This window comes from Hyphomicrobium denitrificans 1NES1 (assembly GCF_000230975.2).
In the GTDB taxonomy this organism is placed as follows: Bacteria; Pseudomonadota; Alphaproteobacteria; order Rhizobiales; family Hyphomicrobiaceae; genus Hyphomicrobium_B; species Hyphomicrobium_B denitrificans_A.
Genome location: NC_021172.1, coordinates 1 through 461,373 on the forward strand (window position 1 = coordinate 1; position 461,373 = coordinate 461,373).

At 58.9% G+C, this 461,373-nt stretch carries 419 protein-coding genes, 5 tRNA genes, 2 other RNA genes, 6 pseudogenes and 2 riboswitches (1 of these 434 only partly in view); of the genes and pseudogenes, 220 read left to right on the plus strand and 212 right to left on the minus strand.

The features are described from left to right. Positions 1-109: 109 nt before the first annotated feature. From dnaA to gyrB, 5 genes are all read left to right on the plus strand, one after another. Entirely contained in the window at positions 110-1,630 is a 1,521-nt protein-coding gene (gene dnaA, locus HYPDE_RS00005) for a chromosomal replication initiator protein DnaA (RefSeq protein ID WP_015596233.1), read from the plus strand. A 310-nt stretch (positions 1,631-1,940) separates the two neighbouring features. Further along, positions 1,941-3,059: a DNA polymerase III subunit beta gene (gene dnaN, locus HYPDE_RS00010; RefSeq protein WP_015596234.1), complete on the plus strand. Its 1,119-nt coding sequence runs from the start codon at positions 1,941-1,943 to the stop codon at positions 3,057-3,059. Positions 3,060-3,139: 80 nt separating this feature from the next. Further along, a complete protein-coding gene (locus HYPDE_RS00015; protein WP_015596235.1) occupies positions 3,140-3,541 on the plus strand; it encodes an endonuclease domain-containing protein in 402 nt (133 codons plus the stop codon). A gap of 2 nt (positions 3,542-3,543) precedes the next feature. Next, a complete protein-coding gene (gene recF / locus HYPDE_RS00020) occupies positions 3,544-4,827 on the plus strand; it encodes a DNA replication/repair protein RecF (RefSeq protein ID WP_041319644.1) in 1,284 nt (427 codons plus the stop codon). Between the two features lie 145 nt (positions 4,828-4,972). Next, positions 4,973-7,420 carry a DNA topoisomerase (ATP-hydrolyzing) subunit B gene (gene gyrB, locus HYPDE_RS00025; protein WP_015596237.1) on the plus strand — a complete coding sequence of 816 codons (2,448 nt, stop codon included), beginning with the start codon at positions 4,973-4,975 and terminating at the stop codon, positions 7,418-7,420. A gap of 170 nt (positions 7,421-7,590) precedes the next feature. Here gyrB and HYPDE_RS00030 read toward each other — a convergent pair whose 3' ends face one another. Further along, positions 7,591-9,384 (minus strand): cation:proton antiporter, encoded by a 1,794-nt coding sequence (locus tag HYPDE_RS00030; protein WP_015596238.1) that lies wholly within the window; start codon positions 9,382-9,384, stop codon positions 7,591-7,593. 310 nt (positions 9,385-9,694) lie between these two features. Between HYPDE_RS00030 and HYPDE_RS00035 the strand changes: the two genes are divergently transcribed. Then, positions 9,695-11,971 carry a transglycosylase domain-containing protein gene (locus HYPDE_RS00035; protein ID WP_015596239.1) on the plus strand — a complete coding sequence of 759 codons (2,277 nt, stop codon included), beginning with the start codon at positions 9,695-9,697 and terminating at the stop codon, positions 11,969-11,971. Here HYPDE_RS00035 and HYPDE_RS00040 read toward each other — a convergent pair. Then, the gene (locus tag HYPDE_RS00040) at positions 11,968-12,738 is read right to left on the minus strand and encodes a M48 family metallopeptidase (protein ID WP_015596240.1); all 771 of its coding nucleotides are present in this window, start codon (positions 12,736-12,738) and stop codon (positions 11,968-11,970) included. The genes HYPDE_RS00035 and HYPDE_RS00040 overlap by 4 nt on opposite strands. 187 nt (positions 12,739-12,925) lie before the next feature. Then, positions 12,926-13,534 (minus strand): SCO family protein, encoded by a 609-nt coding sequence (locus HYPDE_RS00045; RefSeq protein WP_015596241.1) that lies wholly within the window; start codon positions 13,532-13,534, stop codon positions 12,926-12,928. Between the two features lie 136 nt (positions 13,535-13,670). Here HYPDE_RS00045 and HYPDE_RS00050 point away from each other — a divergent pair, with 136 nt between their 5' ends. Together HYPDE_RS00050 and HYPDE_RS00055 are read left to right on the plus strand one after the other, a co-directional pair. Beyond that, a complete protein-coding gene (locus HYPDE_RS00050; protein WP_051111938.1) occupies positions 13,671-15,074 on the plus strand; it encodes an ActS/PrrB/RegB family redox-sensitive histidine kinase in 1,404 nt (467 codons plus the stop codon). A gap of 143 nt (positions 15,075-15,217) precedes the next feature. Beyond that, positions 15,218-15,799, plus strand: coding sequence for an ActR/PrrA/RegA family redox response regulator transcription factor (locus HYPDE_RS00055; protein WP_015596243.1), 582 nt, complete (start codon positions 15,218-15,220; stop codon positions 15,797-15,799). A 41-nt stretch (positions 15,800-15,840) separates the two neighbouring features. Here the strand turns inward: HYPDE_RS00055 and HYPDE_RS00060 are convergent, their stop codons facing one another. After that, a complete protein-coding gene (locus HYPDE_RS00060) occupies positions 15,841-16,332 on the minus strand; it encodes an MmcB family DNA repair protein (protein ID WP_015596244.1) in 492 nt (163 codons plus the stop codon). Between the two features lie 102 nt (positions 16,333-16,434). On the opposite strand from HYPDE_RS00060, the gene HYPDE_RS00065 reads away from it, so the two are divergent. Next, positions 16,435-18,159: an AAA family ATPase gene (locus HYPDE_RS00065; protein WP_015596245.1), complete on the plus strand. Its 1,725-nt coding sequence runs from the start codon at positions 16,435-16,437 to the stop codon at positions 18,157-18,159. Then, positions 18,156-19,001 (plus strand): hypothetical protein, encoded by an 846-nt coding sequence (locus tag HYPDE_RS00070; protein ID WP_015596246.1) that lies wholly within the window; start codon positions 18,156-18,158, stop codon positions 18,999-19,001. Before HYPDE_RS00065 ends, HYPDE_RS00070 begins: the two co-directional genes overlap by 4 nt. Positions 19,002-19,005: 4 nt before the next feature. Here the strand turns inward: HYPDE_RS00070 and ppk2 are convergent, their stop codons facing one another. Together ppk2 and HYPDE_RS00080 are read right to left on the minus strand one after the other, a co-directional pair. Further along, positions 19,006-19,839 (minus strand): polyphosphate kinase 2, encoded by an 834-nt coding sequence (gene ppk2, locus HYPDE_RS00075; RefSeq protein WP_244437849.1) that lies wholly within the window; start codon positions 19,837-19,839, stop codon positions 19,006-19,008. Positions 19,840-20,150: 311 nt separating this feature from the next. Then, positions 20,151-20,699 (minus strand): GcrA family cell cycle regulator, encoded by a 549-nt coding sequence (locus HYPDE_RS00080; RefSeq protein WP_015596248.1) that lies wholly within the window; start codon positions 20,697-20,699, stop codon positions 20,151-20,153. Between the two features lie 655 nt (positions 20,700-21,354). Between HYPDE_RS00080 and HYPDE_RS00085 the strand changes: the two genes are divergently transcribed. The 3 genes from HYPDE_RS00085 to HYPDE_RS00095 are packed head-to-tail and all read left to right on the plus strand — an operon-like array spanning position 21,355 to position 24,440. Then, positions 21,355-22,527, plus strand: a complete 1,173-nt coding sequence (locus HYPDE_RS00085; protein ID WP_041319648.1) for an aspartate aminotransferase family protein — start codon at positions 21,355-21,357, stop codon at positions 22,525-22,527. Next, the gene (gene argF, locus HYPDE_RS00090; protein ID WP_015596251.1) at positions 22,527-23,483 is read left to right on the plus strand and encodes an ornithine carbamoyltransferase; all 957 of its coding nucleotides are present in this window, start codon (positions 22,527-22,529) and stop codon (positions 23,481-23,483) included. The genes HYPDE_RS00085 and argF overlap by 1 nt, the downstream gene beginning before the upstream one ends. 18 nt (positions 23,484-23,501) lie before the next feature. Next, positions 23,502-24,440: an Hsp33 family molecular chaperone HslO gene (locus HYPDE_RS00095; protein ID WP_015596252.1), complete on the plus strand. Its 939-nt coding sequence runs from the start codon at positions 23,502-23,504 to the stop codon at positions 24,438-24,440. An 88-nt stretch (positions 24,441-24,528) separates the two neighbouring features. Here HYPDE_RS00095 and HYPDE_RS00100 read toward each other — a convergent pair whose 3' ends face one another. From HYPDE_RS00100 to metZ, 4 genes are all read right to left on the minus strand, one after another. Then, complete coding sequence (locus HYPDE_RS00100) at positions 24,529-25,089, minus strand: histidine kinase (protein ID WP_041319650.1); 561 nt, start codon at positions 25,087-25,089, stop codon at positions 24,529-24,531. Positions 25,090-25,306: 217 nt separating this feature from the next. Continuing rightward, positions 25,307-26,473 carry an acetylornithine deacetylase gene (gene argE, locus HYPDE_RS00105; RefSeq protein WP_015596254.1) on the minus strand — a complete coding sequence of 389 codons (1,167 nt, stop codon included), beginning with the start codon at positions 26,471-26,473 and terminating at the stop codon, positions 25,307-25,309. Between the two features lie 15 nt (positions 26,474-26,488). Next, positions 26,489-26,932, minus strand: a complete 444-nt coding sequence (apaG, locus tag HYPDE_RS00110) for a Co2+/Mg2+ efflux protein ApaG (protein WP_015596255.1) — start codon at positions 26,930-26,932, stop codon at positions 26,489-26,491. A gap of 8 nt (positions 26,933-26,940) precedes the next feature. Then, positions 26,941-28,149, minus strand: a complete 1,209-nt coding sequence (gene metZ / locus HYPDE_RS00115) for an O-succinylhomoserine sulfhydrylase (RefSeq protein ID WP_041319652.1) — start codon at positions 28,147-28,149, stop codon at positions 26,941-26,943. A gap of 72 nt (positions 28,150-28,221) precedes the next feature. Continuing rightward, positions 28,222-28,300: riboswitch (SAM riboswitch) on the minus strand. Positions 28,301-28,409: 109 nt separating this feature from the next. On the opposite strand from metZ, the gene HYPDE_RS00120 reads away from it, so the two are divergent. After that, positions 28,410-29,534, plus strand: coding sequence for a 2'-deoxycytidine 5'-triphosphate deaminase (locus HYPDE_RS00120; protein ID WP_015596257.1), 1,125 nt, complete (start codon positions 28,410-28,412; stop codon positions 29,532-29,534). A 156-nt stretch (positions 29,535-29,690) separates the two neighbouring features. Here HYPDE_RS00120 and HYPDE_RS00125 read toward each other — a convergent pair whose 3' ends face one another. Beyond that, complete coding sequence (locus HYPDE_RS00125; protein ID WP_015596258.1) at positions 29,691-30,044, minus strand: DUF1428 domain-containing protein; 354 nt, start codon at positions 30,042-30,044, stop codon at positions 29,691-29,693. Between the two features lie 523 nt (positions 30,045-30,567). On the opposite strand from HYPDE_RS00125, the gene HYPDE_RS00130 reads away from it, so the two are divergent. Beyond that, the gene (locus HYPDE_RS00130; protein ID WP_015596260.1) at positions 30,568-30,879 is read left to right on the plus strand and encodes an HU family DNA-binding protein; all 312 of its coding nucleotides are present in this window, start codon (positions 30,568-30,570) and stop codon (positions 30,877-30,879) included. Positions 30,880-31,040: 161 nt separating this feature from the next. On the opposite strand, the gene dapE is transcribed toward HYPDE_RS00130, so the two are convergent. Genes dapE through dapD form a run of 3 tightly spaced genes read right to left on the minus strand, consistent with a single transcriptional unit; the run spans position 31,041 to position 33,812 of the window. Further along, on the minus strand, positions 31,041-32,213 hold the full coding sequence (gene dapE / locus HYPDE_RS00135; protein ID WP_015596261.1) for a succinyl-diaminopimelate desuccinylase: 1,173 nt from the start codon (positions 32,211-32,213) through the stop codon (positions 31,041-31,043). Further along, complete coding sequence (locus HYPDE_RS00140) at positions 32,210-32,971, minus strand: hypothetical protein (RefSeq protein WP_015596262.1); 762 nt, start codon at positions 32,969-32,971, stop codon at positions 32,210-32,212. Before HYPDE_RS00140 ends, dapE begins: the two co-directional genes overlap by 4 nt. 4 nt (positions 32,972-32,975) lie before the next feature. Further along, positions 32,976-33,812 carry a 2,3,4,5-tetrahydropyridine-2,6-dicarboxylate N-succinyltransferase gene (gene dapD / locus HYPDE_RS00145; RefSeq protein WP_015596263.1) on the minus strand — a complete coding sequence of 279 codons (837 nt, stop codon included), beginning with the start codon at positions 33,810-33,812 and terminating at the stop codon, positions 32,976-32,978. Between the two features lie 262 nt (positions 33,813-34,074). On the opposite strand from dapD, the gene HYPDE_RS00150 reads away from it, so the two are divergent. Continuing rightward, positions 34,075-34,323, plus strand: coding sequence for a hypothetical protein (locus HYPDE_RS00150; protein ID WP_041320664.1), 249 nt, complete (start codon positions 34,075-34,077; stop codon positions 34,321-34,323). Between the two features lie 485 nt (positions 34,324-34,808). Here HYPDE_RS00150 and HYPDE_RS00155 read toward each other — a convergent pair whose 3' ends face one another. Then, positions 34,809-35,456 carry a TlpA family protein disulfide reductase gene (locus tag HYPDE_RS00155; RefSeq protein WP_015596266.1) on the minus strand — a complete coding sequence of 216 codons (648 nt, stop codon included), beginning with the start codon at positions 35,454-35,456 and terminating at the stop codon, positions 34,809-34,811. Between the two features lie 38 nt (positions 35,457-35,494). Here HYPDE_RS00155 and argH point away from each other — a divergent pair, with 38 nt between their 5' ends. The 4 genes from argH (at position 35,495) to HYPDE_RS00175 (ending at position 41,447) form a co-directional block, all read left to right on the plus strand. Beyond that, complete coding sequence (gene argH, locus HYPDE_RS00160; protein ID WP_015596267.1) at positions 35,495-36,904, plus strand: argininosuccinate lyase; 1,410 nt, start codon at positions 35,495-35,497, stop codon at positions 36,902-36,904. 59 nt (positions 36,905-36,963) lie between these two features. Next, entirely contained in the window at positions 36,964-37,185 is a 222-nt protein-coding gene (gene lptM, locus HYPDE_RS00165; protein ID WP_041319654.1) for an LPS translocon maturation chaperone LptM, read from the plus strand. Positions 37,186-37,294: 109 nt separating this feature from the next. Beyond that, positions 37,295-38,566 carry a diaminopimelate decarboxylase gene (lysA, locus tag HYPDE_RS00170; RefSeq protein WP_015596269.1) on the plus strand — a complete coding sequence of 424 codons (1,272 nt, stop codon included), beginning with the start codon at positions 37,295-37,297 and terminating at the stop codon, positions 38,564-38,566. 184 nt (positions 38,567-38,750) lie between these two features. Further along, a complete protein-coding gene (locus tag HYPDE_RS00175) occupies positions 38,751-41,447 on the plus strand; it encodes a TIGR02302 family protein (RefSeq protein ID WP_015596270.1) in 2,697 nt (898 codons plus the stop codon). A 65-nt stretch (positions 41,448-41,512) separates the two neighbouring features. Here HYPDE_RS00175 and HYPDE_RS00180 read toward each other — a convergent pair whose 3' ends face one another. From HYPDE_RS00180 to HYPDE_RS00220, 9 genes are all read right to left on the minus strand, one after another. Beyond that, positions 41,513-42,457, minus strand: coding sequence for a hypothetical protein (locus tag HYPDE_RS00180; protein ID WP_015596271.1), 945 nt, complete (start codon positions 42,455-42,457; stop codon positions 41,513-41,515). A gap of 72 nt (positions 42,458-42,529) precedes the next feature. After that, complete coding sequence (locus HYPDE_RS00185; RefSeq protein WP_041319656.1) at positions 42,530-43,621, minus strand: extracellular catalytic domain type 2 short-chain-length polyhydroxyalkanoate depolymerase; 1,092 nt, start codon at positions 43,619-43,621, stop codon at positions 42,530-42,532. A 79-nt stretch (positions 43,622-43,700) separates the two neighbouring features. Beyond that, complete coding sequence (gene pbpC, locus HYPDE_RS00190; protein WP_244437738.1) at positions 43,701-45,773, minus strand: penicillin-binding protein 1C; 2,073 nt, start codon at positions 45,771-45,773, stop codon at positions 43,701-43,703. A gap of 266 nt (positions 45,774-46,039) precedes the next feature. After that, entirely contained in the window at positions 46,040-51,382 is a 5,343-nt protein-coding gene (locus HYPDE_RS00195) for an alpha-2-macroglobulin family protein (RefSeq protein ID WP_015596275.1), read from the minus strand. A gap of 325 nt (positions 51,383-51,707) precedes the next feature. Then, positions 51,708-52,277 (minus strand): hypothetical protein, encoded by a 570-nt coding sequence (locus tag HYPDE_RS00200; RefSeq protein ID WP_015596276.1) that lies wholly within the window; start codon positions 52,275-52,277, stop codon positions 51,708-51,710. A gap of 154 nt (positions 52,278-52,431) precedes the next feature. Continuing rightward, positions 52,432-54,831 (minus strand): Yip1 family protein, encoded by a 2,400-nt coding sequence (locus tag HYPDE_RS00205; RefSeq protein WP_015596277.1) that lies wholly within the window; start codon positions 54,829-54,831, stop codon positions 52,432-52,434. Between the two features lie 151 nt (positions 54,832-54,982). After that, positions 54,983-57,502 carry a transglycosylase domain-containing protein gene (locus HYPDE_RS00210; protein WP_041319658.1) on the minus strand — a complete coding sequence of 840 codons (2,520 nt, stop codon included), beginning with the start codon at positions 57,500-57,502 and terminating at the stop codon, positions 54,983-54,985. Positions 57,503-58,242: 740 nt separating this feature from the next. Continuing rightward, the gene (locus HYPDE_RS00215) at positions 58,243-61,608 is read right to left on the minus strand and encodes an ATP-binding protein (protein WP_015596280.1); all 3,366 of its coding nucleotides are present in this window, start codon (positions 61,606-61,608) and stop codon (positions 58,243-58,245) included. An 18-nt stretch (positions 61,609-61,626) separates the two neighbouring features. Next, positions 61,627-62,742, minus strand: a complete 1,116-nt coding sequence (locus tag HYPDE_RS00220; protein WP_015596281.1) for a hypothetical protein — start codon at positions 62,740-62,742, stop codon at positions 61,627-61,629. A 312-nt stretch (positions 62,743-63,054) separates the two neighbouring features. On the opposite strand from HYPDE_RS00220, the gene HYPDE_RS00225 reads away from it, so the two are divergent. Then, on the plus strand, positions 63,055-63,759 hold the full coding sequence (locus HYPDE_RS00225; RefSeq protein ID WP_015596283.1) for a CAP domain-containing protein: 705 nt from the start codon (positions 63,055-63,057) through the stop codon (positions 63,757-63,759). A 124-nt stretch (positions 63,760-63,883) separates the two neighbouring features. Here HYPDE_RS00225 and HYPDE_RS00230 read toward each other — a convergent pair whose 3' ends face one another. Then, the gene (locus HYPDE_RS00230; RefSeq protein WP_015596284.1) at positions 63,884-65,320 is read right to left on the minus strand and encodes a lipopolysaccharide biosynthesis protein; all 1,437 of its coding nucleotides are present in this window, start codon (positions 65,318-65,320) and stop codon (positions 63,884-63,886) included. Between the two features lie 20 nt (positions 65,321-65,340). Further along, on the minus strand, positions 65,341-65,574 hold the full coding sequence (locus HYPDE_RS00235) for a hypothetical protein (RefSeq protein WP_015596285.1): 234 nt from the start codon (positions 65,572-65,574) through the stop codon (positions 65,341-65,343). Between the two features lie 149 nt (positions 65,575-65,723). Between HYPDE_RS00235 and HYPDE_RS00240 the strand changes: the two genes are divergently transcribed. Continuing rightward, positions 65,724-66,050, plus strand: coding sequence for a hypothetical protein (locus HYPDE_RS00240; protein ID WP_015596286.1), 327 nt, complete (start codon positions 65,724-65,726; stop codon positions 66,048-66,050). A 13-nt stretch (positions 66,051-66,063) separates the two neighbouring features. Here HYPDE_RS00240 and HYPDE_RS00245 read toward each other — a convergent pair whose 3' ends face one another. Continuing rightward, positions 66,064-67,146 (minus strand): D-alanyl-D-alanine carboxypeptidase family protein, encoded by a 1,083-nt coding sequence (locus HYPDE_RS00245; RefSeq protein ID WP_015596287.1) that lies wholly within the window; start codon positions 67,144-67,146, stop codon positions 66,064-66,066. Positions 67,147-67,505: 359 nt separating this feature from the next. Here HYPDE_RS00245 and HYPDE_RS00250 point away from each other — a divergent pair, with 359 nt between their 5' ends. Next, a complete protein-coding gene (locus HYPDE_RS00250) occupies positions 67,506-69,491 on the plus strand; it encodes an MDR family MFS transporter (protein WP_144061124.1) in 1,986 nt (661 codons plus the stop codon). A gap of 9 nt (positions 69,492-69,500) precedes the next feature. On the opposite strand, the gene HYPDE_RS00255 is transcribed toward HYPDE_RS00250, so the two are convergent. Next, positions 69,501-70,370 carry an aldo/keto reductase gene (locus HYPDE_RS00255; protein ID WP_015596289.1) on the minus strand — a complete coding sequence of 290 codons (870 nt, stop codon included), beginning with the start codon at positions 70,368-70,370 and terminating at the stop codon, positions 69,501-69,503. 95 nt (positions 70,371-70,465) lie between these two features. Here HYPDE_RS00255 and HYPDE_RS18950 point away from each other — a divergent pair, with 95 nt between their 5' ends. Continuing rightward, positions 70,466-70,651 (plus strand): hypothetical protein, encoded by a 186-nt coding sequence (locus tag HYPDE_RS18950; RefSeq protein ID WP_144061125.1) that lies wholly within the window; start codon positions 70,466-70,468, stop codon positions 70,649-70,651. 61 nt (positions 70,652-70,712) lie between these two features. Beyond that, positions 70,713-72,380: a L,D-transpeptidase family protein gene (locus HYPDE_RS00260; protein ID WP_041319663.1), complete on the plus strand. Its 1,668-nt coding sequence runs from the start codon at positions 70,713-70,715 to the stop codon at positions 72,378-72,380. A gap of 31 nt (positions 72,381-72,411) precedes the next feature. Here HYPDE_RS00260 and HYPDE_RS00265 read toward each other — a convergent pair whose 3' ends face one another. From HYPDE_RS00265 to HYPDE_RS00285, 5 genes and pseudogenes are all read right to left on the minus strand, one after another. Next, a complete protein-coding gene (locus HYPDE_RS00265; RefSeq protein WP_015596291.1) occupies positions 72,412-73,170 on the minus strand; it encodes a slipin family protein in 759 nt (252 codons plus the stop codon). 67 nt (positions 73,171-73,237) lie between these two features. Further along, a pseudogene (locus HYPDE_RS00270) lies at positions 73,238-73,895 on the minus strand (MarC family protein). A gap of 103 nt (positions 73,896-73,998) precedes the next feature. Continuing rightward, the gene (locus HYPDE_RS00275) at positions 73,999-74,445 is read right to left on the minus strand and encodes an NUDIX domain-containing protein (protein ID WP_041319665.1); all 447 of its coding nucleotides are present in this window, start codon (positions 74,443-74,445) and stop codon (positions 73,999-74,001) included. A 2-nt stretch (positions 74,446-74,447) separates the two neighbouring features. Next, a complete protein-coding gene (locus tag HYPDE_RS00280) occupies positions 74,448-75,629 on the minus strand; it encodes an FAD-dependent monooxygenase (RefSeq protein WP_244437739.1) in 1,182 nt (393 codons plus the stop codon). A gap of 42 nt (positions 75,630-75,671) precedes the next feature. Next, positions 75,672-75,914 carry a zinc-finger domain-containing protein gene (locus HYPDE_RS00285; RefSeq protein WP_015596295.1) on the minus strand — a complete coding sequence of 81 codons (243 nt, stop codon included), beginning with the start codon at positions 75,912-75,914 and terminating at the stop codon, positions 75,672-75,674. A gap of 106 nt (positions 75,915-76,020) precedes the next feature. Between HYPDE_RS00285 and HYPDE_RS00290 the strand changes: the two genes are divergently transcribed. From HYPDE_RS00290 to HYPDE_RS00330, 9 genes are all read left to right on the plus strand, one after another. Further along, positions 76,021-76,779 (plus strand): alpha/beta fold hydrolase, encoded by a 759-nt coding sequence (locus HYPDE_RS00290; protein WP_041319667.1) that lies wholly within the window; start codon positions 76,021-76,023, stop codon positions 76,777-76,779. 508 nt (positions 76,780-77,287) lie between these two features. After that, entirely contained in the window at positions 77,288-77,974 is a 687-nt protein-coding gene (locus HYPDE_RS00295; RefSeq protein ID WP_015596297.1) for an extensin-like domain-containing protein, read from the plus strand. Between the two features lie 60 nt (positions 77,975-78,034). Then, entirely contained in the window at positions 78,035-78,682 is a 648-nt protein-coding gene (locus HYPDE_RS00300) for a TetR/AcrR family transcriptional regulator (RefSeq protein WP_015596298.1), read from the plus strand. 122 nt (positions 78,683-78,804) lie between these two features. Then, positions 78,805-79,230, plus strand: coding sequence for a DUF2852 domain-containing protein (locus tag HYPDE_RS00305; RefSeq protein ID WP_015596299.1), 426 nt, complete (start codon positions 78,805-78,807; stop codon positions 79,228-79,230). 83 nt (positions 79,231-79,313) lie between these two features. Continuing rightward, on the plus strand, positions 79,314-79,718 hold the full coding sequence (locus HYPDE_RS00310; RefSeq protein ID WP_015596300.1) for a DUF2852 domain-containing protein: 405 nt from the start codon (positions 79,314-79,316) through the stop codon (positions 79,716-79,718). A 194-nt stretch (positions 79,719-79,912) separates the two neighbouring features. Next, positions 79,913-80,644, plus strand: coding sequence for a J domain-containing protein (locus HYPDE_RS00315; RefSeq protein ID WP_015596301.1), 732 nt, complete (start codon positions 79,913-79,915; stop codon positions 80,642-80,644). Next, complete coding sequence (locus tag HYPDE_RS00320) at positions 80,641-81,411, plus strand: N-acetylmuramoyl-L-alanine amidase (protein WP_015596302.1); 771 nt, start codon at positions 80,641-80,643, stop codon at positions 81,409-81,411. Before HYPDE_RS00315 ends, HYPDE_RS00320 begins: the two co-directional genes overlap by 4 nt. A 95-nt stretch (positions 81,412-81,506) precedes the next feature. After that, the gene (locus HYPDE_RS00325) at positions 81,507-83,135 is read left to right on the plus strand and encodes a phosphoethanolamine transferase (RefSeq protein WP_015596303.1); all 1,629 of its coding nucleotides are present in this window, start codon (positions 81,507-81,509) and stop codon (positions 83,133-83,135) included. A gap of 90 nt (positions 83,136-83,225) precedes the next feature. Further along, positions 83,226-84,065 carry a pentapeptide repeat-containing protein gene (locus HYPDE_RS00330; RefSeq protein WP_015596304.1) on the plus strand — a complete coding sequence of 280 codons (840 nt, stop codon included), beginning with the start codon at positions 83,226-83,228 and terminating at the stop codon, positions 84,063-84,065. A 1,446-nt stretch (positions 84,066-85,511) separates the two neighbouring features. Here the strand turns inward: HYPDE_RS00330 and HYPDE_RS00340 are convergent. After that, the gene (locus tag HYPDE_RS00340; protein ID WP_015596307.1) at positions 85,512-86,048 is read right to left on the minus strand and encodes a DUF2478 domain-containing protein; all 537 of its coding nucleotides are present in this window, start codon (positions 86,046-86,048) and stop codon (positions 85,512-85,514) included. Between the two features lie 316 nt (positions 86,049-86,364). Between HYPDE_RS00340 and HYPDE_RS00345 the strand changes: the two genes are divergently transcribed. Together HYPDE_RS00345 and fdxA are read left to right on the plus strand one after the other, a co-directional pair. Then, positions 86,365-86,805 carry a hypothetical protein gene (locus HYPDE_RS00345; RefSeq protein WP_041319669.1) on the plus strand — a complete coding sequence of 147 codons (441 nt, stop codon included), beginning with the start codon at positions 86,365-86,367 and terminating at the stop codon, positions 86,803-86,805. Between the two features lie 200 nt (positions 86,806-87,005). Further along, positions 87,006-87,350, plus strand: coding sequence for a ferredoxin FdxA (fdxA, locus tag HYPDE_RS00355; protein ID WP_041319671.1), 345 nt, complete (start codon positions 87,006-87,008; stop codon positions 87,348-87,350). Between the two features lie 84 nt (positions 87,351-87,434). Here fdxA and HYPDE_RS00360 read toward each other — a convergent pair whose 3' ends face one another. Both HYPDE_RS00360 and HYPDE_RS19250 read right to left on the minus strand, forming a co-directional pair. Next, complete coding sequence (locus tag HYPDE_RS00360; RefSeq protein WP_015596311.1) at positions 87,435-87,713, minus strand: hypothetical protein; 279 nt, start codon at positions 87,711-87,713, stop codon at positions 87,435-87,437. A 199-nt stretch (positions 87,714-87,912) separates the two neighbouring features. Beyond that, positions 87,913-88,050 (minus strand): hypothetical protein, encoded by a 138-nt coding sequence (locus HYPDE_RS19250; RefSeq protein WP_187290849.1) that lies wholly within the window; start codon positions 88,048-88,050, stop codon positions 87,913-87,915. A 246-nt stretch (positions 88,051-88,296) separates the two neighbouring features. On the opposite strand from HYPDE_RS19250, the gene HYPDE_RS00370 reads away from it, so the two are divergent. Next, the gene (locus tag HYPDE_RS00370) at positions 88,297-89,583 is read left to right on the plus strand and encodes an ABC transporter substrate-binding protein (RefSeq protein WP_015596313.1); all 1,287 of its coding nucleotides are present in this window, start codon (positions 88,297-88,299) and stop codon (positions 89,581-89,583) included. 1 nt (position 89,584) lies between these two features. Here the strand turns inward: HYPDE_RS00370 and HYPDE_RS00375 are convergent, their stop codons facing one another. Together HYPDE_RS00375 and HYPDE_RS00380 are read right to left on the minus strand one after the other, a co-directional pair. Continuing rightward, positions 89,585-90,358, minus strand: a complete 774-nt coding sequence (locus HYPDE_RS00375) for a FadR/GntR family transcriptional regulator (protein WP_015596314.1) — start codon at positions 90,356-90,358, stop codon at positions 89,585-89,587. A gap of 33 nt (positions 90,359-90,391) precedes the next feature. Next, entirely contained in the window at positions 90,392-90,913 is a 522-nt protein-coding gene (locus tag HYPDE_RS00380; protein ID WP_244437740.1) for a hypothetical protein, read from the minus strand. 531 nt (positions 90,914-91,444) lie between these two features. On the opposite strand from HYPDE_RS00380, the gene HYPDE_RS00385 reads away from it, so the two are divergent. From HYPDE_RS00385 to HYPDE_RS00415, 7 genes are all read left to right on the plus strand, one after another. Then, complete coding sequence (locus HYPDE_RS00385) at positions 91,445-93,226, plus strand: APC family permease (protein ID WP_015596316.1); 1,782 nt, start codon at positions 91,445-91,447, stop codon at positions 93,224-93,226. Continuing rightward, the gene (locus HYPDE_RS00390) at positions 93,227-93,934 is read left to right on the plus strand and encodes a dimethylamine monooxygenase subunit DmmA family protein (RefSeq protein WP_015596317.1); all 708 of its coding nucleotides are present in this window, start codon (positions 93,227-93,229) and stop codon (positions 93,932-93,934) included. Continuing rightward, a complete protein-coding gene (locus tag HYPDE_RS00395; protein WP_015596318.1) occupies positions 93,931-94,893 on the plus strand; it encodes a PDR/VanB family oxidoreductase in 963 nt (320 codons plus the stop codon). The genes HYPDE_RS00390 and HYPDE_RS00395 overlap by 4 nt, the downstream gene beginning before the upstream one ends. A gap of 31 nt (positions 94,894-94,924) precedes the next feature. Then, positions 94,925-95,965: a heme-dependent oxidative N-demethylase family protein gene (locus HYPDE_RS00400; RefSeq protein ID WP_015596319.1), complete on the plus strand. Its 1,041-nt coding sequence runs from the start codon at positions 94,925-94,927 to the stop codon at positions 95,963-95,965. A 62-nt stretch (positions 95,966-96,027) separates the two neighbouring features. Continuing rightward, positions 96,028-97,146, plus strand: coding sequence for an aminomethyltransferase family protein (locus HYPDE_RS00405; RefSeq protein WP_015596320.1), 1,119 nt, complete (start codon positions 96,028-96,030; stop codon positions 97,144-97,146). Between the two features lie 373 nt (positions 97,147-97,519). Beyond that, a complete protein-coding gene (locus tag HYPDE_RS00410; protein WP_041320677.1) occupies positions 97,520-97,951 on the plus strand; it encodes a group II truncated hemoglobin in 432 nt (143 codons plus the stop codon). A gap of 721 nt (positions 97,952-98,672) precedes the next feature. Then, positions 98,673-99,281: a hypothetical protein gene (locus tag HYPDE_RS00415; RefSeq protein ID WP_015596322.1), complete on the plus strand. Its 609-nt coding sequence runs from the start codon at positions 98,673-98,675 to the stop codon at positions 99,279-99,281. A 285-nt stretch (positions 99,282-99,566) separates the two neighbouring features. Here HYPDE_RS00415 and HYPDE_RS00425 read toward each other — a convergent pair whose 3' ends face one another. Further along, positions 99,567-99,992: a DUF2726 domain-containing protein gene (locus tag HYPDE_RS00425; RefSeq protein WP_187290850.1), complete on the minus strand. Its 426-nt coding sequence runs from the start codon at positions 99,990-99,992 to the stop codon at positions 99,567-99,569. A 679-nt stretch (positions 99,993-100,671) separates the two neighbouring features. Here HYPDE_RS00425 and HYPDE_RS00430 point away from each other — a divergent pair. Both HYPDE_RS00430 and HYPDE_RS00435 read left to right on the plus strand, forming a co-directional pair. Then, positions 100,672-102,582: a hybrid sensor histidine kinase/response regulator gene (locus tag HYPDE_RS00430; protein ID WP_144061127.1), complete on the plus strand. Its 1,911-nt coding sequence runs from the start codon at positions 100,672-100,674 to the stop codon at positions 102,580-102,582. 447 nt (positions 102,583-103,029) lie between these two features. Continuing rightward, positions 103,030-103,632 (plus strand): SDR family NAD(P)-dependent oxidoreductase, encoded by a 603-nt coding sequence (locus HYPDE_RS00435; RefSeq protein WP_015596327.1) that lies wholly within the window; start codon positions 103,030-103,032, stop codon positions 103,630-103,632. 230 nt (positions 103,633-103,862) lie between these two features. Here HYPDE_RS00435 and HYPDE_RS00440 read toward each other — a convergent pair whose 3' ends face one another. After that, the gene (locus HYPDE_RS00440) at positions 103,863-104,804 is read right to left on the minus strand and encodes a hypothetical protein (RefSeq protein ID WP_041320683.1); all 942 of its coding nucleotides are present in this window, start codon (positions 104,802-104,804) and stop codon (positions 103,863-103,865) included. Between the two features lie 125 nt (positions 104,805-104,929). Between HYPDE_RS00440 and HYPDE_RS18955 the strand changes: the two genes are divergently transcribed. Further along, a complete protein-coding gene (locus tag HYPDE_RS18955; protein ID WP_015596329.1) occupies positions 104,930-105,328 on the plus strand; it encodes a hypothetical protein in 399 nt (132 codons plus the stop codon). A 297-nt stretch (positions 105,329-105,625) separates the two neighbouring features. Here the strand turns inward: HYPDE_RS18955 and HYPDE_RS00450 are convergent, their stop codons facing one another. Together HYPDE_RS00450 and HYPDE_RS18960 are read right to left on the minus strand one after the other, a co-directional pair. Next, positions 105,626-106,924, minus strand: a complete 1,299-nt coding sequence (locus tag HYPDE_RS00450; RefSeq protein WP_051112030.1) for an SAM-dependent methyltransferase — start codon at positions 106,922-106,924, stop codon at positions 105,626-105,628. 336 nt (positions 106,925-107,260) lie between these two features. Further along, complete coding sequence (locus tag HYPDE_RS18960; protein WP_015596331.1) at positions 107,261-107,590, minus strand: hypothetical protein; 330 nt, start codon at positions 107,588-107,590, stop codon at positions 107,261-107,263. 178 nt (positions 107,591-107,768) lie between these two features. On the opposite strand from HYPDE_RS18960, the gene HYPDE_RS00460 reads away from it, so the two are divergent. The 4 genes from HYPDE_RS00460 to fcl all read left to right on the plus strand — a co-directional run bounded on the left by HYPDE_RS00460 (position 107,769) and on the right by fcl (position 112,810). Further along, positions 107,769-109,592 carry a methanol/ethanol family PQQ-dependent dehydrogenase gene (locus tag HYPDE_RS00460; RefSeq protein ID WP_015596332.1) on the plus strand — a complete coding sequence of 608 codons (1,824 nt, stop codon included), beginning with the start codon at positions 107,769-107,771 and terminating at the stop codon, positions 109,590-109,592. Positions 109,593-110,039: 447 nt separating this feature from the next. Further along, entirely contained in the window at positions 110,040-110,255 is a 216-nt protein-coding gene (locus tag HYPDE_RS18965; RefSeq protein WP_280109735.1) for a CBS domain-containing protein, read from the plus strand. A 499-nt stretch (positions 110,256-110,754) separates the two neighbouring features. Beyond that, positions 110,755-111,828 carry a GDP-mannose 4,6-dehydratase gene (gmd, locus tag HYPDE_RS00470; protein ID WP_015596335.1) on the plus strand — a complete coding sequence of 358 codons (1,074 nt, stop codon included), beginning with the start codon at positions 110,755-110,757 and terminating at the stop codon, positions 111,826-111,828. 28 nt (positions 111,829-111,856) lie between these two features. After that, entirely contained in the window at positions 111,857-112,810 is a 954-nt protein-coding gene (gene fcl, locus HYPDE_RS00475) for a GDP-L-fucose synthase (RefSeq protein ID WP_041320685.1), read from the plus strand. Between the two features lie 24 nt (positions 112,811-112,834). On the opposite strand, the gene HYPDE_RS18970 is transcribed toward fcl, so the two are convergent. Then, positions 112,835-113,044, minus strand: a complete 210-nt coding sequence (locus tag HYPDE_RS18970) for a hypothetical protein (RefSeq protein WP_144061129.1) — start codon at positions 113,042-113,044, stop codon at positions 112,835-112,837. Positions 113,045-113,461: 417 nt separating this feature from the next. On the opposite strand from HYPDE_RS18970, the gene HYPDE_RS18975 reads away from it, so the two are divergent. The 6 genes from HYPDE_RS18975 to HYPDE_RS00515 all read left to right on the plus strand — a co-directional run bounded on the left by HYPDE_RS18975 (position 113,462) and on the right by HYPDE_RS00515 (position 119,070). Next, positions 113,462-113,968 (plus strand): hypothetical protein, encoded by a 507-nt coding sequence (locus HYPDE_RS18975; protein WP_144061130.1) that lies wholly within the window; start codon positions 113,462-113,464, stop codon positions 113,966-113,968. Positions 113,969-114,080: 112 nt separating this feature from the next. Then, entirely contained in the window at positions 114,081-115,217 is a 1,137-nt protein-coding gene (locus tag HYPDE_RS00495) for a Rad52/Rad22 family DNA repair protein (protein WP_244437741.1), read from the plus strand. 188 nt (positions 115,218-115,405) lie between these two features. Continuing rightward, positions 115,406-115,717, plus strand: a complete 312-nt coding sequence (locus HYPDE_RS00500) for a DUF1778 domain-containing protein (RefSeq protein ID WP_015596341.1) — start codon at positions 115,406-115,408, stop codon at positions 115,715-115,717. Further along, positions 115,714-116,232, plus strand: a complete 519-nt coding sequence (locus HYPDE_RS00505; protein WP_015596342.1) for a hypothetical protein — start codon at positions 115,714-115,716, stop codon at positions 116,230-116,232. Before HYPDE_RS00500 ends, HYPDE_RS00505 begins: the two co-directional genes overlap by 4 nt. 77 nt (positions 116,233-116,309) lie before the next feature. Next, entirely contained in the window at positions 116,310-116,849 is a 540-nt protein-coding gene (locus tag HYPDE_RS19760; RefSeq protein WP_015596343.1) for a hypothetical protein, read from the plus strand. 262 nt (positions 116,850-117,111) lie between these two features. Beyond that, positions 117,112-119,070: a polysaccharide biosynthesis protein gene (locus HYPDE_RS00515; RefSeq protein ID WP_041319681.1), complete on the plus strand. Its 1,959-nt coding sequence runs from the start codon at positions 117,112-117,114 to the stop codon at positions 119,068-119,070. Between the two features lie 159 nt (positions 119,071-119,229). Here the strand turns inward: HYPDE_RS00515 and HYPDE_RS00520 are convergent, their stop codons facing one another. Next, positions 119,230-120,453 carry an O-antigen ligase family protein gene (locus HYPDE_RS00520; protein ID WP_015596345.1) on the minus strand — a complete coding sequence of 408 codons (1,224 nt, stop codon included), beginning with the start codon at positions 120,451-120,453 and terminating at the stop codon, positions 119,230-119,232. 72 nt (positions 120,454-120,525) lie between these two features. Between HYPDE_RS00520 and HYPDE_RS00525 the strand changes: the two genes are divergently transcribed. The 11 genes from HYPDE_RS00525 (at position 120,526) to HYPDE_RS00575 (ending at position 133,087) form a co-directional block, all read left to right on the plus strand. Next, positions 120,526-121,302 carry a glycosyltransferase family 25 protein gene (locus tag HYPDE_RS00525; protein ID WP_015596346.1) on the plus strand — a complete coding sequence of 259 codons (777 nt, stop codon included), beginning with the start codon at positions 120,526-120,528 and terminating at the stop codon, positions 121,300-121,302. 598 nt (positions 121,303-121,900) lie between these two features. Then, complete coding sequence (locus HYPDE_RS00530) at positions 121,901-123,205, plus strand: O-antigen translocase (RefSeq protein ID WP_015596347.1); 1,305 nt, start codon at positions 121,901-121,903, stop codon at positions 123,203-123,205. Beyond that, positions 123,202-124,422: a glycosyltransferase gene (locus HYPDE_RS00535; protein WP_015596348.1), complete on the plus strand. Its 1,221-nt coding sequence runs from the start codon at positions 123,202-123,204 to the stop codon at positions 124,420-124,422. The genes HYPDE_RS00530 and HYPDE_RS00535 overlap by 4 nt, the downstream gene beginning before the upstream one ends. Next, positions 124,404-125,858 carry a hypothetical protein gene (locus tag HYPDE_RS00540; protein WP_015596349.1) on the plus strand — a complete coding sequence of 485 codons (1,455 nt, stop codon included), beginning with the start codon at positions 124,404-124,406 and terminating at the stop codon, positions 125,856-125,858. The genes HYPDE_RS00535 and HYPDE_RS00540 overlap by 19 nt, the downstream gene beginning before the upstream one ends. Next, positions 125,845-126,879 carry a polysaccharide biosynthesis protein gene (locus HYPDE_RS00545; RefSeq protein WP_015596350.1) on the plus strand — a complete coding sequence of 345 codons (1,035 nt, stop codon included), beginning with the start codon at positions 125,845-125,847 and terminating at the stop codon, positions 126,877-126,879. The genes HYPDE_RS00540 and HYPDE_RS00545 overlap by 14 nt, the downstream gene beginning before the upstream one ends. 1 nt (position 126,880) lies before the next feature. Beyond that, positions 126,881-127,966 carry a UDP-2-acetamido-2,6-beta-L-arabino-hexul-4-ose reductase gene (gene wbjC / locus HYPDE_RS00550; RefSeq protein WP_015596351.1) on the plus strand — a complete coding sequence of 362 codons (1,086 nt, stop codon included), beginning with the start codon at positions 126,881-126,883 and terminating at the stop codon, positions 127,964-127,966. Then, complete coding sequence (gene wecB, locus HYPDE_RS00555; protein WP_015596352.1) at positions 127,950-129,089, plus strand: non-hydrolyzing UDP-N-acetylglucosamine 2-epimerase; 1,140 nt, start codon at positions 127,950-127,952, stop codon at positions 129,087-129,089. The genes wbjC and wecB overlap by 17 nt, the downstream gene beginning before the upstream one ends. An 18-nt stretch (positions 129,090-129,107) precedes the next feature. Further along, complete coding sequence (locus tag HYPDE_RS00560) at positions 129,108-130,337, plus strand: glycosyltransferase family 4 protein (protein ID WP_015596353.1); 1,230 nt, start codon at positions 129,108-129,110, stop codon at positions 130,335-130,337. 288 nt (positions 130,338-130,625) lie between these two features. Then, complete coding sequence (locus tag HYPDE_RS00565; RefSeq protein WP_015596354.1) at positions 130,626-131,285, plus strand: sugar transferase; 660 nt, start codon at positions 130,626-130,628, stop codon at positions 131,283-131,285. Continuing rightward, positions 131,282-131,905 (plus strand): acetyltransferase, encoded by a 624-nt coding sequence (locus tag HYPDE_RS00570; RefSeq protein ID WP_015596355.1) that lies wholly within the window; start codon positions 131,282-131,284, stop codon positions 131,903-131,905. The genes HYPDE_RS00565 and HYPDE_RS00570 overlap by 4 nt, the downstream gene beginning before the upstream one ends. Before the next feature lie 6 nt (positions 131,906-131,911). Continuing rightward, complete coding sequence (locus tag HYPDE_RS00575) at positions 131,912-133,087, plus strand: DegT/DnrJ/EryC1/StrS family aminotransferase (protein WP_015596356.1); 1,176 nt, start codon at positions 131,912-131,914, stop codon at positions 133,085-133,087. 556 nt (positions 133,088-133,643) lie between these two features. Here the strand turns inward: HYPDE_RS00575 and HYPDE_RS18555 are convergent. From HYPDE_RS18555 to cysC, 4 genes are all read right to left on the minus strand, one after another. Then, on the minus strand, positions 133,644-134,615 hold the full coding sequence (locus HYPDE_RS18555; RefSeq protein WP_348226065.1) for a glycosyltransferase family 2 protein: 972 nt from the start codon (positions 134,613-134,615) through the stop codon (positions 133,644-133,646). A gap of 322 nt (positions 134,616-134,937) precedes the next feature. After that, positions 134,938-135,783: a 3'(2'),5'-bisphosphate nucleotidase CysQ gene (cysQ, locus tag HYPDE_RS00580; protein WP_015596358.1), complete on the minus strand. Its 846-nt coding sequence runs from the start codon at positions 135,781-135,783 to the stop codon at positions 134,938-134,940. Positions 135,784-135,841: 58 nt separating this feature from the next. Beyond that, entirely contained in the window at positions 135,842-136,681 is an 840-nt protein-coding gene (locus HYPDE_RS00585) for a hypothetical protein (protein ID WP_015596359.1), read from the minus strand. Between the two features lie 239 nt (positions 136,682-136,920). Then, positions 136,921-137,553, minus strand: a complete 633-nt coding sequence (gene cysC / locus HYPDE_RS00590; protein WP_015596360.1) for an adenylyl-sulfate kinase — start codon at positions 137,551-137,553, stop codon at positions 136,921-136,923. Between the two features lie 470 nt (positions 137,554-138,023). Between cysC and HYPDE_RS19765 the strand changes: the two genes are divergently transcribed. Both HYPDE_RS19765 and HYPDE_RS00600 read left to right on the plus strand, forming a co-directional pair. Next, the gene (locus HYPDE_RS19765) at positions 138,024-138,332 is read left to right on the plus strand and encodes a glycosyltransferase family A protein (protein WP_041319686.1); all 309 of its coding nucleotides are present in this window, start codon (positions 138,024-138,026) and stop codon (positions 138,330-138,332) included. Next, positions 138,323-138,787, plus strand: a complete 465-nt coding sequence (locus HYPDE_RS00600; RefSeq protein WP_015596362.1) for a hypothetical protein — start codon at positions 138,323-138,325, stop codon at positions 138,785-138,787. Before HYPDE_RS19765 ends, HYPDE_RS00600 begins: the two co-directional genes overlap by 10 nt. Before the next feature lie 1,065 nt (positions 138,788-139,852). Here the strand turns inward: HYPDE_RS00600 and HYPDE_RS00610 are convergent. Next, on the minus strand, positions 139,853-140,569 hold the full coding sequence (locus HYPDE_RS00610; RefSeq protein WP_144061131.1) for a hypothetical protein: 717 nt from the start codon (positions 140,567-140,569) through the stop codon (positions 139,853-139,855). 534 nt (positions 140,570-141,103) lie between these two features. On the opposite strand from HYPDE_RS00610, the gene HYPDE_RS00615 reads away from it, so the two are divergent. After that, positions 141,104-141,355, plus strand: a complete 252-nt coding sequence (locus tag HYPDE_RS00615; protein ID WP_051111940.1) for a 2TM domain-containing protein — start codon at positions 141,104-141,106, stop codon at positions 141,353-141,355. Between the two features lie 403 nt (positions 141,356-141,758). Here the strand turns inward: HYPDE_RS00615 and HYPDE_RS18565 are convergent, their stop codons facing one another. Continuing rightward, positions 141,759-142,232, minus strand: coding sequence for a YbhB/YbcL family Raf kinase inhibitor-like protein (locus tag HYPDE_RS18565; RefSeq protein ID WP_015596369.1), 474 nt, complete (start codon positions 142,230-142,232; stop codon positions 141,759-141,761). Positions 142,233-142,396: 164 nt separating this feature from the next. Next, a pseudogene (locus HYPDE_RS00625) lies at positions 142,397-142,684 on the minus strand (TCP-1/cpn60 chaperonin family protein); the annotation flags it as partial. 64 nt (positions 142,685-142,748) lie between these two features. On the opposite strand from HYPDE_RS00625, the pseudogene HYPDE_RS00630 reads away from it, so the two are divergent. The 3 genes and pseudogenes from HYPDE_RS00630 (at position 142,749) to HYPDE_RS19255 (ending at position 144,845) form a co-directional block, all read left to right on the plus strand. Beyond that, positions 142,749-143,541, plus strand: a pseudogene (locus HYPDE_RS00630) (IS1595 family transposase). A 175-nt stretch (positions 143,542-143,716) separates the two neighbouring features. Beyond that, positions 143,717-144,712 carry a GSU2403 family nucleotidyltransferase fold protein gene (locus tag HYPDE_RS00635; RefSeq protein WP_144061132.1) on the plus strand — a complete coding sequence of 332 codons (996 nt, stop codon included), beginning with the start codon at positions 143,717-143,719 and terminating at the stop codon, positions 144,710-144,712. Beyond that, positions 144,690-144,845 (plus strand): hypothetical protein, encoded by a 156-nt coding sequence (locus HYPDE_RS19255; RefSeq protein WP_187290853.1) that lies wholly within the window; start codon positions 144,690-144,692, stop codon positions 144,843-144,845. Before HYPDE_RS00635 ends, HYPDE_RS19255 begins: the two co-directional genes overlap by 23 nt. A gap of 329 nt (positions 144,846-145,174) precedes the next feature. Here the strand turns inward: HYPDE_RS19255 and HYPDE_RS00640 are convergent, their stop codons facing one another. Beyond that, entirely contained in the window at positions 145,175-146,206 is a 1,032-nt protein-coding gene (locus HYPDE_RS00640; RefSeq protein ID WP_015596374.1) for an IS110 family transposase, read from the minus strand. Between the two features lie 169 nt (positions 146,207-146,375). Here HYPDE_RS00640 and HYPDE_RS19770 point away from each other — a divergent pair, with 169 nt between their 5' ends. Continuing rightward, on the plus strand, positions 146,376-146,585 hold the full coding sequence (locus tag HYPDE_RS19770; protein WP_081625057.1) for an Hsp20/alpha crystallin family protein: 210 nt from the start codon (positions 146,376-146,378) through the stop codon (positions 146,583-146,585). A gap of 449 nt (positions 146,586-147,034) precedes the next feature. On the opposite strand, the gene HYPDE_RS00645 is transcribed toward HYPDE_RS19770, so the two are convergent. The 3 genes from HYPDE_RS00645 to HYPDE_RS18990 all read right to left on the minus strand — a co-directional run bounded on the left by HYPDE_RS00645 (position 147,035) and on the right by HYPDE_RS18990 (position 148,452). Beyond that, the gene (locus HYPDE_RS00645) at positions 147,035-147,454 is read right to left on the minus strand and encodes a CBS domain-containing protein (RefSeq protein WP_015596376.1); all 420 of its coding nucleotides are present in this window, start codon (positions 147,452-147,454) and stop codon (positions 147,035-147,037) included. A gap of 31 nt (positions 147,455-147,485) precedes the next feature. Continuing rightward, a complete protein-coding gene (locus HYPDE_RS00650) occupies positions 147,486-148,136 on the minus strand; it encodes a BON domain-containing protein (RefSeq protein WP_041319691.1) in 651 nt (216 codons plus the stop codon). A 115-nt stretch (positions 148,137-148,251) separates the two neighbouring features. Continuing rightward, positions 148,252-148,452, minus strand: a complete 201-nt coding sequence (locus HYPDE_RS18990) for a hypothetical protein (protein WP_144061133.1) — start codon at positions 148,450-148,452, stop codon at positions 148,252-148,254. 200 nt (positions 148,453-148,652) lie between these two features. Here HYPDE_RS18990 and HYPDE_RS00660 point away from each other — a divergent pair, with 200 nt between their 5' ends. Continuing rightward, complete coding sequence (locus HYPDE_RS00660) at positions 148,653-149,183, plus strand: Hsp20/alpha crystallin family protein (RefSeq protein ID WP_015596379.1); 531 nt, start codon at positions 148,653-148,655, stop codon at positions 149,181-149,183. 1,332 nt (positions 149,184-150,515) lie between these two features. Here HYPDE_RS00660 and HYPDE_RS00665 read toward each other — a convergent pair. From HYPDE_RS00665 to HYPDE_RS00680, 4 genes are all read right to left on the minus strand, one after another. Beyond that, positions 150,516-151,697 (minus strand): CHASE2 domain-containing protein, encoded by a 1,182-nt coding sequence (locus tag HYPDE_RS00665; protein ID WP_015596381.1) that lies wholly within the window; start codon positions 151,695-151,697, stop codon positions 150,516-150,518. 492 nt (positions 151,698-152,189) lie between these two features. Further along, positions 152,190-152,624, minus strand: a complete 435-nt coding sequence (locus tag HYPDE_RS00670) for a hypothetical protein (RefSeq protein WP_144061134.1) — start codon at positions 152,622-152,624, stop codon at positions 152,190-152,192. Between the two features lie 78 nt (positions 152,625-152,702). Continuing rightward, positions 152,703-153,197 carry a hypothetical protein gene (locus tag HYPDE_RS00675; protein WP_015596383.1) on the minus strand — a complete coding sequence of 165 codons (495 nt, stop codon included), beginning with the start codon at positions 153,195-153,197 and terminating at the stop codon, positions 152,703-152,705. 90 nt (positions 153,198-153,287) lie between these two features. After that, entirely contained in the window at positions 153,288-153,827 is a 540-nt protein-coding gene (locus HYPDE_RS00680; RefSeq protein ID WP_015596384.1) for a DUF1353 domain-containing protein, read from the minus strand. 715 nt (positions 153,828-154,542) lie between these two features. Between HYPDE_RS00680 and HYPDE_RS00690 the strand changes: the two genes are divergently transcribed. The 3 genes from HYPDE_RS00690 to HYPDE_RS18995 all read left to right on the plus strand — a co-directional run bounded on the left by HYPDE_RS00690 (position 154,543) and on the right by HYPDE_RS18995 (position 156,346). Next, positions 154,543-155,148 carry a SagB/ThcOx family dehydrogenase gene (locus HYPDE_RS00690; RefSeq protein WP_041319696.1) on the plus strand — a complete coding sequence of 202 codons (606 nt, stop codon included), beginning with the start codon at positions 154,543-154,545 and terminating at the stop codon, positions 155,146-155,148. 352 nt (positions 155,149-155,500) lie between these two features. Next, entirely contained in the window at positions 155,501-155,995 is a 495-nt protein-coding gene (locus HYPDE_RS00695) for a Crp/Fnr family transcriptional regulator (protein WP_015596387.1), read from the plus strand. 57 nt (positions 155,996-156,052) lie between these two features. Beyond that, positions 156,053-156,346: a hypothetical protein gene (locus tag HYPDE_RS18995; protein WP_015596388.1), complete on the plus strand. Its 294-nt coding sequence runs from the start codon at positions 156,053-156,055 to the stop codon at positions 156,344-156,346. A 102-nt stretch (positions 156,347-156,448) separates the two neighbouring features. On the opposite strand, the gene metE is transcribed toward HYPDE_RS18995, so the two are convergent. After that, positions 156,449-158,806: a 5-methyltetrahydropteroyltriglutamate--homocysteine S-methyltransferase gene (gene metE / locus HYPDE_RS00700; protein WP_041319698.1), complete on the minus strand. Its 2,358-nt coding sequence runs from the start codon at positions 158,804-158,806 to the stop codon at positions 156,449-156,451. Positions 158,807-159,226: 420 nt separating this feature from the next. Here metE and HYPDE_RS00705 point away from each other — a divergent pair, with 420 nt between their 5' ends. Beyond that, entirely contained in the window at positions 159,227-160,120 is an 894-nt protein-coding gene (locus tag HYPDE_RS00705; RefSeq protein WP_144061135.1) for a PfkB family carbohydrate kinase, read from the plus strand. On the opposite strand, the gene HYPDE_RS19495 is transcribed toward HYPDE_RS00705, so the two are convergent. Then, complete coding sequence (locus tag HYPDE_RS19495; RefSeq protein ID WP_015596391.1) at positions 160,117-160,365, minus strand: hypothetical protein; 249 nt, start codon at positions 160,363-160,365, stop codon at positions 160,117-160,119. The genes HYPDE_RS00705 and HYPDE_RS19495 overlap by 4 nt on opposite strands. Here HYPDE_RS19495 and HYPDE_RS18575 point away from each other — a divergent pair. The 4 genes from HYPDE_RS18575 (at position 160,331) to HYPDE_RS18340 (ending at position 166,669) form a co-directional block, all read left to right on the plus strand. Continuing rightward, a complete protein-coding gene (locus HYPDE_RS18575; RefSeq protein ID WP_244437851.1) occupies positions 160,331-160,729 on the plus strand; it encodes an NnrS family protein in 399 nt (132 codons plus the stop codon). The two genes, HYPDE_RS19495 and HYPDE_RS18575, sit on opposite strands and share 35 nt — an antisense overlap. Positions 160,730-160,870: 141 nt before the next feature. Beyond that, positions 160,871-162,694 (plus strand): methanol/ethanol family PQQ-dependent dehydrogenase, encoded by a 1,824-nt coding sequence (locus tag HYPDE_RS00715; RefSeq protein WP_015596393.1) that lies wholly within the window; start codon positions 160,871-160,873, stop codon positions 162,692-162,694. Between the two features lie 522 nt (positions 162,695-163,216). Beyond that, complete coding sequence (locus HYPDE_RS00720; protein WP_051112031.1) at positions 163,217-165,880, plus strand: TonB-dependent receptor; 2,664 nt, start codon at positions 163,217-163,219, stop codon at positions 165,878-165,880. 228 nt (positions 165,881-166,108) lie between these two features. After that, positions 166,109-166,669, plus strand: a complete 561-nt coding sequence (locus tag HYPDE_RS18340; protein ID WP_015596395.1) for a c-type cytochrome — start codon at positions 166,109-166,111, stop codon at positions 166,667-166,669. A 63-nt stretch (positions 166,670-166,732) separates the two neighbouring features. On the opposite strand, the gene HYPDE_RS00730 is transcribed toward HYPDE_RS18340, so the two are convergent. The 4 genes from HYPDE_RS00730 to HYPDE_RS00755 form a co-directional block, all read right to left on the minus strand. Continuing rightward, positions 166,733-168,085, minus strand: a complete 1,353-nt coding sequence (locus HYPDE_RS00730; protein WP_041319702.1) for a ferredoxin reductase family protein — start codon at positions 168,083-168,085, stop codon at positions 166,733-166,735. A gap of 839 nt (positions 168,086-168,924) precedes the next feature. Then, on the minus strand, positions 168,925-169,284 hold the full coding sequence (locus tag HYPDE_RS00745) for a DUF3240 family protein (RefSeq protein WP_081625061.1): 360 nt from the start codon (positions 169,282-169,284) through the stop codon (positions 168,925-168,927). Then, positions 169,215-172,379 carry an efflux RND transporter permease subunit gene (locus HYPDE_RS00750; RefSeq protein ID WP_015596401.1) on the minus strand — a complete coding sequence of 1,055 codons (3,165 nt, stop codon included), beginning with the start codon at positions 172,377-172,379 and terminating at the stop codon, positions 169,215-169,217. Before HYPDE_RS00750 ends, HYPDE_RS00745 begins: the two co-directional genes overlap by 70 nt. Before the next feature lie 3 nt (positions 172,380-172,382). Further along, on the minus strand, positions 172,383-173,360 hold the full coding sequence (locus HYPDE_RS00755) for an efflux RND transporter periplasmic adaptor subunit (RefSeq protein WP_244437742.1): 978 nt from the start codon (positions 173,358-173,360) through the stop codon (positions 172,383-172,385). Between the two features lie 212 nt (positions 173,361-173,572). Between HYPDE_RS00755 and HYPDE_RS00760 the strand changes: the two genes are divergently transcribed. After that, positions 173,573-174,265 carry a response regulator transcription factor gene (locus HYPDE_RS00760; protein ID WP_015596403.1) on the plus strand — a complete coding sequence of 231 codons (693 nt, stop codon included), beginning with the start codon at positions 173,573-173,575 and terminating at the stop codon, positions 174,263-174,265. Positions 174,266-174,270: 5 nt separating this feature from the next. Next, positions 174,271-175,647: an ATP-binding protein gene (locus tag HYPDE_RS00765; RefSeq protein ID WP_015596404.1), complete on the plus strand. Its 1,377-nt coding sequence runs from the start codon at positions 174,271-174,273 to the stop codon at positions 175,645-175,647. On the opposite strand, the gene HYPDE_RS00770 is transcribed toward HYPDE_RS00765, so the two are convergent. Both HYPDE_RS00770 and HYPDE_RS00775 read right to left on the minus strand, forming a co-directional pair. Further along, the gene (locus tag HYPDE_RS00770) at positions 175,644-177,089 is read right to left on the minus strand and encodes a sensor histidine kinase (protein WP_244437743.1); all 1,446 of its coding nucleotides are present in this window, start codon (positions 177,087-177,089) and stop codon (positions 175,644-175,646) included. The genes HYPDE_RS00765 and HYPDE_RS00770 overlap by 4 nt on opposite strands. Then, complete coding sequence (locus tag HYPDE_RS00775) at positions 177,061-177,738, minus strand: response regulator transcription factor (protein ID WP_015596406.1); 678 nt, start codon at positions 177,736-177,738, stop codon at positions 177,061-177,063. Before HYPDE_RS00775 ends, HYPDE_RS00770 begins: the two co-directional genes overlap by 29 nt. Before the next feature lie 419 nt (positions 177,739-178,157). Here HYPDE_RS00775 and HYPDE_RS00780 point away from each other — a divergent pair, with 419 nt between their 5' ends. Together HYPDE_RS00780 and HYPDE_RS00785 are read left to right on the plus strand one after the other, a co-directional pair. Next, on the plus strand, positions 178,158-178,517 hold the full coding sequence (locus HYPDE_RS00780; protein ID WP_244437744.1) for a hypothetical protein: 360 nt from the start codon (positions 178,158-178,160) through the stop codon (positions 178,515-178,517). Positions 178,518-178,569: 52 nt separating this feature from the next. Then, positions 178,570-178,905: a tetratricopeptide repeat protein gene (locus HYPDE_RS00785; protein WP_041319707.1), complete on the plus strand. Its 336-nt coding sequence runs from the start codon at positions 178,570-178,572 to the stop codon at positions 178,903-178,905. 23 nt (positions 178,906-178,928) lie between these two features. Here HYPDE_RS00785 and HYPDE_RS00790 read toward each other — a convergent pair whose 3' ends face one another. Beyond that, positions 178,929-179,360 carry an EamA family transporter gene (locus HYPDE_RS00790; protein ID WP_015596409.1) on the minus strand — a complete coding sequence of 144 codons (432 nt, stop codon included), beginning with the start codon at positions 179,358-179,360 and terminating at the stop codon, positions 178,929-178,931. Between the two features lie 101 nt (positions 179,361-179,461). On the opposite strand from HYPDE_RS00790, the gene HYPDE_RS00795 reads away from it, so the two are divergent. After that, a complete protein-coding gene (locus tag HYPDE_RS00795) occupies positions 179,462-180,229 on the plus strand; it encodes a COG4705 family protein (protein WP_041320697.1) in 768 nt (255 codons plus the stop codon). Between the two features lie 85 nt (positions 180,230-180,314). Next, positions 180,315-180,971 carry a glycosyltransferase family 29 protein gene (locus tag HYPDE_RS00800; RefSeq protein WP_015596411.1) on the plus strand — a complete coding sequence of 219 codons (657 nt, stop codon included), beginning with the start codon at positions 180,315-180,317 and terminating at the stop codon, positions 180,969-180,971. Here the strand turns inward: HYPDE_RS00800 and HYPDE_RS00805 are convergent. The 4 genes from HYPDE_RS00805 to HYPDE_RS18345 form a co-directional block, all read right to left on the minus strand. Continuing rightward, positions 180,946-181,929, minus strand: a complete 984-nt coding sequence (locus HYPDE_RS00805; RefSeq protein ID WP_041319711.1) for a polysaccharide pyruvyl transferase family protein — start codon at positions 181,927-181,929, stop codon at positions 180,946-180,948. The genes HYPDE_RS00800 and HYPDE_RS00805 overlap by 26 nt on opposite strands. Positions 181,930-181,949: 20 nt before the next feature. Then, a complete protein-coding gene (locus tag HYPDE_RS00810; protein WP_144061136.1) occupies positions 181,950-182,897 on the minus strand; it encodes a glycosyl transferase in 948 nt (315 codons plus the stop codon). Then, positions 182,854-183,993: a glycosyltransferase family 4 protein gene (locus HYPDE_RS00815; RefSeq protein WP_201764381.1), complete on the minus strand. Its 1,140-nt coding sequence runs from the start codon at positions 183,991-183,993 to the stop codon at positions 182,854-182,856. The genes HYPDE_RS00810 and HYPDE_RS00815 overlap by 44 nt, the downstream gene beginning before the upstream one ends. A gap of 481 nt (positions 183,994-184,474) precedes the next feature. Then, a complete protein-coding gene (locus HYPDE_RS18345) occupies positions 184,475-185,224 on the minus strand; it encodes a phosphatase PAP2 family protein (RefSeq protein WP_015596416.1) in 750 nt (249 codons plus the stop codon). Positions 185,225-185,512: 288 nt separating this feature from the next. Between HYPDE_RS18345 and HYPDE_RS00830 the strand changes: the two genes are divergently transcribed. From HYPDE_RS00830 to HYPDE_RS00875, 8 genes are all read left to right on the plus strand, one after another. Next, a complete protein-coding gene (locus HYPDE_RS00830; protein WP_015596417.1) occupies positions 185,513-186,064 on the plus strand; it encodes a hypothetical protein in 552 nt (183 codons plus the stop codon). A gap of 59 nt (positions 186,065-186,123) precedes the next feature. Beyond that, complete coding sequence (locus HYPDE_RS00835) at positions 186,124-186,861, plus strand: fimbria/pilus periplasmic chaperone (protein WP_144061137.1); 738 nt, start codon at positions 186,124-186,126, stop codon at positions 186,859-186,861. A gap of 144 nt (positions 186,862-187,005) precedes the next feature. After that, a complete protein-coding gene (locus HYPDE_RS00840) occupies positions 187,006-189,597 on the plus strand; it encodes a fimbria/pilus outer membrane usher protein (protein ID WP_144061138.1) in 2,592 nt (863 codons plus the stop codon). A 293-nt stretch (positions 189,598-189,890) separates the two neighbouring features. Next, a complete protein-coding gene (locus HYPDE_RS00845) occupies positions 189,891-190,604 on the plus strand; it encodes a hypothetical protein (protein ID WP_015596420.1) in 714 nt (237 codons plus the stop codon). Between the two features lie 992 nt (positions 190,605-191,596). Further along, complete coding sequence (locus HYPDE_RS00860) at positions 191,597-192,463, plus strand: hypothetical protein (RefSeq protein ID WP_244437746.1); 867 nt, start codon at positions 191,597-191,599, stop codon at positions 192,461-192,463. Positions 192,464-192,475: 12 nt separating this feature from the next. Then, positions 192,476-192,760, plus strand: coding sequence for a PepSY domain-containing protein (locus HYPDE_RS00865; RefSeq protein WP_015596424.1), 285 nt, complete (start codon positions 192,476-192,478; stop codon positions 192,758-192,760). After that, the gene (locus tag HYPDE_RS00870) at positions 192,738-193,283 is read left to right on the plus strand and encodes a cytochrome b/b6 domain-containing protein (RefSeq protein WP_015596425.1); all 546 of its coding nucleotides are present in this window, start codon (positions 192,738-192,740) and stop codon (positions 193,281-193,283) included. Before HYPDE_RS00865 ends, HYPDE_RS00870 begins: the two co-directional genes overlap by 23 nt. A gap of 422 nt (positions 193,284-193,705) precedes the next feature. Next, the gene (locus HYPDE_RS00875) at positions 193,706-194,128 is read left to right on the plus strand and encodes a MerR family transcriptional regulator (RefSeq protein ID WP_015596426.1); all 423 of its coding nucleotides are present in this window, start codon (positions 193,706-193,708) and stop codon (positions 194,126-194,128) included. An 83-nt stretch (positions 194,129-194,211) separates the two neighbouring features. On the opposite strand, the gene HYPDE_RS00880 is transcribed toward HYPDE_RS00875, so the two are convergent. Beyond that, a complete protein-coding gene (locus HYPDE_RS00880; RefSeq protein WP_015596428.1) occupies positions 194,212-194,556 on the minus strand; it encodes a hypothetical protein in 345 nt (114 codons plus the stop codon). After that, positions 194,553-195,161, minus strand: a pseudogene (locus tag HYPDE_RS00885) (efflux RND transporter permease subunit); the annotation flags it as partial. The gene HYPDE_RS00880 and the pseudogene HYPDE_RS00885, both read right to left, overlap by 4 nt. A 503-nt stretch (positions 195,162-195,664) precedes the next feature. On the opposite strand from HYPDE_RS00885, the gene HYPDE_RS00890 reads away from it, so the two are divergent. Beyond that, complete coding sequence (locus HYPDE_RS00890) at positions 195,665-197,119, plus strand: multicopper oxidase family protein (protein ID WP_015596431.1); 1,455 nt, start codon at positions 195,665-195,667, stop codon at positions 197,117-197,119. A 66-nt stretch (positions 197,120-197,185) separates the two neighbouring features. After that, a complete protein-coding gene (locus HYPDE_RS00895) occupies positions 197,186-197,638 on the plus strand; it encodes an MFS transporter (RefSeq protein WP_015596432.1) in 453 nt (150 codons plus the stop codon). On the opposite strand, the gene HYPDE_RS18350 is transcribed toward HYPDE_RS00895, so the two are convergent. Next, on the minus strand, positions 197,635-198,243 hold the full coding sequence (locus HYPDE_RS18350) for a DUF6448 family protein (protein ID WP_244437747.1): 609 nt from the start codon (positions 198,241-198,243) through the stop codon (positions 197,635-197,637). The genes HYPDE_RS00895 and HYPDE_RS18350 overlap by 4 nt on opposite strands. 120 nt (positions 198,244-198,363) lie before the next feature. Here HYPDE_RS18350 and HYPDE_RS00905 point away from each other — a divergent pair, with 120 nt between their 5' ends. Continuing rightward, the gene (locus tag HYPDE_RS00905; protein ID WP_015596434.1) at positions 198,364-199,077 is read left to right on the plus strand and encodes a Crp/Fnr family transcriptional regulator; all 714 of its coding nucleotides are present in this window, start codon (positions 198,364-198,366) and stop codon (positions 199,075-199,077) included. 264 nt (positions 199,078-199,341) lie between these two features. Here HYPDE_RS00905 and HYPDE_RS00910 read toward each other — a convergent pair. Together HYPDE_RS00910 and HYPDE_RS00915 are read right to left on the minus strand one after the other, a co-directional pair. Next, a tRNA-Ser gene (locus HYPDE_RS00910) sits at positions 199,342-199,431 on the minus strand. Positions 199,432-199,497: 66 nt separating this feature from the next. Further along, positions 199,498-200,508, minus strand: coding sequence for a hypothetical protein (locus HYPDE_RS00915; RefSeq protein ID WP_244437748.1), 1,011 nt, complete (start codon positions 200,506-200,508; stop codon positions 199,498-199,500). A gap of 342 nt (positions 200,509-200,850) precedes the next feature. Here HYPDE_RS00915 and rplU point away from each other — a divergent pair, with 342 nt between their 5' ends. The 11 genes from rplU to HYPDE_RS00970 all read left to right on the plus strand — a co-directional run bounded on the left by rplU (position 200,851) and on the right by HYPDE_RS00970 (position 209,242). Beyond that, positions 200,851-201,165, plus strand: coding sequence for a 50S ribosomal protein L21 (gene rplU, locus HYPDE_RS00920; RefSeq protein WP_015596436.1), 315 nt, complete (start codon positions 200,851-200,853; stop codon positions 201,163-201,165). Between the two features lie 30 nt (positions 201,166-201,195). Then, entirely contained in the window at positions 201,196-201,468 is a 273-nt protein-coding gene (gene rpmA / locus HYPDE_RS00925; protein WP_015596437.1) for a 50S ribosomal protein L27, read from the plus strand. 112 nt (positions 201,469-201,580) lie between these two features. Further along, the gene (locus tag HYPDE_RS00930) at positions 201,581-202,102 is read left to right on the plus strand and encodes a GNAT family N-acetyltransferase (protein WP_015596438.1); all 522 of its coding nucleotides are present in this window, start codon (positions 201,581-201,583) and stop codon (positions 202,100-202,102) included. Continuing rightward, complete coding sequence (gene obgE / locus HYPDE_RS00935; RefSeq protein ID WP_015596439.1) at positions 202,099-203,139, plus strand: GTPase ObgE; 1,041 nt, start codon at positions 202,099-202,101, stop codon at positions 203,137-203,139. The genes HYPDE_RS00930 and obgE overlap by 4 nt, the downstream gene beginning before the upstream one ends. Before the next feature lie 85 nt (positions 203,140-203,224). Further along, positions 203,225-204,322, plus strand: a complete 1,098-nt coding sequence (locus HYPDE_RS00940; RefSeq protein WP_015596440.1) for a calcium:proton antiporter — start codon at positions 203,225-203,227, stop codon at positions 204,320-204,322. Positions 204,323-204,473: 151 nt separating this feature from the next. Continuing rightward, positions 204,474-205,634 carry a glutamate 5-kinase gene (proB, locus tag HYPDE_RS00945; RefSeq protein ID WP_041319719.1) on the plus strand — a complete coding sequence of 387 codons (1,161 nt, stop codon included), beginning with the start codon at positions 204,474-204,476 and terminating at the stop codon, positions 205,632-205,634. 2 nt (positions 205,635-205,636) lie between these two features. Beyond that, a complete protein-coding gene (locus HYPDE_RS00950; RefSeq protein ID WP_015596442.1) occupies positions 205,637-206,923 on the plus strand; it encodes a glutamate-5-semialdehyde dehydrogenase in 1,287 nt (428 codons plus the stop codon). Between the two features lie 25 nt (positions 206,924-206,948). Further along, positions 206,949-207,602, plus strand: coding sequence for a nicotinate-nucleotide adenylyltransferase (locus HYPDE_RS00955; RefSeq protein ID WP_015596443.1), 654 nt, complete (start codon positions 206,949-206,951; stop codon positions 207,600-207,602). A 111-nt stretch (positions 207,603-207,713) separates the two neighbouring features. Next, positions 207,714-208,175 carry a ribosome silencing factor gene (rsfS, locus tag HYPDE_RS00960; RefSeq protein ID WP_041319721.1) on the plus strand — a complete coding sequence of 154 codons (462 nt, stop codon included), beginning with the start codon at positions 207,714-207,716 and terminating at the stop codon, positions 208,173-208,175. Between the two features lie 59 nt (positions 208,176-208,234). After that, entirely contained in the window at positions 208,235-208,717 is a 483-nt protein-coding gene (gene rlmH / locus HYPDE_RS00965; protein WP_015596445.1) for a 23S rRNA (pseudouridine(1915)-N(3))-methyltransferase RlmH, read from the plus strand. A 6-nt stretch (positions 208,718-208,723) separates the two neighbouring features. Continuing rightward, positions 208,724-209,242: a DNA-deoxyinosine glycosylase gene (locus HYPDE_RS00970; protein ID WP_015596446.1), complete on the plus strand. Its 519-nt coding sequence runs from the start codon at positions 208,724-208,726 to the stop codon at positions 209,240-209,242. Here the strand turns inward: HYPDE_RS00970 and HYPDE_RS00975 are convergent. The 3 genes from HYPDE_RS00975 to HYPDE_RS00985 all read right to left on the minus strand — a co-directional run bounded on the left by HYPDE_RS00975 (position 209,239) and on the right by HYPDE_RS00985 (position 212,291). Continuing rightward, positions 209,239-210,063, minus strand: coding sequence for an SDR family NAD(P)-dependent oxidoreductase (locus HYPDE_RS00975; RefSeq protein ID WP_015596447.1), 825 nt, complete (start codon positions 210,061-210,063; stop codon positions 209,239-209,241). The two genes, HYPDE_RS00970 and HYPDE_RS00975, sit on opposite strands and share 4 nt — an antisense overlap. 118 nt (positions 210,064-210,181) lie before the next feature. Next, on the minus strand, positions 210,182-210,571 hold the full coding sequence (locus HYPDE_RS00980) for an META domain-containing protein (protein ID WP_015596448.1): 390 nt from the start codon (positions 210,569-210,571) through the stop codon (positions 210,182-210,184). Positions 210,572-210,611: 40 nt separating this feature from the next. Then, the gene (locus tag HYPDE_RS00985; RefSeq protein WP_015596449.1) at positions 210,612-212,291 is read right to left on the minus strand and encodes an acyl-CoA dehydrogenase family protein; all 1,680 of its coding nucleotides are present in this window, start codon (positions 212,289-212,291) and stop codon (positions 210,612-210,614) included. Between the two features lie 372 nt (positions 212,292-212,663). Between HYPDE_RS00985 and HYPDE_RS00990 the strand changes: the two genes are divergently transcribed. Beyond that, complete coding sequence (locus tag HYPDE_RS00990) at positions 212,664-213,548, plus strand: YihY/virulence factor BrkB family protein (protein WP_015596451.1); 885 nt, start codon at positions 212,664-212,666, stop codon at positions 213,546-213,548. Positions 213,549-213,653: 105 nt separating this feature from the next. Here HYPDE_RS00990 and ccrA read toward each other — a convergent pair whose 3' ends face one another. Then, positions 213,654-214,973: a crotonyl-CoA carboxylase/reductase gene (ccrA, locus tag HYPDE_RS00995; protein ID WP_041319724.1), complete on the minus strand. Its 1,320-nt coding sequence runs from the start codon at positions 214,971-214,973 to the stop codon at positions 213,654-213,656. Positions 214,974-215,226: 253 nt separating this feature from the next. On the opposite strand from ccrA, the gene HYPDE_RS01000 reads away from it, so the two are divergent. The 5 genes from HYPDE_RS01000 (at position 215,227) to crcB (ending at position 219,189) form a co-directional block, all read left to right on the plus strand. After that, positions 215,227-215,586: a hypothetical protein gene (locus tag HYPDE_RS01000; protein ID WP_144061140.1), complete on the plus strand. Its 360-nt coding sequence runs from the start codon at positions 215,227-215,229 to the stop codon at positions 215,584-215,586. A gap of 134 nt (positions 215,587-215,720) precedes the next feature. Further along, positions 215,721-217,736, plus strand: coding sequence for a protein meaA (locus HYPDE_RS01005; protein WP_015596454.1), 2,016 nt, complete (start codon positions 215,721-215,723; stop codon positions 217,734-217,736). A gap of 235 nt (positions 217,737-217,971) precedes the next feature. Further along, a complete protein-coding gene (locus HYPDE_RS01010; RefSeq protein WP_015596455.1) occupies positions 217,972-218,322 on the plus strand; it encodes a hypothetical protein in 351 nt (116 codons plus the stop codon). Positions 218,323-218,393: 71 nt separating this feature from the next. Beyond that, a tRNA-Leu gene (locus tag HYPDE_RS01015) sits at positions 218,394-218,479 on the plus strand. A gap of 182 nt (positions 218,480-218,661) precedes the next feature. Beyond that, a riboswitch (Fluoride riboswitch) is annotated at positions 218,662-218,724 on the plus strand. Positions 218,725-218,757: 33 nt separating this feature from the next. After that, on the plus strand, positions 218,758-219,189 hold the full coding sequence (crcB, locus tag HYPDE_RS01020) for a fluoride efflux transporter CrcB (RefSeq protein WP_015596456.1): 432 nt from the start codon (positions 218,758-218,760) through the stop codon (positions 219,187-219,189). Between the two features lie 6 nt (positions 219,190-219,195). On the opposite strand, the gene egtD is transcribed toward crcB, so the two are convergent. The 4 genes from egtD to HYPDE_RS01040 all read right to left on the minus strand — a co-directional run bounded on the left by egtD (position 219,196) and on the right by HYPDE_RS01040 (position 222,222). After that, positions 219,196-220,188, minus strand: a complete 993-nt coding sequence (gene egtD / locus HYPDE_RS01025) for an L-histidine N(alpha)-methyltransferase (protein WP_015596457.1) — start codon at positions 220,186-220,188, stop codon at positions 219,196-219,198. After that, positions 220,188-221,492 (minus strand): ergothioneine biosynthesis protein EgtB, encoded by a 1,305-nt coding sequence (gene egtB, locus HYPDE_RS01030; RefSeq protein ID WP_015596458.1) that lies wholly within the window; start codon positions 221,490-221,492, stop codon positions 220,188-220,190. The genes egtD and egtB overlap by 1 nt, the downstream gene beginning before the upstream one ends. Continuing rightward, the gene (locus tag HYPDE_RS01035; protein ID WP_015596459.1) at positions 221,467-221,688 is read right to left on the minus strand and encodes a hypothetical protein; all 222 of its coding nucleotides are present in this window, start codon (positions 221,686-221,688) and stop codon (positions 221,467-221,469) included. The genes egtB and HYPDE_RS01035 overlap by 26 nt, the downstream gene beginning before the upstream one ends. Positions 221,689-221,859: 171 nt before the next feature. Further along, positions 221,860-222,222, minus strand: coding sequence for a DUF427 domain-containing protein (locus HYPDE_RS01040; RefSeq protein WP_041320706.1), 363 nt, complete (start codon positions 222,220-222,222; stop codon positions 221,860-221,862). A 158-nt stretch (positions 222,223-222,380) separates the two neighbouring features. Between HYPDE_RS01040 and rnpB the strand changes: the two genes are divergently transcribed. Then, an RNA gene (gene rnpB / locus HYPDE_RS18540) (RNase P RNA component class A) lies at positions 222,381-222,857 on the plus strand. A gap of 29 nt (positions 222,858-222,886) precedes the next feature. On the opposite strand, the pseudogene mddA reads toward rnpB, so the two are convergent. Together mddA and HYPDE_RS01050 are read right to left on the minus strand one after the other, a co-directional pair. Further along, positions 222,887-223,612, minus strand: a pseudogene (gene mddA, locus HYPDE_RS01045) (methanethiol S-methyltransferase); the annotation flags it as partial. Between the two features lie 25 nt (positions 223,613-223,637). Then, positions 223,638-224,492, minus strand: coding sequence for a DUF2189 domain-containing protein (locus tag HYPDE_RS01050; protein WP_144061141.1), 855 nt, complete (start codon positions 224,490-224,492; stop codon positions 223,638-223,640). Positions 224,493-225,031: 539 nt separating this feature from the next. On the opposite strand from HYPDE_RS01050, the gene mraZ reads away from it, so the two are divergent. The 19 genes from mraZ (at position 225,032) to ligA (ending at position 248,381) form a co-directional block, all read left to right on the plus strand. After that, positions 225,032-225,523, plus strand: coding sequence for a division/cell wall cluster transcriptional repressor MraZ (gene mraZ, locus HYPDE_RS01055; RefSeq protein ID WP_015596464.1), 492 nt, complete (start codon positions 225,032-225,034; stop codon positions 225,521-225,523). Then, positions 225,520-226,557: a 16S rRNA (cytosine(1402)-N(4))-methyltransferase RsmH gene (gene rsmH, locus HYPDE_RS01060; RefSeq protein ID WP_015596465.1), complete on the plus strand. Its 1,038-nt coding sequence runs from the start codon at positions 225,520-225,522 to the stop codon at positions 226,555-226,557. Before mraZ ends, rsmH begins: the two co-directional genes overlap by 4 nt. Before the next feature lie 39 nt (positions 226,558-226,596). Next, positions 226,597-226,896 (plus strand): cell division protein FtsL, encoded by a 300-nt coding sequence (ftsL, locus tag HYPDE_RS01065; protein WP_015596466.1) that lies wholly within the window; start codon positions 226,597-226,599, stop codon positions 226,894-226,896. Next, entirely contained in the window at positions 226,886-228,562 is a 1,677-nt protein-coding gene (locus tag HYPDE_RS01070) for a peptidoglycan D,D-transpeptidase FtsI family protein (RefSeq protein WP_015596467.1), read from the plus strand. Before ftsL ends, HYPDE_RS01070 begins: the two co-directional genes overlap by 11 nt. 108 nt (positions 228,563-228,670) lie before the next feature. Beyond that, complete coding sequence (locus HYPDE_RS01075) at positions 228,671-230,116, plus strand: UDP-N-acetylmuramoyl-L-alanyl-D-glutamate--2,6-diaminopimelate ligase (protein WP_015596468.1); 1,446 nt, start codon at positions 228,671-228,673, stop codon at positions 230,114-230,116. A 5-nt stretch (positions 230,117-230,121) separates the two neighbouring features. Next, positions 230,122-231,540, plus strand: coding sequence for a UDP-N-acetylmuramoylalanyl-D-glutamyl-2,6-diaminopimelate--D-alanyl-D-alanine ligase (locus tag HYPDE_RS01080; protein WP_015596469.1), 1,419 nt, complete (start codon positions 230,122-230,124; stop codon positions 231,538-231,540). A 33-nt stretch (positions 231,541-231,573) separates the two neighbouring features. Next, a complete protein-coding gene (gene mraY / locus HYPDE_RS01085; protein ID WP_015596470.1) occupies positions 231,574-232,656 on the plus strand; it encodes a phospho-N-acetylmuramoyl-pentapeptide-transferase in 1,083 nt (360 codons plus the stop codon). Between the two features lie 41 nt (positions 232,657-232,697). Further along, positions 232,698-234,113, plus strand: a complete 1,416-nt coding sequence (gene murD / locus HYPDE_RS01090; RefSeq protein ID WP_015596471.1) for a UDP-N-acetylmuramoyl-L-alanine--D-glutamate ligase — start codon at positions 232,698-232,700, stop codon at positions 234,111-234,113. After that, complete coding sequence (locus tag HYPDE_RS01095; RefSeq protein ID WP_015596472.1) at positions 234,110-235,291, plus strand: FtsW/RodA/SpoVE family cell cycle protein; 1,182 nt, start codon at positions 234,110-234,112, stop codon at positions 235,289-235,291. Before murD ends, HYPDE_RS01095 begins: the two co-directional genes overlap by 4 nt. 10 nt (positions 235,292-235,301) lie before the next feature. Next, a complete protein-coding gene (murG, locus tag HYPDE_RS01100) occupies positions 235,302-236,429 on the plus strand; it encodes an undecaprenyldiphospho-muramoylpentapeptide beta-N-acetylglucosaminyltransferase (RefSeq protein ID WP_041319727.1) in 1,128 nt (375 codons plus the stop codon). A 62-nt stretch (positions 236,430-236,491) separates the two neighbouring features. After that, on the plus strand, positions 236,492-237,928 hold the full coding sequence (gene murC, locus HYPDE_RS01105; RefSeq protein ID WP_041319729.1) for a UDP-N-acetylmuramate--L-alanine ligase: 1,437 nt from the start codon (positions 236,492-236,494) through the stop codon (positions 237,926-237,928). Then, complete coding sequence (murB, locus tag HYPDE_RS01110) at positions 237,928-238,908, plus strand: UDP-N-acetylmuramate dehydrogenase (RefSeq protein ID WP_015596475.1); 981 nt, start codon at positions 237,928-237,930, stop codon at positions 238,906-238,908. The genes murC and murB overlap by 1 nt, the downstream gene beginning before the upstream one ends. A gap of 30 nt (positions 238,909-238,938) precedes the next feature. Further along, a complete protein-coding gene (locus tag HYPDE_RS01115) occupies positions 238,939-239,892 on the plus strand; it encodes a D-alanine--D-alanine ligase (RefSeq protein ID WP_015596476.1) in 954 nt (317 codons plus the stop codon). Next, on the plus strand, positions 239,880-240,884 hold the full coding sequence (locus HYPDE_RS01120) for a cell division protein FtsQ/DivIB (RefSeq protein ID WP_015596477.1): 1,005 nt from the start codon (positions 239,880-239,882) through the stop codon (positions 240,882-240,884). Before HYPDE_RS01115 ends, HYPDE_RS01120 begins: the two co-directional genes overlap by 13 nt. Positions 240,885-240,894: 10 nt before the next feature. After that, complete coding sequence (gene ftsA, locus HYPDE_RS01125; RefSeq protein WP_015596478.1) at positions 240,895-242,151, plus strand: cell division protein FtsA; 1,257 nt, start codon at positions 240,895-240,897, stop codon at positions 242,149-242,151. A 95-nt stretch (positions 242,152-242,246) separates the two neighbouring features. Further along, on the plus strand, positions 242,247-243,863 hold the full coding sequence (gene ftsZ, locus HYPDE_RS01130) for a cell division protein FtsZ (protein WP_015596479.1): 1,617 nt from the start codon (positions 242,247-242,249) through the stop codon (positions 243,861-243,863). A gap of 269 nt (positions 243,864-244,132) precedes the next feature. Next, entirely contained in the window at positions 244,133-245,077 is a 945-nt protein-coding gene (lpxC, locus tag HYPDE_RS01135; protein WP_015596480.1) for a UDP-3-O-acyl-N-acetylglucosamine deacetylase, read from the plus strand. A gap of 212 nt (positions 245,078-245,289) precedes the next feature. Continuing rightward, the gene (locus HYPDE_RS01140) at positions 245,290-246,141 is read left to right on the plus strand and encodes an outer membrane protein assembly factor BamD (RefSeq protein ID WP_015596481.1); all 852 of its coding nucleotides are present in this window, start codon (positions 245,290-245,292) and stop codon (positions 246,139-246,141) included. 101 nt (positions 246,142-246,242) lie between these two features. After that, positions 246,243-248,381 carry an NAD-dependent DNA ligase LigA gene (ligA, locus tag HYPDE_RS01145; protein WP_041319731.1) on the plus strand — a complete coding sequence of 713 codons (2,139 nt, stop codon included), beginning with the start codon at positions 246,243-246,245 and terminating at the stop codon, positions 248,379-248,381. Positions 248,382-248,407: 26 nt separating this feature from the next. On the opposite strand, the gene HYPDE_RS01150 is transcribed toward ligA, so the two are convergent. The 4 genes from HYPDE_RS01150 to HYPDE_RS01165 all read right to left on the minus strand — a co-directional run bounded on the left by HYPDE_RS01150 (position 248,408) and on the right by HYPDE_RS01165 (position 253,075). Then, positions 248,408-248,602 (minus strand): hypothetical protein, encoded by a 195-nt coding sequence (locus tag HYPDE_RS01150; RefSeq protein ID WP_015596483.1) that lies wholly within the window; start codon positions 248,600-248,602, stop codon positions 248,408-248,410. Positions 248,603-248,690: 88 nt separating this feature from the next. Then, positions 248,691-250,502, minus strand: a complete 1,812-nt coding sequence (locus tag HYPDE_RS01155; protein WP_015596484.1) for an aminopeptidase P family protein — start codon at positions 250,500-250,502, stop codon at positions 248,691-248,693. Positions 250,503-250,547: 45 nt separating this feature from the next. Then, a complete protein-coding gene (locus HYPDE_RS01160; protein WP_015596485.1) occupies positions 250,548-251,423 on the minus strand; it encodes a 50S ribosomal protein L11 methyltransferase in 876 nt (291 codons plus the stop codon). A 5-nt stretch (positions 251,424-251,428) separates the two neighbouring features. Then, a complete protein-coding gene (locus HYPDE_RS01165; RefSeq protein ID WP_015596486.1) occupies positions 251,429-253,075 on the minus strand; it encodes a TMEM143 family protein in 1,647 nt (548 codons plus the stop codon). 475 nt (positions 253,076-253,550) lie between these two features. On the opposite strand from HYPDE_RS01165, the gene HYPDE_RS01170 reads away from it, so the two are divergent. Further along, positions 253,551-254,480, plus strand: a complete 930-nt coding sequence (locus tag HYPDE_RS01170; RefSeq protein WP_244437750.1) for a J domain-containing protein — start codon at positions 253,551-253,553, stop codon at positions 254,478-254,480. A gap of 114 nt (positions 254,481-254,594) precedes the next feature. Here HYPDE_RS01170 and HYPDE_RS01175 read toward each other — a convergent pair whose 3' ends face one another. Together HYPDE_RS01175 and HYPDE_RS01180 are read right to left on the minus strand one after the other, a co-directional pair. Beyond that, the gene (locus HYPDE_RS01175; RefSeq protein WP_015596488.1) at positions 254,595-254,792 is read right to left on the minus strand and encodes a hypothetical protein; all 198 of its coding nucleotides are present in this window, start codon (positions 254,790-254,792) and stop codon (positions 254,595-254,597) included. A 264-nt stretch (positions 254,793-255,056) separates the two neighbouring features. Then, on the minus strand, positions 255,057-257,513 hold the full coding sequence (locus HYPDE_RS01180; RefSeq protein ID WP_015596489.1) for an ATP-dependent helicase: 2,457 nt from the start codon (positions 257,511-257,513) through the stop codon (positions 255,057-255,059). Between the two features lie 235 nt (positions 257,514-257,748). On the opposite strand from HYPDE_RS01180, the gene HYPDE_RS01185 reads away from it, so the two are divergent. After that, positions 257,749-261,747, plus strand: a complete 3,999-nt coding sequence (locus HYPDE_RS01185; protein WP_041320712.1) for an AsmA family protein — start codon at positions 257,749-257,751, stop codon at positions 261,745-261,747. Positions 261,748-261,762: 15 nt separating this feature from the next. Here the strand turns inward: HYPDE_RS01185 and HYPDE_RS01190 are convergent, their stop codons facing one another. The 5 genes from HYPDE_RS01190 to ssrA form a co-directional block, all read right to left on the minus strand. Beyond that, positions 261,763-261,993 carry a ribbon-helix-helix domain-containing protein gene (locus HYPDE_RS01190; protein WP_015596491.1) on the minus strand — a complete coding sequence of 77 codons (231 nt, stop codon included), beginning with the start codon at positions 261,991-261,993 and terminating at the stop codon, positions 261,763-261,765. Then, positions 261,993-262,217, minus strand: coding sequence for a DUF4169 family protein (locus HYPDE_RS01195; RefSeq protein WP_015596492.1), 225 nt, complete (start codon positions 262,215-262,217; stop codon positions 261,993-261,995). The genes HYPDE_RS01190 and HYPDE_RS01195 overlap by 1 nt, the downstream gene beginning before the upstream one ends. 111 nt (positions 262,218-262,328) lie before the next feature. Further along, the gene (gene fumC / locus HYPDE_RS01200) at positions 262,329-263,720 is read right to left on the minus strand and encodes a class II fumarate hydratase (protein ID WP_015596493.1); all 1,392 of its coding nucleotides are present in this window, start codon (positions 263,718-263,720) and stop codon (positions 262,329-262,331) included. Positions 263,721-264,048: 328 nt separating this feature from the next. Further along, a complete protein-coding gene (locus HYPDE_RS01205) occupies positions 264,049-264,723 on the minus strand; it encodes an SspB family protein (protein WP_015596494.1) in 675 nt (224 codons plus the stop codon). An 89-nt stretch (positions 264,724-264,812) separates the two neighbouring features. Further along, positions 264,813-265,207, minus strand: a transfer-messenger RNA (tmRNA) gene (gene ssrA / locus HYPDE_RS18585). Between the two features lie 79 nt (positions 265,208-265,286). On the opposite strand from ssrA, the gene HYPDE_RS01215 reads away from it, so the two are divergent. From HYPDE_RS01215 to pssA, 9 genes are all read left to right on the plus strand, one after another. After that, positions 265,287-266,078: a CPBP family intramembrane glutamic endopeptidase gene (locus HYPDE_RS01215; RefSeq protein WP_051112034.1), complete on the plus strand. Its 792-nt coding sequence runs from the start codon at positions 265,287-265,289 to the stop codon at positions 266,076-266,078. A 50-nt stretch (positions 266,079-266,128) separates the two neighbouring features. Next, positions 266,129-267,007 carry a thymidylate synthase gene (locus tag HYPDE_RS01220; protein ID WP_015596497.1) on the plus strand — a complete coding sequence of 293 codons (879 nt, stop codon included), beginning with the start codon at positions 266,129-266,131 and terminating at the stop codon, positions 267,005-267,007. Positions 267,008-267,120: 113 nt separating this feature from the next. Beyond that, entirely contained in the window at positions 267,121-267,666 is a 546-nt protein-coding gene (locus tag HYPDE_RS01225) for a dihydrofolate reductase (protein ID WP_015596498.1), read from the plus strand. Positions 267,667-267,889: 223 nt separating this feature from the next. Then, the gene (gene hflK / locus HYPDE_RS01230) at positions 267,890-269,056 is read left to right on the plus strand and encodes an FtsH protease activity modulator HflK (protein ID WP_015596499.1); all 1,167 of its coding nucleotides are present in this window, start codon (positions 267,890-267,892) and stop codon (positions 269,054-269,056) included. Between the two features lies 1 nt (position 269,057). Then, the gene (gene hflC, locus HYPDE_RS01235; RefSeq protein WP_015596500.1) at positions 269,058-269,972 is read left to right on the plus strand and encodes a protease modulator HflC; all 915 of its coding nucleotides are present in this window, start codon (positions 269,058-269,060) and stop codon (positions 269,970-269,972) included. Continuing rightward, entirely contained in the window at positions 269,969-270,154 is a 186-nt protein-coding gene (locus HYPDE_RS01240) for a DUF2065 domain-containing protein (protein ID WP_015596501.1), read from the plus strand. Before hflC ends, HYPDE_RS01240 begins: the two co-directional genes overlap by 4 nt. A gap of 129 nt (positions 270,155-270,283) precedes the next feature. Further along, a complete protein-coding gene (locus HYPDE_RS01245; RefSeq protein WP_015596502.1) occupies positions 270,284-271,750 on the plus strand; it encodes a Do family serine endopeptidase in 1,467 nt (488 codons plus the stop codon). A 43-nt stretch (positions 271,751-271,793) separates the two neighbouring features. Continuing rightward, a complete protein-coding gene (locus tag HYPDE_RS01250; protein ID WP_041320713.1) occupies positions 271,794-272,507 on the plus strand; it encodes a phosphatidylserine decarboxylase in 714 nt (237 codons plus the stop codon). Between the two features lie 45 nt (positions 272,508-272,552). Then, positions 272,553-273,497, plus strand: coding sequence for a CDP-diacylglycerol--serine O-phosphatidyltransferase (gene pssA, locus HYPDE_RS01255; RefSeq protein ID WP_041319738.1), 945 nt, complete (start codon positions 272,553-272,555; stop codon positions 273,495-273,497). A gap of 6 nt (positions 273,498-273,503) precedes the next feature. Here pssA and HYPDE_RS01260 read toward each other — a convergent pair whose 3' ends face one another. The 9 genes from HYPDE_RS01260 to HYPDE_RS01305 form a co-directional block, all read right to left on the minus strand. Beyond that, a complete protein-coding gene (locus HYPDE_RS01260; protein WP_041319740.1) occupies positions 273,504-274,949 on the minus strand; it encodes a mannose-1-phosphate guanylyltransferase/mannose-6-phosphate isomerase in 1,446 nt (481 codons plus the stop codon). Between the two features lie 207 nt (positions 274,950-275,156). Continuing rightward, positions 275,157-277,166: an ATP-binding protein gene (locus HYPDE_RS01265; RefSeq protein ID WP_015596506.1), complete on the minus strand. Its 2,010-nt coding sequence runs from the start codon at positions 277,164-277,166 to the stop codon at positions 275,157-275,159. 22 nt (positions 277,167-277,188) lie between these two features. Beyond that, positions 277,189-278,031 (minus strand): sensor histidine kinase, encoded by an 843-nt coding sequence (locus HYPDE_RS01270; RefSeq protein ID WP_244437751.1) that lies wholly within the window; start codon positions 278,029-278,031, stop codon positions 277,189-277,191. 243 nt (positions 278,032-278,274) lie between these two features. Continuing rightward, the gene (locus HYPDE_RS01275) at positions 278,275-278,997 is read right to left on the minus strand and encodes an energy transducer TonB family protein (protein WP_041319745.1); all 723 of its coding nucleotides are present in this window, start codon (positions 278,995-278,997) and stop codon (positions 278,275-278,277) included. A gap of 17 nt (positions 278,998-279,014) precedes the next feature. Then, positions 279,015-279,467, minus strand: a complete 453-nt coding sequence (locus HYPDE_RS01280) for an ExbD/TolR family protein (RefSeq protein WP_015596509.1) — start codon at positions 279,465-279,467, stop codon at positions 279,015-279,017. Beyond that, positions 279,467-280,150 carry a MotA/TolQ/ExbB proton channel family protein gene (locus HYPDE_RS01285; protein ID WP_051111945.1) on the minus strand — a complete coding sequence of 228 codons (684 nt, stop codon included), beginning with the start codon at positions 280,148-280,150 and terminating at the stop codon, positions 279,467-279,469. Before HYPDE_RS01285 ends, HYPDE_RS01280 begins: the two co-directional genes overlap by 1 nt. Before the next feature lie 3 nt (positions 280,151-280,153). After that, positions 280,154-280,609: a hypothetical protein gene (locus HYPDE_RS01290; RefSeq protein ID WP_041319749.1), complete on the minus strand. Its 456-nt coding sequence runs from the start codon at positions 280,607-280,609 to the stop codon at positions 280,154-280,156. A 445-nt stretch (positions 280,610-281,054) separates the two neighbouring features. Beyond that, positions 281,055-282,695, minus strand: coding sequence for a tyrosine-protein kinase domain-containing protein (locus tag HYPDE_RS01300; RefSeq protein ID WP_015596513.1), 1,641 nt, complete (start codon positions 282,693-282,695; stop codon positions 281,055-281,057). 176 nt (positions 282,696-282,871) lie between these two features. Continuing rightward, positions 282,872-283,246: a hypothetical protein gene (locus HYPDE_RS01305; protein WP_015596514.1), complete on the minus strand. Its 375-nt coding sequence runs from the start codon at positions 283,244-283,246 to the stop codon at positions 282,872-282,874. Positions 283,247-283,443: 197 nt separating this feature from the next. Here HYPDE_RS01305 and HYPDE_RS01310 point away from each other — a divergent pair, with 197 nt between their 5' ends. Then, positions 283,444-284,412 carry a 2-hydroxyacid dehydrogenase gene (locus HYPDE_RS01310; protein WP_015596515.1) on the plus strand — a complete coding sequence of 323 codons (969 nt, stop codon included), beginning with the start codon at positions 283,444-283,446 and terminating at the stop codon, positions 284,410-284,412. Between the two features lie 74 nt (positions 284,413-284,486). Here HYPDE_RS01310 and HYPDE_RS01315 read toward each other — a convergent pair whose 3' ends face one another. Together HYPDE_RS01315 and HYPDE_RS01320 are read right to left on the minus strand one after the other, a co-directional pair. Next, positions 284,487-284,645 carry a GIY-YIG nuclease family protein gene (locus HYPDE_RS01315; protein ID WP_015596516.1) on the minus strand — a complete coding sequence of 53 codons (159 nt, stop codon included), beginning with the start codon at positions 284,643-284,645 and terminating at the stop codon, positions 284,487-284,489. A gap of 22 nt (positions 284,646-284,667) precedes the next feature. Beyond that, a complete protein-coding gene (locus HYPDE_RS01320; RefSeq protein ID WP_015596517.1) occupies positions 284,668-286,011 on the minus strand; it encodes an amidase in 1,344 nt (447 codons plus the stop codon). A gap of 245 nt (positions 286,012-286,256) precedes the next feature. Between HYPDE_RS01320 and HYPDE_RS01325 the strand changes: the two genes are divergently transcribed. After that, positions 286,257-287,459, plus strand: a complete 1,203-nt coding sequence (locus HYPDE_RS01325; protein WP_041319754.1) for a pyridoxal-phosphate-dependent aminotransferase family protein — start codon at positions 286,257-286,259, stop codon at positions 287,457-287,459. Positions 287,460-287,486: 27 nt separating this feature from the next. Here the strand turns inward: HYPDE_RS01325 and HYPDE_RS01330 are convergent, their stop codons facing one another. The 3 genes from HYPDE_RS01330 to HYPDE_RS01340 all read right to left on the minus strand — a co-directional run bounded on the left by HYPDE_RS01330 (position 287,487) and on the right by HYPDE_RS01340 (position 289,119). Further along, on the minus strand, positions 287,487-287,813 hold the full coding sequence (locus HYPDE_RS01330) for a DUF2853 family protein (RefSeq protein ID WP_015596519.1): 327 nt from the start codon (positions 287,811-287,813) through the stop codon (positions 287,487-287,489). A gap of 82 nt (positions 287,814-287,895) precedes the next feature. Next, positions 287,896-288,285 carry a hypothetical protein gene (locus tag HYPDE_RS01335; protein WP_015596520.1) on the minus strand — a complete coding sequence of 130 codons (390 nt, stop codon included), beginning with the start codon at positions 288,283-288,285 and terminating at the stop codon, positions 287,896-287,898. Positions 288,286-288,459: 174 nt separating this feature from the next. Continuing rightward, a complete protein-coding gene (locus tag HYPDE_RS01340; RefSeq protein ID WP_041319756.1) occupies positions 288,460-289,119 on the minus strand; it encodes a DUF1007 family protein in 660 nt (219 codons plus the stop codon). Between the two features lie 188 nt (positions 289,120-289,307). On the opposite strand from HYPDE_RS01340, the gene HYPDE_RS01345 reads away from it, so the two are divergent. Next, a complete protein-coding gene (locus tag HYPDE_RS01345; RefSeq protein ID WP_015596522.1) occupies positions 289,308-290,297 on the plus strand; it encodes a zinc ABC transporter substrate-binding protein in 990 nt (329 codons plus the stop codon). Between the two features lie 52 nt (positions 290,298-290,349). On the opposite strand, the gene phoB is transcribed toward HYPDE_RS01345, so the two are convergent. The 8 genes from phoB to HYPDE_RS01385 form a co-directional block, all read right to left on the minus strand. Then, positions 290,350-291,054, minus strand: coding sequence for a phosphate regulon transcriptional regulator PhoB (gene phoB, locus HYPDE_RS01350; protein WP_015596523.1), 705 nt, complete (start codon positions 291,052-291,054; stop codon positions 290,350-290,352). A 24-nt stretch (positions 291,055-291,078) separates the two neighbouring features. Continuing rightward, entirely contained in the window at positions 291,079-291,792 is a 714-nt protein-coding gene (gene phoU, locus HYPDE_RS01355) for a phosphate signaling complex protein PhoU (protein WP_015596524.1), read from the minus strand. A gap of 41 nt (positions 291,793-291,833) precedes the next feature. After that, on the minus strand, positions 291,834-292,622 hold the full coding sequence (gene pstB, locus HYPDE_RS01360) for a phosphate ABC transporter ATP-binding protein PstB (RefSeq protein WP_041319758.1): 789 nt from the start codon (positions 292,620-292,622) through the stop codon (positions 291,834-291,836). Next, a complete protein-coding gene (pstA, locus tag HYPDE_RS01365) occupies positions 292,619-293,470 on the minus strand; it encodes a phosphate ABC transporter permease PstA (RefSeq protein ID WP_015596526.1) in 852 nt (283 codons plus the stop codon). Before pstA ends, pstB begins: the two co-directional genes overlap by 4 nt. A gap of 1 nt (position 293,471) precedes the next feature. Beyond that, positions 293,472-294,464: a phosphate ABC transporter permease subunit PstC gene (pstC, locus tag HYPDE_RS01370; protein ID WP_081625151.1), complete on the minus strand. Its 993-nt coding sequence runs from the start codon at positions 294,462-294,464 to the stop codon at positions 293,472-293,474. 92 nt (positions 294,465-294,556) lie between these two features. After that, entirely contained in the window at positions 294,557-295,600 is a 1,044-nt protein-coding gene (pstS, locus tag HYPDE_RS01375; RefSeq protein ID WP_015596528.1) for a phosphate ABC transporter substrate-binding protein PstS, read from the minus strand. Positions 295,601-295,944: 344 nt separating this feature from the next. Then, a complete protein-coding gene (locus tag HYPDE_RS01380; protein ID WP_015596529.1) occupies positions 295,945-297,228 on the minus strand; it encodes an ATP-binding protein in 1,284 nt (427 codons plus the stop codon). A 17-nt stretch (positions 297,229-297,245) separates the two neighbouring features. Continuing rightward, entirely contained in the window at positions 297,246-297,752 is a 507-nt protein-coding gene (locus HYPDE_RS01385; RefSeq protein ID WP_015596530.1) for an RrF2 family transcriptional regulator, read from the minus strand. A 242-nt stretch (positions 297,753-297,994) separates the two neighbouring features. Between HYPDE_RS01385 and HYPDE_RS01390 the strand changes: the two genes are divergently transcribed. From HYPDE_RS01390 to rimO, 6 genes are all read left to right on the plus strand, one after another. After that, positions 297,995-299,281, plus strand: coding sequence for an imelysin family protein (locus tag HYPDE_RS01390; protein WP_015596531.1), 1,287 nt, complete (start codon positions 297,995-297,997; stop codon positions 299,279-299,281). Between the two features lie 61 nt (positions 299,282-299,342). Then, a complete protein-coding gene (locus tag HYPDE_RS01395; protein WP_015596532.1) occupies positions 299,343-300,794 on the plus strand; it encodes a multicopper oxidase family protein in 1,452 nt (483 codons plus the stop codon). Next, positions 300,791-301,972 carry a di-heme oxidoredictase family protein gene (locus HYPDE_RS01400; protein WP_015596533.1) on the plus strand — a complete coding sequence of 394 codons (1,182 nt, stop codon included), beginning with the start codon at positions 300,791-300,793 and terminating at the stop codon, positions 301,970-301,972. The genes HYPDE_RS01395 and HYPDE_RS01400 overlap by 4 nt, the downstream gene beginning before the upstream one ends. A gap of 20 nt (positions 301,973-301,992) precedes the next feature. Continuing rightward, on the plus strand, positions 301,993-303,039 hold the full coding sequence (locus HYPDE_RS01405) for an imelysin family protein (protein ID WP_244437752.1): 1,047 nt from the start codon (positions 301,993-301,995) through the stop codon (positions 303,037-303,039). Further along, a complete protein-coding gene (locus HYPDE_RS01410) occupies positions 303,020-304,132 on the plus strand; it encodes a DUF1513 domain-containing protein (RefSeq protein ID WP_041319762.1) in 1,113 nt (370 codons plus the stop codon). Before HYPDE_RS01405 ends, HYPDE_RS01410 begins: the two co-directional genes overlap by 20 nt. A 92-nt stretch (positions 304,133-304,224) precedes the next feature. Then, positions 304,225-305,628, plus strand: coding sequence for a 30S ribosomal protein S12 methylthiotransferase RimO (gene rimO, locus HYPDE_RS01415; RefSeq protein WP_015596536.1), 1,404 nt, complete (start codon positions 304,225-304,227; stop codon positions 305,626-305,628). Between the two features lie 13 nt (positions 305,629-305,641). Here rimO and HYPDE_RS01420 read toward each other — a convergent pair whose 3' ends face one another. Further along, positions 305,642-306,559 carry a cation diffusion facilitator family transporter gene (locus HYPDE_RS01420; protein ID WP_051112036.1) on the minus strand — a complete coding sequence of 306 codons (918 nt, stop codon included), beginning with the start codon at positions 306,557-306,559 and terminating at the stop codon, positions 305,642-305,644. 212 nt (positions 306,560-306,771) lie between these two features. Here HYPDE_RS01420 and HYPDE_RS01425 point away from each other — a divergent pair, with 212 nt between their 5' ends. Continuing rightward, on the plus strand, positions 306,772-307,686 hold the full coding sequence (locus HYPDE_RS01425; RefSeq protein WP_041320719.1) for a metal-dependent hydrolase: 915 nt from the start codon (positions 306,772-306,774) through the stop codon (positions 307,684-307,686). Here HYPDE_RS01425 and HYPDE_RS01430 read toward each other — a convergent pair. From HYPDE_RS01430 to HYPDE_RS01445, 4 genes are all read right to left on the minus strand, one after another. Beyond that, entirely contained in the window at positions 307,655-308,263 is a 609-nt protein-coding gene (locus HYPDE_RS01430; protein ID WP_015596539.1) for a TetR/AcrR family transcriptional regulator, read from the minus strand. The two genes, HYPDE_RS01425 and HYPDE_RS01430, sit on opposite strands and share 32 nt — an antisense overlap. 261 nt (positions 308,264-308,524) lie before the next feature. Next, entirely contained in the window at positions 308,525-309,211 is a 687-nt protein-coding gene (locus HYPDE_RS01435; protein ID WP_015596540.1) for a TadE/TadG family type IV pilus assembly protein, read from the minus strand. Further along, complete coding sequence (locus HYPDE_RS01440) at positions 309,189-309,785, minus strand: TadE/TadG family type IV pilus assembly protein (RefSeq protein WP_041320720.1); 597 nt, start codon at positions 309,783-309,785, stop codon at positions 309,189-309,191. Before HYPDE_RS01440 ends, HYPDE_RS01435 begins: the two co-directional genes overlap by 23 nt. 171 nt (positions 309,786-309,956) lie before the next feature. Beyond that, positions 309,957-310,469 (minus strand): pilus assembly protein N-terminal domain-containing protein, encoded by a 513-nt coding sequence (locus HYPDE_RS01445; RefSeq protein ID WP_041319766.1) that lies wholly within the window; start codon positions 310,467-310,469, stop codon positions 309,957-309,959. 548 nt (positions 310,470-311,017) lie between these two features. Between HYPDE_RS01445 and HYPDE_RS01450 the strand changes: the two genes are divergently transcribed. From HYPDE_RS01450 to HYPDE_RS01495, 10 genes are all read left to right on the plus strand, one after another. Continuing rightward, a complete protein-coding gene (locus HYPDE_RS01450; protein WP_015596543.1) occupies positions 311,018-311,200 on the plus strand; it encodes a Flp family type IVb pilin in 183 nt (60 codons plus the stop codon). A gap of 93 nt (positions 311,201-311,293) precedes the next feature. Next, on the plus strand, positions 311,294-311,470 hold the full coding sequence (locus HYPDE_RS01455) for a Flp family type IVb pilin (RefSeq protein WP_051112037.1): 177 nt from the start codon (positions 311,294-311,296) through the stop codon (positions 311,468-311,470). Between the two features lie 84 nt (positions 311,471-311,554). Beyond that, complete coding sequence (locus tag HYPDE_RS01460; protein WP_015596545.1) at positions 311,555-312,064, plus strand: A24 family peptidase; 510 nt, start codon at positions 311,555-311,557, stop codon at positions 312,062-312,064. A 153-nt stretch (positions 312,065-312,217) separates the two neighbouring features. Further along, positions 312,218-313,021, plus strand: coding sequence for a Flp pilus assembly protein CpaB (gene cpaB, locus HYPDE_RS01465; RefSeq protein WP_015596546.1), 804 nt, complete (start codon positions 312,218-312,220; stop codon positions 313,019-313,021). A gap of 38 nt (positions 313,022-313,059) precedes the next feature. Next, positions 313,060-314,718 (plus strand): type II and III secretion system protein family protein, encoded by a 1,659-nt coding sequence (locus tag HYPDE_RS01470; protein ID WP_015596547.1) that lies wholly within the window; start codon positions 313,060-313,062, stop codon positions 314,716-314,718. A gap of 20 nt (positions 314,719-314,738) precedes the next feature. Next, positions 314,739-315,476, plus strand: a complete 738-nt coding sequence (locus HYPDE_RS01475; protein ID WP_015596548.1) for a CpaD family pilus assembly protein — start codon at positions 314,739-314,741, stop codon at positions 315,474-315,476. Positions 315,477-315,490: 14 nt separating this feature from the next. Beyond that, complete coding sequence (locus tag HYPDE_RS01480) at positions 315,491-316,789, plus strand: transcriptional regulator (RefSeq protein ID WP_015596549.1); 1,299 nt, start codon at positions 315,491-315,493, stop codon at positions 316,787-316,789. A gap of 10 nt (positions 316,790-316,799) precedes the next feature. Beyond that, on the plus strand, positions 316,800-318,278 hold the full coding sequence (locus tag HYPDE_RS01485; protein WP_015596550.1) for a CpaF family protein: 1,479 nt from the start codon (positions 316,800-316,802) through the stop codon (positions 318,276-318,278). After that, positions 318,271-319,260, plus strand: coding sequence for a type II secretion system F family protein (locus HYPDE_RS01490; RefSeq protein ID WP_051111946.1), 990 nt, complete (start codon positions 318,271-318,273; stop codon positions 319,258-319,260). Before HYPDE_RS01485 ends, HYPDE_RS01490 begins: the two co-directional genes overlap by 8 nt. A gap of 39 nt (positions 319,261-319,299) precedes the next feature. Continuing rightward, complete coding sequence (locus tag HYPDE_RS01495; RefSeq protein ID WP_015596552.1) at positions 319,300-320,280, plus strand: type II secretion system F family protein; 981 nt, start codon at positions 319,300-319,302, stop codon at positions 320,278-320,280. Positions 320,281-320,428: 148 nt separating this feature from the next. Here the strand turns inward: HYPDE_RS01495 and HYPDE_RS01500 are convergent, their stop codons facing one another. Next, a complete protein-coding gene (locus tag HYPDE_RS01500) occupies positions 320,429-321,418 on the minus strand; it encodes a tetratricopeptide repeat protein (protein ID WP_041320722.1) in 990 nt (329 codons plus the stop codon). 199 nt (positions 321,419-321,617) lie between these two features. On the opposite strand from HYPDE_RS01500, the gene HYPDE_RS01505 reads away from it, so the two are divergent. Continuing rightward, positions 321,618-323,039, plus strand: a complete 1,422-nt coding sequence (locus HYPDE_RS01505) for a leucyl aminopeptidase family protein (RefSeq protein ID WP_041320723.1) — start codon at positions 321,618-321,620, stop codon at positions 323,037-323,039. Continuing rightward, positions 323,036-323,929: a C40 family peptidase gene (locus HYPDE_RS01510; RefSeq protein ID WP_015596555.1), complete on the plus strand. Its 894-nt coding sequence runs from the start codon at positions 323,036-323,038 to the stop codon at positions 323,927-323,929. The genes HYPDE_RS01505 and HYPDE_RS01510 overlap by 4 nt, the downstream gene beginning before the upstream one ends. Here HYPDE_RS01510 and HYPDE_RS01515 read toward each other — a convergent pair. Further along, complete coding sequence (locus HYPDE_RS01515; protein WP_144061144.1) at positions 323,926-324,390, minus strand: hypothetical protein; 465 nt, start codon at positions 324,388-324,390, stop codon at positions 323,926-323,928. The genes HYPDE_RS01510 and HYPDE_RS01515 overlap by 4 nt on opposite strands. A 70-nt stretch (positions 324,391-324,460) precedes the next feature. Next, the gene (locus HYPDE_RS18590) at positions 324,461-324,772 is read right to left on the minus strand and encodes a hypothetical protein (protein WP_015596557.1); all 312 of its coding nucleotides are present in this window, start codon (positions 324,770-324,772) and stop codon (positions 324,461-324,463) included. Between the two features lie 1,036 nt (positions 324,773-325,808). Between HYPDE_RS18590 and yghU the strand changes: the two genes are divergently transcribed. Then, positions 325,809-326,678: a glutathione-dependent disulfide-bond oxidoreductase gene (gene yghU / locus HYPDE_RS01530; protein ID WP_015596560.1), complete on the plus strand. Its 870-nt coding sequence runs from the start codon at positions 325,809-325,811 to the stop codon at positions 326,676-326,678. Positions 326,679-326,729: 51 nt separating this feature from the next. Here the strand turns inward: yghU and ada are convergent, their stop codons facing one another. The 10 genes from ada to HYPDE_RS01580 all read right to left on the minus strand — a co-directional run bounded on the left by ada (position 326,730) and on the right by HYPDE_RS01580 (position 338,184). After that, positions 326,730-327,800 (minus strand): bifunctional DNA-binding transcriptional regulator/O6-methylguanine-DNA methyltransferase Ada, encoded by a 1,071-nt coding sequence (gene ada, locus HYPDE_RS01535; protein ID WP_041320726.1) that lies wholly within the window; start codon positions 327,798-327,800, stop codon positions 326,730-326,732. Between the two features lie 152 nt (positions 327,801-327,952). After that, positions 327,953-328,783: a hypothetical protein gene (locus tag HYPDE_RS01540; protein WP_144061145.1), complete on the minus strand. Its 831-nt coding sequence runs from the start codon at positions 328,781-328,783 to the stop codon at positions 327,953-327,955. 926 nt (positions 328,784-329,709) lie between these two features. Then, positions 329,710-330,246, minus strand: a complete 537-nt coding sequence (locus HYPDE_RS01545) for an NADH-quinone oxidoreductase subunit B family protein (RefSeq protein ID WP_015596564.1) — start codon at positions 330,244-330,246, stop codon at positions 329,710-329,712. Between the two features lie 10 nt (positions 330,247-330,256). Further along, positions 330,257-331,771 (minus strand): nickel-dependent hydrogenase large subunit, encoded by a 1,515-nt coding sequence (locus tag HYPDE_RS01550; protein WP_015596565.1) that lies wholly within the window; start codon positions 331,769-331,771, stop codon positions 330,257-330,259. Positions 331,772-331,788: 17 nt separating this feature from the next. Next, positions 331,789-333,237 carry a hydrogenase 4 subunit F gene (locus tag HYPDE_RS01555; RefSeq protein WP_015596566.1) on the minus strand — a complete coding sequence of 483 codons (1,449 nt, stop codon included), beginning with the start codon at positions 333,235-333,237 and terminating at the stop codon, positions 331,789-331,791. Beyond that, complete coding sequence (locus HYPDE_RS01560; protein WP_015596567.1) at positions 333,234-333,899, minus strand: hydrogenase-4 component E; 666 nt, start codon at positions 333,897-333,899, stop codon at positions 333,234-333,236. The genes HYPDE_RS01555 and HYPDE_RS01560 overlap by 4 nt, the downstream gene beginning before the upstream one ends. 2 nt (positions 333,900-333,901) lie before the next feature. Then, positions 333,902-334,858 carry a respiratory chain complex I subunit 1 family protein gene (locus HYPDE_RS01565; protein WP_015596568.1) on the minus strand — a complete coding sequence of 319 codons (957 nt, stop codon included), beginning with the start codon at positions 334,856-334,858 and terminating at the stop codon, positions 333,902-333,904. Beyond that, positions 334,849-336,858: a hydrogenase 4 subunit B gene (gene hyfB / locus HYPDE_RS01570; RefSeq protein WP_051111947.1), complete on the minus strand. Its 2,010-nt coding sequence runs from the start codon at positions 336,856-336,858 to the stop codon at positions 334,849-334,851. The genes HYPDE_RS01565 and hyfB overlap by 10 nt, the downstream gene beginning before the upstream one ends. 44 nt (positions 336,859-336,902) lie before the next feature. Beyond that, positions 336,903-337,226: a helix-turn-helix domain-containing protein gene (locus tag HYPDE_RS01575; RefSeq protein ID WP_015596570.1), complete on the minus strand. Its 324-nt coding sequence runs from the start codon at positions 337,224-337,226 to the stop codon at positions 336,903-336,905. A gap of 214 nt (positions 337,227-337,440) precedes the next feature. Continuing rightward, positions 337,441-338,184 carry a c-type cytochrome gene (locus HYPDE_RS01580; RefSeq protein ID WP_015596571.1) on the minus strand — a complete coding sequence of 248 codons (744 nt, stop codon included), beginning with the start codon at positions 338,182-338,184 and terminating at the stop codon, positions 337,441-337,443. Between the two features lie 140 nt (positions 338,185-338,324). On the opposite strand from HYPDE_RS01580, the gene HYPDE_RS01585 reads away from it, so the two are divergent. From HYPDE_RS01585 to HYPDE_RS01595, 3 genes are all read left to right on the plus strand, one after another. After that, positions 338,325-339,053, plus strand: a complete 729-nt coding sequence (locus tag HYPDE_RS01585; protein ID WP_015596572.1) for a cytochrome b/b6 domain-containing protein — start codon at positions 338,325-338,327, stop codon at positions 339,051-339,053. A 118-nt stretch (positions 339,054-339,171) separates the two neighbouring features. Further along, positions 339,172-340,959 carry a PHA/PHB synthase family protein gene (locus HYPDE_RS01590; protein WP_015596573.1) on the plus strand — a complete coding sequence of 596 codons (1,788 nt, stop codon included), beginning with the start codon at positions 339,172-339,174 and terminating at the stop codon, positions 340,957-340,959. A gap of 62 nt (positions 340,960-341,021) precedes the next feature. Next, positions 341,022-341,459, plus strand: coding sequence for a universal stress protein (locus tag HYPDE_RS01595; protein ID WP_015596574.1), 438 nt, complete (start codon positions 341,022-341,024; stop codon positions 341,457-341,459). Positions 341,460-341,512: 53 nt separating this feature from the next. On the opposite strand, the pseudogene HYPDE_RS19775 reads toward HYPDE_RS01595, so the two are convergent. From HYPDE_RS19775 to HYPDE_RS01615, 4 genes and pseudogenes are all read right to left on the minus strand, one after another. Continuing rightward, positions 341,513-342,378, minus strand: a pseudogene (locus HYPDE_RS19775) (heavy metal translocating P-type ATPase); the annotation flags it as partial. Between the two features lie 203 nt (positions 342,379-342,581). Beyond that, positions 342,582-343,157 (minus strand): cytochrome b/b6 domain-containing protein, encoded by a 576-nt coding sequence (locus tag HYPDE_RS01605; protein ID WP_015596579.1) that lies wholly within the window; start codon positions 343,155-343,157, stop codon positions 342,582-342,584. Continuing rightward, complete coding sequence (locus HYPDE_RS01610; RefSeq protein ID WP_144061146.1) at positions 343,157-343,456, minus strand: PepSY domain-containing protein; 300 nt, start codon at positions 343,454-343,456, stop codon at positions 343,157-343,159. Before HYPDE_RS01610 ends, HYPDE_RS01605 begins: the two co-directional genes overlap by 1 nt. Before the next feature lie 47 nt (positions 343,457-343,503). After that, a complete protein-coding gene (locus HYPDE_RS01615; protein WP_015596581.1) occupies positions 343,504-343,776 on the minus strand; it encodes a PepSY domain-containing protein in 273 nt (90 codons plus the stop codon). A gap of 160 nt (positions 343,777-343,936) precedes the next feature. Between HYPDE_RS01615 and HYPDE_RS01620 the strand changes: the two genes are divergently transcribed. The 4 genes from HYPDE_RS01620 (at position 343,937) to HYPDE_RS01635 (ending at position 347,080) form a co-directional block, all read left to right on the plus strand. Then, entirely contained in the window at positions 343,937-344,272 is a 336-nt protein-coding gene (locus HYPDE_RS01620; protein WP_041319773.1) for a PepSY domain-containing protein, read from the plus strand. Next, the gene (locus HYPDE_RS01625) at positions 344,272-344,937 is read left to right on the plus strand and encodes a response regulator transcription factor (protein WP_015596583.1); all 666 of its coding nucleotides are present in this window, start codon (positions 344,272-344,274) and stop codon (positions 344,935-344,937) included. The genes HYPDE_RS01620 and HYPDE_RS01625 overlap by 1 nt, the downstream gene beginning before the upstream one ends. Then, entirely contained in the window at positions 344,934-346,268 is a 1,335-nt protein-coding gene (locus HYPDE_RS01630; RefSeq protein ID WP_015596584.1) for an ATP-binding protein, read from the plus strand. Before HYPDE_RS01625 ends, HYPDE_RS01630 begins: the two co-directional genes overlap by 4 nt. Before the next feature lie 107 nt (positions 346,269-346,375). Continuing rightward, complete coding sequence (locus tag HYPDE_RS01635) at positions 346,376-347,080, plus strand: VIT1/CCC1 transporter family protein (protein WP_015596585.1); 705 nt, start codon at positions 346,376-346,378, stop codon at positions 347,078-347,080. A gap of 417 nt (positions 347,081-347,497) precedes the next feature. Here HYPDE_RS01635 and groL read toward each other — a convergent pair whose 3' ends face one another. The 4 genes from groL to HYPDE_RS18600 all read right to left on the minus strand — a co-directional run bounded on the left by groL (position 347,498) and on the right by HYPDE_RS18600 (position 350,795). After that, positions 347,498-349,123, minus strand: coding sequence for a chaperonin GroEL (groL, locus tag HYPDE_RS01645; protein WP_015596587.1), 1,626 nt, complete (start codon positions 349,121-349,123; stop codon positions 347,498-347,500). A 49-nt stretch (positions 349,124-349,172) separates the two neighbouring features. Further along, on the minus strand, positions 349,173-349,487 hold the full coding sequence (gene groES, locus HYPDE_RS01650; RefSeq protein WP_015596588.1) for a co-chaperone GroES: 315 nt from the start codon (positions 349,485-349,487) through the stop codon (positions 349,173-349,175). A 291-nt stretch (positions 349,488-349,778) separates the two neighbouring features. Next, positions 349,779-350,141 carry an SPW repeat protein gene (locus HYPDE_RS01655; protein WP_015596589.1) on the minus strand — a complete coding sequence of 121 codons (363 nt, stop codon included), beginning with the start codon at positions 350,139-350,141 and terminating at the stop codon, positions 349,779-349,781. A 15-nt stretch (positions 350,142-350,156) separates the two neighbouring features. After that, entirely contained in the window at positions 350,157-350,795 is a 639-nt protein-coding gene (locus tag HYPDE_RS18600) for an NADH dehydrogenase ubiquinone Fe-S protein 4 (RefSeq protein WP_144061147.1), read from the minus strand. Positions 350,796-351,187: 392 nt separating this feature from the next. Between HYPDE_RS18600 and HYPDE_RS19260 the strand changes: the two genes are divergently transcribed. From HYPDE_RS19260 to HYPDE_RS19265, 3 genes are all read left to right on the plus strand, one after another. Beyond that, positions 351,188-351,355: a hypothetical protein gene (locus tag HYPDE_RS19260; RefSeq protein ID WP_187290818.1), complete on the plus strand. Its 168-nt coding sequence runs from the start codon at positions 351,188-351,190 to the stop codon at positions 351,353-351,355. Positions 351,356-351,500: 145 nt separating this feature from the next. Then, positions 351,501-352,472 carry an NAD-dependent epimerase/dehydratase family protein gene (locus HYPDE_RS01660; protein WP_015596591.1) on the plus strand — a complete coding sequence of 324 codons (972 nt, stop codon included), beginning with the start codon at positions 351,501-351,503 and terminating at the stop codon, positions 352,470-352,472. Between the two features lie 277 nt (positions 352,473-352,749). After that, positions 352,750-352,890 (plus strand): hypothetical protein, encoded by a 141-nt coding sequence (locus HYPDE_RS19265; protein ID WP_187290855.1) that lies wholly within the window; start codon positions 352,750-352,752, stop codon positions 352,888-352,890. Positions 352,891-353,096: 206 nt separating this feature from the next. On the opposite strand, the gene HYPDE_RS01665 is transcribed toward HYPDE_RS19265, so the two are convergent. Further along, positions 353,097-353,173: transfer RNA gene (locus HYPDE_RS01665), tRNA-Arg, on the minus strand. Positions 353,174-353,308: 135 nt separating this feature from the next. Beyond that, positions 353,309-353,614, minus strand: a complete 306-nt coding sequence (locus tag HYPDE_RS01670; protein WP_244437755.1) for a hypothetical protein — start codon at positions 353,612-353,614, stop codon at positions 353,309-353,311. Between the two features lie 255 nt (positions 353,615-353,869). Here HYPDE_RS01670 and polA point away from each other — a divergent pair, with 255 nt between their 5' ends. After that, complete coding sequence (gene polA / locus HYPDE_RS01675) at positions 353,870-356,866, plus strand: DNA polymerase I (RefSeq protein WP_015596593.1); 2,997 nt, start codon at positions 353,870-353,872, stop codon at positions 356,864-356,866. 27 nt (positions 356,867-356,893) lie between these two features. Here the strand turns inward: polA and HYPDE_RS01680 are convergent, their stop codons facing one another. Then, entirely contained in the window at positions 356,894-358,276 is a 1,383-nt protein-coding gene (locus HYPDE_RS01680; RefSeq protein ID WP_015596594.1) for a polyhydroxyalkanoate depolymerase, read from the minus strand. Between the two features lie 311 nt (positions 358,277-358,587). On the opposite strand from HYPDE_RS01680, the gene HYPDE_RS01685 reads away from it, so the two are divergent. Then, positions 358,588-359,877 (plus strand): NTP/NDP exchange transporter, encoded by a 1,290-nt coding sequence (locus tag HYPDE_RS01685; protein WP_015596595.1) that lies wholly within the window; start codon positions 358,588-358,590, stop codon positions 359,875-359,877. 21 nt (positions 359,878-359,898) lie between these two features. Here HYPDE_RS01685 and infA read toward each other — a convergent pair whose 3' ends face one another. From infA to HYPDE_RS01700, 3 genes are all read right to left on the minus strand, one after another. After that, positions 359,899-360,195 carry a translation initiation factor IF-1 gene (infA, locus tag HYPDE_RS01690; protein WP_015596596.1) on the minus strand — a complete coding sequence of 99 codons (297 nt, stop codon included), beginning with the start codon at positions 360,193-360,195 and terminating at the stop codon, positions 359,899-359,901. 113 nt (positions 360,196-360,308) lie between these two features. After that, the gene (locus tag HYPDE_RS01695; protein WP_013214405.1) at positions 360,309-360,515 is read right to left on the minus strand and encodes a cold-shock protein; all 207 of its coding nucleotides are present in this window, start codon (positions 360,513-360,515) and stop codon (positions 360,309-360,311) included. Between the two features lie 298 nt (positions 360,516-360,813). Next, positions 360,814-361,257: a YcbK family protein gene (locus tag HYPDE_RS01700; protein ID WP_041319777.1), complete on the minus strand. Its 444-nt coding sequence runs from the start codon at positions 361,255-361,257 to the stop codon at positions 360,814-360,816. A gap of 406 nt (positions 361,258-361,663) precedes the next feature. Here HYPDE_RS01700 and HYPDE_RS01705 point away from each other — a divergent pair, with 406 nt between their 5' ends. From HYPDE_RS01705 to HYPDE_RS01715, 3 genes are all read left to right on the plus strand, one after another. Next, positions 361,664-362,119, plus strand: coding sequence for a hypothetical protein (locus HYPDE_RS01705; RefSeq protein WP_015596598.1), 456 nt, complete (start codon positions 361,664-361,666; stop codon positions 362,117-362,119). Between the two features lie 139 nt (positions 362,120-362,258). Next, positions 362,259-362,516: a hypothetical protein gene (locus HYPDE_RS01710; RefSeq protein WP_041319779.1), complete on the plus strand. Its 258-nt coding sequence runs from the start codon at positions 362,259-362,261 to the stop codon at positions 362,514-362,516. A gap of 106 nt (positions 362,517-362,622) precedes the next feature. Continuing rightward, entirely contained in the window at positions 362,623-362,895 is a 273-nt protein-coding gene (locus HYPDE_RS01715; RefSeq protein ID WP_015596600.1) for a PepSY domain-containing protein, read from the plus strand. Between the two features lie 72 nt (positions 362,896-362,967). On the opposite strand, the gene lepA is transcribed toward HYPDE_RS01715, so the two are convergent. Then, the gene (gene lepA, locus HYPDE_RS01720; RefSeq protein ID WP_015596601.1) at positions 362,968-364,770 is read right to left on the minus strand and encodes a translation elongation factor 4; all 1,803 of its coding nucleotides are present in this window, start codon (positions 364,768-364,770) and stop codon (positions 362,968-362,970) included. Between the two features lie 175 nt (positions 364,771-364,945). Here lepA and HYPDE_RS01725 point away from each other — a divergent pair, with 175 nt between their 5' ends. From HYPDE_RS01725 to HYPDE_RS01735, 3 genes are all read left to right on the plus strand, one after another. Next, positions 364,946-365,503 (plus strand): hypothetical protein, encoded by a 558-nt coding sequence (locus tag HYPDE_RS01725; protein WP_041319781.1) that lies wholly within the window; start codon positions 364,946-364,948, stop codon positions 365,501-365,503. Positions 365,504-365,700: 197 nt separating this feature from the next. Next, complete coding sequence (gene mbfA / locus HYPDE_RS01730) at positions 365,701-366,657, plus strand: iron exporter MbfA (protein ID WP_015596603.1); 957 nt, start codon at positions 365,701-365,703, stop codon at positions 366,655-366,657. Positions 366,658-366,788: 131 nt separating this feature from the next. Then, entirely contained in the window at positions 366,789-368,027 is a 1,239-nt protein-coding gene (locus HYPDE_RS01735) for a lytic murein transglycosylase (protein ID WP_041320733.1), read from the plus strand. Between the two features lie 128 nt (positions 368,028-368,155). On the opposite strand, the gene HYPDE_RS01740 is transcribed toward HYPDE_RS01735, so the two are convergent. The 5 genes from HYPDE_RS01740 to rpmI form a co-directional block, all read right to left on the minus strand. Continuing rightward, the gene (locus HYPDE_RS01740; protein WP_041319783.1) at positions 368,156-369,502 is read right to left on the minus strand and encodes an NAD(P)/FAD-dependent oxidoreductase; all 1,347 of its coding nucleotides are present in this window, start codon (positions 369,500-369,502) and stop codon (positions 368,156-368,158) included. A 34-nt stretch (positions 369,503-369,536) separates the two neighbouring features. Next, positions 369,537-371,969, minus strand: a complete 2,433-nt coding sequence (gene pheT, locus HYPDE_RS01745; protein ID WP_015596606.1) for a phenylalanine--tRNA ligase subunit beta — start codon at positions 371,967-371,969, stop codon at positions 369,537-369,539. A gap of 172 nt (positions 371,970-372,141) precedes the next feature. Further along, positions 372,142-373,215 carry a phenylalanine--tRNA ligase subunit alpha gene (gene pheS, locus HYPDE_RS01750; RefSeq protein WP_015596607.1) on the minus strand — a complete coding sequence of 358 codons (1,074 nt, stop codon included), beginning with the start codon at positions 373,213-373,215 and terminating at the stop codon, positions 372,142-372,144. Between the two features lie 264 nt (positions 373,216-373,479). Next, complete coding sequence (rplT, locus tag HYPDE_RS01755; protein WP_015596608.1) at positions 373,480-373,881, minus strand: 50S ribosomal protein L20; 402 nt, start codon at positions 373,879-373,881, stop codon at positions 373,480-373,482. A gap of 107 nt (positions 373,882-373,988) precedes the next feature. Beyond that, complete coding sequence (rpmI, locus tag HYPDE_RS01760; RefSeq protein WP_015596609.1) at positions 373,989-374,189, minus strand: 50S ribosomal protein L35; 201 nt, start codon at positions 374,187-374,189, stop codon at positions 373,989-373,991. A gap of 500 nt (positions 374,190-374,689) precedes the next feature. Here rpmI and HYPDE_RS01765 point away from each other — a divergent pair, with 500 nt between their 5' ends. Continuing rightward, positions 374,690-375,037, plus strand: coding sequence for a hypothetical protein (locus HYPDE_RS01765; protein WP_041319785.1), 348 nt, complete (start codon positions 374,690-374,692; stop codon positions 375,035-375,037). 24 nt (positions 375,038-375,061) lie between these two features. On the opposite strand, the gene HYPDE_RS01770 is transcribed toward HYPDE_RS01765, so the two are convergent. Beyond that, entirely contained in the window at positions 375,062-375,472 is a 411-nt protein-coding gene (locus tag HYPDE_RS01770; RefSeq protein ID WP_015596611.1) for a GtrA family protein, read from the minus strand. Between the two features lie 263 nt (positions 375,473-375,735). On the opposite strand from HYPDE_RS01770, the gene HYPDE_RS01775 reads away from it, so the two are divergent. Further along, on the plus strand, positions 375,736-375,936 hold the full coding sequence (locus tag HYPDE_RS01775; RefSeq protein ID WP_041320735.1) for a hypothetical protein: 201 nt from the start codon (positions 375,736-375,738) through the stop codon (positions 375,934-375,936). Positions 375,937-376,358: 422 nt separating this feature from the next. Here the strand turns inward: HYPDE_RS01775 and HYPDE_RS01780 are convergent, their stop codons facing one another. Together HYPDE_RS01780 and infC are read right to left on the minus strand one after the other, a co-directional pair. Then, positions 376,359-376,733 carry a cyclic nucleotide-binding domain-containing protein gene (locus tag HYPDE_RS01780; protein WP_015596614.1) on the minus strand — a complete coding sequence of 125 codons (375 nt, stop codon included), beginning with the start codon at positions 376,731-376,733 and terminating at the stop codon, positions 376,359-376,361. A 134-nt stretch (positions 376,734-376,867) separates the two neighbouring features. Next, positions 376,868-377,398: a translation initiation factor IF-3 gene (infC, locus tag HYPDE_RS01785; RefSeq protein WP_015596615.1), complete on the minus strand. Its 531-nt coding sequence runs from the start codon at positions 377,396-377,398 to the stop codon at positions 376,868-376,870. Between the two features lie 222 nt (positions 377,399-377,620). Between infC and HYPDE_RS01790 the strand changes: the two genes are divergently transcribed. Next, positions 377,621-378,700: an ELM1/GtrOC1 family putative glycosyltransferase gene (locus HYPDE_RS01790; protein ID WP_015596616.1), complete on the plus strand. Its 1,080-nt coding sequence runs from the start codon at positions 377,621-377,623 to the stop codon at positions 378,698-378,700. A 37-nt stretch (positions 378,701-378,737) separates the two neighbouring features. Here HYPDE_RS01790 and HYPDE_RS01795 read toward each other — a convergent pair whose 3' ends face one another. Together HYPDE_RS01795 and HYPDE_RS01800 are read right to left on the minus strand one after the other, a co-directional pair. Then, entirely contained in the window at positions 378,738-379,553 is an 816-nt protein-coding gene (locus HYPDE_RS01795; protein ID WP_015596617.1) for a hypothetical protein, read from the minus strand. A gap of 174 nt (positions 379,554-379,727) precedes the next feature. Next, entirely contained in the window at positions 379,728-380,933 is a 1,206-nt protein-coding gene (locus HYPDE_RS01800) for a glycosyltransferase family 4 protein (protein ID WP_015596618.1), read from the minus strand. 2 nt (positions 380,934-380,935) lie between these two features. Between HYPDE_RS01800 and HYPDE_RS01805 the strand changes: the two genes are divergently transcribed. After that, complete coding sequence (locus HYPDE_RS01805; RefSeq protein WP_015596619.1) at positions 380,936-381,754, plus strand: alpha/beta hydrolase; 819 nt, start codon at positions 380,936-380,938, stop codon at positions 381,752-381,754. Between the two features lie 15 nt (positions 381,755-381,769). Here HYPDE_RS01805 and HYPDE_RS01810 read toward each other — a convergent pair whose 3' ends face one another. The 4 genes from HYPDE_RS01810 to HYPDE_RS01825 all read right to left on the minus strand — a co-directional run bounded on the left by HYPDE_RS01810 (position 381,770) and on the right by HYPDE_RS01825 (position 385,577). Next, entirely contained in the window at positions 381,770-382,720 is a 951-nt protein-coding gene (locus HYPDE_RS01810; RefSeq protein WP_144061148.1) for a hypothetical protein, read from the minus strand. A 123-nt stretch (positions 382,721-382,843) separates the two neighbouring features. After that, positions 382,844-383,707 carry an SDR family oxidoreductase gene (locus HYPDE_RS01815; RefSeq protein ID WP_015596621.1) on the minus strand — a complete coding sequence of 288 codons (864 nt, stop codon included), beginning with the start codon at positions 383,705-383,707 and terminating at the stop codon, positions 382,844-382,846. Continuing rightward, positions 383,704-384,876 carry a tRNA epoxyqueuosine(34) reductase QueG gene (gene queG / locus HYPDE_RS01820; protein WP_015596622.1) on the minus strand — a complete coding sequence of 391 codons (1,173 nt, stop codon included), beginning with the start codon at positions 384,874-384,876 and terminating at the stop codon, positions 383,704-383,706. The genes HYPDE_RS01815 and queG overlap by 4 nt, the downstream gene beginning before the upstream one ends. Further along, a complete protein-coding gene (locus HYPDE_RS01825; RefSeq protein WP_015596623.1) occupies positions 384,873-385,577 on the minus strand; it encodes a glutathione S-transferase family protein in 705 nt (234 codons plus the stop codon). The genes queG and HYPDE_RS01825 overlap by 4 nt, the downstream gene beginning before the upstream one ends. 142 nt (positions 385,578-385,719) lie before the next feature. Here HYPDE_RS01825 and HYPDE_RS01830 point away from each other — a divergent pair, with 142 nt between their 5' ends. Beyond that, complete coding sequence (locus HYPDE_RS01830; RefSeq protein WP_015596624.1) at positions 385,720-386,517, plus strand: undecaprenyl-diphosphate phosphatase; 798 nt, start codon at positions 385,720-385,722, stop codon at positions 386,515-386,517. Positions 386,518-386,589: 72 nt separating this feature from the next. On the opposite strand, the gene HYPDE_RS01835 is transcribed toward HYPDE_RS01830, so the two are convergent. The 7 genes from HYPDE_RS01835 to HYPDE_RS01865 form a co-directional block, all read right to left on the minus strand. After that, positions 386,590-387,054: a PTS sugar transporter subunit IIA gene (locus HYPDE_RS01835; RefSeq protein WP_015596625.1), complete on the minus strand. Its 465-nt coding sequence runs from the start codon at positions 387,052-387,054 to the stop codon at positions 386,590-386,592. Between the two features lie 96 nt (positions 387,055-387,150). Continuing rightward, positions 387,151-387,747: a ribosome hibernation-promoting factor, HPF/YfiA family gene (gene hpf / locus HYPDE_RS01840; protein WP_041319788.1), complete on the minus strand. Its 597-nt coding sequence runs from the start codon at positions 387,745-387,747 to the stop codon at positions 387,151-387,153. 225 nt (positions 387,748-387,972) lie between these two features. Then, positions 387,973-389,505: an RNA polymerase factor sigma-54 gene (gene rpoN / locus HYPDE_RS01845; RefSeq protein ID WP_015596627.1), complete on the minus strand. Its 1,533-nt coding sequence runs from the start codon at positions 389,503-389,505 to the stop codon at positions 387,973-387,975. Between the two features lie 46 nt (positions 389,506-389,551). Next, complete coding sequence (gene lptB / locus HYPDE_RS01850; protein WP_015596628.1) at positions 389,552-390,418, minus strand: LPS export ABC transporter ATP-binding protein; 867 nt, start codon at positions 390,416-390,418, stop codon at positions 389,552-389,554. Positions 390,419-390,482: 64 nt separating this feature from the next. Further along, positions 390,483-392,408, minus strand: a complete 1,926-nt coding sequence (gene lptC / locus HYPDE_RS01855; protein ID WP_015596629.1) for an LPS export ABC transporter periplasmic protein LptC — start codon at positions 392,406-392,408, stop codon at positions 390,483-390,485. Positions 392,409-392,537: 129 nt separating this feature from the next. Next, on the minus strand, positions 392,538-393,155 hold the full coding sequence (locus HYPDE_RS01860; protein ID WP_015596630.1) for a ribonuclease D: 618 nt from the start codon (positions 393,153-393,155) through the stop codon (positions 392,538-392,540). A 200-nt stretch (positions 393,156-393,355) separates the two neighbouring features. Next, positions 393,356-394,756, minus strand: a complete 1,401-nt coding sequence (locus HYPDE_RS01865) for a hypothetical protein (protein ID WP_015596631.1) — start codon at positions 394,754-394,756, stop codon at positions 393,356-393,358. A gap of 518 nt (positions 394,757-395,274) precedes the next feature. On the opposite strand from HYPDE_RS01865, the gene HYPDE_RS18610 reads away from it, so the two are divergent. Together HYPDE_RS18610 and HYPDE_RS01880 are read left to right on the plus strand one after the other, a co-directional pair. After that, a complete protein-coding gene (locus HYPDE_RS18610; protein ID WP_015596633.1) occupies positions 395,275-395,568 on the plus strand; it encodes a hypothetical protein in 294 nt (97 codons plus the stop codon). A 76-nt stretch (positions 395,569-395,644) separates the two neighbouring features. Further along, on the plus strand, positions 395,645-396,025 hold the full coding sequence (locus tag HYPDE_RS01880; RefSeq protein WP_015596634.1) for a PLDc N-terminal domain-containing protein: 381 nt from the start codon (positions 395,645-395,647) through the stop codon (positions 396,023-396,025). A gap of 78 nt (positions 396,026-396,103) precedes the next feature. On the opposite strand, the gene HYPDE_RS01885 is transcribed toward HYPDE_RS01880, so the two are convergent. From HYPDE_RS01885 to HYPDE_RS01895, 3 genes are all read right to left on the minus strand, one after another. After that, positions 396,104-396,505, minus strand: a complete 402-nt coding sequence (locus HYPDE_RS01885; RefSeq protein ID WP_015596635.1) for a DoxX family protein — start codon at positions 396,503-396,505, stop codon at positions 396,104-396,106. A gap of 139 nt (positions 396,506-396,644) precedes the next feature. Further along, positions 396,645-397,568: a glutaminase gene (locus tag HYPDE_RS01890; protein WP_015596636.1), complete on the minus strand. Its 924-nt coding sequence runs from the start codon at positions 397,566-397,568 to the stop codon at positions 396,645-396,647. Between the two features lie 394 nt (positions 397,569-397,962). Beyond that, a tRNA-Gly gene (locus HYPDE_RS01895) sits at positions 397,963-398,036 on the minus strand. A gap of 203 nt (positions 398,037-398,239) precedes the next feature. Between HYPDE_RS01895 and HYPDE_RS01900 the strand changes: the two genes are divergently transcribed. From HYPDE_RS01900 to pip, 4 genes are all read left to right on the plus strand, one after another. After that, entirely contained in the window at positions 398,240-398,539 is a 300-nt protein-coding gene (locus HYPDE_RS01900) for a hypothetical protein (protein ID WP_015596637.1), read from the plus strand. Positions 398,540-398,757: 218 nt separating this feature from the next. Further along, on the plus strand, positions 398,758-399,018 hold the full coding sequence (locus HYPDE_RS01905) for a DUF4212 domain-containing protein (protein WP_015596639.1): 261 nt from the start codon (positions 398,758-398,760) through the stop codon (positions 399,016-399,018). 9 nt (positions 399,019-399,027) lie between these two features. Then, positions 399,028-400,863 carry a solute symporter family protein gene (locus HYPDE_RS01910; RefSeq protein ID WP_015596640.1) on the plus strand — a complete coding sequence of 612 codons (1,836 nt, stop codon included), beginning with the start codon at positions 399,028-399,030 and terminating at the stop codon, positions 400,861-400,863. A gap of 160 nt (positions 400,864-401,023) precedes the next feature. After that, positions 401,024-401,989, plus strand: a complete 966-nt coding sequence (pip, locus tag HYPDE_RS01915; protein WP_015596641.1) for a prolyl aminopeptidase — start codon at positions 401,024-401,026, stop codon at positions 401,987-401,989. 11 nt (positions 401,990-402,000) lie between these two features. On the opposite strand, the gene HYPDE_RS01920 is transcribed toward pip, so the two are convergent. Then, entirely contained in the window at positions 402,001-402,480 is a 480-nt protein-coding gene (locus HYPDE_RS01920) for a hypothetical protein (RefSeq protein ID WP_144061150.1), read from the minus strand. Between the two features lie 357 nt (positions 402,481-402,837). Between HYPDE_RS01920 and HYPDE_RS01925 the strand changes: the two genes are divergently transcribed. The 3 genes from HYPDE_RS01925 (at position 402,838) to HYPDE_RS01935 (ending at position 407,343) form a co-directional block, all read left to right on the plus strand. Next, positions 402,838-405,477 (plus strand): tetratricopeptide repeat protein, encoded by a 2,640-nt coding sequence (locus HYPDE_RS01925; protein ID WP_041320741.1) that lies wholly within the window; start codon positions 402,838-402,840, stop codon positions 405,475-405,477. A gap of 148 nt (positions 405,478-405,625) precedes the next feature. After that, complete coding sequence (locus HYPDE_RS01930; RefSeq protein WP_015596644.1) at positions 405,626-406,549, plus strand: sulfite exporter TauE/SafE family protein; 924 nt, start codon at positions 405,626-405,628, stop codon at positions 406,547-406,549. Then, positions 406,549-407,343: a TIGR02186 family protein gene (locus HYPDE_RS01935; RefSeq protein WP_041319793.1), complete on the plus strand. Its 795-nt coding sequence runs from the start codon at positions 406,549-406,551 to the stop codon at positions 407,341-407,343. The genes HYPDE_RS01930 and HYPDE_RS01935 overlap by 1 nt, the downstream gene beginning before the upstream one ends. 4 nt (positions 407,344-407,347) lie before the next feature. Here the strand turns inward: HYPDE_RS01935 and pdeM are convergent, their stop codons facing one another. Genes pdeM through HYPDE_RS01955 form a run of 4 tightly spaced genes read right to left on the minus strand, consistent with a single transcriptional unit; the run spans position 407,348 to position 412,086 of the window. After that, the gene (gene pdeM, locus HYPDE_RS01940; protein WP_015596646.1) at positions 407,348-408,070 is read right to left on the minus strand and encodes a ligase-associated DNA damage response endonuclease PdeM; all 723 of its coding nucleotides are present in this window, start codon (positions 408,068-408,070) and stop codon (positions 407,348-407,350) included. Next, positions 408,036-410,618: a ligase-associated DNA damage response DEXH box helicase gene (locus HYPDE_RS01945; protein WP_015596647.1), complete on the minus strand. Its 2,583-nt coding sequence runs from the start codon at positions 410,616-410,618 to the stop codon at positions 408,036-408,038. Before HYPDE_RS01945 ends, pdeM begins: the two co-directional genes overlap by 35 nt. Positions 410,619-410,650: 32 nt before the next feature. Further along, positions 410,651-411,739 carry a quinone-dependent dihydroorotate dehydrogenase gene (locus tag HYPDE_RS01950; protein WP_041319795.1) on the minus strand — a complete coding sequence of 363 codons (1,089 nt, stop codon included), beginning with the start codon at positions 411,737-411,739 and terminating at the stop codon, positions 410,651-410,653. Beyond that, a complete protein-coding gene (locus HYPDE_RS01955; protein WP_015596649.1) occupies positions 411,733-412,086 on the minus strand; it encodes a DUF952 domain-containing protein in 354 nt (117 codons plus the stop codon). The genes HYPDE_RS01950 and HYPDE_RS01955 overlap by 7 nt, the downstream gene beginning before the upstream one ends. A 196-nt stretch (positions 412,087-412,282) precedes the next feature. On the opposite strand from HYPDE_RS01955, the gene HYPDE_RS01960 reads away from it, so the two are divergent. Then, entirely contained in the window at positions 412,283-414,055 is a 1,773-nt protein-coding gene (locus HYPDE_RS01960) for a DUF262 domain-containing protein (protein ID WP_015596650.1), read from the plus strand. 15 nt (positions 414,056-414,070) lie between these two features. On the opposite strand, the gene HYPDE_RS01965 is transcribed toward HYPDE_RS01960, so the two are convergent. Then, positions 414,071-415,723 (minus strand): lysine--tRNA ligase, encoded by a 1,653-nt coding sequence (locus HYPDE_RS01965; RefSeq protein WP_015596651.1) that lies wholly within the window; start codon positions 415,721-415,723, stop codon positions 414,071-414,073. A gap of 124 nt (positions 415,724-415,847) precedes the next feature. Continuing rightward, entirely contained in the window at positions 415,848-416,501 is a 654-nt protein-coding gene (locus tag HYPDE_RS01970; RefSeq protein ID WP_041319798.1) for an alpha/beta family hydrolase, read from the minus strand. Between the two features lie 241 nt (positions 416,502-416,742). Here HYPDE_RS01970 and mepA point away from each other — a divergent pair, with 241 nt between their 5' ends. Then, complete coding sequence (gene mepA, locus HYPDE_RS01975; protein ID WP_015596653.1) at positions 416,743-418,209, plus strand: penicillin-insensitive murein endopeptidase; 1,467 nt, start codon at positions 416,743-416,745, stop codon at positions 418,207-418,209. Positions 418,210-418,248: 39 nt separating this feature from the next. On the opposite strand, the gene msrA is transcribed toward mepA, so the two are convergent. Both msrA and HYPDE_RS01985 read right to left on the minus strand, forming a co-directional pair. Next, a complete protein-coding gene (gene msrA, locus HYPDE_RS01980) occupies positions 418,249-418,899 on the minus strand; it encodes a peptide-methionine (S)-S-oxide reductase MsrA (protein ID WP_015596654.1) in 651 nt (216 codons plus the stop codon). A gap of 125 nt (positions 418,900-419,024) precedes the next feature. Beyond that, the gene (locus HYPDE_RS01985) at positions 419,025-419,522 is read right to left on the minus strand and encodes a hypothetical protein (protein WP_015596655.1); all 498 of its coding nucleotides are present in this window, start codon (positions 419,520-419,522) and stop codon (positions 419,025-419,027) included. 149 nt (positions 419,523-419,671) lie between these two features. Here HYPDE_RS01985 and HYPDE_RS01990 point away from each other — a divergent pair. Together HYPDE_RS01990 and HYPDE_RS01995 are read left to right on the plus strand one after the other, a co-directional pair. Next, a tRNA-Ser gene (locus HYPDE_RS01990) sits at positions 419,672-419,761 on the plus strand. Positions 419,762-419,957: 196 nt separating this feature from the next. After that, positions 419,958-420,485: a transcriptional activator RfaH gene (locus HYPDE_RS01995; RefSeq protein WP_041319800.1), complete on the plus strand. Its 528-nt coding sequence runs from the start codon at positions 419,958-419,960 to the stop codon at positions 420,483-420,485. Here the strand turns inward: HYPDE_RS01995 and HYPDE_RS02000 are convergent. The 20 genes from HYPDE_RS02000 to HYPDE_RS02095 all read right to left on the minus strand — a co-directional run bounded on the left by HYPDE_RS02000 (position 420,451) and on the right by HYPDE_RS02095 (position 443,204). After that, entirely contained in the window at positions 420,451-421,845 is a 1,395-nt protein-coding gene (locus tag HYPDE_RS02000; protein WP_015596657.1) for a glycosyltransferase family 4 protein, read from the minus strand. The two genes, HYPDE_RS01995 and HYPDE_RS02000, sit on opposite strands and share 35 nt — an antisense overlap. A gap of 51 nt (positions 421,846-421,896) precedes the next feature. Then, positions 421,897-422,691, minus strand: a complete 795-nt coding sequence (locus HYPDE_RS02005; protein WP_015596658.1) for a YdcF family protein — start codon at positions 422,689-422,691, stop codon at positions 421,897-421,899. Positions 422,692-422,709: 18 nt separating this feature from the next. Beyond that, positions 422,710-423,843 carry an acyltransferase family protein gene (locus HYPDE_RS02010; RefSeq protein ID WP_015596659.1) on the minus strand — a complete coding sequence of 378 codons (1,134 nt, stop codon included), beginning with the start codon at positions 423,841-423,843 and terminating at the stop codon, positions 422,710-422,712. Further along, positions 423,840-424,424 (minus strand): putative colanic acid biosynthesis acetyltransferase, encoded by a 585-nt coding sequence (locus tag HYPDE_RS02015; protein ID WP_015596660.1) that lies wholly within the window; start codon positions 424,422-424,424, stop codon positions 423,840-423,842. The genes HYPDE_RS02010 and HYPDE_RS02015 overlap by 4 nt, the downstream gene beginning before the upstream one ends. Next, positions 424,421-425,584 carry a glycosyltransferase gene (locus HYPDE_RS02020; protein WP_015596661.1) on the minus strand — a complete coding sequence of 388 codons (1,164 nt, stop codon included), beginning with the start codon at positions 425,582-425,584 and terminating at the stop codon, positions 424,421-424,423. The genes HYPDE_RS02015 and HYPDE_RS02020 overlap by 4 nt, the downstream gene beginning before the upstream one ends. Beyond that, positions 425,581-426,792, minus strand: a complete 1,212-nt coding sequence (locus HYPDE_RS02025; protein ID WP_244437756.1) for a glycosyltransferase family 4 protein — start codon at positions 426,790-426,792, stop codon at positions 425,581-425,583. Before HYPDE_RS02025 ends, HYPDE_RS02020 begins: the two co-directional genes overlap by 4 nt. 32 nt (positions 426,793-426,824) lie before the next feature. Further along, positions 426,825-428,153 carry a hypothetical protein gene (locus tag HYPDE_RS02030; RefSeq protein WP_015596663.1) on the minus strand — a complete coding sequence of 443 codons (1,329 nt, stop codon included), beginning with the start codon at positions 428,151-428,153 and terminating at the stop codon, positions 426,825-426,827. Positions 428,154-428,199: 46 nt separating this feature from the next. Then, on the minus strand, positions 428,200-429,444 hold the full coding sequence (locus HYPDE_RS02035) for a glycosyltransferase family 4 protein (RefSeq protein ID WP_015596664.1): 1,245 nt from the start codon (positions 429,442-429,444) through the stop codon (positions 428,200-428,202). Next, the gene (locus tag HYPDE_RS02040) at positions 429,437-430,585 is read right to left on the minus strand and encodes a glycosyltransferase family 4 protein (protein WP_015596665.1); all 1,149 of its coding nucleotides are present in this window, start codon (positions 430,583-430,585) and stop codon (positions 429,437-429,439) included. Before HYPDE_RS02040 ends, HYPDE_RS02035 begins: the two co-directional genes overlap by 8 nt. After that, complete coding sequence (locus HYPDE_RS19675) at positions 430,573-431,700, minus strand: glycosyltransferase (protein WP_015596666.1); 1,128 nt, start codon at positions 431,698-431,700, stop codon at positions 430,573-430,575. Before HYPDE_RS19675 ends, HYPDE_RS02040 begins: the two co-directional genes overlap by 13 nt. An 8-nt stretch (positions 431,701-431,708) precedes the next feature. Next, positions 431,709-432,857, minus strand: a complete 1,149-nt coding sequence (locus tag HYPDE_RS02050) for a glycosyltransferase (protein ID WP_041320744.1) — start codon at positions 432,855-432,857, stop codon at positions 431,709-431,711. A gap of 8 nt (positions 432,858-432,865) precedes the next feature. After that, positions 432,866-433,774 (minus strand): FkbM family methyltransferase, encoded by a 909-nt coding sequence (locus HYPDE_RS02055; protein WP_041320745.1) that lies wholly within the window; start codon positions 433,772-433,774, stop codon positions 432,866-432,868. A gap of 17 nt (positions 433,775-433,791) precedes the next feature. Further along, positions 433,792-434,661 carry an FkbM family methyltransferase gene (locus tag HYPDE_RS02060; RefSeq protein ID WP_041319803.1) on the minus strand — a complete coding sequence of 290 codons (870 nt, stop codon included), beginning with the start codon at positions 434,659-434,661 and terminating at the stop codon, positions 433,792-433,794. Between the two features lie 118 nt (positions 434,662-434,779). Then, positions 434,780-435,877: a glycosyltransferase family 4 protein gene (locus tag HYPDE_RS02065; RefSeq protein ID WP_015596670.1), complete on the minus strand. Its 1,098-nt coding sequence runs from the start codon at positions 435,875-435,877 to the stop codon at positions 434,780-434,782. A gap of 19 nt (positions 435,878-435,896) precedes the next feature. Further along, on the minus strand, positions 435,897-437,159 hold the full coding sequence (locus tag HYPDE_RS02070) for a lipopolysaccharide biosynthesis protein (RefSeq protein WP_015596671.1): 1,263 nt from the start codon (positions 437,157-437,159) through the stop codon (positions 435,897-435,899). 231 nt (positions 437,160-437,390) lie between these two features. Continuing rightward, positions 437,391-438,617, minus strand: a complete 1,227-nt coding sequence (locus HYPDE_RS02075; RefSeq protein WP_015596672.1) for a hypothetical protein — start codon at positions 438,615-438,617, stop codon at positions 437,391-437,393. 35 nt (positions 438,618-438,652) lie between these two features. Then, positions 438,653-439,240: a hypothetical protein gene (locus HYPDE_RS02080; RefSeq protein ID WP_015596673.1), complete on the minus strand. Its 588-nt coding sequence runs from the start codon at positions 439,238-439,240 to the stop codon at positions 438,653-438,655. Further along, positions 439,237-441,582 (minus strand): GumC family protein, encoded by a 2,346-nt coding sequence (locus HYPDE_RS02085; protein WP_015596674.1) that lies wholly within the window; start codon positions 441,580-441,582, stop codon positions 439,237-439,239. Before HYPDE_RS02085 ends, HYPDE_RS02080 begins: the two co-directional genes overlap by 4 nt. Positions 441,583-441,622: 40 nt before the next feature. Next, complete coding sequence (locus HYPDE_RS02090) at positions 441,623-442,384, minus strand: polysaccharide biosynthesis/export family protein (protein WP_015596675.1); 762 nt, start codon at positions 442,382-442,384, stop codon at positions 441,623-441,625. A gap of 49 nt (positions 442,385-442,433) precedes the next feature. Then, complete coding sequence (locus HYPDE_RS02095) at positions 442,434-443,204, minus strand: tyrosine-protein phosphatase (RefSeq protein ID WP_041319806.1); 771 nt, start codon at positions 443,202-443,204, stop codon at positions 442,434-442,436. 335 nt (positions 443,205-443,539) lie between these two features. Between HYPDE_RS02095 and HYPDE_RS02100 the strand changes: the two genes are divergently transcribed. Together HYPDE_RS02100 and HYPDE_RS02105 are read left to right on the plus strand one after the other, a co-directional pair. Next, on the plus strand, positions 443,540-444,043 hold the full coding sequence (locus HYPDE_RS02100; protein ID WP_015596677.1) for a hypothetical protein: 504 nt from the start codon (positions 443,540-443,542) through the stop codon (positions 444,041-444,043). 35 nt (positions 444,044-444,078) lie between these two features. Then, positions 444,079-445,734, plus strand: a complete 1,656-nt coding sequence (locus tag HYPDE_RS02105) for an O-antigen ligase family protein (protein ID WP_144061152.1) — start codon at positions 444,079-444,081, stop codon at positions 445,732-445,734. A gap of 53 nt (positions 445,735-445,787) precedes the next feature. Here the strand turns inward: HYPDE_RS02105 and HYPDE_RS18375 are convergent, their stop codons facing one another. Together HYPDE_RS18375 and HYPDE_RS02120 are read right to left on the minus strand one after the other, a co-directional pair. Beyond that, positions 445,788-447,344 carry a sugar transferase gene (locus HYPDE_RS18375; protein ID WP_144061153.1) on the minus strand — a complete coding sequence of 519 codons (1,557 nt, stop codon included), beginning with the start codon at positions 447,342-447,344 and terminating at the stop codon, positions 445,788-445,790. Positions 447,345-447,817: 473 nt separating this feature from the next. Continuing rightward, the gene (locus tag HYPDE_RS02120) at positions 447,818-448,210 is read right to left on the minus strand and encodes a DUF983 domain-containing protein (protein ID WP_015596681.1); all 393 of its coding nucleotides are present in this window, start codon (positions 448,208-448,210) and stop codon (positions 447,818-447,820) included. 213 nt (positions 448,211-448,423) lie between these two features. Between HYPDE_RS02120 and HYPDE_RS02125 the strand changes: the two genes are divergently transcribed. From HYPDE_RS02125 to HYPDE_RS02145, 5 genes are all read left to right on the plus strand, one after another. After that, positions 448,424-449,836: a PLP-dependent aminotransferase family protein gene (locus tag HYPDE_RS02125; protein WP_015596682.1), complete on the plus strand. Its 1,413-nt coding sequence runs from the start codon at positions 448,424-448,426 to the stop codon at positions 449,834-449,836. 78 nt (positions 449,837-449,914) lie between these two features. Next, positions 449,915-450,916, plus strand: a complete 1,002-nt coding sequence (locus HYPDE_RS02130; RefSeq protein ID WP_015596683.1) for a zinc-dependent alcohol dehydrogenase family protein — start codon at positions 449,915-449,917, stop codon at positions 450,914-450,916. Positions 450,917-451,029: 113 nt separating this feature from the next. Continuing rightward, positions 451,030-451,833 carry a molybdate ABC transporter substrate-binding protein gene (modA, locus tag HYPDE_RS02135; protein ID WP_015596684.1) on the plus strand — a complete coding sequence of 268 codons (804 nt, stop codon included), beginning with the start codon at positions 451,030-451,032 and terminating at the stop codon, positions 451,831-451,833. Between the two features lie 39 nt (positions 451,834-451,872). After that, entirely contained in the window at positions 451,873-452,571 is a 699-nt protein-coding gene (gene modB / locus HYPDE_RS02140; protein WP_015596685.1) for a molybdate ABC transporter permease subunit, read from the plus strand. Beyond that, positions 452,568-453,254: a molybdenum ABC transporter ATP-binding protein gene (locus HYPDE_RS02145; RefSeq protein WP_015596686.1), complete on the plus strand. Its 687-nt coding sequence runs from the start codon at positions 452,568-452,570 to the stop codon at positions 453,252-453,254. The genes modB and HYPDE_RS02145 overlap by 4 nt, the downstream gene beginning before the upstream one ends. Before the next feature lie 45 nt (positions 453,255-453,299). Here the strand turns inward: HYPDE_RS02145 and HYPDE_RS02150 are convergent, their stop codons facing one another. From HYPDE_RS02150 to HYPDE_RS02165, 4 genes are all read right to left on the minus strand, one after another. Beyond that, the gene (locus HYPDE_RS02150; RefSeq protein ID WP_015596687.1) at positions 453,300-453,665 is read right to left on the minus strand and encodes a winged helix-turn-helix domain-containing protein; all 366 of its coding nucleotides are present in this window, start codon (positions 453,663-453,665) and stop codon (positions 453,300-453,302) included. 311 nt (positions 453,666-453,976) lie between these two features. Next, the gene (locus tag HYPDE_RS02155; protein ID WP_015596688.1) at positions 453,977-454,738 is read right to left on the minus strand and encodes an ABC transporter permease; all 762 of its coding nucleotides are present in this window, start codon (positions 454,736-454,738) and stop codon (positions 453,977-453,979) included. After that, positions 454,735-455,661, minus strand: a complete 927-nt coding sequence (locus HYPDE_RS02160; protein WP_015596689.1) for an ABC transporter ATP-binding protein — start codon at positions 455,659-455,661, stop codon at positions 454,735-454,737. Before HYPDE_RS02160 ends, HYPDE_RS02155 begins: the two co-directional genes overlap by 4 nt. Before the next feature lie 186 nt (positions 455,662-455,847). Next, positions 455,848-456,075 (minus strand): hypothetical protein, encoded by a 228-nt coding sequence (locus HYPDE_RS02165; RefSeq protein WP_015596691.1) that lies wholly within the window; start codon positions 456,073-456,075, stop codon positions 455,848-455,850. A 137-nt stretch (positions 456,076-456,212) separates the two neighbouring features. On the opposite strand from HYPDE_RS02165, the gene HYPDE_RS02170 reads away from it, so the two are divergent. The 5 genes from HYPDE_RS02170 to hpnC form a co-directional block, all read left to right on the plus strand. After that, positions 456,213-456,809 (plus strand): TetR/AcrR family transcriptional regulator, encoded by a 597-nt coding sequence (locus HYPDE_RS02170; RefSeq protein ID WP_015596692.1) that lies wholly within the window; start codon positions 456,213-456,215, stop codon positions 456,807-456,809. 103 nt (positions 456,810-456,912) lie between these two features. Further along, a complete protein-coding gene (locus tag HYPDE_RS02175; RefSeq protein ID WP_015596693.1) occupies positions 456,913-458,220 on the plus strand; it encodes a PQQ-dependent sugar dehydrogenase in 1,308 nt (435 codons plus the stop codon). Between the two features lie 136 nt (positions 458,221-458,356). Beyond that, positions 458,357-459,442 (plus strand): hopanoid-associated sugar epimerase, encoded by a 1,086-nt coding sequence (gene hpnA, locus HYPDE_RS02180; protein ID WP_015596694.1) that lies wholly within the window; start codon positions 458,357-458,359, stop codon positions 459,440-459,442. Beyond that, positions 459,439-460,605 (plus strand): glycosyltransferase, encoded by a 1,167-nt coding sequence (locus tag HYPDE_RS02185; RefSeq protein ID WP_015596695.1) that lies wholly within the window; start codon positions 459,439-459,441, stop codon positions 460,603-460,605. Before hpnA ends, HYPDE_RS02185 begins: the two co-directional genes overlap by 4 nt. Then, positions 460,602-461,373, plus strand: partial view of a squalene synthase HpnC gene (gene hpnC / locus HYPDE_RS02190; protein ID WP_015596696.1) — the 5' portion only. The gene runs 113 nt beyond the window's last position; 772 of the gene's 885 nt are visible here — the first part of the coding sequence; it begins with the start codon at positions 460,602-460,604; the stop codon falls past the right edge of the window. The genes HYPDE_RS02185 and hpnC overlap by 4 nt, the downstream gene beginning before the upstream one ends.

The window sequence follows — 461,373 nt, forward strand, 5'->3', positions numbered from 1 at the left end:
GGAAAGGGCACGTGTTCGTGCCGCATCGCTCAGAGGGTCTTGGGCATGTGGCGCGCATTGGGGGGACGCCTAGGGCCGGCGTCTCGCGTAAATAGCGGGAGTAATCACAATGCAGGCAGCAAAGACGGCAGAGGCGCAGAGCGTGAGCGGTGCGCAAGGGACGGCCGTTGTTGAGACGGCAACGGACGCGATTGAGGGTCGTGGCCAGAAAGTTCGCGCCATGCTCCGGGCTCAGCTCGGGGAAGAGATCTATTCGAGCTGGTTCAAGAGCCTCGAATTCGAGGGCTTCGACGGTCGCGTCGTCAAAGTCTCGGTGCCGGTCAAGTTCGTGCGGAACTGGATCCAGGAGCATTACGCCGAGCGTCTGCTGCACTGTTCTCGCGTCGAATTCGCGACAGCCGAACGCGTTGAAGTCGTCTGGCGACAGCCCGGTGCCGCTGTTCAGCGGCCGGCGGAAACACGCGTTGAAACTCCGAACGCCGAGAAAGGCCCGGCGGCTGCGCTGCAAACCGAAGCTCCGGCGCGCGTATCGGTGCTGCGGCCTCCCGTTCTTCCAGCGCAGCGCACATCGGCCGGCGGACTCGAAGGTTCGCCGCTCGATCCACGCTATACCTTCGACAGTTTCGTGGTCGGCGCCTCGAACCGTATGGCGCATGCCGGCGCGACGCAGGTTGCAGAAACCGTGCTTTCCGATGCTCCAGGCTACAACCCGCTTTACATTCATTCGGCCGTCGGGCTCGGAAAAAGTCACCTGCTGCAGGCGATCGCATGGGAAGTGAAGCGTCGGGCGCCGACTGCCCAGGTGCTTTATCTCACTGCCGAGCGGTTCCGCTATCAGTTCGTCGAGGCGCTGCGCTCGTCCGATCCGCTGGCGTTCAAAGAGCGTTTCCGCAACATCCATATGCTGCTGATCGACGACCTTGAGTTCCTGCAGGGCGAGCGCACGGAGCAGGAGTTCGACCACATCATCAACGCGCTGCTCGATGGCGGGAAGCAGGTTGTCGTCGCCTCGGCGCGGGCACCGAACCAGATTGAACGCCTCAACGAGCGGATGCGGTCGCGTCTGCAGCGCGGGCTTGTCACCGAGCTGATGCCGCTCGACCACGAGCTGCGGCTGAAGGTTCTCGAAAAGCGGCTTGGCGAAAAGCGTGCTGCCGATCCGTCATTCACGCTGTCGCGCGATGTCGTCGAACTCTTGGCGCTACGTCTGACGGAAAACGGCCGCGAGCTCGAAGGCGCCGTTACGCGGCTCTATGCGACATGGCAATACATGCGCACGCCGATCACGCTCGACATCGCCGAGACGGTGATCCGCGATCTCGTGCAGAACCTTGAGCCGCGGCGCATCAAGATCGAGGACATCCTGCGCATCATCTCGCGGCACTATGGGGTGTCGAAGGGCGATCTGCTCTCACAGCGGCGTCATCGGTCGGTCGTCTGGCCGCGCCAGATCGGCATGTATCTCGCCAAACATCTGACGGCGCGGTCGCTTCCCGAAATCGGGCGCCGCTTCGGTGGCCGCGATCATACGACGGTGTTGCATGCCATCCGCAAGATCGAAGGCGAGATCACCAAAAATCCGCATCTCGGCGATGAGCTCGAGGAGCTGAAGCGGCTTCTCAATCATTGATTGAGCACTGATCGCGGCGTCCCCAAGCCGCGACCTGAACGGCGCGAGGCCGGTCCTTCCAAGCCCTCGGGAGGCCGGCCTTGCTGTTTTTGCCGGTGGGGCATGATTTGTAACGCGAAAATGCCGCCTAGCTTCTACATCTTTGCTTGAAATGTGAGCCCCATTCGGCTCTGATCCCCCTCCGTGAGCGATTCCGCTGCGAAGCCGCTTCTGGGGCGCCCGCGGGCCATTCCTTTGCGCGTGATCGTCACCGGCGGCGTGCCGATGCCGCCGTTCCACGCGCTCTCCGAAATCAGGACTGAGGACAGACATGCGTCTCGAGATTGAACGTGGGGAACTCTTGAAGGCGCTGAGCCATGTCACGAGCGTCGTCGAACGCCGGACAACCATCCCCATTCTATCGAACGTCATGCTGAAAGCATCCGGCGACACGCTGATGTTCAAGGCAACGGACCTTGAGCGCGAGGTGAGCGAGAGCGTCGCGGCCAAAGTGTCGACGCCCGGCACGCTGACGGTTCCGGCGCATGTGCTGCACGACATCGTGCGCAAGCTTCCCGAAGGCGCCGAGATCGAGATGAAGCGCGACGGCGACAAGGAGCGCCTGACGATTACGTCGGGGCACTCGCGGTTCAGCCTGCAGACACTTTCGGCCGAAGACTTTCCGGATCTCGCGGTCGGGGAGATCGGACATGAGTTCACGATCGAGGCAGGTGATTTGAAGCGCCTCATCGACAAGACGCGGTTTGCGATCTCGACGGAAGAGACACGCTATTACTTGAACGGCATCTTCCTGCATCCAGCTGAAACCGCCGGCGCGAAGACGTTGCGCGCCGTCGCGACGGATGGCCATCGCCTGGCACAGGTTGAACTGCCGTTGCCCAAAGGTGCGGAAGGGATGCCGGGTGTCATCGTACCGAGGAAGACGGTGCACGAGCTTGCGCGTTTGCTTGAAGACACGAGCGCGAAAGTGAAAGTCGGTGTTTCGCAGACGAAAGTCCGGTTCGAGATCGGGCCGGTTGTGCTGACATCGAAGCTCATCGATGGCACGTTCCCGGACTATGGCCGCGTCATTCCTCACAACAACGATAAAGAAATGAAAGTGCCGAACGCATCGTTCAAGAGCGCCGTCGACCGCGTATCTACGATTGCGAGCGAGCGTGGGCGGGCGGTAAAGCTCAACGTCGCGAAAGACAAGCTGATCCTGACGGTGAACAATCCGGAAGGCGGCAGCGCGACGGAAGAAATTCCGGTCGGCTACAGCGCTGGGCCGCTGGAGATCGGTTTCAACGCGCGCTACCTGCTCGACATTGCCGATCAACTCGAAAGCGAGGACGCGCGGTTCCTGCTCGCCGATCCCGGCTCGCCGACGATGGTGCGCGACGGCGGCGATGGCAACGCGCTCTATGTGCTGATGCCGATGCGGGTTTAAGGTTCGCGCCGGAGGACTCCCCTCCCCTTGACGGGGAGGAGCCGGGGGTGGGGTGACGATTAAGCGAGATTGAACTTCAATTGGCTAACGAGCGCGCCCGAGAGCTTCGGAACAATGCTACTACTGCCGAGCGCAAACTCTGGCACCGGCCGAGAGAGTTGAAGGTCGCTGGACAGAAATTTCGCAGGCAAGTGCCAATCGATCATTTCATTGTAGACTTTGCCTGCTTATCCCATCGGCTGATCATAGAAGTTGATGGCGCGACACATGCGACTGATGCCGAGATCGCGAGCGACATGTGCCGTCAACGCCATCTCGAGAGCCAAGGATTCACAGTCCTTCGGTTTAAGAATACTGATGTCGCCACGAACCTAGGCGGTGTGATGGACGTGATCGTCGGTGCGTTTGTCTGTCCAGCGACCCCCACCCCTAACCCCTCCCCGCAAGGGGGAGGGGAAACGCAACCGGTTCGCACGAAGTGAGCATGGGTAGCGAAGGTGCGAACGCACTCTGGGTCGAGCGGCTGGCGCTGACGAATTTTCGCAGTTATGCGTCGGCGAACGTTACGACCGATGCCGGGCCGCAGGTGATCGTCGGGGCCAACGGGTCCGGCAAGACCAATCTTCTCGAAGCGCTGTCGCTGCTGTCTCCGGGTCAAGGCTTGCGGCGCGTGCCGTTTGTCGATCTTGCTCGCGCTGGGGGCGACGGAAGTTTCGCAGTCGCGGTGCGCGCGCATACGCTAGCCGGTGCGGTCGATATCGGGACGGGCTTGCAGGCTCGCGCGGTCAGCGAAAGCACCCCCACCCCTAACCCCTCCCCGCAGGGGGGAGGGGAATTCTTGGGATCGTCCGGCGAGGGATTTGCGCGAACCTCGGGCCGAAGCTCCGGGCGCGCCGCCGTGCGGGGAACGTCGGAGCGAGGCCGCATCGTTCGCATCGACGGGTCGGCGCAGACAGGGTCCGGCATTCTCGCTGACTATCTTGAAATCGTCTGGGTGACGCCGTCGATGGATGGGCTGTTCACCGGGCCTGCGTCGGAGCGTCGGCGTTTTCTCGATCGCCTGATCCTGTGCTTCGACCACGGCTATCGTACCATTGCCGGACGTTTCGAGCGCGCGATGACGAGCCGTAATCGGCTGCTCGCCGATGGCGTGCGCGACGATGCGCAGCTTTCTGGTTTCGAGCGCGTGATGGCGGAGAACGGTATCGCCGTCGCAGCGGCGCGTCTCGAAGCCGTCGCGGCAATGGCGCAAATCGTCGACAAGCGACGTGAGCGCGATCCCGATTCGGCGTTTCCGTGGTCGTCATTCCGTCTCGAAGGCAGCATCGAGGACAGTTTGCAGCGCCTGTCGGCGGTCGGGGCAGAAGACCAGTATGCGCAAACGCTCAGGCAAACGCGCGAGCGCGACCGCGCGGCGTCGCGGACGCTCGACGGGCCGCATCGGTCCGATCTGGTCGTCGAGCACGGTCCCAAGGGACTTGCCGCAAGACATTGCTCGACGGGCGAGCAGAAGGCGTTGCTGCTCGGGCTCGTTCTCGCGCACGCGGAGCTTCTGACGGAGCGCCAGGAAGGCGCGGCGCCGATCCTGCTGCTCGATGAAATCACGGCACATCTCGACGCCGACAGGCGAGCCGCGTTGTTCGCTGAAATCCTGCATCTCGGCGCGCAGGCGTGGATGACTGGCACGGACAAAAATGCCTTCGACGCGGTTGCTGGCCGGGCTCGTTTTTGGGCCGTTCGGGAGGGCAAAATCACGGTTTCGGAGTAAGGCAGCGAGAAGGGACAAACGGTCACACGCAACGCAATGAAAAATATGAATTTTTTCGCAGCGTATTGAATCGATTTCATGCGGCGTTTCGAGGCGATTTGTGCTATAAAAAGGGACCTGATTTCCGTCCCTGAGAAAACCCAAAATGACCGCTCAATCGCTGAAGAAAATGCCAGCGCCGGACGACTACGGCGCGGACAGCATCAAGATGCTGAAGGGGCTCGATGCGGTTCGCAAACGCCCCGGCATGTACATCGGCGATACGGACGACGGATCGGGCCTGCACCACATGATTTACGAGGTCGTCGACAATGGCATCGACGAGGTTCTCGCCGGTCACGCGAAGAGTTGCGAGGTCACGCTCAACCCCGACGGCTCGTGCACCGTGCGCGACGACGGGCGAGGGATACCGACCGGCATCAAGAAAGACGACGATCAGGTGCCGAAACGTTCGGCAGCCGAAATCGTCTTTACCGAGCTTCATGCGGGCGGCAAGTTCGACCAGAATTCCTACAAGGTTTCGGGCGGTCTGCACGGCGTCGGCGTTTCGGTCGTCAATGCGCTGTCGACGTGGCTCAAGTGCCGGATCTGGCGCGACGGCAAAGAGCACTTCGTCGAATTCCACAACGGCAACACGGTGGCACCGCTCGCGGTCGTCGGCGACGCCAATGGCGAGCGCGGCACGGAAGTCTCGTTTCTGCCGAGCACCGAAACGTTTCACAACGTCACCGAATTCGATTTCGGAACGCTCGAACATCGCTTGCGCGAATTGGCGTTCCTGAACTCCGGCGCGAAGATCGTTCTGACGGACGCGCGTCACGCCGACGTCAGGCGTCAGGAGTTTGTCTATGAAGGCGGTACGGCAGCTTTTGTGCGTTATCTCGATCGCTCGAAGACATCGGCGCTCGCCGATCCGATCATCGTTCGTGGCGAGAAGGACGGCGTCACGGTCGAGGCGGCGCTGTGGTGGAACGACAGCTACCATGAGACAGTGCTGTGCTTCACGAATAACATTCCGCAACGTGACGGCGGCACACATCTCGCCGGCTTCCGAAGCGCGCTGACCCGCATCGTCAACAAGTATGCGGAAGAAACGGGACTCGCGAAAAAGGAGAAGGTTTCACTTTCGGGCGACGATGCGCGCGAGGGTCTGACGTGCGTGCTGTCGGTGAAGGTTCCCGATCCGAAGTTCTCGTCACAGACGAAGGACAAGCTCGTTTCGTCCGAAGTGAAGCCGATCGTCGAATCGACCGTCAACGATCAGCTCGGGGCGTGGTTCGAGGAGCATCCGAAAGAAGCGAAGGTCATCGTCGGCAAGATCGTCGAGGCGGCGCTCGCGCGTGAAGCGGCGCGCAAGGCACGCGATCTGACGCGGCGCAAGGGCGCGCTCGACGGCCTCCGTCTGCCGGGCGGTCTTGCCGAATGCCAGGATCGTGATGCGTCGAAGACCGAGCTTTTCATCGTCGAGGGTGACTCTGCAGGCGGTTCGGCGAAGCAGGGCCGCAAGCGCGAGTTCCAGGCCGTGCTGCCGATCCGCGGCAAGATTTTGAACGTCGAGCGGGCGCGCACCGACAAGATGCTGTCGTCCGAGCAGGTGACGAACATCATCGGCGCCCTCGGGACAGGCATCGGGCGGGACGAGTTCAAGCTCGATAAGCTGCGCTATCACAAGGTCATCATCATGACCGATGCCGACGTCGACGGCGCGCACATCCGGACGCTGCTGCTGACGTTCTTCTATCGGCAGATGCCGGAACTGGTCGACAAAGGCCACGTCTACATCGCGCAGCCGCCGCTTTACAAAGTCGCGCGCGGCAAGACGCAATCGTATCTCAAGGACGAACGCGCGCTTGAAGATTATCTGATCGATCAAGGACTTGCTGATGCAGTTCTGGTGACGGGCGACGGCGCCGAACGCGCTGGGCGCGATCTTCGCGACATCGTCGAGCAGGCGCGGCAGATTTCGGGCGGCATCAACGGCCTACATTCGCGTTACAACCGGAACGTCGTCGAGCAGGGCGCCATCGGCGGCATCTTCGATCCTGCGTTCCTTCATTCGGCGGCGGAAGCGAATATCGCTGCGATCCGTATTGCAAAGCGTCTCGACGACATCTCGGAGGAGATGGAGACTGGCTGGGAAGGCTGCTTTGGCAACGATGGTTTCGTGTTCAAGCGGGAAGTCCGCGGCGTCACGGAGGTGCATTTCCTCGATCGCGCGCTGTTGGGCTCGCTCGATGCGCGGCGCTTGAATGAGCGGCATGCGCATCTGGTTGAAGTCTACGACAAGCCTGCGAAGCTCAAGCGCAAGGACAAGGTCGAGGTCGTGTCCGGGCCGCGATCGTTGCTCAATGCCGTCTACGAGACCGGCCGCAAGGGCATCGAGCTGCAGCGTTACAAAGGTCTCGGTGAGATGAATCCCGAGCAGCTTTGGGAAACGACCCTCGATCCGGATGTGCGCACATTGCTACAGGTGAAGGTCGGGGATCTCGCGGAGGCCGACGAGATTTTCGCGAAGCTGATGGGCGACATCGTCGAGCCGCGCCGCGACTTCATCCAGGAAAACGCACTCAACGTGTCGAACCTGGACGTTTGAGGCGAGACGCGTCCCCTCGGAGTTCTTCTATAACGTCATGGCCGCGAAGGCTGCCATCGACGCGGGCCGCAGTTGGCTCGTTTTGACGACCGGCATCGCTGTGGGACGTCTGCGCTTGACGTGACCGAAGCGGCGCCAGCGCGTAGGCTGAAGCTCGGATTATCCGGCACCTACTGCAGCTTACGGCTCCGGAGCGCCCGCGTTTCGGTGCCTGCCTTTTTCGCGGCACCTTGCAGCTCGGTGCGGAACTCGTCGCGCTTTTCATGGATCGACGCGATAACGAGGCCGGTTGGGATGCCGAGCCCGACGAGTGCCGCTTCCGAAAGCTGAAGGCTCGCTTCGATCGTTTCCGGCACCGCGTCCGTCACTCCGATCTCGTAGAGATGGCGTGCGTGGCTAGCGTCCTTGGCGCGCGAAACAATGACAAGCTTCGGATAATTCGTGCGCAGCGCTTCGACGATTGCATCGATTTCCGGCTGCGTATGGATCGTGATGATCGCGACCTTGGCGGTATCGAGCCCACAGTGCTTCAAGAAATCGATCTGGCGCACGTCGCCGAAATAGACAGGCTTGCCGTCCCGGCGCGCATTGGCGACGAGGCGCGGCTCGCGGTCGATCGCGATGTAGCGTACCTGATGCTCGGCAAGCATGTCGCCGATGAGCTGTCCGACGCGCCCATAGCCGACGACCAGGGCTGTCGCGTTCTCGCTCCCCGTCGGGGCAACGGCTAGAGACGGATCGACGGCTGCTGCCGGTGGTGCGCTACGCTTTGCCAGCCAGCGGCCGATTTTTGCGGTCGCCGGTATCAGGGCCATCGACAGTGATACGGATGTCAGAAGGATGCTCGCCAATTCGTGGTTCAGCAGGCCGTACCCGAGCGCGACCGTCAGAATGACGAAAGCGAATTCACCGCAGGGCGCGAGCAGCGTCGCCGTTTCGATCGAAGCTGCGTGGGCGATGCCGAAGAGGCGGGAAAGCCCGTAGACGATCGCGGTTTGCAGCACGATCGTGCCCCCCGCCGTCGTAAGGATAGCCAGCGGATCGGAGATGAGGGATTTAAGCTCGAGGCTTGACCCGACGGAGAAGAAAAAGACGCCGAGGAGCAGCGATTTGATCGGCTCGATGGTCGTCTGTACGGCACGGCGGTATTCGGTTTCGGCCAAGAGCAGCCCGGCGACGAAGGCGCCGAGCGCCATTGAGAGCCCAGCCGCCGCAGACACGAAGCTCGTGCCGACCGCCACGAACAGCGTCGCGGCTATGAACAGGTCGTCGTTGTGCGTCTGTGCTACGAGGCGAAACAAAGGTTGCAGCAGGAATCGTCCGACGACAACGATGAGCAGCAGGGCGGCCGCGGCCTGCAGCAGGGCGGTCAGGATGCCGACCAGGAGCGACTGCTTGCTTCCGGGTTCGAGGATGCCGACGAGCAACAAGATCGGGACGACGGCGAGATCCTGAAAGAGCAGGATCGAGAAGCTCGTCCGTCCAACCGCCGTCGACAGTCTTTTTTGGCGTGCCAGGATTTCGATGACGATGGCGGTCGACGACAGGGAAAGCGCCGTGCCGATGATGATGGCAGTGGTGGGCGTATACCCAATCTCGATCGCGAAAATGGCCATTGTGGCCGCCGAGACGAGCACCTGAAGTCCGCCTAGTCCAAACACCATTCGGCGCATTGTGGAAAGGCGTTCAAACGATAGTTCGAGGCCGATCAGAAAAAGCAGCAAAACCACGCCCCACTCGGCGAATTTTGCCAGTCGTGCGGGGTCGGTGATGGTCAACCAGGAAAGTGAGGGAACGTAGGGCGTCAGCGCGCCGAGGCTCCCGGGGTTCAGCGCGGCGCCCGCAAGCAGAAATGCCAGAACGGTACTGACGCCGATCCTATGTAGCAACGGAACGACAACCCCGGCCGTGCCGAGGACAAGCAGAGCATCCTTGTAGGCTACCAGATCATTCGTTGCCGACATCAGCCTCCCCACCCAATCTTACGTGAGTATGAACGCCAGCGCCTTCCAGCGCCATCGTGCAATTTGATGCAATTCCACTTTTCACGATCTTCGCGGCTCGCGCACCTACAACGTGGGCTTTGGATGCGTATTCGGCCGTAATCGGGGGGCGGAACTTAACTGGCCTTTAGCCAAGGCCGGTTATTACTGAATCCAAATCGTTCCGCGCGGGCTTCGCCATGCAAGGTGCTGCGGATTTAGACGCTACCAGCTATTGGGTACGACGGTGTTTCGGGTCTTGAGAGCGACGATCCGGTTTTGCGCGTGGGTCATGGGCAAAGGGCTCGGCCTCGGCAAGACAAGCGCGCCGCCGACACTTCCGGCGCCGTTTCAATCGGTTGCTCAGCAGGCGTTCGATTTCGGCAACGAGCCCGAGAAGAAGCCAGCGCAACCCGCGCGGGGCATCGCAAGCCGGATGCTGGGGCGCCTCAAACTCAGATATCGGGTGGCGTTGAGCTTCGGAGTCGCGGCAGCTGGCGGTGTCATTCTGACGTTTGCGGCGATGATGGTCTATTACACCGTCGCCTTCCCCGATCCTCTTGCACTGCGTAATAACGATCGCGCTCCCCTCATCCGCATTCTGGCGCGCGACGGAACGACCATCGCGGAGCGCGGCGCAGCACGCGAGTATGTGCGGCTCTCAGATCTGCCGAAACTCATTCCGGCCGCCGTCGTTGCGACGGAGGACCGGCGCTTTTTCGATCACTATGGCGTCGATCCTATCGGCATGTTCCGGGCGATGTTCGCCAATCTCAGGGCCGGCCGTTTTGCACAAGGCGGCTCGACGCTGACGCAGCAGCTCGCGAAGAACCTGTTCCTGACGCAGGAACGGACCCTGACGCGCAAGGTCGCCGAGCTTGGGCTGGCGCTGTGGCTCGAGATCAGGCTTTCCAAGGAGGAGATTCTCGAGCTCTACCTCAACCAGTGCTATTTCGGCAGCGGCGCTTACGGCGTCGGTGCTGCAAGTCAGCGCTATTTCGGAAAGCCGGCGCGAAGCCTCAATTTGGCTGAAGCGGCGGTTATCGCCGGGCTTCTCAAGGCGCCGTCTAAATATTCTCCTGCGACGAACCCGGATGCTGCGCGCGAGCGCGGCCGGGTCGTCCTTTCGCGAATGCTCGATGCCGGATTCATTTCACCGGAGCAGGAAAAGATCGCCCTCGCGCAGCCGGTCCTCTTCGCCGATCCGAAGACGACCGTCGTTGCGCCCGACACGGGATATGTCGTCGATTATATCCTCGATCAGATGCCGCCGATTTCGCACACGGCGAACGGCGAAGTCATCGTGCAGACGACGCTCGACAGAGACTTGCAGCGCAGCGCACAAAGGATCGTCAAGGAGACGCTGGCGAGAAAGGGTGCAGCGTTCGGTGCCAGCCAGGCGGCGCTCATCGTGCTCGACCGGGACGGCGGCATTCGCGCGCTCGTCGGGGGGCGCGACTATGCCGAAAGCCAGTTCGACCGCGCGGTCAAGGCGAAGCGCCAGCCGGGCTCGGCATTCAAGCCCTTCGTCTATCTCGCGGCGCTCGATCAAGGCATGACGCCCGATACCGTTGCGTTCGATGGACCGATTACCATCGGTGGCTGGTCGCCAAAAAACGACAACAACAAATACGGGGGTGAGATCACGCTCCGGCAGGCCCTGGCGCAGTCGGTCAACACCGTTGCCGTTCGTCTCAATCAGGATGTCGGACAGGGGCGCACCATCGACGTCGCGCGACGCCTCGGCATCCGGTCGGACCTGCACGAAGGTCCGTCGCTGGCGCTCGGTACGTCGGAAGTCTCGCTGCTCGAAATGTCCGGTGCTTACGCTGTTTTCTCCAACGGCGGAGAAGCGGTCGAACCGCATATCATCTCGCAGGTGCGCGTCGGGAATGGACCTGCCGTCTATGTCAGTCCGCCGCCGCGCACCGACCGAGTCGCGAGCCTCGATGAGATAGGTGCGTTGAACGACATGTTGAACGCCGTTGTCGTTTATGGGACCGGGCGGCGGGCGGCATTGCCGGATCAACCGGCCGCCGGCAAGACCGGCACGACGCAGGATTTTCGCGATGCCTGGTTCATCGGCTACACGAGCCATCTGACGGCGGGCGTGTGGGTCGGCAACGACAACGGCAAGCCGATGATCCGCACGACGGGCGGTAGCTTGCCGGCAGAAATCTGGAACCAGATCATGCGCGTCGCACACCAAGGCATGGTGCCCGAGCCGCTGCCTGGAACGGTCGTCAGCAGACCTGGACCGGACGCGTTGGATGGCTTCGGGGATGCATCGTTCGTGTCGAACGGACCGCGCGTGCCGCGTGTCGTGCAGTATCACGAAGTTCTGCCGTGGGCCGCTCGGAGCACAGTTGAAGACGCTACGCGGTCGAGAAGCGACATGAGGGCTAAGGCTGCGCCTCTGCCGTTGTCGCATCCGATGAGCAACATCGGCGACGATTTCATTGCGCGTGCGCTTGCAGATGAGCCGGAGCGACGTCCGGAGGCGATGGCCGCCGATGAACCCATCGAGGCGGGCCAGGGCATTGCATCGTTCGGGATCGGTGATCGCTAGTGGTTGCGCCCGTGAGCCGGGCCATAACGGTGAAGATCGGGCCCGCGGACCTGCAGCCATTGCTTGGCCGCTTCGAATTCGGGCCGTATCTTTTTGACCATTGCCCAGAACTTGGGTCCGTGATTCATCTCCGAGAGATGTGCAACTTCGTGTGCGGCGACGTAGTCGAGAACGAAGGGCGGCGCCAGGATCAGGCGCCAAGAGAATGACAGCGCGCCAGTCGTCGAGCATGAACCCCAGCGGCTGGTCTGATCGCGGATCGCGATCCGTTTCGCTTTGAGCGACAAAAGAGCGGCATGCTTTGTCACGCTTTTTTCGAGGTCGCCTTTGGCTTGTTCGAACAGCCAGCGCGTCAGCCGGTTCGCTGCGAGATCCTTTGGACCCGGAACGAGGATCGTCGGATGATTGCGTGCATCATGATCGATTGAGATGATGTGCGTGCGCGCAGCTCCCGTGAACGCAATCCTGTGGGGCTCGCCGCGCAGCGGCATTGCAGCCTGATCCTCGAACGGAACGTGGTTCGGTAGGCTGTCGAGGCGCGCGCGAACCCAATCGATATGGCGGTTCAGAAATGTGCTGGCTTCGTCGAGATCGCACTGCAGCGGAAGCGTGACGATCACCGCGCGGCGCGTACGACTCACGCGTAGCGTAAGACGTCTCGCGCTCGGATGACGGCGAACTTCAAGCTGCGCGCCGATATCTTCAAGACGTATCGCGCGCGACTGAGAAGATAGCTCGGCGATGTGCGGTTTAGTCTTGATCCCCATGCGCCCTGCCCCCCAAGCTGACGCGCATCATGTCGATGCAGCGAAGTTCGGCACGCGTGTGCCGGACCAATGCAGCACGAAAATGACCTATCAAGGTTCGTAGCCCTGCTCCAGTGGCAACGTCATAGACCGACCAGGGCTAGTGGAAGTGTGGCGTTGAGGTCTCAGCATCGATTCGCCGCGCCAGCTATCCCAATGCCTTGTCGATCGACAGCGCGAGTTGTGCCGGATCATTCGTGTGCGGGATGGGCGCAAGCAACGATCCATCCTTGCCCATCAGATAGAAGATCGCCGAGTGATCGACACTATAGTTCTTCGGATTCTTTTCGTCGGGGACCTTCTGATAGAAAACGCGATAAGCCTTCGCTGCCGCAGCGATGTCGCTTGCGCTTCCCGTCAAGCCGACCAGTCGCGGACTGAAATTCTTCACATACTCGGCCATCTTCTCCGGTGTATCGCGTTCCGGATCGAGAGTGATGAAGAGAGGCACGATGTCGTCGGCGCGCTTTCCCAGTCTATCGAGTGCAGCCGACATCACCTGCAAACCGGCCGGGCAAATGTCTGGGCAATTGGTGAAGCCGAAGAAGACAAGCATGTCTTTGCCACGGAAGTCCTGATCCGTGACCCGCTTGCCGGTCTGATCGATGAGGCTGAACGGACCGCCGACCAGGGCTTTTCCAGAAACGACCGCGGTGCGCCCATCATCCGTGGTGCCCGTCGTTCGCAGCGCCAGCGCACCAAATGCGGCGCCTATCAATAGCCCGCCCAGGGCCATTCCAACCATTGCACGGTTCATTTGCTTGAAGTCTCCGTTATGCTTTGGGTAGATAAAGCAGCGGCACGATTGCTCATTTCGATCTTTCCGTGCCTCGGTGCAAGCACATCGTGGATGCGGCTTGCGGTCACCACACCCAACGTTGGATTTCAGCGCCATGAGCACGCCGGCAGAGAGAAATACCGCAGTCGCGCCGGTCCTGAAGGGCATCGTGAACGAGCGTGAAAGTCAACTTCGGCTTGTTACCAGCGTACGTCTGCGCTGGATGGCTGTGCTCGGCCAGCTTGCTGCCGTGGCCTTGATCAGGCTTTTCTATGGCTTTCCGTTCAACATCGGAAACTGCCTTATCCTGATTGCCATGTCGGCGTGGCTTAACGTCTTTCTGTCGATCCGCTATCCGGCTCGCTACCGTCTCAGCACGAGCCTCGCGTTCGGATTGCTCGTCTACGATATTCTGCAGCTTGCGGGGCTGCTCTATTTTACCGGCGGGATTCAGAATCCGTTCTCGGTGCTTCTCGTCGCTCCGGTGACGGTCGCCGCTGCGACGCAACCGATGCGCTATACGATTGTCCTTGGCGCCATCGTGGTCATTGCGGGCGGCCTGCTCATATCGTTTCACGATCCGCTTCCCTGGTATGAAGGCATGCGATTTGAGTTGCCGCGCGATTACAAAATCGGCTCGCTCATGGCCTTGACCGCATCCATGACTTTCATGGCTTTTTATACGTGGCGCCTGAACAAGGAGGCGCGTCAGATGTCGGCGGCGCTGGCGGCGACCGATATGGTGCTGGCGAGCGAGCAGCGTCTGCATGCGCTCGACGGTCTTGCGGCGGCGGCGGCACACGAACTCGGCACGCCCTTGTCGACGATCACGCTCGTTGCCAAGGAGCTTGAGCACGAACTTGGTGTGGAGAGCCGGTTTCGCGACGATCTGCAATTGCTTCACAGTCAGGCGAAACGCTGCCGCGAGATCCTGCAGAAATTGACCCGCAAGCCCGGCGAGCAGGACCCGATGCACGCAAGCATCACGACCATGGAGCTGCTCGAAGAGGCATCGGCGGCGCATCGGGCCGCAGGCAAGCGCATCATCATTTCGGCGCATCCGCTTCCTGGGCTCGACGAGGCAGCACGCGAGGAGCCCGTCGGCTATCGGCGGCCGGGCGTCATCTACGGGCTCGGAAATTTGATCGAAAACGCCGTCAGCTTCGCAGCTTCGGAGGTGCAGCTCTCGGCGCGGTGGAACGCGGCGCACGTGGTGGTGACGATCATCGACGACGGGCAGGGCTTCAAGCCGGAAATGATGGACAATATCGGCGAGCCGTATGTTACCTCGCGCCGGTACGAGGAGAAGGGCGACAAAGGCCATTCGGGGCTGGGCCTCGGGCTCTTTATCGCCAAGACGCTGCTCGAACGCTCGGGTGCGACCGTGACATTCTCCAATCAGCCGCCTCCACGCAGCGGCGCGATCGTTCAGATCTCGTGGCCGCGAAGTGCCTTCGAGCTGCCACTCGGTGCATTTGATTGGCCAGGAGCGCGGGGGCGGAAGGCAAATACAGCCTAGGTTCGCCGCATTGTGACGAAAGGAATCGGCCTGAATAGCCCTGTAGTAACCTTTCGGGCTCGATTTTCCCCCTTGGAGGGGTTGCGGCGGGAGTATCGGCGTTGGATTATGCCAGCAAGGAACAATCCAGCGGGTGAGCCCTGATGCGGGAGGATAACGTGGTTACCGAGGACCTGTCATTCAAGCAGGATGAGTTGCCGGCCGATCGGTCGTTGGTCATCGTGGACGACGACCGTGCCTTCCTGCAGCGCCTCGCGCGGGCGATGGAACTCCGTGGTTTTGAAGTCCGCTTCGGGCATTCGGTCGCCGAAGGCATCGATCTCATCCGGGAAAAGGCTCCGGCATTTGCCGTCGTCGACATGCGTCTCGAAGATGGCTCCGGTCTTGATGTCATTGCGGAACTCGCAAGGCTCAAGCCTGATTCGCGCGCCATCGTGCTGACGGGGTACGGCAATATCGCGACCGCCGTAACGGCCGTGAAGCTCGGCGCGGTCGATTATCTCGCGAAGCCTGCCGACGCCGACGACGTGACCGATGCCCTGCTGGCTCCAAGCGACTCGAAGGCACCGCCGCCCGAAAATCCGATGTCGGCCGATCGCGTGCGCTGGGAACACATTCAGCGCGTTTACGAGCTGTGCAACCGCAACGTCTCGGAGACGGCTCGGCGATTGAACATGCATCGCCGTACTCTACAGCGCATCCTCGCGAAGCGCGCGCCGAAATAATCCGTCGAGGCCGAAGCAGGCCCGGGCCGGTTTTTTCTGCTTCATTCCATCCCGGCGCCGGGGTCCACCTGCGTGAGCAGGCGCATTGCTGCTGTGCGCGCAAACGATAGCGTTAACGCTTTGCGCCGCGCAGTCCCAATGGGATGTTGCGGGGCTTCCCGCACCAGCTCGCCCGCATAGGCATCGGCAAGGATCAAGCCGGTATCGCCGGGAAGAATCTCGGACGGAAAATCCGGCGCGACGGCAAACAGCAGCGCATCACAATAGTCTCGATATTCGTGCCATTTCCGGTCGGCACGGAAATCGGCAATGCTCGATTTGATTTCAACGATCCACACTGTTCCGTCGCGCGCCAGGGCCAGAACATCGGCGCGGCGGCCATTTCCAAGCGATACCTCGCTCAGACTTTCAAAGTTAAGAGACCGTAAAAGTCTTTGCGTGCCGCGCAGGATCGCCCGAGCGCGTGCATCGTCACGAGCGGCAACTTCTGTCGTCGCTGTATTATTCATTGCGGAGGAAGGTGCGTCCGTCATGGTGCCGCCATTATGGCGGTGCGACAGTCAGAGGCAAGCGAATGGCGGGCAACTCACAACGTCCGCCGGTCTAGAGGCATCGCCTTCCGGGGGGATTGTGGCATGGTTTTCTGGCGCAACAGATCGGCAAAGAAAGCCGAGACGCCGGTCGTCACCGAAGAGCGCTCTTCCGAACCAGCCGCGCAGACGGAACCCGCCAGCAAGCAGTCGCCAGAGTCGCCACCCCAGCCACCACCACAGACCAATGTCGTCACGCTGGTGACGACACGGCTCGCCGACAGGCTGGCCGGCGTCGCGAGCACTGCCGGGCAGATTGAAGTTCAGGATACGAAGCAGATCAAGCCACCGCAGGTTCCGACCGAACCGTCGCCGATTGCGCCTGTCGAACAGCCGCATGTCTTCGGACAGAAGCGCGCGGTCGCGAAAATTCGTGCCGCACTTTCTGCGAAGCCCGGCGAGCATGTTCTCATTCTCGGAGAGCCCGGTACAGGACGGCTAACGCTCGCGGAAGAACTTGCAGCGGAAACGGCGCGCAAGGCAGCCGACGATTGGATCTACGTCATCGGGCGCCAAACACCGACGCGTGCGAAAGCCTTCGCCGTGCCGAGCGGGAAAGCCGCGGACCTCGTGCGAGATCTGCGTATCGCCGTCGAGAGGGCGACCATTGCCTTCGAGCGGCATATCAAAAGCGACGAGCATCGTATCAGCCTCGATCTGCTCGAAGAGGAAATCCGCTATCTTGGCGACAAGGCCGTCGATGAAGTGCGACGGCGTGCGGAATCGCAGAACATTGCGGTTGTCAAATCCTTGGACGGCTATGTGCTGGCGCCGATGCATGAGGGACGTGTCGTCCGCTCCGACGTTTTCCGGGCGCTTCCGGAAGCTCTGAAGCGGAACGTGGAGGCCAAGATCACGACTCTCGAAGGAGAGTTGCAGTCGATCGTGGCGACGCTTCCCGATGTCGAGTTCGAGGCGAGCGAGAAGTACGAGGCGCTCGTCAGGCAGACGGCATTGCGCGCCATCCGGCCAAGTCTCGTGGCGCTCAAGCGTTCGTATACCGAAGACCTGTCGATCGTGGCGGCCATTGACGCCATCGAAGAAGCATTTGTGGAGTCGTCCACGTCGGGTGGCGCCGTGGGATTGTCGGCGGCCGTGCCGCTCAATTTCGCTGCCGATGACTCGATTGAGCTTCGCAAGGTCGTGACCGTGAGGCACGTGTCGCCCGTCGATCTCTTGGGTGAGATCGGCCGCGATGCGCTGGGGCGTCCCGCACATGTCCCAGGGCATCTGGCACGCGCCGGGTCGGGATTCGTGATCATCGAAGCCTGGCGGCTTGCGGCCAATCCGAAGGCCTGGTCAGCTTTAAGCGCCGTGCTCGCGTCGCGCGAGATCACGCCGATCAGCGGTCCGGGCATATCGATCAAGGCCGATCCGGTGCCGCTCGCTGCAACCCTCATCCTGGTTGCCGACGACCAGTCGTGGTCGAAGCTCGAAGCAATCGAGCCCGGGATCGTCAAGCATTTTCCGCATGTCGCCAAACTCAACTCCACGGCGCCGCTCGCGGATATGCCCGAAAACGAATTTTCCAAAGGCGCGGCGCGGCTCGCGTCCGATCATGCCTTGCGGCCGCTGGCGCCGAGCGTTGCGCCGATCATCTACAAGGATGCGATACGGCGTGGCGGCGGCCGCGTTTCGCTGTCGCGCACGACACTCCTGCATCTGCTCAAGGATGCCGATGTCGTCGCCGGAAAGCGCGACGCTTCACAAATCAGGGCGTCCGACGTTACGGAAGCTTTGGCGCATCGCGCCGACGGTGATGCCCTATGATCGCGCACGTGGCCGAAGCTTCCGAGCTCAGCGGCCGCGTCGTTCTGTGGCTCGATCCTGAGGCGCGCTGCACTCCGGCGGTTCTCGACGCGCCGATGCGCTTGGCTGCCGCCTATGACGCCGAAATCGAGACAATCGTCGTCGACCAGTGTGCGGACGAAAGCGGCGATGTTCCTTTTCGTCGTATCGGTCAGGTCGGACTGCCAGACATTCCTCCCATCGCCCACCGTTTCCAGCTCTTGGCGCAGCGCTGCCGGCGAACGGTCGAGGATGCGAGCCGGGTGCATAAGGTGAAGGTTCGCCATGCTCTCGCGCAAGGCGATGCCGTCGATCGGATTTCCGAGATGTGCCTGATGCGGGGGCCTTGGAATATCGTGGCGTTGACGGGCATACAGGCTGTTGGAAGCCAGTCGGTCATCAACTCACTGCTCGCCAATGTCAGCGGCGCGACAGGTTTTCTCTTGTGCGGCGAGCGGCCGGAAAAGAAGAAGGCGGGTGTCGGTGTCATCGTCGAAGACGGCGAGCGTTTACCGTCGATGCTGCGTGCGGCGGAGCGGTTATCGCAGCCCGACGTCGCCATTCATCTCGTGATCGGTGCGGAGACGTCAGCAGAGTATGCCGAGCTTGAACATCAGGCGCGGCTGTTGACGGCAGAAGCATCCATAGTCACGTTCGCGCCCGCCGGACCGACATTCGGTGTGCCGGGCGCGCTGACTGAGATCGTCGCGCGCATGAAGCCAGCCTTCGTCGTTGCGCGCTTTGGCGGCGCGGCGTTCTCCGATGGCCGCGAACTCTCCCGCGCGTCGGCGGCGATCCAGGCACCGATCCTGCTCGTCAGGTGATCTTTTACTTGGGCGAATAGATGATTTGCGGATCGGCCTCGCCGATGGCCTCAAAATCTCGACCCTCATAGTCGATGGCCAGTAGCACGTGGCGGATGGTTTCGAGGCGGGCACGGCGCTGATCGTTGGCGCGCACCACCGTCCAAGGTGCAATGACCGTGTTGGTGAAGCGAAACATCTCGACCTCGGCTGTCGTGTAGTCATCGTATTTTGAGAGCGACGCGATATCGATGTCGGAAAGCTTCCACTGCTTCAGCGGGTCCTGGCGGCGCTCGTAAAAGCGCTTCAATTGCATTTCGCGGCCGATCGTCAGGTAAAATTTGAACAGCCTGATGCCGTCGCGGACGAGCAGGCCTTCGAACTCCGGCGCTTCGCGCAGGAATATCGCCAGCTGATGCTCGGTGCAGAATCCCATGACGCGCTCGATGCCGGCACGATTATACCAGGAGCGGTCGAATAGAACGATTTCGCCAGCGGTCGGCAGGTGCACGGCGTAGCGCTGGAAGTAGAGTTGACCGCGCTCGGTCTCGGTTGGCTTAGTCAGCGCCACGGTGCGCGTGTTGCGCGGGTTCATGTGCTGGTTAAAGGCCTTGATGCATGAGCCTTTGCCGGAGCCGTCACGGCCTTCGTAGAGGCAGAGGATGCGGCCGCCGGTTTTCAAATTGTGTTTCTGGAGTTTGGCCAGTTCGATCTGGAGCGCGAGCAGACGGTCTTCGTACTCCGCACGCTTCATACGCTCGTCATAAGGGTAGCCGCCGGAGCGCATCGCGGCATCGTCCACCGCCTTGGGCAGCTTTGGGGCGTCGATTGAAAAATCGTATGGAAAATTCGAGGTAATTTCGCTCGCGGCGAGTTTCTTTGCGGCTTTGCGGTCGGCTGCCGACGGCTCGCCGTCGCTCGCCTTAACTGCAGAGGCGGCAGCCTGATCCTTGTTCGACTTCCCTTTGCCTTTGCTTTTGGACACGGGACGTCTCCTGACGGTGATGCGACGACGATGCAAGCCATGAAGCTAGCACAGTGCAAAAGGCTCGTTCACCGGGGGAGCCAAGACGGTTAGCGACGTGGATATAGAAAAGCCAGCAGTCTCCCCGCAGACTGCTGGCTTTCCGTGCTCCGCCGGCTTGCCCCCCGGCTAGCCCGCGGAATATTTCAGGCTCGCTGCTTCGGGTCGGCTGCTGCGAGAATGGCGGTGGCAGTCGGGCTTTCGACTTCGGTGCGCTCGCGGCGGCGCGGCGCGACCGGCTGGAAGGCGCGGCGGGCGTGAACCTCGCAATATGGAAGCAGCGGTACCTTGGTGCGGCCGCAGAAATGGAATTCCGGCGTCTGCGGATCGCCAATCGGCCAGCGGCAGCTGCACTCTGTCAGCGTCTGGATGGTCTTGCGCTCGGCGAGCGGGATTTCGATCTCCTCCGCCGGAGGCACGTAGGCTTCGGAGTCCATGTAAAGTGCACGGACTGCGGGATTCCCCGACTGCGCGAAGCGCGGTTTCACCGGCCTCTTGGCATTGGCCATGCGGCTGCGCGGTCGATGTGTCTTCATGCGCGACGTGGTTGCCCGGCCGGAGAGGCCAAGGCGGTGAACCTTTCCAATGACCGCATTGCGGGTCACACTTCCAAGACGGCCGGCGATCTGGCTAGCGCTTAGTCCTTCCGACCAGAGCCTTTTCAACAGATCCACGCGCTCATCAGTCCAAGACATGCGTCGTATGCTCCCTCTCGAGCCGCATCAGCGGCGTGCACCCCCGGTGCCCGCAGAACCACGGCCGAACGCGAGACCCGCGCGCGCGCAGTCAAAGACAGCACGCCGACGCAGGACGACGGTCCCGACCGGTTACAAACGCAGAAACTTCAGGAGAACGCAGAACATACGCGCTAATGACGCGGGCGGCGCATACAAGGCTGCCCAGGGCGCGGTTGGAGCCGATACACAGCCGGACGGGAGGCGTTTCAAGCGCCGCCACATCTCGTGGCCCAACGAGGGTAAATTACAACATGCTGAATCCCGCCTACAAGACAGAGGTTTAATCATAAGGGTATTGACAGGGATACGTTGCGAGGCAGCAACAGAACGATTCGCGGCGGGGGATATGTCCGAATTGCCTGTTCGGAGCCCCTCCTTTCAACCATTGGGTTGTGGCGCTCGCCGTTCTACTCGCGACACTGCGGGAATACGGGACATTCGTTGACAGTCATTCGGTCAACGCGTATCAGTGGTTGTATTCGAGCCGCCGGAAGTGGGCGGCTTTTTGATTTTTCGCCTGGGGTTATCCACGCACATGGCTACTTCCCCCGCCGCGCTGGGGAAAACACCCGGTCGCTCATCTTCACCATCGGCCGAGCCGTCGACGGCCGTCATGGGCACCTACGGCCGGCAGAACATTGTGTTCGTCCGCGGGGAAGGCTGCTGGCTTTTCGCAGAAAGCGGCGAACGGTATCTCGATTTCGGTTCGGGCGTTGCGGTCAACGCGCTCGGTCATGCGCATCCGGCTCTCGTCGCGGCACTCAAGGCGCAAGCCGAGAAGCTCTGGCACACATCGAACCTGTATCGCGTCGAAGGTCAGGAAACCGTTGCCGAAAAGCTGACGCGGCTGACGTTCGCCGAGCGTGTCTTCTTCTGCAACTCGGGAGCGGAAGCGTGCGAAGGCGCAATCAAGGTTGCGCGGCGCTATCACTATGCCTCGGGGCGGCCAGAGCGGCAGCGGATCATCGCGTTCCGCGGCGCCTTTCACGGGCGAACGCTTGCGACGCTGGCTGCGGCAGGAAACGAAAAATATTTGGAAGGCTTCGGGCCCGAGGCTCAGGGGTTCGATCACGTCGATCCCGGTGATTTTGAAGCACTCGAAGCCCTTATTGGCCCCGAGACGGCGGCGATCATGCTCGAGCCGATCCAGGGTGAAGGCGGCGTTCGCGCGTTTTCGCCGGAGGACCTCCGCGCCATCCGCGATCTTTGCGATCGGCACGGTTTGCTTCTCGTTCTCGACGAGGTGCAGACGGGCGTCGGCCGCACGGGCAAGCTTTTCGCCCACGAGTGGGCCGGCATAACGCCGGACGTGATGGCGGTCGCGAAGGGTTTGGGCGGTGGATTTCCGGTTGGCGCGATCCTGGCGACGGCGGAAGCCGCGAAAGGCATGACGCCGGGCACGCATGGATCGACGTTCGGCGGCAATCCCTTGGCAATGGCGGTAGCGTCGACGGTGCTCGATATCGTTGCAGATCCCGATTTTCTGGACTCCGTGCGCGCGAAAGCGCTGCATCTGAAGCAGGGGCTTTCGGGTCTCAAGGACCAGCACGCGGATATCGTCGAAGAAGTTCGTGGTGCTGGGCTTTTGACTGGTCTTAAACTTAAGGATCACGTCTCGCCTCAGGAGGTCGTCAAGGCGGCCGCCGGTGAAAAGCTGCTGCTCGTCGGTGCCGGCGACAACAGCGTCCGTGTTCTTCCACCCCTGATCGCCTCGGACAAGGAAATCGCCGAGGCGGTGCAAATGCTGTCACGCGCACTTTCGCGCGTCGCTCACGAGGTTCGCTGATGCTGGAGAAGGCTCCGACTTTAATGGCTGCCAAACAGGGCCCAAGGCATTTTCTCGATATTGCCGATCTCGATGCCGAGACGTTGCGCAAGATCATCGACAACGCGCACGCGATGAAGCGTGCGGGAAAACGCGTGCCTGCAGACTTGCGTCCGAAAGGCATCGAAGATTGCGTATTGGTGCTGATTTTCGAGAAGCCCTCGACGCGGACGCGCGTGTCGTTCGATGTCGCGATGCGCCAGCTCGGCGGCGGAGCTTTGACGCTCAATCACGATGATCTGCAGCTTGGACGCGGCGAATCTGTTGCGGACACGGCGCGTGTGCTGTCGCGCTATGCCGACGGCATCATGATCCGCGCCAATGCGCACGCCACGCTCGCGGAGCTTGCGCGTCACGCGACAATCCCGGTCATCAACGGGCTGACTGAAAAGAGTCATCCATGCCAGATCATGGCGGACATCCAAACGTTCGAGGAGCACCTCGGGCCCATCAAAGGCCGGACGGTGGCCTGGGTCGGAGACGGCAACAACGTTGCCGTTTCGTGGATGCACGCGGCAGTCCGTTTCGGGTTCAAGCTCAGGCTCGCTTGTCCGAAAGCCCTTTATCCCGAAGCCGAGTTCATCGACTGGGTTCGGCGCGAGAAGGGCAATGTGGAAATCAGCACCGATCCCAACGAAGCGGTGAAGGGAGCCGATTGCGTCGTCACCGACACCTGGGTGTCGATGGGGCAATCGGATGCCGCCAAGCGCAAGAAGATGCTGGCGCCCTATGCCGTCGATGCCAAGCTGATGAGCAAGGCCAACAAGAACGCCATCTTCATGCATTGCCTGCCCGCATATCGCGGACATGAGGTGAGTGAAGAGGTGCTCGAAGGGCTGCAATCGGTTGTTTTCGACGAAGCCGAAAACCGGCTGCATGCGCAGAAGGCCATTCTTGCCTGGTGTTTTGGCGGCTAAACGTTCGAGCGGCGCCGTATGCCAAACAACCCGCAGCCGCCGCGCCTGTCGGCTGACGACAGTGTCGTCGTCTTTCGCACGCGACGCTCGAACGTCCGCGGCCGGCTTGTCCGACTTGGCAAGATGCTCGATGAGATCGTCACGCCGCATGCGATGCCGGACGCTCCAAGCCGGTATCTGTCGGAGGCCATCGCTTTGGCCGCACTCTGTGGTTCGGCTCTACCCGATGGGGGCAATCTCAATCTGCAGGTGCGCGCGAGCGGAGCGGTGTCAATTCTCGTTGCCGACTACGCGGCACCTGGGCGATTGCGCGGATATGCGCGTTATGACGAGGCCAAGCTGAATGTTGCCAATACTCAGGGCATGGATCTTGGCACCGGACACCTCGCGCTGACGCTCGATTCCGGCCCTGGCGAGGAACGGTATCAAGGTGTTCTCGCATTTGAAAATGCTCCGCTGCAGGCAACGGCGGCGGCCTATTTCGAGCAACGAGAAGGCCTGCCGACGTTTATCCGGATTGCGGTCGCGAACCAGTTCATCGCGGCGCGTCAGGCGGCGTCTGTTACGTCGCGATGGCATCGGCGCGGCGGTGGATTGATGGTTCAAAGTCTGACGACTGAGAGAAATTCGGATGACAATCGAGCCGGTGAAGACTGGCGCCGTGTCGAGATGCTCGCTGCGACCGTCGAAGACTACGAGCTTCTCGATCCTGAGCTGCCTGTCGAGCGTTTGCTGCTCAGACTATTTCATGAAGAGCAGGTCGCGATCGAGCGTGCGATTCCCCTTTTCTCGTTCTGCAGATGCAGCCGTGCGAAGGTCGAGAACGTGCTGACCACGTTCGGGGCGGCTGAGCTTACCGATATGTGCGACGACAGCGGCAGGATCGTCGTCACATGCGAGTTCTGCACGTCGCGGTATTCATTTTCTCTCGACGATCTGAAGCAGGCCGGTGGCTAGGTTCGGCCCGCGCGCTATCCGCGAACCGCGATTTTTTCCACTTTGGCCGCAGGCAGCCGTGACGGTGCGACGAGGGAGGTCGTAACCGTTAGCGCATACCGCCGTTGGCGACCTTACCGGCTTGGCCGCTCGCTTCACGCGGGTCGCCACTTTGAGGCTTGGCGCCGGAGACGTCATATTCCGTCTTGGAGCGAGCGCTGGCGATTTGCGAACCGTCAAGCTTACAGGTTCCGGCCTTGTCCATCAGAACGAACGCGGGGTTCTGCTTGTCGACAAACTCGGCGCGAGTGACTTTGCCGTCGCCGTTCGCATCGTAATATTGCAAGTTTGCAGTCTCGAAGAGGCGATCGACCTTGATGAGATTAGGCCACTCGTTGGCGTCCAGAGAGTCATCGTGATCGGCGTCTGCGCCGTTGAACAGGTCTTCGGCGTAAGATTTCCATTCGTTGCACGTCACGACGTTGTCGTGGTTCGTGTCCCAGCTTCCGGCAGCCTGTAGAAATGCGCGATCGACTTCAGACAGCGAGTTGCCTCCAAACGGATTGATCGATCCGATCGACGGCAACGGCGTCGTCGAACATGCCGACAGCATAAGCCCGGCTACGGTTGCGCAAAGGAGGGAAGGCAAAGATTTAAAGCGCAGGGGCATGAGACTGTCTCTGTGATCGCGAGTGCTTGCTGGCTAAAGGCGCATTCGTACTCCTAACACTGCGTCGATTGCGCGGCAGAGCCTGAAAAAGCGGTGGGTCGATGCAAAAGTGCTCAAAGATGTCGCAGTGATGTCACATAAACTGAGAAATCCTGTTAAGCTTTTGATGTGGCCTAATATTTCTTCTCGCTTCGTCTTCGAGCGCAGCGTAAGCGCGTCAGGCTTCCGCCCAATCTCCGAGCCGCTTCAGAAACGCCAAGCACTTTGCGATCTCGCTTTCGGCGATCCACTCGTCGGCGGTATGGGCTTGCGCGATATCTCCCGGGCCGCAGACGACGGCCGGAGCGCCGGCCTCCTGAAACAGCCCTGCTTCCGTTGCGAAGGAAACAGTGTGGGTTTCGTTTTGGCCCGTAAGCTTCAGGGCGAGTGCGACGACGTCGGACGTCCGGTCGGCCCCGAAGGGTGTGACGGTATTCTTTCGCGTTATGGAAATCTCGGACTCCGGCGCGACGAGGCGCATTTCGGGCAGGCATTCCGTCTCGGCAAACAGGCGCAGGCGGCGTTCGATGATTGCCGGATCAAGGCCCGGCAACGCGCGCACCTCGAATCCGAACGTGCAGCTTATGGGAATGATGTTCGACGCCGTGCCACCTTCAAGCATGGTTACCTGCAGCGTCGGGTAGTCGGGATCGAAACGGGCGTTGCGAACGGTTTTCTTGAGTTCGCCTTCGATGCGCTCAAGCTCACCGATAAGGCGCGCCGCGTAAGTGATGGCGTTGACGCCGAGCGGAGCCATGCTCGAATGCGCCGCCCGGCCCTTGACTTCAACGAGCCAGCGCACAGGGCCCTTATGGGCATCGACGACTTGCATCGATGTCGGTTCGCCGACGACGACCATGCGGGGTTTCGGCAGGTCCTTGCCGAGTTCCGCGAGCATCGGGCGAACGCCAAGGCAGCCGACTTCCTCATCGTAGGAGAACGCGAAGTGGATCGGCGTCTTGAGCTTCCGGCGTTTGAAATCCGGTGTTGCCGCCAGAACCGCCGCGATGAAGCCTTTCATATCCGCCGTGCCGCGACCATAATAACGTCCGTCGGCGGCTCTCATCGTGAACGGGTCGCTGGTCCAGGTTTGGCCATCGACGGGTACGACGTCGGTATGTCCCGATAACGCTACGCCGCCTTCGTCATCAGGCCCAATGGTCGCGTAGAGCGACGATTTCTCGCCGTCGCCGCTGACGATCCGGCGCGATGCAACGCCGTGCTGGCTTAAATAGTCTTCGATGAAGGCGATGATGCCAAGGTTGCTCCGGTAGCTCGTCGTATCGAACGCGACGAGGCGAGCCAGCAACTCTGCCGGTGTTTGAGTTTCGCTTCCCGCACTCATTTCCGGCCACCGCGATCAGTTCATGCTGCGGCGCGTGTAGGGGCTATCCAGCGAGAATGCCGGAATGGCGACGTCGAACAGCGTGCCGGACTCGTCCGTCATTTGATAGCTGCCGACCATGATGCCCTGAGGCGTCTTCAACGGGCAGCCGGACATGTAGTTGAACGACTCGCCGGGCTGGATCACCGGGTTCTGGCCGATGACGCCCGGGCCGCGCACTTCTTCGGTATGGCCGAGCGCATCGGTGATGCGCCACGTGCGCGATTTAAGCTGAACCGCTTCCTGGCCGTCGTTGCTGATCTCGACCGCATAGGACCAGACGAAATGACTGTCCTCGGGCGATGACTGATCGTCCAGGTACTGCGGCTCGACGCGAATACGGATGCCACGCGTGATGGCTTCATAAGGGTGGCTGGCGACCTGTCTTTTCGATGTCGATGCCGGCGTGTTCTTGGTCATGGTTCCTGTCAGCCCGAGGCCGCCTTTACCGCGTTCGTCAGATCGTCGGCCAAATCTTCGGCGGCTTCAAGCCCGATAGAAAGCCGGATCATGCCATCGCTAATGCCCAGTTCTTCGCGCTGGGCGGGAGTCAGCTTGAAGTGCGTCGTCGTCGCCGGGTGCGTGACGATGCTTTTGGTGTCCCCCAGGTTATTCGAAATGATGATGAGGCGCAGCGCGTTGAGGCACTTGAAGGCTGCCTTTTTTCCACCTTCGACCTCGAAAGCGATCATCTGGCCGCCGCCAGGCATCTGTTTTGCGGCAAGCTCTGCCTGCGGATGGTCTGAGCGGCCCGGATAGATGACCCGCGTCACCCCTTTTAGGCCCGCGAGCAGATCGGCAATCTTTGCAGCGGACGCGCATGCTGCCCGAATGCGGACGGGCATGGTTTCCAGGCTCTTGAGCAGCATCCACGCAGTGAACGGCGACATGGAGGGGCCAGTCTGGCGAAGCCATTCCTGCACGTATTTCGTGATAAAATCGATTTTTCCGAGCACGGCGCCGCCGAGGCAGCGACCTTGGCCGTCGATGTGCTTGGTCGCGGAATAGACGACGACGTCGGCCCCGAGCGCGATCGGCCGCTGGAGCATCGGCGTCGCGAACACATTGTCGACGATCGTCACGATGCCCTTCTCGCGGGCAATCTTGCTGACCTCGGCAATATCGACGAGTTCGAGGTTCGGGTTCGACGGCGTTTCGAAGAAGAACATCTTCGTATTTGGTTGGATGGCGTCGCGCCAGGCGTTCAAGTCCTTGCCATCGACCAAGGTCGAGGTGACGCCGAGACGCCCGCAGATCAATTCGATGACGTTGCGGCAGGACCCGAACATGGCTCGTGCCGCGACAATGTGGTCACCCGTTTTGACGTAAGAGAGGATCGAGGCGGTGACGGCCGCCATGCCGGTTGCAGTGGCGAGACATGCCTCAGCGCCTTCGAATATCCTGAGCCGATCCTCGAACATGGACGTCGTCGGATTGCCGAAGCGGGTATACTGGAATCCCGGGTCCTCCTGCTTAAAGCGGGCCTCGGCCTGCTCGGCAGTATTATAAACGAAACCCTGCGTGAGATAGAGCGCTTCGGCCGTTTCGTTCCATTGCGATCGTGTGATGCCAGCATGGACGAGGGCGGTCTCGGGCCGCCAATTTTGCCCGGCAGAGTGTTGCTCTTCATTTGCCATTGGAAACAAGCCTTTCGCGCCAACAAAAAACCCGGTCCACGGGTGCCGGGCGTTGAGGCCGGGCGCGGGAAACCGGGAGCGCACATGGCCTCTTTAGCGACTTTTTTAACGTGGCTGCAAGCCGGCCGGCCAAAGGACCACGGAACGTCTCGGGGATTAACTCCGGTGCCCCTTGGCGTCAAGGGGCGGCTGTCTTAGGGATCGGCGGTCGGCGCGGACGTATTGTTCCGTTGAAGTGGATTTAAAAGGCGAAGGAACATATGGCGAAAGCAGAGAGGATCATTGCGGCGTCGAAGCGGCGCGATGCGGCTCAAGGCATCGTTCCGTCGCAGGGCATTACTCGAATGATTGCGTCCGGGCAGATCATGCTTGCGGAGCCGGTCGCGGAAACGCAAGTGCAGCCGGCCAGCCTCGACCTGAGACTTGGGCCGGTCGCGTATCGGGTTCGGGCGAGCTTTCTGCCCAAGCCCGGCGGGCGCGTGCAGTCGAGGCTCGACGACCTCGCGCTGCATACGATCAGCTTGAGTCAGGGCGCTGTGCTCGAAACAGGCTGCGTCTATATCGTGCCGTTGCTCGAAAGTCTGGAGCTGCCTGCGGATATCGAGGCTTCCGCCAACCCGAAAAGCTCGACAGGGCGACTTGATGTTTTCACGCGCGTCATTGCCGACGGAGTGGGCGCGTTCGATCAGATCCCCCACGGATATCACGGGCCACTCTTCGCGGAGATTTGCCCGCAGACGTTCCCAATCGTCGTAAGGAAGGGTTCGCGGCTTTCGCAAATCCGCTTTCGCGTCGGCACGGCGGCCGACAGCGATGTCGATCTCAAGGAGCTGCATAAGCGCGAGCGGTTGGTTTCGACTGAGGATGCCGACATCTCGGGTGGCATCGCGCTGTCGGTCGATCTGGCGGGCGATGCCAAGGGGCTCGTCGGGTTTCGCGCGCGGCGGCATACGGGCGTCGTCGATGTCGACAAGCCGGATGCCTATCCCATCGAAGATTATTGGGACCCTATTTATGTCAAGGACAGGCATCGGCTGATCCTCGACCCGGATCAATTCTATATCCTTGCCTCGAAAGAGGCGGTGCACGTGCCGCCGACGCACGCCGCGGAAATGGTGCCGTTCAACCCGCTGGTCGGCGAGTTCCGGGTTCATTATGCGGGTTTCATGGACCCCGGTTTCGGCCATGCTCCGGCGGGCGGCGGCGGGTCGCGCGTCGTGCTCGAAGTGCGCTCACATAAGGTGCCGTTCATTCTCGAAGACGGGCAGATCATCGGCCGCTTGATCTACGAGCGCATGATCGAGACGCCGAATATGATTTACGGCCAGGGACTCAAGTCAAACTACCAGGGGCAGGGACTGAAGCTTTCGAAGCATTTTAAATAAGAGAGTGATCGTCATCCTCGGCCGAACGCGGCGAAGCCGCGTCGAAGGCCGGGGAACCAGCGGAAGATTTGTCGAAGGCGCAATATTGTGCCTTCGGCGCTTTTTATGCTGGATCCCCGAGTGGCCTCGCAAGCTCGTCCCCTCGAGGATGACGAGTTACATCTCAACGATCGTTTTGAAGCCGCCATAAATCAAGCGTTTGGCGTCGAATGGCATCTGCGACATGTCTTTCGGCAGGCGTGGGTCGGCCATGACTTTTTTCAGGACGGCGTCGCGGTCCGCGCGTGACTTGTAGACGATCCAGGAGAAAGCCACGACTTCATCCTCCTTGAGTTTGACCGCTCGTGGGAACGAGGTGACTTTGCCGACGGGCACGTCATCGGCGATGCATTCGACATATTCGAGCGCGCCGTGTTCCAGCCAGATCTTTCCGGCCTTGCGTGCGAGCTTTTTGTAGTCGGCTATGGATTTCTCGGGGACTGCAACAACAAACTCATCGACGTAAGCCATTTGGTCTTCTCCCTGTTTGGAGCTGCAACGTCGTACGCGGACATCCGTGAGAATGGGTATTCGTGGCGACAATCGCCACGCTGGACCGTTGAAAATTGACGTTTTGGAATGGGGCGGCGAGCTAGCGCTTTTGTCGACGATCCCCAGGGCCATGCTGGCGTTCTGAACGGACAGGCCCTGAAGCGCATCGGCAAGGCCAGCGGGTCGCTGAGGTCGTTGCCTTTCTTGCCGGGCCGAACTCGGGTCGGGTCACCGGTCAGACGATTGAAGTCAGCGGCGGTACGTCGCTGACCATCTGATTTTCCTCCCTTCTCGCCCTCATCAGGCCCGCAAATCAGCGCCGAAACTTCCGGCTTTCGGCACATTTTTTTGCGCTGAACATGAAACTGCCGCTTGCTTTCCGGCAACAAATGCTGCTCATTTCGCGCGCTTCATTCGAAAAAACCCCATAAACAGCGTGTTTTTGGGCTTCGACAATGTAAGTGTTCGAATACAAATCGATTCGCAAATGAGAGGGATAACCATGGCGAAGGCTCCGGCAAAGGCAGCTGCAAAGATCGAAACCGTCACTCTGAAGCATATGGCGGCGGCACTCGCCGAAGCGCATGAGATCCCGAAGAAGCAGTCGATCGCGCTGCTCGAAGACCTTGTGGCTTCGATCGCCAAGCATCTGAAGAAGGGCGCGCGCATCCGCATCGGCGGCCTCGGCGTGCTGCAGGTTCGCAAGCGTCCGGCGCGCATGGGCCGCAACCCGGCGACGGGCGAAGCCATCAAAATCAAGGCCTCGAAGAAGATCGCCTTCCGCGCGGCTAAGGAACTCAAAGAGTCGATCTAACGGCCGCTCGAGCGTTTGGATTGAAGAAGGTCGCCTTTCCAAGGCGGCCTTTTTTGTTGGGCGCTGCCGACTCGTTTTTTGATTGTTTCGGGCGACTCGCGTTCCGCGAGCCGGCCGCCCGAAACGCTGGATAGCCGACCGTCAGCGCAGCTGTATCGTATTCAGCCGGTGCGGAAATAGTTCGAGATGAAGCGGCCGTAAATGTCGGTGAGCTTTTCGAGGTCGGCGATGCTGGTGTGCTCGTCGACCTGATGGATCGTGGCATTGACGAGGCCGAATTCGACGACGGGGCAAATGTCCTTGATGAAGCGCGCATCCGATGTGCCGCCGCTGGTCGTCAGTTTCGGGACACGACCGGTCACGAACTGCACTGCATCTTTCAATGTCGAGACGAGAGGGCCGGGCTTCGTCAGGAAGACGTCGCCGGTGCCGGAAAAGCTCAGATCGTACTTTGCGCCGACTTCCGCGGCGGCGTGCGCAAGCTTGTCGCGGACCCAGGCTTCGATCGTCGGGCGCCGCCAGAGATCGTTGTAACGAATGTTGATCTTCGCGACGGCCTTGCCAGGGATGACGTTCGTCGCGGTGTTCGGCACCGAGATGACCGTCACCTGCAGGTTTGACGGCTGGAAGTCCGGCGTCCCATCGTCGAGCTTTGCGGTCGCGAGGCGATCGATGATGCGGGCGAGCTTCGGCACCGGATTGTCTGCGATTTGCGGATAAGCGGAATGGCCCTGCTTGCCGTGGACGATGATCTCGGCATTGACGGACCCGCGACGTCCGATCCGGATCTCGTCGCCCAACGCTTCAGGGTTCGACGGTTCCCCGACGATGCAGGCATCGACGACCTCATCGCGCGACTTGAGCCAGTCGAGGATTTTCATCGTGCCGTTGATCGATGGGCCTTCTTCGTCGCCCGTGATCAGAAACGACAGCGAGCCGCGCGGCAGGCCGCTATAATGGCGAATGTACTTCAGCGCGGCCGAAACGAAGGCGGCGACGCAACCCTTCATATCGACAGCGCCGCGGCCGTAAATTTTGCCATCCCTGATGTCGCCGGAGAATGGCGGAACGGTCCACGCCGATTCGTTTCCGGCCGGCACGACGTCGGTGTGCCCGGCAAACGAAAGATGCGGTCTGCCCGTGCCGAGGCGGGCATAGAGGTTGTCGACGTCGGGTGTTCCGGGCTCGGAAAAGACCAGCCGGTGACAGGTGAAGCCGGCCGGCTCGAGAACATTCTGCAGCAGCGTCAGCGCGCCGCCTTCGTGCGGCGTCACGCTTTCGCAGCGGATGAGCGCCTGCGTCAAGGCAACGGAATCGGTCGGATCAAACGTCATGAACCTTGTACCGTCGGTCGGTAGCTGATCACGGGTCCAGGCACGTCGCGATCCTCCAAGCTCTGCACCATCGTTATCTTCTGCCAGATCTTGCTCGAAAGCTCGGATGTCAGCCGCTCGATATCACCAACCGTATCGACGACCACCGCATCGCTCAGGCTTGCGGCGTAGAGCGCGGCGCACTTTGCCGTCATCGACAGCATTTCGGAACAATAGTCCAGATAGCGCATCAACGAAAACGGCGTGAGATCGCGGTTGGGAGAATTCGATGTGCGGGCAACGCCCATCGTGCTCGGGTCTTTGGTCAGCTGGTGCATGTCGATGACGTGCACGATCGAGCGGAGTTCATGCAGCGCCGAAAGCGTGCGTGCGCGCTTCCAACGTGTTTCGAGCGTCGAAATGAAGAACGCTGCACCGCCCAGCAAAACGGCGATGTTGAACAAGGCGTCGAGGCCTTGCAACGCTTCGGCCCATTCGTCGGTGCCTTTGAATGCCGTCGCCTGCGATATGAGGTAAAAGAGGATCGCGAAGGCGCCACCGACAAGACAAACCAGTAGCGTGCGCAAGGTCCAATTCGGCCGCGACACAGATTCGATGCGCTCGGACGTCTGGCGAGCGACGGCTATAAGTTCCGCGCAGACACGAGAAAGACCGGAGCCGGGAAAACGCTCCGCGATGCGTTGCTCGAGCTTTTCGAGTGTCTCGATGATCTTGTTGGCATCGAGCGAGCGGTACCGGTCTTCTTTTTTCTTCGCCAAGGCCTCAATCCCTGAGAAGCTCGTTTATGCTTGTCTTCGAGCGCGTCTTCTCGTCGACCCGCTTGACGATCACCGCGCAGTAGAGGTTCGGCCCCGGTTCGCCGTTCGGCAGGGACTTGCCTGCCATCGACCCTGAGACGACGACCGAATAGGGCGGCACTTTGCCGAAAAATTTTTCCCCCGTCGTGCGGTCGATGATCGTGGTCGAAGCCCCGAGATAGACGCCCATCGAAAGCACGGAGCCTTCACCGACCTGAACGCCTTCGGCGACTTCGGCGCGAGCGCCGATGAAGCAGTTGTCCTCGATGATGACCGGGCCGGCCTGCAGCGGCTCCAGGACACCGCCGATGCCGGCGCCGCCGGAGATATGGCAGTTCCTGCCGATCTGGGCGCAGCTTCCGACGGTGGCCCAAGTGTCGACCATGGTGCCGCTGTCGACATAGGCACCGAGGTTCACGAACGAGGGGAGCAACACGGCGCCCGGTGCGATGTAGGCCGAGCGGCGGACGATGGCGCCCGGCAGTACGCGAAAACCGCCCTTGCGGAAGTCGGCTTCCGTCCATCCGGCGAATTTCGGGGGCACCTTGTCCCAATAGAAGCTGCCGGCCGGGCCGCCGGAGATTGTTTCCATGTCGTTGAGGCGGAAAGACAAAAGAACTGCCTTTTTCAGCCACTGATTGACCGTCCAGGCGCCGTCCTTCTTCTCGGCAACACGCGCGGCGCCCGTATCCAGAAGGTTAAGGGCGGCCTCGACCGCATCCCGAACGGACCCCTTAGTATCGAACGAAACGGCATCGCGGTTTTCCCACGCGCTCTCGATGGTCTTCTGTAGATCGAGCATGGTATTTGCGGCGGCCATTTCGGTCGGATCTCCGTCATTGTTGTCGGTTGAAAATGCCGACGGGCCTTGTCGCCCCTTGCCGCAAGCCTGTCAATTCGGGGTCGGAAGGGTTTTCCGTCGATCCCCCCGTGGCCGGCGATCCACCGTATGGGAACAATCGCTCATGTGCCTTGCGCGCGATACCGTGGCTGAGGCGAATCTGCCATGTTGCCGCTTCGTCGGACCGCCGTTTTGCGGCCCTCGCAACAAGGAAACGACGTCCATGGCGAAATCGGAAACCACTGGCAAGAAGGTGTCCTCGGCCGCTTCGAAGGTCCTGAGGAGCAAGACGGCGAGCAAGGCGGAGAAGGCCGTTGCCGCTTCGGCGCTGACGCAGACAGGAAGTCCGAAAGAAACGACGGGTAAGAAAGTCGCGGCGGCCGCTTCCAAAATTCTGAGAAGCAAGACTGCGAGCAAGGAAGCCAAGTCGGTCGCGGCTTCGGCGCTGACGCAGAAGGTCAAAAAGAAGTAATTCGCGGTTTCTGATAAGCCGTCGTCAGAGTTCGGGGCGGCGGCATTCGGACCTGTCACACTGTATGGCCGCCTCCGAGGGCGGCCATGACATATCGGGCATGTTCAGCTTTAGATATGCGCTTATTTCTCAAATCACGCTCGGATCGTTACCCCACCCCTAACCCCTCCCCGCAAGGGGGAGGGGAATAGCGTGATCGAGGCATCGCGATCGCGACCGCAAACGCAGCAACACCGCTCCCCACTTCTTTCTCTTGACCGGGAGAGAGTAGGGCTGACACGGCAGTCCACTTGCCCTCGACGGAGATTGGGCGGGGCAGCACCACATCCACTTCTCCCCTCCCCTTGACGGGGAGGGATCGGGGGTGGGGTGAAGAACCAAGCGGATTGTCGGAGTATAGACACACGCCTGCCTCTGCCCCGGCAAAGGCATCGTCCGCCGGAATGCTGGAGGTGTTTCGCAAGCGTTTCGGTTGCGGAGGCTCGTCAGTTCATCGCGGCTTGGATGAGCTTCTTGGCGTCGTCGGAGTCCCACTCGGCAGCGCCCGCCAAGCGGCCGACCTCAAGCCCGTCCTTGTTGATCAGGATCGTCGTCGGCATACCGAGGAGTTTCAGCTCCATTCCCTGCTTGGCGGTCGGGTCGGCGTAGAGCTTCACCTTGTCGGCTTTCAGATCATCGAGGAACTTCTTCGAAGCCTCATAGCCTTTGCGGTCGAGGCTCAAAGCCACGACTTCGAATTTATCGCTGCCAAGTTTTGCCTGTAGCCGGTTGAGGGCCGGCATCTCTTCGCGGCAGGGTCCGCACCACGTGGCCCAGAGGTTGAGCAGGATCGTCTTTCCTTTAAGGCTCGAAAGAGTGACTTCTTTGCCCGCGGCATCCTGGAATTTGATGTCGGGCAGCGGCTCCGGCGTCTTCTTGGCGACGAAGGCAGCCATTTTTCCGAATTTGAATGAGGATTCTCCCGATGCGCCGACGCCCGGGGCCGAGGAATTCTGGGCAACAGTGTCCGATTTCGACGAACCCGCGTTGTCGAACCGGCCTCCGATAACGTATACGGCGCCGAACCCAGTCAGCGCTGTCAGCGCCACGATCCAAAGGGCCTTTTGCGGCCCACCCGTGTTGCTCGCTGCCATCTGGATACCTTGTTTCTCTCGCTACGACGGAGCCACTCGTGACCGATAAGTCCGCCAACGCCATGTGGGGTGGCCGTTTTCAAATGTCTCCGGCCGAGATCATGCAGGAGATAAATGCCTCAATCGGCTTCGACAAGCGGCTCGCGCCCCAGGACATTCGCGGCTCAAAGGCGCACGCCCAGATGCTCGCCGAGGCCGGGATCATAACCAAAGCCGACGCTCGCGAGATCGCAAAAGGTCTTGATCAAATTCAGGCGGAGATTGACACCGGAACATTCGAATTCTCCGTGGCGCTCGAAGACGTGCACATGAACGTCGAAAGCCGTCTTAAGACCCTCATCGGTGCGGCCGCGGGACGGCTGCATACGGCGCGCTCGCGCAACGATCAGGTGGCGACCGATTTCCGGCTTTACGTCCGTGACGCCGTCGACGGCATCGACGAAGCTCTCGAGCGCGTGCAGCAGGCGCTGGCGGAGAAAGCGGAGGTGCATGCGGCGACCGTCATGCCGGGATTCACGCATCTGCAGCCTGCGCAGCCCGTCACGTTCGGCCATCATCTTCTCGCCTATGTCGAGATGATCGCGCGCGATCGCGGCCGGTTTGCAGATGCCCGCAAGCGCCTCAACGAATGCCCGCTCGGGTCGGCGGCGCTTGCCGGAACGTCGTTCCCGATCGACCGGAAGAAAACGGCGGAAGCACTGGGTTTTGATCGCCCGATGGCGAACTCGCTCGATGGTGTGTCGGATCGCGATTTCGCGCTCGAGACGCTGGCTGCAGCGACGATCACGGCCGTGCATTTCTCGCGGCTTGCAGAAGAGATCGTTATCTGGATGACGCCGCAGTTTGGGTTCGTGAAACTGTCGGACCGGTTCACGACCGGATCGTCGATCATGCCGCAAAAGCGAAACCCGGACGCGGCCGAGCTGGCGCGCGCCAAGGTCGGGCGTATCGCAGCAGCATTCCAGAGCCTCGCGATGGTGATGAAGGGGCTGCCGCTCGCCTACTCGAAGGATATGCAGGAAGACAAGGAAACGACGTTCGACGCGCTCGCGAGTCTCAGGCTCGTCATGGCGGCGATGGCGGGCATGATCGGCGATCTCGAGCCGGCGCCCGAAGTCATGCGTGCGGCTGCCGGACGCGGCTATTCGACCGCGACCGATCTTGCCGACTGGCTCGTCCGGGAACTCAAGATGCCGTTCCGGGATGCCCATCATGTCACAGGCGCCATCGTCAAAGCCGCGGAAACGAAGGGCGTCGATCTCGATAAGCTCCCGCTTGCCGATATGCAGGCGATCGAGCCCAAGATCACGAAAGCCGTATTTTCGGTGCTTTCCGTAGAAAACTCCGTCAAGAGCCGAACCAGCTATGGGGGAACTGCGCCACAGAACGTCCTCAAAATGGCGCGTCAGTGGCTGCGGCGGTTGGAAAAGGACCGGGCGAGGGGCTAGAAATGGCTGGCAGATTGCCCGCCTTTTCGCGGGCCGTGGGGTATTGGAGACACGCACGCATGGCAGCGCTTTTGCGCCTGAAGTCCCTGGTGGCCGTGGCCCTATTCTGCGCCGTGGGATTCGGCTTCGCGGGCTGCGGCGTCAAAGGACCGCTGGAGCCGCCGCCCGAAGCCAAGGTCGCGGGCGATGCCAAATCGCCTGAGGCGCGCGATCCGGGCTCCAATTCGGACGCTCCGCAGAAGCCGCACGAGGGTTTTGTTCTCGATCCGCTGCTGCGATAACCTTCAACCAAATTTGAAATTCTCACTATCGTGCGGACGATAATCCTGGACGGGCCACGTCGGCGCGGGCATGAGGGTTGAAATATCCAACCACAAGCCGAACACCCTCATGCATCATTTTCACTATAGGGATGGCATTCTCCATGCCGAGGATGTCAGCCTCGCGCGGATCGCCGACGACGTTGGCACGCCGTTCTATTGCTATTCGACGGCGACGCTCGAGCGCCATTACGACGTACTCGCGCGCGCGTTCCGCGATCAGCAGGCGCTGATCTGCTTCGCCGTCAAAGCCAATTCCAATCAGGCGGTGCTCGCGACGATGGCGCGGCTCGGCGCGGGAATGGATGTCGTCTCAGAGGGCGAGTTGCGCCGGGCGCGGGCGGCGGGTGTTCCAGCTTCGAAGATCATTTTCGCGGGCGTGGGCAAGACGCGCGGCGAGATGGCATATGCGCTCGAGGAGGGTATCCTCGGCTTCAATGTCGAAAGTGAGCCGGAGCTTTTGGCGCTGAGCGAGGTCGCGACTGCGATCGGCAAGACGGCGGCGATCGCGATCCGCGTCAATCCAGATGTCGATGCCAAGACGCACGCGAAGATTTCAACCGGCAAAGCCGAGAACAAATTCGGCGTACCCTTCGAAGATGCGCGTGAGCTCTATGGGCGGGCTGCAAAGCTACCGGGCATCAAGATTGCCGGCATTCACATGCATATCGGCAGCCAGATCACCGATCTTGCGCCGTTCCGCGATGCCTTTGCGTTGTTGCGCGACCTAGCGCGCGATCTCAAGGCCGACGGCATTCGGCTCGAGCATCTGGATATTGGCGGCGGGCTCGGGGTGCCCTATCGCGGCTCGAACGATGTGCCGCCGACGCCCGATGAGTACGCTGCCGTCGTCAAGTCTGCGCTGGGCGATCTTGGCCTGAAGATCGTGCTCGAACCAGGCCGCATGATCGTCGGAAATGCGGGCGTGCTCGTGACGCGGGTTACCTACGTCAAGGAAGGCGAGGACAAGACGTTCACCATCGTCGATGCGGCGATGAACGATCTCATTCGTCCGACGCTTTACGAAGCCCATCATGATATCTGGCCGGTCGCGGAACAGCGCAACGATATGGCGCCCGTGCAGCAGGATGTTGTCGGGCCGGTGTGCGAGACGGGCGATTTTCTGGCTGAGGACCGGGCGCTACCACCGCCCCAGGCGGGCGATCTTTTGGCCATCATGACGGCCGGCGCTTACGGGGCCGTGATGTCGTCGACCTACAATACACGCTTGCTGGTGCCGGAGGTGCTGGTCAACGGCGATCGCTATGCCGTCGTCCGGCCACGCCCGAGCTATGACGATCTGATCAGTGCGGATAAACTTCCGCCGTGGATCGAGGGCTGACGGCGTCCACTCCTAACTTCGCTACGGGAGCGACCTCAGTCGGTATGACGGAAAAGCGGTAGGAGCGAACCGGAATTCGGCAACAATTGTCGCCTATAGCCGTTGAAGTTAAAGGCGTTTTACCGGTGAAGACGTTGCATTTTGTTAAGGGACGGGGTGATTACCCCATGTTAGGCTATGTGTAATGGCTGACCCTAACAACACGGATAGCAATTCCGCGCTTTCGCGGTCGTTTGCGCGCAAGGTCCGCTTCAGCACGCTCGCGCTGGTGTTCGAGCGGCTGTGGCCGCGACTCTGGCTGCTGATCGGCATTGCGGTGCTTTTTGCGCTGGTTTCGTTCGTCGGTGTCTGGCCCTATCTCGATCCTCTCGTTCACAAGGCACTCCTTGCTGCATTTGCGACCGCAGCCATTGCGGCGGCGATCTATGCCGCGCGCATTCCGTGGCCGACACGCGATGAAGCCATCCGGCGCATCGAGCGTCGTTCGGGCATTCCGCATCGTCCTGCTACGTCCTACGAGGACACGCTTTCCTCGGGCACGTCGAATGCCGAGACGACGGTGCTTTGGCAGGCGCATCGGGAGCGCTTGGCGCGCGCCATCGCACGTTTAAGAGTCGGCAATCCGCGGCCACGAACGGACCGCTTCGATCCGCTGGCGTTGCGCGGACTCGCGGTGCTGCTGCTGATCCCGGCCGCGCTGCTCGTGACCGGCAGTCTCGGCGACCGGCTTTCGTCGGCTTTTCGCTTTGGGGTCGTGGGTTCGGGCCCTCCGACGCGCGTCGATGCCTGGGTAACGCCACCGCCCTATACCGCCCTGCCGCCGGTTCTTTTGTCCGACGGTTCGCAACAGGCGTCTGCCGATGGCGAAGAGCAGAAACGATTCTTCGAGGTTCCCGACCATAGCCTGTTGACATTTAGGGGCGTTGGCTTCGGCCCGAAGGGCGTTGCGCTTGAAGTGTTGAGCGATGGCGCCCCGTCCGCCGTACGCGTCAAACCGGAGCCGCGAAAGGCCGGCGATACGTCGGGCGTTTCGGAAGTCCGCTATGAGCTTCGCAAATCGTCGCGTATTCGGGCGCTGTCCGGGTCGCGTGAGCTTGGGCAGTGGACGTTCGACGTCATTGCCGATGAGCTTCCCAAGATTTCGATGACAAAGGAAATCACGGGCACACCGCGCGGCTCGATGCGTATCTCCTACAAAGCGGAAGACGATTACGGCGTCGCCAGTGCCGAAGTGAAACTCAGACCTTTGCCGCCGAAGGCCGGCGATCCGGCAACGTCGTGGGCACGGCCGCCGCCGCTCACCGGGCCGCGATTGCCGCTTGAGCCGCCGCCGGTCTTAAGCCTCAAGATTCCGCGTCCCGGCGCCAAGAAAGTCGATGCGTCGACACTGCTCGAAATCGGGGAACATCCCTGGGCAGGCCAGCGCGTGCAGCTGTGGCTCGAAGCGACGGATGTCGGCGGCCAAGTCGGGCGCAGCAAGCCGATCGAGATCGTGCTGCCGGCGCGACGGTTCAAGAATCCGCTTGCACGGGCTTTGATCGAGCAGCGGCGGAAGCTCGCTGAAGATTCGCGCAACCGGCCGATGGTCGTCCGCGCGCTCGATGCGCTGACGATGGAGCCCCAAGGCTTCATCAACGATACGTCCGTATATCTCGGTTTGCGCGCGATCTATCACCGGCTCGACCGTGAAGCGACACGCGATGCGCTCAAAGAATCCGTCGATGAACTCTGGCAGATCGCGCTCAAAGTCGAAGACGGTAATCTTTCTCAGGCCGAGCGCGCCCTGAAGGACGCTCAGGATCGGTTGTCCAACGCGCTTCAAAAGGGCGACGACAAGGAAATCCAGGATGCGCTAGCCGATCTGAAGAAGCGGCTCAACGACTATCTCAACGAGATGCAGAAGAACGCCGACAAGGAGAACCCCTCGGCGGGTGACCAGCAGCAAGACGATCAGATGCAGGAGCTGGGCCAGCAGGATCTCGATCAGATGATGAAGGACCTCGAAAAGAGCGCCCGGCAAGGGTCGCGCGAAGAGGCCGAGCGCATGCTGTCGGAATTGCGCGAGCTGATGGACCGTCTGCAGGCAAACAACACGCCGGAAGCGCGGGCGCAGCAGCAGCGCGCGCAGCAGATGATGAAGAAGCTCAACGAGCTCGATAACCTCGCGCGGCGTCAACAGGAACTCATGGACGATACGTTCAGCGAGCAGCGGCGTCGGGAAGGTGGTCAGCAACCGGAAGGCGGTTCGCAGGACGACCCAAATGGCCAGGGAATGCCGAAGGCCGGACAGCAGGGCCAGAAGGGTCGGAGCCAGCAACGTGGCCAAAATGGCATGGATGCCAACCGGCAAGGCGGCGGCGAGCAGGGTGAAGGTCAGCAAGGTTCGGACGGGAATAACGTCGGACGTCAGCAGCGCGGCAAGGGCGACCTACAGGATCGCCAGGCGCAGCTACGCGAGCAGCTCGACCAGTTGAAAAAAGATCTGAAGCAAATGGGTGCCGGGGATCCGGACAAGCTCGGCAATGCCCAGGATTCCATGAGCAAGGCCGAAGACGCGCTGAAGCAGAACGATCTCGATGAGGCCGGCAACCAGCAGGGGCAGGCACTCGAGCAGATGCGTCAGAGCGCGCAGCAGATGGCCGAGCAGATGCAGAAGAATGCGCAGCAGCGCCTCGGCCGGGGCGGCAATTCTCCGCGCGATCCGCTGGGCCGGCCGCAACGCGCCCAAGGTCCCGATCTCGGTACGTCCGTCAAAGTGCCGGACGCGATCGATGCGCAGCGTGCGCGTGAAATTCTCGAAGAGCTGCGCAAGCGCTCCGGCGACAGCCTCCGGCCGCAGGAAGAGCTTGATTATATCGACCGGCTGTTGAAGCGGTTCTGACCCGGCGCGAATTTATTCGCGAGCGCCGCGCGGTTGTTCCACGCACCAAGCAAGAGGTTCGCCGCTTACTGAGTTGCCGTCTTCGGAACAAAGCGCACGAGGAAACCGCCGATAGCCTGATGGCTGACGAGCTTTGCGCCGGCCCAGCCGTTTGGCGGCTCCTCACCTTTCCACCAGCGCGAGAACTGATGCCACATGTCGATCGGGAACCAGGAGCCATCGCGTCCTGTCAGCGGTCCCCAGTAGTCGGCCATCGTGAATTTGTATTCGACGAAGATCGAGCCGGTCGCCAAGCGGAATTCGAGACCGAATAGCGCCTGTGCGCACGGTCCGGTGTATTGATATTCGTAGGTGCGGTGCGCATCCGTTTTCAGGTGGATTTCAGCGTGCGGAAACGACAATCCCGCGCCGACACCTGCATAGGGTGAAATGATGCCGAGCGACGGCAGACGCAGCAAGCCGTTCAACGTCAGCATGTTGTGGCCGTGCGTCCATTCGAGCTTGTCGAAATAGTCGCCGATTTTTGCAGTCGCGGGTACGGGCTTGCCATCGAGCGTTCCCTCGAACGGATGCTCGCCCTCTTTCAGCGGCGCGTAAACTTTGGAATGCGTGAAATCGAGCATCGTGCCGAAGCGACCGCCCTCGAACCAGCGCTGAAAGCGGACGCCGTAGTAAAGCGGGTTTTCGAATGGATGCGTGTACCAGGGGATATCCTTTATCGTCAGATCGCTGACGCCCGCCTTCCTGAGATGGAAGTCGCTCGGATAATGATAGGGCGCGCCGAGATAGGCGCCGAAATCGGACTCGCGACCGGGATTGCGTGCCGTCGAGGCGGGTGAGCTTGCCGACGCGGCGGGCGCAGAGTCGCGATCGTCGGGGAGCGCGGCGGCCGCAACGAGCAGCCCCATCGTCGCGACGGTGGCGACGATCTGCACTGTTCTCGGGAGGCTCGGAAGGATGGCTATTCGAGCCGGCCACATAGGTGCCAGCAAAGCCTCGCGCATCAGCATAGTGAGCCTCCCCGGATGCGGTCGCCGACTTACGGCTTCGATGTGTCGGCCGTCCCCATGGCCGGAATGGCTTTACGCGCCTCCGGCGCTCGCTTGCAAGCCGTCGAGCATGCGGTTCACTGCGGCAATCTGCGGCGCGTCGCGTGTCAAATACTGCGGACCGGTATATCCCCACCAGTCCCAGCAGCCCTGAGGGTTGATCGGTGACGCGGCGACCTGCGGAAAGAGCACGATCAGACGATTTGTGTCAGCCCATCGCGCGAAGCCAGATTCCTTGATGAATGCGTCGCCGACCGTCTCCCGATTTTGTGCGCATCCGTGAAATGCGACATGAACGCGACAGCCCGATGTCTCCCGGCACGCCTTCGGAACGTAGACGACGCCGGTTTCGGCGAGGCCGCTGCCGCTCATATCGCTTCCGGCGAACGGGCGCTGATCGAAGTTGATGAAATCTCCCGTGGGGGTTTCCGCTCGCGGTTGCAGGCTGCCATACATCTGTTTCAGCAACGCGCCCGCCTGATCGTAGTTGCAATCGACGACATAAGGCTCGGCCGAGATTTCGCAGGCATTTCCTTTATCGTCGGTCACGAAGGCGTGGCCGGCCGGAAGATTTGAAACCAGCTCGATGTTCGCAGATGGGACTCCGAGCTTGGCGTAGAACTCGGCAGCATGCTTGACGATCGATGGCGCGACGGTGCGGTCGGAGGTTCCGGTAAAAAGATAAATGCGGTCGCGCCTGACATCGCCGATCGGGTCGATCTCACCTTTGTCGGCACGTGCCTCGGCCTTCTTCGCAAGCTCGGTCGGATCGGCCACGCCCCAGGATTCAAGCAAATTGAGCATGCAGCCGTTGACGGCTTTGCTGAGATTGAGAAACGCAGTTCCCGCGCCCGGAATTGTGTTGGCAAAAATGCTTTCCGAGCAACCATAGGGACCACCGGCGATGATCGCGGCTCCGATGACGCGCTTGGCGTGCGCCATCTGGAATTGCCCGGCCATGTAGGCGCCGGACGAAATGCCCGACACTGTCGTTTCGTTGATGTTGGCGCCGAGTGCGGGAAGTGCAGCGGTTGTCTCTCGCGGAGCTTCGCGGCAGCCTGCCACTGTAAGCATCACCGCAAGGAATAAAAGATTCCGTGCTGCAACTCGAATCAGGTTGGTCATCGAATGGCGAGTGTCCGGACGAAAGGAACGTGACCGAAGCTAGCGCGCCCAACGCCTTCCCGCTACGGCTCCAAACGGGCTATCTTAATCTGATCGACGCGCGATCGGTGCGGCCTTTTGCATCGATGACCGTCAACTTGGCGAAGCCGGACGTTTCCGGCTGCCATGTCACCTCGCGCGAATGAGCGTCGGATTTGATCGGCTTGCCGTCGATGAGCCAGATGAGCGGCAACGCGCCACCGTCGGCTTTGAGCACAAGCGGATCGCCGCCGAGATCGGCTTCTTCAATTTCGGACTGATCGGGCGGAAACGAGATCAGCACGGGCGGCTCGATGAAGCGGCCAGCTGCCGGATCGTCCCCGGGATCGCGCCAGCGCTTCAGCGGAGCCGGAAGATCGGCGTTTGTGCCTCTGACAGCGTTCGCAGGCATCGCCTGCAACGGCGCGCGTTTTTCGGAGATACGTGCGAAGGCATCGAACAGGATCGGCGCGGCGGCGGTACGTCCGAGAATTCCCGGCACGCTGCTATTGTCGGGTTTGCCGACCCAGGCGGCGACGACATATCTGCCGTCGTAACCAATCGCCCAGGCATCTCGGTAACCGTAGGAGGTGCCGGTCTTGTAGGCGAAGCGGCCGCCTTTGGCGTTCGGCGGCGGCGGTGCATCCTTCAGGACATCGGTGACGTACCAAGCCGCGAGCGGAGACATCAGCCGGTGGGCGTTGACGAGCGGCTTGACGCGCGTCGCGGCGACAGCGCGGGCGCGTTCGTCGAGACGATGAACAAGCGTGATGCTGTCTCCGCCGCGCGCGAGGCTGGCGTAAAGTTGCGTCATCTCTTCGAGTGTCAGGCCGGTGCCACCGAGAGCCATCGCGAGCGTCGGTTCGGATTTATCCGGAAAGCGTGCATCGATTCCGGCCCGGCGAAAGCGGCCGACGAGCTTGCCCGGTCCGACACGCGCGAGCACGCGGACGGCCGGAATATTGAGCGATTGTTCGAGCGCTTCACGGATCGAAACGGTGCCGTGAAAATTCTCGTCGAAATTCTTCGGTGCGTAGGTTCCAAAGCGTGTCGGGCGGTCGTCGATCAGCGTTTCCGGGTGCGCGAGCCCTGCCTCGAAAGCGAGACCATAAATGAACGGCTTAAGCGTCGAGCCGGGCGAGCGCACCGCCGTTGCCATATCGACGGCGCCTTGGCGTCCCGCATCCATGTAACCGGCCGATCCGACCTCGGCGAGAATTTCGCCCGTCTGATGATCGGCGACGACAATTGCCGCCGAAACTTTATCGCCGATGAGCTGCGCCTGCTCGGTCGCAAGTTTTTCAAGGCTCGCTTGCAGGGTCCGGTCGAGCGTCAATTTGATAATTTCTTCTTTCGGATGTGCCGCGACCTGCGCTTCGCTCAGGTGCGGCGCGAACATCGGGAAGGCGTAGCGCACTTTCGGAATGCGTTCGGTCTTGGCTTTTGTGGCATCCGCCGCGGTTATGACGTGCGCAGCGACGGCCCGCGTCAGAACACGATCACGGGCGCGGCGTGCGGCTTCGGGATTGCGGTCGAGACGCCGTTGCTCCGGCGATTGCGGGAGTGCGACGAGCAACGCCGCTTCGCCAAGCGAGAGCCGCCGGGGTTCTTTGCCGAAGTAAGCAAGGGACGCCGCTCGGACGCCTTCGAGGTTTCCGCCGAACGGGGCGAGGCGCAGGTAGAGCTTCAGGATCTCCTTCTTGGAGAGCTTGCGTTCGAGTTCGATGGCGCGGGCCATCTGGCGTAGCTTGCCGCTCGTTGTGCGCTCATGCTTGCCGTCGAGAAGGCGTGCGACCTGCATCGTCAGTGTCGAACCGCCGGAGACGATGCGGCCGTGCCTGGCCATTTGTAGGACGGCGCGGAGAACGGCTTTCGGATCGACGCCGTGGTGGCTGTAGAAGCGCTTGTCCTCGAACGCGAACAGCATCTTGAGATAGTGCGGATCGACATCCTTCGGATCGAGCGGCAGGCGCCAATTGCCTTCTGGCGTTGTGAAGGCCCGCAGCAGCCGGCCCTCGCGATCGACGACAGTGACGGACGTTGCTTTTGCTTCTTCGAGAAGCAGTGGTCCGGCATCGGCAAAGGCTTTGTAGTAGAGGCCGTATGCGGTGCCGACACCCACAAGGATCGTCACAAACGTTGCGAGTACCAACCTCCGTGCGGTTGCGATGCGCGGCCGCGATCTACTTCTCCCCTCCCCTTGACGAGGAGGGGTCGGGGGTGGGGTGTCTTCGGAGAGTGGGTTCACCGAACTCGCAGACGCATCGCTTCCCCCCACCCCTAACCCCTCCCCGCGATGGGGGAGGGGTATAGGGAAGAAAGCTCTAGCCTCCCCCGTTCCGCGAAGGGGAATGAGAGAGGCCAGCCGTTTCGCGATGGGCTGCAGAAACCGCAAATCACTCACTCCTTCGCGGAGACCGTCAGCGTGCCGGCGGCGGTGCGAGCATAGCGCTCGGGGCGATACATGTCCTCGACCGTTGCGGCGGGATGCACGAAGGTGCCAGGGCTTACGGCGCGAACGATGTAGGCGAGCGTCGCGGAGACCCGAGGCGCCTTCTGTGCCGTGCCGTCTGGTGTTGCGATCGCGCTGTCGTTCGGTGTTTCCGCGGCGTCGCCTTCGACCGAGCCGTTCTCTTCGCTCGTCGTGCGGACGTTGGCGAAGTTGAACGCGGCGACGAAGCGATCGTCACGGAACTCCGTGTGCTCGGGTTCGGCGGTCGATTTCAGCCAGCTCAGGCCCGCGATCGAACCGCTGTCGACGAGATGCGGGTTTTCGATCTCGAAGCCTGCGGGCAAGCGATCGACGACCATGACGCGGCCGCTTTCATCCTCCGACGTGACCTTCACCGTGATGACGAAGCGATCGTTCTGCTTCACGTCCGCCTTGCCGCCCGTCAAGCTCGCGAGATCGACCGGCTTGCCATCGAGCGTGTAGGCTTGCCGCTCGATCTTGAAGCCTTTCGATGCAGGTGGTTCCGGCGTCAGCGCCGCGCCGATGACCGAGATCACCGCATCGACGGCCGTGTCGCCGTTGTTGGTGATCGTCAGCGCGCCGTTCTTGAGTTCGGCGGGCGTCAGACCGCGCAGCACGGGACCGGACGACGGCTTGCCGTCAACCGACAAGGTCGTCGCCTTCACCTCGTCGTTCAAGGCTTTGGCTGCGAGCAGCATCCAAGCCTGTTCCTGCGTCGAGGTGTAATTGCGCGTCTCGTAGGCTTTGGCGATGACGCTTGCGAGCTTCGGCTGCTCGTCTTTCGCGACGCCGGTCTCGGCGGCAAGCGCCACCAAGGCTGCACCATCGCGTAACGTCGAGCCATAGTCGCTGCGATAGCCGAAGTCCGGCGTTACGTCGGGCATCATCGCGAGGGCCGCCGAGAAAGCACGCTCGGCGCGGTCCTTGTCGCCCATCATCGCCATCGCAGCGCCGATCTGCGCTTTCGCAAGCGGCGTCGAGAAGCGGTCGATGCGCGTATCGGCGTAGTAGCGAAGATCGCCGATCGGCGCGCGGCCGTTGCGGGCGAGAACGTAGAGCGCATAGGCCCGGTCTTCGCCGCCTTTCTCGAAGTCGGACGCATAAGCGATGAAGTTCTGCAGCCGGTCGAGTGCGCGATTGAAGCCTTCCCGCGGCACGTCGTAGTTCGCTTCCTTGGCGCGCGTCAGGAAATCGGTGACGTAGCCTGTCAACCACAGATCGGTGGACGACGGGCCCCAGACGCCGAAGGCGCCGGAGGAGTCCTGCATCTCGAAGACGCGGGCGATGGCGTTCTGCACGCGCTCTTTCAGCGCCTTGTCTTCCGCGATGCCGACCTGTGCCGCGAGGGCGTTCGCAACGACGAGCGGCATGGCGCGGGAGACGGTCTGCTCGGCACAGCCGTACGGATAGCGGTCAAGCTGTGCAAGAAGCGTCGGCACATCGAGCCGTGCGGCGGGTCCGACCGACAGGTTGATGCGCGTGCGGGACGGGATCAGATCGTACGCCAGATCCGAGCTGACGCTGAGTTTACCACCTGGCTTCAGCGAGGAGATCGTCGTGCGTTTGACGTCGCCCGCGGGCGGCAGGACCTCAAACGTCATTTCGCGCTTGACGGCGATGTCATTCGGGCCGGTGACGACGGCTTTCAGAGTCAGGTGGCCAAGCTCGTCCGGCTTGAAGTCGATGCGCTGCATCGTCCGTTCGCCGGTTTTGAGATCGACCGTCTTGTCGGTAATCGACGTCAGCGTCTCGTTGGTGTCGTCGCCCTGCTTTTTCGAAAGCGTGAGCTTGTAGGACGCTGCCGGTCCGTCGACGTTGTGCATGTCGAAGCCGAGCTTGACGTCGTCACCAAGCGTCATGAAGCGCGGGACGGCGACGGTCAGTGCAACCGCGTCGCGAACGATCAGGTCGCCTGAGCCGTGGCCGACTTTGTCCTTGCTCCACGCGACCGCCATGACGCGGACGGTGCCGTTGAAGTCAGGCAGTTCGAAATTGACGGTCGCCGTGCCGTCTTCGCGCACCCGCACGATGCCGGAATAGAGCGAGACGACGGTTTCGACGGTCGGATTGCCTTGCATTGTCGGGCCACCGGCGTCGCCGCCGGAACGGAGCTTGCCGCGGTCGGCGCGCATGCCGTCGATCAGGCGACCGTAGAAGTCGCGGATTTCAAACGACAGCTTCTGCTGCTGATTGAACCAGTTTTCAGGAGCTGGCGCCTCGTAGCGCGTGAGATTGAGGATGCCGAGATCGACGGCCGCGACGGCGACACGTGCGTCTTCGCCTGGCGCCAAGCCATCGATTTTCAGCGGCACGTCGATCTTGCTTCCGGACTTGACTTTGTTCGGCAGCGTCACCGCGACTTTGAGTTGGCGGGCGCTCTGATCGACGGGTAGCCACTTGATGCCGATGGCGCGGCCCGGCATGCGCTTCTGGACTTCGTCCATCGGACGATAGAGGAGGGCGGTGACGTAGGCACCTGGACCCCAGGTGTCGGAGACGGGCACGTCCACTTCGCCACCGCCTTTGGCGATCTCGACCTCCTTCGTCATGTGAAGGCCGGTGCCGAGAACCGTGATGAGGGCTTTGCCGCCAAGCTTCGATGCTATGCGCAGCTTGGCGGTGTCGCCAGATTTGTAGCTATCCTTGTCGAGCGCGACGTCGAGCTGCTCGGGGCTATCGACGGTGTCGCCCGAGGTATACCAACCCGCGTTGAAGACAACGCTCGATGCCGGGCCGTCGGCATCGTTCGAGGCGATGTCGAGTCGGTAGCGTCCCCAGCTGATGGCCTGCGAGACGCGTGCCGGTTTGGCGGCGGATATTGACAGCGGGCCGCTGCCGATCTTCCGTTTCACGGTGACGGCCTCGTAGGTCCACGAGCCGTCGCGGCGGTACCATTGCCAGTTGGTGTCGAGGCGCGTCAGCGTCCATGTCAGATTTTCGTTTGCTTCTGGCTTGTTGTTGGCGTCGAGCAGCACGACGTCGAAGCCGGCGCTCTGATCTTCGGGCGCAGTGAAGTTATCGAACAGCGGCTTGATGCCGATGCGTTCGAGCTTGAGATCGACGGGCAAAGTCAGGTTGCGCTCGATCGTGCGGCCACCGGCTTCGCGCAGCTTGACGCTGATTGCGGCTTCAAGCGGCTTCGGCGTCCGCGGCAGTTGCGGCAGTGCGATCGGAATCGCGGCTTTGCCGTCGTTGTCCATCGCGAGGTTCGACTGAAGCGGCTGGCGCACCGGGTTCACGGATTCGTCCGCCTGTCCGAAGACATAGCCTGCATAGCCCGGAACGTCCTTGTTCGATGCTTTGACGACGACTTCGCCTTCGAGGCCGAGGCCAGCGGCGGGTGGGCCGTAGAGATAGTGTCCGTCGGCGTTGATCGCCTGGTTCTCGTCCGGTGTCAGCGCGGTGACGTTGGCCGAAAGTTTCATGTCGAGACGTTCAGGCACGAAGTCTTCGACGAGGAACGAGCGTTCCGCGATTGCCGAGTCCTTTGGGTCGGTGTGCAGCCAGAGCCGCCATGTGCCAGTCATCGCAGTTTTCGCGAGCTGCAATGTGAAGTCGCGGCCGCCGAGGCCCTGATCGTTCATCACCGTGCGCGTCTGCTCGACGCCGTCGGGGCGGGTGACGATCAGCGTTGTTGGAATGGAGGATGACTTGCCGAACTGATCGCGCACCAGCGCGGTGATGTTGACGTCTTCGCCGCCGCGGTAGACGCCGCGTTCGGTGTACATGAAGGCGTCGACAGGTCCTGCCGGATCGCGACCTTTGACGCCGCGATCCGAGAGATCAAAAGCATTGAGCGTCAGGTCAAGGAAAGCGTATTCGCCCTCGCCTTTCTGCGCGACGAGGATCGCGGGGGCCGAGCCGCCTTCGCCTTTCGTCATGGCGGCGTTGAACTTCGCGTAGCCGTTGTCGTCGGTTTTCGCCGTTGCCAGCACTTCGTTGTTGCGGGCAATGAGCTTGACGTTCGTTCCGGCAATTGCCGTCGCTTCGCTGAGCGAGCGGACGAACGCATGAATGCCGTCGCCGCCTGTGAAAGCGGTCAGTCCGAGATCGGAGACGATGAACCACTGGGTCGCGCGCTCGTAGCTGTCGTTCTTCGATTTTTCGGAGGGCGTCGCGACCATGACGTAGACGCCCGGCTCGAGGTTGCCGGTCGCCTCGGTTACGGGAACTGCGGTCGTCACCTCCTCGTTGAGCTTGGAAGCGATGTCCATCGTACCAGAATAGACCTTGATGCCGGTTCGATCGCGAATGGTTTCGACATCATAGCTCGAAAGCTGGCGCTGCATATCGCCCGACTGCAACGTCGTCGCAAGCGCGCGATCGCCGATGCGATAAACTTCGACGTTGATCTTGCTCGTGTTGGTCGTGACGACCGGGATGCCCTGCTGGCCGCGAGACGGCAGCACATAGGCTTTGCCGCCGAAGCGCACGAACGGCGAGCGGTCCGGTACGTAGACAGCAATGTCGGAGGTCTTGAGCAGATTTTCGCCGACGTTCGAGGGTAACCCGGCACGGATCTGCACGACATAGCGTTCGCCGTGCTTCAGTCCTTCGACGCAGAGCTGGCGGCCGTCCTGGACGAGGTTCTGCGGGTCCTTGCCGTTGACCGAGACGAATTTCGCGACGTCGGTTTGCGTGCGGCTCAGGTCTTCGGAAAATTCGAGACAAAGGCGCGGCGGAGTCGTCTCGTTGTCGGTCTTATAATCGGTCATGCGGAAGCCGTACTGGCCGCGCAGCTTGTCGTAGGCTTCGCGCGTTGCCTGATCGTCTGCGAGATCGAGGCTGAGTTTCATCGCGTCGATAGCCGGGCGCCAGTAGGAGCGCCGTTCGAGCGTTTGGCCGAGAACGAAAAGCGCGTGCGCTTGGTCTGCGGAAGCGCTCGCGAGCTGATAGCCGCGATAGGCGGCGCCCGACGCATAAATCGGAAGATCGTAGCGTTCGCTGCCGGAGTTCGGATCGGGCTTGATTGCGATGAGCGCCTCTGCGAGGCGCGTCCAGGTCGTCCAGTCCTTGTCATTTTCGGCAACGGCAGCGGCGAGGTTTCGCGAGGCTGCGCGCGGATCAGTCTCGAAGATCTTTTCGGCGTCGGCTTTTAGAACGGCCGCAGGCTTGCCCTCGGGTTTCCAGTTTGCTTTCAGGAAGGCTTCATAGCGTTTGGCGTCGGCAGCGATGCCCTGGTGCAGAAAGACCTTGTCGGCGGCAAGAGCGCCATTGATCGTCGCCAGCAGCAGAGTCGAAATGAATGCAAGGCGCGCGAAGAAAAACATGGGTGCCATCCTGTTATTGCGTGAGAGCGCGCAGGGGCACCCTCAGCGTAGCCCGGGCGGAGTATCGTTCCAGGGCAAGGAGGCCGGAAGCCCAACAAGAGCCAACGGCCGAAGCGCGGCGGTAATTTGCCAATTGCCGATGCTTGTCCGTTCTTGCGCCCTTTTTTCGTAAGGGCGCGGCGGATCACCTGAAATGTATCAGACGCGGGACGAGCGGGGATAACATCAGCGCAAGATATTGAGCGCCGCGACAAGGTTAATCCATGTCGCGATCAATCAAGCTTTATTGCTGAATTTCGTGCAGAGAGATCTGGTCTCTTATTGCCTATTGCCGGTGTGACCAGGGAAGGTCGGGACCGTTTCCTGCAGCGATGATTTCCGGTGCGACTCGAGCGTCTTTCGACGACATCAGCGGCTTGGCGCGCGCCCAAAGTTTTTCGAAGGAAACGGTGGCGCACTTGCGTGCGACGGGGTCGGCCTTGTGATAGAGTTCGAAAGCATCTCGTTTATTCGGGTCGCGGCGCAGACAGTCGCCGATCCAGACGTGTGTGCGGCCGACGACAAGCTGTTCGTGCGACGCGCCGAAGCGGGGGTCCGAGAGAAGGCGGAATTCGATGCCTGCGATGTCGCGAAGCGAGGGCGATGTCGTATCCTCGACGCGCGTGTCCGCGATAATCGCTTTGACGTCGAGTGTGACAAGCGGGACTTCCGAGAGTGCCGCGCCGAGTGCGCGTGCCGTTGGGCTATCGACGCTGCGCACCACCATCGTAACGGAGCCGCTGCCGCCGGGGCCTTCGGCAAGAGCCGTAAGACTCTCGACGATAAAGTCCTTAAGCCGCGCTTCCTTATCCGTTCGAGACATCGTCATGAGCCGCGAAGGTGAAGAAATGCGCATGTGAAAGTCCTATCAGCCCGTACTGTACGCCGGGGAACTGCTTGTTGGCGTGTCCCGGCGAGTTCCATTAAGCCGAGAAGAACGTTAAACAAGCGTTGCGGCTCGGTTCGATTTATGGCGAACGCCGTTATCTCTTTTCCTGTCCAAGTATTTTTCATTCGGCGGCCGGGGGAGCAATACGCCTGAACAGATCCCTGTCCGAAGCAGAAAGGGGGTCTTGATCGGCAGGCGGTTGATCTTGCTCCCAAAAATGCGCGTCTTCAGTTGCGGATGCTATTGCTCCCAAGTCTCGGAGATCCTCGGGTGCCTCCATCCGATGTCCGGAGGACTGGGCGAGAGCGTCCTTCAATGACGATGGAATGATGGCTTCGCTGACCGGTACCGTGAACGTGGCGGTTTCGCGTCGCAGCGTAACGCTGGCGAGCGGCTCGCCGCGCGCAGCGTTCGTCTGCTCATTTTCTTCCGGCCGATGGCGGGGTTCGGGCCGGGGAATGGTGACGACCGTCGCCGGGTGCATTTCGGCGGGCGGAGGGGCGGTGGCGGCCGTGTTGCTGTTCGCAGCCTTAACTGTCACGTCGGCTTCGCGCAGCGGCGATTGCGAGGGTCGGCGAACGCGCGCTGCGTGCCGTGCGGAGAAATAGGGCGGGCCGGATTGGGGGTGGTACACCGTCGCGTAGGGGCCAAACCGTCTCTCGTGCTCGGGATCGACGGTGGCTCTTGGCGCTGTTGGACCTGACCTGCTCCGGGGTGCGAAAGCCAGCGATGGTTCTTCAGGCGCGTTTGCGGGCTTCAATGCTCCGGGGTCGAGCGACGGCGGCGTTGTGTGAGGCTCGTCGCTCTCGACATCTTCGGCTCGTCTTGCTTCGGCGCGCTTGGCTGCGCCCATCACGGCGCCGAGGATAATGTCGGACCAGGCACCGTTCGCGAACTTGTAGACGCGGAACGATTCCGAGTCTGCAAACTTAGAGCCCTGGCGCGTAAGCCGCTTTTGAATGCTTGCCGTCGTCGGAAGCAGCGTGCGCTTGAAGATCTTCTCGCGTTCGAAGCTTGCGAACAGGTTGGCGAGAAGCTGAGCTTCGACGCGGAGATCTTCGCGCTCGGCAGGATTCACGCGTGGCGGTGCGTCGAGCGGCACGGCAACATAGTAATCGCCGTTCATGTCGAAGACGACGTGGCGGAACAGCTCGAAATTTTCGCGGATCTGCTTGTCGCGATGGATATCGTTGAAGCGCGACAGAATTTCGATGACCGGTCCGCGCTCGGCGGCTTTCATTTTCGGAACCAGTCCGTCGAGACGGCTGCCGGGACGCTGGCCCATCGATACGAGGAAAAGGCAGAGGTCGACGAACAGCGCGACAGCGAGCGGGACATAGTCGCGTTTCGATAGGCCCGAGCCTTCGTCGGCGTTCAATGTGCGTGCCGATACCTCCGGCGGGTTTTCGATCGACTGGATTGCTTTTTTCTGCAGCGCACGAAGATCATCGGCGGACGGCGGCATCTTGAATGACAGGAGGCCATAGAATGTTGCCGTCAGACGGCGGAATGCTTCGATCGTCGCCTCCGAGCCCTCGACGGCTGCAATCTCAGGCTTCTGCAACTCAGGGAGCTGGTCGATGGCTTTGACGACGCCGTGCAGTGCCATTTGCAATTGCGGGTCAGGGCAGGAAACGGCGTTCTTGCCGTCGCCGAAAGTCGTGCGGTCAGCGCGGTCGGCAAGATCGGTGCGGATTTGCCGAAGCTGCGGATCGGTCCGGAAGGCGTTGAAACCGGTGACCGTCAGGTCGAGCTTGCGGCCAAGGGCGCGCATGAATTCGTTGCGCGTGCCGGTCTTCGCGTCGAAGGTCGAGGCGTCCGAGGAGACGACCTTTGCCAAATCGCCGTTCAGGGCTTGCATGTCGGCGTTCACCGCGCCGACGCGGCCCTTGACGAATTCGGATGCGAAGGAAAAGCGCTGCGCGTCTTCCTCGCGCATCTTGCGTCGCGGGCCGTCACCGGGGCGCGAATTCGGGCATGACGTGCCCTTGGTCCGCTCGAGTTCGGCTTTGTCCGTGGAAACCTGCGTCAACTGGGTGAGCGTCGCCTGCAACTGCTCCAGTCGGGTCGACGCGCCATGCAGCGCATTCTGCACTTGTGAGACGGCGTTTTCAGCGGAACGCGAGGCTTCGCCGCGACTTTCCAGAACCTTCCAATAGAAGCCGAACCCGAAGCCCACGGAGATCAGCGACAGAAAAATGTAGCCGCTCGCGTAGAAAAGCCTGGTCGTCAGCGGCTGCGGCCGAAAGAGCTGATCGAGCAGCCAGATGATCATCGTCATCAGCATGGCAACCGAGAAGCCGACAATGACACGATGCGCCAACGGCAGATCGCCCATGTTGGCTTCGATCAGTTCGAGCATGCCGACGTAGGTCGCGACCCAGGATAGTGCGCCGAGGCCGCAAATCAGGATCATGCGCTTCCAGTCGCGCGGTGGCTTCGACGACGCTTCGTCCTCGTCGTTCGCTGCGGTGCGCAGCGAGAACGTTCCACGCCGGTGATCGGGTGTTTCCGATTTCATTGCCGCCAACCCGCATTTGGAGCCGGCGCCACACTCGGTCGCCAGTCTGCGTTTTTGATGTCGCAACTGCGGCTGACGGGTGTCGAAATGCTGGCGGATTTGTTTCCGTCATCCTCAAACAGCGAACGGCACGCGTTGGGAGCAAGCAGCTTCAATTGGACGTCAGGGTGCGGAGTTGCTCGGCGGATGGTGAGCGTTCGAGGTCTGCGCTCGTGGCCAGCTTCGAAGTGACCGGCGCGGGAGCCAACTTCGAAATGCGGGGTGCGGATTTGATCCTTGGCGCAGGCAGCAGGTCTCGGCGGGGGGTCGACTTCGCGTGACCGGCAAGGTCGGTGAGCAGGACTTCGAGCAGTGGCGCCGCGATCTGAGCGGCGTGCAGATCGTGTGCCCAAGGCCGTGATGCCGTGCCGGTTCCGACGAGGACGACGTAAGAATAGGCGGCGCCATCCGCGAACTGTAATCCGCCCGTTGCCCAGGTATCGACCGTCGCGTTCGGATCGAGTGTTACGGAGGTTCCGGTCTTGGCAAAATGCAGGCGCAAGTCTTCACGTCGCCGGGCGCACCATTTGGCGATGCTCTTCAACGTTCCGTAGGATTTGCCGCCCGCCTCGTAGCAGAGCGGCGCTTCGAGCAATGTCCTGATCAATCCTATTCCGCCGGGCCGGATCAACGACTTCGGGATGATCGCCGGGCGTGCCTCGGCCGCGATGCCGCCGCCGTTCTGGCCCTTCTGCGTGTAGTCGTAAGCCTTGATCATCGTCGGTGGCCGGACAGGCCGCGCGCCGCGGCCGATCAGCGACGCGAGGACGACGCTCGACATGAAATGGACGCGGCGCGGCGATCCCGCAATCTGGCCGAGTACGACGGCTGTCGATGGCGGCGTGCCGCCGGTCGCTGCGGCAGGCGGCATCGTAAATCCGAAGCCGTCGATCAGCCGCTTGATCGGCACCTGCCCGAGCGCGGCGCCGCGATTGATCAGCGGTGCGTTGAGCGAGCAGGCAAACGCGACGATCGCCTTGCGGCTTTGCTGGCTCGTGCCTTTGGCGCATGTGTCGAGGCCTTGAGCAGGAGCGGCCAGATCGGAATAGCGACTTTCCCCCGTGTCGCGACCTTGGTTGGCGAGTGCGATGGCGAGCAGCATCTTGCCGGTCGAGGCAACTTGCCGGCTTTCGGCGCTCGGATCGTAGACGCCGTCTTCCGCGCGACGTGCGGGAAGCGAACCGAAATAAGCGGCGGTCTCTCCGGATTCGTAATAGCGCACGATGTGCCCGTCGGCGTCGGCCGCGACGACGATGACATTCGGAAGCGTTTTGTCGGCGCTGACCTTCTTCGGATCGAGCGTATAGGCAGCGTTGATGCGTGACGCCCATTCGGTATTGAGCGCTGCGAGCCGGCCGTCGATCTTCTCGCGGAATGCCAGATTCTCGCCGATGTCGAAGGTCGTCGTGACGCCACGCACGTAATCGCGCCAGCCGAAGCCGTAGCTCTGCTTCATTTCCTCGCGGATACCGAAGCGCGCGGCGGGCAAGAGCAGGTTGGCGCGGATCATCGGGTTGGCTTCGGCGCGCTTAACCTGATCGGGGACGACGCGTTCAAGCGCGGCTTCGAGCTTCGGCTTCACTTTGGGATCGGGCGGACCGCCTGCGAGCGCCATCAGCTCGAAGACGATTTTTCTCTGTTCGGCTTCGTCGGTGATGAGTTTTTTCGCGCACGTGCGGGCGCGAACCTCGGTGATATAGCGCCAGCGATCGAGGCGGACGGCATTCAGTCGGTCGCTGCCTTCGAGCAGAATGATCGGCTTGTTGACGGCGGACGCCAGCACGAACTGCTCGGCAGTCGTGAGGTCCCTGGCCTCCTTTCCGAATACGACCTGGCTCGTAACTTCGACGCCATGCAGCGGCTGGCCTCCGGTTCGTTGCGCCAGCCAGATGTGGTTTGCGGCCCATTGCTTCAATAGCGTGTCGTCGCCGCCGCGCGTGAGTTCGCGATAGATGACCGGCGCCAGCCACCATTCGCCGAGCTTGCGGCGGAGTTTTGCGATGCCGCTTTCGTTGGCGTGCGGGGGCGTCTTGTAGATGACGCGGGCGAATTGCATCGGCAGCGTCGAGCCACCGACGCCGAGGGTTGGCCGCCGCGCCGCGATCGAATACGTGATCGTCGTGATCGGGATCTTCAGAACGCCCGCAAGATCGATGCCGAAGGGATTGAGCAATCTGCCGAGATAGCGATCTTCGTGATAGGACAGGCAGCGCCAATACTGCTCCGGCACATCGCGAACCGGAATCGATTTGTGATCAGGATTCGCGACGTAATTGCCAAGCTCGATGGCGCTGTCGGTGTAGTTGACATCGCGCAGGCTATCGAGGCGCGGGTCGAACGTGCCGACAAAACTTCCTTTCGGATCGTAGATGGCGGTCGCCAGCCAGCGTTCGGCATCATAACCGAGCTTGTCGTGCATGGTGAGGTCGCCGAGATAGCCTCGGATCGGAGCGGCGACGTAGACGAGCGTTATCGCGAAAAGGACGTACAACATCGCCGTCGTGAAGACGTGGCGCAAAGGTCCGAGTTTCGGATTGAAAGCGACTGCCGACATCAGCCAGCGCACGATTTGGCGCGGAATTCTCAGGCAGATTTCGCTGAGCGCCGTTAGATGGCGCAGGATGGAGAGCATCGCCGCAAAACCGCACTCGCACCGCGCTGAACGCGGCTGTCGTACGGCATGCATAATTGGAGTTTAAGGCGCCAGCTCAGCAGTCTCGCGGCGGCATTCATGCCAACACGTGGCAATTGTGCGGCCATAGCCAATGCGCAATGGCGCGGCGGCGCAATTGTTCCTCGCCTTCACACCAGGGTGTTAAGGCTTAGAAATTGCTGACAAGAATGAAAAGACCAACGCCGATTGCAGGACCGATTAGAGTCGCAACAACCATCATGACGAAAGGCTTCGCCACCATAACACTTACCCCGCACTGAACTTGAAAGGTTCACTCCCAACTGCCTCGGCCGTCCGTGAAGACCGCATCGACCGGTTTGCCCCCTCGGTCGTCGCGCTCTTTGTTTCGCTGAGAGAGGGCCGCCCCCTAACTGCGTGGCTGAGCATATTCCCACTTCGTCAGCCAACTTCATAATATCGTGGCGGATGGGGAGTTGACAGACCCTGCGATTATTTTGCAGGCGCCGGATAGAGAGCTTGGCTCGCAACCAAAAATGGTCTCGGCAATAGCCAGGTTGCCTGTCGGATACTCGGAGCTTGCCGAAAAAATTATTTACTTTCAATATATTGCTTTGGGAGAGTCTGATTGCGCCTGCACCTGAAGGGACAACTATAGGCACCGCAATATCACGGAGTATTTCGGGTATTGAAACGCGAATTGAATAACCGTTCGGATCTTCAATTCCGGCTTTAAAAAATTAACGAAGATCAAAAAGACGAAGCTGGCGTTCGTCAATTCCGCGCGTTTCGGCAGCCAATTGCTCGATGCGATCGAACGGCACCTGCTCGGCTGCAATCAGCGAGCGTTGCGCCTTCATCGGCCTTACCAGACCTTCCTGGACGAGGTGGAATTCGCCGACGGTCTGGCCGGGAAGCGCCGTTGCCGAATCGAGGCCGGACTCCGACTGGAATGCCGCCTTGAGCTTCCTGAGCGCGGTGTCCTCACGCACGCGGCCGATGAACCAGCTCGTGATCTGGTCGCGGCTCTTGTAGTCGAGGTCGCCCGGAGACTGCGTCGCGAGCATCATTCCGAGGCCCGCCGAACGGGCGCGCTTCAAAAGGCTCTGCAACGGTTCGGCCGTGGCGGGTTTCGAGTTCGCCGGAATGTAGAGGTCGGCTTCGTCGAACATGACGACGGCTTGCAGTTCGTCGTTCGGGTTGCGCTGGCAGAAGCGCAGGGCTTCCGACAGGAACTGCGAGACCCAGAAGAGGATGTTCTCGTTGTCGCCGAGGAAGCCCGTGTAGATGACCGACAGGCGCGTCCGGTTCGGGCGCTGATAGCGGCCAAGGCCGAGCAAGCTTTCCATGCGCAGGCTTTCGCCGCCGCCTTCAAAGAGCGCGGCATTGCGCAGGCGGAGTGAGTCAAGTTGCGCAACCAGATCGCGGCGCAGCTTGCCAGAGGGGTCCATGCGCTGCGTCTGATCGGTCAGCTCCGGATGCTCGTCTTCCAAAAGACGGATCAAGTCCGCAAGCGTGACTTCGCTGGTCGACAGCGAGCCTAGAACGCGCAAGGCCACTGCCAGAACGCCCGACTGCTTCTGATGTGTCGCCGAATTCTTCAGATGCAGCATTTCGCCGAGCGCGGCTGCCGACAGGTTCGCGAGCAACTGCTGCTCATGCTCGGGCAGCTCGTTGATGCCGTTCGGCAGAAGCGTGATTGAAATCGGGCGGCCCGATGCGCGGCCCGGCGTATAGACGGCGACGTCGATCGCGTCGGCGAGTTTCTCGCGCTCGGCGCGGCGCTCCGATGCTTCATTGTCGTTGGCGCGCCAGACTTCGGGGTTGGCATAACTCGCAAGGTCGCCTTTGCGGTCGATCAGAACGGCCGGAATACCTCGTAAAAGAAGCTGCTCGATGAGGGACAGCGCGAGCGTGGTCTTACCGGAGCCCGAGCCGCCCAAGAACGCCGCATGGCGTTTCAGGACGCTTTTGTTGAGGGTTACCGGTCGACCGCGGCTGTTTTTCTCGCCGCCAGCCAGGATGCTGGCGCCGTAGCTGCCGTGCTCGTCGAGGATGACCGACATCGGCAAGTCGTCGTCGTTCGCCGGAAGTCCGAGCTCGCCGTTGCCGGAGTGGGCGGCGCGCGCCTGCTCGGCCGAGAGCGTATCGAAGCCGTCGAGCGACGATTGCGGATCGTTCATTTCCTTTGCGACAAGACGCGGCACAGGACGGCCGAGAAGATCGAGACGCAGAAGATGGATGATCGAGATCAGGCTCGACAGCGGCTTCGTGCCTTCGAGCCACTGCGTCATGCCGGGATCGCTGCGATGATGAGCGGTGAATTCGCGTACCGTCATCATGCGCTCCCACTCCGGAATCGGCACGAGCAATTGGCGGCCGCCGCCGTCGCGGAATTTGCGGAAGGCCTGCGCGGTCTGGTTTTTTTTGTTCGGCGGGAAATCGCTGGCGCGCAGCATGAAACAGGGTTTGCCCTGCATTGCCGTCAGCACCTTGTCGAGCTGACGCTTCAAGCCGCCGCCTTGCGTCGGACGGTTACAGAGGAAGACGCGCACGTCGTTGGCGAAGCCAGTACGATGGCGGACGGTCAGGTCAAAGGCGGGCAGGTCGTCGCCAAGTTCGAGGCGCTTGACGGTGACCTCAATCGCCTTGCCCCACTCGTCACGCGCGAGCATGAGCGCCGCTGAAAGAATATCGACCAGCTCCTGATCGTCGGCGGGCATTTCGGCTTCACTTTCGTTAGCGAAGCGCTCCCACATTTCTCGGAACTGCACGGCGGAAATCGTCGGTGTTTCTTCTTCGGCTGCGCCGAAACCGACGGCGGCACCGAGCGCTTGCGCCAGCGTCGAGATGAAAGACGGACGTTCTTCCTCCGACTCCCGTTCGTCATCTTCGGTGGATGTCGCTTCTCTCAGACGCGATTGCGCGTGTTCCAAAAGTCGACGTGTCGACAAGCCGCCGAATTCCTCGAAGAACTGCGGCCCGAAGAATTGCGAAGCGTCCGGGAAGCTCAGTCCTGCGCCATTCGTTTCCGAATGATGGGCCAATCGCTTCGAGATGATAAGGCGGGCTTCTTCGGGCGTGCGGCTTTCGCGTAAGAGCACAGGGCCCGATTTCTCGATTCTGTCGATGTAGGATTGCGCGACGAGACTGCGCACCTGGCCGTAGAAATCTTCGAGACACGAGATGATGATGATGGCGTTCGTCGAGCGGTTCGCAATCTGAATGAGGTCGCGCACGGCACGCTGGAAACGATCCTCGGCGTTATCGAAGAAGCGGAGGTCTTCGACCTGGTCAATGCAGAAGACGAGCGCCGCGCGATCGACGGTCCAGACGAGCGCGCCAAGCGCCGCGATGATCTCGAAGGCGCGGTCTTCGCCATCGTTCGGATCGAGGGCGCTGACCGCTTCATGCGCGATTGCCGTCAGTTGCCGGCCGTTGAGATACTGCCGAACGCGCTGATCGATGCGCGGATCGCGGCGCTGCAGATATAAAAGCGCGCGTACGATATTGATGTCGAGTTCGCGCGTCTGAAATTTATCGCAAGCGACGATCTGGTCGGCGAGACGCAGGATCAAGCGCGCAAGCTGCTTGTCGTCGAGCGTCGCGTCGCGGAGCTTATCGAGGTCAGCCGACGAGATAACCTCGGAATCGAGCACCATCCGGTTCGTCAATCGCGACAGCGCGGATTCGCCGAAGCGATCCGGGTCGTAAGGTTTTTCGAGCGAATGAACGAGACGACGCAGATAGAAATCGGCGTAGTTCTGCACGTCCGGCGTCATCTGCGCGTAGCCGAAATAGCTCTGTCCGGTGCGATGGGAATCCGTCCGGAGTGCGCGCAAGAGATGCGTTTTTCCGGCGCCTGACTGGCCATGAAAAAGCAGGATGCGTTCGGGCGTGTGGTAGCCGCGCCCCGATGTGATCGTCGTCAGCAGATCGTTGAACTTCTGCCGAGCTTTGGCGTGAATTTCGGGTACGTCGACCGGATCGGCGCGCCAAAGATCGTCCTCCCAGGTAATCGAATGCTCGAACGCCTCGCTCAGCTTGTCGGGAGCGAGCGGGGAAGCAAACGACGCCTTTTTGAGTGGACCGCCTTCAACGCCCATTTCGAATCGGAATGCCTTTTAATCTTGGACGCGCACGAAGTGCCAGACGGTGTTCTTGTAGAGGATCTTCGAATCCTCGAGCGATTTCAGGTCGCGGCCATCCTTGAGATCGGCGGTCGTGAGTTCGACCTGGCCCGAACGGTGAGCTTCCGCGAGCATGCCTTTGAACGCAGTCTCGGATAACCCCCAGTCGGGTCGCGCGTTGCGAATCGCCTTCCAGACCAAAGAGATAAACGCCTTCCGGTTACCTGGCCAGCCCTCGGAGACGGGCCGTGCCGCATCGATCACAGCGCGGCAAAATTCTGCCATGTCCGGCGGCGACGGCGCGCGGATGCTTGGCGGCGCAACTTCCGAGATCGGTGCGCGGTCGTTGGCAGGTTTCGGGGTTGGTGGACGGGCGGGACGCGGCTGTGCTCGCGGCGGGGACATCAATCCGCGCAGGACAGCGAGTTCGAGCGCGTCGAGGGAGTGCTCGCGGCTGCCGGCGATCTCGCAGGCGAGATGCACGATCAGCTTGCCGTCGGTTGCGATCTCTCGGGGCTGCTTGAAAAGCTGGCCTGCGAGAACGCGGCCCGGCTTCGCAGGTAACCCCGCGCCTTTCTTGAAGCCGGTCTTGATTTTGTTCCCAAATGCACGTTCGAGCGCGATGATCGCGAGGTCGGCGCGGAGGTCGGCCGGTGACTGCGCGCGTGCCGTCGATTTTCCGAAGTGATGCTGCAACACAAGGGCGGCGAGGCCTTCGACGCGCTGCAAGACTTTTCGGATAGCCGGTGTATCGTTCGTCCGGAGCGCGCGGATGAGAAGGGCCAGTTTTATCTCTGCCCAAGTGCTGCAAGGGGTCCTGGCCGGGGCAAGCAGGGCTTCTGCAACCTGAACGCCCTTGCCCGTCGCGCTGAGGCGCCCCTTCGCTTCGGCGACGAGCTGGCTGCCGGCAAGATTGCTGATGCCAAGCTCGGCCGAGCGGCGGAATTCGGCGCCGGAAAGTCTTGGAGCAAGAAGCGGCGCCACCTCGCGCTGCAGGTCGGCGCGTGTCGCGGTTCCGGCGGAAATGCGCAGCAGCACCAAGTCCTTTGCCGTGAGCTCAGGGAAATGGGCTTCAAATTTCCGCTCAGATTGTCCGATGGCTGCAGTCATCGAAGGTCTCCCGGCGCGAATCAAGTTGCCGCGACGACTGTTGATGATCGGCCGAGCACTTCCAAGAGGTTTGGAGCCTAAGACCCACAGTCCGACCGTCGGGGAAGAGCAAGTACTCGCGAAAGATTTTGCGGTCAGGCTTTCGCCGCCGGGTGGTCAAAATCGCGACACCTTGTTGGGGCGAAGATCAGGCGGGGCGGGAATGGGTACGTGAGGGACCTCCATGCGAGGATCTAAAACATTGCTTCGGCGCGCCGCGTGGCGTGATTCGCGTCCCGTTAGTGTTAACAGCGCGTTAACGGATTTCCGGCAATGATCGAGTTTCGCGCACGTCTCGTGCCGGGAGTAGCTGTTATGTATCGCGTCGCGCTCGCCACCGGGCTTGCTACGGCTTTGGCCGGGTGCAGCCTCGGTTCAACATCCCTGTCGTCAGGTTTTGCAGAGCCGGAAACGACGTCGTCGCTCTCATCGCCTTCGCTGTCGCCGTCCATCAAGAGCGTCGGTCTCGGCGGTGATCCCTCGGCGCCGCGCGAGGTGAAGGTTGCGGCACTCGACAAAGCTCCGAACGGGAGCTTCGAGAAGGCTGCTCCAGGCGTGCTTGCGGATCGCGACTATTCGCATACGTCCTTGAACGCGGAAATGGCGCGCGACGTCATCAATGCCTATCGCAAGAAGCATGGGCTGAAGCCGTTGAAGCTCAACCCCGAGCTGACGGAAGCGGCCAAAGCGCATTCACGCGATCTCGCGAAGTTTGATCGCATCTCGCACTATGGTTCCGACGGTTCAAACCCTTGGGATCGCGTCAAGCGGGCGGGCTATCGCGCACGTCTCACGGCTGAGAACGTCGGCACAGGTCAAGTCGACTTCAACGAAGTGATGCGCGGCTGGGAAGATAGCCCTGGCCATAACAAGAATCTTCTGACGCCGGATGCGACCCACATGGGCATCGCGCTGGTGCAGGATCCGAAGACCGAATTCAAATCCTTCTGGACGCTCGTCATCGCCTCGCCGATGTAGTTTTGCATCGGCGCTTACGAGTTTTTGGTGGCGCTTGCGACTCCGCTTCGCGGAGCCGGCCGCAAGCGCGAGCTTTTTGCGGCGGATGCCGTTGAGTTGCGTTCTGCGAGCCGGCCGCCCGGCGCTAGAGACGCGGTAGGTTTTTCCAGATTGCGATTTTGATGTCGAGGCGACGCCAGATGACGATCGCGTTCGTCAACGCGGCGCCCGTCAGCGAGATTGCGGTCGCGCTGGCTGCGCCGATGAGCCCGAAGCGCGGCACCAAAATAAAGTTGAGGGCGATATTGAGCATGGCTGCGCCAAACAAGACGACTGCGCAGAGCTTTTGTTCCCCGAGCATATTCAGAAGATATTCGGCAGGTCCCATCGCAGAGCGTGTCAGAAAGCCAACGACGAGAATGCACATCACCGAATAGCCAGTTTCGAATTGCGGCCCGAATAACGACAGCAGCGGTTTGCCGAGCGCGAGAATGACGATTGCACTCGCAAGCGACGGCCAGAACGTCCAGTTGACGGCATCCTTCACGAAGTCCTGCAGACCGCCCCGGTCGCCGCGCGCGTGCAGGGCTGCGAACTTGTGCGCGACGGCGCTGCCGACGGCATAGTGGACGAACATGATCAGGGCCATCGTCTTGCCAGCGGCGAAATAAATGCCGACATCCGCGGGCGACATAAAGCGCGTCACGACCAGAACGTCGGTGTTCTGAAGGAGGAGTTCAGCGCTCATCATAACGAGCAGCGGCAGTGAGATCTTGAACCATGCCGTGAAGTCGCTGGCTCTGGGTCCGGGCGGGACCGTATCGCTCATGCGCCGGTTCAACAGGAAAGCCTGTAGAATTCCCGATAACCACGTGGCGACGATGGCTGCGGCTGCGGCCGTTGCTGCGTTCATCGGCAGATCTGCGGCGTAGGCGACGAGCATTGCCGCGAGCAACGACAATGGGCGGAGAATGTAGGGCGGCACGAGCGCGATGCTCATCCAGGCGTTGCCGCGGCCGATGCCGTCCTGGACATCTGTCAGCGTGTAGAGCGGTACGCAGACGAGTGCGAGATAGATAGGCAGTACGAAATGATTCTGGATGTGATTTTGAAAAAGCCAGACGCCCAAGAGGCCCAACGCCATGACCACCGTGCCGCTGCCGAGCGCAAACAGCCGGACCCCGTGCACCAGACCGCGTAGACGTTCGAAGTCGCCGGTTTCGCGATAGACGGGTGCGAGACGGATCGATGCGAGATTCAATCCGAGATGGGGGATTGCGCCAAGGATGAGCACCCAAGTCCACACGGACACGTAGACGCCGTACTCGTAGCCGCCCATCCAACGGGCCAGCACGATCTGCGTCAGATAAAGGAGGCCCGCGCTCAGGACGCGAACCGCGAACGCAAGGAGTGCGTCGCGCTGCGTTCGTTCGCGCTCGCCGCTTGCGGTCAGTACGTTGACCGCCTGCTTCAGAATGTCCAAGACAAGTCCGCAGCCGGCGGCGAAGGCGCCTTTGGCGTGTTCCGTTTCGATGCGTGTCGCGGTGGCGCCATCGGCGCTCTCTGCGGTCGCGGTCCTCACTGCAAATTCCCGTCGTTCATTCAGCTTTCAAGGCGTGTTCGTTCGCGGTGGCGTACAAGCTCGGCGACACCGCTCCAGGCCCACGCTCGGCCGGCGTCCCCTTTCTCGCCGTGATAGATCGCAAAGAAATCGGCGATTGCCGCAGCGAAAACGCCGTGCCGTCCCTCTAAAACCTCTGCCATCGCGCCGACGTCCCGTGGCGTCGGTGTGAAATCCGGCTCATCGGTCCGGGAAATTCGCGACGTCGACGACATTGTATGGTCCTACTCCAGGCTTAAATACCGGTTGATGAAACCGAGAAAGCAAGTTTGACGCCACATTGCGTGGGCTTCCCGAGGGGGCCTTGTTCGACTTAGGTTAACCGCTCGTTGCGGTTAGCCGCAAAGCGTGTGAAAGGCCGGTCATGTGGTTTGTTTTTGGCGTTTTCGCGTGGGGCATGGTTCTCGGTCTGCCGGCTGTGGCGCCTGCGCTGGCGTCGAATTTCGTCACCGGGCGTTCCGGAATAGAACGCGTTCAGGCCGAGGCTGGGACGGACGTCCCAGGGTCACGCAGCCACCGGCGCGCCAAGGCTGGACATAAGGGTGCGCATCAGCCGCCGGACGTGCGCCGTAATGATGAAGATCGCGACGATGACGGCGGTGGAGGGGGTTCGGATGTCAAGCCGTCTCCGGACGCGATGGAACCACCCGGCTGCATCTATAGGAAGGAACCGCTCGGGCTCATCGTCTAAGCGACGCGCGCGATCACGGTGATGCGGCTTCGGCGGCTTTTGGCTGCGTGGCCGGTGCCGTGGACGCGCCTTGCGTGCTTCCGGCTGTCGCACCTTGCGGAGCTTCGGTCGCGTCGCTCTTTTTCTTTCCTGCTTTGGTTTTCGAAGCCGCCAGCTTGCCCTTCGACTTGCGCTTGGCAATGCGATGGCGATGCTTGCCGCCACAGCTCATAGCTGCGACCGTGTCGCGAACCGACGAAATGTTTTTGGCGTTTGGATCGACCGGAAGGGTATCGATCGTCGGCATGCTGAAGAGGGCTTTCCAATCGTAATATTGGAATCCGTATTCCAATAACGCCGCCGAGCGGATGGCGCGTTCGTTACCGGAGGATTCGCCGAGAACGATCGCCATCAATCTTCGGCCGTCGCGGGTTGCACTGGCGGCGACGTTGTAGCCGGAATCGCACGTGAAGCCCGTTTTCATCCCATCGGCGCCCGGGAACGTCCTGAGCAGCGCGTTGTGGCTGCCAAGGCGCCGTTTGCCGATGTGCATCGCCGGCATCGACCAATAGCTGGCGTATTGCGGGAAATCCGTGACGACGGCGCGCGCGATCTTTGCGAGGTCGCGCGCACTCGTGAGTTGACCGGGAGACGGAAGGCCATTGGTGTTATCGAAATGCGTTCGCGTCATGCCGAGGCGCTGGGCTGTTGCGTTCATCTGCTCGACGAAGGCGCTTTCGCTGCCTGAAATCGCTTCGGCGAGCATGACCGTCACGTCGTTGGCGGACTTCACGATGACGGCTTGCAACGCCTGTTCAACGGTTAGCTTTTCGCCGACTTTGAGGCCGGCTTTGCTCGGGGGTTGCAGCGTTGCGACGAGAGAGCAGGGGATTTTATCGTCGAGATGAAGCTTGCCGTCCTTGATGGCCTGGAACGCAAGGTAAGCCGTAGTCAATTTGGTCAGCGATGCGGGATACCAGACGTCGTCGACATCTTCCGAGTAGAGTACCTTTCCGGTCGATATCTCGAAGAGCAGCGCGGGGTTGGCCGACGCGGATGTCGTTCCGCCCAGGCAAAACAGCACCATCGCTGCGATTTGAGCCGCCCGTGCTCGCATAAAAGACTCCGGAATTTCAATTCCGTTCGGCTATCATATTTGCGGTGGGGGCGCCAACCGAACGTCGCTCCCGGCCTACCTTAGGGCGAGTTGTGTTGCTTATGCGGCGCTTGGCACGCGAAATATCCACATTACGCCCTTCTTGCCGCGATATGGCAAGTCCTCTACGCAATGCTGCCCATTTACGCCTAACCGCATGATCGCAGGCCGGTTCCAATTTCCGAACTTTGCTCAATTCTGCACGCGGGGCCTAGACTTGCCGTGTGGCGAGTGACGCATCGCGTAACATCGCCGATTCTTGCGTTGCTACCGCTCGCATCTGGCGGAGGCCGACATCGCTGATAGGGACCCTCGACGGCATGCAACATCCGAGTTTGGAAAATTCCGACGATGCCCAGGGCGAAGCGCGCCGCCGCCTCGCGATCTTCGGCGCGCTGGCACTTGTTCTTCTGCTTGCGTCCCTCGATCAAACGGTCGTCTCGACGGCGCTGCCGACGATCGTTCGAGAAATTGGCGGTCTGTCGCATCTCTCCTGGATCGTTACGGCGTATCTCCTGGCGACGACAGTCGTGGTGCCGCTTTACGGGAAGCTCGGCGATCTTTTCGGGCGGCGGATCATGCTGCAGACGGCCGTCATCATTTTTCTTGTGGGGTCCGCACTTTGCGGACTCGCGCAAAATCTGCCGGAGCTGATCGCATTTCGCATCGTGCAAGGGCTCGGCGGCGGTGGCTTGATCGTGACCGCGATAGCGGTCGTCGGCGACGTCGTGCCGCCACGCGAACGTGGCCGGTATCAGGGATTCTTCGGGGGCATCTTCGGGCTTTCGACAGTGCTCGGGCCTCTAATCGGCGGCTTTATCGTCGATAATCTGTCGTGGCGCTGGATCTTTCTCATCAACGTGCCGTTCGGCCTGGCCGCGTTGGCCGTGATCAACAGAACGTTCAGGCCGCACAGCCGGACGACGAGAGTCGAGATCGACTATGTCGGTGCCGCACTTCTCGCGATCACGTTGACGAGCGTCGTCATCATCACGAGCCTTGGGGCGACGCTGGCGCGCGAAGCTCCCGTCAGCATGTTTGCGATTTCGGCGCTGGGCCTCTTGGCGTTCGCGCTGTTCCTTTACGCGGAAGCGGTCGTACCCGATCCGCTGCTGCCGCTGACATTGTTCAAGGAGCGGGCGTTCGCGATCGCGACATCGGTCGGGTTCATCGTGGGCATGGCGCTGTTCGGATCGATCACGCTCATGCCGGTTTATCTGCAGGTCGTCCAAGGCCTGGACCCGACGAGCGCCGGATTGCACATGACACCGATGATGCTCGGCGTTTTTGTCAGCTCGGTCACGAGCGGCCAGATCATCAGCCGGATCGGCCGCTACAAGATGTTTCCTGTTCTGGGGAGCGGTCTGATGACTCTCGGCCTCGTCCTTCTATCGCGGATTACGCTCGAGACGTCGGCCGAAATGGCGTCTCTGTTCATGCTGTGTCTAGGGCTGGGACTCGGCATGGTGATGCAGATTCTGGTGATGTCCGTTCAGAATGCCGTCGCCTACGAGCAGCTCGGTGTCGCAACCTCCGGAACGACGCTCTTTCGATCGATCGGTGGCTCGGTTGGCGCGGCGATGTTTGGGGGCATATTTTCTTATACGCTGCAGAGGAAGCTCAGCGTATCTGCACCGCAGCTTGCGGAGATTGCGAACGACCCGGGGGCCATCGCGACGCTCACCGATCCGCTGCGATCGACCTATCTCGCGCTCTTCGTTGACTCGCTGCGGCCGGTGTTCGTGAGCGCCGCGGCGCTGGCATTCATGAGCTTCCTTTTGACATTCGGCATCAAGGAAGTCCCGCTCAGGACCAGCCTCGCTCCGGAGCCGGCGAACGATCCGCTGCAGATGCCGCGCGACGCAACCTCGCTCGAAGAGCTTGAGCGTATCGTCGAGCGCAACACGGCCCGCGAAAATCGTTGGCGCGTTTACCAGGGCTCCGCGAAACGGATCGGCGTCAATCTCGAACCGGACGAATACTGGCTTTTGGCCCGCATCGGCGAACGAGGTGGCCGCGAAAGCCGTAGTGAACTCGAAAAGCGGTTGGCGGTCGACGAAGCGCAGAGCGCGCGTCTGTTCACAGGACTCTTGGCTTCAGGAATGGCGGCCGAAGCCGGCGACGGTTTCGTCGAGCTTACGTCTGCGGGCCGCGCCGCCTACGACCGCTTGTTGCGCAGGCGCGAGGACGACCTGAGGCACATGCTGTCCGAATGGGATCGCAACGAGCACCCGGAAGTCCGCGCGTTGCTCCGCGAGATGGCGAGCTCATTCGCCCGCACACCTCCCGTGAAGCCTAGCCGGTAAGTAAGCAAGCTAAGCTTTGCGGATTTCGTTCAGGGCCGCAACGTCGGCGTCGCTCAGGTTGATAGCGACGGACGCCACGTTTTCCTCCAGGTGGCGAACCTTCGACGTACCCGGGATCGGCAGCATGTTGGGGCTTCGCCGCAGGAGCCAGGCGAGCGCGATCTGGCTCGGCGCGGCGCCGTGCTTCTTGGCGATGCTTTCAAGGCGTGAACCGGGTTTGGCGAGATCGCCAGAGGCAAGCGGGTACCAAGGTATGAACCCGATGTCGTTTTTCTCACAGAAATCGAGCACGTCTTCGCTATCGCGATCGGCGAGATTGTATCGGTTCTGGACGGTTACAACCCGGAAGTATTTCTGCGCCGCCTGGATGTCCTTGATGCTGACCTCGCTGAGGCCGACGTGACGGATCAGGCCTTCCGCCTGCAATGCTTTGATCGCGTCAAACTGCTCGTTCTGCGGAACATGCGGATCGATGCGATGGAGCTGCCAGAGATCGAGCCGCTCGACGCCGAGCCGACGAATGCTGAGAATGACTTGCTGACGCAGATATTCGGGTTTGCCGAGCGGGACCCAAGTCCCGGGACCGGGCCGAAGCAGGCCGGCTTTGGTGGCGATCACAAGCCCTTTGTATGGATAGAGAGCTTCGCGGATAAGCCTCTCGCTGACCTCGGGTCCGTAGGAGTCTGCGGTATCGATCAGGTTGATGCCGAGCTCGGGAAGCCTGCGCAGTGTCCGCAAACTCTCGGCGCGATCCTCGGGCTCGCCCCAGATGCCGGTCCCCGTGATGCGCATCGCTCCGAAGCCCAGCCTTACGACCGGCAAATCCCCGCCAATCGAAAAATGCCCGGCGCGTTCGATCGTTTCCGCGGTCAATGTCACGATGAGATGCCTTTCTGGTCGCTCTGAGTATTTGAAGTTTTGCATCGGGCGAGATGTAGTGTCTGCGAGCTTCTTTTTGCAGAGCAGCAGGTGCGATGCCTGACCGATTTATGAGCGTTCGCCGGATTTCGAGCCAAAATCAGCCGAATTTAACGGTCGCTTCACGTGGCACCCATAATCTCGATTGCATCAATGTCGAGTTTCCGGCACGTTTCAGTGATCTTCTGCCGTCGCGGCGGATACCACGCGAACCGGAACGTAAACTCGGCGTGAACGTTTAAGTCAGACTGGGGGAAGGGGCTGTTGCAGCCTTCCCTGCCTGTCCACGGTAGGGCGTAACAAATGTTTAGCGTGTCGGCGCTAGCGCGCGTCAGAAATTCTGCGATTGCAACTCTGATTTTTGCTGCTGCCTTCAGTCTTGCAAATGGCGCCGAGGCGCGTAATCGCGTTCGCGATGGCGGCGAGACTCAAGTGACGCAGCAAGACCTCGCCGGTAAGCCTGTGGTGGCGGTCGTTTCGATCAAGGATCAGCGTATCTCCGTCTATGATGCCAATGGCGAAGTGCTGCATGCCGGCGTATCGACGGGGCAGACAGGTTACGAAACGCCGGTCGGCGTTTACAGCGTGCTTCAGAAGCAGGAAGAGCACTATTCGAACATCTACGACGATGCGTCGATGCCGTTCATGCAGCGCATTACGTGGTCGGGCATCGCGCTCCACGCCGGCGTATTGCCGGGTTATCCGGCGTCGCATGGCTGCGTGCGGATGCCCTATGAATTCTCCCAGCAGTTGTTTCCTCTGACGCGGCTGGGTTTGCGCGTCGTCATTGCTCACGATGACGTCGCACCGACCGATATTTCGCATGCATTGCTTCCGAAGCCGTTACCGGCAGGCGAGGCTGCGGTCGCTGTTCCTGCGACCTTTGAGAGCGATGTTACCGACCAGGACGATCTCAATATCTTCGAGCCGGATGTTTCAAAGTGGCCGGCGCGTGCGGCTCAAATGCAGGCGCTCAAGGCCGCCGCATCAAAAAAAAGCCTCCAGGCGCAGACGGCGATCTCGCAAGCCGACGAGTTGAAGGCTGTCGTCGCCGACAAAAAAGCCATTCACGCAAAAGCCCTGAAGCAGCTCAAGCGCGCGGAGGCGGCGAAAAAGGCTTCCGATGAAAAGGTTGCGCGAGCCGATCGCACCCTTCTTGCCGCAAAAACGCCCGCCGCGATGAAACGGGCGCAGGATCGGAAAGACAAAGTTGCGGCTGCGGCGAAAATCGTCAACGACAAGTACGATGCGGCGAAAGCCAGCGTTGCTGCAGCGGAGAAGGAGCTGGCGGCCGCGACGGCGGAATGGGCGAAGGTCGAGGACGCCAGGAAGACGGCCGTGGCGGCAATGCAGATTGCAAAGTGGAGGATGTATCCGGTTTCGATGTTCATCAGCCGGAAGACGCAGCGCCTTTACGTTCGTCAAGCCAACGAGCCCGTATTCGACGCTCCAATTACGATTTCTCGGCCCGACGAACCCATCGGCACGCATGTGTTCACGGCCGTTGACTATAAAGATCAGGCCAAAGACCTGCGCTGGCAGGTCGTTTCGATCGCGCGACGTTCGGCTGAGGATACCGATTCCGGTTCGCACAAGAAGCGGCGCGTTGCCGATCTCGACTACAGCGCACCTCCGACCGATGTGGGACAGGCGTCCGCCGCCCTCGACCGCATCACAATTCCGCCGGAGGTGGCGTCGCGGATTTCCGGATACGTGTGGCCGGGATCTTCGCTCATTGTTTCCGACGAGCCGATGAGCAACGAAACAGGCAAGGCGACAGACTTCATCGTCGTAGTCAGCACCGAACCGCAAGGCGCGCTCAAGAAGAGGCCGCGTAAGACCGCGCCGTCCTATATGCGCGATGATCCTTACGATTATTACGACGGCTACGATCGTTACGATCGCTATGACCGTTACGATCGTTACGACCGGCGGTATCGCAATAAACCGACGTTCTTCAATTGGTGGTGACCAGTTGCAGTGGCCGCTTCCGGAGCGGCCACTAGGTTTTCTCCGAATCCGATTTCAAGGTCGCGATCGCTTCATGCACGGTCGTCATGAATTGGGCCGGGAAGAAGATCGTCGAATTCTTTTCCGTCGCGATCTCGGCCATTGTCTGCAAGGTGCGGAGCTGCAGGGCAACCGGGTGGGTTGCTATGATGTCGGCCGCTTCGCCTAAACGCATTGCTGCCTGGAATTCCCCCTCCGCAGCAACGATTTTGGCACGCCGTTCGCGTTCTGCTTCGGCTTCCTTTGCCATCGCGCGCTGCATGTTGTCGGGAAGAATGATGTCCTTGATCTCAACAGCAGTTACCTGAGCGCCCCACGGCTCGGTATGCTGGTCGATGACATTCTTGATCTGCTCGTTGACGTCGATCGTTTGAGCCAAGAGCTGGTCGAGTGAAAAACGGCCGACAACTTTGCGCACGGTCGTTTGGCTGATCTGGTTGATCGCTTCGTAGACGTTCTCGATCGCTATCACTGCCTTTTCGGGATCGCTGACATGGTAATAGGCGACGGCGGCAATATCGATCGAGACGTTATCCTTGGTGATGATCTTCTGGGAGGGGATCTCCATCGTTACGGTGCGGAGGGAGACGCGCTGCATCGTTTGGAACGGGGTGAAGATCAACGTCATTCCGGGGCCACGGACGCCCTCGAATTTCCCGAGCAGAAAGGCGACGCCGCGCTCGTACTGCCGCAATATGCGGATCGAGCTTGCGAGATAGATGAGGACGATCAGAGCAATGACTATTCCCATCGCTTTTCCACTCCCTGCTGTCGGACGCGAGCCTAGGTGATTTCACTTAGTCGGGGAAGCCGCGGTTTTATCGTGACCGGGCGAGCGTGGTGGCGATTGCTCCTTGTGCGCCGGAGATCAGGATCTGAACGCCGATGCAGAGCAGAAGGAAAGCCGACAGGCGCGTGAGGACGCGCGCACGCGCGGGACCGAGCAGCGATACGAGGCGATCCGCGGAGGCGTAGCAGATCGCGACGACGAGCGGCTCCCGATGCGCCGGCGTAGAACGGCAGCAAGGACTCCGTCGTAGACGGGCGACTGGCGCTGAGCGCAATCGCGACGGAAATCGTGCCCGGCCCTGTCGTGAAGGGCATCGTCAGAGGAAAGAAAGCAACGTCGCTTTCTCCCGCGGCCGAAGCGGCGTGGTCGTGCTTGCGATCCTCGTTCTCCTTGGGGTCGTAGAGCATGCCCCACGCACTCGCGGCGACGACGAGGCCTCCCGCAACGCGAAGCGCTTCGATGCTGACGCCGAAGAAGCTCATCAAGGACGCGCCGATCCAGAGCGACACCAGCATAACGATGGCGGAGTAAACCGCGACGCGATAGGCGAGCGTTATTCTTTCGGCATGGGGCCGGCCAATGGTCACCTGGCTGTAGATCAGCGCGCCGCCGATCGGGTTGACGATCGAGAACAGCGCCGGCAAGGCAACCAGGAAGCTACCGACCATGCCGCTGATAATGTCCATGGGTCCAATTCGATTTTCGGTGTGATGAGGTGCCCGTAGCTGATTCTATTAGTGCCCTTGCATTCGCTAAGGAAGCCGCCTTCGTTCATCCGATAGCCGTTGCCTACCAGGTGTTTGCTCGCTCGGCGCCGCCAAAGACTTCATCGAGACGTCGTTTCGTGGCTGCCGTTATGGTCCTGGGGAGGCGGTCGAGGGCGAAAAATCGTTGTTCTGAGATTTCGGCATTGGCTGCGGGGATGTGATCCTGTCGCCAATGCTCGACGATAAAGAGCACGACGTGATCGCCGGGAAAAACCTCGAAGTTCGTGTAGATTCCGAAAAGCCGAGCCGGTTGCACGAGGATTACGCCTGCTTCTTCGTTCAATTCGCGGCATAAGGCGCGGTCTATCGTTTCGCGTCGCTCGACTCCGCCGCCGGGAAAATGCCAGCCGGGGCGATAGCCGTGACGGACCAACAGAACCTCGGAGGCTGCGTTAGCGATAACGCCTTGCACGCCGAGCGTCACAAGATCGGAACGTCGCGAGAGATGAGATGCAAGCTGCAGCGGCACGGTCAAAGCCTCCAGCCGTAGAGCCAATCAAAGCCGGCCATGACGCGCGCAGGTGGCGCGAGGCGCATCGTCATGTTGCGGGCGAGACCGGCAGCACCGGCCATATGATAGATGCGTCCGTTTTGTTGCGACGCTTCGGCGACGCGGCGTGCGCGCGGGCGGCGTGCCAGCTCGTAACTTCGCAGCGACGATTCTATGTTGTTTCGCCCATCGTCGAGGGAGGCGGCCAACATCATCGCGTCTTCGAGCGCGAGCACCGCGCCTTGCGCAAGGAACGGCAGTACGGGATGCGCCGCATCTCCGAGCAGGACGGCGCGGCCGTTCGACCAGCGGTCGAGCGGCGACATTGTGTAAAGCGACCAGCAACGCCAATCGTCGGCTTTTGCGACGAGTGCTTGCAAGGGGTGCGCAAAATTGCAGACCTTCTCGCGCACGGTTTCGGCAGACGCGGACGTATCCCATCCCGGATCGCGCAACGGATCGTCGGCGACGACGATGAGCGCGATGTCGCGTCCGGCGTTGACAGGATAATGGACGACGTGGGCGCCGGGCGCGAGCCAGATGTGGACGGCGTTGGGTGTCAGTTCAGCGACAAGATCGTCGGCTGGAATGACGCAGCGAAATGCCGCTTTCCCAACGGGTTGCGGACCGGCTCCAGACGCGACCTCGTTGCGAAGGTTCGACCAAAGTCCATCGGCGCAGACGAGTGCTGACGCGTTTAGAATCTCGCCGTCGCTGCTGGTTGCTCTGACGCTTTCGTTCTGAGTGGCGAACGAAACGATCTCGACGCCGGTTCGCAGCTCGATTAGCGGAGTCGCTTCGGCGCGCTCGCGCAGCGCCCAATGCAGATCTTTCCGATGCGCCGTCCAATAGGGGGTGCCGTGCCGCTCCGCGATCCACGTACCCAGCGGCAGGCGTGTCAGCTCGTGCCCTGTTTTACCCTCACGGACGCTTAGGGCATCCGGCGTGGCGGCACGGCTCTCAAGAAGCTCCGCGACGCCGAGGCGCTGCAGAATGCGCGTGCCGTTCGGCCCGATCTGTATCCCTGCGCCTTCTTCGGGAAACGCGGCACGGCGTTCGTAGACTTCCGACGCGATACCATGCTCGGAAAGCGCGAGTGCCGTCGCGATGCCGCCGATGCCGCCGCCTGCAATTGCGACACGAGAGGGTTTCGTGCTCATCATCCGCCGCGCCTGATCTGAGGGGCGCTCCGGTACATCGGTCGATCAGGCGGCGTCGGAGACGAGGCTGTTCTTCGGATCGCTCTCGCCGGCCTTGAGGCGCGGATCGTAGATGTAGAGCGTCGAGCAATACGGGCAGAGGATCTGATTATCCTGCCCCATGTCGAGATAGATGTGCGGATGGTCGAACGGCGGGCGCGCGCCCATGCAGTTGAATTCCTTGACGCCGATGAAAATGCGTTCAGCACCGACGTCGTTTGCGAAATGAGGGATCAGTGCTCCGGCCATGCGACGCCCTTTTGCGAATTGGAGATTTGCGGCCGCACCATACCTTCTCGGCCGCAATGATGGTAGGGGAGATACCCCATACTTGCAGCCAGTGGGTAGCGACGGCATGAAGCAGTTCGACAGTGCGGGCGTTGATATCGCCTATCTCGATACCGGCGCCGGCAGGGTAAAGCCGCCGGTTTTGCTGATCCACGGCTTTGCTTCAAACGTCGAGACGAACTGGGTCAATACCGGATGGGTCTATTTTCTCAGCAAAGCCGGATATCGCGTAATCGCCTTAGACAACCGGGGCCACGGGCAAAGCCAGAAACTCCATGAATTGACGGATTACGGCGCGCCGCTGATGGCCGAAGATGCCCGGCGGCTGCTCGACCACCTCAGCATCGCGCGTGCGCATGTTATCGGTTATTCGATGGGTGCGCGCATTGCCGCATTTCTGGCGCTGGCGCATCCGGAGCGAGTCGACCATGTCGTTTTCGGCGGACTTGGCATCAACATGGTGCGGGGCTTGGCTGGGACGGGGCCGATTGCGCGGGCACTCGAGGCGGAGAGCATCGAGGATGTCAGCAATCCCACAGCACGGACCTTCCGCGCATTCGCAGAGCAGACGAAAAGCGATCTCAAGGCACTTGCGGCGTGTATTCGTTCAGCGCGCGCGCCGATCACGGCAGAGATGGTCGCGTCGATTTCGGCGCCCGTTCTCGTTGCGGTCGGTGAGACCGACGTGATCGGCGGGTCGGCGGACGAGCTTGCTAAGATAATTCCGGGCGCGCGGGCTATTACGATGGCCGGTCGCGATCACAATCGGGCCGTCGGAGACCGGACGTTCAAGGCCGAGGTTCTGGCTTTTCTTGAAGGCCGCTGACTACGGCAGCGGGCAATTATTGCTCCGACGGCCGTTGGCTGGCTCCACAATTGAGACGGATGTGGCAACGCCAGACATCCAGGTATGTCAAGCACATGCCCGCGAGGCGCGGGCTGCCTCGCGGGTATTCTCAATTATACGCTCCTTCGCACGTCTTTGGATCGGTACGCGGTACATCTCCGATCCCAGACGTGGAGTTGGCGCATTCCGGGCTGGTACGCGGGACGTGTCCGAGCCGGCCAGCGCCTCCAGGAGCACAAGCCCAATAGCGGCGCTCGATGACGCCGGGATTTCAGGCAGATGTCAGGAGAGAATAAACTGTGGATAACTTGATTAATCCATCTTCTCAATCTTGACGATAGCACGGTTCGCCTCTTGTCGATTCGAGTGCTTGCCTCGGCTTTGACAAGGCGACGGCCAAAATCAGCCTGAAAAATATGGGATTTTAGAGTGCTGGCGGGCACTTTTTTACTCCCGGTTAACGTTACCTCCGTTTACTCAGCCCGTCATGGTCTCGCGTCGTATCCGCGTATTCGCTCCGCTGACCGTCCTGCTGCTGTCCGGCCCTGCATTCTTGTCGGGTTGCGGCACCGCCGGGACGAATTTCGTCGTCAAGGACGATCCCTGGCGCTCTCCGGAAGAGCGCGCTTGCCTTGCATCCGGCGTCGTCCGCCAAACTGCATTCGTTCATGAGCGTTCGGCGCTCGGCGGTCCGAGTGTGTGCGGCGCCGAAATTCCCTTTGAGATGTCCGCCGCCGATAACGGGCGTATCGCGCTGGAGCCGCCAGCGTCGCTCCGCTGCCCGATGATTCCGCAGATCGACAGCTGGGTGAAGAACGTCGTCGAACCGGCCGCGCGGTACTATTTCCGGCAAGACCTCGCCGGTGTAAAAATTCTCGCCTCCTACTCTTGCCGCCCGATGAACAGCGTCGAAGGTGCGCAGATTTCAGAACACGCCTACGCCAACGCCGTCGATATCGGCGGCTTCAGGCTGGCGAACGGCGATACGATCAGTGTGCTGCATGGCTGGAACGGTTCGGACCGCGAACAGGCCTTTCTGCAGCGCGTTCACGAGGGATCGTGCGATTACTTCACGACCGTGCTCAGTCCCAAATACAACAGGCTGCACGCCGACCATTTCCATCTCGATCTTGCCCATCACGGGCGCGACGGTTTGATGCGTATCTGCAAGTAGCGCCCGCGGCGGCGTGCGGGCGTGGGTGCAGAAACGCTGCAAATCCGCTAGAAGCGGCTCATGACCTGGGATCACGATCCGCCGCCGGGAGCGCGACGCGGCTACCATCACGGAAACCTGCGCGAAGCCCTGATGAAGGCGGCGCTGGACCTGATTGCCGCAAAGGGCCCGGCGGGATTTACGTTCGCGGAAGCTGCGCGGGCGGCGGGTGTCAGCCCCGCGGCGCCCTATCGGCATTATCGCGACCGCGATTCGCTAATGGCGGATGTGGCGCGGCGGGCGTTCGAGCTTTTCGAGGCGAAGCTCAAGCAAGCCTGGGCCAACGGCACGCCCGATCCGTTTACGGCATTCGAGCGAGTCGGACGCGCCTATCTCGGCTTCGCGCGTGCGGAGCCGGCGCAATATTCCGCGATGTTTGAATCGGGGCTTTCGTTCCAGGCGTTTCCGGATCTGCACGTTGCGGGCGACCGGGCCTTCAACGTGTTGCGCGATGCGTGTGCGGCGCTGATCGCGTCGATGCCCGAGGGCAAGCGGCCGCCGGTGGTGATGATGGCGTTGCACATCTGGGCGGAAGCGCATGGCATCGCGTCGCTGTTCGCGCGTGGCGATGAGGCCCGTCGCCCCATTCCGATGAGCCCCGAAGACCTGCTCGATGCTGCGGTGCTGATCTATCTTGATGGGCTCGGAGTGCGGCCCAAGGCGGGTTGAGCTGAGCCTCCTTTTTGGGATTTCTGTAAATTCGTCTGCCGGTCACTTGAACTCGGCCCTTGCCGTCCCACCTATGTGAATGTAAAATACATTTACATCCCTAACCGAGGAGAGGGTGGCGAATGGCGCAAGTGGTTCAGACTCTGGACGATTTCGGCAGGCCGGCGTGGCTCGTCGCAATGGTTCTGGGCTTCGTTCTTTTCTGGCCGATTGGGCTCACCATCTTGGCCTATATGCTTTGGAGTGGACGCATGAATTGCGGATGGCACGGTGGACGCGGACGGTGGGACAACCGGTTCGCGGAACGGTTTGGACGGGCAAAGGATCGCGTCGAGAACGAGATGCGGAATTTCGCACGCGGTGCGTATTCGAGCGGTAATAAAGCGTTCGACGACTATCGCGAGGCGACACTCAAACGCCTTGAGGAAGAAGAGCGTGAATTCCGCTCGTTTCTCGAGCGTCTCAGACAAGCCAAGGACAAGTCCGAGTTCGACCAGTTCATGGCCGACCGTCGCGACCGGCCAGCTGCGAGTGAAGGTGCTGTCTGATCGTAAAGGACCATGAGCGAGGCGACCGCTGCGGTCGCCTCATTCATTTCGGGCATGATTTATCGGCCTATCGGAGGCGACAGATGCATCTGCGTCTTTTCCCGTTGCTGCTGCTACTGGTACCGCTTTTCGTGGCGGCCATGATGGTGTTCGTTGTCGGCGCCGTTCTGTTTAGGATTTTGTTCTTTGTTGCGATCGCGGCGTTGGCGGGCGCGTTCTTGTTGTGCGGCGGTTTCTTCCGCGGAGTTTTCCGGGCGTGCGGCTCCGGTCCGCGACAACATTGTTGGCAATATCCGAACCGCCAGTTCGGTGAACCGCCACCGCGCGATCTCGGCAACTCTGCTTTCGATGACTATCGGCGCGTGACGTTGAACAGGCTCGAAGACGAAGCGCGGGAATTCCGCGCGTTTCTTGCCAAGCTGAGGCAGGCCGCCGATGCCGCCGATTTTCAGGCCTTCCTAAACTCGCGGCGCGCGGGGGGTTCGTAGGTTTTTTGGCCAAATGCGCGCGTGCACGGGGTGTTCGGCGTCTCTGACGCCAGAGCATACCTGATATTTCCAGCTTTCCGCCTTTGTTGCTGTAATTTTAGGGGAAGTCTGGCCCGACCTCCCCTATGCTCCCGGCTCGCGACGCAGGCGGCCGTGAGGCCGTCATGAGGGCTTGAGACGGGTGGGCCGGACTGATGGCTTGGCAATTTCTCAAAAATGCGGTGGCCGCGACTTATGGCGGCGGTCTCAGACCGGCTCTCGATGCCTTCAAGGAGTCGCTCGGGTTCGAAGGCGCGCGCTCGCCGGCGCAATCGCGTGTCGCCTTCACGATCGCCGTCGTTGCGCTTGCCGCGAAGATGAGCAAGGCCGACGGCGTCTCATTGCCGGTTGAAGCGCAAGCCTTCGAACGCCAATTCTCCGTGCCTGATTCTGAGCGCATGCACGTTCGCCGTCTTTATCAACTCGCGAGCCAGGACGTCGCCGGCTACGAAGCTTATGCGGCGCAGGTCGCGCGTCTGCTCGAAGATCAGCCGGATCTCAAGGTTTCGGTGCTCGAGTGTCTGTTCCATGTCGCAAGCGCCGACGGCGTGCTGCACCCAGATGAGGATCGCTATCTCGCGCACGTTTCGGAAATTCTCGGGCTCTCACAGCGGGAGTTTCGCTGCCTTCGCCGTGGGTTTGTCGTCGATGCCGACAGCCCATATGAAGTTCTTAGCGTTTCGCCTGGAGCTTCGGACAAGGACATCAAAGCGCGCTATCGCGACCTCGTGAAAAGCCATCACCCCGACGCGCTGGTCGCGAAGGGCGTGCCGCGGGAATTTCTTGCCGGCGCCGAGCGGAGGCTCGCCGCGATCACGGCCGCTTACGAAGAAATTCTTGCGGAGCGCGGTTTGCGTATCGAACGGGCATTGGAACCAAGTCCGTGACGTTCGCAGCCGATAGCCATCTGGTCTGCTCCGTGCACGCGGCGGAAAACCGGGAACCGCGGCGCGGGGGCGTCCGGCCTTCGCTGCTCATTCTGCATTACACAGGTATGTCGTCGGCGGCGAAGGCGATCGACTGGCTGGCGCGCGCCGATAGTAGCGTTTCATGCCATTACGTCGTCGATGAAGACGGACGGATTACCCAGCTCGTTCCGGAGGGCATGCGGGCGTGGCACGCAGGCGCGTCCTACTGGCGCGGCGAGACCGACATCAATTCGCATTCGATCGGTATCGAAATTCAGAATCCCGGCCATCAGCACGGCTATCCGGATTTTCCTGCCGCGCAGATGCATGCGGTGATTGCGCTCGGCAAAGACATTACGCGGCGCCACGGGATGGCAGCAGACGCGGTTCTTGCCCATTCAGATATCGCGCCGGCGCGCAAGATCGATCCGGGTGAGAAATTCAACTGGATGCTGCTCGCGAGAGAGGGACTGGGGTTGTGGGTGCGGCCGTCACTGGTGCGCGCCGACGATCCTGGGCTCGGCCTTGGCGAAAGCGGCAGCCGGGTTGCGGGGGTTCAAGAGCAGCTTGCGCTTTACGGCTATCGCGTCGAGCCGACCGGCGTTCTTGACGAAACCACAAACCATGTTCTTAAGGCTTTTCAGGCGCATTTCCGGCCGCGCCGTGTCGATGGCAGGCTTGATCGGTCGACGGAATTGACCCTCGGGCGGTTGGTCGAGGCGTCGCGCCGCCGTGTTGCAGCTTGACGCGGCGAATACCATGACGTTGATGCTGCGCCTGATTTCGGCCGGTTGAATCGCGCCGACAATTAATACAAATCGATAAACAGACAGGATCGAGTGTGTTCAAACCCCGCCGTCCCGAGATCCTAATACTTGTCCTGGCGATCTACATCGCGCTGGTTCTCAATTACCCGTTCTGGCACAAGCTGTTTACAGCCGCCGCACCCCAGAATTTCAGCGATTGGCATTTCCTCGCCGCGATTGTGATCGCGGTCATTCTTGTTCTCTATCTCATTTTGCTCGCAATCTCACTTAAGCCGGTGCTTCGAGTTGTTGTGCTTATTTTTCTGCCGGTGACGGCCGCCGCCAGCTACTTCATGAGCGAATATGGAATCGTGATCGACACCAATATGGTGCGCAACGTGTTCGAGACGGACACGCGCGAGGCCGGCGATCTCATGTCGTTGAAGCTCGCTGCTTACGTCGGCATTCTCGGATTGCTGCCTGCCATTTTGTTCTGTGTTGTTCCGTGGACGCCGCAGACATTCAAGAATGAAGCGCTCGCGAAAATGAAATACGCTGCCGTCGCGGCGCCACTGCTCGTACTCGCGCTATTTCCGGTGTGGGGCAGCTTTCTGTCGCTCTTTCGCGAGCAGCGCGACTTGAAGATGACGCTGACGCCATTCAATTACATCGTAGCCGTTTCGAGCTATTGGCAAAAACAGAATATGAAGCAGGCCAAGTCCGTCGCGCCTTACGGCGAAGATGCACATCGCGTCTCGGATGCTCAATCGCGTACCCGCAAATCCCTCTTTGTCGTGGTGGTCGGAGAAACGGCGCGCTGGGATCATTTTGCGCTCAATGGCTATGTAAAGCCGACCAATCCCGAGCTTTCGAAAATCAAGGATCTCATCAATTATTCGCAGGCCTATTCCTGTGGGACCGATACGGCACAATCGGTACCGTGCATGTTCTCAGGTCTTAGCAAGGCGGGTTTCACAAATGCCAAGGCAGCATCGCGCGAAAATCTGCTCGATATCCTGAAGCGTGCCGGCATCGACGTCCTCTGGCGTGAAAATCAGGCGGGTTGCAAAGGCGTCTGCGATCGCGTTCCGACGGAAACGCTGACCGGGCACAAGGTTCCGACGTTTTATCCGAGTACCGAAAACTTCGATGACGTGCTCGTCGACGGTCTCGATCAGCGTATCGCGACCATGCAACGCGATACAGTCATTGTGCTGCACATGATGGGTAGCCATGGGCCGGCCTACTGGAAGCGCTATCCCGAGAAGTTTGAAATCTTCAAACCTGCCTGCAAGGTCGTTCAGTTCAGCGATTGCGAAACAGCGGACATCATCAACGCTTACGACAACACGATCGTCTATACGGATCATGTTTTAGCGCGCTTGATCGGTGTTCTGTCGACTGCGGAAAATCATGGAGTCGATGCCGGAATGCTTTACGTTTCCGATCACGGCGAAAGTCTCGGCGAGCACAACATGTACCTTCACGGAATGCCTTACGCATTCGCTCCCGAAGCGCAAATTCATGTGCCGATGGTCGTCTGGTTATCGCCGTCGATGCGGGAAGCAGCGGGTATCGACCAGAGCTGCCTTGATAAACGCGCCTCGCAACGCGTGAGCCACGACAATCTCTTTCCTTCCGTTCTAGGACTGATGGATGTCAAAACGCGCGTCTACGATCCTGGACTCGATCTTTTTGCAGCGTGCCGCAAGCCCGCCTCTTAAGGTTTGCGGCCCGTTTCCTTGTTACGATAAGATAATATTCTGCCGCTCAGGCTCATGCATAATGGGCATGGTCGGGCGAGGTGATCGCGGATGCCTCTTCAATTGTGCCGTGCCGTCGTGATTGCGGCGTTGCTTTCCACTCCCATAACTGGCGCGGCGTCGGCCGATCAGCCGCTTGGCCCTGTGCCGATGCACGCCGAGATCAGCGCCCACGCGATCACGACCTTGCTTCACAAGGCTAAGGCTGGCGAGCGACCCGATCTTTCCGGAAAATTTCTGGTCTATCTGGATCTCTCCGAACTCGACTTTAAAGGCGCGAACTTGGCGCGTTCCGATTTCTACGGCACCGATTTCACGGGTGCGAACCTCTCCGGGGTCGACCTGTCTCACACGAGGCTCGATCGCTCCGTTCTGATCCGCGCAAATCTTTCGGGCGCAAATCTCACGGGTGCTACGATCTATCGACCGACGATCTATTCGGACCTCTCGAACAAAATCTCCGATGCGCCGCGATTTCCCGGCGCAAACCTTTCGAATGTTCATGTCCAGGCGGAGCTATCAGGCTCCGACTTTCGGGGCGCCGATTTGACGGAAGCAAATTTCTTTCCGCTCGAGGGACGCCCCGGTGAGGGCACGATGACGACGACGTATAAGAATATTCTCAAATATTGCGATTTTTCCGGAGCGCGCCTGCACGGCGCTCATATGCAGCGCACGGTCATGTGGTTCGCGAAATTTACCGGCGCGGATTTGACCGGCGCAGACTTCACCGATGCGGATCTGTCACGCGCCGATTTCGCCGGTGCGGACATCTCGGGAGCCGTCTTCACGCGAGCTAATTTCGAAGGCGCCAGTTTTGTCGGGGTCAAGGGCATTCACGAAGCCATAGGCCTCGATCAATCGATCAATTTGGACCGAGCGCTTCGCTGAGATGAGCGGTGTCCCCAATTGCACTTCGTAAAACACCTATTTGGATGCCAGCGACAGTTTGTTCTTTAATCAAACCGACGAAGCCTGTTACAGTCCATTAAATCATTTATTGTCAATATGTTAATAGCTCGGTTCATGCGAGGAACAACATGCGAGGGCCGTCGCGCAACACAATGTACCGTTTCCGGTCTTGTTGGGCGATTGCTGCCGTCGCAGCAACGGGCTTATGCGGAACGCAGGCTAACGCCGTCAGCTTGCGCGTGAAGCTTGCGTGTTCGAGCGATTACCGCGCGTTGTGCAGCCAGTACTCATCCGACAGTCCAGAGGTTCGCGCGTGCATGCGGGCGGCAGGTGAGAAGCTCTCACCGCGCTGTCTCAACGCGCTGATTGCCGATGGCGAGGTCACCCAAGAAGAAGTATCCCGCCGGGCTGCGCAGTCGCGTCAATAAATCGAAACACGGCGCAACAGCTGGTGTTGCGGCTGGCTAATCGCGTGCACCGCGTTAGCTCCGATTTGTGGACATCTGCGCACGCGGAAACAGCGTCAGAATCGGTCTATTGACGCGCCGTTTTGATGCGACGGCAATCGGCAAGCGCGGGGCCTGAGTTCTCTTTTTTTGTCTGAGCGCGCGCGAGGCGTCAGTGGTAACAACTCCCGCGAGAATCGCCGACCTCAGCTTGGCAGGGTCGCGTTCTCCGTTGTCAGCAGCTTCGAATAGCCGCGCAATCATGTCGGAGATCGGAAACTCCACACGCCGGGCACTGACCTCGGTCATTGCAGCTTGCAGAATCCGGTGGAAGCTCTTCAGCTCATCAGAACTGTAACCGTCGACTTTCATGGTGTCGCTTCGTCCCTGAAGTCGCGTCGGCCCGTGAATGCGGCCGACACACATCAACCGGCGGGATGCAAGATCACGCCGACTCATCAACATGTGGCGATGCTCGACGGTTCCGCCAAGCCTGATGAAGTTTTTCTGCGAACGTCAGATTCCCGGTATTGGCGCATTGCGAATTTTTCCCGAAATGCCCATTCATAGCTATTGCAAGAAAAGATCATTTGGGTTGACCTCATGCAGCTTGTGCCGCCGAAGATTACAGTTTTGCGACGCAGCGAAACGAACCTCTCGAAAACAAGCTGGTGGCTTCGCGTCTGGAGGTGACAATGTACCGGACAATTTTTATTGCCGTTGGGTTGTGTGCGCTTGCCGTTCCCGGGCCAGCTCGTGCGCTTGGTTTAGGCGAAGCAGGCGAATTGGAGCACGCGCGTGCCAATGCTCGCGCCGGTGGGCCCTTGAGCGATCGCGATGCTGAGCTTCTGGAACGTTACGGATGCCTGAGTGGCACGAACAGCGCGTTCTGCAGACGGCTCTCGCATCGAACGTGGAACCACGTGCATCGGCGTCGTTATAAAAAATATTAGATCGTGACCGGAAGCGGGCTTGTGTCTCAACCTTGCAATGCAGCGTCGCGTTCTTTTTTTATGGCCTCGCGCCATTGTTCGAGCGCCGCTTCGTCGGGCGACAGATAGACCGCGTCCGCCGCGAATCCACGCCAAGCATCGCGATGCCTATCCGAAACGGTCGTGAGGATAGGCTTTCCAGCCGTGATGGCCGCGTCGAAGGCGCGGGCCAACCCGCCCCGGTCAGCTTCGAGCTTCCCGAATTTGCTGAACACCACGAGATCGCTGGCGGAGATTTGCTCAAGGATTTCCCCACACGCGGCATCCACGCCGTCTGCATCAAGATGGCACGAGGTTTCGGCTCTCGGCGTCTCTACGTAGATCGAAAATATCTTGCCGGACGCGACGTCGCGCAGGTATCCGGCTCGGCAGACGCGGTTTTCCAGTCCATGGGTCTCGGCGACAAGTCCGACAACATTCAGTCCGTCGGCGCGCCACTTTGCGGCGGTTGCGGCGAACAGGGCTTGAATTGTCGGATCGTCGGCGCCGACGACTGTGGCGATCGAACTTGCTGGGTGTTTCATGACGGCGATCCTCGCACGTGCGTCCAGCGCAATTCAGACGCGCATCGACGACAATAATCGCTACATCCGCTCTTTTCCAGAGTGACAAAGCGATCGGTTCGACGGGCAAGTACAAAATGCGACTTTAATGAGCTGGATCGCGTTAGCGGATGTTTCACGTCTATTTGATACATTTCATATGTATCTTTTGTTGGACGCCTGCGGATCAAAAGATATATTTGCAGTGCATCTTTTGGCCGATTGAACCTGCCGAGGTTCAAGATTGCTGGTTTCGGCAGATCCGATCGTATCGAAGCGCAGATTGAGGAGATCCGCCATGTTGCTAAGATCCCAGAAGCCGTTGCTCTATGAGGCGGACGGTGTTCCCGACTCGCCCGAGGCTGTGAGTCCTCCGGAGGGTCCCATCTACCAGGACGATGGGCTTCTGTCGGTCGCCGGACCGATCATGGTCGCATGCTATGGGCTCATGCTCGGAATCGCGGGTCTCACGTTCTTTGGAAGTGGGCAGGCCTTGTTCGTCGTATCGATCTGCGTTGTGTTTGCTTTTCTTTATTTTGGAATTCCGGTTACATTGCTGCGCATCAGGGCGGCGCGCGACGGGCGATGGGAAGGGAATACCGCCAAGGCTCGCGATCCGATGGTCGAAGTCGGAACGGGGTCGATCCACAGGTGGGAAGCTATCGTTCAGATCGTTAGCGTTCCCGTTGCGGTCGTCATTGGATTTGCGCTGTTCGCAATTCGGTGGAGCCTTCTTTGATTGCGGCGGCACAACGTCGCCCCGGGCCTCGAGTGCCGACGTCGCTGCGGACATCGCCGAACCGACGATCCGCAATATCGTGCATAGCTTCTATGAAAAGGCCCGGCGCGACGATATGCTCGGTTCGATATTCGGGGCCAGGGTCCAGAACTGCGGTGCCTGAGTGAAGATCAACAGAATGGAGTGACTTAGCCGAGATCATGACCTACGTCGTCACAGAAAATTGCATTAAGTGCAAATACACCGACTGCGTGGAAGTGTGCCCCGTGGATTGTTTCTACGAAGGCGAAAACATGCTGGTCATTCATCCCGATGAATGTATCGACTGCGGGGTTTGCGTCCCGGAGTGTCCAGCAGAAGCGATCTTCTCCGACGCCGAACCACAGGCGACGCCTCATTGGCTCGACCTCAATCGCAAGTATGCTGATCAGTGGCCGAACATTGTCGCAAAGAAGCCCGCGATGCCGAACGCTGATGCGGAGAACGGTCGCCCCGGAAAGGCCGCAGAGTTCTCGCCCGAGGCTGCAACCGAAGAAGTCAGATAGTCGGCCATTGTCCGACAGACACCACGGTCGTTCTGAACCGTATTCCGCCGGCCTTCTTCAAAACTGAAGTCGGCTTGCGGTGGTTTATTGCTCCGTGTCGAAGCCGCGGATTGCCCATGCCGCCGCAAGGCCGAACAGCCACAGTGCGATCGGCGGTGCGAACAGGAGAATCGGGACTTCAATCAGATCGCCGCGGCTATTCAGACTGCCATGCGCGCCTTCGAGCATCAGATAGATGGTCCAGCCCATGATCCAGCCGGCTGACATCAGCATCCAGACGCGGAACAGGCCGCGCTTCCAGTTCACCGAGCGAGTGTCGCTCAAGTCGACCGAGTCTCGGCGCGACAATCCAAAATTCGGCATTCGGTTTCTCCTCGTGGCAGGCTGGGAAGCCTAAGCTTTCTCAATCAATTCCGCCAGATTGCGTTTTAGCTCGTGCCGCAGCCGATGAACAAGATTCCTGTGAATGCACGAGTGCGCCCAGCCTGGGTGACGGACGATTCCTTTTGGCCCGAGCATCGGCGCATCTTTATGACGGCGGAGCCGGTTCCGCTGTCGTGGGCTACGAAAGCTTCGAAATGTACTCCATCACCTCGTTAAGAAACGTGTGCGTTTCGAGGTCGGCGTGAGGTACGTTTTGCACGACGATAACCCGCGCGTGGCCCGCGTAGTTGCTCGGCGATAGGTGTCCGATTTCCATAGACCGGTGATGTTCCGTGGAATGGTTCTGAACAGCGTCGCTGAGGAAATGCGCGCGCTCCATCCTCGTAGCCCGGCCGCTATTGCGGGCGGTCGGTAGATGCGGGCGCGGCTATCGACTGTGATCCATCGTCGGAGCGTCTCGTGGTCATGGTTCTTGTAATCGGCTAAAAATCACACCAACTTCGATTGCCTTGGTGGCCCTCGAGACCAGTCGCGTCCCCTACGTCCGAAAGACCCGCTTTAAATGGCCAAATCGCATTTTCCGCTTATTTCGGCACTCTCGGTTGCGATGCCGCGCCATAAGTTCGTCACGAAAAAGAAGGTCAACGTCGGCTTCCTCGCTCCCCTATCCGGCCCATTGAAGTCTTGGGCGGAGCCTGGTTTCAACGGCTGTCTGATTTGGCAGGAGAGGATCAATGCGAGCGGCGGATTGCTGATCGGAGATCACCGCTATCTGATTGACGTCATTCCCTACGATACCCAGTTCCAAGCCGACCGTGCGCTCGAAGGTGCTCGCAAGCTCGTCATAGAGAACGAGGTCAAGCTTCTGATCATGGTCGGCGGCAACGACTTTTCGAGACCATTGCGGGACTTCGTAAATCAGCACCGTGTTCTCGTCAGCACGGCCTTGCCGAGCGATCTTACGCCGGATGCTCGAACGCTGATCGCCCCGAGCGAAGTTCATCCAATTTACAATGTAACCGGAGTCGATTGGCTGAAGCGGACGCACCCAAATATCAAGACTGTGGCCATGTGCACGCAAAACGATGCGCACGGAATACCATCCATCGCGACCTACCGCGCCGCGTTCGAAGTCGCAAACATTGACGTCGTCGCCGAACTGCTGTTTCCCATCGAAACCTCCGAGTTTAAGCCGCTCGTTCAAGAACTTCTGGCTAAGAAACCCGACCTTCTATGCTGGGACACGGCTTACGAGCCTTTCGTCCACGCTTTGACGATCGAGGCTTTCCGGCAAGGATACAGGGGACCGATCCTGTCATGCACCTGCGACAACTACATCGAGCTGATCGCTAAGACCTCTCCCGAGTTCATGGAGGGCTTCGTCTTTCAATTTCCGGATTTCGATGACCCGCGTTTGAACGATCAGCAGATCAATTTTGAAAATCCGAATGGCTTTTACGAAGAGTTCTGTGCGCGCTTTCCGGGAACATGGAGCGCCGTCTCCTGGCAGTATGTCTCGGTGTTGGATATCTGGAAGTCGGCCGTCGAGCGATGCCGATCGTTCGAGCCAGCAACCGTCATGGCGATGATGAAAGTCGGAGGCCGCAGCCGAAACGTATTCGGAGAGGCGGTTTGGTGGGGCCGAGAACTATTCGGCATCGACAATGCGCTCGTTGGATACTGGCCTGTCGTAGAAATTCAGAATGGGCGGGCCCGGATCGTGGAGTTTGGTTCCATTCTCAGCTGGTGGTCGAAACACAAAGATGTTCTCATCCGTCACATGCGCAAGATGGGATTGATGTGGGACCAGCGAGAAGAGAAGATTGCCGGAAGCCGATATATTCTCTAGCTCAGGGCTGATATAGGAGGTCCTGCTGGTTGCTGGCGATGATGAGGTTCATGAATTCCATCGCGCCTTCGATGTCCCTGTTCTCCAAAGCCTCGAAAAGCGAGCGAAGTCGTTGGCGGCTGTCGCTAATGCGCTGAGGAGATAGCGACTGGATGCGCGTCGCAAGCCAATGAGGCTGGCAGCGGACTTCTCCCACGATCCGGTACATCGTGATCAGAAGTCGATTATGCGTTCCTTCCGCAATCTTCATCAGGAATTGCTTTTCCAAATGGGCGAATTTTGCGGCGTCGGCGACGACCGTCTCGATGTCTTCAAGCAGGATGCGAAGCTCGTTCAGATCGCGCACCGACATGTACAATGCGCCGAGCCGCACGATTTCCGGCTCCAGCAGAGAACAGACGACCCCCATCTCGAAGGGGGATGCGGATTCCACAATGGCTTTGATATCGAGGTAATCGAGAGATGGTGGGGGTTGGGCCGGTGCGCTGTGGGCAGGTGCAGCCTTGTAGACGACGTAAGTGCCGCTATTGGCCCGCCGCACCACTACTCCGTACGCTTCGAGAAACTCCAGAGCTTGCCGGACGGTCGATCTCGTCATTCCGAATTCATCGGCGAAATTGCGTTCGGCTGCGAGACGCGAGCCAAAGGAATATTCGCCCGTGACGATACGGTCGAAAATGCGCCTGGCCGCCAGCTTCACCTTTTCCTTCGCAAAGGGTGGGTCGACACCTTCCTGCTCCCAAGGTGGGATAACTTTTGAAATAACCCCGGCCATATCTGCTCCGTATTCGTAATATCGTTGCCGCTGCTAACCCGGATGTGTGTGTGCCCGGTCGAGGTATTCGGACGTTAGGCCGACCGTTAAATATGCAGCATCAACGAGGGGGCGCATTTCAACGACGGTGTTTTTCGACATGGATCGCCACCGTTCTTCCGTGCTTAGAATTGTGCATCCGTGTTTGAAGGGCGAAGGAAGCGCTGCAAGCGTGACAAGTTCCTGCGCCTCGGCGGCGTCTTCTCCGAACGCCGCCCGAATGGATTGAATATGCTTTCGCGTTCGATCGGGCTCCGATGTGCTTCCGGTCGCCTGGTCGTAGTTTGCATCCGTTATCGCCGCCGCGCCGGCACAGAGGGTTAGATATTTCTTCCGGCGCAGTCGCGCGAGTGCGTCCGGATGATTGGCCGCCAGCAGAAAATGAAACATCGAACTGCTCGCCCTGGAGGGGATGTCGACCTGCTGCACCCACGCCTCCACAATCTGCCAGTGGTCTCGCGCGGCGTTCAAAACTGCGATCGCGTGTTGGCGATAACCCGCAGCGAATTGGCTCAATCCCAGGTTATTGAGAGCCGCAGCCCGCCTCGGGTCATTGTTCGGTAGTCGATCAGCAAACGCGCAGGCATCCCGCCAAAGCAATCTGGCAGCGTCGTATCTCGATTCCTCGGTCGCCCTCAAAGCGGACAGTGTGCACGACAGCCACGCGTCACGCTGACTTATTTCATTCACAAGGCCCAGCTCCCGAACAACTGATCAATGACTGTTCATGAAATTTGCATAACGTCCATACAAAATCAAACCAAAAATCGCCAATAATCACCAAAGCTTTCTAAAGCGATGATAATTCAACAAACGGATACCTTACTTCGCAAATGCACAGTATTTCAGGGCAATGCACAAATCCTAGATGGGATATAATTTTCCCATACGGAAACAAATTTTGACTTGCTTCCTTGACAAGATGTGAAAATATCGCACCCAACAACCAATTATTGTCATATTTGGTTGAAAATTACCAAATTTGGTTGAAATAAGAATGACACTGCATCGCAAGCGGCAGAACAGAACTTTCCTGGGAGGGAAATCATGACGGTTGAAGTCGCAGACATTTCGGGAGGACAGGTCCCGAAGGAACTGGTTCGATCCATCGATTGGAGAGGCGCGTTCTGGGTTGCCAGTGGCGTGCCGGCGCTGGTGCTCTTCTCCATCGGCGGCATTGCAGGCATGACGGGCAAGGTTGCCTTCGTCGTGTGGGCGGCCTCGATGGTGATGGGATTCGTTCAATCGTTCACGTATGCCGAGATCGCCGGTTTGTTTCCGAACAAATCGGGCGGCGCATCCATTTATGGCGCTGCGGCCTGGGTCCGCTATTCAAAGATCATCGCGCCGCTTTCGGTGTGGTGCAATTGGCTGGCGTGGACGCCCGTTCTTTCGCTCGGATGCTCCATTGCCGCCGCCTACATCTTGAATGCCATCGGGCCGATCCCCGCTGCAGATTCTCCACAGGTGCTGGCTTGGGTGCAGGCCCATGCGGGATCGATCACGGCCGATAGTCCGCGGGTCGCCGAATGGCTGGCAGCCAACTCCGGAAAGACGGCCACCGATGCCATCAGCGCCCTGCTGGCGCTGGACGGCGTCAGTGCGCTGACGCCGACCATACGCACCTGGACCCTGTTCTCACAGAGCCTCGGTCCGGTGACCTTCTCGCTCAATGCCGTGTTCTTCATCGGTGCGGTGCTTATGCTCATCACCTTCGCCATTCAGCATCGCGGTATTCTGGGCACCGCGAATGTCCAGAAATACATCGGGTTGCTCGTGATCGTCCCGATGCTGATCGTCGGCGTGGTGCCGATCCTCACCGGCCAGATCGACTGGTCGAATTATTCCCCGCTCGCACCGTTGAAGGCGGCCGCCCTTCCCGAGACGGGTCCATGGGACATCAACGGTTGGACCCTGGTCCTCGGAGGCATGTTCATTGCGGCGTGGTCGACGTATGCGTTCGAGACGGCCATTTGCTACACCAGTGAATTCAAGGATCCGAAGACCGATACGTTCAAGGCGATCTTCTATTCCGGTCTCCTTTGCCTGCTGCTCTATACGCTGGTGCCTTTCACGTTCCAGGGCGTCCTTGGCCTCGACGGCATGCTCGCCGGGCCGATCGTCGATGGTTCCGGCGTTGCCGACGCGATGGCAAAGATGGTCGGGGGCAGCGGCTTCCTCGTCAACATCATGGTCATGTTGATGATCCTTGCCCTGATGCTGTCGATCATGACGGCGATGGCAGGCTCGTCGCGTACTTTGTATCAGGGATCGGTCGACGGCTGGCTTCCCCGCTACCTCGATCATGTCAATGATCACGGTGCGCCGACCCATGCGATGTGGACGGACCTCGTCTTCAATCTCGGCTTGCTTGCGATCGCTGCGGCCGATGCGACGAGCTTCTTCTTCATCCTCGCGGTCTCGAACTGCTGCTACATCATCTTCAACTTCCTGAACCTGAACTCCGGCTGGCTGCATCGCATCGACAACGGCCATATTACGCGGCCGTTCAAGGCGCCGACGCTCCTCCTTGCGCTTGGCACCTTTCTCTCCTTCGTCAATGCGATGTTCATGGGTGCCGGCGCGAAGGTCTGGAATCCGATGGCGCTGACGTCGGCCGCGGTCGCGGCGGCGCTGATCATTCCCGTCTTTATCTTCCGCCACTACGTTCAGGATCGGGGCCAGTTCCCGCAGCACATGCTCGACGACCTGAACCTCACGGCGAATAGCATGCAAGTGCGCAAGGCCGGCATCCTGCCCTATCTCGTGTTGCTGGCCGGCGTTTGTGTCGTCCTCATCGCAAACTGGTTCTTCCAGTTGGCGGGTTGATTGACGATTCCCGACCGCGGTGGGGAGTTGCTGACGTTGATTGATCTGACGTTTGCAGTTCCGCCGCGGTCGAATAAATTTTTAGGGAGAATACTCGGAGAAATGATTGAGCCAGGGATCAAAAGTCGGCCGACTTACGAGAGGTTGAAGCCAGACCCATTTGCAAAGAGCAACATCGTCGTTATCGATGCCGGCGGAAGCGATGCTTATCTGGACATGGCAAAGTCGGCCAGCGAACAATTTTTAGCTAGAACGACAGTGTTGCTTGATCGCGAATCGGCTTCAGAAGCCAGCGTGGCAAGCAAAGTGACATCAACTAAGGTCGGAAATCTTTGGATCTTTCCGACGCTGGAAACATTGATTGGGCGCCTCGATAGCGTTCTTGCCAATTCGAAAATGGGAACGCGCCTCTATGCTGCTGGACGAGAACCCCTGATTGGTTCCGTTGTAAAAACGGCAATCGCTCACGGTGTTTCGCACAACTCCGTCATCACAGAGCACCGTGGGTCGCTCACGCGTCGCGTGCAATGCGTCCATTGCAAAGGATACACTGATAACGTGACCACAAACCCGGTGCGGTGCGCTCACTGCGGTTTGACGCTTCTTGTGCGCGATCACTATTCGCGGCGCATCGGCGCATTTCAAGGCGTCTGCATCGATGCCGAGAAGCCTGGCGAGGTTCCAGAAACAAAGGTTGAGTTCGCATGACTACAAACGCTTCGCGGCGTGTGCGCGTTGAGGATCTCGAACGCGTCGCCAACCGTATCAAACGCTTTGCTTTCGTTCCCATCGACGGACTGCCGTTGCCTATCTTCTCTCCGGGCGCACACGTGATCGTCACGATGCGCGATGGGACGCGCGCGTGGCGGAACCCATACTCATTGATGAGTTCGCCCCTCGATACGAGCTGTTATCAGATCAGTGTTTTGCGGGTCGATGATACCCGCGGCGGCTCCGCTTACATGCATGAGCGCGTCTTGAAGGGCTCGACGCTCGAAATCAACGAGCCCGTAAATCTTTTTCCGATCGATCGGACCGGCCGCAAGCACATTCTGATCGCGGGCGGGATCGGCATTACGCCGTTCCTGGCGATGATAGCGCAATTCAAACACGACAAGACGAATTTTGAATTGCACTATGCGGTCAGATCTTTAGAGGAGGGCGCGTATTGCAACCTGCTCTGTGGGAACGATGCGTCGAGCGTTTTTGTCTATCGTTCCGATAAGGGGCAACGCATTCCGCTTGTCCAAATTCTCGAGAATCAGCCGCTCGGTACGCATCTCTATGTATGCGGTCCGCAGCGGATGATCGATTGGACGTTGCAAACGGCCAAAGAGGAAGGCTGGCCCAAGGAAAACGTCCATTACGAACACTTCGATGCGCCGCCGCCGGGGCGTGAGTTCGTTGTCAAGCTCGCGAAGTCCCAACGTGAAATCATCGTCGGCGAGCATCAAAGCATCTTGGAAGCACTGGAACAGGCCGGCGTCGACGCGCCCTATCTCTGTCGCGGTGGCGCATGCGGACAGTGCGTTACCGCGATTTCGGATGCTCGCGGACGGATCCTTCATAACGACCACTATCTTTCGGACGATGAAAAGCGCTGCGGGGGCAGAATCGCGACGTGTGTGTCTCGGATGGATGGCGGCAGCCTGACACTCGATCTCTGAGTCACGCCTGGTAAAAATAAGGATGACTGCCATGAATACGATATTCAAAGACGAGACATTCAGAGACGATTTCACGTTCTCGAACAGCCCGGCTGCGATCAAACGATTTCCCTTTCCTTACTGGGAGGACAAGTATCGCTATTCCGTCAATATCGAGCCTCATGTGGCAGGCCCGAAGGGTTCCGTTTACGAGTTCCCGTTCGATATCGACGAACACTACGTGTCCGACATGCGAGACCGTGCGCTTGTCCTCAAGGAAGACCCGACGCGCGTTCAAGCTCTTCCGCATATGATGCTCGCGCAATGGGATACTCTCGAGCTGATAATGACCAGCTTGGCGCGCGATTATCCCGAGCATTTCACGCTCGAGAGGAATGGCGATGATTGGCATTGGATCAATCGCCCACTGCGGATCGAGAACAAGTTTCGGTTCGGGGACGCGTCTACGCTCCCGTATGAGCCGATGGAATACATCACAAGGCAATGCCAGGGCGATTTCACGATTTCCGATCAGAGAGAAAACAATCTCTGGATGGATGCCGGTATCGCGACGTCGCAAGCCGACTGGTCACTCGACTTCGACGTCGGCATGAACTTCATGGAGTGGCATGCTCCCGTGCCGCTGGCGCACGAAGCCGGCGTTTTCGACCGCGCCTTGAAATTCCTGCTGGCGCTTCAGTATGGAAAGCCCGTCCGGCGTCTCAATTGGACGATGACCATCAACCCGCGCTTGGATACGAGCCCGGAAAACTATCATAAATGGGGCGTGGATCGCGCGACCGTCACGCCGGAGAACGTCGGCGACAAGGTGCATTTGCGCGTCGAGCTTCAGGCGCTTTGGCGTCTGCCGCGGTCGAACGCAATTCTCTTCTCGATCCGCGCCTACCTCATAAAAATGAATGAACTCGTCACCGACCTGAACCGGGCGCGGAGAATGCATCGTGTTCTCCAAACGCTGCCGCCGGAGCTGGCAGAGTACAAGGGCATCATCCGCTATCTCGACGTTACGCGAGAATGGCTCGCCAAGTACGACGACGGGAAGCCAACGCCGCTCGGCTTTCTGTTCGAATAACAGGTGAAAAAACGAGAGTCAGGCCGAGATGGCCTAAACGTATATTCTTAAGAGGATACCTCATGTCTTTTGCGCGCCAATCAGCTCTCAACGATCGCCACCGAGAACTCGGATCGGATCTATCGACCGCCTGGAACGATATGCCGATCCCGCAGAACTATGCGACGAACCCCTATGATGAGACAGAGGCCGTTCGCTACCGCGCCGGATTGTTCGACGTGTCGGGACTCAAAATCGTGAATGTCAGCGGTCCGGAAGCGCAGGCGTTTTTAAATTCCATCCTCACCAGCGACATCACCAAGGCCAAGGCCGGGGATTCTCATATCAGCAATATCGTCAACGCCAACGGCGGATTGATCGACGACGTTCTGGTATATGTCGACAGCCCGGATCAGTTTCGCGTTTCGCATGGCGGCGGTGCGTTCGAGGAAGCCGCGGCGGCCAGCAAAGGCCGTTTCAAAGTCACTGTCGAGCCCGATAACGATGTCCATATCCTGTCGCTTCAGGGTCCGCTGGCGCTCGAAACGCTTGCTCGGCACACGCCGATGGACCTAGCGGGACTTCCCTATTTCCATCATCAGAAAACGACGTTGTTCGGGAAGCCGGTTTCGATCGGACGAGGCGGTTATTCCGGCGAGCGCGGCTATGAAGTTTTCTGCTCGGCAGCGGACGCTCCCTATATTTGGGATTCAATCCTCAAGGCCGGCAAGGATGCCGGGGTCATGCCGGCATCATGGTCTTGCCTCGACATCATTCGTGTCGAGAGCGGCCTCTTGTTCTTTCCGTTCGATATGACGAATGAAGATACGACGCCTTGGGAAGTGCGGGCCGACTGGACAGTCGACTTGTCGAAGCCGGACTTCGTCGGCAAGGAAGCTCTTGCGGCCAAGAAGGGAAAAGAACGTTCTTTCATTGCAGGCATCGAAGCCGAGGCGTCGAAGGCGATTGAGCCCGGTTCGAAGATCAGCGCCAATGGCACGGAAGTCGGTGTCGTGTGCAGCTCGACCTTCAGCCGGCATCTGATGAAGTCTCTCGTTATGGCGCAGCTGAAGCCGGAGTTCACGAAACTGGGCACCGAACTGACGTTACATGACGGCAATGACTACGCAGGCACGGTTGTGCGAATGCCATTCTACGATCCCATGCGTTTGCGGACCCATCCCCAGACGGAGCGCACATAATCCCTGTCATCCGACACGTGCGCAGACTTGGCTAGGGGCATTTGCCTCTAGCCACTTTTCCTTAGACGTACTGGCAGTTTCCTCGCAATCTTCGAGCCCGCTGCCAGAGTAAAAGAGCAACTGGGCGTCAATGCCTCAAGACTGTACAGAGCCTAGTTTTATGGGTCGGCGAGACTTCAAGCTCGTGCCGAAGACGGTCGGGGTGATGCGGCTTCGCCATCGTGCTATCGCGAACGAAACACTTATCCAAAACTGCTTGCGCGAAGAGGGAGCTTCGGTCATCCGCCGCCTGGAGCGATGATTCTCCTGCAGCGTCGTTGTGTATTTGTCTTGTGCACCGATTCAGCCGGTGTCGGAAGAAAAGGAGAAGGCCATGGCTCAAAGTAGCATTTATCAACGTATGGGCGGTGCGCCAGCCCTGCGCAAGCTCATCGATACCTTCTACGACATCATTGAATTTGAACCGCAAGGTAATCTTCTGAATATCCTACATCTGCGCGGCATGGGTATTGCGCATTCTCGCGAGGAGCAGTTCAACTTTTTGTCCGGATTCTTTGGCGGGCCAAAATTATATATCGAAAAGCACGGGCATTCGGATGTGCGAGAAATGCATCGTCACGTCCAGGTCGGCCCTGCAGAAAGAGACTCCTGGCTGGAGTGCATGCAGACGGCGATCGATAGATTGGAGTTTGATCGTGCGCTCGGGGATGAGCTGATGCGGCACTTCCGGATTGTGGCAAATGCACTTGAGGTTGAGAACCGTACGAACGAAAAGAATCGACAACTTCTTGCGGCATGGAAGTAGCGGCTCCAGGCCCGTGCGCGTGGCCCCGATATCGACGACTGCGCCGGTCGCGCTCTGGATGAGTAAGCAACCCCGAAGGCCATTAAGTCGGGCGTCGAGATCTTATAACTATCGCACGCTGCCGAAGAAGTTCTTGCACGTCGACGATGCCGCTTGCGTCGTCATGCACCTTCTATAGAGCGCACCAAAAGCACCCTAATCTTTGCTCGCCCTCAGCCTCAACTCTCTGTCTCTAGAGACAAAACAGGTGGCCAATCACATGGCCAGAACGGGCAAAATTGGCCATGTTGGCTAGCCAAAGGGACACGCGTACTGCGACGCCTTACAATACTCAACCGCATGAAATTAATAGATAAAATCAAACAATTAACCCTGACAGCAGAAACCGACAAAAGCATGCTTTTTCAAAAAAGGATCCTCACATCCCTTATTCTCTCCATTCCCCCCTTAAAATAAATAATCAGTATAATGATTAATTGCGATAGTGGTTACGCGATAGGCTATCGTGGGGCTCGTAAAATTCAAAACGCTCGAACTGGTTTCTCGCTGCGAAACGCCGCGACTCGAGTCTGTGGCATCGGAGCATAAGGCTACGGGTGATCTGACCGGGTCGCCAAGGTATCGCGTTACGATACTGTTAATTTGACTGGGGTATTTCGAACGCAGTGCGCGGAATGGCTTTATTTGCGTCTTGGCTATTGACTTATCGGGCGGGGGAGACATGTCGAAGCTCAGCAACAACAAAGGTCCGAAACCGCGCTATCGCCCCTCGGGCTTGCGGCGCAAAAAAAAGCTCGATCGACAGGAAAAGGAAGACGGCGCGAAGGTACAACGTTGCGATCCACCGCGCCGTCCGAGGGTCGATCTTGCGATCAACGCGGCGCTTTTTCCGGGCGAAGATCGGGCGGCCTACGCTGCTCTCCATTACGAGATGATGAAGGTCTATCAACCCTGTCTTCCTCCTCACTTCGAGGTGGTCGCGCGGGCAACGGGCTTGATTTGGCGAATTCGTAGAATTCCGGCGTTGGAGGCCGCGGCCTTCAGCACGACCGCAAGGTCGCTCGGGTACTCGGAGGAGGCATTGAGTTCAGAGCACCCACAGGGGCAATTGGCGAATGACAAAGACGTATGGGACGCCCTGTTTAAAAGCGGGGTCCTGACCAAGATCGCGGAATATGAAGCCACGCTGCGAGAACAACTCAAACTTGCCACTGCGGAGCTTCAGGGAATCCTTGATTGGAACTTTGAAAAGGGCCTTTTCCGAAATGACATGGACTATATATTGTCTTGCGCTCCGGATGACCCGATGTGGGCATACCGGCGCACTTAGGCAATGTTTCTGAGAAGATAAATTTTTATTTGGCTGATCATTGCAGTCGGAGAGTTCGGTAGCGCGACGGGATGATTCCTTCCCCGCACTACTTGCCGGGCGTGAAGGGGGTGGTGGCTCAGATGTCGGGGGGCTCGGCGTTGAAGGACATCATACGACTCCGCGAGCAATCCCGTTTTCAAGACGAGCATCATGCGTCGGAGGGGGTCTGCGGGCAATCGGTCTGCAGGCAGATGATCGCAGGTGTCGTGGCGTTTACGCACAGGCCCGTGTAGGACGCGGGCATCAGCGCTTCTCGGAGATGCGCACCATTCCGTCGGTGCGGTCGCCGTGTCGGAGCAGAATTCTTTTGGCCTCGCCCGCCACGCCGTCCCAGTTGTACCGCGCTGGAACCTCAAGCATCGTGACGCCGGCGCTGGTGAGCGCTTCGCGCTTCACCGCGTCGCGCAACGCGGCGTTGCCCTGGTAGTGGCCATGGCCTTGGTACTCGACGACGAGGGCCGCGATGCCGAGGCGGTCCACGATGACGAAGTCCGCCCGCTTGCTGTTGATCGAGCGGTAGGCGAGGTCGTCATCACCAGTTTCCCATATGCCAGGCTTTGGGCGCAGGATTTCGCCCAGGCTCGTTTGCGCCATAACCCGGAAACCGGCGTTGAGATCGCGGGCCACCTTCGCGATGATGACCAGCACCTGGAATTCGCTCTTGTTCAACAGCGGTTGCGTCTCGAAGCGTATGCGCGACATATACACAATCTGGTCCCTCGGGTCGGCGACATCGTTGGACGGTCATGAGAAGGGCCACTGCCCGCCAGGGACGACTGCGGAAAACTGTTCGGCGCAACGGCCCGAAAAGGAGAGCGGCGAGGAGCACCAACCGGAGGGAACAATGTCCGTGAGGTTATCCCGAAGTGGCCGCGTGCGGACCATGGCCTGCTCTCATCGCGATGCCGAGAAAGCGAACCGTGCTCTCGATCTTCGAGTGTCCGAGCAGGAGTTGGACTGCGCGCAGGTTGCCGGTTCATTGGTAATTCGGCACGGCCTGCGGTTCGCCGCAGTGAGTGTGTGCTAAATTTGGCCGAGCCAGCCCCAATACTGGCCACCCCATGCCGATCGACCCCGGGCGTACCGGCCATTAGGTAACGGTCCGCGTAGCCGCGGCGCGATGCTGCGAATAGGTTATGGTAAGCCATTGATCAGGATTAGGGGATCTTGACCGACAAGTAGCGCGCCTTGTAAATCAGCGGCCCTCCTCCCAGCTGTGCTTACAAAGCTGTCGTTCGGTTTAATCACAGGATTTTGTTGCTGCGCTACTCGCTTCGTAAATATTGAGGAAGCAAGCCAGATCTTAATATAGAGGCGTACGCTTTGTTTGATTTTGGGTGTAACAGCCTTGACAAGCGATGGCCTTGGCGGACCCGTTCCGGAAGCATCTCTGCAGCACTTCGCCGAGATTCTGAGATCGGCGGTCGACGCGATTATATCAATCAACGCTTTAGGGCGCATTGAAAGCGTCAATCCCGCAACCGAAAAACTATTCGGGCACTCGGCAAGTGAACTCATTGGCCAGAACGTCGAAATTTTAATGCCCGAGCCCTATCGGGCTGAGCACGATGGCTATATCCGTCAGTATCGTCACGGAGGAAGAAAAAAAATCATCGGAATCGGCCGCGAAGTCATCGGACAGCGTCGCGATGGCTCGACCTTTCCGATGCACCTGACCGTCAGTGAATACGAAGTCGACGGTAAGCGGCACTTCGCCGGGATCGTTCATGATCTTACAGCGCAGAAAAACGCGGAAGCGGATAATACGCGGCAACAAATTCTCTTCGAAGCCATCGTAGACGACGCGCCACAGGCGATCATACTTGCTGACCAGAATCGCAAGATCTTCCTGGCCAATCGCGCAGTCGAAAGAATTTTTGGTTATACAGAGGATGACCTCGCTGGGCAGAATTCGCGGCTTCTTTACGCCAGCGATGCCGATTACGAGCAAATTTGGAGGTCGAAGACCGACTCACGAGGAGACGCAGTCAGAGTCGAATGTCTGCGTAAAAGCGGTGAGAAATTCCCAGCTGAAGTCATCGCGACCGTTGTCCATGGTCGAGACCGCTCTGTCTTGGGGCATATGCGCCTCATCCGTGATCTAACGCAACAGGTTCACCAAGAGGAGATCTTAAGCCGTTCTCAGCGCATGGATGCTCTTGGCCAATTAACCAGCGGCATTGCGCACGACTTCAACAACCTTTTGAGCGTCGTCATAGGCAACTTGGAATTGGCCGAAGACGACCCTGAGATCGCCTCAGAGTCGGCTCAACGCGCTTTGAATGCTGCTCGGATGGGAGCTCGCTTGACCGAACGTTTGCTCGGCTTTTCGCGACAGCGCAAGCTTGCGCCGGTCACTCTTCAGCTCAATGATCACGTCACCAGTATGATCGAGATCCTCCAACATGCATTGGGCGAAGACATCGAGCTCACAACAGAGTTTGAAGAGCACATTTGGCCGGTACGCGCTGACCCGGGCGAGATCGAAAATGCCATTCTGAATCTGGCAATCAATGCTCGCGATGCAATGCCGAGGGGCGGCAGCCTTAAGATCGGAACGCGCAACGTACGCTTCGCAGGTGACGACCACCCCGACCAATTGGGCCTCAATCCGGGCGATTACGTTCGTGTCTCCATGTCGGATAATGGCTGCGGTATGCCGCCAGAGGTCGTGGCGCGGGCTTTCGAGCCGTTTTTTACGACAAAGGCTGACGGCCGAGGCACAGGGCTCGGGCTTGCGAGCATCTACGGCTTTGCGAAACAGTCGGGCGGCAACGCGACGATCTATAGCGAAGAAAATCGAGGAACCTCAGTTAACATCTATTTGCCAAGCGACGAGACACTGGCGAGGTCCATCGCACCTAGTGCAGGCATCGAAACCACAGCACGAGTCGGCGGTGAACTTGTTTTGGTAGTGGAGGACAATCCCGACCTGTGGGCTCTGACCGTCGAGCGCCTGAAGCGACTTGGTTATCAGATTGAAGAAGCCGAAAATGGTCCTGCTGCTCTGACCAAGCTCGAAAGGCGCCGTGTTGAGATCATTTTTAGCGACGTCATCATGCCGGGAGGCCTGACTGGGTATGAACTCGCCGCTCTTGCCCGCGAGCACTACCCCGACGTGAAAGTGCTCCTGACCTCGGGTTACGGAGCTGAACAAGCCGCCGAACAAGACACGACGGGGAGTGCTTTGAAGGTCCTGCGCAAACCCTATAACCTGGCCGAGCTGGCGAGTGCGCTCCAAGAGCTTCTGCAGAACTAATCAATCACCTCGCGTTAGCCAAAATCGCTCCGTTGCTCCCAGCCGCAGGCGGGGTCGCGGCTTGAACCCGAGGTGTGTTTCCACCTAGAAAAGCGTTGAGCGGAGACAGCTGCACTTTCTTGATCGTGCATTGTACAGCGATTTTTCATAGGACGACTTGAAGACTGACGGGCGTGCGCCTCCCAATTCCGCCGGTGCCGGCAAGGCCAACTGATCATCATCAATCGTGGGCTGCGTTGGAATCTGTATGGCATTTACCTCTCGAGTTTGTAGACGCGGGTTGGCGGATTGGCATTCTCGACATATCCGGAACATTGGTTCAGTTTGCTCGGCGATGCGGGCAACTGGCGCAGGTTCCGTTTCTTGGTACGCCGGCTCGGCCGGAGAGGAAGCCTTCGTTTCTGCCTCCGTTGCTGAATTCGCGGCGCGCCCTGACGGATTGATGTGATGATCAACAATGCGGGTGTCGCCGTTGCAGGAGAACTCGACGCGATCTCGCCAGAGAACTGGCGCTGGATCGTCGACACAAACTTCCTCGGCGTTGTTTGGGGATGCCGCGCGGCGCTGCCCGTCTTGCGGCGCGCAGGCGGCGGCATCATCCTCAATGTCGCGAGCGCGGCCGGATTTGCAGCGGCCCCGAATATGTCCGCCTATAACGCTACCAAGGCTGCTGTCATCTCCTTGAGCGAAACTCTCGCCGCCGAGACGGGCGGTACAGGCATTCAGATCTCGTGCGCGATACTCGGCTTTTTTCGCAGCCATCTTACTGAGGGGTTGCGCGCTCCCCCGGCCGAGCGCGCGGTTGCCCGCCGTCTGCTCATCGGAGCAAGCCACAGCGCGGGTGAAGCGGCGCAAGCAATTCTGGCCGGAGGTGAGGAGCGTCGGCTTTATATTGTCTGGCCGCGCGAGTACCGTATCTTTTGGCGCCTGAAGCGCCTCGCGCCAGTGTTGTTCCTCAATGAGGTCAGCAATCTGACTGGGGCCGAGTTGGCTCGCTGCCGGGACTGCAAAGCGGGGAAGGCAGGGGGGCTCCTTGAGGCCCCGCGGTGAACTTGTGGAGGCGAGGTGACCGGGCCGGACATTCTGATTGCCACTGACGGGTCTGACTTCGCAACCGCTCATTCGCGCTCGCGCCAGCCACCATAAAAACCACAGGCAGCAAGCTTTGCGCCATGGCCGCTTGCTGACACGTTGGGGGCGTTCTCCGGGGTGTGATGAAAGTGGTCTCCGCCACATCATCATTGATCGCCGTCGATGTGGCCTTCTAAGATCCCATCCTATCAGAGCCTGCCAGATGGTGCGCTTTTATCCTGCCACCCGTGCTCGAGCAGCAGGCCGGGAAAATGTGCGCTGCATGCCATGACGTGGGTGATCGCCGCTTCATCGTACTCGTCGCCCGATCGGTGGCGATCAAAGAACTGATGCAATGCCTCAATGCGGTCGGGCATTGCGCCAACGGCCTGCAGACCGATTGATGCGCCATAGTTGGTGAAAGCGAACTTCACCGTCCGTAGATACGGCTCCCGGCAGAAGTATCCGGCCGGCATCCACATAGTGTCGAGGACTTGCAGACACCGCTGTCGCTGCAGAACGGCCCAGTCCTCGTCCGGATGAAAATGCGTCATCCAGAGCATCATTCCAATGCCGAGATCCTGCGTGATCCAAAGCGAGGGCGCCTGCTGCCCGATGAGTGCTCGCATGTCGCTGATCTCTCCGGCGAGGTTCTTCTCATCGAGCTTGCTGTAGGAGATGTAGCCGTCAAATGCATCGAGAGCGCCAAGCCCGTAGCCGGGATAGGGACCGCTGAGGTCTTCCTTCATTTTCCAAATGACGCCGCGTCGCGGCAGGACGAACGCGCCATGAATCTGGCGTACTAAAGCGACGCCCTTGCTTTTCATTTCGGGCATGTGGCGCGCCAGGATGGCGAGCGCGTAGATCCACATCGCGAGATAATGAAAGTATTGGCCGTCCCGGTCGGGTTCCTCTCCGATGCGGATCCCACGAGGGCGGCCAAGGACGCGGTCGACCTCGGTCACCAACCAGTGTGCTTGCTCAAGGAACCGGTCCTCTCCCGTCGCTTCGAACAGCGAGACAAAAAGGACAACCCCGAACGCATCAGTCCACAGGTACCGCAGTCCGTTGGGCCAGATATGACGATCGCGCATCCAGAGCAGCTTCGACAGCACATAGTCGAGGTCAACCGACTGGGAAGCAGCTGGCACGCGTGCTCTCCTGACGCCAAAAAGGTTCATTCTTTTAGCCCCGCCGATTGGACCTCCAGATTGATCGCGGTCAATTCCGCCGCCCTAACTGAAAGCTTTCTGGCGATAATCTCGCGGAGCTGACCATGGATCTTGAGGAGGCGATCGCCAGGCGCCGCTGGGTGCGCGAATATACGTCTGAAGGTAAAAAAAAGATCGATCCGGCGGTGATCGAGTTCGATGCCAATGAGGCGGCATTGGCATTCTGCCGGGAAGCGGATCCTCATCTCCAGACGTCGTGCCAGGTGGCCACCCACCATCCCGTGTCGACCGCATCCGTCCGAACGATTTCTCAACTGCGATGCAATAGTCTTTCGCACGCAGTGGGCGAGGCGACCATTGCCTCGCGCCCGGTTCAGCTTGCGGCGAGCAGTTCACCGGTACATTATGTGCCGGTCTCGGATTCCCGTTCGTGGGGTGAGCCGTTTTCCCGTCCGCATCAGCCTCGGCGAGATGATGCGCGGGCTATGATATCAGAATCGTAACCTGATGAACCGTCCAAGCGCGAGGCGGAAAGTTTCATCGTTGGCGCGCTGAAATAATATATATTTTGAATGGTGTCGACCGGGCATACGCCAATTTACTGCCGAGAGGAATCGTCCCTCTCATCGCATCAGGATCGGGGCTTCGGTCCAACCCTTAATCCAGCGAAACCTCGCATGAGCCAACCGAGGCTCGCGGCACCGCCGACCGATTCTGAATTGACGGACAGATGTGTCTCTGGATGCGACAGCACTTCAGCAGCATGAGGTTCAACCAGACAAGCTCAAAACTCTCTCAGATCAGATGCTCAACTGTCCCGAAGGCCTTGATGACGGACAATCGGTGCGCGTCGCGTTACTCGGCCGACAAAGCGGGGCGTTTTCAAGCTGTCGAAGGCGAGTCTCTTCCTTTTCGATATAGGCCCGCGTGCGCGGAACGGATTCAATTTGTTTTGCGAACTGGATCTGGAAAACCGCCAACCCCTGATAGCGGAAGCCAATCTCCGCAGCTGCCAGATAGAATTCCCACATGCGGCAGAATCGATCGCCAAGGACAGAAGCGGCCTGTTGGCGCCGGGCAAGAAAGCGCCGTCTCCACGCCGCGAGCGTGTCGGCGTAGTGAAGGCGCAGGATTTCGACGTCGGTGACAATGAGGCCCGACGCCTCGATCACCGGCAGCACCTCGGAAAGCGCCGGCAGATAGCTCCCCGGGAAGATGTACTTCACGAACCATGGGTTCATTGGGCTTTTCCCGTCGAGCCGGCCGATAAAATGCAGGAGGCCGATGCCGTCGGTCTTGAGGCTTCTCGTCATGGCATTGAAGAACGTCGGATAATACCATTTTCCGACATGCTCGAACATGCCGACCGAAACGATGCGGTCGAAGGTGTCCTGCAAGGCGCGGTAGTCCTGAAGGCGGAACCGAACACGCGAACCCAGGCCTCTGTCCCTGGCGCGATGGTCCGATATCTTGAGCTGTTCGGACGACAAGGTCAGTCCGGTGACGTCAGCTTGCTCGAGTTCCGCGAGATAGAGGGCGAGCCCGCCCCAGCCGCTTCCAACGTCGAGGACCGACGCGCCGGAAAACAGTCGAAGTTTGGCCGTGATATGCCGCTTTTTCGCGAGCTGGGCTTCTTCGAGCGTTTGATCCTGCGTTTCGAAATAGGCGCACGAGTATTGCCGATCTGAGTCCAGAAACAGCGAATAGATCCGATCGTCGATATCGTAATGGCGATGAACGTTGCTTCGCGCCAACCGTTCGGTATTTCGAGGCCGCCAGAGGCCGGCCATTGACCTGACCGCGCGGCGGAGGCGCGCGATGGCGTTCGGTGCCATGTGGCTGAAGTTACCGGCAAGAACCGAGAGAAGGTCATAGATGGAGCCGCCGGAGACCGTGAGCCGGCCGTCGGTATAGAGCTCACCCAGAGCCAGCTCCGGATTGAAAATGAGCTGCCGCAGCGCGCGCCGATCCATGAGACGCACGCTCAACGCCTGACCCTTTGCCTCGCCGACGGTCAGATGCTGGCCGTCTGGCAGCTGCAGTGTCAGCGTTCCCTTTTTGACGAAAAGGCCAAGAAGACTCTTTAGCATTACGTTCATCATGCGAGTCCCCATGCAGCTTTCTGCAATCTCAGCTGCATTCGGCTTGCCACTGATGCTGTGGACATCGGTCGGCGTCATGTTCAGGGCCGGCGAATGGAAGCGGTGCAAGAATCCATTTATCGCGGATGGGTCGACACAGAGAGGAGGTAGGTCCAAGCGATCTTATCCATCGCTTTCGCTGCAACGGGATGTTTCCACCACCCCACCACCAAATGAACTGTTGTGGCCCCGGATGTGTTCCAGAATAAATATCGCACAACGATATATTTTGGGAGCGGAGTCCGGGAATTGACAGATCGACCCGGAGCCATCCGCCCGGATTCAGCAATGCGCCTACAGAATAGGGAACGTTCGCTCGGCCGGGTTTCCGGGCTGCTTGACCGGTTGTCCCGCTTGCTCGATGACGGCTCTCAGGTGCATGCCTTCTTTCAGGGGTGATTTGAGCAGTTGTGCTGATCGGAACATGACGCGCAACGACGACGCATGTTCCTTCAAAGAAAAGCCGAACGTTTCGCAATCACACATCCATGTTGTTGTTGGCGCGAGTTCGTGCGTTATCACAAAAACATGTATTGAAGTTACATGTTTCAAGGTGATGTTTAAGGACGCGACCGGCTCGAGCGTAGTAATGAGCCAGAGGCGCGGAAATCCGATATGACGCACCCTTCATATGCTCCTGGGAATGAGACCGAAGCGATAGCGCCGATGTCGCCGCACACCGCTTTTCAACGCGCGGTTGACGTGAATTGGAGTTTGCCCATTCAACTTTGCCGTCGTCGCAGGGCCGATCGCACGGCACCCATTTCGACTGACGGGGCGTACGTCGCATAAGGAGTATGTAATGCGAATATCCACCCTAACCTGCGCTCTGGGCTTACTTGCCTACGCCACGGCGCCAGCTCTGGCCAACGAGAGCGTGACAGAGGCCGTCAAGAATCCAAAAAACTGGGCGATGCAGCAAGGCGACTACGCCAACCATCGCTATTCCACACTCGATCAGATCAACACCAAGAACGTCGGGAAGCTGCAGACCGCATGGAGCTTCTCAACTGGCGTTCTCAGGGGACACGAAGGATCGCCTCTTGTCATCGGCAACATGATGTACCTGACGACGCCGTTCCCCAACATCGTCTTTGCGCTCGATCTCGATCATGACCAAAGGATCGTCTGGAAATACACGCCGAAGCAGGATCCATCCGTCATTCCCGTGATGTGCTGCGACACCGTTAATCGCGGGGTGCAGTACGCGGACGGCAAGATCTTCCTTTACCAGGCGGATACGACGCTCGTGGCTCTCGATGCCAAAACGGGCAAGGAAATCTGGAAAGTTGTCAACGGCGATCCCAAAAAGGGCGAGACTGGCACGAGCGCGCCGCTGATCGTCAAGGACAAGGTGATTGTCGGTATCTCAGGTGCCGAGTTCGGCGTGCGCGGGCGCTTGACGGCGTACAATATCGCGGATGGCAAGCTCGCGTGGCGCGCCTATTCGACCGGGCCTGATAAAGACATGCTGGTTGATCCCGAGAAAACGACGTCGCTCGGCAAGCCGATCGGCAAAGATAGTTCGTTGAAGACCTGGAACGGCGACGAATGGCAGATCGGCGGCGGCTCGACCTGGGGCTGGTATTCGTACGATCCGAAGCTGAACCTCATCTACTACGGCACCGCTAACCCCGGCACCTGGAACTCGATCCAGCGTGCGGGGCCGGACGGCAAACCCATCGACCAGAAATGGACGATGACGATCTTCGCCCGTGACCCCGATACCGGTGTCGCCAAGTGGGCCTATCAAATGACGCCGTTCGACGAGTGGGACTATGACGGGGTCAACGAGATGATCCTCGTCAACAACCTCGAGGTCAACGGCCAAAAGTACGACGCGCTTGTCCACTTCGACCGCAGCGGCATCGCCTACACAATCGACCGCAAAACGGGCATTCCTCTGGTGGCGCAGAAATTTGACCCCGTCGTCAATTGGACGACCGGAGTCGACCTCGATCCCAAGAGCCCGACGTATGGACGGCCGCACGTCGTGGACGCCAAATCGCCGTTCCACAACGGCCAGGACGTCAACTCGAAGGACATCTGCCCCGCCGCCCTTGGGAGCAAGGACGAGCAGCCGGCATCCTATTCGCAGTTGACCGGTTTGTTCTACGTCCCGACGAACCACGTGTGCATGGACTATGAGCCGTTCAAAGTCTCCTACACCGCGGGACAGCCTTACGTCGGCGCAACCGTCTCCATGTTTCCGCCGAGAGGCGAAGAGGGACACATGGGCAACTTCATCGCGTGGGACGCCGGCAAGGGCAAGATCGTCTGGTCGAAGCCCGAGCGGTTCTCGGTGTGGTCGGGAGCGCTCACGACTGCCGGCGGCATTGCCTGTTACGGAACACTTGAAGGGTACTTCAAGTGCGTCGATCAAAAGGACGGCAAGGAGCTTTACAAATATAAGACCCCGTCCGGCGTCATCGGCAACGTCTTTACCTACGAGCACAATGGCAAACAGTTCATCGGCGTCTTCTCGGGCGTCGGTGGTTGGGCCGGCATTGGCCTCGCGGCAGGGTTGACCAATCCGACGGATGGTCTCGGTACGGTCGGCGGCTACTCCGCGTTGAGCAACTACACGGCACTCGGCGGATCGTTGACCGTCTGGACGCTGCCGTAGAGGCAAGGAATTGGCGCAGATCTTTCGATCTGCGCCAATTTTTAACCGCAAGCGATGTCGGAAAACGGCGCGCCGTAGTTCGCTCAATAGCCTGCGAATTCTTCTGTCCGAATGTTGTCTTCATTCATGTTCAGCCCAAGATTTGCCTGCCCCGGAATTCGAAATTCTCCGGCTTCTCAAGGGAGATGCCCTGGTGTTGCGCGGAACCAAGAAGCGCAGCGCGATTTATCAATGGAGTGCTCAGAATCGGCGCGTTCAACACTTCTTGTCGCTCTCCCGTCGACGCGTTCTTGATCGAAGCTGCATGGCTCATCCAGACGGGCGTTGATCTTGTTGCGGTCTGCCATGCATCTGGTGCTCTTGCGGGAGTCATCACGAGGGACGATGTCGTCCGGGCAGACAAGCCATTGTCAAGGTACCAGCTGCATGGCACCAGTTTGGGCTTCGATGACGTCGGACATCATATCATGTGCGTCTGACTGGCTGTCAGATGCATGGACGGCGATGAAGCGACATCGAATCAAGAACCTGCCGATCATCGACGAAGTTTCGAAGCCGCTCGGCGTTCTTACGGCGCAGGATGTATTTCAGCAGCTGCTAAGCGAAGTAGAAAATGAGGAAACGCTCTTACGGGATTATGTAATGAGCGTCGGATATTGGTAGATGCGGATTCCCAGGCCTCAAAGCGCCACTGAATGACAGGTCCTTTTCCACGATCTGATCGCAGGCCATATCGCTCTTTCATGTGCCGCCGCAGATCAGAAGCGAACTGCTAGACAAAAGCACCACGGCAAGACCATGCGTTTCTGCCTAGGTTTCCTCAAGATCGTGTCAGGCCACGGCGCCCGAGGCCGGAAAATCTCTGACTGCAATCCAGACATCGATCTCGCCCCAGATCGACGAGCTCATTGAAGGTGCGAGCGAATTTGTCACTGAGCGCAGTCGGCGTAGTTGTGGAAAGTCTTTGTAGGAAGTTCATCCGCTTCGTCGCAATCAACTGTTCACAGTCTAGGATCAAGAGTTGGTTGCCGTTCGGAAAGTGTAGGGCTATGGACTGAGTTCGGTCAGGGTATATCCGATCGCGGAATAGGGCGAGAACGCATTTGGAAAGAAAGCCATCTGCATTTGCACTCAAGCGGTCTTTATTGAATGCGGAATTCACGTGACGAAAAAGAAAACGGCTTTGATCTCGGGAGTTACGGGCCAAGACGGTGCCTACCTGGCGCGGCTGTTGATTGAGAAAGGCTACATTGTACATGGAATAAAAAGACGATCGTCTTCCTTCAATACGCAGCGCGTGGACGAAATTTATCGAGACCCTCACGAAGCCGACGCGTCGTTCTTCATGCACTACGGCGATCTGACGGATTCGACCAACATCATCCGGTTGGTGCAGGAAACTCAACCCGATGAAATCTACAATCTGGCGGCGCAAAGCCACGTTCAGGTGAGCTTCGAAACGCCGGAATATACCGCCAACGCCGATGCTGTCGGCGTCTTGCGTTTTCTCGAAGCGCTCAGAATTCTAAAGCTGGAGAGTTCGGTTCGTTTCTATCAAGCCTCCACGTCGGAGCTCTACGGCAAAGTTCAAGAGACGCCACAAAGGGAGACGACACCGTTTTATCCACGATCGCCGTATGGGGTGGCAAAGCTTTACGCTTATTGGATCACCGTCAACTATCGCGAAGCCTACGGAATGCATGCTTCCAACGGCATTCTCTTCAATCATGAAAGCCCGATCCGCGGCGAAACGTTCGTCACGCGAAAGATCACGCGAGCGGTGGCACGGATCAGCGCTGGACTGCAATCGACTCTTTATCTTGGGAACCTGGATGCCAAGCGCGACTGGGGACATGCCAAAGATTATGTCGAAGGCATGTGGATGATCGTTCAGTGCGATCAGCCGGATGACTACATTCTCGCGACCGGCGAAACACATTCGGTTCGCGAATTCGTTGAGCTTGCGTTCGCTGAAATCGGAAAAAACATTGGCTGGCGCGGCACGGGGGTTGACGAAATCGGTTACGATACGAAAACGGGCGCCGAGATGGTGCGCGTCGATCCAAGATATTTTCGTCCGACGGAGGTCGATCTTCTGCTTGGCGACCCAAGCAAGGCACGGGAAAAACTAGGCTGGCACCATAAGACCACGTTCCCTGAGCTCGTGAAGGAAATGGTTGCGGCAGATGTAAAACTTCTGAGTCGAGAGAGTTGGCGCAATACACTCAATGAATAAGGGCCGCGATAGCGGAGCGAGACGGATCATGCCCTTCGATTTGAAAAATAAGCGCGTTTTTGTTTGTGGGCACCGCGGAATGGTTGGATCAGCCATCGTCCGTCAACTCGCCGGTGAGGATTGCGAACTGCTGACGGTTGGGCGGGAACAACTCGATCTTCGCGAGCAGGCACGCGTCAGAGCCTGGTTCGATGCCGAAAAGCCCGATGTCGTTTTTCTCGCCGCTGCGAAAGTTGGAGGAATCCTGGCGAACGATAGCTATCCGGCCGAGTTTCTGTACGACAACCTCGCGATCGAGACGAACGTCATCGATGCAGCATTTCGTAGTGGCGTACAGAAACTTTTGTTCTTGGGATCATCCTGCATTTACCCGAAGTTTGCGCCTCAGCCGATAGCTGAAAACGCGCTTCTTACCGGCAGCCTCGAATCGACCAATGAATGGTATGCCGTCGCCAAGATCGCCGGGCTGAAACTCTGCCAAGCCTACCGACGGCAATACGGCGCGGACTTCATCTCTGCGATGCCGACCAATTTGTATGGCCCCGGTGATAACTACGACCTTGCTGCAAGTCATGTCATTCCAGCCTTGCTTCGAAAGGCACATGAGGCAAAGCGATCTGGAGCCCGAGAGATCGCTATATGGGGGTCCGGCACGCCGCGAAGAGAATTCTTGCACGTCGACGATGCTGCTAGCGCTGTCATGCATCTGATGAAGGTGTATTCCGGAATGGATCACGTCAACGTGGGGACGGGCGAAGATGTTACAATTCTGGAACTCGCAAACCTCGTGTGTGAGGTGGTGGGCTTCAGTGGCGCTATCGTCACCGATCCCAGCAAACCCGACGGGACGCCGCGAAAGCTGCTCGATATCTCAAAATTGACTGCTACGGGGTGGCGTCCCCGCTATGGGTTGCGAGACGGGCTCGTCGATGCTTATCAATGGTTTGAATCGAACGAGCCAACGGCACGCCTGACCGCCTAGTTTGCTCGGAATTCTCAGATCTGCTTATAAACTCAGCGCCTTCGCCACAGCGGCAAGTAGGTGGAAGCAAACCAACGCGATGCGCAGGAGAATGCTGAATTGTGCAACCCAAGAGAAACAAAGAGAGGAAAAAAGAGAGAATAGCAAGACAAGGGACAACAACGCGAAGGACGAAAGGACGTCAGCCAACCGGGCGAGCGGATCGCCGTCGCCGCGCTTGATGGTCTCGATCATCGATGAGGGACGGCCGCCATAGTCATGCTGCAGAAGATCTACCAATAGCACGCTGCGCACGACCCGAACCGTTGTTCGCCTGCAGGGGGGGTGCAGGAGCATTGTGACCGGGAAGAAAAGGTTGCGAAAGTTATGCATATGGCCAGAACCGCAAGGTCACGGTTATTGGCATCTCGGCTGAAACTATGATCGGATGTCGGGAGTCGTCGGACGCTCAAGGCTATTCGCACAACAACTTGTATCATCGACACCGGCTTTCAAATTGCCGTGCGAATATGCGGATAAAAACCGCTTTAGTGCTTTTGTCTTTATCGAAGTACGCAAAAAAACAAAAAATATATTTGCAATTTCTAATGCCTTCCGCCGGCTTTTGCCTACGATTTCTGCACCTCAATATTTTCATTGGAGTGCAAAATCGTGACGATCCCTTTCCATGACCGAACCGACCTCGCCGCCGGATTTGCCGGGGACGGCTTTCTCTCCGTCGCCAAACGTTTCCGTCAGCTCGAGGATGAAGACCCTAGGCTCTTTGATGCCATCGTCAAGCTTCTCGGAGTCGATCGCGGCGACGCCGACTTTATGGTGCGCGTCGACCGAACGTTCCGGGAGCTTCGGGTCAAAGAAAATCATATGGCGGCGCTCGGTTGGCCGAAGCTGATCGTCCTGATCGATCACATCTCCTTGGGCAATCGCCAACAGCTTCTCGAACTCGCCGACAAAACGACGGCAAAAGAGCTCGCCAGCATTCTCGAGAAACGCCGGCCGTGGACGAAGCGGATCGTTCTGCACCTGACGGAAGCCCAGTACCACGTGCTCGAGCAAGCCATTTTGGCCTATGGCGGCATCCGGGATGAGCGTGATCCCTATGAGCTCGCGGGCAAGGAGGAGGCGCTCGTCAAGGCGCTTTCATCAAAGAAAGGCTGAGCCGCTCGGTGAGAAAAACGGGGTCGGTCCGCGAACGTCAATCGCGGACGCCCTCGAACTCGCGAGCAGCATAGGTGGTCAGGCTAGATAAGGTTCAGCGTAGGAGACATCCGTGACGTTCTCTGCAATGCAGACGAAATTCCTCAGGGCCAAGCTCAAACGCCGTCACGTCAAAACCCGGGACGCGAATGGTGAAACCCTGTCCTACATCGAGGGATGGCACGCCATCGCCGAGGCCAACCGGATCTTCGGTTTCGAGCATTGGGACCGGCAGACGCTCAGCCCCCACTGTCATTGGACCCAGCAACAGTCCGGGCAGACGGTCTGTTTCTATTCGACCAAGGTCCGCATCTCGGTGCGCGCCGGCGAGGCTGTGACGGTGCGGGAAGGTCTCGGGACCGGGCTCGGCCGATCGCAACGGCCTGAAGAAGCCCACGACATGGCAATCAAGTCGGCCGAAACGGACGCGACCAAGCGGGCGCTTGCGACCTTTGGCAATGCCTTTGGCCTGGCGCTTTACGATCCAGAGCGCTCTCAGGTGACGAAGCCGTCAAAGTTCAGGTCCGAACTCGTCGTGACAACGCTTGAGAAACAGGAGACGAGGTTTAGCGACGCCGGAGCCTTTACCAACTACGTTCTGCGCCACGTCGACGAGCTCAGAGCAATCGATGACCTCTATGCCTTTTGGGCTCTCAATGCCAATTCGTTTAAAGCGCTCGACAAGAACGAGGATCCGCATGCAAAGGACCTTGCGCAAAGGATCATCACCAGCCTCACGGACCGAGCCCGGCAAATTACGCAAGAGTCCCAGTCAACCAGGATGATCTCTGATCAACCTTCGATTATGGATGAGCGGACCACCGGGCCTTATCTGCTGCCGAAGGAAAAGCGCTTCCGGGATCGCGCGCATCTTGAATTCGTCGCCAAGCAGCCGTGTCTGATCTGCGGCCGCCAGCCGACACAGGCCCATCACCTGAGGTTTGCACAACCACGGGCGATGGCGCTCAAAGTGTCCGACGAATTTACGGTGCCGCTTTGCACGACGCATCACGATCAACTGCATCGCAGCGGTGATGAACGCGCGTTTTGGGTTAGGAACGCCGTGTCGGAGCCACTCAAACACGCGGCCAGGCTTTGGAAGCTGTCGCATCACAAGAGCGAGACGCCACGGCAGGCGTTCGATCCAGATACAGAGGAGGAATTCAGTGAACCCAGTCTACGGAGACCTCCTCGCCAAGATCAGAAGTAACCGCTGCGGATAGCAGATGGTCTACCATTCGCGATCTCGACCTGAGGTGAAACCGCGGTGGATCTTGCAAAGCGGAACCGAAAGCTCGTCCGAGACCTTAGGTGTAATGCCGAGCGGTTGATACGCGGTAATATTTGACACGTACGTCAAATTGACGTACTCATTGATGAATGAGGAGGCGATCGCACATGGCGACGTCACAGGTTATTGGAAAGAAGGCTAGGTCGCGAGCGCCGGCCCGCTTTGGCGCGAGGTTAAAGCCCGAGGCGAAAGAGCTGCTCGAGCGAGCTGCGGCGCTCACCGGACGCAGCCTGACGGATTTCGTGCTGGCAAGCGCGGAGGAAGCGGCGTTGCGCACGATCCGTGAGCATGAGCTAGTGAGACTAACGGCGCGAGACAGCAAAGCCTTTGTCGCCGCTTTCCTTGAGAATACCAAGCCCAACAAGCGCCTGCGCAAGGCGGCCGGGCGCTATAAGGCAACGAGCAGCGTCAAGGTATGACGAGGCTGGAAGGGTCCTGGGTTATCGAGCCGCTCCGGAAGGACCATGACCGGGCGGCTTTTACGTGCGAGGAAAATTCGCTCGCCCAGTACATCAAAACGCAAGCAAGCCAGGACGCGCGGCGCTTTACCGCCGCGCCGTTCGTTGCAGTCACTGACGGTGGGAAGACGGTCCTTGGTTACTACACTTTGTCTTCGACGACGCTTGAATTGACGGCAGTGCCGGAGAACATAGCAAAAAAGCTGCCGCGCTATCCAACGCTGCCCGCAACTCTCTTAGGGCGGCTCGCACGGGACCAGAGCGTCGCCGGAAAAGGATTGGGTGAATTTCTCCTGATGGATTCCCTGCATAGGGCTTATGTTCAATCCAAGGAAATTGCGTCGGCAGCGGTACTGGTTGATGCCATCAGCCATAAGGCTGCGACCTTCTACCGACATTTCGATTTTCTCGAGTTTGCAGACAACCCGAACCGGCTGTTTCTACCTATGCCGAAAATTGCGAAATTATTTGCGTAATCAATAGCGGGCGCCCCTCGCCATTCGGTGCGCACGGGCGAGCGGACCATCACCTCAGGTTTGCACAACCACGCGCCATGGCTCTCAAGGTGTCCGACGAATTTACGGTGCCACTTTGCACGACGCATCACGATCAACTGCATCGCAGCGGTGACGAACGCGCCTTTTGGGTTAGGAACGGCGTGTCGGAGCCGCTCAAACACGCGGCCAGGCTTTGGAAGCTGTCGCATCAAGCGAGACAGGCGTTCCAGATACAGAGGAGGAATTCAGTAAATCCAGTCTACGGAAACATCAACCGCAGGATAAAGAGCGATGACATGGGTTGGTTTCACAGTGTGCAGGAGAGCCCGTGCATTCGTTTTGGCTCGCTGAGGTCGAATGATGGACATTGGGCGGCGGCCGAATGCGACGGGGTTCCTGATGAAATGGTCTTCACTGTCCGGGCAGCGATGGCAAACGGTATCCGTCGTTTCGTATCTTCAACTAATATTTCTACGATGGTCCGGGCCACTGACCGGCGTATCGGTCCCTTTCTTCCCCTGGCCATCTGCGACAATTCGTACTTTCGACTCTCAGCTATTACGTTGACTGCGGGGAAACATCTCTTTCCGATATAAAACCGATCTTGAGGTAATGCTTTGAGGCACGGGATGCCGAGGGCGGTTGGCAGATTGATGACCGTTTCAGGAATTTTCAAGCCACACGATAGAGTCGGGCGAGCGCTTCGCTCCAAAAGGCATATAGCCGACATAAATTTCGAGATGGGCCGCTAATCTAATTGAGAACATACAGCCTTTGGCGAGGGAATCCTCAACTTTTCCGTTTGATTCTAGATCGAAAGAAAATATTGGTATTAAGTTTTTTGAGTTCGAGGGGGCGATGAGAAACTACATCTTTGAGATGCCGCGCTACCACAAGCGCGCGGTGTTGATTGTTGTCGATTTCATTCTCCTCAGCATTGCCCTTTGGGTGCCGTTGTCACTTCGTTTCGGTGTGCCCTATGTCCCGCCGACCGGCGGCGTGGCCTTTGTACTGGTTCTGGCCGCTCCCCTCACCACTATCGCTACGCTGTGGCGCTTCAAGGTCTATCGGGTGGTGACGCGCTTTGTCGGCTATCGTGGCACCACGCAAATCGCGCTCGCCGTCGGGCTGTCCACGCTGATCTGGGCGCTCTTTGTATTCATGTCAGGCCAGAACGGCATGCCGCGCTCGGTCATCATCCCCTACGGGATTTTCGGGGCCGTTTTGCTCATTGGGACTCGCTATGCGATTAAGGCGATACTCAACAGTGCCGATATCACAACCGCGCGCGAGTTCTCCCACGTGCCGCCGAAGCCTACCCTGATCTACGGTGCCGGCCGGATGGGGATCGAGCTCCTGAAAACCGTGCGGCGCGCGCGCGATCGCGATATTGTAGCTTTCATCGACTCCTCGCCGACACTCTGGCGCCAGTACGCGGGTGGGATCAAAGTGTATCCGCCGAGCCGTCTCGCTGGGCTGATTGAATCCGAAAGCGTTTGTGAGGTCTTGGTTGCCCTATCGGGCTCGCAAAAGCAGGAAAGGCGCGAGGTTCTGAAGCAGCTCGAACAGCTTCCGGTTTCGGTGAAGGTTTTGCCGGCCTATGAGGACTTCACCTCCGGTCATGTCGGCGTCAACAGCTTACGCGACGTGGATGTCAACGATCTTCTGGGACGCGACCCTGTGATGCCGCGGCCCGAGCTTCTGGCCCGCAATACGCGTGGCAAGTCTGTTCTCGTGACCGGCGCCGGCGGCTCGATCGGCGCCGAGCTTGTGCGCCAAGTGATGCGTCAGTCGCCGCGCCTTGTCGTGCTGCTTGAGATTTCCGAGCCAGCACTTTACAGGATCGAGCTGGAGATGAGCGAAGCCCTGGCCAAGTTGCCGGCGGATGTCGTCAAGCCTCGCTTGGTTCCCGTCCTGGGTTCGGCCGGCGACGACCAGCTCGTGAATGCCCTCCTGACCGAGCACCGGGTAGAGACCATCTATCATGCCGCCGCCTACAAGCACGTGCCAATGGTGGAATGCAATCCGACCGCCGGCATCACGAACAACGTGCTCGGCACGCTTGTCATCGCCAAGGCTGCGGTCCGCTGCGGCGTCGAGCGCTTTGTTCTGATCTCGACCGACAAGGCGGTGCGCCCGACCAATATCATGGGGGCGTCGAAGCGTCTTTCTGAACTCGTGCTGCAGGCTGAGGCAGCAAAGCAGATCGGAACGGTCTTCACGGCTGTGCGCTTTGGCAACGTGCTCGACAGCTCGGGATCGGTGGTCCCGCGCTTCCGCAAGCAGATTGGCGCTGGAGGTCCCGTCACCGTGACCCATCCCGATGTCGTGCGCTATTTCATGTCGATCTCTGAAGCAGCCGAGCTTGTCGTTCAGGCCGGTGCGATGGCGACCGGCGGCGAGGTGTTCGTGCTGCAGATGGGCGAGCCGGTGCGTATTCTCGATCTCGCACGTCTTATGGTACGGCTTTCGAACCGTGAGGTGCGCGACGAGTCCAACCCGGACGGAGACATCGACATCGTCTTCACCGGTCTGCGACCGGGCGAGAAGCTGTTCGAGGAGCTTTTGATCGGCGCCCGCACGGAAGTCACCGAGCACCCGCGCATCTACAAGTCCGACGAGCCGTTCCTGTCATGGAACGAGCTCAAGCACGAGCTCGACGTGTTGAAGCTCGCGACCGAGGCCCATGACATGGCCGCGCTTAGGAGCGTGTTGATGCGTACGGTCGAAGGATATCGCCCAGGGTCTGATTCTGGTCCCGGCGAAGACGCGCTCAAAACCCGCTCGGACGAGCAGGTCTTGCGCACAATTCATTGATGGTTCTGCCGGGAAGCTCTCGACCTCCGCAACAGAATTGGCTGGCCGCCCTTTCGCAAAATTATCAAACGGCCGGCTTCCCGAGGAGGCAGGCATGTCGAGCTTTAGCTTCCGCGCCTTGAAGATCGCGCCGCTCGAAGGGCGAGTCCAGCACGAAGGTCATGTTGTTGCGTTGATACGTTCGTCCAATTGAGCTGACTCGCGTTGCGCTATCTGAGGCCGCACCATAGCCAAGAATATAGGGAGCCACAAAAACACATAGTGGGTGTTGAAGAAGCGGACCGGCTCGCTCAAATCCGATCCCATGAAGCCGTTGGCGAATATGAGCATTGCCACGATGAAGAACTTCTCATTCCGGTTTTTCAGTCTGGATGCCTTAGAGAGGGCGACAGCCATCAGACATACGAAAAAGATAGCCAGCGGAATTCCATAGTACAGGGCCATGCCGAGATAAGTGTTGTGCGCGTGAGGAATGCCTTCGAAGCGGAATGCGTACCCGCTACCCCAGAGTGGATGCTGGGCTATGGTATCGACGCTCTGCATCCAGACGTCGTATCGTTTCGGATCGCGGCAAGCGAGTTCGATAGCTGGACAGAGCGCATGCCGGATAGGCCCCTCGAGCAATACACCTGCTACCACCAGTGCATAGGCGCCGAACGCGCAGGCAAAGAGTAACGCCCGCGAGCCGCTGGAAACAACCAACGGGGTAACGCAGAGTGCAAAGGCGAGCGCAAGGAGCGGGCCGCGGCTGTCTGCAAGATAGAGTCCGGCGAGGATGCCGCAGATTGTGAAGGCGAGCAGAACTGCTGTCAGCGGAGCACGCCGGATGTCCAGATGGTACGCGAGCACTGTGATGGCCGCTATGAGGCCCGCTGCGACGGCGCCAGCCCCGAGGATTGGGTTCGATGCTCTGCCCACGAAGCTCAATCTATCGTCGAGTTGTGGCATCGTCACTAGCGTGATTATAACGGAGACGAATGCGGCACCGGCCAATAGCCACAGGATATGGCTGAATGGAAGACGCGATTGCACAAACAAGATTAGTCCGTATAGGCCCGCAAGAAGCAGCACGTGGGACTCTGCCGTGCCGGGCACCGCGCTGGCGATCCCGTAGGGGGGCAACAGGAGACGCAATCCGACGACAATAAGGAAGGCTAAGACGATGGGGGCGACCAGCGGCGTCGGCAGTTTGCAATCGCGTGCTTCTCTGGCAATCAATATCCAGCTGACAGCGAAACACACAGCGGCGACGACGCTTGCTAGAGCACCCTTGAGAAAGAAGATCGAGATAAGGAAGGCTCCGAAGAGACCGCGTGCTGGATTGTCCTTGATTTTTCGGCTAAGCTTGCCTGCGAGGGAGTCGACGGATGATGCTGATAGCATATGTGCCACATGATAGCGCGCGGTCCTATTTGACCTTAGCGGAGAATCGCAAGTTTCTCAGGCGCAGCAGGAATGGTTCAACTGAATAATTCCTGTCCTGCCGCCATGCAAGTCTTCGTCATCAATCTCGCCTCGGCTACTGATCGCCTCGCCTATATGAGCGAGCAGCTTGGTGGTGCGTTCGAACGCATTGATGCGGTTGGCGGATACGCAGTTCCGACGCGATTGGCGGGGAACTTCAGCGGAGCAATACCATTACTGCCGGGTGAGATCGGTTGCTACGCCAGTCATCTCATGGCCGCCGAGACAATACTTGCGCGCGGGTTACCCTATGCCATTGTGCTAGAGGATGATGCCGAACTGGCGAGTGATTTTCACGAGGTTGTCGAGACGTGTGTTGGCCGTTTGCCTGCAGGGTGGGACATTGTCGGCTTGTCTGACGTCAAGCATTGTCCGCACCACCGGCTATCGCAATTGAGCGGCGACCGCTATTTGGTGCGTTACGCTCATTTCCCAAAGACGACGACCGCTTATGTGCTCAGTCGGTCCGGCTGTCGGAAGCTACTGGCGCCCCGTCAACGGACGCGTCCGATTGATGTCGATATACGCTATGGATGGGAGATGGGACTCAACGGCTACGGCATTCTGCCGCCACCGGCTGGGCCGAGTGAGAAGTTTGCGTCGTTCATCCCAAAGAGCACGCGACGGAGGTTCTATTGGAGAGCCAATCCTCTTGGATACCTTAAGGGGCGCATCAAAGGAGTATGCAAGCTAGGATTGGTGAACGCGGCCCGCGCCTACCTGGCCAGTTCGTCGAGCACTGTATCTGATCGCCAACAGCGGTCCTAAAACTCACTACAACAGCAGGCGCCTATTTGCCAAGCCTGCGTTCGGACCACTCGGAAAATGTCGTCCCCGACATAGGACGCGCTCCGACTCGGAACGAGGTTTGGGCGCAGATCTCCGACACCGGCATCCGCTCTGAGGCAAAGCGGATACGGCTTTCCTTTTACAGGCATCCCACGCGCATATAGTGCCTGCATCCGTGTGTCTTTGCGCTACGGCAATCCGCATTCTGTTCGTGCGCCTGATGGCTGTTGCGCTGTCCCAGGCACCAACGCTGAACATCAAGTATGAGAACTTTGTCGTAGCAATGTGCATATCCGCCAATGGGTTTATGCGTTCTGATCTCAGCGACTCGGGTGCAATTCTTCAACACGTGCCCCGTGTTCTTGTGGTTCCTTTTGTTCTTGGCTATGACCAGCCCCCGAGGAGGCTTCGTGTACGCCAGGACAGATCGACACCTGCACCAACGTACCTACTGCAGCACAGGTAAAATGTTCTGCAGCGTCGCGGCGGCTGCATGCGTATTCGCCTTTCCCAGACGAAGAATAAAAAGCCCGTGGAGAGGTAGCCTTCTGTTTCATAGTGGGGCAGCCGCAGGTTGATGGCGTCTCTCTTGAACCGATGGAGCATCGTGCATCACCTGTCGCGTTCGACAGTGGGCTTTGCCGCGGTAACCGTGGTGAAGGCGGGTGCAGGGCTCCTCATTGTCAAGATCATATCCGCCGGGTTTGGCCCAGAGGCATTCGGGCAGTTGGCGCAGTTGATGACCGCCGTTGCCGTTGTCAGTATGTTTGCCGGCGGCGGAACCACCAACGCACTGATCCAGAGCTTCGTCAGCGCCGTCTCGGAGGAGGAGCGTCAACGGCGCCTGACCGCCGCTTTCAAGATCTATCTTGCGCAATCGGCTGTTGTGTCGCTGCTGCTTGTCTTCGGGCATTCGCTGTGCGCCCATTTCCTGCTCCAGGATACCAGCCTGTCATGGTTGTTCCTGTTGCTTGCGGCCACGCAGTGGGTAGTCGGGGCAAATAATCTCCTGCAGGCCGTGCTAACGGCTATGCAGCGTAGCCGTGTCATCATCTTATCGAACATCCTTGGGACATGCGCTGGAGCACTTGTCTTCATAGCTTGTGTCTGGCCTGGAACGTACGCAGGCGCTGCCCTTGGCATTGTCCTTTATCCGGCCATCGCGGCGCTCGTTGGAGTCTGGCTTGCCGTACAAACACTGCCTCAAAGTTGGCATCACCCGGTATGGGCGACCACGCGCGACGACATTACGCGTTTATTGTCCTATTCGGTCGTCGTGGTCGTATCGCTCGCGGCATTACCCCTCGCCCAGATTTACGTGCGCGATATCGTTGGCGGACAATATGGCTGGGAGGTCGTCGGCTATTGGCAGACCGTCTTAAAAATATCCGACGTCTATATGCAGTTTTTCGGCATGCTCATGATGTATCAGGTGCTTCCCTATTATTCCGCGGCCACGACAGTGGCGGAATTAGACAAGCGCTGGCGGCATATGATGTTGCCCATACTTGGGCTCATGGTTGCGGGCCTCTGTATATTCTATGTCATGCGTGAACTCATACTGCGCATCCTCTTCTCGGAAGCATTTGTACCCGCAAAGCAGTTTGTCCTGCCCTGTATCATCGGCGACTTTTTTCGCGTTGCAGGGCTGTTTTTCGTTTATTACGGCATATCCCGCGGAGCGCGCCTCGTGCCGATCGTGTTCGATCTGACACAGGCCGCTCTCCTGATTGCCGTCACCACACTGCTTTTGCCTGTCTATAAGGGTATGGCTCCTGCCTACGCCACTCTCGCCGGAGGGCTAGGCAGTTTTGTTGTGATGGTCGCTATGCGCTCCGTCCGGCGAGCTAAATGGAGGGGTAGGCTGGAGGGCGCTGCATGAGCAGAATTTTGGTGGTGTGCGTCAAGTTCTCAACCGATGCTGCAAACGGATGGCTGACGAATGACTTGGTCGATGCGTTCGTGCGAGCGGGCCATACGGTCGATGTCATCCATCTAGAATGGCAGGACGAACACCCGGTTGAGTTCGTGACGACGCCCGACGGAACGCGCCTGCTCCGGTTGTCGGCGTTGGCTTTTTTTCCACGCTGGCTTCCTTACACAGTTCGCAAGGGAGCAAAGTGGCTTACCGCCTCGTATCTTGCTGCCCGTCTGGCCAGACGCTTTATGCCACCGGAGTCATACGATCTCCTGGTAGGTTTCTCTCCTGCCGTCGTGACAGATGGGCTGATAAGGCTTTACCGACAACGGGCGAAGAAGACCTTGCTCATCTATTGGGACTTTTTTCCCCTTGCTCAGCACCAACTCGGTCTTCTCCCAGGAGGAGATGTTGCAGCATCTCTGGCGCGTCGCTTCGAAGCGCGCGCGGTGGGGCAATATGCGCAGACAGGTTGCATGACACCGGCGAATATCCAATTATTTGGAACATATTTTCCCAAATACGCTGGCGCGATCACGCAGATACTGCCTTGGGGTCCTGCTAGCTTCATCGACCGCTCCCGACGCGATGAATTCCGCAAGAACTTTGGATTCGCCGCAGATGACGTGGTCTGCGTCTTCGGTGGACAGCTGATCCCGGGGCGAGAAATCGAACGCATCGGTGAACTGGCGCAACGCGTCGCAAAAACGTTGCCGCATGTGCGCTTTGTCATCGCGGGCAGCGGCCCCCTGGCTGCGCTGATCGAACGACAAGCTGCCGATTTGCCGAACCTGGAATTTTTGGGAAAACTCAGCCGAGTTCGTTATGGTGAGCTATTGGCAGCTGGCGATATCGGCATTGTCCTGACGTCGGCCGATTTCAAGGTCCCAAACTTTCCATCTAAAACTGTAGATTATTTCCGCGCTCGCCTTCCCGTTCTTGGCGCGACGGAGAAATTCGGCGACTATTCGTCGATCATCAATAACGAAATCGGGGCAGGGCTTTCCTGTTCGGTCGAAGATACGGCACAGCTGGAGAAAAACTTACATATGCTGGCGTGCGACCCGTCCTATCGACTGGCGTGTGGCCAACGTGGTGCCGACTATTATCAAACTCACATGAGCGCGCCTAACCTGGTGAAACGCCTCATCGGGGAAGCGGCATGTCCCGGAATCTGCTGATACAGCTAGGGCGTTGGACGCCGCTGCTATTGGTGGTCGGCTATATTGCGCTCACCTATGGACTCTTTCTGTTCGGCCCTGTTGAGTGGAACGTTCCTAATATATGGCGCGTCAGCTATTTCATGGCCGTCTGCGTAGCAATGCTAACTGCAGGATATGCTTTTGGCTTGCGGCATGTACGTGAGGAATTGCGCTCGATACCTTGGCGACCATTTTTCTGGATCGGCACAATCGCCAGTGGCGCGCTGCTTTTTCCGTCCGCTTGGATTTATATGAGCAAATGGCCGTGGGACGCTGTTCAGCTCGCGCGGTGCCAGAACATTGCCTATATGGATATGATCAACAACATTCGCGATGACGTTACTGGATATCGCTACCTTTATGTCATAGTTCGAGCGTTGTTCGCTCCATTCGCCTTCTGTGTGCTGCCATTGACTGTCCTCCACTGGTCGCAGATGCGATGGCGGGAGTACGGGTTATTGGCAGTCTATCTCTTGTCGGCGCTCTGTATGTCTCTCCTGCGCGGGACTGACAAAGAAATTGCCGATATCGTGATAGTGCTATTAGCCACTGTGCCGATCGTTGCCTTCCGGGTGCTGATCTCGCGAGACCTTCCTTTATCTCGACTCGTGGGCTTGCTTCTGGCGACAGTGCTCATTATCGGCGCAGGCGCCTATCTGTTTGCGGAGCGAAGGGAAGCGCGCATCTTCCGATCTCTCCCTACAGTTGCTCAGTCCCAGAAAGCGGACAATTGCCGTGCGGGCGACTGGCGGTGCATGTGCGAAGCAGAGAGCAGTCTAAGACATGCGGACGCCAGATCACCGGTAAAGCCGCCGCAAGAGATTTGCACCGCGAATTGCGTCAAGAATTCAGAACAGGCGTTGTCAGAACGGCCACTGTCAGAACAGGCGTTGCCCGCTAAACCAAAGGAAGGAGGTTTTCTGGCTTATATGGCAACCTCCTATCTCAGTCAGGGCTATTATGGCATGGCGCTAGCTATGACGCAGGACTTCTCCAGTACGTACGGCTTAGGTCACTCGCCATTACTCCTGTACTACAGCCGGCACTTCCTCGGAGAGGATTTCGCAAACCGGGCTTACGTAAACAAAATTGCCGATAGGTGGGATCCTAAGGGCAAATGGTCTACTGCGATGACGTGGTGGGCTAATGATGTGAGCTTCTATGGAGTTCCCTTTGTTTTCGCGTTGCTGGGCATGCTAACGGCATGTTGCTGGCGCGAAGCGACAGAGCAGCAGCGGGATGCAGCTGCTATCCTATTCGTGCTTTGCATGTTCCTGTTTTTTTACCTCCCGGCGAATAACCAACTGTTCATGACTGCTGATTCAGGCATGATAGTTTTATTTTGGCTTGTTCTCTGGGGATTGAATGCGATACCGCGCCGGCGGGAATACAAGGTACCTCATGTTTGCAAATAAGACCCTTCTCATCACCGGTGGTACGGGCTCGTTCGGAAATGCCGTTCTTCGCCGGTTCCTGGATAGCTCAATCCGGGAGATCCGCATCCTCTCACGCGATGAGAAGAAGCAGGATGACATGCGCAAGCGCCTGCAGAGTGACAAGCTGAAATTTTACATCGCCGACGTGCGGGATTATCAGAGCGTTCTGGGCGCCGTGCGCGGGGCGGATTTCGTGTTCCACGCCGCGGCGCTCAAGCAGGTGCCAAGCTGCGAATTCCATCCGATGGAAGCGGTCAAGACCAATGTCGTGGGCACGGACAACGTCATCGAGGCGGCCATTCAATGCGCCGTCTCTCGGGTCATCTGCCTTTCGACCGATAAGGCGGTTTATCCTATCAATGCCATGGGCATCTCCAAGGCCATGATGGAAAAAGTCATGGTCGCGAAATCGCGCAGTTGCGAGGGAACGAACACGGTCGTCTGTGGCACGCGCTACGGCAACGTCATGGGTTCGCGCGGATCGGTCATTCCGCTGTTCTTGGAGCAGATGTTCACGGGGCGGCCGGTGACTATCACCGACCCAAACATGACGCGTTTCATGATGACGCTCGAAGATGCCGTAGATCTGGTGCTTTATGCGTTCGAGCACGGGAACAACGGCGAGATTTTCGTTCAGAAAGCTCCTGCCGCAACGATCAAGGTCCTAGCTGAGGCGCTGCTCGGGCTGTTCGATAAGCGGGCGCATCCGGTGCATGAAATCGGCACGCGCCATGGCGAGAAGGCCTATGAAGCGCTGCTCTCGCGCGAGGAGGTAGCCGTGGCTGAAGATCTGGGTGAGTATTACCGTGTTCCGCCGGATTCGCGCGACCTGAACTACGAGAAATTCGTGGAACAAGGCGAGCGCCGCATTACTGAAGCCCAAGACTACAACTCCAACAATACGCAGCGGCTGGACGTGGCCAGTATGGAGGCGCTGCTGAAGAAAGTCGGGTTCGTGCAGGAATTGCTCGCCGGAAAACCCTGGTACCCAGGTGTCTAGGATGAAACTGCTGGTCACAGGCGCAGACGGTTTCATCGGCAAGAACCTTCTTCTTGCGCTGAAGCCACGCGCCGATATCATCTGCCTTCCGGTCACACGCAGTTCATCCGACGCCGATCTTGCTGCCGCCGTGGCGCAGGCCGACGCGGTGGTGCATCTGGCGGGCATCAACCGTCCGCAAGACGGCCAAAGCTATAACGACAACGTCGTCATTACTCAGAATCTAGTGAGCCTGCTCCGAGGGCGTTCCGTACCCATCGTTTATACGTCGAGCGCCCAGGTGGCCCGCGGCAACGACTACGGCAAAAGTAAGCTTGGGGCGGAAGAGGTGCTGGCAGCGACGGGGTGCCCGCTATACCTTTATCGCCTGCCCAATGTGTTCGGCAAATTCGCACGTCCGAATTACAATTCGGCGGTAGCAACCTTCTGCCATAACATCGCCCGTGGTCTTCCGATTACAATCCATGATCCAGGTGCCGCGCTTACACTGGTCTACATCGATGATGTGATCGCGTCGTTCCTAGCGGCGCTTGATGGCACGGTCGCACCAGGGTTCGTTGAAACCGACCCAATCTACACCACGACGGTCGGTGAACTGGCAGAACAGATTGAAGCATTCCGCAACTGCCGCGGTAGCCAACTTCTGATTGAACGCGTCGGCACGGGACTGACGCGGGCACTTTATGCGACGTATGTCAGCGCGCTGCCGCCGAGTGCATTCAGCTATGCCGTCACCGAACATAGCGATCCCCGAGGAAAATTCGTGGAGATGCTGAAAACACCAGATTGCGGGCAATTCTCATTCTTTACGGCGCATCCAGGCGTCACACGCGGCGGACACTACCACCACACCAAGAGCGAAAAATTTCTTGTCATTTCGGGGCGGGCGCGTTTCGGTTTTCGACATATGGTAACGGGAGAGCGCCATGAGATTGAAACCTCAGGTGAACGCAGCGAGGTCGTTGAAACGGTGCCAGGATGGACACACGACATCACCAATATCGGGGATACCGAATTGGTAGTTATGCTTTGGGCCAATGAAATCTTTGATCGCGACAAAGCCGACACCTATGCAGAAGCTGTCTAAACTGAATGTCATGACAATTGTGGGCACGCGGCCCGAGATTATCCGCTTGTCGCGGGTGATGGCCGCGCTTGACCGCGACTGCAATCACACCATCATCCACACCGGTCAGAACTACGACTATGAGCTCAATGAGGTTTTCTTCGCTGACCTCGGTATCCGCAAGCCGAACTATTTCTTGAATGCGGCTGGAGCGAACGCGGCGGAGACGATCGGCAAGGTCATCATCGAAGCAGACCGCGTGCTGGACGTCGTGAAGCCCGAAGCTGTCCTGATCCTCGGCGACACCAATTCCGGATTTTCCATGCTGCCGGCAAAACGGCGCAAGATCCCGATCTTCCATATGGAAGCTGGTAATCGATGCTTCGATCAGCGCGTACCCGAGGAGATCAATCGCCGCATCTTCGACCATACGGCAGATATAAACCTGACCTACAGCGATATCGCGCGAGAGTATCTTATTAGCGAAGGTCTGCCCGCTGATCGCATCATCAAGACCGGTAGTCCGATGTGCGAGGTCCTCGCCTATTACGGTCCGCAGATCGCTGCATCCGATGTGCTGCACCGGCTGAATCTTATGCCGTGGAACTATTTTGCGGTCAGCGCGCACCGTGAAGAAAATATCGAGTCCGAGCAGAGCTTCACCCGTCTCGTGGAAATACTCAACACGATCGGCGAGCGTTACGGCAAACCGGTGATCGTCAGCACTCACCCGCGCACGCAAAAACGTATAGCAGAAAGTGGCGCTCATTTTCATGCGCAGGTTCGTCTCTTAAAGCCGCTTGGCTTCCATGATTACGTGAAGTTGCAGCAAGAGGCTTCTGCCGTACTTTCCGACTCGGGAACGATCTCGGAAGAATCGTCGATCCTGAATTTCCCGGCGTTGAATATCCGGGAAGCGCATGAGCGTCCCGAGGCCATGGAGGAGGGCAGCGTCATGATGGTGGGCCTGGAGGTCAACTACGTGCTGCGCGCTCTGGAGATTGTGCTTCACCAACCCCGAGGCGACGAGCGTCTGCTGAGGCAGGTTGCGGATTACACGGTGCCTAACGTATCAGATAAGGTCGTCCGCATCCTGCACAGCTATGGTGGGTATGTGAAGCGCGTGGTCTGGAAGCAGTATTGATATGAACGCCGTCCGCGCATGCGCATCCTGATCCTAACGCAGTTCTTTACTCCCGAGCCAACGATCAAGAATATCGCCTTTGCCAAGGCACTGGCGGCTGCCGGGCATGAGGTTCGGGTGCTCACGGGATTTCCGAACTATCCAGGCGGCAAAATCTATGATGGCTACCGCCTCCGTCTCGTTCGACACGAGATCATGGATGGCATTCCCGTCACCCGAGTGCCGCTGTATTGCAGCCACGACAGCTCGCGTTTGCGGCGTAGCGCGAATTACATCAGCTTTGCGGCTTCGGCGTCTGTTGCAGGTCTTTTCACGCGATGGCGGCCCGACGTGATGTATGTCTATCATCCGCCCCTTACGGTGGGGTTGGCAGCTGCTCTCACCTGTTTTTTGCGCCAGATACCGTTTGCATATGACATTCAGGATCTGTGGCCCGATACGCTGAAGGCCACCGGTATGATCGGCAATGACCGGCTGCTGGCAATCATCGGATACGTGGCGCGCTTCGTCTATCGCCGCGCGAGCATGGTGATGCCGCAATCGCCTGGATTTGCAGCGCGGTTAAAGGCGGTTGGCGTGGCGCCGGAAAAAATCCGTGTCGTGTATAATTGGGCCAATGAAGCGTCGATGCAGGAGCTGGATGCAGGCACTTGGACTAGGTCCGCGGAACTCGAAGGGAAATTCCTGCTCGTCTTCGCCGGAACGATGGGCATGGCCCAGAAACTGGAGAATGTGCTTGATGCGATGGCTTTGCTCCAGGTGCAGGTACCGCAAGTAGCTCTGTTATGCATCGGTGGAGGAGTGGACGTTCCGCAATTGAAAGCCCGTGCGCAAGCTTTGCGACTGAGAAACACGCATTTCCATCCTGCCGTGCCCATGTCAGAAATCGGCGGTGTCCTGCGCGCAGCGGACGCATTGTTGGTGCACCTCCGTCGCGATCCCCTCTTTGATATTACCATTCCCTCGAAGACACAGGCATATCTGCTGGCGGGCAAGCCCATCGTAATGGCCGTGCAAGGTGATGCGGCCGCCTTGATCGAGGAGGCTGACGCCGGGCTGGTCGTCGAGCAAGAAGATCCGCAGTCACTGGCCGACGCGGTGATGCAACTCGCATCCATGACGCGCGAGGCACGCGAAGCCATGGGCCAGAGGGGGAAGACATTCTATGCTACGCATATGAGTGCCAGCGTCGGTGTGAAATCCATTCTCTCGGCGATGGAATTGGCCGTCACCCGCTTCCGCTCATAGTGGGGCTGGTCTCGTTGCGAGCAAAGGTCAAATTCAACGCCCTGCAGCAACGGGCACTTCTTCAAATGATCTCGATGCTCGTAGCCAAATAGCGGGATCACGAGTAATGAGGCGATAATCAGGTAGAATGCCATCTATGCCACCATGCGTCGCCCTAATGAGATACTGCCGCATAGCGCCGGACCGTCACGCTAGACACGCGAGCTTGCTGCCGTGCGTGAGGACCAATATAGGTTCGGCCAACTTGCCGGACGTTTGGCAAAGATCTCGTAGAGAGACATTCGAAAGATGACGGTAAAGCGGGCTTTCGACATCGCCGCCGTCCTCGCGGGGGCCATCGTTGCAGTTCCCCTTGCTGCGCTTATTGCGCTGCTCGTGCGCGTGAACATCGGCGCGCCGGTGCTCTTCGTCCAAAGGCGTCCGGGTCTGCGCGGCGCGCCGTTCGATCTGATCAAGTTCCGCACCATGACGAACAGAGCCGGCAGCGATGGCAAGCTCCTTCCTGATGCCGAGCGCCTGACGTCGTTCGGCCGTTTCCTGCGCTCGACCAGTCTCGATGAACTGCCGGAGCTCTGGAACGTGCTCAAGGGTGAGATGAGTCTCGTCGGCCCGCGTCCGCTGCTGATGGAGTATTTGCCGCTCTATTCGGCAGAGCAGGCGCGCCGTCACGAGGTTCGTCCGGGTGTCACTGGCTGGGCTCAGATCAACGGACGCAATGCCATAAGCTGGGAAGAGAAATTCGCCTTCGACGTCTGGTATGTCGACAATCACAATCTGCGGCTGGATCTGAGAATTCTGGCGTTGACGATTCTGAAAATCGTCAGGCGCGACGGCATATCTGCGGAGGGATCAGCGACGATGGAGCGGTTCAAGGGGGCCGATGCTGACGCGCATCCGGCCGCGCACCGCCGGCATGAGCCTGGCCCGACATCGGCGGATACCGCATGAATCGTTCGTTGGCCATTCTCGGAGCCGGGGGACACGGCCGCGTGGTTGCTGACTGCGCTGAGGCAGTGGGTTGGGACCGGATCGTCTTTTTCGACGACAAGCCCGATGCTGCGCTTGAAGGGACTTGGGCCGTGGCTGGCTCGGTGAAGAATTTGTTGGCGCAGGCGAGCACGTTCGATGGGGTGGCAGTTGCCGTCGGCAGCAACCGACTGAGGCTCAGCTTGACGCTGGCCTTGGCGGATTCCGGGGCACGCCTCGTAACGCTCGTCCATCCGCGCGCGACTGTGAGCAGTCGCTCCGTTATCGGCTCAGGCTCGGTCGTCATTGCGGGCGCCGTTGTCAACATCGGCGCCCGCGTCGGCCAGGGCGTTATCATCAACACTGGGGCGACGATCGATCACGACTGCCTCTTAGAGGACGGCGTCCATGTTGCGCCCGGTGCACATCTAGCCGGTGGCGTTACGGTTGGAAAAGAAAGCTGGATTGGTATTGGTGCGGTAGTCCGCGAGTATACAGCCATCGGCGAAGGTGTCTTCGTCGGTGCTGGCGCCGTTGTGGTCGCCCCGATCCAAAGCGGCCTCAAAGTCGTTGGCAATCCTGCTCGTCCCTTGGAACGTTAGCGCCCCATGCAGAACATCTCCTTTCCGTCCTGGCCGAGCTTTTCACCTGAAGAGGTCGAGGCTGCAGCCACCGTGCTGCGCTCGAACAAAGTCAACTACTGGACCGGCAACGAGGGGCGCGCGTTCGAACAGGAGTTCGCGGCATGGACCGGCGCAAAACATGCGATTGCCCTGGCCAATGGCACGGTCGCGCTGGAGATTGCCCTCAAAGGACTCGGTATAGGTGCCGGTGATGAAGTGATCGTCACGCCACGCTCCTTCATCGCGTCGGCGTCCTGCGTTGCCATGGCTGGAGCGACGCCCGTGTTCGCCGACATCGACCGCAACACGCAGGCTCTGTCCGCGGAGACGATCCTGCCCGTTGTCTCGCCGCGCACTAAGGCGATCATCATCGTGCACCTCGGCGGAATGCCGGCCGATATGGATCCGGTCATGACCTTGGCGCGCGAGCGCGGACTCTTCGTCATCGAAGATTGTGCGCAGGCGCATGGAGCGCGCTACAAGGGACGCTCGGTCGGCACTATCGGCGATGTCGGAGCCTGGTCTTTCTGTCAGGACAAAATCATGACGACGGGCGGCGAAGGGGGCATGGTCACCACGAACGATGCCGAACTGTGGAGCCGCATGTGGTCGCTCAAGGATCATGGCAAGGGCTACGCGACCATGCATGTCTCCGAGCCACAGGCGACCTTCCGATGGGTGCATGAGGGCTTCGGCACCAATGGGCGCATGCTCGAAATGCAGGCGGCGATTGGACGTCTGCAGATCGGGAAGATGGACGAATGGGCGGTGCTCCGCGGCCGCCATGCAGATCAAATCCATGAAGCGGCGCGTAGCGTCAAAGGACTGCGCGTGCCGGATATCCCAAACTGGGCGGAGCCCGTGGCCTATCGTTGCTACGTGTTCGTGAACCCTGCAGCGCTGGCTGAGGGCTGGACTCGCGATCGCATCATTCACTCAATTCGCGCCGATGGCGTGCCGTGCTTCGTCGGCTCCTGCAGTGAAATCTATCTTGAGAAGGCATTTGACGGCACGCCATGGCGGCCTGAAGCGCGGCTGCCGGTTGCGCGGGAGTTGGGCGAGACCAGCCTTGCCTTTCTCGTACATCCCTCTCTGACATCGGGACACATCGATCGGACGTGCGATGTGCTGTGTGATGTGATGCGGCGGGCGGCCGCCTGAGGCCTGCGCTCAGGGTTCAGCGTCCCGGCTGGGGATCAGGCTTCATCGGCGGCTTGTCATCTGGCGCGGCCTATCGAACTCGGTGCCGATATCGGAGCGGCTGGAATGTGGGTAATTAAAAGCTCCGCTGGAGGCTTACGTTGATGGAGCGCGTCGGCGTCAAGAAGGCCAAGGTGGCCAACGCCAGAAAGAAAGATCGCCGTCATCCTTCACTGCACCTTGATCGATGACACAGAGTTCGAGTGGGAAAGCGAGGCTAAGGTGGCTTGATTGCTCCCGAGATATCCTCTGGCCCGCAGCCGCGGCGCTGGCGATGCCCCTGCCGGGCTGGCGATGCACGCGATGTCCGTCAATCGGCTGACGCCAGCAGCCTGAATGTCAGCACGTTGAGGCGTTTACTCCGCACATAAACATGAGGTTTGGTCCTCGGAATGGAACGTGATCCCAGCATAATCATAACGACCACCCGCAATTAAAGGGCCGATTGACAACCAAGGCTGCGCGGTCTGCGGGCAGGTTCCATCACGCTCTGCGAAGTCCCGGGGTAATTTCGTCGTCATTTGCGGGGAGCGCGTCTTTCATCGCTGGGTGTTCTTTGTTGGGACCAAAGTCGGTATACTTTTACAGTTCTAAACCACGCATGGATTGTTGCGTATCGTAACCCGGTAAATCCGCCTGTGATGTGACGTCTGACTATATAGTATTTATAGAAGTTCATCGGGAATTCTATAGCTAGCCTTCCGAGAGTGAATGCTGAGTTGGTAGCGGAAGCTTGCTCAGCTAAGAGAGACATCCGCCTATCAAGCTTGGCCTTCATATGATCAAAGGACCGGATGGAATAATGGTGGATCGGTGCATTGATGCATCCGACGACGTGACCGTCCGTTACTACGGCATCGTGGATGCTTGAATCCCGAAAACGCACGATCTTGCGATTGTATAGACGAACACACCAATGATCTCGCGCCCAGATGCGAGGCTTGGTCCGTCCAGGATAGATAATGCGGACGGGCATGCCATACGCCGCATGCTCGGGTACTCCGGACCGGAAGAGTTCAGAGATCCTATCCTGAAGCTCGGGAGGTACCACTTCGTCTGCATCCAGATTTAATACCCATTCATTGTGGCATTGCTCTTCGGCAAACCTTTTCTGCCCGCCGAAGCCGCGCCAAGGCTGCGAAATTACACGCGCGTTTGCAGATTGAGCAACGGCGATTGTGTCATCTGTGCTGCTGCTATCGACGACAACGACGACCTCATAGACCCATGACTCGACGGAACGTATCGTCCTTTCAATGCGGTCAGCTTCGTTTTTGGCGATGATAAAGCACGATACAGGCAGTCTAGACATGTGACGCGAATTTTCCCGCAAACGCCGCTGGCGACGGAATATACGCATGTAGCGTGTATTTCCCCTCAGCAGCCCGCCGAGCGTGCAGACGGTATCGATCACGATCGAATGCCGCTGAATTTGAGCGAGAGAGCCAAGTTCGAGACGTGGCTCTCGGAAGCACTCCGACCGAAGCATTCATGCTCGCCCGAAGCTTCGAGCCAGCGCAGATGCGGATCGTGTAAAACAATACTGGAGCGCATGCGTGGAACTAATCGGATGGGTTATCGCAGGTCGGCTGTGATAGAGAGTCAGTGTAGAGAAATTCGCGTACGCCGTCGTTTGCCCGCCATAACCTGACCTTCCGTGAATTTTGGCCACTCGTCGGTTGGGCAAAGTCGTAGCTAGATCGTGTTGAGGGGGCCAGTACCACTCCGCTAGCGCGCCAACAGTAGAACAACAGACACAGCCTTCTCCCCTGGTAGTTTAGAATTGCAGCTTGTAATGCTTTTATCGCATCTCAAGCCATACCTGTTGCCGCACTAGCTTCATGGCTCAACAACATCGACCGCAAGAAAGCCGTTTGTCCGGCGAACGAGACAAAGTGTGGATTTGCGTAAGCATTAAGGCCCGCACAACTCGGTCCATAATTCAAGGGCTGTCCGTCCAAGCGTAGCGTGCATCCTCCTGCACTACGCAAAATCGCGTCGCCCGCCGCCGTATCCCACTGCATAGTCCGACCGATACGAGGATAAATATCAGCCTCGCCGGCTGCCAAAAGACAGAATTTCAGAGAAGATCCGACTGACAGTATTTCACCGACTGCAAATCTTTCCAGGAACCTCATCGTATCCGCATGTGCATGCGAAGCGCTGGCGATGCCCCTTAGAGCTCTGCGAGGCATACTCGTTCTAATGGCCGTGCGCTCGATGAGCCGCCCGTCGGGCGAGACGCGGCATCGAAAGGCATTATGGCCGTCGCCGCTGAATAGTTCATTGCGGGCTGGTGCGACGACCACGCCCAATCGCGGCAATCCACATTCAACGAGACATATATTGACCGTGAAGTCTGTCCGACCCTGGACAAACTCCTTCGTTCCATCGAGAGGATCGACGAGAAAAAATGTCTGTTCGCAAATGTCGGGAGCGCCACTGTATTGGATGCGCTCCTCGGCTATGATCGGAATGCGAGGATCGATTTTTTCAAGACCTCGAACGATCAGGTCTTCCGCGGATCGATCAGCGTCAGTGACGGGGCTGCCGTCGTCTTTATGAACGACAGAGGCGCCCCTCTCTCGAATATCCAGAATCATCCGGCCAGCTTCGAGAGCAAGAGCTTCGAGCTGCTCCAGCATCGATAAAGACATTCGTCAATTCCCCCGTCGAGAGCGCCTACATTCGCGCGTGCGGCCCATAAAGAGAAAGCTACGATGCGCTGCCGTTGGTGTAACCAAACCCTCGCGCAATCCGGCGCTGAACCTGGTATCCCGTTCGACCAAATTCACCAATCACGAAGCTCTTAGCATCATCTAGATTGAACGCGACGTTTTCCTTCTGCGCCCATCTGCGCCACAAGTACCGATCAAGCGACGTGCGGTCTTTGATCAGCTGGCGATCTCCCTGCGTGAGATCGTTGCGACGCAATAGCTTCCAACCGATTTTTTTCTGATTTTCCTCGGCGGTATTTTGTGGTGTTGCCGTAGTAGCGATGCCAATCTCGGTAGAGAGAGACGCAAGCAGAGCATTCGTGCTCGCAATATCGGCAACGAAATCGAAAGTGCCTAGCATCTCATCGAGCAGTGCTGCCTTCTTCTCTTCCGAAAGCCGAGCGAGTTCGATCCAAGGCAATTCCGCCCATCGTTCCAGCAGAAAATGAGCTGCAGGGTTCAACCGCATGGAGCGCATGAATAATGAGAACGAATAGGAATACTGGCCTTCGCGCAAATAGCGCATCATTCGAAAATTGTAGTAAGAGAGCATAAGGCTCTCCGGTTCTCGGAGGATCACGGAACGGATGATGCGCCGTCCGGGAAACATCTTTTCTATCGATTGCCCGATGAAATGCCCGGAGATCGCACGTACTTGCTTGGTTGGCACAAATAGTTCGGGATCGTATTTGTAGCTAAACCATCCCAATGGAAATCGCCGGGAACGTTTTGGCGGCGCCCACATTCCCCCGTCCCCGAGCTGGGATTTCAAATGGTTTTCGATTGTCGTCCCCGCACACTTTGGAACGTGAACATGCACCAGTAGCGGATCGGCCATGGGAACTCGAGCTCCAGCTGGAATCCCGCGCGGCCCAAAAAACAGGATCTGTCTATTCGGCCACCCGGCTTATGCGGAATAGTTCAGTCAGCCTATACGACTGGACGCGCCGAACAACACACGAAGCGCGTGCATCGCCATTTTTTTGTTACGGCGGGCGATTTAGGAGATGACAGGCAGGGGCCGTCTCCGGCCACACCGATGTGGTTCACCGGTCCGGGTGGCGCTGGAATTGTTGTTTAGGCTATGCTGCCGGAAATGATCTTGAAATTCCGCAACGCGTTCAAAATACGCTCGACGGATTCCAGCGGCGTTTCCACACCACAATGGAGCGTAATTTCGGGATCTTCAGGTGGCTCGTATGGCGAGCTAATGCCGGTGAAATCGGGAATTTTATTCTCACGCGCCTTCCGATAGAGACCCTTAACATCTCGCTTTTCGCATGTAGCAAGCGGCGTATCTACGTAGATTTCGATAAACTCGTTGCGATCAAAACAACGCCGAGCCTTCTCTCGCTCCTTCTGAAACGGCGAAATCACAGCCACAATGACAATCAAACCGGCATCGACCATCATGCGAGCAGTTTGAGTTACGCGGCGTGACTGCTCCACTCTGTCCTCAGCCGAGAACCCAAGATCCGAGCACAGACCGCTTCGCATCAGGTCACCATCCAAAATGTAGGTGTGATAACCTTTTCGATGCAACGTCCACTCGAGCAGCTCTGCGACTGTGGACTTACCGGCCCCCGAAAGACCAGTCAGCCATAAACAGGTTGGGCGCTGAGACTTGATCTGAGCGCGCGCATTTCGATCAATCGAAGCGCGGAGCTTGCGGGTCTCCCGCCAATCTGCCGGCGAAGTCCGTTCATGCAAATCTAGAGCGTTTCGCATAATCCACTTCTTTCAATAGGTCGATCGCAATAGGTCGGATGGACGATGCTTTATGATAACGTTCGCGGCTTTTCTTATAAGCGTTTACAGGCAACACCTCCTCAGAAATCCCCTATGCTTTGGAAATCCGTTGATTTTTCTTTGTGGAGATGCCGAGTGGCTACAATTGGCTCATGATCAACAGGGGGAGAGTCGTCCAGATCGTACGGCGGACTTCTGAGCCTTCGCTGTAAAGATGAAAGGTCGGGCTTACGAAGTTGGCCGGACTTTATGGCTGGCCAGAATGCTCAGAATGTAAACAGCTTACATTCGGCGAGGGGCCGACGCAGATGCGCTACCTTGCCCCAAAACTCTACAGATCCTTGGCCATCTCGCGTGAGAGGGGCAAGTTTCGTGCGTAGAGGCGTTCGATCTGTTTGACACTGCTGCTCCACACTATCCGAACCTTCCTCGTGATTCGAGTAGATACTCTTTACCGGGAGCCTGTTCACAACGGTGGAAGCTATCTGCCGCTTGCTGCCGAGAGTGTGCTCCGACAGACCTTTAGCGCGTTTGAACTGCTGGTGATCGACGACGCATCCAGCGTCGGATCTATCTCCCTGTTGGAGCCCGTGGCAGCCAGTGACCCGCGGCTTCGGCTTCTTAAGAATCCTGGATCGGGCTTGGTAGCTGCTCTCAACTTCGGGCTCTCTCAAGCGCGGGCAGAGTTTGTGGCGCGGATGGACGCTGACGATATCGCTTCACCCCGATCATGCCGCTAAGCGCTTTCAATCCCAAACTCTCTAAAGAAGCCCAGGAGGCTGTAAGCAATGCCTTCGATGCGGTGGCGAAATGGAACAAGGAGCTTGGATCCAGCACGGAAAACGTCGCCCAAAAGATGGCCATCGCCGCACGAGCCGTCGGCTGGCCGGACCACATCGTAACGGCCATCAGCTCGCACGTGCAAAGCATCACGCAACTGCACATCCACATGATGAACCATATGCTCGACGCTTGGCAGGAGCAGATTAAATCCCCAAACCCTATGTCGAATTTTCCAGCCGCGATGCTGTCGAAGCTGCAATCGTGGCCAGGGCTATCCGGAACCTCGGGCTGGCCTTCGATCGAAGCTTTCGGCAGCCAAGGACGGTTTTGGATACAGATTGGCGAGCAGTGGCAGAAGAATTGGGCGCAGGCTATTACGGCCTGGTCTGAATTCGGTGCGCCGAAAAAGTAAAAGCGTCTGACGTTCAGCTCACACAAAGCATGGCTGAGTCGTGATTATCCCGCCCGGATCAACCTCGGGGAGATGATGTGCGCTATGGTTTTCGGGAATCGCAATCGCGGGTTCCGCAAATGGCATGGAGGCGATACGGTATCTGCTGCAGGGTTTACTGTCGGCCTCGGCGGGCACCTTGCTGTCGCTCCCACGGATGAAAAGCGGCTCATGCCAAAGCGCGACTCGCATGAGTTCATGGGCCGATTACGTGCGCCAAGCATGGGCAGGGAGATATGCTGTCGTCTTGACGCCCGCTACCGCGCTGTCGTCTTTGACTGTGCTCCCGGACACGCCGTCAGCGCCCACGAGCACGCCCGTCTCATCAACGATCATAGCCTGCCAGGCCTTTGTTCTGGATCGAATGCGATTGGAAACGATTCCCCCACTTCATCTTCTCGTAGGCCTTCATGAGCGCGGCCAGATCATCGAAGTCTTCCGAGAATTGAAAGGAGGAACTACCATCTGCGCGGTGATCGTTTGCAAGATGGCCTTTGCAATCCTTGATCGGTATCAATCTCACCGCCAGGATTTTTCCGTTAGGCTATCCAAGGTGGCCGGAGCAAACGTAGTTTGGGTCAGGCTGCCGTCAGGACGAACGGCCATCTACCAGCACTCTTGGCGTGTCGCAGCTGGACTTGGGCAGATCTTCGGGAGAAATGCACAATGTCTCCTATCCGAAGAACGAACACGTCCTGCAGTACGTGTAACGGATGCGGGTTCGTTTGGCGCGGGCGAATGACGTGTCATGAGGTTATCAGCAGCCGGCAAGGTATTACCAAGGGGCAGATCTACTTATCACGTCTCAGAGACGTTTGCCCGGAATGCAAAGGTTTTGGCGTGACCCTTGTCCGCGATGTTCAGCGTACCCCATGGCAGCTTGCGTTTCAGTAAATCATTGCCGTGATTTTTCTAATGTTTGGATATTCATCCCGAGCATGCGATTTGGGATGAACGCCAACCTGGATCGTCGCCGTATGGAACACAGACGACTTTTGCCATTTTCATGATGCTGCTTGAAACAGGTCAGGGCGATCCGTCAGCTGGCTTTGGTTCGGGAGGCTTATCGTCTTTGGCAAAGAAGTATTGGTATGCTGCATAGGTCATGAGAGCGATGCCCATCACGGCGGCGCCCCTTCCTGCTTTCGCGATCCCAGAACGTGCAAGCATACCGACGGCACGATCGGCAGCGCTCGTCTCGACTGCTTCGGGAAGAATGCCAATTGTTTTTTCGCTAATCAGTCCGCGAACATCATTGGACGTCAGAAGGCCTTGGGCCGCGCGCTTACTGAGCTCCGCGGAGTGGCTCCCAATAACGTAAAGAGTGAGCCCGGCTTCGCCCGGATTTATGTTGGACAAGCTGTCGACCACGCGGCAGGAGTGGAACTGTCCGTCCTTCGGACAGGCGACGCTCAATGGCGCGGAATGCATGAGGGCGGGTGGCGGCTTGGGTAGGTTCAGCGGATGGTCGCGCAGATATTTTTCCAGCGGGTTCGGATGTAAGCTTGCAGAGAGTGCAGTGCTCGGCGGCGGCAGCGCAAAGACGCGACAGGGTTGCGTGGAGGTTGTTTGGCAGAGCGGTGTGGCAAAGAAATCAGGATTGGACTTCTTCTTCGCGAGGATGTCGTAGACGTCCTGCGAGGGAAGCAGAGGGCTGTGCGTCTTCAGGAGTTCGTCGGCGCTCGCAGCCGATGGCAGCGCCACGAATGCCACACACGCAGCACTAGCTCGAAGGCCCCGCATGTCCTGCCCCACGCTTCAAATAGGACGGCGCGATCTTATTTCGGAGGGAGCGGCGCGACAAGCACGGTGTGCTGTCGCCGCGTATATATCCTACCGGCGCGCAATGCGAGCAGTTGAACGCACGTTTTCATATACCCTCTCGGCGTAGCAAGGCGGATAATATCAAAAGAACAATGACGGCTGGGCAGCAACCGAAGGGCTTGCCCAATAAGTCCGCCTTGTCTTCCCGCCCTGCGTGATTCCGGCTGGATCGAAGCTCCTCCCGGCCAACTGCGCGGATTACCGGCGGCTGGCTCGCAATAGCTTGATGCTTTGCCCCCGCCAGGGCCTCTACCGGGCAGAACTAAAGCCGAGTTAAAGGGGATTGATGCGCGTCAAACCCCGCAGGAATACCTGGACTATTTTGCACGTTGAATAGTTTCGCTTGTGCTGTCCAGCGCAGAATGAATGCGGTAGGTTGAACGGATAACGTTTGAAGAGAATTATATCTGCCAGCATGATCCAGCGCGTTTCGGGCGCTGCATGGAGATTGACATGGATCGGATTTTCCAGGATCGCGGCTTTTGCATTCATCTTGCCATCTACGCGGCGGTGAACCTTCTACTGCTCGTCATCAATCTCGCGACGAATTCCAATAAACTTTGGTTTTACTGGCCTCTAATGGGCTGGGGGCTCGGGATCATCGGCCACGCCTATCTTGTTTATCGAAAACGATCTGCCTCGGTGCCGATGTCGGGAACAACGCAGCGAGCGGTGACACCCGAACCACCACCCGGCACGCCCTGAGCTAAGTCACGAGAGCACCGGAGTCTACTCAATCTAGTGCGCCACGACCGTGTGCGGCTTGCCTGCTCGTTCGAAGGGAAAGCGCGATAGTGCTTGCCGATGGGCACTTCAGAACCTTCGCGACCTCCACCGCGACCAGCACGCCGCACGGCATCGCTTGCATCCGCAAAGCAGCGTTGGCTTAGGATCTTTGCGAGAGCCTTGCCCGCGGCGGAACGGTTTTCGAAAATACGCCCCGCGCACCTAGGCAGGCCCCCAGCCTACAGGAAAGTCTAAACGAGACCATACTTCGCCTATTGCGCGCTATGTCATGGCACAAATGGCGTACAAGAGAGGTTACGGACGTCCTGAAGAAGGCGGCGCCAGATCTGACTGAAATCTAATGTATCTTTATCGCCTAGTGTTATTTTTTCTTTCGGCCAAAAAAACCAATGAGCTCGCTAAATTCAATTTCGTAGGGGCTGGCGAGCCGCTTGATCTCTTCGCAAGTCGCACCTGGACCCGCACCCTCGATGACGCTGCGAAGCGCGCTGAGACGAAAATGATAGGCGTGAGGCCTGTTGCCGCGAGGGGGACAAGGCCCACCATAGCCGGGCTTTCCGAAATCATTTATTGCTTGTTGAACGCCTGGCTCCGATGTCTCCGCGCTATATCCCTCTTGGAGGCTTTTCCAGTGCGGAGGGATATTGTACGCGGCCCAGTGTTGAAAAGTCCTCCGGGGCGCATCTGGATCGTCGCAGGTTAGAAGAAGCGACTTCGTGGATGCGGGGACGCCTGACCAATCGAGAGGTGGAGAATAGTTGGCCCCATCACATGTATACTTGCAAGGGATCTCTCCGCCTTCTTCAAATGCAGGACTTCTAAGAACCAATGCCATAATGGCGCTCCAATGAAACACACGCCCTCATAAACTTCTGCGCTGCTGTTAGGATCCTTGATCGCGATCAACAGAGTTATTGGGAGACAGACTGGCCGTTGCCACAAGTGCAAATTGGCGAGCATGCCGAATTACAAGAATTTTTACCCGGAACAGGAGCAAGCCTACAATTCGGGAGAAGCAGCAGATTCGGTCTTTGGTTCGGGCAGTTCCGTCATTATTGCTTCGGTCAGGAGGAGAGTTCCTGCTACCGAGACAGCATTTTCGAGCGCAACTCTCACAACCTTTGTCGGGTCGATAATTTCAGCTTGAACAAGATCGACATATGTATTCCGAGAAGCGTCGAAACCAATGTTGTCCCTGCTTTCCAACATGCGAGCGATTACAACGCCGCCATCGACGGCAGAATTTTCCGCGATCTGGCGAGCCAGTGCCGTAAGAGCACGCTGCAGTGGCGATATTATACTTTACGTACCACGGCCAATTCCCTATATTGATTTGCATAGGAGATTTGTCATGGCCGACGTTCTTTCGCACAAGCGCTTCCACGAAGAAGAAGAAGCCTACAAATGGGTCGAAGCTCACTTGTGGCCTGAGGGTCCAGTTTGCCCGAAGTGCGGTGCCAAGCATGACCGCGTGACGAAGCTCCAAGGCAAGAGCACGCGCATCGGCGTTCACAAGTGCAAGGACTGCCGCAAGCCGTTCACGGTCAAAGTGGGAACGATCTTCGAAGACAGCCACATCCCGCTCCGCATGTGGTTGCAAGCCATCGCGCTGCTTGCCGCCAGCAAGAAAGGCATCTCGTCAAACCAACTTCACAGAATGCTTGGCGTCACGCTGAAATCGGCGTGGTTTATGTCGCATCGTATTCGCGAAGCCATGCGTTCAGGCGGTCTGACGCCTCCAATGGGCAGCTCGGGTTCGAGCACCGTCGAAGTTGACGAAACCTATTTCAGCCAGAAGCGCGACGTGAAGAAGCCGAAAGGTGGCTATCGGCACAAGCACGCGGTTCTGTCGCTCGTTGAGCGCGCCGGCGAAGTCCGTTCGTTCCACATCGACAACTCAACCGCGAAGGAAATCACTCCGATCGTCAACGCCAACGTCGCGAAAGAAGCGAAGATTATGACCGACGACGGCCGTCACTACATCAAGCAGTTTGGCGAGTTCGCCAGCCACAACACCGTGCGCCACTCGTTAGGCGAGTACGTCGTCGGTTGCGTTAGGCGTAGACGACCAGCAGCGTGCCACCAAGGCGCTGTGCGGCGCAAAGGGCAAGCGGTTAATGTATCAAACAACTCGTAGGGCCTGATCCCGAGCAGGAAGAGCGGCTTCTCAAGAGGGCTATTCGGCGCGCAAAACGCATTTGACTCTTGGTGCTTGTCCTGTTACCCAACAATTATTACTTTGTGTTGGGTATCCATGTGATACCCAACAATAATTGTTTATCGTTGGGTAACAGGTTGAAGCCTATACCATTAAACCTCATGACTCTTTATTCGGACCTTGCCCAGAATGTCCGTCCGAATAACTACGAGCACGGCTCTGTCATAACTCGGAAAAAGAAGGGCCGCTACTATCTCTTCGTCGTCACGAAGGATGGATCACGTCGCGTAGAAAAATACATCGGAGCGGCGGACAACCCCGATGCCCAGGAGAGAGCGGAACAACTGAAGGCTGGCGCTGAACAAGCCAAGGCGCTGCGAACAACGGTTTCGGCACTAAAGCAGGCTAGGATACCGTCACCGAGTTTGAAGCTTGGAAAAATCCTTGAAGTAATTGCCAACGAGGGGTTGTTCGAGCAGGGCATTGTATTGATAGGCACTGCAGCCTTTCAAACCTATGCAGCTCTGCTCGGATACCACTTACGCAATGCTTATCTTGCTACACAAGATGCAGATTTGCTCGTCGCGTCCTTTGTAGGCACAGAGGATAGGATAGACATGGAGACGATCCTTCAACGCGCCGATCCGACATTCAAAGCGAAGATGCACAACGATGATCAACTGCCAAAGGTATTCAAGTCAAAAGACAACTTTTCCGTCGACATCCTGACTAAATTCGGAAGAGGACGTAAGTCACCTATCGTTATAGACGAACTTGGTTGCTCGGCGGAAGCGCTCCCGTTTATGGAGTATCTTGCCGAGGAGAGCGTCGAAGCCGTTGCACTTTATGGCACCGGCGTGTTGGTTCGCGTTCCACCGCCAGTGCGCTACGCAATTCACAAACTCCTAATCGCTCAAGAGCGCCGCGGGTTATTCCAGACAAAGAAAGCCAAGGATTTGGCCCAAGCTCGTGACATTCTCGACATCTTGCTAGAGACAGACCCAGATGCCCTTGAAGACGCCTTAGAGGAAGCCAGATCGCGCGGTCCCAAGTGGAAGAAAAATATCAATGCTTCACTTAAGGAAATGGGGCGAGAGACGCGCCAAGGACGTTTGCCTATAGAGGTAAGGACCAATGCCAAAAAAGAAAGAGCCTGAACTAACGCCAGCCGAACAATCAAAGCGCTTCAAGGAAGCGGCTAAGAAGGCTGGCGTTACCAAAGACGAAAAAGAGTTCGAGAGCGTTTTTAAGAAGGTTGTAAAAGGAGACGGAAACAAGCGACAGAGCTAGCTTGATTTCTTCTGCTTGTCTAAATGTGGAAGTGTCCCCCGTCAGGACCTACCGGACATGTGTGGACGACGCCCTTGTTGCAAGAGGAATCTGGCGTTCGGCTTGCGGTCAGGTGCAAGTCATGTGTCCGGCCTGTTGGCGCGGCGCGTATGACCGCTGGCCCTGATGGTATCCGCAGACCAGGTCCCAATCAGATTGACGGGCTCGATGCCCGTGTCCGGTATCGGGTTCTCCCGACCTACAGTTCGACCGCCTCGCATCACGCTATTATCACCCTCGCAATTTGCTGCTTCGACTCGACGATCCTGATGCGCCCATTTCCGAACCCTTCAGGCGGGCGCTAATAGCGCTGGCGCCCTATAAGTTCCGCCCTTGACCAGGATAGCCCAGGCGATACGTGCCACCTTGTTGGCGAGTGCCACAGCGACTACCTTCGCCGGCTTCTTGGCCAGCAGCTTCGTCACCCAGGCATGCTTTTCCGGATGTGTCCGAGCTTGCCGGATGACGGCCATGGCGCCCACAATTAGCAATCGGCGCAGATAGCGATCCCCCTGCTTCGATATTCCTCCGAGGCGTTGCTTGCCGCCGGTCGAATGTTGGCGCGGCACGAGCCCGATCCAAGCGGCGAGGTCTCGCCCCGATTTAAAGGCGTGCGGATCGGTGACGGTTGCTGTAATCGCGGTTGCACTTATCACGCCAATGCCAGGCACACTTTCGAGCCGCTGGCTCTCGTAGCTGGCGCGGTGTTGGGTATGAATGCTTCGTTCCAGCCTACCTATCTGCTCGCCGAGAGCTATGAGTTGCACGACGAGCGGCTGCAGGGCCAGCCGCATCGCCTCTGGTAGCTGCTGCCGGTTTGCACCGTCAATTACGATCGCGACCAGGGATTTGACCCCGTCGACACCGGTCGCCGCAACCAATCCGATCTCGGCCAAGTGTGCCCGCAACGCATTGATGAGCTGAGTGCGCTGGCGGATGAGCAAGTCACGCGCTCGGTGCAGCATCAGCGCAGACTGCTGCTCGACGGTCTTAATCGGAACGAACCGCATGTTCGGGCGCGTTACCGCTTCGCAGATCGCCGCAGCATCGGCAGCGTCGTTCTTGGAACGCTTCACGTAGGCCTTTACATAGCTAGCCGGCATCAGCCGAACCGCATGGCCGAGTTTCGTCAGCTCACGCGCCCAATGATGAGCCGTCGCGCACGCCTCCATGCCGATCAGGCACGGCGGCAGCTTGCGGAAGAAATCGATCAGCTGACCCCGACGCAGCTGCCGAGAGATCGATACCTTGCCGGTGGCGTCGACCCCATGAACCTGGAACGCGCTCTTGGCGAGATCAATACCAATCGTGGAAGCTTGCATGTGGTTGACTCCCTTCATGTGATTCGCTTTTCAACGATCACCCTTTGGCACACCAGATGCCGGGAGCGGGCGTCGTCCACCTCATCAGATTGATCTGATTGCTTAAGAGCGTACGCGACATCAACGTCGCTGTTCAGGACGCAAATCTCGTCGTGACCGGCGAAAAGAAATTCGAGGTAGAAAAACGGGGAAAAACTATTTCTTTTCGGAGCGCGAATATGGCGTCTTTCAACGCGTATTCCGCATTCCCCCGGATGCGCGGCCGGAAGCCGTGGAGGCCGATTTCCGCAATGGCGTGCTCTCGATCCGCATCCCCAAAGCGAGGACCGACGCAGGTCCTCTGCGTAATATCGAGATCAGATCTAACGAGAATTCATGATTTGTCAGGAGGACGCCGTGCAAGTGGCTCCCGAAATCTCGTTCGAGCGCATCAAAGCAGCGGATTAGGAAGAGGCAAAAAAGTATCGAGAGCGGCAGCGGCGATCAAAGCCGCACCCGTGGTCGTACCGAGTGGCTAATATTACTCTCGCGAGGGGTTGCCACCCATGTCACGGCCAATTCGACGCGCCGTGCCAACAGATCGACATCAAATACGTTCCGGCGATCGGATGCTTCAGTCTCGATCGAGAGATCGATCAGGTGCGTCGCATATCTATTTTCGTTCAAGGTATCGGCAACATATCGATTTCCTAGGACTAAGTCTGCTCGAGCCGTTGAGCAAAAATGACAAGTTCATGCGCACCCTTGGGGACGATGAGCATTTCTGAAAGAGCTGGCACTCCACTCATCACGTCGTCCCGCTCTTCCGTCGATCGCCATCATTACGCTCTAAGAATGATGAGCAGATACTGCGGTAATGACCTCGCCCGACAGATTTCGTGCCACCGCATACGAGACATCGCCGAGGCTCAACATGCCAACCATCCTCTTCTTATCGTCGATAACAGGAAGGCGGCGTATTTTCTTCGCTTCCATTAAACGAATAGCGTCCTCGATGTCTTCGTCAGCAGTGCAATAAACGATGCCCTTCGTCATCACTTTTTCGGCGGTCAGCTTGGAAGGATCGGCAGAATCGGTGAAGCCCCGGCACGTAATGTCGCGATCAGTCACCATCCCGATAAGCCGATCGTCTTTGCCTACCGGAAGTGCGCCGATATCGAGGTCTTTCATCATTTTGGCTACCTGAGAGATCGGCGTCTCAGGACCGACCCATTTCGCGCCTTTGTGCATCGCGTCCTTGACTTTCATGGCTTCTCCATTCCGTTTCACATGTCCAATACTACGAAGCGATCGTAAGACGATCGTCGACCCACTGGATCCCAGGGACGGACCATGCGGCATTCTCGACCATGTCGTGATCTTCCCAGCTATCGACGACTCCCTCGAGACTGACGCGGTTATTCGAAACGTCGACCCGAATGCTTTGCGCTTCGATCTGCGCATTCCGCGCGAGCGCCGCCTCGATTTTCTTCTTGATGTCCGAAGCCTGAATATCCGATTCCACGGTTATCGAATTCGTCACGCCGACGACACCGAGCAGCTTCCTGACTTCATCTTCGGTTGCCTTTTTCTGATATTGCCATTCGAGCGTACCGCGCAAGTTGACCCAACCTTTTTGCACTATCACCCGGATCTGACCTTCAGGTATCATCGCGTGCCATTTCAACACGCTCAGAACCCTCTTTGCGATCTCCTCATCCGAAGTCTCGGCTTCTCCCGGATAGCGCACCTCGATTTCCTGTGCGATCGCACGAACACCCTTGACGCGGCGCGTCGCTTGAAAAGCAGCGACCTTTTCTGCATAACTACGGACATGGCCGGAAAGGGTTACAACGCCGCCATTGGCCGCGACGCCAATGCCCGTCGAGTCAATGCTCGGTTCGAATTCCAGCTCGTCGAGGACCAACTGGCGAAGCTGCATATCATTCATGACGCTGCCTTTTCATTTGCGTGAGACTTTGAAATAAATGCCAAGCTTTTTAGGAAGGACGGCTTCTCGAGTATTGTAAGCGGTGACGAGAAAGCAGTGCTCCAACTTCGCGAACTCAGTCGAATAATCCTGGGCTGCTTTTTGCTAGAAATTGGCGTGGATCGACACCACATCCGCTGGAAACCCGTTGGTCACAAGCCGCCGAAAGACATTCTTTTGGAAGCGCCAGCCACGTCTGAAAAAACATTTCCAGTTTGAGATCAGCAGCGCAAATTCGGGGCGCGGGAGCCTTCGATTCAAAAATTTGGTCGAGCATCTGACAGACTCCAAACTTTGGTGGATAGTTGCGCCGCTCCCGCCGATTTCATTGATACAACTCAATTACATCGCATACGGAGAATATGACTGTTGTTCAGTGAGCCTTCGAATTCTCACGATTTTTTTGATGTCCATCAAGGTGATCGGCGGCAGCAGGCATGAGGAATATTTGGAATTTATCAGAAAGGAGTTGGTGCAATGACAGAACCCGCAGTCAGGCTTCCTGTAAAATCCGGAAAAGAGACGCCCGCACGCCGTGACTGGTGGCCGATGGATAATCTTCGCCGTCAGTTGGGCGATCTTATTGAGGATTTCGATCGCGGCTTCCTACGTTCTCCGTTCCGCGGTTCGCTTCTTGATGTCGAGCCGTTCCTGGAGCGTGAGCTTACATGGGCATCGGCACCGGCCGTTGACATCGTCGACAAAGACACAGCCTATGAAATAACCGCTGAGCTTCCGGGCCTCGACGAGAACAACATCGACGTAAAAGTCGCCAATGGCATGCTGACGATCAAGGGTGAGAAGAAGGAAGAGAAAGAAGAGAAAAAAAAGGATTATTATCTCTCCGAACGCCGATATGGCGCGTTCGAGCGTCGCTTCAGCATTCCTGACGGCGTCGATACAAACAAGATCGACGCGAGCTTCAAGAAGGGCATCTTAACCATTATGTTGCCCAAGACGACAGAAGCCAAGGCCGCGGAAAAGAAGATCCCGGTGAAAGCCGCCTGATGGCCGGCCGGATTTTGACCGCCGCGCTAGTGCGGGATTTTGTTTTTGCCGGCGTACTCGATGATCCGCTGGCAAGATCAGGATTGTCCTCGACGAGGACCTTCAGGCATCCAAGTGGGGGGACAATCTGTGCCGTCGCGCCTGGCTCCCCAAATCAGCATGCGCTTAGTTTGAATAAATGATTGTCAGTTTTTGATATCCGTCAAAGATATGCGGATATGATAGGTCTTGATTGTTCTCGCTTCGGCTCCCCCTCGACGGCACATTGGGCAAGGCTCAATTTGTCCCCCGTGAAGTGAGCAAGCTTTAGACGTATCTGAAGCAGTACCCAATGTTAGCGGCATCAGGTTTCCCCCGGCCTGGTGCCGCGTTCGTATTCAGGCTTTTTTCGGAGCTGGCTCAATTCGTATGGGTCTGCTTAGATCAAGTTGCTCTAGAATCTCGTCCTAGCCATCGACGCTTGCCACTAATGTCATTCTAACCTTAGCGAAATCAGTGCTTCGAAAACTGGCGGCATCCCTGCCGAGCCACGCCCCTTCACATTACGTCGGCGGCAAAACGCAATCCATAAACAGCCGACCTGCGAATCGACTCTCGAATCGGCGCTGATGTCCACGCGAGAGCCGGAGAAGTTTTGCTATTTGCCCGCTGGAACTTGCTGTCACGATCGAACAGACATCGTCTATCCTCCGTGCTTCTCGGTTAAGCCATCTCAAGTCCTCGACCCTTCGCGAAACCACGAATTTGACAATCGCTTCACGCCACCCGACGCGCTGCTTCGAAATTTCAGCCTGCCGGGGAATTCGTCTATTACCGCGAACACGATCGTACGGGTCACTCCCATTCGCTCCACGACCTCGTGCGCCCGGAGCCGTTTTTCTCAAATTTCGTAATCGTCTTGCGTTTGCATCGCATATCTATGCACCCATATGCGAGCGCAGGTTATGCACGTCACTCGGACCGATCTCCCTCCCACGCGTGCCCGGTGCGTAGGGGGCCTGCGCTGACCTATGGATCGCGTCACCTATTTCGCCACGACAGCCGCGCAAGGATCGAGGCCAGTGCTCACGAGACGGAAAACGGCTGGCAAGCGGTTCGGATCGTTGGGAGATCAGCGGAAGATAAAGCGTCGGGCACTGCGCTCTCGTCAATTAAACCCGCGCCGCCAGTGGGCGGTCTCTCCGGCGTCGATCGCTGGCGCCGAAAAACACATTTCGCACGATCGCAACGTCCGATGGCAGCAATTTATACTATCGTCCGCCACCCAGGTTACATTTGGATCGCCGACACGATACGCCCTGCATCGGGAAGCGTCGAGAAAGTCGATTCTAATCAGTCAATGTCATGGGGCCGCGTGTATCTGACTTTTGACGCCGCCCAGACCGCATGCAGGTGGTGTCCGAGCGTCGCGCCGATGAACCATCCCCACAGGGCGAGCGTGAAGGGTAGAACAATGCGCGCACTCTTGAATATGATGGCGTCGATGACGACGAGGCCGACGGTTGCAACGCCCAGGCTGAGAAAGTCGACGCGCCGCCGCCAAAAATACCAGCCAAGCACGAAACCCAAGACGGACAACGTTGCGAACAGGATCTCTTGCTGCACGACACTCAGCGCGAAATATCTCCGTCCATCGACGAGCTGTGCCACGATGTTCGCGTGGATCTTTACCCCAAGCATGTTGCTGCCAGTCCAGAGCGACAGCGGCGTGCGATGCCGGTCGAGGTAAGGATACTCGCCGCTGATGAGCACGACTTTGCCGTTGAGGCGTTGTGCCTGCTCTTGTGCGCGACCGAGCGTGGCCGCGTCCATGCCGGTGTCCTGGAAAAGCGTTTCGGCCGATATCGTCGCGAACGGATCGAGGTCGGTGTCAGGACCGAGAAGCCAGGCGATGCGGGTGGGGCTCGGCAGATCGCTGGGCTTCACGGACTTCGCGACGAGGAGCGCAAAGCTTTCCGGATAATCGGGGTCCGCAGGAGCTGCCGTATAGCGGACGACGTCGTCCTTCTCATGCAGCAATTCGTTGTAACCCGCGCATCGACCCGTCGCGGCCAGGAACTGCTTCTGAAAGTCGAATTCGGCGGGAGTGAATTGCGGATAGCGCCGGTCGATGGCGCCGACAACAATTGGCGCCTTGGCCATCCGCAACGCACCAATCAGGTCGTTGTCCTTATCGGTCGGTTTGGCGAAATAAAAATCCAGCCCGATGACGGCCGGATGCGCAGCATCGACACTTCGTACGACTTTGGCGATCAGATCGCGCGGCGTTGGCGAGGTGTACGGATAGCCTTCAAGCGTCTTGTTATTGATGATGACGACGACGATCCCAGGATAGCTGATCGAGACACGGTCGGACAAAAGTACGGTCCGCCAGTCCGCCGTCCATGGCTCGATTTTTAGAATTTTGACCCGTAGGGTCGGATAGAACAGCGCGATGAGCGCGACCGCGCAAGCGAAGCAGATCGCCAGGGACAGCTTCGACAAACGAGAACGCAACCCTTCGCGATCGCTCATGCGCTGTCCAACCGTCGCGAACTGGCACGACGCCGTCGCGACCCAGATGCTCCGGTTTCCGATAATTTCAGATCATGGAGGCGGCGATTGCGTCGGCTCAGGCCCTGGGGGTCCGCCGGGATCCGCGCCAGCCGATCCGAGCGTCAAAGCACTCGCACCCAACGCGAGCGACACGATGAGAATAAGGCGTGTTATGATAGTCTTTCCGAGGCCCATGAGAACTCTCCCCGTTTTCCAGGTTCTTCCAAACAGGCGACTGCGCGCCAGACGCTAGGTAGCCATGGTTTGGCTGTCAACAAATTATCCGTATGCGTTCCAAGTGCCAGTTAGAGGGATGCAAAAGGGCACCGGCTCCCGTAATTTGAAGCCGCACCGCTAACGGGGAGCAGAATTGGCCCGGAGACAGACATACCATGTCTTGCCAAAGCCGATGACGTACCAGACGACGAGCGCCGTGAACCAACGGATCGCTTGGGCGAGGATCGTCGAGGTTCACCCCGCGGTGCTCGGCGGGCAGGCCTCGGCCGGAATGTGCAGGTAGCCGGCGAGGAACTTGAAGGCGCCTTTCGCCATCGCGTCCCAGACGAACAGCGCGGTGTCGCGTTCGCTGATCTTCCCGCAGTCGCCTTCAAACACCGGCGCGCCGAAGATGAGCACCAGGATCTGCACCAAGCCGTCGCAAGCGAGATAGCAGATGAAGAGGATGCAGGTCAGCAGGAAGACGTGCCAGGCAAGATTGGCGAAAAACCTCGCATGCGGGAACGTGAACGAGCTCCAGCCATGCAAGCGGCCCATTGCCAAAGCAACCGCGATGCGAAAGACGGCGATGAGCCCAAAAACACCGGTGAGGTTCACGCTCCGGATCGGGTCGGAGTTGAGCGTCGTGCCGATCATGCCGTCCCACATGACGATGAAGAGCACGACCAAGGGCCAATTCTTTTCCCGGCTCTGGATGGCGGCGGCGCTTGGCTCGGTCTTCATCGCTGACAGTTTCCTATCGCATATTCAGCGCACATGAGCGGCGCAGCGGCTCCACAACTCCTTGGTGCTGTCCAATTCATCCGAACCGAGGCAGTCGGTCAGTCGCGCCCGTTCGAGAGTGCTCAGTGTTGAGAGTCTCGGTGGCGGCGGCGCGTCCGACAGGCATTGCGCCAGCGATTTGCCCTCAACCTCGCATTTCGCGAATTCTTTTAGGATCTCTCGCGCCGCCTCGCTCAGCGTCCCTTCAGACTCCGCCTGCGGCGGGCAATCCGCCCGGCCCGGACACGCGGGTACAACGAGAGCCGGCGCCGCTGCAATCGGTGCCTCTCGGATCGGCGCGGCGATCAGTGGTGCGGCGAGGCTTGGCGCAGTGGAAGGGCGTGTTACTGACGGCGTGGCCAGTGTTGGGCCGAGCGGTGCTGCCGGCACCTCAACGGCCCGGACTTGTGCCTCGGCCGAAGACAAGGCGATCGTTGCAATGACGAAGACCAGAAGGGCAAGGCGTGCGTCCGAACGCATGATAATGCCTCCAAAATCAGCTTACCGGCGTTGTGTTATCGTCTCTCATCCGACAGCCGAGCCTCGAGAGGGTGTTCCACGCGATTGACCTCAGGCAAAAACGTCCGGCTGCTGCTTCCAATCATCCCAGGTGGTCACGGGATCGTTGGGGAACTTCTTCAAGACGCGCTTCTCCCCGCTCGCCTTCAGTTGCGCGTTGGCATCCCAGGCGCTTTGGCCCAATTTTGAAACCGCCTGATAGATCAGCTGCCTCTTGACATAGCCGACGCCGCAGTCGGTCATGTCGCCCCATAAGATGGTATCGTCTTCGCTGCGTGATCGACTCTGATCCCAATAGATCCAGTCGTGGATGATCGCGGCGTGCATGTAGGGGCCGTCGTTCGGCAGCCAGCTCCAGAGATACCAGGGGATGCTCGCGAGGTCGGAGACGAAGCCTGCCGGCACGTCGATCGGCGCGTAGGACTGGTTGTCTCCGGCATTGGGCCGCCAACCGATCGGATCGCGCAGCAGGAACCACATGGCGTTACCGCCAAAACGACTGACGGTCGCCGATCCGACCGCCATTTCGAGATGCATGCCGCCCTTCGTGCGCGGGATCTTGATGGATTGCCCAGGTTCCGGAAACGCCATTGCTCCCCCACTGCCGCTGCTCGGCGCGCTGTCGCGAGTGCAATGGTTCGAACTGCCCGCGAAAATGGAACTTCCATTTCTTATCCACGCTTGCACGGCCATATTGGGCGGGCAGCAGGATTATGACAATACGTCAAACTCGCGGTCGCTGCCTTTCCGAATCTCCCAACGAACAAAGTGTTCGAACCGGCCTTGGGGCTAATTCGGGCGAACGGCTTCATTTTATTCTTTTGCACATAGGGTCCGCAACAAAGCTAGCATTGAACTCTTCTGGTGGTGGCATAGATCCAGCGCCTCAACAGAGGCGCGACAACCCGGGCGTTCGTATCCTTCATGTTTTTTATGCCCGATAATTGAGTTACATCAATGAAGGGGTGAAGAGGGTTCTCAAACATTAACTGGGGTTGGCTTAAAGTATTGCGTCATGCTTACGGAGTCGAAGGCGCTGGCGCTTGGGTTGGCAGCGTTATTGTCGAATTGGAACGGTTCCGGCCATGGCCAACGTTATTTCGTCTGAACGGAGATATCGCGCAGAATTGGTTCGACTTCGTACGGATGCGCATCGAAAAAGATAGCAGGAAATGCGGCCGATTATTTCGCGGAGTTTACAACGATCAACCGAAACTTCTTGTCGGCGCCGCCGAGTGCTTCGGCGGTGAGTGGCGCATCTACGTGAATAAGTTGAAGCTCGGGCTTCAGGCAAAGGGATCAATTCATGTTTACTGAAACTATTGCGCCTGCTGACTCCATGATGACGGAATGGCTTCCGCGGCCACGGATGGTGGGAGGCAAGCCGTTATTCGAGGCGCTTCGGGGACGCCGCTCGGTACGCGAGTTCGAGAATCGGGAGCTTGTGCGCCAGCAGCTCTCAGACTTGCTCTGGGCTGCCAACGGTATGAACCGACCCGACGGCCATCGCACTGCGCCTTCGGCGCGCAACTGGCAGGAGATCGATATCTATCTCGCGACGAAGCACGGAACGTATCTCTACGATGCGGAGGCGCATGCCTTGCGGCTTGTGCTGGCGGACGACATTCGTGCGGCGACGGGACTCCAGGATTTCGTCGCCACTGCGCCGCTGAACCTCATCTATGTCGCCGACATTTCGCGCACGGACTCCGAGGATCGCACCGAGCGACGTTTCTACACTGCGCTTGACGCGGGGTTCATCGCCCAGAACGTCTATCTCTTCTGCGCTTCCGAAGGGCTCGCGGCGGTGGTCCGTGGCTTGCTCGACCGTAAGCGGCTTGCAACGCTGATGCGGCTGCGGCCCGAGCAGCGTGTGTTGGTCGCGCAGTCCGTCGGCTATCCGAAGGCGTAAAGAATCTGACAAGCGGTAAAATCCTACGGTTGCATCATACGCGAGGAGACCTTAGGCGTGCAGGCCCCGCACCCCAGAGGTGCGGGGCTCATAATTTTGAACGTTCGGTATCTCTCGCTTGCTATGGTGGGATTCTTCGGAAGGAACAGCCTGGCTGAGACGAAGAACGAGTGGGATATTGACGAGTCATTGCGGCTCCGCGATTAGATTGGAGCGAAGCTTTTTGCGTAGGCAAACTTCTTTCTCGGCCGCATACCAACATGAATGGTGATAAGTTAGATTCCGAATGTTGAGTGCTTCGCTGCTTCAACGGCGATCGCGTTAGGACCAACCGTAGTCATGGAGTGATGCCATGCATGATGCGCGGATCGAACTCCTACAGCAAATGCCTGTGTTTGGCGGAATTCGTGCGGAAGTGCTCCAATTTCTGCTCGACTTGTGTCCGATCGTATCTGTCGCTGCTAACGATTTCTTCTTCCGTGAGAGCGACAAAGGCGACTCGATGTTCGTCTTGGAAATTGGCAAGGCCAACGTATGGAAGTCTTGGCGCGGACAGGATTACTTGCTCCGAACGCTCAATGAAGGCGACTGCTTTGGCGAGATGGCGGTGATGGACCACTGTCCACGCAGTGCGTCTGTTCGCGCAGTCGAGAACTGTGTTGCAATACATATTTCAGCCGCGCACCTCTATGGAATTTACACGCACGACCTCAAGCAGTTCGCGCTAATCCAGATGAACATGGGTCGTGAAGTTTGCCGTCGGCTTCGGGAAGCAGATAACATGCTGTTCGACGTGAAGCTGAAAACGCCCAATGGAAAGATGGACCACGTTTTTCTAGCGAATTAGCGGTCTGCCTTACTTGCCAAAACTCTGCAGGCGCTCGGTCCGACTCGCTGCGCAGCGATGACCGACATTGCCTCGCATCCTTTGGACAACATTGGAAAAGACGCCTCGACCTCAATGAACAAGGAAGCATCCGAGTTTTATGAAAACGCGGATGATTTCCATCCTTATGACACTATTGGCGCTTGCGAACCCAAAGCATCCCTATCCTTGAGAGGAAGGCACGCTTTTGAAATTTGTGTTCCAACTGCTGACGCGTGGACAGGTTATGTCATTGGCGTTTGGAAATTGAGTACGCCCGAGATCAATCGCCGCCGACCGGGAAAACGACTAAACATCAGCAAGCATCGTTAGCGGCGGCTGTTTACGCAAGACTCCTGTGCGCGCGTCAGCCAAACCCGCCAGAATGCCTGGCTCTAAATGCTTTTGCTCGAGACGCGTGGCTGGCGTGCCTGCCTAAAGATCCTCGCGCATCTTTTTCGCGGCTTCGACCATGTTCTTCAGCGCCGGCAGCACCTCGTCCCATTTTCGGGTTTTGAGGCCGCAATCTGGATTGATCCAGATCTGGTCCGGAGCAAGCCGTTCGCGCGCCTTGGCTATAAGATTGCTCATTTCGCCGACGCACGGGCATCTTGGCGAATGAATATCGTAAACGCCGGGTCCGATCTCGTTTGGATACTTGAACTCCGAAAAGCCATCGAGCAGTTCCATCTGCGAGCGTGACGTCTCGATCGAGATAACGTCGGCATCGAGCGCGGCAATGGCCTGCATGATATCGTTGAACTCGCCGTAGCACATGTGCGTATGGATCTGTGTCAGATCCGAAGCTCCGCCTGCTGAAATACGGAAACATTGGACGGCCCAGTCGAGATAAGCCTGCCAATCCGTGTGCCGAAGCGGCAAACCTTCGCGCAGTGCCGGCTCGTCGATCTGGATGATACCGATGCCAGCTTTCTCAAGATCGACAACCTCGTCGCGAATTGCCAACGCAATCTGCCGACACGTCACCGACCCCGGCTGATCATCGCGCACGAACGACCATTGCAGGATCGTTACCGGTCCGGTGAGCATGCCTTTGACAGGCTTATCCGTGAGAGACTGCGCGTAAGCCGACCAACGCACCGTCATCGGCTTCGGGCGAGACACATCGCCGAAAATGATCGGCGGCTTCACGTAGCGGGTCCCGTAGGATTGAACCCAGCCGTTCTGCGTAAATGCGAACCCCGAAAGCTGTTCGCCGAAATATTCGACCATGTCGTTGCGTTCGAACTCGCCATGAACGAGCACGTCGATGCCGAGGTTCTCCTGGATGCGTACGGCATTCTCGATCTCTTTCATGAGAAAAGCATCGTACGTGGCATCGTCGAGATCGCCGCGGCGATGGCCAGCGCGCGTTTTGCGGACCTCCTCGGTTTGCGGGAAAGAACCAATCGTCGTCGTCGGGAATTTCGGCAAAGCGAACCGCTTGCGCTGCTTGGCTTGACGCTCGGCAAAGGAGCCGGAGCGGTTGGCGTCGCCCGGAGTAATCGCCGCCATGCAAGCAGCGACCTTCTCATCGTGAACCCTTGCCGAGCTGGCTCGTGATTGTACCGCAGCTGCACTTGCCGCAAAGGCTTCCAGCGTTGCTTGTTTTCCCTCATTAGCGGCCCGGGTCAACGCCTGGATCTCGATCAGCTTCTGCTTTGAGAAAGCCAGCCACGACTTCAGCTCGTCATCAAGCTTCGTTTCGCCGTCAAGATCAACGGGCGTGTGCAAGAGCGAGCACGACGGCGCAATCTGAAGATTGTCGGGTCCGCGCGCTGCAAGTGCCTTTTCGATCAAGCCGGATGCGGCATTGAGATCGGTGCGCCAAATGTTGCGACCATCGACCACGCCGAGCGACAGAATCCGCGACTTCGGCCAGACCGATAGCACGGAAACGAGCTGCGCCGGAGCGCGGACGAGATCGACGTGCAGTCCGTCTATCGGGAGCGACGCAACAAACGAAAGATTGTCGTCGAGCCTCTCGAAGTAGGTGGCAATGAGGATCTTGAGGCCGCTCTGGGATAGGGCAGTATAAGCCGTCCGCATGGCATCACGCTGTGCGTCGCTCAAATCCAAGCCGAGGATCGGTTCATCGATTTGCACCCAATCCGCGCCCGCCTCAGAGAGCGCCGTGAGCACGTCGGCATAGACCGGCAGCAGGCGATCGAGGAGCGAAAGCGGATCGAGGTCCGGACTTTTCGCTTTTCCGAGCGAAAGATATGTCACGGGTCCAACAAGGACCGGTCGCGTATGAATGCCGAGCGCCTTGGCTTCCTTGAACTCATCGATCACCTTACGGGATGCAAGCCGGAATTGCTGACCCTCGTAGAATTCCGGAACGATGTAGTGGTAATTGGTGTCGAACCACTTCGTCATTTCCATCGCAGGCGCCGCCGCCGATCCGCGTGCCATTGCGAAATAAGTATCGAGGTCCACGCTGCCCGACGTTGCGGCCGTTTCTGCGACATCGGCCATCATGGCGTGGGCGTTGGGCGTGCGGGCCGATGGCGAAAGTCGATCCCGATTGTTCCCGTTGGCTCGATAGCGCGGGGGAATCGCGCCAAGCATCGCCGTTGTGTCAAGAACCTGATCGTAGAATGAGAAATCGTTCGAAGGGATCACCTCGATTCCGACATCGCGCTGCAGACGCCAATGGCGTTCGCGAAGTTTGGCACCGATTTTGCGAAGCGCAAGATAGTCGATCTCGCCTTTCCAGTACGCCTCGGTCGCTTTTTTCAGTTCGCGCTTGAGTCCTATGCGCGGAAAGCCAAGGTTTGCAGATTGAAGCATGATGGTCCTGCCTTTCAATATTCCAAATTAATTAGGCGGCGTCCTGCGTTGCGATCGGGAAGGGGTGGCCGTTTTTATCGATGGCGACCATCTGCGAAGCGCAGAACGCGCTGCGCGTTGCTTGGCAATATGATCGCAAAATATGGTGCGGCAAACGGCTGGGAAGGCAATCGTGGTCTTCGGTGCCGTACGTGACACTGCATCTCTCGTGACACTAGACATTCTCGTAAAAGCATTTGTGTTCAACGCGCGACCGGACATTGAGCGCAGCCAATGTGATTATAGGGCTAACCTGAGGAAGTAGGTTAAAAGAGATTTGGCGCGCGGTGCTTGCGGGAGCCGCGTTCGATCCGCTCGTTCTCGAGGTCACGCGAACGGCGAACCGTCGGCCCGTTTCGAAAGGTGAAGCAACTCGCCCTCATGAGCATCCTCGTCATCGGCAACGCAGTTTTAGACCGGTCCTTCCTTGTTGATCGGCTACCCTATCCGGGCGAGACGATGATCGCGCGCGATAGCCGTGTCGACTGCGGTGGCAAGGGCTTGAATCAGGCGGTCGCCGCTGCCCGAGCCGGTGCAACGGTTACTCTGCACGCGATGGTGGGAGATGACGAACCGGGACGTAAGATATTGGCCGCTTTGCGGGAAGAGCAGATGGTGCTCCCTGCGAATCCTATTCGCTCCGGCCCAACGGATGAGGCCACTGTGCTATTGCTGCCCGGAGGTGAGAATTCGATTATCTGCTCGGCACATGCCACGGCGCACATTGATTTGCAATCGGGTCTCACTGCCCTTGAGCACTTTGGCTCAGACGATTGGCTCATTAGCCAAGGGAATACCGACCGCGCGACGACCGAGGATACTTTACTCTGCGCGCGAAGACGTAACGTCCGCACTATTGTGAATCCTTCACCCCCGCTCTTCGACTACACGGGGCTATGGCCAATGATTGATATCCTCATCCTCAATGCCGGAGAAGCCCGCACACTTGGGGGTCATGATGACTTCGATTTGGCAGCAGCACGAATGTTGGGGTTCGGGTGCCACAAGATCATAATTACTTTGGGACCAGATGGCGCGCGGATATATGGCTCGGACCAACAGCGGCACTGCTCTGTCGCTGCGCCTGAGATGAAGATCGCTGATACGACCGGAGCTGGAGACACGTGTTGTGGCGTCATGGCCGCGGGACTTGACGCCGGCCTGGATCTCGAGAGCGCCGTTGCGTGGGGTGTTCGCTGTGCGACCTTAAAGGCCACTCGCTGGGGTAGCCTGTCGGCGCTTCCCTCGCGCGAAGAGATTGACCGGCTACGTTAAGATGACGCGGAAAAGCCTTGGCGCAGCGCACCGCCGGGAGGTGTGAGAAGGTTACTCTCATCAACCAGGCGCAGGCCGACGACGGCGCGGATGCTCCAAGCCTGTCCGAACTGCGTTTCAGTCAAGACAGTCGAAGCCGTGCCATCCGTCAGGGCTTCGCGCCAGCTCCGCTCGTCGATCATCGCGTCGAGCGGGCTGCACGCTTGGACAGTGGGTTCAATCGGAACGATGACGTTAGCGGTCATGACGTGGGCGTCGCGCGTACATACAGGACGCTCGCCGACCGCATCCGCCGGAACCGTCGTGCTCTATGGGTTAGGGCTGATTGCGGGCTTGGACCGCCGCCGGCGTTTATCCGCAGTGGACGCTCGTGCTGTTGCCGCTATCCGGCCGTCGCTTGGATCGCAGCGTTCGGCGGCTTCGCGGTTCTTTACGGCTGCACGCTCGTTTTGCCGAGACTGGATTAGAAGCGTTGCTGACTCACCCATTGTTCCAAACGAGGCACCTTCAGAAATAGGGATCACGATAGTTGAATCGAACGATTGCCAATACGCGTTCGGCTCTTTTGCTTTTGCATTTCGCGCTGCTTTTGGATTTCGCGTACAGTGAGCTTTGGTAAACCGATGAAGTCCTCGCGAGTTCCATAAAAATTACCTCACGGGAACATTCGAAAATGTAATTGGGAAATCATCCTCCATGAGCGTAACGCGCAACATCAGGCAAGACGCGGCACGTTCAAGGAGTATACAAATGCGGAAAAGCGCATTCCTATTCGGCGTCAGTCTTGCGGTCTTGTCTGTAAGCCCCGCATCTGCAAACGAAAGCGTCTTCAAGGAGACGGAAAATCCCAGCAATTGGGCCATGCAGCAAGGAGACTATAGCAACCACCGCTATTCGAAGCTCGACCAGATCAACACGAAGAATGTCGGTTCATTACGCACGGAATGGACCTTTTCGACCGGCGTTCTCAGAGGTCATGAAGGCTCGCCTCTCGTCATCGGCAACCTGATGTACGTGCACACGCCCTTCCCCAATATCGTTTACGCACTCGACCTCGACAACAACGAGAAGATCGTCTGGAAATACACGCCAAAGCAAGATCCGTCGGTCATCCCTGTCATGTGCTGCGACACCGTCAACCGCGGGGTGCAATACGCCGATGGTACGATCTTCCTTTACCAGGCTGACACGACACTCGTGGCGCTTGATGCCAAGACGGGAAAGGAAAAGTGGAAAGTCGTCAACGGCGATCCGAAGAAGGGAGAGACCGGCACGAGCGCTCCTCTCATCGTCAAAGACAAGGTCATCGTCGGCATCTCCGGCGCTGAGTACGGCATCCGCGGACGCCTCACCGCCTACAATATTTCGGATGGCAAGCTTGCCTGGCGGGCGTGGTCGACCGGATCCGACAAAGACATATTGGTTGATCCCGAGCACACAATGTTTCTCGGCAAGCCGGTTGGAAAAGACAGCTCACTTTCGACATGGAACGGCGACCAATGGAAGATCGGCGGCGGATCGACATGGGGATGGTATTCCTACGATCCCAAGTTGAACCTGATCTATTACGGCACCGCCAATCCAGGAACGTGGAACCCCGTACAGCGTGCCGGCCCCGATGGAAAACCCATCGATCAAAAGTGGACGATGACGATTTTTGCCCGCAACCCCGATACCGGCGTAGCGGCGTGGGCTTACCAGATGACGCCCTTCGACGAATGGGATTACGACGGCATCAATGAGATGATCTTGGCCGACGATATGACAATCAACGGCGAGAAACACAATGTCCTGGTCCATTTCGATCGCAACGGCTTCGCCTATACCCTCGATCGCAAGACAGGTATTCCTCTCGTCGCTGACAAATACGATCCGGTGGTGAATTGGGCGACAGCGATCAATCTCGATCCAAAAAGCGCCGAATATGGCCGACCGGAGCGCGTGGCAGCGAAGTCGACCTTCAAGAATGGGCAAGACAACAACACCAAAGACGTCTGTCCAGCAGCCCTCGGATCGAAAGACGAGCAACCTGCGTCCTATTCACCGCAGACTAAGCTCTTCTATGTTCCGACCAACCACGTTTGCATGGATTACGAGCCGTTCAAGGTCTCCTACACGGCCGGCCAGCCCTATGTCGGCGCGACGCTATCCATGTACCCGCCGAAGGGCGAGCAAGGCCACATGGGCAACTTCATTGCGTGGGACGCAAGCAAGGGCAAGATCGTCTGGTCGAAACCCGAAGAGTTCTCGGTGTGGTCGGGCGCGCTGACGACTGCTGGTGGCATCGTGTGCTATGGAACGCTCGAAGGATACTTCAAATGCCTCGACCAGAAGGATGGCAAGGAACTGTATAAATACAAAACGCCATCGGGTATCATCGGGAACGTCTTTACGTACGAGCACAACGGCAAACAATACATCGGCGTGTATTCGGGCGTCGGCGGTTGGGCGGGTATCGGCCTTGCTGCGGGCTTGACGAATCCGACAGACGGCCTCGGCGCTGTCGGAGGCTATGCCTCGCTGGCGAATTACACGAACCTTGGCGGTTCCCTGACTGTATGGGCGCTTCCCTAAATGCCAGTCTATCAAGGGCGCGGCTTCGTCCGCGCCCTTCTCACCTATGCTGCAGGAAGTGCCAAAACCTGCACTCTATCGGCGCAACTCATACAGGAGACCTGACGGTCTTCCGCCACCCCTTGGCGATCAGCGGCGTCACGCGGCCGTAGTCAGTCAACCACGGCCTGCTTGTCGTTGAGGAGAGCCTCGCCACTATCGCCGTTCGCGGCGACCGCCTCGGGAAAAATGTGTTTCAACTCCTGCGCGATGAAGCCGATGAGATTTAACCATCGGGAAGAACTCCCACTGTTCACCGATATCGGGAAAATATCCCGAGTTACAAAGGAATAAATTCCCGAATGACGTAGCACTGGAGCAACGCGCAGGCCCGAATGCGATCGTCCCTCTCCATTCAAGTGCCGGAAAGATTGACCTGCAATTGCAACGAATTATTCCTGCTTACTGGGGATGCAGGAGTCGCCAGGGAGTGTTGCCAACGCAACACTCTTGAAAGCGGCCCGCAAGCAGGGGGTAAAATTGATGGCTGGACGGATCCTTGCGGCAGCATGGGGGCTCACCCTTGCTTTCGCAGTCGTTGGACCAGCCTCCGCGCTAGCGCAAGAATCAGGCGGGGCGACGACAGCGCAACCGCCGGCCGCACCGAACGCGCCTTCACCTAACACACCGAGCGAGCAGACCGCTCCTACGCAGGCACCTTCTACGGAAACGCCAAATCAGCAATCGACGACACCGGGAACAGAAAATCCGAGCACGGTACTCCCAGAAGTGCAGGTGATCCAGCAACAGCAGAAAGCGAAGCCGAAACCCGTCAAGCAGGCTGTGAAACCTAAGAAGGCCCCAACGCCTGTCGCAGCAGCGCCAGCGCCCCCGCCAAGTCCAGCCGCCATCGAAGCGGCTCAGCCGTCCGAGATAAAGATGTCCCCTGTTGCGGGGAGCGAAATTCCGCTCGCAAAAGTTCCAATTGGCGTGAGCAGTGTGACCGCGGCAGACGTCCAGCGCACCGGCGATGTGACCGTGCAGAATGTACTGGAAACGCGCGTTCCCGGCATCATCGTAAATGATATGCAGGGCAACGAATTCCAAACGGAAGTACAGTATCGCGGATTTTCGTCGTCACCCGTCAACGGCGTGCCGCAAGGTCTGGCCGTCTATCAAAACGGCGTGCGCATCAACGAGGCGTTCGGCGACATCGTCAATTGGGATTTCCTGCCGTCGAACGCAATCTCCAATATGACGGTGATGAGCAGCAACCCGGTGTTCGGCCTGAATGCCATCGGCGGCGCGATCAGCATCGATATGAGGGACGGGTTCAACTTCCACGGCGCTGAATTTGACGTTCGCGGCGGTTCGTTCGGGCGCATCCAAGGTTCGGGAGCTATCGGGGCGCAAAGCGGCAACTGGGCCATGTTCATCGCGGCCGAGGACATCAACGACGACGGCTGGCGCCAGTTTTCGCCTGCTGAAATTCACCGCATGTACGCCGACCTTGGGTTCAAGAATCGCGATGCCGAGTTTCACGTCAATTTCACTGGCGCGGATAATTTCGTCGGCGCTGTAACGGCTGCGCCCGTTCAGTTGCTCGATGAAGGTTGGAACCGCGTCTATACCAATCCGCAGACCACCCAGAATGACATGGAGATGGTCTCGATCAATGGGTCCGTGAAGGCGACGAATACGCTGACGTTCTCCGGCGTTACGTATTACCGGCATTTCCAGCAGGCCCATCTCGACGGTAACATTTTGGAGGTGGAGGACTGCGGCGATGGCAACCTTTGTCTTGATGGCGACCCGCTGACGACCTCCGGAGGCGCCGAGATACCATCGTCCGTTGGCGGCGGCGCTCCGCTCGGATCGCTCGACCGGATATCCCAAAATACCGACAGTTTCGGCGGGTCGCTGCAGGCCGTCGAACGAGCAAAGCTTTTCGACCACAACAACCAGTTCCTGCTTGGCGGCAGCATCGATCACGGTCACGTCATCTATGGAGCAAACAGTGCCCTTGGTGCAATCGGACCGAATTTCACCATTTCGCCGCTCGGCATCCCCCTGACGGGGCCGGCGGATATCTCACCACGCAGTTTGACGACGACCAACGATTATTACGGCCTCTATTTCACCGATACCTTCGACGTCAACGATCGCCTCAGTCTGACCGTCGGCGGACGCTACAACTTCGCAAGAGTGACGTTGGAAGACAAAACCGGCGAGGATCCGTTCTTGAACGGATCGCACACCTATCAGCGCTTCAACCCGATGGGTGGCGCAACGTATGAACTGGCAAAAGGCCTGACCTTCTATACGAGCTACGCCGAGGCGAACCGCGCACCGACGCCAGCCGAACTTGCGTGCGCCGATCCTGACAATCCTTGCATCATTGAGAGCTTCCTCACTGGCGACCCTCCGCTGAAACAGGTGGTGTCGCGCACCGGTGAAGTGGGATTTCGCGGCGAATCTCTAAACGCGCTGACGAATGAAAAGATCAACTGGAGCTTCGGACTCTTCAGGACGCTCAATCAAGACGATATCATTAGCGTTGCTTCCCCGACATCCGGACGCGGCTTCTTCCAGAATGCCGGCGATACCCTGCGCCAGGGTATCGAAGCGTCCATCAGCTACCAAACGCAGCGTTTGTTCCTTTATGCAAATTACGCCTTCATCGATCCGACGTTTCAATCGTCGCTCGAGCTTGCATCGCCGAACAATCCGTCACCCGACGTCGTGCCCTGCGCTGGCGATCCGACCGAGAAATGCATCAACGTTCGGCCGGGTGACAGGCTTCCAGGCGTGCCTCGACACCGCTTCAAGGCCGGATTCGATTATTGGCTGACGCCGAAATGGAAGTTCGGCTCCGATCTCATCGCTTCAAGTGACCAAGTTTTCTTCGGTGATGAAGCAAACCTGAACAAACCTCTTGCCGGCTACGCGCAGGTGAACCTTCACACCTCATACGACATCACCGATCACATCCAAATCTACGGATTGATCAACAACCTCTTCGACAACCGCTATGGGACCTTCGGAAACTATTTCAACACCGCGGAAGGCACCGAAGCCTCCCTCGGTACGATCGATTTCATCGAAGGCACCGAAGCCTCCCTCGGTACGATCGATTTCACCGACGCGCGGACCATCGTTCCTTCCATGCCGTTCGCCGCGTATGGTGGCATGAAGTTCAAGTTCTAAGCTAAGTCTTGGCATGTACGGGAAGCAGCCAAACGATAATGCGGCGTTGGTCTATTGGCCGGGGTGAGGTAAGCTCGGTTGGCAGCGGCGTTTGATACGTTCGTGCGCGGCCCTGCTTGGTCTGGGCGTCGCTTGTGAATTTGTCGATAGCTTCTCACCTGATATGTCGTCGCGGCGCTCTCCCAGGCAATCGGGCAAACTCCAGTAACTGACTGCAATTTCTTACTCATGTCGCCAAGGCTGACCGAAGTGGCGAGGGCGCTGACGATTCAGACCTGCGCACCGAATGCGACACTCCTTGATTGGGAACACCTGAGCTTCAGTGATTTGCGTCAAGGCGCCGCGTTCCTAGCTCGGACTTACTGGCGAAATCCGTCAACCATTTGGGAGACGCTGATGTCGAAGCTATCGTGCGCATTGGCCATTGCAACTACCATCGTTGCTACCCCTTTCCTCTCATTTGCCCAAGACGCCGATCTCACCGCGCTCGGAGAGCAGACGTACTTTACATACTGCGCCGCGTGTCACAGCGTTGAAAACAGACCGCCGCTGTTCGCGGAGTCCCTGAAAGAAGAGATCCCCGACCTTACCGGAATTGCCAAACGAAACGGAGGGCACTTTCCGGACCAGGACGTGGCCGAAACCATCCGCAACGGCGGCATCAGTGGGCATGGTACGATGCGCCTGCTCTCCTGGGAAAAGTATTTCCGCAAGGAACTTTCCGAAAAGGAAGCGGAACAGCTCGTCTTGGCCTTGACCGCTTATCTCAGGACGCATCAAGAAAAATAACTGACGTATCTCCGCCTTTATTCCTTGGTGCAAACTGCGTGCACCATGCGGAGAGGCCGCCGCTCAGCGCATCGCAAAAAGTTCCTGATGAAACCGCTCGTGAACCGGGAACCGTTTCTGGGCGAAATCCCGCCGCAGGGCTTCGCCGAACCTCGACGGACCGCAAAACCAGATGCTCGCTTCCGGCCAGTCCGGAATTTCGGCGCGAATACGCTCGCCATTGAGAAGCCCATGGCGCGCGTCGACAAGGAAATGCAGGCGCACGCCGGCGGCCTCCGCATCCGCTCTGAGCTTGCGCTCCGCCACCTCATCGTAATCGGCCGTAGGATGAAAAAGGTCGATCTTTTGGGGCGGAAGCGCTTGGTCATTCTTGCGAAGCTGCGCGAGGTATTTCATTCGGGCAATGAATGGGGTGATGCCGATGCCGGCACCGATCCAGATTTGATGCGGACAGGTGTCGTTGAAGGTGAAGCATCCATAAGGTCCTTCAATCCTGACCTCTTGTCCTACGACAAGCTTGTCCCTGAGCCGGCGGGTATGATCGCCTAGCTCCTTCACAATGAAATTGATGCGGCGGTTAGTTGCGCTCCATGCGGAGGCGATGGTGTAGGGGTGTGCGCCCTCGCTTGGGTCTGACGTGGCGAAAGCGAATTGACCGGGTTGATGGCCGGGCCATCCGGAGGGAACATCGATCCCGGCTTCGAGAACCCTAACACCAGGATAATAATCAAGAGACGCGATGCGGCCCAGGACGCGCCGGTGAATGCCCACGCGACCCAGGAGGACGTTAACGGCGGCCCATACGCCACCGGCCATCAACACCGCCGTGACGATGCCGATGGGAGACGACCAGTAGAAGAACCTGGTGAGCACGATGGAGTGGAAGACCAGCACGAGATAGGCGGCGGCGAGCAGCTTGTGGGTTTGATAGAAGAAGCGGTAAGGAATGCGCTGGATGAGAGCAATGGCAATGAGCAGGACGGCCACGTAGAAAGCCCATTCGCCGCCTTGCTCGGCACTATGGCGGAGACTCGACAGGGTCTGCTCGACCTGACTTGCTGCGTGTGGCCTCGGTCCGCGCGCTGGACGTTCGAGAAGCCCGAGGCTTACAGCCCACCTCGGCCCGTTGGCCCACAACCAGTGCAAGACGGCCATAACCAGAGCGCCGATGCCCAACCACTTGTGCAGACGGTACATCTTGTCCAAGCCGCCGAACCACGGCTCGGGCCATCGTGGGCGAAGCGCGAGCACCATGGCGAGGCTCATGCAGCCAATGGCGAGAATGCCCGTGTATTGCATCATCACCGAGCGGAAAGCGAAGAAATTGTCCGGTGCGAATGCCCGGGGCTCGGCGACAAACCACAACGCAGTCAGCGCTGCCAAGAAGATCCAGAAAGAGTATTTGATTACACGCATGCTTCAGCAACTTTAATACATCAGTCTGCGAGGCGCTCTACTTGTCGGTGCCGACTAATCCCTTGGTTCGATGAACTCGCCATTGAACCGTGAGCGGAATTTCTCCGCTTGGTTATAATCGGAAAACATGTAGACGATATAATCTATGTCATTGCGTTTTACTGAATAGTGTATGTCGCAAATTTTGAACCCCTTACAGAAGTCCATAATGACGAGCCAATTGGTCCCCTGGCAAATCTTCGCAGGGATCGCGATATGGTACGGCCACCTTCTATTCTCTTCGGCCATTCTCGGCTCTCGTTTAAACTAGGCCTGATCCAAAGCGTGGGGCGGACGCTCGGGTACGCTTCGGGGCTTTTGCCTGTCTTGGCTCGGCGTGTCCGACAGCGGCGGCCAATTCATCGGAAGACGATCGCGCCGGTGGCAGTAAACGCGGGTGTGGATGTTGTGGCAGTGCCGATAGTTGCGTGCGTCCGCGAGGTGGATCAGCTCTTCAAAAGCTGCGCCTTTCGCCGGAGGGTCCGTGATTGAAGCTCCGGTTTGTCCGAAAGCACTTCCGCCAGCGCTCAGACTCGCGATCGCGGCCAATAATGGTAGTATAGTAATGCTGCGCATCTTCGATGCTCCTCAAATGTTAGAGCTTGTGTCTCTAGGTTTGTCCTTGAATGGCCGAGCGGCTTTCGGTTTTGGATTGGTTGGACTGGCTGGGATGAACCGGCGGTACCACTGTGTCCGCGCATCCGAAAAGTTGAGCGCCCATACCGCCAGGGCCCAAACACTCCCCACAAACAGGAGCGGCCCTGCGAAGGTCAGAATGGTTTCAGTGAGCAGATCGAGACTCATTGGCATGTCTCCCGATCGAGGGGATTCGTGCGGGTTGGTTTCAACGGCTGCAGCCGGCCAAAACGCTCAACGGGTTCGATCCAGAAAGTGAGGTGAGGAACCGGGACTTTTTGCGCGACGATTTGCAAAAGACGCTCTGCTTCGGCCCGCTCAATGACTGCGGTTATGAGGTTCTTCTTGACGCGCCCCCGCACACGTTCGTTCACCGTGGCGCCTGCGAATCCAAAGCCATGGCCTTCCGCATCCCATGTCGTGAAGCCTGGAATGGGCGGATCCAACGAAAGCATCAGTTCGATGATGCGGTCGGCGCTGTCGGGAGGACAGACGAGCGTGAGCTTACAAAGGAATTTGTCCATGCGAGTTGTCCGGTTGGGTTCGTGGGCCGTTCTCCGGCTATTCCGAAACGGCGAAACAGAATCGGCAGCAGGATAAGTGTCAGCGCGGTTGAGGTCGCGAGACCGCCAATGACAACGATGGCGAGCGGCTTCTGGATTTCGGAGCCCGGGCCATTGGCGAACAGCAGAGGGACGAGCCCGAACGCGGCGATGCTGGCGGTCATCAGCACTGGCCGAAGCCGCCGAAGCGCTCCCTCAAATACGGCCTCGGCAACGCTTGCGCCTACGGCCAGCAACTCGTTGAAGTGGCTGACGAGCACCAGTCCATTCAGCACGGCTATGCCGAGAAGCGCGATGAAACCGACCGAAGCGGGAACCGAGAGGTATTCGCCAGAAACCCAAAGCGCGAGAACACCCCCAACAAGAGCGAACGGTACGTTGACAAGAATAAGAAGCGCCTGCCGGATCGAGCGCAGCACGGCGAAGAGGACGCCAAAGATCAGGCCAAGTGCAATCGGTACGACGATTGCGAGACGGGCGGCGGCGCGACGCTGGTTTTCGAACTGGCCGCCCCAAACAAGGTAGTAACCTTGGGGCAGCGGCACCTGAGCGGCAGCGGCACGTTGGGCCTCCTCGACAAACCCCACCAGATCGCGGCCGGTAACGTAGGCCTGCACGATGGCAAAACGCGACGCATTCTCGCGATCAATCTTGACCGGGCCCGCGACGCGCTCAAGCTTTGCAACATCGCCGACGCGAACTAGGCCTCCATCACCTGCCGCGAGCTGAGTCGCAGCAAAAATCGCAGGCGCCTCACGAACGTTCTGTGCGCCGCGTAGAATGATGTTGGTTCTGCGACCCGGCTCCGCGACGATGCCTGCGGTGGAGCCCTCAAGAGTTGAGCGAAGCTCATCCTGAAGCCTTGTTGCCGAAAGGCCTGTGCGGCCTGCGGCGAGACGATCGACATTGATTTGAAGATAGTCGACGGTATCGTTGGCGACGGTCGAAACTTCCGCGGCGCCCGCCACCTTGCTCAGCGTCTCCTGAATTTTTCCCGCAAGATTCGAAAGCGTTTTGATGTCTGGTCCGAAAATCTTGACGGCGAGGTCACCGCGGGCCCCGGTCAGCATTTCGTTGGTCCGCATCTCGATTGGTTGTGTAAACGCAAACTCATAGCCTGGCAGATCTGCCATTGCCGCGCGAAGCTGTTCCATAAGCCACGCCTTATCCGGGACGCGCCACTCGTGCTTCGGCTTTAGGACCATGAACGTGTCGGTCTCGTTGAGACCCATGGGGTCGAGCCCCAATTCGTCTGAACCGACACGCGCTACGATGCGCTCGATTTCCGGCACCTTTTCCTTAAGTGTGCGCTGGATTTGAAGGTCGCCTTCGATGCTCGCCTGCAAATTGATCGAAGGATGCTTGGTGATCTGCATAATCACAGCCCCTTCATCCATCGTCGGCATAAACGATTTTCCGATTGCGCTATAAGCGACACCCATGAGACCGATGCCCATGACAGCGACCAGATAAACCGGCAGCGGGAAGGCAAGGCAGACTTTGAGCAGTGCGCGATAGCCCCGATTGAGAAACCGCATCAGCAGCGGTTCCGAATGCGGACTGACGTTGAGCATCAGCGAGGCAAAAACGGGGATCAGGGTGAGCGACAAAATCAGTGAGCTACTCAAGGCGAAGATGATCGTAAGTGAGACCGGGCCGAACAGCTTGCCTTCGAGGCCCTGCAGTGACAGCAACGGCAGAAATACGAGACAGATGATCAGAATACCGGCTGCGACAGGTACTGCGACCTCGCTCGCAGCCTGATAGACGGTGTGCAGCTTTGGTACCGCTGCGGATCCTTGATTGTGCTGAAGCCGTTCGACCGTGTTCTCGACAACGACAACCGCTGCATCGACGATGAGGCCGATAGCAATCGCCAGTCCGCCGAGGCTCATCAGGTTCGCCGACATGCCGAAAAGATGCATCATGACGAACGTCATGAGAGCGGCGAGCGGCAACGTAACAGCGACGACGAGCGCTGCGCGCAAGTTTCCTAGGAAGGCCACCAGCAAGAGCACCACGAGAACCGTGGCCTCAAGCAGTGCTTTTTTTACCGTGCCGACCGCACTGGCGATGAGATCGGAGCGATCATAGAAAACGTCGATCCGCACCCCTTGCGGTAAACTGGCCTTTAGATCCTCGAGCCGCTGTCGAACGGATTTGACGATGGCGCTGGCGTCGGCGCCGCGCAACGACAAGACCAAGCCTTCAACGGTTTCGCCCTTTCCATCCTTGGTAACAGCGCCGTATCGAGTCAGACTCCCGATCTCAATCTTCGCGACATCGCCAAGACGCAACACTCGCGAGCCATCCCGTTTAAGGACAATCTGCGCGAGGTCTTTGGGAGTCTCGATAGCTCCGTGAGCGCGCACGACGAGCGCCTTTTCGCCTTCGTGCAATCTCCCTGCACCGTCGTTGCGATTATTCGACTCGATGGCGGCGGCAAGATCCGGAATGCCGAGGCCGGCGGACGCAAGCTCGGCTTGGTTGGGTATGATTTCGAACGTCCGAACCATGCCGCCGAGGGCATTGACGTCGGCAACGCCGGGAATGGTACGAAGCGCCGGACGTATCGTCCAATCAAGCAGGCTGCGGCGCTGTTCGAGCGTCAAGTCGCCGCCCTCGATTGTGAACATGAAGACGTCTGAAAGCGGTGTGGAGACCGGCGCAAGGCCGCCTGTGACGTCCTTGGGCAGATCGGCGCGCACACCAGCCAGGCGTTCCGCAACTTGCTGACGCGCCCAGTAGATGTCGGTTCCATCGGCAAAATCGAGAGTGATATCGGCAATCGCGTATTTTGCCGCCGACCGCAGGACCGTTTGCCCCGGGATGCCGAGTAGCTCCATCTCGATCGGGGTAATGATCCTTGTCTCCACCTCCTCCGGCGTCATGCCCGGGGCTTTCAGGATCATCTTCACCTGAACGGGCGAGATGTTCGGAAATGCGTCGATTGGAATTGTCCGGAAAGCATAGAAACCGCCAGCCGCAACAAGGCAGGACATCGCCAGCATAAAGATCCGCTGCGTGAGGGAGAACTCGATGAGACGGCGCAACATTCGCTACTCTCCTGCCAATAGCCGCTCAAGCTGTGGGAGACCGCTCGTTGCGACCTGCGCTTTGCTTGCCACTGGGCCTAAGATCGTTGCGTTCTTGGGAGAGCTGCCGCGCAGTTCCACGGCCACGAGCGTGAATCCCGATTCGCTGCGCACAAATACCGCTGGTCGATTGTCGATTTTGACGACAGCCGAAGCGGGTACATTCAGGGCGCCTGTTACGGTTGGACGCAGAATGCTGACGGTGACCATCTGGCCGGGAAGGAGGTGGGAGTCGGCAGGGATGGTTGCAAACATCACTGCGGAGCGCGTTATCCGGTCGAGAGAACCTCCAACAGAAACCACCCTGCCCTCAGGCCCGTCGATGATTTGTACGACGTCACCGGGTTTGACGCGCGCAATGACGTCGGCCGGCGTCTGGATCTCGACCCATAGCTCGTCGCTGGTGTCGATGGTGACAGTCGCGGCCATCGCCTCGATTTTGTCGCCGGGCATGACGCGAGTTTCCGCCACCGTTCCATCGGACGGCGCAGGGATGGTGTATAGCCCGTCCTCTCTGGCGATTATTCCGTTCAGCGCCGTCGCGCGCTTATGCTGCTCAAGAACAGCGCGGACCTTCGCGACCTGCGCCTCCGCTTCGTCTGCCAGTGTGGGATTTTGATAGTTCTTATCGGCGAGCGCACGTCTTCGCCGCGCGATGGCCTCTGCCGTCTGCAGCTCAGCCTCCGATTGCGCGAGCTGGCTTTGGACTTCGAGCAGCTCGCGGCTGGAAACCGTGATCATGGGCGTGCCCTTGCTGACGTGTTGCCCCGGCAGAACGTGCACTTGGTTCACGGTGCCCGCGAAGGGTGCGGCGGCAACAAGCCGCGAGTTCAAGGGTGGGACCACGATGCCGGGCAGGACAGCGACCGTTTCCGTGCTGGCGGATCGCACGGGTTCAAGCTTGATGTTGAGACGCCTGACCTGCTCAGAGGTAATGCTCACGTCCTTTGCCGCCACGGACCGCGGCGCAAGTACGGCAATGAAAGCCAGAACGTAAAAAGCTAAATTTCTTCCAGGCATCCAAGCATCCCTTTTGACGGCCGAGCCGTGCTCCGGGGAGATGCGATACCGATCTGAAAGGAACCTGAATTGAACCTGCAGTAAGGCTGACAGCCGTTTTCAGGTTCATTTCAGGATGATCGTGCTAGTTCAAAATGATCGTGCTAGAAAGCGCGAACACGCGGGAGAAGACCATTCGCATACTGCTGATCGAAGATGATGATGAAATCGCCGATCGGCTTGTTGCCGGTCTTGCGCGAGCGGGATTTACTGTCGAACGCGCCGACAACGGGGCTGATGGTTATGCCATGGGAATGGAAGACGCGTACGCCGCGGCAATCCTCGACCTCGGCCTTCCGCAGATGCAGGGCCTTGACGTTCTCAAGCGCTGGCGCGCGTCCGACCGCAAGATCCCCGTTTTGATTCTCACTGCGCGAGGCACATGGGCAGAGAAGGTCGACGGTCTTAACGCAGGCGCGGATGACTATATTACCAAGCCGTTCCACATCCCCGAGGTTGCAGCAAGGCTTAAGGCGCTGATCCGACGCGCCTCAGGAATTGCGAGCCCGGTGCTCACCCATCGCGGCATCTCGCTCGATACGGCTTCGAGCCGCGTCTGCCAAAATGGCGAGTCCATTGAATTGACTGCGCGTGAACTCAAGATGCTGACCTACTTCATGCATCGCATCGGCCGCGTCGTGTCGCAGGCCGAGTTGATCGATCATCTCTACGCTCTTGAGGACAGTCGGGAGTCAAATACCATCGAAGTTTACATCAGCCGCTTGAGGCGGAAGCTTGGCGCTGACGTCATCACGACAGTGCGCGGGCTCGGGTACCGGATGGACTGAGCGGCATGACCAGCTTGAAACGCCGACTGATCCTGGCCGCCACGCTGTGGATTACATTTGGAATGATTTCTGCGGGTTTCGTTCTGTCGGGAGTATTCAAGCGACATGTAACCGATCAGACCTATATCGAAATCTACGAACACCTGGATGAGTTCGTTCACTTGACGGAATTCAAGCCCGGCACGGCGCCTCATCTCACACACGATCTCAGCGATCCTCGTTATGATATCCCGATGTCGGGCTACTATTGGGAAATCCAGAAAGCGGGTAGCGTTCTCGCGAAGTCGGGTTCTCTGGAAGATGCGGTGCTGTTAATGCCACCGGATTTCCCGACGGACGTCGGCACGCACACTGCCAAGAGCGTCGGACCGACAGGGACCGTTCTCATTGCCGCGCGTACCGTGCGGACACCACCCGACGGCTCGCCGATACGTTTTGTTGTCGGAACCGACCAACGTTACGTCGATGCCGCCGTGTCCCGGTTCCACAGCATTCTGTCATGGGCTCTGACGGGATTCGGACTTTCCATGGTCGTCGGCGCGGTACTCCTGATCTTGTACGCGCTGAAGCCGCTAAATACCTTGCGGAGTTCGCTGGCGGATGTGCGAACTGGCGCTTCCAGAAAGCTGGAGGGCACATACCCGCTAGAAGTTCTCCCCTTGGTCAACGACCTCAACTCCCTGCTTGTGTCGACGTCAGAGCTGATACAGAGGGCGCGGACGCAGGCCGGAAATTTAGCGCACGGATTAAAGACCCCTCTCGCCGTGTTGACGGACGAGGCATATCGCATCGAGGAATGCGGGTTGCCGCAATCGTCGGCGACGATTCTGACTCAATGCCGCAAGATGCAAACCCAGATTGATTATCAGATCTCGCGGGCCCGCGCCGTCGCCCTGCGGTCGATCCCGGGCACAGTGGCAGAGGTTCGCAAAGCCGCAGAGGAAGTCGCCAATGCTCTTCGCAGGTTGTACGGCGGGAGCGGGGTGGCGATAACCGTTGACGTTTCCGATGGTCTGTTGGTCGCCTGCGATCCCCAAGACCTCAACGAGATGCTGGCAAATGTTGTCGACAACGCCTGCAAGCACGCAAAATCTCATGTTCGCATCTCGTGTCATGGGCTTACCTCTGACAAGACTTTCGATCTGCACGTGGAAGATGATGGAAAGGGATTGCCGCCTGAAGCCTTCGAAGTCGTATTTGACGTCGGTGAACGATGGGATTCCCGCGAAGCCGGATCCGGGCTAGGGCTCGCCATCGTACAAGATCTGGCGCGACTCTATGGTGGCGATGTCAGGCTTCAAAAATCGAGCATGGGTGGGCTTTGGGTTGTGCTCACGCTGCCTTCGGCGTCGGATATGGCAAACGATGTTGCAGAGGCCTAAACTGAATCACTGAGAATATGATTTCTGAATCTGACGCCATCAGGCAGTTGCCGCGATGGGAAGGCGATTTCGACGATCAAACCCGAATTGTTATCGGCAAGAGCGATATTTGCTCCATGCAGATCTGCGATGGACGCCACAAGACTTAGACCGAGACCACTTCCCTTTGTCGAACGACTTTTCTCCAAACGATATAGACGTCTGAATACCTTGTCGCGTTCTTCGGCCGGAATTCCAGGTCCGGTATCTTTGACCCTCACCTTTGGCCGTCCGTCTTCCTCGACCAATTCGACTTGAATATCTGATCCCGGCGGACAATGTATGATTGCGTTCTCGATCAGATTGATAAAGAGCTGATTAAGAAGTTTCCGGTCACCGTGAACGATCAAGCGTGGTGAATCGATGATCGATCCAGCAAGTTTATGATTCCGCTCCTCGGCGACAACTTCCAACGCATCGAGGATATTGATAAGCAGGCTGTTGAGTTCGACATCAACAAACTTTGTCTTTCGCGCCCCGGATTCGATTTCCGAAATCCTCAGCAGGGCATCGAACGTTTCCGAAATTTCGTCAATTTCCTCAACAGCTGCGCCCACGACCTCTTGATATACAGAGAGGTCTGGTGGGCCCGATTGCGCGATTTCGAGTTTCTGCCGCATGCGGGCTATTGGCGTTCGCAGGTCATGGGCGATATCCGTCGATACTTGTTTCAAGTTATCGATGAGAGCCTGCAATCTGTTGAGCGTCGCATTGATCAACGCCGAAACTTGGTCAAGATCATCTCTGGCGCGGCTTAGGGGGACGCGTTCTTGTAGGCGGCCAGACGCGACGGCATTAAGGACGGCATCCATCTTTGCGATGCGTCGTTGTGCGCTCATACCGGAAATATAGCCTCCGATCATGGCGAAGAGGATTGACAGCCCAATACCCCACAAAAGCCCATTCAAAAGGGCGCGCTGTGCATCGTTGATGTCGCCATTTCCATCCCCAACGAACAGGGCGCCATTTTTCACCGGTGTCCATCTTCCAAGCACGGCCGTGCTTGCACGCGGCGCCGTCCAGGTCCCGATCAATGGCAACTCTTCCCATGGGATCGTCCTCCAATCCGGGAAGCGAGGGATTACCCGGATGTTACCGGCAACGTACTCACCCTTGCTGTCCACAAGGAGGTAAATGTCTTCGTTTGACTGTGCGACCGCTGCATGACGACGGACCGTCGCGGCAATCCCCTCGAATCCACCCCTGACCTCCATGTCCGACAACGTCTTGCGCACTTCGTCAACGTGAGCTTTGAGGTTGTCGACGAGCTGTCCACTGATCGTGAAATACAATACTGAAAAAATTGCGAGATTTGTCAGCGAAACGATCACCGCGACCAGTGCCGCCAGTCGAATAGCCGCGCGCTGTGTCAGTCTAGTCTTTATCATCGATGCGATAACCAAGACCCCTTACGGTACGTAGCAGAGGAATGTCGCCGGGCCGATCGATTTTTAATCGTAATCGACTGACATTCGTTTGCACGATAGACGTTTTGGGATCGAGTTCCAAATCCCAAACTTGCTCGAGCAGCATCGAGCGTGTGACAACGCGGCCGCGATTGCGTACCAGGATTTCCAGCATGCGGAACTCGCGCGGCTGTAAACGGATGATCTCTCCGCCGCGTTTGACCTCCCTCTTGATCAAATCGACCTCAAGATCGGCGATCTTAAAATGGAAATCTTCATGCGCAATTGGAGGCCGTCGACCGAGAGCAGAGACCCTCGCGACGAGCTCACCGAGCGCAAATGGCTTGACGAGGTAATCGTCAGCACCGCTTTCAAAGCCTTCTATCCTATCCTCAATGCCGCCAACCGCGGTCAAGAACAGAATAGGTGAACTGATCCGGGCCGCCCGAAGACGTTGGACGATGGAAAGCCCGTCCATACCCGGTAGCATACGGTCGATGACCAAAACGTCGAACCCGCCGACAATGGCGTGCTTGAAGCCAGTCTGGCCGTCGTTCGAAACGTCAACATCATAGCCATGCTTTACGAGACTCTGCTTGACGAGTTTTGCAGTTTGGTCATCGTCTTCGATGAGAAGAATTCGCATAAGGGATCATCGTTGGAAAATATATTATCGGAAACGCCGTTCGGCTGCCGTCTCCTAGAAGGGAGGGGATTCACAGTTTCATCGATCTAAGATCATACTTGGAAGCGCCGCTCAACCACCTTGGGTGCAAGGCTTCCGAGTCCGCTATCGTGACTGGGAACGCAAAGTGATCGGACTGAGGCGGAAACATTAGCAATCTGTATGGTTTGTGGCGGCCGAAGCATTTTGACGGCGTGGAATCATACAAGTCGGCGATAGTGCCGCCTTATTGAGAGCAGACCCTCCTCTAAATTTCGAAGCCGGATGAGGGGGGTGAGCAGATGTTCCATCCGGCAGGACGTGCTCGCCGAAAATATAGGATTGCGCTCGTCGCCAGCTTGCTCCTTATGAACTCGCGAGCTGGCGCGGGAACTGCCTGCGTGACCTGCACCCAGCCGAATTTGAACGTCCGCTGTGAAATCAGAAAGTCGGAAGCAGTCGAGACACTGCCGTTCGGTGCAGAACTCCTGGACGCAGCCTGCGTCAAGGTCATTAAGGCGTCATACGTTGCCAAGGGATGTCATGCTTTGAAGGGAACGACGTGTCTCAACTGGCCCGTAAAAAGTTTTTCGCTCAAAGAGGCAAAGCGCGCAATTCTTGGAGAAGCTCCCGTAGCACCGACCTTCGAGCAGCAGCATCCGCCCGCTCAAGTGCCGACGCCGGATGCTTCCGCGCAAGCACCGCAAAATGCCTTAGTGGCGGTCTGGCAAAAGTTTCTCGCCATGATCACTTGGCATTAGCTGAATGGTGCCCGGTGTGATTCCATGCATATCCGACAATCGACACCTGGTTGTGCTCATCATCATCGGCTTTCTTTGCGGCGCCACTGGATGCGACAGGCCGGACACATCCGCTGGTGAAGGTATGGACCGGCAAACTTGCCTTGGTTCAGAGCTTGCACCCATCGACGCTCTAGCGGCGTGTTCCCGTTTCATTGTTGCAACGGACAGCCAGACCCTTAATCGCTCTGATGCCTATTACAATCGCGGCGTCGCATTTGCGGATTTGGGTGAATTGCATCACGCAAAGCTTGATCTTGAGCATGCGCTTAAACTTGACCCGGAAAACCGATGGGCACGCCAACGGCTCGAAACCGTGAATCAAACTCTTTCAAGAACGGGAGGTTGAATTGACCTCGCATACGGAATTCGTCATCGCCAAGCTACGAATATGGCTCCGGAAGCCATCATCGCGATACCGAACCAGTTCACGAGGGAAAGAGATTCTCCGAGAAACGTTACCCCAAATATCGCGACCAGAACGACGCCGAGCTTATCGATTGGCGCGACAACAGCAGCATCGCCGATCTGCAGCGCCCTGAAATAGCAGAACCACGATGCTCCCGTGGCCAAGCCGGAGAGCACAAGAAATATATACGTGTGTAGCGAGATGTTGCCGATCTGTTGCAAAAGGCCGCGCGCAAGAAGAACGATGCCCAGGGCCGCCATGATCACCACGGTGCGGATGAATGTCGCGAGGTCCGAGTTGACGTTGGCAACACCGATTTTTGCAAAGATAGCTGTCAACGCTGCGAAGGTTGCCGACAGAAGAGCCCATACGAGCCAGCCGAATTTGAATGTCACTATATCAGTTCCTATGCGTGCAGGCTTCTAGTTGTTGACCATCGGATTTGTATGTCATCGCCATGGCAGCACATACTGGCACAAACGAAAGGAAGAAGGTGATGACGAGCGAGCATGGCGTACGTCCGGTGACTGTATCTAAAGTCGCCGAAATTACGCTTGTGTTTTGGATCCTGAAAATTCTCGCGACAACCCTCGGAGAAACCGCCGGCGACTATATCTCCATGTCGCTTGACCTTGGATATTACGTAGGATTGGCCATCACGTTTGCCGTCCTCATCATCGTCCTAACCGCCCAGATAAGATCGCGCACCTTTCACCCGCTTCTGTTCTGGCTCGCGATTATCGCAACGACCACGGCAGGAACTGAAATCTCGGACTTTATGGATCGCTCTCTCGGCCTGGGGTACGCGTTAGGTTCGGCATTTCTGGTCGCCGGTCTGCTCCTCACCCTCGTATCCTGGCACATGCGCACGGGCGATATCACGGTATATCCCCTTTACAGGAAGGATAGTGAGCTCTTCTTTTGGATCGCCATCCTATTCTCAAACAGCCTTGGCACGGCTTTCGGCGATTTCCTCACCGACGATCTAGGGCTCACGTTCCTTCAAGGCGCGACAGCGACAGCAGCGATCATCCTGATCATCGGTGCGCTGCACTACTCAAAGTCGGCGCCCGATGTTTTGTTATTTTGGATCGCCTTCGTGTTCACGCGTCCTTTTGGTGCGACCTTCGGGGATTTTCTCACCAAGCCGACAGACGTTGGCGGACTGAATTTACCCCGCGACTATGCGTCGTTGACGACTTTGGCTCTGCTTCTCTCAATTCTCTATGCCTCTACTCGGAACACAACGAAGAGCAATAAATAGGGCGCATTAGAACACTCCGGTCCAGGCTTATTTATGGTTCGGCATTGATGCGCTTACCGAAATGAACATGAACAATGGTTGATAAATGCTGCGTATCATCCGGCAATACATCTCGGATTTGGACTGCAGGCGCAAGCATCCCGAGCTTTATGATGACGTGCTTCAAGCAAAACGAATGGAACACTGCATCAAGGCTTTCAGTCACAAGACAGTTGCCATCGTCGGCAACGCCGATTCGATATTCGAGCATTCATCGGGCAAAGTCATTGATGGAGCGGACGTCGTCGTCCGCATCAATCGAGGTGCGCCCAGCAATTTTACTGCGCAAGGAAGGCGGACAGACATTCTTTGCCTCGCCATGCCCATGGAGCGCGCGTCGATCAGCGAGATGTTCGGTAATCCTTCAATCATATTCGTATCACCGCGGCGTGCAATCCTCTCCTCCGATCTCATGGGGTCAGTAGCTGTTCTTCCACTGCAAAATTGGAAAGTGGTATCGCTTCTGCTCGATGGCTGTCGTCCATCCGCAGGTATGATCGCGACATGGATTGCACACTATCTGTTACAAGCCACCAGCGTGTCCCTGTATGGCTTTGATTGGAAGAAGACGAAAACTCATTATGCTGACAAGATGCGAAGGAAACATCATAACTGGGCGCTTGAAGAAGCGTTGATGACGAGATGGGCGAAGGAAGGTTGGCTAGAACTACCTCCTGTTAGCAACCGCTTGCGATTGCCTTGAACATTCCCTCCGCTCCTAAGCGTGCGTTGAACTTGTAGGCCCGCATGTTCAAGAGTTCATTTTCGCTGAAGGCATAACTTTGCATACCTTCAAGGCCGAGCTTTGCAGCCACAGACCGCCGATCAGAAATGATCCGATTACTCAACTGCGCGTCCTCAAGAAGACCCTCCATTTTGTGGGTATTGGATGGCCAAGCCAAGAATGGGACCTCAAGAACAATTGCCAAACACAATGCATGAAACCTGCCGCTAACAATGAGTCCAGCCTCATTCGACAAATAAGCGGCGAAGGTCTCGAAGGTCGGAAACTGGGCTCGCCAGCGGGCTTTCTGAGGAGGCGATCGTAGCCAAGCCGATGCCCGTCGCCACTGATATTTGCATCGACTTCCAAAATTTCGGTCGGGAAATGTTTCGATGCGAGGCGGCCGACTCATTATGGAGTAAAATGATGCGTTCAGATGCTTGGAGACTTCATAAAGGCCTGCCGTTTCATCTCTGTCGACGCTGTCGATGACGACGATGCGCTTACCAAAGCCGCGCCGTGCCTCAACGTTCCAGGTCAAAGTCAAGTCGGGTACTATGGTCACGTCAAGACCGTGATTCTTTGCTTCCGACGCACTGCGACTGTCACGGACCCATATTCCGCGAAATCTTTTGAGACCTTCTGCAATCGATGGTGAGTTCCCCTGATAGACGGAATTGATGAGATAAGCCGGGACCCCGACGTCAGCCAAAAATGGAGCCAATTGCGCTATCGCTTTTGCACCCGCTCGGTCGTGATGAAGCGTCCCCTCGCCGTTCACGATAACCAAGTCAAATTTGGACCAATCTCTCTGCCGCACAGGCAAGCTCAGCGGCACCCAGGCGGTGATAGTGATCCCTGCCTCAGCCGCAAGTTCTTGCAGTTGTCGAGAAACCAGCGTGCAACCATGATGGCCGGCTGCATGGGTCGCGTTCATGACTGCGGCTCTGAGCACGCCTAACTCTCAAGATCTTTTCGTGCGAGTTCGAAGCTCGCATCGTAAGCAAATCCCGCTTGCAGTAGGGCCGACTTTGAAGAGTGAATGCTCACCGCTATGGCACGTTCGTCACAAATCTTTTTGGCCAAAACCAAATGTTCGATGATCCGTTGGCGGGCTTTCAGCAATCCCGATTTGGCGGCGTCTCCGGCCAATTCATAGAAACGAGGCTCATTAGAATTCGTTATATCGATTCCAATGAGTCCGATATGCGCCGGTGCGAGTGCAATAGCGAATTGGATAGCGGACACGACGACCGATCCTCCTTGAATGACTCCCCAGGCGGGCGCCAATGAAAGGGCACCTGCTTGATCATCGCTAAAGCTGACAAAGCGTCGACGCTTGAGGTGCGCGTCGTTTGTGCGACGGCGGAGGTAGGGTTTGCGAAGATCATCGATCAAAATAACAGGGTGCGCTCGTAACCACTCGGCGTTACGTTCGCAAATTGCCCTTATTACAGCCGGTGACAAGAAACACGGGGTCTGTTCGAGAATGCGCTCCTGCATCATTTTGAAATGGCGCCACACGAAGCGCTCGTCTTCTATGGCGACTGCGAGAGGCCGCTTGATAACATCACCCAACAGCGAAATTGCCCCATTCAGCAGGATGCTGGAATTGTCCGGAATAAGAGACAGGTTTTGTTCCAGGACCGAGGGCCCGGAGCCGATGACGTAGATCGCTTCAGGTCGGCGAAGGTGGTGGTGCGTGACCAACGTACCCACGCGAACGCCGCGATACAGGATTTCGGGGCTTACTCCCCAACGCTTAAGTTTAAGATGTGGCCACCAGGCCTGAAAGTGTCGGCGGGTAGGTCCGAAAAGAAATGCCGCGGCTCCTTTCACCACAACCCGTTTTAATTGTGTCTCAGCTGGAATGATTGAGCTCCTTTGCCATGAGCGGATGTTCATTCGTTATGTTCCGCGTCTGACCAGTCAACGTCCTATAGAACTTTATGACCTCGTCGGCCTCAATATTGATGGAAAATTTCTCCTCCGCTCTGGCGCGGGCAGCTGCGCGCTTTTCCGCGCCAACATTCGGGTGGTCGAGGATCTCGCCGATCGCCAGCGCCAATGCATCCGCATCACCAGGTGCAACCAGTCGCCCTACGTCATCTGTCACAAGCTGAGGAAAAGCCCCAACCGTCGTTGCAACGACGGGCACACCGCTCGCCATGGCTTCTAACGGCGTGACACCGAATCCTTCCCAGCGTTGAGGGGCAGCGAGAACATCAAGCGCGCGGTACCATTTTGCAATTTCGAAGGTCGAGACTTCCGGCAAGAACAATAACCGGTCGCTCAAATGCGCGTCGCGAACTCTTTCGTTTAGCGTCCTAAAGTAATGTCTATGAGCTCGTGTTGTTCGCCCCAGTATGATTGCCCCAACATCAGGGCGTGACGGAAGTACCTTGAGCATCGCCTCTACAAATGTATCCGTTCCCTTCCGATGGCGAATGCGTCCAAAACATCCGACAAACCTTAGTTGAGGCAGTCCAAGCGCCTCCCTCTCAACCCGAATATCGACCGCCGGATAAAACCGATCGAGGTCAATACCGTGGCCGATGACTGTCGAAGGGTGCTCCAAGTAGCTTGCTGACGCATTTGACGTCGCGATCAATCCGTCCATTCGATCAATTAATCGACGCGTCCAAACCGTGTGTTGGCGTTGAGAGGCTGACGTAAACACCAAGCGAAGTTCAAACCCGAATAAATCGCGGAGTATCACTCCCCAAAGCATTTCGATATTGCGTCTGGCATGCCAAATGCGTTGTCGGCCATTCCTTGATTTGCGAAAGCTTAGGAGGTCGCGAATTCGGACATGGGGAACCGATGCGTGAAGGCCAAAGCCTACTGCCACGGATTTCATACTTTTTGCCTGTATTGTTACGATCCTTTCCAGGGTTGAAGTGACCCCTGACAAGCGTCTGCTGAAGTTTGGATTGATAACTTCTATTTCACTGACATCGTGGGGCTGGCGCGACGATGCATGACGGTGGGCGGGTAACAGCCCTTGCAAGAACGATTTCTGAGGCACGACACTGTTCTCCCCCGTCAAGCAGATTTCTTTCTCGGTCGACGAAAGCAATGGCGCGACGGCGTCGATATGCAGACAGTTTTGTATGCATTGTCGATGACATCGCGTTTAGCTAAGAGGGGGAATGCCTAAGGGGGCTCGTGAGCGAGGGGGCAATGCGCAAAATCGGTCAAAAGATCACATCGCAATTGCCCGTGGTTTTTGTTCTAGCGGGCCTCTTAGGGATCTTTCGAGCTATTTTGGGCAAGGGACACAATGCGTTCGACTATGCGGGCTGCATTGCACTCGTAGGAATTCTGTGCGCACTCATGATTTTTCTTGCGAATGGAATAGACTTTGTGAAACAGAAAATTATCAGGATGTATCGAACCAAGCGGACGGTGCAAAAATAACAACGATGATGAACCTCAATTCGGCGAACAGTCTCAGACCTAGTTCGGACGCGGCGTTTTAATTAGTCAACGTGATTTTCCGTCCCAGCCGCCATGCTGGTTCGCTGCGAGGGCTTTGCCCCAAAAAATCGCAACTTTCGACCGACGAGAAATACCAACGCAGTGCTTATTGCGTTGAAGATGCCTGCAAATACGACATCAGACAAAAAATGCCCTCCCTCTATCATTCTGACCAATCCTGCCAGTGAGCCAAATGCAATTGAAAGAGGCAATAAAAGAGCTGCTTTGAGCGGGAATAAGATTGTCGCAGCGAATCCAATTGTAAATATCGATGACGCCTCGCCCGAGACGAATGAGCAGTTTTTTGCGCATTCGTGCGCTGGATGTAACGGCGGGGTATATCCATGGCGTCCCCCGAGTTCGACGACATCGCGCGGTCGCGCTCGTCCCCAGTGGTCCTTGAAACCCAGATTCGTTACGACCAAGGGACCAGCTAGAATGCAGACCAGCAAGAAATTCCACTCGCGGGGTTTGAGGCCGGACCACGCGCCTCGCGCATGAGAATAATAACTTCCTACGGCCGCTATGACGCATACGACGATGAAAAGCGCGTTGAACGCAATCCGAATTGATTCAAGAGCAAGCGAATCCATGCCGATGAAACGGCGACCAGACGTATGAAATTCCTCAGCTATTACCAAGTCGAGGTTTGGATAATGTGCAAAAACAGCTGCGGCGATGCAGCCGGCCACTATAGATCCTACCAGAACCCGTAAGGCGATGGAAAAACTGCGATTGCATTCTTTGCCCATTTGCACCCGCACTCCGCGCTCGCGAAGCGAGAAGTCAATATCCGTGGTGTTGCAATGGTGGCCACGCGTATACAAAAATGTATGCTCGGGCGAACTTCATACTCGGCCGGTCTCTGCGATAACCCGCCCGATCGGCCTCACATATGCCCGCCAGCTGCGTACTCGTCGCCATGCCCCGAGTCATTGGGCAGGCACTAGGATTTAGTCTGCACAGGGCCAAAGTTAATCTACTGTTAAGCAGACTCAGTAACCGTGGACTCTAGTGCGCGGGCGTAGACTCCAGCAGATATGAATTTCATAGCCATGATCGTAGGAAGAAGAGCTTTCCTCGGATTGATCTGCTGCACCGCATGGGCAGGCAGCGCATTGGCGCAGGCCGCTCAGCAAGAAATCCAAATTTCAGCTACTGTTCTGAGTTCATGCACCATCAACGGTGCGTCGAGCGGCGCAGTCGATACAGCGACGATCGGTATCGACGCTTCGGGCAATGTGATCGTCTCTTCGATCACGCCTTCTAATGCCCCTTACATCAACGTCGTTTGTAATGCGCCAGCGACGCTTCAACTAAGGTCGACTCAAGGGGCGGTTAAGACGGCTGCGACCGGCAGCGGCTTCACCAACATCATCAATTATCTGGCTTCGGCGACTTGGAACAACCAAACAGCAACAATCGATACAGCAACAATTGCGACGGCCACCGGACAGGAAACCGGCACGGCTGAACCCGTTTCGGCTGGTTCTGGCAATCTTGACGTTACGATTACCCCTGAAGCCAATGCTCAGCCGCTTATCGGCGGAAATTACTCTGACTCTCTTTTTGTCCTTCTTACGCCACAGTAGTAACCGCGTTTAGAGCGCCGCGTCTTTTAAAAGCAAAAATCAATTCGGTGAGGTACGCCATGTCGCCTCCTCGAGTAATGTTCTTTATACTGATTTTCTGGCAACTGACGCTCGCTCAGTCAGTCGGCGCTATGACAGTGACGCCAACGCAAATCGAGATGGCGTCAACGGGCCGGACCAGCCGCGGTGCGATTACAGTTGTCAACAATGGCACAGACGCACTCCCTGTTGAGCTTATCGTCAAAAAGGTGTCGTTGGATGAGGCTGGTGTTCCAAAGGGGAGTCCCGCAGGCGACGAATTCCTGATCATGCCACCGCAGGCAATGATTCCGCCAGGCGCTACTCAGAATTTTCGAATCCAATGGCTCGGCGAACCCCTGCTCGAAAAAAGCGAAACGTTTCTTGTCTACGTCAATCAGATCCCTGTGAAGTTGCCGAAACGGATCAGGGGCGTACAAGTGGTTTTCGGCATGGGAGTCATGGTCAACGTCGCCCCGCCGCGCGGCGAAGCGGCACTTCAGGTCGTGAAGACCGGCGTTGTGACGGACGCTAAAGGCCGGCGACATCCGACTCTCACAGTGTTTAATCCGACCAATGTCCACGCGCTGTTTCCGCAATCAACTGTGCGAGTCTCAAGCGGTGATTGGTCGGAGACTCTTTCAAGTGGTGAACTCGCGCAAAGCATCGGAATTGGGCTGGTGCAACCTGGGCATCGACGTCGCTTCGTTCTTCCAGTGGCGTTACCACCCAGCGTGACCTCGGTGCAAACAAGCCTTGAGTTCAGGGCGAAGCCCTAGGCAATGTGCTCTGTTCACGAAGGCTCGGCGCAGAAGAAAACACCGAGGCCGCAATCTCGGCGTCAGCCGCTTTTTTTGTCAGTCGCCCGCAATTCGAGACGTCCAAGGTCATGTTGGCAGATTGCACTCCCAGCGATTGTTGCCATGGGGACCTCGTTGTCGGGTTACGCAGTGTCTGCCGCGGGTGTCGAGTACGCGGCACCTGTCTCTACTCGTTTGAATACCACCGGCAGGCCGATCGACATGGATGTTCCCATAGAAGATGGTGGCCGAGAGCTCGGTGACATCCCCATCCGCATCAATGCGGATGATTCAATTATGGTTAGCCGAACCGCGCTTATTCAAACAATTGCGACGAGCTTGGATGCCGCCGCCCGCAACCGCTTGGCGGCGATTGGCGGCGACGCGCCTTTTGTTCCTATCGCGGCCTTCGCTTCCGCTGGCTTCGATATTCGGTTCGATCGGGCGCTGCAGGAACTCACGTTCACTGTGACGGCCGACCAACGCGCATCATCTGACATTTCGCTCTCCGGCAATCACCAATCGCCTGCGAGTTCTGTATTGGCGCCCCCCGCAAAATTGTCCGGCTACGTCAATCTCTTCGCCAGCATCGATCACGAATGGGGAATGCACGCCTCCGGAGAAGATTTCGATTCGGCGACGAGTGGGCGTCTAGAATTCGATTCTGCCGTCCGCGCCGGTAACTTCGTATTCGAGAACGCAGGCGTTTTAGCCGGAGATGTCGACGTCAATGTTTGCCCGACGGTGGCGCTTTGCGCCTACACGCATTCGCCGGGATTTAAGCGGCAAATGTCGCGCATGGTCTACGATATGCCCGAGGACCGGATCCGCATGGAAGTCGGCGATGTCGAGCCTCTGGGAACAAGCTTTCAAAGCACACCGGATTTGCTTGGCGTATCGATCGAGAAATCGAGTCGCAAGTTGAGTCCCGGTAATACGTTCGCACCGACAGGAGGTGGGTCGTTTGTCATCAACAGGCCGTCCGACGTCGAAATCCGTATCAACGGCATCGTGCAACGACGGATCCAGTTGCAGCCCGGAACATACAATGTCCGCGACTTGCCTTTGGTGACCGGTGCCAACGACGTCGACATCGTGATCATCGATGATACCGGAAGGCAGCGACATGTTTCTTTTAAGTCCTTCTTTGATACGAACCTTCTTGCCGCTGGGAAGAGCGAGTGGGGTCTTACGGCCGGCTTGCCGTCGTATCTGCGGGACGAGGCGCGCGATTATCTTCCCGATCTCTATATGGCCAGCGGGTTCTATCGTTATGGATTGCAAGACAACCTTGTTGGGGAACTCGATCTTCAGGCTGATGCCAGCGTCGTGATGGCTGGCGCCGGGGTCTTGACGGATTTTGCTTCTGGACTGATCGGGATACGCGGCGCGGCATCCACCGGAGACGCCGGCAGCGGTATAGCGGTGGGCCTAGATTGGAGCACGACAAATTTTCACGGGTTTATGCAGGGAGGAGGCGAAAGCATTCGTCTCGCTGCCGAATATAGAAGTCCCGATTTTCACACAGCCGGGAACATCGATACGGCGCTGACGGGTATCATCTATCCGCAATGGAATTACTGGCTGAACCTAGACGCGATCTATTCTGCTCCTATCGGATACCGGACAACGGCATCGCTTTCCGGACGCTATCAGTTCGTCAATGACGAGGAGTTTGGGAGCACGATGTTTGCGTCGGGGGATCGCTACGGCGTTGACGTCACGCTCTCACGGCCTCTGACGGCAGCTCTGTCAGGAAGCTTGACGCTCGGCGTTTCGAATGAATCCTATCTTTCGAGGCTCGATCCTCGGGAGCCAACAGGATCCGAGTTTCGCGTTGGATTTCGGCTATTCGGCAATCCTGACGAGCGAACTAACATCAGTGCCGGTTTTGACACGCTGAACGAGCAATCGGATGTCTCGGCTTATCGCACGTCAGGCAACGGTATCGGCCGCTGGGATACCAGCGTCAATGTCCAACAAAACGAATTCGACGATCGCGCGTCTGTAAATGGCATGATCGGTTACTACGGCAATCGTGCCCAGGTTCGGCTCATCCATAACTCTGGGTTCGATGGCGTTTCCATTACCGATTTTCACCTGCAGCCCGGTCAGCAGCGAACCTCGCTGCAAATCGGAACATCAATCGCATTTGCCGATGGACATGTGGCAATCGGTGCGCCGATCACGGGCGACGCATTTGCGATCGTCTATCCGCATGCGAGCATTGCCGACAAGACCGTCACCGTCGGCGGCGGCGACAATGTTCGCGCTGTTGCTGATGGATGGGGGCCGGCTGTTGTGACGAACCTGCCTGCTTATGCGCCCTCGACCATACCCGTCGATGCCGACGATCTTCCAACCGGTTATAGCTTGGGCGCAGCTGCGTTCGATACGTTTGCGCCGTTCAAGGGCGGATATGCTTTGGAGGTCGGATCGGCTTATTCTGTTTCCGCCTACGGTACGCTGCAATTTACTGACGGTGAGCCGGTGGCTTTGTTGACGGGTACCGCACACCCCATCGATCACCCCGATAAATCCGTAACGATTTTTACAAATGCGGCCGGCCGGTTTGGCGCCGAAGGTTTGGCGCCGGGCCGATGGATTCTTGAGATGGCGACCGACGGCGCTCCGACACGCTTTGCGCTGAATATTCCCTCAAACGCGCAAGGCCTATTCAAGGCCGGTACGCTGCACCCCGTGGAGGCGCCATGAGTCTTGCTCGTATCATCGCAGTGATGCTACTGGCCACCGCATTCGGTGGACTAAGTTCCGATAAAGCGAATGCCGTTTGCTCTATTCTATCTGCGAGCGCATCACCCCTGAGTGCCAGTACAGGAACTTACACACCGCCGACTCCGTCGGCCGCGCAGCCTGTCAGCATTACGATTAGCGGAACTTTCCTCGCAGCCCTCGGGGATTTGGCTGGGGGGTGCGCCGCTGCGATTTCCTTCAATCGATCATCCCTCCCGGCTTCAATGTTGATCTCGGGCGGCGGGACGGCCACGTTGCCCTATACCCTGCAATCATCCAGCAGCGGCGGCAACACGCTGCTCTATACGGGAGGTGGGATACCCGCTGCCTCGAATGCGTTGCCATTCACCTTCCCGGCCTCGGTTTTGACGGTGAGCAACTTCAGTGTGACGGTGACCGTTTGGGCGCTGGCTCAGCCAACCGCGTTCCAGCAGGCGGGCAGCTACGCCGACCAGATCACGCTTGATATCTTTACGAGTACTTTGGCTGGCATTCTTCAGAGTAAGGTGTCCAGCCAGACGTTTACAGTGACTGGTAACGTCGCCAAATCCTGCACGATTGGCGGAATAAGCCACCCTGCGGCTGATACGGCAACGATTCCGATTACGGCAAGCGGCGCTGTCAACACGGCGCCGATCAATCGGTCATATCCAAACGCCTTCTGCAATACTCCCGCCAACATGCAGCTGACATCGCAAAACGGCGCGGTAACAACATCCGGATCCGGCGGAGGGCTGCAACGGCTGATCGATTACACCGCATCGGCGACATTCTCGGGTTCTACCGCATCTCTCGACACAGCGACTGTACCGACTGCGAGCGGCTCGGAGGCAGGAACGACTTCATCTACTACGGGCAGCACGCCAACTGGAAGCTTGGGGGTTACGATCACACCGCAACTCAATGCCCAGCCGCTCGCCGCCGGTAGCTACGCAGATACGCTGACCATAACTATAACTCCTCAGTAGGAGCGGCGTCTGGCCGAAATTCACGGGCGGTCGGGCAGTGGAAACCTGCGGATGTGAGAAGTGCCCGGCAGAACGGCAAAGGATGAGCCATTGAAAAGATGTGTGAGCGAACCATCGTCGATCGGTTCAAAAATCAGGTCCTCTCCGCATGCTATATCGACCTTTCGGAGCGAGCTTTTGAGTTTCCGCACAGTTGCGAGGCCACGGAAAAAGCTGCTCGAGGACCTGGATACATTCATCGCGATCGAGCAAACGCGCCTGAAGGGCGGCGTCGATCGTCGCCCTTTTTGCAAGGCCAGATCCGCCATGAAGTGTCGACGAGCGCCATTCTATCGACGGTGCTGGTCGCAGGCGAGCCACACCTGACCGAGACGTGGACGTCCACGTCGCGACTCAATCATGCTTGTCGATACGAGGACCTATCGCCACTGTCATACTGACAGGGGCCGATTTAATTACTACTTTAAGAAGGATCCAAGAGATCGAATGCGACGGAACGATGAGCCATCAGGACGTGCGCGCCGAAAGCCGTCGCGTTCGCAAAGGCGCGACCACATTAGCTGCTGATCAGCAATGTTAGCTGCCGCGCAAAAAGCAATAATTCTTGTCGACAGCTGATTGGCTCGGTCGGAGCTGAGCGTGAGCCGCCAGCTTTCGGTCACAAGCTTGCGTGCGCCGAGTGCCCGGGTGACTCCAGCACGAGCTTCCAACGTAGCGCCGGCCATGGGCTGCGCCGAGCGCTTAGAAACGATGTCGACAAATCATTGGCAGTCTAGCAATTAATCCGTCGACGCATGAAGTTGCGTCCGCGGCGAAGTGGGCAGTTCGTCGCCTGAATTCGCCCGTGTCGTCCCTGCATCACTCCGATCTGATTTCGCTAAAGACTGCTGATCTTGTAGTTTACTGTAAGAGTATATAATACTACTGATCGACGCGATAAGCTACGGTATCGTGGGTATCGAGACCCCTGACTTGAGATGACGGGAAAAAGGATGGACTCAACTTCTCTGCGGCCATTCGGGGCCGCATTGCTAGCTATGTTGGCAAGCGCCTCCCCAGGCATGGCCGGACAGGACGCAAATTTCGTGCTGTACAATCAGCACATGGAGGAAAAAGGCGAAACCGAGGTTGAGATCTACTCCGACTACAGCCACGTCGGCAACGGGGAGTCGAACTACACGGCTCAACTGTACGAAATCGAGTACGGCGTCACGGACTTGTTCACGACCTCTATATACCTCGAGACTGCCAAAACATTCGAAGATGACCAACACTATGATTTCGGCAGCTTTCGTTGGGAAAATCGCTATCGCCTCTTTAAAGACGAGACCTTGCTGAACCCGGTGTTATACGCGGAGTACGAGTACAAAAAGCCCACCAGCCGCTTCATGCGCTCTGTCGTCGGGCGAACCGACGGGGAGGAGGAGGAAGAGCACGGGGAGGAAGAAAGCGAGCATGAGCTCGAAACAAAGCTCATTCTCGGTCGCGACATCACCAGCAATCTCAACGTTGCCTTCAATATGATTCAGGAAATCAACTTCATGAACGGCCTCTGGTCGTTCGGATACGCAGGCGGTCTGAATTACGCGTTCTACCGCGCCTATGACCAAAGCGGTGTGGTGGATCTCGAAGAAGCAGGGATTCAGAAATTAACGCTGGGACTTGAGGTCTACGGTGGTCTCGGAGACTCGGAAAAAGGCCTTACGCTGTCCGGCAGCAAGACCGAGCAGTACCTCGGCGTCAACCTCCGCGCTGATCTCAAGAACGAAATGCACGTTGGCATCGGTGGCGCTTTTGGGCTGACGGATAACAGCGAAGACGCCGTTGCCCGGCTGACGGTCGGCTATGAGTTTGAATAAGAGGAAGGTTCAATGAAAACGGGTAATGGTCTCTTTCATTTGTCGGTTGCGATCGTAGCTTGGTCCGGGATGACGGCGACAGCCTGGGGTAAGGACTTTTGCAACGTGCCACGCTCCCAATGGCAGGCACAATCGGCACTGGTGAAAAAGCTCGAAGGGCAAGGTTGGAAAATTCGCAACTTGAAGATCGATGGCGGATGCTACGAGGTTTACGGCACCGACGGTAATGGCAAAGCGCGAGAAACCCACTTCAACCCTGCCACATTCCAGGCCGTTGCAGAGAGACACCAAGGTTAAGGTCTGGGACAGGTTTCTGCGCCTCACGCATTGGAGCCTCGTATTTGCGTTCGCGATAGCATACGGTACCGGCGATGCGTGGCGGGACTTCCACGTCACGGCAGGGTGTGCCGCCCTCGGCTTGATTGCGGGGCGTATCATCTGGGGGATTTACGGGCCAAGATATGCGCGATTTAGCCAGTTCACGAAATCACCTGCACAAATCGCCTCCTATCTGCGCGACGTCGCTCGTGGAGAGGAAGCTCGCTACGTTGGTCACAATCCGGCTGGAGGATTGATGATCATCGCGCTTCTTTCAGTGGTCTGTCTCGTGGCGGTGTCGGGCGTGCTGCTGACAACGGACTACTATTGGGGCTCCGAAGCTTTGGAAATCCTGCATGGCGGGTTGGCGCAAGCAGCATTGGGCCTCGTAGCCGTCCACGTGATTGGTGCCGTCGTAACGAGCTATCGAACGCGAGAAAATCTAGTTTGGTCGATGATCGTCGGAACCAAAAGAGCGCCTACAGATCAGGACAGAGATTAACCGTCAGGGCACGTGATGCGAAACGCATCTTGCGAATGAAGCTCTCTCTCTGTGTTGGTCGCCGCGCATGCTTGCAAGGGCATGGAGTTGGGTACATGGAACGAGGTGCACTCGCAGCATGTTTTCAATGCGAACACAGGGGCTTGATTCATAAGCTCGATTCACGAGTGCTAGACGACGTCATCTGATTCAAGGCCGCATTCCGTATTCTTCGCCATCTCGATCTGAAACGTCGAATGATCAATTTTATATCGCTGAGCCAGCATGCGTGACGGGACACACAAATGATAACTCCTCTAGTCACTAGAGGAGCAAGAGCCGCATTAATCTCGGTAGCATCTGGTCTAAAACGCATGGCACATAAACTCACTCCCTACGCGGGGGCGCGCCTCGAACTCCAAAGCTAAAGGAGAATTTACGACATGATAGGCATTTCGATTGGTGAGGCTGCCAAGTTGAGTGGTGTGAAAATACCGACCATCCGTTTCTACGAAGAGATCGCGCTTCTGCGGCCAACGGCAAGGACCGAAGCGAACAGGCGACTCTTCACAGATGAAGATCCTCGCCGTCTCTCCTTTATCCGCCATTGCCGCGAACTCGGCTTCGAGTTGGATGCGATCCGCGCGTTGCTGAAGGTGCAGGATAGCCCGAAACAGTCTTGCGATGCTGCCGATGCGATCGCCCGGCAAAGGCTCGACGAAGTCGAGCGTCGTTTACGCAGCCTCAAAGCCTTGAAGAAGGAGCTGACGCGCATGATCGAAGGTTGCGGACACGGCCGCGTGGGACAATGCCGTGTGATCGAGACCCTCGCCGACCATGCCAAGTGCGTCACCCCTCGCCATTAAGGGTAAGGGCGATAATGACTTATGGCTGCGCGTGGGAATCGTTGGGATGAGCGACTTCGATGCCCCGATGACCGTTTTCTCCCTCACAGTGTCGCAACGATGCGGCGAACACGGTCGCCGGCAGCAACATAGCAAGCATGAGCGCCGCTATGAGGCGGGTTAGCCATCCATTTGCATCGCAGGTCCGGCACTGCATCGACAGCCTCATCGTATCGTCCAGCGCCAAAGGCGCTCTTTGCCCTATCTGCAAAAAATTGCGCGGAACGATTGCGGCGCTCCTCGGATTCGGTCGGATGCTGTCGGTCGAGCGCATTGCCGGGTGTAACCACGCCAGTGAGGCTTGCGGACGACAGGACGATTGCAATGACTGCGACGAATATCCTGCTGTGTCCAAATCCCGGAGAAAGGTGTTCATCTTTCATCGTCATGCCGCTCTCCGGGATGATTCCAGCGCTGGCATCCGCGCTTCGTGATCCTTCTTCGCGGCAGGTTTGATTCCGTACTTCGCGCACAACGCGGGGAGAACAAGGAGCGTGAGCAGCGTCGCGCTCAGCAGTCCGCCGATAACCACGGTTGCCAGCGGCTTTTGGACTTCCGCGCCGGTTCCGGTGGAAAGCGCCATGGGCACGAATCCGAGCGAAGCGACAAGCGCAGTCATAACGACGGGCCGAAGGCGCGTCACGGCGCCAACGAATATGGCCCTTCGACGCTGAATCCCCTGCTCCACGAGCTGAGTGATGCTCGTCATCATCACAAGGCCGTTGAGGACCGCCACACCAGAGAGCGCAATGAAGCCTACCGCCGCCGAGACCGAAAAAGGCATGCCGCGCAGCCACAGGGCTATGATGCCTCTGGTTAGAGCAAGCGGAACGGCAGAGAAAACCAGCAGCGCATCGCGCGGAGATCCGAGCGCCGAATAAAGTAGCAAAAAGATCAAGAAGAAGCACGCCGGCACGACGAGCATTATGCGCTGCTGTGCGGCGGCGAGGTTCTCGAATTGGCCACCCCAGGAAATATAATACCCCGCCGGCAATTCGATATTCTTGGTGACTAACGCGGGATCGATACCCCGAAGAGTTTGCAGCGGCATTCATCAAGTGGTTCGCGACGACAAGCCTGCCACGCGAGCTTCAAAGCTCGGAACTTGCAGTTCTGGCGGAGGATTTTCCGTACAGGTTTCTGGGCTAGAAATGCCGATCGCGAGGAACTTTCTGGGGGCCTTGAAACACCACCCAGGCGTATTGGTCGATGAGGATCGCCGCATCTATGACGAAGCTGGAAATTTTGTTCGTAAAGGCACATTCTACACGCTGCCAACTCCTCCATGGCGGGCAGAGAACGTGAAGCGGTTCGAGCTATTGAAGAACGCGCTAAAGGAACGGGCATTTCTGCCACCAGTTTTGCAGGTGCGCGGCACTGCTCCTGGAGCAGAGAATTCGGGAGCCGCTCCCATACGCCCCGAAGGCCGCGTACTAACTTTCGATGCGCTGCGGACGGGGTGTCCGATATCCTAGTCGCATAGGAAAAGGTGCAGTCATGGATCGCCGGACGTTTCTCAAATCCATGAGCTGCCTCTCATTGCTCAACTCGGCGTCACCGCGCATCGTCTTGGCTGCGGATGAGGCGGAAGATATCAAGCCCGACTACACGCTTCGCATTGCGACGGGGCTTGTCGAACTTGCGCCGGATCACATCGTTTCGACGACGCTCTATAACACGCAATTCCCGGGCCCCCTGCTGCGCTTTGAAGAAGGAAAGCGCGTCGTCGTCGATGTCTACAATGACACCGACACACCTGAGCTTGTGCACTGGCACGGGCAAATGATCCCGAGTGATGTCGATGGCGCGGCGGAAGAAGGCTCACCCTTCATTCCGCCACATGGCAGGAGCCGGATAGCATTCGTTCCACGGCCATCCGGATTTCGTTTTTATCACACCCACGTCGTTGCCGGCAGCGATCTCAATCGGGGCACCTATACTGGCCAAGTCGGGCCTGTTTACATCGAGCCCAAACAGAACCCCGGCGCCTATGACCGTGAAGTGTTTCTGGTCTTGAAGGAGTTTTCACCGACCTTCAGTCGCGGCGGCGACATGGCGATGGATGTTCTCGCCGGAACTCCCATTGAGACCCTGCAAAAGCTCGGTCAGAGAGCCGACGAGGAAGCGCAGGAAAAGATCAAAGGATTCGAGGTCGGGTATGACCTGTTCTCGATCAACGGTAAGATGCTGGGGCATGGCGAACCCATCCGCGTCAAGCAAGGGGATCGGGTGTTGTTCCACGTCCTTAATGCAAGCGCCACCGAGATCCGCGGCCTCGCTCTGCCCGGTCATGCATTCCGTATCGTCGCGCTCGACGGCAATCCGGTGCCGACGCAGGCGGAAGTGCCTATGCTTTGGCTTGGCACCGCCGAGCGCATCTCGGCGGTTGTCGAGATGAATCATCCTGGCGTTTGGGTGATGGGGGACCTTTCCGATGATGACCGTGGTCATGGCATGGGCATTGTCATCGAATACGCCGATTACAAGAGCGAGCCGCAATGGGTGAAGCCGGAACCGTTTCGTTGGGACTACACCATCTTCGGAAAGAAAGACGGACAACCCTCAGCCCAGCCCGACGAAACGATCGAGATGACGATCGTCAAACGCAACGCCGCCCTCAACGGGTTCAACCAATGGACGCTCAACGGCGAAGCTTTCTCCATGGAGACGTTGAAGCCGCTCTATATGGTCCATCAAGGTCGCCGTTATCGCCTCAAGCTTCGTAACGCCAGTGACGATATCCATCCCCTCCACCTGCACCGGCATAGCTTCGAACTCGTGCGTGTCGGCGGTAAGCCGACGGCAGGCGTCATGAAGGATGTCGTGATGCTCGGCGGGTTTCAGGAGGTCGAAGTTGACTTCGTCACCGACAACCCCGGCATGACACTCTTCCACTGCCATCAGCAGCTGCACATGGATTTTGGATTCATGGCGCTCTTTAACTACGCCTAGGCGGGTGCGTGCAGCATGAGCGAGCGCAGCTTTGCGTTGGCCGGATCATGAAAGTGGAGCGACTCCATGCGCCTCGGCATACGGCGGCATTTCACCGGACTGTCGAAGGACACCTTCCTGCTCGCCCTCGCCAGCCTTTTCGCCGACATCTCCGCCGAGATGCTTTACCCAGTGCTGCCCATTTATCTGACGCAAATTCTGAAAGCGAGCGGCAGCGTCGTCGGCCTCGTCGACGGGTTCGCGCAGGCGACGCGGAATATCGTGCAGGGCTTTTCCGGCATGCTATCCGACAAGCTGCAGAGGCCTAAACCAATCGCGCTCGCCGGATATCTTGTCGCCGCCGCCAAGCCGATGATGGGGCCTTCGAGCGCGTGGCAAGGCCTGTTTGCCGCGCGCGTTCTCGACCGGCTCGGTACTGGCACGCGTGCTCGGCGCCGCGCGATGCGCTCATCGCTGCTTCCGTCGGAGAAAAAGACAGAAGCCGCCGCCGCGTGGGCGCCGACTCTTGATTGTCGTTAGTCTTTATGTTCGTGGCCGGGGGCACCATGTATCGCCTGGTGCAATCCTTCGACGTAGGTCACAAATTCAAGCTCGGCACTGACGCGCTCACGCGCAGCGGGGACTTCTCTTGTCGCTTTCGGCTCCTTGAGGCCCTCTTTCTGCGCCTCTTGCACATGGGCGAGTTGCTCGCGCAAGCCATGCTCCAGCTCTTCTACGAGAAGAGCTTTGACTGGCACCAAGCTCCCGGTTTCCACGGCTCGCTCCGCCGCTGGAATGGCAGGGCCATAATCGATCCCGGCAGGCTTCAGTCCGGTATAGGTCGCGCCTTCGCCGGCCCGGTGCAGCCGCACAGTGGTCTCGATGAAGGTGCGGTCAGCCAGCATCTTGGCTTCCGGCCCGAGTGCACGGACCTTCAGTGACTGCGCAAAAGCGTCCCTGATTTCGCTTTCGGCGGTGGCCGGAGCATAGGGTAGCGCCAGGTTGACATTGCCGCTTTCGAGGGCCGCTATCGCTGCCTTGGCGACCGGCCCGTCCAAAGAATCGCAATGAGCGTGTGCACTTTGCAAGCCGAACAGCAACCCGGCTGCAAGGACGGGGGCTGCCAGCAATTTGATCCTAGTCATGTGAGATTTCCTCAGTCGGTGGAACATCTTCTGGCCGTTAGATGGCTTGGCTGGGTGCCATTCACGGCGACTTAAGTCGCTGAACGCAGGAAAAATGTTCGGTTAGAGGGACGTTGACCTATGATCGCGCACACCGCGGTTGCGACATTATCCGACGATCTGCTGGCCCAGCTGCCCTATTTCACCGGGTTGGACAGGCGGATCCTCAAGGAGATTGCACGCGCCGTGCGTCGTCGCACTTTTGCGGCAGGAGAGACTATCCTGGCGGAGGGCAAGCCATGTGAAGGCCTTTACTTTGTCATCCAAGGACAGGTCCGTCTGACCCGGGGATCCGCTGTAGGACGCGGACATGTCCTTCGTGTCCTCGGTCCCGGAGCAACCTTCAACGAAGTTGCGGTGTTCGACGGCGGCCCCAATTCAGACAGCGCAGTAGCTGTCGGCGCCACCACGGTGGGGCTCATCCCCAAGGGCAACGTCATCGCGCTCATCGAGCGCGATCCGCAGGTTGCCAAGGCTGCACTGCAGCTTATGTCGTCGCGTCAGCGAGCGCTCGGCAACATCGTAGAAGACCTGGCGCTGCGAGACGTAACCAGTCGTGTGGCGCGCCTGCTGCTCGGCTGTATGGGGCAGCATATGCACGTCGTTGAGCAAGCGCCTGACGCCTGCGCGTCTATCACGCATCAGGAAATTGCTTCTATGGTGGGTTCTGTGCGCGAAGTAGTGCAGCGCGCATTGAAGGAACTTGAGCGCGATGGAGCTATCGCGCTCGAGCGCAGTCGTATTCGTATTCGCGATCAAGCCAAGCTCGAACACCGGGCTCACTTGAGCGTGTGATGTGGCTGTTGCGTGTAGGTTGCATCGCAGCCCGGGCGAAAGCGCAAGGCACAACGGCAAGTATCTACGTTGCTGCAAGCGCTTGAAATTTTTGATCTCCGTCGGCCTGTATCGAGCGGACGACGGTCAAGTCGAACAGAGACGGAGACGCCTTTTCGGGCCGCCATGCGGCCTCCTCACCGTCTCCGAGGTAGACTCGACCTCCGGAAAACAAGGGGAATTTTGCTGGCGGTGAGGGCCGGATTCCGGTTTTGCAAGTCGTGTTGGCGGAGAGGGAGGGATTCGAACCCCCGGTACCCTTGCGAGTACTCCGCATTTCGAGTGCGGCGCGATCGACCACTCTGCCACCTCTCCGGAAGCCGTGGCGCCTAACGGCAAGGTGCGGCTTTTAGCTTTGCTTTGCGCGTTGTGCAAGCGGCGTCAGTTCGGCGCACACCACGTCATATCGAGCGCGGTGGTCGCGGGGCCTGTCTTCTCGTAGCCGCGCGCGATGATGCGCCCTTCCCTGGCATCGGCAACCATTGCGAGGCGCGTGTTTTCGTTCAGAATTGGGGGTGTGAGCCACGCGAACGCAGTGTCGAAAGATGTGTCGACGTCTCTCATAATGCATGCGCGGTCGCTGCTCTTGTCGCCGCGCGCATGCCCGTGCCATCCTGGCGTTTCCCAATGGTTGGCTGCGACGTGGGCGCCATCCCTGGCGCCGGCGTCGCGCTCGGAGCGTTCGATGACCGTCGTCTCCGCAGCTTCGGTGCCTGCGAGTGTGAAGATAGCCGGCGTCGAGATCGGCTGCGTGATCAGCATGCGCCGTGCCTCGGCGAAATCCGTGGCTTCTTCGGCGACCTTGCGCAGCAAATGCGCAGGCGTCGGGTGAGGCATATGCCAGACACGTCGGCGGTTCGCGGCCCAATCGACATAGAATAGCCCCGTTGCCCTGCGCATCGGCGCCTGATTGAGCGCTGCTGAAAAGCGTCCCGGAGCCATCACCTGAAGGACGCCCGTGTATCCTGGCCACGTCAACAGCGAGAACGGTCCGGCATCGGCGCCTGAGACTTTTGCGCAAATGAGGTTGGCTCCAAGCCCCGGCGTCTGCCAGTCCAGCACCCGGATCAGACGCGCCGATCGGCCATCCGGCGATGGCGCAGCGCGGCATGTGCAGGCCCATTCATAGTTGACGGAGAAAAAGTAGGCTCCCGGCCGGCCGAGGATGCGCGCGATCTCGTCGATTTCGCGAAGATGCTCGTTATTCCAGCGCGCGAGCCAGGCGCGCGAGACCTTGTCGAGGCCAGCGAGGACGCTGCGTGGATACCGGCGCGATGCTGCATCGAGCAGGGCATGTGCCCGATTTTCGTATGCGCGCAGCGTCGTCAGTGGGAAATCGTGTCCGGTTTCAATGATGGGGATTTCGTTCAGGGGCATTCGGCGTGCCGACATTCCGGGTGCCTCGTTGTCAAATCGTACCCGCATCGTTCCCATGCCCTCGATTCCTGCCGCCTGTACAGCCGCCCCGGATTATCAGGACAGGAAGTGGCTATGGCAGGCCGAATTTGCGAGCCGGCAGGAACTCGATTGCGGCGACGGCCGAAACGCCGCATGGCGATTGACAAGGTGCCTCACTTCGACAATAAACCGCCACTCGCAGGCGGGATAAAATACCGCCTTCAATGCGCTGCCCGAGGCTCGTGCTGGAAATTTCAGCATCCCTTTGAAAGTCCATCGTTTTCGATGGCGCCACAGGGCGCGGAAACAGGCCAATTAAGGCCGGAAGGATTGATCATGTACGCTGTCATTAAGACCGGCGGCAAGCAATACCGCGTCTCCAAGGACGATGTCGTCACCATTGAGCGGGTTCCCGGCGACGCCGGTGCGACGGTTGAGTTCGACCAAGTGCTTATGGTCGGCTCTGGCGCCGACGTTAAGATCGGTGCGCCGGTCGTATCCGGTGCCAAAGTCGTTGCAGAGCTTGTCGAGCAGTCGCGCGGGCCGAAGCTCATCGCATTCAAAAAGCGCCGTCGCAAAAATTCGCGCCGCAAGAAGGGGCACCGTCAGGACCTTTCGATCGTGCGTATTACCGATATCACCGGCGCGTAACGAGCCGCCGCTTTATTCGAGGATTCTGAAATGGCACAGAAAAAAGCAGGCGGCTCGACGCGTAACGGTCGCGATTCCGAGAGCAAGCGTCTCGGCATCAAACGCTACGGCGGCGAGTACGTCATTCCCGGTAACATCTTGTGCCGCCAGCGCGGCACCCAGTGGCATCCAGGTTCGGGTGTCGGCATGGGAACCGACCATACGATCTTCGCGGTCGAAGAGGGAACGGTCGAATTCGATACCAAGCGGAACGGCCGCATCTATATTTCGGTAAAGCCTGCAAAGCCCGTCGCGGCCGAATAAGCCCTGGACACGGCTGATAGAGAATTCGGGGATGGCACTGCCGTCCCCTTTTGCTTTTTCAGCGGTGGCCTCATATCCCTTTTCGCCACACACGTCCGCTTAGTTATCGTGCATGCAAACCGCCCGCCTTCGTCTCAGAGCCGTTGTCTACAGCGACGCCGCCCGGATCGCAGATCTCGCGGGCGATTGGGACGTCGCAAGCATGACGGGACGCATTCCCTATCCTTATACGGCGAGCGCGGCGCATCACTGGATTAACGGCGTCGAGGATGGCGAAAAGGTTTTCGGTATCGAGCGCGATGCGGAACTCATTGGCATTTGTGGCTTTACGGCCGCGCGCAATGGCAATGCCGAGCTCGGCTATTGGATCGGCAAGCCCTATTGGGGGCAGGGGTTCGCGACGGAAGCCGCAAGTGCCGTGATGGCTTATGGCTTTACCAAAGCGGGTGTCAGGCGCTTTGTCTGCAAGCACTTGACCGGCAATCCGGCGTCGGCACGTGTCATTCAGAAGCTCGGCTTTAAATACATCGGGGATTCGACCGGATGGTGCGAAGCCCGCCAATGTGAGCTTCCGGCGCTGGCCTACGAACGGCGCAGGCCGTGGACGATGACCATTCGGGCGCTGGCGTCATGAAGTTTCTGGACCAAGCCAAGATCTACATAAAGTCCGGCGCGGGCGGGAACGGCTGCGTCGCATTCCGGCGCGAGAAGTTCATCGAGTTCGGCGGGCCGAATGGTGGCGACGGCGGCAACGGCGGCGATGTCTGGGTCGAGTGCGTGCAGAATCTCAACACTCTGATCGACTATCGGTATCAGCAACACTTCTCTGCACAGAATGGCACGCCCGGTATGGGTCAGAACCGCGCCGGGCCAAACGGCCGCGACTGCATCATCAAGGTTCCTCCCGGCACGCAGGTGTTGGCGGAAGACGGCGAGACGCTGCTCGCAGACCTGACGGAGCCCGGCGCGCGCGTGCGCCTAGCCAAGGGCGGCAACGGCGGTTTTGGTAACGCACATTTCAAGAGCGCGACGAACCAGGCGCCGCGCCATGCCAATCCCGGACAGCCGGGCGAAGAACTTACGATCTGGCTGAGACTGAAGCTCATCGCGGATGCGGCGCTCGTCGGCTTGCCGAATGCCGGAAAATCGACGTTTCTCGCAACCGTCAGCGCTGCGAAACCGAAGATCGCCGATTATCCATTCACGACGCTCCATCCGAACCTCGGCGTCGTGCGCGCTGGCGATGTCGACTTCGTGCTGGCGGACATTCCGGGCCTGATCGAAGGTGCGAGCGAGGGCGCCGGGCTCGGCGACCGCTTCCTCGGACATATCGAGCGCTGCCGCGTTCTTTTGCACCTCGTCGATGCGACATCTCCAGATGTTGTGAACGACTACAAGACGGTGCGTCGGGAGCTGAAGGCCTACGGCGGCGGCATCGACAAGAAGAAAGAAATTGTCGCGCTTTCAAAGATCGACGCGCTGGATGAGATCACGCTCGCGGAACGCCGTGACGCTTTGAAAAAGGCAGCACGCAAGACTCCCCTCCTGCTCTCGGCCGTATCCGGTGCAGGGGTAAAGGACGCGCTCTTTGCTCTGGCGCGTGAGATTTCGCGCGGCAACGCGGCGGAAGAAGAAGCGGATCGCGACGCGAGCAGACACTGGCAGCCCTAAAGAACTTTGCGCTTTACCTTGCGAGCCGCCCGCAAGTCGCGCACAATTGCTCATCCGCCTTCAATTTTCAGCCAAAAGAGCATCAATGGTCCACTCGACGCGAACGCCGATCTGGTCCTGGACTCTGCCGATTGTTGGAGTAGCGCTTTTTGCGATCGCGACATGGGTCGGTTTTGGTGACGATTTTGCGTTAGATCCGCTCGGGATCGCCATAGCGGTTTTGCTGATTCCGCTTTTGATGGCTGCAGTTTTTGCGGCGGTCTACCACGCCGAAGAGGTTGCGCATCTCACAGGAGAGCCCCTCGGCACTCTCGTTTTGACGATGGCGGTTACAGTGATCGAGCTGGCTCTCATCGTTTCGCTCATGCTGACAGGCAAGGCAGCGCCGACCTTGGTGCGGGATACCGTGTTTTCCGTCGTCATGATCATCACGACGGGGCTTGTCGGAGCTTGCCTTCTGGTCGGTGGCATCCGCTACCGCGAGCAGACCTTCGACGTGACGTCGGCCAAGATCTATCTGGCCATGCTGATCGTGCTGACGACTCTATCGATTATTTTGCCAAATTATACCAGCTCGGCTCCGGGCCGCCTCTACTCGACAAGCCAACTGACATTCATGAGCATGGCGATCATTGCTCTCTATGCCGTCTTTGTCTTCACCCAGACCGTGCGGCATCGCGATTATTTTTCCGGCGATCGCGACCCACCCGATTCCGATGCGGCGAGCGTGGGAAAGCTTATCGGCTCAACATTCTTTCTCTGTGTTGCGCTTACTGCAGTCGTTCTGCTTGCCAAACTTTTTGCGATTGAAGTGAACGCCGGTGTTGCGGCGGTCGGTGCGCCAGCGGGCCTCAGCGGCGTTGTTATCGCGCTTATCGTGCTATTGCCGGAGTCGATCGCGGCAATCCGGGCGGCCAGCCGCGACGACCTGCAGAAAAGCCTTAACCTGGCTCTTGGATCGTCCCTCGCGACCATCGGACTCACGATCCCGGCGATCGCCGCGTCCAACATCATTTTGCAAAAGCCCCTTATTCTAGGGCTCGATCCACGCGACATGGCCCTGGTGGTGATGACGCTCGCTGCCAGCATCCTGACGTTCGGTACCGGCCGGACGAACGTGCTCTTCGGCTTCCTGCATCTGGTTATCTTTGGCACGTTCTTGTTTTTTGCCGTTGTCCCGTAAGCCGCACGCCAGGGGTCCGGCATTTGGTAAAAATCAACTTGTCTGGCTGATATGCGGCATCGGCCTCTTGCCCGAATGCGCGCATTTGCAGATAAGCACGCGAAGATCCGGTGCATCGCGCATCCGGCTCGACTTTCAATCCGGGATTGACATGGTCCGCGCTCCGCAGTCCGCAGCTACGATCGCTACCGCGCGCCCTGAATGGGCAAAGGCGCGGCGCATCGTCGTGAAAATCGGCTCGGCGCTGCTGACGGACCAAAAGACCGGCCGGATCAAATCGGACTGGCTCAATTCGTTCATGGACGACGTTGCCGAGCTTGCACGGGCAGGCAAAGACATCGTGCTCGTCTCGTCAGGCTCCATCGCGCTGGGGCGGCACGCATTGAAGCTGCCGAAAGGGCCGCTCGAACTCGAGCAAAGCCAGGCTGCGGCGTCTGTCGGGCAGATCAGCCTCGCGCATGCCTATCAGGAACTCGCGGCGGCGCGCGGGCTGACGGCGGCGCAGATTCTCCTGACGCTCGGCGATACGGAAGAACGGCGGCGCTACTTGAATGCACGCAACACGATCGAGGTGCTGCTGGCGCTTAAGGCTATTCCTGTCGTGAACGAGAATGATACGGTCGCCACGGCTGAAATCCGCTATGGCGATAACGATCGGCTGTCGGCACGCGTTGCATCGATGGTGTCGGCGGATTGCCTCGTGCTGTTGTCCGATGTCGACGGGCTCTACACGGCGCCGCCGGGCGAAGACCAGAACGCCAAGCATATTCCGCTCGTCTCAGAGATTACGCCCGAGATCGAGGCTATGGCGGGGGATGCCGGCACGGAGCTTTCCAAAGGCGGCATGAAGACGAAGATCGAGGCCGGAAAGATCGCGCTGTCGGCCGGAACCGATATGGTCATCACGACCGGAAAAGTTCTCAATCCGCTCAGGGCCATCTCGGAAGGCGCGCGGGTCACGTGGTTCGTCGCCAAGTCCGACCCGGTGACGGCAAGAAAGCGCTGGATATCCGGTCAGCTCGAGCCGAGCGGACACGTTTACCTCGATGCGGGCGCCGAGAAGGCTCTGATGTCGGGAAAAAGCCTTTTGCCGGCGGGCGTCACCCGTATTGACGGCTCTTTCGACCGCGGCGATGCCGTTACGATAAGGTCCGCGAACGGCCGGGAACTCGGACGTGGTCTTGTCGCCTATGCGGCGGACGACGCGCGACGTATCATAGGCAAGCGTTCCAGCGAGATCGCCGCGATCCTCGGGTTCGAGGGGCGCGCGACGCTGATCCACCGGGACGATATGGCGCTGACGAGGAAATAGCGATGAACAAACCGGAGCGCATCGAGAATGAGACTGCGGAGCTGATGCACGGCATCGGTCAAGCCGCGAAGGCTGCGAGCCACAGGCTTGCCATCGCGACGCCTGAGGAAAAAAACGCGGCGCTGCTCGCCGCGGCGAAAGCATTGCGCGCGGCAACGCCGAAAATCCTTGCCGCCAACGCCAGGGACATCGAAGCTGCGAAAGCCGCAGGCCGGCCGGCTGCATTCGTCGACCGGCTTTTGCTCGATGAGAAGCGCATCAATGGCATTGCTGTCGGTCTTGAAGACATTGCAGCACTTCCCGATCCCGTCGGGACGGTGCTCGCGGAGTGGACGCGTCCCAACGGTCTCAAATTTCAGCGCGTTCGCGTGCCGCTCGGAACAATCGGTATTATCTATGAGAGCCGTCCCAACGTGACCGCGGATGCCGGTGCGCTGGCGCTCAAGGCTGGGAACGCCGCGATCCTGCGCGGAGGCTCGGAAAGCCACCATTCAAGCGTCGCCATTCACGCCTGTCTCGTTGAAGGTTTGCGGGAGGCGGGGCTGCCGGAAGCGGCGATCCAGCTCGTTCCGACGACGGACCGCGAAGCCGTCGGCGCCATGCTGCGCGGCTTGAACGGTTCGATTGACGTCATCGTGCCTCGAGGCGGCAAGGGGCTCGTCCAGCGCGTCCAGGAAGAAGCCCGCGTTCCCGTTTTCGCGCATCTCGAAGGCATCTGTCATACCTACGTCGATCAGGGCGCAGACATGAAGATCGCCGTGCCGCTCGTCGTGAATGCCAAGATGCGGCGGACAGGCATTTGCGGCGCGACCGAATGCCTGCTCGTCGACAAGAACGCGCGCGGCGATGTCCTGAGCCCGCTCGTCAAAGCCTTGCTCGACGACGGTTGCGAAGTTCGCGGCGATGAGGCCACGCAAAAAGTCGATCCCCGTGTCAAGGCGGCGCAGCCTGACGATTACGGCAAGGAGTTCCTCGATGCCGTGATCGCGGTGAAGACGGTCGATGGCGTCGACGGCGCCATCGAGCATATCGCACGCTACGGTTCGCAGCACACCGATGCCATCATCACCGAATGTGAAGCGACGGCCGAGCGGTTCCTGAACCGCGTCGATTCCGCGATCGTGCTGGTCAACGCATCGACGCAATTCGCCGATGGCGGCGAGTTCGGGTTTGGCGGCGAGATCGGAATTGCGACTGGCAAGATGCATGCGCGAGGCCCGGTCGGCGTGGAGCAGCTCACGAGCTTTAAGTATAAGGTGCGCGGCACCGGCCAGACGCGGCCGAAGTGAGTGCTACGGATGAGGCACGTCTGATTTGACGCGAAAGATTCCGCAGCAGAGCTTTGGATCGCTTCGCGTCCATCCGCCTCCTTGCCTCACCGGTCAGCGGATCGGGGTCATGGGCGGTTCATTCAATCCGCCGCACGCGGGCCATCGGATCGCCGCGGAAGCTGCGATGAAACGCCTGGGGCTCGATCAGCTCTGGTGGCTGATCACGCCAGGCAATCCGCTCAAGTCGCGCGATGGTCTGTCGGCCGTGAACGGCCGCATGGATCTGGTGCGCCAATTCGCGGTCGGCCCAAAAATGAAGGTGACGGGTTTCGAGCGCGAACTCGGCACGAACTATACGGCGGCGACGTTGGCGTTCCTGAAGCACCGCCATCCCGGTGTCCGGTTCGTGTGGATCATGGGCGCGGACAATCTCGCGTCCTTCGACCGCTGGCAGCATTGGCGGAGCATTGCCGACATCATGCCAATTGCCGTCGTGGACCGGCCCGGCTGGCGGCTGCGGGGACTCTCGTCTCCCGCCGCGCTTGCCCTTTCCCGCTGGCGCCTGCCCGAATCGGAAGCCCGTTCGTTGGTGGATAAAAAGCCGCCTGCCTGGACGCTGTTAACGATCCGGCTTTCGGACCTTTCGTCAACGGCGTTACGCAACGCAGCAACGCCTGCGGCGGCGGTTACCTCCTAGGCCTTTGAATATTATGACGTTTTCACGACAAAGGGTATCCCGATTTCGTTTGCGGGCGGCGGCGACGCCGTTTAGTATACCAGCAGTCCGGAATTGGCCGGACCGTCTGACATGCGGGACCAACCAGCGAAGGATGCTTACCGCTTGATCCGAACCACAGCCGAGGACGCCCGTAAGGGCAGCTCTCTCGCCCAGTCCGCCGCCAAGGCGCCGGATTCGGCCGCTCTCCTCGAAGACGTCGTCCATTGGCTCGACGACGCAAAGGCCGAGGACATTGTCTCCATCCCCCTCAAAGGAAAGTCCGCGCTCGGCGACTTCATGGTTGTCGCATCCGGTCGTAACGACCGGCACGTCGCGGCAATCGCCGAGCAGCTGCGCGACAAGCTGAAAGCGCGCGGCGAGGCTCGCGTCCGGGTCGAGGGGCTCAACGCCTGCGACTGGGTGTTGATCGACACGGGCGACGTCATTGTCCACGTCTTCCGGCCCGAGGTGCGCGAGTTCTATAACCTCGAAAAGATGTGGCAGGCCGACATTCCTGCGGACGCCTCGCGCGGCGACAGCTCGCAGCACTGACGTAGCGGCGAGAGCTTATTCCTTCTTGTACGCGGTTCGGCTACCCGCGGGCGGTCCTTATGCGCATCTCGCTTCTCGCCGTCGGCAAGCTCAAGGACGCTGAGGAGCGGGCGATCTCGGACCGCTATGTGAAGCGTTTCAATGGCGCCGGTCGGGCAATCGGATTAGGTCCGATCGAAGTTCGCGAGCTGAACGAAAGCCGCGCCGCAAGCGCCGACGAGCGCAAGTGCGATGAAGCGGCAAGGCTGATGAAGGACTTGGCCGCTGACACATTCATCGTGGCGCTCGATCCGGCGGGACGTTCGATCAGCAGCGAGTCTTTTGCACGACTGCTCAGCGAAAAGCGCGATGGTGCAGTCAAAGCTTGCGCATTCCTGATCGGCGGTCCCGACGGTCACGGCGCGCAAGCACTCAGACCTCCCGCCATGAAATTGTCGCTCGGTGCACTGACGCTTCCACACGGGCTTGCGCGCGTCGTCCTGCTCGAGCAGCTTTATCGCGCCGCGACTATTCTTTCTGGTCACCCTTATCATCGAGCTTGATGCGTTATGCCACGAGCGCAAGCCAAGTACAGCTTTCCGCCGATTGTCGCGCCGGATGCGCGGTTGCTCATTCTTGGCACACTGCCAGGAGAAGAGTCGCTGCGACTGCAGCAGTATTACGGACATCCTCGAAACCATTTCTGGCCGTTGATCGCCGCGATCTTTGGTGAGGCGGTGCCTGCGGATTATGCGGAGCGTGTTAAACTTCTGAAACGTAACCGGTGCGCCCTTTGGGATGTTCTGGAAAGCGCCGAACGAAGCGGAAGCTCGGATGCCGCCATACGAAACGCAACTTCGAATCCCTTCGCGGCATTCTTTGCGGACTATCCGAACATCCGGACGATCGCGTTCAATGGTCAGAAAGCGCGCGAGTTATTCCGCCGCCATGTCGTGAGGCCAGGGCATGTGTCCGAGCAGGACTTCACGACGATCGATTTGCCGTCGTCGAGCCCGCTTTACACGAAGTCTTTGGAAGAAAAACTCAGCGTTTGGCGCGCAAAATTGCTGACGACCGTATCCGGCTAAAAGCGCCGCGCGAAATAATCGATGCCGAACTGCGGCAGCAGGCGGCGCATGACGGCGGCCATCAGCGTCGGTGTCGTGACGTAGTAGTGCCGACGGGGCCGCGTACTTTCTACCGCGTGAATCAGGCGTTTCGTTACGGCTTCGGGTTCGAGCTTGAACGAGATTTGTCCGCCGGCATTCATCTTTTCGAGGCGTGTTTGATAAACTTCGCGGTGCGGAGAATTCTCGATATCGATGGTTGCGAGCAGACGTGCCACAGAGTGCTCGACGAAGCGTGAGCGGATCGGTCCCGGTTCGATCAAGGAAACACGGATGCCGGAGCCTTCGAGTTCCAGCCGTAGCGATGTCGTCAGGGCCTCAAGTGCGAACTTCGAGGCGCAATAGGCGCCGCGATATGGCGCGACGACCATCCCCAGAACCGATGAGCAATTGACGATCCGACCCGCGCCGTTCTTGCGCATCGACGGAATGAGCCGTCGCGCCAGATCGTGTGCGCCGATCAAATTGACTTCGAGTTGTTCGCGCAAAAGCGCTGGGGACAAATCTTCCACGGCGCCCGCTTGTCCGAAGGCCGCGTTGTTGAACAATGCGTCGAGGTGGCCGCGCGTAAGCTCCAACGCACGAATAGCGCATGTTGCGATCGATTGCGGATCAGCCAATTCGAGATGCAGCGCTTCGACGCCCTCGAAATTCTGGAGGCGCGCGAGGTCGTCGGACTTCCGGGCCGTCGCAAGGACTCGCCAGCCGCGCTGTTTCATTGTTCGGGCGGCGTCGAGGCCGATGCCGGACGAGCATCCGGTGATGAGAATTGAGCGTGCCATGAAAGCCCGGGTAGGTCGTGAAACGCGGACGGTTTCGTGCGTCCTCGTGTATATGCTCGCGGGCGTGACCGCAAAGGCGTAAAAACCTCGCAACTCACCGGAGGTGTTGCTAAGGCCGTTACTTCTTGAATTTCAGAATCACTTTGCCGCTTTCGTCCTTGATAATTAGCATTCCGCCGTCGATCGTGAACGACCGCGCGGCTTCGAGCGCAGCGAAGTATTGCGATTCGATCTCCGACTTGCCCTCGCACATCATTTTTGTCGAGGCCAGCGGTCCGATCTGGATCGCGTCGTCTTCGATGCTGATCAGGCCGTTGAAGCGGTTGCAGCCGCCGGTTCCCGAGGCTTTATCGGTCGTGTAGTCGAGGGTCAGCCCTTCAACGGGCTTGCCGTTGAGTTCGACTGCGGTCCAGCTTGCCGTCGGCGGACCGTCGTCATCGTCGGCAAGGGCGGGCCCACAAGCCGCAAGGGCCAGCGTCGTCAAGAGGAATGCCGTTGTCAGTCTCATGGTGCTCGGCTCCTCATTTCCTTGTTAAGTCCCGTCGCGATCAGTTGGTGTTTTCGAGCAGGCGGCGCGCGATGACCTGTGCCTGGATCTCTGCGGCGCCTTCGAAGATGTTCAGAATGCGTGCATCGCAGAGCACGCGGCTGATCGGATATTCGAGCGCGAAGCCATTGCCGCCATGGATCTGCAACGCATTGTCGGCGTTTGCCCAAGCAACGCGTGCGCCGAGCAGTTTCGCCATGCCGGCTTCGAGATCGCAGCGGCGTCCGGCATCTTTCTGGCGCGCCGAGAAGTACGTGAGCTGGCGCGCGATCATCGTCTCAACAGCCATCATCACGACCTTGTTGCGGACACGCGGGAACGAATAGATCGGCTTGCCGAACTGCACGCGCTCCAGCGCATACTTGAGACCGAGGTCCATCGCGCATTGCGCGACGCCGACGGCGCGGGCGGCTGTCTGGATGCGCGCGCCCTCGAACGTGTTCATCAGCTGCTTGAAGCCCTGGCCTTCGACGCCACCGAGAAGGTTCACCGCGGGCACTTCGAAATTGTCGAAGGAGATGTCGTATTCCTTCATGCCGCGGTAGCCGAGGACTTCGATCTCACCACCAGTCATACCCTTAGCCGGGAACGGATCTTCATCGTTGCCGCGCGGCTTTTCGGCGAGGAACATCGACAGGCCCTTGTAGCCCGGTTCGTTCGGATTGGTGCGCGTCAGGACGGTCATGATGTCGGCGCGAACCGGGTGCGTGATCCAGGTCTTCTGGCCGGTGATCTTGTAGACGTCGCCATCCTTCACGGCGCGCGTCTTCAGTGATGCAAGATCGGAGCCGGTGTTCGGTTCGGTGAAGACGGCCGTCGGCAGCATTTCGCCGGAGGCGATCTTCGGAAGATATTTCTCTTTCTGCTCGGGCGTGCCGTTGTGCAGGATCAACTCGCCCGCAATCTCGGCGCGCGTTCCGAGCGAGCCGACGCCGATGTAGCCGCGCGATAGTTCTTCCGACGCGACACACATCGATTCCTTGCCGAGCGCCATGCCGCCGAATTCTTCCGGCAGCGCCAATCCGAAGACGCCGAGCTCCGCGAGCTTCGCAATAACTTCGAGCGGGATGTATTCGTTCTTGAGATGCCACTCGTGCGCGTGCGGATAGACTTCATCGAGGCAGAAGCGGCGCATCAGGTCCTGGATCTGCGCATGCGTTTCGTCGAGGCCGGTGTCGCCGAACGTCATCGCTTCGGGCTGCGCGGCGATCAATTCGCCGAGGCGCGCCTTCACCGCTTCCGAGCCGCCTTCCGCGACGAGATCGGCGATCGAATCGTCGAAGCGACGAAGATCGGCCTTCGAGACGCCGAGCGCGTCGGGGCGGGCGATTTCGAGTTGGCTCATCGGAATGCCGCTGGCGATCTGCGCACCATATTCCGCGAAGGCAGCAATCAGGAGGAGCTGCTCGAGTTCTCCGAAGCGGCCCTCGCCGTTCAGGCGGTTTGCCCAGTCGTGCATCTGGCGCAGGCCTTCGACGGCGGTCGCGAGCCACGCGAGTCCGTGGGCGGTATGCTGGGCGTTGTCGATGCCGCCGGCTTCCTGGATCTTGATGCGAACACCCGCCTTCGCCGCCTGTAGGATGCGGTCCGCACCGGTGACGGCTTCGCCGCAGCGCTCGATGAGCTTCTCAGGACCGGCGGATAGAATGTTGGCTCCGGCCTTCAAGGGCGCGACGGACATGAATTTCTCCTGAAAAGATGGCTGGGAGCGGCAGCTAAAGCAGCAATGCTCTTTGGCCACGCCGTGGTCAGTTTACTAGCCGCGGGAAATAAGCCAACTGATCGCCGACCGCAACCGGCGCTCAGACGCAGCCGGTGACCCAAAGTCGTGCCGCCGCGGGCCGAAAAGCGCGACCGATCGGCGCGAACGCTCGTAGTGCGGTGGTGGTCTGGATCGTGGCAGACGATTACGCCGTTAACTGAACAGACTTGGGTCGAAAAGCCTGTGTCCGAAATGCAGCCCGAGTGGAAGAGCTGCTTCGGAATTATGGACCTTGGGCACCTCAGCAACTAGGTTCCGCGACGAACGGCAGGCCGGGAGAATGAAGGACCGATGAAGCGGGCACGCAGACTGTTCGAAGCCATTTATCGGCTTTACGAGCATTCGGGGTTCGCGATGGCGGGCGCGGTCGCGTTTTCCTTCGTCGTTTCGATTTTCCCGTTCTGCATTTTCCTGGGTGCGCTTTCGGGTGTGTTCGGCGGGCGCGAGCTTGCGCAGGATGCTATCAACCAGCTCTTCGCCATCCTGCCCGAGCCGGTCGCCAAGGGTATCGCGCCCGAGATCGAGGCGGTGATGGGCTCGCGGCGCATCGACCTGCTGACGGCCAGCGGATTTCTGGCGCTCTTCTTCGCCACGAGCGCGATCGAAACGTTGCGCGCGGCGCTCAACGGGGCTTACCGCGTGCACGAGAAGCGGCCGTATCCGCTTTGCCTGCTGGTCAGCATGCTTTTCGTATTCGTCAGTGCGATTTCGACCTTGGTGCTGACGTGGGCGGTCGTCGTCGGGCCAAGCGTTATCGGTCCTGCGATTGCATCGCAGTTTCAGTCCGAATGGATCAAGCGGCTGTTCGATTCGACGGATCTCGGTCCGGGCGTACGATACGGCTTGGCGGGCGCCGTGATCGCGGCGCAGTTGTGCGCGTTGCACTTGTGGCTCGCTGCTGGACGGCGGCGCTTGGCCGATGTTTGGCCGGGGATCTTGCTGTCGATCGTTCTTTGGCTGGCACTCGCGGGCCTGTGGTCGCGTTATCTTGCGATCACGAACTATTCGCTGTTTTACGCCGGTCTTTCGCAGTTGATGATCGCATTGATCTTCTTCCAGTTCACGGCGATCACGATTCTGCTGGGCGCGGAGTTCAATCGTGGCGTCATCGAAATGAAGCGGATGCGGCGCGAAGCGGCCGAGCGCGCGGCGTTCGGCGGCGGCTCGCCGAGCTGATCTCTGAATTTCTTCGCCGTTGGCAGAAGGTAACCGCAGGGGCCGGGTGCAGGAGAGTTCTCCCGTCGCCCCCAGACATCTCCTTCTGGAGGGCGGGGGGAGTGCTCAGCGCTGGCGCGGACCGGCCTCAATGACGTCCTCAAGCGTCCGGAGCCCCGTCGTCGGGGCCGAGACGAGGACGGCCATGTTGCCCGGTTTGTGCTCGTTCTTCATCATGCGCATGTGGGCCTTGGGGATCTGCTCCCAGGACAGAACTTCCGACATGCACGGGTCGATGCGCCGCTCGACCACCAGCTTGTTGGCCTGCGACGCCTGAGCAAGGTTTGCAAAGTGCGAGCCCTGGACGCGCTTCTGGTGCATCCACAAGTAGCGGGCGTCCATCGTTAGATTGTAGCCGGTCGTACCGGCACAAATGACGACCATTCCGCCGCGCTTCACGACCTGCACGGAGACGGCGATCGTCGATTCGCCGGGGTGCTCGAAGACGCAGTCGACGTTCACGCCCTTGCCGGTGATGTCCCAGATCGCTTTGCCGAATTTGCGCATTTCCTTCAGCCACTCGGCATATTCCGGCGAGCCGACCTTGGGAAGCTGTCCCCAGCACTTGAAGTCTTTGCGGTTGATGGCGCCCTTGGCGCCAAGCTGAAGGACGTAATCCTTCTTGTCGTCTTCCGACACCACGCCGATTGCGTTGGCGCCGGACGTCGCGCAGAGCTGCACGGCGAAGGAGCCGAGGCCGCCCGATGCACCCCAGACGAGAACGTTGTGGCCGGGCCTTAGAACATGCGGACGATGGCCGAACAGCATGCGGTAGGCCGTTGCGAGGGTCAGCGTGTAGCAGGCGCTCTCTTCCCAAGTCAGATGCTTCGGACGTTCGAGAAGCTGGCGATCCTGCACACGGCAGAACTGCGCAAAGGAGCCGTCTGGCGTCTCGTAACCCCAGATGCGCTGGCTCGGCGAAAACATCGGATCGCCGCCGTTGCACTCTTCGTCGTCGCCATCGTCCTGGTTGCAGTGAATGACGACTTCGTCGCCGACTTTCCACCGCTTCACCTTGGAGCCAACGGCCCAAACGATGCCCGACGCATCGGAGCCCGCAATATGATAGGGATGCTTATGGACGTCGCGGATTGGCGAAATCGGCACGCCAAGCGAGGCCCAGACGCCGTTGTAGTTGACGCCTGCCGCCATCACGAGAACCAGGACATCGTGGCTGTCGAGTTCCCAGGTCGGAACAACTTCGACCTGCATAGCCTTGTCCGGCTCGCCATGCCGCTCTTCGCGGATCGTCCAGGCGTACATGTTTTTCGGCACGTGCCCGAGAGGCGGGATCTCGCCGATCTCGTAAAGGTCTTTCTTGACCCCTGCTTCGAGCGATTGGGCGGCGGTCGCCTCATTCTTCGTTGCCACGTTTTGGCTCGCCATCGATATTGCTTCTCCCGACTTTCCCCGCGACGAGGGCCGTTCTGGCTCGTCTTCTTCGCGTTTCCCCACGTCCCGGCGGAGGGGATCGCAGTATGAAGCACGTTTTTGCGCTGCAATGAAGGGGGCTCAAGTCGGGTGTTAACCGAGGATCAAGAACTCCTTAACCGCGAACGTCTAGCTTCTAGCGTGTACAAGACTTGATACTTTTTGCCACCCGCACGTTCGCCGCACGCTCTCCGACCGGATGCCCGCTATGCAAGATCTGCTGTGGCAGCTCAAAGATACTGACGCTTTCACCGTCTACATCGCCGCCGCATTGGTGGCCGCGGTTTTCTGGTTCATCCGGGAAATCGTCGATGCGCCGGTGCTAGCGGTCGTTTCGGTCCCGTTTTTGATGGCGGGTGGCATTCTCTCGCCGCTGGTTTTCCGGTCGGCGATGATCACGTTTGCCTACGATCAGGATACTAACGTTGCCGCGACGGTTGCCATTGGGGTCGTTACGGCGCTCGGCTTGATCGTGAGCTTCAAATGGCTATGGACGCTGTTGCTTGAACATCAGGCCCGGCGGGCGCGCCTTGAGCCCGTGGCGTACCGTTCGCGGGCGAGACGGTAGCTTGATTTTGGCATAAGCCGAGCGTTATCAAGTCAGAAAGAGCGGCGAACTGCCGTTTTTGCCTTTTCGCGACATTCAATTACCTTACATCCCTGATCGTAGCGACTGTTCCTGAGCCGAGAGACGCTGTTCGTATGCCGGAAACCAAGACTGCAAGTCCAGCCAATGCAAAAGACGGCAAGTCCGAGCGCGACAAGCCTTGGCTGTTTCGGACCTACGCCGGGCATTCGACCGCGGCCAAGTCGAACGAGCTCTACAAGAAAAATCTGGCCAAGGGTCAGACGGGCCTGTCGATCGCCTTCGACCTGCCGACGCAGACAGGCTACGACTCGGACCACGAGCTGGCGCGAGGCGAGGTCGGCAAGGTCGGCGTGCCTGTTTCTCACCTAGGCGATATGCTGACCCTGCTCGACGGCATCCCGCTCGATCAGATGAACACGTCGATGACGATCAACGCGACGGCTGCGTGGCTGTTGTCGCTTTATATCGCCGTTGCCGACCAGACCGGCGCTTCTCGTCTCAAGCTCACGGGCACGATTCAGAACGACATCATCAAGGAATACCTGTCGCGCGGCACATATGTGTTTCCGCCGCAGCCGTCGCTGCGGCTGATCAAGGATACGATCGTCTTTTCGACGAAGAACGTACCGAAGTGGAACCCGACGAACGTTTGCTCCTATCACCTGCAGGAAGCGGGTGCGACGCCGGTACAGGAACTTGCCTACGCGCTGGCCACGGCTATCGCCGTGCTCGATACCGTCAAGGCGTCGGGAGAAGTGCCGGCGGAAGAATTCGGCAACGTGGTCGGCCGTGTCTCGTTCTTCGTCAACGCGGGCATGCGTTTCATTACCGAAATGTGCAAGATGCGCGCCTTCGTCGAACTTTGGGACGAGATCACGCGCGAGCGTTACGGTGTCGAGGATGCGAAACATCGGCGGTTCCGCTACGGCGTACAGGTGAACTCGCTCGGCCTTACCGAGCCGCAGGCCGAGAACAACGTCTATCGTATCCTGATCGAAATGCTGGCCGTGACGCTGTCAAAGAATGCGCGTGCGCGTGCCGTGCAGTTGCCTGCGTGGAATGAGGCGCTGGGGCTGCCGCGGCCGTGGGATCAGCAATGGTCGCTCCGCATGCAACAAATCGTTGCGTACGAAACGGACCTTCTGGAATACGGCGATATTTTCGACGGCTCGGTCGAGATCGCGAAGAAGGTCGCCGCCCTCAAGGAAGAGGCGAAAGCGGAACTCGCGACAATCGAGAAAATGGGCGGTGCCGTCGCGGCGATCGACTACATGAAGCGCCGTCTCGTCGAGAGCGGGACGGGCCGGCTTTCGCAAATCGAGAGCGGGGAAATGACGGTCGTCGGCGTCAACAGGTTCAAGGAAACGGAGCCGTCGCCGCTGTCTGGCGGATCGGACGCGATCATGGTTGTCGATCCGGCCGTCGAAGCCGAGCAGATCGGGCGTCTCAAGGCCTGGAAAGCGAACCGCGACGCCAAAAAGGTGTCGGCGGCCATCGCGGAAGTCGAGCGGGCTGCCAAAGAAGGTCGCAATATCATGGAGTCGTCCATCGCGGCTGCCAAAGCTGGCGTCACGACGGGCGAATGGGGGACGACCTTGCGCAAGGTGTTCGGCGAATACCGAGCGCCGACAGGCGTCGCGCAGGCGGCCGTCGTACGCGAAGGTGCGCGGCTCGAAGCCGTTCGTTCGACGGTCGACGAAGTTTCCGATCGCCTTGGCCGCCGCATTAAATTTCTTGTCGGCAAACCGGGCCTCGACGGCCACTCGAATGGTGCAGAGCAGATTGCCGTGCGCGCGCGCGACGTCGGCATGGAAGTCGTTTACGAGGGCATTCGTCTGACGCCGGCTCAGATCGTGCGTGCCGCAGTCGATGAAGCAGTTCACGTGGTCGGGCTGTCAATTCTCTCCGGATCGCATGTGCCGCTCGTCAAGGACGTGATGGAACGGATGCGCAAGGAAGGCCTCGACGACGTGCCGGTGGTCGTCGGTGGCATCATCCCGCCCGCGGATGAGAAGGCTTTGAAGGCGTTTGGCGTCGCTGCCATTTACACGCCTAAAGACTTCCAGCTGAATGACATCATGGCCGACATCGTTCAGCTCGTTGACCGCCACGCCAGTGCGGCGGCGTGAGGCGAGGCGGCTTACGTAATCACCCCTTGGCCGCAGCGGGCGGCCGGTGATATTATTCTCCTGTTGATTTTATCGGATTGTGCGGCTCCTCAGGCTCATGACGCCGCGGTTCTGTCGGGGTAATTCGCGGCAGGCCTGCAACGCATCCTCACCGACCATAGATTTACCCTCATGCGGGGATGACATTGCCGGGCCATCTCTGATACACGCGGCGCGATTCAATGGAGGCTGACCTGTGCGCGAAGATGTTCGGCGGCGACTGAATCGGGCTATTTGGCTCGATCGTGCGAAGTACATCGGAATTGGGCTTGGCATCGTCGCGGCGATCGGGCTGGCATTCGGTTACGAGACGCTCGACCTCAAGGTCGATAATAAGGAAGTCGCTGGCAAGGTGACCGACATCGAGCCGCTGGTCACCAAATCGAGTGTGGCTGAAGCGGAAGGGGAGAATGTGATCGTCCAGCTCGATCACGGGCCTCTGATCCGGGTGCTGGCCTATAAGTCGCGGGGGCTCAAAGTCGGCGACGAAATCCAGATTGTGGAGCATCATCACGCCACGGGGCGCGTCACCCATACGCTCAAATAGCTTTTCTCGCGCGTTGACGCAGGCCACAGTGCCGGTATAGATCGCCCCTTCTCGCCCGCTTCGGGCGCAAAGCCTCAGTGGCGGAACGGTAGACGCGGCAGACTCAAAATCTGCTATCCGCAAGGGTGTGGGGGTTCGAGTCCCTCCTGAGGCACCATTTTTGTTTGCGCAGCCGCCAATCCTGCGCGTGGTGGTTCCGGTTCAAGGAAGCTCCTCTCACCTGCACCACGTAGCAGTTTTTGCTGCAATCTCTGCCGGACCATTCAAATGGGCTTAATGCACCGCGCTGGAATGCTTGGGCTAATGCAGTGTAGCTTTCAGCGATTCTCATGTATCTATGGCGGCGATGGGGATGGGGTTCCCCCGATAACCGCCCATATGGCTGATGACTCCTAGCAAAGCCGCGTCCGGGGATGCTGTTGAAAGGAGAGCCATATGACGTTCACGACCTGCCTTATCGTGATGCTTGGCGGTGCGCTCGGGACATTGATGCGCTATCTGGTGTCTCTGTTCGCGCTGCCGATTAGCGGCCAGCTCCCCTGGGGTACGATCATCGTCAATATCACGGGGTCATTCATCATCGGCTTCTTCGGGACGCTGACGCTGGCGCATGGCCGCTTTCCTGTGTCGGAAGAATTCCGGCTGTTCGTGATGATCGGCATATGCGGCGGCTACACGACGTTCTCGTCGTTTAGCCTGCAGACACTCGACTTGCTGAGAGAGGGCGCTCTCGGTCGCGCCGCAATGAACATTTCTCTGTCAGTCGTGCTTTGCATCCTTGCGGTCGCTGTCGGACATGCGGTGGGCGCGCACTTCAATGGCGGAGCGACGCAGATCGCGCAAACAGCGATCGAAGAGGATGCCTGACTGAGATCAGGCGCAGCCGCGACCGGCTTTCGGCCAAATGAGCTCGTGAACGCTGAACTGTTCTCTTGTGTCGGTCCAGACACGCGCCGGTCGCCAGCCCGACGCGCGCGCGACCTCGCGGAATTGTTCGAGCGCGTACTTATACGAATTTTCCGTATGGATGCTTTCGCCCGCACTAAAATGAAAGGTCCGGCCGCAGACCGAGACCTGCTGGTCGTGGCGGCTGACGAGATGCATCTCGATGCGGCCTTTCGCCGGATCGTAGATTGCGCGATGCCGGAAGCCCTGCTCATCGAAGTTGGCGCCAAGCTCACGATTGATGCGGCGAAGCAGGTTGAGATTGAACGCCGCCGTGATGCCCGCTTGATCATTGTACGCATCGATAAGCCGACGCGGGTCTTTCTTTAGATCGACGCCGATGATCAGGCGGCTTGACCTGCCGAGCGCACGACCGAACACGGTCAGCAGGCTTGCCGCCTCTTGTGGCGCGAGGTTGCCGATCGTCGAGCCGGGGAAAAAACCGGTTTTTTCGCGCGCGGCGAGATCGGCAGGAAACGTCAGCGCATGAGAAAAATCCGCCACGATGGGCCTCACGTCGAGACTTGGATAACGCCGCATCAGGCGCGCTTTCGCATCGGCCAACGCCGTTTCGGATACGTCTATCGGCACGTAAGCGACCGAGCTTCCCAGGTGATCGAGCAGGATTTCGGTTTTCAGGCTGGAGCCGGAGCCGAACTCGACCAGCAACCCGCCGTCGCCGACGCTTCCGACCATGTCGTCGGCGTAGTCCATCAAAATCTGCGTCTCGGTCCGCGTCGGATAGTATTCGGGCAAGCGCGTGATGTCCTCAAAGAGCGCGCTGCCGCGTGCGTCGTAGAAGTACCGGCAGGGAAGCGACTTTTGAGCGTTTGACAATCCCTCGATGACGGATGACGCGAATTCGTCCTCGACCTCTCCGAGATCGAGATGGGCTTTGGCGAGCGTTTGAGCACGACGCATCAGTCGATCTCCGAAGCGAGGCGCAGACCGACGAACTGCCAGCGCTGATGAGGGTAGAAGAAGTTCCGGTACGTTGGACGGGAATGGCCGCCGGGCGTTGCGTAGGAGGCTCCGCGGAGAACTTGCTGGCTGATCATGAACTTGCCGTTGTATTCGCCAATAGCACCGGCGGGCGGGCGATATCCGGGATAAGGAAGATAGGCGCTCGACGTCCATTGCCAGGTATCGCCGAAGAGCTGCTTCGGCCTGTCCATTTCGCCGCTGGCGGCGCGTCGCGGACGCAACCGGCCCGTCTCTATGGATTCATGGCGGGCGCCGCTCGCCAAGGCGGCAGTTTCCCATTCGAATTCTGTCGGCAGGCGTTTCCCTGACCAGCGCGCGAATGCGTCCGCTTCGTAATAAGAGACGTGCGCGACGGGCTCCGCAGGCGCAACAGGCAGTAAGCCCTGCAGCGACATCTGGAACCAACCGGCGTCAGTTTTTTCCCAATAGAGCGGCGCGCGCCAGTCCTCACGATTGACGGCTGTCCAGCCGTCGGCAAGCCAGAGCGTCGCCGTTGCGTAGCCGCCGTCTGCGATGAACTCCAGCCACTCGGCGTTGGTGACGAGGCGGTCAGCGAGCCGGAAGGGATGCACGAGTGCATCGTGCGGAGGCAACTCGTTGTCCCAACAATACTCATCCGATGCGTGACCGACACGATGAATTCCGCCAGCGTAATCGATCCACCGCAGCGGCTCAGGTTGCGACAGGTCGACCTCGAAAGGCGATGATTGATATGATGGCTTCAGTGGATTTGTTGCGAAGAGCGCCAGTATATCGGTCAGAAGCAGCTCCTGATGCTGCTGCTCGTGGTTGATGCCGATTTCGATGAGGCGCGTGACTTCTGTGCTTTGACCTTTTTCGCTCGATAGAAGCGAACGCAGTGCATCGTCGACGTGAGCGCGATAAGCGAAGACACGTTCGGCCGATGGCCGGGTCAACAATCCGCGTTTCGGGCGCGGATGGCGCGGTCCCAAGGCTTCGTAATAGGAATTGAAGCAGTAATTGAAGGCATCGTCGAAGTCTCGATAGCCATCGAGGTGCGGTTTCAAGACAAAGTTTTCGAAGAACCATGTGACGTGGGCGAGGTGCCATTTGGTCGGGCTCGCATCGTCCATCGCCTGGACCACCATATCCTCGGGTGTCAGCGGCGCAGCTAGCGCAAGCGAGTGTTGGCGCGTCGCGAATAGTCGTTCGGAAGGGCTCGTCGGATTAGGTTGGGCCCGCGGACGGGGTTCCTTAACGGTTGCGGACGTTCGTCGCATCGTTCTCCTCCCTGAACTGACTGTCGTTGGCCGTATCGCGACGACCGGAGATGCTGAGAATGACGTTGAAGCTAGCGATGATCGCTGAAGGCACGCCCGTCATATTCGTTGCAGCACGGACGGTTGTTTCAGGCGTGAGCCGATATTTTGCGGATCGGGGATTTTTGCTGCAAACGGCGAGCGCGCGGACGCGCATGGCGAGCTTCGGTCGAATTCGACTCCAGACTGCACTGTATTCGGAATTCAAGCGTGCTTTCTTTCTGCTTGCGATGTACTGCGACGCCGATCGCAGGAGATAAGATTATTGCAAACGCGGAAAGATTAAGATTGTTCCCCGGCTGATACATGAAGATGCGGTTTCACCTTGTCAGGGCGCGTTGTTCTCGACGAATTCGGCCTCTTTCGGATTGAATGCGAGGTATCCCGCGATCGATTTCATGGCCGGAAAAGGCGTCTCGTAGCTCCAGACGGCATCGTTTACCGCCACATCTCCGGATTGCAGCGAGAAATAGGTTGCTTCGCCTTTATAGGGGCAGTGGGTTTTCCGAGGTGATTTGGTCAACAACGTCATATCGACGTCGGCGCGTGGGACGTAAGGAACGGGCGGATAAGAGGCTTCGTGAAGCATCAGCGCGTCGGTTGTGTCGGCGATAACGGTGCCATTCCAAACCACGCGCAGTCGCGCGGGATGCGGAACGATGCGGATCGCGTGATTGGGATTAGCCTGCATGCTCGTTCTCCCCGTGGCACCACCTTTGACGCGATGTGGGAACGGTATCGCGAACTGCAACGGCGGATCCCGCATTTTGAATTCAAAGCGAACGGGGGTTCACCGTTTTTGCGCGTTGCCACTTGACGTTTCAGATGTCGCACCGCTTATGTCAGGAACCAGCCGGCCGGGCGGCCGCTGCCGGACTTCGTTGTGGCGAAGCGGGCTCTAAAGGCTCGCAAGCAAGGTATCCGGTGGAGGAAAGTCCGGGCTCCATGATGACACGGTGGCGGCTAACGGCCGCCGGGGGCGACCCCAGGGAAAGTGCCACAGAGAACATACCGCCCGCCTACGCTGCTTCGCAGCTTCGGCGCGGTAAGGGTGAAAAGGTGCGGTAAGAGCGCACCGCGCTTCTGGTAACAGAAGTGGCAGGGCAAACCCCACCGGGAGCAAGATCGAATAGGGATGGGCGCGCGGAGCGGGAAACCGCAGACGCGAGGCGTGTCATCACGCTACTCATCCGGGTTGATTGCACGAGGCGTCTGGCGACAGGCGTCCCAGATGAATGGCCGTCGCGGAGGTATTTTGGCCAACACTCGGCAAGCCGGTGTTGGGCTGCTTCCAGACAGAACCCGGCTTACAGGCCGGCTGGTATTTTCTTTGTTGGTTTTTGATTACGCTGACTTTGCCAGGGGATCAGCATCGAAACGCGACGCTGATACTGTCGGTATTCGTCTCCGAAGATACTAGCCAGATCGCGTTCTTCAAAGAGAATGCCGACTAGGATATAGGCCGTGGTGCCCGCAGCGAACAACAGATGTCCGATTGTCATCGTTGGTGTTGCCCAGAAGGCTACGATAAAGCCGAAGTAAATCGGGTGGCGCACGAATTTATAGAAAAGAGGAGTGCGGAATTTCGGTTCTGGCATCGCTTTTCCGGCAAGATTGTTCGCGACTTGATGCAGGCCGAACAACTCGAAGTGATTGATCAGAAAAGAGCTGACCAGAACGATTACCCAACCTACCAACGACAGAGCCATGACTGCGTTTGCGAGCAGCGGGTTGTCGATATGCCAGATCATGGTCGGAATTGGCCGCCAGAACCAGAAAAGCAGTATAAGCGCGAGACTGGAACAGAGCACGTAGGTGCTCCGCTCGATTGGCGGCGCCACCCAGTGAGTCAGCCATTGCTTGAACGGTCTGCGTGCCATGACGCTGTGCTGAATGGCGAAGATCAGTAGCAGCAGAACATCGATTATCAGCGCCGCACGGGCGGGTATGATCCCACCCGTATCTATCGTCTTTGGGACAAAGAGATCTGCAACGAAGCCGATCGCGTAGAGGAAGGTCGCGAAGAAGACCGCGTAGCAAACCATTCCGTAGATGAATGCTGCCACTCTCCACCTAGTCATGCAATTGGCCCCTGATTTACGCTGGCTACCGCGGTGTTTGGGGTTCGACGAGCTGTCTGTAGAGATGCCAGGTTGCGTGACCGAGGATCGGGAGCACGATTGCAAGGCCGACCAGGAACGGCACCGTTCCGAGCAGCAGGCCGATCGCGACAATCAATCCCCACAACGCCACGGGCACTGGATTTTCGATGGCCGCGCGCACGGACGTTCGAACCGCAGTCGCAGCACTCACGTCACGATCCACGAGCATCGGGAATGAGACTACGCTGATCACGAGAACGACGAGCGCGAATACAAAGCCTACTACGTTGCCGACGATGATGAGTTGAGTGCCCTTCGCCGTCGTCGTGAGCTGGTTCCAGAACTGGCTTGGCGAGGATGCTTCGCCGCCGAAAATCTGGGTATGAATGAGATTGGCGGTATAAAGCCATCCTACGAAAATGGCTGCTAGCACGATGCCTAAACGCCAGATTGCACCGATGCCCGGTCTGTGCAGGACATCGAGTGCACGCGCCGGCGATATGTCGAGGCCGAGTTCGCGGCGACGGCTCAACTCGTAAAGGCCGATCGCGACTAACGGGCCGAGCAGCGCGAAGCCTGCCGCCATTGGATAGATCAGAGGCAACAACTCGTAGCCGAATAGAAGTCGCGCCAATACGATGCCGACGACCGGATAAATGATGCACGCGAAAAAGACGTGCGTCGGCATTGCGCGGAAGTCGTCGACGCCTTGGGCAAGAGATTCCCAAATATCCGCGATCATGATTTTGCGGACCTCGGGCTCGCCGTCGCGCCACAGGACAGATGCCGGCCACCGGAGTTCGGCGCCGGGATAGAGTACGTGATCGACGATATGCATTTCAGGTTTTGGGTTCGTCATGTTGGCACCCATGAGCCGCGGTGCCGAGGGTCCGCATGGGACCGTCAGCGCTCTGCGCCGTGCCTGCCCGCTTCGCCTAGTGTTTGATCATGCTCCGATTGTAGTCAGCGTCAAATCAGGATGACGTGACCCTCATTCGAATGTCTAATCTTTTGAAAAATTTATGGATTTCAGTTCTTGCCTGGCTTCGCCTCGGGAAATCCCCGCGGGCATTCTGGTGCAATTCCGTGCCTCGTCGGAAATATCCTTAATAAACCGTTGACGACCACATCATCCCATGCGATCCCATACAAGCCCGTCCGCACCGGGCAGGATACCGTGGCTGGGCGCCGATTTGGTAGAGGGCCCAGATCTGAGCGACCGCCACGGCCTCTTTCCGTTGTTTCGGGCGACACGCGTTCCGCGCGCGCCGGCCGAAGTGCAGAAGCTTTTCGATTGGTCCCGGCGACTCCCCCGCGGGGAGCCGGCCGCCGGGACGGACCAGATGAAGCGTAGCGACCAGTAACGAGTGAGGAGGACGAGTTTTCGTTAGCTGGGAGATGGACCGCTTTGTCTCGACATTCACAAACAAGATCGACTCCAAAGGCCGCGTCTCAATTCCGGCCTCGTTTCGCACCGTCCTGGAACGCGACGGATACGCGGGCGGACTCTACTGCTACCCCTCGCTCGATGCTCCTGCACTCGATGCAGGCGGCGAAAGACTTGCAAAGAAGATCGACGGGCTTCTCGCGGGCCTGCCGGACTATTCGGATGAGCGCGACGAGCTTTCTGTCGCGCTCTATGGCGACGTCCAGGTTCTCACAATCGATGGCGACGGCCGCATCGTCCTTCCTGAGAGCCTTCGCACCCATGCCGGCCTGGACGCCGCCGTCACGTTTGTTGGCCTCGGTGACAAATTTCAGATGTGGGAACCCGGACGCTTCGAAAAGCGCCGGGCGGAAGCGCGCAGCAAAGTCCAGGTGACGCGCAAGCTTTTCGCAGCGGGTAGCCGTGCGTCGAACGACGACGGCGACGAGGGGGCACGGGAATGACGCGCGGTGGCGAGGCAGAGGGAGCCTCGCTGGGGCCGGCTGAAAAGCCTCCACGCCACATTCCCGTGCTTCGCTCGGAAGTGCTGGAAACGCTGGCGCCGAAGGACGGCGAAATCTACATCGACGGTACGTTCGGTGCGGGCGGCTATACGCGCGCGATCCTTGAGGCCGCCAACTGCAGGGTGCTGGCGCTCGATCGCGATCCCAATGCAATCCAGGGCGCGGCGCCGCTGCAGGCTGAGTTCGGCGAGCGACTGATACTCGTCGAATCGCCGTTCAGCAGGCTCGATAAGGTTGCGCAGGATTCGCTCGGTGCAAGCCAGGTGGACGGCGTCGTGCTCGATATCGGCGTTTCATCGATGCAGCTCGACGATGCGGAGCGGGGATTTTCCTTTCAACATGATGGTCCTCTCGACATGCGGATGTCGGGCGACGGACCGACGGTCGCCGATTTCATCAATACCGCGGCTGAAGAAAAAATCGCCAACGTCATCTATGCGTTCGGCGAAGAGCGCAGGTCGCGGGCAATTGCGCGTGCTATCGTCAAACAGCGCGCGGAAAAGCCGTTTGCACGGACGCTCGAACTCGCCGAAACGGTGTCTCGAGTTTTTCACGGTCGCAAAATTGACGGACGACACCCGGCGACGCGGACGTTTCAGGGCTTGCGCATTTTCATCAACGACGAACTTGGCGAGTTGGCTTCCGCGCTGTCGGCTGCCGAGCGAATCCTGAAACCCGGCGGCCGCCTCGTCGTCGTTTCGTTTCACAGTCTCGAAGATCGGATCGTTAAAAAATTCATCGCGGAGCGGAGCGGCAAGACATCTTCGGTTTCACGGCATTTGCCAACGGAATCGATAAAAAGCGCGGCTCCAAGTTTCCGAATTGTTAACTCGCGGCCGTTAACACCTTCTAAAGGTGAATTGGATGTGAACCCGCGTGCTCGGTCGGCACGCCTCAGAGCAGCGTTCCGAACGGAAGCGGGTCCGTGGCCTCTCAATCTTGAAACTTTAGGTTTTCCAGATTCTGAGGATTAGCGTCTGGGTTGAGTCCAGAGTAAATAGGGACAGGCCGCCATGCGTCTCTTGAATATTTCCGCATTTTTCTTTGCGATCGCGAGCGCGCTCCTTCTTTACGGCCTCAACTATGATACCCGGCGTCTCGAAGCTGAAGTGCAGTCAAAAGAGCGCCTCGCCGAGCGCGCCCGAGACGACATCGCGGTCCTGAAGGCTGAACGCGGAACGCTGGCGCGCCCAGACCGGATCGATGCCCTGGCTCGGCAAATCGGGCTTGCTCCTCCTCGCGTCGATCAGTTCGCATCCGGGCGCGAAGTTTCCGACCTCGACGACCATCAGGATCGCGGCAATGGCCGTTGACGGATGCCAGGGGCGTGGCCGTGAAGGCGCTGACGATGTCCGCAAGCGGCGGACTCGCAGTGTGACCGAGATCGTGGTCTACGGGTTTCTCTTTTTTGCGTTTGCCGAAGTCACGATCCATCTTCTCATTCTGGCGTTCGGCCACCAAGCAGCGGTGACGCTTGCCGTCTCCGAGCCGGTCGCGACGAGTTTCAGCCGTCCCGATATCGTCGACCGCAATGGCCGGCTTCTGGCAACCGACCTCGAAGCGCCGTCGATCTATGCGGATCCGGGTGTCGTGCTCGATCGTGACGAGCTGGTCGAGAAGCTCGCGACCGTCTTGCCGGATATCGATCAGAAAGATCTGCTGCGGGCTCTCTCCGACCGCTCGCGCCGTTTCATCTGGGTGCGACGGGGCGTGTCTCCGAAGATTGCGCAGCGCGTGCACGATCTCGGACTTCCCGGTCTTTCTTTCCGCTACGAGTTGAAACGGGCCTACCCTGCGGGGGCGCTCGCAGGGCACGTACTGGGCTCGGTCAACGTCGATAATCGTGGCCTCACCGGAATCGAGAAATATATCGACGATAATGTCGGCACCGATCCGGTGCACTCGGCGGTGCTCTCGACGCGGCCGCCGGTGCGTCTCTCGCTCGACATCGGCGTCCAGCACGCACTCGAAGACGAACTCGACGATGCCGAAGAAATGTATGGAACGGAGGGCGCCGCCGGCCTCATCCTGAACATCAAAACGGGCGAAGTGCTGGCCAGCGCGTCGCTGCCGAGGGTCGATCCGACGTGGCCGTCGCAGGCTCTCGACAACAAGCATCTCGACCGGATGACCGCGGGTACCTACGAACTTGGCTCGGTCTTCAAGACGCTGACGATTGCGATGGCGTTCGATGAGGGCCTTGCGAAGCCCGATACCATGATCGACGTGCGCCAGCCCTTGGAGGTCGGCCGTTTCACGGTGACCGATTATCACGCCTCGAATCGGCCGCTGAGCGTGACGGAAGTCTTCACGCATTCGTCGAACATCGGTGCGGGCATGCTGGCCCTGCAAGCGGGGCCGGAAAGATTCGAGGCTTTTCTTCGAAAGTTCGGACTGCTGACACAGCTCAAAACGGAAGAAGGGGTCATCGCTGCACCTCAGTTGCCGCCGAAGTGGGGAAAGGCCTCAACGATTACGATATCCTATGGTCATGGCCTGGCCGTCGCGCCGTTACAGTTCGCAGCCGCTGCCGCGACAGTCCTTAACGACGGCAAGCCGGTCCATCCGACATTTCTCAAACGCTACGGCGTCGATTCAGCGGACGAGAAGCCGCTCGTCACGCAAGTGACGTCGCGGGAAATGGCGCGACTGATGCGCCTCAACGTCATCGGGCCCGACGGTACCGGCAAGGAGGCCGACGTGCCGGGGTATCGCGTCGGCGGCAAGACCGGCACGGCGGACGTGCCCGGGCGTGGCGGGTATTCGTCGAAATCGGTGATTTCGTCATTCCTCGCCGCGTTTCCGATGGACGATCCCCAATATTTGACCTTCGTCGTGTTGTTCGATCCGAAAGGAACGAAGGAGACGCAGGGACAGCATACTGCGGGCTACACAGCGGCACCGGTGACCGGCCGTCTGATCACGCGTATTGCCGGGCAACTTGGGGTCGCGCCAATGGACGTGGCGGCAAGCCAGTAATCGACCCTGGGTGGATTTGACGTCCGAGGGGTCGGCCACGTATCTAACTTCCGCGAATTATTTTGAGCGTTTTCGAAGCGGCCAAAAGCGACAAGGGCGAGGGGAGCTATGCGGCTTAGCGATGTGCTGCCGGCCGACATCGAGCCGCCCCCAGGGGCTCATTCCATTAAGGTGACGGGAATAACGGCGGCGAGTGCCGCCGTCGGGCACGGCGCAATTTTTGCTGGGCTGCCGGGGTCGAAGGTCGATGGCGCGGCCTATATTCCGGAGGCGCTTGCGCGCGGGGCTAGCGTCATTATCGTCGGCAAGGGCAAAGGCGTTGCCGTTCCTAACGGAGTCACCCTGATCGAGGTCGACAATCCGCGTGCGGCACTTGCGAAGATCGCCGCGAAATTTGCCGGGCGCCAACCTCGCTGCGCCGTTGCGGTGACGGGTACGAGCGGCAAAACGTCGGTCGCCGATTTCACGCGGCAGATCTTTACGAGCCTCGGGCATAAGGCGGCGTCGGTCGGGACGATCGGAATCGTAAAGCCCGACGGGGCCGTCTATGGATCGCTGACGACTCCCGATCCGGTAACGCTGCACGCGACGCTTGCAGCGCTGGCAGATGAAGGCGTCACGCATCTGGCATTCGAAGCGTCGTCGCATGGGCTCGACCAGAACCGTCTCGACGGGGTCGAGCTGACCGCGGCTGCATTCACGAATCTCGGCCGCGATCACATGGACTATCATCCGACGGAAGAGGCTTACCTCAACGCCAAGATCCGTCTTTTCACCGAGCTTCTGCGGGCCGGGCAACCGGCGGCCATCAATATGGACGGTGCACGATCGGCGGATGTCGCGGCGGTAGCGAAGGCGCGGGGGCTTCGCGTCCTGACGGTCGGTGCTTTAGGTGAGACGTTGAAGCGGACGTCCCTGACGCGCGACGGTTTTCAGCAGCGCATCGGGATCTTGTCCGAAGGACGGCACTGCGAGGTGCGGCTGCCGCTCGTCGGCGCCTATCAGGCCGAGAACGCGCTCGTTGCCGCCGGGCTTGCGATTGCAACGGGTGAGAAGACCGATGCCGTGCTGGCGGCGCTCAGCAATCTCAAAGGCGTGCCGGGGCGGCTCGAAATCATCGGCGAACGGAACGGCGGTCTCGCCGTCGTCGATTACGCGCACAAGCCAGAAGCGCTGGCGGCGGCGCTCGATGCGTGCCGGCCGTTTGTGACGGGGCGATTGATTTCCGTTTTCGGGTGCGGCGGCGATCGCGATAAGGGCAAGCGGCCGATCATGGGCCGTATTTCGGTCGAGAAGGCCGATGTCACGATCATAACGGATGACAATCCGCGCACCGAGGACGCCGCCGCGATCCGCAGCGAAATTCTCAAAGGCGCGGCGGGAGCCCGGGAGATCGGCAACCGGGCGGAAGCCGTCGCTACGGCGGTTCGGATGATGCAGCCGGGCGACGTCGTCCTTATCGCCGGCAAAGGACATGAAACGGGCCAGATTGTCGGAGATCGCATCCTGCCGTTCTCGGATCACGAAGAAGTCCGCAGGGCGCTCGAGAGCTGACAGCCATGCAACCGTTGTGGACGTTTTCCGAATTGAGCGCTGCGCTCGGAGTCAAGCCTGAGGGTGGGGTCGACCGGCCGGTCGCCGGAGTATCGATTGATACACGTACACTGCAGCCCGGCGATCTTTTTGTGGCGTTGAAAGATCAGCGCGATGGCCACGATTTCGTATCGTCCGCATTCGAGGCGGGCGCGGCTGCGGCGCTCGTTGTGGAGAGTTACAGGCGCCAGCCGAAGGACGGCGCATTGTTGCGCGTACCGGACACATTGAGGGGGCTTGAAGCGCTTGGCCGCGCGGCGCGAGCGCGGATCAACCCGGACGCCCGCGTTGTTGCGGTGACGGGCAGTGCCGGCAAGACGGGGACCAAGGAAATGCTGCGCGCGTGTCTTGCGCATCTTGGCACCACCCACGCCTCCGAAAAGTCCTACAACAATCACTGGGGCGTTCCGCTGACGCTCGCACGCATGTCACGCGAGACGCGGTTCAGCGTCTTCGAGATCGGCATGAATCATGCCGGGGAAATCCGGCCGCTCACGAAGATGGTCCGCCCGCATGCCGCCATCGTTACGACGGTCGAAGCCGTGCATCTCGAATACTTTCCGTCGGTCCAAGCGATCGCGGATGCGAAGGGCGAGATTTTCGAGGGGCTCGTGCCGGGCGGAACGGCCGTCATCAAATACGACAATCCGCACGCGGGCCGGCTCACGTCGATTGCCAAGCGTTTCGGCGCGAAGCCGGTAACCTTCGGTTTCAGTGCGGGCGCCGACGTTCGTGGCGACGATCTGAAGCTTGGCTACGACGGCAGTGCGCTGACCGTCCGGTTCGGCGAACGGCGAATTCCTCTCCAGCTTGCGATGCCCGGACGCCATATCGCCGAAAACGCGTTGGCGGTCGTCGCTGCAATTGATGCGATCGGTGCCGACGTCGAAAAGACCCTATCGGTGCTTGCCAACCTGCAGCCGCCGAGCGGCCGTGGCGCGCGGAGCGTTCTTCATATCGAGGGAGGCGAAGCGCTTCTGATCGATGAGAGCTACAACGCAAACCCGGCCTCGATGCGGGCCGCGCTGGCGGCGCTCGCATCCGTGCCGCGGCAGAAATTCTCACGCAGGATCGCGGTCTTGGGCGATATGCTGGAACTCGGCTCCGATGCGCCGGCGCTTCATCAAGGTCTCAAGGAGGCTGTGGAGGACGCCGGGATAGACCTTATATTTGCCTGCGGGCCGCACATGAAGGGCCTTTATGATGCCCTACCGAAGTCCAAAAAGGGCGGCTACGCTGCAGCATCGTCTTCGCTTCCTGATGCGCTGCTATCCAATCTGCGACGTGGCGACGTCATCATGGTCAAGGCTTCGAATGGAACGCGTCTCGGTCCGGTCGTTGCAGCATTGAAAGCGCAGTTCGGGAACGACGGCTCCGTCTCGTAGGCGGGCCTTGATAAGGGGGAGAATTCGGCGCGCATGCTCTATGAGCTTGTCAAATTCAGCGATCAGATCAGCGCGCTGAACGTCTTTCGTTACATCACGTTCCGGTCCGGCGGCGCGATCTTCACCGCGCTTCTTTTCGTGATGATGTTCGGTCCTGCGATCATCGACCTTTTGCGCGTCAAGCAGGGCAAGGGGCAGCCGATCCGCGACGACGGCCCGCAAAGCCATCTCCTAAAACGTGGCACGCCGACCATGGGTGGGTTGATGATCCTCGCAGGCGTGACCGTCTCGACGCTGCTCTGGGCGCAGCTTTCGAACGGCTACATTTGGGTGGTCTTAGGCGTTGCGATCTGTTACGGCGCCATCGGTTTCTATGATGACTTTTTGAAAGTCACGAAACGATCTTCGGATGGGTTCGCAGGTCGCTCTCGATTTCTACTGGAAGTGGTGGTTGCCGCCGTCGCCGGTTACCTGCTGATGAAGCTCGGGCCCAAGGGGCTCGATACCGATCTGACGTTTCCGTTCTTCAAGGATCTCATCATCGATCTTGGGCCATTCTTCGTTTTGATGGCGGTATTGGTCATTGCAGGCGCCGGAAATGCGGTCAACCTTACGGACGGTCTGGACGGATTGGCCATCGTGCCGGTCATGATCGCGGCAGCCACGTTCGGCGTCATCGCTTATCTTTCGGGCAACGCGAAATTTGCGGGCTATCTGCAGATTCATCACGTGCCCGGGACCGGTGAGCTTTCGGTTATCTGCGGCGCCTTGATCGGTGCGGGCCTCGGCTTTCTCTGGTTCAACGCTCCGCCCGCGATGATCTTCATGGGGGACACCGGATCGCTGGCTCTCGGCGGCACGCTCGGAGCCATTGCGGTCGCGATCAAGCACGAGGTCGTGCTGGCCGTTGTCGGCGGGCTTTTCGTGCTCGAGACGCTGTCGGTGATTATCCAGGTGCTATCGTTCAAGTGGACGGGAAAGCGCGTCTTCAAGATGGCGCCGTTGCACCACCACTATGAGCAGAAGGGCTGGAAGGAATCGACCGTCGTCATCCGCTTCTGGATCATTTCGGTCATTCTGGCGCTGATCGGTCTTTCGACATTGAAGTTGCGCTAGGACCTCAGCCAAGCGACGTGAGATGCGATAGATTTCAGCCGATGATTCGCGCCACGTCCTTCAACGGCAAGACAGTCGCTGTATTCGGTCTCGGTAGCTCCGGGATTGCCTCGGCGCGGTCTCTGGTGTCCGGCGGCGCAACTGTCGCCGCCTGGGATGATGGCGAGGCCGGCCGTAACGCGGCGGCGCAGGAGGGCATTCCGCTTGTCGATCTTTCCCAGGCGGACTGGTCGCACTTTTCGGCGCTGGTTCTTACGCCCGGAGTGCCGTTGACGCATCCCGAGCCGCACTGGACCGTGAAAAAGGCGCGCGCCAGCGGTGTCGAGATTATCGGCGATATCGAGATTTTTGCGCGTGAGCGGGCCGCGCATGCGCCGAACGCGCCGTTCATTGCAATCACCGGCACTAACGGCAAATCAACAACGACGGCGCTTATAGCTCACATTCTTCGCCATGCGGGCCGCGATGTACAACTTGGCGGCAACATCGGCCGAGCCGTCCTGACGCTCGAAGAACCGGCGCCGGAGCGTTTTCATATCGTCGAGATGTCGTCGTTTCAGATCGATCTAACGCCGACACTGAAACCGACGGTCGGCGTGATGTTGAACATGACGCCGGATCATCTCGACCGGCACGGGACGATTGAAAACTATGCGGCCGTCAAGGAACGCCTTGTCGAGGGCGCTGAGATTGCGGCTGTCGGGATTGACGACGACTTCGGGCTGGCGATGCTGCAACGCCGGGTGCGCGTGGGACCTGCGATTGCCTTCAGCGCTGAAAAATCGCTCGCGCCGGGATACAGCCTGCTCGACGATACGATCATCTGCAGCAATCGCGAGGCACTTGCGGTCAAGCTCGGATCTCTGCGAGGCATCGCGACGCTCAGAGGCAAGCACAATGCGCAGAACGCGCTCGCTGCCGTCGCCGCGGTGCGCGAGTGCCTGAATTGGCTCGGCCAGTCGTCGGACATCGATTGGCAAGGTGCACTTTCGTCATTTCTCGGGTTGCCGCATCGGATGGAGGAGATCGGGCGGATCGGAAACGTTCTGTTTGTCAACGACAGCAAGGCGACGAACGCGGACTCGACCGAAAAAGCGCTTCTGTCTTTTCCGCGCGACGTTTTCTGGATCGTCGGCGGCAGGCCGAAGGCTGGAGGCATCGCCGCTCTTGAAAAGTACTTTGGCGGCATCGCGAAGGCTTATCTTATCGGGGAATCGAGCGAGGATTTCGCGCGCACTCTCAATGGGAGCGTCGCGTTCGAACGCAGCGGTACGCTCGATGCCGCCGTTTCAGCCGCGGCGCGCGATGCCACGGCGAGCACGGGCGTCGAGCCTGTGGTTCTGCTGTCGCCGGCGTGCGCCAGCTACGATCAGTTCCGGAACTTCGAAATTCGCGGCGAGAGTTTCCGCCAACTCGTCGAGGCGCTTCCGGGCGTCGTGATGCGGAGGGCTTCATGAAGCTCTCTCGCGCCGATCGCAGTATGCTTGCCGACTGGTCATTCACGATCGATCGCGGTTTGCTGACGGCGCTGCTAGCGCTTGTCGCGATTGGCGTGGTGCTCTCGTTTGCAGCGTCGCCCGCGGTCGCGATCAAGAAAGGTTTGCCGACGTATTATTTCGTTGAGCGGCATGTCGCCTTTGCAGCTATCGGCGCCGTTCTGATGCTTGTCATCTCGCTCTTTTCGCCTGCCAGCGTGCGCCGCCTCGCTGCGGTGCTGCTGCTTGCGTCAGTTGTGGGAATGATTGTCGTGCTGTTCAAAGGCACCGAGCTCAACGGAGCGCAACGCTGGCTGACGTTCGGCAGCTATTCGTTGCAGCCGTCCGAATTTGCCAAGCCGGCGTTCATCGTCGTCATCGCATGGCTTTACGGTGAGGCCGCGGGCCGGTCCGATATGCCGGCCTTGCCCCTTGCGCTTTTACTCTGGGGCGTCGTGGCCGGCTTGCTCGTCGCACAGCCAGATGTGGGACAGACGGTGCTCATCAGCACAACGGCAGGCTTGCTCTACCTGCTGGCGGGATTGCCACCCATCGGCGCTGCTATTCTCGCGCTGATCGGCAGCGGCGGCTTCTGGCTCGCGTACATGAATTTCGGGCATGTGCAATCGCGGCTGGAGAAATTTTTCAGCGCTGCGCCGTTCGAGAACTATCAGGTCGGCCGTGCGATGCAGTCCTTTTCCGAAGGCGGATTTTTCGGCCGTGGCCCGGGTGAGGGCACGATCAAGTCCGTGCTTCCCGATGCGCATACGGACTATATTTTTGCCGTGATCGGTGAGGAATACGGCGTCATCGCCTGCGTCGCGCTGCTTGCCGTCTTTGCATATATCGTGATCCGGGCGATGCAGCGGGCAAGCGATGAACCGACTGCCGCCGATCGCTTGGCCGTTCAGGGACTTGCCCTGCTTCTCGGACTTCAGGCGCTGATCAATATGGGGGTCAACATCGGACTGCTGCCTCCGAAAGGCATGACACTGCCGTTCATTTCGGCGGGGGGCTCGTCGATGCTGGCGCTGGCGATAACGGCAGGAATGCTTCTTGCGCTGACGCGCTGGCGGCCTGATCCGACGCGGCTTAAAAAACCGCGACGGGTGGCGACCATCGACGACGTACACTTCACAAGCCATACTCCGTCGGTATGAGCGGGGGAGAATGAGTGGCATGCAATCGATCATGCTGGCCGCCGGTGGGACAGGCGGTCACCTGTTTCCGGCGTTCGCGCTTGCCGAAGAGCTCGGGCGCCGTGGAGTCGCCGTCGATCTGATGACGGATATGCGCGGCGATCGCTACGGCGGCGGGTTTCCGGCGCGCAAGATCTATCAAGTACCGTCGGCGACGCTGGCGTCGCGCTCGCCGCGCGATATCGCCGCGACGGTCCTGACGCTTACGCGTGGAACGGGTGCTGCTTTTCGGTTGCTCGGGCAGGCGAAGCCCCATGCGGTGATTGGGTTTGGCGGCTATCCGACGTATCCGCCTCTGGTCGCAGCGCGTCTCAGGGGCATTCCGACCGCCATTCACGAGCAGAACGCCGTGCTCGGACGCGCCAACAAGATGCTCGCCAAGCGTGTCAACGCCATTGCGACATCGTTCGAACGGACGAAGTTTCTTGATGGGACGCTTGCTGCAAAATCGGTTCTGACCGGCAATCCGGTACGCAAGGCCGTGCTCGAAGCGGCTGCTCTCGGCTTTCTGCCGCCACTGCCGGACAGCCCCATTCGTATTCTTATTTTTGGCGGTAGCCAGGGCGCACGTTTTTTTTCCGATATCGTCCCGCTGGCGCTGTTCGCGCTGCCCGATCATTTGCGCAAGCGCCTTCGCATCGTGCAGCAGGCACGGGAGGAAGACATCGAACGAGTCCGAAGCGCATATCTCGAAGCCGGTATCGATGCCGATGTCGCTCCGTTCTTCACCGATTTGCCGGCCCGGATGGCGGATTCGCATCTCGTCATCGGGCGGGCGGGCGCGTCGACAGTTGCGGAATTGACGGCGATCGGGCGGCCATCGATCCTCGTGCCGCTGCCGCACGCCCTCGACAACGACCAGTTGAACAACGCGCGGCGGCTTGAAGAATCGGGCGGGGCCTGGTGCATCGAGCAACGCAATCTATCGCCGGAGCGCCTCGCCGATGAGCTCGAAAAGCTTCTAAAATCCCCCGACACCCTTGCAGCAGCAGCCAAGGCCGCTAAAAACGCGGGGCGGCCCGACGCCGTTCGTAATTTAGCCGATTTCGCGTTGGCTCTTGCGGAGGGTCGTCGTCCGGGGGGGAATCGCGCGCCGTGAGTATCATTACGCGAGACTTTTCGGAGTGCGACGCCGATTTCACGACGAGGATACCTCTCTCCATGCAAATGCCGCGCGACATAGGGCCATTCCATATTATCGGTATCGGTGGCATCGGCATGAGCGCCATCGCCGAGATTCTTGTCGCCAAGGGCTACACGGTTCAGGGCTCGGACCAAAAGGAAAGCGCCAACGTCAAGCGGCTGAGGTCGAAAGGCATCCGGGTTTTTGTCGGGCACGATCCGGTCAATCTGATCGGGGCACGCTATGTCGTGATCTCGACCGCGGTGAAGCCATTCAATCCCGAGCTGATCGCGGCCCGTCAGAAGGGACTGACGATCATCCGGCGCGCCGAAATACTCGCCGAGCTGATGCGGCTCTATTCGACGATTTCGGTCACAGGCACGCACGGCAAGACGACGACCACATCACTGCTTTCGCACATCTTCACGGAAGCCGGCGAGGAGCCGACCGTCATCACGGGCGGCATCATCAATTCGTGGGGCTCGAACGCGCGGCTCGGTCAGGGCAAATGGATGATCGTCGAGGCGGATGAGAGCGACGGCACCTTCACGCGGCTGCCGACCGAGATCGGCATCGTCACGAATATCGACCCCGAGCATCTCGATTATTTCGGCTCGGTCGAGGCGATGCATCGCGAATACGAAGCGTTCCTCAGGAACATTCCGTTCTTCGGGCTAGCTGTCGCCTGCATCGATCATCCTGTCGTGCGCGACATGGTGGAAAGATTGAACCTTCGCGCCGATGGCCGCAGGCTGCTGACCTATGGTCAGAGCAAGGATGCCGACCTCGTGCTGCAGTCGATCCGTATCGAAGGCAACACGACGTATTTCGATGCGACGCTGACGGCGCTCGTCAAAGGCGGTGCGCGAAAGCTCAAGGATTGGTCCGTTCCGATCCCTGGCGCGCACAACGCTCTGAATGCCCTTGCGGCCATTGCCGTCGCGACGCAAGCCGGACTTGATGATGCGAAGATCAAAGCCGCGATGGCGGGGTTTTCGGGCGTCAAAAGGCGCTTCCAATTCACGGGCGAATGGAACGGCATCGGTATCTACGACGACTATGGCCATCATCCGGCGGAAATCGCCGCTGTACTGGCGGCTGCGCGCGGTGGCGCCAAAGGCAAGGTGATCGCGGTCGTCGAGCCGCACCGTTTCACGCGCGTGCGCGATCTTTTCGAGGATTTCGCGCGCTGCTTCAAGGATGCCGATCACGTCATTGTGGCGCCACTTTATACGGCGGGCGAACCTCCCATCGCCGGTATAGACAATCAGGCGCTTGCGTCGCGGATCGCAACCGCCGGGCGGCGTTCGGCCGAAGCCGTCGAAGAACCGACGGGCATTGTCCCGGCCATCAAACGCATCGCGGTTCCGGGTGACATTGTCGTCTGCCTCGGCGCAGGCAATTCGACGGACTGGGCTCACGCATTGCCAGACTGGCTCGCGGGAACGGCGCAGCGGGCCGGGAGCGCGGCCTGATGTTCGACGACATCACGAGCGACCTCCGCGCCGCGATGCCCGAACTTCGGGGCCGTCTCGTTGCGAATGCGTCGCTCGCCGACATCACATGGTTTCGTGTCGGAGGTCCGGCGCAGGCGCTGTTTACTCCGGCCGATGAAGCAGATCTCGCGTACTTTCTGAAGAGCAAGCCGCGCGACTTGCCGGTTTTCGTCATCGGGCTGGGATCAAACCTGCTCGTGCGCGACGGTGGTGTCGCCGGCGTCGTGATCCGGCTCGGCCGCGGTTTCGGCGAGATCAAGATTGAGGACGGGGGACGGCTACACGCCGGAACCGCTGTGCCCGACGTCAAGGTCGCGCGTGCGGCGGCTGACGCCGGCATTCGCGGGCTGGCGTTCTATCGCGGCATTCCGGGCTCGATCGGTGGAGCTCTGCGCATGAATGCGGGCGCGCACGGGCGCGAGACGAAGGATTGCCTCGTCGGGGCGCGGGCTGTCGATCCGGATGGCAATATCCACGTCCTTTCGCTTCAGGACATGGGATTCACTTATCGGCATTCCGTCATACCGGAGACGTGGATCTTCACCGAGGCGACGTATCAAGGCGCTCCGGGCGATCCGGCGGAGATCGTGAAAGAGATGGACGAGGTCGCGGACTATCGCGAGAAGAACCAGCCGATCAAGGAACGCACCGGCGGTTCGACGTTCAAAAATCCGCCGGGGCACAGCGCCTGGAAGCTTGTCGACGAGGCAGGATGCCGTGGCTTGCGCGTCGGCGGCGCGAAGGTGTCCGATATGCATTGCAACTTCCTGATCAACGATCGGCAGGCAACAGGCGAAGACGTCGAACGGCTTGGCGAGACGGTCAGGGCGCGCGTCAAGGCGAAGTCCGGCATCACGCTCAATTGGGAAATCATCCGCCTTGGACTTCCGCGAGCAGGATGTGCAGTCGGCGAAGCGCTGGCGATTTTGGACAACTCCGTCGATCAAGCCCAATCGTAGGTTTTTCCGGAAAATGGTGGGAAACGAGCCATGACAAAACTCGGCGTCGTGCCGAAGCGCACACGCGATCACGTGGCTGTTCTCAAGGGTGGGCTGTCAGCCGAGCGCGAGGTGAGCCTCAACTCCGGTGCAGCTGTCGGGGAAGCGCTGCGGGAGGAAGGATACCGGGTCACCGAGATCGACGTCGACCGCAACCTGGCGGGCCAGCTCGACGCCATCAATCCCGACGTCTGTTTCAATGCGCTGCACGGCAAGTTCGGCGAGGACGGTTGCGTGCAAGGCATCCTCGAGTTGCTGGCGATTCCGTACACCCATTCTGGCGTTCTGGCCTCGGCGCTCGCGATGCACAAGGAGCGCGCCAAGGACGTGATGAAGCTCGCAGGCGTTCCGGTCGCTGAAGCGAAGCTCGTCACGCGGCGCGAGGCTCTCGAAGGACACGTCTTGCCTCCGCCCTACGTCGTGAAGCCTCCCACGGAAGGCTCGAGTGTCGGGGTTGTCATCGTTTCGCCCGATGCGGACCGTCCGCCCAATTCGATCGCGTCGGGAGGATCGCCAGACCAGATCGTGATGGTTGAGCGTTACGTTGCAGGGCGCGAGCTAACTTGTGCTGTCATTGGAGATTTTGTGACAGATGTCATCGAGATCGTGCCTCTCCGGGGGCTCGCTTTCTACGACTATGAATCAAAATACGGTCCGGGGGGCTCGAAGCACGAGCTGCCGGCACAACTTTTACCGGATGTTTACCAGTCAGTCCGTTCCTTAACGTTAAGAGCGCATCAGGCGTTGGGGTGCCGCGGCGTGTCGCGAGCGGACTTCCGCTTCGACGATACGGCTGGTGGGACTGGCGATCTGATCTGCCTCGAAGTGAACACGCAACCGGGCATGACGGGAACGTCTCTCGTGCCTGAGCTGGCGGGTCATGCGGGCTGGTCGTTCGGTGACCTCGTCCGATGGATGGTCGAGGACGCGAGTTGCAACAGGTAGCAGGCAAGCAACGGTTCTGGTGGCGGGCGCACGAAGCGCCGACGCCGGAGCCCAAAGCTGCCCAGACCTTTGAAGTTCCGCCGACCGTCAGCACAGTTTCACGTTCCGCTCCCCAGCGTCCCGACATGACGCTCAAGATTCCGCGCGGCGAGCGGCGCGTGCGAAGATCGCGGCGCACGACGCGGCGATGGCTCAGATATTCTTTTGCGACAGGCGCGCTCTTGGCGACGGTCAGCGCTACGGCAGTTGTGCTGCCGCTCAATCGCGCGACATTCGCCAATCTTCTGCATAAAACTGCCGCTGAGGCGACGGCGCTGACGATTGCGGCCGGTTTCGGCATTAATCAGGTCAATGTCTCCGGGCAGCATTACGCATCCGATAACGACATCTACGATGCGCTCGATCTCACGAACGTTCGAACGTTCGCGGCTTTCGACTCGGAAGCGGCGCTGAAACGCATCGAACGTATTCCGTGGATCGATAAGGCGCAGATCACGCGCGTCTATCCGGGCTCGCTCGATATCGTGGTCCGCGAACGGACTCCGGCAGTCGTCTGGACGCGTGGCAATGAGAATTATCTCGTCGATGCGACCGGGCGTGTTCTTGGTCCAATGCCGATTGCGGGCGGTTGGGCTTTGCCGCGCGTCGTTGGCGAAGGGGCCAAGGACGAGGCTCGGTCGATGCTCGCGGCGGTCCGTCAATATCCCGCAATCGAAAAGCAATATGCATATGCGGAACGCATTGCCGAACGCCGCTGGCGCATCGTGCTCAAAACCGGAACGGTGCTCGAGCTTGGTGCTGATCGCGAAATCGAAGGCCTGCAGGAAATCGCGGGTTCGTCCGCCACCGCACCTGCGCTCAGGGGCACGCCGATGATCATCGATGTGCGCACGCCAGGCCGCATTGCGATGCGTCCGGTCGATAACAAGGCCGCGCAAACCGCTGCACTCGATTCTTCCGCGGGCGCACCCCTTACCATCAGCTCACGTTAGCGGGATCTCCATGGCTGATAGGCGCACGTACCGGACGTTCGGGCTTCTGGACATCGGCACCAGCAAGACAGTTGCCGCCGTGATCGTGGCCGAGCACGGGCCGTCGTTATCGGCGCCGTCGCTGCGGCTCGCTGGGCTTGGCCTTCAACGGTCGCGCGGTGTCAAAGCCGGTGTGCTGACTGATCTCGATGAGGCTGAGTCGGTCGTTCGCGCCGTCCTCGCGCAAGCGGAACGCGCGGCAGGTGTTTCGGTCGGCAACTATACGGTTTCGGTTGCAGCCGGGCGCCTGGCGTCTGCGCATTGCACGGCGCGCATCGACGTCGAGACGGGACGCGTTACGCATGACGATCTTCAGCGGCTCATGGCGGCGGGCGAAAGCTATGCCGAACGCGACGGTCGCACGCTCCTCCATCTCAACCGGCTCGGCTATGAGCTCGACGGGGTTGGCGGCGTGCGCGATCCGATCGGGTTCTCGGCGCGCCGTCTTTCGGCTGGATTGCACGCCGTGACTGCGGACGAAGCGCCGTTGCGCAATCTTCTGGTCCTGATCGATCGCTGCTACGCGGAGTGCGATGGCCTCGTTGCATCGCCCTACGCGAGCGCGCTTGCGGTGACGACCGAGGAAGAGCGCCAGTTCGGTGTGACCTGCATCGATTTCGGAGCAGGAACGACGACAATCGCGCTCTTTGCCGATGGCCTATTCGCCGGCGTCGAGGCGATCCCTGTCGGCGGTCAGCATTTGACTTATGACATCGCCAGGGCGTTGCAGACGCCACTCGCAGAAGCCGAGCGAATCAAAACGCTTTATGGCACACTGCTCAATGCCCAGTCCGACGAGCACGAATCGATTTCCTATCCGGTGGCCGGAGAGGAGGACGAGGGGAGCTTTGAGACCACCAAAGCGCGGCTGACGGCTATCATCCGGCCGCGTGTGCAACAGCTCTTGGGACTCGTGCGTGAGCGTTTGGCGCTCAATGCGGCGGGCCGATACGCGGGAGACAAGGTCGTTCTTACGGGCGGAGCCAGCCAACTTCTCGGACTCTCGGAATTCGTCGCCAACGAATTCGGCAGACCGGTGCGCCTCGGCAGGCCATCGGATCTCGCCGGGCTCAACGCGAGTCTTGCAGGGCCGCAGCTTGCGACGCTTTCCGGTCTCGCGGTTCTCGCGGCTCGCGGCAGCAACGAATTGAGTACGCCATATGCACGCAAGGTTTTGAAGCAAGGATATCTCGGTCGTGTCGGGACGTGGTTGAAGCGCGCGTTTTGACGACGAGACGAAATGAGCGCCGATGTCGTTCCGGGAAGCGAAATTGGTGTTTTTCTCCATGAGCGGCTTCGCCGATTGTCAATTTTGAGGGTGCCATGAGCATCAAACTGCAACTACCGACGCTGGTCGATATGAAGCCGAGACTGACGGTCATCGGCGTCGGCGGCGCGGGCTGCAACGCGGTCAACAATATGATCGCTGCCGGACTCCAGGGCGTCGAGTTCGTCGTCGCCAACACCGATGCGCAATCGCTCGCCGCGTCGAGCGCCGAGTACCGGGTCCAGCTCGGAGCCAATCTGACCGAAGGCCTCGGCGCCGGCTCTCGCCCGGAAATCGGAGAGGCGGCAGCCGAGGAAGCCATCGCCGAGCTTCGCGCTCATATCGCCGGATCGCACATGGTTTTCATCGCCGCCGGTATGGGCGGTGGCACGGGTACGGGTGCCGCGACGGTCATCGCAAGGGCTGCCCGCGAGGTCGGGGCGCTGACGGTCGGCGTCGTCTGCAAGCCGTTCGCGTTCGAAGGCGCGCGCCGGATGCGTATCGCCGAAGCCGGCGTGCAGTCGCTACGCCAGCACGTCGACACTCTGATCGTCATTCCGAACCAGAACCTTTTCCGCATCGCCAATGAGCGCACGACATTCGCGGAAGCCTTCGTGCTGGCCGACCAAGTTCTCTATTCCGGCGTCGCCTGCATCGTCGAACTGGTTTTGAAGGAAGGCCTGATCAATCTCGATTTCGCCGACGTTCGTACGATCATGAGCAATATGGGCGCCGCCATGATGGGGACCGGCGAAGCGACGGGCGAGCGTCGCGCCGTTCTCGCTGCGGAGGAAGCCATCGCCAATCCGCTGCTTGACGACGTGACATTGCGTGGTGCGCGGGGTCTGCTGCTGTCGATCTCGGGCGGTCGCGACATGACCCTTTATGAAGTCGACGAGGCGGCGAGCCGTATTCGCCAGGAAGTCGATCCTGAGGCCAACATCATCGTCGGCGCCACGTTTGACGAGCAACTCGGAGATCGGCTTCGGGTGTCGATCGTCGCTTCCGGCATGAACCGCCCGAACGAGCAATTTGCGCCACAGCGTGCTCAGCAGCCTGGAATTGCTCCGAACCCAGCGATGGGTCCGGGCGGACGGAATGCTCACGCCGTGCCTTCCGCTGAAATTTCGGCGGTGCACAACAATGGTTCTGTGCCACCGCCTCCGGGAGATCTACAGCGTCGACTTGCGGAAGCGTTGCAACCGTCGGCACCAAGTGTCCAGAATTATTCTAATCCGGGCGACAGCGAATCACGTGCATCTCCGCGTGACAGTTGGATTGCACCAGGCAATGTGATGATCGAAGACGGACTCGAAAATTTCCCACCACTCACGGGAAATGCATTGTTACGAACGCCGCCGTTGCCGTCTTCCGGAGTCGGAGCGCCGTCGACGCATTCTTTCGAGCCGCAAGCGCCGACAGAATTTCAGCGTACGTCTCGTCGTCTTCCTGCTATCGAAGATTTTCCGCCGCAAGCTCAGAAAGAGTGGAACGCGCATCACGGTGCAATTGGCGGACGTGCAGAAACATCAGCAAAATCGGGCATTTTTGGACGATTGGCGAGTCTCAGCCGCGGAGTGAAATCTGCTCAGCATAAGGATTCTGCGCGGCCGCAGGATGGTGAGATCGAGGCCGAAGCGAAGCAGTTCATCGTCGGACGAGAGCGCCGCTGAACCGGCGCCTGCATCAGGACGACGAGAGCGTCAAGCCTAGTTGCTAAGACGTAACAGAGTGTAAGAAAGCGTGATTTGTCGGTGTTAAGCGAAGCAGTTAGCTTTTGTGCATCGACTTCTTGTGCTGAACCTTTAGACAGCACTGACACGGCCAAACAAGGTCGGCAGGCTGGCGAAAATAAGAAGGCAAGGCGCATTGGGTCAGGGGGTGGTCGGCCGTATTAATGCTGGGGAGCAGCGGCCCGCCAGAAAATGAGGGACGGCGCTGTATGTCGAATCGATTCATCGGTGCGCGGCAAACCACGCTTGCCCGCGAAATTCAGTTGACAGGCACGGGGGTGCACAGCGGAGCTCCAGTATCAGTCACACTGCATCCAGCAGAGGCTGATACTGGGCTCCGCTTTCTCGTTACGAAACGGGGAAGAGTCGTCTCGGAAATCGCGGCGCACGTAGCCAATGTTAAAAATCTGACGCTCTGCACCGTTATCGGTGACGATGCAGGTACGACGGTCGGAACGGTCGAACACCTTCTTGCCGCTTTGCGCGGTCTCTCAATCGACAATCTCTATATCGAAATTGACAGCAAAGAAGTGCCGATCATGGACGGCAGCTCGGCGGAGTTCGTCGAGGCCATTGACCGGGTCGGAATCCGGGAGCTGTCGGAACCCCGCAAGTACATCAAAGTTTTGAAGCCGGTCCGGGTCGAGGAAGGCGGCTGCTGGGGAGCGCTCGAACCCTATTCGGGCTTTCGCATGGACGTAGAAATAGATTTTGCTTCGCCCGTGATTGGCCGTCAGCGGCTGCAGTATGAAATGAGCCCGGGCATCTTCCGTCATGAAATTTCTCGCGCTCGCACGTTCGGCTTCATGAGCGATGTCGAGAAGCTGTGGAAAGCCGGTCTGGCGCTGGGCGCCGATCTTTCCAACACAGTCGCGATCGGCGACGGCAAGGTCATGAATCGCGAGGGACTGCGCTATCCGCAGGAATTCGTCCGCCACAAGATGCTCGATGCCGTGGGCGATCTGGCGCTTGCGGGCATGCCGCTCCTCGGCGCATATCGTTCCTATAGGGGTGGCCACCGCCTGAATTCTATGGTGCTGCAAGCGCTGTTCGCCGACGCCTCGAACTGGACGGTCGCGCAGGCTCCCAAGACGCGTGCTGTCCGTGCGCCGGTTCAGATCACGGCCCCTGCAGCTCTCGCCGCGGCTGAATAGGCTCTCCGAAAGGCGTCTCGGTCAGACGAAGCTTGCCGGCATCGGCCTGGAATGCACCACATTCCACCGGTAAATTTAGCGGCGGGTTTCGGGCACTCAGCAGACTCGCACTAGTCTTTCAGGATGCTCCGTGAAATGCTATCCGGGACGTTCGCTCGTCGACGGGTGGCAATGAGCGAAGAAGTGCGGTCAGGGTGGAAAGTACGTGACGCATGACATTCGTTGGGAACTTCAAAAGAGCTTTTGGCGTCGTTGCGGTTATCGTCGCGCTTGCTGCTGCAGGATGCGCTTCGAACAAGCTCGACACCTCGGCGCTTAATCCCGATCCGCCATCGAAAATGTTTTCCGACGCCGACGCCATGATGTCGAAAGGCAATTTCGACGACGCCGCGAAACAGTTCGAGGCCGTCGATCGCGAGCATCCCTATTCACCGGAAGCGCGTAAATCGATCGTGATGGCCGCTTATGCCTATTATCGCGCGGGCAAGGCGCCTGAGGCCATCGCGTCCGCCGAACGATATGTGGCCTTGCATCCGGGCACGAAAGAAGCGCCCATGGCACACCATATCATTGCCATGGCATACTTCGATGACCTGAAGACAGCAAACCGCGATCAAACTCCAGCTCGCAAGGCTCTTGAGCAGTTCAAGATCTTGAGGTCGCGCTTCCCGGACAGTGAATACTCGCGAGACGCCGACAACAAGATCCGCATTTGCATGGACAATCTTGCGGCGCAGGAGATGGAAGTCGGCCGCTACTATCTCAATCAGCACAACTACGTGGCAGCCATCAACCGCTTCAAAACCGTCGTCAGCGACTATCAGACGACGGCGCACGTCGAGGAAGCGCTGGCGAGGCTCGTGGAGGCCTATATGGCGCTCGGCGTCGTCAGCGAGGCGCAGAATGCTGCTGCTATTCTCGGGCACAACTATCCGGACAGCAAGTGGTACAAGGATTCCTACGCCCTGCTGCAGTCGGGTGGCGTGGGTCCGCGCGACGATACGGGGTCGTGGCTGACCAAAGCCTGGAAGTCCGTGCCAAAATTTGGGCTAGGTAGCGGCTGACGGCTTCTCGAGGCTGCTTCTCTTCTTCTTGTGCTAGATTGAAAGCGCGGCAGGAACAACCGGCCGCGCTTTCTGTTTCCCGCAGCATAGTTCCGGCGACGATGGCCAACAAAACCCACAAGCGCTCTTCTGAAACAACCCGCCCGCCTTCCCGGCGATCGGAAAGCGTCGAAGAGGAAATCGCACGGCTGTCGGCGGAAATAGAGCGCCACGATGCCCTCTATTACCGGCAGGATGCGCCGGAAATTTCCGACGCGGAATACGACGCGCTTCGCCGGCGTTTGACCGAGCTTGAAAAAGCGCATCCTGAGCTCAAGCGCGCCGGAAGCCCGAGCGAGAAAGTCGGTGCTGCTCCGGTCGCTGCCTTCGGGAAAATACATCACGATGTTCCGATGCTGTCGCTCGGCAATGCGTTTGACGATCAGGATGTCGTCGATTTCGCGCAGCGTGTGCGGCGGTTTCTGAATCTTGGCCAGAGCGACGATCTCGAGATCACGGCCGAGCCGAAGATCGACGGTCTTTCGATTTCGATCCGCTACGAAGGGGGCCGACTCGTGCAGGCCGCGACGCGCGGAGACGGCGCGGAAGGCGAGAACGTCACTGCCAATGTCAAGACGATCAAGGACATTCCGCATGTTCTCGAAGGCAAAGGCGTTGCGGATGTCATCGACATTCGCGGCGAGATTTATCTTGGGCATAAGGATTTCGAAAAGCTCAACGCGGCGCAGGCCGCGAACGGCGGTAAAGTCTTCGCCAATCCCCGCAATGCGGCGGCGGGGTCACTCCGTCAGTTGGATTCGTCAATCACGGCCCAGCGGCCGCTGCGGTTCTTCGCTTATGCGTGGGGGGCGGCTTCGAAGCTGCCGGCGGATACGCAGCGCGGTGTCGTTGCTGCCTTCAGAGAGTGGGGGCTGCCGGTCAATCCGCTGATGCGGATTACCCGACACCCCGATGAACTCCTCGCATTCTATCGGGACATCGAGAGCAAGCGCGCCAAGCTCGACTATGACATCGACGGCGTCGTCTACAAGGTGAACCGGCTCGACTATCAGGAACGGCTTGGTTTCGTGTCGCGCTCGCCGCGCTGGGCCATCGCGCACAAGTTTGCTGCGGAGCGCGCGACGACGATTCTCAACAAGATCGACATTCAGGTCGGCCGTACGGGCGCGCTGACACCGGTCGCGAAATTGGAGCCGGTGACTGTCGGTGGCGTTGTAGTCTCGAACGCGACGTTGCACAACGAGGACGAAATCGCGCGCAAAGACATTCGCGAGGGTGATACGGTCGTGGTGCAGCGCGCCGGGGACGTCATTCCGCAGGTTGTCGAGGTCCTGCTCGCTAAGCGGCCGAAGAGTTCCAAGCCATTCGTCTTTCCAACGGTATGTCCGGTGTGCGGCAGCCACGCGGTGCGCGAGGCGGATGAGGAGGGGAATGCTGCGGATGTCGTTCGGCGCTGCACGGGCGGGCTGATCTGTGCAGCGCAGGTCAAGGAACGGCTGAAGCATTTCGTCTCGCGTAACGCCTTCGACATCGAGGGGCTCGGCGGCGAAAAGATCGAGCTCTTCTTTGAGACGGGACGCATCAAGTCGGCCGCCGATATTTTCACGCTTGAAAAACGCGATAAAAAATCCGGCGAGCCGCTGACTGAGGTCCGGGGCTTCAAGGAAACGTCCGTCAACAAGCTCTTTGCTGCGATCAACGCGCGGCGCACTGTTTCGTTCGAACGATTTCTGTACGCGCTCGGTATTCGCCACATCGGGGAGACGACAGCCAAGGATCTTGCGAAGGCTTACGGAACGTTTGAAGCGCTGCGTGCAGCGGTCGATGCCGCGATTCAAGGCGGTAAAGGCAGCGAAGCCTATCAGGATATCGACAATATCGAAGGCATCGGAGAAACGGTGGTCGATGCCTTGATCGACTTCTTCAGCGAACAGCACAATCAAGAACAGCTTGACGCTTTGCTGAAGGAGGTGAACGTCACGGCGTTCAAACGCGTGCAGGTTAATTCGCCGATTACGGGCAAGACGGTCGTTTTCACTGGCACGCTGACGAAGCTGACGCGCAACGAAGCGAAAGCCCAGGCGGAGCGGCTTGGCGCGAAGGTGTCGGGGTCGGTATCGAAGAAAACGGATTATGTCGTTGCAGGGGCGGAAGCCGGGTCGAAGCTCGATGCTGCGCGTGCGCTTGGCGTAACCGTGCTCGATGAGGACGGGTGGCTTAATCTGATCGGGCAATCATAGGACTTACGAAGAACACGTCCGAGGCGTCAGCTTTCGGATAAGCTGGCGCTGATCGCGACACAGATCTCGCCGCCACGCTCAATGATTTCGACGTCGGCGGCGCCCCCTGCGGGACTTACCTGCACCGATACGACCGCTCCGTGTTTTACCGTCGCAGTAATCAGCGGCAAAAGGGCGTGCGGGAAATGTGGTGCCGCCGTGATTTCATAAATGGAAAACATGCGTGCTTCTCCTCTCATGCCGCGTTGAGGAAAGCTAGGTGAGGGTATGCTCTTGGGCTGTGCCGTCCGTAACAGTACGATCTCAGCCCTATATCGGGAGCGTAGCCTGTTTGAGCCAATCGCGCGTTGCCTGATCGAGTTGAGGCGCGAGCGTCTCAAAGACGCGCCGGTGATAGGTATGGATCCAATCGCGCTCGCCTTGATCGAGCATGTCCACCACGATCAAGCGGCGATCGATCGGAGCCAGCGTGATCGTCTCGAAGCCCATCATCTGGCGCTCGCCGTCGCCGATCTGTTCGGGCGGAGTGACGAGCACGACGTTTTCGATGCGAATGCCGTAGGCGCCGACCTTGTAGAAGCCGGGCTCGTTGGAGATCAGCATACCCGGCTGCAGAGGCGCCATGCCGCCGCGTGAGATCGACTGCGGGCCTTCATGCACGGATAGATAACTTCCGATGCCGTGCCCGGTACCGTGGTCGAAGTCTTCGCCGATAGCCCACAGAGCGCGGCGCGCGAAGGGATCGAGGTCGATGCCGCGCGTGCCTTTTGGAAAGCGCGCCGTCGCGACCGCAATGTGACCTTTGAGAACGGCTGTGAAATGCCGCTTCATGTCTTCGGTGGGTTTGCCGATGGCGACCGTGCGCGTGATGTCGGTCGTTCCATCCTGGTACTGGCCGCCGCTGTCAATCAGGAACAATTCGCCCGGCTCGATCTTGCGGTTGGTCGCTTCGGTGACGCGGTAGTGCACGATGGCGCCGTTGGGGCCTGCGCCCGAGATTGTCGCGAAACTGATTCCGCGCAGCATGTTGGTCTCGCGGCGAAACGTTTCGAGCTTCCGAACAGCAGTAATCTCGTCAAGCGTGTCGGTCGCTGCATTGTCGTCGAGCCACGCAAGAAAGCGGGCGACGGCATGGCCGTCGCGGATGTGGGCGGCACGCGCTCCGGCGATCTCCGCTTCGGTCTTGATCGCCTTCGGCAAGATGCAGGGATCCGGTCCGCGTGATATTGCGGCTGTGCCGAGCTTCATTTCGAACCAGAAGCTCGCGGTCTCGGGGTCAAGGCGAACCTTCTTCCCTTGCGCCTTGAGCGCGGCGAGGCGTCCGGCCATTGCTTTCGGCGGCAAGAGCTTTGCTACTGGCGCGACGTGAGCGCGTGTTTCCGCGTCCAGTCTTTGCGGCTCAATATAAAGCTCGGCTTTTCCGCTTGCGGGCACGACGGCAAATGCCAGCACGACCGGATTATGCGCGACGTCGCTGCCGCGGATATTGAACAGCCAGCAGATCGAATCCGGCAGCGTCAGGATTGCCGCGTGCTGGCCGTCCGTTTTCAGCCGCGCCTGAATTTCGACGAGCTTGTCGGCGGCCGAGCGGCCTGCGAGTGCGAGCGGTTGCGCGATGACGGGATTGGCGGGTGGTTTCGGACGTGCCTTGCCCCAAAGAGTGTCGATCGGGTTTTTCGCCAGCGGCTTCAGCTTGATCTTCTTTGCCGCCAGCGCCGTCTTGAGACGCGCGATTTCCGCGCCCGTGTGGTTCCAGGGATCGAAGCCGATCGTCTGGTCTTTGCCGAGGGTGCTTACGAGCCACTCGGACAATCGCGCGCGCGGTAGCAGTGAAACCTCAAAGACGGTCGTGTCCGTCTCGGCTTTCGCCTGCACGGTGTAGCGGCCGTCGATCATCAGAATTGCGGATTTCTTCGCCACGACGGCGAGGCCGGCCGATCCCGAAAATCCTGTCAGCCATTGCAAGCGCTCGGCGGAAGCGGGAACGTATTCTCCCTGATGACTGTCGGCGCGCGGGATGAGCACGGCGTCGAGCTTCGATTTCGTCATCAGCGCGCGAAGCGCCTTGACGCGCTCGGCGACGTGATCCGGTCCGGATTGCAGTTGGAATGTCTGAAACATGACGGAGGTTCTAGGCGGCTGTCGTGGCTCGGGCAACGGGCGATTTCAGCGCCGCGCGAATGTCAGGGTCGACCAGCCGGTGATCCGGTCGTGGCGCTGAAGGGCGAACCCGTGCGCACTATAGGTGGCGATGACCTCAGGCGCCTGCGGAACAAGGATGCCGGACAGCACGAGCGTGCCGCCCCTGTCAATCGGCGGCGCCAGCTGCGGCGCCAAACGGATGAGGGGGCCAGCGAGAATGTTTGCGATCAGCAGATCGAAGGGGGCGCGGCTTCGGATTTCGGGATGCGTCGTGCCGCTGGCTCGTACAACTCTAATTTGGCTTGCGACTCCGTTGAGGCGGACATTTTCTGCGGCGACCTTCACGGACTGCGCGTCCATGTCGGCGGCGACGATCCGGGCTCCCACGATCGACTTGGCGACGGCGATGGCGAGGACGCCCGATCCGCATCCAAGATCGAGAACAGAGGCGAACTTGCAGGATCGTGCCAGACGATCGATCGCCAGCAGGCAGCCGAGCGTCGTTGCGTGGTGGGCCGTTCCGAAGGCTTCGCCCGCATCGATGAGGATCGTATTCGGGCCGCGCGCAATGCGTGCGCGATCATGGCTGCCATGAATCGTGAAGCGTCCGGCGCGCACAGGCGGGAGCGCCGCTTGCGAAATCGCGACCCAGTTCAATTCCGGGACTTCCTCTGCCGAGAACTCCGGCAACGGTCCTGAGAGGAGCGGCGCAAGTTCTCCCGCGGGATCACGCTCGCCTTGGGCGGTGTCGAAATAAACTTCGATGCGCCAGCGTCCTGGGCCGTTCTCGAAAACAGTCAAGGCGTCGGGTGGCGGTTCCAGCAAATCCTGCAGGGCATTGCCGGTCGCATAGGCTTGGGCGCGATCGCTGAAATCGGCCGCGAATTTTTTGAATGTCATGGATGTCAGACTGCCGGGGGCATGGATCTTCCCTCGAATTCATAACCCTCGGCGGGAATAGGATCAGGAAGATAGTCGAGAAGCAGGTCCCATTTTTCGTCAATGTGTTTCGCGGCTTGGGCGGGCGGCAAGGCGACAAGGGTGCCGTCGGCTTTTTCGATGACGATGCCGTCGCGGATCAGCCGGTCAAGTGCATCATCGATTTCGAAATCGACTTTAACGCCGAAGGTGCGCATCAGGTAGGACTCTATCGCAAGATCGATCGAAGGAAGATCGGCGCGTGTCGACTTTTCCTTCGCGAGCACGCTGTAGAGAAGCATTTCTTCCTTCACGTCTTCCTCGGCACCACGCGCGGCGATCTTCAGGATGACGCCCCGATTGTCGGCCATCGTGTGGAAATAGAGGTTCTGCGCCATCACGACCATATAGCGCTGTTTCTGGTTGAAGAAACCCATCGCTTGCCGGAACGCGATGCCGCTCAATCCGGCGAGAGCGCCGACCGCAGCGATCGGGTTGCTGGCGAGCAGTGCGATTTTTCCTGCGGCGCCGAAGGCTCCCATGCCGAGACCGCTACCTGCTGTCACACCAAGGCGCAGTTTATCGAATGAGCGGAAGCGCACCTCGGTGTTCGGAAAAATCATCTCGACGTCGGTACGCGGGATGTTCTTGAACAATTTAAGGTAGATATTCTTATCCGAGATGCCGGGCGGCATGTGATGGCGTGCCCGTTGGACCCATTTTTCCGCGCTCGCCCGGCTGCAACGCTTTTCACGCATCACCTCTTCGACGCGCGTCTCGAACGGCTTCAACTTGAACATGATGAAAAGCCGCTGGAAGATCGGAACGTCGAACTCTTCCTTGCGCAGGAATTTCCGGACGTTGCGACGCTCATACTTCTGGTTGGAGGCGCCGCGATAATAGATCACGATCCGTTCGAACGCCTTCATGTCGACGGTCAGATCCAGGCCATAATGGCTGTCGCGCGTCAGAATCATCTCGACATCGGTTGGGTCGACCCGCTCGTAGTTGGCGCGCTGCAGGAGGCTTTCCACGCCCTCAAAGACGCGATGTTTCAGGACTTCGCGATCCTCGTCGGAGAAGCTGCGTGTCATCAGCAGGTCGCTGTCGGGAGAGAATGTTTCGTAGGTCTGCTCAAGATCGAGCAGCAGCGCGAAGTACTGCTGTTGGCGCCAATAATCGAGATAGCGGAAAAAGCGGCGCGCCTCGGCCGCCTGGCCTGCAGGCCAGAGGTAAGGCTTCGTCAGACGGTCGAGGAGGGCAAATCGAGTGACCGGGATGAAGCGCTCACGCTTGCGCTTCTCATCGGGTTGCAGAACATCGCTAATTGGCTCGGCCGCTTGTCCTTCGTGGACAGGCGCGGGTTTTGCGTCGAGGTCCGTCAGGTCATAGAGGCGCTGAAAGAGCCCCTGCTTTTGATATAGGCGGCAATTCGTAATATCTGCCGACATCAACGCAACTCCCGTCGTGTTTCCTTTATCGGACGCAATTCGACCCCTGGCCGGGTCCCACGTCTTAGCGATACGGTAAAGCTTGTCGAGCGGTCGCAAATCTTCCGCGCGCAAAGATGACCGACAGCCGCCTTGGACGAGCTTTTTTGCGACGCCGTCGAATCTCGCCCATGCGTTGCTCATGAATAGAGCACAAGCCCCCTCATATAGGAAATCAGTTCATAACTTTTGGAATTTCCACAGTGGCGCCCGCGTTACGCTAGGATCATTGTTAAGTGGGATATGTGGGGGCGTTTTTTGGGGGCTGTGCGTGATGAGGGCATTACGGGTACTAGCTTTGGTCATTTCGACCTTTGCAATGGCGGCAGCATTTCCCGCCGGCGCTGACGAACTCGTCATGCCGTTTGCGTGCACGATGGACCGGGGGACGCCTCACCTCTCAGCCGCCAGTCCAACAACCTATCAGATTATTGGCTCCCGCGAAGAAATGCCATTCTCGGCCTGTCGATCCTCGCCCAGCGGCAACTGCGAAACGATGATGGTCCACAAGTTCAGCATCGAATGCGGCGGGCAGAGGGTCGCTTGGGCCAAAGTTGCCACTGCTGGCCGTGCGGCTGGCGTCGAACTCCCGGCGCATTTGCCTTCGGGATTTGCGCCCGTGAGCCGATTCAAAGGGCGCTTCGTTTTGCCTGGCTTCGGACGCACGACGCATCTCCCGAAGGTCGAGACGCAAACGCTTTCGGCCGATAGCGTTATCGAAACGGGTTCTCTCGCTTCCAGAGCTGAGGAGCCTCACTGGGTGACGGTGATCGATCCGACAATCAAGGCTTCGGCATCTGACGGTGCATTCAAGGTTGCAGGAGTGGTCTCGACCTTACTTATTTCTCTGATGGCCGCCTGCTTATTCGTGGCGCGCCGGCGGATGCCTTTGTCCTACGATTTCGCGCAATCTTCACGTTTTTCCGAGGCATCGCCTGAGAATTTATGGTGCTTCGGTGTACGCAAGTTTGCGGCGATGGCGGGCGCATTTCGGCGCAGCTTCCCGAACTCGTTCGAGCAGAACTGGTTCGAGTCGCCGAAAAGCGGCGGCAACGGCTCCGTAGCCAGGTCATTGGATGCCGTTCAGGCCCGCATCGTCGAAACGGAACTTCTCGTTGCGACGTTGCCGTCTGATCTGCTGCTCAGGGATGTGCTGCAGACGGAGCTTGACGGCCTACGCAGTCGCGCCGCCGACGTTTCGCGCCGTGCCGATCAGATTGGCGACAAGCGCGCGAGCACGATCTTGCGCGCGATGCTCAGGGATCTCGATCGCATTACGCGCATCGTGCACGGGACTGCCCGCAAGGACAAGGCGGCCGAACCGGGGCCGGCCGATGTTCCATCGACCATCTTTGAAGCTTATCGCATTCTGGGTCTGAATCCCGAGGCGCCGCCTGCGGCAGTCAAGAAACTCGTCGATGCGCTGCGGATGTCCTGGCATCCCGACCATGCCCGGAGCGAGGCCGACCGCCGACATCGCGAGGAGCGGATCAAGCAGATCAACGCGGCGTGGGATCTGCTCAAGGCATCGCAGGTCGAGGCCGCCTGAACCAAGAAAGGCAGCCGGATCAACGAGAACGGCGCCATCTCAGAGGCGCCGTTTGAATATCCTGTTAGCTTCTTGCCGACGCGGAACTGACCGGGGCGTGGCGTGGACGATGCCCTAGGCCGAACAGCGATGGGCGACCGGAAGGTTGCGTATTTCCTCCTCGGTCAGCGGTTCTGTGTCTTGCACTACGGTCATCCGGGCCTTGGCCTTGATCTGTCCTCGCTTCGCCGCGCCGAGGCGCACTGCGAGTTGTTCATTAAGCCCACGGACGACGCCAATCTTACCTCTTAGCGGAAAGCGGTAAGTGCTCATGGATAGCTCCTCTCAAGGACTCTACCCTCCCAAACGAAGATTCCCCACTTCGGTTGCACGCCCCCGCGCTCAACCCCGTGGTTTTCTACGCAGACAACTACCCTTGACCGCCGACGGCAGAACGCGGCGCCAAAATAGCGGTCAACTGCTGATGAACCCCCACAGCTCAACGAGCGGTTAAAACGTGTCACATAAATGCGGCAACAAGAAGAAATCTGCGGCTAAAATTAGATTCGGTCTGAGCATTTCCTTATTATGAATCAGTCATATAGGGTCGACGAAGCTCGACACGACCCGTTTCGTCGTGCCGTCATCAAAATTGATTGTCAGCTTGTTGCCGTCGACAAACGTCACCGTTCCATCGCCGAACTTTTCGTGCCGGATGCGCGTGCCGTTTTTGAAGGACGCAGCGTTGGCTGTTGATGCCGCAACCAATTCGCCTTCGAGTGTGATCGGCGTTCGGGCTCGCTTTTTCGTATCGCGGCCGCTGTTCCAGGATTGCTGGGCGCGTTGCCAGCCGGGCGTCTTGTAATTTGAGCCGAATGGTTCGGAACCACCGGCGCGGTCGAAACGGCTTGGCCCGAACGGGTTGCCATAGCCATAGGTCGCGCGGCCACCGTAGGGCATCTCGCTTTCGATCACGTCGACCGTCGCCTCGGGCAGCTCGTCGACAAATCGCGACGGCAGCGCCGATTGGTAGAGGCCGTGCGTGCGCCGGTTCTGCGCGAACGAAATCTTCGCGCGGCGTTTGGCGCGCGTCAGCCCGACGTAGGCGAGGCGGCGCTCTTCTTCGAGGCCCGCCTTGCCGCTTTCATCGAGCGAGCGCTGATGCGGAAACAATCCTTCCTCCCAGCCCGGCAGGAAGACGATGCCGAATTCAAGTCCCTTGGCGGCGTGCAGCGTCATCAGCGAGACGCGGTCGCCGTCGCTGCTCTGATCGGCATCCATGACCAGCGAGACGTGCTCAAGGAACCCTTGCAGCGTTTCGAAGTCGTGCATGAATCGCACGAGTTCCTTCAAGTTTTCCAAGCGCGACTGGGCTTGCGGACTTTTGTCGGCCTGCCACATCGCGGTGTAGCCCGACTCGTCCAGCACGAGTTCCGCAAGATCAGTGTGGCGCATGTGATCGAGATTGCCGCGCCAACGCTCGAATGCCTGCATCAAGTCGGAGAGCGATTTGCGCGCCTTGCCCGAGAGTTCGTCCGTCTCGATAATCTCGCGCGCCGCCTGATAGAGCGAGGTCCCGCGGGCACGCGCAAGCTCATGGATGCGCTTGATGCTCGTATCGCCAAGGCCGCGTTTCGGTACGTTGACGATGCGCTCGAACTTCAGGTCGTTGGAAGGATTGGCGACGACGTCGAAATAGGCGATGGCATCCTTGATTTCCTGACGTTCATAAAAACGCGGGCCGCCAATGACGCGATACGGCAGGCCGAGCGTAATGAACCGGTCCTCGATGGCGCGCATCTGGGACGATGCGCGCACGAGAATGGCGATATCGTTCAGTTTTTCGTGGGCGCGCTGGAATTGCTCGATGTCTTCGCCAATGGCGCGCGCCTCGGCTTCATCGTCCCAAAAGTTCGCGACCGCAATCTTGGAACCGGCGGAGCCATCGGTAAACAGAGTCTTGCCGAGGCGGCCGGCGTTCTTGGCGATCAGCCCCGAGGCGGCGGCGAGGATGTTTGCGGTGGAGCGATAATTGCGTTCAAGCCGAATAACTTTCGCGCCGGGGAAGTCCTTTTCAAAGCGCAGGATGTTGTCGACTTCGGCGCCGCGCCAGCCATAAATCGACTGGTCGTCGTCGCCGACGCAGCAGATGTTTGGGCAACCTTGCGCCAAGAGGCGCAGCCACAGGTACTGCGCGACGTTTGTATCCTGATATTCGTCGACGAGGATGTAGCGGAACCGGCGATGATAATCGGCGAGGACATCGGGATGCTCACGGAACAGCCGCAGGCATTCGAGCAGCAGATCGCCGAAGTCGCAGGCGTTGAGGTCCTTGAGGCGGGCTTGGTAGGCGGCGTAAAGGGCGGCGCCCTTGCCAGCGGCGAAAGAGAAGGATTCGCCATCCGGCACTTTCTCCGGCGTCAGGCCGCGGTTCTTCCAGCTGTCGATGAGACCGGCGAGTTGGCGGGCGGGCCAGCGATCCTTATCGAGGCCCGCCGCCTCGATGACCTGTTTCAGGAGCCGGACCTGATCGTCGTCGTCGAGAATCGTGAAGCCCGACTTCAGGCCGACCAGTTCGGCGTGACGGCGCAGAATCTTGACGCCGATCGAATGGAACGTTCCGAGCCACGACATGCCCTCCAGCGTGCCGCCGATCAGTCCGCCGATCCGGTCGCGCATCTCGCGCGCCGCCTTGTTCGTGAACGTGACGGCCAGAATCTGCGACGGATAGGCTTTCCCGGTCGCCAGGATATGGGCGATGCGGGTCGTCAGTACACGTGTCTTTCCGGTGCCCGCTCCGGCTAGAACGAGGAGGGGACCTTCTGTCGTTTCGACAGCTTTGCGCTGTTCAGGATTGAGGCCATCCAGATACGCCGGGGCGCCGTGCGCAGCCCGAATTGCGCGCGCCGAGATCGATTGGATTTCCTCAGCGTTATTGTCCTGTCTGGCGGTGGCGCTTGCGGCCCCAGGAGCTTGCGGCAGATCGAACGGCGGATCGTCGTCGGCCGGCAACTCCGGGCCCGTCTCGGCGTTCGGCTTGCGAGTCGAAGTCATGCAAATTGACCTAAACCACCAAGGCTGATCCTACAACCGGCGCGTCCCGGTGCCGCGCGCCGCGGTCACAGCAATCGGCGAATCGATCACAAAATGCTCAAACGCCTGGAATGAAGCCAAATTTCGAGTTCAGAGTATCGTTGCTCCGTGCCATATAGATGTGCACGGCGACGTGTATTTCAATTTGATCGCCGGGGGTGCCCAGCATTCGTCCTGCGGGCCGCAAGAGACGTTCATGAACAACGGGCTTCTATTTTTCGGCGGGCTTCTCGTCCTCGTTCTTGCGGCGCTTTTCGCCGTGCCGACGCTTGTCGACTGGAACGGCTATCGCGGCGTCTTCGAGGAGGAGGCTTCCAAGGTTCTCGGGCGCGACGTGCGAGTCGGCGGCGCAGTCAACTTGCGGTTTCTGCCCGCACCCTACGTTCAATTCGACAAAGTGCGCATTGCCAATGTGAGCGGACAAACGGGAGAGCCGTTCGTCAGAGCCGACAGCTTCAAAATGTGGCTTTCGGGTCCGGCGTTGCTGCGCGGCGTTCTGGAAGCAAGTGAAATTGAGCTGAACAAGCCGGTGTTGACGCTGGCGGTCGATAAATCGGGCGGCGGCAACTGGACGAACATCACGTTGCGATCCGCCGATCTGCCTTTCGTGCCGCGCGAGCTGGCGCTCAAGTCTGTCAAGCTCAGCGACGGCACCATTTCGATCTACAACGCAGCGGCGGAGCGTATCGCGCATATCGAGAATATCAATGGCGAACTCTCTGCGGACGGGTTGGCGGGACCGTTCCGCTTCAAAGGCAACGCGTCGTGGTTGGGTGCGGCACGCGACATCGCGTTCGCGACCGAGGCGCCAGCAAGTGACGGATCGTTCGGCCTTAAGGTTTCCGCGCGCTCGATAGGTTCGCCCGACGTCTACCTTCTCAACGGCCGAGTTTCCGATCTCGCCCGCAAACCGTCGTTCAAAGGCGAGTGGGCCGGCACGCTGACGATGCCGGCCGACAAAGCGCCGGCACATGCGGGCAAGGACGACACGACGCTTCTCGATCTCAAAGCCGAAGTTTCTGGCGACACGTCGGGCGCGAAATTCGACGATATCACGCTGTCGCTCAACAGTGCAGCGTTACCCCAGATGATTACCGGGTCAGCAGTCGCGACGTGGATGACACCACCGCGCCTCGATCTGACGCTCGCGTCCAAGTGGCTTGATATCGATCGGTTGGCGGGAGCAGGTCAAGGCAGCGCCTCCTTTTCGAAATTGAAGGAGTTAGGCCTCGGTCTGATGCAGTCCGTTGCGGGCGACAGCACGGCGCGCGCGAAGATCAATCTCGAACAGGTGAAAATCGGAGGCGAAACGGCGGGCGGTCTTGATATCGATGCCGATCGCACAGGCAACATCACCCACATCAAGAATTTCAACATCAGCCTGCCCGGAGGATCGCGTCTCGATCTTGCAGGCAATTTGAAGACGGACGCTGAAGGAAAGCATAGCTTTTCCGGTGACCTGTTCGTGGGTGGCACGAGTCTCGCCCGTCTCAAAGCTTGGGCCGGAAAATCCGGTGTGCCAATCGACATCACGTCGGACGGCCCGTTCTCGTTGAGCGGCAAGCTCGACATTGACGCGACGCGCTTCGCAATCGCGGATGCTTCCGGCGATATTTCGGGGCGTGCGTTTTCCGGCGATCTGACCGTTGCTCAAGGCGTCCGCTTGCGCACGGACCTGACGCTCCAGGCGGCGGAACTCGATACGAAGGAGATTTTCCCTGAAACGGCGAGCACGCTGGAAACTGCGCTTCGGAAGGCGCTGGGGCTTGTCTTGTCCGATTCTGAAAAGGGAGATGCAGCCGGGGAGCATGCTCAGGACGTGCGGCTGCGCGTCATCGCCGGGCGGTTGATCGACCACGGCAACAAGTATCGTGACGTCGATGTGACGTTCGAAACCGAGGGCAAGGAAATCCGTCTGCCGGCAGCTAAGATGACGACGGAAAGCGGGCTCAGGGTTTCACTTGAAGGGCGCGTGAAAAAGAACGACGACGGCCCGTTCGGAACGCTTGCGTATGATGTCGTCGCTCCAACGCCTGACGCAATGAGCGATCTCGTGCGCAAGAGCGGCTTGGCGCTGCAGTTTGGTGATGAGCCGTTCAAGGGGCTGAAAAGCGCGAAACTGGCGGGTCTCATAAAGCTCGGGCGACGTACTCCGTCGGCGAGCGACGTAACCTTCGACGGGACGTTGAATGGTTCCCATTTCGGCGGATCGGCGGATTTCGACGGCGGTCTCGGCGCGTGGCGCTCGCGGCCGAGCCGAGTGCAGATGACGGTCTCAGCTCCATCGTTGCAATCGTTGCTTACGATGTTGGCCCAGGATCAACGCATGCCGGAGACGGCGCCCGGGGAACCGGCAGAAGCGTCTCTGATCTCGGCTGGAACGCTGGCTTCGGGCGCCAAGGCTCGGCTGGAGATACGCGGGCACGGGCTCGACGTGGCATTCTCCGGTAGCGCCGTTTGGCCGGAGGGCTCATCTCTGGCGCTCAATGGTGCTGCTGACGTCAAGGCGGACGATCTCGCCGACGCGCTAGCGATGGCCGGGCTTTCACTGCCAGCCGGATCTACGGCGGTGGCAACGCACGGGACGCTGGACGTTATCCGCGATAAGGGGACGTGGTCGATCGCGGCACGCGATCTGATGCTTGGGACATCGACGGTTACGGCATTCCTCGACTTGAAAAACGGAGAGGACGGGCGCCGCAATATCGAAGGCAAGATCGGCGCGGATCGCGTTGCTATCGAGGCGCTGGCCGCCGCACTCACTGACAAGTCCTCTGTACCGCCGGATAGCGGCGATACGGGCGTGACCGCGGATGGTTCGGCAGCTTCGGAATGGCACTCGATCTGGCCGAGCGGACTTTTCAATTTTGCCGCCCTGAACGGGAGCGACGCCGATATTCACCTCAGCTTTGGTTCTCTCGCTCTGAGTGGCGATCTCGCAACGCGCGACGGTGAGATGAAGCTGGCGATCTCGCCGAGCAAGATCACGGTCAGCGATCTCTCGGCGGCTGCTGCCGGAGGCAAACTGAGCGGCAGCCTGCGCCTCGACAAAGCCTCCAATGGCGTGACGTTCGTCAGCCATCTGAAGCTCGATCAAGCGAAACTTTCGTCCTTCAGTCCGTCAGCACGGGGCACGGCGACATTCGAACTTAACGGCGAGGCGACAGCGCAGAGTCCCGCCGGTCTGATCGCCGTGTTGTCGGGCAAGGGGCATGTAACCCTCCAGGGTGCGACGGTTCATGGACCGGTCCCGACGGCCCTGGCAGATATCGTCGATACGGTTCTTCGCGGAAAAATGCAAAACGATCCGCGTGCCATTTCCGCAGCCCTTCTGACGTCGCTTACGACGTCAGAAGTTTCGATGGGAAATCGCGAGCTTGCGATGACGCTGGCCGATGGTTCGATAAAATTCGAAACGCTGGCGCTCGAGTCGCCGGACGGCAAACTCGAGGCGACGGCCTCCGCGGACCTGACCTCGCTCAAGGCCAGTGCGGCGCTTCAGGTAACGCCGACGCTCAAACCGCTGTCTCCGCCGGATATTGCTCTGCCCGGATGGAAGCCCCCTCCGCCTAAGGGTCCGTTGCCCCCCGCTATCGTTCTTTACGATGGTCCGCTGGACAATCTCGCTGTCGTGAAGTCGAGCGTCGATGTCGCCGACCTGCAGCGCGAGCTTTCCGTGCGGCAGGTCGAGCGCAACGTCGAAGAGTTGGAATTGTCGCGCCGGGTCGACGAAGAGCGGGCGCGGATCGAGAAGGAGCGCCGCAAGGCCCTCGATGCGCAGCGCGCCCAGGCAGCGAAGAAACAGACCGGGACGTTGCCGCCGGTCGTTCCCGAGTCTGCCGGAACGACGAATGGGGGACAGTCGGGAGCCGATCCTGTGCCGGATGCAACAGTTCCTAATCCGCCGGTGATCGTGCCTCAGGCGGACAAGCAAGACGGTTCAGATGCGACGGGTTCGGCGAGTTCCGGTACGTTGCAAGGGCAGAAGATTACGGTCGAGCCGATTCCTGACTCCGAGAGTGTTGCGGCGCAGAGCTCAGCGGGGCAGATCGACCCTGAAACGGGTTTGCCGGTTCCAGACAAGAACCAGGAAGCGACTCGATCCACGACGTCAGCTCGCCCTGCTCAACGGCCACGGGAAAAGCGCCGCACGTCATCGGACGAGGTCATGAAGCAGCTCGGTGGCTTCCAGTAAGCCTTTTCGTAGTGCCTATTCCGCCAGCTTTTCTGCGGCGCGCGATTCAAGGCGCTTCAATATCCATACGCGGACGGCGCTCGATAAGCCGGCGCTGCCGCGTTCCTTGTCGATCGCACTGATCAAACCGGCGAGCGTCAGGCCATCCTCGGCGGCCGCTGCCTTCAGCGCAGACCAGAATGCTGTTTCAAGCGAGATCGACGTGCGATGGCCCTGGATCGAAAACGAACGCTTCTCAGGTCGCATCAGGAGGCATTGCTAGGGCCGGTGTCATCGTCATCGACGATACCGTCGGACTCGCGTCGCGACGCGTCGAGATCGCTCTGCCACTTACGGTTTCTTGTCTCGAACAAATTGCGCTCGGATTTCGTCTGTCCGTATTTGAGCCGGTTCTCCTGCGCGTCCCTCTCGCGGTTGGCGCGCTCGCGGGCTTTACGGACCTTATTGAGATTGACGATCTCTGCGGTCATAAAATGCACTCCGCCACGAATGCCAAAGCGGCACTCTCAACTTCATGTATTTTATGTGCAGTAATGCGAAGGCGTCAAACGCTTGCTGCTTTCGCCGAGCGCAATCGATCCCTAGTCCGGAGAAATCATCTTCTCGGGGCGCACGATCTCGTCGAACTCTTTGTCCGTGACGTAGCCGCCGCCGACCGCCTCATCGCGCAGCGTCGTGCCTTTCTTATGCGCGGTCTTGGCGATCTTGGCGGCGTTGTCGTAGCCGATCTTCGGCGCGAGCGCGGTCACAAGCATTAACGAGCGTTCGAGTCCTGCCTTGATGTTGTCCTCGCGCGGTTCGATGCCGACGACGCAGTTGTCGGTGAACGAAATTGCAGCGTCCGCGAGCAAGCGCACGGACTGCAGGAAATTATAGGCCATCACGGGGTTGTAGACGTTGAGTTCGAAATGGCCCTGGCTCCCGGCGAACGACAGCGCCGCCTGGTTGCCGAAGATCTGGACACAGACCTGCGTCAGCGCTTCGCACTGGGTCGGGTTGACCTTGCCAGGCATGATCGAGGAGCCCGGCTCGTTTTCGGGAAGCGCAAGCTCGCCCAATCCCGAGCGCGGGCCCGAGCCGAGTAGCCGGATGTCATTGGCGATCTTGAACAGCGACACGGCAACGGTGTTGATGGCGCCGTGCGAAAAGACCATCGCGTCGTGAGCCGCGAGGGCCTCGAACTTGTTCGGCGCGGACTTGAATGGCAGGTGCGTGATCGAGGCGATACGCGCCGCAATCATCTCGGCAAAGCCTTTCGGCGCGTTGAGTCCGGTTCCGACGGCGGTGCCGCCCTGGGCGAGCTGCATCAGGGCGGGCAGCGTGGATTCGATGCGGGCGATGCCGTTGTCGACCTGCTGGGCGTAGCCCGAGAATTCCTGGCCGAGCGTCAGCGGCGTCGCGTCCTGGGTGTGCGTGCGTCCGATCTTGATGATGTGCGACCACGCTTCGGCCTTCTCGTGCAATGCCTTGTGAAGCTTGCGTAGCGCCGGAAGCAGGCGATGAACGACTTCCTCCGAGCACGCGACATGCATCGCGGTTGGGTAGGTATCGTTCGACGACTGGCTCATATTGACGTGGTCGTTGGGATGGACGGGCTTTTTCGAACCCATCTCGCCGCCAAGCATCTCGATGGCGCGGTTCGAGATGACCTCGTTGGCATTCATGTTCGATTGCGTGCCGGAGCCTGTCTGCCAAACGACGAGCGGGAAGTGATCGTCGAGCTTGCCGTCCATCACCTCCTGCGCGGCCTTGATGATGGTTTCGCCGATCTTGGGGTCAAGCCGGCCGAGCGCCATGTTCGTTTCGGCGGCGGCGCGCTTGATGACACCGAGAGCGCGAACGATCGCGGCAGGCTGCTTCTCCCAGCCGATCTTGAAATTGCCAAGGCTGCGCTGGGCTTGTGCGCCCCAATATCGATCTGAGGCAACCTCGATCGGGCCAAAGGTATCGGTTTCAGTGCGCGTCTTGGTCATCTGTGCTCGGTTCCGGCGATGTTCGTGAATGTAATTTTGCTGCTTCGTCGCGCATGGGGCGCGGTTTGTCGAGGGTTTTCATGTCTCGCCTGCCATCCTCGGCCGAGCGCGGCTGAGTCGCGTTGAAGGCGGGGGATCTAGCGTAAGAGTCGTCGTAGACCCAAAAATAACAAGCCTCCGGCAGTTTTACGGTGGATCCCCGAACGGCTCGCAAGCTCGTTCGAGTATGACGATAACGGCGCGCGTGCACGGCGGCCGGTGTGAGACGAGTTCTGCCTATTGGCTTTGGAGGCGCCCGCAGTGAACGCCCGCAGTGAAGATGAGCCGCCTACTTCTTCCTAAATTGGTCGAGGCTCAGGATTTTGGCGCCTTCGGGAGGCGGGGGCGTTTCGTCGGCGCTATCGGCGTTCTTCGCGTTCAATTCACCGGCGCGCGTGGCGGGCTCCGGCGATGGCGGCATCGCGTGAGCCGGATCGCGGCGCGTCGGCGATGTGGCGTCTTTGTCGGTGGCGCGAGGCTTGCGAGGTGCACGCGGCTTCTTCGGCGTGGGACGCGCGCTTTCGGGGCTCGCTTCGCCGATCTGATCATAAGTGGCGTCGGCCGTCAGCGCTTGGCGCGGCTCATGCATCGGCTCGTTGTCGCTGACCTCTTCGTCGAACTGCAGGCCGTAGCGAACGCTCGGATCGATGAACACCTTGATTGCCGCAAACGGCACGACGAGCCGTTCCGGAATGCCGTCGAACGTCAGCTTCACTTCGAAGCGATCATCGGAGACGATCAGGTCCCAGAAACGATGCTGGAGCACGATCGTCATTTCGCTCGGATATTTTTCTTTGAGACGCTTCGAGAGAATGACGCCCGGCGCCTGGGTCAGAAACGAGATATAGAAATGGTGCTCACCCGGAAGGCCGGACTTCACGACCTGCTGGAGAACCGCGCGAACGACTCCGCGCATCGCCTCCTGCTGCAATTTTGCGTAATCGATCGATGGCCCCGTTGCCATGCTTCAGCCTTCAAGAATGCCGTACTCTGACCGACCTCTGAAATCAGATTTGCCGCTCAGTCAAGTCCGTTTACCTATGAGCGGCGAGAAGTGGAGGGCTTCTGTTGCCCGGTGCCCTCCGAACCGCGCCTTACCCGGCTAGGGGCAAGGGCTTCAAGTTCAGGCTATTCGCACTGCATTACGCAGCGAGAGCGGCCTCAGCATAGTTGTCATTGGCAACTATTCTGTGTGACCCGATAACGGTGGTATCATGCCGGGCAAAAGCTAGGTCCTTTAGACCTTCGTCGATCCTATTTCGCCCCCATTCCTGGTTGCGCCCCGCGACTCTCCTCCGGAGAGCCGGCCGCAGGGCGCGGCAGAGAGAAATGGTGGAGGCGCCGGGTACCGCCCCCGGGTCCGATCGGCTTATTACGACCGCGTTTATCGCCATAGCTGGCAAGCCAGCCCTCTAGATATAATCATTGGCGGGCCGGAACAAAAGCGTTTCGCAAAGCTCATTCGCAAGGCCGTGAAAAACCTGTTACCGGTTGGCCGCTGTTGAACGTGAAGTGAAGCGGAAAGGCATGCGCGTGGCCGTTTCGGTCGAAGATCACGTTTCTGAGCCGGAGGCACTTTTATCGTGGAAATCGGTAACGCTGGTGCTGCTGACGGCCGCCCTTGCCGTCGTGCTCGGGACGCTGGCGGGGTACGGAGCGACGGCTCTCTTCGATGTCTGGTCACGGATCGGCGAACCCCGCGCTTTTGCCGCAGGTGAAATGGAAGCGCTGCTGACGGCGCGCGTCGCCATTTCGCTCTTTGCCTTTCAACTCGTTACCATCCTGCTGGCGCTTGTTGCCAATGCTCTTTTTGCGCGTGCCGGCGGAACTTTTCTGCCCTTCACGGTTCCTCGGGGCGGCATCAAAACGTTCGCGTTGGCGACAGTCGGGCTGATCGTGCTTGCGTTTATTTACGGCGGATGTGTCTTCGCGTTGGACAGGGAGGCATTCCAACACGACATCAACCCGTTCGCCGATCTGATGCTGGCAAGGACGTGGTGGCTCGTGCTGATTGCGGCCGGTATTGGAGCACCAATTGCCGAGGAATGCCTGTTTCGCGGATTGATTTACGGAGCGCTGAGGCGGACGCCTCTCGGCATTGCCGGAGCCGCAGCGGCGACCGCGATCATGTGGGCGTTTCTGCACGCTAGTTATTCGATTTACGGGATTGCGGCGATCACGCTCATCGGAATTTATCTGGCATTGGTGCGCGAGCGGACGGGGTCGCTTTTGACGCCGATCATCTGTCATGGCGTTTACAACTCGTTGATCGTGCTCATTCTGGCGTTTGCGCCCAACAGCTCGCTTGTCGCTGGATAGCCAATGGCGGGTGGCTGAAGGCTGACCAGAATCGCGCTAGGGCTTCTCTTATGCAGCAATATCTCGACTTACTGCGCCGCGTGCGCACCGAAGGCGTGAAAAAGACCGACCGCACGGGAACGGGCACGTTGTCCGTTTTCGGGCATCAGATGCGGTTCAACCTTAGCGACGGTTTTCCGCTGGTCACGACGAAGAAGCTGCACGTCAAATCGATCATTCATGAGTTGCTTTGGTTTCTTACGGGCGATACCGACATCAGTTATCTTCTCGCAAATGATGTGCACATTTGGGATGAGTGGGCTTGGGAAGAATTTCTTGACCCGAGCGACCCTCGCTACAGCCAAGCACCGATACGAATGCTAGGTCCCGTCTACGGGAAGCAATGGCGAAGTTGGGAAAGGCCAAAACGCGAATGGGACCCGGAACCTGATGACCCCGGCGAGAAGCCTAGATACACCATTGATCAAATCAGCGACGCAGTTAACCTGATAAAAAAGGATCCTGACAGCAGGCGCATCATTGTATCGGCGTGGAATCCAGCCGATGTCCCAGACATGGCTTTGGCGCCATGTCACTGTCTGTTTCAGTTCTATGTCGCGGACGGAAAGCTCTCGTGTCAGCTCTATCAGCGGTCGGGTGATGTTTTCCTCGGCGTGCCGTTCAACATCGCCAGCTACGCGCTGCTGACGATGATGATGGCGCAAGTGACGGGGCTCGGGCTCGGCGAATTCGTTCACTCGTTCGGCGATGCGCATCTTTATCTCAATCATCTCGAGCAGGCCGACGTGCAGCTTTCGCGCACGCCAAGGCCGCCGCCGACCATGCGCATCAAACAGCGCGGGCAGTCGATTTTTAATTTCAAGTACGAGGATTTCAGCCTCGAAGGTTACGATCCCTGGCCGCACATCAAGGCGCCCGTGGCGGTTTAAGTCGCCTGTACGCAGCGCTCCCGCTTGGGCGGCCCTAACGTACCGAGGTTCATTTCGCAACGCAAAGCGAAGACCTATTTGCTTCTCACGCATACCGTTGCTATCGGTCAGCCATGAACGACTTGCCCATTTCCCTGATTGTCGCCGTTTCGGAAAACGGTGTCATTGGCTGCGAGGGCGCCTTGCCCTGGCGGCTCTCGTCCGATCTCAAAGTGTTCCGTAGGCTGACGATGGACAAACCCGTCATCATGGGCCGGCGGACATTCCAGTCGATCGGCAAGGCCCTCGATGGCCGCGACAACATCGTCGTGACGCGCGATCCGGAGTTCGAGGCCGCGGATATCTCGACCTGTGAAAGCGTGACCGACGCACTGACGCTCGCGCGCATCCTTGCGACCACGCGCGGGGCCGAGGAGATCATGGTTATCGGCGGCGTCGCCGTCTTCGACGCCGCGTTTCCGGTTGCAGATCGTATCTATCTGACGCGCGTTCATGCGAACGTCGAAGGCGACCGGTATTTCCCGGCTCCAGACGAGGCGGTTTGGCAGGAAGTGGCGAAAGAAGCGCTGCCGCAGGGTCCACGCGATGAGTTTCCCTCGACATTGTTCGTTTACGAACGTCGCCAAAAGAGTGACGAAGCCGATGCCGAACGCCCTTGAAGCGCGGCCGCGACGCCCCAAATTGCGATAAGCCAAGGGGTGGGGAATTTGCGAACGAGGGAACCCTACCTTATAAGCTGCCCCGAACCTTGTTTTCTTTGCGTCCCCGAGGCTTTCGCCGTGCACGTCTCAAAGTTGTCTCCCGAGACCGACGCCGCGCCAAGGAGCCGGGAGATGGGCGCAATTTCATTCTCAGCTCAAAACACGAGAGAGGCCCTGATTTATGCCCTGGAGTAATCAAGGCGGCGGCAAAGGCAGCGGCGGCGGTGGAGGCGGACCGTGGGGAGGGGGGCCTTGGGGCTCAGGCTCTGGGGGTGGCGGCAAGGAGCCGCCCGATCTCGATGAGATTTTGCGCCGCGGCCAGGATCGCATGCGCCGGGTCATACGCGGCGGCGGCGGTGGCGGTGGCAATGGCGCCGGCGGCATCGGCGGTGGCGTTCCGAGGGCCTTCCTTTTTCTGCTTGGTCTTTTGCTGCTTGCAAGTGTCGCGTTCTACGGCTTCTTCTATCGCGTCAATCCGGACGAGCAGGGTATTGTCCTGCGCTTCGGCAAGTACGAGCGCTGGGAAGGTCCGGGTCTCCATTGGCGGTGGCCGTACCCGATCGAAGAAGTGCGGCTGCCGAAAGTCACGCAACAGCGCACCATCGAAGTCGGCAGCGCCCGCAGCACCATCGGCGCGCGCGACAGCGGCCTGATGCTGACGGGCGACGGCAGTGTCGTCGATGTCCGTTTCGTCGTGTTCTGGCGCATCAGCCCGGATAAGAGCGCGGACGGCGATACCGGCGTCGAGCAATTCCTGTTCAACATCGCGCAGCCCGAGACGACGGTGCGCGAGGTTGCCGAAAGCGCCATGCGCGAGGTCGTCGGCCAGTCCTCATTGCAGCCGCTCCTGACGGGCGGCCGGCAGCAGACGCAGGAAGAAGTTCAGAGGCTGATGCAAAAGACGCTCGACTACTACCGGGCAGGCATCAAGATCGACCAGGTGCAGCTCAAGGAGGTCGATCCGCCGGAGGAAGTCATTGGCGCGTTCCGTGAAGTCGCCGCCGCGGCTCAGGAGAAAGAGACGCTGATCAAGCAGGCGCAAACGTATGCCGATCAGGTCACGCCGAGGGCGCATGGTGAGGCGGATCGCATTGTTGCTGCCGCCGAAGGCTATCGCGACCAGACGGTCGCCGAGGCGACGGGTCAGGCGGCCCGCTTCCTCAAGGTTTATGACGAATACAAGAAGGCGCCGGACGTTACGCGAGAGCGCTTGTATCTTGAGATGCAGGAACGCGTGCTCGAGGGTGCCGACAAGATCATCATCGATCAAAAGAGCGGCCAGGGCGTCGTGCCTTATCTTCCATTAGAACAGCTTCAAAAGCGCGAACCGGCCGAAGGATCGAAATAATATGCGCGCGTTCTTCGCATTCATTTTCACGGTATTGATCCTCGCGGCTGCAGGTCTCTACGCGTCGGCGTTCGTCGTCCACCAGAACGAGCAGGCGATGGTGCTGCGCTTCGGCAAGACGCAGCAGATCGTCGAAACGCCCGGGTTGAAGTGGAAGGTTCCATTCATCGATACGGTCGAGAAATTCGATAAGCGTATTCTCGATCTCGATACGACGGAGCAGGAAGTCACCGCTTCCGATCAACAGCGGCTGATCGTCGACGCCTACGCGCGCTACCGCATCACGGACCCCCTGAAGTTCTATCAGAACGTGCGCAACGAAGAACGGGTGCGTGAAGTCGTCGGGCCTTTGATCGAGTCCGAAATTCGCCGCGTGCTCGGCTCAGCGACGCTGCAGGAGATCGTCAAGGACAAGCGCGAGCCGCTGATGAAGCAGATCGCGGCGCAGGTGAACAAGGAAGGCCGCGATTACGGCCTTGAAGTCGTCGACGTGCGCATCAAGCGCGCCGATCTGCCGAAGGTGAACCTCGTCAAGGTCTACGATCGCATGCGCGCCGATCGCGTGCGCGAGGCGACGGAGCTGAGGGCGCAGGGCGAAGCCGAAAGCAACCGCATTCGCGCCAACGCCGACAAGGCCGTGACGATCATCAAGGCGGAAGCCACGAAGAAGTCGGATGAGATCCGCGGCGACGGTGAAGCTCAGCGCAGCCGCATCTTCGCGGACGCCTTCGGGCAGGACCCCGATTTCTTCCGCTTCTACCGGTCGATGCAGGCCTACACGACGGCCATCAAGCCCGACGATACGCGCCTGCTGCTATCGCCCAGTAGCGATTTCTTCCGGTACTTCGAGGACCCTAACGGCCGTTCCAAGACGGCACCGGCGGCGGGCTCCGTTTCCGTCGCGCCGGCGCAATGAACGACCTTCTGGCCGGCCTCGGAATAGCCCTAGTCCTCGAAGGGCTGCTCTGGGCGCTTGCGCCGGACGCTGCGCGGCGTGTGGTCACGGACATCGCCAGCCGGGGAAATGCCCCTATCCAGGCTTGCGCCTTGGCGGCCATCGCCTTTGGAGTTTTCCTCGTCTGGCTCGTCCGAGGATAACCCCGAGCCGACTTGTCCTCCCGTCCCGGCAATATGCTACGATCGTCACTTTGATGCTTCGATCTTGCGCCAATTAATCCTTATAGGTCCCGCCGGGCGCCGCGTGGGTCGGACACTGGAGTTCTCTTGATGATCGGAAAAAGTTCCGTGCTTTTGCCCCGACTGCTGCTCAGCGCGATCATGACGATGGCGCTGTTTTCCTGTCCGGCGCAGGCGTTTCAGAACGGCCCGACATCGGTTGCGCCGCTTGCAAAGAAACTGATCGACGCCGTCGTCAACATCGCGACCTCGCAGACCGTCAAAGGACCGAGCGGCGTGCCGCTGCCCAAGGTGCCGAAGGGGGCACCGTTCGAAGACTTCTTCGACGATTTCTTCAACAAGCGCGGCGGCATGCCCCATTCGGACCGCAAGATCTCGTCGCTCGGCTCCGGCTTCGTGATCGACGGCAAGGAAGGGCTGATCGTCACCAACAACCACGTCATCGAAGGCGCCGAGGAGATCGAGATCAATTTTCATGACGGCTCGAAGCTCAAGGTCGACAAGATCATCGGTCGTGACACGAAGGCCGATCTCGCACTGCTCAAAGTGACGCCGAAAAAGCCGCTCGCCGACGTCAAGTTCGGCTCGTCCGCGACTATCGAAGTCGGCGACTGGGTGATGGCGATCGGCAACCCGTTCGGGCTCGGGGGCTCCGTCTCCGTCGGGATCATCTCGGCGAAGAGCCGCGATATCAATTCCGGGCCCTACGACGATTATCTGCAGACGGATGCTGCCATCAACAAGGGCAACTCGGGTGGGCCGCTGTTCAACATGGATGGCGAAGTGATCGGCGTGAACACTGCGATCATATCGCCGACGGGTGGCTCCATCGGCATCGGCTTTGCGGTTCCGTCCGATACCGTTTCGAACGTCATCGATCAGTTGAAGCAATACGGAGAGGTCCGGCGCGGCTGGCTTGGCGTCAAGATCCAGACGGTGACGGACGACATTGCCGAAACGCTCGGCGTACCCGAAAACAGCGGTGCCTTGATCGCAGCCGTGACACCTGAAAGCCCTGCCGCGAAAGCGGGGCTCGAAGCCGGCGATGTGATCCTGAAGTTCGACAGCAAGGACGTGACGACGATGCGCGGCCTGCCGCGGATCGTAGCCCAGGCGCCGATCGGCAAAGCCGTCGACGTCGAGCTTTTGCGCAAGGGCCAACGCAAGACGCTGCAAGTGACGGTCGGCCGGCTCGACGATGGCGAGGATAACGACAGCGATCTCAAAGAGCAGGGCGGCGACAGCGCTGCTCCGGCGGGTGCGGCCATCATCGGTCTCAAGCTTTCGGCGTTGACGCCCGATCTCAGGCGGAAGTACGGGCTCGACGAGAAGATCAAAGGTGTCGTCGTCGAGGATATCGATCCGCAAAGTCCGGCGGCGAAGAAGGGCATCAAAGCGGGAGACGTCATCGTCGAGGCGGCGCAGGAGGCGGTGAACGATCCGAGCGACGTTGCGGCGAGCGTCGACAAGGTCAAGAAAGCCGGACGCAAGGCCGTGCTATTGCGGGTCGAAGACGGCAAAGGCGATCTTCGGTTTGTTGCCGTGCCAATCTCGTAACACACGCGGTTTTTGGCATTGAATGGTGCGCCAGGAGGCAAATGTGTCCGAACATCACGGCATTCTCGATACCATCTTTGAATCGTTCTCTCCGGTGCACCCGGACGGGCATAAGTTCATCGCCATCGGCGCGGTCGTCACGCTGTTGTTCTTTCTGATCTATCCGCCGCTCGGGTGGATCGCGGCGTTGATCACTGCGTGGGTTGTTTATTTCTTCCGCGATCCGCAACGCGTCACGCCGTTGCGGCCGGGTCTCGTCATCTCGGCGGCGGACGGCAAGATTTCGTCGATCGAAAAAGTGACGCCGCCGGCCGAGCTCGGCTTGGGATCGGACGAGCGGGTTCGCATCTCGACGTTCCTTTCGATCTTTGACGTGCATATCAATCGGGCACCCGTAGCCGGACGCATCGTGCGCTCGCTTTATGTGCCGGGTGCCTTCCTGAACGCTGCGCTCGATAAGGCGAGCGAGGACAACGAACGGCGCATTCTGGTCATCGACACGGCGAACTACGGCGAGATTGGCGTCGTGCAAATCGCCGGGCTCGTGGCACGGAGAATTGTGACATTCTCGCAGATGGGGGATACCGTCGGCGTGGGGCAGCGGTTTGGCTTGATCCGCTTCGGTTCGCGCGTCGATGTTTATTTGCCGCCCGGTAAAGTCGCCCTTGTGAGTGTTGGGCAACGAGCGGTTGCGGGTGAGACGGTTTTAGCCGATCTTCAGTCGGTAGAGCCCGAGCGAGAGGCGCGCCTCGGCTAAACGGACGGTCGGGCGGCTGCGCGCGTGTGGCCAGAGGAGGCTGCCATGGACATGGACGAACCACTGCTGGAAACGGAAACGCGTCGTCGGCGGCGACGGTCGCTGTTCCGGCATCGGCGAGTGCCGGTGCGGATGCTGGTGCCGAACTTCTTTACGCTGCTCGGCCTCTGCGCGGGGTTGACTTCAATCCGCATGGGGATCGAGGGCCGCTACGATCTGGCTCTTGCCGCGATCGTGTTCGCAGGTTGCCTCGACGGTATCGACGGCCGCATCGCGCGGCTTCTCAAAGCCTCATCGCGCTTCGGGGCCGAGCTCGACAGTCTCGCGGATTTTGTCAATTTCGGCGTCGCTCCGGCTTTCCTCATTTTCAACTGGGGCCTCGGCGACCTCAAAAGCGCGGGCTGGATCTGCGTGATGATTTTCGCGCTGGCCTCGGCGCTTCGGCTGGCGCGATTCAACACGGCGATCGACGAAGAAAAGCCGAAATGGCAATCGAATTATTTTATCGGAATGCCGACGCCCGCCGCGGCCATTGCGGTTCTGCTGCCCGTTTACATCTCTCAACTCGGGTTCGACGAGATCAAAGCTCATTGGGCGCTGACGATCGTACTCGTCTATACGCTTTTCATCGCCTTCATGATGGTTTCAACGATCCCCACCTATTCCGGCAAGCTGCTTGGCGAGCGCGTCGGGCGGGAATGGGTGTTGCCGATTTTCGTGATTGCGGTTGCGGTCGTCGCGATGCTGTTCACGTATCCCTATCAGACGCTGACTGCGATTACGGTTGCCTATCTGGCTTTCATTCCGCTGAGCTGGCGGAACTTTCATGACAAAGCTGAAAAGGGCGATGAGGCGGATGCGATGATAGCTTCTGGATCTTCGGCTGCAGTATCGGGCGGTACGTCTCCGCCGGCAGAGAGCGCCGTCGAAGAGCCGCCGAAGACGACGGGCCGCATTTTCACGCTGCGGTCTACGGATCAGCCGAAGTAAGAGCGCTTATTTCGTTTCTTCGGGCGCCCGATGGTAGATGTCGTCCGTGCGCAGGATGTCATCTTCGCCGAGGTATGATCCGATCTGAACCTCGATGATTTCGACCGGCACTTTGCCGGGATTTTCGAGACGATGCCATTGTGTTGCGACGATGTAAACGCTCTCGTTCTCGCGCACGAGCTGCTCGCGCTCGCCGATGACGACGCGTGCGGTCCCCTGCACGACAACCCAATGCTCGGAGCGATGATGGTGCATTTGCATGGAGAGCACGCCGCCGGGCTTTACATGCAGCAGCTTAACCTGGAAGCGCGGGCCGATATTCAATGTCTCGAAGTATCCCCAGGGGCGGTAATTTCTAAGGTGCTGCTCCTGCTCCTTGCGGTTCGATTGCCGTAAACGCTGCACGATCTTCGAGACGTCCTGCGTGCGGCTTTTATCGGCGACGAGCAATGCGTCGGGGGTGTCGACGATAACGAGGTCCTTGACGCCGATGGTCGAGACGATGGCCTTTTCGGAATGGATAAAGCAGTCCGAAGTATCTTCCAGGACGGCTTCGCCCTTGACGAAATTGCCGACGTCATCCCGCGGAGCGATGTCCCAGAGCGACGACCAGGAGCCGACATCGTTCCAGCCGACATCGAGTGGCAAGACGGCCGCGGCTTCGGTCTTTTCCATGACGGCATAGTCGACCGAAATGTTCGGGGCCGCCGCGAAGCCATTTTTGTCGAGCCGCAAAAATCCGAGGTCTTCCTTCGCGCCAGCGAGCGCCGCGCGCGCGGCGTGCAATATCTCAGGGTGCAGCCGTTCGATCTCGTCGAGGAAAGTTCTGGCGTTCAGCACAAAGATGCCGCTGTTCCAGGAGCGGTCGCCAGCCGCCAGATAAGCTTCGGCTGTCGCGCGATCGGGTTTCTCCGCAAAGGATTCGACGGTGAAAGCGCGACCGTCGAAACCCGCGAGCGGGCGCCCCTGCTTGATGTATCCGTAGCCGGTGTGCGGTTCGGTCGGCTTGATTCCGAAGAGGACGAGCCTGCCGGTTGCGGCGACGTCGGCTGCACGTTTGACGGCGTCCGCGAACAGCGTGTCGTCCTTCACGACATGATCGGACGGCATCACCGCGAGAATCGCCTTGGGACTTGCTTCGAGCGCCACCAAAGCCGCGACGGCGATTGCCGGCGCCGTATTGCGTGCGACGGGTTCGAGGACGATCGCGAGAGGATCTATCCCCAGGCGCTCGACTTCCTCGCGGATGAGAAAGCGATGGTCGTTGTTGCAAAGAAGGATCGGTGCCTTAAAGCCCGATGCTTGTCTCAGACGGGTCAGGGCGGCCGAGAGAAAGCTGCCATTTTGGCTGCTGAAGAATCGGATGAACTGCTTCGGATACATCGACCGCGAAAGCGGCCAGAGCCGCGTGCCGGAGCCGCCAGACAGGATTACCGGATAAATGTCGTTCATCGACGGACCCAAGCCCCATTAACGAATGAGCCGCGAGGTACGGCGCCAGCTTTACAACGTCGCTGCAGTCGGATTGGTAAACCAGTCCCAGAAGCTGAACCGCTTTTGTCTTTTTCACGCACTTCTTCGCTGCCCGCCGCGAGGTCGTCTTGATCGAACCGGATCATGCGGCGCGATGCAAGACCTGATTGAAAAGAGGGATAAAGATCAGCCGTGCGGGCGGGTCAGCCTGTCCCTGAGCGAGCGCAACGAGCCTACCGTTCCGATCGGTTCGGATGGGCCACGAGACGGCGCTGGCGACATCGTCGGCTGGGCGGTTCGCTCGCTCATCATCGGAGCCGGGCCTCCGCTTCGCACGCTCTGGCTTGCCGTTTGCACAAGCGAGGACGGCGTGGCCTCCCGGCGCGAAACGGGATAGCCATTGCCCGGGGGCGCCGGTGGGACGGTGTTTCCCCGTGTGGCGGCAACTTCACGTCTTGGCTCGCTCTGCGGAGGGGCGGCAGCCACGGGAACAGGGTTGAGGCTCAGCGCATCCGCCATCATGGACATGTTATACGAGTTGTCCCCTGTCGCGGTGCCGGACAAGCGCCAGCGCTCGACGATGTGTTCGAGGAAGCCATCGTCGCCAAGTGACTTCTGCCACATTTCGGAGAAGCGTGCGGTCGAAGACCGGGGCAGAGCGTGTGGCGGCAGCTCGTCGAACTTGATGCGAACCGGAAGCGCCATGCCATCGCCGAATGCAATCGCCTCCCGCTGACCGAGCGACGGGAGGAATTCAAGAAGGCCGGCACCGGTATCGGCAACCGCCGAGGCGACGATCTCCTGGTCGCGATCGTTCGACATTCGGAGCGCGAAGACGGTGTTGCACTGAGACAGGATGGTCGGGTCGATTTCGGCGGGACGCTGCGTGACGATGCACAACGAGGCGCCGTATTTGCGGCCTTCCTTGGCGATCTTCGCGATGGCGCGCTTGCAAGGCTCGAAGCCGAGGGCACTGTTCACGGGGACGTAGCGATGCGCTTCCTCGCAGATGAGCGTCACCGGGACCTGGCCTTCGCTCCAGAGCGCGAAATCGAACGTCAGCCTGCACACCACGGATACGACAACGTTGACGATCTCGGATGGAATGCCAGTGAGTTCCAGAATCGTGATCGGCTTGTTGTTGACCGGGACGCGGAATATGCGGCTCAGAATCTGGGTCATGCTGTCGTAAACGGTCAGCGAGCCGAACATGAAGGAATAGCGCACATCCCTCGAAACCATTTCGATGCGGTTCTTCAGATTGCGGTAGGGCGTCAGATCTCTTTTGTTCTCCAGCCTGCCCATGCGCTCGTCGATGAGGGCAACGAGCTCGGATATGCGATAGGGAACCGGCGTATCGACGGTAAAGCGGCCATTGTCGGAGGTGCGGCGCGGCTTTGTGCCTTCTCCGGCACGGCTACTGGCGTAGCGGCTTTTCGCGATCGGGATCAGATCCTGGAGGACATCGGTTTCGGTCTTGCGTTCGCCATCCCCGACGAGCACCTCGACGATTTCCTCGAACGTCAGGAGCCAGTACGGCAAGTGCATGTTACGTGGCGAGATGACCTCCGCCCATTCGGTGAAGGCCGTCGCGTATTCGTTGTGCGGATCGAGCAGGACGATGTGGGCAGCAGGATTCTTTTCCAGAATCGACCGCAGTATCAGAGCTGTGGTGCACGATTTGCCCGTGCCCGTGGTGCCGAGGATCGCGAAGTGCTTGCCGAGCAATTCGTCGACGCGCACCATGGCCGGGATTGAACTATCCTGCCGGATGCAGCCGACGCGGATCGTCTCGCCAGCGTCGCCGCAGAAGGCGCATTGGAGCTCGGATTTCGATGCGAGGCGGGCGCGGTCGCCGAGCGCCGGATAGTTCGTCACGCCGCGATTGAATTTCGACGGCTTACCGTCCTTGGATTTGATCAGCTCGCCGACAAGGCCGATTTCGGCGATCCAAACTTCGCCGTCGCCTTCGCGCTGCGAGGGTACCGGGACGCTCAGCGCGGAGACGATCGCCAAGACGAGCGCGCTCGATGTGTCGATGGCGATCAGCGTGCCCATGTCGGGCCCATCATTGAGAGCGCGGGAACGCGGGTCTATTCCGCCATCCAGCAATACGATCGCCTTCGATCCGTTGACCGAGACGATGCGGCCGATGGATGCGTCGGGGGGCCGGCCCTTTTCGTTTTGGCTGTTCATGGGCTGATTTCTTTTTGCACTCTCAGGCGGCCGAATTTCTGACGCCATACATCGTTGCCGCGGCGGAGGTCGTTACGGCGTCTCGCCCCGGAAACGTGATGACGACTTCCGTGCCTTCATTCTGTTGCGAGGCGATGTAAAGCGCTCCGCCGTGCAGCTCGACGAGTGCTTTCGCAATCGGAAGCCCAAGGCCCACGCCTTCGCGCCAGCGCGACCGGCCGCCATCGACCTGGCCAAATGGTGTCATCGCGACTTCGATTTCATCGGGGCTCATGCCGACGCCGCTATCGCGAATAGCGACGATGACCCCCTGGTCGATCGTGCGCAGCGCTTTTACGGCAATCGTGCCGTCGACCGGGGTGAACTTGATCGCGTTCGAGAGGATATTGGCAAAGATCTGCTTCAACTTCACGGCGTCGCCACGGATCATCGGAAGATCGGGGGCGATCACGGCGTCGAAGTCGATCTGGCCCGCTTCCGACTGGTGGCGGAATGCGTCAATGCTGTCGGTGAGGATGCCCTCGATGTTTATCTCGCGGCTGTCGATGGCGTACTTGCCGCTTTGCAGCTTGGAAATGTCCAGGATGTCATTGATGACGGAAAGCAGGTGGCCTGCCGCATCATTGATCAGCATTGCGTATTCGACGATTTCCTTGTCGGGGAGGCGGCGTTCCTGATGCTGCGTCAATAACTTGGAAAAGCCGATCACCGTATTGAGCGGCGTTTTCAGCTCGTGGCTCATGTTGGCGATGAATTCGGACTTCACCTTGCTCGCGAGCTCGCTCTCGATGCGCGCGGAATGCTCGGCGACGCGCGCCCGATGACGCAAAACGGCGTCGCTCAGCAGCGACGCGTATTCGGTCATCAGTGAGTTCGTCTTCGGGTTTCCTGCGGAGCCGAAAAGCATCGTGCAGCCTAACGCGGTGCTGATAACAAGCTTCAATCTATGGGCGGGTGCCTAATCCAAGGTTAAGGGATGGTGCATTCACCCTATCCTTGACCGCGCTTGGCATCGAGACAGGTCTCGTCTGGCCGGCCAATCGGCAATCGAAGTCAATAAAGGGTTTATTGAAAGCAATAATTTGTAAATATTCGAGTGGGAGCACCGTCAGCGCATGACGAACTTGAACGGCTGCGTGAACGCAAGCGGCTTGATGCTGACTTCCGGAGGGATCGGCGGGAAGGGCGCGGCCCGGTCGAGGGCAGCCGTCGCGGCGTCGTCGAGGACCTTCGATCCGGAACTTTTCGCGACTTCCTTGGACAGCAATTTTCCATCGACGTCGATCGTGAAGCGTACGATGACCGTGCCGGCTATTGCAGACCGGGGGTTTACCTTGGCCCGCTGCACGTGATCGTTGACCTGGCCCAGATAGAGACCCAGCATCTTCGCGTTGCCGCCCGATTTCTCTTCGCCCGAACTTTGCTGGGTGACGACCGCGATCTGCTCGGGTTGCGACTGCGCCTGAACGGCCTCCGGCGGAGGCGGCTCCTTGATGGGCGGGGGGTCATCCGTCTTGACGACCTCCTGCTCGACTGTGCTTTCCTCGGAGGCGATGACGTCGCGAAGCTCGTCGGGCTTGACCTGTTCCGGTGGCGGGGGCGGCGCGGCCTGTACCGGCTTGATTTCTGCCGTCTCGATCGTCTCCATCGCGTCGCCGAGCTTGGAAATTCCTTCTTCTGCGATCCCTTGCTCGACGAGGACGATGTCGGTGCCCTTTCCCATATCGAGAGCTTCTGAATTCGCGTCGCGTAGCGCCGGCAACATGGCATAACCGATCGAGCCGTGGATGAGCACGGAAAGCACAACCGCAATCATTCGTAGCCAGGTCATTCCGTCGGCTCGCGATTTCAGTTCATTTCGGTTTTTGCCGAAGGCGAGGGCTGCGAAAGGAGCGAGACGCGGGAGAAGCCCGATTCCCCGACCTTTCCGAGCAGCTCCATCACCTCCCCGTATGCAATCTTCCTGTCAGCGCGGACATACACGACGCCGTCGCCCTCCTGGGACTTGATGTCCATCAGGCGAGAGACGAGCGTTTGTGCCGTTACTTCTTCGTCACGGATGTAAATTTTGCCGTCGGTCGACAGCGAAACCACCATCGGCTTCTTGATGGCCCCGAGTTTGGAAGCCGACGTTTTCGGCAGCTCCAGCGGTACGCCCTGCACCATCAGCGGTGCTGCGACCATGAAAATGATCAACAGCACCAACATGACATCGACGAACGGCGTGACATTGATTTCGGCAAGCGGCTTGTAGCCGTTGTCGTCATCGCCGGACGAACCGCTTCCGACTGCCATTCCCATCAGTTCATACCCTCTACGCCGCCCCGCGACAGCGAGCGCGCAAGACCGACAATGGCAGGCGCAACGCGATCGGCTGCGCGACCGAGTGCAACGGTGATCTGGTTATAAAAAACGACCGCCGGAATTGCGGCTGCGAGTCCGACGGCGGTTGCAAACAATGCTTCGGCAATACCGGGGGCAACGACAGCGAGGCTCGTGTCCTTCGACTGCGCGATCGCCGTAAACGAGTTCATGATGCCCCAGACGGTCCCGAACAGCCCGACGAACGGGGCGGCAGAACCTAGCGTCGCCAGGAACGGCAATCCCTGCTCGATGCTTTTCAACTGTCGTTTCGTTGCGCTGCGCATAGCGAGTTCGAGGCGATCGCGAACTTCGCCGGTCGAACCATCACGGGCGCCTTCGGTCCATTCGGTGCGTGCTGCATCGATGATGGCGCGGACGAGGCCGGACGATTTTGCGGCCGGAAGGGTTCCGGTTTGGCCGCTTTTCTCAAGCTGCTTGATCTCGCGATTGACGAGCCAGACGCGGATCAGCTTCTCGAACGTCATTGCCCAACATACGACCGAAGCAGAGAGAAGGCCGATGATGATGCACTTCACGACGATGTCGGCATGATGGAAAAGTCCGAGTATCGATAAATCCCGGCCGGCAATTTCTTCTGCCAATAGGTACAAGGCGGTCACCGCTTACTTTGAAAGTTGAACTTTTGTGAGTGTCGACGTCGTCAGATTCTGGAGACAGTTTTCGGCTGGTCCTGTCCCGGTCTTGCATTCGAGCACGTCGTTGACGAGCAGCGACCCGATCTTGTCGCAAGATATCGCATCGATATCGAACAGCTTGACCGTCTTCTTTTTCGGATGGAGCGGTCCGAGCTCCAGCGAGAAACGTTTGCCGATGACGCCATCCGTCTGAAACAGCACCAGATCGACCTTGTAGGACTGATATGACGTGTCCGTCGCATTATTGACGACGAGATAGGCGCGGCAGTTCTTGTCGACGGGATCGAGCTTGTTCAGTTCGATGTGTACGGATGCTGCTGCGGGCTCGTTCGATTGCGGTTCAGCTCCCGCCATCGGAGCCGCAAGTACCGTTGAAGCCAGGACTGCACACGGCAATAGGACACGCTTCAGAGTTCCGATCACGGTCTAACTTTCTGTTCCGGAAATGGGCATCGTTGCCGAAATGCGTGTAGCGATTTTAGGACGCTGTTGCCAGTATCAAATGCGTAAGAATGCGCTCTGTGATGTCGCGGCGCGCACTGTCACGACGATTTGATTTAGAACGATTTTTAGAAGGCCTGGAAGTTGGGCGCGCGATGTCTTTGTGCGCTGCATTGCATCGAGAAAAATTCCCGACGCGCGAGCAGTTTTTCCGCATGTGAGTTGCTTCTGTTGCTGATCTACAACCTTGAGCGCGTGCAATTCCTCTATCGCGGAACTATTCCGATGCTGGAAGAGGAATGAGGAGCGCAAACCCAATGACCTCGTTGCGGGATGGGCGCGCTTAACATTGCTGCTTCATGGGGGCGCTATGGAGCGATTTCAGTTCGCGGAACCGCGGCCGCGTGGCATCGGCCGACGGGCCGCATCAGGCCGCATGTGTCCTGAAGGCGGGCACAGGTGCGACGGTCCGCATCTCTTCGAGGATTTCGTAGAGACTCATGATCGCCGTATCTTCTCTGTCGGCGATGTCGGTCAATGCGGCTCCGACAATCTTGGGCTGGTGGGCAGCGATTTTACCTAAGGCTTGCCTGGCGAGCCGCTTCGGCGTCTTTTGCCAGGCGGTCACGAATACGATGTCGTCGGCCAGTTCGGCGAGGGTGTGTGCATCGCCGACGGTGAGCAACGGGGGCCCCGACATGACGATGGTGACAAAGTCCCGCTTCAGTGCCGTCATCGAATCGGCGAAGGCCTTCGACCGCAAAATGTCGCGTACCGGGAGCGGAATCGGCGTCGGTCCGCAGGCGGGCAGAAAATGAAGTCCCGTTGCGCAATCGCGGAGGATGGCGCTTTCGACCGGCTTGCGATTGACAATCTGGTCCAGGAGTCCGGACGAACTTCGGCCTGCGAGCTGCCGCGTCAAACTCCCCATGCGCAAATCAGCGTCGACAAGCAACGGCGAGTGTCCGGCGACCGCGTATTGATGCGCGATATTGGAGGCGAGGCATTCAGCGCCTTCTCCTGGAAGCGCCGAGACGACCAGCGTCAAGCGGGACGGAGCACCGCTGCGGCGCTTTTCGAGTTCGCGACAGGTTTCGCGAACCGCCTCGGCATACTGGCCCCTCGGCTCGGCCAGAACGAACCGGCAGGCGCGCGCGGATGTTGCATCGTGCGCCGGGATCGTGGGCAGCGATGTCATATGCGGGCATGCAAACGCATGCTCGACGCGTGATGCGCGTGTGGATGTTTTGAATTCCAGCAACAGTGCAAGTCCGACTGCTGCGACAAGCCCGAGGGCAAAAGCTACTCCGGCGGTGCGCGCGGGCTTTGCTGCCGTTGCCTCGCGCGGTGGCACGGCCGCGGCAACGATGCTGGGGCCCGGAACTTCGGAGTTCTGTCCAAATTGTGCGAGGAGGGATGCGAAGACGCGTTCGGACTCCGTTATTATGCCGTCGCCGTCGATGTCGTCTTTTAACCGTTGCCCCAGCATCGTCGCCGCGGTTTCAGCCGAAGATTTTCCTGCGGCCCAGTCTTTCAGATAGGCGTCCGCAACAGCGTTGGCGATGCGGGCAGACTTGACCGGATCGCTCGATGAAATGCGGATGCTGACGAGCAGCGTGTTGCGCAGGCGCGAGACGGAAAGACGCTTCAGGAGAGCAGCCTCGGTGTTCCTCTCGGGTGTCGCGCCCAATAATCGCGAAAGCCAAGTTGCCGGCCAGTACGATTTGAACTCCGGATCATCGTCAAGATGAAGCGCATCGATGGCGCCGCGGATGACGGGTGCGGATTGCAATGCGCTCATCTCGGCTTCGATGGTCTGCTGATGGGGTTCGAGATCGGGGGCGTCCGATATCGTCGATTTCGACCTCTGGCGCGGATCGATCTGGACGGTGGCGGTAGCTTCGTACCGCTTCGGCAGAGCCAGGACGACGGTCACGGCGCAGAACGCAAGAAGAATGGGAAACGCCGCGATGGCCTTCATGCGCTTGTAGAGGGCGACGCGGATCAATGCGAAGTCCGACGCCTCGCTGCCCCTTTGCCGTTCAACCTGCCGGTCCTGTTGGTCCATGGGTCTGCAGCGCCGATCCGGCGCGATCGCGCCATTCGAAAGGCGATGGCTCTCCCCGAGCGATGCGCCGAATGATTCGTGCCATCATTGTCGCGGGCAAAAGTGAACAGGACGTTTGTGATGATTAACGCCGTCTTAACGAAGTTTTTCGGCGCCGGCCGAGAAGGGAGGCCGTTTCAGGGCGACAGTGTCGCGACGCCTGCGTGGAGATCGTAGGCGCAATGGGCGTTCGACTCTCCGGTGCCCGTCAGGACCAGATGCGGATTGCGGAAGCGCTGCTGCCATAACGGGTTCTGAGTATCCCATATGGCGACGTTCACGTCGGAATCGCCGAGGGTGACTTCGGCTGCCGACGCGGCGCTCCAAAGCTCCGAGACGGTTTGCGCGGACGCGACGGGGACCGTCTTCGCCGTCTGCTTTCGGCAAACCTCGATAGCGCGTTCACGGTAAGCGTCGACGAGGGCTTGTCCCACGACCGAGCGGTACATGCGGTCTTGCGTCCAGACCTTGAGGCTGGCGAGCAGCACCAGAATAATGACAACGAAGCGCATGGCCCGTGACCGAGACGAGAAAGCGTGAGCCTGGAGCCCTTTCTCCCGGATACATTGCGGCAAACGTGATGAAGAAATCGTTGCGGGGCGGGTGTTTGCGGTGCACTGCGCTGGTCTGACGGACTTGTCAGGTCCGCTCCGGTCAGGCACAAGCGGTGTATGCGACTAAAGTTCGAATGCCGGAGACTGTTCCCCAAATGTCCAAAAAGAAAATCCTGATTACCTGGCCTCTACCAGAAGCGGCCATGGCCCGCGCCCGGGCCAGCTATGACGTCATCGCGCACGGCGACAACCCGCGGATCACCATCGACGAATTGCTGGAGACGGCAAAATCGGTCGATGCGCTGCTGATTACGCTCAACGAGAAGTGCCGGAAAGACGTCATCGACAGGATGCCGGACAACATCAAGTGCATCTCGACGTATTCGATCGGCTTCGACCACATCGACCTTGACGCTTGCAAGGCGCGCGGCATCAAGGTCGGCAATGCGCCGCACGGCGTCACCGTCGCGACCGCGGAAATTGCGATGCTGCTTTTGCTCGGCTCGGCGCGTCGCGCGTCCGAAGGCGAAAAGATGATCCGCACGCGGTCTTGGCCGGGCTGGCAGCCGCTGCAGCTCGTCGGGCAGCGTCTCGACGGCAAAAAGCTCGGCATCTATGGCTTCGGCAAGATCGGGCAGGCGCTCGCGCAGCGTGCCCGTGGCTTCGACATGGACATTCACTACTACGACATCTATCGCGCCAAGCCCGAGGTCGAGGCGAAGTACAACGCCACGTATCACGACAGCCTCGACAGCCTGCTCAAGGTCTCGCAGTTTTTCTCGATCAATGCGCCGTCGACGCCGGAGACGCGCTATTTCTTCAACAAGGCAACGATCGAAAAGCTGCCGCAGGGCGCGATTGTCGTGAATACTGCGCGCGGCGATCTTGTGAAAGACGACGACATGATCGCGGCGCTGAAGTCCGGGCGGCTTGCGTATGCCGGTCTCGATGTCTTTGCAGGCGAGCCGAAGATCAACGAAGGCTATTACGACCTTCCAAACACGTTCCTGTTCCCGCATCTGGGCTCGGCGGCCATCGAAGCGCGCAACCAGATGGGCTTTGAATCGCTCGATAATATCGACGCGTTCTTCGCCGGCAAGGACATGCCGTTCAAGCTGGCTTGATCGATCCTCATCCGACTTCTGCGATGGCCGGGCTCGTCCCGGCCATTTTTGTTTTATGCCTAGTCGAAGACTTCCTAGTACACGATCATCTTCAGGCCATACCTTGATGTGAATTCTTCGATCAGGCCTTCGCGATGTTCATAGATCCGCCGTGCCAAATCATTCGTTACGCCAATGTAGATCGTTCCATTGCGCTTGTTGGCCATGATGTAGACGTAGAACTGCCGCTCCATCTGCTCATGCCCCTGGACGATGTTAAGCTGCGCGCTGGTGTTCCCGCATCATCCAGTTCGCGATGCGGAGAAGTCCGGCATCGTTTCCGCGAGCGCCGACGAGCTGCACGCCGACAGGCAGATCTTCGATCTCCAGCAACGGCAACGAGATGCAGGGCATGCCGAGGTAGGTCCAAAGCGCATTGAACAACGGGCTTCCGGTTCCACTTAAACCGACGAGCGCCGGGCCGGTAGCGGCGGGCGTCAGGATGGCATTGTAATCCGCGATCGCCGGTCTCAGGATTTCGTAAAGGCTCTCCTGGTCGGCGCGGGCGGCCGCGTAATCGGCGGCCGAAAACGAGCGGCCTTCGGCGATCACCTCTTTCAGCTTTTCGGAAACGCGATCCGGATTGGCGTCGGCAATTGGACCGTAGTTGCGTGCGATGTCGTAGAACTGCACGATCTGCGGCAGACGCAGAATGCTTTCGAACTCTGCCGGCAGTGCCGTTTCAACGATTTCGGCGCGGGCTCCGAAGCTTCCGGCGAACGCCTCGAACGCGGCGCGCATCGCAGGCTCGGCTTGCGCCCATGCGGGCGATTTGATGAACGCAAATCTCGGGGGGCGCTGGCGGGCTTCGGCGAGGCCGGCGACGAGCGACGGTTTCTCGGCAGGTGTCATGTCGGTGTCGGCGGCGTCGAACGCACTTATCGCATCGAACAGAAGCGCGATGTCCTCGACCGTGCGCGCGTATCCGCCGATCGTATCGAGCGGCGCCGACTGTTCGAGCACGCCGGTGCGCGACGTGTATCCGAATGTCGGTTTGAAGCCGACGACGCCACAGTAGGACGCCGGACGGATCGTCGAGCCTGCTGTCTGCGTTCCGAGCGCCAGCGGCACCTGACCATCGGCGACGGCCGCTGCCGATCCCGACGACGATCCGCCGGGCGTTCGCTTGAGGTCGTGCGGGTTACATGTCTTGCCCGGACCGAAGAAGGCGAGTTCCGTGGTGACAGTCTTGCCAAGGATGATGGCGCCGGCGGCTTTCAGTTGGGCGACGATGAAAGCATCCGCATCGGGCCTATGTCCCGCGAAGATCTCGGAGCCGTATTCGGTCGGAAAATCTTTCGTATCGATGATATCCTTGACGCCAACCGGAATGCCCGCAAGCGGGGGAACAGATCCGCCTGCCGCACGAAGCCTGTCGCTCGCACGCGCCGCGTCCAGCGCGCGCTCGGGTTCGACGTTCGTCCATGCTCCGACCGCCGCGTTCCGCTCGGCCATGCGCGCGAGACAAGAAGAAATGAGCGATTCGGAGGTCAATTGACCGGATTCGAGCTGGCGTTTCGCCTCGCTGGCCGTAAGTCCTCCGAAATGTGTATGGTTCATGCGCACCGCTTCCCCAGAAACCGGCAGAATTCAGCTTGCCGCTTGATGCGCCAGGCCCGGAAAAGTTGCAAGGTGGCGGCCGGGGCATCGTCGGTGTGAGGGAGAGGAAGCGATTTTTCCTGCCTTATGGGCGACCGAGACAAAAAGCGCCGCGCAAGCGGGCAAATGGGCTTTTCTGCCAATTGTATCCGGCCGACGGGCGTACTAGGACACCCGCAACGATTTTCCCACTTCTGAGGACGACAATGACCAGAGAGCCTCGCAGCCCCGGCAGACATTTCTTGCAGATTCCCGGGCCCACGCCCGTCCCGGAACGGATTCTGGCGGCCATGTCGCGCCAGATGCTCGACCACCGCGGGTTGGAATTTCAGCAACTCGGCCGCCGCGTGCTCTCGGGCATCAAAGGTATTTTCAAGACCCAGAGCCACGTCATCATTTACCCGTCGTCCGGCACCGGCGCGTGGGAAGCGGCCCTTACCAACACGCTGTCGCCCGGCGACAAGGTCTTGATGTGCGAGACGGGACAGTTCGCCGTGCTCTGGGCGGCGATGGCCGCGCGGCTCGGACTCGAGCCGGAAGTCATTCCGACGGATTGGCGCATCGGCGCCGACGCAAATCTTATCGAAAAGGCGCTCAAGGCCGACAAGGCACATAAGATCAAGGCGGTCTGCGTCGTGCACAACGAAACGTCGACCGGCTGCCTGACGCGCCTCGACGAAGTGCGCAAGGCCATGGACGCCGTGCACCATCCGGCGCTGCTGATGACGGATAGCATCTCCGGCCTCGTATGCGCCGACCTGCGCCACGACGAGTGGGGCATTGATGTCACCGTCTCAGGCTCGCAGAAGGGTATGATGCTGCCGCCGGGGCTGTCGTTTACCGCGGTCAGCGCCAAGGCGCTCGAAGCGTCAAAGAAGGCGGAGCTTCGCTGCTCGTACTTCTCGTGGAGCGATATGCTGGCCAATAACTCGAACGGCTTCTTCCCGTATACGCCAGCAACCGGCTTGCTCTACGGCCTCGCGGAGGCGATCGACATGATCAACGAGGAGGGGCTCGAAAACGTGTTCGACCGGCACGAGCGCCTCGCCGAGGCGACGCGCCGGGCGGTCGAAGCCTGGGGCTTCGAGACCCAATGCCGGGATGCGAAGTATTATTCGCCTGCCGTGACCACGGTGGTCATGCCGGACGGCCACAACGCCGACGCTTACCGCAAGATCGTGCTCGACAATTTCAATATGTCGCTTGGCACCGGTCTCAACAGGCTTGCGGGCAAGGCGTTCCGCATCGGCCATCTTGGAGATACCAACGAGCTGACCATCCTCGGCGCATTGACGGGCGTCGAAATGGGCTTCGAACTGGCGGGCGTGCCTTACAAGAAAGGCGGCGTTCAGGTGGCGATGAACTTCATCGCGGAGACGGCCGAGCAGGCCAAGGCCGTCGCAGCCTGATCCTGCTCCGCGCGCTGGGGCTTTCTTTTATGCCCCAGCGAGGCTTGCGAGTTTGCCGGTCTTTTCGGCGAGCAGATAATAGAATGTAACCCGGCTCTTGCGCGTCTCGCCCTTCATCGTGGCGCAGACGTCGGCGATGACCTTGTCGAGTTTGGCGTCATCGTCCGACAACTTCAGTTTTTTCTTCAGCCAGCTTTCGCGCACAGTCGCGAGCTCGTCCTTGCTCGAACATGAGACAAGAGAAGCATCGGCGCTCTTGAGCGCTATGCCGAGGTGCTTGACGATCGCTGCAACAGCCTTCTCGTCGACGTTCGGCTGATAACGCTTGATGTCATCGGAATAATTGACGCTCATATCGACCTTCCTTCTGACTGCGCCCCAGCCGTCTCTTGGGTGCAACATTAACTTTGGAGGATCGAAAAGGCGAGCCGCGATGTCACGGCGCAGAGGCGATGAGATAGTTAATCGAATGGAAGAAATTCTCAGGGCCGACATAGCCTGCGATGCGGCCAACTTCGCGATGTGATTTCACGATGACGAACGTCGGGACGATATTGACGGTCGACGTGAGATCGAGGCGGGCCGTGTCGATATCGTTTACGTCCAGGAATCGCACCGGCGCTTCCTTGCCTTGCTCGGAGGCTTCGTAGGCCGGCAGCACATCGCGCCGGAAAAGCTTGCAGTAAATGCAGCCATCGGCCTCGACGACGATCAGCTCGAATGCGTTCGAGGGCGGCGTGCTTACGGTATCGAGATCGGCACGGGAAGCGCCGAGAGGCAAGCTCATCATGAGCGCAAAGAAAAATCCGACGAGTATTCTGCGCATGGCGTCCGTTCCGTAAATGCGAACCGGGATGCCTCACATTTAAATCGAAGTCGATTGCTCGGTGCCAAAAATTAAAGGGCTAGTTAATCGATGTTTCAGAATGGAACGGTCGCGTTTTCCTTGCTCCATTAATAAGGAAACAAGCGCCGCTGCGCGTAAAGGTTTCGAGAGTGCCTATGACTTCTTACAGCTGAGCGCCACGGTCTTATAGGACCCGAACCCGATAGCGGCGCCGCCGAACTGCTGCGCGATCGCGTCGCCAAGTTTTTTTGATTGCGCGTCGACCTTTTCAGCGTCGGGATCAATCAGCGATGCGCTGCAGCCCGGGGGCGCGGCTGCGAGCTTTACCGCGTCGGTCTTTTCCGGTTCGAAGGCGATGAAGTACGACGGATCGAAAACCGCAAACGTCAGGCCCTGAGCGTCGGCGAAAACCGGCTTCGCGAGAGACAAGTGGAAGTGAAGCTTCAACACCTTGTTGGTGTATTCGAGCCTGGCGTTCGTGGGCGGTGAGAATGCCAGCTCCTCGGTTCCGAGCTTGGCAACGGTGAAATAGTTGAAGTCTTTGAGACCATCCATGTTGACTTTCAGCAGCGGCTCCAACTCGGTCTGGTCGTAGTTGCCGTCATTGTTGGTATCGAGGCCTTCGAGCGCCATGACCGCGTATGCGTCGTCGAACGACCAGATGTGGTCGACGCCGGTGACCATGCCTTTGTCGTAGTCGACGGTCATCTCGTACGTGACCCACATGTGGGGATGTGCGAGCGCCGGCGTTCCGATCGTCAACACGGCAGCGACGGCGAGCAGCGCGCCAAATTGCTTTGCGTTCGAAATCACCCCAATGGCCTCATATGCTTTGCCGGAAACGACTACGCCTCTGCTGATACCGTCGCATCGTGAACGTGGCGACAATGCGACATGGCTTTAATCTCCGATGGATTTCAGGTCCTCCGGTTCAGGGCCTTGCGGCCGATCGGTGAATATTGTTATATTATACGATCTTTATTGCAATCAGCGGGTCTTCGATGGCAACGTTCAATCCGGCACCGTTCCGTGCCGGCGCGGTTTTGCTTGCGGCGCTTTTTTCCGGCTCCGTGGCGGCGGCCGAACCGCCGAAAGTCGTCGTCACGATCAAGCCTATCCATGCCCTCGTCAGTCAGGTGATGGCGGGTGCCGGAAATCCTACATTGCTCGTCGGCGGTGCGGCATCGCCGCACACCTTCTCGCTAAGGCCGTCGACGGCCCGCGCGATCAACGAGGCCGACGTTTTCATTCGAACGTCCGAGTCACTTGAGCCATTCACACGCAAGATCACGCAGGCCCTGCCGTCGAGCGTTACCGTCCTGACGCTTGCAGACGCGCCGGGGGTCACGCTTCTCGACCAGCGGCAGAGCGGCACGTTCGAGCCGCACGTCCATGTGCATCCGATCGAGGAAGAGCATGTCGATAGCGGAACTCATGACGCGCACGCAGATCGCGATGACGACGACGAAGGCAAGGATGGGCATATCTGGCTCGATCCGCAAAATGCCAAAGCGATCGTTGCAGCCGTGACGAAGACGCTCGCGGCGCGATATCCCGAACATGCCGATCGGTTCGCGTCGAATGCCGCGGCGCTCGACCGACGCCTCGATTCCTTGAATCAGGAAATCACGGCGGAGTTGAGCAGGGTACGAAACAAACCGTTCATCGTTTTTCACGACGCGACGCAGTACTTCGAAAATCGTTACGGCTTGAACGCCGTCGGTTCGATTACCGTCAGCCCGGACATACCGCCGAGTGCAAGGCGCCTGACGGAAGTGCGCCAGAAGATCGTCTCGCTCGGTGCCGTTTGCGTGTTCAGCGAGCCAGATTTTCAGCCGAAGCTCATTACCGCGGTGACTGAGGCGACGACAGCGCGTTCAGGAACGCTCGATGCGGAAGGATTGATGCTGACGCCTGGGCCGGACCTCTATTTCGACCTGATGCGCGACCTCGCACACAACCTTGCGCGTTGCCTCGGCGCTAAGAGCTGATTGCTGCTTCAGCTCCGCAGCCGTGCCCGAACGCGAGAGTCGAGGCGGGCGGTTAAGCCGGTGTCTCGGCTTCGCGGCCGTCGAAGACGTAACCCGCGCCACGCACCGTGCGGATGGGATCGCTTTCGTTGCCGCGGATCAACGATTTCCTGAGACGTCCGATGTGGACATCAACGGTGCGCTCGTCGACTTCTGACGACTGGCCCCAGACGCGATCGAGAAGTTGATTTCGGGACAGCACGCGGCGCGGGCTTTCCATGAAGACTTCGAGCATCCGGTACTCCGTCGGGCCGAGCCGCACTTCGCGCACGCCGCGCATGACTTTATGCGCTCCGCGGTCCATGGTGATTTCGCCCGAGACGAGGATGTCGCTCATGCGCTCCGGTGCTGCGCGGCGGAGAAGCGCCTTGATGCGCGCCATCAACTCCTGAACCGAGAAGGGCTTCGTGACGTAGTCGTCCGCGCCGGTCGTCAGCCCGCGCACGCGATCCGATTCTTCGCCGCGCGCCGTCAGCAGGATGATTGGCAGGTTTTGCGTCTCGGTTCGGTTGCGTAGGCGGCGGCACAGCTCGATCCCCGAGATCTTCGGAATCATCCAGTCGAGGATCGCAAGATCGTAACTCTGCTCCGCCAGGAGCAGCTCGGCTTCTTCGCCGTCGGCGGCGTGCACGACGTCATAACCTTCCGACTGCAGATTGTATTTCAGAAGCTCGACGAGAGGCGCTTCATCTTCGACGACGATGATCTTGGCGGCCATGGGGTTTCGCTTCGGTTCCTTCGTTTACTGACGCGGCGTTATCAGGGTCGACGAGGTGCGGTCGCCCTTGGGACGATCGTCCGCGATCGGCACGCCGTGGACCAGATAGTGAATGTTCTCGGCGATGTTCGTGGTGTGATCGCCGATGCGCTCGATGTTCTTTGCGCCGAACAGGAAGTGCGTGCACAAGCCGATGTTGCGCGGGTCTTCCATCATGTAGGTCAGAAGTTCGCGGAACAGCGAATTGTACATGGCGTCGACCTGCTCGTCGCTCAGCCAGACCTTCATCGCCTTATCGGCGTCGAGGGTCGTCAGGGCGTCGAGAACGTCCTTGAGCTGCGCCTGCACCATCTCCGTCATGTGGCGCATGCCCGTCATCAGCGGCTTCGGATAGGATTCTGTCGCGACGGCGAGCGCGCGCTTGGCGATATTCTTGGCGAGATCGCCGATGCGTTCGAGGTCGCCAGCGATCTTCAGCACGGTCATAATGTGACGAAGATCGTTCGCAAGCGGCTGACGGCGCGCGATCATCAGGATGACCTGCTCCTGCACTTCGCGTTCGAGCTGGTCGAGCATCGCGTCGCTTGAAACGGCCGTCTCGGCGAGCTTCGGGTCGCGGCGTTCTAGTGCGTCCATGGCCTGGACCAAAAGTTTTTCCGCGTATCCGCCCATCTGGGCGATGCGGCGGTCGAGCAGCTTCAGTTCTTCTTCATATGACTTGACGGTATGTTCGTTCATTTAAGTCAGTCCTGAAATGCGTTGGTCTCTGGAAGCGGTCACTAGCCGAAGCGGCCGGTGATGTAGTCCTGAGTCCGGCTGTCCGTTGGATTGGTGAAAAGCCTCTTGGTCTCGCCGAACTCGACGAGTTCGCCCAAATACATGAATGCGGTACGCTGCGAGACGCGGGCGGCCTGCTGCATGTTGTGCGTGACAATGGCGATCGTGAAGTCGTTCTTCAGCTCGTCGATCAATTCTTCGATGCGTGCGGTCGAGATCGGATCGAGCGCCGAGCACGGTTCGTCGAACAGTATGACTTCGGGCCGGATGGCGACGGTTCGCGCGATGCAGAGACGCTGTTGCTGGCCGCCCGACAGGCTCAAGCCGCTGCTGTGCAGCTTGTCCTTGACCTCTTTCCAGAGAGCGGCCTTCTCCAGTGCGGATTCGACGCGAGCATCAATGTCCGATTTCGGCAGGCGTTCATAAAGGCGGACGCCGAACGCGATGTTTTCGTAGATCGACATTGGGAAGGGCGTCGGCTTCTGAAACACCATGCCGATGCGCGAGCGCAGGAGATTCAGATCCTGGCGCGGATGGAGGATGTTCTCACCGTCAAACAGGACCTCGCCCTCAGCGCGCTGGTTCGGATAGAGATCGTACATCCTGTTCAGGACGCGCAGCAGGGTGGATTTTCCGCAACCGGAAGGGCCGATGAACGCTGTCACCTGACGCTCATAGAGCGGCAGTGAAATCGACTTCAAAGCCAGCGTGGACCCGTAAAAGAATTTCAGATTACGGACTGAAATCTTTTCCGTAAGCGTGGAGTCCACGTCCTTGGACATCACATTCATTGTGGGGACCTCGAAGAACCTAGCCAACGTGCGAGAATACTAAGTGTCAGAACCGCCGCGGTGATGAGCAAAGCGCCTGTCCAGGCGAGACGCTGCCAATCCTCGTAGGGGCTCAGAGCGTATTGGAAGATGACCACCGGCAAGCTCGCGATCGGAGCGTTGAGATTGGTGCTCCAGAACTGATTGTTCAGGGATGTGAACAGGAGCGGCGCCGTCTCGCCGCTGATGCGCGCGATCGCGAGAAGCACGCCCGTGATCATGCCGGCGCGTGCGGCTTTATAAGCAACTTTCCTGATGACGAGCGATTGCGGAAGCCCAAGAGCAGAGGATGCTTCGCGGAGCGTGTTCGGCACCAGCAGAAGCATGTTTTCCGTCGTTCGCACGACCGTCGGGATGACGAGTGCGGCGAGTGCCGCGGATCCGGCGAGTGTCGAGAAGTGGCCCATCGGACGGACCATCAGCTCGTAGATGAAGAGGCCGGTCACGATCGAGGGTGCGCTCAGCAGAATATCGTTGATGAAGCGGATGAAGGAGCTGACTTTACTGTAGCGGCCATATTCCGCCATGTAGGTTCCGGCGAGAATGCCGATCGGAGTGCCGATCAGAACGCCGATGGCCGTCATGATCAGGCTGCCGGCGATGGCGTTCAAAAGTCCGCCGTCGCTGCCTGGCGGTGGCGTCATCTCAGTGAAAACGTTGATCCCGAGACCGGCAAACCCCTTGTACAGCAGCGTTGCCAAAATGATGCCGAGGATCGCCAGTCCCAATGCGGCGGCGGCCCAGCACAGGCCGACGGTGATTTTGCTTCTGATACGCCGGCGCTCATACCGGCCGCGATCGAGTGCCATGTTACGCCCCCGCCTTCTTCTCGATGCGCATCAGCATGAGCCGTGCAAGTGCGAGAACGACGAATGTGATGAAGAACAGGATGAGGCCGAGCGCGATCAGCGAGGACGTGTAGAGATCGCCGACGGCTTCTGTAAATTCGTTGGCAATCGTTGCCGAGATCGTCGTGCCTGGCGCCAGGATGGATGCTGAAATGCGATGCGCATTGCCGATGACGAACGTCACGGCCATCGTTTCGCCGAGTGCACGGCCGAGGCCGAGCATGACACCGCCGATGATGCCGACGCGCGTGTAAGGGATGACGACGTTTTTCACGACTTCGCGTGTCGTCCAGCCCATGCCGTAGGCTGCTTCTTTCAGAACGGGCGGCACCGTTTCGAACACGTCGCGGCAGACGGCGGTGATGAACGGGAGCACCATCATTGCGAGAATGAGAGCCGAGGTCAGAATGCCGATGCCGTAGGGCGGTCCAGCGAAGAAGTTGTTGAGGATGGGCACGTGCTCGAATGCAGCGATAAGCGCGGGCTGGACGTAGTGTTGCAGAAACGGCGCGAAAAAGAACAGGCCCCAGATACCGTAGATGATGCTGGGGACGCCTGCGAGAAGCTCGATTGCGACACCGATCGGGCGGCGCAGAGCCATCGGACAAAGCTCGGTCAGGAAGACGGCGATGCCGATGCTGATCGGTACAGCGATGAGCATAGCGATCGCGGAGGTTACGATCGTTCCGTAAATGGGCGCCAGCGCGCCGAATTGCTCGGTGACCGGATTCCAGACTTCGGTTGTGAGGAAGCTCACGCCGAAGGTGCTGAAGGCGAGATAGCCGCCCGCGATCAGAGAGCCGAAAATTGCGGTAAGCAACACCAGAACAAAATAGGCCGAAGACTGCGTCAGGTAGCGGAAGAACACGTCGGACTTTTGTAAAGTCCGCAGGACGCTGCGTCGTTTGGCCGGAGAGGCGGATCGCTGAATTTCAAGATTAGTCAGGAAACTCAATTTCTTGCTCCTGATGCGGAACCAACCGTGCAATTTGGAAGGCATGAAGGAGGCGCCCTGCTAGAGGCGCCTCCGGTATTCTCGGATAGGACTTAGTTCGACGCGAAGATCGGCTTGTTGTCTTCGCCGACGATCTCGGCCCAGCTTTTCTTGATCTGGGTTACGACGTTTTCAGGGAGCGGAACATAGTCAAGCGCTTCCGCCATCTTGCCGCCGTTGGCGTAAGCCCATTCGAAGAACTTCAGCGCTTCTTTCGCAGCAGCCGCGTCGGCCGCCTTCTTGTGCATGAGGATGAATGTCGGGTTCGTGATCGGCCAGGAGTCGGCACCCGGCTCGTCCGTCAGGACAACGCCCATGCCCGGAGCCGAATTCCAGTCGGCGCTGGCAGCGGCGGCCTGGAATGCCGTGATGACGGGTTCGACAGCCTTGCCGTCTTTGTTGATGAGCTTGGTGTTCGCGAGTTTGTTCTGCTTGGCGTAGGCGTATTCGACGTAACCGATCGAACCCTTCGTCTGCATCACGTTGTTGGCGACGCCTTCGTTGCCCTTGGCGCCGAGGCCGACTGGGAACTGAACGGAGGTGTTCGAACCAACCTTGGCCTTGAAGTCAGGGCTGACTTTGGAGAGGTAGTTGGTCCAGACGAACGTCGTGCCCGAACCGTCCGAGCGCGAGACAACGGCAATGGCGCTGGAGGGGAGGTTTACGCTCGGATTGAGCTTCTTGATGGCCGGGTCGTCCCACGTCTTGATTTCGCCGAGGTAGATCTTGGCGAGCGTCGGGCCGTCGAAAACGAGATCGTTGGCTTTGACACCGTCGAGGTTGACGACGGGAACGATGCCGCCCATGACCGTCGGGAACTGAACGAGGCCGCCCTTTTCAAGCTTCTCGCCGGAGAGGGGCATGTCGGAAGCGCCGAACGTCACGGTCTTGGCTTCGATCTGCTTGATGCCGCCGCCAGAGCCGATGGATTGATAGTTCAAGCCGATATTGGTCTCTTTCTTATAAGCATCGGCCCATTTCGCATAGATCGGGTACGGGAACGTCGCGCCCGCGCCAGAGATGTCGGCTTTGACGGGCGCAGTCGCCGCGGCCGTTGCCGCAAGCGCCGCGAAAAGCGCAACAAAAGACTGTTTCACTCTTAATCTCCTCTTAACGGGGGCTCGAAGCCTCGTCCCCCCATTCGCCGAACCCCAAGCCCGGCGCGCACTCTGTAGTCCACTTATTTCACGGCTAGATGAAACGTTAATACCTTGTTTCCGAACGCTTCTTCGCCGGTAACGATGTTGAACGCAGTACCAGAAAATCGGCATTGCCGTGGTTTTGCTCAGCCGATGCCCTTCTTGATTGAGGGCTCACCGCGGGACGGGCGCTACGACGGCCGAAGCTGATTCAGCAACGGGGCTGTCATAGCGCTGTCATCCAGCGTCGCGATCTTTTATGATTTTGATGCTATGAATTTGTGACAATCTAACTAATTGATTTATTTATACTTTGGCAAAACAACTTTGAAGATCGTGCCGCGTCCGACGACGGACTCAACCGAGAGTTCGCCCTGGTGCCGACTCAGGATGTGCTTGACAATCGCGAGGCCAAGGCCGGTGCCGCCGATACGACGGCTGTGCTCAGTGCTGACACGGTAAAATCGTTCCGTCAGGCGGGGCAGATGTTCGGGTGCGATCCCGAGGCCATCGTCGGTCACAGTGATCGTCACACGTTTTCTGACCGAATCGCGGTCGTTTTCCGTCATGTGGACTTTTACCGAGCCACCTTCGCGGCCGTATTTCACAGCGTTCTCGATCAAATTATGAAAGACTTGGAACAGTTCGTCGCGCTCTCCCTTCGCGAGTAGCGACGACGTTTCCGGCTCGACCGTCATCGTTATCCGCCGTTCGTCTGCCGCAGGCGTAAGAGAGCGCACAACTTCGTTGAGCAATTCGTTCAGCCTGACTTGACCTGTTGGATTGAGGTTAGCCTTCTCCTCGACGCGACTGAGCAAAAGCAGATCATCGATGAGCCGGGTCATGCGCTCGGCCTGCTCTCCCATGATTTTAAGAAAGCGGTCGTGAGCCGCCTCGTCGTGACGTGCCGGTCCTTGCAGCGTTTCAATGAAGCCGCGAACCGATGCCAACGGCGTTCGCAATTCGTGACTGGCGTTGGCAACGAAATCGGTACGCATTTCGAGCGCGCGTTGTTGTTCCGATTCGTCATGGATCGTGATCAGGGCGGCGACGGCGGGGTGGTGGGCACCGCCGCCGAACGGCGCGACCGTGGCGATGAATCGTTGCCCGAGTCCGCCGCGCGACAACAGCTTTGCCGTGCGTTTTTCGCCGGTCTCGAAGGCACCGGTGACTGCTGCGATAAGTTCGGGATCGCGGTTGATGTGCTCGAGCGTTCGCCCCTCCGTCAGCCTTTCGAAAATGGAGAGCGCCGCTGCGTTATAATTCAAAACGACCGATGCGCGGTCGAGAACGATTGCAGGATCGGGTATTGCGGTCGCGAGGTCTGTCCAGGACAAAGATTTGTCCACCGCGATATTTGCAATCGTTTGCGCAATTTTTCTCGGCGTTCTGCGAATCCGCCATGCGAGCGTTGCGGCGGCGCCCGCTATGAAGCCGCAGAGCAATAGAAGGCCCGAGCGAAACGGTTCCCCGGCGTAAAGCCATGTCGGGACCAATGCCAGCAATGCGGCTGCGCTCAGCATCGCAAAGCCTACATATGCGTTCGCGGGCGTTTCGGGTGACAACTGATTTTTAATGAGCGACATCGCCTCTCCGGCGGCAACTAGCTCCGTCGCAAGGCGCGCGCTGCAGGTTTTTTCGCACGAGCCTTGGCGCCGCGGCTACTGCCGCCATCCGTCTCGCGGTCTGCGTCCGTAATCCCGATGGGCGTATTCTGATTCGCGAGCTCCGCCAGCGTGTGCTGGTCCAGGACGGAGATGAATGCGCTCAAGGCATCGCCGAACATGGCATTGATGGACGCTGGATCGTTCTCGCCCGATTTTCGGCCGCGTCCGCCGCCTTCGACTTGCACTCGTGTGACCTCGATCGCCCTCACGACATCGCCGATCCGGATCGATGTTGCCGGCTTCGCAAGCCGAACGCCGCCGTTCGGGCCTCTCACGGCCGACAGGAAGCCGGCATGGGACAGGATGTGGACGATCTTGAAGACGTTCTGCTTAGTGACACCCAGCCGTTCGGACACGCCCGCGACCTTTACAAGCTCGTCTTTGGCCAAGGCGCAATCTATTAAAATGCGGATTGCGTGGCCGGTCTGCTTCGTCAAGCGCATATTTGTTTACCTGGTGGCCGCGCGGCCGCGGCTCTAAAGTCCGACGGTCGTTTCTTTCAAATTCCCGACTACGTGGCAAGTGCCGCGCGGCCGAGCGCCGCTGGATTGAGCCTGCCAGGCGCTTGGAGTTCACTTGACACCCTTCTAGGGCGTCAATGTATACTATCACGGTAAATAATTTTGGGCGATCCGCAGCTTAGCGCAACAAAAATCGCCAAACCCAGGAACATGGAGAACGCACGATGTCAAAATTGGCGATTGCGATGGCTTGTGCGACGGGACTGGCGCTTGCAGGAGCGACAGCGGTACGCCCGGCCTTCGCTGACGCGCCGTCGGTCAAGGACATCATGAAGAATTACGGCGACGTTGCCGAGTCGATGTACTCCGACACTCTTGCCAAAGCGAAAGATCTCGACAAAGCCATTGACGCATTCCTGGCGGCTCCGAATGCGACGACGCAGAAGGCAGCGCAGGATGCCTGGAAGGCGGCGCGCGTTCCCTACATGCAGACCGAAGGTTTCCGCTTCGGCAACAAAATCGTCGACGACTGGGAAGGCAACGTCAACTCGTGGCCGCTCGATGAAGGCCTGATCGATTACGTCGACAAGGCAAGCTACGGTGATTCAAAAGAAGAGAACCCGCTCTATACGGCCAACATCATCGCCAACAAGAAGATTCGCCTCGGACCGAAGGTCCTCGATACGAGCAAGATCGACAAGAAAGTTATCGCTCAGCTCAATAGCGCGCTCGATGTCGAAACGAACGTCGGTACCGGATACCATGCGATCGAGTTCCTGCTGTGGGGCCAGAATCTGCACGGGACCAATCCAGGCGCAGGCGAACGCCCCGCCAGCGACTACGATCTCAAGAATTGCACGCATGACAATTGCGACCGTCGTCGCGATTACCTAAAGGCGGCAAGTTCGCTGCTCGTCGACGAACTCGAAGAGATGGTCGGCAACTGGAAGGCTGACGGCGCCGCGCGCCAGGCTCTCGCCAAGCAGGATGAGAACGCACAGCTTTCGACGATCCTGACCGGTATCGGATCGCTCTCTTACGGAGAGCTGGCGGGCGAACGCATGAAGCTCGGCGTTCTGCTGCATGATCCTGAAGAAGCGCACGACTGCTTCTCCAACAACACACAGAACAGCCACTTCTATGACGAAGTCGGCATGATCGAGATCTGGAACGGCAAATACGACGGTGCGAGCGCCGTTTCGGGCGCAAGTATCGCCGAGCTTGCTCGCGCCAAGGCTCCCGATGCGGCGAAGCGCGTCGACGAAGCGATGGAGAACACCAAGGCGAAGCTCAATGCCATCAAGGTCAAGGCCGATTCAGGCGAGATGGGCTACAATCAAATGTTGGCTGCCGGAAACGATACCGGTAACAAGCTCATCCTCGATGGTGTCGACGCGCTCGTGGCCCAGGCCCGTGCCGTCGAGGCCGTCGTCGCGGCGCTCAACCTGAAGGTCAAGATCGAAGGCTCGGACAGCCTCGATAATCCGGGTCAGGTTGCGACCAAAAAGTGATTGGCGGATTGCTCTTAAACCGGCGCGGTTTTGATTGATAACGGGTGGTGGAAGAGCCCGCATGGTGACACGTCGAGAACTTTTGACAGGCGTCGCGGCATTCTCAGGGAGTGCCGTGGCATCATTTGCATTTGCAGGGCGCAAGGCGATTGCGCGCGAGCCTGTCATTGCGCAGCCGGTTGCTCACGATACGAAGAAGCTGTTTCTCGATCTTGCGGAAAGGCCGGCCGCGCTGCCGTGTTTCGACGGCAAGACGCTGCCGCTGTGGACGTTCCAGGAGGGAACGCTATTTCCGGTCGTGCGCATGAAACTCGGCGAACGGCTCGATACGCGCTTCAAAAACGATCTACCGCGTCCCGGGGAATACGCGTCAATTCATTGGCATGGCCTCAGGATACCAAACGACCAGGACGGCGTGCCGTTCATGACGCAGAAGCCGGTCGATCCCGGCGGGGTCGGCACCTATTCCTTCGTGCCGCCGGACACAGGCAGTTTCTTCTTTCACACCCATTGCAATTCGACCGAGCACATGGGGCGTGGACTGGTCGGTGCCCTTATCATCGAGGGGGACGAGATCGAACCGCCCGATGCCGAATACGTCCTCCTGATGAAGGACTGGCGTATTTCCCCCGATGGAACGTTTTTGCCGTTTTCGACGGATGCTGGCGCTGCCAAGGCTGGCACACCGGGGACCGTCCGATCGGTCAACGGCGAGCGGCCTGCTGTCTTCAAAGTTCCGTCGTCGGCCAACGTCCGCATTCGGTTTTATAATGTCGATCCGACACGCATCTCCGAAATCGGTTTCGAGGATGCGGAAGCTGCGATCATCGCCATCGACGGAAACGGTCTCGATCCGCTTCCGCTCTTATCGTGGCGGATGGGGCCTGCGATGCGTCTCGATATTCTGCTGCGTACGGCGCCGGCGGGCGGTAGCGTTCGCCTCATGGACTTCTTCGCGAAAGAGCCGGTCGTGCTTGCCGAGTTCCATTCGGAAGGGCCGCCGAAGCGAAACGGGAAGTTCGAGCCGACGCCCTTGAAGGTCATGCCGTTCCCTAAAGTCGACGTGAACGGCGCGCAGCAGATTCCCTTCATTTTCTCGGCGACGGCGACGGGGGAAGCTCTCGCTGAGCTCGGAAACTCCGGCATCGAGATCGGGTCGCTCTGTCTTGCAAAACGCACCTTCTGGGCCATCAATAAGCAGGCGTGGCCCGGAATGGATCACAAGGATCTCGGGCCGCCTCTCGCCGTTCTGAAATCCGGCCAGAGCTATATCTTCGATCTGCAAAATACAACACCGCACTCGCATCCGATCCATATTCATGGCCACACATTCGAGGTTATGAGTTCGAGCATGCGCCACGTGCCGCCGCATCGGGCCGATACGGTACTGTTGCGCCCAAACGAGCGAGTCCAGGCGGGCATCGTGGGGGGGCAACCCGGAACGTGGATGTTCCATTGCCACATCATCGATCACCAGGAAGCCGGCATGATGGGCTACATCGAGGTCACATGACCTCCGGCCTCCGGCTTTGGCTAAGGGTTGCGCTGCTTATCTTCGTAATCTTTATGCCCCGCGTGGCCGATGCAGATCCGCTCGATGCCGCGATGGGAAAAGCGCTCTTCGATCGCACATGGGTTCCGGCGCCGGCATCGACCGACGCGTCCGATGGGCTCGGTCCGCTATTCGTGTCGCGCTCCTGCACGGGGTGCCACGGGCGCGGCGAAGGCTCTCACGTCGTCACGCGCGAGGACGGATCGCCGGATATCGCCGGCGCGGTCGTGCGCTTCGGCCGCGCCGATGGTTCGACCGATCCCTTTTATGGGCTCGAACTGCAAACCAACGCTGTCCCTGGCCTCATGCCTGAGGGCAGTGCGCAGTATTTACCGAAGCTCGAACTTAATCTGAACGACCGAGCGCTCGCGAATGACGTAAAGGCGGGCGTTCGGTTGGCTCCGTCGCTTTTCGGTCGCGCCGCGTTCGATAGCGTTCCCGATGCGGAAATCCTCAAGCGCTTCGATCCGGATGATCGCGACGGCGATGGGGTCAGAGGCCGCGCCAATAAAACTGCGGGAGGCATCGGTCGCTATGGCTGGAAGGCGGCGCAAGTGACGCTTGAAGAGCAAGTCGCGCATGCGTTCGCGTTCGACATCGGTCTTTCAAGTCCGAAGCAGCCGCGGCCCTACGGTGACTGTACAATTCTGCAAACCGCGTGTCTGGCCGCACCAAACGGCGAAAGTCCTCTGTTCAAAGGCCGCGAGCTTTCCGGAGATATTCTGAGAGTCGTTGCGGTCTATCTCGGAACGCTTCGTGCGCGTCATGAAACGACCGATCCGGAAGCAGCCGCGCTCTTTGCCGCGACCGGCTGTGCCACGTGCCACGTGCCGTCGCTGGCGACGCGGGATGGCGGCTCCATTCCCGCATTTACCGATCTCCTGCTTCACGATATGGGATCGGCGCTCGATGACGGCGTCGGCGAGCCGGGCGTCAAACCTGAAGAATGGCGAACCGCGCCGTTAATCGACGGGCATGTTCGCGAAAAAGAGCGCCGTTTTCTCCACGACGGTTCGGCTGCCTCGGTATCTGAAGCCGTTGCAAAGCACGGCGGGGAAGGGGCGCGCAGCCGGGATCTTTTCGAAGCGCTGAAGCCTGAAGATAAACAACGGCTGGTCGACTACGTGAGCGGGTTATGAATTTGATGCGAAAACTAAGGGTGCTGCTTTCCTTTTTTGTAATGGCGGCGCTGACGACGGCGGTTTCCGCCGCTGAGCCTCCGAGCCATCTCGAGATGGTTCGAACGGCGATCGAAACGCACATCATCCCGCATATCGACGCTTTGAAGACTGCGGCAGAGGCTTTGCCGCCTGTTGTCGAGACTGTCTGCAAGTCGGGGTCGCCAGAGGCGCGGCACGCATTGGAGAAGAAATTCGCCGACGCCGTCACTGCATACGCGGCAGTCGACTTTCTTCGTTTCGGTCCGATGCTCGAAAAGGGGCGGCGCGAGCAGATTTCCTTCTGGCCCGATCCGCGCGGCTTCGTCAGCCGGCAGCTGCGCATGATCCTCGTGAACAAGGATGAAAAGCTCGCCGAGCCGGGCATGCTCGCGAAGCAGAGTGCGGCGGTGCAGGGTCTGCCGGCGCTCGAAGCACTGATGCACGATAAGGATGTTCCGCTGGGTCCGACCGATCCTGCGCATTTTCGTTGCATCATGGCAAAGGCGATTGTTCAGAACATTGTGCGTTTGACGAGCGAAGTTGCAGAAGGTTGGGAGAAACCGGGCGGATGGAAAGACAAGATGCTCAATCCGGGGTCGGAGAACGATACCTATAAATCGGCAGCAGAGTCCGCGGTCGAGATCGTCAAAGCCTTTCTCGTCGGATTGTCGCTCACCGGCGATCTGCAACTGAAACCGCAGGTCGATTCCAAAATCAAGCTGACGCCGCCCTATCAGAGATCCGGGCTTCAAAAACAATTCTACACCGCTAGCATCACGTCATTGCACGAACTCTACAACGCGCTCCGTCTCGAAGCCTATCTGAAGCCCGATATGGCTTGGATGAAAGGCTGGTCACAGGGGACATGGCGAACGATCGAGTCAATCGATGGCGCAGGCGGGCGAGCGCCGGGTGCACAAAGGAAAGACACACCGACCGCGCGCGAGGTCTTCGACCGGATGAATGGCCTGCGCAATATCGTGGCCAATCGCTTATCGACAGCAGCCGGATTGACGGTAGGTTTCAATGAGCTTGATGGTGATTGATCGCAGGTCCCTGCTGCTTGGCACGCTGGCGTTCATCGGAACGTCATCCGCCGGCAAGGCTTTCGCGTCGACTACGGACAGCGACATCGCCTATGTCGCCACCGCACGCCGGGGCATGAGCGATTTTTGCGTTCTGCTTCTCAGAGTTGACGGGTCGATCGTTCGCGAGGTTCCGCTGACGGCGCGAGGGCATGACATTGCCTATCATCGTCCGTCGGGACGGGTTGCTGTTTTCGCACGGCGGCCGGGAGCGTTTGGAGCCGCGTTCTATCTCGACAAGACTACGCCGCCTCACATTTTCACGCCGGGCGAGGGCCGTCACTACTACGGTCACGGAGGCTTTTCGCAGGACGGTCGGCTTCTTTATGCTTCTGAGGCGGATGTCGAGGGCGAGCGCGGTCTTATCGGCATCTACGACGTCGGGGGCGGCTACAAGAAGATCGGCGAGCATCAAAGCTACGGCGTCGGCCCGCACGAAATCATGCTGCTTGCGGACGGTAAGACGATCGCGGTCGGAAACGGTGGCCTCGATACGGTTCCCGATGCGGGTCGTGAAAATCTAAACGTCGATACGATGGAGCCGTCGCTTGCCTTCGTTGACGCGGAAAGCGGCAAGCTGGTCGCCAAGCACGCGATGTCGGGCGATCTCAAGTCGCTTTCCATCCGTCATGTGACCCAGGACAAGACGGGGCTCATCTGGTTCGGCGGTCAATGGGAGGGAAGCCCGAGCGAGACGCCGCAGATCGTCGGCAGTGCTGGGCTTGATCGCGAATTGAAGCTTGTCGACGCACCGGGCGGTGGGAAGGATTTGCGCGGTTACATCGGCGCGATGGCGGTTAGCAAGGATGGGCGTTTCATTGCGGCGAGCGCGCCGAAGGCCGGCCATGTGCTCTATGTCGATTCCGAGACGGGGCAAGTCGTCGGCAAGAGTGATCTCAAGGACGTTTGCGGTCTTTCGTCGGAAGGCGAGCACGACTTCGCGGCCTCGTCGGGCTTCGGCGTTATCCGTTATGAGACGGCCGAAGCGCGTGTGATTTCCGAGCACGAACTGCAGGACATCGCCTTCGATAACCATCTGCGGCGCATCTCCTGAGCTTCCGCGCGACCGCGCAATTTCGGGCGCCTTCTGCCGATTGCCACTCTGTCGCGATTGCGCTTTCTGGGTACCGAGGCTAGAAGCGCGAAATGACGAAACCCGCGGTCAAAGCAAACGTGAAAGCAAGTGCGAAGGCGCGGCGCTTGGCGCATGGGTCCGGTGCAACGACGGCGCCTGCGCCGAAGGTCGGCTTCGTGTCGCTCGGCTGTCCGAAGGCGCTCGTCGACAGCGAGCGCATCATCACCAAGCTCAGGTCCGAAGGCTACATGATCGCGCCTGACTATTCGGGCGCCGACGTCGTCGTCGTCAACACGTGCGGCTTCCTCGATTCAGCGAAGCAAGAAAGCCTCGACGCAATCGGCGAAGCCATGAACGCCAATGGTCGAGTGATCGTCACGGGGTGTTTCGGGGTTGAGGAAACGCGCATCCGCGATGTGCATCCAGGCGTGCTTGCCGTCACCGGCCCGCACCAATACGAGCAGGTCGTCGAGGCGGTTCACGATGTGGTGCCGCCGCTGCACGATCCGTTCGTCGATCTGGTGCCGCCCGAGGGGCTGCGGCTTACGCCGCGTCACTACGCCTATCTGAAGATTTCGGAAGGATGTAACAACCGCTGCTCATTCTGCATCATTCCTTCGCTGCGGGGCGATCTCGCGAGTCGGCCGTCAAATCACGTCATGAGCGAGGCGGAGCGTCTCGTGAATGCCGGCGTGAAAGAGTTGCTCGTTATCAGTCAGGACACGAGCGCTTACGGTCTCGATCTCAAATACGCCGAAAGTCCGTGGAAAGGCGTACCGCTGAAGGCGCGCTTTCAGGATATTTCTCGCGCGCTGGGCGAACTCGGTGTGTGGGTCCGGATGCATTACGTCTACCCCTATCCGCATGTCGACGACGTCATTCCGCTGATGGCGGAGGGCAAAATTCTGCCCTATCTCGACATTCCGTTTCAGCACGCGTCTCCGGCAGTCTTGAAGGCGATGCGGCGACCCGCGGCGCAGGAGAAGACGGCGGAGCGTATCCGCCGCTGGCGCGAAGTCTGTCCCGATCTCGCCATCCGCTCGACGTTCATCGTCGGCTTTCCGGGCGAGACGGAAGAGGATTTTGCGTTCCTGCTCGACTGGCTGAAGGAAGCCGGCATCAACCGCGCCGGATGCTTCAAGTATGAAGCCGTCGAAGGCGCGAAGGCCAATGCAATCGATGGCGCCATCCCGGAAGAGGTGAAAGAGGAACGCTGGCACCGCTTCATGGCCATGCAGAAGGACGTCAGCAGCGCGCAACTCGCGAGCAAAGTGGGACAGGTCATCGACGTCCTGGTTGACGAGGTCGATGAGGATGGCACGATTGCCCGCTCCAAGTGGGATGCGCCCGAGATCGACGGCAACGTGTTCCTGAACGGCGAGCACGGCGTCAAGGTCGGCGATCTGGTCCGCGTGAAAGTCGTCGAGGCCGGTGACTACGATCTCTGGGCTGAACGCTCTACGGCCGACGCTTAGTCCGGTTCCAAGCCTAAAGCTGGACGGCACCCGACTCCTCGGGTTTCGCTTTATAGTCCGGCTCGACGTGGATGACGACTTCCGAGCCCTCGATGGTGTTTTCGATGGCGTGCTCGAGGCGATCGCAGATGATATGCGCATTGTCGACCGTCATCGCACCCGGAACGATCAAGTGAAATTCGATGAAGAGCGCGCGTCCCGCCTGTCGGGTCCGGATATCGTGGGCTTCGAGCGCGCCGCGGCCGTTGGCCTCGATGATCTTGCGGATGCGCAGCTCGATTTCTGGACTCGCCGCCTCGTCGAGCAGGTGCGACATCGACTGGACGGCGATCTTGTAGCCCATCCAGAGAATGTTCAAAGCCACGACTGCGGCGATCAGTGGATCGAGAAGGTGCCAGCCCGTCAAGACTGCGATCGCCAGGCCGGCGACAACCCCGACGGAGGTCATGACGTCGGTGAAAAGATGCTGCCCATCGGCGACGAGCGCGGGCGAGCGCCACGACCTGCCACGATTGATCAGCACCCAAGCCGATGCGCCGTTGAGAACCGAAGCGACGATATTGAGCCCGATGCCGAGAGCGGAATGCTCGATCTTAACGCCTTCGATGAAAGCGTTGCGCGCCTTCATCAGGATGAGCACAGCCGCGACGGCTATCATCGCACCTTCGAACATCGCGGCCAGAAATTCTGCCTTGTGATGGCCAAAGGGGTGATCGGAGTCGGCGGGTTTGGCGCTCAGGCGAATGGCGGCGAACGCGGTCACCGCCGTCATGACGTTGACGACGCTCTCAAGGGCGTCGGAGAAGAGCGCGATCGAGCCCGACACCACATAGGCAACGTATTTGATCGCGATGACAACGAGCGCGATGGCGATGTTTGCTACCGCAAGCCGGTTGATTCTCGAGGCTTCGAAATTTGAATCTGCCGGCATGTCAATCTTGTCTTTCTGTCCCGTAGCCGGCCTAAGTGCCATATTTGTGAGGCCGCTGCCATCGAACACGGGGATGTGCGGCTTCGTGGCTGCCTTATCCACATGCGTCAGAAGATGGCGTCTCGCCCATAACGACCGAATCTGTTGCTGACAATAGCGGGGTTAAGGATTGTCAGTCCGCCTAGACGGGCGCGCAGGGTGTGGGGGACGTCATGGCCAACTTTACGACGCACATTGCGGTTGGAACCGTGGTCTCGGGTGCGTTGGCAACATTGACGCTCGCCGCCAACGTCGTTGCACCGGAGAACCTTGTCGCGGTGACGATGGCAGGCGTTCTCGGCTCCGTGCTTCCCGATATCGATCTTAAGGACTCGCGGCCAAGCCGGGCGATGTTCGCGGGGCTGGCAATTTTCTTTTCGTTTGCGGTGCTGTTCACCGCGGCCACGAAATTCTCCATAGCCGAACTCTGGATCTTGTGGCTCGGGACGTTGCTGCTGGTACGCTACGGGCTTCATATGGTGTTTCATCGCATTTCCGTGCACCGCGGCATCTGGCATTCAATTCTGGCGGCGGTTTTTTGCGCGGTCGCGACGGCGGTTGTCTTTCAGCACATGCTGAACAAGCCGGCGGGCGTCGCGTGGCTTGGCGGTGCCTTCATGTTTGTCGGATATCTGACGCATCTGACGCTGGATGAGATCTATTCGGTCGACGTCATGGATACGCGGCTGAAGTCATCGTTCGGAACGGCATTGAAATTCTTCGATCACCGCCATTTCTATGCCTCGCTTGGGATGGCAGCTGCCACGCTCGGCGCCATCGTCGTCTCGCCGCCGACCAATACGTTCGTCGACGGGCTTTCATCGCGTAGCCTCTGGAGCGGTCTCGAACAGCGGCTTTTGCCGCCGGACAAGTGGTTCGGTCTTGTCGAGACGCCACGTATGGCGCGCCGCAATGACGATGATAAGGCAACCGGCGTCGTGACGGGGTCTGTCAATCAAGGCGCGGTAACGGAAAACGGAAGTGACGCCGGAACGCTGATATCGGAGCCGGCCTCAACACCGGAAGCCATTCCAAGCCCGGCAGACACCCCAGCTGTCAGCGTGCCCAGCGAGAACGCAAGCCCCTGACAAAGTTAGACGTCAGCTCTTTTGCGTAGGTCTGTGCCGTCGCTGGAGTCAGATGGACGCCTTTCTCGCTGGCAGCGACAGCAGCGATGCCGTGGACACTCGCAAACAGAGCCCGCGCAGTCGTATCGAGCCCTTCGAGTGACTCTGCCGGGGCAAGCGGAGCGAGGCCTTTGCGAAAGATCTCCGCGAGATTATTCAGATGCTCGTGGAAAGGCGGAGGCACAGTACTCGCGCTTGGTACACTGTGGGCAAAGAGAAGGTTCCACATGCGTTTATTGGCCAGCGCGAAGTCGATATAGGCGTGGGTGAGCGCATCGACATTCTCCTCGCCGTTCGTTCCAAGCGGCACCCGCTTCAGGTGATCAACGGTTCGAGCTAACAGCTGAACCTGAAGCGTCAAAAGCACGTCGTCCAGGTTTTCGAAGATATTGTATAGCGTTCCGGGCGAGTACCCGATCATGCGGGCTATCTCTCGAGCCGAGAGACCAGAAATGCCGTTGCGTTCAACAATGGTACGTGAGGCGTCTAGGATGAGCTGGCGAAGCTCTTCCGGCGAATGAACTGCTCTCCGTCCCACTGCGAGGCCTCGCCTGCGTTCAGTTCATTTCCGTCGAGAATCTTATATTACGTGGATCGCAGGGCAAAATTCCCTTAGCCCGATGCAGGAATTATTTTGAATAGGAAAAACACATTTAGCAGGTGCGGAACGCGCAGTCTACTTTCCCTCAATTTGAGGGAATAAGCTGCTGTTATTCTTGTTGATTAGCCGGAGATCGGAGAGCTGAAATTCCACTTCAGTGCTGAATGTGCAATTTCTTTATCCTGCGGAAACTTTGGCTCAACCGCTGCCGGCCGGGCACTTCAAGTTTTGGGTCTTCTGGCCGAAGAAGACCGAGCCATAGCGGGGAGCAAACGTCATGGTGTCCGACCAATTCATCGCCTGGGTGATGCCCGGAACAATGTTCGCCAGGAGCGGCGTGTAGGTGTATTTGGCCTCGATGACGATTGCGGCATCACCCTTTGAAATCATGTTCGGGTCGGGCATGGATTTCACGTCACCGCAGTTTGCAATCGCCGCGTTGTGATACGACCACGCCCACTCGACCTTAGTAATACTGGCGTCGGCGCTCGACGCTCGCAGTTGCGTGATCGCGATCTGCAAAGGCGTTGAGCTGAAGGGTTCCATGACGTGTTCGGCAGAGACCAACATGCCGTCAAGCGTCGTCGAGGCATCCTCTGGAGTTGAGCCGATCTGCTTTTCGCGCGCTACGAGGTCACCGATCATTGCCGTGGCCCGTTGAAAACGCTTGTTCACCATCAAAGCGCGCGAAATCTCAAAGGTTCCGAACGTCATCAGCATCAGCAAAGGGGCGATGAATGCAAACTCGACCGCGGCGACGCCGGACGAATTGGAGAGAAAAGCAAGTATCCGCGACGTGATTTGGAGTTTCAGACGCTGGTTCATGGATAGCTTTTCCTGCGCGACGACGGCATCACCGACCTCAGCTTTGCGGATACGGTTCACTGCGGAATGCCGTTGCCGTTTGCAGCATCAACGACCCGTCGGCCATGTTGCCGAGTTTGATCATTGGCAGCTTCGACGTGAAATTCCATTTATAGCACACCGTCACGATCACGACGTCGCTGGCGGCGCCGGAATAGATCGCGATGAGGTCGGTGCCGGGCGCAGTGTTTGTGACGACCACTCCACCCTGGACGCAGGGCTGAGGCTTGGCGCTGTTCAGTCCTGCCCAACCATCGGGGTAAGATTTTACGAAGATCTGCAGTTGGTTGCAGTCGATCCACGAGCCAGCACCATCGCAGATGCTTTGCTTGAACTGGTTGACCGTCATTTTGTCGGTGACGGCTTCACCCGTTCGGATCAGACGGCTTGTCTGATCCATGCCCTTCTCGAGGGAATTCGAGATGAAGAAATAAAAGGCGCAGCCAACAAAGCCCAATATGAACATGAAAAAGGGAATGGCGACGATGGAGAATTCCAACGCCGTCGATCCCTTATCGTCCGCTTTCCATTGCCGTAGCAAACGGTTGCGGAGCAGTTGGCGGGAAATGGCGCTAACGCTGTGCGTGGTAGTCATGAAACGCTCGCGACCGTTGATGATAACGGGCAATCAATAAATTAGCGCCGATTAAAGCGGCATTTATCGAAAGACATTTCGCGTTTGATGGTTGAGCAAATGTGAAAACCGGCAAACACCGGCCGGCCCGAGACGATGGGAGGACAGTCCGCTTGCGGCTCGGATGGACAGTTATTGCTGGTTGTTGGCGCTGTTGGCGGAATCGGACGCACCCTCGGAGAACTTTGTCTTCTGAGAGTTTGCTGCCTGGACGGCGTTGAAGAACTCCTTGTCGTCGCCGATCGTAAGGGTTGGCTCACAATTCGGTGTACATGCGTACGTGAAGCGTGTGCTGCCTTTGTGCAAATTGACGATTTTGCGGTCGTCGCGCTCGACCAATACGCGTTGGTCCTGAATGACGTTGTGAGCAGCGTCGAGGGCAATGACATTCGTAATGCCGAATGTCTTGCCGGTGACGACCAACAGATTGCCGTCTTGCAGAGTCACGTCGGCGATCGATGGGTTGCCGACGATGATTTCGGTAGCGGGGCGCGGAAGGTGGAGCAGTTGAGACTGGTCGTAACGTACAATCAAGTCAGCGGCCGAGGCGCCAGCCGCTGAAAGAGCCGTCAGCATAACCGCCAAGCCGGTGCGAACGACCCAAAAGGCGCGCGACGATGCGAGCGTTTCTGTTCCACGGTGCATTGGCGCGATCCTTCCGAAGCTAACGCGCAAATAAGCTCATCAAATGGTGAAGGAACTGCAAATGCTTGTTCCGAACCGCAGCAGTATGGGGCGGCCGCGGCAGACTGGGCGGCCGCCAGATGCGCTTGCTGGTTAATCCGGTGACTGATGAAGTCTCGCGCCGAAAGTCCGACTCGCCAGAGGAGTGCAGACAACCAAAGTTATTTCATCTTTGAGTCAAAGCGACAGCGGTCTCATTCCTGCCCCTTACTGAGGCCAACAGTTCTATAAATACTTCAATAAACCTAGTATTAACTCGTATTCCTCTATCTTATTTTCAAATTTTGCGCGATTGTGATGTATATATATGCCGTTCTCTGCTATTTATTCTACTTAATACATAAGAAGGCATTGGATAATATTTGTTAGTCAGTAGCCGGTACCGGGCGGCTGCGTTTTACCTGCCTTTAAGTTTTGCGATCTACAGTCCGCATCAGTTCAGCGGTGAGGACATCCTCTTCCCGAGGAACGGGATCGATAAAAGTATTAGCGTAGATCGGAACAAACCAATGAACATGATTTCGCGTTTCATGAGCGATGAGTCGGGTGCAACGGCCATCGAATATGGCTTGATCGCTGCCCTTATCGGCGTTGCTCTCATCACCGTGCTGGGTCAGGTTGGTTCCAGCCTCAGCACCACCTTTGGGAAGGTGAAGAGCTCGCTGGATACGGCAAACGGTGGTGGCACCTGATAAGCGCTTTTTAGCGCTGGGCTTATTGTAAGAGTGCATTTGAGCGCGCTCGGAGAAGGTTCTTCGAGCGCGCTTTTCATAAAGGTCTTTGCAATGCTGCCTTCCAGCCTACGCGGTTTTGCGCGCGACGAGAGCGGTGCGACCTCGATCGAATATGCACTTATCGCGAGTATTGTCAGTCTGGCGATCATTGGCGGGCTAACGGGGGTCAGGGCTTCACTCATCGGCATTTTCGACTCTGTGGTTGCAGGATTCGGCCAAACTAATTGATTGCCGACGCCCCTGCCGTTAGGCCGACCTTTACCGTGTTGCGCCATACTCTGTCCGCGGTCGCGTTTCTCGTACAGGTGAATAATGTCGGTGCTGATTTTTCTTCTCGTCGCGATCTTTCCGATTGCGATGGCATTTGCCGCAGCAAATGACCTTTTCACGATGAAGATCCCGAACGTTATCTCCCTCGCGCTGGCCGGAGGTTTCGTTGCGCTGGCATTTGTAACGCGGATGCCGCTTGAGACATTCGGCCTGCATCTTGCGTATGCCTTCGGGGTGCTGGCCCTGACGTTTACGCTTTTTGCTTTCAAGTTGGTTGGGGGCGGCGACGCCAAGCTGATGGCAGCAGGGGCCCTTTGGATGGGTCCGGAGTTCATCCTCCCCTTTATCGCCTTCGTCACGATCTGGGGCGGCGCTTTGTGCCTCCTGATCCTGAGCTATCGGAGAGCGGTTCCAGCCGAACTTTGGCCGCTGCCGGGTTGGGCGCAGCGTCTGCATACGGCAGGCGGTCCGATTCCCTATGGCATCGCAATTGCGGGTGCCGGCCTCATGATCTTTCCATCGACCGATTTGTTCCGGATGCTGGTGGCCTGATCGGGTCTGAAGACCTCGCCGGGCATCGCCCAATTGGTGCTGCAACCGTTGCCGGCGTACACCTTTCTGAAACGGAAGTTAACCTCACATTGACGTTTGTCCGACAGTATCGGCGCAGGATTGCGAACCCCGAGCTGAAGGATTTTCGCCGCGATGAAGCGGGCACAACTTGTCGGTTTTTCCGTCGCGTTCACTGCGGCAGGGCTCGCTTATTATATCGCAAGCGCATTCATGACGCCGCCTGCGCCGATAATGGTCGAAAAGCAGGTCGATAGCACTGATGTTTTGGTTGCGGGCTCCGATATTTCCGTCGGCCAGATCGTCAGCGAGGGCAATTTTCGCTGGGTTTCCTGGCCGAAGAAAGCGATTACGCCCGACTATATAACGAAGGGCAGCGGCGGTCCTGCGCGGATGCATGAGTTTGCGGGATCGGTTGCGCGCTCGGCACTTCTCGCGGGCGAGCCCATCACCACGCAGAAGCTGATCAAACCGGGTCAGGGCGGCGTCTTAGCCGCGATCCTGCCGCAAGGCATGCGCGCCATTTCGACCAAGATCAAGGCCGAAACCGCGGCGGGTAGCCTCATTCTTCCGAACGACCATGTCGACGTGATCCTAATTCGTCACCTCCGGGGTCGCAGCGGCCAGGACGAGAATGTTGCGGATACGCTGTTCCGGAACGTGCGGGTCATGGCGATAGGCCAGCAGATCGAAACCAAGGGGGGAAAGAAATCGGCAGACGTCTCTGCTTCTACCGCGACGCTGGAATTGACGCCGAAGCAGGCGGAGATGATGGCGCTCGCGAATTCGATGGGAGAGATCACCCTCTCCTTGCGCAGCGTTGCAGATTTGAGTTCCGACCCTGAGCGGGCCGGAGGGCTGGATTTGAACAAGCCGCAAAACAATTCGGTACGGGTTGTTCGTTACGGTGCGAAGTCGCGTGTGTATGGCGTGAACTGAGTTGGTCGGTCAGTGGTCGTCATAAAGGCGGGAACCTCATGCGATTTGAAATTGGATTCCCATGGCGCGCGGCCGCACGCGTGCTCGTGGTGTTTGCTCCCGTTATGCTGGCAGTAATTGCGCCGGCGTCGGCGCAGCAGCGCGCGTCTGACCGGCAACTGGAGCGGACCGACGGATTTGATCCGGAATACAGCAAGAACACGCAGTCTATTGTCCGGATTCCGGAATCCAAGGGAGGCCCGATCCACAAGAGCATCAAGATTGGGCTTGGAAAATCCGTCCTCGTCGAATTCCCCAGTGGCGTACGCGACGTCATGGCATCGAATCCAGCCGTCGTCGACGCTGTTGTGCTTAGCTCGAACCGCGTGTTTTTGCTCGGCAAAGCGCCAGGCCAATCGAACGCATTTTTCTTTTCGAACACAGGACAGCAGCTCGCACTCATCGAACTCAATGTCGATCAGGAAGGCGATGGCCTGGAAACGCTTTTGCGAAGGGTCATTCCCGGTTCAGACATCAAGGTTGAGACGCTCAACCAAACAGTGATCTTGACCGGGCATGTGAAGAGCCCATCAGATTCGGCGCGCGCAACAAGGATATCGGCTCAATTTATGAGCCAGATGATTGCAAGCTGGTCGTCCAATGTAAGCCTCTCGGCTAGCGGAGGTAGCTCGCAAGGGCAGCCGCGTACCGACGTCAAAGATTCCGACGACGTTAAATCAGTCATCAATCTGCTGACCGTCGAAGCGGAAGAGCAGGTGATGCTCAAGGTCACAGTTGCCGAGGTCAAGCGCACGCTCCTGAAGCAAATGGGCGTCAACCTCGGCGGCATGCTGCAGTCGGGCAGTTTTTCGACGACGCTTCTCACCGAAAATTCGTTTCCGATTTCTGCCGCGCAGGGACTTGGAACCCTGCCGACATTCGGCGTCGGCACGGCCGCAAGCGCGGGGTGCGCGGCGATGCACGTCTGCGCCTTCAATTCCGGACCGGCGCCCGGCACATTCGGCAATAGCGGCATCGTGTCGGGGTGGGGGAACAGTCGTAACAATATCCAGTCAGCGGTTCGGGCGCTCGAGCGCGACGGGTTGATCAGAACACTGGCGGAGCCCAACCTCACGGCGATCTCGGGTGAGGCAGCTGAATTTCTGGCTGGCGGCGAAGTTCCCTATGTCACCGGCGTCGATACGCAAACAGGCGTCAGTGCCGTCGCCTTCAAGAAGTTTGGCGTGCAGCTCAGCTTTACTCCGGTCGTTCTGACCGAAGGCCGGATCAGCCTCAAGATCGATACGAGCGTCAGCGATATCGCACAGTTCATCTCGGGCAATCCTGTCTTCGACACACGGCAAGCGAAGACCGTTGTCGAGCTTCCTTCGGGTGGTTCGCTGGCGCTTGCAGGTTTGATCTCGACGAAGACGCAGCAAAACATCGACGGGCTTCCCGGAGCCAAGGACATTCCAATTCTCGGAACGCTTTTCCGCAGCCGCGACTTTCAAAACGATGAGTCGGAGCTGGTGGTTATCGTTACGCCGTATCTCGTGCAGCCCGTTGCGCGCCAACAGCTCTCGACGCCCGCAGACGGATTGTATCCTGCGACAGATCTCAAAGCGGATTTTCTCGGTCACCTCAATCGGATCTACGGAAGAAGCGAAGTTCAGCCCTCCGGCGGTTTGAAGGGCGACTATGGATTCATCGTCGAATAATCGGGCTCCGGAGACACATCATGCAGATGCAAAAGACGATACTCCGCGGACCCGCAAAGAGGTGGTCCGGTCTCGCCAAAATTCTGATCGTGGCCTGCCTGCCGATTGCGATGGCCGGCTGCGAGCACGATCGAGCGGGTCCGCAGGTTGCGGGCTGGCAATTGATCGATCCCGAGCAGCGCCATCCCATCCTCGTGTCGCAGCAGCCTGCCGTTCTCAATCTGCGTGTTGCGTCGGGTTCTGAAGGGCTGACGCCATCACAGCGCGGCCGCGTGATGGATTTTATCAACCATCACAGAGCCAGCGATGCCGGCAATAGCCGGTTTGTCATCTCGGCGCCTGCAGGTTCGGCAAACGAGGGCGCAGCAATGGATGCAGCCAGCGATGTGCGGCGGCTGGTGCTTGCCGGTGGGTATTCGGAGTCTTCGATTTCTGCCGAAGCCTATCACGCGACCGGCGGCGAGGCGCCTTTGCGTATCTCGTATATGCGCTATGTCGCCGATGCGCCCGACTGCGGTCAGGATTGGTCGGAGAATCTGGCGCGCACCTATCAGAACACGCCATATCCAGATTTCGGCTGCTCCTCGCAGCGCAATCTGGCAGTCATGGTCGCAAATCCTGCTGACTTGCTTGGGCCTCGCACGATGACGCCGAGCGATGCCAATCGTCGTTTCAAAATGTACGATAAGTACGTGAAAGGCGATCAGCTTGGTGCGGCGGCCGAAGCAGTAACGATTGCCAAATCCAACAGTAATTGATCTTTGGAGGCGACATGTCCCAGCATATTCAAGCTGCGCCTGAATTTGATCCAGAGTTTTCCAGAGAACAGCAAGAGTTTTATTCGAGTGATCGCGCGCGCCCTGTGCCGCGGATCTCGATCCAGGCATTTTGCGACGATGTGGGCGTTGCGAATGCCATTCAATATGCCGCCGAAGACCGGCGTCTGTCCAAGGCGCATGCCAGCGTGCATATGGGCGGTATCGCGGCCGCCATATCGCATTACGTGGACAGCCCGACACCGAACCTCATTATTCTCGATTGTGCCCTTGACGGCAGCACGCTCCTGGCAGAGCTCGACCGGCTTGCGGAGAGCTGCGATCCCGGCACGAAGGTCGTCGTCATAGGACGTCAAAACGATGTGGTGCTTTATCGCGAGCTATTGAAGCGGGGCGTCGGCGAATACCTTGTTGCGCCGATTGATCCGCTCGCCGTGATGGAGTGTATCTCGAACCTTTACAACAATCCGGATACCGATCCGGTCGGTCATGTGTTTGCCTTTGTCGGCGCCAAGGGCGGTGTCGGCTCTTCGACGATCTGCCACAACGTCGGCTGGACGATGTCGGAGATTCTGAAAACCGACGTCGCGATCGCCGATCTCGATCTTGCATTCGGCACGACGGGCCTCGACTTCAATCAGGACCCGGTGCAAGGCATTGCGGAAGCACTTACGGCGCCGGAACGTCTCGACGATCAACTCCTCGATCGGCTGATGACCAAATGCTCGGAGCATTTGTCCATCTTTGCAGCCCCCGTCGTAATCGACCGCGATTATGACATTTCGCCAGAAGCCTGCGATACCGTTCTCGACGTTGTGCGGCAGAACGTGCCCTTCGTGGCCGTCGACCTGCCGCACGGCTGGTCACCGTGGTCGAAGCGGGTGCTTCTGCAAGCCGATCAAGTCGTGATTACGGTCGTGCCGGACCTCGCGAATCTCAGGAATGCAAAGAACATCGTCGATCTGCTGCGAACTTCGCGGAAGAACGACATCAAGCCGCATCTGATCCTGAACATGGCCAATATGCCGAAGCGTCAGGAAATCACGCTCAAAGAATTCGAGCAGGCGCTCGACGTCAAGGTGATGGCGGTCGTTGACTACGATCCCGAAACGTTCAGTCAGGCATCGAACAACGGTCAGATGCTCGAAGAACTCAATCCCAAGGCGAAGGCGGTGGAAAGGTTTCATGATATCGCGATGAGAATCACGGGCCGCAGGGAAGCCAAGGCGGAGAAGCGGAATTCGCCTTTGGCAGCGATCAGGCCGCTTTTCGAGAAGCTGAAACTAAAGCGCTGAGGACTTCGCCATGTTCGGTAGGCGTTCAAACGATCCTGTCTCCGCAAAACGGAGTGAACCGCAGGTCGTACCGGTGGTCCAGCCCGTCGCCGCCCCGGAGACGAAGGCGCCACAATCGCGCCAGTCGACGCCGGCAGCGCCGCGTCCGGAGCCGGCCGTCGAAATGCAGCGCAGGCATTCGGAAGAATATTACGACGTCAAAACGACCGTATTCAACGCGCTGATCGATACGATCGATCTGACACAGCTCGCCAAGCTCGACGCTGTCGCGGCGCGCGAAGAAATCCGCGATATCGTCAGCGAGATCATCCAGGCCAAGAATGTCGTGATGTCGATCGCGGAGCAGGAGGAGCTCCTCGAAGACATTTGCAACGACGTTTTGGGCTACGGACCGCTCGAACCGCTGTTGGCGCGAGACGACATTGCGGACATCATGGTCAATGGCGCTTCGACGACCTTCATCGAAGTCGGCGGCAAAGTGCAGAAAACAAGTGTGCGCTTTGCCGACAATCAGCAGTTGATGAACATCTGCCAGCGCATCGTCAGCCAGGTCGGCCGCCGGGTCGATGAATCGAGTCCGATCTGCGATGCGCGTCTTCCCGACGGCTCGCGCGTCAACGTCATTGTGCCGCCACTGGCAATCGACGGACCGGCGCTCACCATCCGCAAATTCAAAAAAGACCGCCTGAAGCTCGATCAACTCGTCAAATTCGGCTCCATAACGCCGGAAGCCAAAACCATCCTTGAGATCATCGGCCGGGTCCGGTGCAACGTGGTCATTTCAGGAGGCACCGGCTCGGGAAAAACGACGCTGCTCAATTGTCTGACCGGCTCGATCGATAACGATGAGCGCATCATTACTTGCGAAGACTCGGCCGAACTTCAGCTGCAGCAGCCGCATGTCGTGCGTCTCGAGACGCGCCCTCCGAACCTCGAAGGCGAGGGCGAGATCCGAATGCGCGATCTAATCAAGAACTGCCTTCGTATGCGTCCCGAGCGGATCATCGTCGGCGAAGTCCGCGGACCTGAAGCCTTCGATCTTCTGCAAGCCATGAATACGGGGCACGACGGGTCGATGGGGACGCTGCATGCCAACAGCCCCCGGGAGGCACTAAGCCGCCTTGAATCTATGATCATGCAGGGTGGCTATGCGCTACCGGTCAAAGCCATTCGAGAGATGATCTGTGGATCCATCGACGTCATCGTGCAGGCGTCGCGTTTGCGCGACGGTTCGCGCAAGATCACGCACATCACCGAGGTTCTCGGGATGGAAGAGGAAACGATTACGCTACAAAACCTGCTCATCTACGAGATTACCGGCGAAGACGCACACGGAAAGATCGCGGGGCGTCATCGCTCGACGGGCATAGCGCGTCCGCATTTCTGGGAACGCGCGGAATACTACGGAGAGACGGAGCGGCTTGCGCTCGCCCTCGCGGCTGCGGAGGTCGACGACGACGGAAATTCGCTGGGTGATCGTCATGGCTGATCACGCGCTGTTGAGTTTTCTCATCCCGTTACTGGCGGCCATGGCGTTCGCGGGCGGCGTCTACGCGCTTGCCTATCCCTATTTTTCGGCAGACCGTCAGAAGGATCGGCGCCTAGAAAGCGTTTCGGGACGCAACCGGAAGCTTGGCGGGGCCTTGGCAGAGGTTCAAAGCAGCCGCAAGAAGTCGGTCGCAGATACTTTGAAGGAGATGGACGACAGACAGAAGGCCAAGAAAAAAATAACGATGGGTCTGCGGCTCGAGCGGGCCGGATTAAAGCAGACGCCGCGCGACTTTTACATCATCAGCGCGACACTCGGCATCGTGCTCGGCGGGCTTTCATTCAACTTTCTTACCTTGCCCATTGCTGCAACCGTCGTTGCGGTATTTCTCGGCGCATTCGGAATTCCAAGGTGGGTGCTCGCCAAGATGACGAAGCGCCGCCAAGCCAAATTTTCTTCCCACCTCGCCAATGCGATCGACGTCGTCGTGCGGGGCGTCAAATCCGGCCTCCCGCTCAATGAATGCCTGCAGGTGATCGCGCGTGAAAGTCCCGAGCCGCTTGCGGGCGAATTCCGCAATGTCGTGGAGCAGCAGCGGCTGGGCGTTCCGCTCGCCGATGCGCTGGAACGCATGTACGACCGAATCCCGCTGGCGGAGGTACGATTCTTGACGATCGTCATCGCTATCCAGCAGCAAGCGGGCGGCAACCTGTCGGAGGCGCTTGGCAACCTTTCAGGCGTTTTACGCGATCGCCATATGCTGGCGCTGAAAGTGAAGGCCTTATCGGCGGAAGCCAAGGCTTCGGCGATGGTGCTCGCATCGTTGCCGCCGGGGGTGATGCTCATGGTCTACATGTCATCGCCGAGCTACATGACGCCCTTGTTCACGACGACTCCGGGTCGGTTCATGGTCGCGCTCGGCGCGGTATGGATGACGATCGGCATCCTGGTGATGAAGAAGATGATCAACTTTAAGTTCTAGGTTGAACATTCATTTGGCTAAGGCGCCGACGGTGATCCAATGACAGCTTTCATTGAAACGGTGATGAATCCGCAGTTCGTGGCAACGATGCTTGCCGCGGTTTGCGTCTTCGCGACCGTGTTGTCGATCGCGCTGCCCATGCTGCAGCGGGATCAGATGAATCGCCGGATGAAGGAGATGGCCGTCGAGCGTAGTAAAATGCGCTCCGCTCGTCTTGCGGAAATGGCCGCCAAAGATCGTCCCTCGACCAAGCTGCGCCCGACGGCCAAAGGGTTCATGCAGCGCATCGTCGACGAGTTGAAACTGCGCGAAAGGTTCGACAACGAAGAGATACGCGAGAATTTGAAGCGCGCCGGCCTTCGCGGGCAAGCCAACATCGTCACGTTCCTGTTTTTCCGGGTGACGGCCCCGATCGTTATTTTCTTTCTGGCGCTTTTCTACGTTTTCTTCATCTACAACACCGGGCATCCGCCGCTTGTGAATGTCGGCATCGCACTTGGCGCCGGGTTTCTCGGTTTCTACCTGCCCAACGTGTTCATTTCCAATCGCGTGCAAAAGCGGCAGACATCGATCAAGCAAGCGTTTCCGGACGCGCTCGATATGCTTTTGATCTGCGTGCAATCGGGCATGTCGGTGGAAGCCGCGTTCGGCAAGGTCAGCAAAGAGGTCGCCAGCCAGTCAATCGAGCTCGCCGAAGAAATGGCGTTGACAACCGCGGAGCTCTCCTACTTGCAAGACCGCCGGCAGGCTTATGAGAACCTTGCAAAGCGCACCGGACTTCCAGGCGTCAAAGGCGTGACGACAGCTCTCATCCAGGCCGAGCGCTACGGCACGCCCGTGGGCCAGGCTCTCAGAACCATGGCCAAGGAAAATCGCGAGATTCGTCAGTCGGAAGCAGAACGCAAAGCCGCAGCGCTGCCGCCGAAACTGACTGTGCCGATGATCGTTTTCTTCCTGCCCGTGCTTTTCATCGTCATTCTTGGGCCGGCCGGTATCAGCTACATGCAGATGCCGAAATAGACGCCGCGGCGAGCGGGTGGTTACGGCGTGAGCGCTGGCGAACGACGTTGCGCCCCGGTCTGAAAGACAAGGGCGGTAGCTTTTCGAGACGAATTCAATCCAAGATTGACCAGGTCTCGCGGGCAGCGGTCGAGCCGTAGCCGCAACGCTAGTGAGTCATGCCCTTGAGCGATAATGGCAACGACGTATCCGTTGCGCTGACCGTTTGCCAGTTGCTCTGGGCTTCCGATATCGGCGCCGCATTGGCGGCTGTGCTGATCTGCCGGTCCGCCTGAGGCGACGCTGCCGGCTCGACGGACGTTTGCGCCATGAAGCTGCTTGCGTCGGGCATTTCGCTCTTGGGTTCGAGCTTGACCAACTGCTTCAGATAGCGGGCGTTGGATGCCGCCGCATCGGAATCGAGCACACTCGAAGCGACTGATTTCGACTCATCGTAGCGTCCCTGCAGCCCGAGGACGAGAGCAAGATTTTCTCGGACCTTGCGCGTCGCTCCGGGTGTGGCAGCGGCTTGCCGCAGGATCTCCTCGGCTTTCTTCGGATCGCCCATCATCGCGTGAGCCATCGCCAGGTTATTCATGACGCCGGGATTGCCGGGAGCGAGCGCCAGGGCGCGCTCGTAAAATGGAATCGCGTCGGCGTATTTGCCCTGTTTGGCGAGAACGGTTCCGCGCGCAGAAATGACGCGCCAATCGGGTCTGGTCGGGTCGTCTGCGGCTGCAAGAAGCTGGCCGGCCATGTTGACCTGATTGAGTTCGAGCGCGAGGCGGCCGTACTCGCTGGTCAACTGCGGGTCGTTGCCGTGGAACATGCTTGCCTGCTGCAGGATGGCGAATGCCTTCTGCTTCTCGCCGAGTGCCTTCAGGTTCTTTGCGTAATTGAGCGCCGGTTGCAGCTCCGTCGGTTTCTTGGAGTACTCCTGCCCCCAATAAGTGGTCGCTTTCTGAAGCTCGGTCTGGGGCGCCGGCGACGTCTCGGTGCTGTCGGTTTTATCCGATTTCAAGGCCATTTCCTGCAGCAGATTAGGCGACGCCGAGCAGGCGCCGAGCAGCAGCGACGCTGAAAGTGCGGCGATCACCCCCATGCGTTTGCAGACGGATGGTTCGACAAGGGTGTGGCGGGGGCGCTCGATGCGCTTCATTGCGGTCTCCGTCTGCCAAGATTCGCAGCCCAACTCCGGCGAATCTGCGTGACGGTCAGTTTCTGGGGCAGGCGTCAATAAACGCTTAAGTTTCACACTCCGTAAGTTATAGCTGATGCAACCCGGGGTCGCGGTTACTTGCGGCAAGCGGCGGACTCTGGTGGATGCTTATGAACTTGGCGTGCTTGCGAGAGGAATGATGGTCGAGACAACAGCTTGGTCGGCAAAAGACGTTTTCGTAATGGGTTCGGCGGAGGCAAGCGACATACCTATCTACTTGGCTTCGTCGGCCGATCCCGGGCCGGTAGGCGGATTGAGCGACCAGCAGAAAGCTTGGCTTGCCGCGCAGAAATTCTCGGGCGCCGCGAAACGGCATCTCCTGATCCCGGGCCCCGATGGCGGCATCGGCTCCGTTGTCTTGGGCGTGGGAGACGGCCAGCAGGGGGAGCCGAGCGGGCCCTCCGAGATGCTCACAGGGTTGCTGTCGGCCAGCTTGCCCGCCGGGACTTACCGTTTGGCCGCTGACGCCGGGACGATGGATCTTGCCGAACTCGCGTGGGCGCTCGGAGGCTATTCCTTTTTCCGGTATCGGCGGAAGGAGAACTGTGCAGAGCGTGCCAGACTTCGCATTGCGGAAGCCGGCGCGGCGCGCGTGATCAATACCGCCGAAGCTGTCTGGTTGGGCCGCGACCTCATCAACACGCCGGCATCCGACATGGGCCCCGGCGATATCGAAGCGGCCGTGCGCGAACTCGCTGCCCGGCACGGTGCGGCTGTTTCCGTCGTGGCCGGAGACGATCTGCTGGCGCAGAACTTTCCCATGATCCACGCCGTCGGCCGGGCGAGTCCGCGTCCGCCGCGGCTGATCGACCTGACGTGGGGACCAGCAGGGGCTCCGAAGATCACGCTCGTCGGCAAGGGCATTACGTTCGATACCGGCGGTCTCGACATCAAGCCTGCAAGCGCGATGCTGCTGATGAAGAAGGACATGGGCGGTGCGGCGACGGCGCTCGCTCTGGCGCACATGATCATGGGGCAGCGGCTGAAGTGCAGGCTTCGCGTCATTATTCCGACGGCCGAGAATTCCGTCGGCGGAGATGCGTTCCGCCCGGGCGACGTGCTGACGAGCCGTGCGGGTATGAGCGTCGAGATCGGCAATACGGATGCGGAAGGCCGCCTCGTGCTTGCCGATGCGCTAGCGCTTGCCGATAGCGATGAGCCTGACAGTATTTTTGTTTTTGCGACGCTTACCGGCGCGGCACGCAGTGCGCTCGGTCCGGATTTGCCCGCTTTCTTTACGGATGACGAGGACCTGGGACACAAGCTTCCTCCGCTTGCGGCATCGATCGGTGACCCATTATGGCGGATGCCGCTCTGGAGCGGGTATCGCCGGCATCTCGACAGCGATATTGCCGACATGAACAATGTCTGGGAATCGCCTTTCGCCGGCGCTATTACCGCGGCGCTCTTTCTCAAGCGCTTCGTCAGCAAAGCCCGCCGTTTCGCCCATTTCGATCTCTATGGATGGCGACCGGCAGCGCGGCCGCTCGGACCGAAGGGTGGAGAACCGCAGACCGCGCGTGCTGTGATGGAGCATCTGAAACGGGAGTTGGCGTCGTGACGGCCAAGATCTCGAATCGCGCGTCCGGCGCTCTCGATCCACGTCGGAACGCATTTCGCAGCGATCTCGCGGCGAAGGTCTTAGAAGGCGTCGTCAAAGCCGAGCGCTATGTTGCGGGAAATCCGGCGGTTGTCGTGCGCAGTTCCGTGCCTTTGCGGAAGTTGCCGGACCCTTCTTACGGATTCGAGACGGAGGCGCTGTTCGGCGAACAGGTGACGATTTTCGACGATGCGGGCGGATGGGCGTGGATTCAGCTCGCGCGCGACGGATACGTCGGATACGTGCCATCCGACGCGTTGCGACGGGGTATCACGCAGGCGACGCACAAAATTCACACCCTGGGTACATTCGTTTATAGCGCTCCCGACATCAAATCTCCGCCGCTGCTGCATCTAGCGATGAATGCGTTGTTGACTGCCAGCGCCGCGGACGAGCGATTTCTGGAACTGGAGGGCAGAGCTTACGTTTATGCGCGACACGCGACGTTCGTCGATCGTCACGCACGGGATTTTGTCGAGATCGCGGAGCGCTTCATCGGAACGCCTTATCTTTGGGGAGGGCGAACGCACATTGGTCTCGATTGTTCGGGCCTCGTGCAAACATCGCTCATCGCTGCGGGCTTCGTCGCGCCTCGCGATACCGACATGCAGCAAGCGGAACTCGGCCAAAACGTTCGGATAGAGGGCGATCTCGAAGGGCTTGCGCGTGGCGATCTCGTGTTCTGGAAGGGGCACGTCGGGATCATGATCGATAGCGTGCTGATGGTCCACGCCAATGCCCATCACATGCAGGTCGCCATCGAGCCGCTTTTGGAAGCAGCGCAGCGCATCAGGAAAGCGTCCGGAGACATCGTTGCGGTGAAACGGTTGGGTCGGCTTACGGCCGTCTAGCGATCGTACGACAGGAACCGGTGTGTCTGCTGTTCTTCATCTGCTTCGAGCGGGCGAACGAAACGTTTCAGAACCCTGTGGCTTCCGATCCAATCCCAGCCGGGCGCGAGTTCAACGCGCGTCGCGACGTCTATCAGAATTCCGGTCAGTGCGTTTCGAGTCTCAATTCTTTCGACACGACCCCGGGCAATTGCCTTTGCGAGATTTAAGAACAGGTCGAAGCGTTCGACTGGCTTATCTTCATAAACTTCGCGGTTGAGTGCGAGATCGAAAGTCTGACTGGCTTTGATCAAAAGCTCGAATGGACAGGCAGTTGGCAAGAAGGGCGCGACGGCCATTCGCCAATAACGGTCCGAGGCGGTGATCGCGATATCGGCGCGGGCGCGCGTTTCGTTCGCCCAGGCTTCAAGGTCGACAAGCGTCTTTTCCAGGCGGTCGCGGTAGACATCGTCGGGGAGCATCGACTCATTCTCATGCGGACTCGGATACGCGAAGATAGCCGATCCACGGCCGCAGGAAAGTTGTCGGACATCAAACAAAAAAGAAGACCGCAACATCTGATGTCGCGGTCCTTATTGGCTTTCGATCGGATTTACCAGTTTCAGTAGCAAACCCAAACGAACTCATCGTAATAGTTCGACCAGCGCCAGCACGGGCCGATACCATAGGCGTACCATCGGCCGTGCCAGAAACGCCGATGGTGGGAATGGTGATGGCCATATCCGCGGTGATGGCGATATGCGTGTCCGCGATAATGACGCGTCGTTGCGTGGTGGCGGCCTCCGCCGTGATGGCCACCGAAGTGACCCATGCTGTGATGATGACCGCCGTGGTGTCCACCATGATGGCCGCCGTGGGGTCGGGCGTCTGCCGATAACGGCATCAGCAATGCGGCCATGGTTGCCGCTACGAATGTAAGACTCCGCAACAAGATTTCTCTCCTTTCGCGTCTTCCGCTTTCTGGGACGAGGGCGTTTCGCGTCTACCAACACGTCTAGCAGACGCGTCGGTCGTTGGGCATTTGAAAGATGCGGTCTGCCTAACGTCGCTTTAAAACGCGTCTCCGATTTCAGACTAATCGCGCTTTTACGTTCTTCGGTAATGTCGGCGATGAATGAGTTCGAGTTGAACGTTCATTCATGATTGTCGTTTTGGTGGTCATATGCGCGACTAACCGCAATTGCGACTTTAAGTTCCATTTTGGGAGGCGCGGGGCGAATGTCGCGTTCGAAACGCGATACGCTTTGTCTCTACGACTAGCGTAGGCATGGGCGGTTGGATGCGCCGGCTGGGCCCTACGATTTCAAAATGCTTGTCAGCGACCTGGTGCACATGCTTGATAACCTTCATATCGAGCGGGCCAATCTCCCGGGTTGGTCCATGGGTGGAAACGAGGTCACGGAATTTGCAGGCCTTTTACCCGGAGCGGGTTGGGAAAATCGTCTACCTCGAAGGCGGCTACGATTGGTCTGATCCGACATTCTTCAAAGCCTTCACCGATATGTTGGTGGCGAACAATCCGAATCCGGCCGAATCCGGAAACGCTTCGCTCGCTCGATGCTCTGAGAGACTGGTATCACGCTGCCTGGATCGGCCGTGATGTGCAATAGACCCCGGCGCTCGAAGCTTTTCTTTGCGATGCCGTGCATATTGAATCGGACGGAACGGTGGACCCTATCCCGTCGGTTAAGGTTTTCGGTGCGCTCATCCACACGCTTGGGACTTTCTGCTATCGCGATCGATGGCACATTAGCTCGCGGCCGCTGCGTCGACCCGTCTCGCCCGGCAAGCATTGTCGCGCGATCCTCGAATGTGAATGATGATTTCCGCGCGTTTGGGTTCGACGCAGCGCGGACGAGCAGTGGAACAAGGCATCGAAATGAGCGATACAGCGAACTATACGCCGCCCAAGGTCTGGCAATGGGATCGGCCGAGCGGGGGTGCGTTTGCAAGCATCAATCGGCCGGTTGCCGGACCGACGCACGAGAAGGAGCTTCCAGTCGGCAAGCATCCGCTGCAACTTTACTCGCTCGCGACCCCGAACGGTATCAAGGTCACGGTGATGCTCGAGGAGCTGCTTGCGCAAGGGCATAGCGGCGCGGAGTACGACGCTTGGTTGATCCGAATTACCGAGGGCGATCAATTCGGCAGCGGTTTTGTCGAAATAAATCCCAATTCGAAGATCCCGGCGCTTGTCGATCGCAGCGGCAGCGCGCCAAGACGTATTTTCGAGTCGGGTTCCATTCTGCTCTATCTGGCGGAGAAATTCGGCGCATTCCTGCCGAGCGATCCGGATAAACGCACGGAAGCGCTGAATTGGCTGTTTTGGCAGGCGGGGAGTGCGCCTTATCTCGGTGGCGGGTTTGGCCACTTCTACACCTATGCTCCGGTCAAGATCGAATATGCGATCAACCGTTTTGCCATGGAGGTAAAGCGGCAACTGGATGTGCTCGATCGCCATCTCGCGGCCCATAAGTTTATGGCGGGCGAGGATTATTCAATCGCCGATATTGCGATTTGGCCTTGGTATGGCGGCCTTGTACGGGGCGAGGTGTATGGCGCCGCCGAGTTTCTCGACGCGCCCGCGTATGTTCATGTCAATCGCTGGGCGAACGCGATTGCGGAGCGTCCAGCGGTCAAGCGCGGGCGCATGGTCAACCGCACATCCGGCGATCCTTCTGGTCAGCTTCGTGAGCGTCATGACGCCGGCGATTTCGAAACCCGGACGGAAGACAAGCTCAAGACCTGAGCGTGCGGGCGTCGCCCTGACGCATCGAAACGACGGCCGCGCGCAATGCGGCTATGACTTTGCTTCGCGTTCGAGAAGCGCTCGTTTGCGCTCCACGCCCCAACGGTAGCCTGAAAGCGAACCGTCGTTGCGTACCACACGGTGGCAGGGGATTGCCACGGCAAGCTTGTTTGCGGCGCAGGCAGCCGCCACGGCCCGCACGGCTTTAGGCATGCCGATGTGCTCGGCGATCTCGCTGTAGGTGGCTGTCGTTCCGGCGGGAATCTCGCGGAGCGCCTGCCAGACGCGATGCTGGAACGCTGTCCCGCGAATATCGAGCGGCAGGTCGAGACCTGTTTCCGGAGCTTCGACCAAGCCTACGACCGTGGCCATGACATTCTCAAACGCGCGGTCGCCGCCGATCAAATTCGCTTTTGGAAAACGATCTTGGAGATTGCGGACGAGAACCTCGGGATCGTCGCCCAGGAAGATTGCCGCGATGCCCTTGTCGCTGGCGGCGACGAGGATCGATCCCAAAGAGCATTGGCCGACCGCAAACCGCATATCGGCACTGTTTCCGCCGGAGCGAAAGTCTGTCGGCGTCATGCCGAGAAAACCAGTGGAATCGGCGTAAAAGCGGCTGCTCGAATTGAAGCCCGCTGCGTGGATGGCGCGGGTCACGGATGCGTTCCCCATAAGGTTCTCTCTCGCGCGTCGCTGCCGGTGCGCAACTGCGTAGGCCTTCGGCGTGACGCCGGCAACGGCTTTGAAGATGCGGTGAAAGTGATACGGGCTGAGACCGGTTGCCCGTGCCAGGTCGGCAAGCTTCGGCGGTTCTTCCACCTGTTCGATCAGGCGGCAGGCTTCCGCTATTTTGGTTGCGTAGCGGTCGTGGAGGGATGGCTCATTCGGCTTGCAACGTTTGCAGGGGCGGAATCCGGCGCGTTCGGCGTCTGCACACGATGCGTGGAATGCCACGTTTTCGCGCCTTGCCAAGCGTGCGGAGCACGATGGCCGGCAATAAACGCCTGTGGTGACAACGGAATAGTAGAATTTTCCATCGAAGGATGGATCGCGCGCTTTGACGGCCGCCCAATAGGCCGCCTCCACATCCATTGCGGACGGTTGCGGCGCGGACCTCATTTTGGTCCTCGGCGTTTGCAGGACAGGGATCATTTTGCCAGCTTTCTTCATCGTTCGTGTCGCACAAGATAAGCGGCGATGCCGGTCCACGCACTCCGGTCCTTGCTCTCGAATTCAGATTGTTCGAGTTTAGTGCCAAAATCCAGCCGCCGTCAGGTCATGATAGGGGCTGGCGCCGGTCGGTCCTGAGTGGAGTTTCGGATTTCGACTCCCAGGTATTCTTTAATGCGGTCACACGCGCGCGCGCGATCGAAGCTGCCGTCGCTTTGCCGGACAATCCACGTTGAAAGCGGCGGGTTGAATGTGGGTTCATAAATCTTGACGCCTCGGTTGATCAGCGCGGCGACATAACTGAACGAGCTCTTCGACATAATCAGAATGTCCGACGCGACAAGCTTCTCCATTGTCCATATCGCATCGGAATCAAGATATAATTCACAGCCGATTTTGGAAAACTCGGCGAAGTCACTCGCGCAGCCTTGCGAGTGCACCTGAAAAATTGCGTTCACGCCTATTTCTTCAAGGACGCCATGCAGGTACTCTATCGTGCGCGCGATCGTATTGTTTGGTGTGAAGCGGAACGCGTTCTTCGAGACACCGACGTCGCCTCGCCGCACATGAACCGCGACCACGATATGATCGCGCTCGGGAGGACTGGGAGGCAAACTGAATTTTGTCCTCAGTGATTCAGAGATGGCTTCAAGTGAATCAGGATAATGCCTGTGCAGCCAATAACACTGCTGAAATCGCAATATGCTTTTCTCGTTTATCGCGCGTCTCTTCAGAAGATAGTCTCGATAATCGACGACAACGTAGTCGCCGTCGCCTAGGTGCTCTTCACCTTTGCCGAGATTGAGGCGGTTTTCCCAGGCATCGCGCCATTCATGCTGTTCGGTCGGCGCATGATCGAGGCGCGTGAAGGGGCTATCGACGTAGGTCGCACCGAACGCGTTGGCGAAATTGATGCCGGAAATACGGGCCATTGCCTGCATTCCCAAACCATCACTCCTTCCCGAGCATGTGATGCGCACACCCTGAGGAAGGAGTCCCTTGGATAAGCGTACGGCCGCGTCTCCCGTAAGGAAATTCTTATCGACGTCGATATTTTGACGAAGCAGAAGCTTGAATTTGAACCATAGGTACCGGGCTGCCACCTCCAACCGGTGGCGAAGGAGTATTTTTTGCATTGTGTGTACTGGGTATGAGGATTTCAGACGCCGCGCAGCACTCTCATATCGAAGTCATCGTTGCCGGCAATCCCCATATCAGTATGTTATGCTAATCGCGTCGGCTTGTCACCGCCCGCCCGCATCAACTTGCTCACAAGTCCATGTTCTGGCTGACAATCCGTCGGTCGCCAGCCAACTGGAATTCGTTTCCAACCTTTTAGCGCTTTGTTTCGGCCGTGGAACTGTACGACTGACAGATTGTAAGATTGAGAGATCGTGAAATTGTTCAGGAATGGCGTGCCGGAGACGATGAAGATGAGAACTTTGTCGTCGTTGTTAAGATTAATTGAAGTCCATGTCTGAGTTTGGTCGTCCCTACAGACGGTCAGTTTATCCCAGCAGCGGAAGTGAGCAATCAAATGTCACCGATAGGGATTAGGTCGCCTTCGACGTCTGCTTGTCGCTGGAAAGCAGCCCAAGTCGCCGCGCGGTTTTTGTGCTCATGAACCCTAGCCGACCTCATTGCGATCAGGCGAGGTCGGTATCGCTTGGCAAGCTCATGCCGAAACCAATGCTCTTTATGGATATTCACTACTGAGAGCACTTAGCGCAGCAGCAGCGTTCTGCCAGATGCATCTCGAAATATTCTTCGTCGTAATCGTAGGAAGTTCTTCGCCAGGCTCGATGTCGCGGAGAGCGAAAATATACACGTGACGCTTGCGGAGCATTGGCAGAGCGATTCAGACGTTTTGGGGAGTGTCGTTCTCCATTCCAACGAGAAGCGCAAGTAAAGCTCTCAGGATCTCGATGGGCGGTGGCGGGCAACCAGGGACCGTAACGTCTACGGGTAATACGGCCGACACGGGTCCCACACACGCATAGCTACTGGTGAAAAGGCCGCCGGTGCATGCGCAATTGCCGACTGCGACGACCCACTTGGGCTCGGGAGTTGCCCGGTAGGTCCGTTCCAGAGCTTCGCGCATATTAGAGGTGACAGGGCCTGTGACGAGCAGAACGTCGGCGTGGCGCGGAGACGCCACGAACCGTAGACCGAAGCGCTCGATGTCGTAGAATGGATTGCTGAGCGCATGGATCTCGAGCTCGCAGGCGTTGCACGATCCGGTGTCAACTTCGCGGATGGCAAGGCTGCGACCCAGACTGCGCCGGGCCGCACGTCTCAGGCCCTCGCTGACTTCCTCGAGCGCCTTCTCATCCGGACGCGGGGCTGCTTCCGTCAGTGGTCCTTGGATCAGGCTCGCGAGCAGGGTTTTGCGCATGAGCAACCGCCTACAGATCTTGCCCCGCGTAGGAGCAGTTGAACGACTTGTTGCACAAGGGGAAGTCCGCGACAATGTTGCCCTCGATCGCGGCCTCGAGTAGCGGCCACTGGAACCAGGAGGGATCGCGAAGGTGGCATCTGTCGATGTTGCCTTTGGCGTCGATGCGCAGCCAAATGAATATGTCGCCGCGGAATCCCTCGACAATGGAAATGCCTTCGCAGGGAGCTTCGACTCTGTGTGGTACTGTTTCGACCGGTCCCTCCGGCAATGTGTCGAGTAGCAGTTTGATCAGAAGGATTGATTGTTCGACTTCGCGGATTCGGATCCAGACGCGCGCGTTGACATCGCCTTCCTTTCGAATGGGGACATCAAACGTGAGCATGTCGTAGGGCGAATAGCCCAGAGATTTCCGCGCGTCGAAATTGCGCTCTGAAGCGCGGCCGACGAACCCGCCGGCGCCGAACAAGCGCGCAAGCTCGGGAGACACGATTCCTGCCGTCGCGGTTCGGTCCTGAAGCGACGTGGTGTTGTCGTAGAGCTCGACGAGCTTCGGGAAAGAGGCCTCGATCAGATTGAGCATGTTTAGCAGCTCGTGGATGCCGTCGCTGGTGATATCGCGTACGAGGCCGCCGGGAACGATGACGTCCATCATCAGGCGGTGGCCGAAAACGTTCATAGACGCCCGCAGCACGCGTTCGCGCAAGGCGCCGAGGTGAGCAAGCATCAGTGCAAAGGCAGCGTCGTTGCAGATCGCGCCGATATCGCCCACGTGGTTAGCGATGCGTTCGATCTCGGCCATTATGGCCCGCACATAGTGCACCCGAGATGGGACTTCGATTTCCGTCGCCGCCTCGACTGCGCGAGCAAAAGCTAGCGCGTATGCAACAGTGCTGTCTCCCGATGCGCGACCGGCAAGGCGGGCGGCATGTTCGATCGTGCTGCCGATCATCAGGCTCTCCACGCCTCGGTGCACGTATCCAAGACGCTCCTCCAAGCGGACGACCGTCTCGCCGCTAGCCGTGAAGCGGAAATGTCCCGGCTCGATGATGCCGGCGTGCACGGGCCCGACGGGGATCTGGTGGAGGTCGGGGCCTTCGACAGGTAGGAAATGATAGGGTCGCGCGCCATGCGTTTGGGACGGCTTGGTCGCCAGAGGATGATGCAATTTCCAACGCCCGTGATCGAGCCAAGGCCGGGTATCCGGCAAATCCTGCGCGGCAAGCCCGACGAGATCCTGGATCGTGCGCTCGAGCCGGAGTGCAGGAGTATGTGAGCGGCCGATCGATGGGAAGTCCTTATGCGAGGACTGCAGGCTGAGAATGGCAATCCGGTTTGAGCTGTCCTCAAGAATGGACATGTGCACGATTTGAGGCTCAGCCCAAAGGGAGACGAGCGTCCATCGGCCGGCGGCAAGTTCATTCGCAGCCGTGCGCCACTGCTCGGCAGTCACAGACAGACGAGGCCAGGGTCGACATGGCGCCGCGGCCCAGCAGCTTTCGAGAAGATCATCAAGCGCAGTCATTCTTCGATCTCCCCGCCTTACCTCAGCAACTGCGCGACGTTCTGGAACCAGGATACGAGTTCGGCCGGCAGAAAGATGCCCGCGATCAGGATCAGTGCAAAATGTGAAAACATAGGCACGTAGGACGCTTCGACAGGCGTCAAGCTGCCCTTCGGTGTACCGAACGCCAGAGTGTTGAGCTTCTGCAGAAGTGCTCCAAGCGCGAGGATGATGCCGATCACGAGCAGGACCGCGAGGATCGGCTCGCGAGCGAACGTTGACGTCACCAGAAGAAACTCGCTCATGAAGATGCCGAAGGGTGGCAGGCCGGCGATTGCCATGACGCCGATGACGAGCCCCCAGCCGAGGACGGGATGGGTCTCCGTCAGTCCGCCGATTTCGGTCATCTTCTGCGTGCCCTTCACCTGAGCGATGTGGCCGACGGAAAAGAAGATCGCCGATTTTGTCAGGCTGTGCATCGTCATGTGTAGTAGGCCCGCGAAGTTTGCCAGCGGTCCACCCATGCCGAAGGCAAAGGCGATGATTCCCATGTGCTCGATCGAGGAATAGGCAAACATACGTTTGATGTCGCGGCGGCGGTATAACATGAGCGCGGCGAACAGCAACGAGATCAGGCCCATTGTTACCATCAGCGGTCCCGGCGCGATCGCTTGGCCGTTTGTCGCCAGCAGCATCTTGAATCTGAGAAGTGCGTGCAGGGCGACGTTGAGGAGCAGTCCCGACAAGACTGCGGAGATCGGAGTCGGACCTTCGGCGTGTGCGTCCGGCAGCCAACCGTGCATCGGCGCGAGCCCCACTTTCGTGCCGTAGCCCAGGAGAAGGAAGACGAATGCCAGATTGAGCAGAGCCGGATCGAAGGTGGCGGCACGCGTCATCAGCTTTGTCCAGGCCATGGCTTCGATTTCCATGCCCGCGACGGGCTTGGCCGCGAGATAGAGCAGAATGGTTCCGAACAATGCGAGCGCGATGCCGACGCTGCCGAGAATGAAATACTTCCAGGCCGCTTCGAGCGCCTCATGCGTACGGTAGATTCCGACCATCAGAACGGTCGTCAGTGTCGCGAACTCGACGCCGACCCACATGAGCCCGAGATTGTTGGCGACCAGCGCCAGATTCATTTCGAACATCAGCGCCTGATACATGGCGTGGTAGAAGCGCAGATAAGCCGGCGTCAGGCGGCCGATCTCGATCTCGTGGGCGATGTAGCTTGCGCTGAATGCGCTCGTGGTGAACCCGACGAAAGTGTTGAGCACGATGAAAACGATGTTGAGGTCATCGACGTGCAAGAGCAGCCCTGCCTCCGGCCTTCGCCAGAGCAGCGATAGCGCGGCAACGAGCGTCAGAAAGCTCGCCAGGACATTGAGCTTCGAAGTCACGGCATAGCCCGGCAGCGCGACGAGCAACGCCGCAGAGACCGCGGGGATCAACAAGATGAGCGTCAGTCCGTCGAGCGGGAACGCGGTCATAGGTGTTCACCTCTAAATCGATCGAGCGCGTGCATGTCGACCGTGTCGAAGCGTTCGCGGATGCGGAACAGGAAGATGCCGATGACGAGAAATGCCACGAGGACTGAAAATGCGACACTCATTTCGACGACCAGCGGCATGCCCTTGGCGCCGGCTGCCGCGAGGATCAGTCCGTTCTCGAGCGACATGAACCCGATGACTTGACTGACCGCATTGCGGCGCGTCACCATCATCAGGAACCCGAGCAGGACGACCGAAAGCGCGAGCGCCAAGTCCTCACGCGCGAGGCGGTCGGCGCCAACGGTCACATGCAGCATTACGACCATCGAGAGCGCGACGAGGCCGATGCCAAACAGCATCGTGAGGCCGATACCGCCGACGGCCTCAATTTCGCGGTGGATATCAAGGCGGATGACAACACGGCGGAGAAGTATTGGGATGATGATCGCCTTGAGCACCAGAGCGATGGCGGCCGTGATGTAAAGATGCGGGGCATTCTGCACGAACGCCTGCCACGACACTGACAGTGACAGCACGAAGGCATGCAATGCGAACATGTTCAGAAGGCCGAACATGCGATCCTGATAGAGAAGCAGGAAGCTGATCAGCACGAGTCCGCCGGCCAGAAAATGTGCAACGTCGAAGATCAGACGTTGATCCATCGCTAGAGGCTCCTCGATACGAACAGAAGCAAGGTGGCGAGCAGTCCGAGCATCAGAGCGATCCCTAAGAACTCCGCGACGCGGAAGACGCGCATCTTGGCAATGGCGGTCTCGAAGATGCCGAGTAGAAGACCGAGGGCGGCGAGTTTCGAAAAGTATGTCGCGCCGCCGATCGCTAGGTCACCTGCTGTCGCTCCGGGTTTCGCTAGGCCCCACGGTATGAACAGGCACGCGATGAGTGATGCATAGAGCAGAAGCTTCAGATGTGCGGCGAGTTCAATGACGGCGAGGTGCCGTCCGGAATATTCGAGCACCATAGCCTCATGCACCATCGTCAACTCCAGGTGCGTCGCGGGGTTGTCGACCGGAATACGGGCATTCTCTGCAATCGCGACAATGATTAGAGCAACAAGGGCGAGCGCCAAGGAGACGCGCAGACCGACGTCGGGAGACACCATGAAGCTGGAGAAGGTCGAAAGCTGCGTAGAGCCTGCGATCAAAGCAACAGAGAACACCATCATCATCATAGCCGGCTCGGCGAGCGTCGCGAACGTTGCTTCACGGCTCGAGCCGATGCCACCGAAGCTCGTGCCGATGTCCATGCCAGCGAGCGCAAGGAAGAATCTGGCGCTGCCGAGAAGGGCCGTGATTGCAATGAGATCAGCCGACCAACTGAACATGAGTCCGGTCGCGAATGTGGGCACGAGGCTTGCGGCGACCCATGTGGCTGCGAAAATGAGATAGGGCGCCGTCCGAAACAGCCAGGAGGAATTGTCGGCCAGCACGACCTCTTTGCGCACGAGACGCAACAAGTCGCGATAGGGCTGCAGTAGAGGCGGTCCCTGACGCATCAGTAGCCGCGCTTTAACCTTGCGCACGAAACCGGTAAGCAGCGGTGCCAGGGCGAGAACGAGCATCATCTGGATGCCCTGCGTGGCAATGGCGACGATCAGGGCCATATGGCAAGCCCCAGGAGAAGCACGACTAGTGCGACAAACACGAGGCTTAAGAAGCGCCGGATCGTTAGAAACTGCATCTTGTTGAGAAAGCCGCTGGCGATCGCAACGGCGGAAGCAATTGGGGCGTAGAGCATCTCCCAGATGACGTCGTGCACGCGGGCCTCGTACACGGCCGGTCGAGTCAGGCCGGGTGCCGGCATGTCGACGTGCTCGGTCGCACGAAACACCGTCGTTCCGAAGACGCGGCGGATCGGCTGTCCGAAGCTTGCTGCAGTATATTGCGTGATCGGACTGGGATCTGGGTAACCGCAGTCCCATGCTGCGCTGCGTCTGAGCGATTTGCTTGCGAGCCGATGGATGGCAAATGCGGCGGTCATCGCGGAGAAGCTGATGAAGATGAAGACGAGCAGTCCATTATACGAGCTGCGGCTTTCGCTGATCGGCACGATCGACAGCCATGGATCAGACGTTTGAACAGGCATGTGCGCCGACGTCAGCGTCGTTGTTACCGGCGCTAACGCATCGATCAGCACTCCCGGGAGGATACCGGCGAGTAGGCAAATGATAGCAAGAAGCCCCATCGCGGTAACAGACCACTGATCCGTCTCGTTTGCCTCACGCGCTTCTTGCGATCGCGGGCGGCCGAGAAACGCCACGCCATACATTCTGACGAAGCATGCAGCCGCGAGCGCCGCGGCCAGTGCCATCATAGCTCCGACGGCTGGCACGAAGAACTTGAGGCCCCACTGCGGCAACTGTGGGCTCACCAGAACTGCTTGGAACATCAGCCATTCAGATACGAATCCGTTGAACGGCGGCAACGCGGATATTGCGGCCGACCCGGCCAGCATGAACACAGCGGTCTGTGGCATCCGATGGATAAGGCCGCCCATGCGCTCAATATTGCGGTCGTGTGTTGCACCGAGCACCGCGCCGGCCCCGAAGAACAGCAGGCTCTTGAAGAATGAGTGATTGAGGGCGTGCAGCAGCGCGGCCGTGAGGGCGAGGGCTGCTGCAGCATTGAAGCCGTTGGATGCGAAAGCCAAGGCAAGCCCCAAGCCGATGAAGATGATGCCGATGTTTTCAATAGTGCTGCAGGCAAGAATCCGCTTGATGTCCTTTTCCATCAGAGCCTGAAGAACGCCGAGCACGGCGGTGACTGCTCCGACCACCAGAACGACGATCGCCCACCACCACTGCGGAGCCCCGAGCAAATCCATGGCGATCCGGATGAAGCCATAGACTGCAACCTTGGTCATGACGCCGCTCATCAGTGCCGAGACATGACTAGGTGCAGCGGGATGGGCAAGAGGAAGCCACACATGGAGCGGCACCAAGCCGGCCTTGGAGCCGGCGCCGATCAGCACGAGGACGAGCACGAGGCCTGAGGTAAGATCGGCGTGATGCAGCTCCCGGATGGACGCGAACAAATAGTCGCCCCCGGCTCCGGCCAGAAGGCCGAAGGCGAGAAGGAGCGAAGCCGCGCCGAAGCTCGCCATGATGAGATAGATGAAGCCGGCGCGCGCGTTGTCGCCTTCCTTGTGATGCGCCATCACGAGCGCCCAGGAGGTGAGCGACATCAGCTCCCAGCTCAGGAGGAAGGTGAAGGCATCGTCGGCAAGCAGCACGAGGTTCATCCCGGCGAGAAATGCCGGATAGAACGGCAGCACACGACCGGGGCTCTCCTCATGCTGACCGTAGCCCACTGCATAAAAGCTTGCGGCGGCGGCGCCGAAATTGACGAGGGCGAGGAAGAACGCCGATAGCGTATCGATGCGAAAGTGCGAGCCGACCCAGGGTAATCCTAATGGCAGTCCGGCAATGGCCGGCGAAGGTGCGGTAAGGAGAAAATCGACAGCGTTGGCACAAGCAGCAACGCTGATAATCAAAGTTGAGACATACACGAGCGTAATCGCATGGCGCGCACGCGACATGAGTATACCAAGGATAGCAGTTCCCAAAAGGAAGCCGCAGCATACCAGTGCGAACATCGCAGCCATCAGATGACCCCGCGCTTTCCTAGAATCTCCCTAACACCACCGGCTCATGATCGTCTGCGTTCCTGCAGCCAGTCCTTTTTGTGTTTGGCCGATGCAGTCCGCTCGGCCAGAAACACCTGCTCAGGTTCCCGCAGACGCACGCCGCGCCCTCCGCCGTCACTGCGCGCATTGTCGGCGATGAGTTCGATACCGGCCCGGTTTAGCGCCTCGACGACCTTGGTCAGCGTATCGATGACGCCGCGGACGTTGCCCTGGCTCGCCTCCATACGCTGAATGGTCGGCAGTGATACGCCGGCGAGACCGGCCAACGTCTGCTGATCGATACCGAGCAACGCCCGAGCGGCCCGCAACTGCGTTGCAGTGATCATTCCAGAGGCCCTCGCGACAGCGCTATTATCGATACACAAGCACCTAGTTCTGATGTTTGCAACATCAATTAAGACGCGTGAGGAATGATCCGGTGTGGTTTTGTTCGCGCAACGAGAGACAGTTATCGTTTATCCAAGCGACAGCATTCGCCCCGGCGTGAGAGTAGAGCAGGTTCAGCGATGTGGCGGCAGATAACATGCTCGCCGCCTTCCATTAAGGCGTCTGTTGCTTCTCCAGATAGGAGACAAGATCCTCGACGATCTGATCGGCGCGTTCAGGAGGCGCGTCCTGGAGGAAATAGTGCTCCCACGCGAGTAAGCGCATGGTTCCGTGACCAGTTATACCGCCATCACGAATGATGTCTTCAACGCGTGCTCGTGGGAACATCCCGCCGTTGCGTTTTGCAATTTCGGTGAGGTCGGGAGCAGCCTTCTTTAATGCATCTGCAAACATGCCGGGGCCAGTACCCACTCCATGGCACAAAGCGCAGTAGGTCATGTAGGTTGCTTCACCCGCGCTTGCAGGCTTTGCGGAACTATCGGCACCTTGTGGTGAATCGGCCGCTTGCTTTGCACTCTCTAATGCATCGTTGGTCGCATCTCTCGCCTTGTCCAACACCTCTTCCGTAGCCCGTTTGGCATGCTCCAGAGCTTTACTAGATGCCTGCTTTGCTTTTTCGATCGATGAACCGATGTGAGGCTTGGCTTTTTCTAATGCTTCTTTCACGGCCCGGCGCGCCTTCTCGATCGCATCGATCGCAGCGTCCTTTGCTGAATCGATAGCCGACTTCGTCGACTGCGCGGCATCTTCGATTGTCCGATCGACTTTATCGCCAGATTCCTTTAGCGCGGCGTGGTCATCGGAAGTTGCACCGTACGTCGGCGCAGCCTGATCGGTGCTTGCCGCCCCCGCAAAAATAATGACGAGCACTATTCCCAAAAACAATTGGCGTTTCATGGAACAAGCCTCTTGATATCGCCAACCAATTTTATGGCGGACCAATGGCCAACCTTTCGTTGACGCACATCAATGTCTTCAAAGCCGAGGCTGCCGAACCTAAGGGCCATTTTAATTTTCATTCCGGTTAAGGCAGCGGTATGGTCGAATACAAAGAATATGTCGCCTGGGATGCTACGACGCGCTGGTTTCATTGGATTAATGCGATCGCGGTCATCGGTCTCATAGTTACTGGGCTTGTCATCTTATTCGACAATGATCTGGGCCTTTCGGCTGCAGGCAAGATAACGCTCAAGAGCGTCCACGTTTCGTTCGGCTATCTCATGGCGCTAAATTTGCTGTGGCGTTTTGTTTGGGCATTTGTCGGCGGACACTACTCACGCTGGCGTAGCTTTCTTCCTGGTGGACGCGGTTACGTTGCTTCACTGCGGGCCTACATGGCTTCACTTTTATCCGGTGAGCCGCAGCAATATGTTGGCCACAATCCGCTCGCGCGCGTAGGAGTCACGATACTCTTTCTGCTGTTGCTGCTTCAGTTGGTGACGGGATTAGTTATAGCGGGAACAGATCTCTTCTGGCCGCCCTTCGGACATTGGTTTGCAGCTTGGGTCGCGGCTCCAGGCGTCGATCCGACGGCGGTTGTTCCAGGCGTGCCCGACCTCGTCGAAAAGACGGCCTATGATAGCATGCGCGCTTTTCGCAAGCCGTTCGTGGAAGTGCACGAAATAGGGTTCTATGTGCTGGTCGTCACTATTGTTCTTCATCTCGCTGCGGTCGTGATGACCGAGATCCACGAAGGCGGCAGTATTACATCGGCGATGTTTACCGGCCGAAAGCTGCTTTCGCGTCGGCCTCCCGATGCTTCTTAATCACCGTGAGAAGCGCGCGAGATAAAGCCTCTGCGAAAACTATGTGAATGTTTGTTGAATCGTCATGTTTAAGCTTCCTATCTGCTTGAGCTGCTAAGGTCGGAAATGGCGAGTGCAATTGAGCGCGGCTGCTAGCGAGGCAAAGGTGGAGGCGGTAGTGGATCGTGAATCGCCGAATCGGGAAGATGGTGTGCAACTGTCGCTCGATCGTCCACTCCACGCTGCGATTGCGCGCTTCACTGCGGGCGTATCGCCTTCCGCGCTCTTTCAGGCATATATCGACTGGGCGCATCATCTGGCCTTTTCGCCGGATAAGCAGGTCGAGCTGACGCTCTTCGCTCTGCACAGCTGGATCCGCTTTCTGGAATATTGTCCTAAGGCTCTGCTTAATCCCGACTGCAGCGCATGCGTCGAACTAGCGCCAAATGACAAGCGTTTTGCGAGCAGCGATTGGCACCGCTGGCCTTTCAATGTCATATCCCAGGGATTTCTCTTCACGCAGCAGTGGTGGCATCAGGCGACGACAGGGATAAGGGGCGTATCACACCACCACGAAGACATTGTTTCTTTCGTTGCCAGACAGCTGCTCGATATTTCGTCGCCGGCGAATTTTCTACTCACAAATCCCGATGTGCTTGAGACCACGATACAACAGGGTGGAATGAACCTCGTGCGCGGCACTATGAACTTTTTAGAAGATCAATTGCGTATGCTCGAAGGCATGAAGCCGGTTGGAGCTGACGCGTATCAGGTTGGCCGGGATGTCGGCGTCACGCCTGGAAGGGTTGTGGCGCGAAATCAGATTATGGAGTTGATCCAGTATGCTCCGTCAACGGATGAGGTCTATTGTCAGCCTATCCTGATCGTGCCCGCATGGATCATGAGATATTATATTCTTGATCTTTCCCCGTCGAACTCGCTGGTCAAATATCTCGTCGACAAGGGTTATACCGTCTTCATTATCTCTTGGAAGAATCCGACCGGGAGCGATCGAAACCTAAGCATGGACGACTATCGCAGCCTTGGTGTGATGGCGGCTCTCGATGCCGTGACGGCGATCGTTCCTAGTCAATCGGTCCATAGCGTCGGGTATTGTCTCGGTGGAACTTTGCTCACGATCGCGGCCGCCGCCATGGCGCGGGACGGAGACAAGCGTCTCGCATCTCTTACGTTGCTCGCAGCACAGACGGATTTCTCGGAGGCTGGCGAACTTTCATTGTTCATCGATGATGCGCAGGTGAGCTTTCTTGAAGATCTGATGGCCGAGAAGGGTACCCTCGGCGCCCATCAAATGGCTGGTGCTTTCCAGATACTCAGATCCAATGATCTTATATGGTCGACGATGGTGCAGAGCTACTTGAAGGGTGAGCGCCCTCCAATGTTCGACCTCATGGCGTGGAATGCCGATGCGACGCGCATGCCCTGCCGCATGCATACGGAATATCTTCATCGGCTCTTTCTTCACAATGATTTGGCGGCAGGACGCACGGAGGTAGAGGGTCGTCCGATCTCGCTCAGCGATATACAGATTCCGATTTTTGCGGTGAGCACAATCTCCGATCACGTTGCGCCGTGGCGATCGGTTTATAAGGTGCAAGCACTGACTAACGCTGATGTGACCTTCGTCCTGTCGAATGGAGGCCACAACGCCGGAATCGTCAATCCTCCAGGAAACGGCAATCGAAAGTATCAAATCGCCACGCATGCCGGACATGAAAAGTACATCGATCCCAACTCTTGGCAACAACGTGCTGCACATGAAGACGGGTCATGGTGGCCATGCTGGGTGAGCTGGCTTTCCAAACATTCGACGGCTGGCAAGGTTCCACCTCCTACAATGGGATCATCACAGCGAGGATACGGAATCTTATGTGATGCACCGGGCACATATGTCTTTTCGACTTAAACGATGCCTTCACGCCTCGCGACGATCAGCTGAAGTAAATTCGAGGCTATTGGGATTTGCGCATGTTCAAACATTTGCTCATTGCGACCGATGGTTCTGAGCTGTCCAAGAAGGCCGTCGAACAAGGCTTGAGCCTGGCAAAAAGTCTTGGCGCCAAAGTGACAGCGGTCACCGTCACGGAACCTTTTGCTGCATCGGTTCCCATAGAAGTGGCACTAGTGTTTTCGGCGGAAGAATACGAGAAGGCCGTTAGGTCGAGTGCCGAGAACATTTTGCAGAGTGTCTCGGCGGTGATGGCAGCCAGCGGTATTCCTTGCGAGACCGTGCACGTCAAGAATCAATACCCAGCAGACGGAATACTCGATACTGCCCAAGCTAGAGGGTGTGACTTAATTGTGATGGGTTCACATGGCCGACGGGGCTTGTCGCGGCTAGTGCTCGGCAGTCAAGCCAACCGTGTCGTCACACAAAGCGCAGTACCCGTCCTGATTTGCCGGTAAGCGTTGCAACGTGCTCACAAGTGACTTAAATGCGCGACTATCATTTTCCACTGTCAGGCCGCCGCGTGCTCGTAGATATCTTCCTCCTGCGCGTTATGCATTCGGACAAGAGCTTCGATCGATTCAATAATTCGCTGCGCATCGCGAATGAAATACCGATCGACACTTTCAGCGATCATGTCATCGGTCAGCCGGGACAGAAGTCGCGGCCAGATGCAAAATTTTCCGATGCGCCCGGCTCATGGCTGCAAGAGCAGGATTGCTACCGAGCGAGCGATTGAGGCGAGGATAGACGACCATCTCATCTTCACGTTCATGCTCCACGATCCGCTTCGAGACAATTTGGTACGCCTCGAGGCTTGCTGCAATGTCCTTTGGTGCATCGTCGAGTTTGTCGGCAATTTTTCGGAGCCTGTTCAGAGCTTCGTTGAGGGCTCGTGGTCTTGTTCCAGCGCACGTATTGACGACGGCGCGAGACCACCTTGGCCTACAGAGCGGCCCGGGGAAAGTGCCGCAGCGCATTCAGAATCACTGCCACATCGATCAATTCCTGCGAAACCGCGCCGGCGACCGGCGATAGCATGCCGAAGGCGGCGGCAATCATTGCGCTGCCAGACAGCGCCAGTCCTATGACGATACTCTGCAACGCTATGCGATATGCTCTTCGGGCAATGCTTACCGCACCCGCAACTCTATCGAAACGGTCAACCAAGATGACGACGTCGGCCGCTTCTGATGAGGCACTGGCGCCTCTTGCGCCCATCGCCACGCCGACGTCGGTGGCCGCAAGGGCGGGGGCATCATTTATGCCGTCGCTGACCATGATGGTGGGATGCAAGCGGCGCTCCACCGCCACGGCTCGACCTTATCGGAAGGCAACCCGGTCGGCGAGCACGGCGTCAATATCCAATGCCGCTCCGCAGCAGCCGCGACTGCCGTCAGAAGTGCGAAAGCACGCATTGGCTTCTCCTTCTTGCCAAAAGCCGCAAAGCCTAGCGTACCTGCCGTCGACAAGCTTGATTTCGCTCAATGCCGATTATCGCCAGGATGACTGAGAGTTCAGAAATCGCCTTCGCAGCAGCTGCTCCCCTAGGGCAGCTGCTGCACATGAAGTATTGACGATCACACTCGTTTCCTTCCTGTGATCATGGCTTTGACCAGATTTTCGCCGTGCTCAATGCTGGTGAAGATAACGCCGAGTACGTGCAAAAGGACAAGGCCGAGCGCAAAGTATGCGAGCCCCTCATGCACCTCCTCCATCGCCTTTGAGCCCCAATAGGCATTGGTGGTCATGAGGTGACCAGTGATCGCCAATCCGAGAAGTGTGGCCAGCAACGCGATGATCATCACCGCGCCGGCCGGATTGTGGCCGATATGGCGTGGCGCTTTGAGGCGCATGCTCTGCATGGCGAACGCACTGACTTTGCGCGGTCCGACCACAAAGTTGGAGAATCGCGCATACTTCGAGCCGATGAGTCCCCAGACGATCCGCGTCATGACCAGTCCGGCGATGACGTAGCCAGAGGTCTGATGAACCGTATCGTTGCCTTCGCCCGATAGAAACGCCACGACAAAGGCGGCAACGAGACTCCAGTGGAAGACGCGCACGAACAGGTCCCAGACCTTGATCGTCGCATGAGCCGAAGCCGACGGCATCACGCCGCCGGCTTTAAGCTCTATTATCTTGTCGCTAGACATCAGGCGCCGCTCTTAGTCTCCGGCGCCTTCCAGTTCGCTCCAACCGGATTACCCGTAGCCGGATCGAGGAAAAACTCGATGCGCTTACCATCGGTGTCCAAGGCGTAGACCTCGGCGCACGTGCCTTTCATCTTGGCCTTGGCGACTTTGTAACCATGGTCCTTGACGATCTTTTGGATGGCCTCGAGCGACATCCACTTCTCGTTCGGCTCTGTGGTGCAGGGCTTGCCGTAGCTACCGGCCGAGGCCGTCGTCGCGAGGCCCAGGACCGCTGTGGTTGCTATAAGAAATCGTTTCATTTGATGATCCTTTTTCATGTGTGTTGGATTCAGGGGGAGCTGACAGGTCAGCCGTCGCGCTTGACCTCGTTGGTAGTCGTCGGATCAAGGCGAACTTCACGGGCTTTGCCGTCCTTGTCGGTCACCTTGGCCTCGGCGCACGCGTCGTCGAACTCGACTTCTTTGACCGCGAAGCCCCTTTCCTTAAGCTTACTTTCGATCTGGCCGATCGTTAGCCACTGCTCTTTGGGGGCTTTGGTGCAGACCTCGTCTTCTTCGGCGTAGGCTGCGCTGCTTGCCGCGACAGCGGCAAAGGCTGCTATGATGGCATATCGGATCATAGGTTCTCCTCTTTGGTTGCCGCCCAGTCTTCTTTTCGGGCGGATGAGGAGATCTTTGCCAATGATGCGTGACCGGTGCCTGATACCTGATGTCAGCGTTTCGTCAGCTTCGATTCTTCAGGGTTTGTGCTTGCGACTTTGCGCGAGATCAAGTTTGGCCATGACACAAGCCGTCAAGAAAATAGGTACGCTGTTGCTCGTTGCGGCGGTGGCTTTCCCCATCACCGCCACCGCCGGCGAAGACGAGGAGCAGGAGATCGAATCTGAGCGTCGCGAAGCTGTCCGTTCTGCCGTCGAGCAGGGCCATATCAAGCCGTTATCCGAGCTTCTGAAAGAGATCCAGAAGCACCTGCCCGGCAAGGTCCTTGGTGTCGAGGCGGAGAAAAAGGAAAAACGGTGGATCTATGAATTTCGCGTCATCGATGCGTCCGGACGGCTTTACGAAGTCTCAGTCGACGCGGCGACGGCCGAGATTCTGAAAATCGAGCAGGAATGATGCGCGTTCTTGTTGTGGAAGATGACGCGAGAATTTCTGGTGACGTCGCCAAAGCGCTGACCGCCGCCGGATATCTCGTCGAAACTTCGTCCGATGGCGAAGATGCCTGGTTTCGCGGCGATACTGAAGACTATGACGCGGTTGTGCTTGACCTCGGACTGCCACATATGGATGGCTTGGCGGTTCTCAAGAAATGGAGAGAGGCCAAGCGCGCGATGCCGGTCATCGCGTTGACAGCGCGAGGCAGCTGGATGGAGCGGGTCGAAGGCATCGATGCTGGCGCAGACGACTACCTACCCAAGCCGTTTCGTATGGAGGAACTTATCTCCCGCGTGCGCGCGCTTGTCCGCCGTTCCGGCGGCCATTCTTCGGCTTTGCTTGAGGCCGGCGATCTGATGCTTGATGAGAGGCAGATGCGTGTCAGCGTCTCAGGCGTGCCCGTTGATCTTGCGCCCCTCGAGTACCGCGCCGTCGCGTACCTGATGCATAATCAAGGTCGCATCGTTTCCCAGGGCGAATTGAGCGAGCACATACACGGTACCGCAGATGCCTATGATTCGAACGTCGTTGAAGCACTGATTGCGCGGGTACGCCGGAAGATTGGTGGCGATCGCATCAAAACGCGCCGCGGCTTCGGTTACATTGTGGATGCGGGCCCGACATGACGCGACATTCTCTGCGCTTGCGTCTACTTATCGGGGGGGCTGCCGTAATCGGGCTTACACTGATCATTGCTGGATTCGCTCTAACATATCTCTTTGAGCGCCATGTAGAGCGCTCGCTTGCCAATCAGCTCAATGCCGACTTGAAGCAAGTGCTTTCTGTCGTTGAACTCGATCCGGCAGGCCGGCCGCGTCTACGCAGGGAACCGTCCGATCCCCGCTTCGCCGATCCGCTGTCGGGTCTTTACTGGCAACTTTCAACTGATGCCGGTGCGCTGACCCGATCCCGCTCGCTATGGGATGCTACGCTGCCGCTGCCACGCGACGCGCTTTCTCAAGGGGACGTGCATGAGCATCGCATAGCCGGCCCGGCGGGTCAGGAGCTGCTCGCGGTCGAGCGCACCGTCCGATTCAATCGGGCGAATGAGGTGATCCCTGTTCGCGTCGTGATCGCAGCTAACGTCTCCAACATCATCGCATCCCGGCAAGCATTTTCCCGAGACTTGGTACCGGCATTGATCCTCCTGGGGCTAACCCTTGCGACGGCGACCTGGGTGCAAATCAATCTTGGCTTGCGTCCGCTGGTGCGTGTTCGATCGGGCATTTCCGACGTGCGGAGTGGGCAAGCAAGCGCCCTTGATCGCGATGCGCCGAGTGAAGTGCAGCCGCTTGTTGACGAGATTAATGAGCTGCTGGCCGCACAAGAGCGTGATCTTGCACGGGCGCGCGGGCGGGCGGCGGATCTCGCGCATGGCCTCAAAACGCCGCTCTCCGCTCTGGCGGCAGACATCCGCACTTTGAAGGAACGCGGCGAGGAGACGATTGCGGGCCAGATCGAGGAAGTCGCCGAAACCATCCGACGGCATGTTGAGCGGGAACTTGCACGGACACGCATCCGCGGCGCGCGTTTGGGTGGTCTAGTAACGCAGACGGAATTGCTGCCGCTGGTCGAAAAGCTGACAGGAATTCTAAAGCGGACGGAGTCAGGCAAGCGACTTTGTTTCAAGGCAACCGTGGCACCCGGCACAACTATGCCGATGGAAAAGACCGACCTAGCGGAAGTGCTCGGCAATCTTCTCGAAAACGCGGCGAGGTACGCCCGGACGCAAATCCGCATCGAGATGGTGGGTGACGGTCGCGTGGCCATCGACGACGACGGCCCGGGCATTCCCGAGGCGATGAAGGCGGCAGTTCTCGTTCGAGGACAACGGCTCGATCAAAGCTCCGGCGGCACGGGATTGGGCCTCGCCATCGTGCAGGAAGTCCTCGAAGCTTACGGCCGCCAACTAAAGCTGGAGAGTTCATCACTAGGCGGATTGCGTGTTGTGTTTTGATACCCGTCGCCATCGTCATTTGCTTGGCGTTGATCCACTGGCCTCTAAAGTCAGCATTAGAAAGCCACCTCGTCTTTGAGCTTAACGAAATAAGGATCAGATCAGTCATGACCATACCCTCAGCCCATGAAAACGAACCCCATTTCATAACGCGCAGCGGGTGGCTTCGCGCGGCTGTGCTTGGGGCGAACGATGGCATCGTTTCGATTTCGTCGCTGTTGGTCGGCGTCGCGGCGGCAAATCCATCGGCTCAGACTGTTGCAATTGCGGGAGTGGCTGGTGTTACCGCAGGCGCAATGTCAATGGCAGCCGGCGAGTATGTTTCTGTTTCCTCGCAGTCCGACATTGAGCGCGCAGATATCGCGCGAGAAAAGCAGGTGATTGAAAGCGATCCTGATGTCGAACACGCGGAACTGGTCGCAATCTATCAGCATCGAGGCCTATCTTACGACACGGCGAAACTGGTTGCCAAGGAGCTAACTCAGCATGACGCATTGGCTGCCCACGTGCGCGATGAGCTTGGCCTCTCTGAGATCCATGCTGCCAATCCGCTTCAGGCGGCTGTAGCTTCTGGCGCCACTTTCACGGTAGCGGGCGGCATACCGTTACTCGCCGCATTGCTCGCGCCAGAGATCTATATCATCCCGGTCGTTCTTTCAGTGACGGTTTTCGCGCTGGCTCTTCTGGGCTATCTCGGAGCAAGGATCGGCGGCGCAACAATTGGTCCCTCGCTTATTCGCATCGTTGGATGGGGCATCTTTGCTATGGCCGTTACGGCGGGAATTGGGAAGCTCTTCGGCGTAAGCGTCTAAATGGCAGTCGTTCGAATTTTACGATGTTTGCCATCTCGACCATATCGATCTTGACGAAAACGCCGATCCTTTTCTCGCGACGGTCCGAGCATATCAATGTACGCGTGCGCCACGCGCAACGGCCCTTCGCGTCAGGTGAAGCTTGGCGCCCGATTTCGCCCCATGGACTATCACACCGCGTACCGGCCGATGACCAATTCAGACTCGTGATCACCAAGTCGTCGTCGTCCCAGATGTGATACTTGCCGTGCAGAACGCCCTCATCGACTTCCGTCAGCGCTACACCGCTTTTCTGTGCGAGGAACGCGAGGTCGCTGGAGTCTTCGTCCGAGACTGGCTCCCTTCACCCAGAGTTGACTTGTGAAGGCGGCATGGGATGAGAGAACGAGACCCGCACGATGGCGGGTCTCGGGAACATCAGAAATCCATGCCGCTGGCCGGCAGAGACGGAATCGCATCCTTCTTCGGTTTTTCCGCGACAAGCGCCTCGGTCGTGATCAGGAGCGACGCCACAGAAGCGGCATCCTGCAAAGCCGTGCGGACCACTTTTGCCGGGTCAATGACGCCGGCACCGACCAGATCCTGGTACTCTCCGCTGGCGGCATTAAAGCCCCAGTTATAGCTGCCGTTCTCGAGGAGCTTACCGACAACCAGCGACCCATCCTCGCCGGCATTCTGAACGATCTGGCGGGCGGGCACTTGGATCGCGCGACGCACGATGTCGACGCCGGCCTTCTGATCGTCGTTGTCGGGTTTAACGGCCTCAAGCGCCTTTAGGGCGCGCAAGAGCGCGACGCCGCCACCCGGAACAATACCTTCCTCAACCGCGGCCCGGGTCGCGTGCATCGCATCGTCGACACGGTCTTTGCGCTCCTTGACTTCGACCTCGGTCGCGCCGCCGACGCGGATTACCGCAACCCCACCCACGAGTTTGGCAAGCCGTTCTTGCAGCTTCTCGCGGTCGTAGTCCGAAGTTGTCTCCTCGATCTGGGCCTTAATCTGCGCGACGCGGGCTTCGATGTCGCGCTTGCTGCCGGCCCCATCGACGATGGTGGTGGTCTCCTTCTCGACAACGACTTTCTTGGCACGTCCAAGCATGTTGAGTGTGACGTTCTCAAGCTTGATGCCAAGGTCTTCCGAGATCGTGGTTCCACCTGTGAGGATCGCGATATCTTCCAGCATGGCCTTGCGGCGGTCTCCAAAGCCCGGAGCCTTGACTGCCGCGATTTTGAGGCCACCGCGCAGCTTGTTGACCACGAGGGTCGCGAGCGCTTCACCCTCAACGTCCTCGGCGACAACCACAAGCGGCTTACCGGATTGAACGACGGCTTCAAGGAGAGGCAACATGGACTGTAGGCCGGCAAGCTTCTTTTCGTGGATAAGGACATAGGCGTCCTCCAGCTCAGCTCGCATCTTGTCGGCATTCGTCACGAAATAAGGAGAAATGTATCCACGATCGAATTGCATACCTTCAACGACTTCAAGCTCTGTCTCGAGTGACCTCGCTTCTTCGACCGTGATCACGCCTTCCTTGCCAACCTTCTCCATCGCTTCGGCTAGGAAACGTCCGATTTCGGTATCGCCGTTTGCCGAAATGGTAGCGACCTGAGCGATCTCGGCATTGGACGTGATCTTCTTCGCATTTTTGTTGAGATCCTTCACAACAGCTTCAACAGCGACATCGATGCCGCGCTTGAGGTCCATCGGGTTCATGCCGGCGGCGACCGACTTCGCGCCCTCCTTGACTATCGCCTGGGTAAGCACGGTGGCGGTGGTCGTTCCGTCCCCTGCGAGGTCGCTGGTTTTGGACGCGACTTCGCGAACCATCTGAGCGCCCATATTCTCGAACTTGTCCTCAAGTTCGATCTCCTTCGCGACCGTGACACCATCCTTGGTAATGCGAGGCGCTCCGAACGACTTCTCCATGACCACATTTCGGCCCTTGGGCCCGAGCGTGACCTTCACTGCATTTGCAAGCGTATCGACGCCGCGCAGCATCTTCTCGCGTGCGTCCGACGAGAACCTCACTTCTTTGGCAGCCATGGCTGTAATCTCCTTTCTTTAGCGGCGCAGGTGCCAGCGAATGAACTTATCATGCCGCCCTCTGGAGCGAGCCTGAAATCTCAACGATGCCGAGGATGTCGCTCTCCTTCATGATGAGCAGTTCCTCGCCATCGATCTTAACTTCGGTGCCCGACCATTTTCCGAACAGGACGCGATCTCCTGCTTTCACATCGAGTGGCAGAAGCTCGCCCTTTTCATCGCGGGCGCCCGGACCTGCGGCGACGATCTCACCTTCCTGCGGTTTCTCCTTGGCCGTGTCCGGAATGATGATGCCACCGGCAGTTTTTTCCTCGGCATCTATTCGGCGCACGACGACACGATCATGTAGCGGACGGAAATGCATGCGATTCCTCCTTGCTCTTGCCAGCAATGTCGTAAGGATCAAGCCGGCGGCGCCGGCTGCGCGAAAGTCGAGCTAGGAGCAAGAAAAATCGAGTTCAAGAGGTCGACACAAAAAAATTAGATCGCCAGACGAGCAGGAAAATATCGCGTCAGGTTTTCGCCGAATACGAACGCGCAATGATACGGCAAATCAATAGCCAATACCGTCCCGTTGCCGCGCGGGTAGCGCGGGATCATCATTTCGAAAATGCCGAGCGGGTCCAAATTTTTCCAGACCCGCCCCGAAGTTTATTCACGCGGCGGATAGCGGACGATTATGGTTGAACCAGACGTTGCTGGCGGCGAGGACAGCAATTACGACGCCGCCGGTCACGTGCGCCCACATCGCACCCGTTACGGTCGAGAAGCCCAACGCCCACGGAGCCACGATCGACCAAAGGCCAAGGATAAGATTCACCCATTCCTCGTATTCACTGAAGGCCACCAAAGCACCGAGGGCAATCAGGGCAACCACCGCACCAACGACCCAAGCGTTCCATGTGGCATAGCTCTCACCTGTATAGCCGAGATACCAAGGTGACAGCAGAAGACCGAGACCCGCAATGACGTTAATAATGTCCAATGCTGGTCCATTGTAAGATTGCGATTTGGCCATCGTCCATTCTCCTTCTCATGGTTGGTTTGCCGTCACATCTTCGCGCGGGGAGGCCGGACCGCACTGGCGCTCCGAAGTGCCGTTGCGGAATTCCTCGCCCGACACGGAATGCGTGAAAGTTAAAGAGTTGATGCGTTTCAGAGCTACTCGCCGCCGTCCGTTGCTTGCTCGCTTGAGACGGCGTGGACGGGGATTGAAAGCTTGGGAACGAGAAGCTGCATTTTCGATTTGCGGCAGCGCCGGCAGAACTGGTGTCGCTCCGCCGAGAGCACCCTGCCCGAACCTTCGCCGCTGGGAAGCCCGCGCCACGTGCGCTCCGCTGCTTAGTGCAAAAATCGCGTAAGGAAGTCCCTGTCGCTCGGCGGAGCGAACGGCGGATTCCATAGTCGGAAAGTCCAGTTCAACTTGAGTTAATGTATCGTCGCCGCCTATCCAGCCCATTAAAGGCTCAACGAAGGGCGGCATACGACGCTCAAACCTCAAACGCCACTTCTCAGCGCGCGGCTTACCGCAGGTCAGAACCGATTTTGATACCTTGTTGATCCGGGCGAGTGCGCCTCCCGGAAACAGGGAACTCCCCATCTCAACCGGTACAGACGAATTGGGGGACCATGCTCCGGACCTTTGGTGGGCTGCGTTTTTCCTTTCCAGCATCGTTCTTCCTCCCCGAGAGGCGAGGATGCGATCGACAGACAAGCACGACGTCTTGTCAGTCCGCGTTGTCAGTCCGCGCCATGGGCCTATCTTGCCGGCCGCTGACGACTGCTTTTCGATTTAGTTCGGCAGGAAAACGGTTCAAGGGCGCCGCGTTCCCCGCCAAACAACGTGTTCGGGCTGCGACAATGCATGGAGTTTACCGCATTCCGGAGACCATCGTGCCTGCGCCGGTTTGAACGCCTTGGACACATCTCTGGCGCCCGGGTCCACGCTTGGAACCCCAGTCCTCTGAGTCCGGTTTTCTGAACAACCAGCGGATCTATGTTGGATTCCATGAGTAGCGTCACGTCTAGCAGACCCCTTCGGCAAAGCGAGGCTCCATCGAAGAGATGCAAGCGCGGATCGCCGATCTCGAAGAAAAACTTGCCCAGGCCGACCGCATCATCGTCAGCGCCCTCGCCACGTCCGTCAGCCTTGGCGACATGAGCAAGAAATTACAGTCCGCACATGCTGCCTTGAAGGACGCACTAACCAGCCGCGGCAAGCGCGTCGCTTAGGTTCATAGCCAGCGCGACACGCCCGCTTGCATTTTTGCGGGGGGCCAACCTGGAACCTCCCGATCCTACCCGGTTGCCCCTGACGGTGAGAAACCAGATCGAAGCGGGAACGTTCATTTGTCAGTTCTCCAACCGACGATGAAAAATGCAAAAGCAGACCATGCGCGTTCTCGTTGCCGGCGCTACAGGCGCGGTAGGCAGGCCGCTGGTGTCGGCGCTTGTCGCAGCAGGCTACACCGTGGCGGGAGTTACGCATACCGCCGCCAAGAAGGATATCATTCGGCGCCTTGGCGCAGAGCCGGTTTTGGCCAACGGCCTAGAGGCGGCGCAGGTCCAAGCCGCGGTGGACGCCATCAGGCCGGACGTCATCGTGCACGAGATGACCGATCTCAGCGGCGTCACCGATCTCCGGCACTTCGACCGCAGTTTCGCGAAAAGCAACCTGTTGCGGACGCATGGAACCGATGTCCTGCTCGCTGCGGCGCGCAGGGCTGGCGTCAAGCGTCTCGTCGCCCAGAGCTTCTGCGGATGGCCTTATGCGCGCACTGGCGCCCCCATCAAAACCGAAAAGGACAAATTGGATATCGATCCGCCGGCGGAACTGCGTCCGTCGTTCGACGCCATCTATCATTTGGAGCAGAGCACGATCACGTCTTCGTCGCCTGAGGGGATTGTTCTGCGCTACGGCACGTTCTACGGACCGGCCACCGGCGTGTTCGAACCCGCCATGGTGGAGCAAATTCGTCGGCGCCGCGTGCCGCTGATCGGCGATGGAGCCGGGTGGTGGTCGTTTGTGCATGTGGATGATGCGGCCGCCGCCACGGTTCGGGCGATCGAGCGCGGCGAGGCAGGAAATATCTACAACATCGTGGACGACGAGCCCGCTCAGGTTAGAGAGTGGCTTCCCGAACTCGCGCGCCTGCTCGGCGCCAAGCGGCCGCTGCGCCTTCCGGCCTGGATCGCACGCTTCCTCGCCGGAGATCATGTGGTGGCAATGATGACCGAGGTTCGGGCGGGCTCGAATGCCAAAGCGAGAACAGAACTCCTTTGGGAGCCCGCCCACCCATCTTGGCGCAAAGGATTCGCCGATATCGCCGCACGTCTGCCCACACAATGATCAGATCGCTCCGCGTCTCTCGGCTAACGTTGCTGCGATTGCCAGAGCGCGACGATCTCAAACCAGAGTGAACGCGGTGACAAACATCAGCATCGCGATCATTGCGCTTAACGCGGCCGCTTTTTCCATGACGTTAAGGTTCATGACTGGCCTCCTTTTTTGCTCTCGATGGCCTTGACGTCGACTTTTCGGACTTTTCTGCTTAGCCCTTCGAGCTTCGGAATGCGGATAGTGAGAACTCCTTTTCAAAGCGGCGCCATCCTCCTTCGGGAAGTCGGTGATCGCTTACAGTGGGGCGACAGCGCGCTTGGCTGATCTGGAAGCTCGGACGACGATCGATGCCGCCGCACAGTTGGAAGGGAAGGCTTTGTTTCCGGAAATCGACGAACTTCATGATCCGCTCGGCTACTATTGGTGAGACAGTAATTCCTTGCGTGGGGGTCCTCTGGCTCCAAGCGGGCGGGAAGCTCATCGATTTCGTCAGAGTCGTCGCAGGGATTGCGCGACGCGATCTCCAAATTCTGCCGTGGTTATGGGTGGAGGCACGCGGCCAATTCCGGTAGGTTCTCTTTTTTTCAGATGCCCGTAGCCAAAAATGGCATATTTTCATATGCTTGCGCGATGTGGCGCACCCGACAGGATTCGAACCTGTGACCTTCGCCTTCGGAGGGCGACACTCTATCCAGCTGAGCTACGGGTGCCCGAGAAGCGAGACTGATAACTCATTCAACGCCAGCCCGCAAATCTTCCGGCCGAGGAGGTTTCAGAGACAATAAATAAAAAGGTGAGGCTCGTCGCCTCACCCGGGAAGCGCGATGGCCTTTCGGGCCAATCGCCTAGTAGCGGCACGGCCTTGCAACGATGACGCATTTCGCAAGCAGGATCGCCCCTTTCTTGCAGTCCCACTGCGTATCCTGAGCGTTCGAGAAGCTTGCGTACCGGGGCCCATAGAGGCGGGCGACCGTCGCTTTCCAATTCTGGCGGGCTTCGACGCGCGCCTTTGCCGAGCCGGCGCCCAAAATACCGGTGGCCGTCGCGTAGCCTTCCACTGGCGCCCGGCAGCGCGGCAATGCACTGGCTTCGACAGAGCCCAGTCCGGCTGCAGCCGTGGCCAGAAATACAACCGCAAGTTTCCTGGTCATGTGCATTATGATCCACTCCCCTGTGGCAGGATTGAAATGTCAACCCATCCAGCCGACAGCACATATGCTGCAAAGCTCGGCGTAAGATCAGCCATGGGGTCCTTTGGCTGTCAACGGACGGCGCAGGTATGGCGCGGAATGATCCGGCACTGTGCGATTTCGGTCCGTATTTTTCGATACCTCCGATTGCGGAACTGTCCGACCGCCCCGCGAGAGCGTTGGTCACAGCGCGCGATGTCCCTATAGTGTCACCCCATGACGACAAAATCGAAAAAAGACCAGGTACCTGAACAGACTTCCGCGGACTTTTCGGGACTTGTTCCGGTGAGCAAGGGGAGCCGCGTCTACCTGATCGACGGCTCGGGCTACATCTTCCGCGCGTTTCATGCGCTGCCGCCGTTGACGAGGCCCTCCGATGGGCTGCCGGTCGGCGCTGTGCATGGCTTCTGCCAGATGCTGTGGAAGTTTCTGCGCGAAACGAAAGCGTCGGAAGCACCGACACATATGGGCGTGATTTTCGATGCGGGGCGGGAAACTTTCCGCAACGAGATCTATCCGAAATACAAGGCACAGCGTCCGCCGCCGCCGGAAGAGCTTATTCCGCAGTTTCCGCTTATTCGCGATGCTGTCAGGGCGTTCAACGTCGCGTGCATTGAGCTCGACGGCTACGAAGCGGACGACCTCATCGCGACCTATGCCAGGATGGCGGTGGACGTCGGCGGCGATGTGACGATCGTCTCGTCCGATAAGGACTTGATGCAACTCGTGCGCCCCGGCGTCACGATGTTCGACGGCATGAAGTCGAAGCGCATCGGCCGCGACGAGGTAATCGAGAAATTCGGCGTGCCGCCGGAGAAGGTCGTCGACGTTCAGTCTCTTGCGGGCGATTCGATAGACAACGTGCCGGGCGTGCCGGGCATCGGCATCAAGACTGCGGCGGAGCTGATCGCCGCCTATGGCGATCTCGATTCGCTGCTTGCTCATGCGGGCGAGATCAAGCAGCCGAAGCGGCGCGAAAAGCTCATCGAATTTGCGGAGCAGGCGCGCATTTCGCGCAGCCTTGTGCTGCTCAAAGACGATGTCGTGCTGGCGACGGCGATCGAAGCGTTGGGGGTTCGCGACCCGCACGTCGATGCGCTGCTGGCGTTTTTACGTGCCATGGAATTCAATACGCTGACGAAGCGCATTGCGGTGGGATTGGGCGCAGAAGTGCCGCCGCCTCTCGCGGTTTCCGTGGGGGCGAGCGTGAAGGCGCCGCCGCAGCAGGCGAAGACAAGAGATCTTGAGACGATCGAGGAGGCTGCTCCGGTAGAGGCTTCCCCTGCCGCCGCCGTTGCCGCCGGCGCCGCGATCGCTCGGGCCGAGGGGGTCGACAGGAGCAAATATGAAGCGGTCACGACGCGGGCGCGCCTCGAAGACTGGATTTGCCGGGCGAGGGAGGCGGGACGTGTCGCATTCGACACCGAGACGACCGACCTTAACGCTGTCGATGCCGAGCTTGTGGGGCTTTCACTTGCAATTGCGTCGGGGGAAGCCTGCTATGTGCCTCTTGGTCATACCGGACCGAGCGGCGATCTGTTCGGTGGTGAAGATAATCGTCCGCAACAGCTCGACGCCGAGGAGGCGTTGGCTCTGTTGCGTCCACTTCTTGAAGACCCGAGCGTTCTGAAGATCGGGCAGAACATCAAGTACGATATGCTCGTGATGAAGCGGCGCGGCATCGAGATTGCGCCGTTCGACGATACGATGCTGCTCTCCTATGCGCTCGACGGTGGGCGCGGCCAGCATGGCATGGACGCTCTGGCCGAGCGTCATCTCGGTCATATGTGCATGACGTTTGCGCAGGCAATGGGGCATGCGCCCGGCGCCAAGAAGTCGGACAAGACGTTCGCGGCGATGCCACTCGACAAAGCCACCGAATATGCGGCTGAAGATGCCGACGTGACGATGCGGCTCTGGATGACGTTGAAGCCGCGTCTTGCCGCCGAACACATGACGACCGTCTACGAAACGCTCGAGCGGCCGCTTGTGCCGGTGATCGTCGGGATGGAGCATGCTGGCATCAAGGTCGATCGGGATATTCTTTCCCGCCTCTCGAATACCTTCGCGCAGCGCACGGTGCGGCTCGAAGAAGAGATCAACGGGCTGGTTGGGCACAAGTTCAATCTCGGCTCGCCGAAGCAGCTTGGCGAATTGCTGTTCGACCGGTTGAAGCTGCCCGGAGGCAAAAAGACCAAGAGCGGGCAGTGGGAGACGCGCGCCAATCTTCTCGACGATCTTGCCGCCAACGAGGAGCTTGATGGAGACGCTCGCCGTCTGATCAACACGATGCTCGAATGGCGGCAGATGACGAAGCTCAAGTCGACCTATACGGATGCGCTACCGGCGTACATCAACGCCGAGACGGGCCGTATTCACACAAGCTATGCGCTGGGTGCGACGACGACAGGCCGTCTCGCTTCGTCCGATCCCAATCTGCAGAACATTCCGATTCGCACGAAGGAGGGCCGCGAAATCCGTACGGCCTTTATTGCAGACAAGGGGATGAAGCTTGTCTCGGCAGATTATTCGCAGATCGAGCTACGCGTGCTCGCCCACGTCGCGGACATTCCGCAACTGAAAAAGGCTTTTGCGGAAGGCCTAGATATTCATGCGATGACGGCGTCGGAAATGTTCGGTGTGCCCATAAAAGACATGCCGGCAGAGGTTCGCCGTCGCGCCAAGGCAATCAATTTCGGCATCATCTACGGCATTTCGGCATTCGGGCTTGCCAATCAGCTCGGCATCAGCCGCGAAGAGGCCGGCGACTATATCAAGACATACTTTCAACGGTTTCCTGGCATCCGCGATTACATGGACGCGACGAAGAAGCAGGTCCACGCGCATGGGCATGTCGAGACGATCTTCGGGCGACGCATCCATTATCCCGAGATCAATACGAAGAATCCTTCGATGCGCGGATTCCTGGAGCGCGCCGCGATCAATGCGCCGATCCAAGGCTCGGCCGCCGATATCATTCGCCGGGCGATGATCCGGATGCCGGCGGCGCTCAAAATAGCGAAGCTCCCATCGGCCAAAATGCTGCTTCAGGTTCACGACGAACTCGTTTTCGAAGTTGCCGACAGCGATGCTTCGGCTCTCATCAAAACGGCTTGTCGCGTGATGGAAACGGCGGCTGAACCAGCCGTAAAGCTTTCGGTTCCCATCCATGTCGATGCAAAGGCTGCGGACAACTGGGACGAGGCACACTGACCGCCGAGGCATCGATGTCGGCGGTTGCTACTTTCCGACGATGGTTTCGGGTGGGCGGCTGCCGTTGACCCCGTTCAGCACAGTTCCTTTTTTGCGTCGGTCGGGAGCTACGTCGGGCGTATCTCTGAGAGGGCGATGGGGGCGCGGAATACGGGTTGTTCCGTTTTCCGCCAGGCGCTTGTAATTGACGTCCCGGATGAACTCGCGGATGCGCGGCTGAATTTCGGTGCGCCAGCGTGTTCCATTGAAGACGCCGTAGTGGCCGACGCCGCTCTGCACGTAATGCACCTTTTCGTCGCTTGGTATTGATGTGCAGAGATCGTGTGCGGCTTCCGTCTGGCCCAAGCCGCAGATGTCATCCCGCTCGCCTTCGACCGTCATGAGGGCCGTCCTCGTGATGGCCGAACAGTCGACGAACTCGCCGCGGTGCATCAGTTTTCTGTCGGGCAGAAGATGTTCTTGAAAGACGGTCTGGACCGTCTGCAGATAGAACTCGGCAGTCAAATCCATGACCGAGAGATATTCTTCGTAAAAGGTCTGATGCTGCCGGACGCTGTCGCAGTCGCCTTTGACGAGATTGTTGAAGAGTTCGACGTGCGCGTTCATGTGGCGCTCGAGATTCATCGTCATGAAGCCGGTCAACTGCATGAAGCCGGGATAAACGGGGCGCATGAAGCCGGCATGCGGAAACGGCACGGTCAAGATTACGTTGCGCTCGAACCAGGCGATCGACTTTTGAGCGGCGAGATCGTTGACCTTCGTGGGATTGCGCCGAGTGTCGATCGGTCCGCCCATCAAGACAAGAGAAGTGGGCTGCATTTCTTCATTCCGTGCAGCCATGAGCGCCGTCGCAACAAGCGCTGGGACAGCGGGTTGGCAAACGGCAATGATGTGCGTGCCGGCTCCGATAAAGCGGACGAAGTCGATGATGTACTCTACGAAGTCATCGAAATCGAAGCGCCCGGCTGCGATTGGAACGTTGCGCGCGTCGGCCCAGTCGGTGATGTAGACGTCGTGCTCGGGAAGCATGGCTTCGACCGTGCCGCGCAGCAAGGTTGCGTAGTGGCCCGACATCGGCGCGATGATGAGCACTTTCGGATCGTGGTGCTTGCCAGTTTGCAATTCATCGCGCGCGAAGTGGATGAGATTGCAGAACGGGCGCGACATCGCGATCTCTTCGCGAACGCCGACGTTGAGGCCCGAGAGCGAAACGCTGCCGATGCCGAACTCGGGTTTGCCGTATCTACGCGTGATGTTTTCGAATACATCGCAGGCGGCCATCATGTTCTTGCCGGCTGTCGTGTAGGCCATCGGGTTCAAAGGCCAGTCGAGCGTATGCCGGAGGGCTTGGACACCGAATCGGACAGGGGACATGAACGCGTGGGCCATTTCATAGGCGTAGTAGTTCATATCGCTCCGAATCCTTTGATTTTACGCCGTTTTCCGGCTCGTATCTCCAAACCGCAGAGCAGCATGTTGTTGCTGCATTGCATTAGTATAGAACGATTAAATCTTGCCACAATCCAGAAAACGCTTGCGTCCCTAATGCTAAAGAGCACGCGTGCAGGAAAGGTACAGTGCCGTGAGGAACACATATGGCGCGATTCCCCGCTGCAGTGCATCAAGGCTCGATCGCGTTTTAAACGGTTGAGCGCGCGTTTCAGTTCGCGGTAAACAGATTTCTGAACGATCTTCCCCAATTTCCAGCACCTTGGAGCCTTATGACGAACGAGACGCCCGCGCTGCCGGCGCAGCCGGTTTCGCGGCTCAGGCGCTTTGTCAATGTCGAGCCCGGTGAGGTCGCAGCGCTTCTCGCTTCGTTTGCGATGTTTTTCGCGCTTCTTTCTGCCTATTACATCGTCCGGCCGGTTCGGGACGAGATCGGCGTCAGTCTCGGCAAGGACGCGCTGCACCGGCTCTTCACTGTCGTTTTTTTCGTCATGATCGCGCTCGTGCCAATGTTCGGCTTCGTCGCGGCTCGCTTTCCACGGCGACTCGTGCTGCCGTCGATCTACGTCTTCTTCGCGCTCAATCTCGTGGGCTTCTGGCTGGCGATGAAATCGGGCGACAAAAGCGTGTGGGTTGCGGGAACGTTTTTCGTCTGGGGCAGCGTCTTCAATCTCTTCGTCGTTTCCCTGTTCTGGAGCCTGATGGCGGAGCTCTGGACGCATGCTGAAGCGAAGCGGCTTTACGGGTTCATCTCGGCGGGCGGCACGGCCGGCGCTCTCGCCGGGCCTTTGCTGACGCAAGGACTCGTGAGGCTGGTTGCTCCGGTCGATCTGCTGCTGTTGTCGGCGGCGCTGCTCGTTGCGGCCATGATTGCCGGGCTTGCCGTTCGACGGCTGAGGACAGGCGGCGCCGGGCCGGAAATGGACGCTGCCGGAGGCGGCATTCTCGACGGTGCGATCAAGGTTTTCACGACGCCCTTGTTCGCGCGCATTGCTCTTTTCGTCTTTCTTGCGAACATCGTCGGAACTTTTTTTTACTTGGAGCAGGCGCGCCTCGTCGCCTCGACCATTCCGGACAGTGCGCAGCGTGTCGAGTTTTTCTCAGGTCGCGATCTCGCGGTGAGCATCGCGACCTTTCTCGTCGAGGTTTTCGGTACCGCGCGCGTACTGCAGCGTTTTGGGGTGACGGTTGCGCTGCTGGCACTGCCGGTCACTGCCGCCGTCGGCGCGTTGCTATTAAGTTTCGACGCGGCGCTGTGGGTTGTTGCCGCCGTCATGGTGGCGGAACGGATCGTGGCGTTCTCGCTCGCAAATCCTGCGGTCAAGGTCATCTATACGCTGGCGTCGCCCGACGAAAAATACAAGGTGCAGAACTTCATCGATACGGTCGTGTTCCGGGGTGGCGATGCGACGTCCGGTTGGCTCTATGCGGACCTTGGGGGCGGGCTCGGATTCGCCGCCGGCGCGATGGGCGCCGTCGCCATGCCACTGGTCCTCGTCTGGATCTGGATTGCGCGACGCCTCGGCGCCGAACATCATCAGCGCGCGGCAGCGACAGCTTAGCTACGTTCTTCTTGCTGACGTTTAGCGCCCGCCGCGACGAGGCGGACCACCGGGGCGTGCGCCGCCCGAGAATTCGCCAGCGCCCTGTCCGGGACGGCTGTCTTTGTGGCGGAAGTTGATGCGTCCCTTGGTGAGATCGTAGGGCGTCATTTCGACTGTCACGCGGTCACCCGCAAGAATGCGGATGCGGTTCTTCTTCATGCGTCCTGAGGTGTACGCGATCACTTCATGCCCGTTATCGAGTTTTACGCGGCACCGCGCATCGGGTAGCACCTCGTCTACTACCCCCTCGAACTCGAGCATCTCTTCTTTCGCCATTCGGTTTTCGAACGTCCTGTTTTACGGTCTGATTGTGCGACTGTAGTCTGATATGAAAAGCGGGGAGCAGACGAGCTGCTCCCCGCGCGAGTGGAGTGGTCTTCTCGAAATCGTTAGAGCGGACGAAGGTTCACGGCAGCGATCTTGCCGTTACGTCCACGTTCCGTTTCGAAGTAGATCTTCTGGCCTTCGCGGAGCGACTGAAGGCCGGCGCGTTCAACCGCAGAGATGTGCACGAAAACGTCGTTGCCACCTTCTTCTGGCTGAATAAACCCGTAGCCCTTCTGACCATTAAACCACTTCACAGTCCCATTCGACATTAAATTGCCTCCAAAGCAAACGTGCGTCCTCCGGCGGAATGACGGAGGCCATCAAATCGCGCGATGGAGACGTCTTAAAGCAGGCGGTAGCGCTGTCGAAGAGTAAGCCAAGGCGTGTTCGATGGCGACTATATGCCTTGCTCGGGCGAGAAACGCAAGATCGCCGCAGGCTTTCCAATGCCCTGCCAGATAGGCCAAAGGGGCTTGAAATCCGGGCAGTTTCGAGATTTTGGACGGGTCGTTTACGATGGCCCGGCAGGGAGAGGGCGGGCTCTTTCTAGCCCACCCTCCATTATTATCAGGTCCGGCCGCTCGGACGGTTGAGGGCGACGAAGTGCGGGCCAATGTCGACGTGGATATGATCCATATCACTATAGGTCATCACCCCGCCGTTGTGGTGGTTGGCGATGAGCCAGCGGACGACCTGCCCTTTTTTCCCCGGAACGCGGAAATCGATGGCTTGCCCCGAGGCGTGCCGCGAAAGATGATTTGTTCCGGCGATGCGGGCGCCGGGCCGGCACGTCGAGACGATTTCAACGTTGCCGAATTGGGCGCGGATGCGGTTGAGGAGGGCTCGCGCCTCCCACGTCAGGCAGGTCACCGACGTGCCGGACGCGGCTGCGAGGTGGCGACTTGCCATCGCGCGGTTTTTCAGCACGGGATGGAAATTCCCGGCATTGACCGTGCACGGCACGGCAGCCGCAAGCACAACAGAAAGTAGAGCAATAGATCCCTTACTCATGGGAAGTCCTCGTGTTTGGTCTGATGTTTGAAGGCCAAGCGACGCCAGACCACTCCCTGAGGGAGTGGGGAAGCGCGACCGCATCTCGCGCGCGTCATTTGGATGATTGACAGGAAGCCGCGAGCGCCAGCTCCCCCCGTATGCCGCTTCCGGATCTCAGCGAGTCAGGCTGGCCCCGTCGCCTCGTGATGCCAATGGATCGTGGTGCGGCGCACGCTGAAAACGCGAGACAATAGGCGAGAATAAGGCAGGACGTATCCCGTCAAGCATAAGCGTTGCCCGACGCAGACAGCCAATCGCCTGAAATCTACAAATCGAGCACCCGGACATGGAATAATTGGCCGCAGCGCGGTAGCAAGATTTCCTGTAAGTGACGATCGGGGACAGTCGAAGAAGGGGAACGAACATGAATGCCTTGAAGAGCATTATCATTGGCTTCATCGCGGGGGTGATTGCAGCCGTAACGGTACAAGAGTTCATAAGCTGGCTGTTTGTGCATTACTGGACGGGGTGGGATGCGGAGCCCTGGAGCATGGCTCCGACGCGCAGCCTGATCGTTCCGGATGTGGAACTGCCGTGGCTCGCGGGGAACGCGATTACGGGAGGCCTCTGGGGGGCTCTGTTCGGACTGATCCTCGGATGGCTGCCGCAGGGCATGATGACGATCCGCGGTGCGATCCTGGGCCTATTCGGCCCTGGGTTGATCAGCGCTTTTACGGTGATGCCTTACCTTGCCCATCAGCCGTCGCCGTTGCTCGAAGGAAACGTCAGCCTCATCGTGCCGATCCTTTGTATTTCGGCCGGCTTCGGCGCCGTCGCGGCATGGCTTTATGGTCTGTTCAGCTTCGGCCGCCTACCTTGAACTGAGCTGCGGTTTGCGTCGCAATCGCGCACGGTCCTGGCGCTGGCGCCAGGACCTACATATCTGCGTCGTTAGATCCAGCCTGATCTTCTGAGTTCGAAGATCGGGCTCAGCAGCTAGAAGGAAGGATGGATGACAGATGCGTATGGTAGCGCTCGTGATTGCTCTCGTTCTGGCGTCGGCAGTCAGCGCTTCGGCGGCGCCTCAAGGCAGGTACAAGCATAAGACGAAGCATTGGCAGGCGCCGCGTGCCGATCGTGACTGTACGCCGATCAACGGCTTTTACGGATACTACGGCAATCCCTGGTGCGACACGGGCTCCTATCGTCCGCCCGATATCGAATTTCGCGAGCGCCAGAAGTTTTTGCGCCGTCAGGGTTGGAACGCAAATCATTAAAAAATCGGAGCTTCACCCCAGGTCATAGTATGTTCGTCCGTGTGATTGAACAGAATTGGGCCATTCGGCGTTACTGGGGCGCACAACAGCAAGGAGAGCTCCGATCATGACGCGCATCAAAATCGCCGCTGGCATTCTTGCTTCGTCGGCTTTTATTGTCGGCGTCGCCTTTGCCGATGGCCGTCCTCCGACTGCCGAAGAAACTTCCGCAATCAGCGCGGCTTTGACCAAAGCCGGTTTCTCCGAATGGGGCAAAATCGAATTTGATGACGGAAAGTGGGAGGTGGATGACGCAATCGGCGCTGACGGCAAGCAGTACGATGTCGATCTGAGCGCCAGCGATTTTTCCGTTATCAAGAAAGAGATCGACAACGACTGATCGCAAACGAATTTTCTTATAAAAGCGGCGATCCCTGGGATCGCCGCTTTTGTTTCTGCAGCAGCGCGTCGTTCAATTGTCGTCCATCTTCAATGCATTGATGAACGCTTCCTGCGGGATTTCGACCTTTCCGAACTCGCGCATCTTCTTTTTGCCAGCCTTCTGCTTGTCGAGCAGCTTGCGCTTTCGCGTGATGTCGCCGCCGTAACATTTCGCGAGGACGTCCTTGCGAAGCGCCCGGATCGTCTCGCGCGCGATGACCTTGGCGCCGATCGCTGCCTGGATCGGTATCTGAAACAGGTGCGGCGGGATCAATTCCTTCAGCTTCTCGCACATCGAGCGGCCGCGGCTTTCGGCGCGCGAGCGGTGGACGACGATCGAGAGCGCATCGACGGGTTCGCCATTGACGAGAATCGACAATTTGACGAGGTCGCCTTCCTCGTAATCCTTGATGTGGTAGTCGAACGAGGCGTAGCCGCGCGACACACTTTTCAGCCGGTCGTAGAAGTCGAACACGACCTCGTTGAGCGGCAACTCGTAGATCACCATGGCGCGCGAGCCCGCATAGGTGAGCTGTTTCTGCCGTCCGCGGCGGTCCTGGCAGAGTTTCAAAACGGCGCCGAGGTAGTCGTCAGGCACGAGGATCGTCGCTTCGATCCACGGTTCCTCGATGTGATCGATCTTGACCACGTCCGGCATGTCGGCCGGGTTGTGCATCTCGATCATCGAGCCATCCGTCATATGCAGATGATAGATGACGCTCGGTGCGGTCGTGATGAGATCGAGATCGAACTCGCGTTCGAGCCGCTCCGTGATGATCTCTAGGTGCAGGAGCCCAAGGAAGCCGCAGCGGAAGCCGAAGCCGAGCGCGGCTGAGCTTTCCGTCTCGAATGAAAAGCTTGCGTCGTTGAGACGGAGCTTGCCCATCGCTTCTCGCAGGTCTTCGAAGTCGGCGGCATCGACGGGAAAGAGGCCACAGAACACGACCGGTTGCGCCGGCTTGAATCCGGGTAATGGCTCGGCAGTCGGGTTTTTTTCGTCCGTCACCGTGTCGCCGACACGCGTATCGGCAACTTCCTTGATCGCAGCGGTGAAGAAACCGACCTCGCCCGGCCCGAGCTGATCGAGCATTTCCTGCTTCGGCCGGAAGATGCCGACGCGCTCGATCTGGTAGCTGGCGCCGGTCGACATCAACTTGACGCGCTGGCCTTTCTTGAGCGTGCCGTCGATGATGCGCACAAGAACGATGACGCCGAGGTAGGCGTCATACCAGCTGTCGATCAGCATTGCTTTCAGCGGCTTTGCGCCGTCGCCCTTCGGCGGCAGCAGACGCTCGACGATGGCTTCGAGAACGGCTTCGACGTTCAGGCCCGTCTTTGCGGACACGCCGATGGCGTTCGAGGCATCGATGCCGATCACGTCCTCGATCTGTTGTTTGACGCGGTCGGCATCCGCGGCCGGCAAATCGATTTTGTTGAGAACGGGAAGGATTTCGAGATCGTTGTCGAGCGCCTGGTAGACGTTCGCGAGCGTTTGGGCTTCGACGCCTTGGCTCGCATCGACGACAAGGATCGCGCCCTCGCAGGCAGCCAGAGAGCGTGACACCTCGTAGGCGAAGTCGACGTGGCCGGGCGTGTCCATCAGATTGAGCTGATAGACGTTGCCATCCTTGGCACGGTAGTCGAGACGGACGGTCTGGGCTTTGATCGTAATGCCGCGCTCGCGCTCGATATCCATCGAGTCGAGGATCTGGGCTTTCATTTCCCTGTTCGATACATTGCCGCAGAGTTGAATCAGGCGGTCCGACAAGGTCGACTTACCGTGGTCGATGTGGGCAATGATAGAGAAATTTCGTATACGTGCGATATCAGTCATGGGCGGGGCTCATAGCACCCGGAACCTGTAGGCAAAAGGGCCGTTAAGCTCTTGAGGCTATTTGGCTGGCGGCTGCTTCGCCGCATGGGCACATAAGACGACTGGCGACTTACTTGCCGGTGTGCGACAAAGCCTGGGAAGCCCCCAAGAGACGTTCGAGACCCGGAGAGACGATATGGCGAACTCACCCTTCGAGGCCAATCCCGCTTTCGCGAAGCTCGGCGAGGAGACACGCAAGGCCGTCATTCAAGCGTTCGACGCAATGTCGAATTGGCGCTCCGAGCTAGCGGAAATCGGCGAGAAGAACAGCAATGCCGTTTTTGACAAGATGGCGGAGGCGGCCAAGTCTTTGGGCTGGCCGACGGATTTCGTCGAGCTCAGTCGCAAACAAATGCAAAATGCTTCGAAACTGCAGCTTCAGGCTGTCGACCAAGTCATGGATGTCTGGGAAAAGCAGGTGAAATCGCTCGGCTCATCCAGCCAGTTTCCGAACTTCCCCAACTTCCCTGCCTTTGGAAATGCATCCGGGCAGCCGGGTCTCACCGGGACCGGGATGTTTCCGGGTATGCCGGACTTCGGATCAGGCGCCAATCCGATCCAGTTCTGGATGCAAGCCGCCGAGATGTGGCAAAAGGGCTGGCAACAGGCAATGTCGACCTGGATGGATGCCCAGCAGAACGCCATGGGCAAATCCGGATCGTCCGGCAGCAGCGGCAGGTCCAATTCGCGCTAGTTGACCGCTTCGGTTTCGTATTGCTGCGCCGGCCTTCGGAAGAAGGGCGGCGCTTTCGCATTCTCTCGCCCATATCTCCGAGCTGAGCCGCGCCCTGCGGTCGCGGACGTCGCTGCTTGCCTGTATGCCTCTCTCACAATATATTAGAATAATTCTAATTTATGGCTGAGAGCGGCTGCGCCTGGAATTGGGGTCCGATGCGAAAATTCACCGATCTCGACGAGCGTGAAATTCTTGCCCTCGCCATCTCGCTGGAAGAGGAGCACAGCCGCATTTATGCCGATTATGCGGCGGGTCTCGGTGCTGATTATCCTGCAACGGCGAAGATCTTCACTGAGATGGGAGAGGAAGAGAACGAGCACCGGCGCTGGCTGATCGATCTTTTCCGGCAGAAGTTCGGCGAGCACATTCCTCTTATTCGCCGCCAGGATGTTTCGGGGTTTGTGCGTCACGATCCGATCTGGTTCGTGCGACCGCTCGGACTTGGGAGAGTACGCCGTCAAGCCGAGGCCATCGAAATCGAAACGCGCAATTTCTATCGTGCGGCCATCGAGAGAGTCTCGGACGCCGAGGTTCGCAAACTGCTTGGGGACCTCATTGCAGCGGAAGACCAGCACATCGGCATCGCCCAGCACATCTCTGAGGCCGAACTAACGCCAGAGGCTAAATCGGTCGAAGAGCAGGCGGAGCGCCGCGCCTTCGTGCTCCAGTATGTGCAACCTGGTTTGACCGGACTGATTGACGGTTCCGTCTCGACGCTGGCGCCAATTTTTGCCGCGGCATTTGCTACGCATAACACGTGGCAGACGTTTCTCGTCGGCATTGCGGCATCGGTCGGAGCCGGTATTTCGATGGCGTTCGCCGAAGCACTAGCAGACGACGGCAATATTTCCGGCCGTGGAAATCCGTGGATTCGCGGCGGCGTGACCGGACTGATGACGGCGCTCGGCGGCCTTGGCCACACGCTTCCTTATCTGATCCCGAACTTCTGGACGGCAACGTCCATCGCCATCGTCGTCGTTTTCATCGAACTGTGGATCATCGCGGGCGTTCGCGCGCGGTTCATGGACACGAAGTTCTTCAGGGCGGCGCTGGAAGTCGTGGTCGGCGGCCTGCTTGTGTTCGCGGTTGGCATTCTGATCGGCAGCGCATAGAGCTAATTAGAGGTAATTCGGCCGAACCAGGGCGCTTGGGTTCATGGTTAGCCTCACTGAGGCCATAGTGTCTTGACTCATTCCGGGTTGCCGGCGGGGTGCCGGCGTTCCTCAACCGCCGAAGGCTTCCGATGCGCGCAGGTTTTTTCGTTTTCTCGATCGCAACACTTGCGTTTGTGGCGACGTCCGGCGCAGCCTTGGCCGAAAATACGCCGCCGCCTCCGGCCAACAAGCGCAATTGCCAGAACACCGTGCCGTTCAGCCGCTGGGTCGCCGACTTCAAACGCGAAGCCATCGCTGAGGGCATTCACGCACAAACCATCGATGAGGCCATTGGCGGCATGTCGCCCGATATGAGTGTCATCGCGCGCGATCGCCGGCAAAGCTTCTTCTCGCAGACGTTCATAGACTTCTATTTCAAGCTCGCGACGAACAGCCGCGAGAAGATGGGCAAGAGCTACCTGCAACGCTATCGTCCGATCTTCGAGCGTGCGGAAAAACAGTATGGCGTGCCGGGCCCTGTCATTACCGGCTTCTGGGCGCTCGAAAGCGACTTCGGCGGCGGTATGGGCAAGCTGCCCGTCATGCGCTCGCTGCTGACCCTCGCATGGGATTGCCGGCGCGGCGACTTCTTCCGCAATGAGCTCAAAGCGGCGATGAAGATCATCGAGCGCGGAGATCTCACACCCGACCAGATGATCGGATCGTGGGCAGGCGAACTCGGCCAGACCCAGTTCTTGCCGCAGCACTATTACAACTATGGCGTCGATTACGATGGCGACGGGCGCGTCGACCTGATCCGCGATATCCCGGACATCATCGGCTCGTCGGCGAATTTCATCGCTTCGATGGGCTGGAAGCGCGGCGAGCCGTGGCTCGATCAGGTCCGCATCACGAAAGAATTGCCGTGGGACAAGGCCGATCTCAATGTTCTGCTGCCGCGATCGCAGTGGGTCCGATGGGGTATCGAAGGTGTCGGCCAGAAGCTGCCGCCAGACGACCTCCCGGCCTCGCTTTTGCTGCCCATGGGTCGCAACGGTCCGGCATTTCTCGCTTATTCCAACTTCCGCGTTTACACGCAGTGGAATCAGTCTTTGACCTATGCGACGACGGCCGCGCATCTGGCAGCGCGGATGGCAGGGGCGCCGAACCTCAGCCGTTCCAGCGGGGACGTTCCGTCGCTCGGCTATGAGCAGACGAAAGAGCTGCAGGCGCTTTTGAAGAGGCGCGGCTTCGATGTCGGCGAGGTCGACGGCAAGCTCGGCGCCGGGACGCGCAAGGCCGTTAAGGAAATGCAGATGAAGCTCGGCCTACCGGCGGATAGCTATCCGACGTCAGAGCTACTCACGGCGCTTCGCGAGCGCAGCTAGAAAAATATCGAGATATTCCCCTTACTCCATGGCCGGGCTTGATCCGGCCATCCAGAGCTATTCGTCGCGTGATTCTGGATGGCCGCCTCGGAGGGCGGCCATGACGTGGTGTCGAGGCGCAAGGCCTATCAATGCAGCTTGACTTGCGGCTCGGTGCGTCGGGTCAGGAGGCGTGACAGAGTATCGAGCGCCACCTTGATCGGGCCGTGTAGCGCGACTTCGTGCATCTTGTAGAGCGAGCGATACATGATCTTCGCGAACCAACCCTCAATGCGCAGCGACTTACCCGAGACGAAGCCCATCAGGTTTCCGACGGTGGAATATTTGCCGAGCGAGACGAGGGATCCGAAATCGCGATACTTGAACGGCGCGAGCTTCGTCTCGCCGTGCATGCGGCGCTGGATTTGCCGGACGAGATGACTCGATTGCTGATGCGCCGCTTGGGCACGCGGCGGAATAGGCGCGGTTTCGCCCTCCGGCACGAGGTAAGCCGCGTCGCCGATGACAAAGATATTGTCGTCTTTGGTCGTTTGCAGCGAGGGTTTCACGAGCAGCGTGTTGGCGCGGCTAACTTCCAGTCCATCGAGTTTCGACAGGACGTCCGGTCCCTTGACGCCGGCCGCCCAGACGACAAGCTCGGAGGGAATAAAGTCCCCGTTGGCAAGGGTGACGCCCTTGTCCGAGACGCCCGTCACAGGGCTTCCGACGCGAATGTCGACGCCGATATCCTTTAAAATGTTGGCAGTTGCCACAGAAAGCCTCTCGGGCAGCGCCGGCAGAATGCGGGGCGCGGCCTCGATCAGCGTGATCTTGAAGTCTTTTTCAGGATCGATCTTGTCGAGGCCGAACTCGACGAGGCCGCGCGCCGCATGATGCAACTCGGCGGAAAGCTCGGTGCCCGTCGCGCCGGCACCGATGATCGCGACGTGAAGCTGGCCGGGCCTCACAGGTCCTGGCTGCGCGTAAGCGCGCACACATGCGTTGAGCAGACGGCGGTTGAAGCGCTCGGCCTGCTCGGGCGTGTCGAGCATGATCGCGTGCCCTTTCACTCCGGGCGTGCCGAAATCGTTCGAGATGCTGCCGACCGCGATGACGAGCGTATCGTAAGGGAACCAGCGATCGGGTGTAATTTCGCGCCCGTCTTCATCGTAGGTTGCCGCGAGATGTACGCGCTTGTTGGCGCGATCGAGGCCGATCATCTCGCCGTAGCGGTAGCGAAAACCGTGCCAGTGTCCCTGTGCCTGATAGGGCAATTCGTGGCGACCGGTATCCATGCTTCCGGCGGCGATTTCGTGTAGCAGCGGTTTCCAGATGTGGGTGCGCGATCGGTCGACCAGCGTGACCTCGGCTTTTCCTTTTTTTCCGAGCTTGTTGCCGAGTTGGGTCGCCAGCTCGAGCCCGCCGGCGCCACCGCCGATGATGACGATCTTGTGCAGTCCTATCGTCGCGTCGGAAGCGGGTGCAGCGGTCGTCATGGTCACCTCATGCGTACATTGTGGCGGCGGCCGTTCAAGATCGAAGCTCGGCGCCGGTCGCCTTCTTAACATCGGCAACTATTTTTTTGATAATCGTATCGATAGCCTGGTCCGTGAGTGTTTCAGCGACCGGTTGAATGGTCACCTCGACCGCGATCGACTTTTTGCCCTCGGCCGCGAGGTTGCCGCCCTCGAACACGTCAAAGACGTTGACGGCACGGATGAGGGTCTTGTCGGCATTGCTTGCGGCTTTGATCACATCGCCTGCCGCGACGTCCTTCGCCACGACGAACGCGAGGTCGCGCTTGACGGGTAATAGATCAGATGCGGCAAGCTGAGGCTTTGCCCGCGATTTCTTCTTTTCGGGCGGCAGGGCATCGATGAAGATTTCGAACGCGGCGACGGGCGCTTCGACGTCGAGCGCTTTGAGCGTCACCGGGTGGATCTCGCCGAAATAGGCGAGCACCGTTTTCGGACCGAGCCGAAGAGTGCCGGAGCGGCCCGGATGATACCAGGGCGGGCAATCCCTCGTGATCTGGGCTTTGTTCGCGTCGAGGTCGAGCGCGGCAAGAGCGGCGAACACATCGGCTTTGACATCGAAGACGTCGACGGCCGCTGCCGCTCCGTGCCAGTGGCGGCCAGAGCCGTTGAAACGTGACGTTCCGGCGCGCACGGCCGCGGCGCTCAGATACTGGTCTTCGGGCCGTTCGCCGCGATAGGCTTGGCCAAGCTCGAACAGCGCGACGTCGGCGGCGCCGCGGTTGCGATTGCGGGTAACCGCCGTCAGCAATCCCGGCAGAAGGCCGGGCCGCATCGACGACATTTCCGTCGAGATCGGGTTGGCTAGGTCGAGGGCCTCGGCGCCACCACCAAAATGCGTTGCCTGATCCTTCGGGATGAAGCTCCAGGTCACCGCTTCGACGAAGCCGCGCGATGCGAGCAAGCGCCGGGCGCGGCGTGCGCGTTTCTGCTTTTCGGTCAGCACGGGGCGTGCGACGCCATCGAGGCGCGGCAGAGGCGTCGCCGGAATGAGGTCGAGACCGGCGATACGCACGACTTCTTCGACGAGGTCGGCGGCGCCATGCACGTCCGGCCGCCACGTCGGCACGGTGATCTTTGCGGCGTTCGGCTTGCTTTCGATCTTGAAGCCGAACGCCGTCAGAATCTTCGAGATCTCAGCGTCCGGGAGCGTAACGCCCGTCAGCTTTTCGACGTGCGCGAAATCGAACGGAATGACGCGGTTCTCGATCGGCTCCTTGCCGGCGATTTTTGCTTTTGAAACCTCGCCGCCGCAGAATTTCAGGATCATGTCGGTCGCGAGGTCGAGGCCCGGGCGAACGGAGGCCGGATCGACGCCGCGTTCGAAACGGTAGCGTGCGTCGGTGACGAGACCGGTCTTGCGGCCGGTCGCTGCAGTGCGCACCGGATCGAACCAAGCGCTCTCGATCAGGACGGCTGTCGTCTCCGGCGTGCAGCCGGTCGACTCTCCGCCCATGACGCCGCCGAGCCCCAGTGGCCCCGTGTCATCGGCGATGACGCACATCGTATTGTCGACGGTGTATTCTTTGCCGTCGAGCGCGAGGAATTTCTCGCCAGTTTTTCCGAGGCGCGCGTGGATCGCGCCCTTTAGCTTATGTGCGTCGTAGACATGAAGTGGTCGTCCGCGATCGAGCGAGATGTAGTTCGTGACGTCGACGAGCGCATTGATGGGGCGCAGGCCGACGGCCTTCAGGCGACGCTGCAGCCAGTCCGGCGACGGCCCGTTCGAGACATTGCGGATCGTGCGCGCCGCGAAGACGGGGCAAGCGTTCGCTGTCTCGGCCGTGAATTCGAGCTTCACCGGAATGCTGCACTCGAACGCTTCCTTGATCGGTTCGAGCTTCGGTTCCGGCTTCAATGTACCGAGCCCTGCCGCTGCGAGGTCGCGCGCAATGCCGCGAACGCCGGTGCAATCGGGGCGGTTCGGCGTCAGCTTCACTTCGATGACGGGATCGTTGAGGTCGGCGACATCGATGTAGCGCTCGCCAACCTTGCTTGCCCATTCGGCGGGCAAATCAAGAATGCCGTCGCTTTCGTCGGAGAGCTCGAGCTCGGCGGCCGAGCACATCATGCCGTTCGAGACGACGCCGCGGACAGGCTTCTTCTCAAGCGTGATTTTCGAACCTGGGATGTAGGTTCCGAGCGGAGCGAACACGGCGACCATTCCAGCGCGGGCGTTCGGTGCGCCGCAGACGACCTCCATTAGAGGCGCGCCTTTTGCAATCTCGACTTGGACAACCTGCAGCTTGTCGGCGTTCGGATGCTTCTTGGCTTCGACGATACGCGCGATGCGGAAGGCGCCGAGCAATTTCGCGGGGTCTTCGACGCTTTCGACCTCAAGACCGATGGCGGACAGCGTCGTCTCGATCTCATCGAGCGATGCGGTCGTGTCGAGATGGTCTTTAAGCCAGGAGAACGTGAATTTCATATTTCGTCATCCTCGAACGTGTGAGCCCCGGCGAGCGCGTTCGGGGATCCAGCGTGAGACTTGTCGCAGACGCTATATTGTGCCGTCGGCACATTTTGCGCTGGATTCCCGGCCTTCGACGCGCATTCCATGCGCACTCGGCCGAGAATGACGAGGAGATTTGGTGCACACGTCACGACGATAATCCGCCGGCGAGGGTGGGGACGTCGAGCGTCGAGAAGCCGTAGTGGCTGAGCCAAGTCAGGTCGCCCGAGAAGAAGGCGCGCAAGTCCGGGATACCGTATTTCAGCATCGTCAGGCGATCGAGGCCAACGCCGAAGGCGAAGCCCTGATATTTCTCAGGGTCGAGGCCGCAGTTCTTCAGCACGTTCGGATGTACCATGCCGCAACCGAGAATTTCCAACCACTGGCCCGGCTTGCCGATCGCTTCGGCGCCGATGTCGACTTCCATCGACGGCTCGGTGAAGGGGAAGTGCGAAGCGCGGAAGCGCATCTTCACTTCGTCGACCTCGAAGAAGGCTTTGCAAAATTCCTGGAGAACCCATTTCAGGTGTCCCATATGGGTCGACTCGTCGATGACGAGGCCTTCGACCTGATGGAACATCGGCGTGTGCGTCTGGTCGCTGTCGCAGCGGTAGACGCGACCTGGCGCGATGATGCGGATCGGCGGTTTCTGCGAAACCATCGTGCGGATCTGCACGGGGCTCGTGTGCGTGCGCAGAAGCAAGCGTGAGCCATCGGCCTTCGGGGCAAAATAGAACGTGTCATGGTCCTGGCGTGCAGGATGCTCGGCCGGGATGTTGAGCTTGTCGAAGTTCATCTCGTCCGTTTCGATATCCGGACCTTCGGCCACCGAGAAGCCCATGTCGGCGAAGATCTCGACGACTTCGTCGAGGACCTGGCTGACGGGATGAATGCGGCCTTCTGCAATGGGTCCGGGACGCACCGGCAGTGTTACGTCGGTGCGTTCGGTTTTCAGCCGTTCGTCGAGGGCGGCCGTTTCGAGTTCGGTCTTGCGCGCGTCGAGCGCCGCGGAAATCTGGCCCTTTAGCGTATTGACCGTTTGACCGAAAGTCTTGCGTTCTTCCGGTGGCAGCGATCCGAGCTTGCTCATCAGCTCCGAAATGCGGCCCTTCTTTCCGAGGGCCGAAACGCGGACGGCGTCGAGCGCGGTGAGGTCTTTCGCGCCACCGATTTCAGCGATGAGGTTCTTTTCCAGAACCTTGAGATCGTCAGCACCGCTCATCGAAATCTCCTTCAGCCATATGCCGAAGCTTGTGATGCTTTCCCCCCCCAGCGGGGAGGGGCAAGGGGTGGGCAGAGAATACAAAACCTGTTGTTCGTAAAGCGCGCCTCGCGCGCTTGTGAGTCCGGTCTGTCGCGCGATCGGTCCGCCTTGCCATTCACCCCATCCCTAACCCCTCCCCTGATGGGAGGGGGAAGTGGAGGCCCCGATCGCGTAACCGCGATACGAGTAGCGTCTTACTGAGGACAGATGCGCAGTCGCGGATCAGGCGGCTTTCTTGGCCTTGTCCTGGTCGGCCTTGGCGACGGGCGAACTCGCTGCTTTCGCGGCCTTGTCGACGAGCGCCTTGAAGCCTGCCGGATCGTTGATCGCGATGTCGGAGAGAACCTTGCGATCGACCTCGATGCCGAGGTTCGTCAGGCCGTTGATAAAGCGGCCGTAGGTCAGCCCGTGCTCGCGGACAGCGGCGTTGATGCGCTGGATCCAAAGAGCGCGGAAGTTGCGCTTGCGGCGCTTGCGATCACGATAGGCGTACTGCTGCGCCTTCTCGACCGCCTGCTTGGCGACGCGGATCGTATTCTTGCGGCGGCCGTAATAGCCTTTCGCGGCCTTGATGACTTTCTTGTGCTTGGCGTGGGCGGTTACGCCACGTTTAACGCGGGCCATGGAGGATGCTCCTCAGAGTAAATGCTTCAAGAGTTCGTCGTGTGATGAGTCTTTGTTAGCCGCGTGCGACTCGCGTTCCGCGAGCCGGCCGCACGCGGCGGGCAAACTCATCGATTGTAGGGCATGTATTTCTTGACGATTTTGGCATCAGAATCGTTCAGCACACCCGTGCCGCGCGCCTTCTGAATGAATTTCGCCGTGCGCTTGATCATGCCGTGACGCTTGCCGGCCTGGGCGGCTACAACCTTGCCGGTGCCGGTCATCTTGAAGCGCTTTTTGGCGCCGCTCTTGGTCTTCATCTTAGGCATTTTGCTTTGGTCCTTTAGTTCGCTCGCGGGCCGCATCGGATGCTTGCGCTGACGCGCTTCCCATCCTAGCCCTCCGCGGGGGCGCCGCTCAGCGGCGGGGCGCGTCCGCGCCCACGGCTCTTGCGAGCCGAAGTGTTCGAGCTTTGCAGCTAGACCCACTCTCGGCAGCTGCGAAGCTGCCGGTCCTGCGAAGGGTGCTTTTTGCAGTTTCCGCTTGTTTTTCAAAAGCATAAGAACCGCCACGGCATGCCTCGCCGGGCGGCTCTGAGCGGCTTTATACGGAAATGTTGCGAAAATCGCAACATCGATGCTCATGCGCAGCATCAACGTTGCCAAAATCGCATCACGCCGCATCAGCGTTGCGATTTTCGCAACATCCGGACGGAAATCGCCTCGACTGGAACGAAAATAGCGTCGGTTAGGCTTGAACGAAGTACAAAGCTTACGCGTTGGGAAGCGGGTGCTGGCAAGGCATCCGGTGGGGCGAGGGAGGTGGGGCCGTGAGGCAAATCATCGATCAGATCGTCAATCTGCTGCAGCAGGGAATCACGGCGATTTTCAAATTCGTCGAACTCGTCTGGCAATGGTCCTTCGGCCAGATGTTCGCAATCTTTCAATCGAACTGGCAGGCGCTGCCGGTTTGGAAGATCGCGATCCTCGCGGTTGTCGTGATCGCAATCATCTACGTGCTCTACAGGGGCTTCTTTCAACTCTGGCGAGCGGCGGAGCAGATCTTCAAAGCCTTTGTCGATCTGTTGATGGTGCTTGTTTCGATCCTGCCTTACGTTCTGATCGCGGGTCTGATTGCGGCTGCCGGCAGCTACGTGGTCCAGCACGTCAACTTCTAAAGCCACGCATGCGCGGCCGTCGGTTCAAGCGGCGGACGAGTCCGCCGGGTTCGCGTTGAACACGACGTGACGGCGCACGAAATAAAGCACCACGAAGCAGAGGACCATCGCGACGGTCTTGCCCTCGACGGCAGGCAGTTTCATTACGTGCACAGTCAGCCAGACGACGGTCGCGGTGAGCACCAGACCGATGAAGCCGGTGCCGACGAATTCCATGAACAGGCGGTGCTCGCTCTTGTGCGACATATCTCCAACGAAGACGCATTTCTTCATCAGGCCGTAGTTGACGACAACGGCCGCGGAATATGCGATGGCGCTTTGCAAGACAGGCATTCCGAAGACGTGCGTCAGCATCAGGAGAAGCGTGTAGTCGACGATCGCCGATATCACGTTGGCGCCTGTGTAGCGCGATAGATGCCCGACTTTCGAATGCATGCGGCAGCCCCTCGTTGATCTCAATCCCAGGTTTCGGGGTGGTTAGATCGCTGTTAGACGCATCGGCCGTCCTAATGCTGCTTCGCGAATTCGCACCTGCGCCATATCGCCCAGGCGACCCGAGCGATGCAGGTTCGGAACTCACCGGCAAAATGCATTTGCTGCCTGTTGCGTCTCCTTGGGCGCCGATGCCTGGCGCTCAATCGTGCTCGAAGCGAGAATTAGACGTCATCGGGTATCTGGGCGCTTCGGAGCGGACCCCCATGAAAATCGATCCATTTGTCGTGATGATTTTATTCGTGGCGGCGCTGCCGACCGTCGCGATTAGCATGCGTTCTGCCAGCGGCTGGCGCGCGGGAGTCGTTTTTGCGGCGTTCTATCCAGCGCTTGTGATTGTCGTCGGCGTTCTCATGATCGCAACGTTCGTTACGCTTGCCGCGTTCGGGCTGATCGACCTCGATTAGTCTGGACATCGCTGATTGTTAAGGTCGGTATTCACGGTCCGTTCAGCCATCGATTGCGAAATTCCTTGCGCGCAAGTGTTCGCGCGTCCTCAAAAAACGGAGTTGCTCTATGCGTATCGCACCGCTTCTTGCCGCGTCCGTTGTTGCAATCGGCCTATCCGTCGCCGTCGGCGGTCCGTCCCAGGCAGCGCCAATTTCACCTATCCACCAGTCTCAGATCACGCAGTCCATCGCGCAGCCCGTCGGTTATTATTGGCGGCGTCCGTATTGGCGTCGCGGACATTGCGTCAGATGGCGCAACATTTGCGCAAACCGCTGGGGTTGGGGCGGGTGGCGTTTCCGTCGCTGCATGGTCCGGCACGGCTGCTAGATTAAAAGCCGAAGCGAATTGAGCGAGCGGCATCCTGATTGCGGCTCGCTCCTCAGTGCTCTTTATTCATCCGCCGAAGCCTGTTCGCAAGCAGGCTCATCACTCGTAACGCGAACTGCGGATCGCTACGGATGATGGTAAGGAACGCCCGCTTGTCGATCGCAACGACCTCGGTCGGCTCGGCTGCCATCGCAGCGGCGCTGCGGCGCCCGTCGTCGATCAAGGCCATCTCTCCGAAAATGCCGCCGGCGCGCACATTTTCGAGCACCGTCCCATACGTGATGACGTCAACGCGGCCTGATCGGACCATATACATGGTATCGGCAGCATCGTCCTCGAGGAAGATCTTCTCTCCCGCATCGAAGAACCGGTACGGTGCGCCGATTTGATCCAATATCGAAAAATCAAAAAGGCTGTCTTCGCTCATGACCTTCTACTCCCACCGCACGCCGGACAAAATTAGAGCCCTGCTCTTGGCCGAGCAAGGCTCTGAATTACATTCGTCAAATTGGTCAGTGGGCCGAGGAATAGGGCGAGAGGCGTTTCACCCGCTGCGAGGGATCATTTCGGTGCGAGCACCATGACCATCTGCCTGCCTTCGAAACGGGGCTCGCTTTCGACCTTGGCGATTGCATCGGTATCGCCTTTCACGCGCTGGAGAACGGCCATGCCGAGTTGCGAATGGGCCATCTCGCGGCCGCGGAAGCGAAGTGTGATCTTCACCTTGTCGCCGTCTTCGAAGAAGCGTTTGATGGCGCGCAGCTTTACGTCGTAGTCGTGATCGTCGATGCCGGGTCGCATCTTGATCTCTTTCAACTCGACGATTTTCTGGTTCTTGCGCGCTTCGGCGGCTTTCTTCTGTTCCTGGAATTTGTATTTGCCGAAATCGAGAATCTTGCATACCGGCGGCTCAGCGTCCGGCGAGATCTCCACGAGATCCAGTCCGATATCCTCAGCACGGGCAAGGGCATCGAATTTGGCGATGACTCCGACGTTCTGGCCGTTCTCGTCGATGAGGCGGACTTCCCGGGCCCGGATTTGATCGTTGATGCGGGGCCCTTGGTTTTCCCGGCTCTGGGGCTCGGGTCGCATAGGTCTACGGATGGGGCATTCTCCTCTTGCTGTTTCGCTATTTGGACGCAGCCCGACCTGGCGTGCGCGCAGACTCGAGCATCCCGGCGCAAGATTCTTAACGTGGAGTATAAAGTCAAGTCTTAACCGGCGAATACAACGTCCGTTAAAAGAGGATTGAGCCTAAACCACAAAACGTCACAATCGGACGGTCGTATCCGTTCACAACCACTGGATATCTGAATGCAATCGGAATGCCGTTCGGTGAAGCCTCTCAAGGGACTGCTAATTTCTGACGGCCGCCCCGGGAATTATCACTTGGCGGAAGGGCTGGTCGCGGCAATTGAGCGCCTCAGGCCGGTCGAGGTCACGCGGCTGGACATTTCCCAGCATACCTGGACTCCGACGCGGTTCCTGGCATTTCTGAGCAACCGCGGCGTTCGGCCCAATACCATCCTGCGTCTTGGATATGAGCTTTCACCAGACGCGGTAAAGAATGCCGACTTCGTCGCATCGGCGGGCGGCGATACCCTTGGGGCGAATGTCGCCTTCTCGCGGCTCTTCGGCGCGCCGAACTACTTCTATGGCTCCGGCAAGCATTTCAACGCCGCGGACTTTAACCTCGTATTCACCTCTCACACGGCGGTCGCGACCGGACCGCGGCATGTCAGGACGATCAAGCCGAGCCCCATCGATCCCGACTCGATGGTGCTGCCTGGGCTTTCGCCGAGCCAACCGCCGGCGGTGATCGGTGTGCTGATCGGTGGCAACACGTCCACGATCAAGTTCTCGGAATTCGACTTGGCGCGTTTGGTCACCTTCATGCGCGATATGCATGCTGCGACGGGCACGACGTTCTACGTCTCAAACTCGCGGCGCACGCCGCACAAACTGAGCGACGCGCTTGTCCGGCTCGCCGAGGAGGAACATAGCGCGATCCATAAGTTCATCGACGTACGTGTCGCGGGGAACGGCACGCTCCGCGATCTCTATGCGAACTCGTCGGCCATTCTCTGCACGGCCGACAGCAGCTCCATGGTTTCCGAGTCGGTCTGGCTGCGTCGGCCCACGATTGCCATTACGCCGAACAAGTTCAGTCTGGATGAGAGCGAGCTCGAATACCGTAGCTTCCTTGAGGGCAACGGCTGGCTTCGTACCATGCCGATCGCTGATCTTGCTCCGGACGTGGTCTTGTCCAAGCTTCGCTCGATCACGCCCATCGTCGAGAACGGGCTCGACCTTTTGGCGGAAGTGTTTCGCCAGAGGCAGCCGGAGCTGTTTGCGCATGTGACGCCCGCCAAAGGTGCGAGCGTCAGCACTTAGGCTCTAGGGGCTGTCTTTCGGTCGTTCCGCCGAGATCTCAATACTCGCTTTCAGCTTTGTCGGTTCGCGGCGAGCCATTGTAGCTGTTTGGCGACGTCTGCTGGAACAGCACCATCAGCGTGTTGCGCACGCCCTTGAAGTTCGTCAGCATCTTGCGCCCGTGCCAGCTCTGCTTTTCACGAGAATCTGAAACTGCGAAACCGTACCCGCTGTTCGGGCGGAACTCGAAACGCTTCAGCTCCTCGAACGTGCTGCCGAACAGCTTCTTGTGGCGGCGATAGATCGACGTGCCGAGATCCATCTGGCTCATATCGGGCGCCAGGTAGAACTGGGTGGTGACGATCTTATTCAAGCCATCGCAGTGAGGCTTGATCTTGTAATCCTCGGTGTCGCGCACCAGGCGAACTTCATAGGCGCACGTCTTATCGATAATCGCCTCTTCCGTCGTGCCAAAGCGGAGCGCAAGATCGGGCGCGAGCTTTTTGAAGATTGCACGGCGATACTCGGGCCGGGTCACGACGTCGACAACGTCCTGCCAAACCTGCTGCGATCGCTGCGGCAGCTTGGCGATCGCTTCCTTGGTGAGATGTAACTGATCGCGGCTGCTCTCACCGTCGGGGCGCACGTAGAGGCGCATGTTCAGCGGCTCATAGAGCTTCGGATCAGGAAGGTTCGCGAGCATGTCCGCGTAGAAGTCGTCTGGAAACCAGCCTACGCCATAGTAGTGGCAATATGGGTCTGTCTCGAGCGGGATGCTGTCGAGCTTCTTCATCATGTGGTTGAAGATCCGCTCGGCGTTCGCGTTCGTCGCAGGGCGTTCCCGAACTGCATAATCCGTTGCAGGCATTGCCATGATATCGGTCTCCCCCGAAGGTCCCAAGATTGTGCCGGTCAGGGCACCATACGAAATTTGCAAACCAGCTTGTAGGCAATTTGATGGAATACGCGCAGTTTCACGCGTCTTGTTGCTTGCATTCCTGAGGCGCTGAATTCGTTGGCGTTGGAAAGGCTTGGAGAATCGTGGCGGCTATTGTTTCTTTATTGCAACTGTGAAAACCGGTTGCATCGAAGTTCCCAGCAATTTGTCGTAAACCGCGAGCGTCTGGCGCTGCATTTCGGACGTTGAGAACTTTTCCGTGACGTGTTTGCGGGCGTGAGCGCCTATCTCGGCCCGCGCAAGATCATCGAGCGACAAGGCTTCGAGAAGCACGGTTTCGTAGGCGGCGATGTCGCCCGGGGGAACGAGCCAGCCCGTCCGATCCTTCGCGGCGACGCGGGGCGGGGCGAGCACCGTTTCGGGTGGTGCTCCAATGTTCGTCGAAATGACGGGGCATGCCATTGCTTGTGCTTCCGCAGCGGCACGGCCGAAGGCTTCCGGTTCAATCGATGCAACGATCGCGGTATGGGCTGCCGCAAATGCGGCGGGCATATCGTCGACGTGTCCGACAAGGCGCACAATATCTTCAAGCCCCGCGCTCGCGATTTGCTTCGACAACGTGTCGCGATAGTCGTCGCGGCCCTGGGCGTCGCCGGCGAGAATGAAAACGCAATCATGGACCTTATCGCGAATCCGCGCCGCTGCCGCGATGACGTCACCCTGGCCTTTCCATTTTGTCAGGCGCGCGGCGTGCAGCACGATGCGCTGATGATTCTTTACGTTCCATCTGTCGCGCAGTTTTTCGATGCGCTCCGGCGATACGATTGCCGGATCGAAAGCTTCGAGATCGACGCCGCGATAAATGACGCGAATGCGACCTTCGGGCGTTGCGTAACGCTTCTTGACGATGTCGGCGGTATAGCGGGAATTGGCGATCACGATATCGCCGCGGGCCATCACGCTGTTATAGAGTCGCTTGGCGCGACCTCTCTCGTTATAGATGCCGTGATATGTCGTGACGAACGGCAGTTTCGCCCGGCGTGCTGCGATCAGCGCACTCCAGGCTGGCGCGCGGCTACGCGCGTGAATGAGATCGACGTTCTCTTTGCGCGCAATCCGTTCTATCGCGGCAGCATTGGCGAGCAGCTTCAACGGGCTTTTCGTCGCCGCGGGAAATGCGATGAACTCACCGCCGACGGCAGCGAGACGGTCTGCCATGCGGCCGCCTTCGCTCAACACAATGGCGCGCCCCCCTGCACGAACGACCGCCGACGCAATCTCTATCGCGGAAAGCTCGGCGCCGCCCGTGTCGAGTTCCGGAATGATCTGCAATATGGTAGGGCGCTTCAAGCCCATGGATGGCTCCAAAAGAAAAGACGAGGTTGTTTAAGGTGCCAAGCGATGAACCGCAAACGCTGATCGTTGGAGAGGGTGAGGGAAAGCGTAGCATCGCCTATCGCACGGCGGCGTCCCGAACGGCGAACGACACTGGGCTTTTCTGGCTGTCGGGATTCATGTCGGACATGGCTTCGACCAAGGCGGCCGCCGTTGCCGCGTGGGCCGCGGAGCGCGGACTTGCTTCAACGCGCTTCGATTATTCGGGCCACGGTGTCTCGGACGGCCCTTTCACGGACGGGACAATCGGACGCTGGCTTGAAGAAGCGTACGCCGTGTTCACGCGTGTCACGGTGGGTCCGCAAGTCATCATTGGCTCGAGCATGGGTGGGCATATCGCGCTCTTGCTTCTGCGCAAGCTTATGTGCGAGCAACCGTCCGAAGCTCAGCGCGTCAAAGGGCTCGTTCTCATTGCACCGGCGTGGGACATGACAGAAGAGCTGATGTGGAAACGCTTCGGTGATGATGCGCGCCGCGCCATTCTCGAACGCGGGGTTTACGAGCAACCCTCCGCCTACGGTTCGCCTTATCCGATTACGCGCAGCCTGATCGAGGACGGACGCAAACATCTTCTGGCTCGCGAGCCATTCAATCCGGGACGGCCGGTCGTGATCTTGCAGGGCCTTCAAGATCCGGATGTTCCCGCCGCGCACACGCGTGAGCTTACCGAATTTTTGACCGGGAAGTGGGTGAAGCTCATCGAGATCTCGGACGGCGAACATCGCCTATCGCGGCCGCAGGATCTGGCATTGCTTTTCGACGAGATCGGCAAGCTCGTGTAACAGTTAAACGGCTGTCTACTTGCCGTCCGCAGCGTTGTCGTCCTCATTGTCTTGCAGGCCGTTGGCGACGGCATCCTCGAGAGTCGACGGTCCGACTTGTTGCGCCGTCGTTTCCGGTACGACCCACATGCGGAAAGCGTGGGTCACGAGTGCATTGTCGCACATCAGATCGCCATCCAGTTTCCGGCATGTCGCGTCGGCTGCGACGGTATAAGCCCCGTCGGCCACGCCGCGGCTTTCTCCGACCTCGACGACTTGAATCTGGCTGTCGGGATGAAAGGCAACGTTGCGGAACGCGCATCCGGATTTGCCGCTGCAGGAATCACCGGTCGTGGTCTCCGTCGTCTTGAGCGCGACGGCCTCAGAGCGAGGCATTGGCTTAGCCGGAGAATCAAGTCCGTTCGATATCCAGCACTGTTGATCGAAGCAGATGATCGGATCGGGTTTGACGTGGGCTTGGTCGGTGTCGTCCGGATCGAGGACCAGCAGGATCGTAGCGCGCGTGCCGGAAGCGGGGACGGCCCTGTCTGGCTCTGTCGCCTGTGCGACGGCTGTCTTAAGCGGTTGTGCGATCGGCATCGGTGCGCTGGCCGGCGGTTCTATTGCGCGGGCAATGGGTTCGGGCAATGCCGTTGGTATCGGTTCGGCAACGGGTTGTGGTGCGGCAGCCGGGGCAGGCTGCGCGACCGTTATCGGCGCCGTCGCCGTAATGTCCTTCTGGCGTTCCGCTTCCTCGGCGCGGGCACGGCGCAGCATGTCCATCTCGTAGTCGAGACCGGGGCCGTCGGGATCGGGCTTGGCCACTCGTGGTGGTTTGGGCATTTGTAACGGCTGAGTGGGCGCCAGCTGGTCGGCTTCATAAAATTTCTGGGCAATCGCCTGGGCCGGATCGATCGGATCGGCCAAGCACGCAGGGGACGCTGCCAGCAAGGTCAGCACGGCGCTTGTGAAAACTGTGTGCCGCATGAAAATCGCCTGCATAATCGGAAACGTCGATGCTCGGAGCGTGCGTGGCGTCCGCAAGAGCATATCTGCGCGGCATTCCGGCGGAATGGCGGAGAACGTGTGGCGGCAGCAAAAAAATAGGTGTTACAAACCGGCGATGGCTTTCAGGCCCTCGACGTAGGTGGGATATGCGAGCTTAACGCCGAGCTCGTCTTTCATCCGGACGTTCGAAACCTTCTTGCTCTCGGCGTAGAAACTGCGCGCCATCGGCGAAAGGCTCGCGTCAGCCGGATCGGTCGCCGGGGGGCAGGGGACGCCCAAAAGCTCCGCACCGTAGGCAATGACATCCTGGGGCGGTGCCGGAAGATCATCGGTAACATTGAACACCTGGACGCCTGACGGAAGCTCAAGGGCTGCTTCAGTGGCAGTTGCGATGTCGTCGACGTGGACGCGGTTGGTCACCTGGCCCGGTTTGAATATTCGGCGGGCTTTGCCTGCGCGAAGCTGGTCGATGGCGCTGCGGCCCGGGCCGTAGATACCGGGAAGCCGAAGTATGACGATTGTCTTGCCGTTTGCCCGGCCGAATTTGCTCCATGCATTTTCGGCGTCGAGGCGGCGCTTGCCGCGCTCTGTAACTGGTTCCGGGGGCGTTTTCTCGTCCACCCACTTGCCTTTTGAATCGCCGTACACGCTGACGGAGGAAAAATATCCGATCCAGGAGATCGATGGGCTCGCTGCGATGTCCGGCCCGTAGACTCGGAGTGCCGGATCGCCGTCGGCGTCGGGAGGAATGGAAAGTAGTATGTGTGTCGATCTGCTGAGCGCTTCGGTGACGGCCGGATCGCGTTCGCACCCGTCGAACACGAAAGCTTCGTATCCGTCTCGCTTCAGGGTTTCTGCCTTGTCCGCGGTCGTTGCGGTTCCGGAAATGCTCCACCCTTGCGCCGTCAGCCGACGTGACAGCACGCCCGCGCAGTAGCCGAGGCCGAAGCAAAAAAGACGGTTCATATGGAATGTCCTTCGACGGGCATGGCCCACTCGCGCGCGACTTCGGGATCGGTCTCGCCCGGTTCGTAACGGGATTTGAGCGGCGCAAGCTCGGTGTCGCTCGTCAGACGCCTCGCCGACCAGATGGCCATGGCCCGAACGAGCGGAGACGCATCTTCAAGTAAAGGCGTGATCAATCGCAATAGAGATTTGTCGCCTGAGTTGCCCGCCGCAATGAGTGCATTGCGGACGATGCGATTGCGCCCGGTCCGCTTCACCGGAGTCCCGGCGAAGCGCACGCGGAATTCCGCATCGTCGAGCGCTAACAGCTCCGCAAGCGGCGGATTGTCGGTTGCCGGTTGCGCGGCGAAGCGCATCTCGGTCGCGGCGGCTGCGAACTTGTTCCAGGGGCAGACCGCGAGGCAGTCGTCGCAGCCGAACACGCGATTGCCCATCGGGACGCGAAACTCCGGTGGGATATGGCCTTTGTGCTCGACCGACAGGTAGGCGAGGCAGCGACGCGCGTCGAGCTGATAGGGCGCTGGAAAAGCCTTCGTGGGGCAGATGTCGAGACAGCGACTGCAGGACCCGCAGTGGTCGACTTCTTCGGCGTCGGGATCGAGGTCTGCCGTCGTCAGGATGGCTCCGAGGAACAGCCAGTCGCCGTGCTCGCGCGAGACGAGAACGGTGTGTTTGCCCTGCCAGCCCAGGCCTGCCTTCATCGCGAGCGGCTTTTCCATCAACGGCGCCGTATCGACAAAGACTTTGACGTCGGCGCCTGATTTCGCGGCAAAGGTGCGCGCCAGCGCCTTGATCTTCTTTTTGACGACGTCGTGGTAGTCGCGGCCCTTCGCATAGACGGAGACGATCCCGCGGTCGCGCTCGGCGAGGGCGTCGAGCGGGTTCGATGGCGGTGCATAGGATTGGCCGACCATGATCGCGCTTTTCGCCTCAGGCCAGAGCCGATTGGGATCGCCGCGCCGGTCTGCGTTCTCTTCCATCCAATCCATGTCGCCGTGGCGGCCGTGCTTCAGAAAATAATCGAGCCGTTCGGCAAGCTCACCGGACGAACCAAGGCGCGCGAACCCGATAGCGTCGAGTCCGAGCTTGCGGGCCTCGTCGCGGAGCAAGGCATTGAGATCGGCAGTCGCGGTAACGGTATCGAGCACGGTCAACGGCGCCAGGGTCAAAAATCCAGGTCGGAGTAGGCGAGCGGCGGCGAGGACCCCGGGACGCGATCGGCAAGAAGCGCGCGGAACGATGGCCGCGACTTGATCTTTTGATACCAAGCCTTGACCGCGGGGTACTCATGCCAGGGCATCTCGCCCAGGTAGTCCACGGTTGAGATATGCGCTGCCGCCGCAAAATCGGCAAAGCTCAAATCGTCGCCCGCCAGCCAGCGCCGTGCGTCGGCCAGATAGCCGGTGTAGGCGAGATGGTAACGAAGATTGGCGCGCACCGCCCGCAGAATAGAGGGGTCAGGAGCCGAGCTGCCCGACGGCCGCATCGTCTGGTAAATCTTCTCATTTAGAAGCTCGCGCGTGACTTCACGGTCGAATTTGCCATGATACCAGTCGATCAGGCGTCGGACTTCAGCGCGGTCTTCGCGATTGCCCGGGAATAGCGGCGGTGGCCTCTGCGCCATAACCGTCGCGTTCGGCAGCGGCTCATCGGCGATGAACTCGGAGATGGAGTAGGCGCCGCAGAGCGTCAGGCCGTTGTCGTATTCGAGGACGGGCATTTCGCCGGCGGGGTTCTTCGCCAGAAAGCCTTTCCGCCATTCCCATGGGTTTTCGTCGAGCAGCGCCACCTCGATACCGTATTCGGCGAGCGCGAGGCGGATCGAGCGGGAACGGGGGCAGAGCCGGTATTGTGTCAAGCGTGTGGGCATCGGGCCTCTTCGATTGCAACGCGGCAACTATACCTTCGGCCTAGGCCGATTCGAAGGCATCTGCGCCAAAACCGGAGCTATGGTGGGGAGGCGAATTCTGCTAACGCTCGCGCGCTGTTGCGCCTGAGGGGGAGCAGAATTCATGCATTCGTGGGAAGCCATATTTCTCGGGTTGATTGAAGGATTGACCGAGTATCTGCCCGTATCCTCGACGGCACACCTCTTGCTGACAGAGGAGCTTCTCGGCGTCAAATCGACAGGGCGGACGTTCGAGGTTCTCATTCAGCTCGGCGCGATCCTGGCTCTTCTCACTGTTTATTCGGGCCGCCTCTGGCACCTTGCCTGTGCGCTCCCGAGCGACGCCAGATCGCGGCGTTTCGTGCTTGCGGTGCTGATCGCATTTCTACCGGCGGCGGTGATCGGTGCCGCAGCTCACAGCATCATCAAGAATTATCTTTTCGAGTCGCCGTTGATCATCTGCATTGCACTGGTGCTCGGCGGCATCGTTCTTCTGTTCATCGATCGGATACCGCTCAAGCCGCGCTACCATGACGTGATGGATATTCCGGTGCTTAACGCGCTGGGCATCGGGTTCTGCCAGTGTCTTGCGATGATCCCGGGCGTTTCTCGTTCCGGATCGTCCATCGTCGGAGCAATGTTTTTCGGGACAGACAAGCGCACTGCAGCGGAATTCTCGTTCTTTCTTGCGATGCCAACGATGGCCGGGGCGTTCGCCTATGATCTCTATAAGAACTGGTCGCTTCTGACGCCCGACGACGTCGGCCTCATCGCCCTAGGCTTCGTGGCGGCATTCATCGCGGGCGTGGTGGTGGTCCGTTATGCACTTGACTTCATCGCTCGGCGGGGGCTGTCGTTCTTCGGCTGGTGGCGGCTTCTCGTCGGTGGCGTTGGGCTCGGTGCACTTGCGGTTTTGCATTGATGCACAAAATGAAAACGCCCCGGTTTCGGGGCGCTTTTTATTTTTCGCTGATGGTAAGTACCGGAGGCCTGTTCAAGCCGCGTTCGACGCGAGGGGCTTCGTCAGAACCAGCCGCAACTCATTGACATCCTTCGCATTGCGAAGGCCTTCAAGGGTCGCGGGATCGCGTACCAGACGCGAGATGCGAGCGAGCGCCTTCAGATGGTCGCCGCCAGCCTGCTCAGGCGCGAGAAGGAAGAACAGCAGGTCAACCGGCTCGCCGTCGTGGCTTTCGAACGGGATGGGACGCTCGAGCCGCGCGAACAAGCAGGTGATTGCCTTGATCACAGGAAGTTTGATGTGGGGAATTGCGATGCCGCGGCCGAGGCTCGTCGAGCTTAGCCGCTCGCGTTGCAGCAGAGCCGCGTAAATTTCGCGCGCCGGCGCGCCGGTCGTGGCCTCGGCTTTGGTCGCCAGAGCCTGAAGCGCCTGCTTCTTATCCTCTGCCTTCAGCCTCGGCACAACTCCGTCCGGGGCGAGCATGTCTTCAATATTCATCTAAGCTCCATCGCAATAACAGCGCTGCGCCCATCGCATCTCATGACGCGCCCCACTATGGCGGCCAGCGCTATATGATCAAAGATCCGATTGTCCTCAGTCTACATGTTTCGAAGCGGCCGGAATTTCTGCATCAATCCAGCCGATATGGCCATCGTTACGCCGGTAAACAACATTCAGGCCTCCGTGGGCCGCGTTCTTGAAAATCATGAAAGGCGCTTCGGACAAATCGAGCTGCATGACCGCTTCGCCGACTGTCATATGGCCGATATTACGTTGGCCTTCAGCGATAATAAGCGGATTCGCATCGTGGTGCTCGGGTTGGTCCTCCTCGCCCACGCTCACAATATAGTCGCGCGCCTCCATGTCGACCTTGCGGCGGGCGGCGGCTTCGGCAGACGTATGACTTTTGATGCGGCTTTTGTAGCGCCGCACCCGTGTTTCGAGGCGCTGTGCCGCAGAATCGACGCTCGTATAGGCGTCGTCACCTTCGCCGTGGGCCTCAAGCAGGAGACCACTCGTCAGCCGTACCGAGCACGATGTCTTGAAGAAACCGCGCTCGCGCTCGAGCCGGACGTGTCCGTCAGGCACGCGATCCAGATACTTTTTCAGAACCGTGTGAATCTTATCGCTGGCATAGGTCTGGAATGCGTTTCCGGCGTCGAGATTCTTTCCGGTAATTTGGATGGTCATGGATATCTGCACTCGCTGGGTCTTGGGGCTTGTATTTTCTGCGTGTGTTCCCGCGCCGCGATGTTGCGGCGCTTCCCCCACACGATTGCAAGCGCATGCGGCGACTACAAGCCTATTATTTCGCCAAAGCGTTAGGCCGGGACGGGCTCCAATGTCAAATCACGCTTCAAAAACAACTGTAACAAGAAAATTAATTTAAATCAATGTGTTACGAAGAACGTTCCATCAGGCCGTGCCGCCTAGTCTTTCGACTAGTCTCTTGTCGCGGCGCCGCTGCACGGAGGACGGAATGCGCATGGCCTCGCGATACTTCGCAACCGTGCGGCGGGCGATGTCGATGCCTTCGCTTTTCAACCTGTCGACGAGCTGATCGTCGGACAGGACCGCGTCGGCGTGCTCTGCGTCTATCATCTGTTTGATGCGATGGCGGACGGACTCGGACGAATGGGCTTCGCCATCGGCGGCGGACGCAATGGCTGACGTGAAGAAGTACTTCAACTCGTAGATGCCGCGCGGGGTTGCAATGTATTTGTTGGAGGTGACGCGCGAGACCGTCGATTCGTGCATCGAGATGGCGTCGGCAATGACTCTGAGGTTCAGCGGTCGCAAATGCTGCACGCCATACATAAAGAAGCTGTCCTGCTGACGCACGATCTGCTCGGCGACCTTCAGAATCGTGCGCGCGCGCTGGTCGAGGCTTTTGACAAGCCAGTTCGCAGTCTGCAGGCAGTCAAAGAGATAGCCCTTGTCGCGTTCGTTCGTCGCGGACTTGGCGATGCGTGTGTAGTATGTGCGGTTGACGAGAACGCGGGGCAGCGTGTCGCTGTTCAGCTCGACGTGCCAGCCGCCGTCGGACGCGGCGCGGACGATAACGTCCGGCACGACCGGCTGCACTTGTACGGAACCAAACTTCAGGCCGGGTTTCGGATTAAGCCGCTTGATCTCGCGGATCATATCCGCGAGTTCGTCCATATCGACGCCGACTGCCTTCTTCAGGGCCGCGAGATTGCGATTGCCGAGGTGATCCAAGTTGGCAAGCAACTGGGCCATCAACGGATCGTAACGGTTTTGATCCTTGAGCTGCAAAGCCAGACATTCGGCGAGCGAGCGGGCGAAAATCCCCGGCGGATCGAATGTCTGCAGCTTGCCGAGGACGCTTTCTACGAGTTCCAGCGGTGCGCCAAGGCGTTCCGATAGCGGTTCGAGATTCGCGGGGATGTAGCCCGCCTCATCGACGAGATCGATGAGGTATTGTCCAATAAGGCGTTCGACCGGATCGGTGATCGTCAGCGGCAACTGAGCGGTAAGGTGATCGCGGAGCGATATCTGGTTGGCGACGTAATCCTCCAGATCGCTGTCCTCTTCGCCGGCCGTGTGCATGCGCTGCGTAACGTTCGCCCAGCCGAGGCCAGCGGTCGGCCCGCTCCCAACGGGCTCGCCGGTACCCGGTCCCTGGAAGACGTTGCCGAAGTCGGCGTCCAGACCGCCCGTATGATCCTGAACGGGCTGTCTCAGGTCCAGCCAACGTTCCTCGTCGCCCGCTGCGGGCTTGTCATTGGGTGGTGCGGTTTCTTCCGAGGGCTTCGGGCCGGCGCTTGCTTCCTCACGTTCGAGCAGGGGATTGCGCTCAAGTTCGGCGTCGACGAACTCGGTAAGCTCGAGATTCGAGAGCTGCAGGAGCCGGATGGCCTGCTGCAGCTGCGGTGTCATCACCAGCTGCTGGCCCTGCCTCAGCTCAAGTTTGGCCGAAAGCGCCATGCGCTAACCCGCTGCTCCGTAGGTCAATTCCAGCGGCCAGCTGTACTCAACGCGTGTTAACGAACATATCGCCAAGGTAGACCCGCCGCACATCTTCGTTCGATATGATTTCCGAAGGTTTGCCCTGTGTCAGAACCTGACCATCGTAGATGATATATGCGCGGTCGATGAGACTTAATGTTTCGCGAACGTTATGATCGGTAATCAGCACCCCGATCCCGCGCTCCGTCAAGTGGCGGACGAGCTGCTGGATGTCTCCGACCGCAATCGGGTCGATACCGGCAAAAGGTTCGTCCAGCAACATGAATGAGGGCCGCGAGGCTAGCGCGCGGGCAATTTCGCATCGTCTCCGCTCGCCGCCCGAGAGCGCCAGTGCCGGCGATTTTCTAAGCCGCGTGATCGAAAATTCCTCAAGAAGGCTGTCGAGCTGCTCGCGCCGCGCCTTGCGGTCGGGCTCAATCAACTCAAGCACGGCCATGATGTTCTGCTCGACCGTCAGGCCGCGGAAGATCGAAGCTTCCTGCGGCAGATAGCCGACGCCAAGGCGGGCCCGCTGGTACATCGGCAGACTGGTGACGTTCTCGCCGTCGAGCGTAATGCGCCCGTCGTCCGCAGCGACGAGCCCGGTGATCATGTAGAAAACGGTTGTCTTGCCGGCGCCATTGGGTCCGAGAAGTCCAACCGACTCGCCGCGGCCGACCGCAAGGCTGACGCCCTTTACCACCATCCGCTTGCGATAGGATTTCTTGACGTCGAACGCGGTGAGCCAGCCCTCGGCGCCGATGGCGTGCGGATCTTCCTCGGCAGGGGCGTTTTGCGGCGTGTGGCCGTTGAGACGGACATGCCCGTTCGCGCCGCCCTGGGCGGCTGCAGCGCCTCTCGATTTGAGACGGATCGGTAGGGCCTTGAACACTTATCGCCTCTCCACGCAGCACGCGTCCCAAATTCCGGGAAATGGTCTCAAATCGTCATCGAGGTCAAGGTGACGAACGGGCCTGCCACCCGTCCGTCCCGTCTGTCTCGCCCTTCACTTTCTTTCCAAACTGGCCGGGATAGAAGATCGCGCTCGGCCGGTCGGCCTTAATGATCTGGCCGGTGTTGCCGACATCGCTTGCCGAAACCATCGAACTCGCGCTCGATGCCGTGGGCTCGGTCTTGATCGTCGCTTGCCCGGTCGTCATGTCGATCAGCAGCTTCGTGCCTCTCACGATGTTCTTTCCCTGCGTCAGCACGACATTGCCGCCGAGCGATGCCATATTGGTCTTGACGTCAACTTCCGCCCAATCTCCGGTGGCCTTCTGGCCGTCCTTCGAAATAACCGAAACCGCCTTTTTGGCTCGTATATGGGTGAGGGACGCGCCCGACTTGGCTTTGTCGTCGGAGGTGCCGAGCCCGGTACGCCCCGTATAGTAAGCCGTCATTTCCCCAGATTGGATCGTGAAGTTTCCTTGCACGGTCACGACGTCGCCGGTGAAAAGCGCGGTCTTGGCGTTATCGTCCACGTCCAGGCGATCCGAGGTGACGTCGTAGGGAGCATTCGGGTCGGTCTTGAAGGCTTGGCCGAACGGGATTCCCTCTGCAGATTCGGTTTGGTCCGCGTCAGAATTCTTTGCGGACTGCTTTACCGCCGGCTTTACGAAATGTGCGGTAATGCGCCCGGCGGATGAATCGGTCGGAGCCGTAAGCTGCATTTTGTTGGTGGCGCGATGAAAGACGAGGCGCCGGCCCTTCAACACATTCGGCCCCTGAGTGACGACGACGGGGCCGGTCAGAACCATTTTCTGATCGGCCTCGTAGTATTCGGCACGATCTCCGACGGCTTTCTTGTCGGTGCCTTGCGTCAGCACGACGTCGCCTTCGAGAACGGCGAGCTGAGCTGCAGCATCAAATGTCGCCGTGCGGCTCGTCGCCGTTTCACCGGAAGGCTGGGTCAGCGTCACGGAGTTTTTCGCGATAATCTGCTTCACCTTCGTTCCGGTCTCGGCCGGTGTCTGCCGAGCGCTCTGTGCTTCGCCGCTCTGCGGAGCTACAGCGCCTTCGTACGTGACCGTCATTTCCGGCGCCTGCAGCGTCGAGCCTGCCTGTGTCGCGATGACCTGGCCGGTGAACAATGCAACTTTCTTATTGTCGTCGACGTCGAGGCGACTCGAGACAACTTCGACCGGTTCCCCCGATTTGCCGAAGGGCAACGATTGTGCAGGCGTCTGATCGCCTGATGGCGCCGAATCTTTCGGCTTGATATGTGTGTGCACGTCGTCGACGAACGTATATTCCTTCGTCTTCTGGCGGATCGTCAGCTGGTTGGACGTGATCTGACCGGCGCCCATGACAATCGTCGAGGGCCGATCGGATGTGATGATCCCTTCCTTGGTTCTCACCTTGGCGTGGGTCAATGTTGCATTCAGCCCGCCGTCACCCGTGACGCGGATCGAGTCGTAGAGTTCAAGGATATTGGCTTTGTTGTCGAACAGGCCGCGCGCGGCGACGAGATGGGTTTTCTGCTTCTTTACGTCGAGCAGGTCGCCGGTGATGCCGTCGAGGTGGATGACGCTGAGCGATTTCAGATCCTGTTGTGCTGTTTCGGCCTTCACCCAATAGCGTCCGCCGTCGGACTGGAACCCTTCGTAGTGTGGGTTCTTCATCTTGAGATTTTCGGCGACGATTTGTGGGATCTCGAGCTCCGGCATCTTCGGACCGATGCCGGCGCTGTTCAGGACCGTCAACAGGAATACGGCGATGGTTCCGGCGGCAACCAGCGGCAGGGCGACCTTCAAACGCCGAACCGTTTTCGTGTGGTTGTGCGCCACGCGGCGGCTCACCGTGCGATCGATCGCAAACACGATGTTGCTGGTGGACGCGCGCCCACGGCCGCTCGTTACGGCGCTGTCAGATGTGGCAGCCATCGCGGCTCATGAATTTTGCCCCCAGAAGTCGTCCCAATGTCGGCTGCAATTGGGGAGACTTTGGGACAACCCCGCTCCGGCCAGCAAATTCGGCCATGACGACGTGTATCATTCAGCCTTGGGCAACCGTTAGTGGGCGAAAATGTCGTCTTCGAATCCCAGGAGATCAAGTTTCGCCCGCGTCGGAATAAACCCGAATGCCGCTTTCGCCACGTCTTGGCGGCCGACTCGGGCCAGCATCTCGTCGAGCCTCGTCTTGATCGCGTGAAGATGCAGCACGTCGTTTGCGGCGTAGCTCCGCTGGCTGTCGGAAAGCTCGGCGGCGCCCCAGTCGCTGCTTTGCTGTTGCTTGGAGAGTTCAATACCCAAAATTTCACCAACGAGGTCTTTGAGACCGTGCCGGTCGGTATAGGTGCGGGCAAGCTTGGACGCGATCTTCGTGCAGTAGATGGGGCTCGTTGCGACACCCAGATAGTGCTCGAGTACGGCGACGTCGAAGCGGGCGAAGTGGAAGATCTTGAGAGTCTTCGGATCGGCAAGAAGAGCTTTCAGGTGGGGCGCGTCGTAGCTCCTGCCGTCGAACTTGACGAGATGGGCGGTGCCGTCGCCACCTGAAAGTTGCACTAGGCAAAGACGGTCGCGGTGTGGGTTCAGTCCCATCGTCTCGGTGTCGATGGCGATACCGTTCGGGAACGTCAGCCCTGCGGGGAGATCACCATTGTGCAGCTTGATTTTCGGTGCGGTCATGTGCAGTCCCCGTCTCGTCAGCGGGCTCAAAGGCAGGAAGGCTTGACGTGCGGGGGTTTCGGTCCCGTGTCAAGCCGGTGCTTGTCGGACCCGGGTGCATCCGGTGTCAAGGACGCATTAAGCTGGCTGACGGTCTGCTATCGATTCGTTGCGTTCAATTCCGGCGACGGAATGCTGCGCAAAGCGGCGCAACTGCGCATTCACGCAATCTTCGGGAACGCCGTCGCGACGATTGCTTCGTGTAGCATTTCAGCCTGATTGCGCTTCGAGAATATCTCGAACGCTTTTTTCTCCAGCGCCAGCCGTCGCGGCTCGTCGGCGATCAAGGCAACGCAGCTCGCGACGATGTCCTTATAGGGAACCGCTATCATCGCCTCGCGAATGTCGTCCTCGATTTCAGTATTGGGGCCGCATTCGCTTACGATGGCCTTACTGTTTGCGAGAAGATAGGAGGTGCGCCCGATTTCATGGAGACTGTCTTCATAGAAGTGCATGTTGAGCACGATCTTGGCATCCGCGATCGCAGCGTCGCGTTCGCCGCCATAGACGCTGAAGAGATGCTTCACATTAAGGCCGGCTTCATGAAGCCCTTTCAATACGGCCGTGCGACGGTCGTTGAGGCTGCCGTAAAAGAGCACATCGGTCGTCGGCGTTTGTGACAGGCAGCGCGTCATTTCCTGCGTATAGCCAATCCTGAAGCGACTGACGTAGGGATTGTGCATCAGGCTCTTGATCTGTGCGATATTGCGCGGGCTGTAGTCCCACACAGCGAGCCGGCGCATCAAGCTCGTGTAGATCGGGCGTGCGCCGATGTTGAATCCGCGGAGCTGCTCGAGATTCACAATCACCGTATTTTGCGGAATGCGGTCGGCGCTCTCGCGGGATGTAATGAGATGCGCGCCGATCAACAGGTTCACGCCTTCAAGACCGACTTCGTTCTTCCGTTGGCGCACTGCGATCCCGAGTGAGCGGAGCGCGCTATCGAAGCTCGAGATGAGATCATGGAACGATGCCGTGTGCGGGTTGCCGGCTGGTTCGATCGTGACCAAGGTGACGCTATTCCAGATTCCGGGAATGTCGTCGGGCATCGCCGCCGGACTCGCCAGCGGGGCCGACGTGTCAGGCATTTCGCTGCCGGACGCGGCAAAGCTCGAAGCGGCTGCAGCGATACGCAGTTTTCGTTCCAATTCCGGGGAGCCTGCGGGCTGCAGCGCCAATGCCGTGCCGAAGGCTTGTGCTGCATCGTCCGCTTGTCCAAGCGCTACGAACATGTCGCCGAGCAATTCCCAATCGGCGGGAGAATTGTAGCCGAGGCCGACGGCCTTGGCTTTGGCCTTGCAGGCATATTCGACGTTGTCCAAAGCGAGGAGGACGGTCGCCAGGGCTTCATGCGCGTCGGCCGAAAGCGGGTCTTTCAGAATCGATTGCGCCAGCACCTCTGCGGCAGCGTTGAGCTGCCCCATCTTTGCGTTCTCAATTCCAAGCTGAAGGAGATCGAGAGCAGAGGGAGGCTCTGCATCTGCAAGTTGAGCATCGTCCACGGGTAGTAAATCAGCTGGGCTTTTCACGGCCTGCGCGGATCGTCCATGAAGCGGCGACATCTCTCTCTCCGGCAATCGGTTCGGTCGGCGCCATAGGGTTTTTGTGACGGTTTAGAGGCGCTCGTATGCGAGCATTTAGGGCCTATAAGCGTGCGCGAGGCTGTCACGTGCTCTGCAAGTGCGAAGATCGTTGAAAATACGTGGTATTTCCGAGAATTGTTGGACTCTCATAACTCCTGGGAGAGCGTTCAGGATTATTACAAACTGATGGAATGATCTTTACAACATGAGCGGGAATGCGCTTATCGCCCCCGCTTATGATCAATTCCAGATTAAGGATCGCTGTTTGGATTTTTTCGGAGTGAAGAAGGCGGCAATTGAAACTAATCCCTGCAGAAAAGAAATGGCAGCGACCTCGTATTTGTCATAGCGTGCGATCCATCGGCTTGACGCAGGGGCACGCTTATCAGGCAGGTCCGGAGGATTCATGAGAAACCTCGCTCTGGCGTTCGTTGCCGCTTCAGCCATTATGTTGTCCGGAGCGACAACGGCAGCACCAATCACCCCAAACCCTTCTGTTGCTGCGGATAATCAGTCCCTCGTCACGCAAGTCCGGCATCGCGGCGGCTGGGGGCATCGTGGCGGCTGGGGTCATCGCGGCTGGCACGGCGGATGGCATCGACGCGGCTGGTATGGGCGCCGCTGGCGTCGCGGCTGGTACGGTCCCGGCTGGGGATTCTACGGCGGCGGCGTGGTCGTCGGCAGCTGCGTGGCAATCCGGCGTTCTTGCGCATGGCGCTGGGGCTGGGGCGGTCCGAACTTCCGTCGATGCGTTTGGCGTCGCGGTTGCTAGCGGAATAATCGCGCTTTGAAGCAAGCGGCGCGCATTTTGGGGCGGTCGCTTGCTTCCTTATACCCCTGCGTTCAATCAGACCGTGGAGATTTCCAATGCTGTTTGATGGTGGATTTACATTCGCAAACTTTCTGGTAGATGCGCTTGCGATATTCATGCTGTTCGTGTGGCTCTATTTGTTGATTACGATATTCAGCGATCTATTCAACCGCCACGATATATCCGCGCTCGGCAAGGTGCTCTGGGTAATTGTACTCATTGCGCTGCCGTATATCGGCGTCTTTGCGTACATTCTCACGCAATCCTGGGGAATGGCCGAGCGCAAGGAAGCCCAGATCGCGCACGCCCAAACCGAACTTCGGCGAATCGTCGGCTACAGTCCCGCGGATGAAATCGTGAAGCTCGATAAGCTGAAATCTGCCGGGTCAATTACCGGCCAAGAATACGATCGCTTGCGAGCACGGCTGGTGATGTGACCGTTCCTGATAAGACACAGTCCCGCCGGAGTTTCCGACGGGATTGCTTACTGCCGTTGTGATTGCTGCTGTTTCGTTTCAGAGCGCCGAACGTCTGGCATCCAGGCTCCACGGGCCTGGACCGGCGAAGGCGATGTACAGGAAGATGAAGCAGTAAAGGATCGCTGCATCGCCGCCGTTCAGCGCCGGGAAAAGGCTCTTCGGAGCATGAGCCACCCAGTAACCGACTGCCATTTCTCCAGCGACCAGGAATGCGACCGGCCGCGTGAAGAGGCCGAGGATGAGAAGTCCCCCGCCAATGATTTCCATGACGCCAGCTGCTCCGAGGAGAGACACGATCTCGGGGCCTGGTGCGCCCTCTGGACGGGGCGGAAATCCAAAAAGCTTTTGCAGGCCATGTTCGAAGAAGAGCACGGCGGCAACGATTCGGAGGATGCTGAGGACGCGCGGCGCCCAGGCTTCCAAGGCTTGTGCATTCATCGGCGGAGCTCCGAGCTTTTAAGTCTCACGATTTCAGGGCCGGATGCGAGCGGTGGACGACGCAGACTCTCTATATGTCAAATGGCGTGGATCTTCCACCCGGCTCGTCCGATCGCTTCATGTCGTTGCTCATCAGCGATCAAAATGCCGACCAGCCGGTTTCGCGTACGATGAGTTCCAATGCACGCGTTCCCAATAACGAATTTCCACGCGCATTGAGAGCAGGGGACCAGACGGCAATAGAAGCTTCTCCGGGAACAATGGCCAAGATGCCGCCGCCGACGCCACTCTTGCCGGGTAGTCCGACGCGGTATGCGAAGTCTCCCGACCCATCGTAATGGCCGCAAGTCAGCATCACGGCGTTGATCCGGCGCGCTCTCTCTTTCGACACGATGGTCAGACCGCTACGTGGGTCGCGGCCGCCGTTTGCGAGAAAAACTCCGGCTTCCGAAAGCTGCCGGGCGGTCATCTCTATTGCGCATTGATGAAAGTAGACTCCGAGCGTCAATTCGATCGGATGGTGCAGGTTTCCGAACGCACGCATGTAGTTTGCGAGGGCGAAATTGCGAAAGCCCGTTGCCTGCTCGGAGCGCGCTACGGCGGGGTCGATCATGATCGTATCGTCGTTTGCCGCGATCCGCACGAATCTCAAGATCTCGGCGATCGCTTCACGGGGCTGGTGTCCGGCGAGCAATACGTCGGCCACGACGATGGCGCCGGCGTTGATGAATGGGTTGCGAGGAATTCCCCGCTCGTGTTCGAGCTGGACAATCGAATTGAAAGCGCTGCCTGAAGGTTCGCGTCCTACGCGCCTCCATAGTCCGTCGCCAACCTTGCCAAGTGCGAGGGCGAGGCTGAAGACTTTGGAGATGCTTTGTATGGAGAAACGCTCGTTGTCGTCTCCGGTGGAGATCGTCTCGCCCTTCATGTTCGTGATCGAGATTGCAAATTTTCTCGGATCGATTTTCGCGAGCTCCGGGATGTAGTCCGCAACTTTACCTTGATGCTGCATCGATTGGAGCTCATCGCGCACGGTATCGATGAGGAGTTTCAGGTCGGCCATTTCCATAGGCAAAATTGGGGCTTTCTGTTTGCTCCAAGGGCGAAGTTTCCTCGGTCCGGGCAAGTTGGATCGAGGGACTTAAATCGGGATAGATAAAGGAGGTTCAAGGCATGGCAAGCGATCTTAATCGATGCTCGCGGTTGCCTTCGCAGCAGGCTATCGGGTGGCGACGCTTCGGAGATATGCGATATGTTCCTAGGTAATTATTCTGCACACAAATAATCCCGGGCGTTGCAGCTTTGCTACAGCGGCACATTTTTGCTGATAAGATTGCGCTTTGCGGCTGTCGTGAGTGTTTTCTGGTTTGGTCGCGCGCGATAGGCGACGGGCCGGCCGCCTCGCGCCGGACATCCTCGTGCTTCCATTGAGCGGCTCGGTGAGGCTTTCAAATCGTTGGAGCGGGCGAAGGGAATCGAACCCTCGTATGCAGCTTGGGAAGCTGCCGTTCTACCATTGAACTACGCCCGCGGATGCCTGTCCGCCGCGGTTTCTGGCACGTTTTAGGTCCCGGTGCAAACGCCGGAACCGGCTGATCTGTCAATTCAGCCGGTTGGCTGCGGCGGATTTCCTGAGTCCCGTCTGGTTGTCACCGAGATCTTGCTTCATGCTATAAGTAATTTGATCCACCGGGCGGCAAGCCAAGGCCGCCATCGAACGACTGGGGGGAAGTCATGATGCCAACTGCACGCGTCTTCAGCTTGATGGTTGTCGCGGCTTCGGTTCTTGCGAGCGCTCAGGTCGCCGCTGATGACACCCACACACGTGCTCTTGATACGTCCATCCCTGCCAGCTCCATGTCAGCTCCTTCGGGAAACGATGGCTCGCCGGCCAAGTCGTCGACAGACGATCTCTCGTCGCGAATAGATCAATTGGAAGCAAATCGGGCGGCGGCCGGCCAGCAGCCCAAATCCCCCATCAGTCTTGGCGTCAGTGGATGGGTCAGCCAACAGGTGACGATCACCCACCAGTGAAATTTGCAGGACTTGCCGTTCGCGAACTCCGGCAGGTTGCGCTTCGCGTATGGAAGCCGCGGGCTTCGGCTTCTGCGTGCGATTGATGGCTTGGCGAGCGGGATCGGGTCGGCAACGACATGGAGTTGGGTTTCCCGCCGTCACGATTCGACAAAAGCCTATGTTGACGGGCATAGTCTGAAGTGTCGGCTGCCAAAGCCGATCGGGGGGATAATCAAATGATCGAACGCAAAGAGCGCAAGCCTTACTGGCGGCACACGAAGTGGCAGGTTCTCGCCAGTCTGATCCCGTTCCTTGCCATCGTCATCGTGTTGCCGCTTTACGCCGACCAGTTGAATGCCAACCGATTCCTCGGTTTCCCGCTCGGCTATTTCCTCGCGGCACACGGTTTTTTTGCAATCGCCGTCGTGACGGTCGCGAGCTACGTCAATCGACAGAATGCGATCGATCACTGGCACGGTGCCCACGAGGAGATGTAAGGGTCAGGCATGGCGTTCGGTGCTCGCGCGAGAGTGGTCAATCCGCGCCTTGGAACCTACTTCAGCATTTTCGCGGCGCTGTTCACGGCGCTGTTTCTGCTCGTCCTGATTTTCGAGCAACTGAGGCTCAGCGAGACGCTTTTGCAGGTTGCGTTCTTTGCTGTTCCGATCCTCATCTATGCGGGGATCGGGCTGTCGGTCGGATCGAACGATGCGCTCAACTATTTCGCGGCCGGACGGCGTGTTCCTGCCGCCTATACCGGACTTCTGCTTGCGGCTTCCGCACTCGGCGGAACATTCGTCGTCGCTGGAACAGGGGCGTTCTTCTTTGCTGGTTTCGATGCGCTGGTTCTTCTGATGGGAACTCTCACGGGATTCGTCGTGATGGCCATCGTGCTTGCTCCTTTCTATCGGAAGTTCGGCGCATTTACGGTGCCAAGCTATCTCGGCCGCCGTTTTGAGAGCCGTGCGCTCCGTATCGTTACCGCCGTCGTCGCGGCGGTGCCTATGCTTCTCGTTCTGTCTGCGGAGCTTCGCATCGGAGCCGGCGTCGCCGGGCGCTTGATTGCGCTCAATCCCAATCTGATCGTGTGTGTTCTGGCGCTGAGCGTCGCGATTACAACTGCAGCCGGCGGCAAGCGGTCCTTTACGTGGGCAGGCGTCGCTCAGTCGATCGCGCTCTTTCTGGCTTTGCTCGGTGTCGTGACGACGATCAGCGTGATCGTGACCAATTTGCCGATCCCGCAGCTTGCCAACGGTCCGATGGTGCGCGGCCTCGTTCGCAACGAAACCAGCGAAGGCTTGCAACTCATCAACGTCTGGCCGTTGGCGTTCGATCTTCCCGGAGAAGGCTTCGCGACGCTGGTGAAGCCTTATACGCAACCGTTCGGCGCGGTTGGAACTCTCGGTTTCGTAATAGGTACATTTGCGATCGCCGCAGGGATCAGCGCGGCGCCGTGGCTGCTGCCGCGCGTTGCTGCATCGCCGAGCGTCTACGAAGCGCGCAAGGCACTCGGCTGGGCAACGGTGTTTTCCGGTCTGGCGCTCCTTACGATATCATCGGTCGCCATTTTCATGCGGGATTTCGCGCTCGAAGCGGTCATAAGCGAGCGGCTTGGGCCGTTGCCAAGGTGGCTTTACGATGCTGCGGCCGCCCATCTCGTCGCGTTCGATCAGACGGCTGTGCGGCTCGGGTTCAGCGGGCTGAAGTTCGATCGTGACGGCGTCTTGTTCGCGTTGCCGATTGCGACAGGGCTGCCGCAGGCATTTACGTATATGTTGCTCGCGGGGGCGCTTGCCGCAGCACTGGCGACGGCGGGTTCCACCATGATTTCGCTGGCGGCGATACTCGGCGAAGACGTCGTGCAAGGCATGTCATGGGAGCCCGTCGCGCCGGAGGCGCGTGTGTGGATCACACGCAGCTTTGTCGGTGTCGTCGCGGTCTGCGGAGCCGCTTTGACGATGATCGCACCGACCGATCCCCTTCGACTCGTGCTTTGGGCACTTTCCATCACAGGCGCCAGTCTATTTCCTGTCATGGTACTATCGATCTGGTGGAAGCGCCTGACTGCCAGCGGCTCGATTGCGGGAGTGGTGGCCGGATTTGCCGCTGCGGCCCTTGCAATCCTGCTGAGCGAGGTCGGCGCGATCGGCACCCCGAGCCCTATCGCCGGTATTTTGGGATTGCCGGCATCTTTTGCGGTCGCTCTCGGTGTTAGCATTCTGCGCCCCGGCACATCGCGTCATGCGCTCGAAATCGTACGTGATATCCGCGTTCCGGGTGGGGAGGTCATTTACGATCGGCAGATGCAGCGTTTAGAGCTTCGCAAACACGCGCGCACTTGATGCTCCAACGCCGAACGCTTAATGCTTTTGCGGGCGTTGTGTTTCTGAGTTCGGTCCGAGCCATCCAGCGCTTTGCGAGAAACTCGTTATCCATCAGCCCGCGGCGGCGCGGCTGGAGAACGTATCCGTTGCATAGGCGTAGATCGAAAGCTGCGAAAACATGACTATCAGAGACCGGCTCGATCTCTATCCGCCGATCGTTCCTTACCGAGAGCATCGTCTGTCGGTTGGCGGCGGCCATACGCTTTATGTCGAGGAGTGCGGAAATCCGCGCGGCCAGCCGGTGTTGATCATCCACGGTGGTCCAGGCGGCGGCAGCAATCCGACCATGCGCCGATTTCACAATCCCGACAGGTACCGGATCGTGCTCTTCGATCAGCGCGGTTGCGGTCAGTCAACTCCGAATGCATCCATCGAAAACAACACGACGCAGGATCTGATCGAGGACATCGAGCGCATTCGTCTGGAGTTCGACATCGACCGCTGGCAGCTTTTCGGCGGCTCGTGGGGATCGACGCTCGCGCTTGCCTATGCAGAAACTTATCCGGAACGGGTCAGCGCGCTTATCTTGCGGGGCATTTTTCTAATCACGAAGGCTGAGCTTCGCTGGTTCTACCAGGATGGGTGCAGTTGGATTTATCCGGAAGCATTCGCCGAATTTCAGCGCCGCATTCCTTACGGCGAGCGCGATGACATGATCGCCGCGTATCATCGCCGCTTAAACTCGGACGATCCTGCAACCGTCATGGCGGCTGCGCGGGCGTGGAGCATCTGGGAGGGCACGACATTGTCGCTGGTTCCGGAGCCTGAACGGGTCTCCCGCTTTGGCGCCGACGCGTATGCCGTCGCGTTCGCCCGGATTGAAAGCCATTACTTCGTGAATGGTGGCTTTTTTCGTCGTGACGGCGAACTTCTGCTCAATGCCAGCCGGCTCAAGGGAATTCCAGGGATCATCGTGCACGGGCGCTATGATGTCGTGACGCCGATCAGAAGCGCGGTGCTGCTGCATCATGCCTGGGCCGATTCAGAGTTGCGCGTCGTGACCGATGCGGGCCACGCGATGACGGAGCCTGGAATTGTGCATGAACTCATTCGCGCGACCCGCCAGTATTCCTCCGGCTACTAGGTTCGCAACGCTCACAGAGATCCCTTCGGCGGCGGTGGAGCGTCTGGAGGCGGCAGAGGTTTGTCGAGGTCCTTCATGCGATCGCGGACCTTTTTGTAGACACGCTCCAGATAGTCGAGCGCCTGATCGACTTCTTGATCCGTCGGCAACTGCATTTTTCCGCCGGGCGGTCCATCGAGTGGTGTTTTCGTTTCGAGCGTTTCTTCGAGCGCCTTGACGCGGTCCTTGAGGTCCTTGTTTTCCTGCTCGAGCTTCGAAACTTCTGCAGCCGCCGCAGTGGGCGTGTGATCTTCGACCGGCGCACATGCCCATGTCGTACCGGAACGGGCGCACATCGCGACGGCGCCGGTCTGCCTGTCGAGCCGCAGGAAGCCGCCGTCGACAGGCGACATCGTAAAGCGGCCGCCAGCATTGTCCGTGGTATCAGCGACCGCGGCGCTCGCTAAAGCGAGAACCATGAGCGTCGCTCCGTAGATCATTCTGCTCAGCATTCGAACCGTCCTCGAGCTTCGATCTTGCGCGGCTCATAACGCAGGAGTGTGGCAAATCCAGACGCGGCCGTTGAAAACGAATCACGGTCAGATATCACGAACATGAGTTGAAGCGGCCTTTAGGCTGTCGGCGTTTCGACCCCTTAGCCCCTGAAAATACGAATATTTTCCCGCTTCTCCTTACATCTTAACGCAGTATTTACTGCCGTTCTTCAACGTGCCCCCGAATGAACTGTGCTGCGTCCGCCAACGATCGCGTTTTTTGCGCGGCACGGACGATCTCGAATGTCCCTTGCCGCCGAAGACCCTGGTCGTGCTGGACCGGACCGGCAACGCCCGTGCCGCTTCGAGGGGAACATGCCGAATCCAGAATTGACAGAAGACGAGTTCAGCGGCGGCGGCGGGCATGGTGCCTCGGATTACGAGGAGGAGCATGGCGAGCTCAAGGCTTTGGTCGATGCGATCGCGGCACAGCTTTCCGATGCAACGCGCCGCCATTCCGAAACGTTGAGCGAAATGCAGGACAGGATCGCCACGATGGGGCGAGAGGCCGAGGAACTGCGCGATCACATTCCGGAGCAGTATGCACCCACCTTTGAGCATATCGAGGCGGGCGTTGCCGAGCTGGCCAAACGGCTCGCCAAAGCCAACGATTCCGATGCTGCGTATCGGGAAGCCAACCCCTGGGATCGCGAAAGCGCGGAAGCCCTGACTCATATCTATGAGTCCGATTCTCGGAGGAATGCCCAGGCATCGCGAGCCGCCCTTGCGGCGCCCGCAGCAGCACCGCATGCGAATCTCGATCAGGCATGGTTCGAAGCTCGCTTTGCGGAAATTGCCCGAGGCATCGAGCAATCAATTGCCGAAATCAGGCCCGATCGCGGATTTCATGAGATCGGAGAACGGCTCGATCAGTTTGAGCAACGGTTCGCCAGTACGATCGGAGACGTCGCGACGCGCGCCGACCTCGATGCCGTGCGGCTTATCGAGGAGCACGTGGGCGAGGTGGTCAATCATCTGGTCCAGACGCACGATCAACTGACGCGTCTCAGCGCCATCGAGGACCAGCTCTCGGCAATCACGCAGACGTTGTCCGGCGAGCAAGGAAGAACGCACTCCGAATTGCGGTCGGCAACCGATGTTCTGCCCGCTTCCCGTATCGACGTCGAAGCGATCGCGCAGGCCGCGGCCGAACGTGCGGCCATGCATTTCGCGGAGAGGGCGCCCGCATCCCACGATCCGGCCCGCGAATTGCGTCCGCTTATCGAGCGAATGATGGAGGAAAATCGCAACGGCGGCGAGAATACCGCGGCGCTGCTCGATACGTTGCAGCAGGCGATGATCCGCCTTCTGGATCGCATGGATGGACTCGAATTCGCACAGCGCAAGGATGCGCCGATGCGTGCGGCATCGTTCGATGACCTCTCGGAGGGACGACGCCTGATGCCCGAAGAACCATTCCAAATGCCATCGCGCGACAGCGATCCATTGGATTTGGACGATGCCGCCGTTTCGCTGTTCCCGTCCGAAGTGATTTCGCCCGAACCGGCCCAGTCGGCAAATCCGTATGAGCGCGAAAGCCCCATCGAAATGGAATCGCGCAAGAACGAGAGGTTACGGCAGGACTTCATCGCCGAAGCGCGCCGCGCCAAAATGCGCCTCTCGTCCGCGGCGGACGATGAAATCGTCATTACGTCGCCGCCTCACTCCGGCTTCTTTACAATGTCGTCACCGGATGCGGTCCGGGGATCTCACGGCAGCAGGCCGATCCGGCCCACGACGAGCCGGTCAAAAGCTTCCGGCCCGTCAGGACCTTCGCCGCGCCTCATCGTTCTTGCGGTTGCTACAATTCTGGCATTGGGCGGCCTCTGGTACACCGTTGGTAGCGATACTCAGAAACCGGCGGTGAGCTCTTCTTCGTCACTTCCCCCCGCTGCGGTGGGTCAGGACGGAAAATCCGGGTCCGGCACGAACGGATTGCCCGATCAGAAGAACAACGGTCGTGGGCAATCGCCGGATGCGGGAGCGCACGGGGATCAGCAGGGGCAATTGACGCCCGGCGCCACGGGGGGGGCCAATACGAACGTGTCCATGCTCGGTGTTGCGGTCGATCTCAATAGTCCCGCGACGGCCGCCGGCATACAGCAGGCGCAACGCCACCAAGCGATGGCGGCGATATCGGGGAAGCTCGGCGACGCGGCTGCGCAGAGCAACAACTCAGCGCTCGTACCTGCCTCCATGGTTCCGACGGAGGCCGAGACGGAGGGGGTGAGCGCGCCTGACAACAATGCGCCCGTGCCGAGTGAAGCATCCCGCGGGGCCCACTTCGATCTGCCGGCTGCGACCGTCGGTCCGCTGTCGTTGCGCCTGGCGGCCGCCAACGGCGATGCTTCGGCCGAGTTCGAAGTCGGTGCCCGTCTTGCGGAAGGCAAAGGAACACCGCAGAATTTCAAAGAAGCGGCAAAATGGTATCAGCGCGCCGCCGACCACGGACTGGTGCAGGCTCAGTATCGTCTCGGAACGTTCTATGAGCGGGGCCTCGGCATGAAAGCCGATCGGGCGCTGGCGGAAACCTGGTACAAGCGCGCTGCCGACAAGGGCAACGTCAAAGCGATGCATAACCTCGCGGTCCTGAGCGCCAATCAGACCGATCAGTCGCCGGATTATACGACCGCGGCGCAATGGTTCGAGCAGGCCGCTCAGCGGGGACTTGCTGACAGCCAGTTCAATCTCGCCATCCTCTATGAGAACGGTCTCGGCGTGAAGAAGGATCTGCAGCAGGCCTACATGTGGATTTCACTCGCTGCGCGGGACAAAGATGCGGATGCCGTCCGCCGCCAAGGTATCCTTCGCGGCAAACTGACGGCGGAAGACCTCGCCGAAGCCGAACGGATGATTAGCGAATGGCGGCCGATTCCCGTCGATCGAGGTGTCAACGATGCTCGTTTGGCAGGTGAGGAGTGGAAGAAAAATCCGAATGCAAGCGTTGCCGGTTGATGGCGAATACCGCTTGCCCCTAGCGGCAGCGCTTCCCGCTCTTTCACGGCAGGCTTTGAACGCTTGCGGTGCGGGGCGCTTTGGTGTCCCTTAGGCGTATCCTTCCGGCGCGTTCCGGACGGTAGCTCTCGCTGTTCAGACCTGATTGATGACGCTCTATTTGCCGATTGCTGAAATGTCGGTGTCCGTCGCCGTTTATCTGGCGCTCGGAACAGCCGTCGGGTTCATTTCTGGTCTTTTCGGCGTTGGGGGCGGATTTCTGATGACGCCCTTGCTGACGTTTCTCGGAATTTCCCCGGCCGTTGCCGTCGCGACGTGCAACGTGCATGTCGTTGCGTCGTCGGTGTCTGGCGCCGTCGTGCACTACAGGCGCAACAATGTCGACGTGAAGATGGCTCTCGTGATGCTGGTGGCGGGTCTCGTCGGCACGGCAATCGGCGTCGACGTCGTCCGGTTGTTGCGCAACGCGGGACTTTTCGAGCTTACCGTCTCGCTGACCTACGTGACGTTCCTGGGTGTTGTCGGCACGCTGACGTTAATCGAAGGGATCAATGCCTGGCGGCAAGTGCAATCGTCCGGCATGTCGTCGCGACGCAAATCCGGTCAGCACAACTGGGTCGACCGCCTACCCTTCAAGGTGCGCTTTCAGCGCTCGAAACTTTACATCAGCGTGGTCCCGCCGATGGTTATCGGCATGTTCATCGGCTTCATGTCTGCGATCATGGGGATCGGCGGCGGGTTCATCTACATCCCGGCGATGATCTACATCCTGCGCATGCCGACCAGCGTCGTCGTCGGCACGTCACTCTTTCAAATCGTGTTCGTGGCGGCTTTTGCGACCGTCCTGCATGCCTGGCAGAACCAAACCGTCGATATCGTTCTTGCCGCCATTCTGCTCGCCGGCGGGGTCGTCGGTGCGCAATTCGGCACCGTTGCAGGCGAGAAGCTCAGAAGCGACCAGATGCGCGTCCTCCTCGGTGTGCTCGTTCTCATTGTTGCGGCGCGAATGGGATATGACCTCGTGGTGACGCCGAACGATCTCTTTTCACTCGGGTCATTGAAGGGGTCGTGATGCGTTGGAGAGTCTGTGCCATCTTCCTCGGATTGCTGGCGTTCGCAAGCGCCGGGATGGCGCGAGACGCCAAGGAGAGCATCGAGGCCGATGCCTCGACTCGGCAGGTTGCGATCACATCGAGCTTCACCGGAACGGAAATCCTGCTTTTCGGCACCGTCGAAAATAGCGTGCAGTCAAGCGCGGGGGCTGGGACCTACGACATTGTTGCGGTCGTCGAGGGTGTGCCCGCGCCTGTCATCGTGCGGAAGAAATCTAGGGTGGGAGGGCTTTGGATCAATACGTCGTCCATGAAGTTCATGCCGGTTCCAAGCTATTATGCCATCGTCTCGACGCGGCCGATCGACGAACTTGCAGAACCTGCACTCCTCGATGCAAACGGCATCGGATTCGAGCACATTCGAATGGTTCCTAGGCAAACGGCGTGGAAAGAGTCACTCGATCCGGCAGAGGTGGCAAGCTTCAAGGAAGCACTCGTCCGTCTCAAGGAGCGAGAGCGTCTTTACGTGAAATCGGACTTCGGCGTTGCATTCATCGGGCGCAGCCTGTTCCGCGCAACCGTGGCGCTGCCGCCGAACGTTCCAGTCGGGCCACTGACCGTAAGCGTCTATCTGTTCAAGGAAGGCAAGCTGCTCGGGCAATATAAGAGTCGCCTGACGCTCGAACGCGAAGGCGTCGAGCGCTTCATTCATGAGGTTGCACTGAAAAAATCGCTTCTCTATGGGCTTTTGACAGTAGCTATGGCGACGGTCGCGGGCCTTGCCGCAGCGTTCGCATTTCCACGCGCGATGTAGCCGTTCAGTCGTCTCTCAAGAGGCGGGGCGCGACCGGGTAAAGTCCCTCGTGCCCAAGCATCCACACGGCAAGGCCGTCCAAACCGAACAGCGGCTCGAAAGCGAGGTCGAGAATGTTAAGCCCGCCTGTGTAGGCGCCGAACGCCGGCATCACGAGTCGCAGCCCATTTCCGACGAAGCAGGGGCGGCGCAGGGACGTACCGTGCATTACGAGACGGGCGGCAGGATGGAAATGTCCAGCGATTTCGTGCGTCACGGCACCGGGGCGCGGCTCGTGCCGAAGCGCGATCCCTTCGACGACGATTTCCGGCACGACATAGCCGGCAAGCACCCGATCGATCTTCGGGTCGTGATTGCCGGTGATCCAGATCCAGTCGCGATCTTCCTGCAGCATGTGCAGGCTCTCGATGTCGCTCGGGTCCATGCGCGCAGCGCCGTTGGGGTCGTGCAGGCTGTCGCCGAGGGCGATGACCGTTTCGGGATTGTAGCGGTCGATCATCGCGGCGAGTTTCAGCAGTGTTTCGCGCGTGTCGTAAGGCGGCAGCATCTGCCCACGCGATGCAAACGCCGAGCCTTTTTCGAGATGCAGGTCGGCAACGATCAGGGCTCGCTCGGATGGCCAGTAAAGCGCGCCGGACTTGTGCGCGAGAAAAGCTTTGCCGCAGATCGAGACGGGCTGATCGGCGAAATCGTCAAGTCCGATGCGTTCCGGCTTCAGAATGCCCATTTTCAGATGTCCCCATCGCCTCTTCGACGAGTGTCTCGGCGGCTTCGCGCAGCAATGCGTCACGAGCGTGGCCGGCAACGACTTCGCGGCCGATCTCCAGCAACACCGGGACGGACAGTGGCGAAACCCGCGGCAGAGATTGATGCCTGATTCGGTTCTTGATACGGGCAAGAAAGTCGCCGAGACGCCGGATGTCCAGCAATCCCGTTGCCGCGTCGGCCCAGGCCGCTTCAAGTAGCAGGTGGCCGGGATCGTGGCGGCGGAGAACGTCATAGATCAGGTCGGTCGACATCGTGACCTGGCGCCCGGATTTGATCTTTCCAGGGTGGCGCCGTTCGATCAGACCGGCGACGACGGCGGCCAGGCGGAACGTCCGCTTCATCAGGTTACTTTCTGCAAGCCAGGCGTCGATGTCGTCGCCGAGCATGTCCTCGTCGAAGAGGTCTGCCAGCGAGAGACGGCCGTCGGCAATCAGCGCGGAAAGATCGCCGTGCGTCCAGAGCGCCAGCGCATAGTCGTTGGCAACGAAGCCGAGCGGATGAATGCTAGCGCGATCGAGCCGGCGCGTCAGCAGCATGCCGAGCGTCTGATGCGCGAGGCGGCCTTCGAACGGATACGTCACCAGAAAGTGACGGCCAGCGCGCGGAAACGTTTCGACCAGGACTTCGTCTGTCGCCGGAAGCACGGACCGCTGGCTCTGAAGCGTCAGCCAGTGTCCGACAGCCGGTGGCAGGCCAGGCCAGTCGGCCGGATTGGCAAGCATGGCTCTGACGCGGGCTGCGAGATGCGTCGACAGCGGGAATTTATTGCCGCCGTAGCTTGGGATCATCGGATCTTCCGCCGAGGCGCGCGAGACGAAAACCTCCGTCTCGCGCATGCCTTCGAAGCGCAGGATTTCGCCCGCGAATATGAAGGTGGCGCGAGGCGGCAATTGCTCAGCGAAATATTCATCGATCTCGCCGAGCACGCGGCCGCCTTGGCGCGCTCGGGTTTTGCCGCCGCGCGCAGAGACAAGGCGGACCTTGAGCATCGGCGAATCTACGATCGTTCCGACGTTCAGGCGGTATTGTTGCGCGACGCACGGATTGGTGATCCTGAGTTTGCCATCCGGCTCGCGCTTCAGCTTCGCAAATCGCTCATAAGTCTTAAGTGCGTAGCCGCCCGTCGAGACGAATTCGACGGCGCGATCGAATTGATGCCGGCTCAGTCCGGCGTATGGAAGGGCGGAGCGGACCTCTGCGAACAGCGCATCCGGATCGAACGGGGCTTGGCAGGCCATGCCGAGAATGTGCTGCGCGAGCACGTCGAGCGTTCCGGAGCGCGACAGAACCGCATCCTGCGCGCCAGCTTCGGCAGCCTGTTGCGCGGCGCGGCATTCGAGAACCTCGAAGCGATTGCCGGGGACGAGAAGCCCGCGTGACGGCTCGTCCATACGGTGGTTGGAACGCCCGATGCGCTGCAGGAAGCGGCTCGCGCCTTTCGGTGCACCGAGATGAATGACGAGATCGACGTCGCCCCAGTCGATCCCGAGATCGAGCGTCGATGTCGCGACGACGGCACGCAGCGTTCCCGCCGCCATCGCGGCCTCGACCTTGCGGCGCTGAGGGGCTTCGAGCGAGCCATGATGCAGGCCGATCGGCAGGTTGTCGTCGTTGATGCGCCAAAGCTCCTGAAACGCGACCTCGGCTTGCAGGCGTGCGTTGACGAATACGAGCGTCAGCTTGTGCGCGCGGATCGCATCGTAGACCTCCTGCATCGCGTAGCGCGCCGTGTGACCGGACCAGGGAATTTCATCCTCGACTTCGAGAATACTGATCTCCGGTTTGGCGCCGCCTTCGACGGTCACGAGATTGGAGAGGAGCGTTACGGTATCGGGATCGGTCTGGGATACAAGGTAGCCGCGAAGCTCGCTCGGCCGCGCAACCGTGGCGGACAGTCCGACCGTCATCATGTTCGGCGCAAGCGTGCGGAGCCGCGCCAGATCGAGCGCCAGAAGGTCGCCGCGCTTCGACGGCGCGAGCGCGTGCAATTCGTCGAGTATGATCGTGTCGAGATCGGCGAACAGATGCGGCGCGTCGGGGTGGCTCAGAAGAAGCGCGACCTGCTCCGGCGTCGTCAGCATGATCTGCGGAGGTTTGATGCGCTGGCGCTGGCGGCGCGCAACGGAGGTGTCGCCGGTGCGAGTCTCGGTGCGGATCTTCAGGCCCATTTCTGCGATGGGTTCAATCAGGTTTCGCTCGACGTCGGTTGCGAGCGCTTGCAGCGGCGAGACATAGAGCGTGAACAGGCCTGCGCCGGATCGTTGTCGTTTCCCGCCGCCAAGTGCCACGAGGCTTGGCAGAAATCCGGCCAGTGTCTTGCCGGCACCCGTCGGCGCGATGAGAAGGGTCGATTGCCGTTGCCGCGCCGCCTCAAGGAGCGCCAGCTGATGCGCACGAGGTTTCCATCCGCGGCGCGAAAACCAGGCGGCGATTTCAGGCGGCAGCGCCGGCGTTGCTGGCGCAGAAGGCTGCCGCTTGCGTCTGGCGTTCTTTGGCGTCGTGAGCATCATGCTCCGAAGTGGCAACCGTTAACCCAGATTTACAACGGCAGAGCTGCCCATTGTTGGGCCTTTGTGCCACGCAAGGCGCCGACATCCGAATATCCGCGGCGCCGGACTTCCCGCGCAAGGTGCGATTTGATTTCGCTAATGAGTCCAGGCCCGGCATAGACCAAGCCGGTATAGAGCTGCAGCAATGTGGCACCTGCTTCGATTTTTTCCAGCGCCGCGTCGCCGTTATCGATGCCGCCGATGCCGATCAGTGGAATCTTGCCACCGGTCGCTTCGAATACGCGGGCAAGCATGATGGTCGAACGGCGAAACAGGGGGCGTCCGGAGAGGCCGCCGGATTTCGTCGCTTGCGCGTCGGTCAATCCATCTCGTGCAAGAGTCGTATTCGATACGGCAATGCCGTCGACAGCGTGGACGATCAGGCGTTCGCAGATCGGTACGATGTCTTGCTCGGCAATATCGGGCGCGATCTTCACGATGATCGGGCGTCGCGAGCCTCCCTGAGAAACGATGCGGGTTCTTGCCTCCATGACGCGGGCCAACAGTTCATCGAGAGCTGCCGGTGCCTGCAAATCGCGCAGGCCAGGCGTGTTCGGAGAGGAAATGTTGACCGTGAAGTAGCTCGCGACGGCAGAAAAAGTCTCGATACCCCTTGCGTAGTCTCCCGGGCGATCGGTGCTGTCCTTGTTTGCTCCGATGTTGACGCCGACAATTCCCGGCTTCTCCTTGCGCGCTTCGAGACGCGTCAGTGCCGCTGCGTGTCCGCCGTTGTTGAAGCCGAGGCTGTTGATCAGAGCGCGATCGGCAACAAGACGAAAGATACGCGGCTTGAGATTGCCCGGCTGCGCACGCGGCGTCACGGTTCCGATCTCGGCGAAGCCGCAACCCATTGCGAGCACGGCGTCAGCGACGCGTGCATCCTTGTCGTAGCCCGCCGCGACACCGATCGGGTTCGGAAAATCAAGACCGAACACGGTTTGCCGGAGCACAGGATCGTCGGTGCCGAGCTGGCGGGGGTGAAGGCCAAGCTCGAGGGCTTTGATCGTCGCTTCGTGGGCATCTTCCGGATCGAGCGCGAACAGGGCCGGCCGTGCGAACCGATAAAGTGTGCTCAGCATGTGAACCATTCGTCCTGAATGATGAGGGCGCCATCCGGGCCGGTGTCCAACGTCCGCTCCCACAGTGCATTCGAGGCGGGAAGACGCCCGTAAAAATGCGGGAAAAGCTCGCCACCGCGGGATGTTTCCCATTTGAGGCCGTGGCCAAGCTTATCTTCTTCAAATGCTATGAGAACAAGATCAGTTTTACCTCTGAAATGCTTTTCTAAAGTTCCCGGAAGCTGAGACCTTGACGAGAGATGGATGAAACCGTCGCGAACGTCGTCCGCGGATCCCGAATAATGTCCTTTCGCGATGGCGTCCCGCCAGTCGTGGACTGTTGCGATTTTGTAGACGATCTGTCTCATTCGATAGATTGTGTTTTGACGGCATGTGTCACGTGCACCATATCTCGTCGCACAGACGGCTGTGGCGCTTGCTCGCGATCGTTGCTATCACGGCCAGACATCTGCACAACCATGGTTTGGCGGGTGGAGCAATACGTGAACAAGCAGGACCGAGGTCCGGGCATGGCGCACGCCAGGCGAAAAGGTCGAAGTCTCCGTGTATCCAACGGCATCTCTCAGCATTTCCGAGCTTCTTTCCGGACCCTATCTACTCAATATTCCGATCTTCCAACGCCCTTACTCCTGGGGCCGTGAACAAGCCGAACAACTGCTGGACGATTTGATGGAAGCCGCGGGCATCGGCTTCGAAGGCGTGGCCAGTCGCGACTATTTTCTTGGCGCCGTCGTTCTGATGGATGCTCCGGATGTCGAGACGACCAAACTGTCGCCCAGAATGGCGCAGCGCGAGTTCGGCGTCATCGACGGCCAGCAGCGTCTTGTTACGCTGATGACTTTGCTTGCGGTGCTGCGTGATCTCGAAATCGATCCACGCACTTCGATCGTCAAGCGTGTCCAGAGCATGCTTCTGGCGCAGCAGGGATCGAGGTTTCGCCGTACGGAGCGATTCCGGCTGCATTTGGCAGGCCGCGAGCGTGCCGTGTTCGAAAATAATATCCTGCTTCCGGGGAAGACTGTTTTACCACCGGATGTCGTCCCCATCTCTCACCCGGAAGCGACGCTCATCGATGTACGGGACCGGTTTCGCGCAGTGCTCGGCGAGATGCCGAGGGCCGCACGCAAGGTCCTTTCCGATTTCATCGCGGATCGCTGTTACGTGGTCGTCATCATCGGGACGGACATCGACCGATCGCACCAAATGTTTGTCGTGCTGAACGAACGCGGCAAGAAGCTGCAACGCAATGACATCCTGAAATCGGACATCCTGAGCCGGATGACGACTGAAGATGTCGGCTGGGTCGCGCGGATGTGGGACGACATGAGCCTCGCGATGGGCGAGGATTTCGAGTCTTTCTTCGGGCATCTCAGGACGATTTTCGGATATGCGCGATTGCCTATCGTCACTGGCGTGCGCAGGGTAATCCGAGACGCCGGGGGATCAGAGATTTTTTTCAGGGACATCTTCGTTCCCTATGCCAAAGCCTACGCGCTGGTGCGAAGCAACGGCGAAGGCGTGCTGCCCGGCGAGATGCCGAGGCTACTCCGCTATTTGAACCGTTTGCCGGATGCGGACTGGGCTCCAGCCGCTATCCTGGCACTCAAGCAATGGAAGCGCGATCCTGACCGCGCGGCATTTCTGCTGGCGGAGATCGAGCGGCTCGCAATGCTGACGCGGCTCTTGTGCGCGGGGTCCGGCAAGCGCGCTCGCCGATTTGCCGAGCTGGTCAAAGCCATCCGTTCGGATGAGCCGATCGACGAAAGGCATCCGGTTCTGCAAATGTCTCGGGATGAAGTCCGCAGCATCGCTTTCCACCTCAGGGACCTCCACAAGCGCAATCCGAAAGTTTGCCGTCTTCTCCTGATGCGTTTGAGCGATGAGATGGGGGATTCCTCGATCGGGATCGATCCCGACCTTTATACGATCGAGCATGTCCTGCCTCAGCGCCCCTCGGCATCGAGCGCGTGGCGGCAGAGCGTTCCGAATGCCGAAGCTCGTGCCGAGCTTGTCGACTGTCTCGGCAATCTCGTGCTCATTACGCAGCAGGAAAACGACAGAGCGCGAAACGCGTCATGGGTGGAAAAGAAGGATATCTACGGCGCGATTTCCACGGGCAAAGCGCCGTTGCTTGCGGTGACGCGCGACGTTCTCGGCGAGCGTGAGTGGCGGCGGCCTGAAATCGAGGCACGCGAACAGCGGCTGATCGGCCTTATCGAAAGGATTTGGCGGATCGACATCAAATCGCAGCGTCCGGCTTCGCGAAACATTGTGCAGGTCCAGGACCAGCAGAAGCCGATGCCGCCCGCCGCCTGATTTCCAATGCAGCGTTCAGGCGGTTGCGAGAGAACCGCTGAGCGCCTTTGCGATGAGCGCACGCGTTTCCGGAATTCCGTAGAGCGCGATGAACGTTCCGAGCCGAGGCCCGCGTTCTTGTCCCAACAGGATTTCGTAGATGGCCTGGAACCAGTCGAGCTTGACGCCGGGGCCGCCGCTAGGGCTGACCTTTGTCGGGTCTTGATAGCGCGGGATGGCACGGCCGACATCGAGCAGCGCATTCTGAATTTTGTCGCCGTGGGCATCGGATGGCAGCGCTGCCAGTGTAGCGTCGAGGCTCTGCAGCGCCGCTGTCTCGACGTCGTCGGGGGCACGGAATTTCTTCGTCGGCTTTATGAAATCCTCATAATAGCGGATTGCATATCCGGAGAGCCGATCGAGGATCGGATTGTTCTCAGGCGTTGCGCCCGGCGCATAGCGGCGCAGGAAGCCCCACAGCACGTCCTTGTTGCTCGCATGCGAGACCGATACGAGATTGAGCAGCAACCCAAACGTAATCGGCAGCTCGGGCTGCGGCGGTGCTCCGGAATGAATGTGCCAGACAGGATTGTCGAGCTGCTGCTTCGGCTCCTGCGAAGGATATGCCGAGAGAAACTGCAGGTATTCATCGACCGCGCGCGGGATGACGTCGAAATAGAGCTTCTTCGCACTCTTCGGCTTTTGAAACATAAACAACGACAGGCTTTCGGGCGACGCGTACGTCAGCCATTCCTCAATCGTCAGTCCGTTGCCACGCGACTTCGAAATCTTTTCGCCGTTCTGGTCGAGAAAGAGCTCATAGTTGAACCCCTCGGGCGGTGTGCCGCCGAGCGCTTTGCAGACCTTCGACGATAGCGTGACGCTGTCGATGAGATCCTTGCCCGCCATTTCGTAGTCGACGCCGAGGGCAGTCCAGCGCATCGCCCAGTCGGCCTTCCACTGGCATTTGACGCGTCCGCCTGTGACGGGTGTCTCGATCTTCTCGTTCGTTTCGGGATCGACGTAGGTGATCGTTCCGGCTTTGACGTCGCGCGCAACCATTGGGACCTGCAGGACGCGGCCGGTGCGCTGGCAGACGGGAAGGAAAGGGGAGTATGTCGCTTGCCGCTCGGGGCCGAGCGTCGGCAGGATAATGTCCATCACCTTGTCGTAGACGGCGAGCATCTTTAGCAGCGTCGCGTCGAACATGCCCGATGTGTAGCATTCGGTTGCCGAGAAGAATTCATATTCGAACGAAAAACGGTCGAGGAAGTCGCGCAGCATCGCGTTGTTATGGTGCGCGAAGCTTTCGAACTTTCCAAACGGGTCCGGGACGCGCGTCAGCGGCTGCTCCAGATGGGCCTGCAGCATCGCCTGGTTCGGGACGTTGGTCGGGACCTTGCGCAGGCCGTCCATGTCGTCCGAGAAGCAGATCAGGCGCGTTTTACGCTTGCCCTCCGTCAGCAGCTCGAAAGCACGGCGAACCATGGTCGTGCGCGCGACCTCGCCGAAGGTGCCGATGTGCGGGAGACCCGACGGGCCGTAGCCGGTTTCGAACAAGACCGTCTTATCGGTACCGCCCGGAAGCCGTTCAAGCCGCTTGATCAATCGCCGGGCTTCTTCAAACGGCCATGCCTTCGAGGCGGTGCTGGAGGCGGCTTGTGCGGCTGTGAAGGCAAGGATGGTCATTTGCTGCGACTGTCGTTTTTGAGGGATTCCGTGAGGGAAGCGATGTCCGGGCCGGGGGAATCGGAGATCGTATCCGACCGGATCTCATATGTGGTGCGCACCGTAGGTTGCACGAGAGAGCGCGTCAACGCGGCTCGGGGAGGCTCGAGACAAATGCCGCAACCGCATCGGCTGCTTCGGCAAGATTACCTTTTCGCGTAAAGCCTGAACGTCCACGCGGTCCGAAATCGTGGTCGCCATCGCTAATCCAGACGAGCTTGATGCTTTTCGACAGCGAGAGGGCCTCGACTTCGGTGCGGTTTCCGAATGGGTCGCGTTCGCCCTGGACGATCAGCGCCGGGCATTTGAGCGTTTCGAGATGGGCCGTACGTAACTTTTCGGGAATGTGCGGCGGATGGAAGGGATATCCGAGGCAGACGAGACCGCCGATTTCTTCATCGGCATAGAGTTCGTCGGCGATTAGGCTCGCAACCCTGCCGCCGAGGGATTTGCCGCCTATGAGCGGTTTCAACTTCTTCTTCCGGTGCTTCGCCAGGGATCGAACTATGCCACGATATTCCGATGTCAATGTTTCGGCTTTGGGTGGAGGGCGTTTTCCGCTGCCAGTGCGCCGGGCAGCCATGTAGGCAAATTCAAAGCCCGTCGTCGCGATGTTGCGCGCTGCCAGCAACTCCGTGATGCTTGCAAAAAAGGGAGACACGATGCCTGCTCCCGCGCCATGTGCGAGGATGAGACGGTCGCGTGCGTCGGCGGGGCCTGTTTCAACCGAAAATGTCAGGTCGGGCCCTTTCGTTCTTTCTGCATTTCATATCGATGGAACTCCCAGTATTGAACATTGTTGTCGGTCCAGGGGTTGCTGTCTGGTGGCCACAAGGGGCTCTGGATTGCGATTTTAGCCATTTATTTTGGCTTTTTGAGCCACGCTCGACGGGCTTTGGGGACGTTTCGGGACCGCGGGTCGGATTTTTGCCCGACTATGGAGTATAAGGGCTGATCTTACGTAAAGGCGGGGATTGGGCATGAGGGCCGTAAAGCTGTTCGCGCTGTTTTTCGCGCTAGGCTTGGCTGGGCTTGTTCCGGTCGGGCTCGGCCTGTCCTCGGTCACACTTAGGTTCGCTGAGCCGTTGCGCGCAGAGCCGCAGACACAGGCTAATGCTGGTCAGCCTGTTCCGACCCAGCCTCCGCCAGATCCTAAAAGCGCGTCCGCCTCGGGTGGCGACCACCGTCTGCCGGATTTCATACCGGGCAATCACACGCTGACGCTTTCGTCCGAGAATTCTCCTGATGGCGATGGTGCTGCGAGCGAGCCCGACGGCGAGCCCAATTCGACATCGAAGGATGGGAAATCTGCGGCGCACGCTTCGACTGCTCGCGCGGTTACCATTACGACCGAGCCGATCTCCGGCACCGGCGCATCGGAGACATCAAGTCTCAAATCCGATGCCGAAGCCCCGAAGTGGCCGGATTTCGTGGGAGCGAAAAATCTTTTCGGCGCCGTCAAGAAGCCAGCGCCGCTCGCCGCGCGTGCCATCGGTTACTATGCGCGCGGCTGCCTTTCGGGCGCGGTGGCGCTGCCCATCGACGGACCGGCGTGGCAGGAGATGCGGCTGTCGCGCAATCGCAATTGGGGGCATCCGCAGTTGATCTCGCTCATCGAGAGGTTCGCGAAGGATGCTCAGAAGCTCGACGGCTGGCCGGGTCTCCTCGTCGGCGACATCGCGCAGCCGCGCGGCGGTCCGATGATCACAGGGCATGCGAGCCATCAGGTCGGACTCGACGCTGACATATGGCTGACGCCAATGCCGAAGCGGAGGCTGACGCGGAAGGAGCGCGAGGATCTCGAGGCAACGTCGATGCTGGACAAAACCGGCGTTGCCGTCGATCCGAAGGTATTCACGGACAAGCAGGTTGCCCTCATAAAGCGCGCCGCATCGTATCCGGAAGTCGAACGCATCTTCGTTCATCCGGCGATCAAGAAGGCATTGTGCAAAGCCGCCGGTACGGATCGGCATTGGCTCGGCAAGGTGCGGCCTTACTACGGGCACTACTACCATTTCCATGTGCGCATCAAATGTCCGGCGGGCTTTGGCGGCTGCAAAGCCCAGACTCCTCCGACAGGAGATGACGGGTGTGGAAAAGAGGTCGATCAATGGCTGGCGAAGGTGATACCGGCCAAGCCTTCGCCTCCTGTTGCCAAGCCGCCGAGCATCAGCGTGCGCCCGCCGCGGCCTCCGATCATGCTGGCGGATCTGCCTCCTGAATGTCGCGCATTGCTGGCAGCTGAGCCAGACCCCGTGCCGGTTCCCAAGGAAGCGTTGATGACCAAAGTCGCCGTCCGTCAGGCTCTGACGAAGGCCGCGGCGGCGCGGGGCGCCTTCGCAAAGGCGGCTGGCCTTGCAATCGTTCCGGCATCGGCCGCAACGGCTGCGGCGCATCCGGCGCTCCGTTCGCACATTAAAAAGACGACGACCGCCGAGAAGAAGTGATCTTCGCGGCGGCGCGTTCGGTGGAGACTTCAATAAGATCTAAGCGTGCGATGGCGCCGGGCACGTAACGCCGGTCCCGGCCAAGCCGCAATATCCATGCGGCACCTTCGCCAGATATTGCTGGTGGTAGTCCTCCGCCAGATATACCGGCCCCGCGCCTTTGATCTCGGTCGTAATCGGGCCGTAGCCTTTGGTCGCGATGGCCTTGGCATATGCCTTTTCGGATGCCTGAGCCGCAGCAAGCTGCTCTGGTGTGGTCGTATAAATTGCCGAACGGTACTGCGTGCCGACGTCGTTGCCCTGGCGAAAGCCCTGAGTCGGATCGTGGGCTTCCCAGAACGTTTTCAGCAGGCGCTCGTATGGTAGAACCTTGGGGTCATAAATCACGACGACCACCTCGGCGTGACCGCTATGCCCAGAGCAGACCTCTTCGTAAGTCGGATTTTCGGTAAATCCACCGGCATAACCGGCGGCAGTAATCCAGATACCGTCACCGAGCTGCCAGAACAGCCGCTCCGCGCCCCAGAAACAACCGAGTCCGAAGATCGCAATCTCAAATCCCTCAGGATAGGGGCCATGCAGCGGTCGGGAGAACAGATAATGTTCTGCGGCCGGAGGCAGGATCGGCGTCGACCGGCCCCGGAGGGCCGTCTCGGGTGTCGGCATTGCGGCGCGCCTTTTGGCGAACATGGATTTGCTCCTTTTTCTTTTTTTGAGGCGATGCCCCCAGTATACGTTGCCGAGACCGGGAACGTTGCAGGCGCCGCGACGATTATGCCGCCCGGTTGCGACATCGCGGATATCGGCGGCTCTTATCAGTAATCATTGACGAATATGCGGACGCGGCGTCTCGGTCGGCCGAGAAACCCGGCTCCAACGGCGAACGTGAGAAAAATCAGCCAAGCCGGCAGCGACAGAATTGAAGTAAGGACGGGGTCCCAGACGAACGTGCTGGTCGAATGTTCGATCGTGCGTTCAAGCGCTGCGACGAATGACGGCGCAAGCGTCTGCATATGCTGAAGGAGCGAGATGGCGCCTTGGCTTTGGCCGTCGACGACCGGGCGGGAGATGTCGGTCGCAAATGCGATCAGAGCGAAAAGCGCAAAAAGCGCAGCGAGAAAACGCATCATCATACGCGGCCGTGTATCAGGACTCGCAATGGCGACGATCAAAGCCGTAAAAAATGATGCTCCCGCAATTCGGAGTAGCCAACGATCCGGCGGTTCGCCCGTCGCGTGCCACATCCAGGCTGCGGCTGCAACGCATGAGAGGGATAGAAAGGCGAGCGCCTTGAGGAGCCGCGAACTGGTCATGGTGCCGTTTGCTCGTTTACCTGCGCTTTTTTGTGACCGGGCGGGAGCGCGGTCAAGAGACACAGGCCGCAAGGAGCGATGTCGAACCCATGCACGTTGCGCTCAGGGCTCTGATGCGTATAGTGCGCGCCGCCTCGCAGTTGCGCCGCGGAGAGATGGCCGAGTGGTTGAAGGCGCACGCCTGGAACGCGTGTAGGCTCGCAAGGGTCTCGTGGGTTCGAATCCCACTCTCTCCGCCATCGCCATGCGTGTAGAAATCCATTCCATACCGGCCGGTCGGCAGCATCGCGCATCCATGGAGTCCGTGGCGATGTAGAGCCTGCTGTGGACAACCGTGTTTCAGGCTCCTCCGGGGACTCCCTCCGCATAGTTTTTTAGTGTTAGTTCCTATGTGTATTACCAAACGCGCTTGGTCTCATCAGGGTGTTTGCTTTCATGACAATCGACGTTCTTGCCGACTGGGAATGGAAGAAGTGCTGGATCGTCGTCAACACTCAGGCAAATCGTGAGTTCATCGCAGCGAGCAATCTCAAAAATCAAGGCTATGACGTCTATGCTCCTGTCATTCGAAAGCAGACACGGCACGCGCGCATTTGCCGTGAAATCCTCGCGCCGCTTTTTCCGGGCTATCTGTTTGTGCGATGGAACGCACCCGATATGCGTTGGCGTCCTATTCTTTCTACGGTTGGCATCAGGACAATCGTGCGCAACGGCGATGAGCCCGGCCGGCTCGACGGAGAAATCGTCGAGGCGCTGAAGGCCCGAGAAAGAGACGGTGTCGTCACGCGCGCGGCATCTCCCCGCGAAATAGGACAAACAGTGCGGTTTGCGTGTGGTCCGTTCGACGGGCTCGCCGCAGAAATCATCGAATTGTGTGACCGAGATCGCCTTGTTGTGCTGATGACGCTTTTGAATCGCCCTACCAAGGTCACGGTGTTGGAAGATCAGCTTTCGGCCTGCTAGGAACGACTTCAAGTTCATGTGTGCGGCGATCATCTTGGATGCCGCGCGGTGTGGCAACGGCAAAAATTTCGCTCTCGCCCGAGTTGATATCCGGCGCTGACCGCTTCGGGTCGTGGACCCTCGTGGTGTCCGAGATCGTGCGGAGCATCCTCATCCAGGCATCGATTGCCAGGGATTTGGTATAGAGATTTTCGCAAGACCATCGTGCGCATTCGCCCATTTTCAGTAAACGCCGTGGGTCGCGGGCCAAATCTCTCACAGCATCCGCAAGTGTGGCGGCGTCGCCGTTCGCGATAGAGACCCCGCAAGAGTGCCGTTTCGTCAGCCGGTCGATTTCTCCGCCGCGTGCTCCGATAAAGAGAACTGGCCGTCCGACGGCGGCAATGCCGTAGAACTTGCTCGGCACGATCAAGCCCTCAAGCTCCGGCCTCAGGGTCACGATGTGGACGTCGGCCACCGATAGACTTTGGGAAAGAAGATGTCGGGGCTGGTAGGGTCGAAACACGACGGATCTCAATCCACGATTGGCTACTTCTTCTTTCACGCATTCAAATGCGTGGCCGCCGCCGATGAAGAGCCATCGTACCGACGGACCCTCTAAACGAACGTTGTCTCGCTCTATCATCTGGATTGCCGCGAGCAGCGTTTCAAATTCGTGCGCCCGCCCGAGGTTTCCGGAATAACCGACGACGAAATGGTCAGCCAAATCCCATTCGGCTCGCAGCGGATTATCGATCCGCGCAATCGGGCCAAGAGCTTGGCAGTCGGCCCAGTTGGGAAGCACACAAATTTTTGGCGAGGGTACGCCTGCGTTCAGGAGACGCTCTGCCATCAGCTCGCCGATGGAAACGTTCATGTCTGCGTATCGTAGCGAAAGGTTTCGCAGATTGCGAAGGCAGCGGAAAAGAGCACCGCTGAGCTTTCCTCCAGCGTAGAGGGCTTCGGCGACTTCCGGAAAAAGATCTTGCAGCCAGTTTACAAGGTGCGCACCGCGGAGCCTTGCAATGGGGGCGGCGATGATCGACAGCATTGGCGGGTCGGTCATCGCGATAACAATGTCGCCTCGCGCCGCGATGCGAAGCAGGGTCCATACCGTGCTGATATGGAATGTCAGATAGTCGATCGCTCTGAGATTCAGACGCGAGCGGCCAAAACGCGTTGTCCAAACGCGCCGAATGTCGACTCCGGCGATCGATTCCTGTGGCGCGAGTTTTTTGTGGCTGTCGTCGTAGCATAGTCGACTCGTGATTACGGTTACCTGCGCGCCGCCTTCGGCAAGGCCGAATGCAAGGTCGGATAGCATCTGGCTCGTCGCCGAATGATCGGGATGGAAGAAGCGATTGATAAAGATCGTGCGCAAAGCTGCTTCGCGTTATCGGATTTTCAAAGGTTGCTGCGCAGGGTGCTTCGCTTATGGCGCAGGAAAGAGAGCCGAACTGCGCCCGGCGATCCGATAGGCGATCAGGCCGATCCATTCCTTGACGGCGAGATCGGCGCGCTGCAGTCCGGCCGCCACGCTTCCGGGAGGCCGAAGCAGGTCTCCGGCATCGTGCGTGCGGAAGTCGACCGTAAACGGGATGACGTTGAATCCCACTTGCCGGAATGCGCCGACAGCGCGAGGCATGTGATACGCTGATGTTACGAGCAGCCAGCGATCCTGTTGCACCAGATTGAGCATTCGACGGGTCAAGACTGCATTCTCATAAGTATCCCGAGAGGCATTCTCGATTATGACGCGCTCCGGGGAGATGCCGGCATCCACGAAATACTGGCGGATGGCCGTGCCTGCTTCTGCGCCGCCGAACAGGTCTCCAACTCCGCCGGTGAATACGATCTTCGTCATGGGACGCAGGAGCGCGATGCGAACAGTTTCCGTCAGCCGCTCCGCCGCCTCGTTGACTGCGAGGCCGCCACGTCCGGATGTGACCCAACCGTCCTCGAAGCCGCCAAGGACAATAACGCCCGTCATGGCACCTTCTGGAAGTGCGGGTTGATATTTCTCGAACCGCTGCTCTAGCGGAAGAATGAGTGCGTTTCCGAGCGGCAGGAAACCGGCGAGCATGATCCAGCCGAAACCTCCGGCGATTGAGCATCGTGCGGCCGATGGGCGAAATCGGTAAAGGATGAAGCCTGCCGCAAGGAGAAAGACAGCGAGGTTCGACGGCTGAGCGAGAAAGAAGAGGATCTTCGAGGCGATGTGGAACATGCGGTGATTTCGAGACCATCAGCACGGTGCATTGCCGCGCTCGTTGCCGGATCGGCGCGCGAGAAAGCGCCGTATCGTAGCTGTTTGCGATTCAAAACAGAGATAGAACAGCAACGATCCGCCGAATACCAGACTTCCTCGCATGAAGAAAGCGGCAAACGATGCGAGCGACAACTCCGTCGCCCTTGGCAGCCAAAGATCGAGAGTACAGTTGAGAGGATAGTGAACGAGGTAGAGTGAATATGACATCCGGCTGAGGCCCAGAACAGACGCGCGAATAGGTTTCAAAGCGTCGCCTGCCTTTTGCGTGCATAGAAGAGGCAGTGTGAGGCAGACGCCGACCGAAACCAGCGTTTCGGATGCCCACATCGGAACAAGCGCAATGTTCGCAAATGACCGGCTTGCTGCCGAAGCTTCGTAGGTAGCGCATCCGGTCAGAAAGCAGACGAGTCCCGCCATGGCGAGCGAGTTCTTGTTGTGCCAAGGGAGGGCGAAGGTAGTGGCCGCTCCGAGACACCAGAACAGCAGATACCCCGCTCTTGAACACGAAAGGATTGCAAAAGCGCCGAGCAAGGCGACCAGTGCGGCCGCATCAATCCTCCGGTTGGACAGCATATAAGCGGCGGCACCTGCGAACACGTAAAACCAGACTTCGTAGGCGAGCGACCAAAGCGGAGCATTGATGGGCAGCGTAACGCCGAAGATGTTGTTCAGTCCGACGATGTTCAATCCGACCCGCAACCAATCGGGTTTGACGTTAAATGCAAAAGAGCCGACGGCGACCGTCAGGATGCATGCCGGAATGAGAGGAACGAAGATTCGCGTCCCGCGATCGATCGCGTATGTTCGAAGATCGAATTGCTGATGGAGCGCGCGCCTGATCGCCGGTCCGCCAACGAGAAATCCGCTTAATATGAAGAATACCAAAACGGCTTCATGGCCTATACGGGTCAACGCGAAGACTGTCGCAACGGGCAGTGTCTGCTGCGATGCAGGCAAGGCGCCAAACTCGACGAACGCGGCGGCACGGACATGACAAAAGAACACGGTCAAGGCAGCCGCACCGCGCAGAAGGTCGAGTGCGAGATATTTCTGCTGTGGAGTGGCGGGTTCGGCGACGTGCTCGAAGCGGAGTGGCGCAGCAAGGTTCACGCGCGATCCATTGTGACTGCCATCTGCGGTGACCGTGACTTGATCTTTATGGCCGGGATGCCCGAGTAAATCGACCACGGCATAAGGTTGCGCGTCGCGACGCTACCGAGAGCGAGAATGCTGCCTTCGCCGGTGGCGACTCCCGGGCCGATAATGCTCCGCGCGGCAATCCAGGTGCAGTCGCCGATGTCAATGGGCCGGACGATCAAGTCAAAGCCGGGCTTCGTCCAGTCGTGGCTTCCGGTGCAGAGATAAGCGCCTTGAGATAAGCAGCAATGCGAGCCGATTTTGACGTCGACTAGATTGTCGATCCAGACGCCTTCGCCGATCCAGCTGTGATCGCCAACGGTCAGCCTCCATGGAAATTTCACGCGGACGCGCGGCTTGATGTCGACGCCCTGTCCGATGCTCGCGCCAAACAAGCGCAATAGCCATCGGCGGTGGGCCGCTCCGGGTAGCGACGAACTGACAAGAAGGCATTGGGCAACGAGCCATAATGCTTCAATCCATCGTGGACGGCCGCGCTTGAATGATTTCCTGTCGTAGATGTCGAGGCGCATCATGCGAAGCGATGCGCTCACGGCAAGCGGACGGTTGATGGACGCCCGGCACCGGTCACGAGCCACTCATAGACCGCGAGAAATGCCTCAGCCACAGTGCTCCAGCTGAATTTCTGTTCGACCAGCGCGCGGCCATTGCGGCCCATCTGTTGCAATTCAACAAGATCTTTGTTCAAAAACCGGGACAGATCGCGCGCCATGTCGTGAGGGTTCAGCGATAACCGTTCGGCTGCGGACGCTTTAAATCCTTCGGGCAGGTTGCACGCATCCGTTTGCAGAACAGGCAATTCGTAAGACCAAGCTTCGAGCACCGACATCGGCAGGCCTTCGCTGAGCGACGGCAGTACGAAGCCGTGTGCCCGGCGTAGTGCTGCATCTTTGTCGTACCCGAAGAGCGGACCTACGAGATGGATGCGCCCTGTCAGCCGGCGCTTTTCAATAGCGCGTTCCAGCGTCTGGCTGTAGCCGCCCTGGTCCCACCCAGCGATGACCAGATGCCAGCCGTTCGCATCTGCTCGCGCGGGCCACGCGTCGATCAGTGAGGTCAGATTCTTTTTCGGATGCAATCGCCCCAAGAACAGCATGATTTTGGCATCAGCGGGAGTGCGCGCATGCCAAGGCGCAAGACCAGGTTCACCCGCAAGTTCGGGGAGCGTTACGCCGTTCGGAATGATGGATATGGGATTGACGAAGCCAAGGCTGCGGATGGCGGATGCTTCTGCTTCGCAAAGTGCATGTAGGCAGCTCGCGCCGCGCAGATGCGCATTCTCGTAGAGGCAAGCGGCGATCGCTTTCTTCCATCGCCCCTGACGTAGCGACCAGGCGTCGAGCATGCCGTGCGGTGATACGATGTATGGGCGGCGCATTCGCGAGGACCACAGAGATACGGCCCGCGAAGGATAAGTCCATATCCCATGCGTGTGGACGATCGAAGCGTCAGTGTCGTGCAGCCGGGCAAGCGCAGTTGGCGCGTATCCGAGGGCAGAAGGTCCCCGAACAGCGAGCGCCGAGGCGGGCGCTCCTTGCCAATCGGCAGACTGAAGGCGCCATTGAGGATCGCACAGCCCTATGACGTGGACTTCGGCGACGGCTGCAAGCAAGCTTCGCGACAATGCTTCGACTACCGCCGAGACGCCGCCGCCTGCCCGCGACAGATATGAGGTTACGAGCGCAGCTTTCATTTCGGTCGAATGGTGTGGTCGGCAGCGCGCGTCGAGGCTCGGTATGAAAGTGCGGCGGCCATCGCGACGGCGGCGCGCGGCTTCTTATGCGAGCGGGACGAATAGGCAGCAACCGCGGCCTCGATCAATCCTGAGGAAAACCTGTTTAAGTCCCAGTCGCGAATGATGCGAAGGCTGGCGTCGCCCATCGCCTGTCGGTTTGGGGTGTTTGCGATCTCATACAGCAGCGTTGCAAGTTGCGCCGTATTGGCCGGGTCGAAGACGCGACCGTTGATGCCTTCTTGAACGAGGTCCGGATGGCATCCGACGCCTTTGGACACCAGAACAGGTAAACCCGCTGCCATCGCTTCATTGACGACGAGGCCCCATGTTTCGGACAGACTTGGAAATACAAGGGCGTCCGCCGAGGCGTAGAGAGCAGGCAATTCATCGTACGCCTTGCGGCCAATCAGATGGACATGCTCTGTAAGAGACAGCTCCGCGACGCGGCGCGCGATTATGCCGTAGAGCGGCCCGTCGCCGGCAATCGTCAGGTCCCAACCCTTTTCGGCGGCCTTGTCCCGATAGCGCCTGAAGGCGCCGATCAGGAACATGAGATTCTTTCCTTCAACAAGGCGCGAGCAGCATAGAAAGTGAGGTCGATGCAAACTGCCGCTCGCCTGCGGAACGAGAATCGGGCGGCGCTGCGCGCTATTGCGTGCGAAATGCCGATTATCGACGACGTCGTAGCCGGTAGAAATCCGACATCTCGGAAAGCCGAGTCTGGCCAGATATTCGGTTTGTGGTGTTCCCGCGACAAGCGCAGCATCAAAGAGTGACACGAAATGGCGTTTCAAGGAGTCACGGATTGGGTTTCTCTGACCGTTCAGAGCATGAGAGTCGCTCATAAGTACAGTTGGAATACCGAGGCCCTGGCAAAGGCAGACCGCTAGCAGGGAGAACGGTTCGGCGTACCCGGGAATGGCGACGACGTCGGGCGAAAAATTCTTCAGCCAACCGTCCAGTGCCTGCAGGCTTCGCATTCGCTCTTCTTGCCGCTTCGAGAGAGAAATAACACCAGCGGTTCGCTTTTCTTCCGTCACGCCCCAATCGTATTCGCCATCGAAGTCTGAAAACTCGAGGGCGAGAACTGAGGCGCGCAGCCGGAGATCATCAAGGCGGGCCAAGTGGTAAGGGCCGTAACTGCGGAACAATAGCGCAATCCGCATGGGACTGGCGGCGGTTGGGCGCGTATCCAACTTTATGCGGGCCGCCGATAAAGAGAAGAGACTGCGGCGGGGGTCTGGCGCGCGACGATGCGCAGAATGAGAAGCGCCGGCAGACCGAAGAGCAGCGCTCTGAACATCCACGCCTCGATCGTCTGTGTCAGTAGGTAGATCGAGAGCGCCGCCAGCAGCACATATGCAGGTTGCACGCGGGGATCACGGCGGCTGAGACTCCAAAGTCGACCATAGAGCCAGCCCACTACGAATATCGCCAGCGGCGCCAGCAATCCGAATTCCAGCCAGAAATCTCCGACAAAGCTTGGCGCCGCGCCGACTGCGATATCCCAGCCCGTGATCGTCGCGATGCGATCCACTGGAATTCCCGCGCCGCGTGTTAGATCGATATTCAGTCCCAATGCGGAAACGACGTCGGCATACTTCGTCGGCCATAGCGAATGCGGTATGATTCTGGCGCCCATATGCGCGAGAATGCGCTCTCCGCTGAAGGTCTCGCCGGTTTCATCGACGTAGCGCACAATTGCCGAGCTGAATAAATATTCGTTGCCGGACCAGTTCTCCAACATCATCGATACCGAACCATCGAATTTTTCGTTCGACCCGATGTAGATGGCGTCGCGATTGGCGACCAGCCAGAGAAGCAGCGCACCGACGGCGAGCGCCCCGGTCGCAGCAAGGACAAAGGGAATGCGCGGCCGGAAAACGAGAATGTAGCTGCCGGCAATTGCGGCCAAGGCGAGGAATGTTGGACCTCGCCGCGCTCCGAGCAAACCCTGCACGAGTAGCGGCAAGAGAAAAACGAACACGAGCAGCCAATGTCTTGGCCGCATTCCGCCATGGCGCCGTGACAGAATGACGAGAGGCGTTGCGACAAATCCAAATTGGGCGGCTTCGCGAATGTATCCGCTATCGTCCCAGCCGCCGCCATAAGCATGTCCGTAAGCGGCGCCAAATCCGCCGACATTTATGATTCCGATAATCCACGTCAGCGCCCCCAACGCGCCGAAGACTACGCCGACAGCCAGAATAGCATTTGGATTTTGCTGAATGATCGGTGCGGATGCTCTATGCGCGTAACGGGCGCCACGCCAAATGCCAACTATCAGTGCCAGGCACATTATGTTCGCGACGAGTTGGAACTTTGCCAGTTCATCCCAATAGCCGGCGCGCGATAGAAACTCGAAATCGTCATTCGCCAGTCCATAAAGCGGCAGCCAGACATAAAGGAACAGACATTGCGGCACGCAAAAGATGGTCGGATGGAATACGTCTCGCCACAACATCCAGTCGCGAAATATCGCCCAAGCTCCGAAGGCAGCGAGCAGGCCGGCAAGCGCATAGAACATGTTGCGCGTCTAGGTTACCGAAAGCGGTTGATGGCGGTTGGAGATTTCACGGTAGCTGCTCCGCACCGGAGGATTCGAGTTTGGAAAATGCGTGGAGCAGTCGTTCGCCGTACTTTTCCCATGTGTGCTCGCGTGCGCGAGCTCGCGCGTTCTGAGACATGCGCGACCGTAAATCCCGGTTCGTAACGATGCGTTTTATCACGTCAGCCAGGGCTTCGGGATCGCGGATCGGCACGATGAAGCCGTCGATACCATTCCGTACGACGGAACCGCAGTTTGGCGTCGTAATTACGGGAACTGCACAAGCCATTGCCTCCAGGTGCGCCAGGGCGAAACCTTCTGACAAAGTGGGAAGAACAAAGACATCGGCCGCGAGAAATTCATTTTGAACCGAAGCGCGCGGAACTTGCCCGACGTAGTGCGGGCCTTCGAACAGAGGATCGCGTATCTGATGTTTTGCAACGGGACCAACGACGCGAATATCGCACGCGACATTGCGCTCTCTGAGAATGCGTGAGGCGGCGGCCAAGTAGTGATTTCCCTTGAGCAGTCCCACCGTGCCGACAAACAAAACGCGTCCAGGTATGGGATTCGGTTTTGCATCTAGCCAGCTTCCGTTGATGCCGTAGGGTACGATCGCGACCTTGCTCGGATCGGCTCCGAGCGCGATCACCGAGCGATAGACGAATTCGGATGGAACGAGGATCAGATCGGCGATTTCGTACTTGCGCCGGTCGCGCTTGCGGCCGTCCTCAACTTGATCGAGGGACGGGATAGTCCAAGGGATTTCCGGAAAGCGCTGATATTCTTCCGCGAGGTGTAAGCCAATATCGGGATTGAGCATGGCTTCGTGTACGATGCGATAGCCGCGCGCTTTGGCTTCCTGGCAAAGGTCTATGTCGTCGTTGACGATGACAGTATATATGGCGTTGGCGCCGCCGAAGTGATCGGCCCGTGCACGCTTCATCACGGCATCGGAAACAGAGCCGGTTCTTGCTTCGAAGCCGAGTTTCCGACCGATATGCCAAGCGACGACGGCACCTCGCACCTGACGCACCTTTGCGGCGGAGAGATTTGGTGGGAGTGTTCGCCCGAACATGCGGTGTACGAGCGTGGGGCGGAGGCAGGTCGGCCATACGTGCCCTACGAAGCGGGTCGCTCCGACATTTGCACAGAAGTCCGTATAGAAGCGCTGAAGCATGCCGGCGCGTTCAAGTATAGCCGGAACGGCGTAGTGCAGTCGTGCGCCCGGCTGCAGGACTGCAAATCGCAATGGGTTTGGCTTAGGCATTTGTACTGCTCGCTTGCGCGTAGGAATAAGCGGGTGAGCCCGACCAAATGGCCATCAGCTTCTCGACGGCCGCATCCCACGTAAACGTGCTGGCACGTTCACGAATGCGGGCACGGAGCGTCGCATGGCGATCTGGCTCATCGAGGTAATTTGCGATGACGTCAGCGACCTCGGTTGCGGTCGCGTCGGGGGCAAACAAATGACCGCAACCTTCCGGGATCGTGTCCGATATTCCCCCGACGTTGCGTGCCAGAACCGGGATGCCGAGGCGCAAGCTTTCGCGATTCGAAATCCCAAACGCTTCGGCGGAGGAGAAAAGGCAGACGAAATGGCAGGCCTGGATGAAATCGAGAAAGCGCTGTGGGTTTCTGTGCTTGTCGATGTAGCCGACGGTCCGCAACAGGTGGTGACGGGGGCCATCTGCGGGCGCGAAGCCCGCAGCCGCGACTTCAACATCGATATTGCGTGCACGAAGAATTTCGGCAACGTCGAGTAAGAAGGACAGACTTTTTCGTTTCCAGTCCTTGCCAAGAAAACCTAGTCGAAGTTTTGACAGAGATCCCGGCTGGATATTAGTGAGATTGCCGATGCTTTGATCATCGATATTCGAACCTCCCGGAACGACGTGGACCTTGGCGGGGCTTACGCCGTAACGCTCGACGACGGAGCGTGCCGCCCAGGCGCTCATGCAAACGATGTGCTTTGCGGCGGAATATTGCGCCTTTTCGCGTGCAATGGCATCGGCCATCACATGGCGACTGACCCTGCAGCTTTCTGCGAGCCCATACTCCTCGAAGTTTTGCGCGAGCGTCGCATCGATGTAGTAGCTCACTGTGCCGCCATGGTTCGGCGGTGGGAAGAGAGGAAAATGGCTGATGATCTCAGCCTCGTTCCCGATCGGATCGGCTTGATCCAGCAAGCGACGGAGAAAGTAGGCACTATACTGAAAGCCGCCATATTGCCCGTGACGGACGCGAGACCAGACGTTCCATATCGATCGATGGAAGCGCTGTCGTTTCGGGTCGAGCCGCCAAGCGGCATCGATGAAGCCCGCTCGCCGGGCAGCTTTGAAAAGATGGAACGGCGTGCCGCTCCAGGTGGTGGGCGACGTGGCGTCGCCGATGCATGTCAGGATGCGCATTCGGCAAACCGTTTCAGGGATTGGGGAGCGCCGAACAATTGTGCTTCCCAGCGTTGTGCACAACTCTCGATGCCGTATTCGCTGCGAATGCGTTGCAATGCTTTTGACGCGAAGTGCGTGCGCAATTCTGGCGAATTCAGAACTCGGCTAATGGCCGATGCCAATGCAACTGGGTCGGAAGGTGAAACGAGTATGCCCGCTTCGCCGTCAGCCAAGACTTCGCGACAGGCGGCTACGTCACTCGCGACGACCGGGATGCCCGCGGCCATGGCTTCGATCAGTACGATGCCAAAACCTTCGTCGCGAGTGGTGCTGAATGCAAAGACATCGACCTGTCCCAACAGCCTCGCGACATCGGTTTGATTTCCCAGAAACGACGTCGATTCCGCGATTCCGAGCGAGCGTGCCTGCGCTTCGAGATTGCCGCGCAAGGCACCGTCGCCGACGATCCACAGTTGCGCACTTGGCATGTCGCGCCGTACGATCGCGAAGGCCTCCAGAAGTGTTGCGTGATCCTTGATGACGTCCAGTCTGGACACCATTGCAATTGTCGGTCGGAGGTCGCTACGCATTTCGCGCAAACGCCGGGCGTCAGCAAGAATGTCGGCAACGTCGACGGCGTTAGGTAGTACTGCGGACCGTGCGGGCATCCCGATTCCAAGCTGCTTAAACTCCTGCTCCACCGTTCTGGAGCACGAGAGGACAGGGCATCGGATGATGCGCGATGCTGCCAGAATCGCGCAGAACCGCAATCGGGCAATCCGACTTCGAGGCGGCGGATTCCCCGCCCAAGCGCTCACCCGGCGAACGCCCGCGCTTCGTGCCGCCGCGGCGACTATGAGGTGTGGGATGCCAAAGCAATGAAGGAGGATTGCGTCGGGTTTTCTTTGCGCGATTTGCTTTCGAGCCCACCTCCATTGATCGAAATATGATTGTCTATCGGAAGGCAGGACGCTTACGTGGTCTTGGAAGACATTGTTGAAATCCCGCTCCAAACTCCGCGACGACGATGACCATGCCAGAGCATGCTGCTCGAAACGGTTTTGCCAATGGCGAGCGAGACGCAGGCACATCATCTCTGTGCCGCCGGTTCCCAGGCCGGTAATGACGTGCATAACCGTCTTCAAGCGGCGAAATCCGGTGACGTTTCAGGCATAGGCAGGCCGAGCAAGTCCGAATAACCGCGGGCCATGTCGGTCATAGAAAATGCGGAGGCAACTTTTTGTTGCGCGAGTTGGGCGCGTGCGTCGGCGATGGTTGCGTCTGCGAGAACTGCGTCGATGGCATTCGCCAATGCCGCCGGATCGGCAGGCGCGACGAGAGTTCCCAATCGGCCGTTATCCAAAACTTCGCGGCAGGCTCCGACGTCGCTGGCGACGACTGGGACGGTGGCTGCCATTGCCTCGATCAGGGCGATTCCGAAGCCCTCGTCGGACGTCGTCGAGAAAGCGAACAGATGCATTTGCGTGATCAAGTCGACAACGTTTTTTCGCATGCCGAGAAGTTCGACGGTATCTGCCACGTCTTCCGCGTCAATCAGGAGTTCAAGCTCATGGCGTCGGCTGCCGTCGCCAATGAGCCAAACACGAATGTTTCGCCCGCGCGTTTTGAGTATGCGAGCCGCCCGGATCAATGTCGGTTGATCCTTATGGCCTTCTAATCGTGCGACCATGCCGATAATAAAAGGCGCCTCATTCGTTCGCCGGGAAGGTTTACGATCGCAACGGCTGAAGGCGGTCGGCAGACCGTTGTAGATAACGGCGGTTTCCGAGTGCTTCACTCCGAAGTGGAGGACCGTTCCCGCGCGTACGTACTGACTGCAGCATACCAAGCTGTCCGTGAATGGCCGTCCGAACTGAACCAGAAACTTAAACTTGCGGAAAGCGTTTCCTGTGCTCGCGTCCGGATAATTGCCGACGTGCGCGATAATGCGATCCACGCCGGCAAGCCGCGCGCCGATTGCCATAAAAGCGTGCCAGCCTAGCGACATCGAAAGCAATGCGGCAGGGCGATGTGCACGGGCTATCCTAAAAATCTGGAAGGCTAGAATGAGATAACGTGCATATCCGCGCTCGGGAAGATTGAGCGTAATGCGTTCTAACCCGAGTGCTTCGAAATCCGAGGCGAGATCATTGGGCGATCCCTGCATCACGACGATAATGGGCTGCACGCCGACCGCAATCCATTCGCGGCTTAGTTCGAGCGCCAAACGAGGGGTGCCTTCCGCCGCCAGCGACATCAAGGCGATCAAGACGCAATTTCTACGCGGCATGGCCACCCTTAGACTTGGCCTATGAGGTCCAAATGGAAGTTTGAGTCGTTATTCGCTCGCTTGAAGATACTGTCCCAGGATTTTCCATCGAACGGCCGATATCCGATTTTCGCGAGATTTTTGAGAAGAAGGAGGGGATCGCCATGCTGGCGGCGTATGAAAGGAGGATGAACCTCCAAGTGCATCCGGGGGCGAAGTGTCGACAGCCAATCCAATGACGATTGCACAAGATTCCACTCCATGCCCTCGATGTCGATCTTGAGCAGATCGGGCACAATTCCGCGCTCTTTGCATATGTGCTGAAGCGGAGCGCATTCGACGACTACGCGTGCGAATGGTCGACCGTTTTTGGCTGCCGTTCGTTCGGTACTGGCGTCGCTCATCGGTGAAAGACTGCGTGCCACGCCATATCCGGACGATACGAATTCGACATTAGCAGGTTCTCCGACTGCGCGTGCATCGATGTGCCATTCCGCATTGGCGCTCAGGTTGCGATCCCGCACGTTTGCAAGAACGACTTGGGATGGCGAGTCCGGTTCGATGCTCAAGACTTGAACGGGGCTCGTTCTGCTGGCTACAAACAGCGCGGAGAAGAAGCCGCCCGATGCTCCGACATCAACGAGTGCACGACAGCCGTCGGCAAGTTCAAGAAATGAGCGCCATTCCCCAGCTTCGAAAGCCATGGTGCGGAATACATTATGCGCTAAAGCGTCGTCCGGTAGCCGAAGCCGGATGGACTTGCTCAAAAATATACAATCGACTCCGGCGTCCATGTCTCTCTGGATGAGGTCAGACGTCTCCATGCGGTAGTAGATCGAAAGCCGTTTCAGGAATCTCGCTCGCCTGAACAGCGACGATGGCAGTGACATCTTGACCAAGTCTTTGATCTCTCGACCGAACGTGTGCCTCTGAAGCATGTGTGTCTCCTCGAACTTCAAGTCGAGATTGCGAGGCGCGAAACCGCTTCGGAGCGTCCGGCGCGCATCCATGCGTGGAGATCGCGATATTGCCGGCGAAGACCACGGTAGCCGATGGATGCGAGCGGCTCGAGAAAATCGATGGCGTTTCGACCGCGTCTTTCGAGCATTTGCCAGTGGACTTCGAGCTGCAAGGCGGGTTTCAGCCTTTCGATGACGAGCAGCGAGGAGCAGAGCACCTCATGTTCGAAGGATTCCACGTCGATCTTCATGATATCGGGTTGCCAATCGATCGTGGTCAAGAGATCGGACAATGTCGTCACGGGAACGTCAACGTCGGACGCTTTGAACGCTTTCATCGCGTGCTCGTGGAGGCGATTGCTGATCGGCATGATGAGCCGCCCCGACATGTCAGATACGGCCACGGCCATGATCTTCCAGTCAATGTGTGGCCCCGTGTTCAATGCAATCGCGCGCTCAAGAAGAGGCAGGACCTGGGGATCCGGCTCGACCGAGAGGATGTGGCAGGCATGCGGTCGTGAGCGGGCGAAAAGCGCGGACATGAAGCCCGTTTGAGCACCGATATCGATGAGCGCCATGCGATTTTTCGAAAGCTCGAGGAATTCCCTGGCTTCGACCGAGGACTCGTTGATTTCAATGCCGTGATGCTGCCAGTTGAGATAGGCGGTGACGCTTTCGGGCGGAAATACCGTGAGGCCGTTTTTGACATAAAGCGGAAGGCCCGGTGTTCGATTACGTATCCGCAGCGCCTCGCTTCTATCCAATCGCCAATAACTAGGAATACGTTTGACGAAGCCGAGTGTTTGCCAGAGCGCGAATGGCGTTGTCGTGCGGGCAGCAGTTCGAAATGTCGAGTGCAAAGTCATGTGCTTGGCCTTCAATTATTTAACCGAATTCCTCGACCGCGATACGATAGTGAAATACCGTTGTATCGGGCGCGGATGGTCCCATGTGCAGGTAAGCTACGGAATGTGTGGGGGGTACTCAGGTGTTGAGGGACTGGGCTTGCTTGAACGTTCGATATTTTTTCGCGATCAATTCGCGGGCGATGTCGAGATATTCTTCGACCATTTCGCAGGTCGAAAACCTTTCCTCGGCATCTTTCCGGCAGGCTCGACGGGAAATTTCACCGATACGTGTGACTGAACACGTCATTTCGTCTTCATTGTTGGCGAGGAAGCCGGTAACTCCGTCACGAATGAGTTCTGGCATGCAACCGCGGCGGGTCGCTATCACGGGTGTGCCGCAGGCGAGCGCTTCCATCACGATATTCGCGCATGGCTCATCCCACTGGATCGGCGCCAGGACGGAATCGGCGGCAGCTAGAAACTCGAATTTTCGATCATCACCAATCTCGCCGATCCATTCTATTTTGCCGCCGATCTGCGGTCGTACCTCTTGTTCGAAGAATGCGCGGCCGCCTGGTTCGTCAGAAATATTGCCGGCAATCTTAAGCGGAAGGCCGGTTTGCTTTGCAATGCGGATCGCGGCATCGGCGCCCTTGTTAGCCGTCAGGCGTCCGATGAATGCGAGATAGCCGCCCATCGCTTGGGCCGAGAACGCAATCCGCCGGATGTCGGCGCTGTTGTAAATCGTAGACCAGGGTCCGGACGAGAACTCGGCGCGCTGGTGATTGCTGACGGCGACCAGCGATAGAGGGCCTTTCGCGGTATTTTTCAGTCGCTCTACATCGATGGGATCGATCGGGTTGCCGAAGCGGTAGATCAGTGGAACGCCTGCGATCAGGAATGGAAAGAGGTAATCTGTGCGGCATCCCGCGACTATAACGTCGTGTCCGGAGAAAAGCTCGCGCATGCTGCGGAGAGCAAAGTTGAACTTGCAGTAGCCGCGCCAAGTGATGGTGTGCTGACCGGCCCAGGGATATGTGATCAATCGACCATAATTCTTCGATCCTTCCGCCGCCATCAGCGTCACTTCGTGGCCGCGGCGAGCGAAGCCTTCGCATAAGTGCGCAAAGATGCGCTCCGCGCCTCCATAACCGTTGGGTGGAACAGAGATCTTGGCATCTGCGATGACCAGAATTCGCAAGAGCGGCGTCTCGAGCCGTTGGATACTCACCATTAATATGGCATCACGTTTGTCAACGGAGGCGCGCGATGAGCCAACGAAGCTCAGGTGTCATGCATTGGACGGCGCTGAGGCCGACGCAGACTTGCAGTCGGCGCAGCAGCAGCGCGGTGGCGGCGGTTTGGCTGAACATAAGCGAAGCGGCAATGCCGTTTAAACCAAACCGTGGAACGATGACAGCCGCAACCGGTACGAATATGGCGAGGGCGGACAATTGTGCGTATGGACCGGCGCGCCAGTCGTCGAGTGCACGAAGCGCGACGGTGGCGGTCTGCACGAAGCATGTCGGTATCTGCGCGATGCAAAGCAAAATCGCGACCGGAACAGCTTCGTCGTATTCGTGACCGAACAAGAATGGGAGCATGACCGGGATGATCAGTGCAATGCATGCATTGGTCATCAGCGCAATGATACAGGATGCTCCGAGAGCATTGCGGACGAGGTGCCGGCGCACAGCGAAGCTCTGTGCGGCGGCGAGTTTTGGAAAAAGAACGATCGATGTCGCGCTTGAGACTATGCCAAGCCCCGCGCCGGATAGCGTCAGGGCGACGGCATATCGGCCAAGATCCGCGTGGGTGAAATAGGTTATGCAAATTACTCGATCGGCGTTTTGAGAAAGAATTCCCGCAAATGCCGTCGTGTGAAATTCGAGCCCCGTTCGTAGCAGCGCTGTCATCTCACGCAGCCTGGGAACAGAGATGCCGTTGTATCTGATATGGCACCACCTACCGATGCAAATGAGGAAGGTTCCAAGCCACGATGCGGCAAGCAGCATCGGAACATTCAGTGCCGATTGATGCCAGAGCAAAATAATGCCGGCCATATACGTAGCCTGCGGGAGCAGGCGAAAGGCATTGTAGCGAGCGAAATCCTGGCGTCCGTGATCGATAGCGACCAACGTCAGAGCGACAAAATTCGCCGGCAGGAAGAAGATTAGATACAACATCTGCAAATTGCGCAGCTTGGGGTCGGCTGCAAAGTCGACCAGAACCAATCCGCAGAGCAGCGAAAGCAAAGCAAGTGCGGCGGCGGAGGCGAGTGCGCTCCCAACCATTGACGCCTGGTCTTGCCGTCGCGCGATAAAAAAACTGAGCGCGCTCGGCAATGAGCAGATGCCCATCCCGGCTATGGCGCTTGCCCAGAATTGGATTTCGGCGAGTTCTCCCCGAGACTCTGGACCGAGCAGGCGAGCTGCGAGAACGCCCGTCGCTATTCCGAACCCGAGATTGATAACGTTCGTCGCAACAGACCCTGACCAAGCCGGAAGCGACTTCAACGTGAGAATTCCGTGTCTGACACTGCTCTAGCTGCATCAACTTGCGCAAAGCTACCGCACGCTGGGTGCAGGGCGCACCTCGCGATGAAGCTTTATCGATTCAATAATATAACAAATAAGGACTAGCACTATCGCCATTTACAAGCAATGAGATATTCGCTGATACCGAACGGTTTATGCATCTTGTTAATAAGGGGGATATTACTTTGTAAAACGCGAAATGCTGACGGGCTATTTCCTCGTAATTGTGAGGTCATCAAACCGAGCGAACCCGGAGACGATTGTCTCTGAGGCGGAGCGAGCGTCCAGGATAAGCTCGAGCGTCTGCGCTATGCAATCCATGGGAACTTCGAAAACAACGGTGAAACGTCTCCATTGCCGGACGTCGCCAAGAAACATTTCCGTCTTTGCCACTGTTCTCGGCTTCGGTAGACAACCGATTTGCCATATCAAGCCACGGCGTCCCCGAATGCTTCCTTCAAACGAGCCTGACAGCGTGTATCGGCCCGGGGGCAATCCCAGCAATTGCGAAACCGGGTGAAAGTCGACTCGACCCGGACCAAGCTCAATGGACAGCGCGCGGTCGGCGGGGCGATCGTCTCTTGGTGCGATTTCGATCGTGGCACCGTCGCCGGATGCGATTTTCCAGTCGTAAGGCAAGCCGGAAGGTGCGAATTCGAAAGCGCCGTTGGAGAGCAAGCCGGTTTCGCCGAGCTCCGTGGAACTCAGAAATTGCAGCCAACAGTAATAGGACAGTCGGTAAAGTTTATTATCTAGAAGAAGACGCAGATAATCGCCAATTTCCCGAGATGTCGGGGGATGCGGCGTAGCTATGAGCGCCAGCAAAAGCCTCAGGGGCACATACGGATTTCTGATGTGGCCTTTGAGATGCGAAAAGAACGAGGATCGCCACGGTGGATCTTCGGCCAGAAGTTTAATCAAAGCTTCGCGGGCGTTCGGCGTTTCAGCCATCGTTGTGAGAACTGCGATAATGAGTGGCATCGGTTGCGGCCTGGCTCGCAATAGGGCATCGGCGTAACCTGCGGCAGCAGCGTAGTCGCGCGCCGCCATTTTCTTTCGCAAGATCCAATAGGCTGCAGATTGCCGTCGTAAAGATTGCCGGACGGCAATCGACATGAATTGATCGGCCATTGCCGTATTGGCATTATCCGCGGCGAGCAGGCCCATAATCTCCAGTCCACGCGCGTTGAATGGTTCATCTCGCAGAGATGAACTTATCCAATCCCATATCTGCTTTTTCCGGTAGCGATTCAGACCCTGTAGGGGACTTTCAGCGATCACTTCATTTCCCAATGCAAAGCGGATGGCGGGGGATGATGCCTGAAACGCAGCTATAAGATGGAAGTTGCCGGCGACCAGATATGCGAGCTTCGATTTTGAGAGAATCAGCACGAATAGCGCAAGGATCAATGCGCCAGTGGCAATTCTGGATTTCATTCGCGCGCTCCGATGTGCGTGCGGATGTTCGGAGGTCAAGTTTTCCAACGAACGAATTTGCTTCGCGCAGCAGCGGCGATAAATCTCAATATCCGGAGCGATTTGCGGGTGCGCCGAGCAACGGGCTGGATGCTGCGCTCCGTGAAGCGCTTACCAGTTTCAATGCGGCATTGCTTTGCGTTTGTGGGAATTTGATCGCTTGTTGTCGGGCGCCGTCTCAATTTGTCAGGTGAGTTGACCTTCTGCCATGCTCGGATGACTTGTCGCGCCATAGTTGATCGATGACCGTCATTGTTGAGATCGGGGTGCAACCATTTTATCAGCAGCGCCATATGGGCGCGTAGCTCGTTCGCTGGTGCGGTGTTATCGAGGCCGAGGGTACGATATTCGTCGGCGCCCCGCTCAAGCAAGATTTGCTCGACGAAGAAAATTGCCGCTTCGCGGATTGCGGTTGCAGAGCGGTCGCTCAGTGTTTGCGCTTGGCGCATCGCGTCAGTGTCGCCAGAAGCAATCCGTAACAGCAATCTTGTTCCTTTCGGCAGCGGCCGTGCGCGCATCGCGCGTACTTGCGATGGCAGGTGAAAGAGATCGATTGCAACTTTGAGAGCGTCCGCGTCGGTCATCGCGGATTCTCGCGAACGGACATCATCGGATGAGGCGTATCGAAGCCGGGAACATATTTGCCGTATGAGAATGCGCGTTCGCCGTATGTGAAGCCGTATCCGTAGCCATATCTACCATATCCGTAGCCATATCTGCCATATCCGTAACCGGCTCTCTTGGCGTCAAATCGGGTTACGACACTGCCGATCATCGGGCTTTTGGCGATATCCAGACGCTTGAGTGCGCCGCGCACCGATCCGGCTCGTGCAATGCCGGCGCCGATGACGAAGACCGTGGCTTCCGCGGCGTTCGAGAGTAGAGGTGCGTCCGCGATTCCGAGCACAGGTGGGCCGTCGATGATGACAAGGTCGAACACTTGGAGGCTCAGCGTGAGCAGCGACATCAGATGTGGGCTGCTCAGGAGATCGGCGGCGTTTGGCGGCAGTGGTCCAGACGGCAAAAAAGCCAGATTCGAAATATCCGTCGTTTGAATTGCCTCGGGCGGATTGCAGGTTCCTGCCAAACAGGAGCTAAGCCCAACCGAATTGTCGGCCTGTAGCACCTTGTGAAGCGAGGGATTGCGCATGTCGGCATCAACAAGCAGCACTTTCAGGCCCAGGCGCGAGAAGTGCTGTGTTATAGCCAGCGACGTGATGGACTTACCTTCCGCAGCGTCAGCGCTTGTGATGAGAAGCGATTTCGGCATGCCGCGAGCCGTCGAGAATTGAAGCGAAGTGCAAAGCGACCGGTATGCTTCCGACAGGGTCGATCGCACATCCTTAAGGTCCGCTTCGGCGCCGCCTTCTGCCTTGGTGAAAGGAATAATGCCCAGAGTCGCGAGCCCGCCAATGCGTTCAGCTTCCTCGATCGAGTCGATCACGTCGTCCAGTTCTTCGAGGATATATGCCAGGCCAAATCCGCCGCATGAGCCGAGTAACAGGTAGATGAGCATCGACCGCAGCAATTTCGGCGATGACGGTGCCCCTGGGAGATCGGCCTTGTCGACAATGAAGATGTTATTGCTTCCGACGCCGCCCGCAACGTCCACTTCCTTGAAGCGCTGCAGAAGGTCATTGTAGAGGCCGCGATTGGTATCGACCTCGCGTTTGAGGATATTATATTTGATCGAGCGTTTCTGAACATCCAGAACCTCTGCACGCAGTTTATCGACGCGTGCCTTTAGTTCCCTTTCCTGGCTTAGCGACGATTCGTAGGCGCCTTTCAGCGACGCCCGAATGGTTTTGACCTCGGCTGCAAGCTGCTTATCGATTTCCGCAATTTTATTGCTGATCTGTATCATCGCCGGATACCCCGGCTTGAACGTCTCAAGCTTCTCCTGATAGTTCGTCACGAGTTCATTGCGCTTGGTGCGAAGGCCGTCGATCACTGCGTTGCTCAAGAATTGCGGCAGGCTGATCGCATCGGACTTTTCGACCTGACGCCACAGTTGCTCATTACGTATCCGCTCCGACGTGACATTCCCCAACGCAGCATTCGCATTTCCAAGGTCTGCTTCGGTGATGGACGAGTTCTGATGGGTTGCTACAATCTGCTCCTTCTCGGCAAAATCGAGCATGGTTTTTTCCGACTGCTCGAGCTTGAGTTTCAATTGCTTGATCTGATCTTCGAGGAATGTCTTGGCGTAGGCGTTGGCTTCAAAACGCTTGTCGAGATTGGATGCGATGAATGCATCGGCATAGGCAGAAGCGATTTTCTGGCTGCGCGCCGGATCGGGATCGGAATATGAGACGTCGACCAATCGCGATCCGGCAATGGGCCTTACCGATACGTTCCTTTGGACGATCGCTGCAGCGGCATCGGTCAGCGCGCGCCGGCTCCGATTTGCGTTCGGGGTGCTTGTTTTCAGGAATTCTCGGGACATTGCAAACAATGAAAACTCTCGCGGTCGGATGAAATCCGGATCGTCGGCGAGACGGGCTGCCGATGCGACTCGTTCCGCCAAACTCCTGCTTTGAAGTAGTTCGTATTGTGTCTTGAGAAATTCGTTATCGGTCCCTTCGACCGGCGTTACGCTGCCGCCATCGACGATCTTGGCGACGTTGCGGTCGATTTGCAGACGGATCGTCGAGGTGTAAAGCGGCGTCGTCATCAGCGTTCTGATCGCGCCGATCGCTAGCACGCATGATGCAATGGCGAGGATGAGCCATTTTCGCTTGTTGAAGATGCGCCAGTAATCCCAGATCTTCGCGGCGATGTCAGTTTCTTCCCGGCCGAAATCGCGACCCGTGCGGTGCAGGAGCCGATAGCTTTCTGCGATGTCGCTGCCGGGCCCGGAGGCAGGCTCAAGCTGCGTCGAATTGGCGTCATTTGCATTCTGATTTTCATCGCTGGAAGGCGCCATGCGTTTTATCGCCGAGGTTAAATGTCAGGAAAATTCTGGCTTACAGGAGGGTGACGAAAATGCTTGTGACGGGCAGTGCTTTGAGCAAGCCTTGATATGTCGTCTTGAGCGATGAGTCCGAGACTACGATGAGATCGCCTTCCAATATCTCCGGATCTTTCTCGTGCCCCGATCGGATCTTGTCTACGTCGAACTTGGCTGCCTGATGCTTCCCATCCGCTTTGCGAAATACCGCGATCTCGGTTTGCGCGGTATCCGTAAGTCCTTCGGCGGTTGCAATCAGTTGCAGGAGTGTCGTCTCACCCCTGATCGGATACACGCCGGGCTTCTTGACGGCCCCGTCAATCGTCACGCGCTGACTATTGTACTCCTTGATGGTGACGTTCACCTGCGGTGACTGCAGGAATTTGACACCGAAACGTTGGGTCAGATCGCGTTCTACGTCTTGTGCCGTCCGTCCTGCGGCGGAGACTTCGCCAACAAGCGGCAGATTGATGGTTCCCGTGGCAGCCACCTGCACGGTCTTCGAAAGTTCCGGCACTCTGAAGACGGTGATGTCCAACAGATCGAGCGGGCCGATCTTGTAGGCTGAGCTACTGGGGTCGGATGTGGCGGTCAGGCGAACAGCTTCCAGAGATTCTTGTTTCGGCAAGGTGATGCTGCCGGGTGCCACGGAATGCATAGGCGCCGGGCTTTTGGACAACGTCGCTTCCGCCGACGTCGCGGGAGAGGCGTCAACTTCAAGTTTATCGCTGATCGTCGTGCCGCACGCGCTCAGGCACAGTGAGAGGCCCAGTGTCATCGCGGTGCAAATGCGGCCGATCGTAGGGTGTCGAAGGATGCATCTCCGCTCAGGCCATGTCCGGCAGCGCGAGAGATTGCTGGCCGAAGGGCAATGGAAGATTTGATGGCGGCTCATTTTCTATAACACCCCGCGGACGTGTCAAAACCATATGTGTTGCTTCACCTTCGCCCACGCGTCTTGCGGCTGCTTTCCAACCTTTCGACAGGTCGGGTGGGCGCCGGTGCGTGTCATGAGCGTCGGTGGCGAGAATGTGAATGTGTCCCTCGTCGAGCATTCGCTCGGCCCAGTAGCGCGGTTCGCGCCCAAAATTTCCTGTCAGCGAGCTTGCGGTGATCTGCATCCAGACGCCGTATCGGGAAAGCCGCTCGATCGTCTGGTAGCGTTCGGCGATCCATCTCAAACGCTCAGGATGCGTGAGGATCGGTATGTATCCGGTGAGAAGTATTTGAAAAAAGAACTGCTCCATGCGTATCGGCGCGACATGGTACGGCGGTTCGACGAGAACATAGCGGCTCATTGCAAGCGTCGGAATCTCGCGCTTCGCGAGCTTTTTAGTGAAGTGCACGTCCATGTGTGCATCGGCGCCGCAGACCAGATCAAGGGCGATGCCCGATTGCCGTAGGGAGCCGCGCAAGCAATCTATTGCCGCGAGAATCCCGGCGCCCGTATTATGATACAGGCCGGGGCGAATGTGGGGTGTGCAAGCGACGGCCGTGATGCCATCTGCAACGGCCATGCGCGCCATCTCCAGGGAGATTTCGAGATTGCGCGGCCCGTCATCCAAGCCAGGCAGCATGTGGCAGTGAAGGTCGATCATTCGACACACTCGCGCTGCGCCGATGCCGAGGTGGCGCATCCTTTATGGAACTAACTCCAACGTACTATTATGGTTCTGGTGTGTGTCAAGGCGAGTGGTTCGCTTGTATCGGCTCATTGTTCCTGTACTTATCTCCTATTAAATATACATAATAAACAATGTATTGCTGTGTATTTATTAGTGTATTTTATGAATACCTTGCGGGTTTGTTGTTCTTCGAAAGCCGTGGATATGTCTCCTTATTCACACGCCACAAATCATCAAAGGCGTATCTGTTTGTATAACTCTTAGGTACCATTTAAACTGGTGCATAGCGAATCGGGCGGATGGGGAACATGGAGCAGAGATTTTTCTGGGTTGTCGTTGCCGCCTTTCTGGCGCCGATTGTGGCATCGGCGAGCGCCGCAAATCTTCAGATACTGACGGGCGAAGTTCTGCTCAGTCGTGGCGGGGCTTACCACGCCGTCCGGGGTTCCAGCGAGTTGTTGATCGGAGACACGCTCGTCAGCAGGCCCGGTAGCTCGGCGAAGATAACATTCTCGGATGGCTGCGTGGCTTACTTGGGCATGGGCATTGCGTTTACCATCGAGGCAAAATCTCCGTGTGCTTCCGGTCGCTCTCCTGCATCGGAAACGGGCGCTACTTCGCCGGCGACGCCGGATGCAATGTCTACTGGTGCGGATGGCGGTTGGGTGGAAGGAACCGAGACGCTTGCAGTCCCGGAGGAATCGCAAACCAATCTCATGCCGTATTTGCTGGGGGCTGCTGGCATCGGAGGCATTGCAGTCGCGGCGTCGGCGCTCGGCGGGGGAGATAACGGACCGCCTGTTAGTCCCTAGATCGTGCGGCGTTGCTCTTTCTCCCGGACATCTCAATGCACAGCGGCGTGAATCGTGATGTGCGGCGTGCTCCGCGTCTCTCGATCGGACGCACGGTTCGGACTCTGATTCATGCCCCACGTGGGCATTTCTATTTGACTGCAGGCGTCTTCGGGCTGAGCATCGTATTCGGGGGCGGAACACGCAGCGGTTTTCTAGGGGACGCCGTTCTGCAGCTTATCTCATTGCCGCTGCTCTGGACGGCCATATCCGAGCTGCTTGATTGTCAGGAGCCGTCACGCCTGCGACGGCTTTTGCCATATATTGCGGCCGTCGCGTCGTTGCCGCTTTTGCAACTCGTTCCGCTACCGCCGTCGATCTGGACGTCGCTGCCGGGGCGCGCCGTGATCGTAGAGACATATGGGGTCCTGGGATATCCGCTTCCGGCACACCCGCTCACATTATCGCCGACGGCAACATGGCTTTCTACGTTGGGTTTGGTGCCGCCCATCGCGATATTTCTCGGCATGGCGACGCTCGATTATGAGGAGAGGCGAGTCCTCAGCCTTGTTTTGATCGCGATGGCTGTGATCAGCGTCTTTTTAGGCCTTCTGCAACTGGCAGGCGGTGCGAATAGCGCCCTTCGTTTTTATGTCGTCACGAACACGACCGAGGCAGTCGGCTTTTTCGCGAACAGGAATCATTTCGCAGTGCTTCTCTATGCCGCGATGCTGTTTTCTTTCTGCTGGCTGCTCGACGCCGCAGTCTCGGTTGCGTCAAAGGCCCGCCGGGCGAGGCTCGATTCCAAACCTGTCATATATTTTGCCGGTGGCGCGGTTGCGTTCATCGCTCTGCTTGCGGGGCAATTGATGGCCCGGTCGCGTGCGGGTCTGATCCTATCCGCCGTCGCGCTGATGGCGGGCTTCGCAATGGCAATGAGAGATCGTCGTGCGCGTAACGGTAGCCATTTGTCCAAGGTTCTACTTGGGACCATCGCGATAACGATCGCTATCTGCTCGCAGTTCGCGTTCTTTCGAATCCTGGACCGTTTCGGGCCCGATATCGTTTCGGATGTCCGCATTGCCATCGTGCGCAATACGATTGCGGCGGCGCGAGCTTACATGCCATTCGGCTCCGGGCTCGGTACATTCGTGCCGGTCTACCAAATGTTCGAAAAGCCGGCAGATATTGCGGTGACCTATGTCAATCATGCGCACAACGATTTTCTCGAACTATGGCTTGAAACCGGCATTCTGGGTCTGGCGCTTTTGATCCTCTGCATCGTTTGGTTGGTACGCCGGGCGATTGCTGTGTGGGCGACAGACGATACAGGTGACGATTTCCGCATCGATCGCAATTTGATGAGGTCCGCGGCGATTGTAGCCGCGCTCCTGCTCGTCCATTCCCTCGTCGACTACCCGCTTCGGACGACGGCCGATTTGTCGGTCTTTGCATTTGCTGCGGGTCTGCTCGTTTCTCCGCTCGAGAAATTTAGCGCTTGTAGCGGTGGCGATGTGCAGAAACGACAGGCAAAGAAATCGACTTTCGCGCAGGGGGTATCGCGCAGGCATAAGCCCGCGCGGCAACGTGAGCTTTGGGATGGCGGCGGAGACTGGCCGGCCGAATGGCGCGATAAGCGGGTGCGCGCCGAGACGGAATACGGCGCCCATGGCGGGGACGTCCGATTTACCGAGTTAGACGATAAAAAGTGAAACCATGTATGTCGCAGATACTCGCTTGGACATTTCGGTGGCGCAGCGTCAGCCTAGTGTGATCGCGCACTTTCCGTCGACGGAGCTTCGGTCTGCAGGTTGACCGGCCCAGGCCATCGGCGAGGTTGTTTGCGGGCAGCAAATTCGGGAACGCGCTCAGCCGTTGCGCCTTGCGGCGGATTGCCGAGAGCAAGCCACGCCTCGTGGACGGCGTGCTGATCGACGCGCTCACCAAAAAGAACTGTATGCGCTGTACTTAGAAGAATGCGCAGATCCAGGCGGAACGAGGCATTCTTGGCGTACCACAAGTCGAGCGCGGCCTTATCGTCGACCGATAGATGGCGGCCACCATTGATTTGCGCCCATCCGGTCAGTCCCGGCTTCAAGTTTAGTCGGACGCGGAATTGTTGTGACTGATCGACCGGTAAAAGTGGGCGAGGGCCCACCATCGACATCTCACCAACAACCACATTGTAGACTTGCGGCAACTCGTCGAGCCGCATGCGGCGGAGAAATTTGCCGACGGAGGAGAGCCGCTGCGAGTCGGACAGCAAAGCTCCGTCGGGGCCGCGCGCGGCCCGCATGGTGCGAAATTTTAGGACCTTGATCGGTCGTCCTAACGCGCCTGGCCGTTGCTGCCAGAAAATAATCGGACGGCCGACGTCGAAAAACACGAGTGCACCGACGAGAAGCATCAAAGGTGCGACGCAAATCGCGACTGCCGCGCCTGCGGCGATATCGAAAAGTCGCTTCCAGCGAAGATAGGACTTTCGCGCTTCGAGATTTGACCCGATCACGTTCCATGGAACATCGTCCGGCATCGTCAATGTAAGAGGTTTCGAGGCTATTGCGGCGTCACCAAATCCTAGGCGATCATCCAGCGCATCGATCCGGAGGCTCAGTTCATTTTTGGCCCGCAGAAGCGCAAGTTGCGCCGTTGCCGTCAGCTTATCGAACGGCTTGGCGAGAACGACGCGATTGACATGGACGCCGTGGATATCGAGTTCGTGCATGATTTGCACGATTTCGTCGGGGCGCCCGAGAACTGGGTGCGATCCCAAAATCCGGCCGCGGTGCCGACGATTTTCCGATAGAACGCCCGCGACGGCGACGCGTGTTTCATCGGTTTCTGCCACGCAGCGTAGAAGGAATCCGGTAATCGCATTGACGCCGACGACAAGAATATTCTCCCGTTCGTATGCGGTTCTGCTCGCACGTCGTTGACAGCGTCTTGCGTGCCGTAGGCGCATCAATGCGCGAATGCCGATCAATGCGCCTGTCATCAGCAGGAATTGGAGCCCTATCAAGGATTGCGACACGCCGTGAAAGGAAGAAAATGTGCCCGCAGATACGGCGGTGGCCGCCATCGTCATCAGCACCGCGATGAGGACGCGTAAGCAATCGTGCAGAGACGTGAATCGCCATAGGGTCCTGTTCAGACCCGTCATCAGAAGCGCCGGAATCGAGGTCGCAAGCGTCAATCCGCAATACAGGAGGATTTCATGTAACGCGTTTGCGGTCAGATGCGAGTCAATGCTTAGAAAGACGGCTATCGCGTTTGCGATAATCAAGAGAAGCAGGTCGATGGCGAGGAGAAGAACACAGTGCATGCGAACTCCGCTTTCGGACCGGCACGCCCCTTCGTGCACTAGCCGAGACGTCTCGGGCGCCGTATTGACACAGAGGTGTTAACACTTATTGACCATATTCCTGATATGGCTGTCGGAGTTTTCCACAGATCACCTGCGGATTGGCGGACACTCCATGCAGCGTCAGCGCGTGCGGCGTATTCGTCCGAAATTTTCTGGACGATCAGGAAGCCGATCAGAAAGGGGATGCGGAGGCTTGCCGAGGATACATTCGAGACAAGGCCGGGCGACCGCGCTCTCGATCCGGCATTTCAAGTCGCGGGCGGATTTTGATGCTTCAATGGGATCGCGGTCCAGTATGCAGTCTATCGACCGCAGGGCGCGAGCAAAGCATCAGGCCAAAAGTCGCTTCCAACCCGAAAACGGCAACCAAAGGTTTCGGAGCGCCGGATGCCATAACACGGCTCTGTCCGAAGCGCGGTCGATGCCGTGGTTTACTTGTCGGCGAAGACAAGGCGACCCTCTTCGGCCTTGTGGTAGTACTGGCTTGCAACGAGCCAGCCCTTGATCGGCCTGAGTGGTGGAATGCAGGTCAATAGAATCGCGGGCAGACTGGTTACGAGATGCACCCAGAAGGGCGGTCCGTACGCAACCTCGATCCAGCACGCAAGCGCCGCTGCAGGTATGCATCCGATGCACATGACGAAGAATGCTGGACCGTCTGCCGGATCGGCGAATGAGAACTTCAAGCCGCATACGGAGCATTGCTTTTCTAGCGTCAGGAAGCCCCGGAAGATCTTGCCTTTACCGCAACGAGGACACAGGCCGCGGATGCCGACTTTCATCGGGGAGAGATCGGGCCATTCATGGGGATGCTCGGCGCACATCGCGTGTTCCTTTCGCTGCTGCGACCCGCATAAAGACAACTTTTATTGTATGCTTATTGTATGCTTGATGCTCGAATATTCCACGCGAGCGAGTGTCGCACGTGCAAACCGGAATCGGTGATTTCGCACGATTTCGGCAGATATATCCGTTATCTTTGTCGACCTTTGCAGTCGACCCTTTGCGCAAATGATCCATACATGTTATGATAATGTATGGATCAAAAATCGATAGCGCCGGAACGTTTTTCGTGGCGGCCGCGACTTGCGGAAGGCGGCCAGCTCAAGTCGCTCAGTCTTGTCGAGGCTCTTGAAGCCGACATCCGTGCGGGGCGCGTGGCCCCGGGTGCGCGATTGCCGCCGCAGCGCGCGATCGCTGAAGCACTTGGAGTCGATTTGACGACGGTGACGCGCGCGTTCAACGAGGCTCGGCGTCGTGGACTGGTCGATGCGAAAGCCGGTCGCGGCACGTTCGTCCGCCGTCTCGTCGAGGGCGGCGGGGCCGAACTTCACGCGGCCCCGGCCGTCGATCTCAGCCTGAACATTCCTCCGCAGCCGGCGGCAGCACGCCTGCAGCATCTCATTCCCGAAACTATTGCCGACCTGCTCTCGACCGAGCAAGGCATGCTGCATCTTCGCTATCAGGAGAGTTCCGGCAGCATTCCGGATCGTGCCGCCGGGTCGATATGGCTGCGTGATCGTATTGCGGATGTAAAGCCATCATCCGTGCTGTTGGCGAGCGGTGCGCAAAGTGCGCTGTTTGCAGTATGCGACTGTCTCGTAAGACCCGGCGAGACGATTGCTGCGGGCTTCGTCACCTATCCCGGCGTCACGGCGATCGCACAGCAGCGCGGCTATGTTCTCGATCCGGTTGTGATGGACGAGGATGGAATAATTCCGGATTCCTTTGAAGATCGTTGCCGGCACGCTGCTCCGAAGGCGCTTTATCTCATTCCTGCGATCGATAATCCAACGACTGCGACGTTGCCGGAAGCGCGCAGGCGAAAGATTGTAGCTATCGCGCGCCGGCATAGCGTCGCGATCATCGAGGACGATCCATATTCTTCGCTGCTCAAGGATGCTCCCGTTTCTTTCGCTAAACTTGCGCCGGAGCTTACGTGGCACATCGCGACCTTATCAAAGTGTGCAACTCCGGCGCTGCGGATCGCATATGTCGCGGCGCCGAGCGACGCTCAGGCCTTACGTCTCGCCGGCGTGCTGCGAGCAATGAACCTTATGGCTCCGCCGCTCAATGCGGCACTCGCATCGCGATGGATCACGACCGGCCGGCTCGACGAGATCCGGAATGCGATTCGCGATGAAGCAGCGGCACGCCAGAAAATTGCGCGATCGCTTCTCGGCCGTTTCGAGTACGCAGCCGATCCGCACGGGCACCATCTATGGCTACGGATGCCGCCTCACTGGCGGGCAACGGATTTGGCAGATCATGCGGAGCGTGCCGGATTTGCGGTCGTGCCGAGCTCGGCATTCGCAATTTCAGACGCGCACCCGGAAGCCGTTCGGATTTCTCTCGGCGTCGCGGCCGACAGAGAGTCGCTTCTCAAGGCTTTAAAGCTTTTATCGGAGCTGCTCGCGCAGCCCGTACTTCCTTCAAAAGCCATCGTATAAAAGGCGTGGTTGCCGCGGCTTGGACAATGGCGGAATAATCGCTATTCGCCGATTGCGACAAACCTTCGGAGACGACCAATGAAAGCTTTCCTGTTGAAGCGCTTCGGCATCGATGGGCTCTCGCTCGAAGATATTCCGCGACCGACGCCGAGGCACGGTCAGGTTCTGGTCAAAATGCGGGCGTGGTCCATCAATTATCGCGATCTTCTGGTCGTTCGCGGACTCTATGCACCGAAGCTCAAGTTTCCGTTTCAGATTCTTTCAGATGGTGTTGGCGAAGTCGTCGAGGTCGGATCCGGAGTTACGCGTGCGAAACCCGGAGACCGTGTCGCCGGAACGTTCATGCAGAGATGGATCGGCGGCGGTCTGGCTGCCGAGAAGTCGGCGAGCGCGCTGGGCGGTGAAATCCCGGGAGTTGCCGCCGAATACGTCATTCTGGACAACAATGGATTCGTGCCGGTGCCGGCCGCGCTCTCGGATGAGGAAGGTGCCACGCTTCCCTGTGCCGCTGTCACAGCCTGGCATGCGCTCGTCAGTTCGGGCGCACTTGCTGCGGGGGAGACGGTTCTCGTTCAAGGAACCGGCGGGGTCTCGCTCTTCGCACTTCAGTTCGCCCGCGCGATGGGTGCGCGCGTTATCGCGACGTCGAGCAGCGATGCGAAGCTTGAGCGTGTGCGTGCGCTCGGCGCTTCGGAAGTCATCAACTACAAGACGACTGCGGATTGGGGACCGAAAGCGCGCGCGCTGACAAACGGCAGAGGCGTCGATCATGTGGTCGAGGTTGGTGGGGCAGGAACGATGCCGCAATCGCTTGAGGCGGTTCGTATCGGGGGCCGCATCAGCCTGATCGGCGTGCTCACCGGCGGCACCTTCAATCCCATTCCCATTTTGATGAAGAACATCGTCGTTCAGGGGATATACGTCGGCAGCCGAACCATGTTCGAAGCGATGAACGCCGCTATCACCGTTAACGGATTGAAGCCCGTCATCGACCGCGTCTTTCCGTTTTCCGATCTTCCACAGGCATTGAAGCATATGGAGAGCGGGGCGCATTTCGGGAAGATCGTTCTCAAAGCCTAGAATATGGATATGCCCATCCCCGATATGCTCCGTCTTTAAAAACAGCGGTTGCAAACACCGTCCGGCTCGATATCTTCGCGGCTATATCGCATGTCACAAAGGATCGGCCGCCAATGCGCGCACGACAAATTCTTCCGCGTTCTTCGTTCAAAATGTTCGCCGTGGGGATGCTGGCGCTTTCGGTGCTGTCCGCTCCGGCAATTGCACAGAAGGCCGAAACGACGACGACGGTCTTTGCCGCCGCAAGCCTCAAGACGGCGCTGGATGCTGTGTCAACAGCCTATCAAAAGAGCACCGGCAGCAAGATTGTCGTTTCCTATGCCGCGTCGTCGGCTTTGGCGAAGCAGATCGAACAGGGAGCGCCCGCCGATATATTCATTTCCGCTGATCTCGACTGGATGGACTATGTCGACAAGGCGAAGCTCATCAAGGATGACACACGTTTCAATATGCTCGGCAATCGGCTCGTGCTGATCGCGCCGGCCTCTAGCACCGCGTCGCTCAAGATCGAGAGTGGGTTCGCTCTTGCGGAAGCACTCGGTGATGGGCGCCTCGCGATGGCCGACGTCAAGTCGGTGCCTGCGGGTAAATACGGATCGGCGGCGCTCAAGAAGCTCGGCATCTGGGATGCGATCGAGCCGAAGGTTGCGCAGGCGGAAAACGTGCGTGCGGCATTGGGGCTCGTCGCCCAGGGTGAGGCGCCATTCGGCATCGTCTATGAGACGGATGCAACGGCTGAGCCGAAGGTTAAGATCGTTGGCGTTTTTCCGGACGACACGCACCCGCCGATCATTTATCCGATTGCCGTCACCGCCGGGAGTAAAGCCGCAGCGCCTGCTGAAGCTTTCATTACTTACCTTAAGTCTCCCGAAGGACAGGCCGCCTTTGCGAAACAAGGATTCACGATCCTCAAATAAAGAAGCTCGGGCTGCATCCTAACTAACGAGACAGAAGTCGTGCTTGGATTTTCTCCGGACGAGTGGACTGCGATTTTTCTGAGCTTGCGCGTGGCGACCGTCGCGACGATCTTCGCGATACCGTTCGCGGTTCTCGCCGCCTATGCGCTGGCGCGGTGGAGGTTTCCCGGCAAGATCGTGCTCGACAGCATCCTGCATCTGCCACTCGTCATGCCCCCGGTCGTAACAGGATATCTGTTGCTTCTGACGCTCGGAAAGCAGGGGGTGGTGGGCAAGCTCCTCAACGATCTTTTCGGGTTCACCTTCTCCTTTCGCTGGACGGGCGCGGCATTGGCCTGCGGGGTCATGGGATTTCCGTTGATGTTGCGTGCGATTCGACTCTCGTTCGATTCGATCGACAGGCGATTGGAGACAGCGGCCGAGACGCTCGGTGCAAATTCGGCCTGGACGTTTCTGCTCGTCACCCTGCCGCTGGCGCTGCCGGGAATCATCGTCGGCGCCATTCTTTGTTTTGCGAAGGCGCTCGGCGAATTTGGAGCAACGATCACTTTCGTTTCGAATATTCCGGGTGAAACTCAAACGATACCTTCGGCCATCTATGCCTATACGCAGGTTCCGGGTGGAGAGGCACAGGCTTTGAGGCTGACACTGGTATCGGTCGCGATTGCGATGGCGGCGCTGCTGGTTTCGGAGATTTTGAACCGCCGCGTGCAAAAACAGATCGCCGTATTTGAATGACGGACGTGCCGCCCCCTCTGAGCGTCAGGGTCCGTCAGCAGCGGAATGATTTTCTGCTCGACGTTGCATTCGAGGGCGGTTCCGGCGTTACTGCGCTGTTCGGGCCGTCGGGATCGGGCAAGACCACCATTTTGAACATCATCGCAGGAACTCTGCGGCCCGACGATGGATGTGTCGCGGTTTCAGGGCATGTGCTGACCGATGTACAGAAGCGCATCTTCGTGCCATGCCACCGGCGGCGCGTGGGGTTCGTCTTTCAGGATGCGCAGCTTTTTCCGCATCTGACGGTCGAGCAGAACATCAAATTTGGCCGTTGGTTCGTATCAACGGATAATGGCAGTCCGCCTCTCGACGTTGTGATACGCGAACTCGGGATCGCCGGATTGTTGAAACGTCGACCCGCCACGCTGTCGGGCGGTGAGAAACAGCGCGTCGCGCTGGCGCGGGCGCTTCTCTCATCGCCACGGATTTTGCTGATGGACGAGCCGCTCTCCGGCGTCGACGATGCCCGCCGCAACGAGATCATGGGCTTGATCGAGCGCGTGCGCGACGAGTTCCGGATTCCGATCGTCTATGTGACCCATACGCGGGACGAGGTTCGGCGGCTTGCAACACGGGTCATACGGTTGGAAGCGGGTCGTGTCGTCGCGGTCGGCAGCGCGGCGGAATTGCCGGATGATTAAGCCCTACGGCGTAAGGCTGGTTCCCTTCCGCAGGAACGACACAGCCTAGCCCGTTTTCCGAGCGGACTTTTGTGGGCGGGCGAGATGCTTTTCCATCGATGCCAGCGGCTTCGCAAATACAGAGAGCGCCTTGGCCTCCATCTCGCGGTACTGACGGACAAGCTCGGCCCCGAATGGTGTCAGCTTGGCAGCTCCGCCGCCACGTCCGCCGTGCTGGCGTTCGATCAGCGGATCGGCGAATATGGAGTTGAATTCATCCATCAAATACCAGGCCCGCTTGTAGGACATATCCATGGCCTTTGCGGCCTGTGCGATCGAGCCGTGCTCGCCAATCAGTTCAAGAAGCTGGACGCGGCCATGGCCGATGTAGCGTTCATCATCGAAGTCTATCCTTAGCTTGATCTCGGTCATCGAAACACCGTATTGCCCTGAACGTCGCCCAAAAATATATCGCTGAAGTCGCGAGCCAGCGAGAAAATCAATAATGATCGATCGGTTCTATTCCTCCGCAAGCTCGAGACGGCCTGCTATCGGCTGGGTGTTAGAATCCGTCCCTGCGCAACCCGGCAACGACTAAGCACACCTCGCGCCGTTGCGAAAGACTGGCAGCATAGTGTGCGAGCGAACTGAACGTCGAGAAGGTGCGCAATCCTCGGAATGTCGTTCTGTTTCTTTGGGATACCGCCGGGACGCGGGGACGGATATCCGAGGAGGATGCTGGGCTACGCCTTGAGGCGGTATCCCGTCTTGAAGATCCACCATGCCACGGCCATGCAGACCGCGAGGAATGCAAAGGTCATCAGGACACTGACGCCGACGTCGACGTCCGAGATTTCGAAGAAGCTCCAGCGAAATCCGCTGATCAGGTAAACGACCGGATTGAGCAGCGTCACCTTTTGCCAGAAGGGCGGCAGCATCTTCACCGAATAGAACGTCCCGCCAAGGAATGTCAGCGGTGTGATGACGAGAAGCGGGATGATCTGAAGTTTCTCGAAGCCATCAGCCCAAATGCCGATGATGAATCCGAGCATGCTGAATGTAATTGCGGTCAGAAATAGGAATGCGATCATCCACAGCGGATGCGCGATATGGAGCGGCACGAAGAGATTGGCGGTCGCCAGAACGAGGAGACCCAGAATAACCGATTTTGTTGAGGCAGCACCGACGTAACCGAGGACGATCTCAAAGGGCGAGACCGGCGCCGACAGGTGCTCGTAGATCGTGCCGGTAAAGCGTGGAAAATAAATGCCGAACGACGCATTCAGCGTGCTCTGTGTCAGCAGCAGCATCATGATGAGTCCCGGCACGATGAACGCACCGTAATCGATGCCTTCAACCTGTGAAATGCGAGAGCCGATGGCGGAGCCGAAGACGACGAAGTAGAGACACGTCGAGAGCACGGGCGAGACGATGCTTTGCATCAGCGTGCGGCCCCAGCGGGACATCTCGAAGCCGTAGATGGCGCGGACGGCTTCAATGTTCATTTCTTTTGCCTCACGAGGTCCACGAAGATGTCTTCGAGCGAGCTTTGCGCCGTGCTCAGGTCTTTGAAGACGATATCGGCGGCGCGCATATCGTTCAGCAGCGCCGTGATGCCCGTACGCTCGGCCTGCGTGTCATAGGTGTAGATCAGTTCGTGGCCATCGTTCGTAAGCTGCAGGTTGTAGGCCGCAAGCGTCGGCGGGACGGCTGTCAGTGCGGACTGCAGCAGAAGATTAAGCTGCTTCTTGCCGAGCTTGCGCATCAGTTCCGTTTTGTCTTCCACGAGCATGATTTCGCCCTTGGCGATGACGCCGACGCGGTCGGCCATCTCCTCGGCTTCTTCAATGTAATGCGTGGTCAGGATGATCGTGACGCCCGACGCGCGTAACGCGCGGACGACATCCCACATTTCGCGGCGAAGCTCGACGTCGACGCCAGCCGTCGGCTCGTCGAGGAACAGGATGCGCGGTTCGTGCGCGAGGGCTTTTGCGATGAGTAGGCGGCGCATCATGCCGCCCGAAAGCGTCATGATGCGACTGTCTTTCTTATCCCAGAGGGAAAGGTCTTTCAGGACCTTCTCGACAAATGCATGATTGCGCGGTTTTCCGAACAGCCCGCGGCTGAAATTGACTGTCGCCCATGGCGTTTCGAACATATCGGTCGAGAGTTCCTGCGGAACAAGACCGATCATCGCGCGCACGGCGCGGTAGTTGCGGGCGATGTCCTTGCCGTCGACGGTCACTCTTCCGGTGCTGGCGTTGACGATGCCGCAGATGATGTTGATCAGCGTCGTCTTACCGGCGCCATTCGGTCCGAGGAGTGCGAAAATTTCGCCGGGCCGAATTTCGAGATTGATGTTCTTCAGAGCGTTGAAGCCTGAAGCATAGGTCTTCGAGAGATTCGCGATGGAGATGATTGCAGTCATGTGAGTGGACTCCGTCGCGTGCGGGAGAGGCGCGCAACCGCATTGCAAGCGCCGCCCGCGCCTGTCAACAGCGATGACTGAAGCTTTGCGTGCTCGTGAGTGGAACAGCTCGTCTCGGTTAGACGTCAGGGTTGCGAAACGCCTTGCGAAAACGGCGAACGTGGTTCGATCGGCAATCGGGCTTACTCAGGAATAATTGTCGACGCTTGGTCCCAGCGGCCAGCGATCTTGCTGGGCAGAGAATTCGCGCCGGGCATCAAATTCGGGACCCTCCATCGGCATGCGCCGCCCGCACACCCATACAACTTCCGTTTCCGGTGTTTCGATTTTGGCGGTGGCTGCTGCCCGGCGGCGGGCTATCCAGCCTTTAAACCCCTTGACGATTGCGCTGGCGCTCGTGAGGGAGCCCTTCATCGTGCACCTCGTCGTCTATATATGTACCGATAGGTACGATATGGGTGAAAACCGCAGCATGTCAATGAATATTTGTATCGTTGAGTACGTAATTGTATGGGTTCGAGTCTGAACAGACGATGACCGGGAGACATGCGGTGCAGACGCATAAAGGCCGGCCGAGAGAATTCGATGTCGACTCCGCGCTCGACAAGGCGCTGCGCATCTTCTGGCAGAGGGGTTACGAAGGTGCTTCGCTGGCCGATCTCACGGACGCTATGGGTATCAACCGTCCGAGCCTGTATGCGGCTTTCGGAAACAAGGAAGAACTTTTCCGCCGGGCGTTGGATCGCTACGCGGAGCGAGGTCCCGGCCGGGCCCTGCGCGAGGCCTTGGCGGAGCCGACCGCGCGCGGGGTCGTCGAGCAGCTTTTGAGAAACGTCGCAATTGCATTGACCGATCCATGCAATCCGCGCGGCTGTCTTGCGGTGCAAGGCGCTTTGACGTGCGGCGAGGCTTCGGACGCGATCAAACAGGAATTGTGCAAACGTCGCTCCGAGGCGGAGCAGACGCTTCGGGAGCGCCTCGAACATGCCAAGGCAGAAGGCGATCTCGCGTCCGACGCAGATCCTGCCCAACTCGCGCGCTTTGTCTCGACCATTACGCAGGGCATGTCCGTGCAGGCGGCCGGCGGCGCGTCGCGCGATGATCTATTACGTGTGGCCGACATGGCCATGAAGGCGTGGCCGGGCTAGTGTCCTGGTCGGCTGAAGGCGGCGGACACTCGATCGGTGCGTCCGCCGGTTTTCGAAGCGGCATACTTTCGTGTTCCGCGCACCACCAATAATGGAATGACATATGGCTAAGAAGTTCGTCATCGGCGTCGCATTGGCAGCAGCCTTTTCATTCGCGACCATTTCAATTGCGGCCGGCGAAGACCCGCGTCCAGAGGGTAAAGCGGCCGCAAACGCAGCCCTATGTCCCGCGGATAACGGCGGTCTGATTCTGCCGCGGGGCTTTTGCGCGACGGTATTTGCGGATGTGGAGGGCGCGCCACGCCACATTGCTGTTGCCGCCGATGGAACGGTTTATCTCAACGCCGCCATCCGGCACAGCAAGGCCGCCGACGGTCCGGTCGTTGGTCTCAAGGATACCGATGGTGACGGGCGTGCCGACATCGTTGTCCGTTTCGGTGGCGATGTGCCGGGCGGCACCGGCATTTTCCTCTATAAGGATTGGCTCTATCTCGAGAGCCGAGGCCGGATCATTCGCTATCCGCGGAAGGATGGCGAAGTCGCTCTGCAAGGGCAGCCGGAGACGATCGTCAAGGATTTGCCGATGGACGGCAATCACACGGCACGACCTTTCGCGATCGATACCGAGGGTAATCTCTTTATCGATCTCGGCTCGGCGACGAATTCGTGCCAGCAGAATGACCGGACGAAAGAATCGCCCGGACTCGATCCTTGCGAAGAACTGAAAACGCGCGCGGGTATCTGGCGCTATGATGCGAACAAGACCGATCAAGTTTTTTCGGAGAACGAGCGTTTCGTAACGGGCATCCGCAACGCGATCGGCATTGACGTCGACTCGTCTGGGCGCGTTTATGCGACCCAGCATGGTCGCGATCAGCTCTACGAGAACTGGCCGAAGCTCTACAATTCCGCGCAAGGTTCTGACTTGCCTGCCGAAGAGCTCGTTCTTCTGCGGGACGGCGGCGACTACGGGTGGCCGTATTGCTATTTCGACGGCGCGCAGGGCAAGCTGGTTCTCGCTCCCGAATACGGCGGCGACGGCGGAAAAGCCATCGGACAATGCGCAGACAAGCTGCCGCCGGTGGCCGCGTTCCCGGCGCACTGGGGACCGAACGATCTCAAAATCTATAAAGGGACGCAGTTTCCGGACGCGTATCGTGGCGGCGCTTTCATCGCATTCCACGGTTCGTGGAACCGGTCATTTGGACCCCAGGCAGGTTACAATGTCGTGTTTCAACCTCTCGCAGACGGAAAAGCCGTCGGCGGCTACATGATTTTTGCCGATGGGTTTCGTTCGGGCAAAGACGGCGTCGAACATCGTCCGACTGGACTTGCCATTGGCCCGGACGGCTCGCTCTATGTCGCGGACGATGCGGCGGGACGGGTCTGGCGGATCACGTACAGAGGCTGACCAGGACGCTTATCGCGGCATCTCGAAGAGCCGTCTTTGAATCATCGATAAGGCTTGCGGGGGGAGTCTTGCGTCGTGGAAAATTTTTACTTCATGTGCCGAACGGGCAGGTCGCGTGCAGCCGACTCTGTCCTCGATGGCTCTACGACGTGCCGTTCTGAGCGTTTGCCAAAGACGCACCCTTCCGTCATCCACCGCCAGCGAGCAGGAACAGCATCCCTTGTCTGAAAAAGGCATTGCATTTTTGACGGGTGCTTCGGGCTTTGTCGGCTCGGCGGTCGCGCGGCTTCTGCTCGATCAAGGATTTGCGGTTCGTGCACTCGTTCGACGGAACAGCAATCGGGCAAATCTCGCCGGTCTCGGCCTTGATGTGGTGGAGGGAGACATTCGCGATTCCGGCCGGATGCTGCAGGCTATGCGCGATGTGCGCCATGTTTTTCATGTCGCCGCCGACTACAGGCTTTGGGCGCCCGATCCGAACGAGATCATTCAGGCGAATGTCGAAGGCACGCGCGCCGTGATGGAAGCCGCTCTCGCAAACGGCGTCGAGCGCGTCGTCTATACGTCGAGCGTTGCAACGCTCAGGCCGTCACGGGATGGCACTCCGGTCGATGAGGGATCGCCTCTGGACGAAGCCGATGCCATTGGCGCGTACAAGAAAAGCAAAGTTCTTGCCGAGCGGTTTGTCGAAGGCATGGTTGCCGACTCCAAGCTTCCTGCAGTGATCGTCAATCCCTCGACGCCGATCGGCCCGCGCGACGTTCGGCCGACGCCGACGGGGCGCATCGTCATCGAGGCCGCCTGCGGGCGCATGCCGGCTTACGTCGATACGGGGCTCAATCTCGTGCACGTCGATGATGTTGCGGCAGGACATCTCGCGGCGCTAACGCGCGGCCGGATCGGCGAGCGCTATATCCTTGGCGGCGATGACATGACGCTCGGGGATATGCTGGCCGAAATTTCGCGGCTCGCGGGACGCCGCGCGCCGACCACGCGATTGCCGCGCCATCTTGTCTATCCGATCGCGTATGGTGCGGAAGCTGCGGCCCGAATAACGGGGCGCGAACCTTTCGCCACCGTCGACGGCATCCGGATGGCGAAGTACAAGATGTATTTTTCGTCTGCAAAAGCGAAGCGCGAGATCGCTTACCGTTCGCGTCCGGCTTCCGAGGCTTTGGCCGATGCGTACGATTGGTTTCGCGACGCGGGATATTTGAAATGAGCGCGGTCGAAATCATCGCGGTGGTCGGCCTAATCGCGTGGCTCTATCTCGTTCTGCTGCATGGCGGGTTTTGGCTGACGCGCGAGCGTGAGGAAACGCACGAATCGCGGGAAAGTCGGGAGGTATTCGATTGGCCTTCCGTCGTCGCCGTGGTCCCTGCCCGGAACGAGGCGGACGTGCTGCAGCGATCGCTGACGTCGCTGGCTGCGCAAAATTATCCAGGCGAATTTTCGATCGTACTTGTCGATGATCAGAGCAGCGACGGTACGGCGGACGTCGCACGTCGCGTGGCAGACCAGGCCGGCTGCAAGATCGCCGTCGTCAGCGGGGCACCGCTGCCCTCGGGCTGGACGGGCAAAGTCTGGGCGATGCATCAGGGCATTGCGGTTGCGAGCGCAGGGCAAAGCGCGCCGCAATATTTTCTCCTGACCGATGCCGATATCGGCTATGAGCCCGGCGTTCTCATGTCTCTCGCGCAGCGTGCATCGGGTGAAAACCGTGTGCTGACGTCGGTCATGGCCAAGCTCAATTGCGAGAGTTTTGCGGAGAAGGCACTCATTCCGGCCTTCGTCCTTTTTTTCAAGATGCTCTATCCATTCGCATGGGCAAACCGCGCAATTGCGAGGACCGCCGCAGCGGCGGGCGGGTGCATGCTGGTCGAACGCTTGGCGCTCGAGCGCGCCGGAGGGATGGGGGCTATTCGCGGCGCTTTGATCGACGACTGCACGCTCGCCAAGATCATGAAGGCGCAGGGGCCTATCTGGCTTGGAATGTCGGAGCGCGTTCTCAGCCTCAGGCCCTACCCTAAGGTTGAAGACATTCGCCGCATGGTTGCGCGCTCAGCGTATGCGCAGCTTCGTTACTCGCCATTTCTGCTGATCGGAACGATTGTCGGCATGAGCGTCCTTTACTTGGCGCCGCCACTCATAATCCTCGCGAGGAGCTATCCTGTCTGGGTTTTTTCCACCGCTGCTTATCTGCTGATGGTGCTATCGTTTCAGCCAACGTTGCGGTTTTACCACCGTTCCCCACTATGGGGCTTCGCGCTGCCTCTTATTGCAGCCGCCTATTTAGTCTTTACGCTAGATTCAGCCTACCAGCACAGCGCTGGGCGAGGAGGTCTCTGGAAGGGACGCGTTCAGGCCCAAGCAGGAAAGCAATGACGGTCGACACCGCGTACAAGTCCGGCAAGTCAGAGCACGACGAGAACTTTCCCGTTGCGTCGCGGATCATTGCGTCGCGTTACCGGGCGCCGATCCTCGCCTTTTATCGCTTTGCGCGCGCAGCGGACGATGCGGCCGATCACGAGAGCCTCGATCCATCAGCGAAGCTCGCAATTCTCGCGGCGCTTGAAGATACGCTTCTGGGCAGATCCGATACTGCTGCCGATGCGCTGCCGCTTCGCGCGGAACTGCAGCGGCGCGGCCTCAGTTCGCAACATGCACTCGATCTTCTGAGAGCGTTCCGCCAGGACGTAACAAAAAACCGATATGCCAATTGGGCGGAGTTGATCGATTATTGCCGCTACTCGGCGATGCCGGTCGGCCGCTTCGTTCTCGATGTGCATGGGGAATCTCAATCGACGTGGGCGCCGTCCGACGCACTCTGCACGGCGCTGCAGATCATCAATCACGTCCAGGATTGCGGAAAGGACTATCGCAATCTCGATCGCGTCTATATTCCGCTGGACGACATGGCGCGGCATGGAGCCGATGTCGCCGATCTCGCTCGATCCCGTTCATCGCCGCAGTTGCTGGCTTGCCTTCGCGATGTCGTCGCCCGAACCGGCGATCTTTTGCCGGAAGCTTCGCAGCTGCCGCCGCGTGTCTCGGACTTGCGCCTCGGCGTCGAAACGTCGGTCATCGTCGGACTTGCCCGCGAACTCGTCAATCTTTTAGGTGCGCGCGATCCGTTGGCCGACCCGGTGCATC

Bases quoted from the DNA above. Each gene is read 5' to 3' on its own strand.
- HYPDE_RS01795 (WP_015596617.1), bottom strand. From the start codon at position 379,553: ATGGCAATGCCTGCAACGGATTATGCAGTTCGGGAACGCCCTGCGACG.
- HYPDE_RS00640 (WP_015596374.1), bottom strand. From the start codon at position 146,206: ATGCAAGCTTCCACGATTGGTATTGATCTCGCCAAGAGCGCGTTCCAG.
- HYPDE_RS01995 (WP_041319800.1), top strand. From the start codon at position 419,958: ATGACAATCGACGTTCTTGCCGACTGGGAATGGAAGAAGTGCTGGATC.
- HYPDE_RS02020 (WP_015596661.1), bottom strand. From the start codon at position 425,584: ATGAAAGCTGCGCTCGTAACCTCATATCTGTCGCGGGCAGGCGGCGGC.
- HYPDE_RS01420 (WP_051112036.1), bottom strand. From the start codon at position 306,559: ATGCCGGCAGATTCAAATTTCGAAGCCTCGAGAATCAACCGGCTTGCG.
- fumC (WP_015596493.1), bottom strand. From the start codon at position 263,720: ATGACCAAGACGCGCACTGAAACCGATACCTTTGGCCCGATCGAGGTT.
- pstB (WP_041319758.1), bottom strand. From the start codon at position 292,622: ATGAATGTGATGTCCAAGGACGTGGACTCCACGCTTACGGAAAAGATT.
- HYPDE_RS01860 (WP_015596630.1), bottom strand. From the start codon at position 393,155: ATGACCGCACCGAAAATCAAGCTGCACAATGGTGATCTCCCCGCAGGG.
- pdeM (WP_015596646.1), bottom strand. From the start codon at position 408,070: ATGGGCATTCTGAAGCCGGAACGCATCGGACTTGACGATTTCGCCGAT.
- HYPDE_RS00360 (WP_015596311.1), bottom strand. From the start codon at position 87,713: ATGCCGAATTTTGGATTGTCGCGCCGAGACTCGGTCGACTTGAGCGAC.
- HYPDE_RS00800 (WP_015596411.1), top strand. From the start codon at position 180,315: ATGCTGCGTATCATCCGGCAATACATCTCGGATTTGGACTGCAGGCGC.
- HYPDE_RS00860 (WP_244437746.1), top strand. From the start codon at position 191,597: ATGGACTCAACTTCTCTGCGGCCATTCGGGGCCGCATTGCTAGCTATG.
- HYPDE_RS01315 (WP_015596516.1), bottom strand. From the start codon at position 284,645: ATGGAGCGGCAGTTCTACGTCTACATCATGGCCAACAAGCGCAATGGA.
- HYPDE_RS00250 (WP_144061124.1), top strand. From the start codon at position 67,506: ATGCAACATCCGAGTTTGGAAAATTCCGACGATGCCCAGGGCGAAGCG.
- obgE (WP_015596439.1), top strand. From the start codon at position 202,099: ATGAAGTTTCTGGACCAAGCCAAGATCTACATAAAGTCCGGCGCGGGC.
- HYPDE_RS00840 (WP_144061138.1), top strand. From the start codon at position 187,006: ATGGGGACCTCGTTGTCGGGTTACGCAGTGTCTGCCGCGGGTGTCGAG.
- pip (WP_015596641.1), top strand. From the start codon at position 401,024: ATGACTATCAGAGACCGGCTCGATCTCTATCCGCCGATCGTTCCTTAC.
- HYPDE_RS18350 (WP_244437747.1), bottom strand. From the start codon at position 198,243: ATGACTAGGATCAAATTGCTGGCAGCCCCCGTCCTTGCAGCCGGGTTG.
- HYPDE_RS02055 (WP_041320745.1), bottom strand. From the start codon at position 433,774: ATGCTTCAGAGGCACACGTTCGGTCGAGAGATCAAAGACTTGGTCAAG.
- HYPDE_RS00400 (WP_015596319.1), top strand. From the start codon at position 94,925: ATGAATACGATATTCAAAGACGAGACATTCAGAGACGATTTCACGTTC.
- HYPDE_RS01680 (WP_015596594.1), bottom strand. From the start codon at position 358,276: ATGAACTACTACGCCTATGAAATGGCCCACGCGTTCATGTCCCCTGTC.
- murG (WP_041319727.1), top strand. From the start codon at position 235,302: ATGAGTGGCATGCAATCGATCATGCTGGCCGCCGGTGGGACAGGCGGT.
- HYPDE_RS00795 (WP_041320697.1), top strand. From the start codon at position 179,462: ATGACGAGCGAGCATGGCGTACGTCCGGTGACTGTATCTAAAGTCGCC.
- HYPDE_RS00030 (WP_015596238.1), bottom strand. From the start codon at position 9,384: ATGTCGGCAACGAATGATCTGGTAGCCTACAAGGATGCTCTGCTTGTC.
- HYPDE_RS00290 (WP_041319667.1), top strand. From the start codon at position 76,021: ATGAAGCAGTTCGACAGTGCGGGCGTTGATATCGCCTATCTCGATACC.
- HYPDE_RS01505 (WP_041320723.1), top strand. From the start codon at position 321,618: ATGGTCGAGACAACAGCTTGGTCGGCAAAAGACGTTTTCGTAATGGGT.
- HYPDE_RS01095 (WP_015596472.1), top strand. From the start codon at position 234,110: ATGAAGCTCTCTCGCGCCGATCGCAGTATGCTTGCCGACTGGTCATTC.
- HYPDE_RS01945 (WP_015596647.1), bottom strand. From the start codon at position 410,618: ATGCTCACGACGCCAAAGAACGCCAGACGCAAGCGGCAGCCTTCTGCG.
- HYPDE_RS00760 (WP_015596403.1), top strand. From the start codon at position 173,573: ATGATCGTGCTAGAAAGCGCGAACACGCGGGAGAAGACCATTCGCATA.
- ligA (WP_041319731.1), top strand. From the start codon at position 246,243: ATGGCCAACAAAACCCACAAGCGCTCTTCTGAAACAACCCGCCCGCCT.
- HYPDE_RS02075 (WP_015596672.1), bottom strand. From the start codon at position 438,617: ATGAAATCCAGAATTGCCACTGGCGCATTGATCCTTGCGCTATTCGTG.
- ccrA (WP_041319724.1), bottom strand. From the start codon at position 214,973: ATGGCGAGCCAAAACGTGGCAACGAAGAATGAGGCGACCGCCGCCCAA.
- groL (WP_015596587.1), bottom strand. From the start codon at position 349,123: ATGGCTGCCAAAGAAGTGAGGTTCTCGTCGGACGCACGCGAGAAGATG.
- HYPDE_RS00055 (WP_015596243.1), top strand. From the start codon at position 15,218: ATGCGGGAGGATAACGTGGTTACCGAGGACCTGTCATTCAAGCAGGAT.
- HYPDE_RS00120 (WP_015596257.1), top strand. From the start codon at position 28,410: ATGGCGAAAGCAGAGAGGATCATTGCGGCGTCGAAGCGGCGCGATGCG.
- HYPDE_RS01075 (WP_015596468.1), top strand. From the start codon at position 228,671: ATGCGGCTTAGCGATGTGCTGCCGGCCGACATCGAGCCGCCCCCAGGG.
- HYPDE_RS00720 (WP_051112031.1), top strand. From the start codon at position 163,217: ATGGCTGGACGGATCCTTGCGGCAGCATGGGGGCTCACCCTTGCTTTC.
- HYPDE_RS00280 (WP_244437739.1), bottom strand. From the start codon at position 75,629: ATGATGAGCACGAAACCCTCTCGTGTCGCAATTGCAGGCGGCGGCATC.
- HYPDE_RS01000 (WP_144061140.1), top strand. From the start codon at position 215,227: ATGCAAGATCTGCTGTGGCAGCTCAAAGATACTGACGCTTTCACCGTC.
- proB (WP_041319719.1), top strand. From the start codon at position 204,474: ATGGTCCGCGCTCCGCAGTCCGCAGCTACGATCGCTACCGCGCGCCCT.
- HYPDE_RS00570 (WP_015596355.1), top strand. From the start codon at position 131,282: ATGAATCGTTCGTTGGCCATTCTCGGAGCCGGGGGACACGGCCGCGTG.
- HYPDE_RS02100 (WP_015596677.1), top strand. From the start codon at position 443,540: ATGGAGCAGAGATTTTTCTGGGTTGTCGTTGCCGCCTTTCTGGCGCCG.
- HYPDE_RS00635 (WP_144061132.1), top strand. From the start codon at position 143,717: ATGACTCTTTATTCGGACCTTGCCCAGAATGTCCGTCCGAATAACTAC.
- HYPDE_RS00930 (WP_015596438.1), top strand. From the start codon at position 201,581: ATGCAAACCGCCCGCCTTCGTCTCAGAGCCGTTGTCTACAGCGACGCC.
- wecB (WP_015596352.1), top strand. From the start codon at position 127,950: ATGCAGAAGCTGTCTAAACTGAATGTCATGACAATTGTGGGCACGCGG.
- HYPDE_RS01985 (WP_015596655.1), bottom strand. From the start codon at position 419,522: ATGACCAGTTCGCGGCTCCTCAAGGCGCTCGCCTTTCTATCCCTCTCA.
- HYPDE_RS19260 (WP_187290818.1), top strand. From the start codon at position 351,188: ATGCAAGCGCGGATCGCCGATCTCGAAGAAAAACTTGCCCAGGCCGAC.
- HYPDE_RS00810 (WP_144061136.1), bottom strand. From the start codon at position 182,897: ATGAACATCCGCTCATGGCAAAGGAGCTCAATCATTCCAGCTGAGACA.
- HYPDE_RS00085 (WP_041319648.1), top strand. From the start codon at position 21,355: ATGGGCACCTACGGCCGGCAGAACATTGTGTTCGTCCGCGGGGAAGGC.
- HYPDE_RS02105 (WP_144061152.1), top strand. From the start codon at position 444,079: ATGCACAGCGGCGTGAATCGTGATGTGCGGCGTGCTCCGCGTCTCTCG.
- egtD (WP_015596457.1), bottom strand. From the start codon at position 220,188: ATGCGTCGTGCTCAAACGCTCGCCAAAGCCCATCTCGATCTCGGAGAG.
- wbjC (WP_015596351.1), top strand. From the start codon at position 126,881: ATGAAACTGCTGGTCACAGGCGCAGACGGTTTCATCGGCAAGAACCTT.
- ftsL (WP_015596466.1), top strand. From the start codon at position 226,597: ATGCGTCTCTTGAATATTTCCGCATTTTTCTTTGCGATCGCGAGCGCG.
- rpmA (WP_015596437.1), top strand. From the start codon at position 201,196: ATGGCACAGAAAAAAGCAGGCGGCTCGACGCGTAACGGTCGCGATTCC.
- HYPDE_RS00665 (WP_015596381.1), bottom strand. From the start codon at position 151,697: ATGAGCGATCGCGAAGGGTTGCGTTCTCGTTTGTCGAAGCTGTCCCTG.
- HYPDE_RS01270 (WP_244437751.1), bottom strand. From the start codon at position 278,031: ATGACCGAATACGCGTCGCTGCTGAGCGACGCCGTTTTGCGTCATCGG.
- HYPDE_RS00185 (WP_041319656.1), bottom strand. From the start codon at position 43,621: ATGACCAACCTGATTCGAGTTGCAGCACGGAATCTTTTATTCCTTGCG.
- egtB (WP_015596458.1), bottom strand. From the start codon at position 221,492: ATGCGACGAACGTCCGCAACCGTTAAGGAACCCCGTCCGCGGGCCCAA.
- HYPDE_RS00835 (WP_144061137.1), top strand. From the start codon at position 186,124: ATGTCGCCTCCTCGAGTAATGTTCTTTATACTGATTTTCTGGCAACTG.
- ftsA (WP_015596478.1), top strand. From the start codon at position 240,895: ATGGCTGATAGGCGCACGTACCGGACGTTCGGGCTTCTGGACATCGGC.
- HYPDE_RS02185 (WP_015596695.1), top strand. From the start codon at position 459,439: ATGAGCGCGGTCGAAATCATCGCGGTGGTCGGCCTAATCGCGTGGCTC.
- HYPDE_RS18345 (WP_015596416.1), bottom strand. From the start codon at position 185,224: ATGGGCAAAGAATGCAATCGCAGTTTTTCCATCGCCTTACGGGTTCTG.
- HYPDE_RS01670 (WP_244437755.1), bottom strand. From the start codon at position 353,614: ATGACCAGGAAACTTGCGGTTGTATTTCTGGCCACGGCTGCAGCCGGA.
- HYPDE_RS01905 (WP_015596639.1), top strand. From the start codon at position 398,758: ATGATCGAACGCAAAGAGCGCAAGCCTTACTGGCGGCACACGAAGTGG.
- HYPDE_RS01695 (WP_013214405.1), bottom strand. From the start codon at position 360,515: ATGTCGAATGGGACTGTGAAGTGGTTTAATGGTCAGAAGGGCTACGGG.
- HYPDE_RS00220 (WP_015596281.1), bottom strand. From the start codon at position 62,742: ATGACTGCAGCCATCGGACAATCTGAGCGGAAATTTGAAGCCCATTTC.
- msrA (WP_015596654.1), bottom strand. From the start codon at position 418,899: ATGTTCGCCAAAAGGCGCGCCGCAATGCCGACACCCGAGACGGCCCTC.
- HYPDE_RS00520 (WP_015596345.1), bottom strand. From the start codon at position 120,453: ATGCTATCAGCATCATCCGTCGACTCCCTCGCAGGCAAGCTTAGCCGA.
- HYPDE_RS18990 (WP_144061133.1), bottom strand. From the start codon at position 148,452: ATGCTCGACCAAATTTTTGAATCGAAGGCTCCCGCGCCCCGAATTTGC.
- HYPDE_RS00950 (WP_015596442.1), top strand. From the start codon at position 205,637: ATGAACAAACCGGAGCGCATCGAGAATGAGACTGCGGAGCTGATGCAC.
- HYPDE_RS00410 (WP_041320677.1), top strand. From the start codon at position 97,520: ATGGCTCAAAGTAGCATTTATCAACGTATGGGCGGTGCGCCAGCCCTG.
- HYPDE_RS01950 (WP_041319795.1), bottom strand. From the start codon at position 411,739: ATGCTGAGCACACTTTATCGGTTCGCACGGCCGGCCCTGTTCGCGCTC.
- fdxA (WP_041319671.1), top strand. From the start codon at position 87,006: ATGACCTACGTCGTCACAGAAAATTGCATTAAGTGCAAATACACCGAC.
- HYPDE_RS01490 (WP_051111946.1), top strand. From the start codon at position 318,271: ATGGCTGATCACGCGCTGTTGAGTTTTCTCATCCCGTTACTGGCGGCC.
- rpmI (WP_015596609.1), bottom strand. From the start codon at position 374,189: ATGCCTAAGATGAAGACCAAGAGCGGCGCCAAAAAGCGCTTCAAGATG.
- lptM (WP_041319654.1), top strand. From the start codon at position 36,964: ATGGCAGCGCTTTTGCGCCTGAAGTCCCTGGTGGCCGTGGCCCTATTC.
- cpaB (WP_015596546.1), top strand. From the start codon at position 312,218: ATGAAGCGGGCACAACTTGTCGGTTTTTCCGTCGCGTTCACTGCGGCA.
- pheT (WP_015596606.1), bottom strand. From the start codon at position 371,969: ATGAAATTCACGTTCTCCTGGCTTAAAGACCATCTCGACACGACCGCA.
- HYPDE_RS00395 (WP_015596318.1), top strand. From the start codon at position 93,931: ATGACTACAAACGCTTCGCGGCGTGTGCGCGTTGAGGATCTCGAACGC.
- HYPDE_RS01615 (WP_015596581.1), bottom strand. From the start codon at position 343,776: ATGATCCGATATGCCATCATAGCAGCCTTTGCCGCTGTCGCGGCAAGC.
- HYPDE_RS01725 (WP_041319781.1), top strand. From the start codon at position 364,946: ATGGCGAACTCACCCTTCGAGGCCAATCCCGCTTTCGCGAAGCTCGGC.
- HYPDE_RS00575 (WP_015596356.1), top strand. From the start codon at position 131,912: ATGCAGAACATCTCCTTTCCGTCCTGGCCGAGCTTTTCACCTGAAGAG.
- dnaN (WP_015596234.1), top strand. From the start codon at position 1,941: ATGCGTCTCGAGATTGAACGTGGGGAACTCTTGAAGGCGCTGAGCCAT.
- HYPDE_RS00125 (WP_015596258.1), bottom strand. From the start codon at position 30,044: ATGGCTTACGTCGATGAGTTTGTTGTTGCAGTCCCCGAGAAATCCATA.
- HYPDE_RS01500 (WP_041320722.1), bottom strand. From the start codon at position 321,418: ATGAAGCGCATCGAGCGCCCCCGCCACACCCTTGTCGAACCATCCGTC.
- HYPDE_RS00050 (WP_051111938.1), top strand. From the start codon at position 13,671: ATGAGCACGCCGGCAGAGAGAAATACCGCAGTCGCGCCGGTCCTGAAG.
- HYPDE_RS00235 (WP_015596285.1), bottom strand. From the start codon at position 65,574: ATGTCGTCGACGTCGCGAATTTCCCGGACCGATGAGCCGGATTTCACA.
- HYPDE_RS00895 (WP_015596432.1), top strand. From the start codon at position 197,186: ATGCGCCTCGGCATACGGCGGCATTTCACCGGACTGTCGAAGGACACC.
- HYPDE_RS01935 (WP_041319793.1), top strand. From the start codon at position 406,549: ATGCGTTGGAGAGTCTGTGCCATCTTCCTCGGATTGCTGGCGTTCGCA.
- HYPDE_RS00080 (WP_015596248.1), bottom strand. From the start codon at position 20,699: ATGTCTTGGACTGATGAGCGCGTGGATCTGTTGAAAAGGCTCTGGTCG.
- HYPDE_RS01475 (WP_015596548.1), top strand. From the start codon at position 314,739: ATGCAGATGCAAAAGACGATACTCCGCGGACCCGCAAAGAGGTGGTCC.
- HYPDE_RS01515 (WP_144061144.1), bottom strand. From the start codon at position 324,390: ATGCTCCCCGACGATGTCTACCGCGACCGCCTGGAAAAGACGCTTGTC.
- lepA (WP_015596601.1), bottom strand. From the start codon at position 364,770: ATGACTGATATCGCACGTATACGAAATTTCTCTATCATTGCCCACATC.
- HYPDE_RS01265 (WP_015596506.1), bottom strand. From the start codon at position 277,166: ATGAACAGCCAAAACGAAAAGGGCCGGCCCCCCGACGCATCCATCGGC.
- HYPDE_RS02125 (WP_015596682.1), top strand. From the start codon at position 448,424: ATGGATCAAAAATCGATAGCGCCGGAACGTTTTTCGTGGCGGCCGCGA.
- HYPDE_RS19250 (WP_187290849.1), bottom strand. From the start codon at position 88,050: ATGGAAATCGGACACCTATCGCCGAGCAACTACGCGGGCCACGCGCGG.
- gyrB (WP_015596237.1), top strand. From the start codon at position 4,973: ATGACCGCTCAATCGCTGAAGAAAATGCCAGCGCCGGACGACTACGGC.
- dnaA (WP_015596233.1), top strand. From the start codon at position 110: ATGCAGGCAGCAAAGACGGCAGAGGCGCAGAGCGTGAGCGGTGCGCAA.
- HYPDE_RS02095 (WP_041319806.1), bottom strand. From the start codon at position 443,204: ATGATCGACCTTCACTGCCACATGCTGCCTGGCTTGGATGACGGGCCG.
- HYPDE_RS01865 (WP_015596631.1), bottom strand. From the start codon at position 394,756: ATGTCGCCGCTTCATGGACGATCCGCGCAGGCCGTGAAAAGCCCAGCT.
- HYPDE_RS01580 (WP_015596571.1), bottom strand. From the start codon at position 338,184: ATGAAACGCCAATTGTTTTTGGGAATAGTGCTCGTCATTATTTTTGCG.
- HYPDE_RS00890 (WP_015596431.1), top strand. From the start codon at position 195,665: ATGGATCGCCGGACGTTTCTCAAATCCATGAGCTGCCTCTCATTGCTC.
- HYPDE_RS01040 (WP_041320706.1), bottom strand. From the start codon at position 222,222: ATGCAGGCTAATCCCAATCACGCGATCCGCATCGTTCCGCATCCCGCG.
- HYPDE_RS01705 (WP_015596598.1), top strand. From the start codon at position 361,664: ATGAATGCCTTGAAGAGCATTATCATTGGCTTCATCGCGGGGGTGATT.
- infA (WP_015596596.1), bottom strand. From the start codon at position 360,195: ATGGCGAAAGAAGAGATGCTCGAGTTCGAGGGGGTAGTAGACGAGGTG.
- HYPDE_RS00535 (WP_015596348.1), top strand. From the start codon at position 123,202: ATGAGCAGAATTTTGGTGGTGTGCGTCAAGTTCTCAACCGATGCTGCA.
- HYPDE_RS00295 (WP_015596297.1), top strand. From the start codon at position 77,288: ATGGTCTCGCGTCGTATCCGCGTATTCGCTCCGCTGACCGTCCTGCTG.
- HYPDE_RS00035 (WP_015596239.1), top strand. From the start codon at position 9,695: ATGGGCAAAGGGCTCGGCCTCGGCAAGACAAGCGCGCCGCCGACACTT.
- HYPDE_RS00675 (WP_015596383.1), bottom strand. From the start codon at position 153,197: ATGCGTTCGGACGCACGCCTTGCCCTTCTGGTCTTCGTCATTGCAACG.
- HYPDE_RS01885 (WP_015596635.1), bottom strand. From the start codon at position 396,505: ATGAATGCACAAGCCTTGGAAGCCTGGGCGCCGCGCGTCCTCAGCATC.
- rimO (WP_015596536.1), top strand. From the start codon at position 304,225: ATGACGAAACCCGCGGTCAAAGCAAACGTGAAAGCAAGTGCGAAGGCG.
- HYPDE_RS00565 (WP_015596354.1), top strand. From the start codon at position 130,626: ATGACGGTAAAGCGGGCTTTCGACATCGCCGCCGTCCTCGCGGGGGCC.
- HYPDE_RS00180 (WP_015596271.1), bottom strand. From the start codon at position 42,457: ATGCTGATGCGCGAGGCTTTGCTGGCACCTATGTGGCCGGCTCGAATA.
- HYPDE_RS01225 (WP_015596498.1), top strand. From the start codon at position 267,121: ATGAACGACTTGCCCATTTCCCTGATTGTCGCCGTTTCGGAAAACGGT.
- HYPDE_RS01800 (WP_015596618.1), bottom strand. From the start codon at position 380,933: ATGGGCTTGAAGCGCCCTACCATATTGCAGATCATTCCGGAACTCGAC.
- modA (WP_015596684.1), top strand. From the start codon at position 451,030: ATGCGCGCACGACAAATTCTTCCGCGTTCTTCGTTCAAAATGTTCGCC.
- HYPDE_RS00775 (WP_015596406.1), bottom strand. From the start codon at position 177,738: ATGCGAATTCTTCTCATCGAAGACGATGACCAAACTGCAAAACTCGTC.
- HYPDE_RS01275 (WP_041319745.1), bottom strand. From the start codon at position 278,997: ATGACCTGGCTACGAATGATTGCGGTTGTGCTTTCCGTGCTCATCCAC.
- HYPDE_RS00545 (WP_015596350.1), top strand. From the start codon at position 125,845: ATGTTTGCAAATAAGACCCTTCTCATCACCGGTGGTACGGGCTCGTTC.
- HYPDE_RS01260 (WP_041319740.1), bottom strand. From the start codon at position 274,949: ATGAACGACATTTATCCGGTAATCCTGTCTGGCGGCTCCGGCACGCGG.
- HYPDE_RS00585 (WP_015596359.1), bottom strand. From the start codon at position 136,681: ATGGCCGATCCGCTACTGGTGCATGTTCACGTTCCAAAGTGTGCGGGG.
- HYPDE_RS00285 (WP_015596295.1), bottom strand. From the start codon at position 75,914: ATGGCCGGAGCACTGATCCCTCATTTCGCAAACGACGTCGGTGCTGAA.
- pstA (WP_015596526.1), bottom strand. From the start codon at position 293,470: ATGGCACTCGATCGCGGCCGGTATGAGCGCCGGCGTATCAGAAGCAAA.
- HYPDE_RS01955 (WP_015596649.1), bottom strand. From the start codon at position 412,086: ATGAGACAGATCGTCTACAAAATCGCAACAGTCCACGACTGGCGGGAC.
- HYPDE_RS18375 (WP_144061153.1), bottom strand. From the start codon at position 447,344: ATGCACTGTGTTCTTCTCCTCGCCATCGACCTGCTTCTCTTGATTATC.
- HYPDE_RS00765 (WP_015596404.1), top strand. From the start codon at position 174,271: ATGACCAGCTTGAAACGCCGACTGATCCTGGCCGCCACGCTGTGGATT.
- HYPDE_RS00695 (WP_015596387.1), top strand. From the start codon at position 155,501: ATGCATGATGCGCGGATCGAACTCCTACAGCAAATGCCTGTGTTTGGC.
- HYPDE_RS00460 (WP_015596332.1), top strand. From the start codon at position 107,769: ATGCGAATATCCACCCTAACCTGCGCTCTGGGCTTACTTGCCTACGCC.
- HYPDE_RS00310 (WP_015596300.1), top strand. From the start codon at position 79,314: ATGCATCTGCGTCTTTTCCCGTTGCTGCTGCTACTGGTACCGCTTTTC.
- HYPDE_RS18965 (WP_280109735.1), top strand. From the start codon at position 110,040: ATGACGTCGGACATCATATCATGTGCGTCTGACTGGCTGTCAGATGCA.
- HYPDE_RS01185 (WP_041320712.1), top strand. From the start codon at position 257,749: ATGAACAACGGGCTTCTATTTTTCGGCGGGCTTCTCGTCCTCGTTCTT.
- HYPDE_RS01595 (WP_015596574.1), top strand. From the start codon at position 341,022: ATGTTCAAACATTTGCTCATTGCGACCGATGGTTCTGAGCTGTCCAAG.
- HYPDE_RS02065 (WP_015596670.1), bottom strand. From the start codon at position 435,877: ATGGTGAGTATCCAACGGCTCGAGACGCCGCTCTTGCGAATTCTGGTC.
- HYPDE_RS18600 (WP_144061147.1), bottom strand. From the start codon at position 350,795: ATGCTGGAAAGGAAAAACGCAGCCCACCAAAGGTCCGGAGCATGGTCC.
- HYPDE_RS00070 (WP_015596246.1), top strand. From the start codon at position 18,156: ATGATCGCGCACGTGGCCGAAGCTTCCGAGCTCAGCGGCCGCGTCGTT.
- HYPDE_RS01835 (WP_015596625.1), bottom strand. From the start codon at position 387,054: ATGAATATTGAAGACATGCTCGCCCCGGACGGAGTTGTGCCGAGGCTG.
- HYPDE_RS00375 (WP_015596314.1), bottom strand. From the start codon at position 90,358: ATGGCCGGGGTTATTTCAAAAGTTATCCCACCTTGGGAGCAGGAAGGT.
- lpxC (WP_015596480.1), top strand. From the start codon at position 244,133: ATGTCGAATCGATTCATCGGTGCGCGGCAAACCACGCTTGCCCGCGAA.
- HYPDE_RS00560 (WP_015596353.1), top strand. From the start codon at position 129,108: ATGCGCATCCTGATCCTAACGCAGTTCTTTACTCCCGAGCCAACGATC.
- hyfB (WP_051111947.1), bottom strand. From the start codon at position 336,858: ATGGCTGCGATGTTCGCACTGGTATGCTGCGGCTTCCTTTTGGGAACT.
- HYPDE_RS19255 (WP_187290853.1), top strand. From the start codon at position 144,690: ATGCCAAAAAAGAAAGAGCCTGAACTAACGCCAGCCGAACAATCAAAG.
- HYPDE_RS00715 (WP_015596393.1), top strand. From the start codon at position 160,871: ATGCGGAAAAGCGCATTCCTATTCGGCGTCAGTCTTGCGGTCTTGTCT.
- HYPDE_RS00060 (WP_015596244.1), bottom strand. From the start codon at position 16,332: ATGACGGACGCACCTTCCTCCGCAATGAATAATACAGCGACGACAGAA.
- HYPDE_RS01825 (WP_015596623.1), bottom strand. From the start codon at position 385,577: ATGCCCACACGCTTGACACAATACCGGCTCTGCCCCCGTTCCCGCTCG.
- HYPDE_RS01630 (WP_015596584.1), top strand. From the start codon at position 344,934: ATGACGCGACATTCTCTGCGCTTGCGTCTACTTATCGGGGGGGCTGCC.
- HYPDE_RS00260 (WP_041319663.1), top strand. From the start codon at position 70,713: ATGTTTAGCGTGTCGGCGCTAGCGCGCGTCAGAAATTCTGCGATTGCA.
- HYPDE_RS01005 (WP_015596454.1), top strand. From the start codon at position 215,721: ATGCCGGAAACCAAGACTGCAAGTCCAGCCAATGCAAAAGACGGCAAG.
- HYPDE_RS00660 (WP_015596379.1), top strand. From the start codon at position 148,653: ATGACAGAACCCGCAGTCAGGCTTCCTGTAAAATCCGGAAAAGAGACG.
- murD (WP_015596471.1), top strand. From the start codon at position 232,698: ATGATTCGCGCCACGTCCTTCAACGGCAAGACAGTCGCTGTATTCGGT.
- ftsZ (WP_015596479.1), top strand. From the start codon at position 242,247: ATGAGCATCAAACTGCAACTACCGACGCTGGTCGATATGAAGCCGAGA.
- HYPDE_RS01180 (WP_015596489.1), bottom strand. From the start codon at position 257,513: ATGACTTCGACTCGCAAGCCGAACGCCGAGACGGGCCCGGAGTTGCCG.
- HYPDE_RS01585 (WP_015596572.1), top strand. From the start codon at position 338,325: ATGGTCGAATACAAAGAATATGTCGCCTGGGATGCTACGACGCGCTGG.
- HYPDE_RS02030 (WP_015596663.1), bottom strand. From the start codon at position 428,153: ATGTTCTATGCGCTTGCCGGCCTGCTCGCTGCCTTCGGAGCTTGGGCG.
- rpoN (WP_015596627.1), bottom strand. From the start codon at position 389,505: ATGGCGCTTTCGGCCAAACTTGAGCTGAGGCAGGGCCAGCAGCTGGTG.
- HYPDE_RS01810 (WP_144061148.1), bottom strand. From the start codon at position 382,720: ATGCGGCACACAGTTTTCACAAGCGCCGTGCTGACCTTGCTGGCAGCG.
- HYPDE_RS01545 (WP_015596564.1), bottom strand. From the start codon at position 330,246: ATGCGCAAAACCCTGCTCGCGAGCCTGATCCAAGGACCACTGACGGAA.
- HYPDE_RS00405 (WP_015596320.1), top strand. From the start codon at position 96,028: ATGTCTTTTGCGCGCCAATCAGCTCTCAACGATCGCCACCGAGAACTC.
- HYPDE_RS02090 (WP_015596675.1), bottom strand. From the start codon at position 442,384: ATGACACTGGGCCTCTCACTGTGCCTGAGCGCGTGCGGCACGACGATC.
- HYPDE_RS01740 (WP_041319783.1), bottom strand. From the start codon at position 369,502: ATGACGACCGCTGCACCCGCTTCCGACGCGACGATAGGACTGCACAAG.
- HYPDE_RS19495 (WP_015596391.1), bottom strand. From the start codon at position 160,365: ATGACCGCTAACGTCATCGTTCCGATTGAACCCACTGTCCAAGCGTGC.
- HYPDE_RS01190 (WP_015596491.1), bottom strand. From the start codon at position 261,993: ATGCGACCTGAGAAGCGTTCGTTTTCGATCCAGGGCCATCGCACGTCG.
- HYPDE_RS01930 (WP_015596644.1), top strand. From the start codon at position 405,626: ATGACGCTCTATTTGCCGATTGCTGAAATGTCGGTGTCCGTCGCCGTT.
- HYPDE_RS02085 (WP_015596674.1), bottom strand. From the start codon at position 441,582: ATGGCGCCTTCCAGCGATGAAAATCAGAATGCAAATGACGCCAATTCG.
- murC (WP_041319729.1), top strand. From the start codon at position 236,492: ATGCAAATGCCGCGCGACATAGGGCCATTCCATATTATCGGTATCGGT.
- HYPDE_RS01445 (WP_041319766.1), bottom strand. From the start codon at position 310,469: ATGCACCGTGGAACAGAAACGCTCGCATCGTCGCGCGCCTTTTGGGTC.
- HYPDE_RS01770 (WP_015596611.1), bottom strand. From the start codon at position 375,472: ATGCATTCGAAAGTCGGGCATCTATCGCGCTACACAGGCGCCAACGTG.
- HYPDE_RS00435 (WP_015596327.1), top strand. From the start codon at position 103,030: ATGATCAACAATGCGGGTGTCGCCGTTGCAGGAGAACTCGACGCGATC.
- HYPDE_RS01220 (WP_015596497.1), top strand. From the start codon at position 266,129: ATGCAGCAATATCTCGACTTACTGCGCCGCGTGCGCACCGAAGGCGTG.
- HYPDE_RS01620 (WP_041319773.1), top strand. From the start codon at position 343,937: ATGACACAAGCCGTCAAGAAAATAGGTACGCTGTTGCTCGTTGCGGCG.
- HYPDE_RS00975 (WP_015596447.1), bottom strand. From the start codon at position 210,063: ATGGCACGCTCAATTCTCATCACCGGATGCTCGTCCGGCATCGGCCTC.
- HYPDE_RS01470 (WP_015596547.1), top strand. From the start codon at position 313,060: ATGCGATTTGAAATTGGATTCCCATGGCGCGCGGCCGCACGCGTGCTC.
- HYPDE_RS00875 (WP_015596426.1), top strand. From the start codon at position 193,706: ATGATAGGCATTTCGATTGGTGAGGCTGCCAAGTTGAGTGGTGTGAAA.
- HYPDE_RS00210 (WP_041319658.1), bottom strand. From the start codon at position 57,502: ATGCTCTCCATCCTGCGCCATCTAACGGCGCTCAGCGAAATCTGCCTG.
- HYPDE_RS01440 (WP_041320720.1), bottom strand. From the start codon at position 309,785: ATGACTACCACGCACAGCGTTAGCGCCATTTCCCGCCAACTGCTCCGC.
- HYPDE_RS00300 (WP_015596298.1), top strand. From the start codon at position 78,035: ATGACCTGGGATCACGATCCGCCGCCGGGAGCGCGACGCGGCTACCAT.
- HYPDE_RS00540 (WP_015596349.1), top strand. From the start codon at position 124,404: ATGTCCCGGAATCTGCTGATACAGCTAGGGCGTTGGACGCCGCTGCTA.
- HYPDE_RS02040 (WP_015596665.1), bottom strand. From the start codon at position 430,585: ATGCGCATCCTGACATGCATCGGCGACGCCACGTCGCCCACCACCTGG.
- lysA (WP_015596269.1), top strand. From the start codon at position 37,295: ATGCATCATTTTCACTATAGGGATGGCATTCTCCATGCCGAGGATGTC.
- HYPDE_RS00175 (WP_015596270.1), top strand. From the start codon at position 38,751: ATGGCTGACCCTAACAACACGGATAGCAATTCCGCGCTTTCGCGGTCG.
- HYPDE_RS01880 (WP_015596634.1), top strand. From the start codon at position 395,645: ATGCTGTTTGATGGTGGATTTACATTCGCAAACTTTCTGGTAGATGCG.
- HYPDE_RS01920 (WP_144061150.1), bottom strand. From the start codon at position 402,480: ATGCTGAGCAGAATGATCTACGGAGCGACGCTCATGGTTCTCGCTTTA.
- HYPDE_RS02080 (WP_015596673.1), bottom strand. From the start codon at position 439,240: ATGACCGACGCGGACGCTCTCAAAGTTGCAATCGATCTCTTTCACCTG.
- HYPDE_RS00705 (WP_144061135.1), top strand. From the start codon at position 159,227: ATGAGCATCCTCGTCATCGGCAACGCAGTTTTAGACCGGTCCTTCCTT.
- HYPDE_RS01380 (WP_015596529.1), bottom strand. From the start codon at position 297,228: ATGTCGCTCATTAAAAATCAGTTGTCACCCGAAACGCCCGCGAACGCA.
- rlmH (WP_015596445.1), top strand. From the start codon at position 208,235: ATGCGCATCTCGCTTCTCGCCGTCGGCAAGCTCAAGGACGCTGAGGAG.
- HYPDE_RS01395 (WP_015596532.1), top strand. From the start codon at position 299,343: ATGGTGACACGTCGAGAACTTTTGACAGGCGTCGCGGCATTCTCAGGG.
- mraY (WP_015596470.1), top strand. From the start codon at position 231,574: ATGCTCTATGAGCTTGTCAAATTCAGCGATCAGATCAGCGCGCTGAAC.
- HYPDE_RS01660 (WP_015596591.1), top strand. From the start codon at position 351,501: ATGCAAAAGCAGACCATGCGCGTTCTCGTTGCCGGCGCTACAGGCGCG.
- HYPDE_RS01900 (WP_015596637.1), top strand. From the start codon at position 398,240: ATGATGCCAACTGCACGCGTCTTCAGCTTGATGGTTGTCGCGGCTTCG.
- HYPDE_RS01625 (WP_015596583.1), top strand. From the start codon at position 344,272: ATGCGCGTTCTTGTTGTGGAAGATGACGCGAGAATTTCTGGTGACGTC.
- HYPDE_RS00215 (WP_015596280.1), bottom strand. From the start codon at position 61,608: ATGGGCGTTGAAGGCGGTCCACTCAAAAAGGCGTCGTTTGCTTCCCCG.
- HYPDE_RS01205 (WP_015596494.1), bottom strand. From the start codon at position 264,723: ATGGCAACGGGGCCATCGATCGATTACGCAAAATTGCAGCAGGAGGCG.
- HYPDE_RS00155 (WP_015596266.1), bottom strand. From the start codon at position 35,456: ATGGCAGCGAGCAACACGGGTGGGCCGCAAAAGGCCCTTTGGATCGTG.
- HYPDE_RS01715 (WP_015596600.1), top strand. From the start codon at position 362,623: ATGACGCGCATCAAAATCGCCGCTGGCATTCTTGCTTCGTCGGCTTTT.
- HYPDE_RS01565 (WP_015596568.1), bottom strand. From the start codon at position 334,858: ATGGCCCTGATCGTCGCCATTGCCACGCAGGGCATCCAGATGATGCTC.
- recF (WP_041319644.1), top strand. From the start codon at position 3,544: ATGGGTAGCGAAGGTGCGAACGCACTCTGGGTCGAGCGGCTGGCGCTG.
- rsfS (WP_041319721.1), top strand. From the start codon at position 207,714: ATGCGGGACCAACCAGCGAAGGATGCTTACCGCTTGATCCGAACCACA.
- HYPDE_RS01345 (WP_015596522.1), top strand. From the start codon at position 289,308: ATGGCAACGTTCAATCCGGCACCGTTCCGTGCCGGCGCGGTTTTGCTT.
- dapE (WP_015596261.1), bottom strand. From the start codon at position 32,213: ATGACGTTTGATCCGACCGATTCCGTTGCCTTGACGCAGGCGCTCATC.
- HYPDE_RS00805 (WP_041319711.1), bottom strand. From the start codon at position 181,929: ATGAACGCGACCCATGCAGCCGGCCATCATGGTTGCACGCTGGTTTCT.
- HYPDE_RS01965 (WP_015596651.1), bottom strand. From the start codon at position 415,723: ATGACCATCCTTGCCTTCACAGCCGCACAAGCCGCCTCCAGCACCGCC.
- HYPDE_RS01480 (WP_015596549.1), top strand. From the start codon at position 315,491: ATGTCCCAGCATATTCAAGCTGCGCCTGAATTTGATCCAGAGTTTTCC.
- apaG (WP_015596255.1), bottom strand. From the start codon at position 26,932: ATGACCAAGAACACGCCGGCATCGACATCGAAAAGACAGGTCGCCAGC.
- groES (WP_015596588.1), bottom strand. From the start codon at position 349,487: ATGCATTTCCGTCCGCTACATGATCGTGTCGTCGTGCGCCGAATAGAT.
- HYPDE_RS01735 (WP_041320733.1), top strand. From the start codon at position 366,789: ATGCGCGCAGGTTTTTTCGTTTTCTCGATCGCAACACTTGCGTTTGTG.
- HYPDE_RS00865 (WP_015596424.1), top strand. From the start codon at position 192,476: ATGAAAACGGGTAATGGTCTCTTTCATTTGTCGGTTGCGATCGTAGCT.
- HYPDE_RS01635 (WP_015596585.1), top strand. From the start codon at position 346,376: ATGACCATACCCTCAGCCCATGAAAACGAACCCCATTTCATAACGCGC.
- HYPDE_RS01700 (WP_041319777.1), bottom strand. From the start codon at position 361,257: ATGAGTAAGGGATCTATTGCTCTACTTTCTGTTGTGCTTGCGGCTGCC.
- HYPDE_RS00225 (WP_015596283.1), top strand. From the start codon at position 63,055: ATGATCGAGTTTCGCGCACGTCTCGTGCCGGGAGTAGCTGTTATGTAT.
- HYPDE_RS01280 (WP_015596509.1), bottom strand. From the start codon at position 279,467: ATGGGAATGGCAGTCGGAAGCGGTTCGTCCGGCGATGACGACAACGGC.
- HYPDE_RS00450 (WP_051112030.1), bottom strand. From the start codon at position 106,924: ATGAACGTAATGCTAAAGAGTCTTCTTGGCCTTTTCGTCAAAAAGGGA.
- HYPDE_RS02050 (WP_041320744.1), bottom strand. From the start codon at position 432,857: ATGCCGCGTAGAAATTGCGTCTTGATCGCCTTGATGTCGCTGGCGGCG.
- HYPDE_RS00245 (WP_015596287.1), bottom strand. From the start codon at position 67,146: ATGCGAGCACGGGCGGCTCAAATCGCAGCGATGGTGCTGTTTTGCCTG.
- HYPDE_RS00305 (WP_015596299.1), top strand. From the start codon at position 78,805: ATGGCGCAAGTGGTTCAGACTCTGGACGATTTCGGCAGGCCGGCGTGG.
- HYPDE_RS01790 (WP_015596616.1), top strand. From the start codon at position 377,621: ATGCAATCGGAATGCCGTTCGGTGAAGCCTCTCAAGGGACTGCTAATT.
- polA (WP_015596593.1), top strand. From the start codon at position 353,870: ATGACGACAAAATCGAAAAAAGACCAGGTACCTGAACAGACTTCCGCG.
- HYPDE_RS00530 (WP_015596347.1), top strand. From the start codon at position 121,901: ATGGCGTCTCTCTTGAACCGATGGAGCATCGTGCATCACCTGTCGCGT.
- HYPDE_RS01455 (WP_051112037.1), top strand. From the start codon at position 311,294: ATGCTGCCTTCCAGCCTACGCGGTTTTGCGCGCGACGAGAGCGGTGCG.
- HYPDE_RS01165 (WP_015596486.1), bottom strand. From the start codon at position 253,075: ATGAGCAACGCATGGGCGAGATTCGACGGCGTCGCAAAAAAGCTCGTC.
- HYPDE_RS00990 (WP_015596451.1), top strand. From the start codon at position 212,664: ATGAAGCGGGCACGCAGACTGTTCGAAGCCATTTATCGGCTTTACGAG.
- HYPDE_RS01655 (WP_015596589.1), bottom strand. From the start codon at position 350,141: ATGGCCAAATCGCAATCTTACAATGGACCAGCATTGGACATTATTAAC.
- HYPDE_RS18340 (WP_015596395.1), top strand. From the start codon at position 166,109: ATGTCGCCAAGGCTGACCGAAGTGGCGAGGGCGCTGACGATTCAGACC.
- HYPDE_RS01305 (WP_015596514.1), bottom strand. From the start codon at position 283,246: ATGCGCTTCGTTGTCATTATTCTGGTGCTGCTCGCCAGCCTCAAGGTC.
- HYPDE_RS00980 (WP_015596448.1), bottom strand. From the start codon at position 210,571: ATGAGACTGACAACGGCATTCCTCTTGACGACGCTGGCCCTTGCGGCT.
- HYPDE_RS01050 (WP_144061141.1), bottom strand. From the start codon at position 224,492: ATGACGAACCCAAAACCTGAAATGCATATCGTCGATCACGTACTCTAT.
- HYPDE_RS19675 (WP_015596666.1), bottom strand. From the start codon at position 431,700: ATGCACGTCATTACCGGCCTGGGAACCGGCGGCACAGAGATGATGTGC.
- HYPDE_RS00340 (WP_015596307.1), bottom strand. From the start codon at position 86,048: ATGAAACACCCAGCAAGTTCGATCGCCACAGTCGTCGGCGCCGACGAT.
- lptC (WP_015596629.1), bottom strand. From the start codon at position 392,408: ATGGCTGCCACATCTGACAGCGCCGTAACGAGCGGCCGTGGGCGCGCG.
- HYPDE_RS01550 (WP_015596565.1), bottom strand. From the start codon at position 331,771: ATGACTGCGCTTGATGATCTTCTCGAAAGCTGCTGGGCCGCGGCGCCA.
- HYPDE_RS01575 (WP_015596570.1), bottom strand. From the start codon at position 337,226: ATGATCACTGCAACGCAGTTGCGGGCCGCTCGGGCGTTGCTCGGTATC.
- HYPDE_RS02025 (WP_244437756.1), bottom strand. From the start codon at position 426,792: ATGCGGATTGCGCTATTGTTCCGCAGTTACGGCCCTTACCACTTGGCC.
- HYPDE_RS00095 (WP_015596252.1), top strand. From the start codon at position 23,502: ATGCCAAACAACCCGCAGCCGCCGCGCCTGTCGGCTGACGACAGTGTC.
- HYPDE_RS00040 (WP_015596240.1), bottom strand. From the start codon at position 12,738: ATGGGGATCAAGACTAAACCGCACATCGCCGAGCTATCTTCTCAGTCG.
- HYPDE_RS00195 (WP_015596275.1), bottom strand. From the start codon at position 51,382: ATGTTTTTCTTCGCGCGCCTTGCATTCATTTCGACTCTGCTGCTGGCG.
- HYPDE_RS00065 (WP_015596245.1), top strand. From the start codon at position 16,435: ATGGTTTTCTGGCGCAACAGATCGGCAAAGAAAGCCGAGACGCCGGTC.
- HYPDE_RS01245 (WP_015596502.1), top strand. From the start codon at position 270,284: ATGATCGGAAAAAGTTCCGTGCTTTTGCCCCGACTGCTGCTCAGCGCG.
- HYPDE_RS00130 (WP_015596260.1), top strand. From the start codon at position 30,568: ATGGCGAAGGCTCCGGCAAAGGCAGCTGCAAAGATCGAAACCGTCACT.
- mbfA (WP_015596603.1), top strand. From the start codon at position 365,701: ATGCGAAAATTCACCGATCTCGACGAGCGTGAAATTCTTGCCCTCGCC.
- HYPDE_RS00315 (WP_015596301.1), top strand. From the start codon at position 79,913: ATGGCTTGGCAATTTCTCAAAAATGCGGTGGCCGCGACTTATGGCGGC.
- argF (WP_015596251.1), top strand. From the start codon at position 22,527: ATGCTGGAGAAGGCTCCGACTTTAATGGCTGCCAAACAGGGCCCAAGG.
- HYPDE_RS18950 (WP_144061125.1), top strand. From the start codon at position 70,466: ATGCCTGACCGATTTATGAGCGTTCGCCGGATTTCGAGCCAAAATCAG.
- HYPDE_RS01910 (WP_015596640.1), top strand. From the start codon at position 399,028: ATGGCGTTCGGTGCTCGCGCGAGAGTGGTCAATCCGCGCCTTGGAACC.
- HYPDE_RS00200 (WP_015596276.1), bottom strand. From the start codon at position 52,277: ATGCGCATTTCTTCACCTTCGCGGCTCATGACGATGTCTCGAACGGAT.
- metE (WP_041319698.1), bottom strand. From the start codon at position 158,806: ATGCTTCAATCTGCAAACCTTGGCTTTCCGCGCATAGGACTCAAGCGC.
- HYPDE_RS01925 (WP_041320741.1), top strand. From the start codon at position 402,838: ATGCCGAATCCAGAATTGACAGAAGACGAGTTCAGCGGCGGCGGCGGG.
- HYPDE_RS01330 (WP_015596519.1), bottom strand. From the start codon at position 287,813: ATGAGCGTCAATTATTCCGATGACATCAAGCGTTATCAGCCGAACGTC.
- HYPDE_RS18955 (WP_015596329.1), top strand. From the start codon at position 104,930: ATGGATCTTGAGGAGGCGATCGCCAGGCGCCGCTGGGTGCGCGAATAT.
- HYPDE_RS00730 (WP_041319702.1), bottom strand. From the start codon at position 168,085: ATGCGTGTAATCAAATACTCTTTCTGGATCTTCTTGGCAGCGCTGACT.
- murB (WP_015596475.1), top strand. From the start codon at position 237,928: ATGTTCGACGACATCACGAGCGACCTCCGCGCCGCGATGCCCGAACTT.
- HYPDE_RS01830 (WP_015596624.1), top strand. From the start codon at position 385,720: ATGCATTCGTGGGAAGCCATATTTCTCGGGTTGATTGAAGGATTGACC.
- HYPDE_RS02120 (WP_015596681.1), bottom strand. From the start codon at position 448,210: ATGTGCGCCGAGCATCCCCATGAATGGCCCGATCTCTCCCCGATGAAA.
- argE (WP_015596254.1), bottom strand. From the start codon at position 26,473: ATGAGTGCGGGAAGCGAAACTCAAACACCGGCAGAGTTGCTGGCTCGC.
- HYPDE_RS00915 (WP_244437748.1), bottom strand. From the start codon at position 200,508: ATGTCGGCACGCCGAATGCCCCTGAACGAAATCCCCATCATTGAAACC.
- HYPDE_RS00880 (WP_015596428.1), bottom strand. From the start codon at position 194,556: ATGACGATGAAAGATGAACACCTTTCTCCGGGATTTGGACACAGCAGG.
- HYPDE_RS01685 (WP_015596595.1), top strand. From the start codon at position 358,588: ATGACGAACGAGACGCCCGCGCTGCCGGCGCAGCCGGTTTCGCGGCTC.
- HYPDE_RS01775 (WP_041320735.1), top strand. From the start codon at position 375,736: ATGAAAATCGATCCATTTGTCGTGATGATTTTATTCGTGGCGGCGCTG.
- ada (WP_041320726.1), bottom strand. From the start codon at position 327,800: ATGAGGTCCGCGCCGCAACCGTCCGCAATGGATGTGGAGGCGGCCTAT.
- HYPDE_RS02005 (WP_015596658.1), bottom strand. From the start codon at position 422,691: ATGTTCCACATCGCCTCGAAGATCCTCTTCTTTCTCGCTCAGCCGTCG.
- HYPDE_RS01610 (WP_144061146.1), bottom strand. From the start codon at position 343,456: ATGAAACGATTTCTTATAGCAACCACAGCGGTCCTGGGCCTCGCGACG.
- HYPDE_RS02150 (WP_015596687.1), bottom strand. From the start codon at position 453,665: ATGACCGAGATCAAGCTAAGGATAGACTTCGATGATGAACGCTACATC.
- HYPDE_RS01070 (WP_015596467.1), top strand. From the start codon at position 226,886: ATGGCCGTTGACGGATGCCAGGGGCGTGGCCGTGAAGGCGCTGACGAT.
- hflK (WP_015596499.1), top strand. From the start codon at position 267,890: ATGCCCTGGAGTAATCAAGGCGGCGGCAAAGGCAGCGGCGGCGGTGGA.
- HYPDE_RS00600 (WP_015596362.1), top strand. From the start codon at position 138,323: ATGCCGCTAAGCGCTTTCAATCCCAAACTCTCTAAAGAAGCCCAGGAG.
- HYPDE_RS01080 (WP_015596469.1), top strand. From the start codon at position 230,122: ATGCAACCGTTGTGGACGTTTTCCGAATTGAGCGCTGCGCTCGGAGTC.
- HYPDE_RS18565 (WP_015596369.1), bottom strand. From the start codon at position 142,232: ATGGCATTGGTTCTTAGAAGTCCTGCATTTGAAGAAGGCGGAGAGATC.
- HYPDE_RS00650 (WP_041319691.1), bottom strand. From the start codon at position 148,136: ATGAATGATATGCAGCTTCGCCAGTTGGTCCTCGACGAGCTGGAATTC.
- fcl (WP_041320685.1), top strand. From the start codon at position 111,857: ATGCCCTTCGATTTGAAAAATAAGCGCGTTTTTGTTTGTGGGCACCGC.
- HYPDE_RS00515 (WP_041319681.1), top strand. From the start codon at position 117,112: ATGAGAAACTACATCTTTGAGATGCCGCGCTACCACAAGCGCGCGGTG.
- HYPDE_RS00525 (WP_015596346.1), top strand. From the start codon at position 120,526: ATGGTTCAACTGAATAATTCCTGTCCTGCCGCCATGCAAGTCTTCGTC.
- HYPDE_RS01325 (WP_041319754.1), top strand. From the start codon at position 286,257: ATGACCAGAGAGCCTCGCAGCCCCGGCAGACATTTCTTGCAGATTCCC.
- HYPDE_RS01175 (WP_015596488.1), bottom strand. From the start codon at position 254,792: ATGAGCACTTACCGCTTTCCGCTAAGAGGTAAGATTGGCGTCGTCCGT.
- HYPDE_RS01485 (WP_015596550.1), top strand. From the start codon at position 316,800: ATGTTCGGTAGGCGTTCAAACGATCCTGTCTCCGCAAAACGGAGTGAA.
- HYPDE_RS00500 (WP_015596341.1), top strand. From the start codon at position 115,406: ATGGCGACGTCACAGGTTATTGGAAAGAAGGCTAGGTCGCGAGCGCCG.
- mraZ (WP_015596464.1), top strand. From the start codon at position 225,032: ATGGACCGCTTTGTCTCGACATTCACAAACAAGATCGACTCCAAAGGC.
- HYPDE_RS00680 (WP_015596384.1), bottom strand. From the start codon at position 153,827: ATGGCGTTTCCGGAACCTGGGCAATCCATCAAGATCCCGCGCACGAAG.
- HYPDE_RS00645 (WP_015596376.1), bottom strand. From the start codon at position 147,454: ATGAAAGTCAAGGACGCGATGCACAAAGGCGCGAAATGGGTCGGTCCT.
- yghU (WP_015596560.1), top strand. From the start codon at position 325,809: ATGAGCGATACAGCGAACTATACGCCGCCCAAGGTCTGGCAATGGGAT.
- pheS (WP_015596607.1), bottom strand. From the start codon at position 373,215: ATGAGCGGTGCTGACGATCTCAAGGTTCTGGAAAAGAACCTCATCGCT.
- HYPDE_RS00970 (WP_015596446.1), top strand. From the start codon at position 208,724: ATGCCACGAGCGCAAGCCAAGTACAGCTTTCCGCCGATTGTCGCGCCG.
- HYPDE_RS02145 (WP_015596686.1), top strand. From the start codon at position 452,568: ATGACGGACGTGCCGCCCCCTCTGAGCGTCAGGGTCCGTCAGCAGCGG.
- HYPDE_RS00415 (WP_015596322.1), top strand. From the start codon at position 98,673: ATGTCGAAGCTCAGCAACAACAAAGGTCCGAAACCGCGCTATCGCCCC.
- HYPDE_RS01540 (WP_144061145.1), bottom strand. From the start codon at position 328,783: ATGGCCCGTATTTCCGGCATCAATTTCGCCAACGCGTTCGGTGCGACC.
- phoU (WP_015596524.1), bottom strand. From the start codon at position 291,792: ATGAACGAACATACCGTCAAGTCATATGAAGAAGAACTGAAGCTGCTC.
- HYPDE_RS01035 (WP_015596459.1), bottom strand. From the start codon at position 221,688: ATGCGCGTCCGCGCGCTCGCCGTTTGCAGCAAAAATCCCCGATCCGCA.
- HYPDE_RS18555 (WP_348226065.1), bottom strand. From the start codon at position 134,615: ATGCTTCGGTCGGAGTGCTTCCGAGAGCCACGTCTCGAACTTGGCTCT.
- HYPDE_RS01300 (WP_015596513.1), bottom strand. From the start codon at position 282,695: ATGGACCAACAGGACCGGCAGGTTGAACGGCAAAGGGGCAGCGAGGCG.
- HYPDE_RS01400 (WP_015596533.1), top strand. From the start codon at position 300,791: ATGACCTCCGGCCTCCGGCTTTGGCTAAGGGTTGCGCTGCTTATCTTC.
- HYPDE_RS00345 (WP_041319669.1), top strand. From the start codon at position 86,365: ATGTTGCTAAGATCCCAGAAGCCGTTGCTCTATGAGGCGGACGGTGTT.
- HYPDE_RS18995 (WP_015596388.1), top strand. From the start codon at position 156,053: ATGACCGACATTGCCTCGCATCCTTTGGACAACATTGGAAAAGACGCC.
- HYPDE_RS18590 (WP_015596557.1), bottom strand. From the start codon at position 324,772: ATGGTGGACACCACGGCGGTCATCATCACAGCATGGGTCACTTCGGTG.
- HYPDE_RS00610 (WP_144061131.1), bottom strand. From the start codon at position 140,569: ATGCGGGGCCTTCGAGCTAGTGCTGCGTGTGTGGCATTCGTGGCGCTG.
- hpf (WP_041319788.1), bottom strand. From the start codon at position 387,747: ATGACCATCCAAATTACCGGAAAGAATCTCGACGCCGGAAACGCATTC.
- HYPDE_RS00100 (WP_041319650.1), bottom strand. From the start codon at position 25,089: ATGCCCCTGCGCTTTAAATCTTTGCCTTCCCTCCTTTGCGCAACCGTA.
- HYPDE_RS01335 (WP_015596520.1), bottom strand. From the start codon at position 288,285: ATGCGCAGAATACTCGTCGGATTTTTCTTTGCGCTCATGATGAGCTTG.
- HYPDE_RS00505 (WP_015596342.1), top strand. From the start codon at position 115,714: ATGACGAGGCTGGAAGGGTCCTGGGTTATCGAGCCGCTCCGGAAGGAC.
- HYPDE_RS00385 (WP_015596316.1), top strand. From the start codon at position 91,445: ATGACGGTTGAAGTCGCAGACATTTCGGGAGGACAGGTCCCGAAGGAA.
- phoB (WP_015596523.1), bottom strand. From the start codon at position 291,054: ATGGCCGCCAAGATCATCGTCGTCGAAGATGAAGCGCCTCTCGTCGAG.
- crcB (WP_015596456.1), top strand. From the start codon at position 218,758: ATGACGTTCACGACCTGCCTTATCGTGATGCTTGGCGGTGCGCTCGGG.
- HYPDE_RS01150 (WP_015596483.1), bottom strand. From the start codon at position 248,602: ATGTTTTCCATTTATGAAATCACGGCGGCACCACATTTCCCGCACGCC.
- HYPDE_RS02155 (WP_015596688.1), bottom strand. From the start codon at position 454,738: ATGAACATTGAAGCCGTCCGCGCCATCTACGGCTTCGAGATGTCCCGC.
- dapD (WP_015596263.1), bottom strand. From the start codon at position 33,812: ATGCTCGATCTACAGAAGACCATCGAGAGCGCGTGGGAAAACCGCGAT.
- HYPDE_RS02160 (WP_015596689.1), bottom strand. From the start codon at position 455,661: ATGACTGCAATCATCTCCATCGCGAATCTCTCGAAGACCTATGCTTCA.
- HYPDE_RS02035 (WP_015596664.1), bottom strand. From the start codon at position 429,444: ATGCCTAAGCCAAACCCATTGCGATTTGCAGTCCTGCAGCCGGGCGCA.
- HYPDE_RS18970 (WP_144061129.1), bottom strand. From the start codon at position 113,044: ATGATCGAGACCATCAAGCGCGGCGACGGCGATCCGCTCGCCCGGTTG.
- HYPDE_RS01805 (WP_015596619.1), top strand. From the start codon at position 380,936: ATGGCTCCAAAAGAAAAGACGAGGTTGTTTAAGGTGCCAAGCGATGAA.
- HYPDE_RS01890 (WP_015596636.1), bottom strand. From the start codon at position 397,568: ATGGCCGACCTGAAACTCCTCATCGATACCGTGCGCGATGAGCTCCAA.
- HYPDE_RS00330 (WP_015596304.1), top strand. From the start codon at position 83,226: ATGCCTCTTCAATTGTGCCGTGCCGTCGTGATTGCGGCGTTGCTTTCC.
- rplT (WP_015596608.1), bottom strand. From the start codon at position 373,881: ATGGCCCGCGTTAAACGTGGCGTAACCGCCCACGCCAAGCACAAGAAA.
- HYPDE_RS00615 (WP_051111940.1), top strand. From the start codon at position 141,104: ATGGATCGGATTTTCCAGGATCGCGGCTTTTGCATTCATCTTGCCATC.
- HYPDE_RS00940 (WP_015596440.1), top strand. From the start codon at position 203,225: ATGGTCCACTCGACGCGAACGCCGATCTGGTCCTGGACTCTGCCGATT.
- HYPDE_RS00205 (WP_015596277.1), bottom strand. From the start codon at position 54,831: ATGAAATCGGAAACACCCGATCACCGGCGTGGAACGTTCTCGCTGCGC.
- infC (WP_015596615.1), bottom strand. From the start codon at position 377,398: ATGCGACCCGAGCCCCAGAGCCGGGAAAACCAAGGGCCCCGCATCAAC.
- HYPDE_RS01495 (WP_015596552.1), top strand. From the start codon at position 319,300: ATGACAGCTTTCATTGAAACGGTGATGAATCCGCAGTTCGTGGCAACG.
- HYPDE_RS02165 (WP_015596691.1), bottom strand. From the start codon at position 456,075: ATGAAGGGCTCCCTCACGAGCGCCAGCGCAATCGTCAAGGGGTTTAAA.
- HYPDE_RS01140 (WP_015596481.1), top strand. From the start codon at position 245,290: ATGACATTCGTTGGGAACTTCAAAAGAGCTTTTGGCGTCGTTGCGGTT.
- HYPDE_RS01605 (WP_015596579.1), bottom strand. From the start codon at position 343,157: ATGTCTAGCGACAAGATAATAGAGCTTAAAGCCGGCGGCGTGATGCCG.
- HYPDE_RS00750 (WP_015596401.1), bottom strand. From the start codon at position 172,379: ATGTTGCGCCGTCTCATCGAGTTCTCCCTCACGCAGCGGATCTTTATG.
- HYPDE_RS01310 (WP_015596515.1), top strand. From the start codon at position 283,444: ATGTCCAAAAAGAAAATCCTGATTACCTGGCCTCTACCAGAAGCGGCC.
- HYPDE_RS01780 (WP_015596614.1), bottom strand. From the start codon at position 376,733: ATGAGCGAAGACAGCCTTTTTGATTTTTCGATATTGGATCAAATCGGC.
- HYPDE_RS00240 (WP_015596286.1), top strand. From the start codon at position 65,724: ATGTGGTTTGTTTTTGGCGTTTTCGCGTGGGGCATGGTTCTCGGTCTG.
- rsmH (WP_015596465.1), top strand. From the start codon at position 225,520: ATGACGCGCGGTGGCGAGGCAGAGGGAGCCTCGCTGGGGCCGGCTGAA.
- HYPDE_RS01155 (WP_015596484.1), bottom strand. From the start codon at position 250,502: ATGTTTCAGACATTCCAACTGCAATCCGGACCGGATCACGTCGCCGAG.
- HYPDE_RS01195 (WP_015596492.1), bottom strand. From the start codon at position 262,217: ATGACCGCAGAGATCGTCAATCTCAATAAGGTCCGTAAAGCCCGCGAG.
- HYPDE_RS01460 (WP_015596545.1), top strand. From the start codon at position 311,555: ATGTCGGTGCTGATTTTTCTTCTCGTCGCGATCTTTCCGATTGCGATG.
- HYPDE_RS01160 (WP_015596485.1), bottom strand. From the start codon at position 251,423: ATGACATTCAAAAAATTCGCGGCCGATTTCAGCGATCGCGCCCAAGCC.
- HYPDE_RS01240 (WP_015596501.1), top strand. From the start codon at position 269,969: ATGAACGACCTTCTGGCCGGCCTCGGAATAGCCCTAGTCCTCGAAGGG.
- hflC (WP_015596500.1), top strand. From the start codon at position 269,058: ATGCGCGCGTTCTTCGCATTCATTTTCACGGTATTGATCCTCGCGGCT.
- HYPDE_RS01425 (WP_041320719.1), top strand. From the start codon at position 306,772: ATGGCCAACTTTACGACGCACATTGCGGTTGGAACCGTGGTCTCGGGT.
- pssA (WP_041319738.1), top strand. From the start codon at position 272,553: ATGGACATGGACGAACCACTGCTGGAAACGGAAACGCGTCGTCGGCGG.
- HYPDE_RS01815 (WP_015596621.1), bottom strand. From the start codon at position 383,707: ATGAACCGTCTTTTTTGCTTCGGCCTCGGCTACTGCGCGGGCGTGCTG.
- HYPDE_RS00150 (WP_041320664.1), top strand. From the start codon at position 34,075: ATGGCGAAATCGGAAACCACTGGCAAGAAGGTGTCCTCGGCCGCTTCG.
- HYPDE_RS01555 (WP_015596566.1), bottom strand. From the start codon at position 333,237: ATGACCGCGTTCCCGCTCGACGGACTGACGCTCATCTTGTTGATCCCC.
- HYPDE_RS00745 (WP_081625061.1), bottom strand. From the start codon at position 169,284: ATGGACAAATTCCTTTGTAAGCTCACGCTCGTCTGTCCTCCCGACAGC.
- HYPDE_RS00905 (WP_015596434.1), top strand. From the start codon at position 198,364: ATGATCGCGCACACCGCGGTTGCGACATTATCCGACGATCTGCTGGCC.
- rplU (WP_015596436.1), top strand. From the start codon at position 200,851: ATGTACGCTGTCATTAAGACCGGCGGCAAGCAATACCGCGTCTCCAAG.
- HYPDE_RS01385 (WP_015596530.1), bottom strand. From the start codon at position 297,752: ATGCGCTTGACGAAGCAGACCGGCCACGCAATCCGCATTTTAATAGAT.
- HYPDE_RS19760 (WP_015596343.1), top strand. From the start codon at position 116,310: ATGGCTCTCAAGGTGTCCGACGAATTTACGGTGCCACTTTGCACGACG.
- HYPDE_RS01215 (WP_051112034.1), top strand. From the start codon at position 265,287: ATGCGCGTGGCCGTTTCGGTCGAAGATCACGTTTCTGAGCCGGAGGCA.
- HYPDE_RS01710 (WP_041319779.1), top strand. From the start codon at position 362,259: ATGCGTATGGTAGCGCTCGTGATTGCTCTCGTTCTGGCGTCGGCAGTC.
- HYPDE_RS00265 (WP_015596291.1), bottom strand. From the start codon at position 73,170: ATGGGAATAGTCATTGCTCTGATCGTCCTCATCTATCTCGCAAGCTCG.
- cysQ (WP_015596358.1), bottom strand. From the start codon at position 135,783: ATGTCTTTATCGATGCTGGAGCAGCTCGAAGCTCTTGCTCTCGAAGCT.
- HYPDE_RS01410 (WP_041319762.1), top strand. From the start codon at position 303,020: ATGAGCTTGATGGTGATTGATCGCAGGTCCCTGCTGCTTGGCACGCTG.
- HYPDE_RS02130 (WP_015596683.1), top strand. From the start codon at position 449,915: ATGAAAGCTTTCCTGTTGAAGCGCTTCGGCATCGATGGGCTCTCGCTC.
- HYPDE_RS00045 (WP_015596241.1), bottom strand. From the start codon at position 13,534: ATGAACCGTGCAATGGTTGGAATGGCCCTGGGCGGGCTATTGATAGGC.
- HYPDE_RS01115 (WP_015596476.1), top strand. From the start codon at position 238,939: ATGACAAAACTCGGCGTCGTGCCGAAGCGCACACGCGATCACGTGGCT.
- hpnA (WP_015596694.1), top strand. From the start codon at position 458,357: ATGGCTCTACGACGTGCCGTTCTGAGCGTTTGCCAAAGACGCACCCTT.
- metZ (WP_041319652.1), bottom strand. From the start codon at position 28,149: ATGGCAAATGAAGAGCAACACTCTGCCGGGCAAAATTGGCGGCCCGAG.
- HYPDE_RS00985 (WP_015596449.1), bottom strand. From the start codon at position 212,291: ATGTCCGTCGCGCCCTTGAAGGCCGGAGCCAACATTCTATCCGCCGGT.
- HYPDE_RS01560 (WP_015596567.1), bottom strand. From the start codon at position 333,899: ATGGATCAACGTCTGATCTTCGACGTTGCACATTTTCTGGCCGGCGGA.
- HYPDE_RS02175 (WP_015596693.1), top strand. From the start codon at position 456,913: ATGGCTAAGAAGTTCGTCATCGGCGTCGCATTGGCAGCAGCCTTTTCA.
- mepA (WP_015596653.1), top strand. From the start codon at position 416,743: ATGAGGGCCGTAAAGCTGTTCGCGCTGTTTTTCGCGCTAGGCTTGGCT.
- HYPDE_RS02060 (WP_041319803.1), bottom strand. From the start codon at position 434,661: ATGACTTTGCACTCGACATTTCGAACTGCTGCCCGCACGACAACGCCA.
- HYPDE_RS01450 (WP_015596543.1), top strand. From the start codon at position 311,018: ATGAACATGATTTCGCGTTTCATGAGCGATGAGTCGGGTGCAACGGCC.
- HYPDE_RS01390 (WP_015596531.1), top strand. From the start codon at position 297,995: ATGTCAAAATTGGCGATTGCGATGGCTTGTGCGACGGGACTGGCGCTT.
- HYPDE_RS00370 (WP_015596313.1), top strand. From the start codon at position 88,297: ATGGCCAAATCGCATTTTCCGCTTATTTCGGCACTCTCGGTTGCGATG.
- HYPDE_RS00830 (WP_015596417.1), top strand. From the start codon at position 185,513: ATGAATTTCATAGCCATGATCGTAGGAAGAAGAGCTTTCCTCGGATTG.
- HYPDE_RS01320 (WP_015596517.1), bottom strand. From the start codon at position 286,011: ATGAACCATACACATTTCGGAGGACTTACGGCCAGCGAGGCGAAACGC.
- HYPDE_RS00690 (WP_041319696.1), top strand. From the start codon at position 154,543: ATGTTTACTGAAACTATTGCGCCTGCTGACTCCATGATGACGGAATGG.